The 461373-nt window shown below is 37.3% G+C and carries 384 protein-coding genes, 3 tRNA genes and 2 riboswitches (2 of these 389 only partly in view); of the genes, 218 read left to right on the forward strand and 169 right to left on the reverse strand.

Features of this window, described 5'->3' with window-relative positions:
- The 3 genes in view from zwf to HQN83_RS04570 are tightly spaced (at most 39 nt apart) and all read right to left on the reverse strand, a layout consistent with a single transcriptional unit that may run on beyond the window.
- Positions 1-1358: the 5' portion of a glucose-6-phosphate dehydrogenase gene (zwf, locus tag HQN83_RS04560; RefSeq protein ID WP_173089102.1), read on the reverse strand. The gene continues 154 nt to the left of window position 1, outside the view; 1358 of the gene's 1512 nt are visible here — the first part of the coding sequence; its start codon is at positions 1356-1358; its stop codon lies off the left edge, out of view.
- A 39-nt stretch (positions 1359-1397) separates the two neighbouring features.
- A complete protein-coding gene (gene gndA / locus HQN83_RS04565; RefSeq protein ID WP_173089104.1) occupies positions 1398-2810 on the reverse strand; it encodes an NADP-dependent phosphogluconate dehydrogenase in 1413 nt (470 codons plus the stop codon).
- 4 nt (positions 2811-2814) lie between these two features.
- Positions 2815-3579, reverse strand: coding sequence for an ROK family protein (locus tag HQN83_RS04570; protein WP_173089107.1), 765 nt, complete (start codon positions 3577-3579; stop codon positions 2815-2817).
- 826 nt (positions 3580-4405) lie between these two features.
- On the opposite strand from HQN83_RS04570, the gene HQN83_RS04575 reads away from it, so the two are divergent.
- From HQN83_RS04575 to HQN83_RS04625, 11 genes are all read left to right on the forward strand, one after another.
- Entirely contained in the window at positions 4406-7303 is a 2898-nt protein-coding gene (locus tag HQN83_RS04575) for a SusC/RagA family TonB-linked outer membrane protein (protein WP_173089108.1), read from the forward strand.
- Positions 7304-7355: 52 nt separating this feature from the next.
- Positions 7356-8897: a RagB/SusD family nutrient uptake outer membrane protein gene (locus HQN83_RS04580; RefSeq protein WP_173089110.1), complete on the forward strand. Its 1542-nt coding sequence runs from the start codon at positions 7356-7358 to the stop codon at positions 8895-8897.
- A 16-nt stretch (positions 8898-8913) separates the two neighbouring features.
- A complete protein-coding gene (locus HQN83_RS04585; protein ID WP_173089112.1) occupies positions 8914-10110 on the forward strand; it encodes a hypothetical protein in 1197 nt (398 codons plus the stop codon).
- A gap of 32 nt (positions 10111-10142) precedes the next feature.
- Positions 10143-11246 (forward strand): DUF5007 domain-containing protein, encoded by a 1104-nt coding sequence (locus HQN83_RS04590; RefSeq protein ID WP_173089114.1) that lies wholly within the window; start codon positions 10143-10145, stop codon positions 11244-11246.
- Between the two features lie 26 nt (positions 11247-11272).
- On the forward strand, positions 11273-14449 hold the full coding sequence (locus HQN83_RS04595; protein ID WP_173089116.1) for a SusC/RagA family TonB-linked outer membrane protein: 3177 nt from the start codon (positions 11273-11275) through the stop codon (positions 14447-14449).
- A gap of 24 nt (positions 14450-14473) precedes the next feature.
- Entirely contained in the window at positions 14474-16096 is a 1623-nt protein-coding gene (locus tag HQN83_RS04600) for a RagB/SusD family nutrient uptake outer membrane protein (RefSeq protein ID WP_173089118.1), read from the forward strand.
- A gap of 21 nt (positions 16097-16117) precedes the next feature.
- Positions 16118-16894, forward strand: a complete 777-nt coding sequence (locus tag HQN83_RS04605; RefSeq protein WP_173089120.1) for a fasciclin domain-containing protein — start codon at positions 16118-16120, stop codon at positions 16892-16894.
- A gap of 54 nt (positions 16895-16948) precedes the next feature.
- Positions 16949-18559, forward strand: a complete 1611-nt coding sequence (locus HQN83_RS04610; RefSeq protein ID WP_173089122.1) for a DUF5008 domain-containing protein — start codon at positions 16949-16951, stop codon at positions 18557-18559.
- 56 nt (positions 18560-18615) lie between these two features.
- Entirely contained in the window at positions 18616-20439 is a 1824-nt protein-coding gene (locus tag HQN83_RS04615; RefSeq protein WP_173089124.1) for a DUF4983 domain-containing protein, read from the forward strand.
- Between the two features lie 74 nt (positions 20440-20513).
- A complete protein-coding gene (locus HQN83_RS04620) occupies positions 20514-21965 on the forward strand; it encodes a carbohydrate-binding protein (protein WP_173089126.1) in 1452 nt (483 codons plus the stop codon).
- A gap of 97 nt (positions 21966-22062) precedes the next feature.
- Positions 22063-23169 (forward strand): DUF5013 domain-containing protein, encoded by a 1107-nt coding sequence (locus HQN83_RS04625; RefSeq protein ID WP_173089128.1) that lies wholly within the window; start codon positions 22063-22065, stop codon positions 23167-23169.
- A 46-nt stretch (positions 23170-23215) separates the two neighbouring features.
- On the opposite strand, the gene HQN83_RS04630 is transcribed toward HQN83_RS04625, so the two are convergent.
- Genes HQN83_RS04630 through HQN83_RS04645 form a run of 4 tightly spaced genes read right to left on the reverse strand, consistent with a single transcriptional unit; the run spans position 23216 to position 25829 of the window.
- Positions 23216-23515 (reverse strand): hypothetical protein, encoded by a 300-nt coding sequence (locus HQN83_RS04630; protein WP_173089130.1) that lies wholly within the window; start codon positions 23513-23515, stop codon positions 23216-23218.
- Positions 23516-23520: 5 nt separating this feature from the next.
- On the reverse strand, positions 23521-24237 hold the full coding sequence (locus HQN83_RS04635) for a pirin family protein (RefSeq protein ID WP_173089132.1): 717 nt from the start codon (positions 24235-24237) through the stop codon (positions 23521-23523).
- A gap of 25 nt (positions 24238-24262) precedes the next feature.
- Entirely contained in the window at positions 24263-24892 is a 630-nt protein-coding gene (locus HQN83_RS04640; protein WP_173089134.1) for an alpha/beta hydrolase, read from the reverse strand.
- Between the two features lies 1 nt (position 24893).
- Positions 24894-25829, reverse strand: a complete 936-nt coding sequence (locus HQN83_RS04645; protein WP_173089136.1) for a ring-cleaving dioxygenase — start codon at positions 25827-25829, stop codon at positions 24894-24896.
- A 124-nt stretch (positions 25830-25953) separates the two neighbouring features.
- Here HQN83_RS04645 and HQN83_RS04650 point away from each other — a divergent pair, with 124 nt between their 5' ends.
- From HQN83_RS04650 to HQN83_RS04685, 8 genes are all read left to right on the forward strand, one after another.
- On the forward strand, positions 25954-28488 hold the full coding sequence (locus tag HQN83_RS04650) for a BamA/TamA family outer membrane protein (RefSeq protein ID WP_173089138.1): 2535 nt from the start codon (positions 25954-25956) through the stop codon (positions 28486-28488).
- Positions 28489-28590: 102 nt separating this feature from the next.
- Positions 28591-29193: a sterol desaturase family protein gene (locus HQN83_RS04655; protein ID WP_173089140.1), complete on the forward strand. Its 603-nt coding sequence runs from the start codon at positions 28591-28593 to the stop codon at positions 29191-29193.
- Positions 29194-29568: 375 nt separating this feature from the next.
- Entirely contained in the window at positions 29569-31404 is a 1836-nt protein-coding gene (locus tag HQN83_RS04660; RefSeq protein ID WP_173089143.1) for a beta-N-acetylhexosaminidase, read from the forward strand.
- A 164-nt stretch (positions 31405-31568) separates the two neighbouring features.
- The gene (locus tag HQN83_RS04665; protein ID WP_173089145.1) at positions 31569-31796 is read left to right on the forward strand and encodes a hypothetical protein; all 228 of its coding nucleotides are present in this window, start codon (positions 31569-31571) and stop codon (positions 31794-31796) included.
- Positions 31797-31818: 22 nt separating this feature from the next.
- Positions 31819-32232 carry a hypothetical protein gene (locus HQN83_RS04670; protein WP_173089146.1) on the forward strand — a complete coding sequence of 138 codons (414 nt, stop codon included), beginning with the start codon at positions 31819-31821 and terminating at the stop codon, positions 32230-32232.
- 506 nt (positions 32233-32738) lie between these two features.
- On the forward strand, positions 32739-32909 hold the full coding sequence (locus HQN83_RS04675) for a hypothetical protein (protein WP_173089148.1): 171 nt from the start codon (positions 32739-32741) through the stop codon (positions 32907-32909).
- A gap of 29 nt (positions 32910-32938) precedes the next feature.
- Positions 32939-35224 carry a glycosyl hydrolase family 95 catalytic domain-containing protein gene (locus HQN83_RS04680; protein ID WP_173089150.1) on the forward strand — a complete coding sequence of 762 codons (2286 nt, stop codon included), beginning with the start codon at positions 32939-32941 and terminating at the stop codon, positions 35222-35224.
- Between the two features lie 107 nt (positions 35225-35331).
- On the forward strand, positions 35332-37785 hold the full coding sequence (locus HQN83_RS04685) for a glycoside hydrolase family 95 protein (protein WP_173089152.1): 2454 nt from the start codon (positions 35332-35334) through the stop codon (positions 37783-37785).
- A 2-nt stretch (positions 37786-37787) separates the two neighbouring features.
- Here the strand turns inward: HQN83_RS04685 and HQN83_RS04690 are convergent, their stop codons facing one another.
- Positions 37788-38096, reverse strand: a complete 309-nt coding sequence (locus HQN83_RS04690; protein WP_173089154.1) for a GNAT family N-acetyltransferase — start codon at positions 38094-38096, stop codon at positions 37788-37790.
- A gap of 166 nt (positions 38097-38262) precedes the next feature.
- On the opposite strand from HQN83_RS04690, the gene HQN83_RS04695 reads away from it, so the two are divergent.
- The 4 genes from HQN83_RS04695 to HQN83_RS04710 are packed head-to-tail and all read left to right on the forward strand — an operon-like array spanning position 38263 to position 45235.
- Complete coding sequence (locus HQN83_RS04695; protein WP_173089156.1) at positions 38263-40584, forward strand: PSD1 and planctomycete cytochrome C domain-containing protein; 2322 nt, start codon at positions 38263-38265, stop codon at positions 40582-40584.
- Positions 40585-40587: 3 nt separating this feature from the next.
- Positions 40588-42036: a DUF1501 domain-containing protein gene (locus HQN83_RS04700; RefSeq protein ID WP_173089158.1), complete on the forward strand. Its 1449-nt coding sequence runs from the start codon at positions 40588-40590 to the stop codon at positions 42034-42036.
- 10 nt (positions 42037-42046) lie between these two features.
- The gene (locus HQN83_RS04705; RefSeq protein ID WP_173089160.1) at positions 42047-43072 is read left to right on the forward strand and encodes an NHL repeat-containing protein; all 1026 of its coding nucleotides are present in this window, start codon (positions 42047-42049) and stop codon (positions 43070-43072) included.
- A gap of 6 nt (positions 43073-43078) precedes the next feature.
- Positions 43079-45235 (forward strand): c-type cytochrome domain-containing protein, encoded by a 2157-nt coding sequence (locus HQN83_RS04710; RefSeq protein WP_173089162.1) that lies wholly within the window; start codon positions 43079-43081, stop codon positions 45233-45235.
- Positions 45236-45379: 144 nt separating this feature from the next.
- On the opposite strand, the gene HQN83_RS04715 is transcribed toward HQN83_RS04710, so the two are convergent.
- A complete protein-coding gene (locus HQN83_RS04715) occupies positions 45380-45958 on the reverse strand; it encodes a DUF4142 domain-containing protein (RefSeq protein ID WP_173089164.1) in 579 nt (192 codons plus the stop codon).
- 79 nt (positions 45959-46037) lie between these two features.
- Positions 46038-47978: a PAS domain-containing sensor histidine kinase gene (locus HQN83_RS04720; protein WP_173089166.1), complete on the reverse strand. Its 1941-nt coding sequence runs from the start codon at positions 47976-47978 to the stop codon at positions 46038-46040.
- A gap of 117 nt (positions 47979-48095) precedes the next feature.
- Between HQN83_RS04720 and HQN83_RS04725 the strand changes: the two genes are divergently transcribed.
- The 8 genes from HQN83_RS04725 to metQ all read left to right on the forward strand — a co-directional run bounded on the left by HQN83_RS04725 (position 48096) and on the right by metQ (position 55077).
- Positions 48096-48728: a TetR/AcrR family transcriptional regulator gene (locus tag HQN83_RS04725; protein WP_246254290.1), complete on the forward strand. Its 633-nt coding sequence runs from the start codon at positions 48096-48098 to the stop codon at positions 48726-48728.
- Between the two features lie 7 nt (positions 48729-48735).
- Entirely contained in the window at positions 48736-48960 is a 225-nt protein-coding gene (locus tag HQN83_RS04730; RefSeq protein WP_173089168.1) for a hypothetical protein, read from the forward strand.
- Positions 48961-48971: 11 nt separating this feature from the next.
- A complete protein-coding gene (locus HQN83_RS04735) occupies positions 48972-50258 on the forward strand; it encodes an MFS transporter (RefSeq protein WP_173089170.1) in 1287 nt (428 codons plus the stop codon).
- A gap of 127 nt (positions 50259-50385) precedes the next feature.
- A complete protein-coding gene (locus tag HQN83_RS04740) occupies positions 50386-51405 on the forward strand; it encodes an NAD(P)-dependent oxidoreductase (protein ID WP_173089172.1) in 1020 nt (339 codons plus the stop codon).
- Between the two features lie 123 nt (positions 51406-51528).
- Positions 51529-52440, forward strand: a complete 912-nt coding sequence (locus HQN83_RS04745; protein WP_246254298.1) for an NAD(P)/FAD-dependent oxidoreductase — start codon at positions 51529-51531, stop codon at positions 52438-52440.
- 120 nt (positions 52441-52560) lie between these two features.
- Positions 52561-53592: a methionine ABC transporter ATP-binding protein MetN gene (metN, locus tag HQN83_RS04750; protein ID WP_173089174.1), complete on the forward strand. Its 1032-nt coding sequence runs from the start codon at positions 52561-52563 to the stop codon at positions 53590-53592.
- Between the two features lie 13 nt (positions 53593-53605).
- Positions 53606-54241, forward strand: coding sequence for a methionine ABC transporter permease MetI (locus tag HQN83_RS04755; RefSeq protein WP_449592769.1), 636 nt, complete (start codon positions 53606-53608; stop codon positions 54239-54241).
- A 17-nt stretch (positions 54242-54258) separates the two neighbouring features.
- Entirely contained in the window at positions 54259-55077 is an 819-nt protein-coding gene (gene metQ / locus HQN83_RS04760; RefSeq protein ID WP_173089178.1) for a methionine ABC transporter substrate-binding lipoprotein MetQ, read from the forward strand.
- 70 nt (positions 55078-55147) lie between these two features.
- Here the strand turns inward: metQ and HQN83_RS04765 are convergent, their stop codons facing one another.
- Positions 55148-55606: a cupin domain-containing protein gene (locus HQN83_RS04765; protein WP_173089180.1), complete on the reverse strand. Its 459-nt coding sequence runs from the start codon at positions 55604-55606 to the stop codon at positions 55148-55150.
- Between the two features lie 373 nt (positions 55607-55979).
- On the opposite strand from HQN83_RS04765, the gene HQN83_RS04770 reads away from it, so the two are divergent.
- Together HQN83_RS04770 and HQN83_RS04775 are read left to right on the forward strand one after the other, a co-directional pair.
- Positions 55980-58466, forward strand: a complete 2487-nt coding sequence (locus HQN83_RS04770) for an alpha-L-rhamnosidase C-terminal domain-containing protein (protein ID WP_173089182.1) — start codon at positions 55980-55982, stop codon at positions 58464-58466.
- 51 nt (positions 58467-58517) lie between these two features.
- A complete protein-coding gene (locus HQN83_RS04775) occupies positions 58518-59336 on the forward strand; it encodes a phytanoyl-CoA dioxygenase family protein (RefSeq protein ID WP_173089184.1) in 819 nt (272 codons plus the stop codon).
- Here the strand turns inward: HQN83_RS04775 and HQN83_RS04780 are convergent.
- Complete coding sequence (locus tag HQN83_RS04780; protein WP_173089186.1) at positions 59331-60209, reverse strand: AraC family transcriptional regulator; 879 nt, start codon at positions 60207-60209, stop codon at positions 59331-59333. The two genes, HQN83_RS04775 and HQN83_RS04780, sit on opposite strands and share 6 nt — an antisense overlap.
- 358 nt (positions 60210-60567) lie before the next feature.
- Here HQN83_RS04780 and HQN83_RS04785 point away from each other — a divergent pair, with 358 nt between their 5' ends.
- Both HQN83_RS04785 and HQN83_RS04790 read left to right on the forward strand, forming a co-directional pair.
- Positions 60568-63243: a c-type cytochrome gene (locus HQN83_RS04785; protein WP_173089188.1), complete on the forward strand. Its 2676-nt coding sequence runs from the start codon at positions 60568-60570 to the stop codon at positions 63241-63243.
- A gap of 179 nt (positions 63244-63422) precedes the next feature.
- A complete protein-coding gene (locus HQN83_RS04790) occupies positions 63423-63596 on the forward strand; it encodes a hypothetical protein (RefSeq protein ID WP_173089190.1) in 174 nt (57 codons plus the stop codon).
- A 4-nt stretch (positions 63597-63600) separates the two neighbouring features.
- Here HQN83_RS04790 and HQN83_RS04795 read toward each other — a convergent pair whose 3' ends face one another.
- Entirely contained in the window at positions 63601-65337 is a 1737-nt protein-coding gene (locus tag HQN83_RS04795; RefSeq protein ID WP_173089192.1) for a thiamine pyrophosphate-dependent enzyme, read from the reverse strand.
- 347 nt (positions 65338-65684) lie between these two features.
- On the opposite strand from HQN83_RS04795, the gene HQN83_RS04800 reads away from it, so the two are divergent.
- A complete protein-coding gene (locus HQN83_RS04800; protein WP_173089194.1) occupies positions 65685-66104 on the forward strand; it encodes a hypothetical protein in 420 nt (139 codons plus the stop codon).
- A 126-nt stretch (positions 66105-66230) separates the two neighbouring features.
- Here the strand turns inward: HQN83_RS04800 and HQN83_RS04805 are convergent.
- From HQN83_RS04805 to HQN83_RS04815, 3 genes are all read right to left on the reverse strand, one after another.
- Positions 66231-66303: transfer RNA gene (locus HQN83_RS04805), tRNA-Thr, on the reverse strand.
- Between the two features lie 264 nt (positions 66304-66567).
- A complete protein-coding gene (locus HQN83_RS04810) occupies positions 66568-68733 on the reverse strand; it encodes an outer membrane beta-barrel protein (RefSeq protein ID WP_173089196.1) in 2166 nt (721 codons plus the stop codon).
- An 11-nt stretch (positions 68734-68744) separates the two neighbouring features.
- Positions 68745-69164: a DoxX family protein gene (locus HQN83_RS04815; RefSeq protein ID WP_173089198.1), complete on the reverse strand. Its 420-nt coding sequence runs from the start codon at positions 69162-69164 to the stop codon at positions 68745-68747.
- 96 nt (positions 69165-69260) lie between these two features.
- Between HQN83_RS04815 and HQN83_RS04820 the strand changes: the two genes are divergently transcribed.
- The 4 genes from HQN83_RS04820 to HQN83_RS04835 all read left to right on the forward strand — a co-directional run bounded on the left by HQN83_RS04820 (position 69261) and on the right by HQN83_RS04835 (position 74306).
- Positions 69261-70148, forward strand: a complete 888-nt coding sequence (locus HQN83_RS04820) for a winged helix-turn-helix domain-containing protein (protein WP_173089200.1) — start codon at positions 69261-69263, stop codon at positions 70146-70148.
- A 145-nt stretch (positions 70149-70293) separates the two neighbouring features.
- Positions 70294-71121: a phosphatase PAP2 family protein gene (locus tag HQN83_RS04825; RefSeq protein ID WP_173089202.1), complete on the forward strand. Its 828-nt coding sequence runs from the start codon at positions 70294-70296 to the stop codon at positions 71119-71121.
- Entirely contained in the window at positions 71108-72628 is a 1521-nt protein-coding gene (gene eptA, locus HQN83_RS04830) for a phosphoethanolamine--lipid A transferase EptA (protein ID WP_173089204.1), read from the forward strand. The genes HQN83_RS04825 and eptA overlap by 14 nt, the downstream gene beginning before the upstream one ends.
- Before the next feature lie 154 nt (positions 72629-72782).
- The gene (locus tag HQN83_RS04835) at positions 72783-74306 is read left to right on the forward strand and encodes a TlpA family protein disulfide reductase (protein ID WP_173089206.1); all 1524 of its coding nucleotides are present in this window, start codon (positions 72783-72785) and stop codon (positions 74304-74306) included.
- Between the two features lie 32 nt (positions 74307-74338).
- On the opposite strand, the gene HQN83_RS04840 is transcribed toward HQN83_RS04835, so the two are convergent.
- From HQN83_RS04840 to HQN83_RS04850, 3 genes are all read right to left on the reverse strand, one after another.
- Positions 74339-74539, reverse strand: coding sequence for a helix-turn-helix domain-containing protein (locus tag HQN83_RS04840; RefSeq protein WP_173089208.1), 201 nt, complete (start codon positions 74537-74539; stop codon positions 74339-74341).
- A gap of 5 nt (positions 74540-74544) precedes the next feature.
- Positions 74545-75195, reverse strand: coding sequence for a DUF2975 domain-containing protein (locus HQN83_RS04845; RefSeq protein WP_173089210.1), 651 nt, complete (start codon positions 75193-75195; stop codon positions 74545-74547).
- Positions 75196-75356: 161 nt separating this feature from the next.
- Positions 75357-77009, reverse strand: a complete 1653-nt coding sequence (locus tag HQN83_RS04850; protein ID WP_173089212.1) for a hypothetical protein — start codon at positions 77007-77009, stop codon at positions 75357-75359.
- A 541-nt stretch (positions 77010-77550) separates the two neighbouring features.
- Between HQN83_RS04850 and HQN83_RS04855 the strand changes: the two genes are divergently transcribed.
- From HQN83_RS04855 to HQN83_RS04880, 5 genes are all read left to right on the forward strand, one after another.
- Positions 77551-77916 (forward strand): hypothetical protein, encoded by a 366-nt coding sequence (locus tag HQN83_RS04855; RefSeq protein WP_173089214.1) that lies wholly within the window; start codon positions 77551-77553, stop codon positions 77914-77916.
- Between the two features lie 17 nt (positions 77917-77933).
- A complete protein-coding gene (locus HQN83_RS04860; protein ID WP_173089216.1) occupies positions 77934-78296 on the forward strand; it encodes a hypothetical protein in 363 nt (120 codons plus the stop codon).
- Positions 78293-78625 (forward strand): hypothetical protein, encoded by a 333-nt coding sequence (locus HQN83_RS04865; RefSeq protein WP_173089218.1) that lies wholly within the window; start codon positions 78293-78295, stop codon positions 78623-78625. The genes HQN83_RS04860 and HQN83_RS04865 overlap by 4 nt, the downstream gene beginning before the upstream one ends.
- A gap of 449 nt (positions 78626-79074) precedes the next feature.
- Complete coding sequence (locus HQN83_RS04875; protein ID WP_173089219.1) at positions 79075-79296, forward strand: YdeI/OmpD-associated family protein; 222 nt, start codon at positions 79075-79077, stop codon at positions 79294-79296.
- Positions 79297-79388: 92 nt separating this feature from the next.
- Positions 79389-79781 (forward strand): hypothetical protein, encoded by a 393-nt coding sequence (locus HQN83_RS04880; protein WP_173089220.1) that lies wholly within the window; start codon positions 79389-79391, stop codon positions 79779-79781.
- Positions 79782-79791: 10 nt separating this feature from the next.
- Here HQN83_RS04880 and HQN83_RS04885 read toward each other — a convergent pair whose 3' ends face one another.
- The 5 genes from HQN83_RS04885 to HQN83_RS04905 all read right to left on the reverse strand — a co-directional run bounded on the left by HQN83_RS04885 (position 79792) and on the right by HQN83_RS04905 (position 89739).
- Complete coding sequence (locus HQN83_RS04885) at positions 79792-80484, reverse strand: VIT1/CCC1 transporter family protein (protein WP_173089574.1); 693 nt, start codon at positions 80482-80484, stop codon at positions 79792-79794.
- A gap of 60 nt (positions 80485-80544) precedes the next feature.
- Positions 80545-82809: a glycoside hydrolase family 20 protein gene (locus HQN83_RS04890; RefSeq protein WP_173089221.1), complete on the reverse strand. Its 2265-nt coding sequence runs from the start codon at positions 82807-82809 to the stop codon at positions 80545-80547.
- 309 nt (positions 82810-83118) lie between these two features.
- Positions 83119-84327 (reverse strand): ATP-binding protein, encoded by a 1209-nt coding sequence (locus HQN83_RS04895; RefSeq protein ID WP_173089222.1) that lies wholly within the window; start codon positions 84325-84327, stop codon positions 83119-83121.
- Between the two features lie 674 nt (positions 84328-85001).
- Positions 85002-85091: transfer RNA gene (locus tag HQN83_RS04900), tRNA-Ser, on the reverse strand.
- Positions 85092-85248: 157 nt separating this feature from the next.
- Positions 85249-89739, reverse strand: coding sequence for a beta-L-arabinofuranosidase domain-containing protein (locus tag HQN83_RS04905; RefSeq protein WP_173089223.1), 4491 nt, complete (start codon positions 89737-89739; stop codon positions 85249-85251).
- Positions 89740-89867: 128 nt separating this feature from the next.
- Here HQN83_RS04905 and HQN83_RS04910 point away from each other — a divergent pair, with 128 nt between their 5' ends.
- The gene (locus HQN83_RS04910) at positions 89868-90845 is read left to right on the forward strand and encodes a GntR family transcriptional regulator (protein ID WP_173089224.1); all 978 of its coding nucleotides are present in this window, start codon (positions 89868-89870) and stop codon (positions 90843-90845) included.
- A 162-nt stretch (positions 90846-91007) separates the two neighbouring features.
- On the opposite strand, the gene HQN83_RS04915 is transcribed toward HQN83_RS04910, so the two are convergent.
- Positions 91008-93587, reverse strand: a complete 2580-nt coding sequence (locus HQN83_RS04915; RefSeq protein ID WP_173089225.1) for a TonB-dependent receptor — start codon at positions 93585-93587, stop codon at positions 91008-91010.
- Between the two features lie 446 nt (positions 93588-94033).
- Here HQN83_RS04915 and HQN83_RS04920 point away from each other — a divergent pair, with 446 nt between their 5' ends.
- The 11 genes from HQN83_RS04920 (at position 94034) to HQN83_RS04970 (ending at position 106859) form a co-directional block, all read left to right on the forward strand.
- Positions 94034-94588, forward strand: a complete 555-nt coding sequence (locus HQN83_RS04920; RefSeq protein ID WP_173089226.1) for a sigma-70 family RNA polymerase sigma factor — start codon at positions 94034-94036, stop codon at positions 94586-94588.
- Between the two features lie 115 nt (positions 94589-94703).
- Positions 94704-95726 (forward strand): FecR family protein, encoded by a 1023-nt coding sequence (locus HQN83_RS04925; protein WP_173089227.1) that lies wholly within the window; start codon positions 94704-94706, stop codon positions 95724-95726.
- Between the two features lie 211 nt (positions 95727-95937).
- Positions 95938-98874, forward strand: coding sequence for a TonB-dependent receptor (locus HQN83_RS04930; RefSeq protein WP_173089228.1), 2937 nt, complete (start codon positions 95938-95940; stop codon positions 98872-98874).
- A gap of 72 nt (positions 98875-98946) precedes the next feature.
- Complete coding sequence (locus tag HQN83_RS04935) at positions 98947-99864, forward strand: sugar phosphate isomerase/epimerase family protein (protein ID WP_173089229.1); 918 nt, start codon at positions 98947-98949, stop codon at positions 99862-99864.
- 21 nt (positions 99865-99885) lie between these two features.
- Positions 99886-100521, forward strand: coding sequence for a gluconate 2-dehydrogenase subunit 3 family protein (locus tag HQN83_RS04940; protein ID WP_173089230.1), 636 nt, complete (start codon positions 99886-99888; stop codon positions 100519-100521).
- Between the two features lie 18 nt (positions 100522-100539).
- Entirely contained in the window at positions 100540-102243 is a 1704-nt protein-coding gene (locus HQN83_RS04945) for a GMC oxidoreductase (protein ID WP_173089231.1), read from the forward strand.
- A 122-nt stretch (positions 102244-102365) separates the two neighbouring features.
- Complete coding sequence (locus HQN83_RS04950; protein ID WP_173089232.1) at positions 102366-102968, forward strand: porin family protein; 603 nt, start codon at positions 102366-102368, stop codon at positions 102966-102968.
- 322 nt (positions 102969-103290) lie between these two features.
- Positions 103291-104049: a sensor histidine kinase gene (locus tag HQN83_RS04955; RefSeq protein ID WP_173089233.1), complete on the forward strand. Its 759-nt coding sequence runs from the start codon at positions 103291-103293 to the stop codon at positions 104047-104049.
- Positions 104046-104810 carry a LytR/AlgR family response regulator transcription factor gene (locus HQN83_RS04960; RefSeq protein ID WP_173089234.1) on the forward strand — a complete coding sequence of 255 codons (765 nt, stop codon included), beginning with the start codon at positions 104046-104048 and terminating at the stop codon, positions 104808-104810. Before HQN83_RS04955 ends, HQN83_RS04960 begins: the two co-directional genes overlap by 4 nt.
- Positions 104811-104917: 107 nt before the next feature.
- The gene (locus HQN83_RS04965; RefSeq protein WP_173089235.1) at positions 104918-106357 is read left to right on the forward strand and encodes a phage tail sheath family protein; all 1440 of its coding nucleotides are present in this window, start codon (positions 104918-104920) and stop codon (positions 106355-106357) included.
- Between the two features lie 70 nt (positions 106358-106427).
- Positions 106428-106859, forward strand: a complete 432-nt coding sequence (locus tag HQN83_RS04970; RefSeq protein ID WP_217277328.1) for a nuclear transport factor 2 family protein — start codon at positions 106428-106430, stop codon at positions 106857-106859.
- A gap of 20 nt (positions 106860-106879) precedes the next feature.
- On the opposite strand, the gene HQN83_RS04975 is transcribed toward HQN83_RS04970, so the two are convergent.
- The 17 genes from HQN83_RS04975 to HQN83_RS05055 form a co-directional block, all read right to left on the reverse strand.
- Complete coding sequence (locus tag HQN83_RS04975) at positions 106880-107584, reverse strand: DUF4386 domain-containing protein (RefSeq protein ID WP_217277329.1); 705 nt, start codon at positions 107582-107584, stop codon at positions 106880-106882.
- Positions 107585-107593: 9 nt separating this feature from the next.
- Complete coding sequence (locus HQN83_RS04980; RefSeq protein WP_173089236.1) at positions 107594-108040, reverse strand: DUF6326 family protein; 447 nt, start codon at positions 108038-108040, stop codon at positions 107594-107596.
- 150 nt (positions 108041-108190) lie between these two features.
- On the reverse strand, positions 108191-109537 hold the full coding sequence (locus HQN83_RS04985) for an ATP-binding protein (RefSeq protein WP_173089237.1): 1347 nt from the start codon (positions 109535-109537) through the stop codon (positions 108191-108193).
- Positions 109538-109617: 80 nt separating this feature from the next.
- Complete coding sequence (locus HQN83_RS04990; protein ID WP_173089238.1) at positions 109618-110526, reverse strand: hypothetical protein; 909 nt, start codon at positions 110524-110526, stop codon at positions 109618-109620.
- Between the two features lie 3 nt (positions 110527-110529).
- A complete protein-coding gene (locus HQN83_RS04995) occupies positions 110530-111546 on the reverse strand; it encodes a carboxypeptidase-like regulatory domain-containing protein (protein WP_173089239.1) in 1017 nt (338 codons plus the stop codon).
- Positions 111547-111738: 192 nt separating this feature from the next.
- Positions 111739-112542: a GNAT family N-acetyltransferase gene (locus HQN83_RS05000; protein ID WP_173089240.1), complete on the reverse strand. Its 804-nt coding sequence runs from the start codon at positions 112540-112542 to the stop codon at positions 111739-111741.
- A gap of 1 nt (position 112543) precedes the next feature.
- Complete coding sequence (locus HQN83_RS05005) at positions 112544-112993, reverse strand: DMT family transporter (protein ID WP_173089241.1); 450 nt, start codon at positions 112991-112993, stop codon at positions 112544-112546.
- Between the two features lie 12 nt (positions 112994-113005).
- Positions 113006-113734 carry a dienelactone hydrolase family protein gene (locus HQN83_RS05010; RefSeq protein WP_217277330.1) on the reverse strand — a complete coding sequence of 243 codons (729 nt, stop codon included), beginning with the start codon at positions 113732-113734 and terminating at the stop codon, positions 113006-113008.
- A gap of 66 nt (positions 113735-113800) precedes the next feature.
- A complete protein-coding gene (locus HQN83_RS05015; RefSeq protein WP_173089242.1) occupies positions 113801-114409 on the reverse strand; it encodes a Crp/Fnr family transcriptional regulator in 609 nt (202 codons plus the stop codon).
- A 271-nt stretch (positions 114410-114680) separates the two neighbouring features.
- Positions 114681-115304, reverse strand: coding sequence for a YdeI/OmpD-associated family protein (locus tag HQN83_RS05020; protein WP_173089243.1), 624 nt, complete (start codon positions 115302-115304; stop codon positions 114681-114683).
- 10 nt (positions 115305-115314) lie between these two features.
- Positions 115315-115722, reverse strand: a complete 408-nt coding sequence (locus HQN83_RS05025) for a VOC family protein (protein WP_173089244.1) — start codon at positions 115720-115722, stop codon at positions 115315-115317.
- Positions 115723-115799: 77 nt separating this feature from the next.
- Positions 115800-116699: a helix-turn-helix domain-containing protein gene (locus HQN83_RS05030; RefSeq protein WP_173089245.1), complete on the reverse strand. Its 900-nt coding sequence runs from the start codon at positions 116697-116699 to the stop codon at positions 115800-115802.
- Between the two features lie 121 nt (positions 116700-116820).
- Positions 116821-116910 (reverse strand) — tRNA-Ser (locus HQN83_RS05035).
- 94 nt (positions 116911-117004) lie between these two features.
- On the reverse strand, positions 117005-117997 hold the full coding sequence (locus HQN83_RS05040) for a YihY/virulence factor BrkB family protein (protein WP_173089246.1): 993 nt from the start codon (positions 117995-117997) through the stop codon (positions 117005-117007).
- Between the two features lie 3 nt (positions 117998-118000).
- Positions 118001-118411: an acyl-CoA thioesterase gene (locus HQN83_RS05045; protein WP_108203915.1), complete on the reverse strand. Its 411-nt coding sequence runs from the start codon at positions 118409-118411 to the stop codon at positions 118001-118003.
- Positions 118411-119469: an endolytic transglycosylase MltG gene (mltG, locus tag HQN83_RS05050; protein ID WP_173089247.1), complete on the reverse strand. Its 1059-nt coding sequence runs from the start codon at positions 119467-119469 to the stop codon at positions 118411-118413. Before mltG ends, HQN83_RS05045 begins: the two co-directional genes overlap by 1 nt.
- 17 nt (positions 119470-119486) lie before the next feature.
- On the reverse strand, positions 119487-120257 hold the full coding sequence (locus HQN83_RS05055) for a PASTA domain-containing protein (RefSeq protein ID WP_173089248.1): 771 nt from the start codon (positions 120255-120257) through the stop codon (positions 119487-119489).
- Positions 120258-120378: 121 nt separating this feature from the next.
- Here HQN83_RS05055 and HQN83_RS05060 point away from each other — a divergent pair, with 121 nt between their 5' ends.
- Positions 120379-121365: a D-alanine--D-alanine ligase gene (locus HQN83_RS05060; protein ID WP_173089249.1), complete on the forward strand. Its 987-nt coding sequence runs from the start codon at positions 120379-120381 to the stop codon at positions 121363-121365.
- Between the two features lie 154 nt (positions 121366-121519).
- On the opposite strand, the gene HQN83_RS05065 is transcribed toward HQN83_RS05060, so the two are convergent.
- Positions 121520-122308, reverse strand: a complete 789-nt coding sequence (locus tag HQN83_RS05065) for a DUF3575 domain-containing protein (RefSeq protein WP_173089250.1) — start codon at positions 122306-122308, stop codon at positions 121520-121522.
- 129 nt (positions 122309-122437) lie between these two features.
- Here HQN83_RS05065 and HQN83_RS05070 point away from each other — a divergent pair, with 129 nt between their 5' ends.
- Both HQN83_RS05070 and HQN83_RS05075 read left to right on the forward strand, forming a co-directional pair.
- A complete protein-coding gene (locus HQN83_RS05070; protein WP_173089251.1) occupies positions 122438-123019 on the forward strand; it encodes a Crp/Fnr family transcriptional regulator in 582 nt (193 codons plus the stop codon).
- A 64-nt stretch (positions 123020-123083) separates the two neighbouring features.
- Positions 123084-123488, forward strand: coding sequence for a DUF983 domain-containing protein (locus tag HQN83_RS05075; protein ID WP_173089252.1), 405 nt, complete (start codon positions 123084-123086; stop codon positions 123486-123488).
- Between the two features lie 231 nt (positions 123489-123719).
- Here HQN83_RS05075 and HQN83_RS05080 read toward each other — a convergent pair whose 3' ends face one another.
- On the reverse strand, positions 123720-125147 hold the full coding sequence (locus HQN83_RS05080; RefSeq protein ID WP_173089253.1) for an MATE family efflux transporter: 1428 nt from the start codon (positions 125145-125147) through the stop codon (positions 123720-123722).
- A gap of 365 nt (positions 125148-125512) precedes the next feature.
- Entirely contained in the window at positions 125513-125932 is a 420-nt protein-coding gene (locus HQN83_RS05085; RefSeq protein ID WP_173089254.1) for an acyl-CoA thioesterase, read from the reverse strand.
- A gap of 149 nt (positions 125933-126081) precedes the next feature.
- Between HQN83_RS05085 and rpsO the strand changes: the two genes are divergently transcribed.
- From rpsO to HQN83_RS05120, 7 genes are all read left to right on the forward strand, one after another.
- A complete protein-coding gene (gene rpsO, locus HQN83_RS05090) occupies positions 126082-126384 on the forward strand; it encodes a 30S ribosomal protein S15 (RefSeq protein WP_173089255.1) in 303 nt (100 codons plus the stop codon).
- 156 nt (positions 126385-126540) lie between these two features.
- Positions 126541-128691, forward strand: coding sequence for a polyribonucleotide nucleotidyltransferase (gene pnp / locus HQN83_RS05095; protein ID WP_173089256.1), 2151 nt, complete (start codon positions 126541-126543; stop codon positions 128689-128691).
- A 264-nt stretch (positions 128692-128955) separates the two neighbouring features.
- The gene (rpe, locus tag HQN83_RS05100) at positions 128956-129627 is read left to right on the forward strand and encodes a ribulose-phosphate 3-epimerase (RefSeq protein WP_173089257.1); all 672 of its coding nucleotides are present in this window, start codon (positions 128956-128958) and stop codon (positions 129625-129627) included.
- A 21-nt stretch (positions 129628-129648) separates the two neighbouring features.
- A complete protein-coding gene (locus HQN83_RS05105) occupies positions 129649-132048 on the forward strand; it encodes a TonB-dependent receptor (protein WP_173089258.1) in 2400 nt (799 codons plus the stop codon).
- Between the two features lie 50 nt (positions 132049-132098).
- The gene (serC, locus tag HQN83_RS05110; protein WP_173089259.1) at positions 132099-133166 is read left to right on the forward strand and encodes a 3-phosphoserine/phosphohydroxythreonine transaminase; all 1068 of its coding nucleotides are present in this window, start codon (positions 132099-132101) and stop codon (positions 133164-133166) included.
- Between the two features lie 11 nt (positions 133167-133177).
- A complete protein-coding gene (locus HQN83_RS05115; RefSeq protein WP_173089260.1) occupies positions 133178-134128 on the forward strand; it encodes a D-2-hydroxyacid dehydrogenase in 951 nt (316 codons plus the stop codon).
- A gap of 54 nt (positions 134129-134182) precedes the next feature.
- Positions 134183-135427: a DUF1015 domain-containing protein gene (locus tag HQN83_RS05120; protein ID WP_173089261.1), complete on the forward strand. Its 1245-nt coding sequence runs from the start codon at positions 134183-134185 to the stop codon at positions 135425-135427.
- A 138-nt stretch (positions 135428-135565) separates the two neighbouring features.
- On the opposite strand, the gene HQN83_RS05125 is transcribed toward HQN83_RS05120, so the two are convergent.
- Both HQN83_RS05125 and HQN83_RS05130 read right to left on the reverse strand, forming a co-directional pair.
- A complete protein-coding gene (locus HQN83_RS05125) occupies positions 135566-136078 on the reverse strand; it encodes a hypothetical protein (RefSeq protein WP_173089262.1) in 513 nt (170 codons plus the stop codon).
- A gap of 69 nt (positions 136079-136147) precedes the next feature.
- Positions 136148-136927 carry an SAM hydrolase/SAM-dependent halogenase family protein gene (locus HQN83_RS05130; RefSeq protein WP_173089263.1) on the reverse strand — a complete coding sequence of 260 codons (780 nt, stop codon included), beginning with the start codon at positions 136925-136927 and terminating at the stop codon, positions 136148-136150.
- A gap of 102 nt (positions 136928-137029) precedes the next feature.
- Between HQN83_RS05130 and HQN83_RS05135 the strand changes: the two genes are divergently transcribed.
- The 4 genes from HQN83_RS05135 to HQN83_RS05150 all read left to right on the forward strand — a co-directional run bounded on the left by HQN83_RS05135 (position 137030) and on the right by HQN83_RS05150 (position 140468).
- Positions 137030-137995 carry a PhoH family protein gene (locus tag HQN83_RS05135; protein ID WP_173089264.1) on the forward strand — a complete coding sequence of 322 codons (966 nt, stop codon included), beginning with the start codon at positions 137030-137032 and terminating at the stop codon, positions 137993-137995.
- A gap of 144 nt (positions 137996-138139) precedes the next feature.
- On the forward strand, positions 138140-139093 hold the full coding sequence (locus HQN83_RS05140; protein ID WP_173089265.1) for a phosphoribosylaminoimidazolesuccinocarboxamide synthase: 954 nt from the start codon (positions 138140-138142) through the stop codon (positions 139091-139093).
- A 77-nt stretch (positions 139094-139170) separates the two neighbouring features.
- Positions 139171-139557: an STAS domain-containing protein gene (locus tag HQN83_RS05145; protein WP_108203933.1), complete on the forward strand. Its 387-nt coding sequence runs from the start codon at positions 139171-139173 to the stop codon at positions 139555-139557.
- Positions 139557-140468: a ribonuclease Z gene (locus HQN83_RS05150; RefSeq protein ID WP_173089266.1), complete on the forward strand. Its 912-nt coding sequence runs from the start codon at positions 139557-139559 to the stop codon at positions 140466-140468. The genes HQN83_RS05145 and HQN83_RS05150 overlap by 1 nt, the downstream gene beginning before the upstream one ends.
- Positions 140469-140652: 184 nt before the next feature.
- Here the strand turns inward: HQN83_RS05150 and HQN83_RS05155 are convergent, their stop codons facing one another.
- The 3 genes from HQN83_RS05155 to HQN83_RS05165 are packed head-to-tail and all read right to left on the reverse strand — an operon-like array spanning position 140653 to position 143383.
- On the reverse strand, positions 140653-141603 hold the full coding sequence (locus HQN83_RS05155) for an MlaD family protein (RefSeq protein WP_173089267.1): 951 nt from the start codon (positions 141601-141603) through the stop codon (positions 140653-140655).
- A 28-nt stretch (positions 141604-141631) separates the two neighbouring features.
- Positions 141632-142477 (reverse strand): N-acetylmuramoyl-L-alanine amidase family protein, encoded by an 846-nt coding sequence (locus HQN83_RS05160; RefSeq protein ID WP_173089268.1) that lies wholly within the window; start codon positions 142475-142477, stop codon positions 141632-141634.
- 27 nt (positions 142478-142504) lie between these two features.
- Entirely contained in the window at positions 142505-143383 is an 879-nt protein-coding gene (locus tag HQN83_RS05165) for an N-acetylmuramoyl-L-alanine amidase family protein (RefSeq protein ID WP_394353495.1), read from the reverse strand.
- A 56-nt stretch (positions 143384-143439) separates the two neighbouring features.
- Here HQN83_RS05165 and HQN83_RS05170 point away from each other — a divergent pair, with 56 nt between their 5' ends.
- The 3 genes from HQN83_RS05170 to HQN83_RS05180 are packed head-to-tail and all read left to right on the forward strand — an operon-like array spanning position 143440 to position 148756.
- On the forward strand, positions 143440-146091 hold the full coding sequence (locus HQN83_RS05170; protein ID WP_173089270.1) for a putative LPS assembly protein LptD: 2652 nt from the start codon (positions 143440-143442) through the stop codon (positions 146089-146091).
- 11 nt (positions 146092-146102) lie between these two features.
- The gene (locus HQN83_RS05175) at positions 146103-147350 is read left to right on the forward strand and encodes a competence/damage-inducible protein A (RefSeq protein WP_173089271.1); all 1248 of its coding nucleotides are present in this window, start codon (positions 146103-146105) and stop codon (positions 147348-147350) included.
- 50 nt (positions 147351-147400) lie between these two features.
- Complete coding sequence (locus HQN83_RS05180; RefSeq protein ID WP_173089272.1) at positions 147401-148756, forward strand: dihydrolipoamide acetyltransferase family protein; 1356 nt, start codon at positions 147401-147403, stop codon at positions 148754-148756.
- Positions 148757-148811: 55 nt separating this feature from the next.
- Here HQN83_RS05180 and HQN83_RS05185 read toward each other — a convergent pair whose 3' ends face one another.
- The 4 genes from HQN83_RS05185 to HQN83_RS05200 all read right to left on the reverse strand — a co-directional run bounded on the left by HQN83_RS05185 (position 148812) and on the right by HQN83_RS05200 (position 154079).
- Positions 148812-150053, reverse strand: coding sequence for a homoserine dehydrogenase (locus HQN83_RS05185; RefSeq protein WP_173089273.1), 1242 nt, complete (start codon positions 150051-150053; stop codon positions 148812-148814).
- A 7-nt stretch (positions 150054-150060) separates the two neighbouring features.
- A complete protein-coding gene (locus HQN83_RS05190) occupies positions 150061-151119 on the reverse strand; it encodes a homoserine O-acetyltransferase family protein (protein ID WP_173089274.1) in 1059 nt (352 codons plus the stop codon).
- Between the two features lie 25 nt (positions 151120-151144).
- Complete coding sequence (locus tag HQN83_RS05195) at positions 151145-152449, reverse strand: O-acetylhomoserine aminocarboxypropyltransferase/cysteine synthase family protein (protein ID WP_173089275.1); 1305 nt, start codon at positions 152447-152449, stop codon at positions 151145-151147.
- A 239-nt stretch (positions 152450-152688) separates the two neighbouring features.
- Positions 152689-152802: riboswitch (SAM riboswitch) on the reverse strand.
- A gap of 158 nt (positions 152803-152960) precedes the next feature.
- Positions 152961-154079 carry a trans-sulfuration enzyme family protein gene (locus HQN83_RS05200; protein ID WP_173089276.1) on the reverse strand — a complete coding sequence of 373 codons (1119 nt, stop codon included), beginning with the start codon at positions 154077-154079 and terminating at the stop codon, positions 152961-152963.
- A 118-nt stretch (positions 154080-154197) separates the two neighbouring features.
- Here HQN83_RS05200 and HQN83_RS05205 point away from each other — a divergent pair, with 118 nt between their 5' ends.
- From HQN83_RS05205 to HQN83_RS05215, 3 genes are all read left to right on the forward strand, one after another.
- Positions 154198-154686, forward strand: coding sequence for a lipocalin family protein (locus tag HQN83_RS05205; RefSeq protein ID WP_173089277.1), 489 nt, complete (start codon positions 154198-154200; stop codon positions 154684-154686).
- A 151-nt stretch (positions 154687-154837) separates the two neighbouring features.
- Positions 154838-155503 (forward strand): FadR/GntR family transcriptional regulator, encoded by a 666-nt coding sequence (locus HQN83_RS05210; protein WP_173089278.1) that lies wholly within the window; start codon positions 154838-154840, stop codon positions 155501-155503.
- A 39-nt stretch (positions 155504-155542) separates the two neighbouring features.
- Positions 155543-156775 (forward strand): MFS transporter, encoded by a 1233-nt coding sequence (locus HQN83_RS05215; protein ID WP_173089279.1) that lies wholly within the window; start codon positions 155543-155545, stop codon positions 156773-156775.
- A gap of 202 nt (positions 156776-156977) precedes the next feature.
- Here HQN83_RS05215 and HQN83_RS05220 read toward each other — a convergent pair whose 3' ends face one another.
- On the reverse strand, positions 156978-158555 hold the full coding sequence (locus tag HQN83_RS05220; RefSeq protein WP_173089280.1) for a SusD/RagB family nutrient-binding outer membrane lipoprotein: 1578 nt from the start codon (positions 158553-158555) through the stop codon (positions 156978-156980).
- Positions 158556-158567: 12 nt separating this feature from the next.
- Complete coding sequence (locus tag HQN83_RS05225) at positions 158568-161729, reverse strand: SusC/RagA family TonB-linked outer membrane protein (protein ID WP_217277332.1); 3162 nt, start codon at positions 161727-161729, stop codon at positions 158568-158570.
- 240 nt (positions 161730-161969) lie between these two features.
- On the opposite strand from HQN83_RS05225, the gene HQN83_RS05230 reads away from it, so the two are divergent.
- From HQN83_RS05230 to HQN83_RS05275, 10 genes are all read left to right on the forward strand, one after another.
- Complete coding sequence (locus HQN83_RS05230) at positions 161970-162638, forward strand: RNA polymerase sigma-70 factor (RefSeq protein ID WP_173089281.1); 669 nt, start codon at positions 161970-161972, stop codon at positions 162636-162638.
- Positions 162639-162679: 41 nt separating this feature from the next.
- Positions 162680-163717 carry a FecR family protein gene (locus HQN83_RS05235; protein ID WP_173089282.1) on the forward strand — a complete coding sequence of 346 codons (1038 nt, stop codon included), beginning with the start codon at positions 162680-162682 and terminating at the stop codon, positions 163715-163717.
- 86 nt (positions 163718-163803) lie between these two features.
- On the forward strand, positions 163804-166866 hold the full coding sequence (locus HQN83_RS05240; RefSeq protein WP_173089283.1) for a SusC/RagA family TonB-linked outer membrane protein: 3063 nt from the start codon (positions 163804-163806) through the stop codon (positions 166864-166866).
- Between the two features lie 9 nt (positions 166867-166875).
- A complete protein-coding gene (locus HQN83_RS05245; protein WP_173089284.1) occupies positions 166876-168474 on the forward strand; it encodes a SusD/RagB family nutrient-binding outer membrane lipoprotein in 1599 nt (532 codons plus the stop codon).
- Between the two features lie 223 nt (positions 168475-168697).
- The gene (locus HQN83_RS05250; protein ID WP_173089285.1) at positions 168698-170860 is read left to right on the forward strand and encodes an alpha-N-acetylglucosaminidase; all 2163 of its coding nucleotides are present in this window, start codon (positions 168698-168700) and stop codon (positions 170858-170860) included.
- A 99-nt stretch (positions 170861-170959) separates the two neighbouring features.
- Entirely contained in the window at positions 170960-172153 is a 1194-nt protein-coding gene (gene mqnE, locus HQN83_RS05255; RefSeq protein WP_173089286.1) for an aminofutalosine synthase MqnE, read from the forward strand.
- A complete protein-coding gene (locus HQN83_RS05260; protein ID WP_173089287.1) occupies positions 172153-172764 on the forward strand; it encodes a histidine phosphatase family protein in 612 nt (203 codons plus the stop codon). The genes mqnE and HQN83_RS05260 overlap by 1 nt, the downstream gene beginning before the upstream one ends.
- Positions 172765-172769: 5 nt before the next feature.
- Positions 172770-173495: a menaquinone biosynthetic enzyme MqnA/MqnD family protein gene (locus HQN83_RS05265; protein WP_173089288.1), complete on the forward strand. Its 726-nt coding sequence runs from the start codon at positions 172770-172772 to the stop codon at positions 173493-173495.
- Positions 173496-173581: 86 nt separating this feature from the next.
- Entirely contained in the window at positions 173582-176191 is a 2610-nt protein-coding gene (gene mutS, locus HQN83_RS05270) for a DNA mismatch repair protein MutS (protein ID WP_217277333.1), read from the forward strand.
- A gap of 4 nt (positions 176192-176195) precedes the next feature.
- Entirely contained in the window at positions 176196-176708 is a 513-nt protein-coding gene (locus HQN83_RS05275) for a C40 family peptidase (RefSeq protein ID WP_173089289.1), read from the forward strand.
- Between the two features lie 116 nt (positions 176709-176824).
- Here HQN83_RS05275 and HQN83_RS05280 read toward each other — a convergent pair whose 3' ends face one another.
- Both HQN83_RS05280 and HQN83_RS05285 read right to left on the reverse strand, forming a co-directional pair.
- The gene (locus HQN83_RS05280; protein WP_173089290.1) at positions 176825-178732 is read right to left on the reverse strand and encodes a DUF3857 domain-containing protein; all 1908 of its coding nucleotides are present in this window, start codon (positions 178730-178732) and stop codon (positions 176825-176827) included.
- The gene (locus HQN83_RS05285; RefSeq protein WP_173089291.1) at positions 178733-180709 is read right to left on the reverse strand and encodes a DUF3857 domain-containing protein; all 1977 of its coding nucleotides are present in this window, start codon (positions 180707-180709) and stop codon (positions 178733-178735) included.
- 152 nt (positions 180710-180861) lie between these two features.
- Between HQN83_RS05285 and HQN83_RS05290 the strand changes: the two genes are divergently transcribed.
- Complete coding sequence (locus HQN83_RS05290; RefSeq protein WP_173089292.1) at positions 180862-181866, forward strand: 3'-5' exonuclease; 1005 nt, start codon at positions 180862-180864, stop codon at positions 181864-181866.
- A gap of 46 nt (positions 181867-181912) precedes the next feature.
- On the opposite strand, the gene queG is transcribed toward HQN83_RS05290, so the two are convergent.
- Complete coding sequence (queG, locus tag HQN83_RS05295; protein WP_173089293.1) at positions 181913-182854, reverse strand: tRNA epoxyqueuosine(34) reductase QueG; 942 nt, start codon at positions 182852-182854, stop codon at positions 181913-181915.
- A gap of 76 nt (positions 182855-182930) precedes the next feature.
- Between queG and HQN83_RS05300 the strand changes: the two genes are divergently transcribed.
- Positions 182931-183140, forward strand: a complete 210-nt coding sequence (locus HQN83_RS05300; RefSeq protein WP_173089294.1) for a hypothetical protein — start codon at positions 182931-182933, stop codon at positions 183138-183140.
- Between the two features lie 13 nt (positions 183141-183153).
- Here the strand turns inward: HQN83_RS05300 and ruvB are convergent, their stop codons facing one another.
- From ruvB to pdxH, 3 genes are all read right to left on the reverse strand, one after another.
- Positions 183154-184176, reverse strand: coding sequence for a Holliday junction branch migration DNA helicase RuvB (gene ruvB, locus HQN83_RS05305; RefSeq protein WP_173089295.1), 1023 nt, complete (start codon positions 184174-184176; stop codon positions 183154-183156).
- 189 nt (positions 184177-184365) lie between these two features.
- Complete coding sequence (locus tag HQN83_RS05310) at positions 184366-185253, reverse strand: 3-hydroxybutyryl-CoA dehydrogenase (RefSeq protein ID WP_173089296.1); 888 nt, start codon at positions 185251-185253, stop codon at positions 184366-184368.
- Positions 185254-185264: 11 nt separating this feature from the next.
- Positions 185265-185915: a pyridoxamine 5'-phosphate oxidase gene (pdxH, locus tag HQN83_RS05315; RefSeq protein ID WP_173089297.1), complete on the reverse strand. Its 651-nt coding sequence runs from the start codon at positions 185913-185915 to the stop codon at positions 185265-185267.
- Between the two features lie 47 nt (positions 185916-185962).
- On the opposite strand from pdxH, the gene HQN83_RS05320 reads away from it, so the two are divergent.
- Positions 185963-186526: a YqgE/AlgH family protein gene (locus HQN83_RS05320; protein ID WP_173089298.1), complete on the forward strand. Its 564-nt coding sequence runs from the start codon at positions 185963-185965 to the stop codon at positions 186524-186526.
- Between the two features lie 48 nt (positions 186527-186574).
- Positions 186575-187693 carry a tetratricopeptide repeat protein gene (locus HQN83_RS05325; protein WP_173089299.1) on the forward strand — a complete coding sequence of 373 codons (1119 nt, stop codon included), beginning with the start codon at positions 186575-186577 and terminating at the stop codon, positions 187691-187693.
- Positions 187694-187774: 81 nt separating this feature from the next.
- Here HQN83_RS05325 and purE read toward each other — a convergent pair whose 3' ends face one another.
- Positions 187775-188263 (reverse strand): 5-(carboxyamino)imidazole ribonucleotide mutase, encoded by a 489-nt coding sequence (gene purE, locus HQN83_RS05330; RefSeq protein WP_173089300.1) that lies wholly within the window; start codon positions 188261-188263, stop codon positions 187775-187777.
- The gene (locus tag HQN83_RS05335) at positions 188263-189402 is read right to left on the reverse strand and encodes a 5-(carboxyamino)imidazole ribonucleotide synthase (RefSeq protein WP_173089301.1); all 1140 of its coding nucleotides are present in this window, start codon (positions 189400-189402) and stop codon (positions 188263-188265) included. The genes purE and HQN83_RS05335 overlap by 1 nt, the downstream gene beginning before the upstream one ends.
- Positions 189403-189419: 17 nt before the next feature.
- Here HQN83_RS05335 and HQN83_RS05340 point away from each other — a divergent pair, with 17 nt between their 5' ends.
- Positions 189420-190652, forward strand: coding sequence for a BaiN/RdsA family NAD(P)/FAD-dependent oxidoreductase (locus tag HQN83_RS05340; RefSeq protein WP_246254301.1), 1233 nt, complete (start codon positions 189420-189422; stop codon positions 190650-190652).
- A gap of 12 nt (positions 190653-190664) precedes the next feature.
- On the opposite strand, the gene HQN83_RS05345 is transcribed toward HQN83_RS05340, so the two are convergent.
- Together HQN83_RS05345 and HQN83_RS05350 are read right to left on the reverse strand one after the other, a co-directional pair.
- A complete protein-coding gene (locus HQN83_RS05345; RefSeq protein ID WP_173089302.1) occupies positions 190665-191447 on the reverse strand; it encodes a leucyl/phenylalanyl-tRNA--protein transferase in 783 nt (260 codons plus the stop codon).
- A 206-nt stretch (positions 191448-191653) separates the two neighbouring features.
- Complete coding sequence (locus HQN83_RS05350) at positions 191654-194893, reverse strand: amidohydrolase family protein (protein WP_173089303.1); 3240 nt, start codon at positions 194891-194893, stop codon at positions 191654-191656.
- Between the two features lie 73 nt (positions 194894-194966).
- Here HQN83_RS05350 and HQN83_RS05355 point away from each other — a divergent pair, with 73 nt between their 5' ends.
- From HQN83_RS05355 to HQN83_RS05370, 4 genes are all read left to right on the forward strand, one after another.
- Positions 194967-196859: a RecQ family ATP-dependent DNA helicase gene (locus HQN83_RS05355; RefSeq protein ID WP_173089304.1), complete on the forward strand. Its 1893-nt coding sequence runs from the start codon at positions 194967-194969 to the stop codon at positions 196857-196859.
- A 4-nt stretch (positions 196860-196863) separates the two neighbouring features.
- Positions 196864-197574, forward strand: coding sequence for a head GIN domain-containing protein (locus HQN83_RS05360; RefSeq protein ID WP_173089305.1), 711 nt, complete (start codon positions 196864-196866; stop codon positions 197572-197574).
- A 45-nt stretch (positions 197575-197619) separates the two neighbouring features.
- Positions 197620-198921, forward strand: a complete 1302-nt coding sequence (locus HQN83_RS05365; protein WP_173089306.1) for an MFS transporter — start codon at positions 197620-197622, stop codon at positions 198919-198921.
- A gap of 194 nt (positions 198922-199115) precedes the next feature.
- Positions 199116-199853 carry a (Fe-S)-binding protein gene (locus tag HQN83_RS05370; RefSeq protein WP_173089307.1) on the forward strand — a complete coding sequence of 246 codons (738 nt, stop codon included), beginning with the start codon at positions 199116-199118 and terminating at the stop codon, positions 199851-199853.
- Positions 199854-199861: 8 nt separating this feature from the next.
- Here the strand turns inward: HQN83_RS05370 and HQN83_RS05375 are convergent, their stop codons facing one another.
- On the reverse strand, positions 199862-200554 hold the full coding sequence (locus HQN83_RS05375) for an SGNH/GDSL hydrolase family protein (RefSeq protein ID WP_173089308.1): 693 nt from the start codon (positions 200552-200554) through the stop codon (positions 199862-199864).
- A gap of 243 nt (positions 200555-200797) precedes the next feature.
- Here HQN83_RS05375 and thrS point away from each other — a divergent pair, with 243 nt between their 5' ends.
- The 4 genes from thrS (at position 200798) to rplT (ending at position 203952) form a co-directional block, all read left to right on the forward strand.
- The gene (gene thrS, locus HQN83_RS05380) at positions 200798-202723 is read left to right on the forward strand and encodes a threonine--tRNA ligase (protein WP_173089309.1); all 1926 of its coding nucleotides are present in this window, start codon (positions 200798-200800) and stop codon (positions 202721-202723) included.
- Between the two features lie 13 nt (positions 202724-202736).
- The gene (gene infC, locus HQN83_RS05385; protein WP_008238148.1) at positions 202737-203306 is read left to right on the forward strand and encodes a translation initiation factor IF-3; all 570 of its coding nucleotides are present in this window, start codon (positions 202737-202739) and stop codon (positions 203304-203306) included.
- 26 nt (positions 203307-203332) lie between these two features.
- Complete coding sequence (gene rpmI, locus HQN83_RS05390; RefSeq protein ID WP_048905002.1) at positions 203333-203533, forward strand: 50S ribosomal protein L35; 201 nt, start codon at positions 203333-203335, stop codon at positions 203531-203533.
- A 74-nt stretch (positions 203534-203607) separates the two neighbouring features.
- The gene (gene rplT, locus HQN83_RS05395; RefSeq protein WP_048905003.1) at positions 203608-203952 is read left to right on the forward strand and encodes a 50S ribosomal protein L20; all 345 of its coding nucleotides are present in this window, start codon (positions 203608-203610) and stop codon (positions 203950-203952) included.
- A 62-nt stretch (positions 203953-204014) separates the two neighbouring features.
- Here the strand turns inward: rplT and bioD are convergent, their stop codons facing one another.
- Genes bioD through HQN83_RS05410 form a run of 3 tightly spaced genes read right to left on the reverse strand, consistent with a single transcriptional unit; the run spans position 204015 to position 206547 of the window.
- Complete coding sequence (gene bioD / locus HQN83_RS05400; RefSeq protein WP_173089310.1) at positions 204015-204626, reverse strand: dethiobiotin synthase; 612 nt, start codon at positions 204624-204626, stop codon at positions 204015-204017.
- Positions 204619-205749, reverse strand: coding sequence for an aminotransferase class I/II-fold pyridoxal phosphate-dependent enzyme (locus HQN83_RS05405; protein WP_173089311.1), 1131 nt, complete (start codon positions 205747-205749; stop codon positions 204619-204621). Before HQN83_RS05405 ends, bioD begins: the two co-directional genes overlap by 8 nt.
- A gap of 21 nt (positions 205750-205770) precedes the next feature.
- Positions 205771-206547: an XRE family transcriptional regulator gene (locus tag HQN83_RS05410; protein ID WP_173089312.1), complete on the reverse strand. Its 777-nt coding sequence runs from the start codon at positions 206545-206547 to the stop codon at positions 205771-205773.
- Between the two features lie 135 nt (positions 206548-206682).
- On the opposite strand from HQN83_RS05410, the gene HQN83_RS05415 reads away from it, so the two are divergent.
- A complete protein-coding gene (locus HQN83_RS05415; protein WP_173089313.1) occupies positions 206683-207033 on the forward strand; it encodes a GIY-YIG nuclease family protein in 351 nt (116 codons plus the stop codon).
- Positions 207034-207098: 65 nt separating this feature from the next.
- On the opposite strand, the gene HQN83_RS05420 is transcribed toward HQN83_RS05415, so the two are convergent.
- Both HQN83_RS05420 and HQN83_RS05425 read right to left on the reverse strand, forming a co-directional pair.
- Positions 207099-210164, reverse strand: a complete 3066-nt coding sequence (locus HQN83_RS05420; protein WP_246254303.1) for a basic secretory protein-like protein — start codon at positions 210162-210164, stop codon at positions 207099-207101.
- Between the two features lie 94 nt (positions 210165-210258).
- Complete coding sequence (locus tag HQN83_RS05425) at positions 210259-212706, reverse strand: transglycosylase domain-containing protein (protein ID WP_173089315.1); 2448 nt, start codon at positions 212704-212706, stop codon at positions 210259-210261.
- A 222-nt stretch (positions 212707-212928) separates the two neighbouring features.
- Between HQN83_RS05425 and HQN83_RS05430 the strand changes: the two genes are divergently transcribed.
- The 11 genes from HQN83_RS05430 to HQN83_RS05480 all read left to right on the forward strand — a co-directional run bounded on the left by HQN83_RS05430 (position 212929) and on the right by HQN83_RS05480 (position 225314).
- A complete protein-coding gene (locus tag HQN83_RS05430; protein ID WP_173089316.1) occupies positions 212929-213810 on the forward strand; it encodes a polyphosphate kinase 2 family protein in 882 nt (293 codons plus the stop codon).
- 136 nt (positions 213811-213946) lie between these two features.
- Positions 213947-214630 carry a helix-turn-helix transcriptional regulator gene (locus tag HQN83_RS05435; protein ID WP_173089317.1) on the forward strand — a complete coding sequence of 228 codons (684 nt, stop codon included), beginning with the start codon at positions 213947-213949 and terminating at the stop codon, positions 214628-214630.
- Positions 214631-214679: 49 nt separating this feature from the next.
- A riboswitch (cobalamin riboswitch) is annotated at positions 214680-214887 on the forward strand.
- 97 nt (positions 214888-214984) lie between these two features.
- Positions 214985-217036: a TonB-dependent receptor plug domain-containing protein gene (locus HQN83_RS05440; protein WP_173089318.1), complete on the forward strand. Its 2052-nt coding sequence runs from the start codon at positions 214985-214987 to the stop codon at positions 217034-217036.
- Between the two features lie 5 nt (positions 217037-217041).
- Positions 217042-218193 (forward strand): YncE family protein, encoded by a 1152-nt coding sequence (locus HQN83_RS05445; protein WP_173089319.1) that lies wholly within the window; start codon positions 217042-217044, stop codon positions 218191-218193.
- Between the two features lie 18 nt (positions 218194-218211).
- Entirely contained in the window at positions 218212-219177 is a 966-nt protein-coding gene (locus tag HQN83_RS05450; protein WP_173089320.1) for a PKD domain-containing protein, read from the forward strand.
- A gap of 12 nt (positions 219178-219189) precedes the next feature.
- On the forward strand, positions 219190-220275 hold the full coding sequence (locus tag HQN83_RS05455; protein WP_173089321.1) for a DUF5074 domain-containing protein: 1086 nt from the start codon (positions 219190-219192) through the stop codon (positions 220273-220275).
- 22 nt (positions 220276-220297) lie between these two features.
- Positions 220298-221413 carry a YncE family protein gene (locus HQN83_RS05460; RefSeq protein ID WP_173089322.1) on the forward strand — a complete coding sequence of 372 codons (1116 nt, stop codon included), beginning with the start codon at positions 220298-220300 and terminating at the stop codon, positions 221411-221413.
- A gap of 29 nt (positions 221414-221442) precedes the next feature.
- Positions 221443-222546, forward strand: a complete 1104-nt coding sequence (locus tag HQN83_RS05465; protein ID WP_173089323.1) for a fimbrillin family protein — start codon at positions 221443-221445, stop codon at positions 222544-222546.
- A 71-nt stretch (positions 222547-222617) separates the two neighbouring features.
- On the forward strand, positions 222618-223712 hold the full coding sequence (locus tag HQN83_RS05470) for a DUF5074 domain-containing protein (RefSeq protein WP_173089324.1): 1095 nt from the start codon (positions 222618-222620) through the stop codon (positions 223710-223712).
- Positions 223713-223809: 97 nt separating this feature from the next.
- Positions 223810-224391 (forward strand): DUF6580 family putative transport protein, encoded by a 582-nt coding sequence (locus HQN83_RS05475; protein WP_173089325.1) that lies wholly within the window; start codon positions 223810-223812, stop codon positions 224389-224391.
- A 233-nt stretch (positions 224392-224624) separates the two neighbouring features.
- Positions 224625-225314 (forward strand): SIR2 family NAD-dependent protein deacylase, encoded by a 690-nt coding sequence (locus HQN83_RS05480; RefSeq protein WP_173089326.1) that lies wholly within the window; start codon positions 224625-224627, stop codon positions 225312-225314.
- Here HQN83_RS05480 and HQN83_RS05485 read toward each other — a convergent pair.
- The 6 genes from HQN83_RS05485 to HQN83_RS05510 form a co-directional block, all read right to left on the reverse strand.
- The gene (locus tag HQN83_RS05485; RefSeq protein WP_173089327.1) at positions 225307-227049 is read right to left on the reverse strand and encodes a peptidase associated/transthyretin-like domain-containing protein; all 1743 of its coding nucleotides are present in this window, start codon (positions 227047-227049) and stop codon (positions 225307-225309) included. The two genes, HQN83_RS05480 and HQN83_RS05485, sit on opposite strands and share 8 nt — an antisense overlap.
- Entirely contained in the window at positions 227049-228026 is a 978-nt protein-coding gene (locus tag HQN83_RS05490; protein WP_173089328.1) for a FecR family protein, read from the reverse strand. Before HQN83_RS05490 ends, HQN83_RS05485 begins: the two co-directional genes overlap by 1 nt.
- A gap of 9 nt (positions 228027-228035) precedes the next feature.
- Entirely contained in the window at positions 228036-228626 is a 591-nt protein-coding gene (locus HQN83_RS05495) for an RNA polymerase sigma-70 factor (RefSeq protein WP_317172490.1), read from the reverse strand.
- Positions 228627-228862: 236 nt separating this feature from the next.
- Positions 228863-230416, reverse strand: a complete 1554-nt coding sequence (locus HQN83_RS05500) for a DUF4833 domain-containing protein (RefSeq protein WP_173089329.1) — start codon at positions 230414-230416, stop codon at positions 228863-228865.
- Between the two features lie 122 nt (positions 230417-230538).
- Positions 230539-231189 (reverse strand): GIN domain-containing protein, encoded by a 651-nt coding sequence (locus HQN83_RS05505; RefSeq protein WP_173089330.1) that lies wholly within the window; start codon positions 231187-231189, stop codon positions 230539-230541.
- Positions 231190-231255: 66 nt separating this feature from the next.
- Positions 231256-232395 (reverse strand): hypothetical protein, encoded by a 1140-nt coding sequence (locus tag HQN83_RS05510; RefSeq protein WP_173089331.1) that lies wholly within the window; start codon positions 232393-232395, stop codon positions 231256-231258.
- Between the two features lie 254 nt (positions 232396-232649).
- On the opposite strand from HQN83_RS05510, the gene HQN83_RS05515 reads away from it, so the two are divergent.
- Both HQN83_RS05515 and HQN83_RS05520 read left to right on the forward strand, forming a co-directional pair.
- Entirely contained in the window at positions 232650-233000 is a 351-nt protein-coding gene (locus tag HQN83_RS05515; RefSeq protein ID WP_173089332.1) for a hypothetical protein, read from the forward strand.
- A gap of 10 nt (positions 233001-233010) precedes the next feature.
- Positions 233011-233217, forward strand: coding sequence for a helix-turn-helix transcriptional regulator (locus HQN83_RS05520; RefSeq protein WP_173089333.1), 207 nt, complete (start codon positions 233011-233013; stop codon positions 233215-233217).
- On the opposite strand, the gene HQN83_RS05525 is transcribed toward HQN83_RS05520, so the two are convergent.
- The 3 genes from HQN83_RS05525 to HQN83_RS05535 all read right to left on the reverse strand — a co-directional run bounded on the left by HQN83_RS05525 (position 233189) and on the right by HQN83_RS05535 (position 236510).
- Positions 233189-234394: a multidrug effflux MFS transporter gene (locus HQN83_RS05525; protein WP_173089334.1), complete on the reverse strand. Its 1206-nt coding sequence runs from the start codon at positions 234392-234394 to the stop codon at positions 233189-233191. The genes HQN83_RS05520 and HQN83_RS05525 overlap by 29 nt on opposite strands.
- Before the next feature lie 63 nt (positions 234395-234457).
- Positions 234458-235072, reverse strand: a complete 615-nt coding sequence (locus HQN83_RS05530; protein ID WP_173089335.1) for a YdeI/OmpD-associated family protein — start codon at positions 235070-235072, stop codon at positions 234458-234460.
- Positions 235073-235082: 10 nt separating this feature from the next.
- Positions 235083-236510, reverse strand: a complete 1428-nt coding sequence (locus HQN83_RS05535; protein ID WP_173089336.1) for a PQQ-dependent sugar dehydrogenase — start codon at positions 236508-236510, stop codon at positions 235083-235085.
- A gap of 160 nt (positions 236511-236670) precedes the next feature.
- Here HQN83_RS05535 and HQN83_RS05540 point away from each other — a divergent pair, with 160 nt between their 5' ends.
- The 4 genes from HQN83_RS05540 (at position 236671) to HQN83_RS05555 (ending at position 241384) form a co-directional block, all read left to right on the forward strand.
- Positions 236671-238014, forward strand: coding sequence for an alpha-L-fucosidase (locus HQN83_RS05540; RefSeq protein ID WP_217277334.1), 1344 nt, complete (start codon positions 236671-236673; stop codon positions 238012-238014).
- A gap of 79 nt (positions 238015-238093) precedes the next feature.
- Positions 238094-240388: a heavy metal translocating P-type ATPase gene (locus tag HQN83_RS05545; protein ID WP_173089337.1), complete on the forward strand. Its 2295-nt coding sequence runs from the start codon at positions 238094-238096 to the stop codon at positions 240386-240388.
- A 171-nt stretch (positions 240389-240559) separates the two neighbouring features.
- Positions 240560-240772, forward strand: a complete 213-nt coding sequence (locus HQN83_RS05550) for a heavy-metal-associated domain-containing protein (RefSeq protein WP_108204000.1) — start codon at positions 240560-240562, stop codon at positions 240770-240772.
- Positions 240773-240817: 45 nt separating this feature from the next.
- Positions 240818-241384 carry a helix-turn-helix domain-containing protein gene (locus HQN83_RS05555; protein WP_173089338.1) on the forward strand — a complete coding sequence of 189 codons (567 nt, stop codon included), beginning with the start codon at positions 240818-240820 and terminating at the stop codon, positions 241382-241384.
- Here the strand turns inward: HQN83_RS05555 and HQN83_RS05560 are convergent.
- The 3 genes from HQN83_RS05560 to HQN83_RS05570 form a co-directional block, all read right to left on the reverse strand.
- Positions 241381-242547, reverse strand: a complete 1167-nt coding sequence (locus HQN83_RS05560; RefSeq protein WP_173089339.1) for a chromate transporter — start codon at positions 242545-242547, stop codon at positions 241381-241383. The genes HQN83_RS05555 and HQN83_RS05560 overlap by 4 nt on opposite strands.
- 14 nt (positions 242548-242561) lie before the next feature.
- Complete coding sequence (locus HQN83_RS05565) at positions 242562-243083, reverse strand: hypothetical protein (protein WP_217277335.1); 522 nt, start codon at positions 243081-243083, stop codon at positions 242562-242564.
- Positions 243084-243145: 62 nt separating this feature from the next.
- The gene (locus HQN83_RS05570) at positions 243146-243985 is read right to left on the reverse strand and encodes a chromate resistance protein ChrB domain-containing protein (protein ID WP_173089340.1); all 840 of its coding nucleotides are present in this window, start codon (positions 243983-243985) and stop codon (positions 243146-243148) included.
- Positions 243986-244120: 135 nt separating this feature from the next.
- On the opposite strand from HQN83_RS05570, the gene tatA reads away from it, so the two are divergent.
- On the forward strand, positions 244121-244321 hold the full coding sequence (gene tatA, locus HQN83_RS05575; RefSeq protein ID WP_173089341.1) for a twin-arginine translocase TatA/TatE family subunit: 201 nt from the start codon (positions 244121-244123) through the stop codon (positions 244319-244321).
- Between the two features lie 6 nt (positions 244322-244327).
- Here tatA and HQN83_RS05580 read toward each other — a convergent pair whose 3' ends face one another.
- The 4 genes from HQN83_RS05580 to HQN83_RS05595 form a co-directional block, all read right to left on the reverse strand.
- The gene (locus tag HQN83_RS05580; protein WP_173089342.1) at positions 244328-245596 is read right to left on the reverse strand and encodes a carboxypeptidase-like regulatory domain-containing protein; all 1269 of its coding nucleotides are present in this window, start codon (positions 245594-245596) and stop codon (positions 244328-244330) included.
- Positions 245597-246142: 546 nt separating this feature from the next.
- On the reverse strand, positions 246143-246535 hold the full coding sequence (locus HQN83_RS05585) for a DUF1801 domain-containing protein (protein ID WP_173089343.1): 393 nt from the start codon (positions 246533-246535) through the stop codon (positions 246143-246145).
- 67 nt (positions 246536-246602) lie between these two features.
- On the reverse strand, positions 246603-247124 hold the full coding sequence (locus tag HQN83_RS05590; RefSeq protein WP_173089344.1) for a hypothetical protein: 522 nt from the start codon (positions 247122-247124) through the stop codon (positions 246603-246605).
- A 91-nt stretch (positions 247125-247215) separates the two neighbouring features.
- Positions 247216-248628: an aminotransferase-like domain-containing protein gene (locus tag HQN83_RS05595; protein ID WP_173089345.1), complete on the reverse strand. Its 1413-nt coding sequence runs from the start codon at positions 248626-248628 to the stop codon at positions 247216-247218.
- A 111-nt stretch (positions 248629-248739) separates the two neighbouring features.
- Here HQN83_RS05595 and HQN83_RS05600 point away from each other — a divergent pair, with 111 nt between their 5' ends.
- Together HQN83_RS05600 and HQN83_RS05605 are read left to right on the forward strand one after the other, a co-directional pair.
- A complete protein-coding gene (locus HQN83_RS05600; protein ID WP_173089346.1) occupies positions 248740-249855 on the forward strand; it encodes an acyltransferase family protein in 1116 nt (371 codons plus the stop codon).
- 94 nt (positions 249856-249949) lie between these two features.
- A complete protein-coding gene (locus HQN83_RS05605; protein ID WP_173089347.1) occupies positions 249950-251140 on the forward strand; it encodes a threonine aldolase family protein in 1191 nt (396 codons plus the stop codon).
- A gap of 6 nt (positions 251141-251146) precedes the next feature.
- Here HQN83_RS05605 and HQN83_RS05610 read toward each other — a convergent pair whose 3' ends face one another.
- From HQN83_RS05610 to HQN83_RS05620, 3 genes are all read right to left on the reverse strand, one after another.
- Positions 251147-251461: a hypothetical protein gene (locus HQN83_RS05610; RefSeq protein ID WP_173089348.1), complete on the reverse strand. Its 315-nt coding sequence runs from the start codon at positions 251459-251461 to the stop codon at positions 251147-251149.
- Positions 251462-251578: 117 nt separating this feature from the next.
- Positions 251579-251917 (reverse strand): TlpA family protein disulfide reductase, encoded by a 339-nt coding sequence (locus HQN83_RS05615; protein WP_173089349.1) that lies wholly within the window; start codon positions 251915-251917, stop codon positions 251579-251581.
- Positions 251898-253301, reverse strand: coding sequence for a TlpA family protein disulfide reductase (locus HQN83_RS05620; protein ID WP_173089350.1), 1404 nt, complete (start codon positions 253299-253301; stop codon positions 251898-251900). Before HQN83_RS05620 ends, HQN83_RS05615 begins: the two co-directional genes overlap by 20 nt.
- Before the next feature lie 263 nt (positions 253302-253564).
- Here HQN83_RS05620 and HQN83_RS05625 point away from each other — a divergent pair, with 263 nt between their 5' ends.
- From HQN83_RS05625 to HQN83_RS05635, 3 genes are all read left to right on the forward strand, one after another.
- On the forward strand, positions 253565-254065 hold the full coding sequence (locus HQN83_RS05625; RefSeq protein WP_173089351.1) for a hypothetical protein: 501 nt from the start codon (positions 253565-253567) through the stop codon (positions 254063-254065).
- A 171-nt stretch (positions 254066-254236) separates the two neighbouring features.
- Positions 254237-254563, forward strand: coding sequence for a hypothetical protein (locus tag HQN83_RS05630; RefSeq protein ID WP_173089352.1), 327 nt, complete (start codon positions 254237-254239; stop codon positions 254561-254563).
- A 110-nt stretch (positions 254564-254673) separates the two neighbouring features.
- Positions 254674-256242, forward strand: a complete 1569-nt coding sequence (locus tag HQN83_RS05635) for a serine hydrolase (protein ID WP_173089353.1) — start codon at positions 254674-254676, stop codon at positions 256240-256242.
- Positions 256243-256325: 83 nt separating this feature from the next.
- On the opposite strand, the gene HQN83_RS05640 is transcribed toward HQN83_RS05635, so the two are convergent.
- A complete protein-coding gene (locus HQN83_RS05640; protein ID WP_173089354.1) occupies positions 256326-260099 on the reverse strand; it encodes a glycoside hydrolase family 44 protein in 3774 nt (1257 codons plus the stop codon).
- A gap of 180 nt (positions 260100-260279) precedes the next feature.
- On the opposite strand from HQN83_RS05640, the gene HQN83_RS05645 reads away from it, so the two are divergent.
- The 5 genes from HQN83_RS05645 (at position 260280) to HQN83_RS05665 (ending at position 264162) form a co-directional block, all read left to right on the forward strand.
- Positions 260280-261020, forward strand: coding sequence for a hypothetical protein (locus HQN83_RS05645; protein WP_173089355.1), 741 nt, complete (start codon positions 260280-260282; stop codon positions 261018-261020).
- Positions 261021-261024: 4 nt separating this feature from the next.
- Positions 261025-262098: a PCMD domain-containing protein gene (locus HQN83_RS05650; protein WP_173089356.1), complete on the forward strand. Its 1074-nt coding sequence runs from the start codon at positions 261025-261027 to the stop codon at positions 262096-262098.
- A gap of 107 nt (positions 262099-262205) precedes the next feature.
- Complete coding sequence (locus tag HQN83_RS05655) at positions 262206-263045, forward strand: alpha/beta fold hydrolase (protein WP_173089357.1); 840 nt, start codon at positions 262206-262208, stop codon at positions 263043-263045.
- 198 nt (positions 263046-263243) lie between these two features.
- Complete coding sequence (locus HQN83_RS05660) at positions 263244-263636, forward strand: hypothetical protein (RefSeq protein WP_173089358.1); 393 nt, start codon at positions 263244-263246, stop codon at positions 263634-263636.
- Positions 263637-263754: 118 nt separating this feature from the next.
- On the forward strand, positions 263755-264162 hold the full coding sequence (locus HQN83_RS05665) for a hypothetical protein (RefSeq protein WP_173089359.1): 408 nt from the start codon (positions 263755-263757) through the stop codon (positions 264160-264162).
- A 6-nt stretch (positions 264163-264168) separates the two neighbouring features.
- Here HQN83_RS05665 and HQN83_RS05670 read toward each other — a convergent pair whose 3' ends face one another.
- The 3 genes from HQN83_RS05670 to HQN83_RS05680 all read right to left on the reverse strand — a co-directional run bounded on the left by HQN83_RS05670 (position 264169) and on the right by HQN83_RS05680 (position 266935).
- Positions 264169-265290, reverse strand: a complete 1122-nt coding sequence (locus HQN83_RS05670) for a hypothetical protein (RefSeq protein WP_173089360.1) — start codon at positions 265288-265290, stop codon at positions 264169-264171.
- Between the two features lies 1 nt (position 265291).
- A complete protein-coding gene (locus HQN83_RS05675; protein WP_173089361.1) occupies positions 265292-265924 on the reverse strand; it encodes an ABC transporter ATP-binding protein in 633 nt (210 codons plus the stop codon).
- Between the two features lie 174 nt (positions 265925-266098).
- Positions 266099-266935, reverse strand: a complete 837-nt coding sequence (locus HQN83_RS05680) for an oxidoreductase (RefSeq protein ID WP_173089362.1) — start codon at positions 266933-266935, stop codon at positions 266099-266101.
- 129 nt (positions 266936-267064) lie between these two features.
- On the opposite strand from HQN83_RS05680, the gene HQN83_RS05685 reads away from it, so the two are divergent.
- Positions 267065-268057 carry a TerC/Alx family metal homeostasis membrane protein gene (locus HQN83_RS05685; protein ID WP_173089363.1) on the forward strand — a complete coding sequence of 331 codons (993 nt, stop codon included), beginning with the start codon at positions 267065-267067 and terminating at the stop codon, positions 268055-268057.
- Positions 268058-268199: 142 nt separating this feature from the next.
- On the opposite strand, the gene HQN83_RS05690 is transcribed toward HQN83_RS05685, so the two are convergent.
- From HQN83_RS05690 to HQN83_RS05705, 4 genes are all read right to left on the reverse strand, one after another.
- Complete coding sequence (locus tag HQN83_RS05690; protein WP_173089364.1) at positions 268200-269519, reverse strand: OmpA family protein; 1320 nt, start codon at positions 269517-269519, stop codon at positions 268200-268202.
- Between the two features lie 228 nt (positions 269520-269747).
- Positions 269748-271133: an MBL fold metallo-hydrolase gene (locus tag HQN83_RS05695; protein ID WP_173089365.1), complete on the reverse strand. Its 1386-nt coding sequence runs from the start codon at positions 271131-271133 to the stop codon at positions 269748-269750.
- A 60-nt stretch (positions 271134-271193) separates the two neighbouring features.
- Entirely contained in the window at positions 271194-272012 is an 819-nt protein-coding gene (locus HQN83_RS05700) for an NAD-dependent epimerase/dehydratase family protein (protein WP_173089366.1), read from the reverse strand.
- A gap of 109 nt (positions 272013-272121) precedes the next feature.
- Positions 272122-272328 carry a cold-shock protein gene (locus tag HQN83_RS05705; RefSeq protein ID WP_108204027.1) on the reverse strand — a complete coding sequence of 69 codons (207 nt, stop codon included), beginning with the start codon at positions 272326-272328 and terminating at the stop codon, positions 272122-272124.
- A gap of 137 nt (positions 272329-272465) precedes the next feature.
- Between HQN83_RS05705 and HQN83_RS05710 the strand changes: the two genes are divergently transcribed.
- The 14 genes from HQN83_RS05710 (at position 272466) to HQN83_RS05775 (ending at position 286545) form a co-directional block, all read left to right on the forward strand.
- Positions 272466-272684: a hypothetical protein gene (locus tag HQN83_RS05710; RefSeq protein WP_173089367.1), complete on the forward strand. Its 219-nt coding sequence runs from the start codon at positions 272466-272468 to the stop codon at positions 272682-272684.
- 53 nt (positions 272685-272737) lie between these two features.
- Positions 272738-273208 (forward strand): YMGG-like glycine zipper-containing protein, encoded by a 471-nt coding sequence (locus HQN83_RS05715; RefSeq protein WP_173089368.1) that lies wholly within the window; start codon positions 272738-272740, stop codon positions 273206-273208.
- A 334-nt stretch (positions 273209-273542) separates the two neighbouring features.
- Complete coding sequence (locus HQN83_RS05720) at positions 273543-273908, forward strand: hypothetical protein (RefSeq protein WP_173089369.1); 366 nt, start codon at positions 273543-273545, stop codon at positions 273906-273908.
- A 70-nt stretch (positions 273909-273978) separates the two neighbouring features.
- Positions 273979-274362, forward strand: coding sequence for a response regulator (locus tag HQN83_RS05725; protein ID WP_173089370.1), 384 nt, complete (start codon positions 273979-273981; stop codon positions 274360-274362).
- Positions 274363-274384: 22 nt separating this feature from the next.
- Positions 274385-275461, forward strand: coding sequence for a sugar transferase (locus HQN83_RS05730; protein ID WP_173089371.1), 1077 nt, complete (start codon positions 274385-274387; stop codon positions 275459-275461).
- Positions 275462-275504: 43 nt separating this feature from the next.
- Positions 275505-276185: a TolC family protein gene (locus tag HQN83_RS05735; protein WP_173089372.1), complete on the forward strand. Its 681-nt coding sequence runs from the start codon at positions 275505-275507 to the stop codon at positions 276183-276185.
- A 26-nt stretch (positions 276186-276211) separates the two neighbouring features.
- On the forward strand, positions 276212-278356 hold the full coding sequence (locus HQN83_RS05740; RefSeq protein ID WP_173089373.1) for an exopolysaccharide transport family protein: 2145 nt from the start codon (positions 276212-276214) through the stop codon (positions 278354-278356).
- Positions 278357-278413: 57 nt separating this feature from the next.
- Positions 278414-279853, forward strand: coding sequence for an O-antigen ligase family protein (locus HQN83_RS05745; protein WP_173089374.1), 1440 nt, complete (start codon positions 278414-278416; stop codon positions 279851-279853).
- 6 nt (positions 279854-279859) lie between these two features.
- Complete coding sequence (locus HQN83_RS05750) at positions 279860-281071, forward strand: glycosyltransferase (RefSeq protein ID WP_173089375.1); 1212 nt, start codon at positions 279860-279862, stop codon at positions 281069-281071.
- A gap of 119 nt (positions 281072-281190) precedes the next feature.
- Entirely contained in the window at positions 281191-282351 is a 1161-nt protein-coding gene (locus HQN83_RS05755) for an acyltransferase family protein (RefSeq protein WP_173089376.1), read from the forward strand.
- A gap of 75 nt (positions 282352-282426) precedes the next feature.
- Positions 282427-283629 (forward strand): glycosyltransferase, encoded by a 1203-nt coding sequence (locus tag HQN83_RS05760; RefSeq protein WP_173089377.1) that lies wholly within the window; start codon positions 282427-282429, stop codon positions 283627-283629.
- Between the two features lie 10 nt (positions 283630-283639).
- Positions 283640-284257, forward strand: coding sequence for an acyltransferase (locus HQN83_RS05765; protein WP_246254306.1), 618 nt, complete (start codon positions 283640-283642; stop codon positions 284255-284257).
- Between the two features lies 1 nt (position 284258).
- Positions 284259-284834: a gluconate 2-dehydrogenase subunit 3 family protein gene (locus HQN83_RS05770; RefSeq protein ID WP_173089378.1), complete on the forward strand. Its 576-nt coding sequence runs from the start codon at positions 284259-284261 to the stop codon at positions 284832-284834.
- 10 nt (positions 284835-284844) lie between these two features.
- Complete coding sequence (locus HQN83_RS05775; protein WP_173089379.1) at positions 284845-286545, forward strand: GMC oxidoreductase; 1701 nt, start codon at positions 284845-284847, stop codon at positions 286543-286545.
- Between the two features lie 4 nt (positions 286546-286549).
- Here the strand turns inward: HQN83_RS05775 and HQN83_RS05780 are convergent, their stop codons facing one another.
- A complete protein-coding gene (locus HQN83_RS05780; protein WP_173089380.1) occupies positions 286550-287926 on the reverse strand; it encodes a hypothetical protein in 1377 nt (458 codons plus the stop codon).
- A 409-nt stretch (positions 287927-288335) separates the two neighbouring features.
- On the opposite strand from HQN83_RS05780, the gene HQN83_RS05785 reads away from it, so the two are divergent.
- Positions 288336-289394 carry an ATP-grasp domain-containing protein gene (locus tag HQN83_RS05785; protein ID WP_173089381.1) on the forward strand — a complete coding sequence of 353 codons (1059 nt, stop codon included), beginning with the start codon at positions 288336-288338 and terminating at the stop codon, positions 289392-289394.
- Here the strand turns inward: HQN83_RS05785 and HQN83_RS05790 are convergent.
- Positions 289391-290725: a lipopolysaccharide biosynthesis protein gene (locus HQN83_RS05790; RefSeq protein ID WP_173089382.1), complete on the reverse strand. Its 1335-nt coding sequence runs from the start codon at positions 290723-290725 to the stop codon at positions 289391-289393. The two genes, HQN83_RS05785 and HQN83_RS05790, sit on opposite strands and share 4 nt — an antisense overlap.
- A gap of 140 nt (positions 290726-290865) precedes the next feature.
- Here HQN83_RS05790 and HQN83_RS05795 point away from each other — a divergent pair, with 140 nt between their 5' ends.
- Positions 290866-291777 (forward strand): glycosyltransferase family 2 protein, encoded by a 912-nt coding sequence (locus HQN83_RS05795; protein ID WP_173089383.1) that lies wholly within the window; start codon positions 290866-290868, stop codon positions 291775-291777.
- A gap of 8 nt (positions 291778-291785) precedes the next feature.
- Positions 291786-292952: a glycosyltransferase family 2 protein gene (locus HQN83_RS05800; RefSeq protein ID WP_173089384.1), complete on the forward strand. Its 1167-nt coding sequence runs from the start codon at positions 291786-291788 to the stop codon at positions 292950-292952.
- A gap of 6 nt (positions 292953-292958) precedes the next feature.
- Here HQN83_RS05800 and HQN83_RS05805 read toward each other — a convergent pair whose 3' ends face one another.
- The 8 genes from HQN83_RS05805 to HQN83_RS05840 form a co-directional block, all read right to left on the reverse strand.
- Positions 292959-293948: an LCP family protein gene (locus tag HQN83_RS05805; RefSeq protein ID WP_173089385.1), complete on the reverse strand. Its 990-nt coding sequence runs from the start codon at positions 293946-293948 to the stop codon at positions 292959-292961.
- A complete protein-coding gene (locus HQN83_RS05810) occupies positions 293948-294661 on the reverse strand; it encodes a 4'-phosphopantetheinyl transferase family protein (RefSeq protein WP_173089386.1) in 714 nt (237 codons plus the stop codon). The genes HQN83_RS05805 and HQN83_RS05810 overlap by 1 nt, the downstream gene beginning before the upstream one ends.
- 8 nt (positions 294662-294669) lie before the next feature.
- On the reverse strand, positions 294670-303093 hold the full coding sequence (locus HQN83_RS05815; protein WP_173089387.1) for a non-ribosomal peptide synthetase: 8424 nt from the start codon (positions 303091-303093) through the stop codon (positions 294670-294672).
- A 2-nt stretch (positions 303094-303095) separates the two neighbouring features.
- On the reverse strand, positions 303096-309689 hold the full coding sequence (locus HQN83_RS05820; RefSeq protein ID WP_173089388.1) for a polyketide synthase: 6594 nt from the start codon (positions 309687-309689) through the stop codon (positions 303096-303098).
- A gap of 194 nt (positions 309690-309883) precedes the next feature.
- Positions 309884-310045: a hypothetical protein gene (locus HQN83_RS05825; RefSeq protein WP_226905054.1), complete on the reverse strand. Its 162-nt coding sequence runs from the start codon at positions 310043-310045 to the stop codon at positions 309884-309886.
- A gap of 299 nt (positions 310046-310344) precedes the next feature.
- On the reverse strand, positions 310345-310905 hold the full coding sequence (locus tag HQN83_RS05830; RefSeq protein ID WP_173089389.1) for a hypothetical protein: 561 nt from the start codon (positions 310903-310905) through the stop codon (positions 310345-310347).
- Positions 310906-311231: 326 nt separating this feature from the next.
- Positions 311232-311483, reverse strand: coding sequence for a hypothetical protein (locus HQN83_RS05835; protein WP_173089390.1), 252 nt, complete (start codon positions 311481-311483; stop codon positions 311232-311234).
- Positions 311484-311510: 27 nt separating this feature from the next.
- On the reverse strand, positions 311511-313682 hold the full coding sequence (locus HQN83_RS05840) for a S46 family peptidase (RefSeq protein ID WP_173089585.1): 2172 nt from the start codon (positions 313680-313682) through the stop codon (positions 311511-311513).
- 121 nt (positions 313683-313803) lie between these two features.
- Between HQN83_RS05840 and HQN83_RS05845 the strand changes: the two genes are divergently transcribed.
- From HQN83_RS05845 to HQN83_RS05905, 13 genes are all read left to right on the forward strand, one after another.
- Complete coding sequence (locus HQN83_RS05845; RefSeq protein WP_173089391.1) at positions 313804-314280, forward strand: GAF domain-containing protein; 477 nt, start codon at positions 313804-313806, stop codon at positions 314278-314280.
- A complete protein-coding gene (locus tag HQN83_RS05850) occupies positions 314273-314878 on the forward strand; it encodes a DNA-3-methyladenine glycosylase (protein ID WP_173089392.1) in 606 nt (201 codons plus the stop codon). Before HQN83_RS05845 ends, HQN83_RS05850 begins: the two co-directional genes overlap by 8 nt.
- A 93-nt stretch (positions 314879-314971) precedes the next feature.
- Entirely contained in the window at positions 314972-316258 is a 1287-nt protein-coding gene (gene kynU / locus HQN83_RS05855) for a kynureninase (RefSeq protein ID WP_173089393.1), read from the forward strand.
- A gap of 21 nt (positions 316259-316279) precedes the next feature.
- Positions 316280-317140, forward strand: coding sequence for a bestrophin family protein (locus HQN83_RS05860; RefSeq protein WP_173089394.1), 861 nt, complete (start codon positions 316280-316282; stop codon positions 317138-317140).
- A 1-nt stretch (position 317141) separates the two neighbouring features.
- Entirely contained in the window at positions 317142-318041 is a 900-nt protein-coding gene (locus tag HQN83_RS05865; protein ID WP_173089395.1) for a histone deacetylase family protein, read from the forward strand.
- Positions 318042-318043: 2 nt separating this feature from the next.
- Positions 318044-319903 (forward strand): DNA topoisomerase 3, encoded by a 1860-nt coding sequence (locus HQN83_RS05870; protein WP_173089396.1) that lies wholly within the window; start codon positions 318044-318046, stop codon positions 319901-319903.
- Between the two features lie 42 nt (positions 319904-319945).
- The gene (locus tag HQN83_RS05875) at positions 319946-321052 is read left to right on the forward strand and encodes an MBL fold metallo-hydrolase (protein ID WP_217277336.1); all 1107 of its coding nucleotides are present in this window, start codon (positions 319946-319948) and stop codon (positions 321050-321052) included.
- 60 nt (positions 321053-321112) lie between these two features.
- Positions 321113-321490: a DUF1801 domain-containing protein gene (locus HQN83_RS05880; RefSeq protein WP_173089397.1), complete on the forward strand. Its 378-nt coding sequence runs from the start codon at positions 321113-321115 to the stop codon at positions 321488-321490.
- A complete protein-coding gene (locus tag HQN83_RS05885; protein ID WP_173089398.1) occupies positions 321481-322290 on the forward strand; it encodes a hypothetical protein in 810 nt (269 codons plus the stop codon). The genes HQN83_RS05880 and HQN83_RS05885 overlap by 10 nt, the downstream gene beginning before the upstream one ends.
- Complete coding sequence (gene miaA / locus HQN83_RS05890) at positions 322290-323216, forward strand: tRNA (adenosine(37)-N6)-dimethylallyltransferase MiaA (protein ID WP_173089399.1); 927 nt, start codon at positions 322290-322292, stop codon at positions 323214-323216. The genes HQN83_RS05885 and miaA overlap by 1 nt, the downstream gene beginning before the upstream one ends.
- A 77-nt stretch (positions 323217-323293) precedes the next feature.
- Entirely contained in the window at positions 323294-323797 is a 504-nt protein-coding gene (locus HQN83_RS05895; protein ID WP_173089400.1) for a hypothetical protein, read from the forward strand.
- Positions 323798-324090: 293 nt separating this feature from the next.
- Entirely contained in the window at positions 324091-324627 is a 537-nt protein-coding gene (locus HQN83_RS05900; protein WP_173089401.1) for a DUF3347 domain-containing protein, read from the forward strand.
- A 123-nt stretch (positions 324628-324750) separates the two neighbouring features.
- Complete coding sequence (locus tag HQN83_RS05905; protein WP_173089402.1) at positions 324751-326040, forward strand: citrate synthase; 1290 nt, start codon at positions 324751-324753, stop codon at positions 326038-326040.
- Positions 326041-326095: 55 nt separating this feature from the next.
- Here HQN83_RS05905 and HQN83_RS05910 read toward each other — a convergent pair whose 3' ends face one another.
- From HQN83_RS05910 to HQN83_RS05930, 5 genes are read right to left on the reverse strand one after another with little or no spacing between them, the layout of a single operon-like run.
- Positions 326096-327226 carry a DUF3667 domain-containing protein gene (locus HQN83_RS05910; RefSeq protein ID WP_173089403.1) on the reverse strand — a complete coding sequence of 377 codons (1131 nt, stop codon included), beginning with the start codon at positions 327224-327226 and terminating at the stop codon, positions 326096-326098.
- Positions 327227-327271: 45 nt separating this feature from the next.
- A complete protein-coding gene (locus tag HQN83_RS05915) occupies positions 327272-328537 on the reverse strand; it encodes a nucleoside permease (protein WP_173089404.1) in 1266 nt (421 codons plus the stop codon).
- 59 nt (positions 328538-328596) lie between these two features.
- Positions 328597-329211, reverse strand: coding sequence for a bifunctional nuclease family protein (locus HQN83_RS05920; RefSeq protein WP_173089405.1), 615 nt, complete (start codon positions 329209-329211; stop codon positions 328597-328599).
- A 41-nt stretch (positions 329212-329252) separates the two neighbouring features.
- Positions 329253-330224 (reverse strand): electron transfer flavoprotein subunit alpha/FixB family protein, encoded by a 972-nt coding sequence (locus tag HQN83_RS05925; protein WP_173089406.1) that lies wholly within the window; start codon positions 330222-330224, stop codon positions 329253-329255.
- Positions 330225-330269: 45 nt separating this feature from the next.
- Entirely contained in the window at positions 330270-331007 is a 738-nt protein-coding gene (locus tag HQN83_RS05930; RefSeq protein ID WP_173089407.1) for an electron transfer flavoprotein subunit beta/FixA family protein, read from the reverse strand.
- Positions 331008-331093: 86 nt separating this feature from the next.
- Between HQN83_RS05930 and HQN83_RS05935 the strand changes: the two genes are divergently transcribed.
- Both HQN83_RS05935 and chrA read left to right on the forward strand, forming a co-directional pair.
- On the forward strand, positions 331094-331429 hold the full coding sequence (locus HQN83_RS05935) for a tetratricopeptide repeat protein (RefSeq protein WP_173089408.1): 336 nt from the start codon (positions 331094-331096) through the stop codon (positions 331427-331429).
- Between the two features lie 11 nt (positions 331430-331440).
- On the forward strand, positions 331441-332643 hold the full coding sequence (gene chrA / locus HQN83_RS05940) for a chromate efflux transporter (protein WP_317172491.1): 1203 nt from the start codon (positions 331441-331443) through the stop codon (positions 332641-332643).
- An 18-nt stretch (positions 332644-332661) separates the two neighbouring features.
- On the opposite strand, the gene dnaB is transcribed toward chrA, so the two are convergent.
- Complete coding sequence (dnaB, locus tag HQN83_RS05945) at positions 332662-334236, reverse strand: replicative DNA helicase (RefSeq protein ID WP_173089409.1); 1575 nt, start codon at positions 334234-334236, stop codon at positions 332662-332664.
- A gap of 206 nt (positions 334237-334442) precedes the next feature.
- Between dnaB and rlmB the strand changes: the two genes are divergently transcribed.
- Positions 334443-335213, forward strand: coding sequence for a 23S rRNA (guanosine(2251)-2'-O)-methyltransferase RlmB (gene rlmB / locus HQN83_RS05950; RefSeq protein WP_173089410.1), 771 nt, complete (start codon positions 334443-334445; stop codon positions 335211-335213).
- Between the two features lie 23 nt (positions 335214-335236).
- On the opposite strand, the gene HQN83_RS05955 is transcribed toward rlmB, so the two are convergent.
- The 3 genes from HQN83_RS05955 to HQN83_RS05965 form a co-directional block, all read right to left on the reverse strand.
- Positions 335237-336514 carry an Hsp70 family protein gene (locus tag HQN83_RS05955; protein ID WP_173089411.1) on the reverse strand — a complete coding sequence of 426 codons (1278 nt, stop codon included), beginning with the start codon at positions 336512-336514 and terminating at the stop codon, positions 335237-335239.
- 90 nt (positions 336515-336604) lie between these two features.
- Positions 336605-337696 carry a mannose-1-phosphate guanylyltransferase gene (locus HQN83_RS05960; protein ID WP_173089412.1) on the reverse strand — a complete coding sequence of 364 codons (1092 nt, stop codon included), beginning with the start codon at positions 337694-337696 and terminating at the stop codon, positions 336605-336607.
- A 19-nt stretch (positions 337697-337715) separates the two neighbouring features.
- The gene (locus tag HQN83_RS05965; protein ID WP_173089413.1) at positions 337716-338681 is read right to left on the reverse strand and encodes a KpsF/GutQ family sugar-phosphate isomerase; all 966 of its coding nucleotides are present in this window, start codon (positions 338679-338681) and stop codon (positions 337716-337718) included.
- A gap of 89 nt (positions 338682-338770) precedes the next feature.
- On the opposite strand from HQN83_RS05965, the gene recQ reads away from it, so the two are divergent.
- On the forward strand, positions 338771-340960 hold the full coding sequence (gene recQ, locus HQN83_RS05970; protein ID WP_173089414.1) for a DNA helicase RecQ: 2190 nt from the start codon (positions 338771-338773) through the stop codon (positions 340958-340960).
- A gap of 14 nt (positions 340961-340974) precedes the next feature.
- On the forward strand, positions 340975-341790 hold the full coding sequence (gene kdsA, locus HQN83_RS05975) for a 3-deoxy-8-phosphooctulonate synthase (RefSeq protein ID WP_173089415.1): 816 nt from the start codon (positions 340975-340977) through the stop codon (positions 341788-341790).
- A 34-nt stretch (positions 341791-341824) separates the two neighbouring features.
- Here kdsA and HQN83_RS05980 read toward each other — a convergent pair whose 3' ends face one another.
- Positions 341825-343723 (reverse strand): OmpA family protein, encoded by a 1899-nt coding sequence (locus tag HQN83_RS05980; RefSeq protein WP_173089416.1) that lies wholly within the window; start codon positions 343721-343723, stop codon positions 341825-341827.
- Between the two features lie 50 nt (positions 343724-343773).
- On the reverse strand, positions 343774-344397 hold the full coding sequence (locus HQN83_RS05985; protein WP_173089417.1) for a 7-carboxy-7-deazaguanine synthase QueE: 624 nt from the start codon (positions 344395-344397) through the stop codon (positions 343774-343776).
- A gap of 148 nt (positions 344398-344545) precedes the next feature.
- Here HQN83_RS05985 and HQN83_RS05990 point away from each other — a divergent pair, with 148 nt between their 5' ends.
- Positions 344546-344878, forward strand: a complete 333-nt coding sequence (locus tag HQN83_RS05990) for a Rieske (2Fe-2S) protein (RefSeq protein ID WP_217277337.1) — start codon at positions 344546-344548, stop codon at positions 344876-344878.
- 128 nt (positions 344879-345006) lie between these two features.
- Here the strand turns inward: HQN83_RS05990 and HQN83_RS05995 are convergent, their stop codons facing one another.
- From HQN83_RS05995 to HQN83_RS06020, 6 genes are all read right to left on the reverse strand, one after another.
- A complete protein-coding gene (locus tag HQN83_RS05995; RefSeq protein WP_173089418.1) occupies positions 345007-345888 on the reverse strand; it encodes a bifunctional 5,10-methylenetetrahydrofolate dehydrogenase/5,10-methenyltetrahydrofolate cyclohydrolase in 882 nt (293 codons plus the stop codon).
- A 112-nt stretch (positions 345889-346000) separates the two neighbouring features.
- The gene (gene lepA / locus HQN83_RS06000) at positions 346001-347788 is read right to left on the reverse strand and encodes a translation elongation factor 4 (protein WP_173089419.1); all 1788 of its coding nucleotides are present in this window, start codon (positions 347786-347788) and stop codon (positions 346001-346003) included.
- Between the two features lie 30 nt (positions 347789-347818).
- Positions 347819-348562 (reverse strand): copper homeostasis protein CutC, encoded by a 744-nt coding sequence (locus tag HQN83_RS06005; protein WP_173089420.1) that lies wholly within the window; start codon positions 348560-348562, stop codon positions 347819-347821.
- Between the two features lie 11 nt (positions 348563-348573).
- Positions 348574-349608: a N(4)-(beta-N-acetylglucosaminyl)-L-asparaginase gene (locus HQN83_RS06010; RefSeq protein ID WP_173089421.1), complete on the reverse strand. Its 1035-nt coding sequence runs from the start codon at positions 349606-349608 to the stop codon at positions 348574-348576.
- 16 nt (positions 349609-349624) lie between these two features.
- Complete coding sequence (locus tag HQN83_RS06015) at positions 349625-350428, reverse strand: nitrilase family protein (RefSeq protein ID WP_173089422.1); 804 nt, start codon at positions 350426-350428, stop codon at positions 349625-349627.
- Between the two features lie 24 nt (positions 350429-350452).
- On the reverse strand, positions 350453-351598 hold the full coding sequence (locus HQN83_RS06020) for a methionine aminotransferase (protein WP_173089423.1): 1146 nt from the start codon (positions 351596-351598) through the stop codon (positions 350453-350455).
- Positions 351599-351665: 67 nt separating this feature from the next.
- On the opposite strand from HQN83_RS06020, the gene HQN83_RS06025 reads away from it, so the two are divergent.
- Positions 351666-352436, forward strand: a complete 771-nt coding sequence (locus HQN83_RS06025; protein ID WP_173089424.1) for a queuosine precursor transporter — start codon at positions 351666-351668, stop codon at positions 352434-352436.
- Here the strand turns inward: HQN83_RS06025 and HQN83_RS06030 are convergent, their stop codons facing one another.
- The 4 genes from HQN83_RS06030 to HQN83_RS06045 form a co-directional block, all read right to left on the reverse strand.
- Positions 352437-352814 carry a GreA/GreB family elongation factor gene (locus HQN83_RS06030; protein WP_173089425.1) on the reverse strand — a complete coding sequence of 126 codons (378 nt, stop codon included), beginning with the start codon at positions 352812-352814 and terminating at the stop codon, positions 352437-352439.
- Positions 352815-353352: 538 nt separating this feature from the next.
- Positions 353353-353805 carry an RES family NAD+ phosphorylase gene (locus HQN83_RS06035; protein WP_173089426.1) on the reverse strand — a complete coding sequence of 151 codons (453 nt, stop codon included), beginning with the start codon at positions 353803-353805 and terminating at the stop codon, positions 353353-353355.
- A gap of 2 nt (positions 353806-353807) precedes the next feature.
- A complete protein-coding gene (gene parS, locus HQN83_RS06040) occupies positions 353808-354272 on the reverse strand; it encodes a type II RES/Xre toxin-antitoxin system antitoxin (RefSeq protein WP_173089427.1) in 465 nt (154 codons plus the stop codon).
- 62 nt (positions 354273-354334) lie between these two features.
- Positions 354335-354724, reverse strand: a complete 390-nt coding sequence (locus tag HQN83_RS06045; protein ID WP_173089428.1) for a response regulator transcription factor — start codon at positions 354722-354724, stop codon at positions 354335-354337.
- A 161-nt stretch (positions 354725-354885) separates the two neighbouring features.
- Between HQN83_RS06045 and HQN83_RS06050 the strand changes: the two genes are divergently transcribed.
- The 3 genes from HQN83_RS06050 (at position 354886) to HQN83_RS06060 (ending at position 356783) form a co-directional block, all read left to right on the forward strand.
- Entirely contained in the window at positions 354886-355062 is a 177-nt protein-coding gene (locus tag HQN83_RS06050; RefSeq protein ID WP_048905246.1) for a hypothetical protein, read from the forward strand.
- A gap of 61 nt (positions 355063-355123) precedes the next feature.
- On the forward strand, positions 355124-356119 hold the full coding sequence (gene mgrA / locus HQN83_RS06055; RefSeq protein WP_173089429.1) for an L-glyceraldehyde 3-phosphate reductase: 996 nt from the start codon (positions 355124-355126) through the stop codon (positions 356117-356119).
- 10 nt (positions 356120-356129) lie between these two features.
- A complete protein-coding gene (locus HQN83_RS06060; protein WP_173089430.1) occupies positions 356130-356783 on the forward strand; it encodes a YceH family protein in 654 nt (217 codons plus the stop codon).
- Between the two features lie 14 nt (positions 356784-356797).
- On the opposite strand, the gene HQN83_RS06065 is transcribed toward HQN83_RS06060, so the two are convergent.
- Complete coding sequence (locus HQN83_RS06065) at positions 356798-356977, reverse strand: hypothetical protein (protein WP_173089431.1); 180 nt, start codon at positions 356975-356977, stop codon at positions 356798-356800.
- Between the two features lie 87 nt (positions 356978-357064).
- Complete coding sequence (locus tag HQN83_RS06070) at positions 357065-359428, reverse strand: GAF domain-containing protein (RefSeq protein ID WP_173089432.1); 2364 nt, start codon at positions 359426-359428, stop codon at positions 357065-357067.
- Between the two features lie 179 nt (positions 359429-359607).
- On the opposite strand from HQN83_RS06070, the gene HQN83_RS06075 reads away from it, so the two are divergent.
- Positions 359608-360063 carry a low affinity iron permease family protein gene (locus HQN83_RS06075; protein ID WP_173089433.1) on the forward strand — a complete coding sequence of 152 codons (456 nt, stop codon included), beginning with the start codon at positions 359608-359610 and terminating at the stop codon, positions 360061-360063.
- Between the two features lie 30 nt (positions 360064-360093).
- On the opposite strand, the gene HQN83_RS06080 is transcribed toward HQN83_RS06075, so the two are convergent.
- From HQN83_RS06080 to HQN83_RS06090, 3 genes are read right to left on the reverse strand one after another with little or no spacing between them, the layout of a single operon-like run.
- Positions 360094-361080: an aldo/keto reductase gene (locus tag HQN83_RS06080; protein ID WP_173089434.1), complete on the reverse strand. Its 987-nt coding sequence runs from the start codon at positions 361078-361080 to the stop codon at positions 360094-360096.
- A gap of 45 nt (positions 361081-361125) precedes the next feature.
- Entirely contained in the window at positions 361126-361416 is a 291-nt protein-coding gene (locus tag HQN83_RS06085; protein WP_173089435.1) for a putative quinol monooxygenase, read from the reverse strand.
- Positions 361367-362020 carry an NAD(P)H-dependent oxidoreductase gene (locus HQN83_RS06090; protein ID WP_173089436.1) on the reverse strand — a complete coding sequence of 218 codons (654 nt, stop codon included), beginning with the start codon at positions 362018-362020 and terminating at the stop codon, positions 361367-361369. The genes HQN83_RS06085 and HQN83_RS06090 overlap by 50 nt, the downstream gene beginning before the upstream one ends.
- Positions 362021-362131: 111 nt before the next feature.
- Between HQN83_RS06090 and HQN83_RS06095 the strand changes: the two genes are divergently transcribed.
- Entirely contained in the window at positions 362132-363061 is a 930-nt protein-coding gene (locus HQN83_RS06095; RefSeq protein WP_173089437.1) for a LysR family transcriptional regulator, read from the forward strand.
- A 141-nt stretch (positions 363062-363202) separates the two neighbouring features.
- A complete protein-coding gene (locus tag HQN83_RS06100; protein WP_173089438.1) occupies positions 363203-363760 on the forward strand; it encodes a phosphatase PAP2 family protein in 558 nt (185 codons plus the stop codon).
- On the opposite strand, the gene HQN83_RS06105 is transcribed toward HQN83_RS06100, so the two are convergent.
- From HQN83_RS06105 to HQN83_RS06115, 3 genes are read right to left on the reverse strand one after another with little or no spacing between them, the layout of a single operon-like run.
- Positions 363757-364326 (reverse strand): DUF417 family protein, encoded by a 570-nt coding sequence (locus tag HQN83_RS06105; RefSeq protein ID WP_173089439.1) that lies wholly within the window; start codon positions 364324-364326, stop codon positions 363757-363759. The genes HQN83_RS06100 and HQN83_RS06105 overlap by 4 nt on opposite strands.
- A 60-nt stretch (positions 364327-364386) precedes the next feature.
- The gene (locus HQN83_RS06110; RefSeq protein WP_173089440.1) at positions 364387-365241 is read right to left on the reverse strand and encodes a helix-turn-helix domain-containing protein; all 855 of its coding nucleotides are present in this window, start codon (positions 365239-365241) and stop codon (positions 364387-364389) included.
- 8 nt (positions 365242-365249) lie between these two features.
- Positions 365250-365831, reverse strand: coding sequence for a GrpB family protein (locus tag HQN83_RS06115; RefSeq protein WP_173089441.1), 582 nt, complete (start codon positions 365829-365831; stop codon positions 365250-365252).
- Positions 365832-366009: 178 nt separating this feature from the next.
- Between HQN83_RS06115 and mgtA the strand changes: the two genes are divergently transcribed.
- The 5 genes from mgtA to folE all read left to right on the forward strand — a co-directional run bounded on the left by mgtA (position 366010) and on the right by folE (position 372109).
- Positions 366010-368544, forward strand: a complete 2535-nt coding sequence (gene mgtA, locus HQN83_RS06120; RefSeq protein ID WP_173089442.1) for a magnesium-translocating P-type ATPase — start codon at positions 366010-366012, stop codon at positions 368542-368544.
- Between the two features lie 96 nt (positions 368545-368640).
- Positions 368641-370254, forward strand: coding sequence for an IPT/TIG domain-containing protein (locus HQN83_RS06125; protein WP_173089443.1), 1614 nt, complete (start codon positions 368641-368643; stop codon positions 370252-370254).
- Positions 370255-370285: 31 nt separating this feature from the next.
- Complete coding sequence (locus tag HQN83_RS06130; RefSeq protein ID WP_173089444.1) at positions 370286-370468, forward strand: hypothetical protein; 183 nt, start codon at positions 370286-370288, stop codon at positions 370466-370468.
- Positions 370468-371121 (forward strand): response regulator transcription factor, encoded by a 654-nt coding sequence (locus HQN83_RS06135; RefSeq protein WP_173089445.1) that lies wholly within the window; start codon positions 370468-370470, stop codon positions 371119-371121. Before HQN83_RS06130 ends, HQN83_RS06135 begins: the two co-directional genes overlap by 1 nt.
- Before the next feature lie 292 nt (positions 371122-371413).
- Complete coding sequence (folE, locus tag HQN83_RS06140; protein WP_173089446.1) at positions 371414-372109, forward strand: GTP cyclohydrolase I FolE; 696 nt, start codon at positions 371414-371416, stop codon at positions 372107-372109.
- Here the strand turns inward: folE and HQN83_RS06145 are convergent.
- Positions 372092-373903, reverse strand: coding sequence for an ATP-binding protein (locus HQN83_RS06145; protein ID WP_173089447.1), 1812 nt, complete (start codon positions 373901-373903; stop codon positions 372092-372094). The two genes, folE and HQN83_RS06145, sit on opposite strands and share 18 nt — an antisense overlap.
- A gap of 258 nt (positions 373904-374161) precedes the next feature.
- Between HQN83_RS06145 and HQN83_RS06150 the strand changes: the two genes are divergently transcribed.
- The 5 genes from HQN83_RS06150 to HQN83_RS06170 are packed head-to-tail and all read left to right on the forward strand — an operon-like array spanning position 374162 to position 378651.
- Positions 374162-375031, forward strand: coding sequence for a ThuA domain-containing protein (locus HQN83_RS06150; RefSeq protein ID WP_173089448.1), 870 nt, complete (start codon positions 374162-374164; stop codon positions 375029-375031).
- 54 nt (positions 375032-375085) lie between these two features.
- Complete coding sequence (locus HQN83_RS06155; protein WP_173089449.1) at positions 375086-375982, forward strand: sugar phosphate isomerase/epimerase family protein; 897 nt, start codon at positions 375086-375088, stop codon at positions 375980-375982.
- An 18-nt stretch (positions 375983-376000) separates the two neighbouring features.
- A complete protein-coding gene (locus HQN83_RS06160) occupies positions 376001-377167 on the forward strand; it encodes a mandelate racemase/muconate lactonizing enzyme family protein (RefSeq protein WP_173089450.1) in 1167 nt (388 codons plus the stop codon).
- 35 nt (positions 377168-377202) lie between these two features.
- Positions 377203-377688 (forward strand): VOC family protein, encoded by a 486-nt coding sequence (locus HQN83_RS06165; protein ID WP_173089451.1) that lies wholly within the window; start codon positions 377203-377205, stop codon positions 377686-377688.
- Between the two features lie 3 nt (positions 377689-377691).
- Positions 377692-378651: a 2-hydroxyacid dehydrogenase gene (locus HQN83_RS06170; protein ID WP_173089452.1), complete on the forward strand. Its 960-nt coding sequence runs from the start codon at positions 377692-377694 to the stop codon at positions 378649-378651.
- Positions 378652-378990: 339 nt separating this feature from the next.
- Here HQN83_RS06170 and HQN83_RS06175 read toward each other — a convergent pair whose 3' ends face one another.
- Together HQN83_RS06175 and HQN83_RS06180 are read right to left on the reverse strand one after the other, a co-directional pair.
- Positions 378991-382164: a PVC-type heme-binding CxxCH protein gene (locus HQN83_RS06175; protein WP_173089453.1), complete on the reverse strand. Its 3174-nt coding sequence runs from the start codon at positions 382162-382164 to the stop codon at positions 378991-378993.
- 97 nt (positions 382165-382261) lie between these two features.
- Positions 382262-383839: a TlpA disulfide reductase family protein gene (locus HQN83_RS06180; RefSeq protein WP_173089454.1), complete on the reverse strand. Its 1578-nt coding sequence runs from the start codon at positions 383837-383839 to the stop codon at positions 382262-382264.
- A gap of 159 nt (positions 383840-383998) precedes the next feature.
- Here HQN83_RS06180 and HQN83_RS06185 point away from each other — a divergent pair, with 159 nt between their 5' ends.
- Positions 383999-384952, forward strand: a complete 954-nt coding sequence (locus tag HQN83_RS06185) for a D-2-hydroxyacid dehydrogenase family protein (RefSeq protein ID WP_173089455.1) — start codon at positions 383999-384001, stop codon at positions 384950-384952.
- Here the strand turns inward: HQN83_RS06185 and HQN83_RS06190 are convergent.
- The 4 genes from HQN83_RS06190 to HQN83_RS06205 all read right to left on the reverse strand — a co-directional run bounded on the left by HQN83_RS06190 (position 384949) and on the right by HQN83_RS06205 (position 388520).
- Positions 384949-386139, reverse strand: coding sequence for a DUF2252 domain-containing protein (locus tag HQN83_RS06190; RefSeq protein WP_173089456.1), 1191 nt, complete (start codon positions 386137-386139; stop codon positions 384949-384951). The two genes, HQN83_RS06185 and HQN83_RS06190, sit on opposite strands and share 4 nt — an antisense overlap.
- A 20-nt stretch (positions 386140-386159) precedes the next feature.
- A complete protein-coding gene (locus HQN83_RS06195) occupies positions 386160-386816 on the reverse strand; it encodes an MgtC/SapB family protein (RefSeq protein WP_173089457.1) in 657 nt (218 codons plus the stop codon).
- A gap of 64 nt (positions 386817-386880) precedes the next feature.
- Positions 386881-387816, reverse strand: a complete 936-nt coding sequence (locus tag HQN83_RS06200; protein ID WP_173089458.1) for an NAD-dependent epimerase/dehydratase family protein — start codon at positions 387814-387816, stop codon at positions 386881-386883.
- Positions 387817-387905: 89 nt separating this feature from the next.
- Positions 387906-388520 (reverse strand): Crp/Fnr family transcriptional regulator, encoded by a 615-nt coding sequence (locus HQN83_RS06205; RefSeq protein WP_173089459.1) that lies wholly within the window; start codon positions 388518-388520, stop codon positions 387906-387908.
- A 195-nt stretch (positions 388521-388715) separates the two neighbouring features.
- On the opposite strand from HQN83_RS06205, the gene HQN83_RS06210 reads away from it, so the two are divergent.
- Positions 388716-389366: a hypothetical protein gene (locus tag HQN83_RS06210; RefSeq protein WP_173089460.1), complete on the forward strand. Its 651-nt coding sequence runs from the start codon at positions 388716-388718 to the stop codon at positions 389364-389366.
- On the opposite strand, the gene HQN83_RS06215 is transcribed toward HQN83_RS06210, so the two are convergent.
- On the reverse strand, positions 389363-389851 hold the full coding sequence (locus HQN83_RS06215) for a DinB family protein (protein ID WP_173089461.1): 489 nt from the start codon (positions 389849-389851) through the stop codon (positions 389363-389365). The two genes, HQN83_RS06210 and HQN83_RS06215, sit on opposite strands and share 4 nt — an antisense overlap.
- 25 nt (positions 389852-389876) lie before the next feature.
- On the reverse strand, positions 389877-390128 hold the full coding sequence (locus tag HQN83_RS06220) for a hypothetical protein (RefSeq protein ID WP_173089462.1): 252 nt from the start codon (positions 390126-390128) through the stop codon (positions 389877-389879).
- A 108-nt stretch (positions 390129-390236) separates the two neighbouring features.
- On the opposite strand from HQN83_RS06220, the gene HQN83_RS06225 reads away from it, so the two are divergent.
- Positions 390237-390611, forward strand: coding sequence for a nuclear transport factor 2 family protein (locus HQN83_RS06225; RefSeq protein ID WP_173089463.1), 375 nt, complete (start codon positions 390237-390239; stop codon positions 390609-390611).
- A gap of 46 nt (positions 390612-390657) precedes the next feature.
- On the opposite strand, the gene HQN83_RS06230 is transcribed toward HQN83_RS06225, so the two are convergent.
- The 3 genes from HQN83_RS06230 to HQN83_RS06240 are packed head-to-tail and all read right to left on the reverse strand — an operon-like array spanning position 390658 to position 393232.
- On the reverse strand, positions 390658-391716 hold the full coding sequence (locus tag HQN83_RS06230) for an NAD(P)-dependent alcohol dehydrogenase (RefSeq protein WP_173089464.1): 1059 nt from the start codon (positions 391714-391716) through the stop codon (positions 390658-390660).
- Between the two features lie 54 nt (positions 391717-391770).
- Complete coding sequence (locus HQN83_RS06235) at positions 391771-392202, reverse strand: (R)-mandelonitrile lyase (protein WP_173089465.1); 432 nt, start codon at positions 392200-392202, stop codon at positions 391771-391773.
- 40 nt (positions 392203-392242) lie between these two features.
- The gene (locus tag HQN83_RS06240) at positions 392243-393232 is read right to left on the reverse strand and encodes an aldo/keto reductase (RefSeq protein ID WP_173089466.1); all 990 of its coding nucleotides are present in this window, start codon (positions 393230-393232) and stop codon (positions 392243-392245) included.
- A gap of 280 nt (positions 393233-393512) precedes the next feature.
- Here HQN83_RS06240 and HQN83_RS06245 point away from each other — a divergent pair, with 280 nt between their 5' ends.
- On the forward strand, positions 393513-394196 hold the full coding sequence (locus tag HQN83_RS06245; protein WP_173089467.1) for an alpha/beta hydrolase: 684 nt from the start codon (positions 393513-393515) through the stop codon (positions 394194-394196).
- Here HQN83_RS06245 and HQN83_RS06250 read toward each other — a convergent pair.
- The 4 genes from HQN83_RS06250 to HQN83_RS06265 are packed head-to-tail and all read right to left on the reverse strand — an operon-like array spanning position 394193 to position 397869.
- Positions 394193-395338 (reverse strand): S1/P1 nuclease, encoded by a 1146-nt coding sequence (locus HQN83_RS06250; RefSeq protein WP_173089468.1) that lies wholly within the window; start codon positions 395336-395338, stop codon positions 394193-394195. The two genes, HQN83_RS06245 and HQN83_RS06250, sit on opposite strands and share 4 nt — an antisense overlap.
- A gap of 9 nt (positions 395339-395347) precedes the next feature.
- Positions 395348-396481, reverse strand: coding sequence for a DEAD/DEAH box helicase (locus tag HQN83_RS06255; protein ID WP_173089469.1), 1134 nt, complete (start codon positions 396479-396481; stop codon positions 395348-395350).
- A gap of 50 nt (positions 396482-396531) precedes the next feature.
- Entirely contained in the window at positions 396532-397431 is a 900-nt protein-coding gene (bla, locus tag HQN83_RS06260; RefSeq protein ID WP_173089470.1) for a class A beta-lactamase, subclass A2, read from the reverse strand.
- Positions 397432-397869, reverse strand: a complete 438-nt coding sequence (locus tag HQN83_RS06265; RefSeq protein ID WP_173089471.1) for an immunity 22 family protein — start codon at positions 397867-397869, stop codon at positions 397432-397434.
- A 385-nt stretch (positions 397870-398254) separates the two neighbouring features.
- Here HQN83_RS06265 and HQN83_RS06270 point away from each other — a divergent pair, with 385 nt between their 5' ends.
- The 7 genes from HQN83_RS06270 to HQN83_RS06300 all read left to right on the forward strand — a co-directional run bounded on the left by HQN83_RS06270 (position 398255) and on the right by HQN83_RS06300 (position 409378).
- Complete coding sequence (locus tag HQN83_RS06270) at positions 398255-399529, forward strand: acetyl-CoA hydrolase/transferase family protein (protein ID WP_173089472.1); 1275 nt, start codon at positions 398255-398257, stop codon at positions 399527-399529.
- 110 nt (positions 399530-399639) lie between these two features.
- A complete protein-coding gene (locus tag HQN83_RS06275) occupies positions 399640-400689 on the forward strand; it encodes a FecR family protein (RefSeq protein WP_173089473.1) in 1050 nt (349 codons plus the stop codon).
- Between the two features lie 30 nt (positions 400690-400719).
- Positions 400720-404187 carry a SusC/RagA family TonB-linked outer membrane protein gene (locus HQN83_RS06280; RefSeq protein ID WP_173089474.1) on the forward strand — a complete coding sequence of 1156 codons (3468 nt, stop codon included), beginning with the start codon at positions 400720-400722 and terminating at the stop codon, positions 404185-404187.
- 23 nt (positions 404188-404210) lie between these two features.
- Complete coding sequence (locus tag HQN83_RS06285) at positions 404211-405800, forward strand: SusD/RagB family nutrient-binding outer membrane lipoprotein (RefSeq protein WP_173089475.1); 1590 nt, start codon at positions 404211-404213, stop codon at positions 405798-405800.
- A gap of 19 nt (positions 405801-405819) precedes the next feature.
- The gene (locus HQN83_RS06290; RefSeq protein ID WP_173089476.1) at positions 405820-406809 is read left to right on the forward strand and encodes a glycosyl hydrolase family 18 protein; all 990 of its coding nucleotides are present in this window, start codon (positions 405820-405822) and stop codon (positions 406807-406809) included.
- Positions 406810-406850: 41 nt separating this feature from the next.
- On the forward strand, positions 406851-408188 hold the full coding sequence (locus HQN83_RS06295; RefSeq protein ID WP_173089477.1) for a glycosyl hydrolase family 18 protein: 1338 nt from the start codon (positions 406851-406853) through the stop codon (positions 408186-408188).
- Entirely contained in the window at positions 408185-409378 is a 1194-nt protein-coding gene (locus HQN83_RS06300) for a DUF5009 domain-containing protein (RefSeq protein WP_173089478.1), read from the forward strand. The genes HQN83_RS06295 and HQN83_RS06300 overlap by 4 nt, the downstream gene beginning before the upstream one ends.
- Here HQN83_RS06300 and HQN83_RS06305 read toward each other — a convergent pair.
- The 3 genes from HQN83_RS06305 to HQN83_RS06315 form a co-directional block, all read right to left on the reverse strand.
- Positions 409375-409971, reverse strand: a complete 597-nt coding sequence (locus tag HQN83_RS06305; RefSeq protein WP_173089479.1) for an RNA polymerase sigma factor — start codon at positions 409969-409971, stop codon at positions 409375-409377. The two genes, HQN83_RS06300 and HQN83_RS06305, sit on opposite strands and share 4 nt — an antisense overlap.
- A 99-nt stretch (positions 409972-410070) precedes the next feature.
- Positions 410071-411267 carry a purine nucleoside transporter PunC gene (gene punC / locus HQN83_RS06310; RefSeq protein ID WP_173089480.1) on the reverse strand — a complete coding sequence of 399 codons (1197 nt, stop codon included), beginning with the start codon at positions 411265-411267 and terminating at the stop codon, positions 410071-410073.
- Positions 411268-411343: 76 nt separating this feature from the next.
- Positions 411344-413809 carry a glutaminase family protein gene (locus tag HQN83_RS06315; RefSeq protein ID WP_173089481.1) on the reverse strand — a complete coding sequence of 822 codons (2466 nt, stop codon included), beginning with the start codon at positions 413807-413809 and terminating at the stop codon, positions 411344-411346.
- 272 nt (positions 413810-414081) lie between these two features.
- Here HQN83_RS06315 and katG point away from each other — a divergent pair, with 272 nt between their 5' ends.
- Entirely contained in the window at positions 414082-416358 is a 2277-nt protein-coding gene (gene katG / locus HQN83_RS06320) for a catalase/peroxidase HPI (protein WP_173089482.1), read from the forward strand.
- 93 nt (positions 416359-416451) lie between these two features.
- On the opposite strand, the gene HQN83_RS06325 is transcribed toward katG, so the two are convergent.
- Positions 416452-416937 (reverse strand): hypothetical protein, encoded by a 486-nt coding sequence (locus tag HQN83_RS06325; protein ID WP_173089483.1) that lies wholly within the window; start codon positions 416935-416937, stop codon positions 416452-416454.
- Positions 416938-417137: 200 nt separating this feature from the next.
- On the opposite strand from HQN83_RS06325, the gene HQN83_RS06330 reads away from it, so the two are divergent.
- Both HQN83_RS06330 and HQN83_RS06335 read left to right on the forward strand, forming a co-directional pair.
- A complete protein-coding gene (locus HQN83_RS06330; RefSeq protein WP_173089484.1) occupies positions 417138-417473 on the forward strand; it encodes a ferredoxin in 336 nt (111 codons plus the stop codon).
- Positions 417473-418024, forward strand: coding sequence for a hypothetical protein (locus HQN83_RS06335; RefSeq protein WP_173089485.1), 552 nt, complete (start codon positions 417473-417475; stop codon positions 418022-418024). The genes HQN83_RS06330 and HQN83_RS06335 overlap by 1 nt, the downstream gene beginning before the upstream one ends.
- Before the next feature lie 6 nt (positions 418025-418030).
- On the opposite strand, the gene HQN83_RS06340 is transcribed toward HQN83_RS06335, so the two are convergent.
- The 3 genes from HQN83_RS06340 to HQN83_RS06350 form a co-directional block, all read right to left on the reverse strand.
- Positions 418031-418570 (reverse strand): NADPH-dependent FMN reductase, encoded by a 540-nt coding sequence (locus HQN83_RS06340; RefSeq protein WP_173089486.1) that lies wholly within the window; start codon positions 418568-418570, stop codon positions 418031-418033.
- A 68-nt stretch (positions 418571-418638) separates the two neighbouring features.
- The gene (locus HQN83_RS06345; protein WP_173089487.1) at positions 418639-419340 is read right to left on the reverse strand and encodes a peptidase associated/transthyretin-like domain-containing protein; all 702 of its coding nucleotides are present in this window, start codon (positions 419338-419340) and stop codon (positions 418639-418641) included.
- Positions 419341-419423: 83 nt separating this feature from the next.
- On the reverse strand, positions 419424-420416 hold the full coding sequence (locus HQN83_RS06350) for a hypothetical protein (RefSeq protein ID WP_173089488.1): 993 nt from the start codon (positions 420414-420416) through the stop codon (positions 419424-419426).
- 125 nt (positions 420417-420541) lie between these two features.
- Between HQN83_RS06350 and HQN83_RS06355 the strand changes: the two genes are divergently transcribed.
- The 3 genes from HQN83_RS06355 to HQN83_RS06365 all read left to right on the forward strand — a co-directional run bounded on the left by HQN83_RS06355 (position 420542) and on the right by HQN83_RS06365 (position 425117).
- A complete protein-coding gene (locus HQN83_RS06355) occupies positions 420542-421111 on the forward strand; it encodes an RNA polymerase sigma factor (protein WP_173089489.1) in 570 nt (189 codons plus the stop codon).
- A gap of 71 nt (positions 421112-421182) precedes the next feature.
- Positions 421183-422169: a FecR family protein gene (locus tag HQN83_RS06360; RefSeq protein ID WP_173089490.1), complete on the forward strand. Its 987-nt coding sequence runs from the start codon at positions 421183-421185 to the stop codon at positions 422167-422169.
- Between the two features lie 173 nt (positions 422170-422342).
- Positions 422343-425117 (forward strand): outer membrane beta-barrel family protein, encoded by a 2775-nt coding sequence (locus HQN83_RS06365; protein WP_173089491.1) that lies wholly within the window; start codon positions 422343-422345, stop codon positions 425115-425117.
- 65 nt (positions 425118-425182) lie between these two features.
- On the opposite strand, the gene HQN83_RS06370 is transcribed toward HQN83_RS06365, so the two are convergent.
- Positions 425183-425566 carry a winged helix-turn-helix transcriptional regulator gene (locus HQN83_RS06370; protein WP_173089492.1) on the reverse strand — a complete coding sequence of 128 codons (384 nt, stop codon included), beginning with the start codon at positions 425564-425566 and terminating at the stop codon, positions 425183-425185.
- A gap of 93 nt (positions 425567-425659) precedes the next feature.
- On the opposite strand from HQN83_RS06370, the gene HQN83_RS06375 reads away from it, so the two are divergent.
- Positions 425660-426400, forward strand: a complete 741-nt coding sequence (locus HQN83_RS06375; protein WP_173089493.1) for an SDR family NAD(P)-dependent oxidoreductase — start codon at positions 425660-425662, stop codon at positions 426398-426400.
- A gap of 8 nt (positions 426401-426408) precedes the next feature.
- On the opposite strand, the gene HQN83_RS06380 is transcribed toward HQN83_RS06375, so the two are convergent.
- A complete protein-coding gene (locus HQN83_RS06380; RefSeq protein WP_173089494.1) occupies positions 426409-427074 on the reverse strand; it encodes a hypothetical protein in 666 nt (221 codons plus the stop codon).
- A gap of 363 nt (positions 427075-427437) precedes the next feature.
- Between HQN83_RS06380 and HQN83_RS06385 the strand changes: the two genes are divergently transcribed.
- A complete protein-coding gene (locus HQN83_RS06385; protein ID WP_217277340.1) occupies positions 427438-429669 on the forward strand; it encodes a B12-binding domain-containing radical SAM protein in 2232 nt (743 codons plus the stop codon).
- A gap of 90 nt (positions 429670-429759) precedes the next feature.
- Here HQN83_RS06385 and HQN83_RS06390 read toward each other — a convergent pair whose 3' ends face one another.
- Together HQN83_RS06390 and HQN83_RS06395 are read right to left on the reverse strand one after the other, a co-directional pair.
- Entirely contained in the window at positions 429760-430287 is a 528-nt protein-coding gene (locus HQN83_RS06390; RefSeq protein ID WP_173089495.1) for a DinB family protein, read from the reverse strand.
- A 130-nt stretch (positions 430288-430417) separates the two neighbouring features.
- Positions 430418-431431 (reverse strand): hypothetical protein, encoded by a 1014-nt coding sequence (locus HQN83_RS06395; protein WP_173089496.1) that lies wholly within the window; start codon positions 431429-431431, stop codon positions 430418-430420.
- Positions 431432-432009: 578 nt separating this feature from the next.
- On the opposite strand from HQN83_RS06395, the gene HQN83_RS06400 reads away from it, so the two are divergent.
- The 6 genes from HQN83_RS06400 (at position 432010) to HQN83_RS06425 (ending at position 441126) form a co-directional block, all read left to right on the forward strand.
- Positions 432010-432594, forward strand: coding sequence for an RNA polymerase sigma-70 factor (locus tag HQN83_RS06400; RefSeq protein ID WP_173089497.1), 585 nt, complete (start codon positions 432010-432012; stop codon positions 432592-432594).
- A 72-nt stretch (positions 432595-432666) separates the two neighbouring features.
- Positions 432667-433671 (forward strand): FecR family protein, encoded by a 1005-nt coding sequence (locus HQN83_RS06405; protein ID WP_173089498.1) that lies wholly within the window; start codon positions 432667-432669, stop codon positions 433669-433671.
- 229 nt (positions 433672-433900) lie between these two features.
- Positions 433901-437242, forward strand: coding sequence for a SusC/RagA family TonB-linked outer membrane protein (locus tag HQN83_RS06410; protein ID WP_173089499.1), 3342 nt, complete (start codon positions 433901-433903; stop codon positions 437240-437242).
- 11 nt (positions 437243-437253) lie between these two features.
- Positions 437254-438699, forward strand: a complete 1446-nt coding sequence (locus HQN83_RS06415) for a SusD/RagB family nutrient-binding outer membrane lipoprotein (RefSeq protein ID WP_173089500.1) — start codon at positions 437254-437256, stop codon at positions 438697-438699.
- 9 nt (positions 438700-438708) lie between these two features.
- A complete protein-coding gene (locus HQN83_RS06420; RefSeq protein WP_173089501.1) occupies positions 438709-439983 on the forward strand; it encodes a ComEC/Rec2 family competence protein in 1275 nt (424 codons plus the stop codon).
- A 48-nt stretch (positions 439984-440031) separates the two neighbouring features.
- A complete protein-coding gene (locus HQN83_RS06425) occupies positions 440032-441126 on the forward strand; it encodes an alkaline phosphatase family protein (protein ID WP_173089502.1) in 1095 nt (364 codons plus the stop codon).
- 83 nt (positions 441127-441209) lie between these two features.
- On the opposite strand, the gene HQN83_RS06430 is transcribed toward HQN83_RS06425, so the two are convergent.
- From HQN83_RS06430 to HQN83_RS06440, 3 genes are all read right to left on the reverse strand, one after another.
- Positions 441210-441710: a hypothetical protein gene (locus HQN83_RS06430; RefSeq protein WP_173089503.1), complete on the reverse strand. Its 501-nt coding sequence runs from the start codon at positions 441708-441710 to the stop codon at positions 441210-441212.
- A 51-nt stretch (positions 441711-441761) separates the two neighbouring features.
- On the reverse strand, positions 441762-442442 hold the full coding sequence (locus HQN83_RS06435) for a hypothetical protein (RefSeq protein WP_173089504.1): 681 nt from the start codon (positions 442440-442442) through the stop codon (positions 441762-441764).
- A gap of 120 nt (positions 442443-442562) precedes the next feature.
- A complete protein-coding gene (locus HQN83_RS06440; protein ID WP_173089505.1) occupies positions 442563-443393 on the reverse strand; it encodes a helix-turn-helix domain-containing protein in 831 nt (276 codons plus the stop codon).
- 123 nt (positions 443394-443516) lie between these two features.
- Between HQN83_RS06440 and HQN83_RS06445 the strand changes: the two genes are divergently transcribed.
- Both HQN83_RS06445 and HQN83_RS06450 read left to right on the forward strand, forming a co-directional pair.
- Positions 443517-444338, forward strand: coding sequence for a helix-turn-helix domain-containing protein (locus HQN83_RS06445; RefSeq protein ID WP_173089506.1), 822 nt, complete (start codon positions 443517-443519; stop codon positions 444336-444338).
- A gap of 51 nt (positions 444339-444389) precedes the next feature.
- Complete coding sequence (locus HQN83_RS06450; protein WP_173089507.1) at positions 444390-444635, forward strand: hypothetical protein; 246 nt, start codon at positions 444390-444392, stop codon at positions 444633-444635.
- A 289-nt stretch (positions 444636-444924) separates the two neighbouring features.
- Here the strand turns inward: HQN83_RS06450 and HQN83_RS06455 are convergent, their stop codons facing one another.
- The gene (locus tag HQN83_RS06455; protein WP_173089508.1) at positions 444925-446547 is read right to left on the reverse strand and encodes a serine hydrolase domain-containing protein; all 1623 of its coding nucleotides are present in this window, start codon (positions 446545-446547) and stop codon (positions 444925-444927) included.
- A 290-nt stretch (positions 446548-446837) separates the two neighbouring features.
- Here HQN83_RS06455 and HQN83_RS06460 point away from each other — a divergent pair, with 290 nt between their 5' ends.
- From HQN83_RS06460 to HQN83_RS06495, 8 genes are all read left to right on the forward strand, one after another.
- Positions 446838-452087, forward strand: coding sequence for a carboxypeptidase-like regulatory domain-containing protein (locus HQN83_RS06460; RefSeq protein WP_173089509.1), 5250 nt, complete (start codon positions 446838-446840; stop codon positions 452085-452087).
- 112 nt (positions 452088-452199) lie between these two features.
- A complete protein-coding gene (locus HQN83_RS06465; RefSeq protein WP_173089510.1) occupies positions 452200-453585 on the forward strand; it encodes an amidohydrolase family protein in 1386 nt (461 codons plus the stop codon).
- A 14-nt stretch (positions 453586-453599) separates the two neighbouring features.
- Complete coding sequence (locus HQN83_RS06470; protein WP_173089511.1) at positions 453600-454730, forward strand: hypothetical protein; 1131 nt, start codon at positions 453600-453602, stop codon at positions 454728-454730.
- Positions 454731-454742: 12 nt separating this feature from the next.
- Positions 454743-455039: a PAAR domain-containing protein gene (locus HQN83_RS06475; protein WP_217277343.1), complete on the forward strand. Its 297-nt coding sequence runs from the start codon at positions 454743-454745 to the stop codon at positions 455037-455039.
- Positions 455040-455226: 187 nt separating this feature from the next.
- The gene (locus HQN83_RS06480; RefSeq protein WP_173089513.1) at positions 455227-455814 is read left to right on the forward strand and encodes an RNA polymerase sigma factor; all 588 of its coding nucleotides are present in this window, start codon (positions 455227-455229) and stop codon (positions 455812-455814) included.
- An 84-nt stretch (positions 455815-455898) separates the two neighbouring features.
- A complete protein-coding gene (locus HQN83_RS06485; protein WP_173089514.1) occupies positions 455899-457029 on the forward strand; it encodes a FecR family protein in 1131 nt (376 codons plus the stop codon).
- Between the two features lie 99 nt (positions 457030-457128).
- Positions 457129-460548 (forward strand): SusC/RagA family TonB-linked outer membrane protein, encoded by a 3420-nt coding sequence (locus HQN83_RS06490; protein ID WP_173089515.1) that lies wholly within the window; start codon positions 457129-457131, stop codon positions 460546-460548.
- A gap of 26 nt (positions 460549-460574) precedes the next feature.
- A protein-coding gene (locus HQN83_RS06495; RefSeq protein ID WP_173089516.1) for a RagB/SusD family nutrient uptake outer membrane protein crosses the window boundary here: on the forward strand, positions 460575-461373 show its 5' portion. It continues 584 nt past the right edge of the window; only the first 799 of its 1383 coding nucleotides appear in the window; its start codon is at positions 460575-460577; its stop codon lies beyond the right edge, outside the window.

Below are 461373 nucleotides of genomic sequence, written 5' to 3' on the forward strand. Positions count from 1 at the left end.
CAGGCAGCTTCTACCTGGTCAGCGCGCATAAATTGCGTCTGATCGCCTGTCATAACGTCTAGTAAAAGAGTTTCGTAAGCTTCAGGTGTATCTGAACTGTAAGTGCCTTTGTAATCAAATACCATATCAACAGGATTCAATACCATATCTAAACCCGGTCTCTTACCTTGCACTTGCAAACGGATACTCATTTCAGGTTGAATACTTATGATCAATCTGTTTTGTTGCCAGTGCTCAGTTACTCCCGATGGGAAAATATGGTGAGGAACATCTTTAAACTGAATGGTGATTAAAGAAGAAGTTTGGAACAAACGTTTTCCGGTACGTACGTAAAACGGAATTCCCTGCCATCTCCAGTTGTCTACAAAAAACTTAATTGCAGCAAAGGTTTCAGTATTTGAATTAGGATCTACGCCATTTTCATATCTGTATCCCGGTACTTCTTTTCCTTCAACCCAGCCTTTAGTATATTGACCTCTAACTGTGCTGAAACGGATGTCTTCAGGGCTAAACGGACGCATTGCTTTCAATACATCAACTTTTTTATTCCTGATTTCATCAGCATCAAAGTTAATTGGAGTTTCCATACCAATTAAACAAAGTAGTTGAAGCAAGTGATTTTGAATCATATCTCTCAAAGCACCTGCACTTTCGTAATAACCACCCCTGTCGCCAACACCAAGTTGCTCTGTTACAGAGATCTGGATGTGGTCTATATAGGTGCGGTTCCAAAGCGGCTCAAGGAATGAGTTCGCAAAACGGAAAGCCATAATGTTTTGTACGGTTTCTTTACCCAGGTAATGATCTATACGATAGATCTGTTTCTCTGTAAATATGCCGGTAAGTATGGTGTTTAATTCTCTTGCAGTTTCAAGGTCTCTTCCAAAAGGTTTTTCGATTACAATACGACAGTTGTCTTCAGTACCAGCTAACCCATAGTCAGAAAGACATTTAGCGATAAGCGGGAACAGATTTGGAGCTACAGCCAGGTAATAAATAACCTGAGTTTTAGGACCAAATTCTTTTTGAAGTTTCTCTATGCTTTTTTTAAGTAAACCAAAGCTTTCAGGAGTTTCTACATCAACAGAATTATAAATAACATTTTCTGCAAATTTATCCCATTTATCCTGCTTTACCTTTCCAGATCTAGAGAACTTGTTTACGCCATCCATTAAGTTTTCTCTAAACTTTTCATCATTTAGTGGTCTGCGGGCAGTTCCAATGATGGCAAATTTATCTGGCATGTAGCCATCAGAATATAAGTTATAAAGAGCGGGCGCAAGCTTGCGATAATTTAAGTCACCGGTACCTCCAAATATTACTACTATGGTTGGGTTAACGTTGAGGCTAGTTTTCATTAGAATGTTATTATATATGCAGTGTAGGTTATAATATTATTAATTGTTTTCGTTCCAGTTTGCATGGAAGATACCTTCTTCATCAATACGCTCAAAAGTATGTGCGCCAAAGAAGTCTCTCTGTGCCTGGGTAAGATTTAGTGGAGAATTTTCTGTTCTAAGAGAATCGTAATAGGTTAGGGCAGAGGCAAAGCAAGGAATTGCAATACCGTTGCTCAATGCTGTGATAACTACGTTTCTTGTACCAGGTATAATTTCTTTTAACTGGTTTTGGATGCTCTCATCAGAATACAAATGAGGAAGCTCAGGTTGTTTTTTATAAGCTTGATAAATATCTTCAAGTAATACCGCACGGATAATGCATCCACCACGCCAGATTTGAGAGATTTCTTTCAGATTTAGTTCGTATTTGAACTCCGCCGAAGCTTGCTCCAACAAGTGTAAACCTTGAGCATATGAAGTGATCATCGCAAAGTAAAGCGCTTGCTCTAATTGTACTTCAAACGCTGCTGTATCTTCAACTTTAGTTTGTTGATGAGGAAGTGCTTTTGAAAGTGCGACACGAAGGGTTTTGAATTTTGACAAGTCACGGGCACTTACCGATTCATTAATTGTTGGAATTGGCAATTGTAAATCCATCGAAACTTGTGAAGTCCATTTTCCTGTTCCTTTAGATTTTGCCTGGTCTTTGATCACATCAATCAGGTATCCACCGGTTTTTGGATCTTTAACTTTAAATATGTCGCGGGTTACTTCCAATAAGAAAGATTTTAACCTGCCATTGTTCCATTTCTCAAATGTGCTGAATATTTGGCCGTTGTTATAGCCAAGTACATTCTTTAACAGATCATAAGCTTCAGCAAGGATCTGCATCATTGAATATTCAATACCATTGTGTACCATTTTCACAAAGTGACCTGATGCTCCAGGGCCGATGTATGTTACGCAAGGATCGCCATTAACTTTTGCTGAAACAGCTTCAAGGATAGGTTTTACAGCATTATAGGCAGTTTTATCTCCACCAGGCATCATGCTTGGTCCAAAACGTGCACCTTCTTCACCACCAGAGATACCCATTCCAAAGAAATGGATGCCTTTGTCAGAAAGCTCAATTGCTCTTCTGCTAGTATCAGTATAGTGTGAGTTTCCACTGTCGATAATCATATCGCCTTTATCAAGCAAAGGAACAACTTCCTGAATTACGCTGTCAACGATAGCTCCTGCAGGTACTAAAAGCATAATTCTTCTTGGAAGCTCTAAGCTTTGTACAAAATCGGTTAATGATTCAAATCCTTTTAAGTTATGGGCTTTGCCATCTTCTTCAAGCTTTTGAAGCATGCGCGCGTCTTTGTCATAACCTGTAACCTGAAAGCCATTATCGGCCATGTTAAGCAATAAATTTCGGCCCATGGTTCCGAGGCCGATCATTCCTAAAGTATATTTATTCTTCATTATTTTATTTGTCGTTAGGACGAGTTGTGAATACGTGATATTTTTCGGCTACTTCCCAAAGTTTAGCACCTCCTTTGATGCCATCCTTGTTCGTAACCAAATGGATATTATGATCAAGCTCAAAGGTAATGTGCTTGGAATTTCCACCGCCTATATATAAGGTGTCGTAGTTAAATACAGTTTTGTAGATCTGAATGATTCGCTGTAGGCGTTCATTCCAATCTTTCTTTCCAATTTTTTCTAAAGCCTTAGTTCCTATGTAGTCGTCATAGTCTTTGGTTTTTGTAACCGGTAAGTGAGCTAGTTCAAAGTGGGGGAGTAGTTCGCCATCATAAACAAGTGCAGTACCAAAACCGGTACCTACTGTAAATACAATTTCGAAGCCAATGCCACTAACTATTCCAAGAGCCTGTTGGTCGGCATCATTTATTAATCGAACCGGTCTCTTAAATAAATTACTTACTTGCTGAGCAAGGTCAATGTTAGTCCATTTATTTTTAGCGAGGTTAGGTGCTGTTTCTACTTTGCCACATCTCACATAGCCTGGAAAGCCAATAGATATTCTGTCAAAGCTATCATCTAAAGATGCCACAAGTTCTTTAATGGTTTTGATGACCTCTTCAGGAGTTGAATTTTTTGGAGTAGGAAGCTTTTTGAATTCAGAGAGCAGGTCTCCTTTTGAACTTAAGATGCAAGCCTTAATGCTGGTGCCACCAATATCTATTGATAAAATGTTGTTTCCGCTTTCTTTTTTTTGCTTAACTGGCATATCTGTTTTATATAAAAGGCCTGTCTTTTTTAATATACTTCAAAATAACAAATTTTCATCCATTAAAAAGGGAATGTTTGTGCATTTATATTTTAATAATTACTACAACGTGATAATTTTAGGATTATCTCTAAAATTGAAAGACTACCATATATATATAGGTATAGGAAATTATAGGGTGCAGTTATCTGTAAATGACAGTACTAGGTGTATAAATGACACCTAGTTACGATATCGTTGTAGTTTAGGTTTGTTTGCAATAAACGGCCTATTTAGCAATCGAATGCATAAAAGTAATAATGTGTAAAAAAAATGATGTAAAAGATTTGGATTATAAATTATCTTTCGTATTATTGTTATAGATAATCGATTTAGCACCATAAGTCATTATCGGGAACCAAATACTAACCTAATAAGCCAAACTATGAATCAAACTTTTACTAAAAATCTGTGGGGTGAATTCTCGCTTCGAAAACACGATTATTTTCATGGGCATTACATGCCAACTTTAAAAGCTAAGGCCGGACTACGTGTGCAAATTGCCGCAAAAATTCCTAGCTAAAACGTTTTAAAAATATTTTAAATTATTTACTTGTTGTTGTTTAATCTGCTTGAGCGGCAGGTGAGATGGCGTGCTTGTATCTAAAATTTAATCTATTCGTTTCTGTACAGTCAAATTAAAAAAGGTTTTCAATCAGTTAATACTTAATTATCTGTTATGCGCTTTATTGCAAATATAACTTTCCTGGGTTTGTTGTGTTCATCAACATGTTCTTTTGGTAATGCCGCTAGGTCTGCCTGTAATTCGGATGTTTCTTCTTTTAAGATGAGTTTCCAAAAACAGACTGATTCTACCGAAGAGGATTCTGCCAAATTTAAAGTAGATACTACACGCTTCCAGCCTAAGTCCAAGAGGACCGTTTTTTCGCGGTTGGAATCTAAAAGTGATAATGTCGATCCTAAAAAGCTCGCTATTTTCCCTGCATTTACATTGCAGCAGTATTTAAAAGGTGAAGCTGCTGGTCTTTATGTTCAAGAACCGTCTGGCGAGCCAGGTACGGTTCAGAATATGTTTATTCGCGGAACATCGCAACCGCTTGTATCTCCACGCGAACAATTTGCGACTCAACCGCTGGTAGTTCTTGACGGAATACCTTTAGTTGGAGAGCATCCTTTTGCTTACGACATCCAACAATTTAAATTTGATAGAATAGGGCCTGCAACCAACAGTCTTTCTAATATCAATATGGATAATATTGAATCTGTAAAAATATTAAAGGATCTTGGTTCTACTTCTATTTATGGTCCTAGAGGGGCTAACGGTGTTATAGTGTTAACATCTAAGAAAACTGCTACCGTAAGAAAAATAAACTTTGAGTCATATATAGGTTTAGCAACACCTAGCCCGGTAACAACTATAAACGGTAAATTCGAGAATAGTTTTAGAAGACAATTCTATGATAAGTATACCGCTAATGGAAGTTATTCTGATATTGACACATACCCACTTTATTTAAGTGATTCATTAAACAACGATTTTTACGGCCCTGCTAACTGGAACGACTTGTATTACAAAAATGCCTTGTCTTATTCAGTAAATGCCGGAATATCAGGTGGTAGCGAAAGAGCTAACTTCCGTTTTGGTGTTGGGACCACTACAAGTGGGGGAGTAGGCGATAAAACTGGTGCTGATCGTTATACCAGTCGCTTTCAAATTAATATGAGACCAACCGATTGGATGGCCTTTACTGCTATTATTAATGCAAATCGCGTTGATCGTCAGCGAAATAAGAATGTTAGAGATCGCTTGTCTCAGGTGAACTACATACCGGATTTAAGTTCTCCAATAGCACCTAATAGCTTGAAATACGGACAATATCTAAATGAATTTGATAAAGGATTCGATAATAACAGATCTAATATTGTTGAGGCATTAGTGAGGGTTGGTATAGATCTGGGTGCATTTAAATTCAATTCAACATTTGGTGTTGACAATAATGAAGGCTATAGAGATATTTTCTATCCTAGAACTTTGTTACAAACTACCAATTATGCTTCAAACTACTATGGTTATAGCAGAAGGGCATTTTTAGACAACACTGCTGTTTACGATCTGAAGTTAAATGATGTACATTCATTTAATTTTGCAGTTGGTTCTTCTTTTCAATATGATACTTATAAGTATAACTATGCTTATGCTTATAAAGGAGCGAATGATTTTGTAAAACTGAATTTATTAGTTACTGATCCAAATGCAGGAAATTATTTAGAGCCTTTTGTATTTAAAAGAGAACTTGTTTGGAAATTTTTGGATAAAACCAGAAACAACATGATCTCATTTACAGGAAAAGCAAGCTACAACTATAAAGAGGTGTATACTTTTTCTGCCATGTTACGTGCTGATGCATCATCAAATCAGCAACCAACTAATCGTTGGTTCTATTCGCCTATATTCTCAGCAAACTGGGATATGAAAAAGGATTTTCTTGATAAGAATGATGTTATTTCTGACTTAAACTTACGTGCTAGCGTTGGACGAATGGGTAGAGCAGAACAATTTGATAATTTCGCTCAGGGTCCTCAATATACTGCCTTCATAGGTTTTACAGGTAACTTAATTGCTCCTGGTTATAATGGTTTTGCCACTTTAACTAGACCTTATAATTCTGGTGCTATTCCTTACGGTTTAGAATGGGCATATCAAGATCAGTTAAATGTTGGTATTGACGCTGCATTTCTAAAAAATAGAATCAGGGCTTCGGTTGATGTGTATTCGAAAGAAGATAAAAATCAATTGTTAGCAGTACCAGGCGCCGCAGAATACGGATACAACACTGTTGTTAGAAATGGAATGTCTATCGCAAACTCGGGTATTGATGTTGCAATTAGTGCTGATATCTTGCCTTCAACAAATAAAGTTTCATGGACCTCTTCAATTAATCTGAACTTCAATAAAAATAAATTAAAAGCATTGCCTGGAGGTTTATCTGAATTAATTATTGGTGATAGACTTTTAAAAGTTGGTGAGTCTGTAGATAGTTACTGGTTATTGACAAATCAGGGTATCTATAATACGGATGCGGATGTTCCTGTAGGTGCAAATGGCGAAAAAATGAGCTTCAATGCAGTTACATTAAAAGGAGGAGATCCTAAGTGGAAAGATCTTAATGGTGACAATATTATCAGTAATAAAGACAAAACTTTACAAGGGCACGCCCTTCCGGTTGTTGCTGGTGGATTTAATAATGATTTCGGTTATAAAAACTGGACTTTAAGCCTAAACATGTATTTCAATTTGGGCAGAGATTTAATAAATCAGGAAATGGCTAACCGTTTTGATTTTGTTAATCGCGAAGGTTTGAATAACATCAACTCTGTTAGAGAGGTTACTTACTGGGAAAAAAGAGGAGATTACTCCAAATATCCTTTGTATAACCCATGGAGCTCAGCAGCACCTTATCAGGTAAATCAGGATTTATTCCTTGAGGATGCTTCGTTCTTAAAGTTAAGAACATTATCGTTAGGTTATGATTTAACTAAGATGATGAAAAAGAAGATGCCAAGACTAGAGAGATTTTATGTTTATGGTAGTGTGCATAATGTTTTCACCCTTACCAAATATACAGGACAAGATCCTGAGCTTGTAAACTATACAGGTTACGATACAGGATACGGAATGCAAATTCCTAGAACTTATATGTTGGGTGTAAAAATGGATTTTTAATTCAATATCACACATAGACAAATAATATTAAATACCATTTAAAATAGACGAAATGAAAAAAATAGTTTTGCTGAGTCTTATCTTTTTTACCCTGATAACAGGTGGCTGTAAAAAAGCATTAGATATAAACTCAACCCGTGTGGTAAATGAAGGGAACTCCTGGAATAATCTGGAAGATTCAAGGGCTAAATTACTTGGAGTATACGGGTTAACCAGAGCAGCTTTAGCAGATAACAACGGACATTGGATATATGGTGATGTACGTATGGGTAACTTTGATAGCCCTATTCGCCAGGATCTGAAAGCGATTATAAAAAACGACCTGAAAGCGTTTTATCCTGTTGTTGAAGAGCTATCAAACTGGAGAAGATTTTATGCAATAATAAATGCAGCAAATATTTTCCTGGAGCGTATTCATGAGGTTAAAGAAAAAGATGGAAGGTATACAGATAACAATATGACTGTTGACGTGGCGCAAGTAAGATTTTTGCGTGCATTTGCTTATTTCTATATGATTAGAATTTGGGGTGATGTGCCTTTTATTACTTCATCACGTGATGGTAGTTTTGAAAACGTAAAAAGAGCTGATCACAATGCAATTTTAGAATTTGTTCAAGCGGAAATGCTTGCAGCTGCTGAAGTTTTGCCATACAGATATAGTGTGAATGATATTCAGCAACCAGGTCAGTATTACAATGAAGGAGAGGGAAGATGGAATGGAACATTGGTGAGAAAATTAAGTGCTTATGCTGTTTTGGCTCAGGTAGCTGCGTGGCAAGGAAAATATGCGGATGTAACTGTATATACTAAGAACGTACTTGATAATTACGGAAGAGCTGGTATGTCTTATTCGAACACTGATTATCTTGCTGATCGTCGTGGAATTTTTTACGATAAAAATAATAACCAACTTCTTGCTTTTGGTTTTATCTTCGGACATCAGGATGCTACATTTGTTGGTAATATTGAATCATTAACTCTTGCTGAGCCAATCGTAAACAAAAATCTACCGGATATTTTTGTTCCAAAGGATTCTATTCTATCGATATTTAAAGAGACTAATGATGGAAGGTTTAACATCGATAGTACCGGTGTTACGCACTCTCAACTTTACTTTACCAATTTCCTTGGTAAGTATCCAATCTTTAGTAAGATAAAATGTATGCAGGATGGATCTAAAGATCCTACTTTCAGAATTTTCTCAAGTGCAGTACTTTTTACAAGATTAGAAGATGTTACCTTATTAAGAGCTGAGGCACTTGCTGTATTGGGTGAAAAACAAGGAGCTATCGATGCCCTAAATATTGTTCGTCAATTTAGGTACAATGTTGACAATGCCGGCTCACGAGTAGACACTTATATTCCTTATTCTTCTGAAAGAAGTGGAAGTCTAATCAATGCTATTTTCAATGAGCGTAATAAGGAGTTTATGGGTGAAGGTTACAGATGGTTTGATTTAGTAAGATATCATAAAATTGTACAGAAGGATACTAAGTTTATGCAGTTGATTAACTCTGGCGGTATTTATTGGCCGATAGCTCAGTCTCTAATTGATCAGAACCCTGAGTTAGTACAAAATTCTTATTGGAAATAACTAAGCATTAATAGATATGAAAAAATCAAGTTTATATAGTAGATATTTAGTAGCATTCTTGTTTAGTGCCATCATATTTCAAATGGGCTGTAAGAAAGAAAAGGGCTATTATCAAACCCCAAATATTAATTCGGGTACCAATTTAGACATCTATGATTACCTTAAAAGTAAACCGGGTGTTTATGATTCATTGCTACTGGTTATTGATAAGTTAAAAATGGAAGGAACGCTCAGAGATAGTGCTATCACTATATTTGCAGTGTCTAATTCAAGTTTCCAGATTGCAATTAAAAACTTAAACGATGCCAGGAGAGCAAATAATAAGAAAGCAATATATTTAACGGAATTAGCATCGGGTAAGTCACCTAACATTGATCAGGAGAAGGCTAAAAATGATAGTATTCACCTGGATACTTTGGTTTCCAGATATATCATAAAGGGACTTTTTAAATCAACAGATTTTTCTGTGGGTGATGGACGTGATCTTGCCAGTATCCGTGGAAGTTATCCTATGCATGGTAAACGCCAGTATGCTGATGCTCAGGGGATGCAAAATGGAGGACCAGAGGTAATCGAGTTTGCAAATACTAAAAGAAGTGTATTTACTCCTAATTGGGCATTTGCATATACTAGTTCAGTTAATATTCAGGCAAAAAATGGGATAATTCATTTAGTTCAACCGGACCATGTATTTGGATTCGATGAATTTGTAAGACGACTTACATTTATACCACCACCAAAAAGTGTGTTTGATTTGGTTCTGGATAAATTCTATGTTACGTTTAACAATCCTGATTATAAGGATGGAACAGCTGATCCAGGTGAGAACTTTACTAAGTTATTTGATAATAATGTGTTGACTAAGTTTATTTGCCACTTTAATGTGCAAAATGTTAAGCCGGTAACATGGACTTGGGAAGCTCATGAACCGATTGTATCGAATGTTTATACATTGACTACAGCAAACGATTCACAACAATATCCTCGTAACCCTACTTCTTGGAAGGTTGAAGGTTCTCAAGACCGCCTTACCTGGACTATACTGGATACCAGACAGGATATGAAATTTGAGTCAAACTTTCAGAATAAAATCTATGATTTTAATAATGTAGTTGCTTATAAATATTATCGTATTGTATTTCTGTCCAACGCAGGGGATGATTTATTCCAGATGTCTGAGTGGACAATGAACTTCAGAAAAGTTTACCAATAAAAATGAGAGACATGTTTAAATTGACAAATGTTATGCACAACATATTAAGATATAAAGTAGTTCTGTTTTTGACTTTAATGATTGCTTTTTCAGGATGTCGCAAGATATTTGATCTGCCGAATGAAAAAGATTATTTAAGCACAAAAATGACATACAACAGATTTGAATTTCCCATAACCTTGGGTAGGGTAAATTTATATCAGGGCGTTTTTAATGCTGATAATTCATCATTTCCTATGACCTTAGAAATCATAAATCCAAGATTTGGAGATGGCAGGTCAGCTGCAGATATGCTTGCTAAAAGGCCGGTATTGGTATGGACCGGTGAATATACCGGTAACGAAAAAAGTTTAGCTGAAATTGAAGCAAAAAGAAAAATAGAGGAGCGCCCGATGCTTGAAGTAAGACCCTCAGGTGATATCGTTGTTTGGGAATCAGCTACAAGTGATGTAATTCAGCCAAGAGATTCAATTTTATACCCTCAGGATATCAGGTACTTTGATGTAAAAGTTAAGAATTCAGGAGGCACCAGAATTATGAAAAATCTGTGGCTGAATCCTTTTAGAGAAATTCCTTATTTCCCAGCAGATGATATCAATCCATACAGTGGCAAGCCTAATACTACCACACCAGATGGAACTAATTTGAAACATAATTATCCTGGTATTTATGGAATGATAGGTGAGGGGACTAATGATGAATTAACAGCAACCCAAGGTGGATTAAAGGGATTGGTATATACTTATATCAGAAAAGTACCTGGAGGTACCGGAAATTCATTAAGATTCAAATTTTTAAATAAAGATTCGGTTGCAATTGATCCGGCTAAATTTAATCAAACGAAATGGGATCAGTTGGTTCACGGCTTTAACATGGAAAAAACCAGCGAGTACGTAAAGTATGATGTAGCTTATCCTATTCCCGTTGCCAGAATCCCAACTCGTTTTACTACGGGTGGTGTTAACAATTTAGGGGGTGGCAACATTGCACACGTTGAATTTGTTTATTCACGTAACGGATTCGCAGGGCGTAGAGAGCAGGGTGTGATAGTTCAGGATTTCGCTATATATGAAAAAGGCGATTGGGAGATTGTGTTTCACTTTAAAACAGTGAATCCGAAATTTGAAGATGAATAGAAATGTTAATGATAAAAATTAATACAATGAGAAAACAAATAATTTTGCTATCGATTTTTTTCAGCTGCATTTTTCTATGCAAGGATTTGGTGGCGCAAACAAAAAAGGTAACGGTTAGCGGAACTGTAACTGATGCAGGAACCAAGGAAACTATGGTTGGTGTTAGTGTTGCAACAGGAAAACCTTTAAAAGTACTTACACAAACAGATTCTAAGGGACATTACTCTGTATCGGTAGATGATGGAGCATCCCTGGTATTTTCATATATCAGCTATGGTACTAAAACAGTTAAATTAAACCCCGGACAAACATCATTGAATGTGTCCATTAAGGAGGATAATAAAACTATGGAAGAGGTCGTTATTCGCGGTTATCAAAAGAGAACCAGAGAGGTAACTACAGGATCTTCATTTATAGTTACAGGTAAAGAAGTACAGGATGTTCCGGTTTCAAACGTTGAGCAATTGCTTCAAGGTAAGGTGGCAGGTTTAAATATCCAGTTAAATACGGGTGCTCCGGGTTTACGTGGTACAGTAAATATTCGTGGTTTATCAACCATCAGTACAACCGGTTCAGGTAATGAGACTTTCCTACAGCCAACTTCACCTTTGTATGTTATTGATGGTGTTCCTATGGATGCCGATAAAGCTTCTGAGTTTGGATTCCAGCAGCAAGGTCCTGGTGTAAGTCCTATATCTCTAATTCCGCAGGAAGATATTGCGAGTATTGAGGTTTTAAAGGATGCAACCGCTACAGCGCTATACGGTTCAAGAGGTGCATATGGTGTAATTTTAATTCAAACAGTACGTGGAAATTCTGAAGTTCCTCGTATCCGTTACACTGGTAACTTCTATATGAATGCAATTCCTAAGCTACGTGATATTTTAGGCGGTACTTATGAACGTGATATAAAATTACGTCAAATTAACAACTATGGTAGGTTTAATGATATTAAGAACATCTCTAATACACCATTTTTAGCAGATAGTTTGAATCCTTATTACAACAACTCAACCGACTGGCAAGGTGTTTTTTATCAGAATACTTATAACCAAACACATAACGTGCAATTGGATGGTGGTGATAGTAAGTTCAGCTATAAAACCAATTTGAGTTATTTCTCAGATAAAGGTATCATTAAGAATACCGGTTTCGATAGGTATAGTTTGAACATGAATATGGACTACAAACCGACATCTAGAATTACATTTTTTGGATCGGTTAGGGGAAATGTTGGTAAAATTAAAAAAGCAAATGGAGTAGGATTATTGCAAACCGGTGTTGCTGATAATGGTAAAAAATCATCATTATTACCTGGTCCGTCGTTCTTTCAGGCTACAAGTGGTGTCTTATCAGCATTGAAGACAAATACTGATGCAGGACCTAAGAACCTGAATACTTATATTGAGGGGCGTTATGAATTGATTCCGGGTCTAAATATTACATCAGCCGCCAGTTATGATTATAATAGCGATACAGAGGATACCTTTACACCTGCTGCTGCAAACAATCAGTTCGCTAAAATTTTCTCTTTCTACGGTTATACTTCGCAATTATATAATAGGAACAACATTTCATATGTTAAATCTTTTGAAGAAAAGCATAACCTATTTTTTAACTTCTTTAGTGAGATGTATGTTAAAAAGGGCCAATCTAGTATTACAAGATTAGAAAGATCTCCAAACGACCAATTCCAGGGACCATTGGGTTACGATGGTTATTATTCAAGAGGTGGTGGTATTTTAACTACTTTCTACGATCAGAATCAGATTTCATTTGCGGCTGCTTTCACTTATGATTATAAAAAGAAATATATTTTAGATATTACTTATCGTATTGATGGTACTTCAAATAATGGAAATAAGGATCCATATTCAAAAAACCCTTCAGTTGGTTTGAAATGGAACTTCAATAAAGAAAATTGGCTTAAAGATATTAAATGGTTAAATTATGGTGATATCAGGTTAACAGGTGGTAAAAATATTTATCCGGTTGGTAATTTGGTTGATATCTATGGAGCTTACACTCCGAGAGGATTCTATAACAATAATCCACGTATTGGTATTGATTATGGAAGAGTACCTAATCCATTGCTTAAACCAAAAAATGTAACTCAATTTAACTTAGGTTTTGACTTAGGCCTTTTTGATGGTAAATTGGATGTTATTTTTGATACTTATTATAAAAAGGTTAGCAACGAGTTGTTCCCTAGTTTCTTGTCTAACACCCTTGCTTTTAATAATTTTACAAGTAATGATGCAGGACTTTCAAACTATGGATATGAGTTAACTTTAAGTAGCAGACCATTGTCTAAGAACAGTAAATTTACCTGGGCAGTGAATGTGAATGGAGCGATAAATAATGACGTCTTAACACAGCTTCCAATTGAATATAATGGTCAAGTTATTGCTTTTGATTATTCTTCAGGTTATGAGCAACATATCGCCAAAAGAGTAGGTAGAAACTCATTAGCTAACTACTTGTTTGTTAATCAAGGTGTATATGATTCAACTAGTGATGTGCCTATTGATCCGGTTACAGGTTTAAGGTATAGAAATGCTAATTCATCAAACGTTTTAAATTCGTTCCAGGGTGGTGATACTCGTTTCTTAGATTCCAATGGAGACTATATTTTGGATGGTAGAGATTTGCAGGTTGTAGGTAATACACAACCAGTATTAACAGGAGGTTTATCTAATACGTTAACGTATAATTTTGTATCTGGGTCTGCTGTTTCACTTAATATCTATGCTACCTATACAGCAAAACGCTCTATTTTAAATAATGCATTAGCCGACAGATTAAGATTGTTAAAAAATCCGTTTGGTCAAGATGCGGTTATTCCTGTTGATGATTTAAATATGTGGACTGGACCTGGTTCTACTAATGCCAGATTTGCTAATGCTTTTGACTACGCACATGAGCAGTATGTTAATAACTATAGATACGCACAAACACTTTGGATGGAGTCGGGAAGTTATTTTAAAATTAATCAGATAACTCTTTCTTATTCTTTTGCTAAGAAAATGGCCAAACGAATTGGATTAAACAGTCTCCGTACTTTCCTTTCGGCTAGTAATATCATTACATTTTCTCCATATACAGGGCCAAATCCTGAGGGAGTTACTGCAATTGGTAGAGATGGTTCTGGTGGCTACCCGGTACCTAGAGTATATAACCTTGGTTTTAACGTAGGATTTTAATTGAAGTCACAAAACTAATAAGACATGAAAAGATATATTATTTGCTTATTTATTATTGTAAGCGCTTCACAATATGGGTGTAAGAAATTTCTGGATATTACTCCAATAGATAAACTTACAGGAAACAATTTTTACAAAACCAGAGAGGATATGGAGGCAAATATCACCGATATGTATGGTGAGTTATTTGATAAGTATACCAGAACTTCATTTGCAGGAGCAACCGGAGAGTTTCGTTCGGGTGAGGTTATTCCTGCTGCACAAGGCGGTTTGGGCCGTTCAGCATCGGGGTTAATTGGTGGGCATACCAGGCAGGCGCCTAATTCTCAGGGAAGTACAGAGCAGCAAAATGTTCCTCGTACTTCGGTTAATGATAGACTTTTGTTAGTTGCGATAGGACCTGGTGATTTTTCAGGGTATAACTTTAGGGACTTAACCAGATGGGATGAATATTATAGAGTTATTCAATCGGCCAACCTACTGATCAGTAAAGTTGAAGATGGCATTCCGGCACTTACCGCAGAAGAATCTAAACGTTATATAGCTGAAGCTAAATTTATTCGTTGCTTTACCTATTTTAATTTGGTAAGACTGTATGGTGATGTAGTTTATTATACTGCAGCCTTTCAGAAGGATCCACTACCAAGAGAGAATATGGTTTCAGTAATCAATAAGTGTATAGCGGATCTTAAAGATTTTAGAAATGATTTGCCACTTTCGTTTACTGATCCATCAATGAGAGGAGTGAGGGCCGCAAGAGGTGCTGCAATAGGTTTGTTAATGAACATGAATATGTGGAATGCCGGATTTGACAGTCCTAACAAAACTGCTTATTACCAGGAAACAGTTGCTCTTGGGAAAGAGATTGTTGCTAGTAATGTTTATCGTTTACTTCCTTTAACAGAATGGGCTAAAGTAGTAAAGGGCCGTTCTGAAGAAAGTCTTTTTGAGTTATTCAGGACATTAAATTACAACCAGGATTTGAATGATCCCTATGCTCAGGCAAACGCTTATTCACCTTTTGGCGACGCATTTATTCACTTTCCTTACAAGCAACCTGAATACACGCACAGATATAGTTACTCAGTTTTTTCGACAGAATATATGAAGAAGTTGTATCCTGATGCATCTGATTTGAGATTGTCAGTTTGGTTTGTTGCACCTTTTGATCAGAATCCTTCAACGTTCCAATTGAGGAAATTTGCCTTGAACACATTTGCTGATGCGAATAACCCTAATTTGGACTTGAATCCGGATAATACCTATTTAATTATGCGTTATTCTGATGCTATTCTATTGTGTGCAGAGGCAGCTGCCAATTTAGGAGGTGAAAATGAAGCTATAGCTATCGAATACTTGAATAAGATTAGAGGTAGAGCAGGTGCACCGGTATTCGGAGCTGGAAGTGATGATAACAACTTAAAAGATGCGATTTTCATAGAACGATCTAAAGAATTAATGGGAGAGGGAAGTCGTTATTTTGACCTTGTTAGAACAAGAAGAGTATTAAACAGGGAGTGGACAGATAATCCATTGACGGCTGATAAGTTTAACAGAGGAGGGTGGACTTGGCCTATTGATGATAGTGCATTAACAAATAACCCAATGATGAGTTTAAATTCTTATTGGATCGGTTCAGGTCTTTAATTTTAAATAATAGATAAGTAGATGAAAAATATTATTAAACGATACTTTAAACCTGCAGCAATACTATCAGTTTTGCTGATTACAGTAATAAGTTCCTGCAAAAAGGATGAGTATTATAATGATGGCGGTAAAGCCAATCCTGTTTTTAATGGGAATATAATGCAGTATCTTGAATCTAATGATAAGTTTGATACCATAGCTCAGATAGTTAAATTAGCAGGAATGGAGGATGTTTTTAAGAATGAGAAGATTACTTTCTTTGCTCCTACTGATGAGGTAATAAGACAAACAATTGGATTGGTAAATACGGATATAGCAGATTTAAGTGGAAGACTAAATCAATACCTTTATAGTTCAGGAAGAGATACAATTCAAAAGCTTTCTGACATACAACCACAAATCTGGAGAAAGTTTTTGAGCAGGTATATCTATAAAGGGGTCCATAAGTTAAAGGATTATCCTCAGATAGATTTTGGCTTAAGAGAATTGTACCCTGGATCTTTCTACTACACTTACGACGGTGAAGTTTCAAACATCGGTGTAGTCTATAATTCCGTAAATGGAGTTAGTTATGTAGGATATCGACAATTGGCTCTTTCTTATCTGTTTGATCCATCGGACCCTAGTAATATTACTACGGCAGCTGTAGCCTCCTCGGATATCCAGCCAAGTAATGGTGTAGTTCATGTGCTTGCAGTAACTATTAGGGAAAAAATTGGGGATGTGCCGACTGACCTTAATGCTAATTTCTTTGGATTTAGCCTCGAATTTTGGAATGACGTAGCCTTAAGTAGGTAATAACGAGGGATAAGAATAATTAAAATGTTAATAAAAACAATTTAAGATAAGCATATGAAATTTTTTAAATATATAAGTCTTTCAGTGATTCTTGCTACTGCACTTTTCAGTGGATGTAAAGAAAAGGAGGCTTCATTTGAAGATCCTTATAGTGGGGGGATTGCTCCATTAGGAATTAAAATTGATCGCCAGCAAGTACCTGTTCCAGCTGTTGGAAACCCTGGGACGGTAATTAACTTTAAAGCAACTGGTTTAGTTCCTCATAAAGATAAAATTGAGTTTTTATTTAATGGCGAAAAGGCAGAGATTGTAGAAATAACCGATGCAGGAATTAAAGCAAAGGTTCCGGGTAGAGCAAGTTCCGGTGTTACAGCATTTGTAATTGATGGACAATTGGTGTTCGGACCAAATTTTATCGTTACCGGTTTCATTAAAAAGGATCCTACCTATAAAGTGGTATCCGGAACAGATGGCGGAGTGGATAAGATTTATGAATTAGCGGGTGGTAACTTACTCCTTCTTGGTAGTTTTACAAATTATGATAATAAAGGGATTGTAAAGAAAATTAACCGTATTGTAAGAACATTTCCTGATGGTACCTGGGATCGCTCATTATTGAGTGGAAGTGCAGCAAATGGGAGTCTTTTTGGTTTAGGTATTGTAAATGGAGAATACTTTTTGGGTGGTAGTTTTAGTGGCTACGCACAAAGAGGCGGAATTAACAATATAACTAAAGTAAGCAGTCAGGGAACTATTGATACGTTGGCTGTTGAAACTTATACTAAAAAGTTAATATATGTTCCAAAGTTCAATGGCGGAACTGATAATGCAATTCTTGAAGTTTTTGCATTTAATAATAAGATAATTGGAACAGGAAACTTTAAATACTATTTGTCTCGTCGTTATGATCAACCAAATAGAAAATTAAAAGACAGTACAATAATTGATACGATAGAAATGCGTCAGCTTGCGCGCTTTAATCCAACCGGTACTCTAGATAAAACCTGGAGATTCGATCCGAATGCTATCGGCTACGGGGGTGCAAAAGGAAAGAGTTTACCTGGGGCGAATGGCTATATTTCCAAAACACTTATGCATACCGATGGTAAGATTGTGGTTAGTGGTAACTTTACCAAATTTGATGATCAGCCGGCGGGGTACATTGTACGTTTAAATGCTGATGGAACTATTGACCCTACATTTAATGTGGGTGAGGGTGCAGACTTCGTAATAAATCACGTAAGTTATAGTGAGGTTACTAAAAAGTACATTGTATGTGGTGCATTTAAAAAGTTCAATGGTGTAGCTGTAGAATCTCTAGTGATGCTGAACTATGATGGTTCAGTAGATCAATCTTTTGTTCCTAAGAAATTTGTTGGTGGTTTTCCTAATTTTTCTAAGCAACTTAAAGATGGGTTATGCTTAATCGGAGGATATTTTAAAACTTATGATGGGGTTAACAGACAAGGTTTCCTTATCACAACTGATAAAGGCGAGATAGCCGAGGGGTACAATAATGTGGGGAATTTGTTGGGTAGTGGAATGAATACTGTATTTGAAACCAAATCTATTGATGGCAAGAGAGCATTATTAATCGGTGGTTCATTCTTCCTTTTTGATAATCTCGAAACTAATAATCTTGTTAAGGTAACACTAGAAAATTGATTATATTAGATAGATATAATCCAGAACTGAACCAAATGAATTATAAACCAAAGAATATGAAAAAACATCAATTCAAATATTTTGTTAGTCTAACACTATGCTTGCTGGTGTTTGCATCATCCTGTAATAAGGATTTCGATAAAGTAGTACCTGATTCACCAGATAATAGTGGGAATGTTACTTATAAAGTACCAAAAGTTCTTTATCTGATAGTAGATGGAGCACGTGGTTCATCTGTAAGAGATGCAGGAACCACAACGTTGCGAGGTTTAATAGATAGCGCAGTTTATACCTGGGCCGGTTTAAGTGATAATACCAATTATACCGAGGCGACGAACTGGTCAGATATGTTAACCGGAGTGAAAAAGGAGAAACATAATGTACTTACAGAAGATTTTGCAGGTAATAAATTAAGCGAATATCCGGTTATATTTGAGCGGATAAAATCTCTTAGACCAAACTTCCGTATTGCATCATTTGCTTCGTCGGATGTTTTTAAAGCAAAGTTAACCGGTGGAGCTGATGTTTCAGAATCATTTGCCGGGAATGATGATGCGTTAACTTCGAGATTAGTAGATTTTGTGAAGTCTGATACGGCATCACTTATCTTAGGACAATTTGGTGGTGTTGAAGCAGCAGGTAAAGCTGCTGGATTTGATAATAAGTTTGCTCCTTATAAAGCAGCTATCAATAAATTTGATAGTCAGGTAGGAGATATTTATGCCGCAATTAAATCTAGACCTAATTACAAAAATGAAAATTGGTTAATTATTGTAACTTCTAATAAAGGTGGTAATTATGTACTTCCACCAGCTGAAGATGATAAAACGATTTTTAGTAATGCCAATGTAAATACATTTACTATTATTTATAACAATAAATATAATCCAACATTTATTCCAAGACCGTTCCTGGGAAATCCAATTTCAGGAAATGCAGTTAGGTTTAAAGGGGATCCTGATAAAACGGTTGCTACACTGAGCGGAGCTGCATCAAATGAATTTAATTTTGGAGCGTCAGATTTTACGGTTTCTGTTAAAGTAAAGAAAGGTAAAACAAAAAATACTTCAAAAGGTGATTATTGGTATCAATGGCCATCTATTTTAGGAAAAAGAGATAGAGCAGGTTGGGGTGGTGATAATGCTCCAGGTAATCCAGGATGGGACATTTGCTTGTTCTATAATGGATGGCGTTTCTTTTCTGCCGGTGGTTCAGACTTTAATAATGGTATTGAAGTGGGAGGATTAGATTTTAGTGGAGAGATATGGCATGACCTTACTTTTGTAATTGAAAGGAAAGCAGATGGAAGTAGATATCTTAGAATGTATACCGATGGAGTTAAAGGAGTTACAAATGATCCAGGTGGGGCAGGTACATATGATGGACCTAAAGGTACAAGGACTTCGCCTGTAGCTGTTGACGTTAAACTTAGAGGAGAACCTAATTTTAATAACAATGCACCTTTACGTTTAGGTTATGCACCTGGGGAAATGGACGGTGATTATGGTAACATTAATTTAAATATGGCTGAGTTTAAGATTTGGAAAGTGGCTTTGTCTGAGAAAGTGATTAAGCAATTTGCTTGCGATCCAACAATGGATTCGAGTCATCCAAATTATGATCAGCTAGCGGGATACTGGCCTTTAAATGAAGGCGCTGGAAACATACTTGCTGACAAAGGACCTTTTGAAGCGCCATTTACGCTTAGCGGTACTTATAGCTGGGAGAAATTTTCCGACTTAATTTGTACACCAAGTAATACTAATTTAGGCGTATTGGTTCCTAAAAATTCTGATGTGCCAACTCAAATTTTAAGTTGGTTTAATATCCCTCGTCAGGAGACCTGGGGATTAGACGGAAGAGTTTGGATAGCAAATTAATATTTACTGTTGGGACTCTTTTTTAACACAGAGTCCCAATAGATTATTTAAACAGATCATTATATATATCAAATATGAAAAGAATATTTACCCACATGCATTTATGCCTTTTGGTTATTACCACAACATTGATGGTGTCATGTGAAAAGGAAAAATTATCGAATGTCTTGGTCAATGAAAAAGTAAATGCGGTAGACCTGTCGTTAGCTAATAAAATTGATATTGGCGGTGGTAATAATTTTTCATTAGACAATGATAAATTAATTATTCCGGTGACAGTGAATTTGTCGGGAGCAGCTGGAAAAGCATTTAATGTTCAAATTACAGGAAATATTGATACTATCCCAAAATTAATCACTGACGGGGTATTACCTGCAGGTACTATCGCATTGGAAGAACAAATGTTCAATTTTCCACCAGTGCTTGACATTGCTTATGGGGTTACAAGTGCCACTTTTGATTTGTTAGTAAGCCGTACTTTTATTGAGAGAAATTATGATAAAAAGTTGGCAATTGCAGTTAAAATTTCAGGTCCATCCAAATCCAATAAAGTAGAAGCTGGGAAAGGTGTTGCCGTAGTACTTATCGACGCAGCGCAGGCGATTGCACCTGATAAAGTTCATTATGTTTCTTTTGTTGGGGGAGGTAAAACACCATATTTAGTGCCAAATGCAAATAATTTCGTAATTGGTTCACAAGATATAACTATTCCACTTTCACTGTCTCTTGTTGGAGATGCGGGCCCTGATTTTACAGTTGATTTTGTGAGAGACGATGCAGTGGCAACTGAATTGATTAATAACGGGACATTGAAAAATACAAGTCTTTACACTGGCCCTAAATTTAGTATTCCTGTAGGAAAACTAAAATTTGCTGACGGCGCAACAAAAGTAGAAACTTCAATTTTGCTTAACACCTCTGAAGCAATGGGTGGAGTGAATAATAAGAAAGCTATAGGATTGAGATTAAAAAATCCTACCAAGTTTCAACTTGATGCAAATAAAGCTACAATGGTGGTAGTTTTTGATCCGGTTGCTTTTAGCAGACCTTATACTGTACCTTTTGTAATTAAAGGTGGTATTGGTCAAGTGTCTGATATGATCCCGGCAGCATTCTATGATCAAGGTGGTGAAGGTGTCGCTTATCATGATGACAATGGTAAAGATGGGATGACTAGTTTCCGTCCAGGTGAAAATGTTGACGTAGGTAATTATAATCCACCAAGTGTAGTGGGATGGTGTAATACAGATGAGTGGTTAACTTACACGGTAAATATTGAAGCAGATGGTGAGTATGAATTGAATACTTTGTTAGGTTGTCCTGGGGATGATGGTAGATATAGTATTTTAATGGATGGTGTTGCAATTACACCAGTACTTGCAGGTGCTAAAACACCTGGATCATATGGTGATCAACAGCCAAACTACAGTACTGTTCAACTTACAAAAGGCAGACACATCATGAAATTCTATGAAAATAAAGGTGCTTATGACGTAAGAGGATGGATCTTTACCAGAAAGAAATAATTATTTTGTAAGTACATTAAAATAAATGAATCAGCAACAGCGATGGCTAAACAACATTCATCGTTGTTGCTTAAAAATATACCAAACTTGAAATAGTATGAACAAACTTTTTATTTTGCTATTAAGCATAGTTATTTTCACTTCCTGTTCTAAAAATAAGGACATAGAAGCTGAACCAGCCGAACAAAACCGACCATTTGTTGATTTTGAAGTCGTTCCAGGGGATGATGCATTTACCTTTGATTTTAAGAATAATTCAAAGGATTATAAGAAACTTGAGTGGCGTTTTGGAGATGATAGTATTTCTACTGAAGTTGCTCCAAAACACATATTTGCTACAGCAGGTACTTTTGAGGTTAACTTAAAAGCTATCGCTGAAGATGGATCGACAGCAAGAAAAGTAGTGCTTGTTAAGATCATTCCTGATCTGGCTTTAAATTTTATAGCTGAAAGTCAAGGTAGTGACAAAGTTAAGTTTAGTGTGAAGTCTGCAAATGTGGTAGTTAAGAGCCTGTCATGGGATTTTGGAGATAATTCGGGTATATCTTTAGAACAAGCTCCAATTAAACAGTATAGTGCCGGTAATCTGTATACCGCTAAGCTTACGGTAACAACAGAGAAAGGTTCTGTATTTACAGTAAATAAATTGGTAACAAGTAATGGAACTGTTAAAGATGTTACAACTAACTATCTGTTAAATGTTGGCCCTAAATTTATTCCTTCAGCTAGATTTGGCAGTAGATGGGGAATTGTAGCAGATTGGAGAGTTAACGCTGCTGTATTGCAACGGGATGGCGGCATGGGGGGCTGGGATGAATGGGATGGAAATAGTATGTCAATGGAATCATGGGGTGGAGAACCTGACATCATTAACGGAAAAATTGAACAAACAACCTTATTGCCTCTTCCTGCCGGTGAGTATTTTTATACCTTGGATTTTGTTGGATATCAGTGGAAAAACGAATTCTATACTGTAATAGCAAAAGGTAAAAACTTACCTGATGTTACCAATGTCGAAAACAATCCTATCGTTTTAGGTTTTACAAAATCTAAAGGTAATTCAGATAGTTCACCAAAGAAATTTACTACTGGATTTAAAGTTCCGGTAGAAGGCGATGTAACGGTAGGTTTCGTGGCTACATTTATAGACCCTGATCAATATTTCAGACTTAGATCTATAAAGCTTTACCAATTGGATAAGTAACAAATAGATAGCATACTAAAAAGCAGCTGCATTCGCAGCTGCTTTTTTATTTTAAAGCCTCATAGATTTCGGTAAAAAGCAAGCCGCTTCCACCACCGTAATGATGTACAATGGGGATCTTTCGGTTTACTTTCCTAATCGCGTTCTCCAACTCGGTTTCTTCCGTTTTTTCCAGCCCTGCACCAACCAACACCAAATCAAAGTTTGCCGATCTGAATGTTGTAATTGCCTGCTCCAAGGTGTTTGCCCCAATAGCACTCATCTCAGTATTGGAATTTACCAACCTCACCACAGTATTTAGAATTTCCTGATGGGCACAAATCACCAAAATCTCAGTCTTTTTCATAATCATTAATAATTCATAGGAACCTCCATTAAAAGGATTTCCGTTTCGTTAATTGCTTCAATGCTTATTTGTTCGGTCTTCCAAATGCCAAATCCATCACGTTCATTCAAGATTTGATCGCTGACTTTTACATCCCCCTTAATAACAAATACATATAAACCATTGTCTTTGTTTTTAAAACGGTAATCTGTTTTTGTCCCTTTATCAAATTTACCAATATTAAACCAGGCATCCTGATAGATCCAAACACCATCATCATTCTTATTAGGCGATAAGATTTGGGTAAACTGATTTGGTTTCATCCTGGTGTCGTACCTTTCCTGATGATACCTTGGTTCTACATTACGTTGATTGGGAAACAACCAGATTTGAAGAAACTGAGCTGGAATATCCTTGTTTTTGTTAAACTCTTTGTGATAAATCCCAGTACCGGCACTCATCACCTGAATTTCTCCCGCCTCAATTACACCTTCGTTATCAAGACTATCCTCATGTTTTAAAGCCCCTTCAAGAGGAATGGAAATGATCTCCATGTTGTCATGAGGATGTTCTCCAAAACCATTTCCACCATTAACCCAGTCGTCATTTAACACCCTTAAAGCACCAAACTGAATTCTTTCGGGATTGTATTGCATGCCAAAGCTAAAAGTCTGGTAGCTTTTAAGCCAGCCATGATCTGCAAGCGTACGTGTTGCCGCTTTATGTAATATTGTTTGTGCCATTTTAATTTTATTAAGCAAATTCTAATTAGACGGCATCAAAGATGAGCTGTCTGGCCAATTCTATTTCTTTCTGACTAATTGTATGAACCCTTCCGGCATATATTTTCATAGTAACCTTAGCATTCATTTTTTTAATTAGACCTTCACTCACCTCAACTCTCCGTACCGGAACATGAGGATCTGGATCTCCGGTGGTGATCAAAATAGGTGTTTGCTGGAAATCACCTTTATAGTTACTCATATTTACCTCCTTACCAATTAACCCACCTGTAAAGGCAACTGCGCCACCATACCTTGCCGCATTTCTGGTAATGTACTCAAGCGTTAAACAGGCACCCTGAGAAAATCCGACAAAGTAGATTTTATCTTGAGGGATGCCCGATGAAATGATCTCAGCAACCAGGTCTTTTATTACGGCTAGCGCAGAGTCCAAAGCCGGTTGATTTTCATCAATCGGAGCAATAAAACTGTAAGGATACCAACTGTTATTGGTGGCCTGTGGCGCAAATAAAGCAGCATCCTCTATCTTTAAGTGATTATTTAAGGAAATGATATCTTCAGCAGAAGATCCGCGACCATGCAAAAATACAATGGCCCTTTTAGCTTCGGCAACAGGAACACCTGCGGTTACAATATTTTTATTGTGCGTATACATATTAGTTTAATTTAGGTAAAATGCTTTCAATTTCAGCTCTGTTGCTTTCATATTGTGCTGGAAGCTTAAGGTTTGAGCCTAATTCTTCTAAAGATTCATCAACCGTAAAACCAGGATTATCAGTAGCGATTTCAAAAAGCACACCACCCGGTTCGCGGAAGTATAACGAGTAGAAGTAGTTACGGTCAATTTTTTGCGTAATGTTCAATCCCATTGCAACCACTTTGTCTCTGAAATACATCAACGCGGCCTCGTCTTTAACCCTAAAGGCAACATGGTGCACAGAACCTGCGGCAATGTGGCCGACAGCTTCACCGGGCGCTTCAACTAAGTCTATAATAGCTGCATAACTTACGGTGTCAGTAACAAAACGCGAACGGTTAACCTCAGTTTTCTCTAATTTATAACCAAAAATATCTGTCAAAACTTTAGCGGTACTATCCATTTTATTGGTGGTTATGGTTACATGATGAAAGCCATGCGTTGCATTTTCTTTGCCTACTTCTGGCGTAGTCCATTGTGCTCTGGTATCTGGAGTTTTAGCTTCAGTTAACTCAAACTTCAATCCATCAGGATCCAAAAAAGTAAGGTAACGTTCTCCAAATTTTTCAGCAGGTTTATTATAGATCACATTATTTTGCTCAAATCTGTTTTGCCAAAATTCTAAACTCCCTTTCGGTACGCTATAGCCAATTTCAGTTACCTGTCTGGTACCGCGTCTGCCTGCACTCATGCCTTCCCAAGGGAAAAACGTTAAAATGCTTCCAGGTGTTCCTTGTTCATCACCATAATAAAAGTGATAAGTGTGTGGATCATCAAAGTTTACCGTTTTTTTAATAAGACGTAAACCTAATATGCGAGTATAAAAATCATAATTCTTTTTTGCGTTTCCTGCAATCGCAGTAATGTGGTGCAGGCCTAAAATTTCGTTGTTCATAACTACCTATTTTAATGGTTCGATTACTTATTTATTAAATAACAGTACAAATTTAGGGGGAACTTTTATTTTAAATCTTACCATAGATTAAGAAATGCTTAACTTTAGATATAGATATTTAGGTATGATTAAATTCATTCTCTCCCTCGTTTTATTGGTGGTAAGCCTGGCATCCAGTGCGCAGGACTCTATTAGCGTGAAAATTTATCCTAAATATGATAACGTAAGCAAGTTTCATAGGTTTTTGTTTGGAGAGAACTATCGTAAAGAATATGCATTGAGTACAACAGTGCCAATTATTCGCGTGTCGGTAATTAAAGGTGGACTAACGCCAACTAAAAGGGGCGGAGGTAATCAATCTCACTCGCTCCGACTGGTTGATAAACAAGGTAAAGAGTGGGTGCTCAGAAGTGTAGAGAAGTTCCCCGAGATATTGTTGCCCGAGGTATTCAGGAAAACATTTGCAGGTACGGTAGTAAAAGACAATATGTCTGCCCAGAACCCATTTTCAGCTTTAGCTGTTCCTGATATAGCCGATGCCGTAAATGTGCCGCATAGCGATCCTATGATAGGCTGGGTAGTGCCTGATACTGCTTTAGGAGAATTCTCAAAAGTATTCCAAAACACGCTATGCTTGCTCGAAGAAAGAGAGCCAGTCGGTGATACCGACAATTCGGAAAAGATGATGCGCAAGTTAAATGATGATAACGACAACACATATGATGGTCCGTTATTGTTAAGAGCAAAAGCATTAGACGCTTTATTAGGCGACTGGGATAGGCACGAAGACCAGTGGCGATGGAAGCCGGAAAAGAATGCAGCAGGCCACATTAATTATATTGCCATACCAAGAGATCGAGATCAGGTTTTTTACTTGTCAGAGGGGCTTGTGCCCAGATATGCCCAATCATCCTGGTTATTGCCAATGATACAAGGTTACGAAAGGAGCCTACCCGATATTAACTGGTTTTTTTGGGAAGGAAGAGCAATCTATGGCAAATATTTCTCTGGAATTGATGAAAAGGAATGGAATCAGATCGTAAAAGATTTCTGCGATTCTCTAAACGATGAGGTATTTGAAAAAGCGCTTAAAAAACTGCCTGAGCCGGGGTATTCGCTTCGCCATGACAGGATACTTGCCCAGCTCAAAGAAAGGCAGAAGAACCTTCCGGAATTGATGAGCAAATACTATCATTTTATTAACAGGATAGTAGATATACAGGCCAGTAATAAAAATGAACTCATTAACATTACAGATGCTCCTGATAATGCCTTAAACGTAACTATTCGCAAAATATCTAAAGAAGGACATATTAAGGATGTTATCTTCAATCGAACTTTTAATCCGAAAGTAACCAAAGAGATCAGGTTGTACGTAAAAGATGGCAACGACAGCTTAATCTTAAACAATAAAGCCTCAGCCATCAAACTCAGGATAATTAGTGTAGAAGGAAAAAAGAATTTCCACGTAGAAAATTCACTTCGTAAGGTTCGCGTTTATGGAAAGGATGACAACATTACCTTTAGCGGAAATACAAACAAGCTACTTACACGGTTAGATAACGATACTTCAAATACTCACTTTGTATACACCGATCTATATAAAAGAAACATGCTTCTTTTAAATGCCAGCTATAATATTGACGACAGGCTATTACTCGGCTTGTCGTATAAAATTATCCAGCCTGGATTTAGAAAACTACCTCACGGAAGCATCCATTCATTCTCATTTTTACATTCTTTTGCAACGGCGGGCTTCAGGTTTAATTATAAAGCAGAGTTGTTTAAAGTACTTGGTAATGCCGATATTGTATTGCAAGCAGATGCTTTTGCACCAGAAAACTCTCAAAATTTTTATGGTTTAGGTAATGAAACGCCTTTTAACAAAACGGGCGATTTTGTAAGGTATTACCGTGCAAGATTTAGCTTGTTTCAAATTGATCCTTCAGTAAGATGGAGTACACCAAAATCTACCTTCAGTATTGGTCCATCCCTGCAATACTATAGATACAGCAAGGAAGATAATGAGGGGCGGTTTATTACCAACACTTCGGAACTACACTCTCCGGATAGTGCAACCATTACAAAAGACAAGTTGTACGCCGGTGTAGTAGCTAATTTTGTAAACAACAACCGCAATAGCGATATTTTGCCTACCTCAGGCACCTATTTAGAAAGCAAATTTCAAGCTTATAAAGGAATAAATGGCGTTTCAAATTCTATGGCTCAGCTTAGCGCTGCATTCTCAGTTTATAAAAAAATAGATAAGCACAGCCGATTTGTTTTAACTGATAGGGTTGGAGGTGCGGTTACTGTTGGCAAACAGGCATTCTATCAATCCAGTTTTCTGGGAGGGCAGGGCAATTTGCTTGGTTATCGTGAATTTAGATTTGGCGGTGAGCACAGTTTGTACAATAATTTTGAATTAAGGATAAAAGTTGCAAACTTTATGAATTACATACTTCCCGGTCAATTCGGCCTGTTGGGTTTTCATGACGTAGGTAGGGTATGGAAAAAAGGCGAAAAATCTGATGTATGGCATCAGGGATATGGAGGGGGAATATATTTTGCTCCTGCTTCATTAACTGTGTTTCGCTTTGTAATGGGACGTTCTAATGAAGGCTGGTATCCTTATGTATCCATGAAATTCAGATATTGAGAAGTATCAGAATTCGGTAAATTACTTATTTAGGCTAATGAGAAATGCAAGAAAAGCCGTAATTTAGCTCCCTAGCTTAAAAAACTTCAAAAATAAATAGTGATGAAGAAGAATTTTATATCTAATTCTAAAGAATCAATAAGAATGTTCAAAAACCCACTTTTTGAGGGTTTATCTAAAGTGCCATATTTTGTTCCACTTATCGTTTATGTACCGGTTGTGGGATATTTCTCTTGGGAATCATTTAGCAAAAATGGGATTTTAGGTTTCTTGGGACATTTTCTATTGGGTTTATTTATTTGGACTTTAACTGAATACGTACTCCACCGATTTATATTTCACTTTTATCCAAAATCTGAATGGGGTAAAAGAATTCACTTTATTTTTCATGGCGTTCATCATGATTATCCAAACGATGCACAACGTTTGGTAATGCCTCCATCAGCAAGTATACCACTGGCATTGGCATTTTTTTTCCTATTTAAATGGATGCTTGCGCCTGGAATGCTAGATGGTTTTTTTACCGGATTTATTTTCGGATATTTATGCTACGACATGACGCATTACATGTTGCACCATGCTCAATTTAAAAGTGCTTTTTGGAAAAAGCTTAAACAGCAACACATGTTGCACCATTACGATGACTCAACCACAAAATACGGAGTTACCTCCGATATTTGGGATAAAGTTTTCGGTACTAGGTAAACGAGTTTTGAGCTAACGGCTTGTATCATTTTTCAAATTCAATTTAGGAAGTAAATTTACCTCTTTAGGGTAGGTTTGGGCTTTTGTTTGCAGCCTACTTAAGGCCTATGCTTAGCTCGGCTTTCATACCTACCTAATAGGGACCTCGTTCGCCGCTGGTCGAACGAGGTCCGAACAAATTCCGTTTAAGTGTAGTAAATGCTTGCACCCCTTTTTCTGATCCAAAAAAAATCCGAATCCCCCGAAAACGTCTATTATTAATTGAAAATTTACGCAACGGTTTGCGCATTGTATTTGGTTGATTCTTTAAAATAAAACAGCTAACTAGCATTAGTTTATAAAAACTGTTAATTTAAAATAACCAAACAACTTCACATGAATCGACTGTTATCAATCGCTTTGCTGATGATTTGTACCTTCAAATTATCTGCACAAACCAAAATTTCTATCATCCCATTACCGGCGAAATTAGAAGAGCGAAAGGGGAGTTTCACCTTAGATAAAAATGTATATATCAGCTATCCTACAGCTGATCTAAAAGAATTGGCAACTTTTGCCCAATCATCAATACAGGAAACTGCGGGGATAAAACCGGAGTTGCGTACAGGCCTGTGGATGCAGAGAAATGCAAAAACCATAAAGCTTTATATAGATCCAAAAGTTACGGCAAAAGAAGGTTACAACCTTGAAGTTACAGAAAAAGGAGCCACTATAACCGCAGGAACAGAAAATGGCCTTTTTTATGGCATACAAACTTTATTGCAATTGGTGCCTGTTAAAGGCGAAAAAAAACTGCCTTGTGTTTACATTGAAGACGAACCTCGTTTTAGCTGGAGAGGTATGTTAATGGATAATTGTCGCCATATGTTCTCTGTAGCCTACATTAAGAAGTTTATTGATCAGCTGGCTAAGCATAAATTAAACAAGTTTCACTGGCATTTAACCGAAGATCAGGGCTGGAGAGTTGAAATTAAAAAGTATCCGAAATTACAGGAAATAGCGGCCTACAGAAATGGAACACAGATTGGCCCAGACAGAAAAAAAGATGTTGATAGCATTAGATACGGAGGTTACTATACCCAGGAACAGATTAAAGAAGTTGTTGCTTATGCCACATCAAGATTTGTAGAAGTAATTCCTGAAATTGAAATGCCGGGTCACTCAGTAGCTGCCATCACCGCTTATCCTTATTTGGCTTGTGGTGATGTTAGTTTTGAAAACGGAAAACCATTTGAAGTAAGAAAAGTATGGGGTGTTTCTAAAGATTTGTATTGTGCAGGAAACGATAGGGTTTTCACATTTTTGGAAGATGTGCTAAATGAGATAATGCCATTATTTCCTTCTCAATATATCCATATTGGTGGTGATGAAGCTCCGCATGATGCATGGCATACTTGTCCGAAATGTCAGGCTCGCATAAAAAAGGAAGGCTTAAAAGATGAGGCCGCACTGCAGAGCTGGTTTATTCAGCGCATGGAGAAATTCATCAACAGCAAAGGCAAAAAGATAATTGGATGGGAAGAAATTATGCAGGGAGGCCTTGCTGATAATGCCACTGTTCACTCTTGGTTAGGAGTTGAAAGTGGTTTAAAAGCAGCTAAGAGTGGTCATGATGTAATTATGTCGCCATATTCACATTTGTATATTGATGGCTATCAGGCAGATCCTAAGATTGAGCCAATGGCTATTGGGTATTGGGTGCCGCTCGACAGTGTATATGCTTTTGAACCTGTACATCCTGCGTTAACCGAAACTGAGGCCAAGCATATTTTAGGCGCTCAAGGTAATTTGTGGACAGAATTTATCGGAACTGAAGACTATTTAGAATACATGGTTTTCCCTCGTATTGCAGCTTTGGCTGAAATTGATTGGACACCAAAAGCATTAAGAAATTTTGATGATTTTAAAGGCAGATTGACTACTCAATATCAGAGATACGATAAACAGGGATTGCAGTTTAGAATTCCGGTTCCGGTTAGAGAAACAGTTGTAAACGCTGATAGCTCGGTTAAAGTAACACTAGCCGATCCTACAAAGGCGAGTACTATCAGGTTTACCACCGATGGATCTGATGTAAATGAGAAATCTCCAATATATAAGCAACCGGTTGCATTAAAAAAAGGTGAGGTAATTCGTTATGCTTTGTTTTTTAACAACAAACGTAAAAGCTCTACAGACTATTTTCCTAAAGCCGTAAAACAAGCAAAGTAACATAAAGGCTGTAATTGAATAATTCAATTGCAGCCTGATTTTTTCACCGACGTTTTCTTACCATTCGTCGAGTTTTTTGTCTGTTTTGGCCGGATACTGCTGGTATGATTTGGTAATTACCCTCATCTTTAGGGTAAGTTATTCATTTGACAGATCATAAAGCGATGAACACAATTAGTTTTAAAACCTCGGTAAAAGATAAATATGAGTTGATTTCTATCAGACCTATATTAGATATCATATTTGGTGAAAGTAATTGGTCGTTCAAAACTGATGGCATTGATAAAATATTGAGTGTGGTAAGTTCTGTTCCATGCGCCCCAATGGTTAACTACATCCTAAAAGATAAAGGTTTTCATTGTGAGGAATTAACCCCATCTTTAGGTTTCTAAAATTGATTATCTTTGTGGCAATATGTTGGAAATCAAAGCTGTAAATTATAAGGTGCTGCTGTTTCGCTGGATAGCAGGGCTTTTTATATTGTTAAACATATTTGCATTTTCTGGTGCTGTTTCCCGTGTTTTTTCTGTTAACTTAACACGTACTACAACTGAATTAAAAGTAGTTAGTAGGGTTGTAGCCGGTAGTAAGATATTTTATAAGAGTTTTGTGGACAAGCTCAACAGAGTTTATCCTGATCTAATTTCATTAGAAAGTGCTTTTAAGAACCTAGTGATACTTAAGAACAATATTGTTCATGTTCAGTTCACTACAAATTCTATTTTAGTACTTCTTATTAATTTTCTAATAGGATTTATGCCCGCGGTGCTGTTTCTTTTTTATCCAGCGCATCAAAAGAACGAGTCTCATACTTGCGCGTCATTCTGAGACCTTAGCATTAGAGTTTAATCGGCCGGTCATCCTGAATTTATTTCAGGACCCCTCAAGAGAAAGAAAGCCTTGCTAGTGCGAGGTCCTGAAATAAATTTACTGTTGTCCGGAGAAAGTTTTATAATAAATTTTAACCGGACAGCCGACTTACAAATGGCTGCAATATTTGGCTTCTGAAATATTATTTTCCTGAATATTGCAGCTATAAAGAGTTAAGAATGCTAAAACACGAATTATAATCTAATTTTCTCCGGACAGCCGGATTTAAATAGGAATTTTAAAAATGGGAAAAACAGAGGGCTTGCTTTTTCAAAAGACAAAAAAAACACTGTTTTTAGCTTAATTTAAATGATTTAATGGTGTGTTTAGATTTTAACCGGACAACAGTGAAATAAATTCAGGATGACGACTGCTTTAGCAAGTTCGTGTAGTTTTCAAATACCATTAATTATTTTTTTCACGGAAGGTTTATAGCCGAAAGGCTTTTTCCTATAATTTTTTTTATGAAACGCTTTAAAAAAGCAATGCGTTTTTCGGGACTCATTGTATTGATAATATTGGCTTGTTTTGGAATAGGACTAGGCGGTACTCCGCCGGTAATACCGGTTTTGAGAACCAAGCAAGAAACAGAATTGTCTGAAACCAAGGATGATGATGAAAATGAAAGAAAATAACTTACTTTTAATATAGGTTAGGAAATCTTATGAACAAAACAATTGCATTACTCCTTTTTACTTTTGCATCAATCACAGCAATTGGGCAAAGTCCAAAACATGATTTACGATTCAATAAACTGGCATCCCAATGGGATGAAGCTATCCCTTTGGGTAATGGAACATTAGGCGCTTTAATTTGGCAAAAAGGAGAGCGATTGAGGTTTTCTTTAGATAGAGTCGATGTTTGGGATATGCGCCCTATGAAAGGCTTACACCGTAAAGAATTCAGTTATCAATGGGTAATAGATCAGGTAAATAAAAAGGATTACGCCCCAGTCCAGCAGTATTTTGATGCGCCTTATGATAATGAGCCGGCACCTTCAAAAATACCAGGAGGTGCTCTTGAATTTGAAACCAAAGATTGGGGTAAGGCGCAAGATGTGCATTTGTCTATAAAAGATGCAGTTTGTGAAGTTAAATGGGCAAATGGAGTTATACTAAAAACTTTTGTTGATGCAGTAAAACCACTTGGCTGGTTCAGATTTGAAAATGTAAGTGGTGATTTTAAACCACATTTAATAGCACCAAGATATCAGGGAGAAGTTAAAGTTTCGGGTGATCCGGTGGGTGGTGATGACCTGTCGAGATTAGGATATAAGCAGGGAATGATTAAACAAAACGGGAACAGCATCACTTATCATCAGGAAGGATGGGGCGGATTTACTTACGATATTAACGTTAGATGGAAAAGGGTTGACAGCAAAACTGTTGAGGGCGTTTGGAGCATTTCCTCACAGTACCCTAGTAAGCCAGTAAATAAAAAGGCGGCGGTAGTTACTCAAGATGCCATTTCAGCTAATTTTAATAAGGACTTAACTGCCCATACTAAATGGTGGGGTAATTTTTGGAGTAAGTCGGCAATTCACGTGCCTGATACTTTGATAGAAAAACAATGGTATTTGGAACAGTATAAGTTTGGTTCGGTAGCCAGAGCCGATGCACCCCCGATTTCATTGCAGGCAGTGTGGACTGCAGACAATGGCAGAATACCACCATGGAAAGGTGATTATCATCATGATTTAAATACCCAGCTTAGTTATTGGCCTTCTTATAGTGGTAACCACCTTGATGAGGCGATGGGTTACATCAATCACATGGAAGAGAATAAAGCAAACTATAAACGTTATACTAAGCTTTATTTTGGTACAGATGGAATTGCAGTACCCGGTGTAACTACTTTGGATGGTACAGAAATGGGCGGATGGATACAGTATTCATTATCGCCAACCGTTTCTTCATGGTTAGGTCAGCATTATTACCTGCAATGGCGCTACAGCATGGATAGGACTTTTCTTAAAAATAAAACTTATCCATGGATCAAAGGAGCTGCCATATTTCTGGAAAATATAACTGTTAAAGATGCAAATGGATACAGAAAATTAAAAATCAGTTCAAGTCCTGAAATTAACGACAATGACCTTAGCGCATGGTTTTCAGAAAATACAAACTATGATCTTGCTCTAATGAAGTTTACCTTTAAGGCAGCGGCAGAATTAGCTACTGAACTTGGATTAAAAACTGAGGCTGCTAAGTGGACCAAATTGTTAAATGAGTTTGATGATTTTTCAATAACGGATAACGATGAACTTAAATTTGCACCTAGTTTAAACTACAAAGAATCGCACAGGCATTTTTCTCATATGATGGCAATTCATCCATTGGGATTAATAAAATGGGAAGATGGAGCGAAAGCACAGTCTATTATAAAAAATACAATTCAGCTATTAGATAAAATCGGACCAGATTACTGGTGCGGTTATTCTTATTCATGGCTTGCAAATATGAAGGCAAGAGCCAAAGATGGAGAAGGTGCTGCAAAAGATCTGCAAATATTCGCAAAGGCTTTTTGTTCTATAAATAGCTTCCACTTAAACGGAGATCAAACAAAAACAGGGTTGTCGAAATTTCAATACAGGCCTTTTACACTTGAAGGAAATTTTGCATTTGCAGCTGGTTTGCAAGAAATGCTATTACAGAGTTACGCCGGCTTTATTGAAATTATGCCTGCCATACCTGCCGAATGGAAAGACGCTTCGTTTGAAAACTTACGTACCGAAGGTGCATTTTTGGTAAGCGCTAAAAAAGCAGGTGGACAGGTAGATGAAGTTAAAATAGTTTCCGAAAAGGGCGGTGTAACGAAATTGAAGCTTCCATTTAAGACGCATTTTATTGTCTCAAATAAAGATTTTAAAGTAAAGTCTGATGGAAATGGATTTTTAGAATTGACGGCTAAGCCAGGTGCGGTATTGGTGTTGAAAAATGGTTATGAATAAGCACCTCTCTTTAGAATGCCAATATTGCTTAATAATTTGACAAATACAGCTAATTTCTAAAGCTGTAATGTCCTTTCTTTGAGTACCAAATAAAATAATTACTAAAGATGAATTTGTCCCAAAAGACCTGCATTTCGTTTTTTTGCTTCACCTTAAGTGGTTTGTCGCTATTCGCACAGACAGATCAGGAAGTAAAATTTAAATCTCCAGCTAACCATTTTACTGAATCTAGTCCTGTTGGCAATGGTCGACTAGGCGCTATGGTATTTGGTAATCCAAACAAAGAAAGGATTGTTTTAAACGAAATTTCTATGTGGTCGGGTGGGGTAGAAAATCCAAATAGGAACGATGCCGCAACTCATTTGCCGGTTATTCAACAATTACTGAAGGATGGTAAAAATAAAGAGGCACAAGAGCTGTTACAAAAGTATTTTACAAGCGCCGGAGCCGGTTCTGGTTTTGGTAATGGAGCAAACGTAAAGTTTGGATGCTACCAGATACTTTCAGATATGTTTATCAATTGGAGAGATACAACTGCAAAAGTAACGGGTTACAAAAGAACTTTAAATATAGATAAAGCCATTTCTGTTACAGAATGGAGTAGATCTGGCGTGAACTTTAAAGAAGAAGTAATTGTAAGTGCTCCTCAGCAAGCCATTATTATTCGTTTAACTTCCAGTAGACCAAAAGCGTTAAATTTTGATCTGTCGTTAAGCAGGAAAGAAAATGCAGCGTTTTCGTCGCAGGGAAATGGACTTACTATGACAGGGCAATTACCTGCAGGTGATGGCGACAAAGGAATTCTTTTCGCAGCCTTTGCAAAAGCCATTTCATCGACAGGAAAAATAACCGCTAAAAATAATTCACTTACAGTTGATGGCGCAACAGAATGTCTTATTGTAATTAGTGCTGCAACAGACATGAACTGGCCAAACGTAACGCAACGTGGTGCTGCACCATTACCTGTAGCTAAAAAATACGTTGATGAGGCAAGCAAACTTCCATGGCTAACTTTGCAAGCAAAGCAACGCGAAGATTTTCAAGCTTACTATAATCGTTGTAAGATTCAGCTTGGAGATAAAGAGGATGCCGCTATTGCAGCACTTTCTACAGCAGAGCGACTGATGCGTTTTGCTAAAGGAGATCGTGATGTAACCCTGCCAGCCTTGTATTTTAATTTTGGTAGATACCTTTTGATTTCAAGTTCTCGCCCTGGAGGCTTGCCTGCCAACCTGCAAGGGATTTGGGCTGAAGAGTATCAAACTCCATGGAATGGAGATTATCACTTAGATATAAACGTTCAAATGAATTACTGGTTAGCTGAGAATACAAACTTAGCTGACATACATAAACCCCTAATTGAGTTCACTAAATTTTTGGTTGCCCCAGGACAGAAAACGGCAAAGGCCTATTATAACAGCACAGGTTGGGTTGCGCACGTGATCGCAAATCCATGGGGATTTACTGCTCCAGGTGAGCATGCCTCATGGGGTTCAGTACTTTCTGGCGGTGCATGGTTAAGCAGTCATTTATGGCAACATTATCTGTATAACCCAAATAAAAAGACATTAGCAGAGATTTATCCGGTACTAAAAGGAGCAACAAAATTTTATACCGATATCTTAATTGAAGATCCGGTAACAAAATGGTTAGTAACTGCACCGTCAAACTCTCCTGAAAACTCCTATAAAACAGAGGAAGGCTTTGAGGGACAAACTACAATGGGTCCAACTATGGATATGCAGATAGGAAGAGAAATGATGAGTAATACCATCGCTGCGGCTAAGTTGTTAGGAGTAGATAAAAGCTGGACAGACAGTTTACAGCAATTAAAAGCCCGTTTAGCTCCTAATCAGATCAGCAAAAGAACTGGCGGGATACAAGAATGGATTAGAGATTATGAAGATCCTGAGGTAACGCATCGTCATGTTTCCCATTTGTATGGCTTGTATCCTTATGATGAAATCACTCAGTTAGAAACACCTCTATTAATGCAAGCAGCCAGAAAAACCTTGGAGAGAAGAGGTGATGGAGGTACTGGTTGGTCGAGAGCATGGAAGGTAAACTTCTGGGCTAGACTTGGTGATGGTGATCATGCATGGAAGGTTTTTAAAGCGCTACTGGCACCTGCTGTTGCTGGAAGCACGATTTCTATGACAAGCGGTGCGGGAACTTATGCTAATCTGTTTTGTGCACATCCACCATTCCAGATTGATGGAAATTTTGGTGGTACAGCAGCTATAGCTGAAATGTTGTTGCAAAGTAATGGCAAGAACTCTGTGATACGCTTGTTACCTGCATTACCAACAAATGCTGATTGGAGCAGTGGTAATGTAAATGGAATGCGTGCAAGAAATGGTTTTGAGCTTAGTTTTAGCTGGAAGAACAGTAAACTAACCAAGGCTGAGATATTGTCAGTAAGCGGAGCTGAATGTTATGTTCAGTTATCAGCTGGAACATCTGTTTACAATAGTGCAGGTAAAAAGGTGGCACTAAATACCGAAGCTGGTAATGTAGTTAGCTTTAATACCACTAAAGGAAGCAAATATTTTATAAAGTAAGTTTAAAAAGGATGTACACTTTCATCTAAAATTCTATTCCATTCCCTATGTCTTTTTAAGTATGTTACTACAAACGGACATAAGGGAATGAGTTTATAACCATTGTCTTCTATATAGGTTAATGTTTTCTCAACTATTGCAGTTGCGGTTCCTCTTCCTTTAAGCTCTTCAGGAGCTTCCGTATGAATAAGCCATATCTTTTTTCCGTGTTCCTTGTAATCTATAAAGGTTACATAATCATCTGTTTTAAGTTCAAATCTGTTTTTCTCTGTATTTTTAGTCAGAGGTAAATCGTTAAATTCTATATTCATTTTTTATAGTATTTAGTGTGATATATGCTATAACAATTTAAGCATTTAAAAGTTTATTCCAGGTTTTTGTGAAAAATAATAATTGCTATTTAAAGTATTTATTTTAACTTTATAAAACAGGGTAAACGAAAGTTTGTCCATACAATTGAAACCAAATTTAGAACGTATGTACCGTAGGCTTTTTTATTTAATGCTGACGTTGTTTGCTATTGTATATGTTATTCAGGCATGTAACAGTCCCTCTACCGGCCATGTTGCCGAGGAACAGCTGCCTGATACCATTAGCTACAATTTTAATGTCAGACCAATTCTTTCAGACAAATGTTTTATTTGCCATGGCCCCGATGCGAATAAACGGGAAGCAGATTTAAGGCTGGATATTGCAGAGGAAGCGTATAAAGCATTAAAGGAAAACCCTTCGGTACATGCTCTTGTTCCATTTAAACCTAATGCCTCAGAAGTATTTTTAAGGATTGCTTCAAAAGACTCGGCATACATGATGCCTCCAAAAGATTCAAACCTCAAATTAACTGCTAATGAGATTTCTATTATAGAGAAATGGATTAAGCAAGGTGCTAAATACGAAAAGCACTGGGCCTTTACTCCTCCAAAAGCACCACAAATGCCTAAGGTTAAGGATGCTAAATGGACTAAAAATGAAATAGATTACTTTGTGCTTGATAAACTTGAGCATAAGGGAATAGCGCCTAATCCTGAAGCTGATAAGGAAAGATTATTGAAACGCGTTAGTCTGGATATTACAGGTTTACCTCCTTCAATTGAGGTGATGGATAAGTTTTTAGCTGACTCTAGCAGTAATGCCTACGAAAAAGCAGTTAATGCTTTATTGGCAAGCCCTGCCTATGGCGAAAGAATGGCTTTGCATTGGTTAGATGTTGCCAGGTATGCGGATTCTCATGGTTATCAGGATGATGGTTACCGTACTCAATGGCCATGGAGAGATTGGGTAATTCATGCTTTTAATGAAAATATGCCTTACAACAAGTTTGTGAGCTGGCAGCTTGCCGGAGATTTGATGCCTAATGCATCTAAAGAACAGCTTTTAGCTACAGGCTTTAACAGAAATCATAAAATTACTGAAGAGGGCGGTGTTATTGATGAAGAATATCGCGTTGAATACGTTACTGATCGTACCAATACTTTTGGTAAAGCTATTATAGGGGTTACGCTTGAATGTGCTCATTGTCACGACCATAAATACGATCCTTTCTCGCAAAAAGAATATTATCAGGTATTTGCCTTTTTTAATAACATAAAGGAGGTAGGTCTCGAATCGGTTATTGGTGGACCGGAGACTTATGCTAAGAAACCTCTTATGGAAATCAGCAATGCTGATGTAAAGGATATCATGAAATTCATCAATAAGCAAGATACAGGTAAGTTAATCGTATCTATTATGGGCGATCAGGATACCGTTCGCAAAACCTATTTGCTAAAGCGGGGCGTGTACGATGCGCATGGCGAGGAAGTAAAGCCAGGAACCCCTAAATCATTACTTTCATTCGACGAGAAATATCCTAAAAACAGATTAGGACTAACCCAGTGGTTGTTTGATAAGAAAAACCCACTTACTTCAAGAGTGTTTGTAAATCAGGTATGGCAAGAGTTTTTTGGTCGCGGTATCGTTAAAACCTCCGGAGATTTCGGAATGCAGGGTGAACTGCCTTCTCATCCGGAATTACTGGACTGGCTTGCGGTTGACTTCATGAATCATGGTTGGGATATCAAGCGTTTGGTGAAACAAATTACATTATCTGCAACCTACAGGCAATCGGCTGTAGTCTCGCCTGAAAAACTAAAAACAGATCCGGATAACATCCTTTTAGCAAGAGCACCGCGTTACCGTATTCCCGCAGAATTGGTTCGTGATGTGGTACTTTCAAGCAGCGGTTTGTTGGTGAATACCATAGGAGGCCCAAGCGTTAAGCCATATCAGCCAGCAGGGCTTTGGGAAGCTGCTACATCTGGTCGTGGAATATTAGCTAATTATAAGCAAGATCATAAAGAGAGTTTATACCGTAGGGGGATGTATACTTTTATTAAGAGAACGGTACCGCCTCCTGTGATGGGAATTTTTGATGCCAGTAATAGGGATCAGTGTGAGGTGAAAAGGCTAAAGACCAACACTCCACTTCAAGCATTGGTAATGATGAACGATCCGACAGTATTGGAAGCTTCGCGTGTTTTGGCTGATAAGTTATTACAGGAGAATGGAACAGCTGAATCGAAAATCAGCAAAGCATTTAGAAAGATTGTATGTCGAAAACCAAAGGATAAAGAAATAAAATTACTGGCATCGTATTATGCAGATCAGCTGAAGGTATTTAAGCAAAAATCTAATGCAGATAAAGTTTTAGCAGTTGGAGAGTATCCGATTTCTGCAAAAGCCAACAAGACTGAGCTTGCTGCCATGATGGGAGTAATAGCTACAATATATAATTTAGAAGAAACGATTACAAAATCCTGATTTATGGAAAAGAATATTTTGGAGCATGGGCTTAATTTTAACAGACGTCGTTTTCTTTCAAGATTAAGTTTAGGGTTAGGGAGTGTTGCACTCGGATCATTATTAATTCCAGATTTGTTTACAGGAGCTATGGAAGAAGCCGGTCTTCCTCCAGGGATTCCTGATTTTGCTCCCAAAGCTAAAAGGGTGATTTATCTGTTTCAGAATGGTGCACCGTCACAATTGGAATCTTTTGATTACAAGCCTAAACTTAGAGAGATGATGGGGCAGGAGTTGCCGCCATCCATCAGGGCCGGTCAGCGCCTTACCGGTATGACTGCAGGTCAATCGTCGTTTCCTTTGGTAGGTTCCTATTATGATTTTAAACAGTATGGACAATCAAGAGCATGGATTAGTGATCTGTTTCCCCATACAGCCAAAGTTGTAGATGACATTTGCATCATCAAATCGATGCATACCGAGGCGATCAATCATGATCCGGCACTAACATTTTTTCAAACCGGAGCACAACAAGGGAATAGACCAAGCATGGGTGCATGGCTTAGCTATGGTTTAGGTAGTGAAAACAAAAACCTACCAGCCTTTACAGTACTGCTTTCGCGTGGTAAAGGTAACGGACAGGGTGTATACTCAAAACTGTGGACAAACGGATTCCTGGATTCAACACATCAGGGAGTTCAGTTTAGCAGTGGCGAGGATCCGGTACTTTATTTAAAAGATCCTGAAGGACTGAACAGATTTGAGCGCAGAAAAATGCTTGATAAACTGGCAGAGATGAATGAAATGTCTTATCAGGAATTTAATGATCCGGAGATCACTGCAAAAGTGCAACAATATGAAATGGCATACAGAATGCAAACTGCTGTTCCTGAAGTAACTGATATTTCTAAAGAACCAGATGATATTATAAAACTTTACGGACCTGATTGTTTGGTTCCGGGAACTTTTGCTGCCAATTGTTTACTGGCGCGTAAGTTAAGCGAAAATGGAGTTCGTTTTGTACAACTGTATCATCAGGGATGGGATCAGCATGGTAATTTACCTAATGAAATGGCAGGTCAGGCTAAAGATGTTGATCAGGCATCAGCAGCTTTAATAACTGATTTGAAACAAAGAGGATTACTTGATGAAACCTTGGTCATATGGGGAGGTGAATTTGGCCGTACCAATTATAGCCAGGGAGCAATGACCAAAGATAATTATGGTCGTGATCACCATCCACGCTGCTTTAGTATTTGGATGGCAGGCGGTGGAATTAAACCTGGAGTGTATGGTGAATCGGATGAGTTTGGATATAACATTATAAAAGACCCAGTGCATGTTAACGATTTTCATGCAACGGTTCTTAATCAATTAGGATTAAATCACGAGAAGCTTACATTTAAACATTTAGGCCGTCGCTATAGATTAACAGATGTGGCAGGCAAAGTAATTAAAGACATTATAGCATAAACAATATTTTATGAAAAGAAGAGAGTTTGTAAAGCATACAGCAGTAGTTTCGGCAGGGTTTTTTATTATGAAAGACACATTTGCTCAATCCAAAGGACCTGAATATGGTCATAATAACATGCGTTATACCATGGATAATAAATGGGGACAATTGAACCCGTTAAAAAATCCGGTAAATGATTGTCATGAGATGGTACAGGACAAGAAGGGAAGAATTCTTTTACTCACAAATGAGACTAAAAACAACGTACTGATTTATAATAAATCGGGTAAGTTGTTAGATTCCTGGGGTCATGAATTTCCGGGAGCACACGGATTAACGCTTGCAAAAGAAGGCAGTAAAGAATTTCTTTTTATTACAGATACCAACAGACATCAAGTGTTTAAAACCACTTTAGATGGGAAGATATTGATGACACTTGACTGTCCGATGGAAACCGGCGTGTATAAAAAGAACGAAGAATTTGTACCTACTGAAGTAGCTGTTGCCGACAATGGCGATTTCTTTATCGCAGATGGTTATGGCTTACAGTATGTTATGCACTATAATTCCGAAGGTAAACTACTGAGCTTTTTTGGTGGAAGAGGTACGGAAACAAAGAATTTGGATAATGCACATGGCGTTTGTATAGATAAAAGACAAGGTGAAGCAACTTTGCTAGTTACAGATCGTACCCGCAATTGCTTTAAGCGCTTTGATATGGCTGGAAATTTAAAGGAAGTAATTGCCCTTCCTGGAGCTTGTGTTTGCAGACCGGTTATTAAAAATGATTATTTATATGCTGCGGTATTACGCTCGCCAGATTTGAATAAAGAGGGTAGTGGCTTTGTTACCATTTTAGATAAGAATAATAAAGTGGTTTCTAATATTGGAGGCAGCAAGCCAGTTTATACTGATGGTGTTTTACAGCCGATGTCTCAGGCAGAGAAAATCTTTCTGAATCCGCATGATGTATGCGTAGATGACGATGAGAATCTTTATGTGGCACAGTGGGCGTCTGGAAAAGTTTATCCTTATAAATTTACCCGCGTATAAGTTTCTATGAAGATTACGCTTAAGGGTTTTACAGAAAATGCATTATTTGCGTTAAACATTTTTATTGTCTTCTTATTGGTATTTGGCGACAAGATTTCTGTGCCATATTGGTTACAGCCATTAGGAAGGCTGCATCCAATGGTACTGCATTTTCCAATTGTACTTTTAATGCTGGCCATGCTGCTGGAGTTCTTTCGTTTTAAAGAATCGTATACTGGAGAAAAGCTATATCAGAATTTTACCACAGGGTTATTGTTAACCGGAGTTTTGTTATCTGCGGTAACGGTTGTTATGGGGCTGTTTCTATCGAAAGAGGAAGGATATAGCGGTAGTACTTTGCAATGGCATAAATGGACAGGAGTAAGCATTGTCTTTATTTCTTCAATTATCTATTGGTCTAGAAATTCTGCCTGGTATAAGGCACCCGTGGCTAAAATTGGAGCGGTTATTACTGTTTTATGCTTAATTCTTACTGGCCATTATGGAGCATCATTAACTCATGGAGATAATTTTGTTCTGGCAGCAGTTACGCCTGCAAAAGAAAGGGTGCCGGTTGATAAGGCTATAGTTTTTGATGACGTGATCATGCCCATATTTAATGAGAAGTGTTTAAGCTGTCATAATTTAGATAAGGCAAAGGGCAGCTTAATTCTGACCGATGCTAAGTCGATGCTTAAAGGAGGAAAGACCGGTAAGTTATTTGTGCCTGGCAAACCAGAAATAAGCTTGTTACTGGAAAGAATACATCTTCCTGTTGATGATAAAAAGCATATGCCGCCTAAGAGTAAATCTCAGTTGACAACTGAGGAAACCGCTATTTTAGCACTATGGATTAAGGGAAATGCTGATTTAAAGAAGAAAGTGTTAGATCTGCCGGCAAATGATTCACTAAGAGTACTTGCAGCTAATTTGTTAGGCCCTGTTGCATCTGCTGAGGAAAACTATGATTTTTCAGCTGCTGATGAAGCAACGGTTCAGAAATTAAATAACAATTACCGTGTGGTTTATCCTTTGGATAAGGTGTCGCCTGCATTAGAAGTAAACGTATACAATAGAAGTGTTTACAAACCTGAAGCTCTAAAGGAATTATCACCTATTAAAAAGCAGATTGTATCATTAAATCTAAATAATTTACCTGTTAAAGATGAAGAGTTAAAAACAATAGGGGAGTTTACAAATCTGCGTAGACTAAACTTAAACTTTACAGATGTTAAGGGTGATGGGCTTAAGTATTTAAAAACGCTAAGCTATTTAAAGGCGTTATCGCTATCAGGAACTAAGGTTAATTTCAATTCGGTTAAACAACTTGCCGGTATGAAAAACCTTAAGGAATTAACCTTGTGGAATACAGGATTAAGTGTAGCAGAGATTGCTCAATTACAAAAGTTGGGTAAAGGATTGGTAGTTATCGGTGGGTTTAAGGATGATGGAAAGAGTCCTGTTAAATTGAATCAGCCTCGTTTAAGTACAGATGTTTCTATTTTTAAAAGCACATTATCGCTTCAGATTAAACATCCTGTAAATGGGGTGCAAATTAGGTATACTACTGACGGATCGGAGCCTGATAGCCTTAAATCTCCATTGTACAATAAGGAAGTAATAATTAAAGAAACTACAACTTTAAAAGCAAAAGCATATAAAGTTGGCTGGTATAGCAGTGATGCAATCAGTTATAACTTTTATCAGAGTAATTACAAGCCTGATAGCATGGCTTTTTTATTACCACCGAATGAGAAGTACAAGTCTGATGGAACAAAGGTGTTGATTGATAATCAGCTAGGTGAGAATGATGTGAATACTGGAAAATGGATTGGTTTTAGAGAAAATAATATGGAAGCCATAATGTTCTTTAAACAGCCAATACCTTTAAAGTCAGTTACACTTAATGTAATGAGGCAGGTGCCTGCTTATATCTTGCTACCTCAGGAAGTAGAAATTTGGGGTGGTGCAGATAAAAAAAGTCTTCGTTTATTGAAGGTTATAAAGAATCAAATGCCAGCCAAAGATGAAGGTAATGCACTTGTGAAGCTAGATGCAAAGTTTGAACCTCACAATGTTTCTTGCGTAAAGATAGTGGGTAAAAACTTTAAGAAGCTACCACCGTGGCATCCTGGTAAAGGTGAACCAGCTTGGTTGTTTGTTGATGAGATATTTTTAAACTAAGCACCCGTTATGTGCGTGGTCGTGTCGTCATCCTGAATTTATTTCAGGACCCCTCAAGAGAAAAATAACCCAACCTGTGAGGGGTCCTGAAATAAATTCAGGATGACGATAAATTTAAGATAACGATAAAATCAGAATGACGACCTATTTTTTATTCAAGTCAAAACTTAAGTCTGTTGCTACTTTATAATGATCTTCTACCATACGAAGAGTTCTGGCTGCAAATCTTCTTACATCTATATCTCCGTATGTAGTTGCCGATTTAAATAAATCAAGAGTTTTTACATGATCTTTTACCACCATTCCCATGTAATGTTTGTCAAATTCAGCACCCGGCAATTTTGCTATTTCATTTAAATGGTTTTGATCTGCTGCAGGAATAGTAGTAGGAATTTTTATTTTTTTCTTGTCAGCCAGTTTCTGTAAATTAATGTTTGTTTTGGTATGTTCTTTAACCATGCGGGATGCAAATTCTTTAACTCTTGGATTGGTCGATTTTGATTCAGCTAGTTTCCCCATTTCTACCTCCATGTTACCGCCAATAGCCGCGCTTTCTAAAAAGAATTGCATTCCTTCACCACGGTTTACAGCCATAGTATCAGTCATTGTTTGTTCTATAGAAGAATCAGCCAAGGTATTAGTGGTGCTATTGTCTGTATTGCGGCACGCATTAAAAATAAGTGTACCAAGTAATACAGCTGGAAGTAAATTTCTAGTTTTCATGATTTCAGAGTTTAAGTTGGTTAGTTAATATAGCTACACTTAAATCTTGAAAATGTTTCTGAATTGTTAAAATAGTTTGCTATTCAATAGAATCTATAGCAGTTTCTTTATGCACAGGTATGCAGAAACAGAAAGTAGATCCTTTGTCTTTAGTGCTTTCTACCCATATTTTTCCTCCTTCACGCTTTATAATTTCAGAAGAAATATATAAGCCCAAACCAAGCCCTGCAAAGGTGTGCTGCATTTCACCTTTTACCCTGTAAAATTGTTCGAAAACTTTGTTCTGATCATCTATTGAAATGCCAACTCCAAAATCTTCAACACGTACAGTTACTTCATGGTCTTTTAACGAGGTTGATATTATGATTTCGTTCGCATTCGGCGAATATTTAATGGCATTTGTTATCAGGTTTGTAACTACCTGCCCGATCCTTTCTTTGTCGGCAAATACTATTCCTGTTGGGCTGTATTTTTCAATAAGTCTATGAGTTTCTGTGGTACGCTGAAGATCTTCAATCAGGTCTCTAATTAATAATTCGAAATTAAACTCCTGTGCATTGAACTGTAATTTACCTGAGTTTATTTTTGTAACATCAAGAAGATCATTAATGAGGCTGGTTAGGCGGTCTAGCTGACCATCCATTTTGTGCATCATCCTGGCTTCAACCATTTCTCCTTTTTTTAGGAGCATCTTTTCCATTACCTGCGTGTAGGCTTTTATACTGGTAACAGGAGTTTTTAATTCATGACTTGCAATCCCAATAAAGGCGTCTTTTTGTTGTTGCAGTTCTTTTTGTAAAGTGATATCAGTGCATGAGCCTATGTAGCCAGAAAAGCTTCCGTCGGTTCGGTATTGAGGTTGTCCGCTCGCAACACACCAGTGAAGTGTTCCGTCTACATGATTAATTCTGAATTCCACATCATGAAGGGTGTGGGTTGCAAGTGTGTCTAAAAATCGAGTTATTGAAGTTTTTCTATCTTCAATATAAACTGCATCTATCCATCCGGAAACCATGTTTTCATCATAAGAAAGACCGGTCCAGTCTATCCATGTTTGGTTAACATAGGTAATCGCTCCGTTTTCATTGCACATAAATAAACAGGCAGGGGAGGCAGATGTAATCTTTTTCAAAAGATGCTCACTATCGGCAAGGGCTTTCTTTAATTTTAATTGTTGTGCTAAACTCTTTTTTTCTTCGGTAATGTCTAGTAAGGTGCCAAGAATTCTGTATGGATTTCCATTAGTGTTGTAGTAAACTTTACCCTCCACTCTTACCCAGTGTACCGATTGGTCTTTCCACAATACCCTGGCTTCATAAAATAGTATTCCCTTTTTGAGTGCCTTTTTATGGCTCTTATTTCTTATTTTAAGATCGTCAGGATGGAAAACTTTAACATAATCAGCTCGACAAACCGGCTGATCAAATCCAAAAATATTGGCAAATCTTATGGAGGTAATCATTTCTCCACTTATGAGATCAAGATCATATGTGCCTAAATCCACCGCCTCAAGCGCTAGTCTGGTTCTTTCTTCTGCTTCTTCTAGCTGGCGTCTTGCGTTGACTTGATCAGCGATTCCTGCTATTTCTCTTTCTTGAAGCTTAAATAATTCTGTAACATTACTTGGTGAATGAATTAGGAACATCACATTTCCATCATCATCCAAAATAGGGGTGTTGGCTGTAGTCCAGTAACGCTCTTCAAACTTTGTGGTGTCAGGTATTGGAATGTCATAACGATAATTGCTCATCGTATGTGGTTTTTTAGTATGTATTGCCTCATTAAAAGAAAATATGGCTTGCTCTATATTTTTCGATTCATGATCAATAGGGTTAGCAGGAAATGCTGCAAAGACAGATTTTCCAATTAATGCATCTCGTTTAGTGTTTGTTGATTGTAGGTAAGCTTTATTTACCTCCAGAATTGTGTAATATGGACTGTCGGTGTTTATAATTAATTGCGCCAGAGGGCTATTGTTAAATATTTCTGTGTAGCCATTCCGAGAAATTCCTTTGTCCATATTTTTTGCTGCATCTTCCAAATCGATTCTAAATATATTAAAAAAAGCTAAAATGGGATGTTTTAAAAGTAGTGGACGTTGTCAATATTAGGATTTTAAAATATATTTCATAAATGAATGAATATTCATTTATATTTGTTCCTGAAATTGAAAGGCAGCATGAGAGTAAGAGATTTGAATAAAGTAGAACTGGTGAAACAGAAAGCAATGGAACTGCTTGTGAGGATAGGGTTTGAGGGTTTTACGATGAATAAGCTAGCTAAAGAGTGCGAAATATCTGTAGCTACATTGTACATCTATTATAAAGATAAAGATGACTTGATTTTGCAAATAGCAAAAGAAGAGGCCGAGCGAATGAGCAATGTTATGCTTGAGGATTTTGATCCGGAAGTATCCTTTGAAGTAGGTTTAAAGCAACAATGGAAAAACAGAGCAAAATGTATGCTCGAAAACAAAATAACATCTCAATTTCTTGAACAGCTGAGAACATCTACTTATCAGGAAGAGGTATATGGAACGATAGTGAGTAATTTCAAAATAACCCTTGGCAAATTCATGCATAACGCTATAAAGAAGGGCGAAATTAACGACATGCAATTAGAAGTTTATTGGTCAGTTGCTTTTGCCCCATTATATAACCTTGTAAGGTTTCATTTTGATGGAAGCAGCATTGGCGGAAGACCTTTCGTTTTAACAGATAAAGTACTCTGGGACACTTTTGAGCTAGTGTTGAAGGCACTGAAAAAATAATACACCTATGGAACCAGATTTTAAAGATATTCTGCTTTTTAAAACAAACATTCAGACGGCTGACGATAAAAATCTTATAGCCAAAGTAATGGAAAAGCACAAAATCAAACAATGGACAATTGATCAACAAGACGTTGATTGCGTGTTGCGTATTGTTTCTCCGGCGTTGAAATTAGAAGAGGTAATTCATCTGGTTTCAAAAAATGGATATCAATGCGAAGAACTGATTTAATTAAAAAAACTATGGAACAATCCTCTACTAATACAATTTTACCCTTTAGTAATTATCAGAAATTGGTAATTGCATTATTGGCTTTACTTCAATTTACAATAGTCCTTGATTTTATGGTATTAGCACCCCTGGGTGATTACTTAATGAAATCATTGGCAATCACTCCAAAAGGTTTCGGATTGGTGGTGTCTTCTTATGCGTTTAGTGCCGGAGCATCTGGGATATTAGCCGCTGGCTTTGCTGATAAGTTTGATAGAAAGAAACTACTTCTGTTTTTTTATATAGGATTTATAGTAGGTACGTTAGGTTGTGCCTTATCAACCACCTATTATATGCTCTTAGGAGCCAGAATAATAACCGGATTATTTGGAGGTGTTATTGGGGCAATTTCTATGACAATTATGGCCGATCTTTTTGAAGTTAATCAGCGAGGCAGAGTGATGGGCTATGTGCAGATGGCTTTTGCCGCAAGCCAGGTTTTAGGTATTCCGGTAGGTCTTTATTTTGCTAATCTTTGGGGCTGGCATTCTTCATTTTTAATGATAGTTGCTTTGGCAGTTGTTGTCGCAATCTTCATTATCGTAAAGATTAAACCAATAGATAAGCACCTGGCATTACAGTCTGATAAAAGTGCTTTTTTACATCTATGGCATGCGGTTTCGAACAAATCTTATCAAACAGGTTTCATTGCTACTGCTTTTTTAAGCATAGGAGGTTTTATGTTGATGCCATTTAGTAGTGCATTTCTAATCAATAATATAAAAATTACGCCACATCAGTTACCAATGGTATTCATGTTTACCGGTATTGCCTCTATTATTGTAATGCCTTTGATTGGAAAACTAAGTGATAAGGTTGATAAGTTTATGCTGTTTACGGCCGGATCTGCGCTGGCAATCGTTATGATTTTGATTTATACAAACCTGGCAGCCATTCCACTTTGGCAGGTTGTGGTAATTAACATGGTGTTGTTTATGGGGGTTATGAGCAGGATGATTCCGGCAACAACGCTTACCATGAGTATACCTGATATGAAAGATAGGGGGGCTTTTATGAGCGTTAATTCTTCGCTTCAACAGATGGCTGGGGGTATTGCCGCATTGTGCGCTGGATTGATCGTTACTCAAAAAAGTAACACAAGTCCACTTGAGAATTACGGTATTCTAGGTTTGGTAGTTTCGGTAGTAATTGCCATTTGTTGTTTCTTTGTTTATCGCGTTAGTGTTATGGTAAAGAAGAAACAAGCTAATGCGGTTGAAAGCTTACCGAAAGAGGAATTTCAATTATCAGAAGTTTAATAGAAGTTTATTACATCATTTATCCCGAATGATGTAATAAACTTCTATTAAGTTTTAAAATGACACTATTTTATATAATATTTGCCGGTGTTATTGAAACAAACCTTAAAAACCATATCCTAAATCTATGAGAATTAAAATTCTACTGACTATTGTTCTGTTGACCTCTGCAATAACAAACATTTACGCTCAAGAAGTTGAAGGTAATCTGAATATTCACACTTTTGCAGACAATAGAGAGTACGCCAGATCAAACCGATTTTCTCAAACTATATTTGGAGTAAGGTTTTCTCCTGAAGTTGGATTGTTACTTGATAGCACTCACCGAATTAGAGTAGGATTTAATGCGCTTCATGAATTCGGTTCCTCAAAATTTACCGATAAAATTGATCCCGTAGTTTACTACCAATATGTTAAACAAAATTGGAATTTCAATATGGGAGTGTTCCCAAGACGAGAATACCTGTCCGATTTTCCTAGAGCAGTTTTAACTGATACACTAAATTACTACCGACCTAATGTAGAAGGTATGTTGCTTAAGTTTGAAAATGAAAATTGGAAACAGTTGTTGTTTATTGACTGGACAAGCCGTCAGACTGCAACCGCCAGAGAGAATTTCATATTCGGATTATCTGGAAGGTATAAAAAAGACATGTTCTTTATTTCTCATTATGCGATGATGTTGCATGATGCGGGGCCTGCAATAAATATTCCCGGCGACCATATTAGAGATAATGGAGCTCTTGTTGCTAAGATAGGATTGGATTTTGGGCACAAAACATTTTTAGATTCATTAACATTCAATACAGGAGGCTTAATGTCATTTGAGCGTGAACGTAGTGTAGGAGGATGGAGAACCCCAAAGGGGATATTATTAGAAATGTTTGCTGAATATCATAGATTTGGTATAACGAACTCCTTTTACAAAGGAGAAGCGCATCACATAATGTATGGTGATCAATTTTATACAGCTAAAACTTATAATAGATTGGACTTAAGCTGGAGACCAAAAATATATAAAGGTATTGAGGGGCAGTTTACTTTGTCTTTCCATTTTCTGGATGGTGTAGTTGATAGTCAACAAGCATTTGCTATTCGATACAATATATCGGGAAGCAAGTCTTTGAAAAAGAGCAACGCCAACTAATTACCTTAGGTAAAAAATGAGATTCCGCTAACATTGTTTATTTGCAACTTTGTTGCATTGTTGGGCATTGTGTTTAATTTTGTCTGCAATAATTAGCAGTACATTTTTATACATAAATCAACAATGATGGAAGACAGTAAACACTTTGATGTAATTATAATTGGGGGCAGCTATGCAGGGCTTTCTGCCGGAATGGCTTTGGGACGCTCATTAAGAAACGTTTTAATTATAGATGGTGGAAAACCTTGTAATAGGCAAACTCCCCACTCGCATAATTTTGTAACTCATGACGGGCAAACTCCTAAGTATATAGCTGAAGCGGCAAAGGATCAGGTACTAAGGTATAATACAGTATCTTTTCTGGAGGATGTTGTAACTAGCGGCTCAAAAACAGAAAATGGTTTTATAATAAATACCCAAAGTGGAGCGTCATTTGCCGCAAGTAAATTATTGTTTGCTACAGGCTTAAGTGATCAGATGCCAGACATAAAGGGCTTTGCCGAATGTTGGGGGATTTCTGTTCTTCACTGTCCGTATTGCCATGGATACGAAGTTAAACATGAGTCAATTGGATTGATTGTAAACGGGGACATTGCTTTTGAATTTACCCGATTAATTAGCAACTGGACCAAGGATCTTACGCTGTTTACAAACGGAAAGTCTACCTTAAATTCGGAACAAACAAAGAAAATTAAGGAGCACCATATTGAAATCATAGAAACTGAGATTGCCGAAATTGAACATAAGGACGGCTATGTTAAGAATATAGTTTTTAAAGATGGGAGCAAACAAAAGCTTACTGCAATCTTTGCTAAAATAGCATTTAAGCAGCATTCTGAATTACCTGAACAACTAGGTTGCGAAATTAACGAACAAGGTTTTATTCAGGTTGATGATCTCCAAAGAACTACAATCCCTGGAATTTATGCAGCAGGAGACAATACCACAATGGCTCGCGCAGTGTCTGTTGCAGTAGCAGCTGGTACAAAATCCGGATCGTTCATAAATAAAGAGTTGATTGATGAAACATTCTAATGTAATTAGTGTATTAAATGTAAAAGTCTATTAACATACTAGACTATTAATGATTATTCTTACTTTTGCAGCAAACTTTATTTTGTATAAATAAGGTAGTTCTAAACTGCGAGAAGTTTAATGATTGAATTAAAAAATATAACTAAGAAGTTTCACCAGAAAAACAGGGAAATTATTGCCTTGTCAAAGGTGTCACTAACCGTGCCTAAAGGGAAGATATTTGGGGTAATAGGGGCTTCAGGAGCTGGTAAAAGCACGTTAATTCGTTGTGTTAATCTGTTGGAAAGACCAACTTCGGGCGAAGTGATTGTTGATGGACAGAATCTTATGGATTTGTCAGCAACTGACTTGGCTAAGGAAAGAAGACAGATTGGAATGATCTTTCAGCATTTTAATCTTTTATCTTCCAGAACAGTTTCCGAGAATATAGCTTTCCCTTTGGAGTTGGATAAATTACCAAAGCAAGAAATTAAGAATAGAGTTGCTGAGTTGTTGGCCCTAGTAGGTCTGGAAGAGAAGCACAATGATTATCCTGCAAATTTGTCGGGCGGACAAAAACAGCGCGTAGCGATTGCACGTACTTTGGCTAGCAATCCTAAAGTGCTTTTATGCGATGAGGCTACCAGTGCACTTGATCCTGCCACTACAAAGTCTATTCTTAATTTGTTAAAGGATATTAATAAGCGACTAAACATCACTATTTTGCTAATTACACACGAAATGGATGTTGTAAAGAACATCTGCGATCAGGTTGCGGTTATTAGCGATGGTGAACTGATAGAACAAGGGTCTGTGAGTGAGATTTTTGCCCACCCAAAAACAGATCTTACTAAAGAATTTATAGCTTCCTCTTTAAAGATTAATATTCCTGAAGAATATCTGGAAAGATTAACTCCTAAGAGAGAAGCAAACAAAAATCCACTATTGAAATTAGAGTTTACAGGACAATCTGCAGATGACCCGGTTTTATCTGAAGTAAGTCGCTTATTTGACCTGGACAACAACATTATTTATGCTCAAATTGAATATGCCGGTGGCGTTAAATTTGGAGCAATGGTAGTGGAGGTTTCAGGCACAGAAGAAAATCATCAAAAGGCATTAGCATTTTATAATAACAAACAAATAAGAGTGGAGGAGTTGGGGTATGTCTGAATCGATGATTTTGATGCTATTTAAGGGAGCTTGGGAAACAATTATCATGACCTTTGTGTCTGGTTTTTTCGGTTTTGTTATTGGATTGCCAACAGGTGTGATGCTATTTTTGACCAGAAAAGGCCAGGTATTGGAGAACAGGGGACTTAATAATACGTTATCAGTTGCTGTAAATGTTTTCAGGTCTATTCCATTTATTATACTGATCGTTTGGATGATACCCTTTACCAGAATGCTGGTTGGTACCTCAATAGGTGTGGAGGCAGCTTTAGTTCCATTAAGTATTGGTGCTGCACCATTTATTGCACGTATGGTAGAGAACAGCTTAATTGAGGTTCCACATGGCTTAGTAGAGGCAGCAAGAGCTATGGGTGCAACTCCTTTTCAAATTGTTTACAAAGTATTGCTTCCAGAAGCACTTCCATCTTTAATTAATACGGCTTCTATTACCTTGATTACTCTTGTTGGTTACTCGGCAATGGGTGGAGCTGTTGGAGCCGGTGGATTAGGCCAGATAGGATATCAATATGGATATGTAGGGTATGATGTAACCGTAATGAATACTGTATTAGTTTCACTTGTAGCGCTGGTATTCTTTGTACAATTTACCGGTGATTTTATCGCTAAGAAAGTAGATCATAGAAAATAACTTATTAAAAATAACTCATGAAAATAGAAATCAAAGCACTTGCATTAGTTACAATTTTAGCCACTGTTAGTTTGTTTGGCTGCGGTGGTAATTCAAAAAAAACTATAGCAAATCATATTAAAGTAGGAGTTGAATCTGGTCCTGAATACGTTGTTGCTCAGGTTGCCCAAAAGGTGGCCAAAGAGAAATACGGATTGGAAGTAGAGTTGATCAGGTTTAATGACTATGTGATGCCTAATGAAGCACTTCATCAAGGAGATATTGATGCAAATGCATTCCAAACCGGCCCTTACTTAGAGGTGCAGTCAAAGCAACGTGGATATAAATTTGCTATAGTAGGTAACACTTTTGTGTATCCTCTAGCCGGTTATTCAAGAAAGATTAAAAAGATCGAAGAGCTTAAGGATGGTAGTACCATTATCATTCCTAATGATCCTACAAATGGTGGAAGAGCACTGTTGTTGTTGCAAAGCGCTAACCTGTTGAAATTAAAAGATGGAGTTGGGTTGTTGCCAACGGTGAATGACATTGTAGGAAATCCAAAACAGCTTAAGATTGTTGAGCTTGAAGCTCCTCAATTGCCAAGAGCATTAGATGATCAGAATGTTACTATTGCAGTTATCAATAATACTTTTGCTACCCCGGTTGGATTAGTTGCAGAACGTGATGGACTTTTTGTAGAAGATAAAAAATCTCCATACGTAAATATTATTGTAACGAGAGAGGAAGATAAAAACAGAGCAGAGATACAGAATTTTGTAAAGGCGTATCAGTCTGATGAAGTGGCTAAGGCTGCAGAAATAGAATTTAAAGGCGGCGCTGTAAAGGGCTGGTAATTAAAAGAGGGTTTTTTAACCCTCCTTTAAACTCTTCCATTGCATTCTTGTTGTTGTTTACTCAACCTCGTTATGCGAAGAAGATCTTGTATTTTTCAGTAAGTTGCCCTGTCATTTTTGCGATTAAATCAGCAGGAGGTGGCCCCTCAGGATGAACTACTTTTAGTTCTCCATCCTGAGGTTGACTGAACTCTAGAAAATAGTTGTGTAAATATCCTGGTGTAATCAGTGTAAGAAATCTTGCAGATTTTGTGTTAATCACAAAACGGTGAGGAACCATTCTAGGAGCAAAAATGGCTTCTCCTTGTTGTGCATGGATTACCTTATCCCCAATTTGAAAAGTCATTTCTCCATCAAGCAGATAAAAGGTTTCGTCTTCTTTTGTATGTTTGTGTGTTGGTGGCTCTACACCTTGAGGTAAGGTCATTTCTATCAATGCCATGTCGCCTTCAGTTTCTGTGGGTGATATTAATGTTTTGAAAAATCCCCCTTGGTAAGCTCTAAAATTTATAGCTGATTCTGCTTTCATAGTGTTTTTTAGTTTATTTAATTGTTCAAAATTTATGTCTTGTTTTCTTTGTTTTGAGTAGGTTCTAAGTTTGTTTAGCTTAGATGCTCCCTTTCACCGTATCCCCAAAACAGAATTTTAGCAAATGTATTTAAATAGTTGTTTTTTAAAATATAAGTTACTGATCTTTAGTTAGAAAGGTGTTTTGTGAACATTTCTATGTCAGATTTAGGAAGCGAACGATACTCTAAATAATAATCTACTGCTGGATTTTTAGGCAATGCCAAAAAGTGTAAAGAATAGCTGGTTAATGGCAATAATATTCTAAGCCATGAGGTGTAACTTCGTTTTCAAACCAAATTAGATTTCACCAGATTAAAGAGGCTAGCTTCCTATGAATTATTTTGTTCGGGTATTTTTTACAAGTGCTTTTTTGATGCTTTGTCCTGGCTTTGGACAGCAATATGTGCAAGCACAAAATAATGTTTACCCACCAATTACGGCAACAAAGCTGGGAGCGTTAAATCCACTTTCTCCAGATCCTATTTTCAACTACAGTTGGGTTAATCCTAAAGCATCAGACGGACTGGAAAGCTATAATCTGAAACCCATTAGCTGGACTACATCAGCTCCTGGTAGTTTCGATATGAAGGAGTTCAAGCAAAACGATGTTATTGTGGTAAATGGGAAGGGAGCTATCCGTTTCGATTTCGGACAAACCAACGCCGGTTGGCTTGAATTTGAATCGGCAGATTTAATTGATAGCATAACCATGAGCATTAGTGAGTACAATGAGCCGGCAATTGTAAATAGTGGATCTGTTAATCCAGTTAAAACACTAACTCCTGTTAAGCATGGCCAAATATACCGCCTGGAATTAAACCCTGAGCTTTATGAAGGGGTAAGGTTCGGTTGGATAAATGTGCTTTCTCATGCCCAAAAATGGCATGTAAAGAACCTCCGTTTGGTTTGTCAGGTTAAACCTGTTAACTATCAGGGAAGCTTTTCGTGCAGCGATCCGGAACTTGCCAGAATATGGTATACAGGTGCGTATAACGTTAAATTAAACCTTCAAAAGGACTATTTTGGTGCGATATTAATGGAGCGAAGCGATCGCCATTCCTGGACAGGTGATGCTTATCCATCGCAGGCGGCATCTATGGTTGCTTTTGGTAATTACGATTTTGTAAAAGCCAATATTGTCAATACGGCCGATCTAAATAATGGTATTTTAAGCTACTCTTTGTACTGGGTTTTAAGTCTTATCGACTACATAAATTATACAGGTGATGTTGAATTTGCCCAAAAATACATCGATAATGCCAGTAAAAAACTAGACTTGGCCTTTCAGCATTATGGGCAATCGCCCAAGTTAGATTTCTTTGGTTGGGATGAGCGTTTAGGAGCCGGTTTCGAAAACCCTAATACTGCCGAATCACAGCGCGCTTATGCTATGCTTAGCATCCGTTCATGGATTGAATTTGGGCACTTAATGAATCAGATTGGTAGGGTAGATCTGGCAAAGAAATATACCGATTATGCTCACCAAAAAATAAATGAGCAAAGAAAGCGTGAAAACTGGACTAATGATTTCGGACTTCATGCATCAGCTGATGCCATTAATACCGGACTTACCACGGCCAAAGAAAACAACCTGTTTTACAACCGTAATTATACCGATAGGGTAAATCGTTTGTCGTACTCCCCATTTAACCAGTATTTCATTATCGGGGCAATGGCAAAAATGCAAAAGTACAATGATGCAATAAGCTCAATTAAAGACTGTTGGGGAGGCCAGATAAAGTACGGAGGAACAACGTTTTTCGAAGTATACCGCCCAAGCTGGAACTCAATACTAGAGCAAAATGATGCCCCGCCTAATAACCAATGTGGATATACCAGTTTAACACACCCGTGGAGTAGCGGAGTAGTTAAATGGTTATCGGAAGAAGTGTTGGGAATTAAGCCATTAGCGCCAGGATTTAAGGAGTTTGAAATTGTTCCGCATTTAGGCGATACCATCTCTTTTGTTAGTGGAAGCACACCAACATTACAAGGCATAATCTCTGCCAATTTTAACATTAAATCAGGATTAACTACGCTTACCATACCTAAAGGCACAAAGGCGAAACGGGTTGCTATTCCATTAGGAGGGAGTACAGTAAAATCGCTTTACCTGAACGGAAAGCTTATCTGGAATGTAAAAGCTCAGGCAACTTCAAAAACAATTCACATCAAAAACGGCTACTTAAATTTAAGTAATCTGCTGCCGGGTAAATATGAATACAAGGTTGTTTATGATAAGGTTAAAGAACCTAAAGCAAGTAATGATTTACCATGGACTTATGCCATCAATACCTTTAAACAGGATAGTTTAACTTCAGGAAAATGGAAGAACAACTACGGAAAAGAAGGCTATATGTTGTTCAATCAACTTGGAAATGGAAAGCATTTGCAAAAACTACCCGCATACATTTCATCAGTAACTTTAAGGAACGAAGCAAATGTTCATTTGGAGCTTTCTGCTAATAACAGCCTATTAAGTGATTCTTTAAACGCAAATCAAAATCTTGGAGCTATAGTTACCAAAGATCCTAATCCAACGCAACAAACCATAACAATGGATATTGAGGCCAAAGATGACCAGCTGCATCAGGTAGCGGTGTATTTTTTGGACTGGAATGATAAAGAACGACGATCGGCAGTTGAGGTGTTTGATGCAAAAACACTCAATCTAATAGCGCCTGTACAGCTAATAAAAAACTACCAAAAAGGAAAGTATCTGGTGTTTAACTATAAAGGGCGCATAAGAATCCGAGTAAACCATGTAAGAGGAGAAAACGCTGCCGTAAGCGGGGTGTTTTTTGACCAAGATAATTAACCCAGACCAACGCCATTAACGAAAACTTTTAAAATATAAACTCCAAAATAAATGAAAACACAAATCACACAACAACAGATTGAGAATTACAGTGAGCATGGTTTTCTGCTCATCGAAGATTTTTTGGATAAAGAAGAACTAGCGCTTTGGCGTGAAGCTGTTACTGAGGCATTAGAACAGCGTGGCGGAAGAAAGCTTCCGGGTAAAGAAACAAAGACAGGAGAGGAAGATGGGATTAATAAAGATGCCGACTATTTTGGAAAGGTATTCGATCAAATGCTTAACCTATGGCAAACCAATGAAAAAATAAAGGACTTAATGCTCAACCAAAGTCTCGGGAAAATGGTTGCGGATTTAGCAGGTTGCGATGGAGTAAGGATATGGCACGATCAGGCCTTAGTAAAACGACCTTGGGCTAATCCTACATCATGGCATTTAGATACCCCATTCTGGTCTTTTTCAGATCGTAGGGCCCTGTCTATTTGGATTGCCTTAGATGATGCAACTCCCGAAAACGGTTGCTTGTATTTTATACCCGGCTCTTACCATACAACCACATTTGAGAACCCCGGAATCGGGAAAAATATGGATGAGGTTTTTAAGTTTTATCCACAATTTCTAACCACAAATGCAGTGTCTGTGCCTATGAAAGCTGGAAGCTGCTCTTTTCATAATGGCTTAACCATACATGGGGCTGGTGCCAACATGACTAGTGGTTTTCGTAGGGCAATGACTTGTGCTTATATGCCGGATGGAGCTGTTTTTAATGGAAATCAGAACATTTTATCTGATGAGCAAGTAGCTAAATTGGAAATAGGAGATCCGCTAAATGATGATCAGCAAAATCCATTGATCTACTCTAGATTATAGCTTAGTTTGTCTATATTCCTTTGGGGGCAATCCATTCTTTTTCTTAAACAAACGGGAAAAGTAAAATATAGAATCAAAGCCAGTTTGGTAAGCTATTTCGTTAATGGTTAGGGTAGTAGAGGTTAGTAGGTCTCTTGCCCTATCTAATCGTAAATTAAGATGGTATTGGTTTGGCGATTGCCCCGTCATTTCCTTAAAAACCTTTCTGAATCTGGAATATCCCATAGGCAGTTCTTTAACCATTTCTTCTAAATTCACCGGATTTTCAATAGATTCCTGCAATAGAAACTTAGCTTTAGAGATCAGTTTCGACTGGTTTCCTATATCGGGTGTTTGATATTTCGATACGGCATTTATCAATCCCAAAATCTGTAAAGTAACGCCCGATACAATCTGACGATAGCCAATCTCAGCAGCAGAAACGGTTTTAATTAGTGTATGGAAAAGCTGAAGCAAATCTTCATTATGGCCAACATCTATAAATGGATTATCGGAATTAAAGATCCCTTTTTTCATCAATTCATCGGGGTAAGTTCCATTAAATCCTACCCAATATTCTTCCCATCCATGCTGCGGATGTGGTTTGTATCTGTGCCATACACCAGGAAATAACAGGAAGCAGGTTCCCGCTTGAATGTTGTACGCCTTGGTTTTTGCCGATTCAAGCAAACCTTCTCCTTTTGTAATGAAAACGATGTAATAGCCATCAAGTATTCTTCCTTTGTCCCAGGTAAAGGAATGATCTATTGGGTGCTGACGGTTGTTTGGGTAGTTTTTATTAGGCTCTACTTTGGCAGAGCCTACAGTGTTAACGTAAAAACCCCAGTTTTTTTCAAATTCACTTATGTTAAGGTATTTGCAATAATTCTTCATACCGGTATTTGGTTGGTTTTATAAAGCTAGTTGTTTTGTCAAAAAGTGCAAATACTATTTTTGTATAAGGGGTTCCATAAGTAGGCTGTCATAATGAGTGCCTCTCGAAAAAGGTGCGCTCGTCATCCTGAATTTATTTCAGGACCTCGCAAGAGAAAGAAAGCCCCGCTTGTGCGAGGTCCTGATACCGGCCTTCGCCGGCATGACGAATTCATGATGACGAGCGAGTTAAAGAAAATATATCAAAAAACACAAAACACTCAAGCCCTACCGCCATACAGGACAGCACAGGTTGCCGATATCAAGTTTTTATTATATAATTGCTATACACAAATAACCAAATAAGCTTTTTTCACGTATGAAATCAAACAGAAATAGGTCTGTTAAACTGTCTGTATCACTAGTACTGCTCATTTTAATAGGTGTTTCCTTCACCACTTTTCAAAAGTACAATCCAGGCCCTAAGGTCGAGAAGTTAAAACTTTTACCAAATTTTAAAGCAGAACACCTGTACAGTCCATCTGCAAGTAAAACCGGCTCATGGGTATCTATGGCTTTTGACGACAAAGGACGTATCATCACTTCCGATCAATACGGGTTTTTATATAGACTTGAAATCCCTCCAATTGGTTCTGATACCACTAAAGTAAAAGTTAAAGTAGAAAAGCTGATTGTAGGAGACTCAACAGTATCTAAAGTAGGAATGGGATATGCCCATGGTTTATTATACGCCTTTAACAGCTTATACGTAATGGTCAATCACAATAGTGATGACAAATTTAAAAGCGGAAGTGGTCTTTACAGATTACAAGATACAGATGGCGATGATCAGTTTGATAAAGTTACCTTACTTAAATCATTAACTGGAGAAGGTGAGCATGGCCCACACAGCATTGTGCTTTCGCCAGATAAAAAGTCAATTTACATGTTGGCCGGAAATTACACTGACCTACCGGAAATGGACAATTACCGATTGCCTAAAACCTGGCAAGAAGATAACGCACTGGCTACATTAAAAGATCCAAATGGTCACGCTACAGACCGTTTCGCCCCGGGAGCTTTTGTAATGAAGACCGATCCCGAAGGAAAGAAATGGGAGTTAATAAGCGGTGGATACAGAAATCCCTTCGACTTTGCCTTTAATGAGGATGGCGAAATGTTTGTGTATGATGGAGATATGGAATGGGATTTCGGAATGCCATGGTACAAACCAACCAGAATTTCACATTCTACAAGCGGAAGTGAATTCGGCTGGCGTTCTGGAAACACCAACTGGTCACCAAGTTATGTAGATAACCTACCTGCAATATTAAACATCGGACAAGGATCTCCAACGAACCTTGTTAGTAGCTACAATGCACGCTTCCCTGAGAAATATCGTCGTGGTTTATTGGCTTTCGATTGGACTTTTGGTATCGTTTATTCAGTTCAACTTATTCCTGATGGATCTTCCTATAAAACAGTTGCTGAAGAGTTTTTGTCTGGTCAGCCTTTGCCACTTACCGATGGTTTAATTGGCCCGGATGGAGCGCTATACTTTTTAACTGGTGGTCGTGGTTTAGAATCAGATCTTTATCGTGTTTATTATGGTGATAACTCGCTGCCAAAGGACCCATTGGCTAGCAATTCATCTGCAGGCAATATTGAAGCACGTAATTTAAGGAAGCAATTAGAGGAGTTTCAAGGAGCGCCAAATCCAGATGCACTGAAATTAGCCTGGCCAAATTTAAAAAACAAAGATCGTTTTATACGTTATGCAGCAAGAATAGCTGTTGAACATCAGCCGATTGCTGAATGGAAAGACAAAGCATTAAACGAAAAAGATCCAATTACATTGATACAAGCAACAGTTGCTTTAGCCAGAAATGGTGGTAAAGAGTTAAATAGCAAAATGCTGAATAATTTGATGGGTATCAATTATTTATCTTTAAATGAAGCTCAGAAAATGGACTTGTTGAGAACCATTGAATTAACTGTGCTACGTACCGGTAAACCGCAACCAGCTGATCGTGTGAAGCTAAGTAAGTATCTGAATGCGCAATTCCCTGCTAAGAGTAACGAAATCAATCGTTTCATGACCAAAATTCTGGTATACATTGGCGATGAGCAAGTGGTATCAAAAACTATGGCCATAATTGATGCAGCTAAGGATGAAACCTTAGATCAGAAAGAATTTACAAGCTCTTCAGATCTAATCTTAAAAAACCCTCAGTACGGATTAGATATCGCTAAAATGTTAGCTAAAACACCTCCTGCGCAGCAAATTTATTATGCTGTGGCATTAAGTGAAGCTAAAAAAGGATGGACGCCAGCATTACGTACCAAATACTTTAAGTGGTTTTACAAAGCCTTTGGGTATAAGGGCGGTAACAGTTATATTGGCTTTATTGATGATGCAAGGAAAAAAGCACTAGCCAATGTTCCAAAAGAGCAATTCGCTAATTATAATAAGCTTTCTGGCGATGGCTTGGTAGATAATAAACAACTTAAATTAGTAGATATAGTACAACCAAAAGGACCAGGTAAAGACTGGAAACTGGATGATGCATTGGCTGTTGTAAAAGACAGTTTAATTGGAAGAAACTATGCTAATGGTAAGATGATGTTCGCCGCAACATTATGTAGTTCTTGCCATGCTACAGGCGGAGAGGGTGGTTCTGTAGGACCCGATCTTACGCGTTTAGGTACCAGATTTTCTGAGAAAGACATTCTGGAGTCAATCATATCGCCAAGCAAGGTTATTTCAGACCAATATGCTGCAAAAATTTACAATCTAAAAGACGGCAGTTCTATTGTTGGAAGATTTATGAAAGAAACTAAAGACAAAATTTACGTGTCTCAGAATCCTTTTTCTCCTCAAACACTGCGCGAGATTAAGAAAAGTGATATCGTTAAAACCTCAGTATCTGAACTGTCAGTGATGATGCCAGGTATGATAAACAGCTTAAATAAAGAAGAGCTAAAAGATCTAATGGCTTATTTAATTTCCGGTGGAAATAAGGATAACAAGATGTTTCAATCGACAAGTAAATAGCCTATCATAAAAAAAATATATAGTAAGCACCGACATTACGTTCGGTGCTTTTTTTTTAGAACTAAAAATCAGAATGTTCTTGCTAATTAACTTTTGTAATTAGCCGCCACTTATATTGACAATTAAACCTTTTTAATATTCAATTGTCAATATAAGTGGCATATATTAAAGCCGATGTTATGAAAAGGAATCTTAATAGGATACTAGTAATGCTTGTATTTGCATCATTGGGATTGTCAAGTTGTTCACTATCGTATCGTGACAGGCGCGAAAGAGAAAGGCATGAGCGTAGAGATCATCATGATCATGATCACCATGGTAATGATGGTTATTATCATTACCGGGGCTTCTAATTATTTAAATTACATCTAAAAGATGTTTATAGTTAGATTTTAGGATATCCATAGCCTCATCCATTCTACCACCCAATATTAATTTACCCATTGTTATGGCATAGCCTTTTGTTTGTTCCCATTCTATTTTAGGTGGCATCGCTAAAGCGTTTGAGTTGGTTAGTATATTTAAAAGTACCGGGCCATCCTCTTTTATGGCTTGCTCCATAGCTGCTTTAACATCTGCCTGATGATGAACAGTAATGCCTTTAAATCCCATGGCCTGCGCAACAAGTGCAAAATCCGGATTTATCATATCTGTTTCATTATCAGGTAGTCCATCTACTTCCATTTCTAGTTTTACCATACCCAGGGCACGGTTATTAAATACGATTAGTTTGATGGGTAAGTTGTATTGTTTAATGGTAGCCAGGTCTCCAAGTAGCATAGATATACCACCATCGCCGCAGAGGGCAAATACCTGTCTGCCGGGATAACACAGAGCCGCTCCAATGGCCATTGGCATGGCATTAGCCATTGAACCATGGTTAAATGACCCAAGGAATTTCCGTTGGCCTGTTGCGTGTATATATCTGGCGCCCCAAACGCAACTCATGCCGGTATCTAAGGTGAAAATGGCATCTTTTGCTGCCATATCATTTATTACAGATGCCACATATTCCGGTTGTATCATGTCTTCCTCACCAACATTATTCACATAAATTTGAAGGTTATGCTTTACTTTATCATAAAAGTCGAGCTGTGCTTTAAGGAAGCTGTTGTCTTCCTTTTTAGTGATTAATGGTAATAATGCCTGAACAGTATCTTTAATTTTGCCACACAAACCCAATTCCAGTTTAGCTCGTCTGCCTAGTTTTTCGGGTTTTTCATCAACCTGTATGATCTTGTTTTTAGTAGGCATGAAAGGCGTGTAAGGGAAATCTGTGCCAAGCAGCAACACAACATCCGCTTCGTGCATGCTATGATAAGCGGATGGGAGTCCTAATAAGCCGGTCATACCTACCTCATAAGGGTTGTCGTACTGCATACTCATTTTTCCACGAAACGAATAGCCTACAGGAGCTTGTAGTGCAGCGGCAAGCTGTACCACCTCGTCGTGTGCCTCATGAGCTCCATATCCGCAGAATATGGTAACTTTTGGGTATTTGTTGAGTATGTTAGCAAGGTTTTGTAATTCATTGTTGGCAGGTCTTAAAATCGTTTCACATCTGAAATTTTGTCGCGAGGCATTGCTTTCTTCTGCAGGCATTGCCGCTACATCACCCGGAAGGCCAAACACGGCTACCCCTTTATGATGAATGGCATGCTGTATTGCGGTTTGGAACATCTTTGGAGCTTGTGCCGAAGTAGTTGCCACCTGGTTGTAGCAACTGCAATCATCAAATAGTTTTATTGTATTGGTGCTCTGGAAATAATCCAAACCAAATTCAGGTGTATTTATTGTTGAGGCAATGGCAATTATCGGTACACCGGTACGGTGGGCATCATATAGTCCATTTATAAGGTGAATATGACCCGGGCCACAGCTTCCTGCACAGCAGGCAAGTCCATCCAGTTCAGCTTCTGCGGCCGCTGCATAGGCACCAACCTCTTCATGCCTTACATGTATCCATTTTATTTTTCCGTTTCTTCTTACTGCGTCATTGAGATGATTTAAGCTGTCTCCGGTAACGGCGTAGATCCGTTTTACTCCGTTTTCTACCAGCATTTCTACCAGTTGATCTGCCACTATTTTGCTCATGCGATTAATTTTAAGTTGAATAAATCAGCCTTTTTTACCCATATAAATAGGGTGTCATCTCACAGTTCTTTTATAATGGAAGTTAACCATAATTCTATTAAATAACTAATCTCAGTCTTATCCGTCTATAACTCTTTACAGGCCAATCGGCCTATTGCCAGTATACAGATTTGGTTGCTTTTTTGGTGTATAATCCTTCAAAGGATGTAATGGTTACGGCGGTGAATGCTATTGATAGGTATTCTTTGGACTATTCGGTTGAGTTGCTTTTAGATTTGTTAACGACAAGTAATTCTACACATAACATACCTGCGATATCTTTAGAAAGAATTAATCCCTCAAGTTAAATGCGTGTAAATAAAAATCTGGCAATACTAACACTTTCAATTATAGTTTGCTTTATAGTTGCGAGCTGTAACCGTATGGGGCCATTTAAGCCATCTTATTTTGTGGCATCAGGTACAGCTATTGGAAAGGAAACCTGCAATGCAGATACTGTAAAAGATTACTGGCTTATAGAGATTGCTTCCTCTCCTTTGGTTCGGCAGCAATATGGCGATACCCTCACACTTAATGGGATCAAATATTTCAACGTGATTAAAACAACTGGTCTTCCGGCTGTATTAAAAACAATTGGACAGAAGGTAGGGATTGATTTTAAGATGGCAAGTGCAGCCACATTAACTGCGAATTGCTCGGTAAACAATCCGATAATTTATAAGCTTAAGGTTGTTGAGGTGGTAAATAGTGGTCACTCTTTATTTTAAAGTGTATTCCAATAAATCATTTTTTGATCTGCCGTCATCCTGAAGTTATTTTAGTGTTTAACTAGGAAGCAGGCTTGATAAGTTGGTTTGAATTACCTAAAGTAAGGATGGTTTAGGTTTTTAAAGAGCCTCCTATCGGAATCGAACCAATGACCTACTGATTACAAGTCAGTTGCTCTACCAGCTGAGCTAAGGAGGCTTTTTTAACGGTCTGCAAAACTAGAAAAAAATATTTAAGAACAAAATAAAAAAATGGATTTAAGGCATGTAAGTCCATGTTTTTCTAAATTATTTGGCTGTTTGATTCGATACAATTACGTTAAATCTTTTGGGTATATTCAGTTCTATGTTATTGTTATTTAGTGAAATATAGACACATCGCCCTTTGTTATTTTAAGCTAAAAGTATTAGAATTAATATGCTCCTGGTAAATTATAAAAAGATGAAGATTATTTTACATCATTTACCGTCCGTCATCTATGGTAATCTTTCGTTTGCTTTTTTGAACTCCGCTTTCTAAATGCCCGAATTGCCAGCTCAGGCTTAGGCCAAATGATCGGTTATAGCTCTGAAATCTGTAATATTGTTTAAAATCAAACCCGGTAAGGTTACGTTCATAGTAACGAAACTTGGTGAAGGGATTGTTAACTGTAAGAGAAAGATTGAGCTTATCTTTTACTAAATCGCCATATAGCCTTAACGATTGGTAAAATTGAAGGTTAGTTTTTTCTTGCAGAAATGTTTCTGGGGCATCTATATTAAAAGAGCCGGAGGCTTTCCATAAATCACTCAGCGTATAGGTTACATCTGCACTCATTTTGGCATTATAACCGGAGTTTTCCAGATGCCGTCCTTCTATTGTTCCTTTTAACCAAACTCGCGAAATCAAACCATTGGCTGACCAGCCCAGTTTCTCTGCTAGCTTTCCTCCGGCACTTAGGTATAGCTTAAGCTGCCTGTCGTAACCTGTGTTCGCATAAGTGGTGATGGTTGCATTCGCTGTGGAATCATATTGTGAAATCTGTTGTATTAAGTTGTTGGATAGAGTATAGCTTAAGTTTGCAGAGAAAGTGGTTTTGCTATCCTGACTGTAATTCAATTCTAGATGATGACTTAATGCCGGTTTTAGATTGGGATTTCCGTAAGAAAGTATATTGGTGATGGATCTGTCTGCAAAAGGATCAAGCTGGTAAAACCTGGGGCGCTCTATCCGGTTAGTATAACCCATTGTTAGACTACTGCCCATGTTGATGTTGTACATTAGGGATAATGCGGGAATCAGGTTGAAATAATTAGTTTTAGGAATCTGGGATGCTGATTTGTATTGACCATGCATAGTCGTGTATTCCAGTCGGTAGCCAGCTTTAATACCCCAGGCACCAATGCGGTAATGATAACTGTTGTATGCCCCGAAAACGGGCGAGCTGTTCTTAAAGTTATTGACTAAAGAGGTGTCTGATTGGGTCCGTTTATAGTCACTTGAATTGTATCGGAGTATTGTTTTAATGCCGGCTTCTATGGTTAAAGATTTAAGGGGCCTTACATAATCTCCCTGAAAAATGTGTTCCTTGTAGCCGCTGGCACTTTGTTGTAGAAAAGAGGTTAGATGGCTATTGATTTGTTGGGAAATGTCGACGTGGTTTACCTGAGGATTATCATTACTCACATACCTGTAAGCGAAGGTTAGTAGTTGCCCGGGCCTATGGCTAAAACTCCGTTGAAAACTCAGGCCTGCTGTCATTCCAGTCCAACTGTATTTGTTCCTGGCATCGAGAAGGTATTTTGAAAAGTCGGGGTTTCCTTCATTAAGCTCAAACAATCGTGAATTGTATACCTTATTGTAGCCACTGTAGGGACTAAATTCTGCTGTAAGTAAATTTAAGGTGTCGGGTTCGAAGCTCAATTCTGCGCCTCCAAAAATTGATCTGCTATTGTTCTTTTTGGTACTGTTATTTTCCATTTGTTCCGGTATGGAACCGAAAGTTTGTCTGTAATAACGTTCTGCGGTTTCGGGAGTGCTTGTACGATCAGCACCCCCGTTTATTGCAATTGCGAACTTTCCGGATTTTAGGGTGAGGTTGCCTCCTAATGACGGCCCACCGGTAGGAAGTTCATGAGCAAGCCTTACATTCCCATTATAACCATCCGACGCCCTACGCATTAATATGATATTGATGAATCCTGCTGGTCCTTCTCCATCGTATTTTGAAGAAGGGGTAGTGATGACTTCAATACGTTTGATTGCAGAGGCGGGCAGGTTACGGAGGACATCTCTTGGATTCGCGGCCATCATTCCGGATTCCTTACCATTAATCAAAATACGGTAGTTTGTGCTTCCTCTCATTTTGAGCTGGCCAGCTGCATCTACAGAAAGCATGGGTACTTTGCGCATCAGATCCAGACCATTTAAAGTATTGTGTTCAGGATCTCCCTGTACATCATAACTTAAACGGTCTATTTGCTGACGTACCAATGATCTGGTTTTTTTGATTTGGATTTCTTCTAATTGTCGGCTGGTGGTATCTGTTTTTTTGTCATTGCTGTTTACCTCCTGGGTAAAACCCTGATTGGGATAAACTAAAAGGTAAAATAGAAGAATGGTAGAGGAAGAAATGAGGCGCTTACACATGAATTTCAATCTTAGTTTTTATTTTTATTAAATAGCAGGTGGTCCAGACTGATTTTACCTGAGCCAATAAAAAACAGATAAACGAACAGCAGGAGTAATAAAAAGGGATGTTGATCATCGGTAAATATTTTACCATTACCAAGCACAGTTGAGATCACCAGCATATCGATGATCAGTATCAATGCGGCAATTCTGGTAAATAATCCGAGCATTAATAAAATACCACCTATTAATTCAGCGCCTTTACCTATGTAGGCCATTAATACCGGAGCGGGGAAATGTATGTCTGTAAGCCAGGCAACATTACCGTCCATATGTCCTTTGTTGAAGGTGCCCAATCCGTGGACAAAAATTAGGAGGCCGCTGATCACTCGTATCAGAACCAGCCAGTTTTCAAAGAGAGCTTTTGAGGTTAATAGTGTTTTTAGCATAAATTTCAAATTAAATGTAACTTGGTCAAAACTAAACCAGAGGGTAGGATGGGGCGTGTAAACAGTTGTAAAAAAGTGTAAAATGAATTGTAAAATATGGTAATCACACTTGTAAACAGGATTATAGGAGCTTTAATGTTGTCTTTTCTGCTTCTTCAAACGGGTGTTGCTTTTGCAAAACAGGAATCGGGTACACGACAAATTATCTCGTTTCGAAAGTTAGGTCATCAATTGTTGCTATCTGCGGGCGATAGTACCTCGAGGATACTTTCTGTTGAGGAAGAGAAGGAGGGTAGTTACAGGATCTCTTTTGATAAATCTTTTGCTCTGATTCCGGATACTCTTGCAGCTATTGCTACCAGATTAACATCTAGTAACGATTTACAAGGAAATTATACCCTTGCTGTTTACAGAAAAGGTGGCGATCAGCTCCTATACGGGTTTACAAGTGAGGATATTTCTAAAGGAACGGCTCCCTGTATGGGCAGGGCATTACCCATCGACAACTATGAAATCCATATTCAGGTTTCTGATGTTGCAGTGGCTTCTGGCGGGCAAATTTTATCTCTAAATCAAGGAATACTTTCTTTCTTATTTATCGCGGGCGTATCAGCTGCTGGTTTTGGTATTTATAAGAAGCGATTATTGAAAAAAAACAGTTCTAATTCTATTGCAATAGGTAAATATATGTATGATCCTGCCAAGCAGATTCTGAGTTATGGAGGAGAAGAAGTAATATTGACTCCTAAAGAGCAATCTCTGCTAAAGATTTTTCTAAAAAATCCGAATGAAGTAATCGACCGTAATCTGTTGTTAAAGCTGGGCTGGGAAGACGAGGGGGTAATTACAGGTAGAAGCCTTGATATGTACGTTTCCAAACTCCGTAAGAAGTTTTCTCAGGATGATGCCATATGTTTTAAAAATGTTCATGGCAAGGGATATAGCTTGAATATAGAAGGAAGTATCAAAGTCAACATGATTTAGTTATATTCGCTGCATTTTGTAAGGAGTATATATAGATTGTACGACATTTTATCTTGTAAGGATGTTAAAAAACCAAATAGCCGCACATAATTATCTGTGTGTTTTAAAGAAGTTTACCGGGGTAAATTTGTCAATAAATAAAAAGATGAACACAAATGTTGTTGAAAATTATTCAAGACTCAAACCATCTTTATTTATATTCCCTGCAGTTTTTTTAACTCTAATTGTTTTGTTTCTTTATAAGCAGGATGCTCTATCTGTTGATAAATGTATACAGATTCAAAAGAATACTTTCCTTTTTCTGAATTCAAAATTATCTCAATTTCCGAAAACAATTTTTAACCTTACCCAGTTTGGAGATGCAGTAGTTTTTTTATCCTTCATAAGTATTTTTATTATATATGCGCCTAAAATTTGGGAGTCTTTAATATCAGCTTCACTGGTTTCATGTATAATTTGTACCTCACTAAAAGAAATATTTGCAGTACCAAGGCCTGCTGCGGTATTTGATAGGGATAGTTTCGTAATTATAGGAAAAGCACTAACCGGGCACAATAGTTTACCATCGGGACATTCAATTACAGTTTTTACAGTACTTACAATTCTGTTGTTTGCATTTATGCCCCAGAGGTTAAACTATAAAATTTTATGGGTTGTTTTTATAACGGCTGTAGGATTGATCCTTGTGTTTACAAGGATAGGTGTAGGGGCACACCATCCGCTTGATGTTATTATAGGCGGAACTATCGGATATGTTTCGGGGCTTTTAGGTATTTTTATTAATGAAAAGTATAAAATTTGGACTTGGATAAACAACAAGAAATTCTATCCAATTATTATTTTCTTCTTTCTGTTTTGTTGTGTTTCGTTGGTGAGTAGGTTGTTGGATGATAATTTGATCATATTCTATTTATCATTAATCACCGTAGTCATTTCACTATATAAAATTATTACTGTTTATGTTAAAAAATAATGTGAAAATAACTCATTTCGCTTTGTTAATGAGTTTTCTTAATTTTTTATTCTTTCACTTTCCTTTTTTCAGTTATGTTGTTAAAAATGTTGATTACAAGAGTTTTAATGGTGTTTTTCTCATCATTAGTCTAATAATTGTAGTATTGGTTGTAAATGCTTTAATTTTCTACCTGATTTGTTCTTTGTCGCGTTACGTTGGGAAGTTTTTATTGGTCTTATTCTTTATTATCAGCGCAGTTGCAGTCTACTTTATTAATACTTACGGTGTTTTAATAGATAAAAGTATGATTGGTAATATACTCAATACCAACTATGCCGAGTCTAGCAGCTTTTTTTCAATAAAATTAATAATATACCTAGTCGTATTTGGTGTTCTTCCTAGCATTTACATTATTAAAGTGAAAATAATAAATGAAACATGGAAGAGATTTGGAATCACCTCATCACTTACCTTATTGTTGATTCTGACTTTAGTTTTTGCTAATGCAAGCAATTGGTTGTGGATAGATAAAAATGCAAAAGTAATAGGTGCGTTGCCAATGCCTTGGTCGTATGTAGCAAATACTTATCTGTTTTATAAAGACAAATTCAAGAGTAATGAGAAAGAAATTTTGCTGCCTGATGCTACAATAAAAGACAATCAGAAATCGGTTGTAGTCTTGGTGATAGGGGAATCTGCAAGAAGCCAAAATTTTTCTTTATATGGCTACAAGAAAAACACGAATCCACTGCTTTCTAAAATGGATAACTTGTTTCATTTTGATGCTACTTCTTGTGCTACTTATACTACCGCAGGTGTGAAATGCATTTTAGAACATACAAATACTGATAAGTTGTATGAAATTTTGCCCAATTATTTATATAGGAATAATGTAGAGGTTATTTGGAGAACCACAAACTGGGGAGAGCCGCCAGTTCATATTAAGAATTATCAAAATAGAGAAGCTTTAATGCCTAATTGCAAAGGCGAAGGGTGTAATTATGATGAAATTCTTTTAGCTGGACTAAAAGATCAAATATTAGCCAGTAAAAAGAACAAAATATTGATAGTATTGCACACAAGTACAAGTCATGGGCCTACATATAGTAAGAAATATCCACCTCAATTTGAGACTTTTAAGCCTGTGTGTAATAGTGTTGAATTAGGGAACTGTTCTCAAACAGAACTAATCAATGCTTATGACAATACGATTGTTTACACTGACTATATTTTGTCTAAAGTAATTGAAGATTTAAAGCAATTAAACGAGTATAAGAGTACTATGATTTTTGTATCAGACCATGGTGAATCTTTGGGAGAAAAAAATCTATATATGCATGGGGTACCTATAAGTATTGCTCCTAAGGAACAGTATGAGATTCCTTTTATAGTTTGGGTATCTAATGGTTCGAAACAAGTTAAGGCTAATAAGGTATTGTCTCAGAACAATGTGTTTCATAGTGTTTTAAACTTTTTAAATATCCAAAGCCCTATTTACGATGAGGGAATGAGCATTTATAAGTAATTAGTGTTCTCATCAAGGCAAAGATTCTATATTTTAAGGATAATTCGGGAGATTTATAAGGATAAGAATTGATTAATTTTTGCATATCTTAGAATAATGACTTCATTCTAGCAGGTCTTAGAGAAAGGTCTGCTAAAATCAAATCAAGATACTTATGCCTAAAATAATAAAGTTAACTCTCTTATGCATATGCGGCCTTTTGTTTTTTTTGTCATGTAAACCGTTTGACGCCATAGTAATAGGTACGCCTATTATAAAAGCAGGTACAGCTAAAATAACAGGAAGGATAACGAGTAAGAATGACGTTAATAAGGATAGCATTTATGTGAATATTTTTGTTCCACATCCAATTACGGGAGAGGTGGTTCAATATAAAGCGCTTGCTGATCGATCAGGGAAGTTCTCGATTGACGTTGATGTGGAAACGAATATCTCTCTAATTGGCTTATACACAAGTTTGAAGCCGTATAAATCTCTTCTTATTAAATTGACAAGCGGCGGTGTTACAAACGTTGATGTCGCTTATGATTCGAATTTTGGTTTCGAAAAGATTAACATTACACCAACTGGTATGACTCAAAATGATATGAAACGAGGTTTGGAGGTTATAGGTGAAATGATTGAACTTAAGCCTAATAAGGCACCAGAACCTCTGTATAACAAAAACCCGAATGAATTTCTGGATCAAGCTAAGGCTAGTGTGTTGAGAAGATTAGAGCTTTTAAATAAAGATTCATTAATATCAAAGGAATTTAAAGGAATTCTGTCTAAAGATTTTCGGATATGGATATATAACGTACATGCTTTTGATTACGAAGCAGCGATGAGGCTTAATTATCGAAACGTTTCTCAGGATCGCTTCAATGAGCCTGTTATCAAGAAGGTTGATAGGTCGTATTATCGTTTTTTGAAAGATTTTAATCTTAATGATCCACAGTATCTAATTTGTTCTTCATTCTGGGAGTTTCAAAAAACAATCCTTCAAAATGAAATAATAGGGCTCCCTGAGATAGGAGAGAGTGACATTCCCTCTTGGTTAGCAAAGGTGAAAGTTGTTTTGTCGGATTTAGTCGGATTCAAAGATGGCCAATATTATGATGTTTTAGCTGCTAATGCCTATGGCAGACAGCTAAATGAAGAGGTAAAACCATTGAGCGAAAAGCAAAAAACGAACATTGCTGCCTATTGGAAAAAAGGAGAAATTGCAAAGATACTATTGCGAAAAAACCAACAGGTTGTTGAATTAGACAAATTCAAATCACCTGTTGTGGTAAACGACATCTCATCAGTTCCTGACGATAAAGTTATGGAAACAATTGTGGCTAAACATAAGGGTAAGGTTGTTTTTATTGACCTTTGGGCAACATGGTGTGGCCCTTGCCTAGATGCAATGAAGCAATTCGGAAGTGCAAAGGGGGAATTTCATGATAAGGCTGTTGCATTTGTGTATTTAACAAACGCTTCTTCTCCTCGAAAGCTATGGGAAGAAAAAATTAAAGGAATAGGAAGTGAACATTATTATCTGAAAGACACTCAGTGGGAATACATCATGAACCATTTTGGGCTCGAATATATTCCGTCATATCTATTGTATAATAAAGAAGGTGTGTTCATCAATAAAGTTTCAGCCTTTCCTGGAAATGAAAAAGTGAAAGCGATGATTAACGGCCTGTTGTGAAATGAGTAATTCCAGCTTAAAAATAGCAACAGTTAATCTATATCGAGAATATCTCCAGGTTTGCAATCTAGCACTCTACATATTGCTTCCAGCGTATCAAATCTGACGCCTTTTGCCTTTCCTGTTTTTAAAATGGAGAGGTTAACTATGGTTAGACCAACTTTCTCGGAAAGTTCTGTTAAAGACATTTTGCGTTTGGCGAGCATTACATCTAAATTTATGATTATAGGCATATGAGTTAAATAAAGGATTCGTTTTCTTGCTTCATATTTACACCTGCTTTAAAGGCTAAAGCAAAAGCTAAGAGTGCTAGTCCTACTAGGGTTTCTGATCCGATTAAGCCTGTTCCATTTTGTAGCAGATAGCCGGAATCGTTAAGATGTAATTTCTCAATACAATTAATGAATAATTCCTGTGTTATCCATCTTATAATTGGAAGTAATATTAATGTAATCGCTCCAAATAGAATCATGGTCGCATTTCTCTTTGTAAACACCTCATCTTTATTAAAGGAGTTAAATAGTTTTTTGATACAGTAAATTATTAGGCCAATGAGTAGCCAATAAATTAGCTGCGAAATTTGGAACAAAATGGCTGGAAATGAAAATAATTCGCTATGGGACTTAAATCTTAAATGAATTAGAGATTGATTAGTTGGTTGAACTACTACTATGTTGTTGAACCATTTATCCAAAGCTTGAGCGGACACTTGATCTTGAACTTTGTTTTTAGCTATAACGTCATAAATCTGATAATCTCTGGTACTATTACTCATTGTAGGAGCTCCAGAAGAGAATAATTTTATGACTAGAAAAAACACATAAAGTACCAATATTACGGAGGCTAAAGAATTAAGGAATTTGATGATTTTGTTGTCGGATAGTCTCATGTTTATTAGAGTTAATTCAAAACAAAAGTAAAGATTATTTAAAATAAAACAACTAATTATTATTGTTTTATTTTAAATAATTAAATTTTATCAATAATATGGCTACTGGGGTCTTTTGGTGGAAAGGTTAGAAAGGCGAAAAAAAAGCGCAAACATTACAATTAATTAGTCTTAACCTTTATATCCTTGAACATGAACGGATTGTCACTGATTCTCAGCGCTTTCTTACTTGCGGTAGTGATGTTCTTGAGAATAATCTCATTAGTTTTGATATAGGGGAACTTTTCCTGATAGGTACTGTCTGTCATTTCCGGATTGAAATTGGTGAAAATGGAAGGTCCCTGGTAATTATCCGAATGCTTAGAATCGTCAATTCTGAGATTTTCAATGGTGATCCGTTCCGGCATATAGCACGTATAGCCGAAATCATGCTGACCTGAATAAGATCCGCTTATCAGGGAAGCGCTGATGGGTTTGCCGCCTGCTGGCACAAAGACGCAGTTACGAATCACCAGCTCTCCCTGCCAAGTACTGCCGTAGTCGGAGCGCAGGTTGACAAAGCTTCGTCCATTGACAGTGGAGTTTTCGATTGTTAAGAGTCCACTGCCAATGGCATTGATCCCCATGTGTCCAAGGGTTGAGTTGCGGATGGTGGCGTTGGCAACCCCTTGGTGCGCATCAAATCGGGAGAGTGTACAACTATCATAAAGGAGATTTTTGCAAAAGTTTGAGCCTAAAATCCCCCAATACTTATTGTCGTTGATGTCGTTGGTCTGGCTGCAATTCAGGAAAGATACATTAAGGGCACGGTTGACAGAAAGGTCGTAGGTGCCCATTGTTACAGGTTTACCTGCTGCACCGATAGTGCTATAGGTTAGGTGTCCGGTTAGGATGGTGTTTTTTACCGTTACATAGGCGCAGTCACCGATGCTAATGAAGCCTCCATATGGCGCACCTTGGTCTCCTTCGCCCTTGATGTGATGTTGCAAGCCTTCAATAAGCACGTGGGATCGTCTGATCGCTATGTTCCGATTATAATACGTGTATTTTGATTCGGCTTTATTGGCAATTGTGGTGAAGTGGCCTCCGGTGATTTTCAGCAGATTCTCATCGATGGGTAGAGCGGTGAGATCTGTGATCTGTTCGAAATCCCAGATGATTGGTGCATTCATATCCACGTTGCCGTTTTTGTCTGCCAGAAAGATATCGGTTTGCGAAGAGCCATTGTTTTGGTTTAGTCCAAACCGGATGTATTGTTTTACGTTGGAATTTGTGACCGTGATTAAACATGGGCCGGGTAAAGACACAGCGATTTTTTCCTGGTTCCTCTTAAGTGAGGATATCGTTTTCAGTTTAAACGGTTTTAATGATGAACTCATTGTGAAAACAGATGCATCGCGATTTTCTACTTCGGTATCATCAATGATGAAGGCCGCCGTGCCGAAATCTGTGTCCGTTTGGATGAACGCTGTGCGTTCCTTCCCTCCAATATAGTAGGTGGCTCCAGAGTCGGCTTTAACCAAAAGGCCGTGCAGGTTGGCAAATGCATGGGTTGCGGCGATAACATCCATATCATCAGTCTTTCCATTGCCTTTAGCACCGAAGTCACTGTAGTGAACAAATCCGGCGGCTTTAAACTTAAGAACTTCCTTTGGTGATACGTTGATCTGTAATTCCTCGTTGTTGTTGGTGTATACCTGGGTTTTATGCTCCTGAGATGTGATCACTACATTATTTTCAAGTGCGGCTTTATTCTGTGCCTGCGTTACCAATACACAGTTTAAAAAGAGGAACATTAGAAATGTGCACTTCATGATAAGGATTAGTTTAGCCGTCATTAATTTTAAAATGGTCAGTAAGATTTTTTGAAGGTTGTCTTATGGATTAAGATATGTATAAACCGGGTATGGTACAAACTTTTTTGTGCGGTGTTATTACTATCTATTACTCACAGAATCACTCACCAATCTTATGGGGAGTAATGGGTATTTTGGTTTCGATTAAAACAAAAAAACCTGAAATCTTACGATTCCAGGTTTTTTGTAGGTTTTGATACCTTGGCGGAGAGTATTGAATAGTAAAATTGGTTGCTAATTGGAGGCTCTAGTGAGGTTAACAAATTCATTGTATAGCATCGCCTGTTGCGTTAATTGCATTATTGGCCTCAGAATGCTTGCCGCAAGACTCTTTATAATACAAAATATTTTTTTCTCTTATCTATTTGTTATTCATGTAGATATTTGTTTAGTTAAATGTAAGAATTATATTTATAACCTCCGAATAATTATGGTTAAACCATTTTAATGCGGAGGTTGATGATGATTGATTATTCATATCGTTTAAGAAAATTTGTAAATGAATAATTCAATTGGCGAATACCTTAGGTTAAAGTTAAGGAGTAAGAACATTTCAAATAAAGAAGCTGGGGCTTCAATTGGTTTATCTGAGTCAGCCTTTGAAAAAATTTTAACGCAGGATGATATTTATGCTTCGAGAATAGTTAAGTTATCTGAGCTTCTAAAAGAGAACCTTTTAGAATATTACTATAAAATCGAACCGATCAAATCGCTGATTCTAATGGAAAAAAATGAGCATAAATCTGCTCTACGCAACCTTAGTGATAAGATTGAATCGCAAAAGGAGGTGATTGATAGTAAGGAAGAGTTGTTGGTAACACAACGTAAATATATTTATGAATTGGAGACACGTCTTAAGAAATAAAGCTTGTCGCTGGTAAAATGGAAGAAAAAGAAGAAAACCGTTTACGGGTAACCGAATTTAAATTGTGGTTGGAATTTGAAGAGGTTGATCCAGATTCATGGGACAAAGAAAACGACTTTGCAAATATTCATATTGAGACAGCTGATGGCAGACTTTATGGAATAAATGTTTGGACTTTTAAGTTTTTGGAAACTTCAATAGCTCAAGATATAATGGAAAAAAGCAACTTAAATGGCCGTTATATTATTCCTCCAGATTTATTTGTTAGAGAGCTGACAAGGGAGTGTATTAATGAGACAATAACCGACCTGCTTAAAATAGATGATCTAGAAAAAGTTTTAAATCCAAGTATTTTAAGTTTAAAGGAAAATAGCAAATGATAGGCTTTTTATATATAGACGATGATAAAATTGGTGAAGTTGATTTCAAGGTAACTGATGAAAGTATGGGTGGAATTGGAGGTAATTTGATTTCAAATGAGAATTACAGAAAATATCAGCAAATCATCCAACAGCATTGCACAAGGTGTGGAATCTCTAATATTGATAACTTTAATTTTAGAATCGTGCTTGAAGATAATACTGAGCTGATACCTCAAGGTGGTATTGGCGTAACAGACTTGGTCGAGTTTGATGAAGTTTATGTGGAATCAGTTGGATTAGATTTGTCAATGTTAAAAGGAGAGGCGTTTAATAAAACAGGAAAATAAGAAAGCGGGAATGATCTCCGACCATTCCCGCTTCATCTAAATTAACGCTCTCATATGTAAAGACGTTAATCAGGGCTAGATATTGTGTTACCCGATAAATTAAGTTACTGCATACTTCTTTTTAAGTGTTGCCATATCAGCACCAACTTTAATATCCAGTATTTTAGCATAGTGTTGTGTGGTTTGAATATTAGTATACCCGAACATCTTAGATATACCAATAATCCGTGGTGAGTGTTTGCAGTTAGAAGCGAAGATTTTTATCCCACGTAAGATGGTCAGATTGTAATACTTATAATTTTTTGTTGGTTGGTTTGAGCCTGACTGGCTCCTCCGCTCTCCTAATAACGCTGGATTTTTTTGCCTTAAAGCCGTATTTTGCTACTTCTAATTAGGCGGACTACTTTATCTAAACTATATTTGGGCAGTCGTATTTGTAGAGAATTTTTATGCTAAAAAAAGGAGAACATATAGAGGGTACACCCTCGGAACTACAGTCCGTTTTAGAAAATGATGCCGAAGCAAGTGCTTTTTTTGAAAGCCTTTCTAAATCATATAAGCAAGGGTACTGCGACTGGGTAGGTAGTGCAAAACAGGAAGATACCCGAAAAGTACGGGCAGGGAAGGCGTTGATCATGTTGCAAAACAAACAAAAAACGCTTAAGACATAGATAGTTACTCGCCGTGCCCTAACAAAATGAAAGATTAGATATTAAAGTTTTTTATTTAATTTAGATAGAAGCTTTTACAGAGCATAGATTATATGACGCTACTCTTTGAAACTAATGTATTGTGGAGTACAGACTATGAATTGACTCAAAAAAATGAGTACGATCATATGGCAGCGCAATTTTCTGGGATTCCACCAATTCATGATCATCAAGGCGATTTGAGACTTACAGATGGTAATATTCTAATTGAAGGTGACGTTGATTTAATAATAAACCTCTCTGATATTGAGCAGCTTTATCGGGGTTTTGATGAATTTTATCGGCCAAATTTTATTAAAAATTTGGGATTGTTTTGCCAGCCGGTTAGAATAAAATATACCGAAAGATTTTCGATACATACCATCTATTTAATAGCAGGGTACAATTTTTTGGGCTGTACGAATGGAAAAGCATTGTTTAATATGCTTCAGAAGATGCTTTCATGATTTGTATCTGCTATACTTTCACTCCAAATGAGTACCCCACCAAAGCAGTTAATGCCATGGCAATTGTTCCCCAAAGGGTAATCCGGACAACCGCTTTTGCGATACCGGAGCCTCCCGTACGTGCGGCGAATGCCCCCAGAATAGCCAGAAAGACGATCGAAAAACCGTACAAGAAAAATTCCATATTCTTTACCGGAAAAAACAGAGCTATCATAAAAGGTAAAGTACCACCTGCTGTAAACGCCGCGCCAGAGGCAAGGGCTGCTTGAATAGGCTTGGCCTGTGTGATTTCATTAATGCCGAGTTCGTCTCTAAGGTGTGCTTCGAGAGCATTGTGTTGGTGCAGTTCTTTAGCAACAAGGCTGGCTGTTTCTTTTTTTAACCCGCGCTTTTCGTATATTTCTGTTAATCTTTGCAGTTCAATTTCAGGCATTTCATCCAGTTCTTGCTGTTCTCTTTTGATATCAGCTTTTTCTAAATCGGTTTGCGAACTTACCAATACATATTCTCCGGCAGCCATTGACAGTGCTCCTGCAACTAGCCCTGCTAAGACGGCTAAAATAATCGGCTCTCTTGTACTGCTTGCCGTAGCGACGCCAATGGCGATACTGGCAACAGATAATATCCCATCGTTGGCTCCCAGTACGGCTGCACGCAGCCAGTTGCTTTTGTGTATATAGTGATTATCTAAATAATTGTCCAGTGCATCTGTTTTTTTTTACTGCTTGCCATAACCTTTTTTTTCTTTATCTGACTGCTATCGCTAATAAACGACTACCTCATCACTAAACATGAAACCTTTTTTCTCATTCTTTGCCGTAATCCGAATGTAACGAGCCACATTTCCTTTAAGATCAAAAATGAAAGTTTTAAACCTTAACGAAGCATCTGTGTAAGGCACGTCGTTGTCTACCTGTTGTATAGTTTTGAAATTGATTCCATCGGTAGAAAGGGCAATTTTAACATTGGCCGGCATATATACTCCCGGACCGGTTAATTGCATATACCTCATTTTTAATTGGTGTAATGCTTGCTGATTTTCCATGTCAATTGTTACATCCAGATCACCAAGGAAACCTTGCCACTGTCCGTCTCCATAAGTAAGGTCGCCGGTTTGGCCGTTCACCAGTGTCAGCTCTTTTTGTGCCGGATAACTGCTACTATACTCATTATTATAGGTTACTTTTTTACCGATTGCTTTATGCACGTCGATTTCCAGCTCCTGTACTTTTCCTGCAGGGAGTTGATCCTTGAAAATTACGGCTTTAACTGTTCCGGTTTGCGCTAAGGAAATCTCGTTTTGATACAATGGCGACTTAACTGTTGGCGTAGTTCCGTCCAATGTATACCTGATTTCTGGTTGGAATTGCTCTGAATTGATCGTTATCCGGGCAATTTTAGTGGTCATATCAAGATTAGAAATGATACTCAGCTCGTTGGATGGCGGATAATAATTTACATTAAACTGCTGTAACAGCCGATAGTGCTTTTGCAGGCGGGATTGAAAATCATCCCAATTTTTCTGGGATACTGATGTCCATGCAATTTCTGAAAGTGCAATTGCTCTTGGGAAAACCATATAATCAACCTGATTAGAGGTTGGCATGTATTCGGCCCATACATTGGCTTGAACACCTAGTACATGTTTTCGGTTTGCAGGGTCAATTTCGGCAGGAATTGGTTGGTAGCTGTACACTTTTTTCAAAGGAAGGTAGCCACCAATAGCTTCAGGCTGCCCGATGGGGTTCGTTTGGTAGGAATCCAGGTAAAGGTGCGAGCCTGGTGTCATGATCACATCATGTCCGGAGTTGGCTGCTTCAATTCCTCCTTTTTCACCACGCCAGCTCATTACTGTCGCATCTGGGGCTAATCCACCTTCTAAAATCTCGTCCCAGCCAATCATTTTTCTGCCTCTACTGGTCAGGAAAGCTTCGATTCTCTTGATCGCGTAACTTTGTAAACCATGTTCGTCCTTCAGCTTATGATCTTTAATTACCTTTTGGCATTTCGGACATTGTTTCCAGGCTGCTTTGTCTGCCTCGTCACCCCCGATATGGATGTATTTGGAAGGAAAGATCTTCAATACCTCATCCAGCACATTTTGAAGAAAAGTAAATGTGTCTTCATTGCCAATGCAGAATTCGGAATTCTTGTAAGGCAGGCCATAACAGGATAAATTTGGGTAGGCTGCAAGGACTTCTTCACTATGTGCAGGCATCTCAATTTCGGGAATCACAGTAATGCCTCTTTTAGCGGCGTAGCTGATCAGCTCTTTTGCTTGCTCGGCAGTGTAGAAGCCGCCAAATGCAGCTGGACTACCCATTTCTGCATATTTCCGGCCATTGTTCCACCAGGTTTTCCAATTTGCATCGGATCTCCACGCTGCAAACTGAGTAAGCTCCGGGTATTTCTTAATCTCTAAGCGCCAGCCAGCGCCATCGGTAAGGTGCCAGTGGAAGGTGTTTAGCTTGTATAATGATAAAAGATCGATGTATTTTTTTAGAAAAGTAAGGGGTAAAAAGTGACGGGATACATCTAGCATTAATCCGCGGTAGCCAAATGCCGGATGATCTTCGATCCATACAGCAGGTATCGATTTGGTGTCTTTCCTTGTGTACGCGATTTGACGTAACGTAGAGATACCAAGAAGGAGGGCCTGTGGCTGATGCGCGGTAATCATAATTCTGTCCTTCATGATTTCCAGACGATAGGCATTTTGAGCAAGGGTATCTTCTTTAGATGCCTTAACTAGGATGATGCCTTGTTTTGGCAGATGCTTGATATTTTTTAACGTCTTTACTTGATTGAATTTCAAGTAAGGATGTTCCTTCAGTAGTGCTGCTGCGTCCTTAAAATCGGCACTGGCAAAAACTTCAGTTATTGGAGTGTATAGATAGTGTCCTGTTTTAGCAATTTGAACGAGTGGTTTTGGGATGATAAATAAAGAATCCTGTGCAACAGAAATTTGAGGTGTTAAATACAATGCTGTAGCAAAAGAAAGGGCTGCGACCCATTTAGTAATCTTCATGATTTTTGGTTTCGGGTTTGTGTATTTCAAATTTACGAATTATAAGGAGAAGAGCATTTAATTAAATGCATGGGCTTCGTAGACTTTGACTTTAATTTACTGACCGAGTGATTTGCTTACAGGATCCGAATTCGTGCGAAAATTGGTGCTGATTTAAAACAAAAAAGCCTGAAATCGAAAGATTCCAGGCTTTTTGTAGGTTTGATACCTTGGCGGGGAAGGAGGGAGTTCATTGGAACACTTGGAGGGAATATTTTTGATTTTGAGGGATATTTACCGAAAACAGTAATATTCTAAATCTTGTAGGTGCTATTTCAATAAGTATTCATGAGCGGGAATGACATGAATGATCTTTCCATTTTTTTCGAATTGATCTTTTTGTGAAATAGTGACTAAGATTCCTTCTTCAATATTAAATAATTCCAGGGCTTCAATCATACCATTGAGTTCTCTATCTAGATTATCTGGATTTAATTCATAACATACCTGAATGGCTTGATGAAAAGCTCCATTTTTAAATGCAATAAAGTCACATTCTCCTTTTTCTGAAAAATAATAGATCTCTTTGTAAGTTCTGCGAAGGTGTAAAAAGATGAGATTTTCGAATTTACGACCATTGTCTTCAGTAAATGATCCTGAATTGACATTGACCAGACCTGTGTCAATTGCATATACTTTCCTCGGGTTTGCAATCTGTTTTTTTATTGAGTAACTAAACTTAGGAACAAAATGCAATAAATAGGAATATTCCATACGTGATAAATACTCTAATACGGTGCTGGTTGCACCTACTTCAAATATCTTTTTAAGATTGTTACCTGATACAGGCTTCCCGACATTTGAAATTAAATACTGGGCCAGACGCTGTAGTGTTCTAACATCTTTGATACTGTAACGGACTGCAATGTCACGGATCAGTATGTCTTCAAAAAGATGGTTTAGAATGTCGTCGGCTCTTTCTTTAATGTATTCTGGAAAGCCTCCGATTGTTAGATAGTTAATTAGTGATTCCGCAGAAGGTTTTAATTTCTGGTGTGAGATGAACTCGTGATAGGAAAAAGGAAATAATTCTTTAGTAATATGTCTTCCAGTAAGTTTTGTTCCTAGTTCTCTACTCAATAGTGAAGCATTTGACCCAGTGACAACGATCTTATAGCCTTCGTCTAATTTTTGTCGTACATACCTTTCCCATTCGGGTATAATTTGGATTTCATCAAACATTAACACCGAGAGATTCTGTTCCCGTATCAATTCGTCTAACCTTAGAAAATCCTTGTTTTCAAATTCATATAGCCTGGGGTCTTCAAAATTGAGGTATAGTGCTTCAGGATATTTACTGCTTAATAATTGAAAGAGCAAAGTGCTTTTTCCACACCTCCTTATTCCTGAAACAATAAGGGCATGTGAAGCTAGATTTGGTAGGAATTGCAGAGCATCTCTTTTTAAGCCTATATCCTTGTTAGCTATATTAAGACTTTGTGCCTGTATGATCTGACCGAGGATGTTTTGAGGTATCATAAAGAAAAATGTTTGACAGAAAAATACAATAGTTTTGTTTAGTAAACAAAGGTATTGTTCGTTTGGATTGAAAGGTATGCTTTTTCAGTTTGCTTATCGTCTTAACAATCAAACTAGATTGGGCAACTTTATGAAAAACATATTAAACCTAACGGCAGTGGATACGCACCAGCCAATGGTACCAAAGTTTATTACGAAGTATACGGCGACGGTAAGCCTGTCGTTCCCAAGGACATGGCATACACCTTTTTCAGATAGAAAATTATCACGGGCAACTTCAGCTAATTCCCTAATTATGCTATGTAAGTGTTTTTGAATTACTAACTTGGTTAAAATAATGCGCTTTTAATGAATTGGGTGATCTTATATGGTGACAAGTAAGCCTGAAATTATTACTTTAACGACAGATCGTTTGATCGTTAGAGATTTAAATAACAGTAATCTATTGTTACTTAGATATAGATTGCACTTAACAATGCCATATCAGTACCCTCTTTAACATCCAGAATTTTAGCGTAATGTAATGTTGTGTAGTTAGTGTTGGAATGGCCAAGCATTTTGGATCCCGAATGATTCACCAATTGAATATGAATTTCGGGGTATTTCTGGTATCCACTGAAAACAAAAAATCCTGAAATCTTTCGATTCCAGGATTTTTGTAGGCTTTGATACCTTGGCGGAGAGTGGGGGATTCGAACCCGCGGACCCTTTGACAAGTCAACAGTTTTCAAGACTGCCGCAATCGACCACTCTGCCAACTCTCCGCGACAAAAGTACAAACTCAAATCGATTCTACAAACTCAGATTCACATATATTTTATATTAATTTAATATGGAGAAGTTTGTGTATGCTTAATCGGTTGAGCCACAACTTTTTTGCGGTTGAGCTACTTTAAAATAAAAATTTCATAACCCTATTATTTATCTTTCAAATTTTAAAATTGTGTAAGAATTAGCAGGAAAGTCATATAAAGGAGCTTTTCCTGTTAGCTTTATTTTCGAATACACGGTCTTGTGTTGATCAGGATGTGCAGGTGTATTTCTTGAAGTTAATGCACCTTTCAAAGTAGAAATAGATACATCTTCCTTTCTGCCTTCAAAATCCAGATCTAATTCTGTGCGTACATCCAAGCCGGTATTTACTACATGTAGTACCAATGTTTTCCCATCTTCACTGCGAGTTGCGGTTACATCCAGATCTCCCTCTGCTGTACTTTTAACAAGTAGTGGCAAGTGCTGTTCTGCCTGCATTTTTTGAGAATAGAAGGGAGGCATGCCCCATACCTGATCACCTGTAAAGAAAATCTGTCCTTGATCCCAATCGTTGTCGTTTTGTAAATAAGGCTGCAAGGCATTTGCAGGACTAGACGTCAATACAAATTCACTATGTCTTCTAATTGCATTCAAGTTAGTTGCATGGCCTAAAGCTCGCTGTACACCATGTTTACTGCCGTTTTCTTCAAATACAGCTATCTTCATTTTAGTTTCAGGATCCCACTGTTTAAACATGCGTTGCATTTCAGCAAGTTGCTTATCGGTATCCAAACCAGCCCTTGGATCATCGCCACCAACATGAAGATCCCAATAGTCGGCTTTGCCATTCAATTCTTTGAAAACATACTCCATATTAGGAGAGCCTGGGCGCCACCATGCCGCATGGATAAACTTTAATGAGCTATCCTTTTGTTTCATGGCTTGTTGTAATAGTTTGAAACGAGTTACATATTCCTCATAAGCTTGTTTACTATCGCCATTAAAAATCACCTCTTCGTTGCCTATCTCAATGTATTTTACATTGTATGGCTTAGGATGTCCACTCTTTGTACGTTTCGCTCCCCATGGGGTAGATGCGTCACCGTTCAAGTACTCTATCATGTCGGCAACATCTTCTGGTGTCTCATAGATGTTGATTGCGAAGGATGGTTCTATTGATGTTGCTTCACAGAATTTCAGGAACTCCTCAATTCCAAAGCCATTGGTAGTGTACCAGTTCCAGTGCCCGCGGTATGGAGGACGCTTATCCGGATCACCTATCATATTCTTGAATTTGTATTCAGGTGAGTTCACCATAGTTCCTGCATAGCGCATGAAAGTTAGTCCCTGAGCTACCAATGCATTTCCAATATCTGCTCGGATTGGTAAACCTTTAAACTGATCTTTACCTGTGCTCATCAGCACTGCCTGATCTACCCAAAGCTTTCCTTTTGAGGAAAGGTATATTGCTAATCGTGCGTTCTTATCTGCTGTGTTGGATGTTAACGTAAATGGACATTTTTTCCAAGAATTGCCAATACCGTTAAGTTTACTAGAGGCATAAGTTTTACTGCCATCCGCACTTTCAAGTGCCACAGTTACGGGGCCAGTAAGCTTTTCTCCTTTTAAATAGACGCGTCCTTTAAATACCTGATTCTTGCGTAATGCTAAGCCCCAACGATTTAAACTGCGGTTTGCAATACCAACCTTTCCGGTGCCACCTGTAAAAGTAATTACCTGTGAATTTTTACCATTATAGGCTGTATTATTATCTACATAGAAAGTGCCTTTTGCTTCACCTGAGCGTATGATGTCCCAGTTGTAACTTATTTGTTCGTCTGCTGTATTTAAAAGTTTTACTGGTGTTGTTTTACCGTTTTCCTGTAGTGTAACATTGCGAAATTCCATCGCAGAACGCCAGGTGCGCAAGCCAATTTTTCCTTTTAATAATGGATTGCGTTCATCTTTGAAAGACAATACTTGCTGTCCGTTTAAAAATACGACCAGCTCAGGGCCATTAAGTGCTACTTTTATTTTATTCCAGTCTTCAGGATTTACATTAACCGCGGCATCTTTAAACGATTCGAAGTTCTGCATATGCTTTCCTAGACCTATTTTTTTACCATCCCTAGTTAAGCTAATCTCATATCCGTCAAAAATATCATCACCAACTCCTGCATTTGCAACGCGAACAAGCAGTGCTCCGCTTTCACCTCTTCCGGTAAATCTCATTTCAGCCTCAACACTTCCGTTTGTAAGTTCTTTTGGCTCATAAATCAGTTTTGCACTTTGATCAGGTTCAACACCAATGTGGTGTACACCATTCATCACTACATCGCTGGTTGTGTTTCTACCCGGGATGATGGCAATGGCACCGTCTTTTGCTGTCCAATACCCTGTATATCTTCTCCAATTGTTGAAATTTACTCCAGTTGATGGCTCTTCGAAGCTTTCGCCGAAAACACGCTGATCATAGAAACCGCCATAGATTTCGTGGTTCACATCCTCTATGTTAGTTCCATAAATTAACGGACTAATCTTGTTTTGAACTTGATTACTATTTATCGAGATACGGCTTTGCTGCGAAATTGGTAACCAAACTTTATAGCCTTTTCCTTCTCGGTTACCAACTGTGTAATAAGGTATGGCACTAAAAGTTTTGCCATTTGTGAGTTTACCTGTAATTACATTTACACCCTTAAGCATATCTGCACGGTATTGCAATTGCATAGTGGAATTGGTATCAATAATAAGTTGATCGATATCGCCATTATCAACACCCTCAAGACTATACACTATAGGTCCTGATGCAATTGAAACCATGTTTTTTAAATCTTTAACCTGACTGTTTGCGGTAACAAGACGTGGTTTCATTGGCAACTGCAACTCTACTAAATCTCCTTTTTTCCATTCTCTTTTGATAACTGCATAGCCATTGGTGATTGTTGCTTTTTCGGCAACTCCATTAACAAGTAGGTTAAAACCTGCGTTAAGGTTAGACTTGTAAAGGTCAAAAGGATTTTCTTTTCCTTGTGCCCATCCCGGAATTCTAATGTTTAAACTAAAATCAGATTGCTTTTCAGGATTTACATTCAAAGTTATTTTTCCTTCCCATGGGTAATTGGTTTTCTGAGAAATAGCGATCGCCTTTTTATCATCCATCACAATCTTTGCCTCGCTGCTAATAAACATATTAACATATAAGTTGTTGCTTGATGAAGCGTAAATATATTCCGGCAATTCCGATACCATTTTCAGGAACATCGGCGGACAGCAAGGGCAGGAGTGCCATTCCCACCGAGAGTGGTCGTGAGCGTTTAGTGGGTTTTGATAGGTGTATTTATCACCTGATAGGGAAACACCGGTTAATACGTTATTGTACAAAACTCTTTCAAATTCGTCCATGTATTTACCGTCGCCGGTTAATTCATTCATCCTTTGGCTAAAGAATCCGGCACCTACAGCGGCGCAGGTTTCTAAGTATGCACCGGTAGGGAGGAAGTAGTCTGCGCCAAATTTCTCATCATGTGCAATTGCTCCAACTCCACCTGTTACGAACATTCTGCGACCAACCATATTATCCCAAAGTCTGTTAGCAGTTTGTATATATCTCGGATCTTGGTTTTCTAAAGCTACAGCGGTAATACCGGCAGCTAGCAAAGTTGCACGCACTGCATGGCCTTCAATAGTTTTTTGAGCGAAAACCGAAATTGAATCCTGTGCATAATCACCCCATGTTGGTCTTGGGAATTTCTGTGTTGCGCCTTCGTTATATTTTTGGTCTTTAATCCATTGCTCGGCTTTATCGTTACCCCAGGTTTGCCATAGGGGATATCCCGTGTTATTTCCGCGGTTTTCTATCCAGAATCTAACCAGATCATAGTAATCTTTTTCGTTTACCGGAATGCTGAGTTTTTTCTTAAGGTCTGGATTCTCCTTGTAAAGCCAGTACAATTTCATTACCGCTTCTTCTGGTCCTGAATGTGCAGGAACGATATTTCTTTTTGGAGCCGGTCCCATAAGTTTGCTCATTTGATTTGCAAATCGGGTAGCTACTTCCAAAAGTTTAGTTTTACCGCTAGCCTTGTAATAGTGAACACCTGCCTCTATTAGCATACCTGCATTGTAAACATCATGTTGGAAACGTAATAAACCGCCATTGTCTCCCCAACGGTGAGTAGGCTCCATCAGATCTGTATAGGTATTGATATAGCCCGAGGTATCAGCTTTTTGCGCGGCGTATATGCGGTCGATATAACCGTCAAGTCTGGCCTGAAGTTTTGCGTCTGGATGTTGAATGGTTAAATCTCCTATACCACGGATGGTTTCATAGATTAATCCATCAAACCAAGGTAAGCCAGCATGTTGTCCGGTACCTTTTTTACCTGCTGCTATCTTGTCGAAATTCTCAAAAACATTGTTTTTGCCTCTTTCTTCTGCCGACTTAAGGTGTTGTCCTTCAAATTTGTTCAGTACATCGTTGGCAGTAACGGTACTCCAAATCTCGAATTTAGGACTCCAGAAGGCATCATTAATCTTTACTGTTTTTTCTTGCGAAATATGACTCGCTTTATGGTTCACCACGCCGAGTCTTTTACCCGAGCAGCTAAAGAGAATCAATGCAAAACCAGTAATGACGTAAGTATAGTTCTTTTTCATTTGTGTGTGATTGAGTATCCAAATATATAAATACTTTTTAACTGGTACGAACTGGTATGATTTTTTATTGTAAATTATAGTGAAAATGTCTGAACACTATTTATATTTGCCGGATATTATATAGATTAGTGAAAGAAAATAGATCGAAATATAAACTTGTGGTGAGTCATGTTATTGATAGGATTCAGTCGGAAGAATATCAGAAAGGTGATCGCATCCCCTCTATAAATGAATTCAGGAACACCTATAATTTGTCGCGGGATACTGTGTTTGCAGGTTTACGTGAATTAATGTCTAAAGGTATTATTGATTCAAATCATGGTGTCGGTTATTTTGTTACCAGTACTAAGACCAACTCATTGCGCAATATATTCCTGCTGTTTAATGAATTTAATGAGTTCAAAGAAGATTTGTACAATTCATTTATGGAAGCTGTGGGTAGCTCTGCTACAGTAGATCTTTACTTTCATAATTACAATAGACGGGTATTTGAAACGCTTATTAATGATTCCAATAATAAGTATACAGACTATGTAATTATGTCTGGAAAGTTTGAGGGTATTCAGTCATTGTTGGAAACATTGTCGGGTAGGGTATTTCTGCTGGATCATTTTCATTCTGAATTAATGGGAGAGTACTCTTCTGTTTCACAGAATTTTGAGAAAGATACCTATGAAGCATTAGTGTCTGCTATTGATCAGATCAGGAAATACAAACGTATTTTAATGGTGCAGAGTGAAGAAAAAGAGCCTTTAGAAAGATATGATGGACTTAAGGCTTTTTGCAATGAGTATGGATTTGAACATAGCTACCTCTCTGATACAGAGAAAAGAGAAATACAAATAGGTGATCTCTTTATCGTGGTTAAGGATAGAGATTTGGTGGATTTGCTTAAACAGGCAACTCTTCAGGGGTTAATTCCTGGGGTAGATTTTGGGATTATCTCTTACAATGATACACCTCTTAAGGAATTGTTAGCTGGGGGCATTACGACGCTTTCTACTGATTTTAAGCTGATGGGGCAGACAATGGCTAAGCTTATTGAGGCTAAGGGTGTTTGTACTGTTGCAAATCCTTGGAAGTTGGATGTTCGAAGGTCTTTGTAGGGAGGAGAGTTTTTACTTAAAATACGTCATCCTGAATTTATTTTAGGATCTCGCAAGAGAAGGGAAGCCTTGCTTGTGAGAGGTCCTGACCTCGAAGAAGCTGCGAAGCAAAATAAATTCAGGATGACGATGAGTGTTGAAAATTAGCTTAGAAAAATCAGTTTAGAACGCGTAGCGCACCGTAGCTCCGTAAGTTCTTGGATCGCCAAGTACACCTGCATATAGTCCAGAGTTTCCGGCTGCTGCCTGCAATTGTTCGAAGTAGTTAGTATTTCCAATATTTCTAACCCAACCAAAAATGGAGATTTTGTCTGATTTGAATCCTAATCTTCCGTTCACTAGTGTATAGCCATCAACATTTAACACTTTTGAAGGTGTTGGGTTCGAAGAATATTCTGAACGGTAACTAACATCCCCAGCGATAAAGAATCTACCATCTCTGCTACCTACTCTACCAGGAGCGCTCAATTCTGCACCACCTGAAGCATTCCATTTAGAGATACCTGGTATTCTGCCTCCTGAGGCATCTTTAAACGCTACTTGAGTAGCAGTACCATTAACAAGTTCCGTATGACCGGTTTCTTCTAAAGGAAGTGGTGCATTGGTGAATTTTTTATATTTACCATCAAGGTAAGCTACAGCCGCATTTACAGATAAGAAACGCTCTAACTGATAACTACCATCTATTTCAAGACCTTTTACGTTCACTTTTTCTGCATTGGCAAGGTAACCTCTGTTTACACCCAATTGAGGCGATTGTACGTTGGTTTGGTAATCTTTAATATCTGTATTAAAAGCGGTTACGTTTACAATAGCACCTTTAAGAGGCTTTGTTTTAATACCTAACTCATAGTGCTGAACATATTCTGGTTTTACTACAGCAAGAGATAAATCTGCTTCTCCGGTACTGGTAGTTGGCAAACCACCTACGTTCACACCCACTGGTTTATAAGCAGTAGAGAAAGTTCCATAAACATTTAACTTAGGATTAGGGCGGTACGATAATGTAACGTTACCAGATAAATTATTGTTATTAACGCTGGTATTGAATTTCTGATTGCTATAAACTAGCGCTTTAAGGGCAAGTAAAGCAGGATCGGTAGTTTGCAGACCACCATAAGTTACCCTGTCGTAATCAACATCTTTCTTGTCGTAAGTAAACCTTAAACCAGGTAAAACGTGCAGGTGTTCTACAAACTCCCAGTCAGCCTGTGCAAAAATTGCAGTACTTAAAGATTTGATGGTTGAATTGGTTTTAATACCAAAGCCATCTAACAGACCAGGGGTTGTGTAACCTGCCTGAGCACCGGTCGCAGATGTTTGTACAAATCTCCATTGATCTTTACCCACCTCTTCGGTCTGCGACAGACCTTTCAAATTTTGAGCAAGTGCAAATACACCGATCACACCACTTACTTTCTCGGCGATATCACCCGCGTATCTAACTTCTTGAGAATATTGATCATGACGTGAGTTACCTTGTGATTTGGTTAATGCAGCCACTTCTGAGAAATCCCTGTCGTTTGTAGGATCCCAGTTCCAGAATCTCCAGGCAGTAGTAGATGTAAGTGTTCCATTTCCTATTTTATAATCTACGTTTAAGGATATACCACCAATTGATTGATCCTGTTTCCAAGGTGTATTGGTATTGATCTCTCTTGAAAAAGGATCTATTTTAGGCTGCTGATATCCTAAATCGGTAATGATTTTGGCATATTGGCGGTAAGCGCTTCTTTCTGTAGTAGTTACGCCAGCGATTACCAATGGATAACCTGCCGGATGCTGAATGCTTACATCACTGCTTAACAATATTTGTAATTTATCTGACGGGGTATAATATAACTGACCTTTAAAACCAAGGTTGTTTTGGCCACTGTATCTGCGTTGTTCTCTGGTATTAAAAATTGTACCATCTCTTTGCGTGCCTGATATGGCTAACTTTGCTGCCAGATTTTTTGCAACAGCTCCTGAAACCGATGTTTTTGCTTGTATAAAGTTGTAATTTCCAACATTCAATTCAACTTTTGCTGTTGGAATCAGTGTTGGTTTTGTAGTAGTGATGTTAAAGGCACCTGCGGTTGTATTTTTACCAAACAAAGTACCTTGAGGGCCACGCAGAATTTCTATCTGTTCAATATCAAGAAAATCTGTTGAGGTAGCCGCCGGACGAGCCTGGTAAACTCCATCTACATAAAAACCTACTCCAGGATCAATACCGTCGTTGGTTAAGCCAAATGTTGACCCTAGTCCTCTGATGTTAAGTGTGGTGTTTCTGGCATTTGAAGCATATAGCTGTACAGAAGGAACCAGCTCTTTTAAACGGTTAACGTTAAAAGCTCCTGCGTTTTCTGCAGCCTGACCACCGATAACAGTAATTGCAATAGGTACATCCTGTAAAACTTCAGAACGTCTTCTAGAAGTTACAACTATTTCGTCTAGCTGAGCATTTTCAACCAAGGTCAGTTCCAAAGGAGTATCCTGAAACTTCAGAACCTGAAAATCCTGAGCCTTATAGCCGACCGAGCTAACTTGAAGATAGAAGGGTGGCTGTTGCTCTGTAGTAATGCTGAACTCGCCTTTATCATTGGCAAATGTATTGATTTTGGTACCTCTAATAAGTACGGTTGCATTGGGTACAGGAACACCATTGGCTCCCTTTACAATTCCCGTTACCGTGCTTTGGGCAAACGCGACGCTCGCTGTGAGTAGAAATGAGAAGAGAATAAGTAAACTTTTTTTCATGATTTTAATATTAAAATATTTGTTTGGTTATGCGCAGTTAAATACTTGGCTTTATGCGCGGTCATTTTGTTTGTTTATTATGGTTATTACCTGCGAAAAAAAATGCAAAGCAGGTCCATGGGGATGTTTTTTGACATCCTCTATAGGTGTATTTTAAAATTTGTTAATTGGATTTGTAAACGTTAGTTCTTGGTAGCGATTACAGAGGCCTGAATCAGCAACAACAATAACAGTCTAATAGGAAGTACATGTCTTCTTTAGCTATTTTTCTTTTCATTTTTGCAAAATGTAAATCTCTTTTCATTTGATTACAGGTGGTATACAGTTATTTAGTTCTGCAAATATATAATATATTTTATTACTTGCAATAAAATCCATAGAAATAGTAGATTATTATGGAAATTAGTGTTTATTGTTATATTTACGTTTAAACATGTAAATTATGTATGAGCGAAGAAACAGAAAGTTATGACCTGTTATTTTTACGTCTTAAAGCCGGCGATGAGCAGGCTTATAAGGAGATTTACGAAAAATTCAGTAAACTTTTGTTTCAGGCAGCTTATAATAAAGTAAGAGATAAAGTTGTTGCAGAAGACATAGTGCAGAATATCTTTATATCCATCTGGGAAAAGCGGGAAGAGTTGATGGTTAGGGATGCCAGACATTATTTGATGGGCTCTTTAAAATATGCGGTAATCAATTACATCAGATCGCAGGTAATGGAGAATAAGTACCTGGCATTTTCGAAAAACAATTCTGGCGGCGAAGAAGAGATTTTTAGCATGATTGAGGTAAATGACTTATCTGCTATTATCGAAAAAGGGATTAGCTCACTTCCTGATAAGACTCAGGAAATATTTAGATTGAGTAGATTTGGGCATCAGTCTACCAAAAACATTTCAACGGATCTTAAGATTTCAGAAAAGACGGTGGAGTACCATATCACCAGATCCATCAAATTTATTAGGGCTTATTTAAAGCATTATTATTTATTTCTTTAGCTTTTTTGTTTCTGTAAATCAGTTTGTTATCTTTTTTGTGAAAAAAAGTATGCACCCAGGCTAGGGTCTGACTCAAGTTGCGTTACTTACAATTATTAACCAAATATAATTGTTCATGAACAGGACATCTTTTTTAGATCTACTTAGCAGGTATCAGCAGGGGCATTGCACTGAAAACGAGAAAATATTCGTGGAACAGTGGTATGAATCCTTAGGTGAGCAAGACCAGGTAAATTTAAGTTCTACTGATCTTTCTAATATGAGTGCGCGTGTTTCCGACAAGTTATTCAGGAATATGCCGCAAACGAAAGAACCTATCCGCCGCAGCATTAGCTGGTATAAGATAGCGGTGGCTGCTTCTATAGGGATCGTTCTGGCTTGTTCTGCTCTATATGCTTATAATTACAATAATGCTGAGGCTGCCTTTAAAAAGGATAATGGTGAAAGCACACTAATCAGTAAAACCAACACAAGTACCAAAACACTTCAGGTTGAATTGAATGATCACTCTGTGGTGACGTTGCAACCTAATGCCAGTATTATTTTTCCTGCAACTTTCAGTAAAGACAAAAGAATGGTTTATCTGAAAGGAGATGCCTTTTTCTCGGTTACCAAAAATCCTAAGCAGCCTTTTTATGTGTTTAATAACAAGTTAAGGGTTAGGGTATTGGGGACTAGTTTTTTTGTTAGAGGTGAAGCTGGGCAAGTTGCAGTAAGTACCGGTAAAGTAGAAGTGAACGAGAATACTTGCAGAAACTTGTTCCACTTCCTCAAGAAAAAGAAAGTTGATGGAGTGTTGTTAACGCCTAACCAAAAGGCCGTGTTTGACGAACAGCATGAACAAATACAGAAAACTTTGGTGGATAAACCTCTTCCTTTGGCTACTTTAAATCATACGCCTTCAGCAGTCAATTTAAAATTCTCTGAAACGAGCTTAGCAGAGATTTTTGAATTGCTATCAAAAGTTTACGGGATCACCATAAATCTTAAAGATCCGGAAACGAGCAAATGTGAATTTACCGGTGATATTAACAATAAGGGGCTATACGAGCAGCTGGATTTAATTTGTCAATCCATTTCAGCTTCTTATACCGTTAAGGGAACCGAAATATCTATTACAGCGAATAATTGCAATTAACCAAATAACCAAACGTAAATTAAACAGTCATGAAAAAAAGCTTTACCAAAGACTCTCCTTAAAATAACTCGCATACCAGTTTTGATTTAATACCCTATAAAAAGACCGGCAATGTGGGCCATTGCCGGTCGATTTAAAATACATCGTAAAATGTATAATGGTATTGCTATGTCCAGTTAATCCGATTTATTAATGAACAATAACCAAAGTTATGAAACAAAAGTCATTTATTTCTATAGCAATTTATGCAATGAAATTTTCGATATACCAAATAATAGCCATTACATTATTAACCTGCACAGTGTCTGCTAAAACCTCTGAGGCTCAGGGGATATTAGATAAACGTGTGTCCTTAAAAGCAGATCAACAGAATTTTAAATCTATCATAGAGCAAATTGAGTTGCTAACCAACGTAAAGTTTGTCTACAGCACAAAGTCAATTAAAGCAAGTAAAAAAACTTCCGTTACTGCGGATAAAGAAAAATTAGGTAGCTTTTTAGACCGGCTGCTAAGTCCATATCATGTAAACTACAAACTGATCAGCGATAGGATTCTGCTTTTTGCCGAAAGCGAACCGGAATTACAAATTGTAAGTAAGGCGGCTGCGGATGGAGTTGTTTCCGGAGTCGTATCTGATGGTAAGGGAAATGGTCTTCCGGGAGTAAGTGTGTTGGTTAAAGGAACAACTGTGGGTACACTTACTGATCAGGATGGTCGTTTTTCTTTGAAACTACCCAATGCAGATAACTATGTGATCACCTTTACTTATATCGGTTACATTACTAAAGATGTGAGTATTACAAGTACTGAAATCAGTAAGCCAGTACTTGTTTCCCTTTCTGAAGATCAGTTGCAGCTGGATGGGGTAGTGGTTACTGGTGGTGGTAATCCAAAAAAGAAACTAGAGTCGAGTGTCGCAATTACTTCTATCAGTAATAAAGACATCAACAATAGGGCTCCCCTAAATAGTATTGACCTGCTAAAAGCCATCCCTGGTTTAACTGTAGAAAGTACAGGAGGAGATGGTCCGGGAAATGTGTGGGTGCGTGGATTCCCTCAACAAGGTGGATACATTTTTCTGGGGATACAGGAAGACGGATTGCCTTTATTGCCTACAGGTTTTAACTCTAATCCATCTATAGATCAGTATTATAAAACTGACTTGACCATTCAGAACGTGGAAGCAATCAGGGGAGGAAATGCATCAATTATACAAGCAAATACTCCTGGAGCCGTGGTAAACAATATCAGTTATGCAGGAGCAGAAAAGGCATATGGACAATTTAAGTTTACCACAGGGATGTCGCAGGGATTGTATCGTGCCGATGCCAATACAGGAGGTAAAATTAATGATCACATAAAGTACAACATTGGGGGCTTTTACCGTACAGACAATGGCGTGGTTGATCCTGGTTTCTCTCCTGCCAATGCAGGTGGGCAGATTAAAGGTAATATGACCTTTAGTTTTAATAACAATAAGGGGTTTGTACGTGTTTTTGGTAAATACCTGAATGATAAAGTACAATGGATGTTGACCAGCTATTATCCTTATGATGGAACCGGAAAACCAAGAAAGTACGGTTCATATGATATGGTTACGCAATCTATTACCCCAATTCAGACAGCATGGAGTTATACTGATCCTAATGCCGGTTCGTTTAATTTTAACCTGAGCGATGGGATGCATACCAAACTGGGCTCAGGTGGCTTTCAGTTTAATTACCTAACCGATAACGGATGGCAAATTGTTAACAATTTCCGTTATCAGAAAACAGCTACAAACAGTGCATTCTCTATACCTGCGGGGATAAAAGCACGCAGTGCTGCAACTCCTTACTTTTATCCTGATGGTAGTCCGGCAGCATTTAATTCCGGAGATCAGGTGATTACCAGTTCAGTTGGAGCACAGATGAACAGGGATGTTCAGGTAATCAATTATCTTGACTTTAAGAAAACGGTTAAAAACCATAGTTTAGCTATTGGTGGTGGGATACATCAGTACAATAGAGATGACTTACGTTATGCTTTTAGGTCTTATTCTGAATTTAAGGAACATCCGAGCCTTTTATTGCTTAATCCTACAGATGAGGAAAGAACACCGCAAACCAAAACCACTGTAATTGGTGATACAAGAACTTTATCAATTTATGCCAGTGACGAACTGAAAATAAGTGAAGCATTCAGGTTGGATGTTGGGGTACGTGTTGACAACCAACATGTTGAAGGTAAGCGTCCTTTTTATGCCTTTAATGCAGATGGAACACCTAACTATACCGCTGCTTCTAAGCCAACAATAGCAGGTTATACCCCTTACAATGAAAGCATCACCAATTGGGCAGCTTCTGTTGGTGCAAATTATAAAATCAGTGCTACAGCGAGTATGTTTGCTCGTGTTACCAAAGCTTATAATGCTCCAAATATTGGTGATTACAATGCGACGGCCTATAATCCGGCGAATATTAAAGATCGTCCGGTTTATCTGGCAGAATTGGGTTATAAGTATGCAAAAAATGACCTGGCTATTTTTGCTTCAGGAAGTTATTCTGCAATCAAAAATACCTCGCTAACAATCAATGTACCTACAACAGCTGCTGGTCAGCAGGCTCTAATTGCTTTTGGTTCAACCCGTACCTGGAGTGCAGAGTATGAAGTGTCTTACAAATTGTTTAAGCCATTAACCGTAAGGTTTACCGGAACAATTCAGGATTCTAAATACACTGATTATGATGCTTCTACTAAATCTAATAGTGCAGTTATGGCCGAATTTGGAGATAAGGTGTACAGTTTCACAGGAAAGAGAACAGAAAGAGTACCTATTGTGAATACTGAACTTTCCTTGAACTATGAGTTTGGAAAAGCCAGTCTGTACGTTTTAGGAAATTATGTAGGCAGTAGATTTACTTCACCTAGTGATAGTTATAAATTACCTGCATATCTCATTATGCGTGGTGGTGCCGGATACAAGATTACCAAACAGATTGATGTTCGGTTGTGGGCCGACAATTTGCTGAATGCAAGAGTGCTTACCGAAGGGGATGTTAGAGGCGATCAGTTCCGTGATTTTTCTACCATCGCACCTGGTACACTATCTATCGGAAGAACGTTATTACAACGTACTTTCTGGGGTTCTTTAGCTTATTCCTTCTAGTAATACCCGGGTCGGATCTGAATCGTCCGGCCCTTTTTTTAATGTTATTTCTAATCCTAATTCAATAACTATATGAACAACAGAAGAGTTTTTCTACAGCAATTGGGCATGGCTGCTATGGCGGCAATGTTGAGCGAGTCGGCCATTGCTGCTACAATGGGCAATATGGGTAGCCAGATTGGCTCACACAAAATCGGGTTGCAATTATTTACCTTAAGAGAGTTGCTTTTAAAAGATGTAAAAGCCGTTATTTCAAAGGTTTCTCAAATTGGTTATAATACGGTTGAGACTTATTATGGCTATCCTGGTGCGTACGCGGCAGAAGGTTTTTGGGGCTTGGATGCAAAAGCATTTCGTGCCTTGCTGGAAGCCAATCAAATGAGCTCTCCAAGTGGGCATTATAATGTAACGGCTTATTTATCGCCAGATGGAAATGAGGATGTGCTGAAATCTCATATCGAAACTGCGGCTATTGTAGGTCAGCAGTACTTCGTGGTTCCGGCAATGCCAACAGAAATCAGAACATCCGGTACCATCGATGACTATAAACACATGGCAGAGAAGTTTAACAGGGCAGGTGAACTATGTAAAGAACATCAGCTTAAACTTGCTTACCATAATCATGCATTTGAGTTTAAAGATCAGGGTAATGGGCTTACTGGCTATCAGACACTGCTTAAAGAAACTGATCCGTCACTGGTAGGTTTTGAATTGGATATCTTTTGGCTTATTAATGCTGGCTATGATCCTTTGACTTTATTTAAGGAAAATCCGGGTCGTTTTAAAATGTGGCATGTAAAGGATATGGACAGGGCCGACAAATCTATTTATACCGAAGTGGGTACTGGCAGAATTGACTATAAAAGTATTTTGGCCCAAGCTAAACTATCTGGCCTGGAAAACCTCTTTGTTGAGCAGGACATTATCAAAATTGATCCTTACGAGAGTATTACTCAGAGTTTAAAATATGTAAAAGGCTTGTTGGGCTGATCATAGATCTTAAGACTAAATATGAACAGAAGAGAAGCCATAAGAAATGTTGCTTTCCTGATGGGAGGCGCATTGTCAGCTACAACAATTGGGGTTTTCCTTGGAGGATGTAACTCACCATCTACTGCAACTAATATTGACTTATTTACCAATGACCAGTTGAAACTGATCACAGAAATTTCGGATATCATTATTCCTGATACTAGTTCTCCCGGAGCTAAGGCTGCTGGTGTAGGGCCATTTATTGCCCTGATGGTAAAAGATTGCTATCCTCAGGATGCCCAGGAGGCTTTTGTTGAAGGTCTGGATAAATTAGAAAAGCAAGCAAGGGATCAGTTTAGTAAATCTTTCCTGGAACTTTCTCAAGAGCAACGCACCGAGCTATTGGGGAAACTCAGGGAAGAAACCCTTGCTGCAATTAAAACAGAGCAGGAAACATTGGGGCAACAGAAAAGTCCTGATGTAGCGAATGATATACTGCCTAAGGAAAAACCGAAAACAGTACCCAGGTTTTTCTCAATTGTCAGAGATCTGACTTTACTAGGATATTTTACTTCAAAGATTGGTGCTACCCAGGCCTATGAGTACATCCAGATACCCGGTCGTTATGATGGCTGTGTAGATTTAAAGCCCGGTCAACGTGTTTGGGCATCGTAAACCTTTTATTATTAAATCATGAGCAACTTAAATATTAAAGCAACAGCGCAAAATACATACGACGCTATTGTTGTAGGATCGGGGATTAGTGGTGGCTGGGCTGCAAAAGAGTTAACGGAAAAAGGGTTGAAAGTTTTACTTCTTGAAAGAGGCAGGAACATTGAACACATTAAGGATTATACTACGGCGATGAAAAAGCCATGGGAGTTTGAGCATCGTGGCAAGATTACCGAAGCACAGAAAGAAACGCACCCGATTCAGAAAAGGGATTATCCTTATACAGAATTTAATGAAAGTTTTTGGGTAAATGATTTAGAGTGCCCTTACACTGAGGTTAAACGCTTTGATTGGTATCGCGGTTTTCATGTAGGTGGAAAATCATTAATGTGGGGCAGACAAAGCTATCGCTTTAGCGATTTAAACTTTGAAGACAATTTGAAAGACGGGCATGGGGTTGATTGGCCGATCCGTTATAAAGACCTTTCTCCATGGTATGATTACGTAGAGAAGTTTGTGGGTATTAGTGGGCAGGCAGAGAACTGGCCGGCATTGCCTGATGGACATTTTCTTCCTCCGATGGAGATGAATTGTGTAGAAAAGGAAGTTAAAAAACGCATTGAGGCTAAATGGAATAAATCCAGAATCATGACCATTGGTCGCACCGCCAATTTAACTGTTCCTCATGGAGGTAGAGGGTCTTGTCAGTATCGTAACCTTTGCAGTCGCGGTTGTCCTTTTGGGGCGTATTTCAGTACGCAATCCTCAACACTTCCGGCTGCTGTAGCTACTGGTAATTTAACTTTACGTCCTTTTTCTTTGGTAAACAGTATCATTTATGATAAAGAAAGTCAAAAGGCGAAAGGTGTAGTGGTGATTGACTCTGAAACCAAGGAAACGACGGAGTATTACGCTAAAATCGTATTTGTGAATGGATCAACACTTGGAACAACATTCATTTTGTTAAATTCTGTTTCCGATGAATTTCCTGACGGACTAGGTAATGGTAGCGGGCAGCTGGGGCACAACCTAATGGATCACCATTTCCGCTGCGGCGCTAAAGGGAAAGCTGAGGGCTTTGATGACAAGTATACTTATGGACGAAGGGCTAACGGAATTTACATTCCAAGATACCGAAATATGGGGAATGATAAACGGGATTATGTAAGAGGTTTTGGCTATCAGGGGGGAGGAAGTCGTGGTAATTGGCATGCAGATGTTGCTGAGATGGCTTTTGGTGCAGACTTTAAAGAGCAGATGACTACTCCAGGTGCATGGGAAATGGGATTGGGTGGATTTGGAGAGTCGCTGCCTTATTATGAAAACCGCGTTTATATAGATAAAAGTAAAAAGGATAAATGGGGGCAGCATGTGTTGGCTATTGATTGCGAGTTTAAAGATAATGAACGTAAAATGCGTGTTGATATGATGAATGATGCGGCTGAAATGTTAGAAGCAGCAGGACTAAAGGATGTTCAGACTTTTGACAATGGCTCAGCTCCGGGTATGGCAATCCATGAGATGGGAACTGCCAGAATGGGACATGATCCTAAGACCTCAGTACTTAACAAGTGGAATCAGATGCACGAAGTGAAAAATGTTTTTGTAACTGATGGCTCGAGTATGGGATCTGCTGCATGTCAGAATCCTTCGTTGACTTATATGGCATTAACCGCAAGAGCCTGCGATTTTGCAGTTAGCGAATTGAAGAAGGGAAATCTTTAAGGTCACAATTTCCGCTTCTTTGTTCAGTTTGTCTGTCTCCCGTAGGTTCTCCTTTAGGGCAGAGGATTAATTATTCAATTTTGGTAATAATTAAAACAATTACCATTAGTTAAATAAAAAAAATGAAGAAGTTAATATTGATCTGCCTGGTTCTGCTATCTGTTAAAAGTTTTGGTCAAACCAAAAGTGAAGGTTTTGTTCAGGTTTTGTTAAATCGTTTGGAATTTGGCATAAAAGCTGGGGCCAATTACAGCGATTTTACTGATGCTAGTTTTGCTACTGACCCTTTAGTAGGCTTTCATGCAGGAGGTACAGTTGCTTTTAAACTAGGCAAAAACTTTTCAGTACAAGAAGATATTCTGTTCTCGGCAGTAGGAGCGAAAAGTAATAACAATGAATTTGGAAAGCAGGATATTAAGCTGTATTACGTTTCAGTGCCGGTGCTATTTAGGTACAAAACTAATTTTGGTCTGTATGCTGAAGCCGGTACTCAGGCCAGCTTTAAGGTAAAGGAAGATGTGGCAGGACTAGCAGGAGGTGACTTTGCCAAGAAACTGGATTTTGCTGCTACGGGAGGTATAGGATTTCAATCTAAAATGGGACTAGGTATAGGAGCAAGATATATTTATGGACTGTCTAAAGTGGGTAATTTTGATGCTTCCGGATCAAGGAACAACTTCAAAAATAACAATGCACAAGTTAGCCTGTTTTATACGTTTAAATAAATACAGTATCATTCTACCAAAGCATCCCGGTTGCGAAAAGTAGCCGGGATTTTATTGTTACTTTTATCATATGCAAAACCAAATACCCTATAAGAGTTTAATGGTACTGAACTGCATTATAGCCTTAATGTCGTCTGTTTTAGTTGCTGTTTTTCTAGTAGCCTCTACTCACGATATTTCGGGAGCGACACTCCGATTTGTGCAGACTTTTTTGTTTATGGCAATTACAGGTTTTTGCAATTTGGGCCTGTTGCGTTTGTTTGGAGTCGAAAAGCCGAAATTTTACCTTTCTAGTTACTTGTGTGTGGTATTGGTGTGGGTTTTGGTAAAAACTTTATATTCGGTAGTAACAGGACAAAAATGGGAGGGAGAGGGGCCAAATCTTTACCAGTCTTACGCATTAGCAGTTCTTTCCATATGGATTTTGAATACAATGATACTTGTGCTGCAGAACCTGGTTATTTTGCAGCAAAGAAAAACACAAACTGAAATTGAAAATTTACAGTTAAAAGCTAATATGAGCGAAACGGCCAACTTGTTACTGAGGCAACAGATTCATCCCCATTTTTTGTTTAACGCATTGAATACAGTCAAATCACTTTATAAAAATGATTTTAAGCAAGGTGAAAATTATTTGGTACATCTAGCTAATTTTTTAAGGGTGTCAATCTCTAACCAAACTACTACAACTACTTTGATAAAAAACGAACTTGAGTTTTGTCTGGATTACTTGAAAATGCAAAGTATACGTTTTGGTACTGCAATGGAATATGCAATTGATATTTCTCAAGAGCATATCGAAAAGGGCTATCTGCCTTTTTTTTCCTTACAGCCACTGGTTGAAAATGCATTGAAGCATAACAGTCTGACAGAAGAGTCTCCGATATTGATTACAATTAAAGACGAAAATGGCTACCTACTGGTGTCAAATAATTTACAACCGAGGAGTTATAAAGAGACGTCAACAGGGCAAGGCCTGCTAAATCTGGCTGAGCGTTATCGTTTGCTTGGTGAAGATGCCATCATAATAAGTGCTGATAACTCTTTTTTTACAGTGAAAATAAAAATATTAGCGCTATGAAGGTAGTATTAATAGAAGACGAAAGGCTTACTGCCGAAGACCTGAAACAGACTATAATGCTTGTCAATCCTGCGGTGGAGATTGTGGCCGTCTTAAAGTCTGTAAAGGAAGGTAAAGCCTGGTTTAAATCAAATACCAAGCCTGACCTAATCTTTAGTGATATTCAGTTGGGAGACGGTTTAAGTTTCGAGATTTTGAGTAATCTCCACGTTCCTGTTATATTTTGTACCGCTTATGACGAATACGCCCTAAATGCATTTAAAGTTAATGGTATTGATTATCTACTTAAGCCTTTTACCGAAGAGTCAGTTGGTGCGGCATTGCAAAAATTCAAGAATCTTACACAAGTTAAACAAGATGGAATCATACAGCAGTATGAATCGGTTAGGCGCTTGTTCTCAGATCTCAAAACTTCAACTACTAAGGCCTTACTCATACATTTTAAGGATACAATCATCCCTGTTAGCATCGGAAATATTGCTTTGTTCCACCTGGAAAATGAGGTTGTTCATTTGCTTACATTTGATAAATTAACTTATTATCCAGGTAAAAGTTTGGAAGAACTGGAAGATATTGTAGGGAGCGAATTCTTTAGGGTAAATCGTCAATACCTGGTCAACAGGAAAGCAGTTGTTAATGCATCCAGTTTGCTTTCTCGTAAATTATCTTTGAGCGTTTCAGTAGTAGTAAAGGAGAGTATTACGATTAGTAAAGAAAGAGCCCCTCTTTTTCTTAAATGGTTGTCTGGTAGGGGTGGTTAGTTTTTAAGTAAATAAACTGCCGTAAATTCAGATGATTCTCTGATAGTGCTTCATAAGAAAATAGCTATCTTTAATAGAAAAAGTAAGTTTAAATAACTACAATCATTATGAGTGTAAAGAAATCGCCTGGAGTATATATTGCAGAAAAGAATGTGTTTCCTAATTCTATAGTAGCAGTTTCTACAGCAGTGCCAGCCTTTATTGGTTACACAGAAAAAGCCATAAATGGAACCACGTCTCTATCGAATACACCATTTAGGATAAGTACACTTTTGGAATTTGAAACATATTTTGGGGAAGCGCCTAAAACGGTGTTTAGCTTTACTGAGTCAGAGGATTGTAGTGTTGCACGTACCGATAGGTTTAACTTGTATTACAACCTTAAGCTTTTCTTTGCAAATGGAGGCGGTACTGGTACCTGCTATATCGTATCTGTCGGAAGCTACTCCGATGATTTAAATGGCGATAAACTTATTGGTGGAATTGATGCGCTTTTAGAAGAGCAAGAACCTACAATGATAGTTATTCCTGAAGCTGTTTGCCTGCAAGACGCTCAAAGTTGCTATGAAATACAAAAGGCAGCTTTAAAGCATTGCGGAAGTACTCAAAGTAGAGTAGCTATACTGGATATTTACGACGGTTACAAAGATCGAATAGATCCTTCGGGAGATGTAATTGCCAAGTTCAGGGAGCAGATAGGAACAGAATTTCTCAACTATGGGGCTGCCTATTATCCCTGGCTTAATACCTCGGTGGTTGGCAAAGAGGAAATATCTTTTGCCAATATCTCAAATGAGGATGTTGAGAAATTCAAAGCTGTTCTTAAATTGCGCGACCCTAATCTTGCAAATTACATCGACGTAATAGGTACGGATACAGATAAAATAGTACTGGATACTGCTCACAAGGAGTTGTATAAACAAAGTGCGTTTTATTCGTTAATCATTAAAGAAATGCAAAGGCAGATTAATCTTTTGCCTCCTTCAGCGGCTATGGCGGGTGTTTATAGTATGGTGGATATTACAGGAGGAGTATGGGAAGCTCCTGCAAATGTTGGATTGGTAGATGTGATTAGCACTGCAGTTAATATATCTTCTGAAGATCAGGAAGATCTCAATATTCCACTTGATGGTAAAGCTGTAAATGCAATCCGATATTTTACAGGGAGAGGCATTTTAGTATGGGGAGCGCGTACGCTTGAGGGGAACTCATCTGATTGGAGATACATCAGTACGCGTCGTACTATGATCATGATAGAGCAATCTATTAAAAATGTAGCACGAGCATATGTATTTGAGCCTAATGTCTCCAGTACATGGATAACTTTAAGTAGTATAATAAATAATTTTTTTTTAAATGTATGGAAACAAGGAGGTTTAGCTGGAGCTAAACCTGAACAAGCGTTTTTCGTGAAAATTGGGTTAGGCGTGACTATGACGCCACAAGATATATTGGATGGCAAAATAATCATAACTGTAGGGGTAGCAATTATGCGGCCGGCAGAATTCACTATAATTTCGTTTCAGCAGCAAATGCAACAAAGCTAACTTTGCTTGTATTTAAGCGAATATCGCGTATATTTATGGCTCAAGTCCAATTTTATACAACTCATTAAACGTGAAAAACCTAATCTTAATCGCATTACTCTCTTTTTCTACAGTTGCTTTAGCTCAAACAAAATCAAATACTAATTCTGAAGTAAAAAGTATAGAATCTCTAGGCATAGCTTTGGTAGATGAACAACTTGCTGCATACAATACGAGGGATTTAGAAGCTTTTTTAAGTACGTATAGTGATGATATCAAAATCTATAGCTTTCCGAATAAGCTGTCTGGAGAAGGTAAGGATTATATGACTAAAGTTTATGGGAAATTCTTTAAGGAAACTCCAAATTTACACTGTGAAATTGTAAACAGAACAGTTCTTGGTAATACGATTATTGATCATGAAAAAGTAACTGGATTAACGGGAGGTGCTTCAATGGAAGCTATAGCTATCTACAAGTTAAAAGACAACAAAATAAGCGAGGTATACTTTATAAGTAAGTAATTCAATTCATGTTGTTTAACCTAATCTTTTACATTAGTTTTTATCCCCATAATTAAAAGCCACAAACATATTCCTATTTCGCCTATACTTGCTGGTAAGGTTACATATTTGGCATAACCAAATTCACCGTAATTAGGTAAAGCGGTTCGTCCCAATACATTTATGAGGTAGCCAAAACATCCAAGCATAAGGAAAACACCTAAAATTTTAGGGAGAGTTTTAGAATGATAAACCAAATACCCAAAGGGGAATAACCAGAGTCCCCAAAAAATCTGAACGATTAATAACCCGCTATCATAGCTCTCAAGAGAAAATAAAACACGCGATTGGAGTTGTTGCTGGCTTAAATCTTTAAGATAATCAGCACCACTGATGATTGAAAGTACATCAAATTTATGTTGCAGGTTGAGCAATGAAATAGGGACGCTAATCAAAGCGAAAATGACCATTAATTTAGCGTAATTCTCATCGACATGTCGTAACAGCCTGTATAACACAATTGGCAATAATGTAAAGGCTAGATAACAGATCATACTGCTAGCAATTCCCATTCGGTATAGTTGTTGGGATGAGGTGATATGTTGAAGTGTCTTTGCAGCATCATTCCAAAAAATCAGTTGAGAAGGGACATAGGCAAGACTGAACATACCCGTGAGTACTACTACCAAATAAATAGCTCCGGCTATTCGTGCGGTTTTTTTGTTTGCATCTATCTTTGGATTCATGGTATTTGGTTAGTTAGTGGTCGTTTGTTTAGGCCATTTCCAGGCATAGCAAATAATTAAGCTGGTTAAGATAATTTCTATAAGTGCTAAGTAACTGTAGAAAATCATCCATTTGCTAGTTGTGGTAAACAATATCAGAATCATAATCAAGGTAAAAAGACTTCCAATCCCAATATTTGCCGAACGATTTATGCTCGGCTTTAACACCAGGGAAAGAAAGATCATTAAACTTGGTATGGTCATTAACATAGCAAAAGCCAACAAAGAATATGGCGTTGTTGTGCCTACGCCCGAATGCCCATCAATTAATTTCTGTATGCGGTCTGGAACAAACAGAGAGAAAAAATCGCCATAAACGTAACAGAACATTACTGAGGCCCATAAGGCTGAGAGTTTAATTTTTACACCTACAGGGAGATTCTCCAGATGGATGTTTTTTGAGCGATTTGAAGCCATGTTATACAGTTTAACTCGATTAGAGATATAAGTATTTAATTGCTTTTCAACTTAACCTCAAAGTAAACTAGGTTTGTATTTAGTTAAGTTGTTAAAATACAGATGTTTGGTTTGTCTTCGTTTAGATGCTCAGGGCTTAAGTTAGTTACACTATTTTACTGTTTTTTCAAGTTCACGTTTTATGCTTTCTATAATGTCTTTGTTTAGTAATGTGTTACTGTCTCTTTTTATAGTTTTTAGCGCAGCGTTACGAACAATGTTTATGATGTTTCCTCCGGTAACCTCATACTTATTTGCAATCTCATTTACATCGAGAGTATCTTCAAGAACCATTTTGTCAGAGAAAGCCAGTTTCCATAATTTTACTCGTTGTTCTGCATCTGGTTTTGGAAAAGGAATTATAGCCTGAAATTTGTGGTTACATGTATTGTCAATATCGGGCTTAAGATTCGTTGCCAGGATGATAACCCCAGGGAAATCTTCTATGCGTTGTAGTAAATAAGATATTTCCTGGTTGGCATATTTATCATGAGCATCACGAACTTCTGTGCGTTTACCAAATAATGCATCAGCCTCATCAAAAAATAAGATCCAGTTCTTGTTTTCGGCTTGCTCAAAAACACGGGCCAGATTTTTTTCAGTTTCTCCAATATATTTGGAAACTACCATTGAAAGATCAACCCTATAAACATCTAGTCCGCTGCTTTTTCCCAGTAAGCTAGCGGTTAGCGTTTTTCCTGTTCCCGATGGGCCATAGAACAATACCCTGTAACCGGGTTTTATAACTCGCTTCATGTTCCAGTCATTCAGCAACGTATCACCATGCCGAATCCAGTCTTGAATTCCTTCTACCTCTCTTTTGGTATGGTCATTAAGTACTAAATCAGCCCATTCAAGATTTGTTTGAATGCGCTTGGCTGGAAAGTCTGGTCCAAAATCTGGCTGCAGAGCTACTCCATTTGTAAAATGACTCAGATACTCAGGAGTGATTTGAAGTAAACGATTTAGAAGTGGCTCTTCTGAACGTACTGCCACCAGTTTTATAATATTGTATTTTAGAAGAGGATTAGTTTGGCTGAGCAGTTGCATCACCGAGAAACGTATTTGAAGATCGTTAGCCGCTAATATAAATAAGGCGGTTTCTTCTGTAGGTAAAAACCTATTGGAATTTTGACTTACTATGCCTCCAAATTCTGTGAAAGGACGATCGGAAGCACTGTTTTTAACAAGAAAAACATCCAGTAAATTTGGTGTGATATGAGGTGCTAAGGCTAGGGCAAGTACGATTCTCTCTGCAATACTCAGTTTGTAATAGTTTACAGTTTGCGCGTAAATAGAATCTTCATCCTTTAATAAAGGAGGTGTGATTTCTGTAATAGACTGATAGGAGCAGGGGCTGCCAAAATAGAGCAACATACGTGTTTCTATAACTGTTGCAAGCCATTGCATTTCTGCTTTGAGGCTTAATGCATTCTGTTGCGTTAGGTTTAAATCCATTCTGTCGCCATTTTAAATAGGGAATGATAATTCTAAATATAGCTATTTAGAATTTTTGTATTGTTCTAATACGGAAATCTTTATTTGCTCACTTCGGCCTTTATGGCCAGGTCGGTAAAGTCTGGTGAGAAATAGCTGTACGGAAGCCACGCTCTTCTGAAATTCATGCCCCATATGTTCAAGTTATTCGTTTTTACAGGAGATATGCCAATGGCGGGACGATAATTGATAACCTGGTTCGTAGTTAGGCCATCCGCATTATTTAGTCTCACATAGCCCATGTTGTGAAAATCCCGAACCCATTCTACAGCAACAAAAAACTCGGGATCAGGAATTATGATGTTAAGATCCGTTAAGTCGATCTTTATTCGCCTCCTGCCATTGCTTTTAGCCTCGATCACTTTCGAACACAAATCCCGGCCGGGCCCGCGAGTTAGGCTGTCCAATCCGTAGATCCTTACGCGGAATTTGGTGTATTCCGTCCCCGTATAGCTAAATAAAAGGCGATAAATAGAGACATTTTTCAATACACCGCCAATCTTAGGGGCATCAAATCGCTGGGCAAGCTGCAACCATTCGAATGAAGTGGCTCTCTCGCTTACACCGGCATAATGCTCGACGTCGTTCGAATCGAAATCATTGAGTAACGTATCTAGCTTGGATACCGATTGTTTTGGAGGTGCCAAAAAAGCAATTCTGACCAGTTGGATGCTGTCCCGGCCCTCTAGTTCCCGGATAGGGAACTTATAGACCCGATAGTTTTGGGCAGCAAAAATAATGGTGTCCCGCATCGCTGATAAGTTGCCCGGAATACTAAATACACCATCATTTTCTGTATTAATGGCCAGCCTTGCCCTGATGATGGACACCGAGACGCTTGAAATGGGCAGTTTGGTCTCGCTGTCGACGATGTGAAATAAGTTTAATTTATCCTGAGCATGAACCCTAGTTATAAACACCAGCAGCAAAAATGTAAATAATGTCTTCATGTCTCAGTAGCTTATAGTGGCCGATAAGGCAATTTCACGCTTCTCTTCGGGAATTTCCGAGTCATAGAGCTGCCATTTGTTTTCATGATTTTTAATCCAGGATAGGGTAGGTTTTTTCTTTTTATATTCGATCAGAGCGGGCTCGTAAAGCGTTGCATATTCTGATACATCTTCCAATATCTGGTTTCCTTTTTTGGTGACCTTTCGTACTTTTTGCGCGTAAAATAACTTGATGACCTCGTTGAATGGAATGTGCATCCATTCTATTGTAATGTAAAACTCAGCGGAGTTGATGATGATGTTGTCTTTGCGAAGATCCAGTTCAACCCAGGGCGCCTTATCCGTAAGGTTAATGATTTTACTGAATAGCAACGTATCTGGCGCGCAGGTCTTTGGGTCTACAGACATGACATGGAGCAAAAAACGGGTTTTGATGTGAGAAGTCACTAGAGGCTTGTCCGGATACTTTGTTTCGTCTAATTCTCTTCTTCCCAGATCTACCTTGGTCAGTACCACATTTCCCTGCGGGGCGGTAAACAATTTAGCGAAAAAACGATTCCTGGGCGAAAAGGGGTAGGTGACCACTGGCGGAAAAGGGTCTGTATTCACTTCAGGCGGGTCTTCCTTAATATCGCTTAGGTCAAATTTATTTAAACGGACAGTTTTAAGTTCTTCATTTGTAATACTAACCTCTTCCAGCGTAGTTGTGGTCGGTACCAGGGAAATGAAGCCGTTCTTTTGATAGGAACTGGTGAGGAGTTTGAAAGTCTGGTAGCCAACTGAACTAAAAATGAGCGTATCCTTCACAACAGAATCAGCGCTTGCTATTCTAAAATATCCTTGCGCATTACTCGTAACGGTGATTCTTTCCCTAGCCAATCGTATATTGACATTGGGTACCGGGGCCTCTGATTTTTGGTTGATGATTTGTCCTTCAAAAACAGTCTGGGCACTGACCTTTATGGAACTAAGGAATAAAATAATTCCTAAGAATAACTGGAGAAATTTGGAGCGTTTCATATACTAAGATAAGATTTGTGGTTTAAAAAACAGATCCATTCTTGTATTTGTACATGGGTTTGTGTGCAGTTGAGCGGCAGCAACGAATCAACATAAGTAGAAGACTCAGCCGAATCACTCACCAATCTTATGGGAATTAATGAGATTGGTGGATTTCGTTTAACAATAAAAATTAACAAATTCTATGTACCCTTATTTTGTCGTCGCTAATACATAGTTTGTCATTAAAAAATCTTCCTTAAAACCCATTTTCAAGTAAATATTCTTACCGAGTCTAGAAGATTGTAGAGTGGCTGTTTTAATCTTCTTGTCAATTGCCCCATTGATGAGAAGCACCATAACTTCTTCTGCAAAACCTTGCTTTCTAAATTCTGGAATGATACCTAATCCATGAATACCTATTACGCTTCTCGTTTCATATGTAATAACTGTGCCAATTGGCTTTTGACCAAGATAAACAAGGTAATAAGAAATAGGCTGCTTGGTTCTCATTAGTATTTCCGAAGAAATTTTGTAGCCAAAACTCTGTGGGTATATGTCAGACCATAGCATTGCTTCATTTTCATTGTCTATTCTTTTTAAACTAATTCGGTTTATAGATTCAAACTTTTGATCGAATACTAATGACATTCCAATCTGTTCGGATTTTTTAACTAAGCCAATTTTTTCAATTACAGAATGCTGCGTGTTTTCAAAATCACTCCAATAACTTAGGGATAAAGGAATTTTAGAATCTTTCATTACCTCGGCTATTGTTTGAAAAACCTTTTCTTTTATATTTTCATCAGCATCTAATACTTGTTTAATGGTATAGAATCTGGGTTGTGAGTTTATACTCAGGTTTCTTTCATTAAGCCAAATACGATTTGGCCATTCAGAATCGAGGATGGGACAATAGCTAAAAGATTTTTGTTCGATGTAATTTTGAAAGGCTTGCGCTACTGTTTTCCATAAAGAAATCAGGTTGTTAATATTATACTTCTGGTTTGTAGTCATGTTATTTTGAATTAATGAAAATAATTCCAATAATCATTGCTGTGGCTCCGATCATTTTTTTCGTTGAAATGGGTTCAAGAGGTAGATTAAACCATCCGAAATGTCCGGCAATGACAGAGAATATAAGCTGACCGCATAATCCTAAAGACATCATTTTTGCAATGCCTAACTTAGGAATTGTGAAATAGTATAATGTTATTCCTGTTATGCTAAACAGCCCCCCTATAACCCATAGATGTGTTGGAACCTGTTTTTCGGATTGAAGATTGAGTGTGTCTTTTGAAAAAAGTAGAACAAAAATTAAGGCAAATAAAGCACCACTTGTATAGGTGGCCATGGATGCTAGAATTGGTTTTTTTAGTAAGGATCCTAGCTGTGTGCTAAAGCCTGATTGAATAGCTAAACAGACGCCTCCTAAGAATGCTATTGTGGACAATAACTGTTGATTCATATAATAAATATTCTATTTTAATGTGTTTTTTAGAAACATCAATGTATGTTCCCAAGCTCGGTTTGCCATTGTTAGATTATAATCTGGCGATTTGGGATTGGTAAATGTGTGTTTAGAATTACCGTAAGTAATAATCTGCCAATCAGCATTCGAGTCATTCATTTCTGAAATGAGATTGTCATAATCTTCTTTTGATACAGTAATGTCATCGGCAGGGTGGAGGACCAATATTTTTGAAGTGATTGAATTGTTTTTTCTACCAGGGTCTTTTGCTAATCCTCCATGAATAGAAATCACAGCGGTTAGGTGAAGATTGCCACGGGCGGCTTCCAATGCTCCTGTACCACCAAAACAGTAACCGATAACGGCAATTTTTTCTGGAATCGCACCACATTGTTTAAGCTCCTTTAGTGCCAGAGAAATTCTTTTTTGGTATTCTTTATGGTTTTGTTTGTAATACTTGGAGCTTTTTGATGCTTCGTCAATATCTCTTGGAATGTTGCCCGCACCATAAATATCGGCTATAAAAGCAATATAGCCTTGCTTTTCCAGTTCCAAAGCGGCATTCTTAGCTTCGTCATCTATTCCTTTCCAGGCAGGTAGGATGAGAATGCCAGGTAGCTTTTTTCCTGCATTAGAACTTACTAGACCATTTAAGACCTGCTCGCTGTCTTTATACGTAATTAATTTCAGCTCATTTTTTGAAGTGGAATTTTGCAAATCTGTCATTTCTGTTGCCATTTTTTTTAATAATGAAACAAAATTACCAGTCGCAAATCATACCACTCTTTACATATGTTGATTAGTCTATTTTTTCTTGAAATGTTTTCTGATTCTACTTAATTGTGTAGGTGTTACGCCCAAGTGTGAAGCAATATGTTGCAGTGGAACTCTTTTGTCAATATCGGGATAAGCCTTGAGGAGTTTCATATATCGAGTAGTTGTATTCTCCATGACCAGTGAAATTTCTCTTTGCTCTTTGTCGATAATCCAATTTTTTTCAAGATAAGCGATGTAGAAATTTTTAAGATCGTCATGTAGATAAATAAGATCTTTATATTGCTGATAATTTATGCTTATAAGGATTGTTATTTCTATGGCTTGCAAAGTAAACTCGGAAGGTATTTTCAATATTGCTGAGACACTAGAACCAGCAAAATGCCTTTCCAGAAAAATATTTTTATTATACGTTTTGCCTTCTATATCGGTAAAATAAGCAATCATTGCGCCTTGACAAATGAAGTTAATATGCTTCGAAACTTGTCCAATATTCAATAATATTTCATCCTTTTTCAAGGTTTTAAACTTGATTATCTTTTCAAGAAGACGAAATGATTCTTCCGAAATTGGGTAATATCCTATAATAGTTTCTTTAAATTCCTCTATATATGTTTTATGTTCTTCAATCACGCCCATTTGTTTATTAAGATATTTGGTTAAATATATATCCGATCACTTATATAGTGGAATCAGGCAAAAATAGACAAAGTAGGAGGATTTCTGAAATCCTAAAAGGCGGTGGTGTAATCAGTTTCGTTCAGGAGATTGAGACAAAATCAGTTCCTGCGACCATTCATTTTTTAGCGGACAGACTAAAGCCGACAGTTCCAGAGACAGATAACTGATGCTTTATAACCGACTCTCTTCATAAGAATTATAACGCAGTTATTTTCATCAATAGACAGCGCTATTTCTGGTGTTTCCAGAAGCGCCCCTTGCCGTCGGCGATCCATTCCAGGGCTTCATCTATCCTTTTTTGCCGGGTCTGATCGGTTTTCGCATCACTGATCCAGATGATATATTCCTTACGGAAAGAGTCTGACTTACTTTCAAAGACATCTTTCGCTTTTGGACTGCCTTCCAGCGCATCCAGGAAATAGTCGGGCGTTTCCAATACCTTGGGCTTTTCCACTACAGGTTTTTCTCTTTGAATCTTTACGCCCTTTTCGTTTAGCTGTACCGCCTCCTTAATCATAACAATAAATTCCTGATCAGAGATCAGTTCACTAAACTGCGTTATTTTACCCAATAGCCGCTTGATCGGTTTGAGATCCTTGGCCGCTTTTAGTCGAGAATCGCTCATTAATTCGCCTTTTAAAAAGGTAAACGCGCAGTGTGCCTTATGTGAAGCCATCACACACATATGATCGCCCTTATAATCAAAATGGGGAATGCCCCATTTAATAGTCTCTTCCACATTCGGGCAGTTTTCATGGACAAGCCTGCGCCAGTGTTCAAGGATCGGTCTTGCAAAATCTTCTGCCTTAGTGATATAGACATCTATGGCTGGATCGTAATTCTTATTCTCCATTTCCAAGCGGTTAAGACTGAGCGAACTGACTCATGTCCATATATACCAATTCCCATTTGTGACCGTCGAGATCGGCAAAACTATGCTGGTACATAAAGCCGTGATCCTTTGGCTCGGTATAAATCCTGCCGCCCAAAGACTGGGCCTTACTGATAAAGGCCTTAACTTCTTCCGCTGAATTCGCATCCAATGCCATCAGCACTTCAGTTTGCTGGTTGGCATCACATACATCTGTATCGATAAAAGTTTTGAAATACGTTTCGGTAAGCAACATCACAAAAATGCTGTCACTGACCACCATACAACCGGCCTTATCATCGCTGAACTGCGGATTGAATGAAAAACCCAGGTTTGTGAAAAAATCTACGGATTTGTCCAGATCTTTTACTGGTAGACTGATAAATACTTTGCTTGGCATATAATTAAATTGATATCACAAATAAATGCAGATTTGTACAAAAAAGCTCGGTTGAAATCTTGGATTTACAGGTCAATTTAATTACCTGTGTGTTGCCTGCGGAACGCAGAAGGGGAGAGTCCCGCATGTTTTTTAAAGAACCTACCAAAATTGTTTGGATCAGAAAACTCCAGCTGGTAAGCAATCCTGGAAATCTCCATATCGGTGTACCGAACCAGCGATCTGGCCTCAGTGGCCATTCGTTCTGTAATAAAACTCAGTGCATTGCGCCCCGAAACTTGTTTAACAGACTGGGAAAGGTAATTGGCCGTAACCGAAAGTAGGTCTGCGTACTCCTTGACACTACGCTTCTGGATATAATGACTTTCAATCAGCTGGATAAAATCCTGCATCAATACTTGCTGTCTGCCAGCGGGCAGCGCCCTCTGCTTCCTTTCCAGCGCAAAGCCCTCCAGATGACACAACAGCCCCAAAAGCTTCAGCCTTGCTTCCAGGTGGGTATCTTCACCTGACTGTTCATAAGCGGAAAAAACAGCTTCAAAATGTGGAGTCAACTCAATAAAAGTATCATGATCAAATCTGAACAGATTGGTGCGGAGCTGATCAAACAGCGTAAACTGCTTGTGAAACCCAGGCCTGAAAAATGAAAAGGCCTCCGGCTTAAAATAAATAATATAACCCTCTAAAGCATTATTGTGCGCGAAACTATAAACCAGGTTGGGCGAATGGAACACCAGATAGGAATCCGGATTTTCTACCAATTCCTCACCGTAACTGACATTCACCTTTCCTGAATTGAACAGCAATGCAAAAAAATAAAAGGCACGCCTGAACGGTGGCCGGTATACCGACACCTGCGGCTTATCCAGCGGTTTTAACCTCAGACAATAGAAATCAGGGTTCTCTGTTCTGCCAGGCCAGGGAATAGAGGCCAGAAAATCATTGATATCCGTATAAAAGGGAAGCTCTGGTTTCATTTTTTCCATAATCTCTACAAAACGATTGACCGAAAATAGCTTTTTAAATATTATTTTTTTTCCTCTCAACAAAAAAGCCTGAAATCTTACGATTCCAGGCTTTTTGTAGGTTTTGATACCTTGGCGGAGAGTGGGGGATTCGAACCCGCGGACCCTTTGACAAGTCAACAGTTTTCAAGACTGCCGCAATCGACCACTCTGCCAACTCTCCGCGACAAAAGTACAAATACGACTTGATTTTGCAAATTCAGATTTAGATATTTCTGCTTAAAAACGATAACGCGCTAAAAATGAGTAAGAAAAATTTATCTTTTCCCTAGTTTATCCTCTATTGGAGCCGCTTTTTTGAACAAATTGAAGTTCGGTCTGATGATTTTAACGCTGCGTTTCGACAGATCTACGCTTGCATTTAGCTCAAAGCCGACTAAAAGTATCAAAGAATTTAGATAAAGCCAGATCATAATTACGATAAGTGTACCGATAGATCCGTAAATTTTATTGTACGAACTGAAATTATTGATGTAATAAGAAAAGCCCCAAATGGAGATAAATGCAAGTATGGTAGCAAGCCACGAGCCTGCACTAAAAAACTTCCATTTCTTTGCGTGCGCTGGGCCATACCTATAAAGGATAGAAATTGTTACGAAATATAATATTCCTAGCAAAGCCCATCTGGTAAGTTGTATAGCCAAAGTGGTAAAGCTCTCCCGAATATTAAGCTTGCTTTCAATACGGTTTAGTGCAAGCTCACCAATAGCCATTGCCGTAATACAAGTAATTACAGAGAAAGCAATTATCAAGGTAAGTAAAATAGCAATCAGGCGTTGTTTAAGCCAGCTACGGGTTTCAATAATTAGCGACGACTTGTTGAAAGCCATCATCAGGTTGTGTACCCCATTAGTGGCAAAGAATAGCGACAAAATAAAACCGAAGGACAGCAATCCTCTATTTTGCTTATGCACTATCTCATCAAGCGTAGTGCTAAAAGCCTTATACGCATCCTCAGGTAAAACCAAAATAATCAGGTTCATCAACTGATCCTGAAAACCAATTTTCTTGGGTATAAAAGGGATCAGTGTAAATAAGAAGATGATGGCCGGGAAAATGGCCAACATGAAATTATAAGCCAATGACGAAGCTTTATTCACCAAAGATTCTTTACCTATCTCTTTAAAAAAGAAAGTAGCAACAGTATAGATAGGAAGCGGACTAAAGCCTGGTAATACACAAACTTTTGTCCAGCTAATAAATAGAGAATAAAGTCTGATCTTTAATAGCTGTTTATGAATCCACTCCATTTTTTAAATAAAATAACTTCGGACATTTTTCATGAAACTTTCCGGCGGTTGACAAGGCCTTCTGGTTTCTTTGTTTACGAAAACAAGTGTAGTTTTTCCGGTGTTAATTAGTTCTTTATTGTCATTGTAGATTTCGTAATCTACTGTTAATCTAACTGTTGGTAATTCGTTAACAATCGACTTTATGGTAAGTGTCTGATTATAAAACGCGGGCTTCAAAAACTTCGATTGAAACTCCAAAATCGGTAACATCACCCCATCTGCTTCCATCGATTCGTATGTGATACCCGAACAGGCTTCAAAACACTCTGTTCTGGCCAACTCATAATATTGAGCATAGTTGCTATGGTGTACTACGCCCATCTGATCGGTTTCTACATAACGAACTTTAACCGTGCTTTCGTGTACAAACATTACTTAAAGATATTGCGTTTATTTAAAGCATCTCTATATTTTTTTGCATTCTTTTCATGTTCCTGAACAGTTACTGCAAAATTATGATAGCCCGAAAAATCTTCCTTAGCACACATATAAATATAGTTATTATTATCGCGGTTTAATACAGCATCAATAGCATTGATACTTGGCATCATGATAGGGCCCGGAGGCAAACCAGCATATTTATAAGTATTGTATTTCGATTGCACACTTAAAAGTGAATTGGTAACACGTTTAACCGTAAAATCATTATTAGCAAAAATAACAGTAGGATCAGCCTGAAGCAATATTCCTTTATTTAAGCGATTTAAGTACAAACCTGCAATAATTGGCATCTCTTTGTCGTATAAAGCCTCTGCATCAACAATTGAAGCTAAAATAGAAACCTGAATAGGAGTAAGGTTTAATGAAGCAGCTTTTTGTTTACGCTCCGCATTCCAGAACTTATTGTATTCAGTGTGCATTCTATCAAAAAACTCAGGCGCTGAAATATTCCAGTACATTTCGTATGTATTAGGAATGAACATTACGTAGCTGTTATCTTTATTGAAACCATACTTTTCAAGTAAAGCAGCAGAGTCAAGCAGGTTGATGAAAGTTAAAGAATCCGGTTCAAGATTTCTTGCCAGATAGCCCGCAAAGTTTTCCTTTTTTCTTAAGTTTTGAAACTTAAGTTTTACAGGATCCTGATTACCAGATTTCAACATATTAATAATGCTGCGGTTACTCATCCCTTTTGTCAGTTTATAGCGACCTGGTTTTAGAGAACGCGCAAGTTGCATTTTACCCGATGCTTCGCTAAAAGTACCTATGTCAGTTAACATATCTTTTAGTTTAATCTCTTTAAAAACGTCGTCAATATTGTATCCTGTTCTTACGTACAAATATTTTTCGTTGCCCGTAACGTTCGGAGCCATGTACACTTTATATAGTTTTAGTCCGTAAAAGCCACCAGCAATTAAAACAACCAATAGTACGCCTAATATTACTTTGGTGCTTTTTTTAAGGCCTGTTTTGTTTTCTTCGTTTGACATATGTAAATGATAGTGAATTATTTCTTATTAGATAGTGTAATGTTTACCGGTGTGCCAATTTTAACTTTAGTTACAGAATCAGTTGCAAATGGATCCTGCTTAATAATTACAGCATTTGCTGAATCTGTTATAGTGCCTTCATAACTAACTGTTCCAAGATTTAGCATTGCGCCATTTCTTAATGCAAATATTGCTTCGTCTTTAGTTAAACCAACTAATGTTGGAATATCTACTTCTTCATTTCCTTGTCCATTGCTCAATAAAAAGTCTATTCTCGACCCTTTAGGGATCATTTCTCCAGCTTTAATCGGTTGGTTGCCAAATGAAACTTCTAATACAACATCCTTACTCACATCTGGTTTATATGTAGTGTCTCCAAGTTTCAAGCCATAACTTTCAATTATACCTTGTGCCTGCTTAAATGATTTAAATAACACGTCTGGAAATTTCACATTAGGCGCTTTATTCATACTTACCGTAAGGTAAATGGTTCTGTTGTCTTTTACAAAAGTTGCAGGATTCGGGTCCTGATCTATCACAGTTCCCGGAGGAGTGTCCATAATGTACACCGAATCTACTTCATAGCGTAATCCTAATTGCTCTAATTTACTAACTGCTTGCGTAAGTGATAATCCTTTAAGTGCAGGTACATTTAAACCCTGTCCATGTTTGGTATAATACCTTAAGCTAAAGAAGGCGATGGATAGAATTACTGCAACAGTGATTGCTGCAGCGAGAAAGTTATTTCTGAATGATTTTGTTTTTAAATAAGATATGAATTTGCCCATGCGTTTTTCTCTTCTGAAAGTATTGCGCTCAAATTTAGATTAAAATAATATTTTATTGGAATTAAAATAACATCTGCACCAACTAATTTATATTTGTGTGCGCAATCAATACGATTAGAATATGAAGAAAACAATAGCATTGCTAACCGGAGGCACTACAGGCGAATGGGTAGTGTCAGTTAAAAGTGCCGCCACTATAGCACAAAATTTAGATGCCAGTAAGTTCGATGTTTATAAAATTATGCTTACTCAGCAGGGTTGGTTTTATGAACCTGCTGATTCTGTAAAGATAGAGGTAGACCGCAATGATTTTTCTATTACCATAAAAGGTAGAAAAATAATGTTTGAAGGTGTATTTATAGCTATACATGGAGCACCTGGAGAAGACGGGAAATTGCAAGGGTATTTTGATATGCTTAATATCCCTTATACAACTTGCGATGCGCTTACTTCTGCCATTACCATGAACAAAGGTTATACAAAGGCAATTGTACAGGGAATAGATCAGTTGCATGTGGCTAAATCTGCTCAAATCTTTAAAAATGCACCATACGATTTAACTCAGCTTAAAAAAGATCTTAAGTTACCATACTTTGTTAAGCCAAATAATGGTGGTAGTAGTATTGGGATGAGTAAAGTAAGTCATGGTAATGATCTGGAAAAGGCACTTGAAAAAGCTTTTCATGAAGATAATCAAATTCTGATTGAGGAATTTATCTCAGGCAGAGAGTTTACTGTTGGCGTTGTAAAGCTTGATGGTAAGATAAAAGTATTGCCAATTACAGAGGTCGAAACTGCTAAAGAGTTTTTTGATTTCGAAGCAAAGTATACTCCCGGTGTTGCGACAGAAACAACTCCTGCGCCAGTTAAGCCTGAAACCAGAGATAGGGTAGCGAAAATTGCTGAGGCTGTTTATGTTAAGTTAAACTGTCGTGGTGTAGTTCGCATCGATTTTATTCTGACTGAAGATGAAGGTGATTTCTATTTCATAGAGATAAATACCATACCAGGCCAAACGGCTACTAGTTTTATCCCTCAGCAAGTTGCCGTTATGGGAATGAAGCTAAGTGATTTTTATACAAAGTTGATTAAAGAGACAATAGGGTAGTGGTAGTTGTAGTTTGGAATTGTGGTTGTAGTTTGCAATTAAACACGTCATCCTGAATTTATTTCAGGACCTCGCACCAGCTATTAAGCAACCTGCTAGTGCGAGGTCCTGATACCGGCCTTCGCCGGCATGACGAATTCAGGATGACGATCGATTAAAACCTAACCCCTACACTAATACCGGCTCTTAACCCTGCCCAAGGCCCATTAAAACTAACTTTCGCTCCATTACCATTTACAGTAGATTTAGTTTTTACGATTGGTAAGTCACTTAAATCTTCCAAAGTATCACGTAAAGCCTGCTGCTCCTCCGGACTTAAAGTCTTATTGCCAGAAATATCTCCACTAGAAGAACCATAATTTGGACCTAATATCCACCAGTCGATGGCAACTCTTTTGCCTATAATCCATTGGGAACCAAAAAGTACACCGCCTGTAAAAGCGGTAATGTTTCCTTCAAGCGGCATTGTTTCCGTTCTGATGTCGTGTGTAGCTGGATCTTCAACTTCAAAATCAAAGGGAACCTCTGCACTATATGTAGCGTATCTGACAAAAGGAGCTACATAGAACCCTTTAAAAAATCCTTGCCCCAAATAGAACCTCACCTCTGGAGTAATCGCGAAGTTGCTTGTTTTAAATTTCTTGATATTTTCTCTTAACTGATCGTCGTCTTTAATTTGATCTTCAATTACAGAGCTAAATGGAAGCTTTGATTTAGGCGAGAACCTGATACCAACCGCCACTGAGATTTTTGGCTTTATTAACCGCTCATATTGAAAAGAGTAATTCTTTAAAAGAAGCGCAGGGATATTCCATTTAACTATGTTTTTTTGGTCAGATTCATCGTCATCTGAACGCTGAGCTTTTACGCTTGTTGTACTCGCGATTAAAAGCAAAATCATCCCACTTAAAAGTGTGATAGTTTTAGTAGAATTACGTCTCATAAATTTCCCTTTTAGTTATTATCCTATTTCCTCTAAGTTACATATGGATAGTGCTTGAAAAAAATACCCATTAGTAGGTATTTTTTTAAGGGTATGCTTATCTTAGTAAATCAAGTTTTGCTGCAAATCATGACGATTAAGTATTTATTAGACAGTAATTTTAAGCCAACATCTTATGAAAAAGGAGATGTAATTTACGAACCGGGAGCTCAACCACGAGCTGTTTATTTTATAAAAAGCGGTAAAGTGAGGATGGTTACGGTAAATGATGATGGCAAAGAATTTATTCAGGGCATCTTTAAAACGAATGAATATTTTGGCGAACCGGCATTATTACTTAATAAGCCGTATTTGGCATATACAATAGCTACTCAGGATTCAGAAATTATAGCGGTAAAGGGCGATGATTTTCTTAAAATGCTAAAGGATCATCCGGATTTTAGTATGAAGCTTATTCAAACACTAAGTCATCGTTTGTTCTACAAATCTATGATGCTTGAGGAGTTGGCAAATGAGCATGCAGAACACAGAATCAGAACATTAGTGGCTTACCTTTTTAAAGATGTAGAGCATGGGCAGGAGTTAAAAATAACAAGGCAGCAGCTTGCAGATATGAGTGGATTAAGGGTTGAAACAGTAATTCGCATCATTAAAAAGCTGTCAGATCAGAAGGAATTGAAGCTGATAAGAGGTAAAATCATTAAGATTTAAGTATGATCTGGATCATAAATTAAATGTTTAATGTATCGTATTTTTGTATCATAATATTAAAGTTATGAAACCAATATCAAAAATACAGGCAGTTGTTGAGTGTAAATGTCCAAGATGCAGAAAAGGCCAAATATTTTCGGGTAAGCTTTATGCTTTTAAAGGACAAACAACTAATGAGTATTGTCCAGTTTGTAACCTTCGCTTCGAAAGGGAACCAGGCTTTTTCTATGTAGCAATGTTTATTAGCTACGCAATGAACGTTGCAGAAATGATTACCATCGCCGTTGCCACATATATATTAGGGCTTGAGCTCACTTACGAGAATCTGTGGATCTTTGTAGCAATTATTATGGTTGGAGTATTTCTTTTTGCTCCGCTAAACTATCGTTATTCCAGAGTGTTTTTGCTTCATTGGCTTACACCTGGTTTAGGGTATGTTCCTGGAGTTGAAACAGCTAAAGTGAATTAGGTGTTGATTTCGTTATAGATTTTGACACAGGTTGTCACATTTCGTTAGAGGCTATCACCTTTCGACATAGGTCGTCATTCTGAATTTATTTCAGAACCTCGCACCAGTAAGTCAAGAATGACAAGTGAGGGGTTCTGAAATAAATTCAGAATGACGATGTTAATAATTAGCAAAAGGTGACGACCTGTAACGAAAGGTGATGACCCGTGTCGAAATATGCGACCAAATGCGCTATACCTTTATAGTCTTCCAACGGCCAATTTTAAACAGGATATAACCCGCTACCGCTATACCCGTTTCGGCAACAGGAATGGCGATAAATACACCTACAGGCCCCAATCCCATATCTTTGGCTAAAAAGTAGCCCAAAGGAATCTGGAATAACCAAAATCCGAAAAGGTTAACCCAAGTAGGTGTCCATGTATCTCCGGCGCCGTTAAACGTACTAATCAGTACCATACCGATTCCATAAAATATGTACCCAAGGCTCATAATTTGAAGGGCATTTTTGGCAACATCCTGTATCAAAACGTCGTTAGTAAAAAACGATATAAAATACCTGCCAACTCCAAAGGTTAATCCCATAACCAAAACCATGTAAATTACTATGTACTTAGCGGTTTTCATTACCGATTGTTCAGCACGATCAATGCGTTTTGCGCCAAGATTCTGACCAACCAATGTAGCTGCAGCATTACTCATTCCCCAGGCCGGAAGCATAAAGAACATCATTAGCCTTAAAGCCGTTTGGTAACCTGCCGATCCATGATCACCACCAGTAGTAGCCACAAGTTGCGCTAAAAATATCCAGCTGCACGATGCAATAACAAATTGGAAAATGCCCGGTGTAGCAATTTTTAATAATGCTTTTATCTGTTCCCAATGAGGTTTAAAATAATGCAACTGTACTTTTAAAAGACTTTTTCCGCTTGCAAGGTGATAAACCTGATAACAAACACCAATGCCTCGTCCGATGGTTGTTGCCATTGCGGCACCTGTTAATCCAAACGCCGGTATTGGTCCAAAACCATTAATTAAAACCGGACATAGAATGATGTTGGCAATATTGGCAATCCACAAACTTTTCATGGCTATAGCTGCATTACCCGCACCCCTAAAAATTCCGTTTATAAGAAAAAGCAATACAATGATAATGCTGCCACCCATCATAATGCGCATAAATGTTGTGCCTTGTGCGGCTGTTTCTGCCGATGCACCCATTAGCAATAAAATGTCTGTAGCGTAAATAAGTCCGATAACGCTGATAATCACATTAAAAAATACAGCAATTATGATGGCCTGCATACCTGCTTTTGCGGCAGCTGCCGGATCTTTTTCGCCGATTCTTCTGGCGACAACGGCTGTTGCGGCCATGCTCATGCCTATGGCAAGTGAATAGATAACAGTAAGTACAGATTCTGTTAGCCCTACAGTTTGTATAGCGTGACTGCTGTTGTGCAAATGGCCTACAAAGTAAAGATCTACCAGTGCAAAAACAGATTCCATAGCCATTTCCAACATCATCGGGATGGCTAGTAAAATAACTGCTTTACGGATACTTCCTTGCGTAAAATCGAGTTCTTCGCCTTTGAGGGCTTGTTTAATAAGTGTAAAAATTTGAGATAGCTTGCCTATTGAAGCTGTATTTTGTTCTAACATTGGGTAGGGAAAAAAGTAGTAAATAAACCGTGTTCAGCAAGAAATGCTGTATCTTTATTTTCGTGAAAAGGTGGAGTCCTTGGTTTTTTAGAACCTCAAACGGACTGCAAATACTTTCATCGTAATGCGGTTGAGTTAAAAAACAAATATATATTATTTACAAATATAATTCTAGCTTTTTTAAAATTTTAATTAAAACTTTCTGGGAGAGAAGTCTTGTTCTTGTCTTGAATCGGACTGGAGTCAGTCCACAGTGAGTCCACAGTCAGTCCACGTTTTTCTAGGAAAAAGGTGGACTGACTGTGGACGCAAGGTTTATCGAATGTGGAATGAATGGGAGGGACTATGGAGTTAGTATTAAGCAGTTAAATACTGTATGCTTTTATCATTTCTTCGTTTACCTTGCAACCTTTTCCGGTGGTGGTGTCAATCATTACATAATCGAACCAACCATCAGAAGCAATTTTTCCGGTTCTTTTGTTCTCAATTTCAAACTGCACACGGCAGCCTTTTTCATTGATAGTTAAAATTCCGGTACGAATAGCAATCACATCGCCAAGAATAAGCGGGCGTTTAAAATCTACCAGTGCAGTACGAACTACCCATCCGAAACCACTGTTTAAAAACGATTCCATGGGCATTTTATAAAATTCGGCCATCTGATCATAACGCGCAGCAAGTACGTAATCAAAATATTTGCTGTTATGTACATGATTAAACATGTCTATATCATCAGGACGTACCTTTAGTTCACTTTCGAAAATACTGTATTGGGTTTTTTCCATAAAATAAGTTGTTACTGCAACAAAAATAGGATTTAGGAATGGGCAATTTATGGTCAGATCAAATTTTTACCCCTACTTGTTAATCTTTAAAACTTACACTATCTTTGCACGCAATTAATTAATCATTTAAACTTTAGTATCATTCAAGAATGTATTTAAGTAAAGAAAAGAAAGCTGAAATCTTTAAACAGCATGGTGAAGTAGAAACTAACACAGGTTCTGCAGAAGGTCAAGTAGCGTTATTTACATACCGCATTGCTCACTTAACTGAGCACTTAAAGAAAAATCGTAAAGATTTCTCTACTCAGTTATCACTACAAAAATTAGTAGGTAAACGTCGTGGTATTTTGGCATATCTATTTAAAAAAGATATTGGTCGCTACCGTGCTATCATTAAGGCTTTAGGTCTAAGAGATATCATCAAACCTTTGGGGTCGAAAGACAACAAATAAGCGTAATTGTATCAGGAAAAGCCATTCTTTAGAGAATGGCTTTTTTAATTTAATGATGAAATTGTTTGAGTTTTATCTTAAGTTTGGAAAATAAAAAAACAACAATATATAAACAAGGTGTATCGAAAGAGGAAAATGCACCACAACAATTATTAAATGAATGTAATAAAAAAATCGTTCGACTTGGGCGATGGAAGAACAATCGAAATTGAAACAGGAAAATTAGCTAAACAAGCTGATGGTTCGGTAGTAGTAAGAATGGGCGATACGATGTTATTGGCAACTGTAGTTTCTACAGTAGGTGCTAAAGCAGGTGTTGATTTTTTACCTTTATCTGTTGATTATCAGGAGAAATATGCTGCCGCAGGCCGTATCCCTGGGGGTTTTCTTCGTCGCGAGGCAAGATTATCTGATTATGAAGTTTTAATTTCACGTTTAGTAGATCGCGCTTTACGCCCGATGTTCCCTGAAGATTATCACTCTGATACTCAGGTAATGATCTCATTGATCTCTTCTGATAAAAATATAATGCCAGATTGTTTAGCTGGTTTAGCTGCTTCGGCTGCTATCGCGGTTTCAGATATTCCTTTTAACGGGCCAATTTCTGAAGTACGTGTTGCTAAAATTGATGGTCAATTAGTAATTAACCCTTACGTAAGTGATTTAGAGCGTGCTACAATGGAATTCCTTGTTGCAGGTACTGAAAGAGATATCGTAATGGTTGAAGGTGAGTGTGATGAGATTTCTGAAGCTGAAATGGTTGAGGCAATTGAATTTGCTCATAAAGCAATCGTTATTCAGGTTCAAGCTCAAAAAGAACTTGCTGAACTTGTAGGTAAAACTGTAAAACGTGAATATTCTCATGAAGACAGCAACCTTGAGTTAAGAGCGCAAGTTTTTGCTGCTACTTATGATAAAGTTTATGCTGTAGCTAAAAGCAACACAAGCAAAGGTGAGCGTGGTGATGCATTTGCTACTATTTTAAAGGACTTTGTTGCTACATTAGGTGAAGACATTGATGATGTAACTAACTTCCTTGCTAAAAAATATTTCCACGATGTACAATATGATGCTATCCGTAACCTTGTTTTAGACGAAGGAATTCGTTTAGATGGTCGTGATGTACGTACTGTACGCCCTATCTGGAGTGAAGTAGGTTATTTGCCTGCTGCTCACGGTTCTGCAGTATTTACACGTGGTGAAACTCAATCATTAACTACTGTTACTTTAGGTTCTAAAGATGATGAGCAAATGATTGATGGTGCTTTCATCAATGGATACAACAAATTCTTATTGCACTACAATTTCCCTGGTTTCTCAACTGGTGAGGTTCGTCCTAACAGAGGTGCAGGTCGTCGTGAAATTGGTCATGGTAACTTGGCAATGCGTTCATTAAAGAAAGTATTACCAGGATTAGAGGAAAATCCTTACACCATCCGTATCGTTTCTGATATCTTAGAATCTAATGGTTCATCATCAATGGCAACTGTTTGTGCTGGTACATTAGCGCTTATGGATGCTGGTATTAAAATTAAAGCTCCGGTATCGGGTATCGCAATGGGTTTAATTACTGATGAGAAAACTGGTAAATATGCAATCCTTTCTGATATTTTAGGTGATGAAGATCACTTAGGTGATATGGACTTTAAAGTAACTGGTACTGAAAAAGGTATTGTTGCTTGTCAAATGGACTTAAAAATCAATGGTTTGAAATGGGAGGTGTTAACAAACGCTTTAAATCAAGCTAAAGAAGCTCGTTTGCACATCTTAAATGAGATGAAGAAAACAATTTCTACACCTCGTGAGGATTACAAAGACCATGCTCCACGTATCGTTTCTTTAACTATTGATAAAGAATTTATTGGTGCTGTAATTGGCCCAGGCGGTAAAATTATTCAAGAAATGCAACGTGAAACTGGCGCTTCTATCTCTATCGAAGAGGTTGGAAACAAAGGTATCGTTGAAATCTTTGCTGATAACAAAGCTGCAATTGATGCTGCTGTTACTCGTATCAATGCAATTGCTGCTAAACCAGAAATAGGTGCAACTTACAGTGGTAAAGTAAAATCTATTATGCCATTTGGTGCATTTGTAGAGATTATGCCAGGTAAAGATGGTTTACTTCACATTTCTGAAATCGACTGGACTCGTTTAGAAACTATGGACGGTGTGTTTAAAGAAGGTGATAAAGTTGAAGTGAAACTTTTGGATGTTGATAAACAAGGTAAAATGAAACTTTCTAGAAAAGCTTTATTGCCTCGTCCACCAAAAGCAGAAGCTGCTCCGGCTGAAAATAAACCAGCTTAGTAATTAAGCTGAAATAGTTATACTGTTTGCTTAAAGCGATCGTCATACTGAATTTATTTCAGCATCTCGAAATAGAAAGGTAAACATGTCATGTGCGAGATCCTGAAATAAATTCAGGATGACGGCATGGAGGTTACAACATGACGAAACGCATAAAAACAGAAACCAAAAAACCCCGCAATTTGCGGGGTTTTTTGGTTTAAAATGGGTTATTTATTTATATTTACAAATGTAAACCAGCTATAATTTTAAAACACATTCCCTATGAAACATCTTATTGCTCCCTCTGTACTTTCAGCTGATTTTGCTAACCTTAAACGCGATATTGAAATGATAAATGCGAGTGAGGCAGACTGGTTTCATGTGGATGTAATGGATGGCGTATTTGTGCCGAACATATCATTCGGTTTTCCGGTAATGGAAGCAATAAAAAAATACGCTACAAAGCCATTAGATGTTCACTTAATGATTGTTAACCCCGATCAATATATTGAGCGTTTTGCTGAAGCGGGAGCATCGGTAATAACTGTGCATTACGAAGTTTGTACACATCTACACAGAACAGTTCAGGCAATTCATGCAGCTGGATGTAAGGCCGGTGTTGCAATTAATCCTCATACTCCGGTATCGTTACTGAAAGATATATTGGTAGATCTGGATATGGTTCTTGTGATGTCGGTAAACCCTGGGTTTGGCGGTCAGAAATTTATACCTAATACGCTAAACAAGCTTAGAGAATTAAGAGCAATGGCACTGGCTATTAACCCTAATTTGTTAATTGAGGTTGATGGCGGGGTAGGAATACAAAATCTGGCTGATTTAATAGAAGCAGGTGCTGGTGTTTTTGTTGCAGGAAATGCCATTTTTGGTGCAGCCTCTCCAACAGCTATGATCTCAGAATTAAAACAACTTAATGCACAATTGAAATCATCATAAGCCTACAGTTTTACAACATAAATGCATAGACTCTGCCTGTTGCTATCTATTTTATTATTTGGTTTTACGTATGTAAGTGCGCAACCCATAGTAAAAGTGACGGGTCTAATTACGGATGATCTGAAAAATCCATTGCCTATGGTAACCGTTAGTGTGGTTGGACAAAATCAGTCGACAGCTTCTGATGAGAAAGGTAACTACAATATTTATTCAAATGCCACTTCCTTTACGTTGAAATATAGCCTTTTGGGTTATAAGTCTGTTTTGGTTGAGTTTAAAATAGATAAAGCCGGAAGGATCATTCAAAACGTTTCTTTAACGCGAAATATAAACGAGCTTGAACAGGTAACCATTACCACAAGAGAAAATCAGCTTAGAAACAGTACAACTATTAATATTGCCGACATTGCTTCTATACCTTCTGCCTCAGGCAATTTTGAGGTAGTGCTTAAAACTTTGCCCGGTGTATCTACTAACAACGAACTGAGCTCTCAATATAGCGTCAGGGGAGGTAATTTTGATGAAAACCTGGTGTATGTAAACGATGTTGAAATCAGTAGACCTGTATTGATTAGAAATGCCCAGCAAGAGGGGCTGAGTTTCATTAATAGCGATTTATTAAGTTCAGCAAAGTTTTCAGCAGGAGGTTTTGAATCTCGCTACGGCGATAAATTATCATCAGTACTGGATGTTAAATACGACAGGCCGGATAGCAGTGAAGCGACATTAAATCTCGGAATGCTAGGAGCAGGTTTTAGTACTAAAATTCTAAATAAAAGCAGTTACTTACTTGCCGGATTGAGGTATAAAAACAATACAAGCATATTAAACAGACAGGATAATAAAGGAAGCTATGCTCCTAATTTTACTGATGCTCAACTCATTTATCATCAGAATATTTCCTCTAAAATGAGCGTTGATTTTCTTGGGAGTTTTAACAGCGGGATTTTTAAACTAATACCCGAAAGCAGAGAAACTCAGTTTGGAACATTAAGTACGGTGATGCGGTTGCAAACGGATTATAGCGGTAAGGAAATAGACGATTATCAGACTGCCGGTGGAGCTATAACTTTAGCATTTTATCCGAAATCAGATTTGGTAATTAAATGGATAAACAGTTATTTCAGTACAATTGAAAGGGAGCGGATAGATATTGAAGGTAGATATGTATTTGACGAATTGAGCAATAGCTTTGCCAATGGAAATTTTGGTTCGGTTAGAATTAACAGAGGGATAGGTAAGTATATAAATTATGCACGCAATAATCTGGAATCTGAAAATCTGAGCTCAGAGATAAAGGTGGATCAGGATTACGAGAATCATACGTTTTCACTGGGACTAAGGTTTGAACGTAAAAATTATACAGATAATTTAAATGAGTATAGCCTAATAGATTCTGCCGGATACATACAACAAGTAGGGCTCAGTAATTTTTACCAGGATAATCTGGTTAATGTTAAAAACAATCTGGCTATTCAGTATTACACTGCTTATATTCAAGATAGTTATACTTTGTCTGCTAATTCTACTCTTCAACTTGGGGTTAGGGGTAATTATAATACTTTAAGTAGACAGTTTTTGCTTAGTCCGAGGTTGTTGCTGGCTTACAGGCCATCAAGCAATAATAAAATTATAAGGTTTACTGCGGGCGTTTATCAGCAGGCTCCTGACTACAGGAGTATCAGAGATTTTAATGGAGTTCTTAATTTAAATCAGCTGGCACAGCGGTCGTACAATACTTCGGCGGGTCTGGATTACGCATTTGATGGGTTGGGTACACGTTTAAAATTTACCTCTGAGCTTTATTTTAAATACCAGGATAGGCTGATTCCTTACATGATGGATAATGTACGGGTTAAGTACCTGGCTGATGAAGTAGCTAAGGGATACATTTATGGCGCAGATTTTAGCGTAGGAGGGGAGTTTGTGAAAGATTTGTTATCCTATTTTAGGGTTTCTTTGATGAAGGCCAATCAGAATATTAAAAATGATGAGCGTGGTTATTTAAGAAGGCCAACAGACCAAAGGATTAACTTTTCGGTGTACTTTCAGGACAGATTGCTGAGCAGTCCTACCTATAAAGTGCATTTGAATATGTTGTATGGCTCTAAATTGCCAATAGGAGCGCCTCTTGTAAAGCGTTATTCGGAGGATTTTAATATCCCGGCTTATAAACGTGTGGATATTGGATTTTCTAAAGATTTTTTAGACGATGCAGGAGTGAAAAAACCGAGGCTGCTGGATAAATATTTTAGTTCGTTTTCCGCTCATTTAGAGGTATTTAATTTGTTAAATATTGATAATACGGTTTCATATTTATGGCTTAAAGACATAGATAACGTACAATATGCTATCCCTAATTATTTAACTGGCAGGCAACTAAATTTGAAATTGATCATAAAGTTCAAGAATTCGAAATAATAAATAATATAAAACTGTTACATTTACAAGCATTAAAAATCACTATAAAAATGAGACACAATTTCGGCGCAGGCCCCTGTATTTTACCTCAGGAAGTATTTAAGCAAGCAGCACAAGCAGTTCTAGATTTTAAAGATGGTTTATCCATTTTAGAAATCTCTCATCGCACATCTGAATTTGAAGGTGTGGTAGCAGAAGCAGAAAAATTAGTTAAGGAATTATTAAACGTACCTTCCGGATATTCTGTTTTATTTTTACAAGGCGGTGCAAGTTTGCAGTTTGCAATGGTTCCAATGAACTTATTGCCTGAAGGAAAAACTGCCAGCTATCTGGAAACAGGCGTTTGGGCAAATAAAGCTATTAAAGAGGTATCTACGTTTGGTAAAGCAAACATTGTTGCTTCTTCAAAAGAATCAAACTTTACCTTTATTCCTAAAGATTATAGTATTCCTGAAGACAGTGCTTATTTCCACTGCACTTCTAACAACACTATTTACGGAACTGAAATGTTCAGCTTACCGGAAACCAATATTCCTGTAGTTTGTGATATGTCTTCGGATATCATGAGTAGAGTAATTGATGTTTCTCAATATGATTTGATCTATGCAGGAGCTCAAAAAAATATCGGTCCGGCTGGTTTAACAGTTGTAATCGTTAAAGATGAGATCTTAGGTAAATCGGGTAGAAAAATCCCTTCAATGCTTGATTATAAAGTTCATATCGATGGTGGTTCTATGTACAATACTCCTCCGGTATTTTCTATATATGTAGCTATGCTTAACTTAAGATGGTTAAAATCTAAAGGTGGTGTTGCTGAGATTGAAAAAGAGAATAAAGCAAAAGCTCAGGCTTTGTATACTGAGATCGATAGAAACCCATTGTTTAAAGGAACTTGTGCGGTTGAAGATCGTTCTAGAATGAATGTTTGTTTTGTAATGGAAAATCCTGAGCTTGAAAAACCATTCTTGAAATTTGCTGAAGAGAACGGAATTGAAGGTATTAAAGGACATAGAAGTGTTGGTGGTTTTAGAGCCTCTATTTACAACGCACTTCCAATTACGAGTGTTCATACACTAGTTGAATTAATGCAGATTTTTGCTGAAAAAAACACCAAATAAAATATAAATTAATGATTAAGATACTTGCAAACGATGGGATTGATCCTATCGGTAAAGCGTTATTAGAAAAAGCAGGTTTTGTTGTTGATACCGAAACTGTTCCTCAGGATCAATTGGTTGAAGCTTTAAAAAACTATGATGGTATTACAGTTAGAAGTGCTACCAAATTACGTAAAGAACTGATTGATCAGGTGCCTAACATTAAGTTGATTGGCAGAGGCGGCGTAGGTATGGATAATATTGACGTTGAATATGCCCGCAGTAAGGGTGTTGCAGTGGTAAATACACCTGCAGCTTCTTCGTTATCTGTTGCTGAATTGGTATTTGCACATTTGTTTACCGGTATCCGTTTTTTACAGGATTCAAACAGAAAAATGCCTGTTGAAGGAGCTACTAAATTCAATGCTTTGAAAAAAGCATATGCTGGTGGTGTTGAACTTCAAGGTAAAACTATGGGTATCATTGGTTTCGGTCGTATTGGTCGTGAAACTGCTAAGGTTGCCCTTAGGTTAGGTATGAATGTATTGGCTTACGATCTTTATCCTGCTGAAGGTACTTTACCATTGACTTTCCAAGGTGGTGTTTCTGTTGAGATTCCATTCAAAACAGTGTCATTGGATGAGGTAATTGCAAACAGTGATTTCATTAGCTTACATACTCCATTTGCTGATAAACCTATTTTAGGTGCAGATGAGTTTGCTAAAATGAAACAAGGTGTTGGTGTTGTAAACTGCTCAAGAGGTGGTACTATTGATGAAGAAGCATTAATTGCTGCTTTAGACAGTGGTAAAGTATCTTTTGCTGGTTTAGACGTGTTCGATGACGAACCTACTCCACGTGCTGCTATTTTACAACATGCTAAAATCTCTTTAACTCCTCATATTGGAGCTGCTACTAATGAAGCTCAGGAGCGTATAGGAACTGAACTTGCTTCGTTAATTATCGAGCATTTTAATAAATAAGACTATTGGTCAAAGCTATATTTTTGTATAGCTTTGACCATATTCATAAAAAGTATGCCCCTTATAAAGCCTTTCTGCGCGCTTAAACCTGCAGTAAACTTACAATCTCAGGTTGTAACGAGGCCGCTTGAAAATTATAGCATGGGGGAAGCAAGATTAATTGCTTCTGAAAGTAAGTGTACTTTTCTTCATCTGATCAACCCGGAACTAGATAATCCATATTTAAGGGGTACAAGAGAAGAGTTGGTTTATAAAAAAATCAGTGAGAACCTTGAGGGGTTTATTGATCATCAATTTCTTGTTAAACAGGACAAACCTGCCATTTATATTTATAGAGTGAAACATAACGGACTGGTGCAAACTGGCATCTGGACGCTTACTCATATTAAAGATTATTTGGAGGGGAGGATAAAGAAGCATGAATCTACTGTAGAACGCAGAGAGAAGCTTCTGGCAGACTATCTACAGCAAACCGGGCTAGATGCTAACCCGGTGTTAATTACCTATCATCCTGATCAGATTATCGATTCGATTACTGAAAGGTACACTCAGATTAAACCTGATCTTGATTTTACATTTGCTGATGGTACTACACATCAGGTATGGGCGGTTTGTGATGATCAGGATCTAAAAGAATTGGTTACTGCATTTGGTAATATTCCAAGTGTTTATATTGCTGATGGGCACCATAGAGCCGCCTCAATGGCAAAGATGGGATTGCATAAACAGGCTTTAGATGATGGTAGGCATACCGGAATGGAGGCCTATAATTACTTCACTACGGTTTATATGAATACCCGTGAGGTTAAAATATTGGAATTTAACAGGCTGATTAGGGACTTCGGCGATTTGAATCCTGAGCTATTGATTGAACTATTAAAACAGTCGTTTTTAGTACATGAATCACATGATGCTGTTAAGCCTGATCAATTGCATAAAATAGGAATGTATTTTAATGGGAAATGGTATGTTCTTGAACCAAAAACAGCAATTTATGATAAGAATGATCCTGTTAAAACACTGGATGTGCGTATTCTTCAGGATTTTATTCTTGCTCCGATTTTAAATATAAATGATCCAAGAACTGATGCCCGTATTACATTTGAGGGGGGATCTACATCAGTTTCTGAACTTCAGATGAAGGTTGATAATGGTCTTTATGCTTTAGCTTTTACCTTATTCCCGGTTTCTATAGATCAAGTTATTGCCGTGGCAGATGCCAATGGGGTGATGCCTCCGAAATCAACTTGGGTTGAGCCTAAATTTTTGGTAGGGCTCTTAACCAATTATTTCAATTAAGAGATTGCGTTAAAACCCAGTACCTGTAACCTAATATTGCTTTTTGGAATGTAGTTAGTTTAAGCGGGTCTTTTTTATAAAGACTTGGCAAAACAGCCTTGTTGATTTTTAAAAGAATTTTAAAGACTGCTTTTTGCATTATGCTTTTTTAAGTTTTTTATAGAATAAATAACAAGCTACAAATAGAGTAAGTGTAAGGAACATAACTATGTAGTTTGTAATTTGTTTTTCTTTATTTGCAGCGTCAAAATCTTTCTTTAATTGCTCATTTTGATCCTGCAGTTTCTTTATAGAAGCTTTGTAGTTCTCAATTCTGCTTGTGCTGCTATTCGCTTCATTTCTAATACGTTTGACCTCTTCATCTTTGTAGTTCATTAGTATTTTGAGCTCCTTAAAGATGTTGTTGTCATTTAAAACAATCTGGCGTAATATTTCATTTGAATTTTTTATATCGTCTTTGGTTTGAAATCCAAAGATTCCAGTTCTGGTATCTAAACTTTGATCGTACTGGCCAAATTTGGCACTTCTCTCATTTAGTAGTGCATTTACTTTTAATCTTTGTGTTTGATAAGCAGTTGTATCTGTTTGAAAAGTTGCGGCTTGTAAAGAAGTGCTAAAAAGAAAAATAATAAGCAATACGTTTTTAATCATGATTAAATGTTTTTTAAGGAACAAGCAAACTCCATGCCTTAGCTTTGTATTGTAAATATAATAGATTTTTTAAGGATGGAACTCGATCCTGATGATATCGTTGAGGTGTAAACCTAACAAACCACTAGCTTTTCCTTTATTTATGGCAATTTCCAGGTGGTTGCTAATGCCAAAAAGGCAAAGCTTTTCTCCTTCAGGAACCTCATTATAATGCCAGCTTAATTGAGTAATGGTTTCACTTTTTCTGAAGTACAATGTGAAATCGCGATTACGCTGGATTTTAGTGAAAAGATCTTTCGTGATGTTGGTGATTACGTTGCAGAAAGTATCGATATAGATTACGCTACCTCTGATGATATCTCGTTCGATTACAGGATTTAATAGCATCCTTTCTTCGATACTATCAGTGGCTACACCAATGTCTCTAAGTTTAGCGCCTTTGGCGAGTTGAGTTGCTGCTTTAACAAAAATATCAACCAATGGGAAGTGAAGATATTTTAAATCCTGCATGATATTAAGCTCTACAATTTCTTCAGGCTTTTCATTAAAAAGTAAGGAGAAGATACCATTGTCGGCCCCAACAAAGAAATGATCTTTGTGTTTAAGTGCTATATATTTTGTGTTTTCGCTGAATACAGAATCGATACCAATAAGGTGCACAGTTCCCTTTGGAAAGTAAGGGTAAACGTTCTTTAGAACGAATGCCGCGTGCGAAATATTAAAGGATGGCACTTCGTGAGTTACATCAACAATTGTAGCTGTAGGCAGGATACTCAGGATACTACCCTTAAGGGCAGCCTGATAGAAATCTTTAGAACCTAAATCTGTTGTTAAAGTAATAATGGCCATTAAAAATTGAATATTTATTCTTAATCTTGCGTAGGTGGTAAAACGCGTACAAATATTCAACTTTTAAATCAAAATATACACTCCAATCTAAAAAACAATATTTTGAACGAACTAAAACTAACATTAGAATCGGTAGATCCGGTACAATTTTGGGGTGCTAACAACGAGCATTACGAGCTAGTTAAGAGTGCTTTCCCGAAATTAAAAATTGTGGCAAGAGGTAATGAAGTAAAGGTACTTGGTGACGAACAGGAACTGAAAGTTTTTGAGAAAAAGTATGGTCAGCTGATTAGCCAGTTAGAGAAGTATAGTACTTTAACGGCAAATGATGTTGAATCTATTCTGGTTTCAAAAAAAGTACAGTCGGCCGACGAACCTGCTGCTGAAAAAACAAGCAATGGGGGAGGTGGAGAAGTCATTGTGTTTGGTACCAATGGTTTAATGGTAAAAGCAAGAACCGCGAATCAGCGGAGGATGGTGGAGAGCATCAATAAGAATGATGTGTTATTTGCTATCGGCCCCGCCGGAACCGGAAAAACTTATACTGCCGTTGCACTTGCTGTAAGAGCATTAAAAAATAAAGAGATTAAGCGTATCATATTAACCAGGCCTGCTGTTGAGGCGGGAGAAAATCTTGGATTTTTACCCGGAGATTTGAAGGAAAAGGTTGATCCTTATTTGCGTCCATTATATGATGCATTGGATGATATGATTCCTGCTGAAAAACTCAAGTTATATATTGAAAACAGGACTATCGAGATTGCTCCATTGGCATTTATGCGTGGAAGGACACTGGATAACTGTTTTGTAATTTTAGATGAGGCACAGAACTCTACTGATTTACAATTGAAAATGTTTTTGACCCGTATGGGGCCATCAGCTAAATTCATTGTAACGGGTGACGTAACACAGATAGATTTACCGAAGAAACAGATGTCGGGTTTACATAACGCACTGCGTATTCTTGATGATATACCGGGCATTGATATTATTTACTTAACAGGAGAGGACGTTGTAAGGCATAAACTTGTTAAAAGAATATTGAAGGCTTACGGTGATATTCAGTAAAACTAGTATTTAGATATTACTACTTAGTATTTAGACATTGGTATTGGTACTTGGGAATTAATATTTAGATATTTGCAATTAGAAACGTGTGCTTGGCAATTAGAGACCTTGATCTAATACTAAGTACTAACTACTAAAAATAAAATGACAGCGATTAAAGAAACAAATTTTAGCTTCCCTAAGCAGACAAATTTTTACAAAGGAAAAGTGAGGGATGTTTATACCATTAATAACCAGTTTATGGCAATGGTAGTAACTGACAGGATATCTGCATTTGATGTGGTTTTACCTGAGGCAATACCCTTTAAAGGACAAGTATTGAACCAGATAGCAGCTAAATTTTTAGGTGCAACTAAGGATATTGTTCCAAATTGGGTTATTGAGGTGCCTGATGAAATGGTTACAATAGGTCGTATTTGCGAACCGTTTAAAGTGGAGATGGTAGTTAGAGGCTATTTAGCTGGACATGCCTGGAGAGAGTATAGTGCAGGAAAACGCAGCGTTTGCGGTGTGTCATTGCCTGAAGGCTTAAAAGAAAATGATAAGTTACCTAAACCAATTATAACGCCTACAACTAAGGCATCTGTTGGTCATGATGAGGATATATCAAAAGAGGACATCCTGGCTAAAGGGATTGTTTCTGTAGAAGATTATGCTCATTTGGAAAACTACACTTATGCATTGTATGAGCGAGGTACACAAATGGCTGCTGAGCGAGGTCTTATCCTTGTAGATACTAAATATGAATTTGGTAAAGTTGGTTCAGATATTTATTTGATTGATGAGATTCATACGCCTGATTCTTCGCGTTATTTTTATGCTGAAGGTTATGCCGAAAGACAGGATAAAAATGAGCCACAGAAACAATTGTCGAAAGAGTTTGTAAGAAAATGGTTAATAGAAAACGGTTTTCAAGGTAAAGACGGACAAACAGTTCCTGTAATGACCCCTGAAATTGTGAGCTCTATTTCTGATCGTTACATTGAGCTTTATGAGCAAATAACAGGAGATAAGTTTGTTAAGAATGAAGCTGCTGACGTTGTGAACAGAATTGAGAAAAACGTAGCCGATTCTTTAAATCAGCTCTTGTCTGCGTAGGTGTACAATCGACTCCAAATATTAAATAAATAATAGAATTTTAACTACATTCGTATCAAACTAAATAAATCAATATCATGAAATTTTCAGTTGATAAGCATGAAAAGTATGTTGTTTTGAAGCTTAATGAATCTAAGTTTACAAATGACAATACCCCGAAATTGAAATCTGAATTCATCTTATTGAATACAGAAGGATATCGTAATATCGTATTAGATCTATCGTCTATAAAGCAATGTGATGACTCTCAGGATTTGAGCAGTTTACTTGTTGGAGATAGACTTTGCAAAAAATCTAATGGCCTGTTCATTGTAACAGGAATAAATGAGGTTGTAGCTAAAATATTGGAAATGTCCAATTTAGACCAATCTCTAACTATTGTATCAAAACTTGATGAAGCAACCGATCTGATCTTTATGGAAGAAATAGAAAAAGAGTTGCTAGGGAGTGTAGATAAAGATTAATGAAATTTGAGGTTACTATTTTAGGGAGCAGCTCTGCAACACCCGTATATAATAGAAATCCTACTTCACAGCTATTAAACTGTAATGAGAAGTTTTACTTGATTGATTGTGGTGAGGGTACTCAGCAGCAATTGATCAAGTATGGCTTTAAAGCAAGTAAGATAGATTATGTGTTTATAAGCCATTTACATGGCGACCATTATTTTGGTTTGATAGGTTTGTTATCGAGTCTTCATTTAAACGGTCGTGTTAAGCCTATTAAAATATTTGGCCCTGAACCGTTGCAGGAAATTCTTGCACTTCAATTTAAATATTCAGAGACTATAATCAGGTATCCAATTGAGTTTGTTGTAACTCAGGCCAATGAATCTGCTCAGATTTTTGAAAATGCAGATCTTGTTGTGGAATCTTTTGTGTTAAATCATAGAATTCCTTGCACTGGTTTTAAGTTTACTCAAAAGAAAAGATTGCGTAAGCTTATTGTTGAAAAACTGGAAGAGGATCAAATAGATATTGAGTATTATCCTTTGCTGAAAAGAGGGGTAGATCTTGATTTACCTGATGGGAGGGTTATCCTGAATAAGGATTATACTATGGATTCTGATACCCCGAGAAAATATGGGTATTGTTCTGATACGCTATTTGATGAAAGGTACTTTAGCTGTATTTCAGATTGCGATTTGCTATACCATGAGGCTACGTTTTTACACGAGATGTTAGATAGAGCAAATGTAACGCATCATACTACAGCTTTACAGGCCGGTGAGATAGCTAATATAACTAGGGCGGCTAAATTGCTTATCGGACACTTTTCGTCGAGGTACAAGACTTTACAGCCTCTTTTAGATGAAGCGAAATCTGTTTTTGAGAATACAGAGCTGGCAATAGAGGGGAATACTTATACCATATAAAAGATAATATATTATACGATCGTCATCCTGAATTTATTTCAGGACCTCACAAGAGAAAAGAAACCTTGCTTCTGCGAGGTCCTGAAATAAATTCAGGATGACGGGAACCATTAACAAAAAACTTCATTAACAAAAAAGACCGCTTCATTAATGAAGCGGTCTTTTTTGTTAATCTATGTTATGGCTATTTATCCTTTTTCCCACCACCAAATATGGAGAAGTGAACGTAACGTTTAGGATTCTCTTTTAAATCTATCATTAGGTTGTCCAGACTTTTTGATGCATTGTTTAAGTTGTCATACATTTTTGTATCGTTAACTAACAGGCCTAGTGTTCCTTCGCCACTATTGATTTTACCTACAATGCTTTGAAGATCTACAACAGCTTTGTTTGCGTTGTCTATAGTTTGTTTGAAATTAGCTGCAGCTACCTGATCTGTTATTGAATTGATGTTGTTCAAAATGGCTGATATTTTAGCATTGTTTTGCTTAAGGTTACCCGAAATTGCTTCTACGTTTGCTAGAATTGCAGAAATGCGTGAGCCTTCTGAACCTACCAAATTATCAACTTTTTTAGAGGTTGACTCTAATGAAGAAAGGGTAGAGGCTATACTGTTAAAGCTTTTGTCAACATTCTTCTGGAAGTTCGGATTTAAGATTGAGTTTACACTTGTAAGGATAGAGTCCATTTTACCTATAATTAACTCAGCTTTTTTCTGAACCGGTTGTACTGTCTCAAGAATACCTTTTTGCACATTTGCATTTAGTGTGTCACCATCTTGTGCAAAGTCACTTCCTGAACCTAAAGCCATAACAATAGCTTTGCTGCCTAAAAGGTCTGTGCTTTCAAGCTTAGCTACACTATTTCTTGGGATTTCGTATTTACCTTTAATTTTAAGGGTAGCTAAGATAGATCCGTCAGGTAGCAATTGTAGTTTATCTACACGTCCAATCTGGTAACCATTAATTAAAACGGGTTTGGATACCGCAAGCCCATCAACACGTGAATATTTTGCATATAAAACAGTTTCACTTGAAAAAATGGCATTTCCTTTTAAAAAGTTATAGCCTATGATTAACAGGGCAATAGAAAAGGCAGCTAATATGCCTACTTTGGTTTCGTTTGCTATTTTCATTCAGTGTATGTTCTTGGTATGTATTTACTTAATTTGTTTCGGTTTCCTTTTTGTAAGTTTTAATTGCCTTATAGATTGAATTAACAATCTCCTCCTGACCATGCGCTGAATTCATATATTCTTCTTCGGTAGGGTTAGAAATAAATCCAATTTCTGTTAGTACCGCTGGCATCCCACATCTTTGAAGAATTAAAACACCTTGTTCCTTAACTCCTCTGTTTACTCTGTTGTCATCGTGGGTATAATTGTCCTGAATCAATTTAGCTAGTTTCAGACTTTTATCCCTAAATATATTTTTGAACAAAGATAGTATAATAAATGTTTCGGGATCATTAGGATCATAGCCGTTGTAATTTTGCTTGTAATTCTTTTCAAGCTTAATATCTTCATTCTCTCTAATCGCAGCATCTTGCTCATTTAATCGGTGAGATCCTGCCACAAATGTTTCGGTACCGCTTGTGGTTTTATTTTTTACGTAGGAGTATTGTGGAATCTTTTTGCCTTTTCTGGTTTTTGAGTAGCCAGTAACAATTCTTTTGTCGGGCATTGAATTGCAGTGAATGGAAATAAAAAGATCTGCTTTATTATCATTTGCCAGGGCAGCTCTTTTGTAGAAATCTACATCTACATCTGTTTTTCTGGTGTAAAGGATTTTTACTCCGGGTAATTCATCTTCAAGTTTTCTGCCTAGTTTTAAGGCCACTTTTAAGGCCACATTTTTCTCTAATGAAAAACTTCCTCTTGCACCGGGTTTACTCCCTCCATGGCCAGCATCAATAACAATGGTTTTAACTTTGTAAGTTTGGGCAAATACTAGTTGAGCGCTAAATAAACATAATAGTAATAACAGGGTTGCATTTTTCTTTACACTCATCTAATAATAGTTATTGATTTAACTTATTTATCCTTCTATGCTCTTTTTATAGTTTTCAATGGCTTTTAACAAGCAATCGGTAATTTCTTTTTGACCGGCTTCAGAATTCATGTAATCCTCTTCTTCTGGATTGCTGATAAAACCAATTTCGGTTAATATTGCAGGCATACCTGCACGCGCCAGAACTGCAAGACTTTTCTCCTGAACGCCACGGTCAATACGACCCACGTTAATATATTGGTCTTGTACTAACTTGGCTAATTTTAAGCTTTGGGTTCTGAAAGTATTTTTCATTAAAGAAAGGATGATGAAATTTTCAGGATTATTTGGGTCGAAACCTTCGTAGTTTTCCTTATAGTTCTCCTCTAAAAATATAGAGGCATTCTCTCTCTTAATTGCTTCGTCTTGCTCATTTACGCGGCCCATACCTGAAACAAAGGTTTCAACACCTCTTGTAGATGTACTTTTTCTACTAACTGTACTTGTTATTGGAACTCTTTTTCCTCTGCTGTTTTTTCTATAGCCGGTTACTACAGTTGATCTGTATACAGGCATATCATTACAGTGAATAGAAATGAAAAGATCTGCTTTTGCATTGTTTGCAATAGCAATACGTTCATAAAGAGGAATAAAAACGTCTTCAGTTCGTGTATAAATTACTTTTACATCCTTCATATTGGCTTCAATTGCTGCTCCAAGGTGTAAAGCAGTTTTTAAAGCAACATCTTTTTCTGTAGAGTAGGCGCCCCTTGTACTTCCATCTTTTCCGCCGTGCCCGGCATCAATAACGATAGTTTTTATTTTATATTCTTGCGTAAATGCTTGATAATTAGATAGAGTAATAATAACTACAGAAATAAATACAATCAAAATTGCATTTGGTCTGAGCAATGGTATATTTTTCATTAATTTTGAACGTTTTGGATTAAACATTAATGCAAAAATAACATTCACACACGAATTTGAAACTTTTACGGTACATCATTTTTTTAAACTTCCTTGTTTTATTAACATCTGTTGATAATCGGGCACTTGCGTCGAACAGTTTTTCATGGCAGCAAATAACTAAACAAGTAGATACAACTAAAAAAGGTAACGCACAAAGCGCGCCAAAAGATACGGTAGTTAGTGAGAAAATTGAATACTCTGCTCGGGATTCCAGTTATTTTGATAAGGAAAACGAAATGGTTTATCTGTATGGAAATGCCAGAGTTAAATATCAGGGCATCGAATTGGATGCAGACTATATTACCTATAATTCAAAAACGAAACTGATTTATGCAAGTGGAAGAACGGATGCTAAGGGGAAGTATGTAGGGAGGCCAATTTTTAAAATGACCGGACAATCTACATCGCTTGCAGATTCAATATTCTATAATACAGAAACCAGTGTTGGACGTATATGGGGAGTGTTTACTGAGCAGGAGGGTGGTTTCTTTACTGGAGGTAAAGCAAAGAAGCAACCTGATGATGAAATTCATAGCAAAGGCCAAACTTATAGTACCTGTAATTTGCCCCATCCACACTTTGGGATTTATATTACAAAAGGTATTGTAACAGAAAAGCAAATTATTACAGGGCCTGTATATTTAAAGATAGAGGACATTCCATTGCCTATTGGTTTGCCATTTGCATTTTTCCCCAAGCCTAATAAGAAGTCGTCGGGAGTTATTTTACCAAGTCCGGGAGAAGATGCTACTCGGGGTTTCTTTCTTAGAGAGGGAGGCTACTATCTGGGACTAAATGATTATTGGGATGCAAAAATGCTTGCTACAATTTATACCCGAGGCTCATATGAGGGAACTTTGTTGTCTAACTATACTAAAAGATATAAGTATAACGGAAATATAAACTTTAGGTATTCAAACTCAAGGTATGGCTTGGAGGGAACTCCGGAGTACAACCCTAGAAAAGATTTTAACTTACAGTGGACGCATACACAGAATGCAAATGCTAGGCCTGGTACTACGTTTTCTGCCTCAGTAGATGCAGGTACTAGTTCATTTAATCAAAATACTGCAGGAGGTAGTAGCTATGATTACAACCAGTTTACTAAAAACACTTTAAGATCATCAATCTCATATGGAAAGATCTTTGGTAATGGGATAACTCTTGGTGTTGCCGCTTCAGGTTCACAAGAAACACAAAACAAGACCGTGAGTTTACAGTTGCCAGACATAAGTTTAAGTGTACCTACTTTTAATCCGTTTGATTCTAAAGATAGATTGGGTGAGCAAAAATGGTATCAGAAGATCACAGTAGGTTATAATATGCAGGCCAGCAATAATATATCTACGACTGAAGATCAGTTATTCAAAAGAGAGTCTCTTAATAAATTTAAGAATGGGGTTAGTCACCAGATTCCAGTAAATATGGCATTTAATATATTGGATTATTTTAATTTCAATACAGGGGTGTCTTACACGGAGAGATGGCAATTTCAAACGATAAGAAAGTCTTATTTGAAAGTGCTGAATAGCAGTGATCAGGAAATTATAGATACGGTACCCGGTTTTAAGCGTAATGGAGAGTATAGCTTGAATATGGGTGTTTCTACAAAGATTTACAGTACTGCTCAGTTTAGCAAATTTGGTAATTTTAAAGCTTTGAGGCATGTAATGACGCCTCAGGTAAGTTTTAGCTACAGACCTGATTTTTCTGATATAGCTAAAGGATATTATAAGAATGCCTTCTATACTGACGGAAGTCCAAAGATCGGTTTTGATGGAAAGCAACAAAAATATTCAATCTTTGAAGGATCCCCTTATGGATTTCCGGGTGCTGGACGTAATGCTTCAATTTCTTTTAGTCTAGATAATACCGTAGAGGCTAAAGTTTTAACTCCAAAAGATACTACAGGTAAAGGCGATAAAAAGATTCCGATTATTCAGGGTTTAAGTATTAGCGGTTCATATAATTTCCTTGCGCCAAGCTTTAAGTTGTCGACACTAGGATTTAGTGGAAGATCGCAGTTTACTGATAAATTAGGGGTTAATTATTATGGTACTTTAGATCCATATAGAACCAAGGATTCCGTTGATGCTTCAGGAAAGTTAATAAGAGTACTGATGGATGACTACGTTTGGAATGTAGGTAAATTGCCCCGACTTACCAATTTTGGATTCTCCTTTAACTACAGTCTAAATCCTGAAGCATTAAAAAAGAAGAATGAGAATGATAAAAATTTAAAGGATAAGGTAGCGAAAACCGGGATGACACCAGAGCAAGCTGAGGAATTAGCCAAAGTAAGCCGTGATCCTAATGCATTTGTAGATTTTAAAATTCCATGGAATTTTGCTTTTAGCTATACTTTTAATTACAATACAGATAGGGTGGGACAAAACTCAACGATAACAAATACATTGAACTTTAATGGTGATGCAAACATCACCACGAAATGGAAGGTTCAATTTAACTCGGGCTGGGATTTTAAAGCGAGTACCTTCTCTCAAACCTCTTTATCAATTTACAGAGATTTGCACTGCTGGGATATGAGTTTTAGCTGGATTCCTTTTGGAGCCTATCAGTTCTATTCTGTAGATATCAAAGTAAAAGCGTCAGTACTTCAGGATCTAAAACTGAGCAAGAGAAAGAATTACTATACCCGATACTAATATTTGAATTTATGCTAGCTGAAATAATAACTATAGGTGATGAGATTCTTATTGGTCAGATTGTAGATACCAATTCAGCCTGGATGGCTAAGGAACTTAATCTGATCGGTATTAAAGTAAAACAAATTACGTCTGTATCTGATGATGCGGATCATATCATTGAAGCTTTAACATTTGCAGAGAAAAGAGCCAGGATAATTCTAATCACAGGTGGCTTGGGGCCAACTAAAGATGATATTACTAAAATAACTTTGGCTAGGTATTTTAATATGGGCATCAGAAGAGATGAACCAACACTAGCACATATTACTGAAATCTTTGCGCGTTTTAACAAGCCAATGATTGAATCTAATATGAAACAAGCTGATGTGCCAGATGGTTGTACTGTTATCAAAAATGAAAATGGAACAGCACCTTGCATGTGGTTTGAACATAATGGTAACATCATAGTATCTATGCCGGGGGTTCCGTTCGAGATGATGTATTTGATGCAAGAGCAAATTCTTCCACGTTTAAAAAGCGCATTCAAGCTCCCTTTTATTGTTCATAAAACAATACTTACAGCTAATATAGGAGAGTCATTTCTTGCTGCTGAGATTGAAGATATTGAAAACAGTTTACCTGAACATATTAAACTTGCATACTTACCAAGATTAGGGCAAGTACGTTTAAGATTGAGTAGTGAGGGTACGGACGAAACAATCTTGAAAGGTGAGGTTGAGGTGTATGCGCAGCAAATTATTGCCAGGGTAAAGAAAAACGTTGTTGTAGAAGAAGATATTGCTCTTGAAAAAGCGATTCTAAATATAATGGATAAGAGGAAGCTTACACTTTCGACAGCTGAAAGCTGCACTGGAGGTTACATTGCTCACCTTATTACCCAGCATCCGGGTTGTTCTTCAGTTTATGTAGGTGGAGCAGTTGTGTATTCTTATGAACTTAAAGAATCGGTATTAGGTGTTAGTTCTGAAACACTAAATAATTATGGTGCGGTGAGTGAGCAGACCGTAAAAGAAATGGCTCAGGGAGCAATAGATCATTTTAAAACGGACTATGCAGTAGCTGTAAGTGGAATTGCCGGCCCGGATGGCGGTATGCCGGGTAAACCTGTTGGTACAGTGTGGATTGCAGTAGCTAGCAGCAAGGGTGTTGTTGCAAAGGTTTATAATTTTGGAAACAAAAGAGCTCAAAACATAGAGCGTTCAGCCATAGCGGCTTTGACCATGATTTTGAACGAACTTAACCAATATGGGGATTAAGTGTTCAAAATACTTTACTTTTGCATCCGATATCAATCATAAAATAAAAAATGGCTCAATACGAATTATTGTTACCTAAAATGGGGGAAAGTGTTGCGGAAGCAACCATCATTAAATGGGTTAAGCAGCCCGGAGATATGATAGAGATGGATGATGCGATTCTGGAAATAGCTACAGATAAGGTTGATTCTGAAGTTCCTTCGCCAATAGCAGGTAAGCTAATTAAACAGTTATTTAAGGAAGATGAAGTGGTACAGGTAGGTACTGTTATTGCAATTATAGAAACAGATTCTTCAGTTGGTGAGCATGTGCCAGTTACTACACAAGAAACTGCTCAACCTATTGTTGAAAGTATCCCGGGTACAGAACAATTGGTGTCAAATGATACAGTTAGAAGTGCTGTGAAAGATAATAGCTCCGATCGTTTTTATTCTCCATTGGTAAAAAATATCGCTACACAGGAGAATATTGCTGTAAGTGAACTGGATTCTATATCTGGTACAGGTGCTGAAGGACGTTTAACTAAGGATGACTTGTTAAATTATATTCAAAATAAAAAGACAGGTGGATCATTAGGTAACGCTGTTTCGGAAACACCTAAGAGTGCAGAACCAGTGGTTATTGTTAATGCTCCCACGAACAATCCAAGTGTACAGCCTACTAAACCTGTATCTCAACCATTGACTAGTGTGAGTGGCAGTGATGAGATTATAGAGATGGATAGGATGCGTAAGCTGATTGCCGAGCATATGGTAATGAGCAAGCAAACTTCTCCTCATGTAACATCATTTGTTGAAGCAGATGTAACTAATTTGGTTTTGTGGCGTGAGAAAGTAAAAAATAGCTTCGAAAAAAGAGAAAATGAGAAGATTACCTTTACTCCATTGTTTATAGAAGCTGTTGCTAAAGCAATAAAAGACTATCCAATGATCAATGTTTCTGTAAGCGGAAACCAGATTATTAAAAAGAAAGATATAAATATTGGAATGGCCGCTGCTTTGCCTAGTGGCAATCTGATTGTTCCCGTTATTAAGAATGCGGATCAGTTTAATTTGGTTGGTTTAACTAAGTCGGTAAATGATTTAGCAAGGAGAGCGCGTATTTCAAAGCTTAAACCTGATGAAACGCAAAATGGTACGTTTACGCTAACTAATGTAGGTTCGTTTGGTAATGTGATGGGTACGCCTATTATTAATCAGCCACAGGTAGCTATTTTAGCTGTAGGCGCAATTAAAAAGAAACCAGCTGTATTAGAAACAGAATTTGGCGATGTAATAGCTATACGACATATGATGTTCCTTTCACTTTCTTATGACCACAGGGTTGTAGATGGAGCGCTTGGAGGTTCTTTTGTTAGAAGGGTAGCAGATTACCTTGAAAACTGGGATTTGAACAGAGAAATATAATATAAAGTAAAAGGCCCCATTTGGGGCCTTTTCACTATCAAAACAAAAATAATAACTAGTTAAATAACACTTCCTCCTCAGAAATCTTTAAGATTTGCTGATCTGTGTAAGTGTACCTACCAGTATGAGCAATAAAAATATCCTTTTGCTCAAGAAGGTCGCGGTTAGCCAATAAACTCTTCAGGCTAACATTCCCAATTACATATTTGTAATCATTGCGGGAGAACCGCTCAATAATATTATCTATCTGAAGTTTGTCCAGCGTATACTCATGAGTATAACGAAGATAAACTTCAATGTTTACATTATCAGTATGTACTAATCCATTATTCTGATGGTATTTCTTGTACTCATAACGATAATCATATCTTAATGCAGCTATGTCTGATAGAACAGCAGCTCCTGTAGGGTGGCCGCCCGCGCCTTTTCCGAAGAAAAATTGCTTATCTGCAAAGGCCGCTTGAACAGTTACTCCGTTATATTCGTTTTCTACATTAAATAAGAAATCATCAGATTTTACAAATTTTGGCAATACATAAGTAACAATCTGTTTAGTGCTTATTTTACGTGCAGTAGGTACCAGCTTAATTTTAAAGTTCTTTTCTCTGGCGTATTTAATGTCGTGCTCAGATAAGTTTTGTATCCCTATGTTAAGTATCTTATTTGGATCAATAAACAATCCGTACGCATGAGCAGTTGCGATAGCCAGTTTAAATTTAGGGTCGTAGCCTCCAACATCAAGGATAGGGTTGGATTCGGCAAAGCCAAGATCCTGAGCTTGCTTTAATGCAACACCGTATTCAAGATTTTCATTAAATATTTTAGATAAAATATAATTTGAAGAACCATTGAATATTCCGCTGATGCCATGAAGTAATTCATTATCGTAGTACTCTTCAAGATTACGGATAATGGGTATACTGCCACAAACTGCACCTTCATATAGAAGCGAAGAGTTGTGTTTCTCCTGCAACTCAACCAACTCAGCCAAATGAGTAGCAATCATTTTTTTATTAGCAGAAACTACATTCTTTCCACTAATTAATGCTCTTTTTACAATGTTATATGCGACTTCCGCGTCATCAATCAATTCAACTATAGTGTTGATTTCACTATTGTCTAATATCTCATCATGATTTGTGGTGAAAAGATGCGCGTCAAGGCTACGTTTTTTCTCAGGATTTTTAATAGCTATTTTAACGATTTCAAGGTTTAGATCCTGACCACGAATAATATCATGTAGTCCTTGACCAACAACTCCAAAACCAAATAAACCGATCTTAAGTTTCTTACTCATCTAAATACTATGCTGTTTTATGTAATTTAATTATTTTCTTATTTGCACTCTCTTTCAAGAATGTTCCGATTATGTTAGTCAAAATGTCAGTTTCAATTAAAAAACCATCATGACCATAAGCAGAGCTAATACTTTGAAGTGCTGCTCCAGGAATATTCTTTGCTAAAAAATCCTGTTCACAAAGTGGGAATAAAACGTCGTTTTCAATTCCTATTACTAAAGTGTTTGCTTTAACTAATGATAAAGCATCAACTATACTTTTTCTGTTACGGCCAACGTTATGGCTGTCCATGGCTTTACTTAAGTACCAATAGCTGTATGCATTAAAGCGCTTACATAGTTTTTCTCCCTGATAATTCTGATAAGAAGCAGCTCTAAATGAACCAGTTTTGTCGTTTACACTTTCTAATTGAGTAGCTGAGTAAGCCTCGTAAGTGCGGTAAGATAATAAAGCAATACTTCTTGCAGCTTTTAAACCTTTTAGACCACCATCTGGTTGCTGGGCATAAAATGTACGATCCGTGCCAATTGCTAAACGCTGGCTCTCGTTAAATGCAATTCCCCAAGGGGAATGCACCGCATTTGTAGCCACAAGAATTAGATTTTCTATGCTTTTGTTATCAGTAATAGCCCATTCTAAAGCCTGTTGACCACCAAGGGAGCCACCAATTAAGACTTTAATGTCTTGAATGCCGAGATGCGATGCAAGTAAGCGATGAGCAGCTACCATATCTCTAATGGTGAATTCTGGAAAAGCAAGGTAATAAGGTTGTCCTGTTACTGGATTTACACTTAAAGGATTAGTAGTGCCATAATTAGAACCTAATACATTTGCACAAATGATAAAGTGTTCTTCAGGATTAAACAGGTCATTATTACCGAAAAGCCCTTTCCACCAATCCAAAACATCTGCATTGGCAGTGAGTGCATGGCATACCCAAATTACGTTATCTTTTTTGGCGTTTAATTTGCCATAAGTTTGATAAGCAATTTCTAGTTTACGCAGTTTCTTACCGTTCTCCAGTTTAAATTGTTTTGTGTATACATATGTTGCGGTAGTGCTCATTCTTTAGATCTTGTATCGTTTATTGTTATTTGTTTATTGCAGCAAAAGCCTGCTCGAAATCAGCTTTAATATCATCTATGTGTTCAATTCCTACAGAAACACGTAGTTGGCTTGCTGTAATACCTGCTGCAACTTGTTCCGCATCACTTAACTGCTGGTGGGTAGTTGCCGAAGGTTGTATAATCAGCGTTTTTGCATCACCTAAGTTTGCAAGATGGCTCACAAGTTTTAGGTTGTCTACAAATGCAGTTGCTTTTTCTTTATCTCCTTTCAGTTCAAAAGATAACACTGCGCCGAAACCATTCTTTAAGTATTTCTTAGCATTTGCATGGTATGGACTGCTTTCAAGCCCTGGATAGTTTACACTTTTAACAGCTTCATGGTTCTCTAACCAGGTAGCTAAAGCAAGGGTGTTATCAACATGACGTTGTACGCGTAATGATAGTGTTTCTAATCCCTGAATTAAAAGGAAAGAATTGAAAGGAGAGATGGCAGGGCCAAAATCTCTTAAACCTTCAACGCGTGCACGAATAATGAATTGAATATTGCCAAAAGGACCGCCAATTCCAAAAACATCGTTAAAAATTAAGCCATGATATCCGTCAGATGGATCAGTAAATTGAGGGAATTTGCCATTACCCCAGTTATAATTTCCTCCATCAACGATTACACCACCAATACTGGTTCCATGGCCGCCAATCCATTTAGTTGCTGATTGAACAACAATGTGTGCACCATGCTCTAATGGCTTAAACAAGTAACCGGCAGCACCGAAAGTATTGTCTACTATTAAAGGTAGGTCGTGTTTATTTGCAATAGCAGATAATTTTTCAAAATCAGCAATGCTAAAAGCAGGATTGCCTATGGTTTCTAAGTATATCGCTTTTGTGTTTGCATCGATTTTTGATTCAAAATCATTGGCGTCATCACCATTGGCAAATCTAACTTCAATACCTAGGCGTTTAAAGCTTACTTTAAACTGATTGTATGATCCGCCATATAAATGTGAAGATGATACAAAGTTATCACCTGCTTGTAGAATATTATTTAGTGCAATAAATTGGGCCGCTTGTCCGGATGCTACTGCTAAAGCCGCAACACCACCTTCAAGAGCTGCTACTCTTTTTTCGAAAACATCAGTCGTTGGATTCATGATCCTTGTATAGATGTTACCGAATTCTTTTAGCGCAAATAAATTTGCACCATGCTCAGAGTTCTTAAAGCCGTAAGAGGTAGTTTGATATAATGGAACAGCCCTTGAACCTGTTGTAGGATCAATTTCCTGGCCTGCGTGTACTTGTAATGTTTCGAATTTGTGAGATGTTGACATTTTATATTTAGTTATAAGTGGTTCTTATTAAGTTCTTTGAATGGATACGTTTTACTTGATTTTAGTTTCAGAAACGTATATAGTTTTTTCGTACCCCTGTAAGAGGCCTTCCGTATGAATCTGAAATGCAAAAGGAAGATTTGTAAATTATAGTATGCAACAGCACATGCAATTAGCCTGCTGAGGATAACAATAATTGAATAGATTCGAAGTAATTCTTACAGTTTTCATTTTGTTTCAATTTATCTTTCCAAATGACACCATGTCTTTTGGTCAGGAATTGGCACCTTCTCCATTTTGGGAGGGTTGCCAGTGGGTCAAAGAGCCTGTCTCTCGCCACTTCTTTATAAATCAAACCTTTTGTTAAGGAAGGTTGACTTGATTAGCTTTCGCTAAATGATAATGCAAATGTAGATTTAAGTTAATAAATATCCAAAATTATATTTTGGATATTTATTAACTATTTGTATTTCAGTATTCTAATTTGTGTTTTTGATAAAATTCTTAAGCTTTACTCAGCTAATGCTTGATCCAAATCGGCTATTAAATCATCAATGTGTTCTAGTCCTACAGATATCCGAATTAAATTTTGCGGAGTTTTAGTGTCAGGCCCTTCAACAGATGCACGATGTTCAATTAAGCTTTCAACTCCACCTAAGCTAGTCGCCTGTGCAAAAAGTTTAACTTTATTGACCACTTTTCTGGCTTCATCAGATCCACCTTTGACTAAAACAGAAAGCATTCCGCCAAAACCAGTCATTTGTACCTTTGCTATTTCATATTGAGGATGACTTGCTAAACCTGGGTAATAGACAGCGTCTATAGCTGGGTGTTTTTCAAGGTGTAATGCTAAGGCCATTCCGTTAGAACAGTGTCCACGCATACGGTATGCTAGAGTTTTGATACTTCTCACTAAAAGAAAGCAATCAAAAGGAGAGGGCACTGCACCGCCAACTTGTTGTATGTTTCTGATCTTTTCCCAGAATTCGCTTTTTTCTGCTGTAATAAGAACACCACCAAGGACATCACTATGACCACCAATATATTTTGTTGAAGAGTGCATTACAATGTCCGCTCCAAAATCAATTGGATTTTGCAAGCATGGGGAAGCAAAAGTGCTGTCGCAGGCAAGTATAAGATTATTCTCTTTGGCAATTCTTGAGACTCCTGAAATATCTGTAATTTTTAATAATGGATTTGAAGGCGTTTCTACCCATATAAGAACAGTGTTTTTTTTAATGAACTTTGCAATGTTATCAAGGTTCGTAAGATCAAAAAAATCTATTTCAAGAGTATCTTTAAAAATAGTTTGCAGTTGTTTTTTAAAGCCCCAGTACATATCGTCAGGTGCAATGATATGGCTTCCTGGTTTTAATGCCTGAAAAACGGCCATACCTGCGGTGTTTCCTGAAGAGAATGCACAAGCCTCTACACCTTTTTCGAGCGCTGATAATGCTTTTTCCAGCGCTGATCTGTTTGGATTACTTACTCTACTATACATGTGTCCACCAGAGTAGCCACCGTCTTCATCTCTAAGAAATGTGGTAGAAAGATTTATGGGAGGTGTTACATCTTTGGTGCTGATTTTATATAAATTTCCAGCATGTATAGCAAGTGTTTCTGGCTTCATTATTACGGGGTTAAAAGTTAAGAATAGGCATTGGGTGTAGCAAAGTTAAGGGTATAATGTTATTCGCCTTAAGTTTTGGCAAGATTTATGTAATTGAAATATCAAATTAAAGAAGAATATGAAAAGAATATTACTGATAGCAGCCATTTTATGTAGTTCGTTAATGGTATTGCAAAGTTGCTCGCCTAAAGGAGGAGCAGTTCAAAGTTTAAAGAAAGGTAATGTAACTGGTAATTGGGTTTTAAATGATATCACATTTGAAGGTGTACCACAAGCCGCAGTAAAATCATTGTTTGATGAAGGTTCTTATACTTGTTTTCAAGGTAGTACCTGGAGTTTGACTAATAGTGGTAATGGTAGCTATACCTTGCCAGGAGGCGGAGCTTGCCAGGCAAAAACTCAGAAAATATATTGGTCTGTAAGTCCGGCAGATGAAACTTTTCAGTTTAAAAAGATCTTTGAAGGTGAAAAGGCTAAAAACGTAACATCAGGTTACAGGTCTGTTCTTTCTTCAACTGATGGTAACACTATGGTAATTAAGTCGCCTGTTGAATATGGATCAAAAACTGCTTACATCGTGTTGAACTTTGTTAAAGCAGCGAAGTAGTAAAAAAACAAACTAGTGTTTAACTAGTTTATGGTTAGTTTGGTTTAGGAGAAAGGGTTCAATTAGATTTGAACCCTTTTTTTGTGGTTTTATTTGCGAATTGAGTTTTAATCTTTACATTTGAATTAATCTGATGATATGATGAATTAGCATGAAGAATCTTATACAAAAAAAGTCTTTGGCGGATGAAGTGGCCTCGCGATTAAGTGAGCAGATATCTCTTGGTCAGTACAAAGTGAATGAACAGTTACCGATAGAACCGGAGTTGATGAAAAACTTTGGAGTTGGACGTTCAACCATAAGGGAAGCTATTAAGATATTAGCAAATTCAGGGTTACTTAGAGTGCAACAGGGAATTGGAACCTTTGTGGATCAAGCTATAGCAAACAGGGAGCCTATGGAGCTAAGGTTGAAAAGGGCTAATGTTAAGGACCTGGATGAGGTTAGACAATTACTTGAAATGAAAATTGCAGAGCTGGCAGCACATAACCGAACTGAAAGTGATATCATAGCTATAAGAGCTCACCTGGGAAACAGAAAAAGGGCTGCTAAGGCTGGATTAATTGATGAATGTATAGAAGCTGATGTTCAGTTTCACATAGCAATAGCTCTTGCATCAAAGAACGAAATACTGGCAGATTTATATAAATCGGCCTCCATCCACTTAAAAAACTGGTTTCTTCAAACACATCCGGATGTTAAAGTATTTGAAGAAACTTATATATATCATGAGCAACTGCTAAAAAGTATTATTGCAGGAGATGCTAAGAAAGCATGGACCATTGCAGCAAAAATATTAGGACACGTATCTCAGTAAAAATTTATAACAAAACATCAGATGATCTGATCTAAAACAATGGAAAAAACATCTTTTACAAATACAGCCGTTATTGATTCAAAAAAGATTGCTCAACAAACGGTTTTCTCTATTTTATTTACCATAAGCTTTACTCACTTACTTAATGATATGCTTCAGGCTGTAATTCCTGCTGTATATCCCGTAATGAAAGAAAAGTTTAATCTTACATTTACCCAAATCGGTCTCATTACTTTAACTTATCAGTTAACGGCATCAATACTTCAACCATTTATCGGATTTTACACCGATAAAAAACCGCGTCCGTATTCTCTTGCAATAGCAATGGGATTTACATTATTGGGCCTCATTGCGGTATCTTTTGCATCTAGTTTTGTTAATATTCTTTTGGCAGTAAGTTTAATAGGAGTGGGCTCTTCAATATTTCATCCAGAGTCATCCCGCGTTGCACATTTAGCTTCAGGTGGAAAAAAGGGATTGGCACAGTCTATTTTTCAGCTGGGGGGTAATGCAGGAAGTGCTATAGGTCCGCTTTTGGCAGCGATTATAGTTGTCCCTTATGGTCAATTTTATATGATATGGTTCTCATTAGCTGCAATTTTAGGTATTGTAGTCTTATCGAGAGTTGCAAAATGGTATCAGGAACAATTGGAATTAAAAGCATTAAATAAAAGTGTTGTTAAAGAAGAAGTACATCATCATTTATCCAAAAATCGTGTGGTGATTTCCCTTGGTATTTTATTGGTTCTTATCTTTTCGAAATACTTTTATATGGCTAGTATGACTAGTTATTACACATTCTACCTAATGGATAAATTCAATGTGTCGGTGCAACAGTCTCAAGTCTACCTATTTGCTTTTTTAGGGGCTGTTGCTGCCGGCACATTAATTGGCGGCCCATTGGGTGATAGATTTGGTCGCAAATATATTATCTGGATATCGATCCTTGGTGCTGCACCATTTACTTTATTGTTGCCTTATGTTTCGCTTTTCTGGACAGGTGCTTTATCTGTTGTTATAGGGCTTATAATTTCTTCAGCATTTTCTGCAATATTGGTATATGCTACTGAACTTGTACCAGGAAAAGTAGGAATGATTGCCGGTTTATTCTTTGGCTTTGCTTTCGGAATGGGAGGCCTAGGTTCCGCTATCCTTGGCAAACTTGCAGATCAAACCAGTATTGAATACGTGTTTAAAATTTGTGCTTTCCTTCCATTAATCGGAATTTTTACTGCATTTCTACCAAACATAGAAGGCCGTAAAAGAAAATAATATTCGCGCTCCATTGTACTCCTATATTTATTAAACTATTAATGAAATGGGAGTACTTTTTAGGTTCTATTTACAATTGAGCGAAAAAAGGCGGTTGGTAATTGGCCATGCTATAAAGATGGCCAAATTAGCCTGTTATGTGTGTTAGTTTACAAAAATGGCCGCCATAAGGCAGCCATTTAGGACTATTATTGCGAAAAGTTTAGAAATTACCTGGCGTGGTAGTATCCCACCATAAGCGTGATGCAATATCGTCTTTACCGGAGCTTAAAAAAGTCGCAGCTTCGGCAACAGCAGCAGTATTACCTGTTCTTTCTGCTGGCACAAATACTAGTCGCTTTATCCATTGATCGGCTGTTATTACACCCCAATCCGGACTACTGTCATTTTTAGCAACATGTGGAATTTTAGGGTAGCCTGTCCTTCTAAAATCTACCCATGCTTCTAAAGTATTGGTAAAAGTAGCTAAGTATTTTTGTGTGATAATTTTTTCCAGTTTCAGTTCATTAGAGTCACCAGCATCCCAGGCTATTGTAATGGTAGAAAGTGCTGTGAAATTATTTTTACTGTCTTTTGGGTCAATATAGTTGATTGGTTTACTTGTTGCATCAGTCAAGTAAGCATCAACACCTGCGGCTCCCCAGTCGGCAAAAGAAAGGCGGACTCCATTTTCATAGTTTGTTTTAGCATCTCCTGCGTTTGCCCATCCTCTTAATGCTGCTTCGGCTTTCAAAAAAGCTATTTCCGATGCAGTAAACCCTCTTCTGTTTTGTACTGATTTGAAATCTGTACTCACTGTAGAATAGGAAACTCTGTCATCTTTGGCATTTATGAAAGCGCCGCTGCGAATACCTTTATATTTGTATGCAGGATGGTCAGTAACTAAACTGGCATCACTTACTTCAGCAAAATATTTGTTCATACGTCCGTCTTTTAAACCCACCATAAAAGACTCCATGGTTGCACCCATACGGGTATCGTTCCAGTCAAAAGAAATCATCGAAACAGGCATTACCTCTCCATTTAACGAAATAAGGAAATTCTCGGCATTAGTACTAATTAATCCAACTGGGTCGGCCAGAGCTTTTTCTCCTTGTGTTTGAGCAACTGTAGGGCTAACCTTAACCAAACGCATGGCCAAACGGAAACGTACCGAATTAAGTAATTTTAACCAAGAAGCGACGTTGCCTTTATAGCTTGGATCGAATTTGGTAAATCCGGTGTACGAAGTGTTGGCTTTGAAATTTGTTTCAATCTCATCTAACTGCGTGAACAGATTGTTATATAGATCCGACTCCTTGTCGTATTTGATCGAACCTAAGCCAGCCGTACCATAGTTCGAATAGATCACGGGACCATAGATGGCCGTTAATTTCGAGATAGCCAATATCCTAACCAGTTTTGCCCAATCAGCGAATAATGGTAGTTTTTTTTCTTCGGCAAGCTGTATTACCTGTTTTGATGGAGACATTACACTTCCATATATGCGATTCCAATATGCATCAATCCAGCGCAGGTAATAAGTAGTATTGTTTACCCCTGCAACATAAGGAGTTGGAGAACCCATATATCCCATCCAGTTATCATAGCACAGATCTTCTTCAATTTGATGGCCCATCAGATTAAACAACATAACTGAGAAGGAAGATCCAACCAGATTAAAATCCTGCTCTAACATTTTATCTGTTATCTGATTTGGATTTGTATTTATCTCTTCGAAATTCTTGGTGCAGGAGTTGAGTACGATCAAAGCAAGCACCATTAAACATATTTTTTTCATTATTTTAAGACATTAAAAGTTTAACTTAAGATTTAGCCCGTAAGAACGTGTACCAGGTATAGCAAAAATATCATTAGCCTGCATGCTATTGTTGGTACTCATCGCCTGCTCCGGATCGAAAGGTGATTTTTTATAGAAGAAAAACAGGTTACGCCCGATTAGCGAAATAGAAGCTGATTTTATAGCTGTACCCTTAATTGGCAAATTATAAGCTAAAGATACCTGTGCCAAACGGACATTGGTGCGGGAAAATACATAAGGCTCCATAATCCCATTTCTATCACCAATTGTTGAATAGTACAGCGCAGGATCAATTGAGCTTTGAGGGGTAGTGCCCTTTACGGCATTAATTGGAATACTTCCTGCATCTCGTGCTTCGCCAGTTCTTTTACTTACTCCGTAAGAATCCAGGAAAGCCTCAGTTTTAGAGAAAGCAACACCTCCGAACTTAGCTGTTACCAGAGCACTTAAACTTAAGTTTTTATATGTAAATGTGTTATTCCAACCGGCTATAAAATTTGGATTTAAATTTCCAACATATTCCTGTGTAGCAGCCTTACTCGGTTTTCCAGCATCATCCAATATAATCTGGCCTGAAGCATTGCGTGCAAATTTGAAAATGTATAAGTCGTTAAAAGAACCACCAGCTTTGATTATTGAATTAAAACCTTCGCTATCGCTACCTACCTGATAACCGGGGTTATCGGCAATCAACTCTACAATCTTGTTCTTATTCTGCGATAGGTTAACAGATGTGTTCCACTGGAAGTTTTCGTTTCTTATTGGGTCACCACCTAGTGTCAACTCAAAACCCTGGTTGGTAACCTTACCCGCATTCACGTAGTAAAAGGTGTAACCTGAACCCGAGGGAGCTGGCAAAGATAAAAATTGGTTGGTACTTGTATTTTTATAATAGGTAAAATCAAGAGTTAATCTATCGTTTAGAAGACGACTTTCCAGGCCAATCTCATTACTGGTTATTTTTTCAGGTACCAATGTCGCAAAAGGTGTCTGTGTATTTCTGGTAATTCCACCTATGCCGTTCGGTCCACCTGCACCACCGATAACATTACCCGGGTTTACGATATTATAGGGTACCTCATTTCCGACCTGCGAGGTCGATGCCCTTAGTTTTAAGAAATTGATTTCTTTGGGCATGGTTACCATCTGACTGATTATGGCAGACATCCCCGCGGAATAATAAAAATAAGAATCGTTTCCGGTCGTTGCCAAAGTAGACGCATAGTCGTTACGCCCTGCCAGATCTACATAGATCATATCTTTGAACCCTAGAGAGGCATTGGCAAATAAGCCCTGTTTCTGAACTCTGCTATAGGTCTGATTGATAACCAGATTATAAGGTAGGTTTGCAAAACTGAAAAAGTTCGGGTACTGGAGCGGTGTTGTGCCGTTGGCAAAAGTCATCCCATCATTAAACGTGTAATCCTGGATACTTCCCCCCAATACGCTGTTCAAACTGAATTTACCAAAAGTGTTGTCATAGCTTAAAATGGCATCACCATATAAGGCCTTGTCATTATACTTGGCGTAATTCCATGTTCCGTTAGAACTTACACTTACCGAGTTGCCCCCTGCAGCATAACGATAGTCTAATAATCTGTCATTATAATCAATGTTCCCACGTACATCAAATTTAAAATGTGGTAAAAATGCGTATGAAGCTTTTGCTGAAGCAATTACTCTGTTACTAGTAGAAAGTTTTGGGTCATTATGTAATTCCCAATACGGGTTGTTTTGTTTTTCTTCAGTAGAATACCAGTTTTGTTTATACAGATTTCGTTCAGTATTAAAAACCTGATAATTGGTTTTGTAATCATTAAAATCTCTTTCGCGAGCAAATAAATATAATCCCGTTAACGGATTATTGTAATAACCGGCTCCAGGGCGATTTTTTGACTTTTCATTAGAGAACCTTACATTTCCACTCAAAGTCAGTTTATCATCAAATATTTTTGTCTCCTGACTAAAGGTAACATTATGCTTATTGTAAGTGCTGGTTGGTACAATGCCCGATGCATTATTATTTCCATACGAGAAATAAGTAGTTGTTCTTTCATTCCCACCTGATATTGAAAGTGAATTAATAGTATTTACACCGGTTTGAAAAAAATCATTAATGTAATTACGTTGGTAATCTCCTTTTGTTTTGGACCAACTGTAATCGCTACCACCTATTGCACCATAATCAAATTGAAATTCAGGTAATGTAGCAGCATTGCTGAAATTTATCGTAGAATTTAAAGCGATAGCAATTTTGCCGGCCTGACCTTTCTTAGTGTTGATTAAAATTACGCCATTAGCTCCCTGGCTACCATATAAAATAGCTCCATTGGCACCCCTTAAAATAGTTACTGACTCAAAATCGTCTTGATTTAGTGCAGAAAGACCATCTCCGCCATCCGTTCCACCATAAGACCCCGGCTGCCCACCTTTGTTATTTACTACAGGCACCCCATCAATTACAAAAAGCGCTTCGCTACTTCCAGCAATTGATTTTGAGCCTCTTAATACCGTTTTTGTTGAACCTCCAACACCGGAATTACTGATGCCAATATCAACACCAGCAGCTTTACCACTTAAAGCCTCCATGAAATTGGGACTTCCGGCTTTAGTAAGTTCTGCGCCTACAAGTTGCTGTGCAGCGAAGGTCAACGCTCTTTTCTCACGTTTAACACCTAAAGCGGTAACTACTACCTCTGTTAGATTTGCGTTACCGGAAGGTTTTAATGTTATAGTTACGGTGGTTAAATTGCTGATATCTACTTCCTGAGATTCCATGCCAATATAGGAAACTACTAGTATGGAGGCATTATCAGGAACATTTAACATAAACTTACCGTCACTACCGGTAACCGTTTTAGCCTTGGTACCTTTTGCAGCAATGGTTGCACCAGGAAGTGGTAATCCGGTATCATCAATTACTAATCCGGTTACAGTCTTAGCAACTGTCTCACTTACATTAATCGGATGTTTTACCACCTTGGAGAGATTTGGGAATAGGCTTTTGTTTACTACAATACCCTCAGCTTTAGCGGTATTCTGTAAGCCAAGCGCAGCAACTGCTACGAGTGCTAGCTTCCGCAAGCCTCTGGTTGTGCTAGAAAATGTGATTTCTAGGGCACTGGTTGTGGAATGAACTTTCCTCATTTTCATACATTTGTTTAGTTTAGTTTAATAATATTCATTAATACAGTCCATTATTTACAAATGGTTAATTGTAAATGAGCTTGGTTAGCGAATTCTTTGATGTCTCAAAGCAATTGACAGCACACAATGATCCGTATTTAGAGAAGAGACCTATTTCAGAAAGAAATTGCCTACAGAGAATTCATTTTTTTTGAAATTATTTTTAATCGCTACATTGCAGTGGAAAAAAATGAATCTATTTAGCAATTGAAAACAGTAAAGCCCGACTTATCCAGTCTGTGGATCAGAATGTCTGTTGAAGACGATGTTAAATCCTTTGAGGCTTTATACTATGCGCTATTCAATAAACTTTTTAAATTTTGTTGTTACTATGTAACTCAAAAGGAGATTGCTGAAGATATCATTTCAGAAATATTTGTAAAGTGCTGGGAAAACAGAAAAGTAAACCTGCATGTAATCAACCCTGAAACATATCTGTTTGTTGCGGTAAGAAATCAATCATTAAAACATCTTAAAAAATATTCAGGGATTCGCATAACTGAGTTAGAATTGTCGGGCGAGTATCCATTCTCGGACAATAGTAATCCAGAGAAAGAGCTGGAACGAAAAGAGTTACATGTTGAATTAGATAGTGCAATTGAAAAACTTCCATTGCAGGCAAAAATGGTTTTTAGGTTGATTAAAGAAAATGGAATGAGATATAAAGAAGTTGCTGAAATTCTAAATATATCTCCAAGAACAGTGCAAACACAGCTTTTTAGAGCTATTGATAAACTAAGGGTTACACTTTTCGCATATAAAGAAGGTAAGGATCAAAGTGGCAACAATGACAAACTTATTAGTGGAAAAATTATAAGTCTTATTTTTTTAATAAGCATAACAAACTATTTTTTAGAGTATTGTAGGCATTTTTAATTAAAAACAGTACTATAATAATAACACAACAAAAAACACAAATGACTGATCAAAGATTTACGGAGTTACTGGGCAAAAGATTAGCTGGTGAAATTTCACCAAAAGAGCTTATTGAGCTTAAAGAACTACTTTCAAAAAGTACCGTTCATAGAAATGAGTACGAAAATCTAACCGGTTATTTTAATGACGAAAAATCAGGTACTAACAATATTGATTCAGTTTTTGAAAAGATTAAACAACAAATAGCTGTTCCGGAGCCTAAGCCTGTTCAAAATATTGAAAGGCCTGTAAGAAGAGAATTTATTAACTGGTACCGAATTGCGGCTGTTATTGCCTTTTGTATCTGTTCTTTTGCTGTATATTATTTTTTTCCAGATAATTCAGCCGGGAAAAACGATATTACTGAATGGAAAGTTTTGCAAACCCCGAGTGGGGATAAATCAAAAATTATACTTGAAGATGGTACTCAGGTAAACTTAAATTCTAAAACTCAATTGAAATATCCAGCGTCTTTTAGCAGAAAAAACAGGGAAGTACATTTGAATGGCGAAGCTTTTTTTGATGTTAAGAAAGACTCTGAACACCCTTTTATTATTCATACGAAACATATGAGTATAAGGGTATTGGGAACTGCTTTTGATGTAAAAGTTTATGAGGATGATTCATTTATTGAGACAACTTTGGTAAGAGGGCTTATTCAGATCACATTGAATAACAAACCTGCTGAAAAGATCATATTAAAACCAAACCAGAAGTTTACCCTTGCTGACAAAAACAATGTTAATTATACAATAGTTCCTTTGACTTATTATAATTCAAGAGATAGCAGCAGCAACAGCATAATGGAAATCTCCTGGTTAAATGATAGGTTAGTATTCAAGAATCAAACATTCGTTTCTATTGCCCGAGAAGCTGAAAGAAAATATGGCGTAGAGATAAGATTTAAGGATGAGAAAAAGAAAGATTATACTTTCACGGGAAAGTTTGAGAAAGAAAGCATCGATGAGCTATTAAATGCTTTGAGATATATAGAAAATTTCAGCTATAAAAAAGAGGGGAATATTATATATATTTATTAAAATCCCTCTAACCAATTTACCATCAAGACCCGAGTACGAAGCTTATGATGAAGACGATGCGGCACGTATTGATTTTCTGCTTCCTTATGATAGCAATTAATGTCCATTCGCAAACGAAAGTGACATTAAAGCTCGAATCGGCAAGTTTTGATCAAGTTATTAATGAGATACAAAATCAGACCTTTTATCGATTTGTATTTAGTGAACGTAAAATTCCTGATAAGAAAATTACCATCAATGTTAAGAATGAGGAGACCTTTAAAGTACTAGACCAGATTCTTACAAGCACCAATTACAACTATAAATTTCTTTCCAAGAATCTTATTGTTATAAAACTGAGATCGGCTGAAGATAAGGATGTTGATTCAGTAAAGATGCTGGATGAAGTTATAGTAACAGCCTTAAATATTAAAAAAGAGAACAGAAAAATAGGTTATTCAGTATCAACTGTTGATGGCTCTTTATTAACAAAGGCAAGGGAATCGAACCTTGCCATGGCATTAGAAGGACTGGTAGCAGGCCTAAATGTTAGTGGTGTGAATGGAGGGCCAGGCTCGTCTGCCAGAATACTGCTAAGAGGTGCGGCAAGTAAGGATGCAGGGCCTCCTCTTTTTATTATTAATGGGATACCTATAGATAATACTCAGCGTGGAAGTGCAAATGAATATGGAGGTGTAGATTATGGGGATGGAATTAGTAACATCAATCCTGATGATGTAGAGACTATTACTGTATTAAAAGGATCTTCGGCTTCTGCTTTATATGGTGCACGTGCTGCAAATGGTGTGATCATAATTACAATTAAAAGTGGAAAAAAGAAATCGGGTAATTCTGTTGAATACAATTCCAATTTCTCATTTGACAATCCTGTAAATAATACTGATTATCAATACATATATGGTCAGGGCACTCAAAACTTAAGACCACAAAACATTGCAGGAGCAATTGCAACCGGTATACTTAGTTGGGGAGAAAAGATGGATGGACAGCCAAGCGTACAAATTAATGGAGAAAATCGTCCATATTTACCGGTAAAAGACAATATTAAAAGATTCTATAGAACGGCGCCAGCTTTTACAAATACCATTTCTCTAAATGGCGGATCGAATAAAAGCAGCTATCACGCATCAGCTTCAATTCTTGATTATCAATCTATTTTAAGAAATAGCGATCTGAACAGAAAAACCTCAAACATATTTGCCTCATATGACTTAACGAAAAAACTCACACTCACTTTAAATGGCAATTACATTTATGAGCGGGGCAAAAACAGATCGTACCTTAGCGATGGTCCTATTAATGCAAACTATGGTATCAACGCCATAGCAACAAGTGCAGATCAGGCCTTGTTAGCCCCGGGATATGATGTAAATACGGGAGCTGAAACCAGGTGGAACGCGGATGAGTATAAAACTAATCCATATTTCACCATCAATAAAAAAGAAGACAATGCTACACGCGACAGGTTAATATCCTCAGCGCTTATCAAATACGATTTAAGCAACAGGCTTTTTATACAGGGAAGATTTGGTTATGACATCAGTAACGACCATGTTATAAGTATTGTACCAACAGGAACGGCTTTTTCTATAAATGGTCAGGGGGGGATAAATGCCTTAAATCAATCAAAAACATCAGAATTAAATACTGATATTCTTCTTTCAGGAAACAGAGACATTACTAAAGACCTGAACATAGATATATCTGCAGGGGCAAGCTTTCGCAATAGAAGAACAAAATCTAATGAATTAACAGGTACCCAATTTATCATACCCTATTTGTATACAGTTGATAATCTATCGGCTGTTAGCAGCAAAGATGCACTTTCAAGAATTGTTACTCAGTCGGCATACTATACAGTTGACTTTGATTTCAAAAAATACCTTACTATATCATCTACCGGACGATACGATGTATATTCTACACTTCCCAGCAATAACAGAGGGATTTTTGTTCCAAGTGTCTCAGGAAGCTTTATATTCTCTAACTTTTTGAAAGTAAAAGGTCTGGATTTTGGTAAAATAAGAGCAAGTTTTGCTCAAACAAGCGGAGAACCAGCAGTGCCTTATACTACGCAGATCTATTATTCTTCAGACAAATCTGTAAACGGTGTTCCTTTAGGGAATTTTTCAAGAGATTTACCAAACTACAATCTGAAACCATTCACCTTAAATGAATTTGAAACTGGTATTAATTTAAAACTTTTTGGCAACAAAATAGATCTTGATTTCACTTACTTCCGCAGGATTACCAATAAGGAAATTATTAATGCCGGACAATCTGTAGCTACAGGATTCACATCTGCCTATGTAAATTTAGGTAAAACCCGTAATACAGGTATTGAAACTTCTATACAAACCAATTTTGTAACCAATGAAAATTTTAGTTGGAAGGCAGGAATTAATGCCAGTCATATAAATAACTTATTGATATCAATAGATGGTATCAGTAGCTATGCATTTGGTGGCACTTATCGACCATTAAATGCAAATACTGCACTTGTTGTTGGCAAGTCGATTACTCAGATTATGGCTTATGATTACCAGCGTGACAAAAATGGAAACATTATTATTGGTTCAGATGGGGTTCCAAAGCGAGGAGATATGAAACCAATGGGTAGTATTCTACCATCTTACTATGGAGGGTTCAGTAATAACTTTCAATATAAAAGCTTCAGCTTAAGCTTTTTGATAGATTATAAATTTGGGAATAAAATCCTGTCGGCTACGGAAAATTACTCCTATGTTCTTGGTCTTAATAAGGCAACGCTTTATGGTCGTGAAACAGGTATTGTTGCTAACGGTGCGTATGAAAATGGAGAAACAAATACCACAAATGTTCCTGCCTACAACTATTACCCTGCATTGGCTACAAATATCTCTGCACTCTCTGTGTTAAATGGGAGTTTTATAAAATTAAGGCAAGTTGTGCTTGGCTACACATTCTCGTCCAAAATATTAAATAAAACGCCTTTTAAAAATGCATCAATTGATTTAATAGGAAGGAATCTATTAACTATCCTGAAGTATACTAAAAATATAGACCCAGAATCCCAGTTCTCTCCCAGTCTTGCTTATGCAGGAATAGAAGGAGCATCATTACCCGCAACAAGAACTTTTGGTATAAATCTAAATCTGAAGTTTAAATAACTGTACGCTATGAAAAAAGCAATTATTCTTCCATTGATTTTAATTATGATAATTATTTTTAGCTGCAGTAAAGAACAGTTGGATAAAATAAATAATGATCCAACAAAATCTAATGCTTCAAGTTATGATCCCAATAACCTACTTTCAACAGCACAGTTAAAATTCGCAAATAAAGGTTATTATCAGTTGCTTTATCAAAGCACAATGGTGCAGTTACTTGCATCTACTTATTACTACTATAATAACGGAGATAAATACCTAAATGTAGCGAGCTTTACTGATTATCAAGGAAGGATTTTTGAGGAGGGCTATGCAGAAGCCTCTACAATAAGAGAAATGCAGCGACTTGCAACTGAAAAAGATGCTGATAAATATTCAAACCTAATCAGTATTGGCGATATGATGTTTGTGTTAATTTTACAAAGAATAACCGATACTTATGGAGATATACCTTATAGTGAAGCTGCAAAAGCCAGGCAAGGGATTAAATACCCTTTGTATGATAAACAGGAAGATATCTACAACTCCATGTTATTAGATTTAGAAAAAGCCATTGCAAATTTGAACCCTGAAAAGCCCAGGCCAACCGCCGATCTGCTTTACAACGGAGACATTAATAAATGGAAAAAGTTTGGCTATGCTTTAATGATACGGGTGGCAATGAGATTAAGTAAAGTTCGACCAGATATCGCTCGGCTATGGGTTGAAAAAGCCGCGGCTCATGCTTTTTCTGATGCAAACGACAATGCAATTCTCATGACGGATGCTGCTAGCTCAGGTAGCCAAAATAGCACTTCAGCTGCATTACGTGTGTTTTCAGATTATATTGAAGTAAAATGGAGCAAAACCTTAATTGATTACCTAAGAGATACCGGAGATCCAAGATTGGGGGTAATAGCTGAGATTCCTCAGGATGGTCTTGCAAAAAATATAAACCAAACATTTTCAGGAAATACAGATGCATCAGCTCAAATCGGGCTACCCAATGGATATGATTTGCTTGGAGGAAATACGGATATTAGTAAACATCCATTGTATCCCGGGGGAACAGGTTCAGGTGCTGATTTTGCTCCACTAGGTAAATATTCAAGACCAAGAACCTCTGTGTACTTGAAACTTGGAGGACCGATTTTTATCATAACATATGCCGAAACAGAATTTTTACTATCTGAGGCAAAGCTGAAGGGTTGGAATGTTTCCGGCACTGCGGCTCAACATTATTCAAATGGTCTTAGAGGCGCATTACAATCAATGGAGCAGCAAGATGTACAGGCTGAAATTGCCCCTGAAATCATTAACGCCTATGTAAATGAGCATCCGCTAAACCAATCTGATCTGGAAATAGCCCTTGATCAAATTAATACCCAGTATTGGGTGGCTACAGGCACCAACTTTAATTTTATTGAATCGTGGTTAAATTGGAAAAGATCAGACTACCCTAAATTGATACCTGTTAAGTATATCGGTAATGTAACTAACGGAACCATCCCCAGAAGAATGATATACCTATCATCTGAAGCTTTGAATAATCCTGAGAACTACAAAGCTGCAGTTACTAGATTAAATGGTGGTGATGCCCTAACATCAAGGGTGTGGTGGGATAAGTAAAAATCAGGTGTCCAAAAAGTAGGGATCGCTATTCTGAAATAAATTCAGAATAGCGATCGGCAGAATCAAATGGTAATTAAACCTTTTTGGACATCTTCTTTTAGGTTAAGATAAGTTTAAAAATATTTGTAAGCACATAATTTGCTTGGTTTTACTAAATTTATCCCATCTAAACCTCATGTTTTGCTTTTTAGTAAAGTATGATACTTTTTAAGCTATATAAATGAATCATTTCTCTTTAAAAACAAAGTCTTTTTTAGTTGCCTTACTTACAATAGGCTCGTTCTTTTCACTAAAAGCCCAAACTTATCAGTCGGTTAAACAAATTGCCGAGAGAAGAGTGCCATGGTTAGCTTCATCTTTGTCATTTAGTATAATCCCGTCCGACAATTGGAATGAAGTCTTCGAGCTTTCCATGCGAAACAATAAAATACATATTGGAGCATCAAGCTCCAGTGCAGCATCATCTGCTTTAAATTGGTACTTAAAATACTATTGTAATCGAAGTATGTCTCATTTTGGAGATAATCTTTCGTCGGTAACAAAGCTTCCTGTAATTAAGCAGAAAATAAGAATTGTTTCGCCGTATCCAGTTCGCTATGCATTAAACTACTGTACCATAAATTACTCGATGAGTTTTTATAAATGGGAAGACTGGGAAAGAGAGCTGGATTGGATGGCTTTAAATGGAGTAAATTTGATGTTGGCCCCAGTTGGTATGGAGGCGGTATGGCAAAATACTTTAAGAAAGCTGGGTTATTCAGAGAAGGAAACGCTTGATTTTATTGCAGGACCTGCCTTTAGCGCATGGTGGTTAATGGGGAATCTTGAAGGTTGGGGTGGTCCGGTTAGTCAAAATTTTATAGATCAGCAGGCAAAGCTTCAACAGAAAATCCTTAAAAGGATGAAAGAGCTTGAAATAGAACCCTTAATGCATGGTTTTTATGGAATGATACCAACTTCCTTAAAAACTAAAATGGACATCAAAGTAATTGAGCAAGGTAAATGGGCTGGCGGCTTTCAGCGCCCCGACTTTCTTTTAACTGAAGATCCTGCTTTTTCGAAGCTAGCAGATATTTACTACAATGAAATGAAGACATTGTATGGAAGAGAACTGCGTTATTTTGGTGGGGATCCTTTTCATGAGGGAGGCAGTTCAAAAGGAACTGATGTAACTACATCGGCCGCAGCAATACAAAAAGTAATGCAGGATAATTTTCCGGGTAGTACCTGGGTGTTGCAAGGCTGGCAGGAAAATCCTTCTCCTAAATTGCTAGACGGATTAAATAGAAAAAAAACACTTGTGATAGAGTTGTTTGGAGAAAATACCAACAACTGGGAAAAGCGTAAAGGTTATAATGGAACTCCTTTTGTTTGGAGCAACGTAAGTAATTTTGGTGAAAAGAATGGTCTGTATGGAAAACTTCAACGATTTGCTGATGAGGTTTACCGCGCTAAAAACAGTCAATACGGAACCTTTTTAAAAGGCGTTGGAATTATACCTGAAGGTATTTACAATAATCCGGTTACGTTTGACCTGATGCTTGAGCTTGGATGGCATAAGGAGCGTGTAGATGTTAAGCAATGGATTAAAAAATATCAGGCTTTCCGTTATGGAAAAACCACACCGACATTAGAGAAAGCTTGGCAATTGTTATTGGAAACAGCTTATAGCAGCCCTGATATTTATCAGGAAGGACCTTCTGAATCGATATTCTGTGCCAGACCAGGTATTGATATTAAAAGCGTTTCTTCGTGGGGAACTAGGAAAAGAAACTATGATCCGGCCAAGTTTAAAGAGGCCGTTAAACTTTTCGTAGCAGCGTCCAATGATTTTAAGGACAATGAAACATATCAGGTTGATAAAATAGACTTTGTAAGACAGTTGCAGGCTAATATTGGTGATGAGGTTTATCTGGAAATGACAGATGCCATTAAAGCTAAGGATGCAGTGAAATTTAAAAAAAGCAGTGATAAATTTCAGCAGTTGATTCTTCAACAAGATTCTTTATTGAGTTCATCAAAATATTTTTCATTAAATACATGGCTAAAGCAAGCCTTGAATTTTGGCAATACGGCTGAAGACAAAGCCAATGCTATAAAAAATGCTAAAATTCAAATCACCTACTGGGGGCCGGATTATAATGCGGCAACAGATCTTCATGAGTATGCTCATAAAGAGTGGAGCGGTTTGCTAGGTTCATTATATTTATCCCGCTGGAAAAAGTTCACAGAACAGGAACTGGCAAAAATGAGCGATCCGGAAGCTCCAATAGTCGACTACTTTAAAATGGATAAAGCGTGGACGGAGGACCAGGAAATGTATGCGCCTCAGCAACTGTCTGACAAGCAGCTAAATGATTTGATAAATAGAATTGTAAAGTAAAAATTGGTTAGCGCTCTTTACATAACCCTGACAGGTAATATCCCTTAAAAAGGGGTTATCTGTTGATTTTATCTTACTTTTGTTCATTATACGTTATAAATGGATACTACTTCAAAACTAGCTCTGATTTTAAACGATCCAGATCTTCCTGAGGCACTTAAATCAATTGCACAAAAGGTACAAAATCAAGAACGGATTACTTTTGACGAGGGTGTTTATCTTTATGAACATGCCGAATTGGGTTACCTAGGTACTTTGGCTAACTATATAAGAGAACAAAAGCACGGTGATAAGACTTATTTTAACCGTAACTTTCATTTAGAGCCGACTAACCTTTGTGTTTACGATTGTAAATTTTGTTCATATTCCCGCTTAATTAAACAGAAAGAAGAAGGCTGGGCATTAACAATGCAAGAGATGCTCGACGTTGTTAAAAAGTATGATGATGAACCTGTTACCGAAGTACACATTGTAGGAGGGGTTTTACCTCAATATGATGTTGCTTTTTATTCAGCTTTATTTACTGCAATAAAAAAACACCGCCCTGAACTTCATGTTAAAGCACTAACTCCTGTAGAATATCATTATATATTTAAGAAGGCTAAAATTGACTACGCCACTGGTATGAGGTTAATGAAAGAAGCCGGATTGGAGTCAATTCCTGGTGGAGGAGCAGAGATTTTTCATCCTGAAGTTAGAGACCTTATATCTAAAGATAAATGTACCGGCGAACAATGGTTGGCTATACACGAAGAATGGCATAAGTTAGGGATGCGTTCTAACGCAACGATGCTATACGGTCATATCGAAAAATATGAACATCGTGTAGATCATATGGAACAATTACGCCAATTGCAAGATAGGACAGGAGGCTTCCAAACTTTTATCCCACTAAAGTTCAGAAATCAGCACAATCAAATGAGTAACGTACCTGAGGTATCTGTAATTGAAGACCTGAGAAATTATGCAATTGCGCGTATTTACATGGATAACTTTGATCACATAAAAGCTTATTGGGCAATGATTAGCCGACAAACAGCTCAGCTTTCACTGAACTTTGGAGTAGATGACATAGATGGTACACTTGATGATACCACCAAAATTTACTCAATGGCCGGTGCAGAGGAGCAACATCCTGCAATGAGTACCCAAGATCTTGTAAATCTCATAAAACAGGTAAAACGCAAGCCGATAGAAAGAGATACTCTATATAATGTGGTAACAGATTATACCGATTTCGTTTTTGAGAATGAAGTGAAGCCTCAGTACTACAAATTACCTGTAATTAACTAATGGATAAGGAAATATACATCATCAGACATGGTGAAACGGAATTAAATAAATTAGGAATTGTACAAGGCCGGGGAATTAATAGCGATCTTAACGATACCGGAAGGAGTCAGGCCGCTGCTTTTTACGCAATGTATAAAGATGTGCCTTTTGAAAAAGTTTATACCTCAAAACTAAAGCGTACACATCAAACAGTTCAAGGGTTTATTGATGCTGGTACTCCATGGAAACAAGTGGCTGGTTTAGATGAGCTTGCATGGGGTAAATGGGAAGGTAAACCTAATGATGATAATGCAATGGCTGCATTTAAAGCGATTGTACAGGCATGGAATGATGGCGATTATGATGCTCATTTTGAAGGAGGAGAGAGTCCTAATCAAGTGTTGGTTAGGCTTAAAGAAGCGATGGATCTTATCAAATCCAGAAAAGATGAAAAGCTAATCTTAATTTGCATGCATGGCCGTGCAATGCGTTTATTGCTCTGTTTACTTATGAACAAGCCTTTGTCAGAAATGGGAGATTTTCCTCATCAAAATACTACACTTTATAAAGTTGAACTTACAGGCGATGAATTTAATATCATTGAGTTCAATAATACCGACCATTTAAAATAATTCCATTGAGTAATATTAAAATATCTGCAGTTTCCTATACAAATACTAAGCCCTTCATTTACGGAATTGAGCATTCGGAAATTTTAAGTAAGATAGATCTAAGTTTAGATATCCCATCAGATTGTGCAGCAAAATTAATTAATAATCAGGTTGATATAGGTTTAATTCCTGTGGCAGCTATACCATACGTGCCTAATGCCAATATTGTAGCAAACTATTGTATTGGTTCAGTTGGAGCAGTGAACTCGGTATTTATTTTTAGTGATGTTGCCATTTCAGAAATTAAAACCGTAAGGTTAGATAGCCATTCTCGTACCTCAAATAATCTTGCAAAAGTATTGTTGAAGTTTCACTGGAAACAAGATATCGAATTTACAACCGATATCAATGCTAAAACGGATGCTATAGTTTTAATAGGCGACAGAACTTTTGGTAAAAAAACTGATTATCAGTTTGCTTATGATATGGGAGAAGAATGGATGACCTTTACTGGCTTGCCGTTTGTTTACGCAGCATGGGTCGCCAATAAAACTATTCCTCAATCCTTTATTGATGAATTTAATAAAGCACTAGCCTTTGGCTTAGGTCACCGATCTGAATTATTAAAAGACTTACCTGTTCGCGATGATTTTGATTTAGACGATTATCTATTCCACAAACTCGATTTCGATCTCACAGATAAGAAAAGAGAAGCATTGGATTTATTCCTATCCTATATTGCTAAACTTTAAACCTATAAACATTTTTTAAATTTTCAACAAATCATAAAGCCTATATATCAAGATAGTATCTTTACGATTTTGTAAACAGAATCATTTTGGCTAAAGATAATACTAAAGAAACCCCGTTAATGCAGCAATACAATGCTATTAAAGCAAAGTATCCGGGCGCATTATTACTGTTTAGGGTTGGCGATTTCTATGAAACATTTGGCGAGGATGCAGTTAAAACATCACAGATATTAGGTATTGTACTTACCAGAAGAGGTACAGGCCCAAATGGTGCTTTAGAATTAGCGGGCTTCCCACATCATTCATTAGATAATTATCTTTCAAAGTTGGTTAGAGCAGGCCAAAGGGTGGCAATTTGCGACCAGTTGGAAGATCCTAAAACAACAAAAACAATTGTTAAAAGAGGTGTTACGGAATTGGTAACGCCTGGTGTAGCTTATAGCGATAACATCTTAAGCCAAAAATCTAACAATTATTTGGCCGCTGTTTATTTTGATAAAAATAGTATTGGTGTATCTTTTGCAGATATTTCGACAGGTGAATTTCTTGTTGCACAAGGAGATGTGGAATATATAGATAAACTTTTACAAGGCTTTAAGCCAAACGAAGTCGTTTTTCAGAAAAGTAAAAGAAAAGAATTTCTTGAGAATTTTGGCGACAAGTTTTATACTTTTCATTTAGACGATTGGGCATTTACCAGCGATTACGCAAATGAAATTTTAACCAAGCATTTTGAGGTAACCTCTTTAAAAGGATTTGGAGTTGATAAACTACAAACAGGGATTGTTGCTGCGGGAGTAGTTCTTCATTATTTGAACGAAACTGAGCATCGCAATTTAAAACACATTTCATCAATTTCTCGTTTAGAGGAAGAGAAGTTCGTATGGTTAGATCGTTTTACGATTAGAAACCTGGAGTTGGTTAGCTCTACAAACGATAATGCTGTTACGCTTTTTGAGGTACTTGATCAAACATCAACTCCAATGGGTGCCCGTTTGTTACACAAATGGATCATAATGCCTCTAAAGGAATTAAAACCTATTCAAGAGCGTTTAGGTGTTGTTGAATTTCTGATTAAAAAAGAATCTCTTTTAGATGAGTTTTTAACTCATATCAAGCAGATCGGTGATTTGGAAAGATTGATTTCCAAAGTAGGACTACAAAGAGTAGGGCCTCGAGAGCTTTGTCAGTTAAAAAAAGCATTATATCATATAGAATCTGTTAAAAAGATAGCTGAAGAGGTGAAAAACCCTTTCTTATCTGTTCTTGCAGATCAATTAAATCCATGTTTAACCATCAGAGAAAAACTCGAAAGAGAATTACAGCAAGATCCACCTGCTTTGTTAATCAAGGGGAATGTAATTGCTGATGGGATTGATGAAGACCTGGATAGGCTTAGAAAAATAGCCTTTGGAGGTAAAGATTACTTAGTTGAAATTCAAAAAAGAGAAGCAGCCATTACTGGTATACCTTCTTTAAAAATAGCTTTTAATAATGTTTTTGGATATTATTTAGAGGTTACCCATACGCATAAAGATAAAGTACCTGCAGACTGGATTAGAAAACAAACACTTGTAAGTGCTGAGCGATATATTACTCCTGAACTAAAGGAGTATGAAGAGCAGATACTTGGTGCCGAAGAAAAAATTCAGCAGATAGAAGTTCGCTTATACAATGAATTGGTATATCAGGTATCTGCATATATTAAGCAAATTCAATTAAATGCTTTTCAGATCGCACAACTAGATGTGTTGTTGTGCTTTGCTCAATTGGCGATTAAAAATCACTATGTAAAGCCTGAAATTACCACGGGAAAAGCTTTAGATATTAAAGGTGGAAGACACCCGGTAATTGAAAAAAGGTTACCTGTAGGAGAAGAATACATCACCAATGATGTGTTCTTAGATAATGATACTCAGCAGATCATTATCATTACTGGTCCCAACATGTCGGGTAAGTCCGCTATATTAAGACAAACAGGGCTAATTGTATTAATGGCTCAAATGGGCTGTTTTGTGCCGGCTAAAGCTGCGAGTATTGGGTTAATTGATAAGATCTTTACAAGGGTAGGTGCTTCTGATAACCTTTCCTCTGGAGAGAGTACATTCATGGTAGAAATGAATGAAACGGCCAGTATCCTAAACAACATTTCGGATAACAGCTTAATTCTCCTTGATGAAATTGGTAGAGGAACAAGTACATACGACGGTATTTCAATAGCTTGGGCAATTGCAGAGTTTTTGCATACGCATCCAACCGCACGACCAAAAACATTATTTGCCACTCACTATCATGAATTAAATGAGCTGGAAAATACCATGAGCCGCATTAGAAACTTTAATGTATCCATTAAAGAGGTCTCAAATAAGGTGATTTTCTTACGTAAATTAGTGCCGGGTGGCAGTGAGCACAGTTTTGGTATTCATGTTGCTAAAATGGCCGGTATGCCTGCTAAACTGATCAACAGGGCAAATGAGATTCTTAAAAAGCTTGAAATAGACAGAACAGAAGGTCAAAGTATTAAAGACAGCATTAAAAAGGTTCAAAATCAGGCTTATCAGTTACAAATGTTTGCCATTGATGATCCTGTTTTAGTAAAAATAAGAGATACGCTTAACAACCTTGATGTAAATATACTTACCCCGGTTGAGGCGCTCTTAAAGCTTGATGAGATACAAAGAATAATTAAACAATAAGGCTATGATAATTTTGAAACTACAGAAGAACAATATTAAAGGCATACTTTTTATACTTATGTTAATTGTGTTGTCTTCATGTGGTTCAAGAAAACCAACTGTAAGCCCTAATTCAGCTTCTAAGGTAGCTTATGCCATGTCGCATTTAAAGAGCAAGCAATTGTACCGATTTATTAATGACTGGACAGGGGTAAGGTATCGTCTTGGAGGATTGGATAAGGGTGGAATTGACTGCTCAGGTTTTGCTTTTTTATTACAAAAGGATATTTATGGTATTAGCCTGCCAAGAAGATCACGCGATCAAGCAACAACAATTAAAGAAAAGAGCATTAGCCAATTAAAAGAAGGAGACCTTATCTTTTTCTCTTTTGGTGGCGGTGCAGTTGATCATGTTGGCATATATCTCAATGATACTTTTTTTGTTCATGCTTCTACAACCAGAGGTGTAGTAGTTGATGATTTAAGTTTACCTGCTTATCAAAAAGCAATGGTTAAAGCAGGCTCTTTTAAAAACTAAACAATGTCAGAACAACAAGATTCCTTCTGGAACAAATACAAGCGCTTTGCAACAACCGAAATATTAATGTATTTGATTATGGTTATCGGAATAGCGTTAGGCATTATTTTTCTAAGCTAGTCTGTTTTAAAAACTACTTTGCCATTATCAGAACTGCTTACATCACTAAAAAAGCGCATAAAGTTTTCATACGTATCAGCAGGATATGTTCCGTTATTTAGTACGAACTTCCTGTTGTAGGTTAGTTTTTTACCTTCCATTTTTACTTTTATAGTATAACTCCCAAAAGGTGACTTAATTTCTCGGTCTTCAGGTTTTGCTTCTATGCTATATCCATCGGGGACATTGTAAACTATCTCATCTTCATCAGTAAACCCCCTGTTTACATATACGGGTAGTGTTCTATTTCTAACTTCAGGAATTGAATTTGTTTTATTGAAAGCATTAAGAACCATATAAATTCGGTTATTGGTGCGGGGGGCATATTTCTGAATAGTGAAATCTAATGATTCTGATGTTACCGGGTTACTGTCTTTTTTTTGAGTGAGTTTAAGATTACTGAAGTCTATATTATCGATATCGTATTCTTCCTTTAGCAGCTTCAATTGTTCAGATGTAGGTTTGCCAATAATACGGCGGTAATTATCATATTGAGAACCACTAAAGTTCGTTTGAAGCTTACCATTGATATTTCCATCCTTATCCAGATTAAGTTCCGCTTTGCGTTTTAATAAGCTGGCGGCGGTAGTTAATACTGGCGTTTTTAGCAGTTTTCCTCCTTCTTCTGTGCAGGCTAGCACAATACGGTCATCAGTAAAGCTACCTAAATAACCAAACGGGCTGTCCTGACTGGTACATTCTAACCAAGTTGTGTCATTTTTAAGTGGTACACATAAAATAATATGATTACCCTGGTCCATACTTGCAAAATCCACATCCATACTTTTTTTATAGCTATCGCCATATACAACGCAATAAAGACTGTTTATGCCCACAGCCTTTAACAAACTCTGTGTGTAGTTTACAAGTGCTTTACAATCGCCATAAGAAACACGGTGTACTTCTGAAGCTTCAAAAGGTTGAAAACCACCTATACCAATTTGTACACTGATATATCTTGTTTTCTTTTGAACATATTCATAAATCTTTTTTGCCTTCTCTTTATCAGTATCTAATCCTTTTACCAGATCGTTCATTTCTTGAATGATGTCAGGAGAAAGCGTTTGCCTGGTTTTTACAAGATCATCATAAACCCACTTACCTAATTCCTGCCAATTGCTGTAATTTCCTTTATGCCCGTAATAAGTAAATTGCTCTGGCGCTATTTTTACGTAGGTAAGGTAATTGTCCGGATCTGGTGCGTAAGGTTCGCGCTTAAGTGCACTTAGGTTATTTACTTTCCAGGTCCGACTAGTTAATTTATCTGTTTTTTCTACTTCAGGACTACCTTTATAATTATACTCCTTTACACGTATTTTATCATCAGGTTTCGAAATAAACGTATAAGTGTTTTTCTCAACAGAAACATCAGAGTAGGGGGTGGCATACCAATCGGGAATAATAAGGTTTTGTTTATACCTTATTTCATACTCGTAGATAATGGTATATGGATAGGCTAAAACATTTGGAACATATTTTTTAATCCGTGCATCTTCAAATAGAGAAAAGTCATTTGCAGCACTTTCATCCAGGAAATTGCTTAATGAGAATTTACCTGTTGGTTTTCCGAAAGCATCCATAATAATACCTTTAGCACTTTTAATGGAGGTAGCCTTGTTATAGAAAATATACAGGCCTGCAGCTTGCTCTCCATTTTTATTCAGAATTGTAACTGCTTTTTTAACATTAAGGATTACATTTTCCGGAGCACGCATGTCAACAGTAGTCTCCATATTTCTGATTACGGCATTGGCTCTGCTTTTTAATGCAGAAGGAATGTTTTCAACGTTATAATCAGGCTGTTCCTGTGTATATCCATTAAAAGCAGCAGCAATCAAAATCAGTACTAATAATCTCTTTAGCATTTACTTGGTTTTTTTAAATACAATATCGGTTTTTTGTACTTGTATAATTCGGCTATAAAACTCCTTGAGCGATAAATAATCCTCAGAATCGTAAATAGGTTTGTTAAACTGGAGCACTTGATTGAAGATAAACGAATCATCTTGCATTGCTGTTGAAGTCAGGTACTTACCACCATTGTCTGCAAGGGCTAGAGACATATCTTTTGGCTTATCTGCAACACTAATATTGGCCGGGAGTTTAATGATCATTGAAATTCTTTCTTCATTTGCTGCCCCTAAGTCCACCGGATAAGTTCTTTCATTTAAATTGAAAGGATTTTTACTGATACGGTCAATAAAGAAGGGGTTGAAGTACGATTGGTCAGCATTTAAATTGTCGAATACCTTCATCTCAATTTCATATATTTCAACAAGCTGGTTATCTAAACTATCCACATTTTCTATAGAGTGTTTAAGTATGCTAATTCCAGGCATTTGCTCGTCTAATTTCTCCACATATTCATCAACAGAGTTGGCAGCTACTATACGTTGGCGCTTTTTAAGCGCGGCATATCCCGATGAATAAGTAGTTAATTTACCTTTTAGCTTCCCATCACTGGTTAATTCACCATCCAAAATATACTTTGTCGACTCCTTTTGACTGGCTTTTAAATCATACCAATAAGAAGGCTTTTTCAAATTTATAACCCTGCCATTTCCATTTATACACTGCAATGGCAATAAGCCAAAAGGTAATAGCGGTTGAGATGCATCAAGTAAGTAACTTTGATCGCCGATGTTTACTTTAGCAACCACATAATCAAAATCACTGATCACGGGATATAAATTATTAACTACTCCATTTGCCCTGGTTGATAGTATTACGGCTTCAGCATCCAGATTTGCAGCACTCAATGCTGCAATTAAAGCAAGGTTAATATCTCCGGTATTTCCTGAATGTTTTTCTAAGGCAGTTTTAATATTAGTTTCACTGTACATACCAATAAAACCATTCATTTTTATGTTCTTTCCAATGTAAGTGTAAATTGCTTTTGCTTTACTAAGGTCATCACTGGCATTTCCTATTATCTGCGGAAGAAGCTCTTTGAAAACATCTTTCCTCTTCATTTGATCCCCGAATGCTTTTTCCGATACTAGTTCATAATCAACGTCTTTCCAGGTTTTAGTGATACTTTTTTTACCCCCATTCATTAACACATAGTCAGAAAGTTCATAGTAAATAGCTGATTTGAAGTTGCTTGGGGCGGTCATATAATCTTCTTCAATCAAAGCCGGAACATCTTTCATGATGTAAGTCATTTTTGAGCAGTCAATTTTAGTTCCATTAATACTAAGGCATTCTCTCTTTAATTCAGCATTTTGCTTGGCAAATTTTTGCACTCCTCTTAATGAAACATTGTAGTTGTACATCGCAGGAATATTGGCTATATATTCACTGTGTAGTTTTGGTATATCAGATTGAAACTCCCAGGTTTTGAAATTGAAAACGCTTGGTAAGCTCATACGATAGCTATACTCTATAATACTTCCATCCATCAGGTTGGGCATGGTAAACTTTGTAAGCGAAACGTATTTGTTCCTTTTCTCAGTAAATACCTTTTTCTTATCAAGCTCTGTAGTAACCAATTTTCCGTCTGTAAAGTTGATTGTTGTGGCTTTTAACTCTTTAATTTCATCTTCACCATCACGGTATATCCTTAAAGGAATCACAATATTTCCATGATTAAAACCTTCTTTATTGAAAATTTTAATACGTACGTGGTATTCAAAATCGATGTAAGTTTTTCCAGTGGCATTATCAAGTTGTACTGAAGCAGTTCCAAATTCTTTGATTACCATGGCATTGGCAGTGCTATCTAGACGGGTATTTTTTAGTTCAACATCACTTCCGGTAATTTTGCCGTATTCAAAGTCCTGTGCGTGTAGGTAGGCGGTCGAAAAAAACGTTAAAAGAAAGGTAATACAAAAGAGTTTCATACTGGAGCGATATTGTTATATAAGATTGATTTAGCAAAGGAAATAAAAATATACATTAAAACCATTTGTTTCTGAATTTAGCGGATTGTCAAATTAAGTTAAGGATTAATGGATGATTTTTACGACTTTTGAAAAGCTACAAAATGTTAAAAATGAAATTAAATTTAAATCGTCCGCTTGCTTTTTTTGATCTAGAAACTACAGGAATTAATGTTGGTGCTGATCGTATCGTAGAAATTGCAATACTAAAAGCTATGCCAGATGGCTCAGAACAGATTAAAACTTTACGTATTAATCCTGAAATGCCAATACCACTACAGTCATCATTAATTCACGGAATTTATGATAAGGATATCGCTAATGAGCCAACATTTAAAGATGTAGCACAAGAACTTGCTGATTTTATTGGCGATGCTGATTTAGCCGGATACAACTCTAACAGATTTGATATTCCTGTTTTGCTTGAAGAGTTTTTAAGAGCAGGTGTAGATTTTGATATGAACGATAGAAAGTTTGTTGATGTTCAGAATGTATTCCATCAAATGGAACAACGTACATTACGCGCTGCATATAAGTTCTATTGTGATAAAGATATCGTTAACGCGCATTCAGCAGAGGCTGATATTACAGCTACTTATCATGTTTTATTAGCTCAGATTGAACGTTATAAAGATACCGAGTTCGAAGATAAGCAAGGTAATATATCAAAACCAGTACAGAATGATGTAGAGGCTTTGCATACTTTTACCAATATGAATAAACCTGTTGATTTTGCCGGCAGAATGGTTTTTAATGAAAATGATGAAGAAACTTTCAATTTCGGAAAACATAAAGGTAAAACAGTAGAACAGGTTTTTGATATTGAGCCAAGTTACTATGCCTGGATGAAGCAAGGTGACTTTCCTTTATACACCAAGAAAAAGTTAGGTGAAATATGGGATAGATGGAACAAAAAAAAAGAAAAATTAAAGATTGAAAAACAACAGCAAGGTCAGCAGGCTCAGGCTCCTAAACAAGCCCAACCCAATGTAGCTAGTAAGCCTACTACTCCAAATCAGGCTAGACCCGTATTTAAACCTCAGCCAAAAAAGGAAAAACCTGCAGTTGATGTTACAAATGATATGTTGGAACAGTTAAAAATGAAGTTCGGAAAATAGTCGAGAGACCCGAATAATATAAGTTATTTAGAACTACCCGGATTAATTATTCGGGTAGTTTTTTTATGAAATCTATATTCCTTGTAAGCCCTTTGAATTTAGTTCTTTTAACTGCCGAGTTTTTGAATATGCTTTTAAAAACATCCTCTGTGATGTCCAGCCAGTCTTCACGTTTCATGTTTAGCAGGTTCTCATTAGGCTGAAACTTCGGCTCAGTATTGGGTACAGAAAACCTGTTCCATGGGCATACATCCTGACAAATATCACATCCAAACATCCAGTTCTCCATTTTATCATTAAACGTTTTTGGTATTTCGTCTCTCAACTCAATGGTTAAGTAAGAAATACATTTCTTCGCATCAATAATAAATGGCGATAATATAGCATCAGTAGGACAGGCATCTATACATTTAGTGCATGTACCACAATGGTCTGTTTCAAAAGCATTATCATATTCCAGTTCTAAATCCACAATAAGTTCAGCCAGAAAGAAGAATGATCCGCTTTTTTTACTAATCAGGTTGCTGTTTTTTCCAATCCATCCAATACCGGCACGTTTTGCCCATGCACGATCCAAAACAGGGGCGGAGTCTACAAAAGCTCGACCACTAACCTCACCAATCTCTTCTGAAATAAAATTAAGCAGTTGAAACAGCTTATCCTTGATCACCAAATGGTAGTCGGTACCATAAGCATATTTGGATATTTTTGGCGCATTAGGGTCAGTCTGTTGCGCTTCAGGGAAATAGTTCAGTGTTAATGATATTACGGATTTTGAATCATCAACCAGTAACCGGGGATCTAAACGTTTATCAAAGTGATTTTCCATGTAAGCCATTTCCCCATGGTAATTATTGTTAAGCCACTTTTCGAGCCTTGGTGCTTCATCTTCAAGGAATTCAGCTTTGGCAATACCGCATTGCATGAAGCCTAATCGGAGGGCTTCATCCTTAATCATTTTGCTGTATTTTGCCGAATTACTGTTCATGAAATGCAAAGATAACCTTTGCTTATCAAACCTTTAAGGTCTTTAATTGTTTATTAAGTAACTAAAACTTACTGTTATGGATAATGAAGATGTTAAACACTCGCAAGAGCCGCTAAAACCTCATAAGCCAGTAGAGACGAATTATTCAAAGCATCAGGATGATCCGGGACCATCACGTCAGGCAGTAGATGAATATGATAAAAACGGAGCCGCTCCGGTATTAAAATGGATAATTCCCATCCTTGTTGTTGCTTTGTTGATCTATTGGCTGTTTTTTAAAGGCTAATGAAGTAAGATGATTAAAATAGTTTACCTGTTTGACCAGGGAAATTTCTTTTCAAATGCTTATACGCAGCTTCCGTAGCTTCGCGACCACGAGAGGTACGCATTAGAAAACCTTCTTGTATAAGGAAAGGTTCATAAACCTCCTCAATCGTTCCTTCATCATCACCCACTGCGGTAGCAATTGTTTTTAAGCCAACAGGGCCACCTTTAAACTTATCAATAATGGTGGTTAGGATTTTATTATCCATTTCGTCCAAACCATGCTCATCAACATTTAAAGCATTAAGTGCATAGCGGGCAATTTCTGTGTCAATCTTGCCATTTCCTTTTATTTGAGCAAAATCTCTTGTACGTCTTAATAGTGCATTGGCAATACGAGGGGTACCGCGACTTCTCCTTGCTATTTCATATGCACCTTCTTCAGTAATTGGAGTGTTTAGTATATCTGATGATCTTAAAACAATCGTCGTAAGTAATTTAGCATCATAATAGGCTAGTCTTGAGTTAATCCCAAACCTTGCTCTTAAAGGTGCTGTTAATAAGCCCGAACGGGTTGTTGCACCCACTAGTGTAAATGGATTCAGACTAATTTGTACTGAACGGGCATTAGGTCCGCTTTCCAGCATGATATCAATCTTAAAATCCTCCATTGCAGAATATAAATACTCTTCTACAAGTGGACTTAATCTGTGTATCTCATCAATAAATAGAATATCTCCCGTATCCAGATTAGTAAGTAATCCTGCAAGATCGCCTGGTTTATCTAAAACAGGGCCTGAAGTTATCTTTATTCCTACACCCATTTCATTTGCAATGATGTGCGAAAGTGTAGTTTTGCCTAAACCCGGAGGGCCGTGTAATAAAACATGATCTAATGGTTCTCCTCTTAACTTTGCAGCTTTTACAAAGATTTTAAGGTTCTCCATGATTTTCTCTTGCCCCGTAAAGTCCTCAAAAGCTTGTGGACGCAGCACTTTCTCTATATCACGTTCAATAGGAGTTAGGCTTTCAGAAGAAGGATCAAGGTTTTCGTTCATTTATTTTAGTGCTTAATTCCTTTCTCTTCCAAGATCCTGAAATAAATTCAGGATGGCGATTCGGATGAGTCAAGGTGATGACTTGCTTAAGTCAGTATAACATGGCGTTCAGGTACAAATAATGCAGTATACTTAAACCATCTAATACAGTATACTTAAACCATTCAAAAGTACTGTTAAAAATTAGAATTATAAAAACTTAGCTGCAACTTTGGCTTCTTTAACACCATTGGCATAATTATAAAAACCTTCACCAGATTTTATTCCTTTGTTACCTGCAGTAACCATATTTACCAATAGGGGGCATGGAGCATATTTAGGGTTTCCAAATCCATCGTGTAATACACGTAAAATGGCCAAACAAACATCTAAACCTATAAAATCCGCAAGTTGCAAAGGTCCCATTGGATGTGCCATTCCTAGTTTCATTACGGTATCTATTTCTTCAACACCTGCAACATTTTCATAAAGCGTGTAAATCGCCTCATTGATCATGGGCATCAATATACGGTTGGCTACAAAGCCAGGATAATCATTTACTTCTACAGGAGCTTTTTCAAGCTGCTTAGACAGGGCCATTACAGTGGCAGTTGTCTCATCACTTGTGGCATAACCACGAATCACTTCAACCAGTTTCATTACCGGTACAGGATTCATAAAATGCATTCCAATAACTTTATCGCCACGGTTAGTAACTGAGGCTATTTTGGTAATAGAAATAGAAGAAGTATTACTTGCTAAAATGGTTTGAGGCTTGGCAAATGCATCCAAATCCTTAAATATCTTCAGTTTTAGGTCGAGGTTTTCGGTAGCAGCTTCAACAATCAAATCTGCGCTAGCAACACCGGTTTGCATATCAGTAAACACAGTGATATTTTTAAGCGTTTCTGCTTTTTGCATCTCCGTGATGGCCCCTTTTGTAACCTGGCGATCAAGGTTTTTACTGATCGTGTTTATTGCCTTTTCAAGAGCTTCCTTGTTAATGTCCACAAGGTTTACTTGATGTCCGAATTGCGCAAAAGTATGTGCAATACCGTTGCCCATAGTACCTGAGCCTATTACCGAGATGTTTTTCATTTACAGTTTTTTTACGGCGCTAATCTATTGATAATCCATGAACCATCCACAAAATCGTAAACAATTCTGTCATGAAGTCTGCTAGGTCTGCCTTGCCAGAATTCTATATGAGTTGGTTCAACCAAATATCCTCCCCAATGTAACGGACGCGGGATTTCCTGACCTTCATATTGGGTAGTAAGTTCCTCAACTTTACGCTCCAAAGATTCTCTGCCGCTAATTACCTTGCTTTGTGGAGATGCAGTTGCACCAATTTGACTTCCTATTGGACGAGAATGAAAATAATCGGACGAAGCCTGTTCACTAACCTTACTTACCATCCCCTCAATACGTACCTGTCGCTCTAATTCAGGCCAAAAGAAAACCAATGCTGCTTGAGGGTTCTCAACTATATCTACACCTTTTTTACTTTCATAATTGGTATAGAATACAAAACCATCCTCGTCAATATCCTTCAGTAATACAATTCTTGCCGATGGCTTTCCAAACCTGTCACAAGTGGCAAGAGTCATCACATTTGGTTCATATAACTGTGCATCCACAGCATCTTTAAACCACTTTTTAAATTGAAGAATTGGATTAGCATTTACGTCATTTTCAGAAAGACTTGCAGAACGATAATCTTGGCGTAGGTTTTGTATATTTTCTTTAGTAAGGTTCATACACAAAAATAGGGTTAGTTTAGTTAATTTTGTTTTAAATTTCTAAAATGTTAAGTCGCTTAGAGCCATCTGTAGGTAAATTATTAATTTCTGAACCATTTTTAATGGATCCCAATTTTAGACGTTCTGTAGTTTTAATTACAGAGCATCAGGAAGAGGGAACGGTCGGTTTTATATTGAACCAAAAAAGTGCGCTTCTATTAAGCGATTTGATTCCAGAACTGGAAAACGCGGACTTCCCGGTGTACATCGGTGGCCCTGTTGGAACTGATACAGTCCATTTTCTTCATCGCTGTTATGATAAATTAAATGATGGAGAAGAAATAGCCAAAGGCGTTTATTGGGGAGGTAACTTTGAAGCCTTAAAAATTCTGATTACCAGTAAAATTATTGACCCAAGCGAGATAAAGTTTTTTATTGGTTATTCAGGTTGGGGAGTAGAGCAACTTAAAGAAGAGCTTAAAGAAAACACCTGGATAGTATCAGATAGTTACCATGCTGATGTTGTTTTTTCAAATGATGAGGAAGATTTGTGGAGAGAAGTAATCATTAACCTTGGCCCAAAATATGCGCACGTTAGTAATTTTCCAAGTAATCCTAATTTGAATTAGATAATTGTAATTAGTATTTAGATATTAGTGCTAATATCTAAATACTTTATGAAACCAATCTTGCTCTCCATCGTTTTAGTTTTTTGTTTATTTTTTGCTGCTCTGGCTCAATCTTCTAATGACTATTATAAAAAGGGAATGGCGAAGCTGGAAGTAGAAGATTATGCAGGGGCTATAGTAGATTTTACAAAATCTCTCGAATTAGATTCGATTGATTCAGATACTTATCTCTATCGTGCCAAAGCAAAGCATTTTATGGAGAATTATAAGGGGGCGATTGAAGATCTTGATCAGGCTATTAAAATCTCTCCCAAACATTATGATGCTTATTGTTGTCGATCCTTTTCCAAGTTTTCGTCAAAGGATTATATTGGAGCGATAAAGGATGCTAACATCGCTGTTGAAATCGATCCTGGAAGTATTAAAGCATATGAAGCCCGTGCAATGAGCAGTAGAGAAATTAATGATCATAGTTCAGTCATTGGTGATTATACTTCTATTATTGAGCTGAACCCAAAAGATTCAAGTAATTATACTTTTCGTGGGTATTCTAAAATGGATTTGAAAAACTATGAAGGTGCTATTGAAGACCTTACTAAAGCTATTGAACTTGGTGATAGCTGTAGCCTTAATTATGAAAATCGCTTACAAGCTTACCTTGAACTTAGGGATTATCAGGCTGCAAAACAGGATTTGAATAAGCTTATTAAACTTAATCCGGCAGATGAATGGAATTATAAAAAGCTTGGGGATATTGATAGAGAACTTAAAGATTTCGCTTCAGGGATCAAAAACTATAGTAAGGCCATAGCACTTAATCCATTTTTAGCTGACATTTATAGAGATAGGAGCGTAATGTATTCGAGTAGCAAGAAGTTCATGGAGGCTTTATCTGATTGTAATCAAGCCATCAGGTTAAATCCAAAATTTATAGATGCATACGTAACTCGAGCACTTATAAAAACCATACTTAATGATTTTAAGGGTGCGATGCTTGATATAAATAAGGGGATTGAGCTTGATCCAAAATCCGGTAAAGGATATTATTATCGAGGGATGATCAAACTAGATCTTAAAGATAAAAAGAATGCCTGCGCCGATTTGACGAAAGCTAAATCATTAGGTTTTGAGGTGCTAGAGGCAGATTTCAAAAAGGCTTGTAACTAAACCCAAAGAATTCTTTTAAAAAAAGAAGAGATCCCGGCTTTAATCAAAATCTCTTCTTTTGCTAAAAACTTATGTTATATACTAACCTTCTAGTTCTGTAGCGCTTTCTTCAACTTTCTTTCTAAGCTCATCTTTGTAAGCTTGCATTTTAACAGCAAGACTTGCATCAGCTGTTGATAGTATCTGAACAGCAAGTAAACCTGCATTTTTTGCGGCATTAAGTGCAACAGTAGCAACAGGAATACCATTAGGCATTTGTAAAATTGAAAGGATAGAATCCCATCCGTCAATAGAGTTCGAAGATTTTACTGGAACTCCGATTACCGGTAAAACAGTAATAGAAGCTACCATTCCAGGTAAATGCGCTGCGCCACCGGCACCTGCGATAATCACTTTTAAACCACGATCAGCAGCCTGCTTTGCATAATCAAACATCCTTTCAGGAGTACGGTGAGCAGAAACAACTGTCATTTCGAATTCTACACCGAATTCTTTAAAAACATCAGCAGCATCCTTCATAATATGAAGATCAGATTTGCTGCCCATTATAATGCCAACTTGTACGCTCATTAGGAAATAACTTTTAATGTATGTTTAATATAATTTGCTTTTTCTATTGCACTTTCGCGGTTTTGGTCAACAACAGTAATGTGACCCATTTTACGGAAAGGCTTGGTATATTTTTTTCCGTACAAATGTACGTATACACCGTCAATCGCCATGATTTTTTCTAAACCATGGTATTTTGCTACTCCATTATGATTTTTTTCACCAAGTAGGTTAATCATTACCGCGTTGTTTATTGAACGGGTGTCACCTAATGGCAGGTTAAAGATAGCCCTTAAATGCTGCTCAAATTGAGAAACATAATTACCTTCAATGGTTTGATGACCACTATTATGAGGACGAGGGGCCAATTCATTTACTAAAATGCTACCATCTCTGGTAATGAACATTTCGACCGCCAATATTCCTGTGATATTTAGTGATGAAGCAATGCTTTTAGCAATAACTTCAGCTCTTTCCTGAACAGCTTCAGGATAAGTAGAAGGAGAAATCAGGAACTCAACCAGATTTGCCTCTGCATTGAACTCCATTTCAACCATTGGGAAGGTTTTCATATCCCCATTAGGGTTTCTTGCCACAATTACTGCAATTTCTTTCTCGAAATCTACAAGTTCTTCAATTAAACAAGGACCATCAAATGCATTTTCAACATCAGCTGCACTATTAATTTTCATTACCCCTTTGCCGTCGTAACCATCTTTGCGCTGTTTAAGCATATAAGGGAAAGGAATGTTGCTATTCAACATTTCCTCCTTACTGTTTACCAGTTGAAACGGAGCAGTAGGAATATCATTTTCTTTAAAAAACTGTTTTTGAACACCTTTATCCTGAATCAAACGGATTACCCTCGATTGTGGGTAAACATGTTTTCCTTCTTTTTCTAACTGTTCAAGGGCCTCTATATTTACTTTTTCTATTTCAATAGTAATGATGTCGGCTTTCTTTCCAAAATTATAAACGGTATCGAAATCAGTAATTGAGCCACATTCAAAGTAGTTAGCTATATGTTTACAAGGCGCGTCGTTGTCGGGATCTAAAATTAAAGTGGTTAAGTTATAATTGATAGCCTCTTGTATCAGCATTCTACCTAATTGTCCGCCTCCAAGTATGCCCAATTTTAAATCACTTATCTGTTTTGCCATATCAATATGAAAAAGTTATGCTTATTTTGCACAAAAATAACAATATAAACGGATTGATGGATGCAGATGCTATAATTATTGGAGCCGGAGCTTGTGGATTGATGTGTGCAGTACAGGCAGGATACCTCGGAAAAAAGGTTATTCTACTAGAAAAAAGCGATAAACCGGGGGCTAAAATCCTGATCTCTGGTGGCGGTAGGTGTAACTATACCAACCTGTTTGCCAGTGATGAACAGTTTATATCTAACAATAAACATTTCAGTAAATCGGCATTTACACAGTGGACTGTAGATGATACCATAAGTTTTTTTGAAACTTATGGCATTACAGGAAAAGAGAAAACTTTAGGTCAGCTTTTTCCGGACGGTAAAAATGCGAAAGATATTGTAGAAGTATTTACTACAATATGTGCCGATTTTGAACAGCAGATTATTTGCAATGCACAGGTATCGGAAATTGAAATTATTAACGATAACTCCTTTGAAATAAAATACGAAAAAGGAGGGAAGCAACGCATTCTAAGGGCTCCAAAGCTGGTAGTAGCTACTGGTGGATTGCCAATACCCAAAATGGGAGCCACAGATTTCGCACTTCGTTTTGCCAGAAAGCATGGCTTAAATATTATCGAAACTGCACCTGCTTTAGTTCCTTTAACCATTACTGGAAAGGACGAAGATTGGTACGCGCAGCTTTCAGGAAACAGTGTTTTTTGCGAAGTAAGTAATGATCGTATTGCTTTTGAAGAGAATATTTTGTTTACCCATTGGGGGTTAAGTGGCCCAGCCATTTTACAGATTTCTTCTTATTGGAGAAGGGGCGAAGAGATTAATATCGATTTGCTGCCGGGTAAAGATATTACAAGCCTTATTGAAGACGAGAGAAAGATGAACGGGAAATCTCTACTTTCTACCGTATTTAATAGGTTTTACCCTAAAAAACTTACTGATGCAATGAGTAAGTTTTTGCCGATAGAAAAGCAGGTAGCATCATTAACCAAGGTAGAATTGGAACTTATCCATAAAACCATACACTTATTTAAGGTAAAACCTGCCGGAGATAAGGGCTACGATAAAGCCGAGGTAATGAGGGGTGGTATTGATACTAATGAACTTTCCTCTAAAACATTGGAATGCAAAAACATACCTGGGTTGTACTTCGGTGGCGAATGTGTAGATGTAACCGGTTGGCTTGGTGGCTATAACTTCCAATGGGCATGGGCTAACGGATTTGTAATCGCCCAGAATTTGTAAACTGTCGGTTTCTTAAAATGTTAATTCAGGTACAGTTGCCGAGAATTTAGTGGGAGTAGAGATTGCTTCCATTAAACTTACCCTAAAATCATCCTTTTGAATATTAATCAGCCCGTATTGTGTAAACCACGAGTCTGCAGCTCCAGTTAGATGTAAAAGAAAGCCTTCATTTTTGAGCTTAACCAGTAAATAATAGAAGGCGATTTTGCTGGCATTATCCACCGTATGAAATAAGCTTAAAGAGGTGAAATATCCATTTATAGCAAGGCCTGTTACACCACCAACAAGAATGCCATTTTGGTATACCTCAACGCTATGTGCAATTCCCATTTTATGAAGCTCTAAGGCTGATTGTATAAATTCAGGAGTTAGCCAAACCCTGTTCTTTTTACCATTTGTACGGGAACAGCCAGTTATTGTTTCTTTAAAGTTGGTATTTACCTTTATTTGTAGTTGTGTTTCCGGTGGTAGTGTTTTTTCTTTTTTTAAGCGACGTAATAAATCCTTTTGTACTTTAAAATCCTGTATTGGGATAATTCCACGCCATTCCGGATCTTCCCATATGGAGTTTTTACCTCCATATAAATTAGGCAGGAGGTTTTTACCCTGTGAAAATCCTTGGAAAATAATAAAGGGTGTCAGTTCAAAGTGACCATAAGACCAAAGTATAGCATTGATCTTACCTCCGGATGTTTTTGTTAGTCCAAATTGAAAGAATCGCTGCAAAAGTCGCTTTGCCGATTGTCTAAAATTCTCTGGAATAACGGCTGCGATTTGTTTTGGTAGTATCCCCATAACCGTTCATTTATAATAAATTTAATGAATGGTTATGATATAATATCCAAATGTTGATATTATTTTAACTAAATAATATCGCTTAGATCTTGTTGTGGGAGTGTTTTTGAAGGGTTAGCAGGTTCTTGCGGGGGCATTGCTAGGGCTTATGGCCCTAGCAACGCCCTATTAACGCCCTACTAAGGCCCCAATAACACAAGAGATATTTACTCGCAATTTGGAGTGGTGAAAGTCCAGGTTTCAGCGTTTCCGGTTGGGAAGCTATAAACCATTCCTTTGCCCATCTCAAACCACAGTTTACCACGTAATTTCTCGCGACCACCAATCTCGTTCATTGATAAACTATCATAAATACGACCGTTTACCATTACATATTTAATCTTCTCAGAGTTCCTGATGTCATCTAATGGATTAGCATCCATAATTACCAGGTCGGCAAGTTTGCCATTTTCCAGAGAGCCAATTTCTTTGTTCATGCCCAAGTATAATGAACCATTAACAGTAGCCGATCTGATGGCTTGCAAAGGAGTCATGCCTCCTTGTACCAGCATCCAAAGCTCCCAATGCGCTCCCAAACCTTGTATTTGTCCGTGAGCACCTAAGTTTACTTTAGTACCGCCATCAGCTATTTGCTTAACTGCTTTCGATACCTCGATATGTCCGTAGTCTCCATATTCTGAAGTAGTTCTTCTTCTAGAGCGCGAATCAATAATAGGGCGAGGTGTAAACGCCATCAGTCTTTCGTTTTCCCATACGTTGGTTCTGTCGTACCAATAGTTTTCGCCCCATTGGCTACCGTAACTTACAATTAGGGTAGGTGTGTAAGCTACTTTTGTATTGTTCCAAAATGAAATTACATCTTTATAAACCGGAGCAACCGGGATGCTGTGTTCGATACCTGTATGGCCATCAGAAATCATGTTCATATTAGTAAAAAAGGTTGAGCCTCCCTCAGGGACCACTTCCATTTTTAATTGACGGGCAGCTTCTAAAATCTGCTGGCGTTGATCGCGACGTGGCTGATTGTACGATTTTACAGAGAAAGCGCCTACTGCTTTTAATCTTCTAAGATTAGATAGGGCATCATCTAAACTGTTAATTACCACTTTAAAATCGCCATCGGCACCGTATAATATAGATCCGGTAGAGTATAATCTTGGGCCAACCATACGGCCTGATCTGATCATTTCTGACTGACTGAACACCATTTCAGTGTTGCTTGATGGATCGTGTGAAGTAGTTACGCCAAAAGCAAGGTTGGCCAGATATGACCAGTCCTGTTGTGGGCTGATGCCGTCAGGACTAGTACGCAAATGTGCGTGTACGTCTATTATGCCCGGCATTATGGTTTTTCCGGTTACATCAATCACTTTGGCACCATCAGGTATGCTTACTTCGCTAGCCTTACCAACTGCCGCAATTTTATTGTGATCTATTATAATAGTTCCTTCTTCAATTACTTCATCGCCTTTCATAGAAATTATTCGGGCACCTTTTAAAGCAGTTATGCCGTCAGGAACATCAGTTTTTAAACGTAAACCAATAGCAATCCCTGTTGAATCAAGTGGTGGGATAGTTTGTGGAGCACCTTCTATAAAGTTAAAGGTGTTTTTAATTTCACGACTAAAATATTGCTCACCCAATGTCCATAGCAGTTTGCTGCCATCGTTACTCCAATGTAAATAAGTACCCGCATCTTTTGTAACCCTGGTTAGCGGAATGGCTTTGTTGGTTGATGAAAGGTCTAAAGGAGCACCTGTAGTAACCATTGGGGTAATATATGCGTTAAACAATTCAGTAAAAGCCATCCATTTTCCATCTGGACTAGGACAAAATTGGGTAACATATGTAGAGGTGTAATGTGTAAGTGGTTTGCCTCCATTTAAGTCGACACTTTTAAAAGCTTTTTTGCCATTCTCATAGCCTTGAAAAAAGATACGGCTATCATCTTTATTAAATTGAGGTTTTATGCCACTTTCAGATACCAGTGTTTTTCCGGCGCCATCTGCCGTCATGGTAAAAATACCCGTGCCACGGCCGTATGCATAGCCCAAAACATCGTTCCCTACACCTTTGCGGTATACAATTTTATCACCTTTGGTAGAGTAGTTTGGAGAGTAATAAAAACCTTTTTCTTCTGTTAGAGGTACTGTTTTGCCCGATTTTAAGTCGGCTTTTTTTATTGCTCCCTTAAATTCATCGCTCCAGGTGGTGTAAATCACAGATTTTCCGTCCGGACTAATGTCTGGTTCAAATTCAAAATCAATACCATTGGTAACTCTTTCAGGTGTACCATTTGGAAGCTCCTTTTTGTATAAAAAGCCTGCAGCATTAAAAACTACAAACTTACCATCGGGAGAGGTGGTTAACTGCCTGATCATTTTTGAAGTGAACTCGGCGCTAAAAACCTGTTTTGGGAAATGCAGCGACTCCTGTATGGTTTGTGTGCTGGTTACTTTAAAAGGGATATCTGAAATGACCAATGAGCTTAGCTCAATCTTTCTGATTTTTCCTTTAGAATAGAAAATGATATTTTTAGCATCTGGTGTCCACGCAAAGTTTGGATAAACGCCAAATATGGCCCATGTTTCTTGTTGGTCATGCGTTAAATCTTCAGTTAGCGTCCACTCTTCGCCTGATTTGATATTCTGTACAATGAGTACCGATTTTAGTCTGACGCGTTTTACGTAAGCCATCATTTTGCCATCAGGCGATATTTGCGGACGGGCAGAACCTCCCGGTTGCTCTATCAGATCAGTTAATTTTCCGGTAGTTAAATCTAGCTGACGGATGGCGTAAATTACCCCATTCGGATCTTTGCTATACTCAAAATTAGGGCCTGGTGATACATCTTCACTAAAATATAAATATCTGCCATCAGGCGATACATTAGGTTCGCCGGCATCTTGCTGGTCATTTTTTCTTTGGGTTAGTTGTACGCCTTCGCCGCCATATATGCTATACATCCACATTTCTCCGGCACCTAAAGAGCGACTTCCGGTAAAGTGTTTGCGGGCAATCAAATATTCGCTGTTAGGCATCCAGGTAGCATTGTTTAGCAGTCTGAATGTTTCTTTGGTAACCTGTCTTTTATTAGAACCATCGCGGTTCATAATCCAGATGTTGTCAGCTCCGTTTTTATCACTGGTAAAAGATATGTATTTGCCGTTCGGACTAAAACGGGGTTGTACCTCCCAGGCAATCCCTCCGCTTAAAAGTGTTGCCGTACCACCTGCAACAGGTATGGTATAAATATCACCTAAAAGATCAAAAACAATGTCTTTGCCATCGGCGCTTACATCTAAATTCATCCAGGTCCCTTCGTCTGTACTAATGTTAAACGTTTTAGTTGGACCTTGATATTTTTCAATGTCCCATTTTTTTTCCTGGGCGTAACTGAAATGGAATATAGTTAGGAAACATAATAGAGGTAATGATGTTTTCATAAGCAGCGGCTGTTATTGAGCCCGCAATTTAGTAATATCAGTTCATTTTTATAGTTTTGGGCTTAACCTTTTTATGAGTGAAGTAGAGATATTAAAACGATACTGGGGATTTGATAGTTTTAGGCCCTTGCAGGATGAAATTATCAGGTCGGTTTTAAACGGAAATGACACCTTAGCATTATTACCTACGGGAGGAGGCAAATCGCTTTGCTTTCAGGTACCGGCAATGGTAATGGAAGGAATATGCATTGTTGTTTCGCCTTTGGTAGCGTTAATGAAGGACCAGGTAGAGGGTTTAAAGGAAAAGGGCATTAATGCTGTGGCCATTTACGCAGGTATGGGTAAAAGGGAAATCGATATCCTTTTGGATAACTGTATTTATGGCAATATTAAATTTCTATACCTTTCGCCGGAGCGCTTACTTTCTGAGTTGGTAAGGGAAAGGATTTCTTACATGAATGTAAATCTTATTGCGGTTGATGAAGCACATTGTGTATCGCAATGGGGTTATGATTTCAGGCCACCTTATTTATTGGTTAGTGAAATCAGGGAGATTCATCCTAAGGTTCCTGTTTTAGCTTTAACAGCCACTGCTACCCAGTTTGTTAGAAACGATATTGTAGATAAGTTAAAGTTTAAAAATGCTAAGATTTTTGTGCAGAGTTTTGCACGTAAAAACTTGAGCTATGTAGTTTTAGATGACGAAGATAAACACAGGAAACTGATAGATATTGTAAAAAATGTAAAGGGCAGTGGACTGGTTTATGTGCGTAACAGGCGTGAAACTTCTGAAATTGCGCTGTTTTTGAAAAGGAATGGTATTGCCGCTGATTTTTATCATGCAGGGGTTGAAAAAGAAGAGCGCTTTAAACGACAGGAGGATTGGAAGAAAAACGTAATCCGTGTAATGGTTGCCACCAATGCTTTTGGGATGGGTATTGATAAACCTGACGTTCGATTTGTAGTTCACCTGGATTTGCCAGATAGCTTAGAAGCGTATTATCAAGAGGCAGGTAGGGCAGGAAGAGATGGGAGACGATCTTATGGTGTTTTGCTGTCTAATAAATCAGATCAGATGGCTTTGCAAGCCAAATACGCCAATAGCTTCCCTACGCTAGAGGAGATTAAAAAGATCTATCATTATTTGGGTAACTATTTTCAGTTGGCATTTGGGGCAGGTGAGGGCCTAAGCTTTAACTTTGATATTGCCGACTTTTGCAAAAGGTTTAACGTTGGGGTAATAAAAACACTTGCGGCATTGAAGTTTTTAGAACGCGATGGATATATCACCTTGTCGGAAAATGTTTTTTTACAATCGAGGGTGTTGTTTACAGTTGGCAATGAGGATGTTTATCGTTTTCAAATAGAAAATGCCGGCTATGATCCACTTATCAAGGCCATTTTAAGATCGTACGGTGGGGCTTTTGATCAATATGTGAAAATTCAGGAAGCAGAAATCGCTAAGAAAGTAAGAATGTCGTTTAATGATGTAGTGAGGTTGTTGAATAACCTACAGGATCAGGGTATCCTGTCTTATTTGCCTCAAACAGATCAGCCACAGCTGCAGTATATACGTGCCAGAGTTGATTTACTACATATAGATATTGATGTAAAATATATTGAACTGCGTAAGAAAATTCAGACAGATCAGATAAATGCTGTTTTGGCCTATGCCGGAAAACCGGAATGCAGAAGTGTTCAGTTGCTGACTTATTTTGATGAACCTGATTCTGAAAAATGTGGAGTTTGCGATATCTGCCTTGCTGAGAAAAAGGCCGATGATTTAGCTCAGCTATCTGATACGATAGATTTTGAGATTGTTACTTTGCTGCAGAGCAATAGTCATGACTTAGCTGAATTGATAGCAGGCATAAAAGTTGGCGCCGAAAATGAAAAACTAAACCGGATAAGAGAATTGCTTGATGCCGGAAAAATTAAGACAGATGGGAAAAATTATTACCTTTAATACTATGAGAAGAATTATTGCTATTGCCCTTGCTATTCCTGTTCTTTTGGCAGGATGTTCTACTGAATGTATTAAGGATTCAGGTAAGCACGTTGTTAAAGATGCCGTTGTAAAGAATTTTGATCAGATAAAAATTACAGGAGCCATTAAATTGGTGATGACACAGGATAGTTCTTATTCTGTAAAGATCGAAGCAGACTCGAACATTATTAATCTGGTTAGAACAGATGTGAGTAGCGGAGAGCTTAGGGTAAAATTGGAGGATGGAATGTATTGTGGATCAGACTCAGTTGTTGTTCGTGCAGGGATAGGTGAATTAAAGAGACTGAATACAGTTGGGAGTGTTAAAGTTGTTGGCGAAGGCCGTATTTATGCAACTGATGTAGATTTAAAACTTGAAGGTACATCGGATGTTACGCTAGATTTGAGTGCATCTAAACTGACCACTAAAATTGATGGTATAGGCAAACTTGCTTTAACAGGGCAAGCAGGTGTACATAATCTGACAACTAAAGGGACTGCCTCAATACATGCATTCGATTTTGTAGCAGGTATTTATGATATAACAATAGATGGGATGGGTAAGGCTAATATAAATGTACTGAACGATTTAAAAATTAAAACTTCGGGTACAAGTGAGGTATATTATAAAGGAAATCCTAAAAATGTTGATGAGAAAAAATCAGGAGCTACCAAATTGGAGAAAGTAAATTAACCCTGAATACTGTTTTTTAGCTACTTTAGCCGCCTCATTTAACACATGGAACAAAAAAACGACAAAAAAGTCATTCGCTCCTGGGCATTTTTTGACTGGGCTAATTCAGCATATAATTTAGTAATTACCTCTACCATTTTTCCTACTTATTATACAATAATTACTACTACAAAGGAACATGGTGATAAAGTTTCTTTTTTTGGAAGAACTTTTACCAATACTGCCTTGTCGAATTATGCGCTTTCTGTAGCGTATTTGATAATGGCTTTGGCGTTGCCGATCCTTTCATCTATAGCAGATTATCGCGGGAACAAGAAGATTTTTATGAAAATCTTCACCTATATAGGTGGTGTAGCTTGTATGGGTTTATATTTCTTTAAACTGGATACCTTGGAGCTTGGTATCATTTGTTTTGCTATAGCAGCCATGGGATACATAGGAGGGGTGTTGTTTAATAACTCTTACCTGCCGGAAATTGCTACCATTGATCAGCAGGATGCCGTTAGTGCTAAAGGCTTTTCTTACGGTTATGTAGGTAGTGTTTTACTTCAGATTATCTGTTTTGTATTTGTATTAAAACCTGAGCTATTTGGTATAACCGACCTGTCATTTCCGCCAAGACTATCCTTCTTGCTGGTTGGAATATGGTGGATAGGCTTTGCTCAAATTCCATTTAAAAAACTTCCGGCAGGTAGCCCGAATTATTCTGCTATTAACAAAAGCGTGGTTAGAAGCGGTTTTCAGGAGCTTTCTAAAGTATGGAAACAGTTAAGCCACATGAAAGTGCTTAAAATGTTTTTACTGGCATTTTTCTTTTATTCTATGGGTGTGCAAACCATTATGCTTGCAGCCGCTGGTTTTGGAGAAAAGACCTTGCAACTGGGTACCTCTAAGCTTATTGTAACCATTTTAATTATACAGTTGGTAGCCATATTGGGTGCCATGATGATGTCGCATTTTGCCAAGAAAATAGGTAACGTTCGTGTGTTGATCTTTGTTGTACTGGTTTGGATTGCTGCTTGTTATTGCGCTTATTTTATCACTAATGAGTATCAATTCTACGGATTGGCTGCTATAGTTGGTTTAATTATGGGAGGGATTCAGTCGCTATCAAGATCAACATATTCAAAATACTTGCCTTCAGATACACCGGATACTGCCTCATTCTTTAGTTTCTATGATGTAACCGAAAAGATGGCAATTGTAATTGGTTTGTTTAGTTTTGCCTATATTGAAGAAGCAACGGGAGATATGCGGAATTCTATAATAGCTTTGGCATCATTTTTTATAATAGGTTTGGTATTTTTGTTGGTGCTTAAAAGGGTTGAAAAGCAATCTGTTTTATAACTATCGCCATCCTGAGAACCTAACATTGAAAAAAAATACAAATTAATCGATCGTCATCCTGAGTTTAGCTCAGGATCTCTCGAGAGAAAGAAAGCCTCGCCAATGGGAGATGTTGAAATAAATTCAGGATCGCGAGCGTTTTATATTAAATAAAATGGTCACTTTTAACTTAAATAATAGAGAATATAATATTAATGAGAATAGAATTATTTGTACCCTGTTTTGTTGATCAGTTGTATCCGGAAACGGCTTTTAATACCATCAAGTTATTAGAAAAAGCTGGTTGCGAAGTGTTCTATAATTCGAATCAGACTTGTTGCGGTCAGCCAGCCTATAATGCCGGTTACTGGGAGCAAGCTAAAGAAACGGGCAATAAGTTTTTAAGTGATTTTTCAGAAACTGATTATATAGTAGCGCCATCTGCATCATGTGTAGGCATGGTTAAAAGCGGCTATAGCGACCTGTTTACCAATACAACCGTACACAACAAGTGTAGAAACATACAGTCAAATATTTTTGAGCTTTCAGATTTTCTGGTAAATGTTTTAAAAAGAGACTACTTTGGTGCGGAACTGGACGGGAAAGCTGTTTATCATGATTCTTGCAGCGGTCTGCGTGAATGTAAAATCAAAGAAGAACCAAGGTTACTTTTATCTAAGGTGCACGGACTAGAAATGGTAGAGATGAAAGATACCGATATGTGCTGCGGTTTTGGTGGTACATTTGCTGTTAAATTTGATGCCATTTCGTCTGCAATGGCTGAGCAGAAAGTAAATAACGCGCTGGAACAAGGTGCCGAGTATGTAATTTCTACAGACTTATCGTGCCTGATGCACTTACAGGGGTATATCGATAAAAACAATGTTCCTCTTAAAACAATGCATTTAGCCGATGTATTGGCAAATGGATGGTTAGAAAGTACAGAATATTAATTAACGATTTATAGCTTATCAAGGCCATTCCATATAGTTTCGGCTATGGCCTTCATGCCGCTATCTGAAGGGTGCTCTGATACTCCATAATTGTCAAATAAGCCTTTTGCTTTGTAAGTTTGATCGTAAGATAAATTTTTGAGGGGAACAAATTTTGAATACTCACTCATTATTTTGTCAATCGGATCATTACCCCAGAATGAGCCCGCTGCAAGGACTTTAACATTTGCATTGTTTTGCTTAAGAAAGGTTAAAAGCTGAACATATTTTCCTTCAAATTCTGATTTATTTAAACCAATCTGTTCAACATTTTCGCCAATTCTCAATATGATAAGGTCAGGATGTAAGTCTTGAAATTCCTTAAAATCCTTCTGGTAATTATATGTTTTGTATTCGCGTTCAAAACGGCTGATATTTCTTGCTGTTACCATACATTTAGGATTTAAGCGTTTAAAGTTGGCTGTTAATAAATGTACATAGTCAAATTCGGGTGCGCTTGCAGCCATTCCCCAGTTACCAAGCCAACCTACCTTAATATCGGCTGGTGAAAACGTAATACTGTTTCCCAGAATTAAAACATTGGATATGGTGGTATCTATTGTAAGCTTAGTGATTGTTGGAGGGGCACTAGTTGGCTGTTCTTTTTTACAGCTTGCAAGTCCAAGAATTGTAATTGATGCGATGAGTATTAATTTCTTCATGATTTAAAAAAGGCCTCTAAATATATAATATTTAAATTCCGATCTGGTATGGCTTAACTTCAAACTATTAGCAAAAATAGGTTATCCGTATTTAATTTTCTGTTAAATTTTAGTTCTTAAATAGTATCTTTGTAATAACAGCAAACAATGAAAAGCTGTTATTTATGCATTGTTTTATTGCACGTATAATAGACTTTGTGTAAAGTATTATAAATCAATTAATTATTTAAATCATAGTTGTAGATGATTAACATTACACTACCTGATGGCTCTAGCCGTCAGTACGAAAAGGGCACAACTGCCCATCAAATTGCATTATCAATTTCTGAGGGTTTAGCCCGCAATGTTTTAGCAGCTGAAGTTAACGGCGAGGTTTGGGATTCATCAAGACCAATTGAGTCTGATGCTTCTTTAAAGCTTTTAACGTGGAATGATACTGCCGGTAAAGCTACTTTTTGGCATTCATCAGCCCACATTATGGCTGAGGCATTAGAAGCTTTGTATCCAGGTACAAAGTTTGGAATCGGCCCTGCAATTGAAACCGGATTTTACTATGATGTAGATTTTGGCGATAGAGAGTTTTCTTCAGATGATTTTAAAGCTATCGAAGCAAAAATCATTGAATTGGCAAAACAGAAAGAGGTTTTTGTTAGAGAATCAGTTTCAAAAGCAGATGCTGTTAAGTATTTTACCGAAAAAGGAGATGAATATAAGTTAGACCTTATTGACGGCCTTGAAGATGGTAAGATCACTTTTTATACTCAAGGAGAATTTACCGACTTATGTCGTGGCCCACATATCCCTAATACAGGGTTTATTAAAGCTGTAAAATTGATGAACGTTGCCGGCGCTTACTGGCGTGGTGATGAAACTAAAAAACAACTTACCCGTATTTATGGTGTGACTTTCCCTAAAGCAAGTGAGCTTACTGAATACCTTCATATGATTGAAGAGGCTAAGAAAAGAGATCACAGGAAATTAGGTAAAGAGCTTGAACTATTTGCTTTTTCTGAAAAAGTAGGTATGGGATTGCCATTGTGGTTGCCTAAAGGTGCAGCATTGCGTGAGCGTTTGGTGCAGTTTTTAACTAAAGCACAAGGTAAAGCGGGGTATGAGCAAGTAGTAACCCCACATATTGGTCACAAGAACTTATACATTACTTCTGGTCACTATGAGAAATATGGTAAAGATGCTTTTCAGCCAATAAAAACACCACAAGAGGGAGAGGAGTTTTTCCTTAAACCAATGAATTGTCCGCACCATTGCGAAATATATAAAGTTAAACCACGTTCGTATAAGGATCTTCCTTTGCGTTTTGCTGAGTTTGGTACTGTATATCGCTATGAGCAAAGTGGAGAGCTTCATGGTTTAACACGAGTTCGTGGATTTACGCAGGATGACGCGCATTTGTTCTGTCGCCCAGATCAGGTAAAAGACGAGTTTAAAAAGGTAATCGACCTTGTACTTTATGTATTTAAATCGTTAGGTTTCAATGATTATATCGCTCAGGTTTCGTTAAGAGATCCTGAAAACAAAGCGAAATATATTGGAAGTGATGAGAACTGGCATCTTGCAGAAACTGCTATTATTGAAGCCGCTGCAGAGAAAGGTTTACCAACAGTTGTAGAATATGGCGAAGCTGCATTTTATGGCCCGAAATTAGATTTCATGGTTAAAGATGCATTGGGTAGAAAATGGCAACTTGGAACTATTCAGGTTGATTATAATTTACCGGAGCGCTTTGAACTAGAATATACAGGTAGTGATAACCAAAAACACAGACCGGTAATGATCCATAGGGCTCCATTCGGTTCCCTGGAGCGTTTTATCGCTGTTTTGATTGAACATTGTGCTGGTAATTTCCCATTATGGCTTTCACCTGAACAATTTATTATCCTTCCTATCTCAGAAAAGTATGAAGAATATGCAAAAAAAGTTTCAGATGAATTAAATAATTCCGATATTCGCGGGCTGATTGACTTTCGTGATGAGAAGATTGGAAGGAAAATCAGAGATGCAGAGGTTAAAAAAATACCTTATATGTTGATCATTGGAGAGAAGGAAATGGCCGAAGGAAAGGTTTCTGTAAGGAAACATGGAGAAGGTGATTTAGGTGAAATGACCCTGCAAGAGTTTAGTGAATTATTAATAAAAGAAATAACAGTTTAAATAAAATACAAATTTGGCATTAGGCAGACCAGGATTTAATAGGGGACCACGTCCTCCTTTTAAGAAAAAAGAAGCAGAACATAATATTAATCAGTTTATCAGGGCACAAGAGGTAAGATTAGCTGGAGATAATGTTGAACCGGGGATCTATCCTTTGGCAAAAGCTTTGGCCCTTGCCGATGAGTTAGAATTGGATTTAGTGGAGATTTCTCCAAATGCAGTTCCGCCAGTATGTAGAATAATCGATTACAGCAAGTTCGTTTACGAGCAAAAGAAAAAGCAAAAAGAGATTAAAGCTAATGCTAAGCAAACTGTTATTAAGGAAATCAGATTCGGACCTAACACTAACGATCACGATTTTCAATTTAAACTAAAGCATGCTGTTAGTTTCCTTGAGAATGGTGAGAAAGTTAGAGCTTATGTTCACTTTAAAGGTAGAGCAATCGTTTATAAAGAGCAAGGAGAAATCTTGCTTCTAAAATTTGCTCAAGCTTTAGAGGATATAGGTAAGGTAGAATTGTTACCTAAATTAGAAGGCAAGCGTATGTTTTTAACACTTGCACCAAAAGTTGCTAAGAAATAAATAAATTACATAAATTAAAACAGGTTATGCCAAAAATGAAAACCAATTCCAGTGCTAAAAAGCGTTTTTCGCTTACTGGAACAGGTAAAATCGCAAGGAAGAACGCATACAAAAGCCACATCTTAACAAAGATGTCAACTAAACGTAAGCGTAACTTAGGTCAAACATCAATGGTGTCTGATGCTGATATGGGCAACGTTAAACGTATGCTTGCAATCGGTAAATAATTAAATTTTTAACCAGGTATCCGGTAGTAAGTTTGCTGTAATACGCAACACCGCTTATCAAAAACAACAAAAACATGCCACGTTCGGTAAACGCAGTAGCTTCGAGAAGAAGAAGGAAAAAAGTTCTTAATTTAGCCAAAGGCTATTGGGGATCAAGAAGCAAGGTTTTCACCATTGCTAAAAATACGGTAGAAAAAGGTTTGCAATATGCATACCGTGACCGTAAAGTTAAGAAAAGAGAATTTCGTGGATTGTGGATTCAACGTATCAACGCTGGAGCACGTCAACACGGTATATCTTACTCTCAATTAATTGGTAAACTAGCTACTAAAAACATCGGTTTAAACCGTAAAGTTTTAGCTGATTTAGCTATGAACCATCCAGAAGCTTTTAAAGCTGTAATTGATGCAGTAAAATAGATATAACTTAAGGTTATAAAAAAAGGGAACTAATTTAGTTCCCTTTTTTTATGTCGTTTATTTTATAAATTGATGTATTGACCAGCACTCATAATATGTTCCTTGTCAATTCTGCTTATAAAAGGAACCTTGCCAATTACCCTTACACCACTATAATTCTCGATGTAATCTTCAGTTTCATGGTTCGCAGTACCATTAAATATTAAGCCCTCAACAGGAATGTCATTTGCCTTAAGTACTTCTAGTGTAAGCAAGGTGTGATTAATGCTTCCAAGGTAGTTTTGAGAAACTACGATAACCTTTGCTCCAAGTGACTTGATAAGGTCGCATATAAGCTCCTTGTCGTTTAATGGCACCATTAAACCTCCAGCACCCTCAATGATCAGACTATTGTTTGTAACCGGTTTTTTAATAGAATCAGTAGTGATATGTACGCCGTCTATTTTAGCTGAGAGATGGGGCGAAAGCGGTTGACCAAGTCTGTATCTTTCAGGATGTATAACTGTTTTTGTGTTACTTATCAGGTTTCCGACAAATAAGCTGTCACTTATATCCAAATCTCCTGATTGTATAGGTTTCCAGTAATCTGCTTGTAGTTTCTCCGTTAGGATTGAACTTACAACTGTTTTACCAATGCCAGTTCCTATTCCGGTAATGAAATATGTATTATTCATGTTCTTTTAATAATGTAAGTTGGTCTACGAGCATTTTAATTTCTTTGTCGGTATTAAAAAGATGTAAGCATATTCTTAGTCGTTCTTTCCCTTCCGGAACAGTTGGACTTAAGATTGCGCGAACATCTATACCTTTATTTTGTAATGTCTCGGCAGCAAATTTAGCTTTTTGATTGCTATTATATATAATAGTCTGTATGGTGCTTGGACTGGGAATAATACCTTTAATGCTGGAAACGACAGAAGTATATAATGCAATCTTCTCAGCAATTAATGGCTGATAATTTGTTTCAATTAACATTTCATAAGCAGCTTTGATTGTTGCAATAGCATGAATAGGAGCAGCTGTTGAATAGATGAAAGAACGTGCAAAATTTATAAGATAATTGCGTAGAGCTCTGCTGCCAAGGACAATTGCTCCGTGGCAGCCTAATGCTTTACCAAAGGTTACGATGCGCGCAAATATCTTGTGTTCTAATCCAGCTTCTTGTACTAACCCTCGTCCGGAATTTCCGAATATACCCAAAGCATGCGCTTCATCAACAATCAGATTTGCTTCATACTTTTCACACAAGGTATTTATTTCAGATAAAGCTGCAATATCGCCGTCCATAGAGTAAACACTTTCTACAACCACATAGATATTGCCCTTTGAGACCTTTAATTTAGCTTCAAGATCCTCTAAGTTATTATGCTTGAAGGAATATCTGTTTGCATGAGTAAGGCGCGCACCATCTATAAGACTCGCATGAATCAGTTCGTCAGATATAATGGTATCGCCACGTTGCGCTAAACTTGAAATAAGACCAACATTTGCATCATATCCTGAATTAAAGATGAGGCCACTTTCAGCATGATGAAAACTAGCAATAAATGCTTCAGTTTCTTCTGTGAATGAATGATTACCACTTAATAAACGAGAACCTGCAGAGCCATTACGGTATTGAGGAATGTGTAATAATAATTCTTCAGTCGCCAATTTCAACTCAGACGATCTTGCAAAGCCCAGGTAATCATTAGAACAGAAATCAACAGGAAAAAACTTTGTAGATAATTTCCTTAAAGAGCCTTTTTCTGTCCTGTTGAGTAGTCTTTCGTTTATGAATTGTTCAGCTTTATTCATTTATTGCTGTTCTGTAGCTTATTAGTTCTTGTTTAGCTGAGATATTGATTTCTGCATTTGAGACATCATATTCGTTAGCGTTTCAATAGTAGGTTCAGGTGTAGGGTCAGGTAGGGTAGACGATATATAAGCTTTTGCTTTCCAGATTTCCAGAATATCCTCTGCTGCTATAGTGTAAGGATCATAAACCTTATTATCTGAGATTAGCTTTAACTCTTTGTTTTCTTTGAAACGATTACCGGCTCTTTTATAAACTACGCCTTCATTTTTACTAATAATAACGTAAGTTTCACCAGTTTTAACATCATTCCAGTTGTCAAGGTATTCTCCTAGTATTACGCTTCCCGATTGAATAGGCAACATAGAATCTCCAACAATTTCAAAGGCTCTGAAGGTGCCTTGTTTTAAAAAGGGTAGAGGCAATTGAAACTTTGGAAGGTCTTTAATGTACTGCGGATCTGAGAAACCATTTAAATATCCGGCACTTGCTTTAACAGGAACCATCTCAATATTCTCGTTATCATCTTTATCTACCGATATACTCAGAATCCTAAGATTTGAACCCTGACTTTTAGGTTTAGGTTTCCAACTATCGTTTATATTTTCATTGATGAATTCATCAATAGTCAGTTCAAAATATTCTGCTATTTTCTTTAGTAAATCATATTTTGGTTCCGCTCTGTCCTCTTCGTAAGCACCAATCAATGATCTTTTAATTCCCATTGCATCAGCGAATTGCTGTTGTGTGTGGCCTTTTTTCTTTCTTAAGTACTTAAGGTTGGATGAAATATTTGACATAAAATAAAAATTTAAAATTTATTTGTTTTTACTAAAATAGTTAGTATTATTGTGCCAATAAAGTTAGTATTATTTATTTGAATATCCAAAAGGAGTACTAATTAATTTAGTTTATAACAATTTAAGCTTAAGGCCATGAAAAAGTTCGTATACATTGTAACAGACAGAAACCGTACTAGTTTACACGTTGGAATGAGTTCTGATTTAATTAAAACATTGGATTTCTATAAGCAAATGCCTTCTTTGTTTTTTGATAGCAGTCAACAGCTTACCAGATTGGTATACTTTGAAGAATTTAAAACGGAAGCACAGGCCTTAAGCAGGTTTAAATTAATGAGCAGATTCACCAGGATGCAGAAGGAAAGGGTAGTAAGATCTTGTAACCCTGATTGGGTTGATTTAACTATTGGATTGGACTTTGAGCACATCATCTCAAGCAAGAAGATGATCAATCAGGTTAACTTGCCATTTAATATGTACTCTTAAATATAAAAGGCCGGAAGATGTGTTTCTATCCGGCCTTTTAATAATACTATTAAGTAATGTACAGCCTACCAACCAGGTGCAAATGTTAACCCGAATACACCGGCTTTAACATCTTTACGCTGGAAAGGAAAAGCATAATAAGGTTCTAATACAAAGTATCCAAATACATTTACTCTAAGAGAAATACCGGCACTTAAAGCTGGTACTCTTTCAGCAGGCTTTCCGTTTGGTAATAAAACTCCATTAGGTTGGCTTTTGAAAGCTATTTTTGAATCTTCATCCCATGCTAACCCTGCATCAAAGAACAAGTTTAAATCTGTGAATAAAAGCTTAGAGGGTATTTGTGCTAACTTTTTAGGGCCGGTAAAAGGTAAACGTACTTCAAAGTTTACAACAGCAATCTTACTTCCCGACAACTGATTGATATCAAAGGTTCCTCCTAAATTATTGCTTTTATACATAGAGTTTGCTTCATAACCTCTAATTAAGTAGGGATACCCTGCATACAATGGATATAGGTTTTCGCCATCTCTCCCAATTCTAATGTAGTTGTAAGTTCTAGCTGCTAATGTGAAAGGTTTAAGACGCACATATTTCCTTAAATCAACAGTAATCGCCGAGAAACTATAGTCTCCAAAATATTGTTCAGCTCCAACTCTGTATCTAAAACCATCAAGAGGAGAGGTTACACCCATGATAGAGTTATCACCAACAAATGAAGCATTAGCCTGGAAAATGGTAAAGGAATTGAACGGTATACCTAGTTCTTGAGAAGCCCGGTCTGTTGGTATCTTTTTCTTCTCCGAGCCCAGATAGTAATAACCAGTTTCATCATAATAATTACTGATACGATCTATACGGTAGCTGTAACGAGAAAACGCACCACCAAGTTCAAACCTATGCACCTTATTAAATGGATATGCTCCAAATACCTGAGCTTGGTCTTCAAATGTTCTTATTAAGTTAGTTCTGTCGTTTATAACATTTAGCTTGGTGCCATCACTCTGGTCAATTTGTTCCGCTGCAATGTCTCTAAAACCGGTAATGTATGGGATATGAGATAATGCAAAACCCCAGTTAATTCTGCTTTGCTGATTGATGTAACCTACAAGGCCCCCAAAATCATAGATTTCTCCATTTACAGATAAGTTGGCAACAATTTGATTTTTACCCAAAATATCACTGAACATCCCAACAATACCACCTTGAACTCCTGTTCCAAACCTGCTGGTCGAAACCCCAACGCCACTATTCGCGAGGTAATCAAGTTTAAATTTAGGTTTGTAAGGAATCAGCCTCATAGAATCAGTAAGCGTTTTTTCAAACCTTTCAAAGTTTCCAAGATTAGAATTTACAATATCCACGCCCGTATTCTCCATTGGAGGTAATATCGCAGCATCAAAATTTACCTCGTTAATGTCAACTGGTTTTGATTTGAAATTGCTGAGAGGGGAGTTGTATAAAGTATATCTCTGATAACGATAGTAACTATAAACTATATCATCATTTCTGGAAACCGAAATAGCTGGCGAAAACTCCGTAACCCCACTAATACCTGTAAAGTAGTCAGTAAGTTGTTTTGCTGTGTTTTCTGCAAGGTTGTATTCGTATAAATTCCTAAAACCATCTCTGTTAGATAAGAAGAACAACCTTTTGCTATCACCGGAGAATTGTGCATTTAAGTTATTTGCACCGGGGAAAACAGGTATATCAGTTAGTGATTTACTATCAATATCATAAACGGTTAAATTAATTGGATGAACAGCATTATTGCCATTTTTCTTCATAGATGCTCTATCCGAAGAAAAAACTATCTTTTTTCCGTCAGGAGAATAACTTGGTGCATAATCAGAATAAGCATCATTGGTAATTGGAGTTACCGTCTTAGTTTTTATGTTGTAAGAGAAAATATCACTTTGTCCTTCCGCCATGCCTGAAAAAACAAGGTCATCACCATTTGGCGACCAGGTGAGGTTTCCAAACTGTTCAACAGTGCCCATGTCTGCTTTTAAAGCAACACTTCCATTGTCTACATTAATCACCATCAACTGATTTTTACCTTTACTAAATATACTGAAAGCAAACTGCTTGCTATCTGGCGACCATGCACCGGCTGATTCCAGAAAGTTAAAATCATCAATATGGGAATTCGCTACCTGACTACTTAGCTTTCTCATTATTTTACCCGTTTTAGCATCAGCTAAAAAGAGGTCTATTCCAAATAGATCTTTCTCTGAAAGGAAAGCCAGATATTTTCCATCCGGACTGATAGCCGGAGCAACGTTCATGTTTCCAGCATTCTTGTTGTCGATAATTTTTGTGCCACTGATTTTAATCTGAGAACTATCGGCTTTTAACATTGGACGATAGTGAGACTCAATTGCATTTTTCCATAATCCTGACAATGTATTGTCATCGTAGCCGAAGGTATATTTTAAACCATTCTCGTATCCAAATCTTGCCGTTGCCTTAAACAAAGGCACAATAGTCGTATCACCATAAACAGACCCTACGAAAGTCCAGAATGCTTGTCCGTAACGATAAGGGAAGTATTTGTTAGAATTGGTTAAATCCTTTAATGAAGGGATGTCTCTATTTAACAATGCATCCCTCATCCACATTGAGGTAAAAGCGTCAGTTTTTCCAACAGACAGGTATTCGGCCATACCCTCAATCATCCATAAAGGAATCTGACTGATATTTTCCATGCCAATAGAGTCCTTTTCAAGAAGGGTATGGTACTGGAAAGCATGAACCAACTCGTGACCCAAAACGTGTCTGGTTTGGTTATTTAGTTCCATTACAGGCATAATCACCCTGTTTTTCAGTGATTCAGTTACACCGCCTGTACCTACACCAATTTCTCCCTGCAAAGCTGTTGTTTGCTGAAAATCAGGGTGATTGTTGTAAAGGATAATGGGATTTTTTGTAAGGAATGTATCTCTAAATATTTCCTGGTGCATTTTGTACCAGGTTTCTGCATCCTGAGCAAACTTTTGAATCAGCTTTTCATTTTTAAGGTAATAATAAAGCTCAAAATGGGGAGTTTGGAGAACTTTAAACTTTTCATTTTTATACCTTACTTTATTCTGTCCAAAGTATTGAGCCTGAACGGATACAGCAGATATCATTATGAAGATTAACAGGGGGACTAGTCTTCTCAAAAATGTAGAGTTCATTATCATAGTATGACTATTATAGGTTGCGATTTATAAATATTAAGGGCTACTGTTGTTCGTTTTTCTTTCTCTCTTTCTCTTCCTGACGTTGTTTTCTCTTTAACTGACGTTCTTCTTTTTTAGTTAGAGGAACTTCAGTCGCAGGCTGTTTAATAGGCTCAGGTGTTTTATTCTCTTCAGGCTTTGGAGTTATAACTTCTTGTTGAACAGGTTGAACCTCTTCAATAGGAGGGACATCAAAATTCGTTGAATCAACAGCGAGACTATCTGTACTAGTCGTGTCAACTGTGAATCTAGGACTTGGACAGTTAATCTCTCTCGTTATTTTAACTTTCGATTTAGGGAAAGGCCCCATTGTATATCCTGTACTCGGATCTTTGTAAACCTTCTCCATAAACTTGGCGAAAATAGGCAGCGCCGTTCTCGAACCCTCACCAGACTCTCCATTTTTAAAGTGGGCTGTACGTTCATCACAGCCAACCCAAACACCGGTAACAAGGTCTTTAGTAACCCCCATGTACCATGCATCAACGTAATCAGACGAAGTACCTGTTTTACCACCAATCTGATTGTTGTTTTTCCAAAGATCCCATTCCCACAGTGCTTGTGAAGTTCCACCAGGTTCTTCCATACCACCTCTAAGCATGTACAACATTAACCATGATATTTCTTCAGTAAGTGTTCTTTTTGTTTTTGGTTTAAACTCTTCAATAAGGTTGTCATCCTGATCTGTAATTTTCTCAACAAGAATAGGCTCAGTTTTGATACCCCCATTTAAGAAAGTTCCATAAGCTTTAACCATTTCATATACAGAAACATCATTTGGACCAAGACTTACAGAAGGTACAGTAGCTAAATGACTATCAATACCGCATTCATGTGCCCATTTTACTACATTTTCTGCACCTACTTTTTCAGTAACCTGAGCTGTAATTGTATTTACTGATTTTGCCATAGCCCAGCGAAGGGACATTTCGCGATAGCTATTACTCCAATCCGCATTTCTAGGCTCCCAATATTCAGTTTTTCCATTCTCCTGATAAGAAATTCGAACAGGTTTATCTGTAAATTTATCACAAGGGCTCATTCCTGATTCCAACGCAGCTAAGTAAGCAAAAGGCTTAAAGGTTGAACCTGCTTGTCTTTTAGATTGATTTACATGGTCATATTTAAAGAACTTATGATCAATACCGCCAACCCAAACTTTAATCTTTCCATTAAACGGATCTAGCGTCATCATACCTGTATTCATGATTTTACCATAATACCTAATAGAATCCATAGTAGAAAATAAAGTATCTCTATCACCTTTCCAGCTAAAGATTTTCATCTTCTTTTTCTTATTGAAATAGGCATCTATGGAATCAGGGTTGTTGTTGAATTTCTTTTGCAGAAGCGCATAGATAGGTAAGTTTTTCTTAGCACGCTCAGGATAATCTACCTTTTTCTTTTCAGAATCTTCCCAGGGATCTTCATTACCCCAAACATTGTAAAACCTTTTTTGGATGGTTTTCATTTGTTCTTCAACAGCTTCCTCAGCATATTTTTGAAGTTTCGAATCTATTGTAGTATAAATTTTCAGACCATCTTCATATAGATCATAATCATTGTCTTCACACCATTTTTCCAGATACTTGTCAACTGCAGCTCTTAGGTAAGAGTCACCATCACTACCCTCATCAATACGTCCTTCTTTAAGTTTTATAGGCGTGTTTTTAAAGCTATCTAATTGAGCCGCATTGATATAATTGTATTTGTTCATTTGCGCCAATGCAACATTCCGTCGCTCTAGTGCTCTTTGAGGATTTTTTATTGGATTATACAAGCTGGTACCTTTTAACATACCAATTAATAAGGCAGATTCAGGAATGTCAAGCTCATTCGCCTGCTTGTCAAAATATATCCTTGCAGCCGTCTTTATTCCATATGCATTATTGCCAAAGGAAACTGTATTCAGGTACATGGTGATGATGTCATTTTTAGAATAATTCGACTCCAATTTCACCGCTGTAAGCCATTCTTTAAGTTTAGGGATGATTGTTCTAAGTAAAGGAATGTGGCTTAAAATTCCTTGCGATTTATTATATCGTGTACGATAAAGGTTCTTTGCCAATTGCTGCGTGATAGTACTGGCACCTCTTTTATCACCAGTTGCTGTTGATATTCCACTTGACAACAGGGAACGGAAATCGATACCCATGTGGCTGTAAAAACGCACATCCTCTGTTGCAACGAGCGCATTAATTACACTGGGTGCTATTTCGTTAAAGTTTACCGGAGTACGATTTTCTTTGTAATAGCGACCAATTAATTTCCCGTCGGAGGTGTATAATTCAGAGCCTACACGTAGAGTAGGGGCTTTTATATCTTTAGAGGAAGGAGAGTAACCAAATAACCATAAAAAGTTAAGTTGCAACGCACAAAAGAAGATAATGATACCAAAAAGAACTATGCTCGAATAACGGATGTACTTATTGCGAATTTCTTTAAACATGTGATAAAGATGAAAAAAAACGTAAAACTGTTAGTGTTAAATAGTGTTAAAATTGCAACGCAAACAAAAAATCCTGATTCTAAGAATCTGGATTGATTATGAATTTAGGCTTTCTAAGCCAAAAAACATAAACAAAGATAATAAAATAGCAGTTCACTTTTTCTACTTAAAGCCTGCATTTGGTTAGTATAAACACTATATTTAACTAAAACATATCTCCTTATGAAAGACGAAATAGAACAATATCTCGCTATACCAGGGAAAAAGATTTCTCTTAAAAATTATGATACCCATTACAGAGGTAATCTCCAGAAAGAAGAAGGAAAGGAAAGGTTAGTGGATATGAAGTTGAAGTTAAGTGTCTCTCAGGAAACACTATATGCGGAAAATACACGCTCTGTGCTGATTATTTTTCAGGCAATGGATGCAGCTGGAAAGGACAGCGCAATACAGCATGTCATGTCGGGTTTAAATCCACAAGGTTGTCAGGTTTACAGCTTTAAAACTCCAAATTCAGAAGAATACGATCATGATTTTTTATGGCGCCATTATAGGGCCTTGCCAGAGAAGGGTAGAGTTGGAATCCATAACCGCTCACACTATGAGAATGTATTGGTTTGTAAGGTACATCCTGAATATGTGCTTAATGAACATATTGCCGGATATCAGGATGTAAAAAAGATAGATAATGAGTTCTGGAAAAAACGTTATGAAAGTATTAGGAACTTCGAACAACATTTAAATAACAATGGAACAGTAATTATAAAAATCTTTCTGCATGTTTCTAAAGAAGAACAAAAGCAAAGGTTTTTGGATAGGATAAATAATCCCTCAAAGAATTGGAAATTTTCTTCCGGTGATATTGAAGAACGAAAATTATGGAAGCAGTATATGACCGCCTACGAAGAAGCAATAACGGCTACTTCAACAGAAGGATCTCCCTGGTATATTATTCCGGCAGACCAGAAGTGGTATGCCAGATTAGCAATCAGTCATATATTAGCCGAAACATTCAAAAAACTTAATCTTAAATTCCCTGTACTGGCAAAAGAAGAAGCAGAAAAGCTAGATCAAATAAAAACGCAACTACTCAATGAAGAGTAAGATTGCAGTTTTTGCAAAGCAACATAAAAAGAGTAAAGTTATCAATCCCCAAAAATGGGGATAATGTTACCTCCGGTATATTAATACTATGTATATTTAGCTTGATAATTAGAATCTTTATTGCTGCTTTCAAAATATGACTCAAAACGCTCTTATTCAAAATAGGATTAGTAATGCTATAGCTAATATTTCTGCAATTGCCGATGAACTCCCATGTGTCGTCATTATTCACGACCTTAGAGACTGGTCTGTAGTCTGGATGTCAGATAGAGGGCTCAAACAACTTGGTGTTACACTCGAAGAGGTCACAAAAATAACTGCAGAAGAATATTACGCAACATATTTCAATCATGAAGATGCCCAAGATTATGTGCCCAAAATACTTGGCTTGATAGACGAAAATAACGACGAAAAAATGTACACCTATTTTCAACAAGTCCGCTTATCAAGTTCCAGCGATTGGACCTGGCATATGTCAAGCGTAAAAGTTTACTTACGTGATGATAATAACAAACCTTTGCTAGTAATGACAATTGCTTTACCAATTGATTCTATGCATCATATGACTGTTAAAGCCTCCAGATTGCTCGAAGAAAATAACTTTTTACGTAAAAACTTAAGTCTTTTTGCGAAATTAACCAAGAGAGAACGAGAAATTCTTGGCTTAATGGCATTGGGTAAAACTTCAGCGGAAACAGCCACTGAGCTTTTTATCTCCACAAGTACGGTAGAAACCCATAGAAAAAACATCAAGCTAAAACTCGATACAAATTCTTATTATGAGATATGCCAATACGCAAGAGCATTCGATTTAATCTAAGCACAATTCCTTAAATGTAATCGAGCTTGTCTGAAGCTATTTATTTAGGTACATTTGCATCGCTTTTGGTTCCCGATGTGTTTATTCGGGATTAAAAGGGAATACGGTGTAAATCCGTAACTGTCCCGCAGCTGTAAGCTTCATAACGGTGTTCAAATCAAGGCCACTTTTTCTGATCTTTTAAAAAGGGATTAAGGATTGGGAAGGCAGAATTATCGGAAGTAAGTCAGAAGACCTGCCATAAGTAGTAATATTTCATAGCTTTCGGGGATTGAAGCTTGGAGTGAGTGCTTGTTTTTTGTATTTCATTTCCTTGATCTAACTGTTTGCTGTGGGTAATAAACTCACAACAAAATGAGAAGAAGTAAGAACGCTCTTGTAAGCGTAAATTATGTTTTTTTTACTTTTCTGGCTATTATATGGCTGGGTACATTTACGTCTGTTCAGTCGTTTGCACAAACCGATTCAACTAAAGCTGATTCTATAAATAAAGTAAATCAACTTAAAGAAGTACAAATCAGGAAGGTAAAGATTACTAAAAGACAAACATCTTCCACACCCTTACAAATACTATCAGGTGCCGATCTAGAAAAGCTAAATAGCCTCTCAGTGGCTGATGCAGTTCGTTTCTTTTCAGGAGTACAACTTAAAGACTACGGAGGCATTGGAGGCTTAAAAACCATTAATGTGCGTAGCATGGGAACCAATCACACCGCAGTATTTTACGATGGTGTACAATTAGGCAATGCACAAAATGGGCAGGTAGATCTTGGTAAATTCTCATTAGATAATATAGAAGAGATAGAACTATACAACGGTCAAAAGAGTTCTATTTTTCAATCAGCAAAAGGATTTGCTTCAGCAAGTTCGCTATACCTTAATTCTAAACAACCTGATTTCTCCGATGGCAGAACCCAGAAAGTTCGTGCCTCAATAAAAGGAGGGTCGTTCGGGCTTATAAATCCATCCTTATTGTGGCAAAGTAAAATAAGCAACAATGTTTATAGCTCCCTAAGTGCAGAATATAAAAATGCCAATGGAAAATATAAATTCCGATCTACTAATGGCGTATATGATACTACAGCCGTAAGAAAAGACGGTGATATTGAAACCATGCGGTTAGAGTTGGGGCTAAATGGTATGCTAGCCGACAGCAGTAAATGGAAGGTAAAATTATACGGGTACAAAGACAATCAAGGATTGCCAGGTGCAGTTGTAAACAATGTATTTGCATTTTCCCAACGGATGTGGAACAAGAATTTTTTCGTCCAGTCTTCCTACGAAAAGAATATAGGTAAATATAGCTTGATGGCAACAGCTAAATATGCAAACGATAATCAACGTTATCTAAATCCTGATATAATAACCGTTAATGGATTGCAGGAGAACAATTATCACCTACAAGAAGTATATGTATCATTAGCCAATAAACTAAAAATCACCAATTACTGGGATGTCGTATTGTCTACAGATTACCAGCGAAACGTGTTAAACGCAGATCTTTATCGCTTTGCATACCCTGTAAGAAATACAATATTAACAGCTTTAGCTACCCAGTTTCGCTTTGCAAGATTTGATATTCAGGCCAATTTACTAAACACACTTAAGTACGACAAAACCCAAAGCGGACCGGCTGATATAAACAGAAATGAGCTAACACCAACAGTTATGCTATCCTGGCAGCCCTTTAACCAAAAGGAATTTAGGTTACGTTCATTCTATAAAAGCATTTTCAGGATGCCAACCTTTAACGATCTTTACTACACTTATTACGGGTTTATCGTTTTAAAACCTGAGTATACAAAACAATACGATTTAGGATTTACCTATATAAAAGGATACGATAATAGGATATTGAGTCAATTTTCTATACAGGCAGATGCCTATTACAACAATGTTAAAAATAAGATAGTTGCAGTGCCTGGCAATAATCAGGCAAGGTGGAGTATGATGAATCTCGGACTTGTTGAAATCAAGGGTATAGATGTAAATATCCAATCTGCATGGCAGCTAACTGAATACGTAAACCTTACTACAGGTATTACTTATACCTATCAAAATGCAATAGATGCAGATAAGGCCTCTGCAAGCTATAAAGATTTAATTCCTTACACACCAAAACACAGTGGATCATTCTTAGCAAGCGCAGCATATAAGAACCTATCTATGAATTACAGCTTCATTTACATAGGAGAACGCTATAATCAAAGTACAAATAACGTATATAACTATGTACAGCCATGGTATACCCACGATTTAGCTTTGCATTACAACACAAAATTAAATCGAAGGGAAGTTCGTCTTACCGCAGAAGTCAATAACCTGTTAAATCAGGATTATGAAGTAATCACTAACTTTCCCATGCCCGGTCGCTATTATCGTATTGGATTAACCTATAACTATTAGCACTTATGAAAAAGAATAAAACACTTAATGCCATTAGTTTAGCAATTCTAATTACTTCATTAGGACTTACAACATCCTGTCGTAAAGAACTTAAGCCGGTACCAGAACAGCAAGAAACACTACTAACACCAGATCCATCCGCTCAGGTTAAAGGGTTTTATATTGTAAATGAGGGCAATATGAATATGAATAAGGCATCTTTAGATTACCTTGATTATACCACTGGAATTTATAGAAGAAACATTTATAACAAAGCAAATCCAGAAGTAGTAAAAGGGCTCGGCGATGTTGGTAATGATATAGCCGTTTACGGTTCTAAGCTTTATGTGGTAGTAAATGTTTCCAATAAAATAGAAGTCTTAGACGTAAAAACAGGCAAACGCATCAAACAAATCAACATCATCAATTGCCGCTACGTTACCTTTCATAATGGTAAAGCTTACGTGAGCGCCTATCTCGGTACAGTTGGAGATCCTAAAGCACCAAATGGAATTGTTGCAGAAATAGATACCACATCTTTAACGGAAACAAAGAGAGTAGATGTTGGTCGACAGCCCGAAGAAATGGCCATTGTTGGCGAAAAACTCTATGTAGCCAATTCAGGTGGATATAGTCCTCAAAAATATGAAAGAACCGTTTCAGTAATCGATCTGAGTTCATTTAAAGTAACAAAAAATATCGATGTAGCCATTAACTTACACCGTTTAAAGGCAGATAAATACGGAGATCTTTACGTAACCTCCAGGGGTAATTATTACGATGTTCCCTCAAAAATGTTTGTAATTGACACCAAAACCGATCAGGTAAAAAAGACCTTTGATATCGCAGTAAATAACCTCACCATTGATGGAGATATCGCTTATTACTATGGCTCAGAATGGAACTATAACGAAGCCCAGTACACCATAACCTACGGTATGCTCAACGTAAAAGACGAAGTCATACTCGACCAGAAATTCATTACCGATGGCACCGAAAAATCCATCACTATACCATACGGGATAGCAGTACATCCAATAACCAAAGAAGTCTTGGTTACAGATGCCTTAAACTATGTTTCACCAGGTAAACTTTACTGTTTTGATCCTAGCGGAAAAAAGAAATGGTCGGTTACCACAGGCGATATTCCGGCTCACTTTGCTTTTGTATATAAATAACCATATCTAAATTAAAAAATGAAGTTCTATCAAAAATCAATTCTTGGCCTTTCAGCAGTTTTACTTTGTTTAAACTCTTGTACATCTCCAAGTGATCCTTATTATGATGAGGTGCCATACACGCCACGTTTGGCTACAAATACCAGCGGCAAATACATCAGTAAAATATATGAATATTCACCTGCTCCGGGTCAATTTATAAATACTGGGTTTGGAACCATGGAAGCCACAAAGCAAATCGTAGGGCAGGCTTACAATAGCCTTGTGTCTTTAGGAGGATACGGCGGGTATATCGTTTTTGGATTTGATCACTCAATAGAAAACATTTCAGGGGCTGATTTAGGAGTTTACGGAAACCCATTGTATGGCGAAAATATGGAGTGGTCTGAACCTGGAATAGTAATGGTGATGCGCGATTTAAATGGAAATGGATTACCTGACGACGGAGAATGGTTTGAACTTGCCGGAAGTGAATATAAGAAGTCCGAAACCATTAAAAACTACAGCATTACTTACTATAATCCCAAAAATTTAAAAGACGACATTCATTGGAAAGATAACCAGGGTAAAGAGGGGGATGTATTAAGAAACCTATTTAACAAGAATAATTATTATCCAGAATGGGCAAAAAATCAAGATCAGCTTACTTTTACAGGAACGCTACTTAAAAGTACGCTTATGGACGGTGATATTATCACAAATAAGCCACTTCAATGGGGCTATGTAGATAATGGTTCTGAAGACTTTAAATTGCTTACAGAAACTACAGATCCTTACAACTCTTTTGATATTGATTGGGCAGTTGATAAGAATGGCAGTAAAGTCAATTTAAAATATATAGACTTTGTTAAAATCTATACAGCACAAAACTCAAATGGAAATCCTTTCGAACCAGACAGAGAAAACTACCGTGCAAGATGGCTTGGAGAGGTTTCTACTGAGATTGGGGGAGCTGTAGATCTTAAATTACATTTAAAGAAATAACCAATCTGTAATATGAACTATAACAAACTACTACCTTGCTTTTTAGCCGGGCTTATGGCACTAACCATTGCCTCATGTAAAAAAGATAAAGTTAATAGCGATGAGCCCGAAGCGCTAATGCCAAAAGAAACCGTTGGTGTTTATATGCTTTGCGAGGGCTATATGGGCCAAAATAATAGCACCATCTCATATTACGATATCAAAACAAAAGCTTCAGAAAAGGATTACTTTAAAAAAGTAAACGGATATGCATTGGGCGAAACCGCAAATGATTTACAGCGTTACGGTAGTAAAATGTACTGTGTTGTATCAGGTTTACAAGGAAAGAAAAACTCTTATCTGGAAGTGATAGATGTAGCTACAGGAAAGTCATTAAAGAGAATACCTTTCTTTGATGCCTCAAGTGAATTTATGCCGCGCTATGTGGCCTTTAATAAAAACAAAGCTTATGTATCTGGTTATGATGGAAAAATCTCCCGTATTGATACTGCAACTTTAACTATTGATTCGAGAGTTGAAGTAGGTGGAGCACTTGAAGGACTAGCAGTAGTAAATAACAAAATCTACGTTACAAACTCAGATCATTCAATTCATCCCAATGGCAAAAAGAATGTTGTTTCTGTGGTAGACCTTACCACTTTTGCAAAAATAAAAGACATAGAAGTTATCCATAATCCAGTTAGAATTGCAGCAGCAGGAAACGGAGATTTATTGGTAATTTCATGGGGTAATTTTAGCGACATACTACCCGGTTTAACACGTATTAACAGTACAACCGATTTAGCTACAGGTAACTACGAATACAGCGCAGGTGCATTGGCAATAGGAGGTAATACGGCCTATTTAAGTCTCGACTGGGGAGCATCAATAAAACCGTTTGATGTAGGTACAGGCATACTGGGCAAAGAGTTTGTTACTGATGGTACTATTACTGCCGGAGCATACGGAATAACTGTTAATCCTGTCGGTAACGAAGTTTACATTGCCGATGGCGCAACAGATGGAAAGGCATACTGCTTTAGTGCATATGGAGGCAAGAAGTTTGAGTTTGCAACCGGACCCTTGCCACAACATGCCGTTTTTAAATATGGATATTAATAACAATATAAATAGAACAATCATGAATAAACCAGTACTAAACTATAGAAAACCAGCATTGCTTGCAATCATAGGCAGTGTTTTAGGATTAGCATCTTGTAAAAAAGATAAATTACCAGTATTAAATGAGCGACCAGTTTCTACGGCCGGTGTATATGTATTGTGCGAAGGCTCATTTGGCTTAGCAAACAACAGTACCATTACTTATTACAACCTTGCTGAAGGTAAAGCAACACAAGATTATTTCAAACTGAAAAATGGAATTTCTTTAGGAACCGATGCCGCTGATTTAAAACAATACGGTAGTAAAATGTATTGCACTGTAACTGGGGCAAGGGACACCAAGCAGGATTCCTATGTTGAGGTCATTAACATTGCGACAGGAAAATCAATAAAAAGGATTTCTTTCTTTGATGATAAAAACGACTTTATGCCTCGTTTCGTTGCTTTCTATAAGAACAAAGCATATGTGTCTGGTTACGATGGCTATATCAGTAAAATTGATACTGCTAGTTTAGCTATAGAGTCAAGAATTCAGGTGGGTGGTGCATTAGAAGGCTTGGCAATTGTAAACGGAAAGTTGTATGTAACAAACTCGGATCAATTTTATTATCCAAGTCCCAATAATACATCAGTTTCTGTGGTCGACCTAGCTACATTTACAAAGAAACAAGACATCAATGTCGGTTTTAACCCTACAAAGATTGCCGCAACCGCAAATGGCGATCTGTTTACAATAGTAAAAGGAAATTACGCCGATATTCCAGCTCAACTCATTAAATTGAGTAGCGTAACAGATAAAAAAGTTGACGGTTTCGACATTAACCTTGCCGGAATTGCAATTGTCGGAAATAGTGGTTATACAGTTGTTGAAGGAACATATCCTATCAACTATTTAAAAACTTTAAATGTAACCAACGGAGCAATAGGACCTGATTTTGTTAAAGATGGAACAGCTGTGATGACTTCGTATGGCATCACCGTAAATCCATTAGGTAATGATGTTTACATTGGCGACGCTTTAGGTTATGCAGCTGCTGGTAAGTTCTTCTGTTTCGGCGCTGATGGTAAAAAGAAGTTTGAATTTGCAACAGGTGGTTCACCTCAAAGTGCGGTATTCAATTACAACTATAAATAACGATATTGTACTCATTAAATCTGCCTGTTATGAACATTAAACATTACCTGCTTTTCGCTTTACTAAGTATCAGTATCTTATCTGCTTGTACAAAGGACGAGGATGCGGAGCAAGCTCCTGTGGTTGATATGGTAATTAAAAATAACCCAATTAACAGCAAGGTTAATGAACAAATCGCGTTTACCACGATTAATGTAAACAACAAGGCTTACGATGAGGAATGGAAACTAGATGGGGAGGTTAAAAGCACCTCCTCATTTTATAATTTCACCCCTGTAAAAGCAGGTATTTATAACATAGAGTACACAGCTACAAACGGTAGTGGTACTTTTAACTATAAATATGTAGTAAATGTCGGCGTGCCAACAGTACCATCAAATCCTGGAAGCAATCAATATGTAACCAAAGTTTTTGAATACTTACCAGCTCCTGGTCAATACACCAATAAAACTATTGGAACACTTGAAGGAGCAAAAAGTATCGAAGGTAAACAAGGCATAGTATCTCTAGGCGCATGGGGCGGATATATTGTACTCGGTTTTGACCACACAGTAATCAATGAAAACCAGAAAGACGACATTATTATTTATGGCAATGCACAATCAAACTGGGCAGAGCCTGGAGTAGTATGGGTAATGCAAGACGAGAATGGAAACGGTAAACCCGATGATACCTGGTACGAGCTAAAAGGAAGTGAGTTTGATAAAGAAGGATACATTCGTGATTATGAAGTAACCTATACAAAACCAACAACGGGAGGTAGCGTATCATGGAAAGATAATAAAGGTAAAACTGGAGTTGTTACCATTGCAGGAGCTACTTCACAAGCCTTTCCATCGTGGGTAGAGGGTACCGAATATACACTTAAGGGAGCATTACTACCTTCATCTGGTATTAAAGCAGAAACACCAACATTTATCACTAGCGCACCATTTGCTTTTGGCTATGCCGATAATAAAGTAGGTGGCGACAGTATAGATATTGCAAATGCCATCGATAAGGACGGAAAAACTGTACACCTTACCGGTATCGATTTCATCAAAATTCAAACAGGTATTCAAGCCGATCTTGGCTGGTTAGGCGAACTATCAACAGAAGTGTTAGGCGTTGCCGACTTAAATCTTGCCAAATAAGCCCCCAGTTAGCAATTAAACAATCAGATCAATTTTATAATAAGCCGCTCTCAACAAATCATAACAACTAAATGAACAACATTTTTCTTAAAAAATCGCTTTTACTTGTAGTATTAGCAGGAATCCTATTTTCTTGTAAAAAAGACAACAACAAAGAAATTCAACAACCAGAACCAGGTAAATTCGAAAATGGGTTCTTTATCATTAACGAAGGCTGGTACGGCCACGGTACAGGTTCAGTAACCTTTTTCGATAATGCCTCACGCACTCTAAAAGATAGCGTTTTGCAAAAAGAAAACCCAGGTAAAGATTTTGAACCTAAAAGCTCAACTGTTCAGTTTGCAACAATATTCAATAAAAATCTATATGTAGTAAGTAAAATAGGTGGACCGGTTGTAGTAGCTGATGCTAAGACGCTTAAAGAAGTAGGACGTATCCCCGCATCATCGAAAAGTGACTGGCGTGCTTTTGTCGGTCTCGACGAAAATAACGGGCTTTTAAGTAGCAGCAAGGGAATCTTTAAAGTTAACCTTAAAACTTACGATGCCACTACTCAAGTTGCAGGAACAAGCGGCCAAACTGGCGATATGCTTAAAGCCGGCAAATATGTTTATACCCTTTCTCAGTCCGAAGGTGCCGTAATTTATAGTTTAGCAGACCTAACCGTGGCCAAAAAAATAAAAGGAGTTACACTAGGTTTTGCACAAACTCCAAATAATAAAGTGTGGTATACCAAAGGGAAATTTCTGTACAACTCAGACCCTGTAACATTAGCTACCGACAGTGTTGAGTTGCCATTTACACCAGCAAGTACATGGTTTACCTGGTTCTCTTCGCCAATAATTGCTTCTACAAAAGAAAACACAGTTTTTCTTTTAAAATCACCCCCATTTGGCGGCGGTAAAATGCTGTACAAATATACCGAAGGAAATCCGGCAACACTTCAACAACCTTTTATAACAACTCCTGATAAGCAATCATTCTACAAAAAGAACCTCGGTTATGATGCTAAAACAAATCAGATCATAGTTACAACCGTTCAGGATGGCTATGGAGAGAATTACGGAGTAAACAATATCTATTTTTACGGCGCTGTATCAGGTAATCTGGTTAATAAGATTTCTTATTCAGGATATTATTTTCCGGCAATGTTTGTATTTCATTAAAACAGGTGCGTTTTTATAATAGAAACCTTGCTTTTTAATACCATAGAAATAATATAACTTTGTGTTATAAACTTTTTGAGTTGTAATCTTTAAAAATATGTCTGAATTTAAATTCAATCCGCGTACTGCCATTCTTCTGTTAATTATTGTTGTGATCAGCCTCATTCGCGTTGCTGCGCCACTATCTGATAATTTCAAAGACATCGCAAATTTCTCTGCAGTAGGGGCGATAGCCTTATTTGGAGGAGCATATTTTAATAACAATTACAAAGCTTTTGGATTTCCCTTAGTGCTTTTATTGTTAAGTGATATTTTTATTGCCAAAACATCGGGTTACGGTTTCTTTTATGCCGGCTGGTATTGGACTTATATCGCGTTCGTGATGATGGTTCTTGTTGCCAAAGTACTTATTAGAAAAGTAACGGTATTAAGTTTTTTAACTGCGGCTCTTTTAGCTGTTCTTGTGCACTGGATAGTTGCCGATATTGGTGTAATGTATTTCCCTGGATTGTATGAGCCGACCTTAGCAGGATATATTAAATGCCTAGGTGCTGCAATACCTTACGAAAGACTATTCCTTTACGGAACGCTAGCTTATGGTACTATTATGTTCGGCGCATTTGAATTGCTTAGAGCAAAGTATCCGCGTTTAAGCATGTCTGTAAACACAACAGTATAGTTGAGTTTTTCAGTATCGTTGTAAGTAAAGTATTTATTATATTAAAGGCTGTTCTTTTAGAACAGCTTTTTTACTTTAAGTCGATCGTCATCCTGAATTTATTTCAGGACCTCTCAAGCGCTATTCCGCCTTTCTATTGAGAGATCCTGAAATAAATTCAGGATGACGACCGCCAGCAAAACAACTAAATTAAACGCTAACTAAACTAAACGTTAACAATCCAATCCCACCATATGAAAAAAAATCTTGTAGTATTAACCGGAGCTGGTATCAGTGCTGAAAGCGGCTTAAAAACCTTCAGAGATACTGACGGACTGTGGGAAGGATTCAACGTTTACGACGTGGCCACCCCTGAAGCCTGGCAACGTAACCCTGCACTGGTACAAGACTTTTACAACCAAAGAAGAAAGCAAGTATTAGAAGCTCAACCAAACGCAGCCCATAAAGCCCTTGCCGAGCTTGAAAAATATTTCAACGTTCAAATCATTACCCAAAACATAGATGACTTACATGAACGTGCCGGCTCATCTAACGTTACCCATCTACATGGTGTAATTACCCGATCACAATCAGATATAAACCCCGAACTAACTTACCCAATAACTGGATGGGAAATTAAAGAAGGAGAGTACTGTGAACTTGGTTCACAACTACGACCACATGTAGTCTGGTTTGGCGAAGCTGTACCAATGATCGAAATAGCAGCTTCAATCTGCTCAAAAGCAGATGTTTTTATGCTGATAGGAACCTCGTTGGCAGTTTATCCGGCTGCAGGATTAATAGATTTTGTTCCAAAAACAACAATAAAATACATAATAGACCCTAAAATACCCGAGGTAGGTCGCTATAAAAACATCGTAAAAATAGAAAAGGCAGCAACATCCGGAGTAGCAGAGGTAGTAGAAGCACTAACCACTACATAATTGTAATACCCACATTCCAGCCAATCCAACCTTTGGCTCTTTTGCTAATGTAATCATGCTTTGCAGGAGCTATGTTCTGTTTGTAACCCTTGCCGCTCGAACCTTCAGAAGCATCCGTAGAGTAAATAGAATAAACCGGACCACCAAATATCGATACACCTTTGATCAGCTGAATCTGGAGGTTAGTTTGAAACCTGTGCAGGAAATTCGAATAATCCCAATTGCCAAGGTATAAATACTGAGAGGTTATCTCGGCAGCTACAGAGAACCTGTTACTTAGTATAAAATCATGGCCAAACCCTAAACCAGCAGTCTCAACATTGGCAGAGTCGGCAAAGTTTTTTCCAGCCAATATGATGTTGTATAAGTTAGCATTACCCATTTTAAAAGATGCATTGGCGTTTATAGTTTCATTAGTAGAGAAACTAAGCTTATGATAACCATGATGTACATAGTTTATTAAACCTAAGCTATAGCCATCAGAACGACCAGAAATATTTACGATACCAATCTGTAAACCATCCATTTCCTTTGCGTAATTAAAGAAACCGGCAATCTGAGTTCCTTTCATTTTTTGCGAAGTCATGTTGCCAAAACCGGCTATCTGCATACCATTAAGGTTTTTAGACGTTAAATTACCAAAGCCTGCAATCTGAATACCCTTCATATCTTTAGATACCACATTAGCAACCCCGCCAACTTGCACACCTTCAGCTTTTTCCTTAACATGATTAAGTAATCCGGCAACCTGTACACCTTTGTAATTTGTGCGCACGTCGTTTAATACACCTGCAACCTGTACGCCCTCTACCGAACCACCAACACCATTAAACACCCCCGCTATCTGCAGTTTTTTAACATTTCCTTTAGTGATGTTAAACATCCCGGCAACCTCAACACCATCAGTTCCTGCAGTATAGCCCCCTAAAATATTCAGAGATACCTTATTAATTACCTGCGAACTCATTATCCCATGCGTACTTAAACCGGGAGTAAGAGAAGCCTGAAAAGGCGTGTTAGCAAAGAAATCAGGAATATTTAAACTCTGCATACGCTGTTTCGAAGAAATAAAAAACCTGCTAATACCCGAACTCTCAATAGAATTGAAAAACTCACTACCCTTTTCAGAATCTTCATCAACATAACCCTCGGGCTTAACCGTAATATCAGCCAAAAAAACCAGCGAAGTATCTCTGTAGCTATCCTTACTCGCAGTTAAAGTCACTTCAGTATGTTCGCCTTTAAACCGAAGCCTGAAATAACCATCGTTATCCGTAAGTGCCGATTGAAGTAAACGCTTTTCATAAACACTTGCCTGTTTTACTTTTTTGCCTGTTTCCGTATCAACAACATAACCACTGATGATATACAGCTTTTCAGCGCTTGTAATGTTCTCGGGCTCTATGGTAAGGTGATTTGCCGCATAGCGAAGAATAATGTACTGACCGGTCTCTTTATAGTCTACCTTGCCATTAAATATGCGATCAAGCACATCCCTAACCTGCATATCTTTTGCCTTTATGTTTACTATGCTGTCCTGTTTAAACAGAGAGCCGCTGTAAGAGAAATAGAAATCTCCGGCTTTACTCATTTTATTGAGCACCTCAGAAATCGGCTGCTGCTTCATATCCAGATTAACCCTTTTATCCAAATTACGCATGTAATTGGTCACAGAAGACTGTGCATTACAATATCCGGTTACGACTAATAGGGCTATGATTATTGTTAATCTCATTATTTAATTTTAGACAGTACAATCTGCCCATCGTTACGATCTATTTTCAAATTCTGCATAGTCACAGTAATTAATTCCAGATTTTTATCCAAAGGAGTAATTTCTTTAAGTGTAGTATTAAGTGTTTCATTCGCAATGCTAGCATCCTGTATCACTATTTGAGCATCATAAGCCTCATTTAAAATCTCTGCAACCTTCCAAAGTGGAGTTTTCGAAAACACAAACTCTCCGCTGCGGTAGTAGTTATACAACTGATCGGTATTTTGTTCCTTAATTAATTTTGGTGATGCCTCTTTAATCAAAACCTTTTCTCCTTTACGTAATTCGACTACCTCTTTACCTGTGCTCACTTTTACGATACCTGTTTCTACAATTACTTCAGTTTCACCTTTTAAGTGCTTCACATTAAAGGAAGTACCAACAACAGTTACCGAAACCTTATTTACCTGAATTACAAATGGCCTCGATTTATCATGAGCAACATTAAAAAACACATCCCCCTTTTTAAGCTTAACACTACGATCTTCTTTAAAATCAGTAGCATAGCTGATCTGCGAATTTTTATTCAAAGTTACTTCAGATCCATCAGGAAGATGTTCTGTGATCACCTTATTGCTCGCTGTCAGATCTGTATAGTTTGCAGGGCCAAATACATTATACGTCATCCATGCTCCGGCAACTAAAACCAAAACAGCGGCAATTTTTAACCATCCAAAAGACTGTTTTATTGGACGCACAATAGCTTCATGTGAGCTAGAAGTTTCCGTACCAGAAGCTCTAGCTTTAAATTTAGTCCAGGCCTGTTCCTCATCAATATTACTTGTACTACTTAAACTTTTACTTGCAGTCCAGATTTTTTCAAGTTGAGTATACTGCACCCGGTTAGAGGTAGCCTCATCCAGCCATTTCTGTACAGCAATACTTTCTTCTTCACTTGTTTCTTTTAAAAGAAACTTTATCAATATTTCCTCGGTCATCTGTTCCTCTTAATTAAAAAAATCTTTGTAATACATGATTATGCCTGGTAAAATGAGCGGAATGAAATCGGCCAGTTTCAAGCGCAATATTTTTAAAGCCTTACCCATCTGATTTTCTACTGTTTTAATAGAAAGATCCAGTTGCTCGGCTATTTCTCTATATTTCAATTCCTCAAACCTGCTCATCTGGAAAATAGTTCTGCAATGTTCGGGCAATTCATTTAACGCTTCCCGAAGCTTAAATTGAAGCTCAGTAAGCTCTACCCTTGATGATGCTGCTTCATGATGATCATTCATCGTATAAGCCGCAAAATCCTGGTATTTTGTTTTAACCTTTTGGTGCTTTATGTAGTTTAAACTATCATTATAAACACATTTGTATAAGTATGCTTTAATTGAAGTTTGCACATTTAACAACGCTCTCTTTTCCCAGAATTTAAGAAACATAGATTGCACAATTTCCTCCGCAGTGTCTTCGTCCCTTAGCATTACGTTGGCATAGGAGTGAAGCTCTTTATAATGTGCTTTGAACATTTGTTCAAATACTTTATCATCATAATAAGGAGAGGTAGTTTTAATAGGGGTATGATTTAATTCCACTAATTCAGTTTATCAATAGGTTGGTTTGTTTCAAGTTTATATGGTTGATAGAGTGTGTTGTTGTTAGATTGATCTGTTTTTTAATCAAATATATTAGTTTTTCTTAAGCCGTCCTTAAACTTGCCGTCATCCTGAATTTATTTCAGGACCTCGCATCATAAAGGCCTTTTTTATCTTGAGGGATCCTGAAATAAATTCAGGATGACGGCTATTGTTACTACAATACGAGCCTTTCTCTAAATCTCAATCCGCTTTAGAAACTCCATTCCCGAAGCGCTATTCACAGTTATCAAATCAATGTACTCAACCTTTGGAAACCAAAAGGAACCACCGTTAACCCTAACAAAAACCCTTTTCAACAATAAATCCTTACCCTCATCCTTTATGTAAATCTTATATTTATTATCAATTTCCGACCTTTTAAGATACAGCGGCATCTTTTTATAAGCCACCAATCTTATCTCATATTCATCATTCGGTAAAGCTTTACATTTAACCCCATAAGCAAACCTGCGCTCAATACCAGTTAACTCCTTGTATTTTATTTGCTCCGTATACCTGATCCACGATCCTTTAACCGGATTTTCACGATCTAGCACACCATCACTTTTAAAGTTAAGCTCATAAATTACTGTATTAGCATCAGGATTTCTCTGAAGAAAAAACAGCAGGTTTTCTCCTTTAGGAGTAGGTAGTCCCGATGTTTCTTGCTCATACCCCTTTTTTAAAGGCTGACTAAAAACATGTAACGACTCACTAAGCAATAAAATGATCATCAATAATATACCCGCAAACTTTAAAGTATTCTTAGTACTACTACTACTACTACTACTACTACTACTATTAATCCTAACCTTTGGCTTTTTACTATGTGTAAGCTTGTGCTTGTAAATCTTACCCGGACTAGCAAAAATGAAGAACAACATTTCTCTTATTCCATCACTCTGTTTCACGTCCTTAATCATATCTCTATACTCATGGAAGTTCAAAATAAAAGGGTTAGTTTTATTCTCTACCGGAGTAGTCAGACCATAGATCGGTTGTTCTTCTTCGTATTGAAAGGTTCCAAACAAGTGATCCCAGATCATAAAAGTAGCACCAAAGTTCTTGTCCAAATACTTCTCCTGACTACCATGATGCACCCTGTGATTAGATGGAGTACCAAAATACTTTTCAATAAAAGGGTGTAACTTTCCAATAGCCTCAGTGTGCACCCAAAATTGATATAACGTACTCAACTGACTCGCTACAAAGAATATAACGGGGTTAAAGCCCATTAAAGCCACCGGGATAAAAAACACAGTTTTAAAATGCTGCACCCAGCTTTGTCTAAAAGCGACCGTTAAATTGTAATGTTCAGCCGAGTGATGTACCACATGTGTGGCCCAAAAGAACCTGTTGAAATGAGAGATTCTATGCGACCAATAGCTACAGCAATCATAAATGATAAAGCAAGGAATCAAAGTCCACCAATTTAGGCTCATTCGCCATGGCAAAATATTATATATCCAAACAGCACCATAAAGCAATACTGCTTTCATTAAAAGATTAACCGCCAAATTTCCAAGGCCAATAAAAACCGACCCGACAGTTTCTTTCTTTTCATAGCTTTTATGCTCTGCAAAGTGCGAAAATCCACATTCCAATGCAGTGCAAAAGAATACCAAAGGCAAGGCATATACCAACAGATCCGGGGCACTTTTCTCTAACTGATGGATGTCATTAATCGGAATCCTTGCTGCTCCGAAAAGAGAGATGAAATTTTGCCAATATGATTGAATCAAAGCCATAATAGTTATGTTTAAGAGTCGTGTATTTATCCGTTGCTAAGCTATATTAACTAACTGTGCCAGAACATACCTATAAGTGGATATTTTAAGTATTAGTTAATTAGATGTCGCAATAAATGCTTTTAAAGTTTAATTACTTTTCCTGATCCGCTGATGTCAGAATTAACCTGAGGACTACCCCAGTAGTAAACTTTACCACTACCGCTTATTTTAGCCTTAAGTAAGTCCTGCACTTTTATCTTAACATCACCACTGCCTGAAACATCTATGTCAGCAGTTTTAGTGTTTAGCTTTTCCAGATCAGCATTGCCAGAGCCTGAAATATCAACTTTGGTCTGTCTTGCATTAAGCGGTTCGTCAATCTCAACCTCCCCAGATCCGCTAATAGAGGTTTTAAAAACATCCACATCAGGAAACTGACCTTTAATTTCAACTTCGCCGCTGCCGCTTAACGAAACACGGTCTATCAATGGCATTGTAATAAATACCTCAATGTCATCGTGCCTAACACTGGCTTGTTCGTATTCTAGGTACAAAACATTGCTCATAACCTTGGTTTTAAAACGAGGAATCAAATTGTCAGATCCTTTTAAAATAACCTTAAAATCGGCACCATATACTATATGGATAGGGTTGGAGCCACTTCCACTTATTCCTGTAAAGCTGCCTGGTTTGCGTTCCTCTGTGATTTTGTCGCCACTAGCTGTTAGTCTGTCCTTTGAACAAGAAATAAATAGCAGACTGATGTAAACGTATAATAGTAAGTTTCTCATAGTAGGTTGTTTTTTTAATGTATTATAAATGATGATTGTTAATTCTAATTAAAGGTTGCAATTGGTTTAAAAGATTACCTGAATACCTCCGGTGTATCCAACGTATAGCCCTTGAAAGTCGTTACCCCACTTGTTTTGCCATTTCGATATATAATGTTTGTTTAGTGCTTTGCCTTCAACAGTATTGGTGTTTACGTAGTTAAGAGAAGGACCAGCATAGATTTCCAGAAATTTGGCAATCTTTAAAGCAGGCAACACACGTAACGAAGTGTTAAAGTATTCACCATCTTTAAAGCTCTCCAAAGTAGTTGCTGTTAACTCTGTATTTAACCTAAAGCTTTTTGATTGAAAGAAATGCGCTCCAAAACCAGCCTCAATTGCATATACTTCCTTGTCGTTTTTAAAGTTATAACCAACCCCTAAAATCCCATAAAGCACCCTACCTCCAGATCTGAAAGTTAACATTGTAGTCAGATTTTCGGTAGTACTTACGCCTATACTTTTCTCACCGTTTTTAATGATGTTTACAATACCTATTGGAAAATCGCTGCTCTCTGCAATATTCATAAAACCAGCTATCTGAGCTCCTTTAACTTTTTTTGCAACATTTATAAACCCTGCAATTTGAGAACCCTTTACATCCTTTGCGGTATTGATGAAACCTGCAAGCTGAGAACCTTTTACATCCTTAGCAATATTGGCAAATCCCGAAAACTGCGATGCAGTTACATTCTTAGCGATATTAGTAAACCCGGCGAACTGAGCGCCATTCATGTCTTTTGCAACGTTTGCAAAGCCTGCAAACTGCGCACCTTTTACACTTCCCGAAGAGATATTGCTGAACCCGGCGAAAGCAAAGCCGTTGCCACCACCATAAGTATTCGCAAAGCCGGCAAATAGTCCACCATCGGCATTTTTAATTACATGGTTAGAGAAGCCTGAAAATAGAAACCCTTTACTATCATGAAGCACAACATTTGAAAGACCTGCAAATGCAAAACCGCGTTCGGCAGCAGATACGCCTCCAATCAAATTAAAAGAAAGGTTATTAGTATCTAAAGGAGCGCGAGTTCCATTGGTGCTTAAAGGGTACACAATGCCAATATGCATTTTTCCCGGCATCTGATTTTGCGCATTTGCACTGATACTGGTAGTCAATCCGATAGCTAATAATACTGAAGTTGTGATAAGAGATTTAATGTTCATTGTTGTCTTGTTTTAGAGTAAGACAACATGATGAACTTATACCCCTACGTGGGAAGTAAAAATATTATGACCGTCATCCTGAATTTATTTCAGGACCTCTCAAGAGAAAGGAAGCCCTGCTAGTGGTAGGCTCTGACCCCGAAGAAGCTGCGAAGTAAACCAAAATCAGCAAGTTTATTTATTTAAAAGACAAATAAACTTGTCTTTTAAATAAATAAACTGTACTTTTAGTCGTTCATACTAATCTTTAAATTATGAAAGCGCTTACCAACCTTACCAAGTACATCGGATTACTCCTAATCGTGTTGGGAACAATGATCCTATTCACATCCAAATCCTCAACTGCAGAAGTCCCTTTGCTAGTTGGCTTATTTACATTGTTTATCTCTAATCAGAAACGGGAAGATGAAGGATCGGGGGCTATTAGAAGTTCTTCTGCTTTTTTTGCATTAATAATTGGTTACACTATTAAGCTGATCATTACATATCTTTATAGTAATCAGATCATTACTTTCAATCTAACCTCAATTAATTACTTTCTGATCATTGTATTCTCACTTGCAAACGTAATCCGTTATTCGAGACTGTACATTTTTATGGCCTAACCAGAATCTGATGAAAAACACAATAAAGGTGGAACGCGCCAAGCACGACCTTACTCAAGCTGCTCTAGCAGATAAAATAAATGTTTCCAGACAAACCATTAATTCTATTGAGATTGGGAAGTTTGTCCCATCAAGCATACTGGTATTAAAGATTGCCGCCGTTTTTAATACCACTGTAGAAGAGATTTTTACACTAGAGGAGCAGGATTGGAAATAATGTTTCTTCTTCCAACGGCTAAAACAGTAAGCGCTATAACCGAAGTCCCTGTCATAATTGCTACCATCGGCACAGCCGATGTTTGCTCAAAAAAGCCTACACATGCCGAAGCAAGCGCACCTAAACCCATTTGAAGAGCACCCATCAAAGCAGAAGCACTACCCGCATTCTTAGAAAAAGGCGCAAGCGAAAGCGCTGCGGCATTTGGATTTGCAACCCCTAAGCAACACAAGAATAAAAACAAGAACCCAACAGTTTCGGCAAGGCCGAACCAGCCATTGATACTACCAATCAGAAACACCAAAACCGTAATTACCTGTCCAATAATAGCAGCATAAATCAATTGCTCACTTTTATATCGCTTTAGCATCAGCGTATTAACCTGACTAGCGCCAATAAATCCTGCCGAAAGAAAAGCGAAAATCCACCCGTAAGTCTCCTCCTTTACCTTAAACAACGACATAAATAAAATAGGGGAACTCGTAATATATACAAACAAACCCGCAAATGCCATTCCACCAGTAAATGCATATGTGTAAAACTGAGGTTCACGTAACACAGCTAAGAAGTTGGTTATTATCGGTTTAGGTTTTAGCGACATTGTAGTGTCAGCCTTATAGCTTTCTGGCAACCAAAGCCAGCTGGCTATCAGATTAAACAAGCCCAAGCCAAGTAAAATCAAAAATACTGTATGCCAGCCAAAAGCCACTGTAACGTAACCACCTACGGTAGGCGCTATCATTGGCGAAACACTAAGAACAAGCATTAACAACGCAAAAACCTTAGCATTTTCACTAACCGGAAACAAATCTCGAACCATAGCAACTGAAGCTACAGTAGCCGCACAACTTCCAATTGCCTGTACAAATCTTAATATAATAAACGAATCAATATCCTTAACCAAGGCACATCCGGCAGATGCCAAAATATAAACCAGCAAACCAATGAACAAAGGCTTCTTCCTGCCGAAACGATCTAATAATGGACCGTAAAGCAACTGTCCAGCCGAAATACCGATGAAATAACTAGATAACGACCACGCAACTTTTGCCTCACTGGTACCAAGATCTTTGGCTATTGCCTTAAAACCTGGCAAATACATGTCGATAGAAAAGGGGCCAAGAGCAGTTAACGAACCAAGTATTAAAATTAAGAACAGATATCTTTTTTGCGTCATGCTACAAAAGTAAGTATTTGAAGATGGGCTATCTGTCACATACGAGTATAAATTCGGCTATAATTACTTTGCGTATTGCCAGAACCTACCTTTTTCCTGGGCAATCCATTCTAAAGCTTGTTCCATTCTTTTTTGCTTGGTGGCTTCCGTTTTGGCGTCAATTATCCAAACCAGATAATCCTTTCTAAAAGAGGGCGATTTGCTTTCGAAAATTGCTTTAGCTTCTGGGTGTAGTGCAAGTGCCGCTGCAAAATAATCAGGTATTTCAATGACTTTAGGCGCTTCAGCTTTTTGAGGCTTAGGCTTTTTTATACCTTTTTCATTCAATTCCATAGCTTCTTTGATGTAAGCGACCAGTATTTCCTTTGATGGTAAATCTGCTAACGATTTAAGTTTTACCATATATCCCATTTTTTGTCCTGCTTTTACACTTTCAATCACTCTGGGGTCATTCATCAGTTCCGCTTTATAAAGGCTGAAGCTACAATGTGTTTTTGCTGCAGCCAGAATAAGCATCATATCTGCTTTGTAATCAAAGTGAGGGTAACCCCATTTAATAATTTCTACTACTTCCGGACAGGTCTCATGTATGATTTCCCTTAAATAGTTAAGAATGGGTTTTGCAAAATCCGCAGATTTTGCAATGTATTCATCAAATGCTGGATTAAATTCTGACATTTTTATAGTTTTATTGTTTCTTTTTTGATTTTTTAAGGATGAAATCCGCAAGCTTGCTAATATCCTCCGTATTTATGGCTCCATTCCAGGCAGGCATTCCTTTATCAGTAATTCCGTTAGTGATACTGGCTACAATTGATTTTTTATCAGATCCATATAGAAACTTTGAGTTGATAAAACCTTTAGCTGTTGGTGTACCCTGCAACTTGTTTCCATGACAGGATGCGCAAAGCTGTTGAAAAATACCCGCCGTTGTATGTTGAGCTTGTTTTGCTTGAGTTTTTGTCTGACTTAACTTTTGCGACTCCAACACCGAAGTTCCAGAAGGTCTCATCCTTAAAATCATATCGTCATGCCCATCACGCGGATGCCCTTCTCCTGGATCATTCATTGAGGTCGAGAAATAAATATATCCGTCTGGGCCAGTTACCAACGACCTGATTCTACCATATTTATTTTTGATCATAACCAGTTGATCAGTAATTTTATTATTAACTAGGCTAAGGTTTAAAATGGCTTCTCCACGGAGGCAGGCGACTAATAATTTACCTGTCAATTGAGGGAATTGAACGCCATTGTAAAACAGAATCTCACTAGGGCCAATTGATGGGGTATATTGTACCAACGGAGACTCCATGCCATCACGTTTGTCGTCATGATGTATACCAGGCCATCCATAATTACCTCCCTTTTTGATAAGGTTAATTTCATCTCCACCAGTAGGGCCGTGCTCCGATTCGTACAGTAATCCCGTTACAGGCTGAAAAGCTATACCCTGTGGATTACGGTGGCCAAAAGACCAGATCTCTTTGCGGGCGGTGTCATTTTTAACAAATGGATTATCAGTAGGAATGCCACCATCGTCATTAACTCTTAGTATCTTCCCGTTGTAAGCTTTTAGATCCTGTGCCAGCATTGGCTGATCTGCATCTCCAGTGGTGATGTACAATTTTTTGTCGGGTCCAAAAACAAGTCTGCATCCGGTATGGTTCTGATTTGCAGGGATATCCTTTAAGATCACTAAAGGGTTTAATAAAGTGTCTTTAATTAATTCATATCTTACAATACGTAATTTCATACGATTGTCAGATAGGTAATTACTTGCTAAATAGATTTGTTTGTTTTTACTAAACGAAGGATGTAAACATAACCCTAATGCACCGGATTTATTCCTGAGTACAACATCGTTGAGATTGAATATAGGTTTAGTAACTAGTTTGTTATTCCTAATGATCCTTACCCGACCTTCCCTTTCTGTAAACAATATACTTTTGTCCGGTAGAAACACAATCTGCCATGGTACTCTCAGGTTTTCAGCCACAGTATCAATCTGATAGCCTTCTTCCGGTAAAGCCACAGGGAAAGATCCGTCGATAAAAGCAGAGCTAATTAATCCAAACAAGGATATGAAGGTAAGGAGTAGCCTATTTTTTTGCATACCTGAGGAGGATTTGTTTGACTTCCAATTTAGGGAAATAATTTCATATCCATTTTAAGAAATTAGATTCAATTGTTGCCTCAAAATCTCGGTAAATATTTAAATTTAGAATCTCGGTTGGCAGAAATAAGACAATTGCTTAACTAAAATTGGAATTGAAGTGAAAAAAATAGTATTAACATTTATAGGTTTTTTACTTAGCGGATGGGTTGTTGCACAGGTCACGATGATCAATCCAAAAACAGATACCCGCTTACTAAAAGATTTTGAAAATAGAAAACTAGGACTTTTTGTTCACTGGATGGCTTGCCACACTCCTGAAACCGGAGACTCCTGGTCTATTGGAAATGGCACACCCAAACGGGTAGCCGATTCCATTACCTTGGCTTGGAATCCTTATAAATTTAACCCAAAGAAGATCGTTGATTTCGCAGTGAAAGCTGGATGTAAATATATGGTTGTAATTTCCAAACATCATGATGGATTTGCCATTTGGAACAGCAAGTACAGTGATTGGGATTTAAAGCGCAGCAAATTTAAACGGGATATTTTAAAAGAATTGGAAACGGAGGCGCACAAGCGAGGGCTGTTGTTTGGCATTTATTATTCTATTGCTGATATCCATTATGCGGGCTGGCAATCAATGCCTATAGCGGGAAAATCGCCAGATATACCTACCGGAGGAAAAGATGCCTTTATTAAATTTGTACATAATCAGGTGAAAGAGCTGATTGTAAACTACAAGCCGGATATTATGTGGTTTGATGGACACTGGTTAGATCCGCTATGGGGGCCTAAAGAAGGAAAGGAACTATATAGCTTTGTGAAACAGTTAAAACCTGCAACATTGAGCACCCGTTTGTCGGTTACAAGAGCAGAGGACGATACAAAAGGCCCTGAAACCTTTGTTACAGATGGCGCTGCCGGCGATTTCTTCTCATATGAGGCAAAGACAACAGATGCGCCTTCTTTCCCTTGGGAAGCATGTACCAGCGTGAGTTATCCTGTATATGCGTATGAGCCAGATGCAAAAATGCACACCAAAGCCGAACTTGTTAATACCTTCAATAAGGTCATTTGTGGAAATGGAAATTTCCTACTGAACATAGGCCCCGAACGAACAGGCGAGCTGCCTAAACGGCTAACCGATCGTTTCCTGGAATTTTCTTCATGGGTAAATATGTACAAAGACGCAGTATACAATACTTCAGGTGGGCCGTTTAAACAAGGTGATTGGGGCGGAAGTACCTATAAAGGAAGTAAAATATACCTGCACCTCAGGAAGTCCGCTAACTCAATTCACATTTTATTTGAACAAATAAAAGGATATAAACTTAAATCAGTCATTAACTTGAAAAGCGGCAGTAATCTGAAAATAGAACAGGTTTCTGATGGTTACATTATCAATACTTCATCAATTGATGCCAAAGAATTGATTCCGGTTATTGAATTAAGGTTAGACAGAAACTACGTTTTTGAAAAATGGATTCAACTATTAACCTAATTATATAAATTAAAGACCATATTATATAAGCCCTCCCAAGGCCAGCCATAGTACCTTTGTATTATAAATAATTAAGATTATGGCTTTACAAGAAAATATAGAAACAATTTCTTTTCCCGTGTTGGGGATGACTTGTGCCAGTTGTGCGGTAAGTGTTGAATCGATGATAGGTGCACAAGCTGGCGTAAAACAAGCTGAGGTAAACTATGCAACCCAAAAGGTAAAAGTTACCTATGATGCAGATGTAATACAGCCAGAAGGAATGCAAAAAGCAGTTCAGTCGGTAGGGTACGACTTAATTCTGGATACAGATAAAGGAAACGAAAAACAAGAACAGGTACAGGCCGACAATTATAAAGCGTTAAAAAAGAGAATCATTGCCGCAGGAATATTAACTATACCTATAGTAATAATAGGCATGTTTTTTATGGATATGCCTTATGGAAACTACATTATGTTGGTTTTATCGGCACCAGTAGTGTTTTACTTCGGTAAAAACTTCTTTATAAATGCTTTTAAACAAGCAAAACACAGCAAAGCGAATATGGATACACTGGTTGCATTAAGCACCGGAATTGCCTTCATTTTCAGTGTGTTTAATACATTTTATCCTGAGTTTTGGCACCACAGAGGACTACATCCACATGTGTATTACGAAGCTGCCGCTGTAGTAATCGTGTTTATCATGCTAGGTAAATTGCTCGAAGAACGTGCTAAATCAAACACTTCATCTGCCATTAAGAAACTAATTGGGTTACAGCCAAAAACGGTGATACTTGTTACAGAAGATGGCGAAAAAGAGATTCAGGTGGCTGATGTTAAAGCAGGTGATAAACTGTTGGTTAGATCGGGCGAAAAAATCCCTGTAGATGGCAAGGTTTACGAAGGAAGTTCTTTTGTAGATGAAAGCATGATTACCGGAGAGCCCGTGGCTGTTTCTAAGCAAAAAGACGATAGTGTTTTCGCAGGAACCATCAATCAAAAAGGCAGTTTCCGCTTTATAGCAGAAAAAGTTGGTAGCGAAACTATGCTGGCACACATTATTCAGCTGGTACAGGAAGCACAGGGCTCTAAAGCACCGGTTCAAAAACTGGTTGATAAAGTAGCCGGAATATTTGTACCGATAGTGATGTTGATTGCAATTATCACGCTGGGTGTGTGGTTGTTATTTGGCGGGGAACATGCCTTTACACAAGGGCTACTCGCTATGGTTACTGTACTGGTGATTGCTTGTCCTTGTGCGTTAGGACTTGCAACACCGACAGCAATTATGGTTGGAATAGGCAAGGGGGCAGAGAGTGGTATTTTAATTAAAGATGCCGAAGCGCTTGAGCTTGGCTACAAAGTAAACGCCATCGTTTTAGATAAAACTGGAACCATTACAGAAGGTAAACCAGAGGTGACATCTATCCATTGGGCTGATAATTTGCCCGAAAACGTGGATCTGTTAAAGCAAATATTTGCCGCTATGGAACAAAGCTCAGAGCATCCACTGGCCGAGGCAATTTTTAACAGTCTTAAGACCGATTTTGAGAATCATAATAAAGGAGTTAATGGTGGTAATAAAGGACTTAATGGTCTAGATAAAGAGCTATTAAAACCTGCCAGTATCACAGATTTCGATAGCTTAACGGGTAAAGGCGTGTCGGCAGTTTATAAAAGCAAAAAGTACTGGGCTGGAAGTCATAAGATATTGGCTGATCACAATCAGATTATATCCAGTGAATTGAAAGTACAAGCTAAAGTGTTACAAGATCAAGCCCAAACCGTAATTTACTTTGCCAACGAAACACAAGTACTTGCTGTGGTATCAATTGCCGATCAGATAAAGAAAGGTTCAAAAGAAGCTGTGGCCCGACTTATTAAACAAGGTATAGAGGTTTATATGCTTACCGGCGACAATAAACAAACTGCGGCTGCGGTAGCGGCAACGGCAGGGATTACCAACTATATGGCCGAAGTATTGCCATCTGATAAGGCTGATTTTGTTAAAAAACTACAAGCCGAAGGAAAGGTAGTTGCCATGATTGGCGATGGAATAAACGACAGTCAGGCGTTGGCACAATCCAATGTGTCGATAGCGATGGGTAGAGGTTCTGATATTGCGATAGATGTGGCAAAGATTACGCTTATATCCTCGGATTTATTGCAGGTTCCAAAAGCTTTGCAGTTGTCTAAGAAAACGGTTAGGACTATTAAGCAGAACTTGTTCTGGGCATTTATTTACAACCTAATAGGGATTCCAATTGCAGCAGGGGTGCTGTATCCGGTTAACGGGTTTTTATTGAACCCAATGATTGCAGGTGCTGCTATGGCTTTAAGCTCGATATCGGTAGTGAGTAATAGCTTGCGATTGAAATTCGCAAAGCTGTAAAGGCGAGTGGGATATCTGTTCAGCGTCATCCTGAATTTATTTCAGGACCTCGCACTAGAAAGGCGGAATAGCGATTGCGAGGTCCTGAAATAAATTCAGGATGGCGAGAACTTTAAAAAACTAACAGTCTGAAAAAACATAACATAATAACAACAATTAAATTCAAAAAATATGCAAACTTTAAAATTCAAAACAAATATCAAATGTAGTGGTTGTATCGCAACGGTAACACCTCACTTAAACGGCTTAAACGAAATAGAAAACTGGGAAGTAGATACAGTAAACCCTGATAAAATACTGAAAGTAGAAGCAGAGGACGACCTTAAAGCCACAGAAATAATTGCTACCTTAGAGAAAGCTGGTTATAAGGCTGAAGAAATATAAGTACTAAAGAAGATACATCAACCAAAAAGCATTAACACAGAAAATATGACATTGTATGTAAAAAATATGGTTTGCGACCGTTGCATTATGATCGTTGATGAGCGGTTACAAAACCTTGGTTTTTCTGTAAAACAAATTACTTTAGGAAAAGTGGATGTTATTCCGGATCCTAATCCTGAACAATTAAAAGACATTGCTTTCGAATTTCAGGCCTTAGGTTTTGAGCTTATCCAAAAGGAGAAAAACCAACTGGTAGAGCAAATTAAAAATGAAGTAATCAATTTGGTTCACTATTCTGACTTAGGCGAAATCAATCAAAGTTTGATGCATTTGGTGGCTGATAAATTGAATAAAGACTATAATTATCTGAGTAGATTATTCTCAGAATCAGAGGGTTTAACTATCGAGAAATACATCATTCAGCAAAAAGTAGAAAAGGTAAAGGAGCTGTTAGAGTATGGCGAACTAAATCTGAATGAAATATCCTTTAAAATGGGATATAGCAGCAGTGCCCACTTGTCAGCGCAATTTAAATCCGTAACCGGACTTTCGCCAAGTAAATACAAAGCCTCATCCATTGCAAACAGGAAGCCTCTTGATAAATTGACTTAGATAAGATTTATCAATACACCAATTATTGCTGAAACTAGTATTAAGTATGGTTCTTTCACCTGCTTTATATAAATTAAAGCTAAGACAGAAAACAGCGCGATTGCAGTTGTAGGAATATCTACAATTGCTCGTGTTGCAATAATGATTACTGCACCCACAAGCGCCCCAATTACAGCACCGGTAATGCCATCTACAAAGGCTTTGATGCTGGGGTTTTTTGCTATCTTTTTGAAAGAAGGGGCAAGGGCGACGGTAAAAAGATAGCAAGGCAGAAAAGTGGCCAATGCTGCCACACAAGCACCCGGAAATCCTGCTACCAGATACCCGATAAAAGCAACGGTGATTACAACAGGACCGGGACTGATCATTGCTACTGCAACCGAGTCCAAAAACTCTTGTTCATTAAGCCATCCGAATTCCTGAACTACCCCTCCATGCAAAAAAGGGACAATAGCCAATCCGCTACCAAACACAAATGTTCCTGCTTTTAGAAAAAACCAGCCAATTTCCTGTAATGTTTTACCCTCATATTGCCAAAAACCGATGCTTACTAAAATCAGAGAAGGAGCGGAGGCGGGTTGTTTAATCCACTTTGGTGGAGCTTTAACCAGCATGTAAATTACACCACAAGCTACAAAAAGTAAAACATCTTCTCTTTTGGTTATTACGGTGATTACTACGCCAGCAAGGTAAAATATCCAAAGTAACCAATTTGATTTAAAGGCTTCGAGATTCAGTTTGCTTACCGATTTAATGGTGAGTTTGTATGCGCTTACAGTGATAATGCCAATCACCGAAGCACTTACTCCATAAAATACAGCTTGCATGCCGGGTAAACCGCTATAAAGTTTATATGCAACCCCTAGTATAACTACCATAATGAATGAGGGTATTACAAAAGCAAGGCCTGCTAATGTTGCCCCTAGCAATCCATAATGGACAAAGCCTATATAGATGCCTAGTTGAGCAGCCAAGGGGCCTGGAGCAAGCTGTGCTAATGCCAGGCCTTCCTTATATTCATCGTCTGAAATCCATTTTTTTTGTTCAACAAGGTCTCGTTGCATGTAGCCAACCAGAGCTACAGGGCCGCCAAAACCCCATGTACCAAGTTTTAAGAAATAGAGCACAAGATCGGTAAGTTTGTATGTGGAGGTATTTTTCATGATGGTTAGGCTGATTAAAATGAAATTCCAAACTGAAAGCCTATGCCGTAGGTTGAAGATTGGTCGTTTCCGAAACGAGCTGGTAGGGGAATAGCAACAAAGTAACTGCAGGCTTTGTTTTTCTTTATTACCTTGTTGAATACGGGGGTAATGCCATATCTGCCAGAGGTTTCGAAGGCTAGGCGGCCGGCGAAAGTAAAGCCGTCGCCAAGTGCGACCAGGATGCCTGGATGAAATAGTACATTGTTGACTTTACTGTTTGTACTGGTTGCTTTTATAAATGGTACTATTTCACTAGAGAAGCCTATTTTATCGCTTTTCCAGATGTTTATGCCTATGGGTAAGCCAACTACGTAACTGTCTTTAAAATTGGTGTGGGTACCATCAGTACTAAAAGATACAATAGGATGAATAACACCAACATAACCAGTTACTTTTGGATAGGTAGTTTGGTGTTGTTGCGCTATTACGGTTGTGCTTAAAATGGTATACAGAAGTATGGTGCAGAGTATCTTTTTACGTTGTTTTGTTTTCATAGCACAAGGCTACAGCATTTATAGAAGCTAAAATAGAACGTATTTTACTGCTGGTATAGAATTTACTTTTTAGGAGGGGTTTTTCTGTATTGGGAGGGTTTTAGGCCTGTTTCTAGCTTGAAGATTCTTGTGAAATGGCTTTGATCGGAAAAGCCGGTTAGGTAGGCGATTTCTGATAAGGAGTAATCGGAGGTGGTCATGTAGGTAATGGCTTTGTTGATGCGAAGTTTTCTGATGTACTCACCAAAGGAAAGGTCGTCGAAGTATTTAGAGAATTCTCTGGATAGGTAGGTGGGGTTGATGTTTAGGTTGTTGGATATATTGGTGAGTGTGAGGGTCAGATTTGTATCTATCTGATCTTGAATAATTGTTTTTAATTCTGTAGCCCAAGTAGGGATTTTATCTGTATTTCCTTTTTTAAGAAACTTCTGATATACTTCTATTAATAGTTGCTCAACGGGGCTTTCTGTATGTTTTACGTTTTGGAGGTGTTTGGCCCAGGTATATAATGCGTCGTATATTACCATGCCGGCTTGTAATAGTTCCTGGTCGTTTTTAATGTTATAGGCCATTCCGGAGGCTATTGCCCATAGTCCTGAGGCCTGACTTGCTAAATTATGACGATCGGTATCTGCTCCTCTTACAATTGGAGCCATTATGTCGAGGGCGGGATCGTTGAGGTTGTACTTTTTTATGAGTGCATCAAAGGTGCATTGGTCGTTTTGATGGGTGAGCTCAACGCCGGGTACGTCGAATGGTGTTGCGTTTATTTCGGCAGCTTTTTGTATAACTTGATCAAAGGGTACGTAGTAAAAGTGGGCGTTTTTATCGATGAAGTTTTTGATTAGCCAGGGGCATGCTATTCTGTCTATTTTTGGGCGCTCTCTTGTGATCCAGTTCATAGGCTAAAGTTACGTAACGTATTCTGTTTGGCGTTATATTGAAAAGGAGTTGTTTTTCTTGTTCAACTTTAATGTGGCTTTAATGCGGTTTTAATGTCTGCTTGTTATTATTGTACGAAGTTAATTTTATAGATTATGTTGCAAAATACGTTGCTAGCGGCTCTTGGTACACCGGAAATTGCGGTGATTTTGGTTGTTGTTCTACTGCTTTTTGGTGGTAAAAAGATTCCTGAGTTGATGAGTGGGCTTGGAAAGGGAATCAGGGAGTTTAATAATGGAAAGGATGGCGTAGGTGATGTTGATAAAAAATCTGCTGATTCTGAGCTGCCGAAATAGGTTAGATTAAGGGAATGGGGCGTAATCAAAGGGTAACTGATCCGCTACTCGGAGTGTAGCCCAATATCCTTCGTTTATTACGGCGTGTTGGTCGGCCAGGTTACCGTGAGTATCTACAAATGTTTCTGGGATTAGCATAGTTAGAATAGAGGTTGTAAAATTTCCATCGCTTTTTTTCTTTTTGTAGGTAATGAATAGGGAGTTGTTGAAGGATAGTTTGTAGTTTCCGCTTAACGATGTGGGGGTTATGATGTTATTGTAGGGTACGTTTCCGGGATATAGAATGTTGTAGCCTGTTTTTTGTCCCCATTTGCTTAGGTTACCAGGACTTGGGGTGTTGGTAGGGTTCAGTGTGTTTGAAGGCTTGGTTGCTTGGGAGAAGACAGTGGTATCTTCGGGAGCGTAGTCTCTTCCATTCCATCGCATTGTGATAATGGTATCTGATGATTTGAACTCGTTTCCCTTCCAGTTTTCTAAGATAGGGTGTGTAGGGAAGGCGTTTATTGTTTTGACTTTCTCTAATTTTTTAACCACAAAGCCATCTTCTGTTAATTGCTTATTGACTAGTGAATGCATGAAATGGGTGAGGGAACCGTAGTAGGCTTTTTCTCTGTTGGTTTTCCATCTTTTTAGTTCTTTGCTATCGGTAGAAGTTGTCTCTTCGAAACGGGTGTAGCCTGAATAGGATGTACGGCTGGCATAATGAATAAAATAGCTCAAGTCGTAATATACTTTATATCCTAAGGCTTTATTATCAATAATTAACGGTTCGCTTGTTTCTGCTGTTAAAACATAGGAGGTGTCGTTGTAATGGAAAGAAAGCGCTTTTGGATTTTCTATAGTGCATTGTTGGTCGGTTTTTCCCAAGAAAAACATTTTAAAAAGAGAGTAGTATTCTTCCCAATGGGGGTCGGCTGTTATGACTACTTCTTTGAGTGATTTGGTGGTTTGGGATAGTTCGACTTTTAATGGAGGGTTGTATTGTTCGCTCATTGGAACAGATACTGGATGATAGCCTACGTAGGATATGATTAAATTGTAATTACCTGATGGAATATTTTTTAAAACAAATTTTCCGCTGTCGGAAGTAATTGTGGCTTTGGTGGTATGGTCGAGATAAACGCTTGCTCCAGCTAATGGCGCTCTTGTTTTGGCATCTATGACTGTTCCTGTGATTTGGAGGAAGGTTTGTTGGGCATAAATTGAATGGTAGCTTATAATTATAAGTAGGGTTAATAGGAATGTTTTAAGGGATATGAGGCGTGAGAGTCGCATTGTGTAATAGATTGGTGTGTTTTACTGTTTGCTGGAGCATTAGGCTTCATAGTACTTGCATGAAGTTACGATTTAGGTTTGATAGTTTATATAAGGGGGGGGATTGTTTAATCTGGAAAATGGAAGTTGAAGATAAGTTAGTTTTATATGATTTATAAATAATTTATTATTTTAGAGTATAACTAAATAAATGTAATGGGAGTAATTGAAGGAATTAGCATCGTCATTTTTCTTTTGCTGTTTTACTTAGGCTATAAAATGGCCCAAAAAAAGGGTATGGGTGGTGTTGGGGGGGGTGATTATGGTTGCGCTTTTTAATTGGCTTGGTTTGATAGTCATATTTTTTTCGCCAAAAGCCGAAAAACCTGATCCTGATCGGGCGAAATATGAAAAGGATTACAGAGATACTTACTATTTTATTGGGTTGTTATTTCTTGTGTTAATTATATTCGTTGCTATTGTCTATTTCAGCAATAGAGCTACATAAAATATAGCGCAATAAGTAATGCGGCATCAAACAATAATAATTAATCTTCAATTGGTAGCTTAAATTAAGCGTATTAGTACTCCTTTTCTCTTCATTACATTTTTATAATCCCATTGGATTTCTCTGGATTTTTGAAGCCAACGAGATAGATCTGCAAGGTTGATTTGTTCTATAGCAGTGTAGGTAATGGAGGCGTCTTTAAATTTACCAGTGTTTATTTTTAGGTCGGCTTCATTAAAGTCGGCACCGCTCCAGAACATTAAACGGATGCCTGCTTTAAGTTTGCTATAGCCTACAATTGGGTTTTCGTTGAGGAACCAAACTGGATGGGTATGCCAGATTTTACTTTGGGCTTCTGCTAGGGCGTGGTTAATTGTGACGGAGAGGATGTTACAGATTTCGCGATCTGTAGGGGACTGTGAGTCGTTATAGCTTTGTATATCCTTGTCCATGATGTTTCTTATGAATCGGCCGATTTTATATGTTAAACTAAAATATGAATAATTAATATCATTTGGTTTACTGTGGGTTGTCTTTGTATCGGATTAAGATGTAGGAGGGTTGATCAAATGGTTTTAGTGTTGATTTTTGGTGAATTACAAATCCGCAGGTTTCTAGAAAGGTTATAAGGGGATCGGTTTGAAGTACTTCCATCCAGACGGCATATTCTGCTCTGCTTATTGATAGGCACTTTTGCCATAGGGATTCTCTTGATTCTGCATTGTCGAACTCGGGGAGGATGTGGAAATAGGAATAGTGAAGAATTCTTTTTCCGTTTAGTGCTTCAGGATAAAGACTTGTTTGTTTTACCATTGCAAATCCGGCAGGTTCATTTTTGGTGTAGACTATAATTAATTGATTGCAAAAGACGTTTAATTCGCTTACAGCATCAAGATAGTTGAGTTGTTGTTCGATGAAGGGGGTAAGTTTATCTGTAGGGACAATGTTGTGATACATTGCCTTAAGTTTTGCTTGTTTAAGGGATAATAAGTTTTCTAATCCTTGTTCTGAGGCTACTGTAAATTTTGATATTACTTCCATTTCTGTTTTTTTATAAGCTGTTTTCTTAAACAAAAGTATGGTTAGTGGGTGTCGATACAGGGTGCAGAATTTGTAAAAGTAATCGGTACAGTTAGGGTTTTAGGAAGTTGCCGATCTTTTTAATGGCTTCGAGACTAGTGTCTGTAATGCGCTGTGAAAATATCATTCTATAATGATGACTGTATGAGTTTGTGTACGAAAAGGTAGATACAGGAGTGAAAAGGATCCGGAATTGCTCGCATTTGGCGTAAAATAATTCCATGTCGACTAATGGGGGTAATTGAATCCATATGCTGTATCCGCCGAGGGGAGCGTGGGCGTAGGCTTGTTTGGGGAAATGTTTTTTGAATTGATTTAATAGGGTTATGGACTGGTGTTCTAGTTGGCGACGAAAGGATCTTAAATGTCTGTCGTAACTGGTGGAACTGAGTAGTTTAATGACTACTTCTTGATTTAATGGGGTAACGGATCTGCCTAATGAGAATTTTATTCTTTCCGCTTCCGAATAGTAGCGACCAGCGGCTAGCCAGCCTAATCTAATGCCTGGGGCAATAGTTTTTGAGAACGAAGAATATGTGATTACTAAGCCTGTTGTATCAAAGTTTCGGATGGTTGATGGTCTGGAATCATTAAAATAGAGGTCGCCATAGATGTCGTTTTCAATGATTGGGATTTGATGTTGAGTGGCTATTTCGAGCACTTTCTTTTTCTTTTCGTCGCTTAACAGGATGCCTGTGGGGTTTTGGAAATTGGGTGTTAGGACGATTGCTTTTATTTGGTTTTTATCGCAAACATTACGGAGGTAATCGGTATCAAAGCCATCTTTATATCTTACGGGAATTTCTATTGTTTTTAAACGCAGGTTTGCAATTGTTTCGAGAATTGAAAATACGCATGGGCTTTCTACGGCAATTATGTCGCCGGGAATTGTTACTGTAGCCAATGCGATGTATAGGGCTTGTATTGCGCCATCGGTAATTAATAGTTCTTCTGGTTGAATAATTGCGCCGTGTGCTGCTGATCGTCTTGATAGTAATTCTCGCAATTCTGCGGATCCGTTGGCGGGGTAATAGCGAAGTAGGGCAGCGCCTTTTTCTCGAATTACTTCCTGCATTGTTCTTAAGACTAGTTTTTGTGGTACAAAAGTATCTGATGGTACGGCAACATTGAATGAGGTGTATTCGGAGTGGTTTTGAAGGGAGGAGGTTAAGCTGATGTTGTTTTGAAAAACGGGGTCGCGCGGTATGGGTGGTAAATCTGGATATACATCAGCTGCGGTTTCGGCGTTGTTTTGCACAGCTACAACGTAGCCGGAGCGGGGGAGGCTGGTTACTAATCCTTTGAAAACGAGATAATCGTATCCGCTTTGAACGGTACTTGTGCTGAGTTTGTATTCTTGTTTTATGCTTCGTGCGGAAGGTAATTTATCACCAGGTTTTAAAATCTGTTTATTGATGTTTTCTTCAATAATTGTGGTAAATATCTTATGCCTGTAGTGTTTCATGTTTGTTTGTTGCAAACTGTACTGGGCAAATTTACATATTGTTGTTCTGTACTTAGTATAGTAAAAGTTATATATTTTTCACAAATTGCAATTTTTACACACACGAACTAAATGAAACCTAACCTAAGTAATGAATTGGCCACCAAGCCACACTATCCCATATTGGATGGACTTCGCGGTATTGCAGCGATAATCGTCGTAACATTTCACCTAGCTGAGCCATTCTCAACAAGTAATTTAGATAAATTCGTTAATCACGGTTATCTAGCTGTCGACTTTTTCTTTTTATTATCGGGTTTTGTAATGGGCTATGCTTACGATGATCGCTGGAATAAAATGACCGTCGGCAATTTTTTTAAACGCCGGGTTATTCGTCTGCAACCATTGGTGGTGTTGGGGATGACTATGGGCGCTATTGGGTTTTATTTTACGGACTCAACGCTATGGCCGCTTATTCATGATGTACCTGTTTGGAAGATGATGTTGGTTATGTTGGTGGGGTATACTATACTGCCTGTGCCTTTGTCGCTTGATATTCGTGGTTGGCAGGAGATGCATCCGCTGAATAGCGTGGGCTGGTCTTTGTTTTTTGAATACATTGCGAACATTCTTTATGCGGTGTGGATCAGGAAGTTTTCTAAAACGGCATTGAGTGTTTTGGTGGGTATTTCTGCTATTGCTCTTGTTCATTTGGCGATTTCAAATGGTGATGTGAGTGGTGGTTGGACATTGAATGTGGAGCAGGTGCGGATTGGATTAACTCGTGTAATGTTTCCTTTCTTTGCTGGTTTGTTGCTTTCGCGCGTGGCGAAACCAACTCGAATTAAAAATGCTTTTTTGTGGTGCAGTCTTTTAATAGCTATTGTACTTTACATGCCACGCATTGGTGGCGCGGAGCAGGTTTGGTTGAACGGGATTTATGACTCTGTTTGCATTGTTATCGTTTTTCCGCTTATAGTTTATATTGGTGCAAGTGGCGTGATCCATAGTGAAAGGGAGAACAGGGTTTGCAAATTTTTAGGGGATATTTCGTATCCGCTTTATATGGTGCATTATCCGCTGGTTTATTTTTACGTTGCCTGGGTAAGTAACAATAAGGGGATTACGATTGCAGAGGCGTGGCCTTATGCGCTGCTGATTTTAATTGGCGGGTTGGTTTTGGCTTATGCTGCATTGAAATGGTATGATGAGCCGGTTAGGAAGTGGTTGAGGAAAAAGTTTGCTTAGGAGAGATCTTTTGATCATGAAGTGGCTGTGGTTTTACATTTAGTATCTTTAACAAAAAGCTGTTTTTATTGAATCCTGAAACAACCATACAAATATGTCTGCATATAAACGTCGCGATTTCTTAAAACTCTCTTCTTTATCGGCCTTGCCGCTTATTGGATCTGCTATTTTGCCAATAAATACTTTTGCTACAGAAAAACCAGGGTTATCAAAAGATAGTGAAGCAGTTTATTTTATTAACGATGGGATTTTTTATCGACCAGAAGATTTTATTAATAAGCTACAGGAGATAAATGCAGCTAATCCAATAGAAAGAGATAGTTATGCCGAGGGTGGGACCATAGAAAAACTTTTAAAGAAATTTGTAGAAATTACAGGAAAAGAAGCGGCTGTTTATTTGCCAACAGGAACGTTAGCGAATCAGCTTGCGATTAGTGTTTTATGTGGAAGCAATACTAAAGCATTTGTGCAAGAAACCAGTCATGTTTATCGAGATGAAGGAGATGCTGCTCAAACCCTGTTTAACAAAAGATTAATTCCCTTAGCAGCAGGACAGGCGCATTTTACATTAGATGAACTTAAAAAAGCTATTAAATACCATAAAGATGGTGAAGCATTTGTTGGCGAAGTTGGAGCCGTATCTATAGAGACACCCGTAAGAAGGTGCGACAACCAGGCTTTCCCTTTAGAAGAAATAAAAAAGATTTCGGCTTATTGTAAAGAGCAAGGCTATAAAATGCACCTTGATGGTGCTAGGTTGCACATGGCAACCGCATTTACAAATGCAACAGTTAAAGAGTATGCCACGTATTTTGATACAGTTTACATGTGTTTGTATAAATATTTGGGTGCAACTGGTGGCGCTATTTTATGTGGGGATAAAGCTGTGATTGACCAAATGCATCATCTTATTAAAATTCATGGAGGTGGAATTTTTACCAATTGGCCTAGTGCTTCTATCGCTTTACATCATTTAAACACAATTGATGATGTGATGGAGAAAATTAAAGTAAAATCGGCCAGCCTTTTTAATCAGTTTGAACAACTTAAAGGCATCAAAATTAATCAGGCTCCGAATGGTACAAATCAATTTAATGCCTCAATAGCTAGTGGAATTGATCCTGTTAAACTAAATAAAAGGTTAAGGGAAGAGCATAATATTGTTTTCGGCCAGCCAAGAGAAGATGGTTTTGTAAAAATTAAAGTAAATCCAACTTTGTTGAGAAGGGATAATCAGCAAATTATCGGCTCCTTTAAAGAGGCAATCGAATTCGCGAAAGTGTAAATTATGTTAATTGCCTACTTTTTCTATTTCTTCGTACTTATAAATTTGCATTCTTCCACTGGCTTTAAAGATGCTGTCTTGCTGTTTATCTCTGCTGTATTTGGTCAAGATCACAAAGTCTGAGCTTATGAAAATTGCACGCCAATTTGATGCTAACCCTCCATCTTTGGAATAAAATGAGGCAGGATCCTCCTTTTGCACTGGTGCTTTGTACAAATCTCTTTTCCACTTATAAAGGTTGGTGTTGTCGTCGCTAAATTTATTTTTTTTACAACCGAGAGCTACAATTAGTAGCAAAGCAATCAAAATGTTCTTCGCCATGTTATTTCTTTTTTTGAAAATAATGAAAAAAAATGATCTGGATAAATTTTACATTGGTATTTAACATAAGTTAGGTTATAGCTGAGGGTGGCTTTGATTTTTCGAGAATATTTTATTTTACAATAGGTCGTTAATCATCGCTTTTACTTTGTCGTTTCCAGGAAAGGCGGTAAATTTATTGATAAGCACACCTTCTTTATTATATAATAGATACGATGGAATACCTTCGAATACAAAATGGTTCATGATGTATTCCCACTGAGTGTCTTTCAGATAGTAATGTTCACTTCCAATTCCTTTAATTTTTTCTTCCCATAGCTTTCGTGGCGAAGAACCGTTTGTTAGATACACAAAGACGACATCCTTGTTGTGAAAATCGCCCTTTGTACTTCTAAATTGCTGCGTTGCATCCAAGCAAGGTAACTTTGCTTGAAGGTTACTTTTGAGGTGTAGCATTAAGTTTGGATCTTAATTCCTCAACAGAGGATTCATCCGGTCTTGGAGCATATAGGGTTTTTACATGATGGTTTTTATCCAGTAATAGGTATCTGGGAATTTCTTGTAAATTAAGTAATTTATTAAAACCGGAAGTGCTGGTGTGGTCAAAAATAAACTGGTTTTCTTCAATATTGTCCATGATACTTGCATTCTTCCATACGGTGGCATCTTTATCTGTAGAAAAATAGAGATATACAAAATCTTCATCTTTCAAGATCTTTTTAGCTGTTTTTGAATTTGCAATATCCTTTCTGCAAGGTGCGCACCAGCTTGCCCAGAGATCAATGTAAATCCCTTTATTTTGATATTTACTAAGGATTTCCCGTAAGGTGCTTTTTTTGTTAGCTTGTAAAGGTGTTAGGAAGGTATGGTCTAGTATTTCATCGGGAAGCGGTCGGTTTAAAACAAAATATCTTTCCTCATTTTCTTTGAGATAACTTAAATAGATGGAATCAGGCTTCATGCTATAGGCAAAATTTAATGCCTTCTTTAACACGGCTTCATCTTTTGAAGATTGTTTTAAAACATACTCTCCAATCAGATTGGCATTCGCGAAATTTCGACTTTGGCCTTGAAGGTTTTTCATTATATTTTCAAAGACTTTTTCAATGTTTTGGCTACTCTTGTTGTTAAAACGAGCAATAAACTTTTGATAAAGTGCAAACCTGTATTCACTTAAGATAAGTAGTTTATCCTGATTTAATTTGTATCTGTCTGCTTCCAATAGGTAATCTTTAGGGATGGTGTCTTCGGATAGATCTTGTAAGAGGAAATAAATTAAGCTCACGTATCTGAAGTTTATTGCGTTTTGAGCAAAAAGCATTGTTTGCGGATCAAGAGGGTTTTTAGATCCATAGGCTTTAATGAAGTTGTGTTGATGAGCTTTCCATTTACTTAATGTATCTGTATATTCTTTTAATTCTTTGAATTGGAAGAGTTTAGGAGCACTTAGAGTAGCATTTGATACCAAAGTAAATAGGTTATACCTTGAGGCTGTTTTTCCGGTAAATGTTAATTCCGGTACCCCATTGTTTTCATTGATATCAAACTTTAATGAATCTCCAGGTTGAAAGTAAAGTTTCCAGATCTTGTATTTCGCTCTGAAAATTAGAATTTCAGGAGCTTTGAGATTGAAATTAATATCAAAATGACCGTCCTTGCTATATACAGTTTTTAATTTCTCTTCTGGTCCAATTGGATAAAACTTATACGACCTTAGTATTGAAATTTCCTCAACACTACTATCGCTGCAAAATCCGGATAATTTAACATTATTTTGGGCTTTTGCAGTAGAAAACCATAATAGGAGAATAAAAATAACGGGTTTTTTTAAGAGGCGCATAAATTAAATTTAATATAAAATTTTAAATAATGAAAATTAGATAGTTCTCTTTTGTTTCATTGTTATTTGCTATTTTGTTAGCTGTTCAGGAGCAAATATGAAATATATTACGTGCTTATTTGAATTGATTTATGAGGATATTTGAGATTTTTCTTATGCCACTATTTGTTTTTAGTTGTGCTGCCTGCACTTTGAAAAATAGTATAAAAAGGGGAGGGAGTAAGCAAGTGAGCAATTGTAGGACCTGTCTTGATTTTGCAAGTATGGACAAAACATTTCATTTGGAAAATATCCAAAATTCCATAAGTGAAATAGAAATTAGGACCTATTCAGTAACCATGAAGCGTATTGCGGTTAGTGTTATTAAATATAAGGGCGAAAAATTCTCAGCTTATGTTTTTACAAAAAAGCGAATTTTGATCACTAATAATGGTGTCCCCCCGGATCCTTCATTTAGTTCTTACACGATAGAGGATAAGAATTTAGATTCGATTGTTAAGGTACTAGAACGATATCACATATTTACAATACCTGATCCATCTGATATAGCGATTGATTATAAGGGAAAGAGCAAAACTGCGAGGATAAGTAGCTCTATTCAAGCGAAAAAGTTGAACAAAATTCATGAGTATGGAATTGGTGTCGATGTAGGAGACTTAGCAAAAGAGAATCCTGAAGTCAAAGAGTTGCAAGATCACCTTGCAATTCTTAGGGCTTTCTCTGATTTAACCGGTTCAATAGATGAATCGAGATTCTATCAATAATCCGTTGTGAGTATATCGGATGTTAATTTCATTAACAACTCCTCATTTGAGCTGATTGTAATTGTAGCAACTCCAAATCAAGAAGGCTGTAAACAAAACTGTGAAAGTATGCTCAAAGAGTAAAATAAATAGTACAGGCGCCAAAACCCAAACTGATTAGAAATGCAAATTGTGAAAAAAATATTACTGACACTGATTATAATGTATGTATTGTATGATGTGATAGGACCCTTTATTGGAGATTTCTTTCTTAAGAGAAATGGTGTTTGTACTAAGGCGATATTAACTTCAGCAACAGTTCGTGTTCGATATCATAAAGGTGAGTTGAAGTATCATTTTATTGTTAATGGTGTTACTTATGAAGGCAATTCTCTTGAGTCAGACAAAAGTAGAGTTGGGGATAGTATCTGTGTGATATATATGGAAAGCAAGGTGTCTACAAACAGACCCGTAAAGTATTTCAACGATTCGCATTTACCTAAGTGTAATTGTAAATAAGGTGGAATTGCAGATACAAGCCGAACCTCAGCTGTGAAAAGAACAGATAAAAGTTATGTAAGAAATCTTAAATCAACTCATTATATTTAAGTCTCAATTAAACCCATTAAATGGAATCCATCATATCAATAAAAAAGCTGCTATTTATTGGACTTCTATTATTAACGGCTAGAATAGATGCGCAAGTATTGACATCAAAACAGATAGATAGTGTTTCTGAAAAGGTTTTAAGCGCCTTTGATGTACCAGGTATAGCAGTTGCGGTAATTAAGGATGGGAAAGTTATTCACGCAAAAGGTTATGGAGTTCGCTCGTTAAAATCTGGAATAAAAACTAATGAAAATACTTTGTTTGGAATTGCATCAAACACAAAAGCCTTTACTGCGGCAGCGTTAGGTATATTAATTGATGAGAACAAAATTGGCTGGGATACAAAAGTTACTGATGTGATTCCTGAGTTTAAAATGTTTGATCCTTATGTTACAGCGGAGTTTACCATTACTGATTTGCTTTCTCATAGAAGTGGCTTAGGATTAGGTGCTGGAGATTTAATGTTTTGGCCAGATTCATCTATAGTGTCAAAAAAACAGGTTATCCATAATTTAAGATACTTAAAACCTGTTTCGAGTTTCCGAACGAAATGGGATTATGATAACTTACTTTATATTGTTGCCGGAGAGGTAATTGCCAGGGTTTCAGGAATGATGTATGAAGATTTTGTTGAAACGCGTATCATGCAGCCTTTAGGTATGACAAATAGTGCTATGTCTTTTAACCGTTTAAAAGATAAAAGCAATAGTATAGATGCTCATGCTCCATTGAATGGCATAATAACAGCAATCCCAAAGGATTTTAATGAGAGTAGTAATGCTGCAGGAGGAATTAATACTAGTGTTAAAGATTTAAGTAAATGGGTTTTAACACAATTAAATGAGGGTAAATATGGCGATAAGTTAGATAAAACTTTATTTAGTAAAGGTGCTCAAAACCAAATGTGGACTTTGCACAGTGTTATTCCGGCAGGAAAAGGATTATATAACAGGCATTTTTTCGGCTATGGGTTAGGTTGGTTTTTAAGTGATGAAAATGGATACTTTATTACAGAACATACAGGTGGTTTAGCTGGAATGGTTAGTGAGGTTACCTTAATACCAGAGTTGAAATTAGGAATAATCGTTTTGACCAACCAACAATCTGGCGGTGCATTTTATGCCATTACTAATTCAATAAAGGATGGGTATTTTGGTATTAAAGGAAAAGATCGAATAAAAGAACAAGCTGATAGTGAAAAGGCAGAAAAAGAGTACGGTAAAAAGGTGACCGATAAAGTTTGGGCAGATATTGAAGCAGAACAAAAGAAGATTACTAATAAACCAGACTCTAGAAATTATCTTGGAACATATTCTGATGTTTGGTTTGGTGATGTAATTATTAGTGAACTAAATGGCAAAATGCATTTTCAATCGAAAAACTCTCCAAAGCTTAAAGGTGATATGATTTTTTACAAGGGGACAACCTTCATTATTAAATGGTACGACAGAAGTTTAGATGCTGATGCATTTGTTAACTTCTCATTAGATAATAATGCCATACCAAATGGCTTTAAAATGGAAGCAATCTCTCCACTAACAGATTTTAGTTTTGATTTTCAGGACCTCGACTTAAAGAGAAAACAGTAATTGAGCTTCGAAAGTGGTGTTTTATTGCTTTTACGTAATGAGAAAATTGGTTCTTTCACACTTATGGTGGTATCAGCACCGCTCTATTCATATACTGCCAGTTGCTTTACAAGTGGATCTTTACCCTCCGAACGGATAAAATAGAGGCCTTGTCGCAGATTTGGAAGGGAGATAGTGAGTTCTCCTTTAGCCTGGTTGACGGCAGATTTCCATAGTATTTTCCCGTAAAAATCTCTCAAGGTAATGGTTCTTTGTGCAGGTGTCAGAAAATCGTATTTCACATTTAATGTGCCATGTGCTTTTGCAGGATTGGGATAAATACTTAATGATGCTGCTGGATTTGCTTTTGATTGCTCATTAATAGTTAATGTAGCTGTTGAGGCTGTTTTACAACCTGTATTGGTTCCACCAACTACAACTGACTCGATGTATACAAAACCTTTGGTACCTTCTATCCGAATCTCATAGGTAGCTGGTGGAAGGGCTTTAAACTCTGCGTTTGTTATTCCTGCAGGGTTTGCTTTTCCATTAATAAAATAAGAGTATCCCGTTGTTGTTCCGTTTACACTGGTGATAGCTATTTTTCCGTTTGGTCCGCATGTCGCATCTGTAACATTTATTTTTACATCTGCAATGTTACTTCCGGTTGCTGTAATGTCGTCCAGTATGATGTCAACTCCACCAGTTTTTACCCCTGTGGCAAGGAATCCTATTCTGGCTACCTGTTTTTTGTCGATCTCGTCTCCTGCAAATATTTTTGACATGGGAATGCTTACCAGCTGATATTGGTTGGTAAATGATTTTATGTAACCACCGGCTTTTAAGTTTACAGCAGTTGTACTTGCAGTAAATCTGTCTTTCAGGAATACCTCAAGCTGATAATTCTGATCAGGTTTGTCCATTTTGATGTAGAAGTTAAGGTAGCCTTTAGAACTGAGATCTTTCAGCTGTGTGTCCTGAGTATCTTCATTCCAATCCCAGTGAACGGAAGCAAATCCGTCTGTAGCCATATCCAGGTGCATACGCATGCTTATAGGTTCTGCTTTTCCTCCTGTTTTTTCTATTTTACAGGTACTTTCATCATTTACCAAAATAGGTTTTCCGGTTTTGATGCGATCTCCATCCCAAAGCACGGTTTTTTCTGCTTTTTCAATCACAGTATAATTCAGCACGGTATCGACACTGTTTTCATCTGCATCCGTTGCACTCAGTCTTATTCCTTTTAGACCTTTACTTATTTGTGAGGGTATTTTAAAGCTGAAAGTGTATTTCCCGTTCAGAAGTTTCATGTCTTGCTTGTTACTTCCGTCAATAGCAGAAAGATCAAGTTTAACGGTCTTAAGGTTGTTGTCGGGATCTGTTGCTTTTGCACTGATTGTAACTTCTGTTTTGCCATCGGCATAGCCTTTAGCAGGGGTAATGGTAAGGTCGGATATAGCCGGTTTATAGACCGGATGTGTATAAGGAAGAACTTTAATCTCATCTACCCAAACATTAAATCCTTTGTTGGCAGTGTTTGACGTGAAATTAAATTGCCATACCTGATTGAGGTGGATGTTTGAACCCGATGTAAATGCGGCTATGGGTATTTTGACCCTGGTGTAGGTGGTTTTACTGAATGAACTGATGTAGCCGCCTGCCTTTAATGAAACACTTGCAGAGCTTTCGAGCTGAGCCGAGGCATCGCGTAAACTGACATCAATATCGGAGCCCTCGGGAGCGTCGGAGCGGATATAGAATTCGAGCGCTCCATAATCGCTGATGTTTACAGCATCGGCAGGATTATTTGAATTGGATAACCTCCATGTTAAGACATTGTATTTATTGTAATCGTGTTCGAAATGCATGAATAAGCTTCCGGGAGCATTATTACCACCTGTTTTCTCTGCTCTTACTTTGATAAGTGATGCCTTACTGTCGACCGCATCAAAAAATGCTTCACCTTTTCCTTTGGTAATTGCATCTCCATCCCAGATCATTAAGGAAGGTGTTTTTTTGATCACCCTGTAATTGATGAAGGATTCGGCAGTTAATTTTGTCGCATCTTCTGCTCGGATCTTGATGGATTTTAAGCCAGAAATACTTCCTGAAGGAATTTTTTGAGTATAAAGATAAAGAGATGGGGTTTTAGGATCTTGGATAAGGACAGTACCGGCCTTGCCGCCTACGGTACTCAAATCTGCTGTTACCTTGACGATGTCATTGTTTCCATCGCTTACTTTGACTTTCAGTTTAAAGGCCGCTGTTCCGTCAGAGTAACCTACTGCAGGTTCAACTGTAGCCTCTTCTATATCTGGATAAATAGAGAGGTCTTCTTCCGTAAATACAAAATGACATGCAGTTAATGCAGGTAATTTGTATTCAAAAGTATTGTTGGTGATGACTTTAACATTTTTGAGCTGACGGACGGTACTATTGGTATTGTCGAACGCCCATACCCTTGCGCTCTTATATTTACTGGGGCCTGTTACTGCAATTGTTGCGAGGATAGCCCCATCTTGACTTTTGTTCATGGCTATGACATGCAGTTTATTGTCGCTGTTACCCTCAATAGCAGCATGGATGGAAGAGAGGGCAATATTATTTGTTACCGATTTTACGGATACATCTCCAAATTTTCCACCTTTGCCATCGTAATTTCTATAAAGATCGAATCCGGATTTTACATAGCCTGTTACTGCACCCCAGTATGTGGCCAGGTATAGCCCTTGTTTGCCAAATATCCCTAAAGCATCGGCTTGGGCAATACCTCCGGAGGCATGTCCGGTTCCCATGTAACTGTATTCTGTAATTGCCAGTTTTGTTCCAGGATAATGGGTATTGATGTGCTGTTTGATTTTGGGTATAAATGGAAGGAATTGCTCTACTTTGTAAGGGTCTTCACCAATCCAGGTATCCTCAATATAGCTAGGATCCCAAAGGGATCTTGTCATAGCCATGCGGGCTGCATTGCTGGCATAATCTGACCGATCGCTGAAGGGATCTGCTCCGCTGTTATTGGTTTGTGGGTACCAATGTAAATCGAGAACATCTAGGAGTCTTTTCTTTAAAGAATCGCCTCTTTTTTTCATTCTGGCGAGATAAAGATCGATAAAGGTACTATATGGCCCTTTTTGCTCGTCCCAGTCTGGTGCAAACTGCAGATTCTCAAATTCGGAGACACCCCATGAGGCTGGACCATAGACCTCTGCAGTAGGATCCATTTCCTTGATTAGTTCTGCAAGCTCAAAGGATTGCTGCATGAGATATTTAACGGATACATGATTTGGCCCCCACATTCTGCTATGGGAATCGAACCAAAGGCCTGGTTCGTTGTCTAAGGCGTAGCCTTTTACCCCATTTTTTGTGTTGCTTTTTCCGAAATTCTGTAGCAGAAAATTGATCTCTTCTTGGGTATACATATAGGAGTCCTTTTGGTCGGGGGTAAGACTTAAAGGTAATTTTGCTGTAGGTTTTCGGTGTATCACATTTAGCCACCTGTTGGAAGGGGCTGCTTGTTGTGGGGTTACCGCTCCATTTTTATCTTTTGTAACGTATTTTGCCATGGGAAGGGTAACCAGGGAGTATGCTCCCTGGGTTACTGATCTGGATTGAAATGATTTTAGGGCAGCACCGGGTATATTGTAATTGTTTTCGGGAACTCCTTGTTCCCAAGGGACGTAGTTGTCACTTTCGTGGTACCAGTCTCTGCCGGCATTGGAGGCATTGTTTTCCCAATTGTAATTGGTTATTCTGTTGCCCCCTAGGCGCTTAGATGCGGCATGAGGGTAATTGTCGTTTGTGCCGTAAATTAGGGGACTGATGGCTTTTCTTTCCAGGGCTGTACTGATCTGAAGTTTTACTTTTGTTTGGGCCATTGCTTGTATACTAAATACAAGGAACAGGAAGTGAAGACTTTTGGAGAACATATAGATAGGGGTTACCGCTATCAAAATTAGCGTTGCTCTGCAATAGAAAACATTCTCAGATCATTAATTTTATAATCTTATATTTATATTAATTCCTCATTGGAAGTGGTAGCAATTATTAACTAACTCATGAAAAATTCTTTAATCTATTGTTCGGAAGCTTATATTTTAGGATGCTTATTTGTTTTGTTAAGTTTCTCTTCTGCAAAAGCTCAGTTAGATAGCTCATCTAATTATTTTTTGAAAAAGGGAAAAGTATATACAGGTGTTACTTTTGGCTTTGATAATAGCAAAATTGAAAATGAGGACAGATTAATTGTACTTATAGAAGATCGTAAAAACAACTCATTTGACGCGAAATTTGATGGTGGCTATTTCATCAAGGATAATTGGTCTGTTGGCGGGCTGATAAATTACGGAAGTTCACGGCGTGAAGGAGTAGATGTAAGCACACAAAATATACGCTCACAGGTTAATCAGGCATCTAAATTTTGGGGAATATACGGAACCACCAAGTTCTATATCCCTCTGGAAGCTAAAAATCGTTTTTTTTTATTTAGTGAGGTATTGCTAGGGGGAAGTTTTAACAATCAATTAAAGGAATCAACCACTGATGCTGTCTTAACAAGAACCTTTGTAAAGGACCGTGTTGCTGAGTTACGATTTGTACCTGGAATTATGATTAAAGTAGTTAGGGGATTCGGCGTGGAAACAGGTGCTCAAATTGCAGGCGTTAACGCAAAGTGGTCTAGGACAATGGTTAATGGGGAGCCGTATACTAAAAAGGAGTCTGTATCAGCCAATCTTTCTATAAATCTTTTAAGGTTATCATTAGGTTTTTATTATTTTTTTGATACCAAAAAGAACTAATAACATGAAACACGGACGGAAAATATTTACTTTAATTCTTCTTATATCAGTTTGCATCTTTTCATGTGTCAAAGAAAATTATTTTGGTAAATCAAAGCTTAAACAAATTCTCCTTTTTTCAATAGAGAATCAAAGCGGAAATACCCGTATTTTACAGGATAGTTTAAGTATATACTTAACAGTAGCTAACGATGCCAACATACATGCACTGGTTATAGATTCCATTTTACTCTCCACCTTCGCATCAATATCACCTGATCCAAAACAATCACAGGATTTCTCCAAACCTTTTACTTACAAAGTAACGGCTGAGGATGGATCTTCTGTTAATTATACTGTTTTTGTTAGCAAAGAGACCGGTAATCCACAGCTTGAAAATTCAGGATTTGATGATTGGTATATCCCAGAAGGGAAGTTGTATAAACAGCCGGGAAAAGATGCCAACACCATTTGGGCTTCAGCAAATGAAGGTGTAACAACCACAGGATCGAATAAATTTAACACAGCTCCTGTCTTAATTGCAGGAACTGACTTTGCTGCTCAACTGGTAACAAAAGACCTGGGAGCAATTGCTCAGATCACTAGACAACGAATGGGGGCGGCAACATTATTTACGGGTAAGTTTGTTTTAAACATCATAAATCCTTCTTTGTCTGCCCAATTTGGAATTCCATTTCAAGCTAGGCCTTCGGCTTTTAGTATTGAATACAATTATAAAGCCGGTACGCCCTACAAAGATGGATCAAATAATGTAATCAATAAACCGGATTCAGCAGATATTTATGTTTTACTTGAAAACAGAAGCGATCTAAATGCAATAAAAAGAATAGCTACGGGATGGTTACGTACTGCTAGCAGTGATAATACCAGCTATAAAAAAGCTACCATTACATTAATTTATGGCCAGTTGCCGGGCGCGACTCCTGCCTATCAAAAACCACAAAATGGACTATATGGATCTACAGCCGATGTGGTGACACATATTAGTGTGGTATTTGCCTCTAGTGCAAATGGCATTAATTACGAAGGTGGTGTAAATAGTACGCTTCTGCTAAACAACTTCTCATTGGTTTATTGAAAATGAAGACTTTTACTGTTTATTAGCCAAGCTGTCAAATCAGCGGAAAGGTTTTTTTCTGATATCGATAGTTTATTAATAGCTTAGAGAGTATAACGCTAATCAAAATGAAAACCCAGAAAACTTACTTTTACGCTAAAGTATCTTTAGCTATTGTGTTCTTTATGAACGTTTTGTTGCTGACAAATACGTACGCCCTTAAGCCGGAGAGACAATATGTTGCAAAACCGGATGCTGTTGGTATTAAATATGAAACTTATAAGATAAAGGTTAATGATTCGGTTACTCTGAATTCGTGGGTTTGTTTGCAAAGTGATTTGAAAAGACCTTTTATAGTTGTTTCGGGTTCGGATGCAGGGAATATGGCTAATTCTTTAGGGCAGGCAAAAGCGCTTTTTGATGAAGGGTATAATGTTGTTTTGTATGATTATAGGGGTTTTGGTGAAAGTTCTGATTTTAAAATGAACCCGAATATGGTGTATTACAATGAGTTTTCGGCAGATTTGAATAAGACAATAGAATTTGTTAATGCTAAATTTCGGCCAAAATCGATTGTTTTGTACGGGCTTTCGATGGGAACTATTGTTTCGCGGATGAGCGTTAATAGTACTGGTGTTATAAAAGGATTGATATTGGATTCTTTTGTCATTAATCCAAAACTTGTTGTTGAAAGGGTTCTTGCTTCAAAAAAGAAAGATCTTTTATTGCCAGAAAATGCGTCGGTGTACGTACAATCCAATACGATAGTTGTTGGTAAACCGATTTTGATTTTTTCGGGACTTAACGACCCTATTACCAAAACAGATGACTATAATGAGTTTCTTTCGAAAAATCCTACTTCTAAAATGGTGACTTGGGATTGTAACCATCTTGAATGTTTTACGTCGATGGGGGATGATCCGAATTTGTATGTTGTGGAGGTGAATAAGTTTGTTGATGGGTTGTAAGGGGAAATTTAAGTTAGATAATTTGTGTTGACAATGATAAATGAAAAAAAGAACCATTATAGCTATCATATTTTTAGTGCTTGCGGGCTTTTTATATTTCTATTTTAATCATACTCGTGGTTGGAGAGAGTTTCAGGGGAATGTAAATACTCCTAAGGAGTATTTGGCCAATATGTGGCTAGACACATTACTCCTACAGTGCCAAAACCATTTGTGCCCGGAGAGTGGGCGAAAAATTTTGACGCTTGGGGTAGAGCAGGTCTCCCTCCTCCAGATGAGGCGCCTCCTGCCGAGCAGGCTATTATAGATGTTGAATTTAAAGGGCCGAGTTTGGATAGAGTTGATCCATACTTTATAGTCTCGCCGCAAGGATTTTATAGTCCCAAGTATAAAATTGAAAGTAATTCTGGACTGCCAGATTCCCGATCTACTATCTATTGGGAGCCAAACATTATTACCAATGGAAAAGGGGAGGCATCAGTCTACTTTTATTCGTCAGATCTCCCCGGAAGTTATACGATAAGTGTTGAGGGGAGCGATTTGCAGGGAGAGATAGGAAGTTTGAAGTCGACAATAAAAATTGAGAAGTAAGTTGTAGGCTGGAGTTGTTTTTGTTATTGTTGGGGTATCTGTATCGTTTGATATTTACGTTTTTGTATCTGTATCCCCTGGAGGTGATTTCCTAATTTTGTTGAATAAGTTTAACGTTATGGCTTCAACAGAAAAAAAACAATCAGAGATCAGGCTTCGTGAGGTGTATTTATCAGATTTAAAATTGGTTATGGACCTTTATCATAGTGATTTAGCACCTGTTAAAAATGTAAATGGTTCGGGAAATGGACTTACTTCCGATTTTGGATTGCCAATTGGTATTGCAGAACAGAATGGTAAAGTGATTGCTTATTCGCGAGTAAACATTGATAGTAAGGGCATGCCTGTTTTTAATATTCATAGTGCTGAGGCTGCTGAAGCCAATATAGTTTGCGAGAGCCTGAATAATTTTTCGACTAAGCGTTTCCACACGATCTGGGGTGCAAATGCAGAGCAAGATTCATCTAATAAGCCAGTTATAAATGCTATTGATAGGTTAGTTGATTGGCTTAATCACTGTAGTTAATGCGTATTAATCATCGTATTTAAGAGCGATTGGGTCTTCTTTGAATTTGTAATAGTTGAAGTAAAAGATTAGGTATGCCAGGGTTATGTTTATGAGCGTTAAAATGCTCATTAGCTTAAACAATATGGTCATAAATATTATCACGAAAGTAAAGAAAACGGTTTTCATGTATTTTTCCTGATCTAAGCCGATTAGGTACAGTGAGTTCGCGAAAAATAATATAATACTTAAACAGAAGATGTATAGGCCTAGGGCTTGGGTTGGAGGAACGTTGAATAGTAGCCAAATAAGTTCTGGAAGTAGCAATACGCTGTAAGTGGCCAGTTGCGAAATGAAGAGCTTGAGTCGGGAGATGGGCAGGGCTTTGGTAAATGTTAGAAAGGTAACTTCAAATTGTCGGCCATCCAGTATTAGCAGGGAATGTGATGCTGCTATCGCCAGCATTGCTATCGCGGCTACGCGTATATCTGTTTTTACATCGGCAAATAATAGAAATACTCCGATGATGATTAGGTAGGATAAAAACTTAATGATGAGGTATTTTATCTTTAGATTATCGAAAACATAGTAAATGTATAGGGTGAAAAGGGGTTTCTTAAATCGTTTAGTTAATTTTAATATCCAGGACGATTTGCTTTCGTTAATTTGTTTTTGGATTAGCCAGGTGTAAAATAAAGCACTGAGGAGTAATAAGGCGGCAAGGTAAATGAGGATGATAAGGGCTGACAAAAAGTACTGATGGCTGATTGCAATGATAACGCTGAAAAGCATATAGGCCAGGATGGGTATGCTTACTGCGGTTTGTAAGATTATCCAGCCGATTAATTGTTGTGGCCTGGTGTAGCTGTTGATGCTGTAAAATAGGAATTGTTGATGGACTTGGTGGATTTTACCTGCGATAAAATGCCAGCATTTTATGGTGTAAAGGAAGAGTACGCCAAATACGATCATCATAATTAATGGCTTGGCTACAAAATATAGCATTACTGATGTGTGGAAGCTTATTATGCTTTCTGGTGGGCCGGGAGCAACTATGATGTATAGTATGAAAATAAATATTGGTGCATGGGCTTGGTAAAAGCTTTTGGCAAAGATTTTTAACAAAATATTGGTTAGTGGTTTTAGCATGCTAACTTATTTTTAATGTTTGTTCTTCGACTAATAATGCTTTTGTATTTGGTAGATAGGCAGGGTCTAATGGTTGGTGTGAGGTGATTAGAAATGTGGTTCCTTTTTGGTTGTGTTCTTTGTGTATTAGGCCGTAAAGGACTTTAAGGGAGTCGGTATCTATTGTGATGAGAGGCTCATCGAGTAGTATAATGCTTGGGTTGCCAATGAATGCGAGTAGTATTGAAAGTTTTTTGAGCATCCCGCTTGAGTATGAACTTACTGGTGTTTGGATGTAATGCTGCATTTTTAGGGCGTCGATGAGGTTTTCTTTTTGGGTTGTTGGAGCGTTTTTAGCTGAAACAAATAGGTCGATCATTTCTAATCCTGTAATGAAGGTTGGAAATAGCGGCTCTGCTTCGCTAAAGTTGACCATCTTTCGGTATTTAACGGGGTGTTTTTTTAAACTCGTTTGGTTGTTGATTAGGATGTCGCCCTGAAAGGAAAGCATGCCGGCCATTGATTTGAGGAGTGTGCTTTTTCCTGATCCATTAACTCCTTTTATCCAATATATGCCTGTTTCTAAGTGTAATTCGGGGATTTGTAGTGCTGTGTATTGTCCGTATGATTTCTTGAAGCTTTGTAGTTGGATCATATATTTGGAAGTATCTGCTCTGTTTGATTAAATGTGGAAGGAGTTGTTACAGGTTAGGTGCATGTTTTCTCGAGATGCATCAACCTAAAAGTCATAATGCGTCTACAGAGGTACAAAACTGGTAGCCACATCGGATTATGATGTGGCTGATAGTGTTTATGTGAGCAGAATCAATTAAGATTTAGGAAAATCTGCCCCTACTGTGGTTTCTTGCCATGCATCGAAGTCTTGGGCGAGTTCTTCAAGTTTTTTACGTGCATTTTTGAGTGCGGCAGCGCCGAGTAATAGCCGTAGGGGTGGGTTTTCTGTTTCTACCACTTTTATTATTGCTTTTGCGGCACGTATTGGGTCGCCTGGTTGGTTTCCGTTATAGCCTCTGATGTTGTCCTTGTTGCTGCCGGCGGTGGTTTTGTAGTCTTCAATTTCATTTTCTACTTCGTTGGCAGAGCGTCCTGCCCAGTCGGTACGGAAACCACTTGGTGCTATGATTGTTACTTTGATGCCTAATGGTGCGGTTTCTTTAGCTAATGCTTCGGAAAATCCATCGACAGCAAATTTAGTTGCATTGTAGTAGGCTAGTGCGGGAAAGGCCATTAAGCCGCCAATTGATGCGATGTTAATGATGTGTCCGCTTCGCTGTTTTCTCATGAGTGGCAGTACTGCTTTGGTCATGTTGGCTAGTCCGAAGAAGTTAATGTCGAACATTCGTCTGGTTTCATGATCGTCACTGGCTTCCACGGAGCCAAAATAGCCTATACCTGCATTGTTTACGAGAACGTCTACCCGGCCGAATATTTCGGTTATTTGTTTTATTGCATCGTTTATGTGGTTGTGTTTGGTGACATCTAGAGTGATGGCTATTGAGGTTTCGGGGTATTGTTTTACGATGTCTTCAACATCTTTAATGTCGCGAGAGGCAACACCTGCTTTATAACCAAGTGCTAATACTTGTTTTGCTAATTCGCGACCAAAGCCTGTAGAACAGCCAGTGATAAGCCATACTTTTTCCATAATACTTGTTTTATAATTTAATATGTAAGTAACACGATAAATGGATAATGGTTGTCAATATTTCATCATATTAGTATTTTGTTGATTTTAAAATAGTATATATGCGGTTTGAAAAGTAACAGATAAAATATGAGTAATAATTTAATTGATCACCCCGGGGTGATTATCGGGTTTGCGGTTGTTGTAGTTGTGATGCTGCTTTTAGATTTAGGTGTTTTTAATAAGAAGGTACATGCTGTAAGTAGTAAAGAGGCAGCTATATGGTCGGTAGTGTGGATTAGCTTGTCGATGATTTTTAGTGGGGTAATTTATATGACTTCTGGGTTTGAGAAGTTTACGCAATTTCAATCGGCATATTGGATAGAAAAGGCTCTTTCTGTTGATAATTTATTTGTTTTTATACTGGTTTTTGCTTTTTTTAAAGTGCCTAAGGAGCTTCATCACAAGGTTTTGTTTTGGGGTATTATTGGGGCATTGGTATTTCGGGCAATCTTTATATTTGCTGGTGTTGGATTGATTAATTTAACTTATTTGCCGGAAATGATGGTGTTTGGACATTTGATCCGTATTAATGTTGTTTTGCTGATTTTTGGTATATTCCTTGTTTATGCGGGGATAAAATCGGGAATGGCTGACGATCATGATGATGAAGAGAAAGATTTTACTAAGAGCCCTGGTGCTCGTATAATTTATAAGTTTTTTAAAGTGAGTAAGAACTTTGATGGAGCCAAGTTTTTTACTGTTGAGAATGGAGTGAAGTTAGCTACTCCTTTATTGGTTGTGGTTGCTGTTATTGAGTTTACTGATTTGTTGTTCGCAGTGGATTCTATTCCTGCTATTTTTGCGATTGCTCCGGATGATCCGCTGATTTTATATACTTCGAATATTTTTGCAATACTTGGTTTGAGGGCTTTGTATTTTCTGCTAGCTAATTTTATTCATATGTTCAGCTTGCTGAAGTATGGTTTGGCTATTATTCTTGCGTTTATTGGTGTTAAGATGGTGATTGCCCCTTTTTATCATATCTCATCTCCTTTGTCGTTGTCGATAGTAGGTGGTGTGTTGATTTTGAGTGTTATTGCTTCGATAGTATTTGCACCTAAGAAGGAGGTTGAGGCTTAGGTTGAATGTGAGATCCTGAGATAAACTCAGGATGACGAGCGTTTTAGTAAGATTATATAAACAAAAACACCTGGCCATTTGACCAGGTGTTTTTGTTTTACGAGACTAATATACTACTAAAGCATTAGTAGTATTGTACTACTTAGTATAATGTAAATTCTACTCTACGGTTTTTCTGACGACCTTCTGCAGTTTTGTTAGATGCGATAGGTTGGTTTGGACCGTAACCTGTAGCTTCGATACGTGAAGCGTTTGCACCTTGTGATACTAAGTATGCTTTGATCGATTCTGCTCTGTCTTTAGATAAACGTAAGTTTAACGCCATTGAGCCAGTGTTATCTGTATGACCAGCTAATTTCAAACTAAAGTTTTTCGCAATTAATAGCTCAGCTACTTTGTTCAATGTAGCGAAAGAAGTAGGACGGATTGTTGATTTACCTAAATCGAACTCTAAGTTTTTGATTGCTTCGTCAACAACTTTACGGTCAGCTTCTGTTACAACAACCTTAGTTTCTTTGATGATTTCACGTTGAACTTTAATTGGACATCCTGCTCCATCTACTACCGTGTTTGCTACAGTACCTGGGCATTTGTCGAATTTGTTAGCTACACCATCGCCATCATCATCACCAAGATCCTGAGCGTATTTAGCTGCCATAGCTTCTCTTTCTCTTCTTGCATTTTCTTCAGAAGATGATAATGCTTTTCTTAATTCTGCGCTTTCAGCTGCACTTTCTTCGCGGATAGCGGCAATTGGGCTGAAGTTTTGTAATTGAGAAGTTCCTTTTCTTCCTAAAGCAATTTCGATACCTGCGTGAGCGTATGAGAATTTATCGTTAGCGCCAGCTGTTACACCATCAAAGTTGTTAGCTTTCATGAAGTTAACTGTATAGCCTAAGTCGATGTTAACACCTTTTGATAAACCTAGTTTAAAACCTGCTCCAACTGGTACGAACCAATTTTGACCGTAGCCAGTGCTTGCTCCAGCTGGATTGTCAGTTGTAGCTGCTGATGACATATAACCTGCTCCGATAGTTGCGTATGGAGAAAGGAAATTGCGTTTTTGGTTTAAGCTCATGTTGGCAATTGTGAAGTTACCGCTAATTGCTGCTGACCAATCGATTTTAGATTCGAAAGTTGATTTTGTACCGCCTGCTACTTGTGCTCCTCTAACTTTACCTCCAAGAAAATCCGCCTGGATGCCAAATCCTGGTACTATTTGTTTCTTGATATAACCTCCGTAACCCCAAGATTCGTAAGGAGTATTGAAGTTTCCATTTGTTCTGTTGTTGAACGGAGTGTAGTGCGTTAGCATACCACCGTTAAGACCGATAGACCAAGTACGGAAGTATTTTTTTGAGAATCTTTCTGAAGATTGAGAGTCAGCTTCTTGTGCAAATAATTGCGTTGATAATCCAACCATGGATAATATCATTGCTGCTTTTGTAATTTTTGATTTCATTTTTTATAGATTAGATATTTGAGTTCTTTTCAGTTTTATAATTAACACTGAATGATTATCTGCTTGTAATAACCTTGCCAAAGCCATTTTTATTTGACTTAAATTCAGAATTAGTTAGTAATCAGTTGATTGTGTTTGAGTCTCATTTATACCAAAAAAAGGAAATCTTCGTTAAGAGGATAAAGATTTTGTATAGTTTTTTATACAGTTTGTGCCTGAGCTGATATTTTATAACTCGAAAGTTTCACCTTTTTCAGGTAAATTAACTTGGTATCCGAGCTCCGTTAGGGCGTTGCTTAGTAGGGTCATGCTTTTGATTTCTCCGTGAACTAGAAACACTGCTTTAAGTTTACTGGCATCTTGTTGTTTTACGGTGTTGACAAGGTCGTTATGATCGCCATGGCCACTTAATAAATCTGTTTTCTGGATGGTGGCGTAAACCATGAGGTCGCGGTTTCTTAAACGAACGATTGGGTCGCCTCGTAATAATCTATCGCCTAAGGTTCCTTTTGCACAATAGCCGATAAATAGAATGGTGCAGTAGTAATTCTGAATGTTATAGTAGAGGTGGTCTTGGATTCGGCCTCCTTCGAGCATTCCAGCTGAAGATATGATGATGCAGGGTTCGTGGTAATTGGATACCGACATGCTTTCGCGTTTGTCTTGAACGTATGAGAGTTCATCGAATTCGAATTCGTCGCCTTGTTTACGATAGAAATCCTGGGACTCCTGATTTAAAAGGTGGTGGTGTTTTCGATATATGTCGGTAGCAAAGGTTGCGAGTGGGCTATCGACAAATATTTTAACTGGTGGTAGGAGCCCATTGCTAAAGATTTTGTTTAGTGAATATACGAGTGCCTGCGTACGACCTATACTAAATGCGGGGATGATTAATCGGCCCGGATATTTAATGCACGATTCGTTTATGGTTTCTATAAGTTTGTCTTGCAGGGTTACATCGTGACTGTGTAATCTGCCTCCGTAGGTGGATTCGGATACAAGGTAATCTACTTGTGGTATTGGTTGTGGATCGACCAGGACAGGGTAGTTGGTGCGCCCTATATCGCCTGTAAAGGCTATCTTTTTTTCTACACCTTTATCTTGCAGTGTTAAAACTACGGCTGCTGCACCTAATAAGTGGCCAACGGGTATAAAGATTAATGATACATCATTGTTTAAGCGGAATTCTTTATTGAAGGCTATGGTGACAAACCTATCCATGGTGTCGTTTACGTGTTTGTGAAGATACAATGGCTGAGGGCCGGGTCTTCCTCTTTTGCCTTTTGTGCGTTTGTTTTGTTTGCCTATAAATACATTTACTGAATCGAGTAGTAGTAATTCTGTTAAATCGGCTGTTGGGGGTGTAGATAGTATTTGTCCTTCAAAACCGAGTCTGACTAAGGTTGGGAGGTTCCCTGAGTGGTCTATATGGGCGTGTGTTAGGATAACGACATCTATTGACGATGGATCGAATGGGAAGTATTGGTTTTCTTCCTGAAAGGTTTCTTTTTCGTAGTCGAGCCCACAATCAATTAATATATTATAATCTTCTAATTGTAAAAGGTGCATGCTTCCAGTTACCTGTTTTGCTGCTCCCCAAATGGTCAATTTCATAGTTTTTGGTTATCCTAATAAGGGCAAGTTATCATTTTAACGGCTAAGCATAAACTAAATTTATAATTTACCTTTTGCAAGCCAGTGTACCCAGTTGGTTATCTGATAATTATATTTTAGCTGTGTGGATGATAGATTTGTGTTTATTACTTTCCAGTTTGTAAGTTCGTTTACAAAGGTTGGTGGTACTAAGCCAGAGTTAATAGTTGCCTGGGTATAAAAATCTTGCTTGGTGGGGTGGTTGGGCGTGCAGGCATTAAATGTATAGCCAAATGTTTCTGTTTCTATTATTTGAGTGCTTATGCCGATACAATCTGTTAGGTGGATTAGATTGACAGGAGCTAGTCCGTTAAGAGCTTGAGCTTTACCCGCGAAGAATTTGCCTGGATCTCTGCCCGGACCTATTAATCCTCCGAACCTAAGGATGGTTGTTTTGAATGTTTGTTGGTTTTTGAGTATGGTTTCTGCCTCAACCATTGCTTTGCCTGAGGGGGTGTCGGGGTTAGGTGGGGTTAATTCTGTTACTTCTGCATTATGATCGCCATATACTGAGGTTGAGCTTATAAACAGGATGCTTTTGATGTTGTTTGCTGCTTTGCAGATCTGGGCTATTTTATCGGGGAAACTTGCTTGTTCGGCACTGCTTCTTTTAGGTGGTATACATATTACTAATGTATGGCTGTTGAAAAAGTCGGGGTGGTAGTTAATACTTTCTTCTTGAAAGTTAACTATGTATGGGTCTATTCCGTGGTTTTGAAGTAATGGTATTTTATCAGCTGTTGTGGTTGATCCTTTTACTTTATAACCTATTGAGGTTAGGTGTTTTGCTAGTTGAAGGCCATACCAGCCACATCCTAATATGCTGATTGTTTTGTGCATGAGGGCTTAGTATTTAGACGGATTGCAGATTGGGTTGATTTGGGATGAGGGGGCATAAAAAGAGCCTGATCAAGGTCATGATACAGGCTCTTTTTAGATTGAATGATGATTAAAGAACTTTTACGTTCTGTGCCTCTGGGCCTTTTTTTCCGTCGTTCAACTCAAATTCTACACTGTCGCCTTCATTTAGTTCTCTGAATGAATCTCCTGCTATAGCAGAAAAATGTACGAAAATATCTTTTCCTCCATCTTCTGGAGTTATGAATCCAAATCCTTTTGCAGAATTAAACCATTTAACTTTTCCTGTTGTACGCATAGTATTGTTATATATTTCGATGTGAAAGTAATCAATTGAATATTAAAAACAAAATGCAGCAATTTGCGCTTATTTATTGGATTAAAGAAACTTTGAAGTCCGGTTTTTGTTATATTTAGTGGTAAAAATGGACTTGTATGATAAATAAATTGAAAGGGGAAGGGAAGCTGGATGCGAGGATTAGTGATGTAGATTCTGATAATTTGGGTTTGGATGCTGACCATTCGTCGGATGCCCCATCGTTACTGACACGATTAAATGACGATAATGACCGAATTTCAGGAAATCCTGATGGGGAGAATGATGTTGATGAAAATTATAGTAGCGTAGTGTACAGTCCGTTAGATGATAAATAGCCTTTTTGGCATCATTTTTTCTTGACTTGTGGTTTAAACTAAACTGTATAGTCATGAAATATTTATTTTCGATAGTAATAACAACTACAATGTTATTATCAGCGTGCTCGAATAACGCAAAGGAACAGGCTCTTATTAAGCAACAAGCTATTGCCGCTGTAAAAGACAGTTTGAAACTAGATAGTTTTAAAAGAGCAGAGGTAAAAAAACAGGAGGATGCTAAAATAGCTGCTCAGGTAAGGGAAGAAAAAAGAACTTTATTATTAGCTGAAAGAAATGAAGCTGCGTCGCAGCCTTCCCATAACTACAGTAATGAAGCTTCTGCCCCTGCAAAGAAAAAGGGATGGAGTGAAGCTGCTAAAGGTACTGCAATTGGTGCCGGGGCAGGAGCACTTGGAGGTGCACTAATTGACAAGAAAAAAGGAAGAGGCGCCATTATTGGTGGTGTTGTTGGTGCTGGTGCTGGATACTTGATTGGAAGAGATAAAGATAGGAAATCTGGAAGGGTGCAACCAAAGAATTAAATTGTTACACTTAAGGGGGGGCTTATATCGGCCGTCGCCGGTATGACGAATTCAGAATGAGGTAAGTAAAAAAAAATGGCTGTTACTATGTAACAGCCATTTTTTTGTGTTAATTTTCGTGATATTTATAATAATTTGAGAACTGTGGAATATATTCTACAATAAGGGTTGTTTTTATTTGGTTTATCCTGCAGTAAAAGGGTATGCGTAAAGTTTGAAATGCTTGTTATTTGTATTTATATCATTGAAATACATCTATTAATGGCCGGTTTTAGTATGTAAGACTATTATTGGCTTGATTTTTTCAATTGTGAGTGTAAATACAATTGAAAAGATGAGACTTCAGATAGGTTTGTTATTATTTATTATTATTTCTTTGAGTAGCTGCTCAAAGGATTCAGGATTTAGTAACCCTGAGATGGTTATAAATAAGGAAGGATTATTGAGAGTTGAGTGTACGAATTGTGAAGTGAATTATCGCATTAATAATAAAGATTTTAGTGTTAGTGTTAATGAAAGCAGTGACATCCCTTTTTATTACGCAGGTGATTTTAATTTAAAAACCGAAGTGGTATCGAAAGAGGAACAGAAAATAAGAGTATTGGTGATTGACTCTTTTGGTAGAGTAGTTTCTAATGAATTAAGTAGTAAGTTGAAAGGTGAGGTTAGTAAAAAGGAGTTTGCTATTACTACAAGATGATATATGATTTAGGAAATAGATAGCGAATTGTGAGGGATTAATTTAAAATTTTAAGAAAGGAGATAAGAAAATGGACAGTAATACAATAAATAAAAAACAAATTTTAGTTGTTGACGATGAGTTAAGTATTCTTAGATTGCTAACATTTATATTGTCTGCTGACTATGATCTTGTAATTAAGAAAAGTGGTATTGAAGCGATCAGTTGGTTAGAGGAGGGCAACGATCCGAATTTAATTATATCTGATTTGATGATGCCTTACTTTGATGGCAGTACATTGATCAGGAATCTTAAGATAAGTGGTTTTTATAGAGATACACCTGTTATTTTATTGTCTGGAGCTGAAGACTTGGAAGCGAAGGTTAAAGAAATGCCTTTTAAAATAGATAGTTACCTTGAAAAACCATTTAATCCAGCTGTTTTGAAATCTAAAATAGCAGAGCTAATAAACTAAGAAGAAATTAATTCCCTAGAATATGACATCCCCAACCATTGAATTGTATAAAGTGAGTGCTAAAATAGTTTATTTTGGAAAGCTACTGAAAGAAGTGATAGCTGAGGAACTTGATGGAGACATCACATATATTGAAAATCCTGCTGATTTTAAGAATTACCTGGATAATCAATCTTTACTGAGTGTTCCTGATATTGTTTTGATAGAAGTTGATGAAAACCCCTTATGCTTTGATCAGGTAGCATATATCAAAAAGAATCCTTTACTACAGGGACTCATTATAGTGTTAATGGGTGTTAAAGAGGATAAGGCATGGAGGAAACAGGCTTTAAATCTTAGGGTTAATGATTATTATACTTATCCATTTCCTTATGAAGATTTTTGTGAGCGATTGAATTTTTTGGTGAAATTTAAACTGATTAAGCCAAAGTTGATGGACATAGCGCAACACGCGGAGGTTGAATATAGGATCCCTAGAACTAAGAGGGTATTTGATGTATTAGCATCAGGATTTGCCTTGTTGTGTTTGTCACCTTTGTTTATAATTGTTGCTATACTAATCAGATTAGAATCAAAAGGGAAGATTGTATACAAAAGCAAAAGAGTAGGAGCGGGATATAAGATTTTTGATTTCTATAAGTTCAGATCTATGAGGAGTGATGCTGATAAAATGCTTGCTTCTATGGCTAATCTTAATCAATATGCTAACTCAGAAGAAAATAAGGATAATAAAACAGCATTTGTGAAATTTAAAAATGATCCTAGAATAACTAAGGTAGGTTCGTTTTTGAGGAAGACTAGTATTGATGAATTACCTCAGTTAATAAATGTGCTAATCGGCGATATGTCGTTGGTAGGCAATAGGCCATTGCCGCTGTATGAAGCAGAACAGTTGACCACAAATGAGTGGTCTACCAGATTTCTAGGCCCTGCTGGGTTAACCGGTTTATGGCAGATCAGCAAAAGAGGTCAGGATGATATGTCTGAACGTGAACGTAAAGAGCTGGATAATTATTATGCCTCTAATTACTCGATTTTCCTAGATATGAAAATAATACTTAAAACTATACCTGCATTGATCCAAAAGGAGAACGTGTAAAAGCTGAAATTAACCTATTACCTATTATATGACACAAAAAAATATGAAAACTTTATTTAAAACTATATTAACTGCATTAGTGTTTTTAAGCTTAAATACTTTTGCTCAGGAATCAATGATTGATGATGTTAATTACACTATGCTTGAGAAATATATTCAATCAGCAAAAGAGAATTTTCCAAGAAAGAAAGTGTTTGAAGGGAATGTAGAACGTGCAAAGAGTGTTGTAAGTGCAGCTAATATATCTTATTTAGACATTTTAAGTGCTTCTTATATTTACAGACCTGATGATAAAACTGCTGTAAATACGCTAAATCCATATAATTTGAATGGATTTCAATTTGGCGCTAATATTAACATTGGTCAGTTTCTTCAAAAGCCTGCTATGGCAAAAAAAGCTAAAACTGAGCTTAAAATTGCTCAGCTCGAAAATGAAGAATATGAAAGCACTTTAACAATGGAAGTGAAAAGAAGATATTATAACTATATTAGATTGTTAAATGATCTTAAAATAAAAACACAGAATGTGCAGGACAATGTAAGTGCTGTTGAAGATCTGAAGAATAAGTATGAAAAGGGTACAGCTCAATTAGAAGCTTACAATTATGCAAGATCAAAAGCTGCTGATGCCAGTTCATCAAAAATTCAGGCTGAAGCAGATTATTTATTAGCAAAAGATTCATTAGAAGAAATTATTGGTAAGAAATTAACCGAGATTAAATAAATAGAAGCAGAGTTCAATAAAACAATATGGATATAAGGCAATTTTTTAAGCTTTTAAAGCATTACAAATGGATATTGATCATAGTCCCGGTGGTAAGCGTAATAGTAACGGTGTTTTTTGTTAAGGATTTGCCAAAAAAATATGTGTCTAAATCTCAAATTTCGACCGGATTGATAGATCAGTCTCAACAGATTTCTTCCAATGAAAACAATAATCAAGATTACTTTAGGGTAAATTCGCAGTTTGCAAATATCATGGAGATCATGAAAATGGATAAAACGACAAGTGTATTGTCGTATAATCTGATAATTCATGATCTGGAAAATCCTGATAAAGCATTTACAAAATATTCTGATGAGATCAAAAATCTTAGTCCACCACAGAAGAGAGCATTACTTGATGAGTATAAAAAACTATTGGCGAACAAAACAGTAATTACTCCAGCTCTAAACGGTAAATTAATGGTTTTTGATATTCTTGAATCCATGAAGTATGATGCCGTATCTTTAAATAAAGAGCTGACAATTTATCATATAGACAATTCAGATTTTATTACGATTCTATTCACTTCAGAAAATCCTAACTTTTCGGCATTTGTAGTTAATTCACTTTCATCTGATTTTATCAGTACTTACAGTATTGATGTGGCTAATAACCAAAATAAATCTAATGTATTATTAGATTCTCTTTTGAAACAAAAGGAGAGTTTAATGAATGAGAAGAACGCCGCGCTGAAAAATTATAAAGTAAATAATGGAGTACTCAATTTGGATAAACAATCTGAAATTATTTACAAGCAGATAACCGATTATGAGCAAAAGAAATCCGATGCTATTAGATTGATTCAGTCAAACCAAGGGGCTATATCTAATATAGATCAGAGGATAAACGGTAATGATCAGACTTATGCCGGTGGGAGCGTGATTGCTGATAATAACAAGATTGTTAACATTAAAAACCAGCTTAAGATTGCTAATGAGCGTTATGTAGACAATAATTTTAATCCTGCAGATAAGAAGAAGGTTGATTCGCTGCAAAGCATGTTGTCTGAGCAAATGAATAATGCTTCTAACCGTTATGTTGCAGATCCAACAGCTAATAAACAGAGTTTAATTACTCAAAAGATGGCTTTGGAAGTAGCTTTGGACCAGGCTAGAAGTAGTATAAGATCAATTGACTCAGAATTAAACCAGCTTAGAGCAAAATATAATACAATGGTTCCCTTTGACGCAGGTGTTCAGAATTTTGAACGAGACGCTGATGTAGCGACAAAGGAATATCTTGAAGTACTAAATAGATCAAACACAAACAGTTTGGAAAAGAAAATTGGCTTAAAGCTTAATCTTGCTGAGGCTGGTTATCCGGGAGTGCCAGAACCTTCAAAAAAGGTTTTGTATGTAGCACTTTCAGCTGTGGCTTCACTCGTAATTTGTTTGATGGGTATTTTGGTTGTCTTTTTACTGGATAAGTCTGTAAATACTGTTAGGCAGTTGCAAAAAGTAACAAATAATAAAGTAATTGGTCGAATTAACCTGATCAAAAAGGGTAGTATAGAGGTTAGGGATCTCTGGAAAGAAGATCATCCTGACAGTGAGCACTTAATCTATAAAGATCTGTTGCGCTCTCTGAGATTTGAAGTAGATCAGCTACTTTCTGAAGGTGGTAATAAGATTCTGGGAATTACCAGTTTGTTATCTGGTGAGGGTAAAACATTTCTGACTTCAAGTTTGGTTTATGCTTTTGCTATGACTGGAAAGAAAGTATTACTAATAAGAGGTGATATAGAGCCTGAGCAAGTATCGCCAGATCAAAAGTTAATCCCTGAGCAGTTTTTTGAAACATTTATTATTAAGAAAAAAATTCAGATTGAAGATTTGATTACTGTTTTGAATACAAAATCGGATAGCACTTCTTTGTTTGAGATTCAAAATAAGGATAATTTAAAATCGGGATTTGGTATCTTAAAGGATGAGTTTGATTTAATTATTGTCGATATTGCTAGTCTGGAAAATATCAATCGTGCTAAGGAGTGGCTACTTTTTACAGAAAAAAATATTGCGGTTTTTGCTGCTGGGCAAACAATAAGTGACGAGCAATTAGAAAATTTAGAATATATCACAAAACATCCTGGCTTTATGGGTTGGGTACTCAATAAACAAGTTGAAAGTTAGGTTTAACATAATAAGTAAGCAGATAAAAATCTGCTTACTTATAATAATATCACTTTCATGAGCAAAGTATTGAATTTTAAAAATAAAAACACATTTCTTGTTTTTGGCATACTTACGTCATTAGTTGTGGGTTACTTCACTTATGCATTTGGTGTTATTATACCTGTTTCTATTATTGCTGCAAGTATTGGCTTGGCATTTTTAATTTCAACATTTTTAAATCCACGTGTTGCGATAATTACATATTTCATTTACTGCTTTGTAATCAATTCCTTGCTTAAAAATGTAGATGGGGTTCCGTGGGGTTACATGATGGAGCTACTTTTGAGTTTAACATGGTTTACCATGTTGATCAATAAATCTAAATTTAACTGGGCTGCCGCAAAAAATGATTATGTATATATTGCGTTAGCATGGTTTATTATCAACTTATTAGAAATTGTAAACCCGGCAGGTGCAAGTTTGCTAGGGTGGCTAAATGAGGTTAGGTTTACTGCCTTTAACTGGGTTGTACTAGCCCCCTTGGTGTTTTTAATGTTCAATAAAAAGAAAGATGTGGACATTTTTCTGATGTTGATAATAGGGATGTCTGTTTTGGCAGCTGTGTATGGAATGAAGCAACTATTTATAGGTGTTTCGGCAGGAGAACAAAAGTGGTTGGATGAAGGTGCTGATTTTACCCATATTGTATTTGGAAAACTGAGAGTGTTTTCGTTTTATACAGATGCGGGACAATTCGGAGCTTCACAGGCTGAAGTCGGGCTAATTGCATTGGTTTTAGCTATGGGGCCTTTCAAAATCTGGAAAAAGGTGTTGCTTTTTTTGGCGGCCGCCCTTTTATTTTATGGGATGCTTATTTCAGGAACTAGGGGGGCATTATTTGCTCTAGTTAGTGCGGCTTTTTTTGCAATATTTTTAAGTAAAAATTTTAAAGTATTGATTGTTGGGTCGATGATTGCGTTGCTCTTTTTGGGGTTCTTAAAGTATACCACAATTGGAAATGGAATTTATCAAATTAACCGCTTTAGAACGGCACTAGATCCAACAGATCCTTCTCTTAATGTTAGGTTTAATAACCAAAAGAAACTTGGTGAGATTCTTTCAGGAATGCCCTTTGGAGGAGGAGTAGGGGTTAGTGGGATGAATGGAACAATTTACAATTCTGATAAGCTCTTGTCGACAATACCACCTGATAGTTACTGGGTAAAGGTGTGGACAATGTATGGGATTGTGGGGCTACTAATTTGGTTCTCTATGAATATGTATATTTTAGGTAAGTGCTGTGGAATAGTTTGGAATTTAAAAGATGACCAACTTAGGGTTAAAATGATTGCATTAACGGCAGGTACTGCCGGCCTATTTTTTTGTAGTTATGGAAATGAAGTTATGAACGGATTTCCGTCTTCTATGATTCTCTATATGTCATGGGGTTTTGTATTATATTCACCAAATCTCGACCAGAAAGAACACACTCTAGGTTTAGATAATAAAGCATAAATTGCTATGATAGATATTTTTAAAGATATAGTTTTTGCGATAAGCTCAGTAATTGGAATTTATCTCCTTTTTAATTGTTTTTATCTGTTATTTTTTGCAATAGCTGGACACTTTTTAAAGAATGAGAAAAAAGGAATAGTAACGGCACTTAAAAAGATTGCAATTCTTATCCCAGCTTATAGGGAGGATGCTGTTATTCTAGAATCTAGTTATAGAGCTATAAATCATAGTTATGATGGTGAATTTAATGTGTTTGTGGTTGCTGATGGACTAAGTGAACATGCTATAGAAAAAATGAATGGGTTTGGTTGCACTGTTATTCCTGTTTATTTTGAAAAGAGTACTAAGGGAAAGTCACTATTGAATGCCATGAATCTTATTCCTGCAGATAGGTATGACATAGCTTTGGTATTAGATATCGATAATATTATGGCTGACAATTTTCTTAATGATCTAAATATTGCTTTTGCTGAAGGACATAAAGTTGTGCAGACACATAGAACCGCAAAGAATCTGAATACTACTTTTGCATTTTTGGATGCTTGCAACGAAGAAATCAATAATCATATTTATAGAAAAGGTCATTATGCAGTAGGACTTTCACCTGCATTGATTGGATCAGGAATGGCTTTTGAATTTGATTACCTGCATTCGTTATTAAAAGATATAGGTGAAACGGTAGGTGAAGACAAGGAGATGGATTTCAAAATAGCAAAAGATAAAAACAAGATTGTTTATCTGAATAATACTTATGTGTATGATGAGAAAATTGAAAACGCTAAGGTCTTTACGCAGCAACGAACCCGATGGATTGCTGCTCAAATAGAATTCTTTAAAAAATACTTTTTTGAAGGATTTCGTGAGCTGTTTGTGAATAGGAATTTTGAATTTTTTAATAAAGTTCTGCAATCTATGCTCGTACCTAGGATGTTGCTTTTGGGATTGTTGTTTGTTTTATCGATAGCTGGTTTGGCTTTCCTAAAAGGTACTTTCTCTTATTACTTTATTGTTCTATTTGGTGTTTTGTGTTTTACATTATTAATTTCTCTGCCTTTAAAGTTTTATCGCGATAAACGTTTAGTGTCGGCTGTTTTTAAAATTCCTTATGCATTATGGTGTATGGTGATTGCATTATTTAGAATTAAGCGCGCAAAAGTTTCATTTATGCCAACTCCTCACACTTCAAAATCACAAACTGATCAATTGTCTCAAAAGTAATATAGTATGCCATTTGAAATATTAGCTTTACCCGCAATCGCATTTTTAGTCTGGGGATTTATCAACGGATACAAAATTGAAAAAAAGAAAAAATTATAACGCATCCCAACAGGCACAACATGTTTAAATTCCTTAATTCCCTTCCTTCAAAATTAACCAGGATTACATCAGGGGGGAAACTTATCAGAGAGATTGACGGACTAAGGTTTATGGCCATACTTCCTGTTTTAGTACAACATTTTACAGAAAGATTTGAACGAAACACATCTATTGATTTTACGCCTCTTGCATCCGATAATTTCATTAGCTTTTTGGCAGCTCGTGGTTTCTTAGGTGTGTATATATTTTTTGTAATTAGTGGTTTTGTATTGGGGCTTCCGTTCGCTGCCCATAAATTTCAGGGGAAAAAAGAAGTTAAAATTGGTAATTACTTTTTAAGGAGAGTTACAAGATTGGAGCCACCTTATGTGATATGGATGACCTTATTCTTTCTGTTGTTTGTTTTTCATAAACATGTTCCTTTTTTGACGTATTTTCCTCATTATCTAGCTAATATTACTTATACGCATGCTTTGATTTATAATGAATGGTCGCCTTTTAATCCGCCAACGTGGACTTTGGAGATTGAGATTCAGTTTTATTTACTAGCGCCTTTCTTAGCTATGTTGTTTTTCAAGATCAAAGAAAAATATTTGAGAAGAATTTTTAATGTTACTATCATTTTACTACTGGTATTGTGTCAGCAGTATTTCCAGTTTTTTAAAGTGCCTTATAATTTCACAATACTTGGACATCTTCAGTATTTTCTTGTTGGATTTCTTTTAGCTGATCTTTATTTAAATGATTGGAATGAAATTAATCCGAACACTTTTTTTGATTTTACAGGTGTTCTTGCACTATGTTCTCTGATTTATTTTTGGAGCTGGGATTATGAATTGTTTAACAGAATAATGGTTCTAATCTCTTTATTCGTGTTTTTTGTTTCTGTATTTAAGGGTAACTATCTGAACAGATTTGTAGTAAACAGATGGATTATGGCTATTGGAGGGATGTGTTATACTATTTACCTCATTCATTTGCCTTTTGCCGAGTTTTTAATTTTACTTACAAAAAAGATTCAGGTAAGTTCTTATTACGCTGTGAACTTGTTTGTGCAACTGGGCATATTTATTCCAATTATTCTCTCAATTAGTGCCGTGTTTTATTTTTATTTAGAAAGACCATTTATGAATAAGGACTGGCCTAAAAACTTTTATTTGAAGTTAAAATCTTTGTTTTAGTGAACTGATGTTCTGATTAGGAGTCAGAGATTTTTAAATTATTGTTTATTACAAAACCCATTATCTAAGCTTGATATGAGCCAAGATCTAATAAAAAATAGAGATATCGTAATAGTTGGCCAGCAAGCCTGGGACATCCAAATTGGTAGTAATTGTAAGAATTTGGCAGTGGAGTTTAGTAAATACAATAGGGTATTGTATGTAAATCCTCCTTTAGATCGGATTACAAAGATAAAAGATAAAAAAGACCCTTTTATTTCTAAAAGAATTAATGTAGTTAATAAGGTAATAAGGTGTTTAACAAAGCAATTTGAAAATCTTTGGGAATTGAATCCTGATAGAACTATTGAATCTGTTAATTGGATTAGGTTTAGGCCATTGTTCAGATATCTTAATAAAAGGAACAATATTAGGTTTGCCTCCTCTATAAAAAGAGCTATGAAGGAGCTTGATTTTAAGAATGTAATATTATTTAATGATAATGATATATTCAGATCATTTTATTTGAAGGAACTGCTATCTCCTCAGGTTAGTGTTTATTATTCTAGAGATTATATGTTGGCCGTTGACTACTGGAGGTATCATGGGATGCAATTGGAGCCCGAGTTGATTGAAAAAAGTGATGTAATTGTAGCCAACTCGATCTATTTGGCGAATTATTGTAAGAAATATAATCCGCGATCTTTTTATGTTGGCCAGGGTTGTGATCTGACTTTGTTTAAAGATGATAGCAATTTGCATGTTCCTAAGGAATTGGAAGAGATAAAAACTCCCATAATTGGCTATGTAGGAGCGGTGAGTACGAGCAGACTTGATATTGATATTTTAGTTCATATTGCAAGGGAAAAGCCAGAGTGGCAGGTAGTTCTTGTAGGCCCGGCTGATGATCAATTTAAGAATAGTGAATTAAATGTGATGAAAAATGTGCATTTTATTGGGCATGTTCCCGAATCCCGCTTACCAAGTTTTATAAAAGGATTTGATGTTTGCTTGAATCCACAATTATTAAATGAACTCACAATTGGTAATTATCCAAGGAAAATTGATGAGTATCTAGCTATGGGAAAACCGGTTGTAGCCACTTTAACGGAAGCAATGGGGACCTTTAGCGAATTTGTTTATCTCGCAACGAGTAAGGAAGAATATGTTCGGTTTATAGGGGATGCGTTATCTAACAATTCGACGGAATTAATAGAGGCCCGAAAGTTGTTTGCTTCTTCACATACATGGACAAATAGTGTTGCTGAAATTTATAAAGCTATAAATTCTACCGTTTAATTTATTTTGAATGATGTCTATCTCAGATAAAATAAAGTCGAATCCTAAGCTAAAAAAACTAGTTCAATGGATGTTGGTTTCTAGCTATAAGCCACGGTTGTGGGTTAGGATATTTATAAATCCATTTAAACATACACGAGGGAAGTCATCTGTTGTGAGATGGAAGACCAGACTTGATTTATTTCCATTCCATAAATTTGAGCTAGGTGAAAACTCTCTTGTTGAAGATTTTTCTGTTATCAACAATGGCGTAGGTGATGTTCATATAGGATCCGATACCATTGTAGGGATTTCTAATATTATTATTGGCCCTGTTGAAATAGGGAACAACGTAATGCTTGCACAGCATATAGTAATTTCAGGATTGAATCATGGATATTCTGATCCAGTAATACCCCCAAGTAGGCAGCCCGTTGTTACCGCCAAAATAGTGATAGAGGATGATGTTTGGATAGGTGCAAATTCTGTTGTAACGGCTGGTGTTAGGATTGGGAAGCATTCAATTGTAGGTGGGGGGAGTGTAGTTGCCAAGGATATTCCTGAGTATTGTGTTGTAGTAGGAAATCCGGCACGTATTATTAAGCGTTTTAATTTTGAAACTGCTACTTGGGATAAAATTGATAAATGACATGAATAGACGTAGGGCATTAAAAATAGGTGGGGTAGCTTGCTTTTCAGGTCTGTTTTCTTATTCTATTTATAAAGCTGTTTTCGAGCTGGACCATCCGTATAAAGAATATTTCTCCGAACATAAAGTTTTACTTGCGGAAGTAGTGGATTGCATTATCCCTGAAACTCAAACTGCAGGTGCTAAAGCTGCAGGTGTACATATTTTTATTATTGGGGTTCTTGAAAACTGTTCCTCCGCAATAGAAAGAAGCAATTTTTACAAAGGATTGGAGTCGTTAAAAAAATACTCATTAAATAAGTATGGAGCCTCTTTTATGAATTGCAACGAAAAACAAAGGAATGAAATAATTATATATTTTGAAAATAAGGGAGAAATTAGGGCAGGGATTGCAGGAAAGATAAGAAAGAAGATATTGGGGGAACCTTTTTTTAGCTTACTAAAACGATATACTATCGACGGCTATTGTAATTCCTATTTGGGGGCTTCAAGTAATCTAAAATATGATAAAATACCTCAGACATACGAACCTTGTATTAGTTATAGACAGGGAGAACCATCGTGGGCGACTAAATAATTAAAGAATAATGCAGATCAGTGGAAAACTAAAGCGGGATAATACCTATGATGCTATTGTAATAGGGTCAGGAATCAGTGGGGGATGGGCAGCTATGGAATTATGTAAGCAAGGTCTTAAAACATTGGTGCTGGAGAGGGGTAGAGATGTTGAACATGTAAAAGATTATCCCACAGCCATGCTAGATCCATGGGATTTTAAATTTGGAAATAACAATACTGTTCAGGATGAAATTGATGATCCTGTTCAAAGCAAAGTTTATAATCCAGGGAATAAGCATTTCTTTATTCGTGATAAAGAGCAACCTTACTTACAGGAAAAACCTTTTGATTGGATTCGTGGAGATCAGGTTGGGGGGAGATCCTTAATCTGGGGCAGGCAATGCTATCGTTGGAGTGATCTTGATTTCAGCGCAAACCTGCACGATGGGCATGGAGTAGATTGGCCAATTAGATATTCTGATATCAAGTCATGGTATGATTACACCGAGAGTTTTGTAGGGATTAGTGGAAAGGCTGAAGGACTTCCTCACTTACCGGATGGGAATTTTTTACCCCCCATGGAACTCAATTGCATAGAAAGACATTTGGCAGAATCTATTAAAAAAAATGATGATCATAGGATAATGACAATTGCCAGGGTTGCTAATTTAACGCAAGCCTGGAAAGGAAGAGGTACCTGTATGAATAGGAATCTTTGTACACGAGGATGCCCATTTGGTGCTTATTTTAGTAGTAACAGTTCAACAATCCCTGTTGCAAATTCGACGGGAAATCTTACATTACGCCCTTTTTCTATTGTTTCTGAATTAATTTATGATGAGCGTACGCAGAAAGCTACAGGAGTTAAAGTTATTGATAAACTAAGCGGTGAACTGCATGAATTTTATGCCAGAATAATCTTTGTAAATGCGTCGACAATTTCAACAACTGCATTGTTATTGAATTCTGTATCAAGCCGTTTTCCAAATGGTTTTGGTAATGATAGCGGACAACTTGGACATAATTTAATGGACCACCATTCCTCTGCCGGGGCAACTGGTATTCATCCTGGATTTAAGGATAAATATTATAAGGGTAGAAGACCTGCAGGATTTTTGATTCCAAGGTATAAAAATTTAATGCCAGGAAAATCGGATGAAGATTATGTTCGTGGCTACAATATTCAGGGGCACGGAGAAAGACAAGAATGGATTGACAAATCGAAAGAGATTGAAGGCTTTGGAAAGGATTTTAAAGCCCAACTGTCTACTCCTGGGCCGTGGTCTGTATGGATGGCAGGATGGGGAGAGTGTCTACCATATTTTGAGAATAAAGTTAGTTTAAGTGATACACAAAAAGATAAATGGGGCATCCCATTAACAAGCATTGACTTTTCATTTAAGGCTAATGAAACTAAAATGATGAATGATATTCAGCAATCTAGTTATGATATGCTTGAGCAAGCTGGGTTTGAAAACGTTAGTGGATTTAATTACGGCCATAATGGAGGAAGTACTGTTCATGAGATGGGAACTGCCAGGATGGGACACGACCCTAAAACATCAGTTCTTAATAAATTTAACCAAATGCACGCTGTTAAAAATGTTTTCGTAACAGATGGGAGCTGTATGGTCTCTTCAGCATGTCAAAACCCATCATTAACTTATATGGCTTTAACAGCAAGAGCCTGTGCATATGCAGTTGGTAAACTTAAGAGAAATGAATTGTAGTGTTTTATTCTACTGCTCCATAGGAAGGTGATATGGCATTTCTTAATGTTTCATAGTAATCTCTAATTACCAGATAATATGCTCTACCTTTATTTTTTGCCTTTGAATTGGAATTTAGTCTCCATGTGGTCTGACTTGAAAAACCAACGTCATTACTAGTTGTAAAGTATAGGTTTCCAAGATCTTCTGATTTAGTATCACCTTGTTGATTAATTGTTTTGTTCAGGGGATTCGAAGCAGGGAAATTGAAGCCAATATTATTAAATACCTGACAAGTGCCTCCTTGGAGCGTATACACGTCAACTAGATTTCCATACCAGTCTTTGGTTGTATTTAAATTTCCGCATGTATTGTTAAAGACCTTTACATTTACATATGTTAATCCCGATGTTACATATGCAGGAACTGTTTGGACTTCGAATGCAGAGTATTTCCTGGAATTAACCACAATGTTATTATAGATCAAGATTTCTTTTTTCGTAGTGCCTATTGAATAACACCAAGCCCTAAGTGCATTTCCTTGATGGTTGCTTATATAGTTGTTGTAGAATTTTCCATTTCCCATCATTTGAAATATTCCATTGTGCTCATTGTTGGCAGAATTAATATTATTAATTCTATTGTGGTGTATGGAGTAGTCTTCTACATTGCCAACCCATGCTATACTGCCTACTGTGGCTGAGTTATTGTATTCTAAATTAGCAATTTCTAACCCTTTAATTAAACCATTCATTGCTCCCCATTCTGCAGATCCAGGAAAACTAAAAAGTCTGGCTGTATTTTCAGCATAGATATTTAAGAACTTGAGATTCTTGGAATAAGAAGCCTCAGTGCCATCATATCTTGTACTTTGGTTATTGTAGATAATTACCCAATCTCTAATATTTTTGAAGGAAGCGTTTTGGATTGTAGCATTGTTATATGGACGAGATATTAGTATAGATCGGTAAGCATTGTCTTGAAATTGAAAGCCATACTTAAGTGTAGGATCACCAGTTCCGGAAATTATTACATTCTTTAAATTAGTTAGGTTCATTATAGCATTGTCGCCTTTCAGTTCTACCAGGCCTCCATTTATAATCATAATTGGGCATCCGTCTGTAGACTGGATATTTTGTATAGTAATACTCTTATATGATCCTTTGGATATCTTTATGCGATCTCCACAACCTAATTTTAGGGTAGCGCCATTGATTAACAGATTTCCAGATCCTGTCCCCACGGTTATCGTTTTCCCTATAATTGGAGGAACAATGCTTGTATCTTCATTAGGAATTGACGTTGGGGGAGGGGTAGGTGTTTGGGTTGATTCAATTACTGTGTTCTTTTTGCAGGCTAGGAATAGAAGAACTATGAAAATTAGGCTGTATTTTAATTTCATATTTTTTTGTTAATGTGTGTAGATAAATAGGAATTATAATACCCTAATTGGGTAAAATAATTACTTGAAAAATCTCTATTAAATAGAAGTCCCTTTTGCAAATGTAATTTTTTTGAGATGTAATTATAATTAAATTAACATTATTTTTTTTATAAGATCCTTATTTTTATTGATATGCGCTTTTTTTTGAAAGAAATATTTGTTCCAACTCCTATGTTAGGACTTTTTTTTTCTTAAAGATATTTTTGGTATGAAAATTATGCGTGGTTTTTTTTCTGTGTAACTTCTTGGTCTTAAGTGTGTTTTTTATATTTTAAATTTTAATTATTGTTATGATTTTGTTTGGTAATCTAGGAAACAAAGAACATCTTTAGCGGATAAAACGCGAAATAATCTCATGGTAAAAAAAATGTCAGTACTTTTAATTGGCTATGACTCTAATCTTTCTCTTGGAGTTCTATATTGTCTTCAACCACTTAATTGTGATGTCTATTTGTTAACCAGTAACATAAAGAATGCTGCAAGGTTTTCTAGATTTTTAAAGAAACTCTATTACCTGGAGGACAAGAATGATCGTGAACGGATTGAGGAAATAGTTACTACTCATTCCATTGATTTAATTATGCCTATAGATGAGCTTGAAACCAGAAATGTAAAGGTGCATTTGGAAGAATTAAGTAAAGTTGCTGTTTGTAGTTGGGCGACCGAAGTTGATATGTTTGATATTGGTATCAATAAAATGAAGCTTGCAAAATTTTTATCGAACAATGACATTCCTTGCCCTTTATTTGCTAGTATAGATAGTTTGAATCAAATGCAAGAGAGGGCTGATGCGATGGGATATCCAGTACTTATAAAACCTGACAGAGGTTCTTTTGGGAGAATGATTCGTCGGTTTGATGATTGGGAAGAGCTAAGTAAATATTACATAGAAAATGAAGGGCAAATTAATGATTATATTCTCCAACCTTTTATAATAGGAAGTGATATTACCTGTAATGTAATTTGTAATAATGGAGAAATAGTTTGTTATACCATACAGGAATCACCAGTTAAGAATGGACATGATTTCAGTTCTAATGATATACTTGAATTTCATGATGATTCTGAGGTGATAGATGTTATTTCTAAAATGATGAAGCTCCTGAAGTGGCATGGGGTGGCATGTGTAGATATGAGAAGGGATATCCGCGACAATTCTGTGAAAATTTTGGAGATTAATGGTCGCTTTTGGGCATCAGTGGTAAGCTCTTATATCAGAACGGGATTAAACTTTCCATTAATAATGGTAAAATTGGCTTTAGGAAAAGATCCGGAGATATCTAAGGCTAAAATAGGTAAACAGTTGTCATTAAAGCAAGTGATATCGTCGAAATTAAAAGGAAAGGGAGCTTCTTTTAAAGATACGAAGTATATCAGTTATTTAGCAGATCCTCTTGCAAGAGTAATTCAAGTTTTAAAGCTTTAGAATTTAACGCTCTTAATTAGTGTTCTCAAATCCTTATATCCCGAAGGAAATATCGACCAAAAACTGAACTTACTATAGCTCTGGAGTGCTTTGTATCCAACTACAACAGCAATAACGGATGGCACTATTGAGCCTAAAGCAATTCCATATACATTTCCAAATAGTTTGACACCGACAAAGTCGAAAACTAAATTTGCTGCTAGCATAACTAATATTTTGATAAAGTTGACTTTTGGTCGGTGAATAACATCGATAGTTAATGCAAAAAATCGGTCGGCTGGAAATAAGAGTGCAAATGTCATAAACAAACGTAGTACATTAGCTGCTTCTGTGTTTATGTACTTAGAGCCTCCAATAATATAGATTGCAAGATCAGCAAAGAGGAGTGATAATATAGCCACGGGAATTAGTCCAATAGTTAGCATGCCAATGAATTTTGACATGCTCTGTATTACCTCCTGTTTTCTTTTTTGATTATAAGAGGATGATAATATAGGTATTGCAGTGGCAATGAAACTTCTTAAAGGTATTTCAATTACTTCTAATAATTTAACTCCGAGATTATAAATTGCCAATGCGGCATCGCCTAAAAAAACTTTTATTATTATGGTGTCAGTGGTTTTAAAAAGACTGGCACTTAACGTCGTTCCTACACTAAATTTTCCGAAATTATATATTTGCGAATTACTTTCCTTCGATCTATTTTTTAAATAGGACAACTTACACCATCCGAAAATCAAAGTAAAAGTACTGGTGAGTAAGGAGGAGGTAAGATATGCGTAGAGAATATTATCTAATGTGTTCTTTTTTAAAAAAATTAACAATGCTACAAACCCTATGAATGACCCTGTGTTGATTACTCTGATGTATAATAATCTATCGAATCTCTGCTCACCCTGAGCAATATTTGAAGCAATGTAAAATGGAAGGGTAAGAATATAAGTGAGCCCAAACCATTTCAGTAACATGGAAAAACCTGTGTCATTTACATACTTTTCTAGAAGAAAAGCAGGAATATTCAATAAAATGAAACCAATAGTTATCAAAATAGCAATATACCAAGTTGAGCCAATTACTTCCCTTTGCTTACTTTCACTACTTCCAGAATAAAACTTTATGAATGCAATAGTTAGAAATCCTGATCTGAAAGTGTCAAGTAAAGAAAAACCTGTTATAAAAAAAATCCAGATACCGATTGCATCAAGAGAAAGGGAGTGGTAAAGTAACGAATAAGTAACAACGCCCAGTATAGACATTACTGCATTACCAGTTAGCGATAAGAAATGTTTATTCTGAACTTTTGACTTTAACGAATTGATGAAATCAGACATTCTATTTGTTGGGCTCTAAGATTGATTGGTAAAAATAGTCTAAAGCTTTGACTTTAACCATGGAATAAGCCATAAAATGATTGATTTTTGTAAGGAAAATGAGTTGACTTATATCGGCAAAAAGATTACTTTTACTAAAAATGAAAACTGTCTCCATAATCACTGTAAATTTTAATCAACCCAAAGTAACTATTGACTTTTTAAAGTCTGTAAAAGCAAATACTTCTGCTGAGGAAGTAGAAGTGATTTTAGTTGATAATGGGAGTATGGAAAATCATAAAGAAGCTTATTTAAAGGCATACCCTGACCTTATCTATATTTGGTCGGAAAAGAACCTTGGATTTGCGGGAGGGAATAATTTGGGTATTAAAGTAGCCAAAGGGGAATATCTTTTGCTATTGAACAATGATACTGAAATATCTGAAAATATAATTGATGTTTTGACTTCTGAATTTGTAAAGAATCCTTCAATAGGAATTTTATCCCCTTTGATTTTGTATTTTGAAGACCAGGACGTTGTACAGTATGCGGGCTTTACAGAAATGAATTATATGACTGCCAGAAATAAGGCAATAGGATATATGCAAAAGGATATCGGTCAATTCGACTTAGAAAGTAGAGAAACCGGTTTCTGCCATGGAGCAGCTATGATGTGCAAAAGAACGGATCTTGAAAATGTGGGATTAATGGCTGATCAGTTTTTTCTCTATTATGAGGAGTTGGATTGGTGTGAGAAGTTTAAACAAGCGGGAAAGAAAATTTGGTTTACCGGACGTAGTAGAGTATATCACAAAGAATCGATGAGTGTAGGGAAAGAGAGTAACATTAAAACTTATTTTATGACGAGAAATAGAATGCTGTTTATTCGGAGAAATACAAGTTTGCTAAATACCTTAATCTTTAGTGTTTTTTATATTCTAGTTGCCTGCCCAAAGCAAATTTTGATTTATTTACAGAAAGGAAGAACAGATTTAATTAAGTGGGTATTTAAGGGGGTTTTGTGGAATTTCAAACATTCTAAGGATAGCAATGAACTTGGTTTTAAAATTTAACGGTTGAAATGGTAATAGCATTCTGGATTAGTCTATTTTTAGTTGTTTATACTTTTGTTGGATATGGTTTTCTGTTATTTGTATTAGTAAAGATCAAAAGATTCTTTACTAAGCCATACAAATTTAAAAATGATTCAATACTGCCGACAGTTACTGTACTTGTTGCAGCCTATAATGAAGAAGATATTATAGAAGAAAAGATTGTCAATACCTTAGCATTGGATTATCCGAAGGATAAAATGCAAATTATTTTTATAACTGATGGATCTAGTGATCAAACAGCTGAAAAGATAAGTCTATTTGAACAGGTTACTCTTATGCACGAAGATGTTCGTGCCGGTAAGATGGCGGCAATTAAAAGAGCTATTCCATTTATCACAGGAGAGATTACCATATTTACTGATGCTAATACATTTTTAAATCAAAAGGCTATTTTAGAGTTGGTTAAGCATTATCAAAATTATAAGGTGGGAGCAGTAGCTGGTGAAAAAAGAATTCTAGTAGAGCAAAATGCCGATGCCAGTTCTGCAGGAGAGGGTTTTTATTGGAAATATGAATCTTTGCTTAAGAAATGGGATTATGAATTGTATTCTAATGTGGGGGCTGCTGGAGAACTGTTCAGTATAAGAACTTCTCTTTATCAGCCCGTAGAATCGGATACAATTATAGATGATCATATGATCGCAATGAGGATAGCGGAGCATGGTCATATTATTGCTTATGAACCGAATGCTTATGCAATGGAAACAGCTTCTGCAGATGTAAAGGAAGAACTGAAGCGGAAAATAAGGATTGCTGCAGGTGGTTTGCAGTCTATTTTACGTTTAAAGAAGGCTGCCAATCCATTTCATTACCCTATTTTTACTTTTCAGTATATTAGCCATAGGGTTTTAAGGTGGACAATTACGCCATTTTTGTTAATGGTTTTATTTATAATAAATGGATGGATTGCATTTAATAATGATTTGGTTCTATACAAGATCATTTTTGCTGCCCAGATTGTTTTTTATATGTTAAGCCTAATAGGTTTGTTTTTCGAAAAAAGAAATATTAGGGTAAAAGTGCTATTTATACCGTACTACTTTTGTGTAATGAATTATGCAGTACTGGCAGGTATTGTCAGGTATTTGAGAAAGGCACAAGGGGCTGCATGGGAAAAATCAAAAAGAAAATAGATTAATCTATTTTTTATTGACGGGTTTTATATTTTTATAAATGAAATTATGGAGGGCGTTGGTTGTTGATTTTAAATCTGCGGTTAAATACCATACATTGTTAATCCGCTTGCCAAGACTCTGACTGTCCAGTGGGAACCTGGCCTGGTCAATTGCTTTGTTTTTTGAACCTAAGATATTACTAGCAAATGTTAACATAGCCATATTATTCATGCTAGTTTCCAAATTGGGTAAGACTTGGGCAGCAAAAACAGGGAACATACTTTGCCCAGCATTTTTTATTTGGTTAAATAAAGCAACTAGAACTGATCTTTGTCTTTCGGTTCTTTCATAATCCCCATTTCCAACATATCTGATTCTGGTATACGCAACAGCTTGTTTTCCGGTTAGTTTTTGAAAACCAGAATTTAAAACGTGCTCAGCACTGGTATTTCCAATATTAGCCAATTCATCAAGATAGTTATTTAAATAAGTTAATTCTGTAGGCTTTACGTCTATGGTCACTCCTCCTAATGCATCGATAATTCTCGCAGCACTATAGAAGTCAACATTAAGATAGTCTTTTATATCCATATCGAAATTTTGATTAATGGTTTTTATGGCTAACTGAGGACCTCCAATGGCAAATGCAGCATTAATTTTATCCATTCCTTTACCTTCAATTTTAACATAAGTGTCTCTCATTATTGATGACATTTTTAATTGACCATTTTTTTGATCAATAGAAATCACCATGATCACATCAGAATTAGACTGGTCTTCCGGATTACGCCTGTCTACACCAAAGAGCGCTATATTAACCGGAGGATTCATCATTGCTTCAACTGATTGTCTCACTTTATTAGATATGCCCAAGGCCTCAGGTGTTTTATTTAGGACAACAGGCGCGGATACTGCATGTGGTTTAGATGTAGAATTAGAAGATAATGTATCTTGGGCATTTGTTGAAAACCAGAAAAGAGTTAATGCGCAGATTATACCAAGTGCTTGTTTCATTATTTTAAATTATAGTTCCAATAAAAAGTTTTAAAAAATGGATTCGATGTTGCCAGCGTCCATACATAGTTTTTATCAAGTATGGCTGTTTGAAGTCGATATGTACTGCCGTTCCTTATCATTTGGTTTGTTAAACAATTTAATTCATTCAGGTGATCAGTTAGCCCCTCTCCCGTGGCTTTAAGTATTGCTTCTTTTCTTGTCCATGCATAGTAAAAGCCATGTGCTTTGCTACTTTGTCTGTTTATAAAAGTACGCTCTAACTGATCAAAACAATGTTCAAGTAAAAGCTCAATATTGAAATCAGGTTTAACAAGTTCAATATCTATACCAACCTCTACACTGCTAACGGCAATGAGCAGGTAGTTTGCACTGTGACTTATATTAAATTCAATCTCGTCGATATATGGTTTTTTATTTGCCGCCTGCTTAAATACTATTTCAGATGCCGGAGTTGAAACGAAATGTGCTAGGATATTTTTGCTTACAAATTTACTTGCTAGGTATCTTTTTGCATCATTTTGATTTCTGAATTCAGTAGCTTTTTGAAATTCTTGATGGGTAATTAGATCCCCATAACAGGAGCTATATTGCCGATCATACTCTTGAATGTTGATTTTAAAAACATGTACAGCCTCCCTTTGCAGGCTGGTATGTTGAGGGAAATCTCTCCAATTAATTTCATGATCTAATAATGATTTAGGTATCTCCATTATTGAATCTATTTATTCTTTAAAGCATTTTCAAAGATTTCTGCAAACTCTTTATCATTTGGTGGGAACAGGAAGGTTTTGTGATCTCCAGGAACTTCATGGATATTTACACCTTTTTTTGCAAATTTATTCCAGCCCAAATATACGGGGTCATCAAGAAAATAGATTCTTTTTTTTACCCTGAATAGATCAACTTGAATATCTAATGGTTCCATTACATAGTTTTCGTATGCAATATCGTAGCTTTTATTTACTTCTTTATGGTATGAGAAAGCTTCATTATCGTCTTTTACTTCCATTCCAATTAGGTTTTGAACTTTGTCTTTAATTACAACAGATTGATAATTGTAAACCTCAGTAGGGTTGGTGGTGAATTGTTTGCTAAAGAAGAGCAGTTTATTAAACTGTCTGAGCGTCTTTTTATATAATTTGCCTACCGAGGTCATATTTAAACTTCTGCTGCCTACATAAGTGTCCATTATTCCAAGCATTTTTATTTCTTTACCCATTTTTAAGAGTTTTCTTGCCATTTCGTAAGCAAGAACGCCACCAAATGAATAACCCGCAAGTATATAAGGGCCTACAGGGTCATTATTAAGAATTTCTGCATTATAATAATCTGCGAGTTCTTCCATCGTATACAGTAATTTTTGGTCGCCATTAAGTCCGAGTGCCTGCATTCCATATAGTGGCTGATCTTTATCCATGTGTTTTGCCAAGGAATTGAAAACGAGTATATTGAGTCCGCTTCCATGAATCATATATATAGGGGTTCTTGTACCTGATTTCTTAATCTCTACCAAAGAGTTCCATTTAATATCTTTTTCATTCCCATTAATTAGTTTAGCGAATTTTTCAACAGTGGGATTTTCAAATAAACTGGAAAGAGGTAGTCGCTTACCTGTTTCTTTTTCAATAAGAAGCATAATGTCAACGGCTGTTAATGAATGTCCGCCAGACTTGAAAAAGTCGCTTTTGATACTGATTTTATCAATTTCAAGAGCATTAGCCCAGATGTTTGCGACCAGTTCTTCGGTAGAATTTCGTGGTGCTAAATAGCTTTCAGATGAGTTATCAATGTTCATTATTTCAGGTTTGGGAAGTTTTTTACGGTCAATTTTTCCATTTTCTGTAAGGGGGTATGAATCAGTAAAGACATATTCTTTTGGAATCATATAATCCGGAAGAAGATTTTTGAGATAACTTTCCCATTCAGTGATAAGATGAGAATTTGATTTTTCTTGATTTTGTTCAGGAATGATATAGGCAACCAACATCATATTCTCTGGTGAGTTGCCAAAAGGATTTACTATCGCTGATTTAACGTTGGGATGAAGAATTAGTGTTTGTTCAATTTCTTCGAGTTCTATACGATGTCCCCTTATTTTTATTTGCTGATCTATTCTTCCCAGATATTGAATATCTCCATTAGGCATTAATTTACCTAAATCTCCTGTGCGATACATTGTGTTTTCTGGATCACAAGAAAAAGGATTTGTAATGAATTGATTTGAAGTCATATCCGGAAGGTTATGATAACCAGCACCAACACTATCACCAGCTATATAGATTTCGCCTTGCGAATCCTCATTAACTCTACGTCCATTTTTATTAAGGAGATAAATTTGAGTATTAATAATTGGCTTTCCTAGTGTAATTGGCTCGTTAAGATCTGTAATCTCTTTCATCAATACCATTACTGCTGTTTCCGTCGGACCATAACCATTCCATACAGAGGAACATCGTGTTATCAGTTTTTCCGCTAAATCTTTCGATAAGGATTCCCCAGCGCTGATTGCTAGCATTTGTAATTTTTGTGTCCAACCGGCCGCAATAGTCATTTTCCAAGTTGAGGGTGTTGCAATCATCCAGGTAATTTGCTTGTTCTTTATAATATCGTAGATAAGCCTACCATCTTTAGAAGATTCGAGATCGGCTATAACTACTTCTGCACCACAAGTTAATGGAAGGTAGAGTAATACAGCCATATCAAATGAGATTGGTGTAATAGCCAATAATACATCTTCAGTTTTGATACCTGGTGTTTGTTGCATTCCGAGTAAAAAATTAACAACATTTCGATGTCTTATTTGTACTCCTTTAGGTTTACCTGTTGATCCAGACGTATGCAAGATATAAATCAGATCATCCCCCGAAACAACTACTCCTGGTTTATCGGTTGAATATTGACTCAAATCTTTTAATGCCGATTTTAAGTAGATTTCACTAATAGTAGTTGAGTATTGCTTTGCATACTTTTGTTCTGTGATTAAGAAGTTTGCACCAGCGTCATCTAGCATATAAGCTATCCTTTCTTTAGGATGGTTGGTGTCAAATGGAAGATAAATAGCCCCAGTTTTCATAATTGCTAACAAAGCAATAATCATTTCTGCAGAGCGGTCCAATGCAACTCCAACTTTATCTCTAGGCATCAAGCCATTCTTGATTAAAAGATTGGCAAATTGATTCGATTTTTCTTCTAATTCAGAGTACGATAATTTGGTTACTCCAAAACTCACCGCAGTGCGATCGGGGAATTTTATCGCTGCTTCACTAATCAACTCATAGACTTTTTGATTTTTGTCGTATCTGAAATAATTGTTATTATCTGTCTTGAGTTTATTAAAAGAAACTTGTTCGCTTGCCAATGGGATATCATAAAGAATAGTATCAGGGTTATTGGCAATAGAATTAGCTAAATTTTCAAATTGCTTATGGAATTTGAAAATTGTTTCTGGTTTAAATAAGGCTTTGTTATAATCCCAGCGTAGAGTCATATGGTCACTGTACTCAGTAAAATCTAAAGCAAGTTCGAAATTTTCATAAGCTTTAATGTTGGGATTGTATTTGCTTGTTAAATTATAAAAAGAGGTTTCATCATCGCCCCTATAGTCTGTGTTCATTACCACTGATACTAGAGGAGGGTGAGATTGATCTCTTCCTAAATTTAATTTCTTTAATAAACTCCCGTAGGTAAGTTGAGGGTGGGAGTAAGCATCTAAAATTTCACCCTTTCTCTTAATGAGATATTTACTGAAACTTATGTTTTCATCAATTATTGTTCTTAAGGGTAATACGTTAGCACAATGTCCTACTAGATTCTCATCTTGTGTTAACTGTCCGGCCATTGGAAGTCCAGTTATTAAGTCATCTTGACCTGTTAAACGAAAAAGAAGGATCTCGATTGCAGCCCTCAAAATTATAGCTAAACTGCAATTGTTTTTTATTGCAGTTTTCTTTAGTCCGGAATAAGCTTGATGATCTATACTAAACACCTCTCGGTTACTTTCGTATGTTCTAGTAATAGGTCGTGGAAAATCAATTGGAAGTTCAAGAGTTGGTAAATCATCTTTTAGTTGATTCAACCAATATTGTTCAATATTTCGATATTCATTTCCCTTATAATAATCTTTCATCTGTACTGCATATTCGCTAAATAGCGGTGCAGGGGATAGATCAGATTTTTTACCTGATACTATGCTCGAATATAAGTTACTTAATTCATGTTGGGCTATACCAAAAGACCAGCCATCAAATACTATATGATGTACAGTTATTGTGAAATAATGAAGTTTATCGGATAATTTGATCAGTACTGCTTTAAATAGGTGATCTTTGGTTAGGTCGAAAATAATGCGGGCATTTTCAATAGAAAAATTGGTGATGTATGACTTCTGTTCTTCGGTAGAGTAGGTCGAAATATCTAATGTACGCCATGAAGCTTGCTGATTATTATTAATGATCATTTCGGTCCCATTATAATTAAACGTAGACCTTAGTGATTCATGACGATTAACAAATTCGCTAACTGCGAATTTCATTGCATCTACATTTAATTCACCATTTAAATATTGAGAAAATGACAAATTATATGCCCTGTTTGCATCCTGACCACCAAGTGCACATGCTAACCAAATTTCTTTTTGAGCTTCAGTGGTTGGTACAATTGTTTGACCTGAATTTTTCAAGCTGAGTAATAAATCATTCTTAGACCCGAGTTCATTTTCTTTCGGATCCTCAGCCGAAGGAATCATTTTAGCCAAATCCTTAACTGTAGAATTCTCAAACAAGACTGCTATTGGTAAACGCTTGCCTATTTCTTTTTCGATAGAAACCATAACTTTTACAGCTAGGATTGAATGTCCTCCTAATTCAAAAAAATCATCATCACTTTTAATGTCGGCTATTCCAAGTACTGAGGTCCATATTTTTGCAATAATCTGCTCATTTTTAGTTATTGGTAATACTCCATCGTCAGATTTCTTAATTTTTTTTCCGTTTACTTTAGGGAGTGCATTCCTGTCAATTTTTGCGTTTGGTGTTAAAGGGAAACTTTTTAAAGCAATAAAATCTTCAGGAACCATGAACTTTGGCAAGTTTGCTCTCAGTTTCTTTTTCCATTTTTCAATAGTTTCTTCTGATAGCGTTATCTCTTTTTTAGAAAAAGGAGTTTTAGCGAAGTCATAAATGCTATCAGAAATTGGTTTGTTGATATATGGATTTGCCGGAATTGCATTTTCATAGGCTAAAGAAATAAAAGTTACATCAAAACAACCGTCCGTTCCATCTTTACTCCATCTAATATGTGTGCTGAAATTTAATTCAGCGCCCAACTGCCACAAAGTATTTGGATCAATACCCTCAGGTGCTTTTGATACTTCATATTTAATATCTTTCATAAGTACTTCGGAATCTGAAGTTTTTATCAATTGAAGTAACGCAAAGTCCTTTGATGTTCTTGAATTTAAAATGTTGTTGATTTCAATAACACCTGCACTATTGGTACTAAGAATATTTCTTATTTCTGATGTTAAGATATCAGAATTCCACAGAATGTTGATTTGAGGAACAACTTCTTTAGGTGATTCACCTATATACAACCAGATATCGTAATGATATTTAGTAGTTTCATTTATGAGCTGACCTTTCCTAAGTTGAATATTTACTCCTTTTATTTCAGGAATTAGCTTAGGTAAATTGTAAAAGAAGGCAGGGTCTGCTACAAATTCGTCATCTATTCTTACCCTGTTTAATATAGTGTTTTTGAATTGATCAATAGTGCTATTATCTGAAGAGCGAGGAAGGTGGTCCGTAGCATGATACATTTCAAGCGAGCTTTTGCCCTGCATATCTCCAATAAAAATGCAGCCTTTATTATTAACTGACGCACAAGATTTTTTAAGGACATCAATTAAATAATCAGCATTTGGGAAATACTGAGCAACGCTATGTATCAAAACTAAATCAAACGATGTTCCTGCAACAAAACTAAAATCATCAGCGGAGGCGGTATATGCTTTAACATGTTTCCATTTAGGTGAAACCTGAAGCTTTTCATTTAGTTTATCGATGGCAGTTTGTGCATAATCAGTTGCTAGGTAGCGATCAGATTCCGGTGCAAGTTCAAATAGTAATTGCCCAGCACCACTCCCTATTTCATAAATGTTTTTATATGGGAGCTCTTTTATTCTATCAATTGAAGCCTGTAGCCATTCGGCAGATTGTAAGGCAAGTTCAGATTTATTATGGTAGTGTTCAAGAAGAGTGTCATCGAGATTTTGCTCTGAAACATCAATATTCTTATTTGCTTCTGCACCTATATTATAGAGCGTATCCCATCTTTCTTTCCATGATAAATCATCGATTTCACTTAAATCCTCTTTTAGAACTACGTAAGCTATTAGGCGTTTGTCTGTTAAAGAGTCTTCTTTGGCAACCACTACGGATTGTTTTATGCCATCTAACAATGATATTTTTGATTCTATTTCACCCAGTTCGATTCTATGTCCACGAATTTTAACCTGCTGATCGATTCTTCCGAGGCACTGGAACTCTCCGTTTTCAAGTAACTTTCCCAGATCACCTGTTCCGTAAAGTTTTGCTCCTGTTTTTGTAGAAAAAGGATCTGCAATAAACTTCTCGTTTGTTAGTTCAGGTCTATTGAGGTAGCCGGATGCAACTCCTTCTCCACCAATGTATATTTCCCCAACCTCAAGGGGTGGTAGTTGATTAAGATTTTCGTCTAAAATATAGATTTGGGTTTGACGAATAGGCGCTCCAATTGTTATTAATTTATCAGTGCTTTGAACTTGTTTAATTGAAGACCAAATGGTTGTTTCTGTTGGACCATACATATTCCAAACCTGGCTAGATAGGTCGAGAAGTTGGGTTGCGAGTTCTTTAGGTAGCGCCTCGCCCCCGGTAAGTACTTTTAATTGATATTTCTGATTCCAGCCAGAATCAATGATCATTTGCCAGGAAGAGGGGGTAGCCTGCATAATGGTAATACTCTTCTCTTGCATTAGGTTTAAAAGCAACCTACCATCTTTAACCTGTTCAGAATCTGCTATAATTACTTCTGCACCGCATATAAGTGGAAGATAAAGTTCTAGGCCTGCGATGTCGAACGAAATTGTTGTAATCGCGAGTAAACGATCGTTGAAATCAATTCCTGGTGAATTTGTCATGCTTGATAAAAAGTTCATCAGATTGCGATGAGATATTTTTACTCCTTTCGGCCTACCTGTAGACCCTGATGTATATAAAATATATGCAAGACTATTAATATCTGGTTGCTTAGGAGAGATTTTATTATAATTTCCCAATAAAGGCCATATCTCCTCAATCACAATTTCTCTGGCTGCTGTTTGGTAACGTTCTTTATAGGCCGTTGAAGTCAGCAATACTTTTGCGGAAGAGTCGTTAAGCATAAATTCAACTCTTTCAATAGGGTATTCAGGATCTAAAGGGAGATAAGTAGCTCCTGATTTTAAAATACCAATTAAGCTAACAATCATTTCTAAAGAACGATCAATTGATAAGCCAACAACATCGCCTATGCCAATGCCTTTCTCAGCCAACAAAGAGGCAAGTTGATTAGATTTTTCAATGAGCGATTTATAATCTATTGTTGCATCTTTAAAGCTGATAGCAACTTTATTCCCGTATTTGTTAGCGATCTCGTCAATAAATGCAGTAAGCGTTTTATCGGAAGTTAAAGCAAGATCATTTTCTATGTTGGTTGTTAATTGTCTGCTATCTTTTTGTGGGAAAGATAGTGCAATTGTGTTGTCAGGTGTGCTAGCTAGTGATGACAACAGGGTTTCAAACTCCTCCAGATTGAGTTTTATTGAAGATGCTTTGAATAACTGCGTATTATAAGTCCACTCTAAAATAAAAGCCCCCTGAGATTCCGTAGCGTTTAAAAAGATCTCAAAAGTTTCATAGTCTCTCGGGTTGGAAATTAATTTATGCGTTAAATTATCGAAAGATACAGCACTATCCATTCCCATATCTATATTAAACATAATTGGAATTAGAGGGATTCTTGAAGGATCTCTTTTTATGTTCAACTTTTTAATTAGCTGACCAAAACTGATTTGTTGATGTTCATAAGCATCAAAGAACGCAGTTTTTCTATTCCTTAAGTATTCATTAAAGGAAATGGATTTATCTACTGTGCTTCTGAGAGGCATTAGGTTTACGCAATGTCCAACAAGATTGAACATTTCGGTAGCGGATTGACCGGCAGAGGGTAAGCCGATTACAACATCTTTTTTACCAGTTTTATAGGACAAAAATATTTCAAATGCACTTAATAATGTATTTACAAAGCTGCATCCTGCTTTTGCACCAATTGATTTTAATTGGCTAACTAGCTCAGCAGATAAAGGTTGATCAATTCTATTTGCATCGTAAGATCTAGGAATTGGCCTAGGGAAATCAGTAGGCAAATCTAAAAGAGGTATGTCTTCTTTGTATAAGTTTAACCAGTAATTCTCAGTTTTTTTAAATGAATCGCCTTTAGTAAAAATAGCTTCTTCAAGTGCATAATCACTTATTTGATGAAGTGAATCTAAAGTTGCTGTTAACCCATTTAAGTATCCATTGTAGTACTTGCTTAAGTCTTCCAATATGATGCCTATAGACCATCCATCGGCTATGATATGATGAATAACTAGCGTGAAATAGTGTTTGTCGGGGGTTAATTTATGCAGATGAAATTTAAAAAGTGGAGGTTTTTCAAGATCAAAAGGAGTGTTAACCTCTTTTTTAACAAATGCGTTTAAAATCTCTTCTTGTTCACCGCTGCTGTATTTAGTTAGGTCCTCGATTCCAAAGTCAAAAGATATTTTGTTGTAAATTATAAAATGTTCACCATTTGGACTGATTACAGATCTGAGTGCTTCATGTCTGTTTACCACCTCCTGTAATGCTTTTTGGAAGCAATCGAGATCAAATTGACCTGTTAATTCTAAAGATACCGATTCATTATAAGCAAGACTGGCAGGCTCACCTCCTATAATACATGAAAGCCATAGTTCTCTTTGAGCTTCATTAATTAAAACAGTTTTTACTATTTCGTTAGAATCTTCAAATGGGTTGAAGTCAATCTCAATAAAGTTTATGTTAGGGCGTTGATTTTTTTTCATGACTAATTGATGTGGATTTGAAGAAATTTTCCGTGTTGATTAGGATCTGCAATAAACCAAGAGGGGTTTCCTTGTTGATCTTTTCCAAGTTTTGCACCTGGTACCGGAGGATTACTTGTACTAACTACAATTGAATTGTCATTTGAAATAATGTCAGATGTGCTATTATCTAAAAAGAAACCTGCAGCAATCATTTCGTCCATACTTTTTACAAAGAAGCTTATCAATTGCTCAATGTCGCTTGATGATGTGGCTTCAGTTACAAAGCATGGGAATCCATCAAGTATATGGATGCCTTTTTCCCTCATTAGGGTAAACATCAATTCACTGTAAGGAATCTCTTCATGGAATTTAACTTTCCATAGCGACCCATAATTAGCAACAAAGAAGGGAAGGTGTCGCTTTTCTATTTCCTGATTAAGTGTTTTAGCAATGTAGTTGCCTTTTTCATTTATCTCTATTTGTAATTTTGGACCCTTTTCTTTCATATAAAGTAAAGATGCTTTTGCCGAAGCCAAAGCCAAAGGATGACGAACAAATGTTCCTGCGAAGTAAGTTACACCAACCTCAGGATATGAATTGTCTCCATAATTCCATGTTCCTCCGTCAAGCGCATCCATGAATTCCTTTTTACCGGCAATAACACCAATAGGAATACCTGCTCCAACAACCTTACCATACGAAGCAAGGTCGGCACGGACATTAAATAAAGCTTGTGCACCTCCCGGATGCATCCTAAAGCCTGTAATTACTTCATCGAATATTAAAGCAGAACCACTTGAAGAGGTAATCTTTCTCACTTCTTTAACAAAATCAATAGGGACAAATTCAGGGCGTCTACTTTGTATTGGCTCAATAATTACTGCTGCAATCTCATCAGCCCGCTCTTTGATTATTGCTAATGCTTCATCGGTTCCGTAATCTAGTATAAGGATGTTTTTAACAGCATCCTGCATTATTCCTGCTGCTGCTGGGAATGATTTTAATTTCTTTGTGCCTCTAACCAATACCTCATCAATAATACCATGATATGATCCTGTGAAGGCAACAATTAACGACCTTCCGGTAACGGTTCTGGCAATTCTAATACAACCCAGAACTGCTTCAGATCCTGTACTGCAAAGAGCTGATCTGTCGAATCCTGTAAATTCACATATTAGTTTACTAACTTCTGCTGCAAGTTCATGTTGCGGACCTACCTCATATCCATTTTCAATTTGGTCGTGCATAGCTTTTTTGATAACCTCAGGTTGGTAGCCAAGTAAGTTAGAGCCAAATCCATTTAAAACATCTATGTATTCATTACCGTCAATATCCCAAAGTTTGCTACCGCTTGATTTGTTTATCACAATAGGGTAGATTAGTTCTTTTGTTAAGGGTTTAAAACCCGAAACAACTCTAGGGTCGGCCATGTAGGTACGGCTTTCCTCAGCATATTTTTTACTTTTAAATGTTTTCTCGTTGTAGCTTTTAGTTAGTTTCTCAAGAAAACTCAACTGATCTTTGCTCAGTTCAGCCGATTGGCGGTCTATTTTTGGGGTTGCTCCAAATGGTTTTTGAATTTCAGTTTTTTCCTGAGGGGTCAGGTCCGGCTCTTGTTCCTGCGTAGGATTTGCTGACTTTACAGGAATCGGGTTAGTAACAGTATTAGTAATAGGAGAATTGTTCCCATTCATTAGTAAAACCTGCTTAGATAATATTTCTAGCTGCTGAGCTATTAATCCTAATGCTGAATCGTTGTAACTATTAGTATTTCCTAATGAAACAGGAGCAATAACTGGTTGATGATTTTCACTAGCAATTGGGGGGGTATTTTGTACTGATACTGGGGTTTCCTGAATAGTGTTCTTACCTATATAGTCTGTTAGTAATTCGATAGTTGAATATTCTTCATTTAGCTTTCTAAATGTGATAGGTAAATTAAATTCTCTTTTCAAGGAGATTGCTATCTGAGTAAGCAATAAGGAATCTAATCCTATTTCAAGGAAATTTTGATTTGATCCAACATTTTCCATTTCAATTCCAGACGCATCTTCTAGTACTTGTCTGATCTTTACCGCTAGATTATTATTTTTCATTACAAGAGGGTTATTTGTATTTTGGTTATTGGTTTTATTTGGTGTCACTTTGTTTAATGGAATAGCATTTACCCAATGTTTCTTTCTGTCGAATTGATAAGTTGGAAGATCTTTAAACAATCTTTTCTGATTTTTGTAAAAATTATCCCAATTTGGTTGTATGCCATTATTCCAAAGTTGACCTAATGTGTTTAGTATTATACAATAATCGTTCTCATTATTTGCTAGGCTCTGCATCGCCTTTATAGAAGTAGATTTCAGAGCTGCAATTTGTCGTACAAGTGTCGTAGTTACCGATCCAGGACCAACCTCCAGAAAAACCGGGTTGTCGTAGGTAAGTATGGTATCTATGGCTTTAGAAAACTGTACCGTGTTTCTTAAATGACTGGCCCAATATTCAGGGGCTATTGCCTCTTCATCAGTTAGTATTTTACCAGTGACTGTTGAGATAATGGGTATTTGAGGTACAGAAAGAGAAACTTTGGAAACTACATTTTGGAAATCATCAACTATTGGATCCATCATTGATGAATGAAAAGCATGACTTGTAAAGAGTAGCTTGTTAGGTATTTCTTTAGTCTCAAGAAGCTTGCTGAACTTCAGAATTTGGGTTTCTGGTCCTGCTATCACACAAAGTTTAGGGCTATTAACTGCTGCAATTGATAGTCCTTCACTTAATATAGCGGTTATTGAATCAACTTCACTTCTTACTGATAGCATTGATCCGGCAGGAAGTTCGTTAACCATTGCCCCTCTAACTGCTATTAGTTTTAACCCATCTTCTAATGAAAATACTCCAGAAAGGTGTGCAGCAACGTATTCTCCAATGCTATGTCCGCAAAGTAGAGTAGGAGTAAGGCCCCAATTCATCCATAATTTGGCAAGTGCATATTCAATTACAAATAATGCCGGTTGTGTGTATCTGGTTTGTTTTAGTAACTGTTCCGCTTGATCATTAGGTGAATTGGTGAATATTACTTCTCTAATATCCAGATTTATATGTTGTTTGAGTACCTCAGCACAGTGGTCTACAGAGTCTTTAAAAACAGGCTCGTCTTTGTATAGATCGGAGGCCATGTTTAAATACTGGGCGCCTTGACCCGGAAATGTAAACACGACTTCTTGCGGTAGTTCCCTTAAATTATTAGTTGTGCCTTCTTTTGGTCGTTCCAAGCTAAGCAGACTTACTAGTGATTCATTAGTATTGGCAATGGCAAATCTCCTGTAAGAGAAATCATTTCTTGACTTTTGAAGCGTGTAGGCAATATCTGCAATGTCAATATCCTTGTTTTTATTTAGATGGTCGGCTATTGATAAGGCATATTGTTCCCTGCTGTATTCTGATTTTGCAGAACAAGTAATAAGGTTGTATGGTCTGCCTGGTGTTGATAATGGAACAGGGTTTTCGTATTCTTGAATAACTACATGGACATTTGTTCCTCCAACACCAAAAGAGCTTACACCGGCAACTCTTTTCGAGTCAGAATTCCAGTCAGTCAGTTTAGTGTTTACATAAAAAGGGCTGTTTATAAAGTCGATGTTTTTATTTCCTTTTTTAAATCCAAGCGATGCAGGGAGCTTTTTGTGGTATAAGGATAAACAAGTTTTAATTAAGCCGGTTACTCCTGCAGCTTGTGTTAAATGACCAAAATTGCTTTTAATTGAACCTATAGCGCAGAATTGAGTTTTATCTTGAGGGCCGAAAGCTGCAACCAATCCGTCAAATTCAATTGGATCGCCAATAGGAGTTCCGGTACCATGTGTTTCAATATAGGTGATTTCTGAAGCTGCAACTCCAGCGTCATTTATTGCTTCTTCTATTGCACTTGCCTGACCATCAGCGTTAGGGGCAGTAAAACTTCCCTTTTCTGATCCGTCGTTATTTAACCCGATGCCTTTAATTACCGCATAAATGACATCGCCATCTTGCTCCGCATCCGCTAGTCTTTTAAGTAAAACAACGCCGGCGCCATCACTAAATACGGTTCCGGTAGCATCATTGTCAAAAGGACAGCAGTGACCATCGGCACTCAACATACTTCCTTCTTGGTAAATGTGGCCGCTGTTAATAGGTGTGTTAATACTTGAAGCGCCGGCTATGGCTGCGTCGCATTGTCCCGATCGCAAGCTATTAACAGCTTCTGCTACGGCAAGTAATGAAGTTGAGCAAGCAGAGTTTACACTAACAGCCTGTCCTTTTAGGTTTAAATGATAAGCAGTTCTTGAGGCGATGTAGTCTTTTTCATTAACTGTAAGCACCTGCATACCGCCGATGTTTTCAATTAATTCGGGATATTGTAACAAATTGTTTACGTAGTATGTGCTGCTACCGCTACCTGCATAAACGGCGATTTTTTTGTGGTAAACAGGGAATAAATGCCCCGTTTTTTCCAATACCTCCCATGCGATCTCTAAAAAGATTCTTTGCTGCGGATCCATTAAATCTGCCAGCTTCGGGTTAATTCCAAAAAAGGCAGGGTCAAATTTTTCTGCATCTTTAATTACTCCTCTGGCTTTAACATAAGCACTGTCATTTTTTAAACGATCAGGAATGCTGATGTCTAGTTCATCATCCGTGAAAAACTTAGTTGTTTCTCTGCCTTCTATGAGTAAGCTCCATAAATCATTAATAGTTTCAGCTCCTGGAAATCTACCCGCCATTCCTATTATCGCTACATCCTGAGAGTTAGTGGCGTTTTTATCTTTTTTAGCGGAAACATATTGCGCTGTAGTTTTGTTTTCAAGAAATTCGGCGATGCCTGCAACAGTAGGGTATTGGTATAGTTTGGTTATGGGTAAATGATAATTGAATTGATATTTTAACTCAACTACTGTTTTTTGAGCAAGAAGAGAGTTTCCTCCTAGTTCAAAAAAATTATCTTCAATACCGACCTTGTCATATTGAAATATATCAAGAAATAAGGCGGCAATATCTTTTTCTAATTGGGTTCCTGGGCTTTTGTAGAGCACATCTAGTTCAGGTCTTTTAAAATCTGGTTTAGGCAATGCTTTCCTATCAATTTTACCACTTGTTGTTTTAGGAAGTTCTTCGAGCCAAATAAAGCCCGATGGGATCATATAATCTGGAAGAAGCTTACTTATGCTGTGTCTAAGCCTATTGTTGTCTCCTGTAGCTTTATTTCCTGTTAAATAGGCTATCAGCGTTTTTCTGCCAGGATAGTCTTCTCTTAATGTCACTATTGCCTGATTAACTTCTTCTTCTTTCATCAAGGCAACTTCAATTTCGCCCAGTTCTACCCGATTGCCTCTAATTTTAACTTGTCCATCTTTTCGTCCTCCAAACTCTATTTCACCATTTTCTAAAAGTTTACCAAGATCCCCGGTTCGATATACTTTGATTTGACCTTTGGTTGAATGGCTTAGTTCGATAAATTTCGCATCAGTAAGTTCAGGTTGGTGAAGATATCCATTTGATAAGCAAGGGCCTGAGATGCAGATTTCGCCTATTTTACCATTCTCAAGAAAAGTTAATTCTTCGTCAATAAAATAAATTGAAGACTGTGCTATTGTTGCCCCAATTGTGGGTATTGATTCCCAATTTTCCGGATTTCCAGTGAGCCTTAATTCAGTTACCCAGATAGTTGTTTCGGTTGGGCCATAAACATTTACCAGGCAGGAATTTGGAATTGAAGAAAAGAATTCTCTTATGGTGTGGGTAATTTTAAGTAGTTCTCCACCTGTTATTAGCTCTTTTAAACTGATCGGAAATATATGTTCTTTTGCGGCTGCTTCTGTTAAATATTGAAGGGTAACGTAAGGCAAAAAGGCTTTATTGATATCGTTTGAAATGATGAAATCTAATAATTTCGCTCCATCAAGTCTGTAATCATCATTGATAAGATAAAGTGTTGAGCCAGTTGTTAATGGAACAAATATCTCTTGAAATGATGCATCAAAACTCAGATGACAAAATTGTAATGCCTTAACTCCTTCGCCATTAAGGGAATTGTTTTTTTGCCATTTTAAAAAATTACTAAGGCTTTTATGTCCTAAACATACTCCTTTAGGCTTTCCTGTAGAACCTGATGTGTAAAGAATGCATCCATTTTCAGATTGCGAAAAAATGGGTTTTAAAGGTGTTTCAGCGTATGATTTGTCAGAAGAAATAACGTCTAGCTCAAGTTTAATGAATATGTCATATTCATTTGATAATGAAATGCATGTGCTTACTTTTGAGTCTTCTTTAATTTGTAGTAGTCTATGCTCAGGATAGGTTGGGTCTAATGGTAAATAGGCTTTTCCTGCTTTAAGAATTGCCAATAACCCAATAATCATTTCTATAGAGCGAGTTGCACTTATTCCAATTATTTCCTGGTCATTAGTTTGGTTTAGAATTACATTCGCTAAACTTTCTGCTCTTTTGTTTAGTTCAAAATATGTAATTGACTTTTCACCAAAAATTACTGCGGTTGTTTCTGGAAAATCCCTAGCTGTAATATCAAATAACTTATGGATTAATAGTTCGTTCTGCGTGTTTGAAATTTGGTCTGTAAACATAGGAGAGTGATAGGTAAATTAAACTGATGCATGTTAGAATGCAAAAGTTATTCCCTTTTGTTACTTCTATAAATCGACCGGGTTTACCGCCAGCTAGTGGAGACCGTATGAGGTGGGTGGTGATGGGGCAAAAAAAAAGACCCTTATTGAAACAATAAGAATCCTTTTGGAGATTTTAGCTTTTAAAGGCTAAATTATTTCTTTTCTGGAGGTGTATTAACAATCTCTCCGAACTCGTTTACCCAGGCCATCATGCTTTCCAGGTCACCACCTGTGGAATTTTGCTGACGTTCAAGTTTACGCTGCTCTTTATCTTCCTTTTTCTTTTGTCTGTTTTTTTCTAGTTGCTTCTTCATGAAGGTAGCCTGAGATTTAGCCATAAATTCAATGTATTAGTTAAAAAATAACTTTCCTCTGGTTTTACCTGTCTGCCAGCATGTAAACGTATGTTGTTTACTATTTATATGGCTTGATATAATTAATTCTCGGGCGACAACGGATCAGTAGCCAGGAGGAATTGAAACCCAATCAAAAGGTTTGATTGGCAAGTAAATATTAAGAGAATAGTGTAATGATATCCCGTTTGTTACAAATGTACGAAATTTCTCGTTAATAATCAACATTCTTAGAAACTAGGTAGCAATTGTTGTGAGACTTATAGGTTGACAGTTACTATATACGTAGCTGTTACCTGTGCCTTTAATTCCTTAGTTGTGGCAGTTCTAAGTTCGCCGGTTAGGCTGTAGTTAAACGAAGGGGAGGTAAGAAAGCTTTTAAGGTCAGGAATTCCTAATACTAATGGAATGGTGAGCTTTGTTGCTCTTGAATCTGATGGAGCAGCTGTAGCAATTGATTGATCCGGTTGTCCTGCCGTATTAATCTTTACAGATATGGTTTCTATGTTTTGAATGTTGTTTAAACTATCAGCATTTAAAAGCTCTAATTTGAACTCTTTAATTTTTATGCTTTTTATATTCTTAGCTCCGAATTTCTCTGTTTGAATATTGATTAGAGAATCGAGATTTAGAGATTTTACATTCAGGTTTCCAATCGACATTAATGAATCAGTATCAGTGATTTTTGGAATGGTAAAAGATACTGGTTTTGGAGAGATGAAAATGTCGCGTTGGATGGACTCACTAATATTATTGCAAGAGAAAAGTACAGCTGTAATTATTAAAGCTGAAGCCAGCAAAATATTAATTTTAGTTCTCATATAAATTACCTTAATTTGATTTTTCATCTTGACAAAGATTCAAAATATTCTCCATACCACCAATTAAATCGTACGGAGAATTCGGAGTCTATAAATCAGTGTTTTTCTGTAAACTTCTCATATATTTGGTAGTTTTGGTCCGCAGAATATTATATTGTGATGTTATTTAATTAACTGTAATACAGTGATTTTAGTTCTATTTGATTTAAGTGTTTATTTATTTAAAGCTACTTTAAGTAGGCTTGTTTGTCTTAAAAATGCAGAATAATATTCTGTATTGCAATTAAACTATCTGTATTACAGTTATTTGTGCTTGTTTTAGTCTACTAGTACTGCTGTCTGTTGTAGGCGGCCGAAAAATCGCTTCGCATACTTTTAAAACGCTCTACCACGGTAGCTATAAATGCTTCATCAAGGATCTGAAAGATCTCGTTAGCCCCTCCTCCACTGAGGTCTAGTTCCGATAATTTGTAGCTCTGCTCCAGTGTTCCTTGCTGAAATTTGATGATGTATTTTTGGTTCATATTAAACAGGGTGATCTTGCAATCTGGGTGCGGAAGTTCTGCTATTACTCTCATGTTTTTATAATGATTTTTTGAATCGGTTTATTGAAATTTAACGCCCATTTCTTTTACAAGGAAATCAGCTTTGTCAATTTTTGAAGCTACCCATAATACGTAACGGATGTCTACTCCAATTGATCTGCTATAGCTGTCATTCCATGCATAGTCGTTTATTGTAGCACCGTAAGCGCGGTCAAAATTTACACCTACCAACTCGCCATAAGCATTCATAATTGGTGAGCCGGAGTTACCTCCGGTGGTGTCCATGTTGTAAAGAAAAGCAACAGGTACGTCGTTAAGGTCTTTCTTGGCGTATGGGCCAAAATCTTTATCTGTCCATAGTGCCTTGATTTGCTCTGGGTAAGAGAAATCGGGATTTCCGGTTGCACCTTTTTCAAGTATTCCTTTAATGGTGGTGTATGGTCGCATGTATGATGCATCTGCTGGCCAATAGCCTTTAACATAGCCGTAAGTTAGCCTAAGCGTGCTGTTTGCATCGGGAATGAAGTCTTTGTTTAGGAACTTTTCTTTGATGTTTACGTAGTCGCCCATAAGCCTGTTTAAAAGCCCATCTCTGCGGTCTTTTTCTGGTTTTAACTCATTGATCTGTTTTGCGATATCATCTTCAAAAAGAAGTAATCCATCATTATATGCAGAGATTGATTTTGGCGATTGAAGCAGTGTGTTTAAAACGTAATTGGCTTCTTTTAGCTTGCTTAGTTCAAAGGTGTTCTCAATGTACTTATCTATAGCGTCGTTGCTGTTGGCGCCTTTACTAGTGATTTTGTTAACAGCAGTTATTTTTTGGATGGCGTTAAACTGCGCTGCATCTTCAAGCATTCTTTTAAGTATTATTCTATCTGCATCTATTTCGAAAGATTCATAAGAGCTTGATAGTGTTTGCTTAAGTTTTTGGATGTTCTGGTCAAAGTAATCCTGTTTCTGAGCTGTGGGTTGGGCATTGAGTGCTGTTTTAAAGCTATTTATGTTTTTAGCAACAGTTAGCAGGTTTGTTGAAGTGTAAATCTGCGTAAGCCAAAGATCGCGTTGTGCATCGCTATTGATAAGTTTGTACAGATTGTCTATTTCACCCATCAGGTTTCCGTATTTGGCTTTGGCCTTAACGTTACTATTGATGAATTGAATAAGCGCTTCTTCTTCCTTTTTCTTTTTTGAAATAAGGTCTATTCCTTTTAGGCCCTGTAGTTTACCTCTGTAGTTTTTTAAAACATTTGCATTTCTTTTAATGCGGGTAGCTAATTTTATCTCTGTAGTTTTATCCTTTTTACCGATAGTTTCCATAGTTGTGTTTTGGAAATCATATAGGTTAGATACGTAGGGTAGTACAAACTTTTCTTGGTACTCAATAAAGGCTGCAGGGCGATGGCGGAACGTTTTGCCTGGGTAACCTAAAATAAACACGAAATCATTTTCATTTGTACCTTTTGCATTTACTTTTAAGAATTTCTTAGGGGTGTATGGTACGTTGTCTTTCGAATACTTGGCAGGAGAGCCATCTGGAGCTACATAAGCACGCATGAAAGAAAAGTCTCCGGTGTGGCGAGGCCATACCCAGTTGTCTGTTTCGCCTCCAAATTCTCCAATCTGTCTATTGGGTACATATACTAGTCTGACGTCTTGGATAGTTTTGTAGCGGAATAGTACATAGGTTTTTCCGATAAACATTTCCGACACTTCCGCTTTGATGCTTGGGTCTTTCTTCTCGGCTTCAATAGCGATGTTTTTCATTACATCGTTTATTATTTTTAATCTCGAAGCTGGGTCTTCTATTTGCGCTACAGCTCCTAGTACTTTGTCAGATACATCGTCATAACTGTCAGTTATACGGCAGGTTAAGCCTTTTGCCTCAATTTCCTGTTCACGTGTTTTAGCGACAAATCCATTGGTTATGTAGTCGTGTTCTTTTGTGCTGGCTAGTTGTACTGCGCTAAATGCACAATGATGATTGGTGATGATTAAGCCTTCATTTGAAACGAAAGATCCGGAGCAGCCGCCAACATTTACAAGTGCATCTACAAGGCTGATGCCTTTTGGATTGTATATGGCGTTCTGGTCAATTTTTAAGCCTGCTTTTTTTAGGTCAAGTTTATGGATTTCGCTTAAAGGAAACATTCCTTCTTCCCAAGGCTTGTAGCCCGATTGGGTTATTCCGAGCGCAAGGAGTGAAGTGAAAATTAAGGTCTTCTTATTCATCTTTATGATTAATATGGTAGTTAAAACTGCAAATTTAGGGATTTTAATTATGCTTTTACCCATTGATGGCAGTATTGAGTTCTTGGTTTTGTACTTTTGCAGTTCATTTACATAGGTTAAAATGGCAGAGGATTTACGTATAATAACTGATATCAGTAAAGAAGAACAGTATCTTTCTTTAATCCCTCAAATCAAGGGGTTGATAACCGGAGAGGACGATCAGATCGCAAATCTGGCTAATATCGCGGCAGCTTTAAAAGAGCAGTTTAAGTGGTTTTGGGTAGGTTTTTATTTGGTTAAGGGTGATGAGTTAGTGCTTGGTCCTTTTCAGGGGCCGGTAGCTTGTACCAGAATCAAAAAGGGAAAGGGTGTTTGTGGTGCTTCCTGGCAGCAGGAGGAGGTTCTTGTGGTGCCGGATGTTGATGAGTTTCCGGGGCATATAGCTTGTGCTTCTGCATCAAGATCGGAGATTGTTTTGCCTGTTTTTAATAACGGACAAGTTATTGGTGTGCTAGATGTTGATAGTGAATATCTTTCTCATTTTGACGATATTGATGCTAAATACTTAAAGGAAATAGTTAGTTTGTTAGATGTCTAAATTACCCTACTCTTTTTATCAGAATACTGATGTAAATGATCTTGCGGTCCAGTTATTGGGCAAGCTGTTGTTTACTAGGGTTAATGGTGAATTAACAGGGGGTATGATAGTTGAAACAGAGGCTTATAATGGAGTAGACGATAAGGCTTCTCACGCTTATGGAGGTCGTTTTACTGATCGTACCAAAGTGATGTATGAGGAGGGTGGTTTGTCTTATGTTTATCTGTGTTACGGGATTCATCATCTTTTTAATGTGGTTACAGCTTCAAAAGGAACACCTCATGCTGTTTTAATAAGAGGAATTGAGCCTTTTGAAGGGATAGATGTAATGCTTCGCAGGAGGAATATGGTTTCTTTAAAGCCAAATATTACTGCAGGGCCAGGAGCGCTTTCGAAAGCATTAGGAATAGATAAATGTTTAAATGCTAAAGATCTGCTGGGAGATGAGGTGTGGATTGAGGATAATGGCTTGGTTTTTAATGAAGATCAGATCGTTGCTTCGGCTAGGGTTGGTGTTGATTATGCTGAGGATCATGCTTTGTTGCCATGGCGTTATTATGTTAAAGGGAATAAATTTGTAAGCAAACCAAACAAATAGAATAGATTTTATATAGGTGGTAAAACCACTATTGTTGATAACAAATGGAATGGTTGATTTAATTATCAGCCTTTTTTATTGATATTTGAATCGATGAATTATGAGAGCACTTTAGCCTTTGCCCAGAGCCTGGATTATGCTGATCCGCTTAGTGGTTTTAGGAATGATTTCTTGTTTCCACAACAAAATGGTAGTCCATTTATTTACCTGTGCGGTAACTCTTTAGGTTTGCAACCTAAAGCTGCACGTGAGGTTTTGAATGAGCAGCTTAATAACTGGCATAACCTTGCTGTAGAGGGTTGGTTTGAAGGTGATAGCCCTTGGATGTTTTATCACAAGGAGCTAAAAAAACTGATGGGGCCATTGGTTGGGGCAAGTGCTAAAGAGGTTTGTCCGATGAACACTTTAACTGTCAACTTGCATTTGTTGATGGTTAGTTTTTATAAGCCGGTTAAGGGACGTTTTAGAATCATCATGGAGGCAGGAGCCTTTCCGTCAGATCAGTATGCGATTGAAAGTCAGGTTCGTTTTCATGGGTATGATCCAAAAGATGCAATTGTTGAAGTGGCGCCAAGAGTAGGTGAGTATACTTTAAGAACAGAAGATATTTTGGCTCGGATTGCCGAACAGGGAGATGAACTGGCTTTGGTGCTGTTTGGAGGGGTAAATTACTTCACTGGTCAGTGGTTTGATATGGAGGCAATAACTAAGGCTGGGCAGGCAATTGGAGCTATAGTAGGCTTTGATTTGGCTCATGCTGCAGGTAATGTTCCTTTGAAATTGCACGACTGGAATGTTGACTTTGCTTGCTGGTGTTCTTACAAGTATCAAAATTCAGGACCCGGAGGTATCAGTGGTATTTTTGTTCATGAAAAGCATTTTACAGATACCACATTGAATCGCTTTGCAGGGTGGTGGGGATACCAGGAAGAACAGCGATTTAAAATGGAGAAAGGCTTTGTGCCTGAGGCTGGTGCAGATGGATGGCAGGTGAGTTGCACTCAGGTAATGCCCATGGCTTTGTACTTTGCTTCACTGCAAATTTTTGAAAAGGCAGGGTTTATAGATCCATTAAGAAATAAAAGTAAAACTTTAACTTCTTATTTGTTCTATGTTATTAATGAGGTTAATAAGAGTTTAAATAATGAGCAATTTAAAATTATAACTCCTTTGGATGAGAATGACCGTGGAGCTCAGGTTTCAATAATTGCAAAACAAAAAGGGAAAGAGATTTTTGAGAAATTAGTAGCAAATAATGTTCTTGGCGATTGGAGAGAACCTAATGTAATTAGGCTAAGTCCGGTTCCTTTGTATAATTCATTTGAAGATGTATTTCGTACAGGAGAACTTCTATTGCAAATCAGTAAAGAAGTTCTTTAGTACAATTTAAAAGATTTTAATATGATAAACTATAATCCAAAAGACTGGTTCACTTTTATCTTTCACATACATAAAGCGGATACAATTAGAAAGCTGTGGCCGCTGATGGTTAGTGTTGCCGTCTTTTCTGGCTTAATTGCTTTTTTAGAACTTAACTATCTAAAATTGTCAGAGAGTACTTATGTGAAAAATATAGGGATGATGCATAACCTGCTTGGTTTTGTGATCTCTATGTTGTTGGTGTTTAGAACCAACACTTCATACGACAGGTGGTGGGAAGGAAGAAGGCTTTTGGGGGCATTAACAAATGTGAGCCGTAATTTTGCAATAAAGATAAAGGCACTGAAACTAAAGGAGGAGCATGTAGAGTTTTTCGAGTATGGCATTCCAAAATACGCCTTTGCTTTAAAAGAGCATTTGAGAGAAAAACAATATTTCGGTAAAAACAGTTTCCTAATTGAGGTTGATGGAGGGAAGCACATTCCTAATCAGGTTGCAGCCAGTATTTCATCTAAAGTATTTGAATTGCAGGCAACGGGTGCTATTAGTCAGGAGCAGTTGATTATACTTAATGCAGATGTTCAGCAGTTCACTGAGATATGTGGTGGTTGTGAGCGTATTAAGAATACACCTATTCCGTATTCTTATAGTGCTTTCATTAAGAAATTCATCTTCATTTATGTAATCACTTTGCCGTTTGGCTGGGTGTTTAGCTTAGGCTACTTTGTGGTTCCTATTGTGCCATTTATATTGTATGTACTGGCCAGTTTGGAGCTCATTGCTGAAGAGATTGAGAACCCATTTGGGGTAGATGCTAATGATTTGCCGGTTGATGAGATTTGTGATAACATTGAAAAGCATGTAGGGCAGATACTGCGATAAGATGATCAATATTGCCTGGCATCCCTTGTTTGCACATCCTCTACCAGAAGGGCATCGTTTTCCTATGCTAAAGTATGAGCTGATTCCGGAGCAGCTATTGCATCAGGGGCTCATTAGCAGGAAGAACATGTTTGCTCCAGAGATAGTGAGTGAGGATGTGATTTTACTGAGCCATAAGCTTGAGTATTGGAAGCAATTAAGGGATTTGACGCTTCCTGCAAAGGAGCAAAGGAGGATAGGTTTTCCTTTAACTGCGCAATTGGTAGAGCGTGAAGTAAGAATTGCGCAGGGTACTATTGATGGTGCCATGTTTGCAAAGCAGTATGGTATAGCTTTTAATGTTGCAGGTGGTACACATCATGCAGGTAGTAATTGGGGCGAAGGCTTTTGTTTGTTAAATGATCAGGCTATTGCCGCCAATTATCTATTGAATAATGGTTTAGCTAGTCAAATCTTAATTATAGATTTAGATGTGCATCAGGGAAATGGGACTGCTGAGATCTTCTATAATGAGCCTCGTGTGTTTACATTTTCTATGCATGGTGATAAAAACTTTCCGTTTAGAAAAGAGCAATCTGATTTGGATATAGCACTGGAAGATGGAATTGAAGATGAAATGTATTTAAATAAATTAAGCGCCTGTTTGCCCGGGTTATTAGAGCACAAACCAGATTTTGTGTTTTACTTATCAGGAGTAGATGTGCTTAAAAGTGATAAATTGGGCAAGCTTGCTTTATCTAAAGTGGCATGCAGGGAAAGAGATAGGATGATATTACAATTTTGCAAAGACAATGATTTACCTGTTCAGGTAAGTATGGGTGGAGGATATTCGCCTGATATTAAGGATATAGTTGATACACATTGCAATACATTTAAAGTTGGTATAGATATTTTTGAATAATTATGAAGATTGTTATTGCAGAGAAGCCTTCGGTGGGGCGTGAGTTGGCTAAAGTCTTCGGCGCTACTACAAAAAAAGACGGTTATATAGAGGGTAAGGGTTATTCTTTTACTTGGGCATTTGGGCATTTGCTACAATTGGCTCCACCTCAGGAGTATGGCTTTATTGGATGGAGAAGGCAACATTTACCGATGCTTCCTAAAAAATTTAAGCTTGGCATCAGGAAAATAAAAACTAAAGATGGCCTGGTTGAAGATCCTGGAGTTAGGAAACAACTGGATATCATTAAAAAGCTATTTGATGAAGCTACAGAGATTATAGTGGCAACGGATGCCGGGCGGGAAGGTGAACTCATTTTCCGCTATATCTATTACTTTTTGAAATGTAAAAAGCCTTTTAAAAGGCTATGGATTTCCTCGCAAACTGATGAGGCTATAAAAGAAGGCTTTAGGAACCTAAAACCGGGAACCGATTATGATACACTTTTCAATTCGGCACATTGCAGATCGGAATCTGATTGGTTAGTAGGGATGAATGCTACTCAGGCATTGAGTATATCAGCAGGATCGCGGTCGGTACTTTCATTGGGAAGGGTTCAGACGCCTACTTTGGCAATGATTTGCTCTCGCTTTCTGGAGATAAAGAATTTTGTTCCTCAACTCTATTATCAACTTGCAATACAATTAGATAAGGATGGTCAGTTATTTAAAGCGATTTCTGTAAACAACTTTGATAAGAAGGAGGAAGCAGAAGAACTGTTTGCAAAAATAGAGGACGTTGCTGCTGGCTTTCCGAATGGTGGTAAGATTTTAACCGTTGAGGCGAAACCAAGGAAAGAACCACCTCCGTTATTGCATGATTTAAGTAGTTTACAGCAAGAAGCGAATAAGCGAAAAGGATTTACAGCCGATCAGACTTTGAACTTGTTACAAGGCTTGTATGAGAGTAAATTGGTTACTTATCCGCGTACCGGTAGTAGGTATATCGGAGATGATGTATTTGCAGGAGTTCCTAATCTGATAGATAAACTAAAAGATCATAAGGACTTTGGTAAGCAGGCTGATTTTCTGTCGACTGCGACATTAAACAAGAGAAGCGTAAATGCTAAGAAGGTAACGGATCACCATGCTATTTTGCCTACAGGCGAATCTCCTTATCAATTGAGTGGTGATAAACAAGCCATTTACGATATGGTAGTTGGAAGAATGCTTGAGGCCTTCCATCAGGAATGTATAAAAGAGATCACTAAGATAACCATTGAGGCAGGCTCTGTTTTTATGGCAAATGGAACGGTAATTCGTTCTGCAGGTTGGAGATCGGTATTTAACGAGTCGGATGACGATAAAAAGGATGAGGAAAATCCATCTTTACCAAAAGTAAAGGCAGGCGAGGAGCTTCCAATTGTAAATAAAGCTTTGCTGGAGAAACAAACTAAGCCTAAATCTTTGTACAATGAAGCATCTTTATTAAAGGCTCTTGAAACCTCTGGAAAGGATATTGAGGATGAAGAGTTGAGGTATGCAATGAAGGATAGTGGATTGGGTACTCCGGCTACCAGAGCTGCAATTATTGAAACGCTGATTAATAGGGAGTATATTGTAAGGGAAAAAAGAAACCTGGTGCCCACAACTAAAGGCTTGGCCGTTTACGATGTAGTAAAGGATCAGAAAATAGCTCAGGCAGAATTAACGGGTCAGTGGGAGAAGAGGTTAGAAGAAATCCGCTCAGGAGCATCTGTGGCTGATTTTAAAGCTGAAATCACCGATTATACAAGGACTATTACGAATGAGTTGCTACAATCGGGAACTGGTTTGGCTGAGAAGTTTGCCAAAGAGGAGAAACCTGCTGAAAAAGTGAGTTAACAGATCGCGTTTTTGTAAGTATATTCGTTTTTAACTAAAATAATGAAAAGGAAAATTATGTATTCCATATTGATTATTATTGCTTTACTTGCTTTGACTACAGTTTGGGTGCTTAGCTTTCCCATTTTCGGTCGCGTGCCTGAAGGGGCTCGTTTAGAACGGATAAAGAAACTTCCTAATTATAAGGACGGTGGGTTAGAAAACTTGTCTCCAACACCTATGAAGCCTGATGACGTAAGTTATTGGGATATGATAAAGGGAATGTTGAAAGGGAATGATAAGGGGGCTCCTAAAAATGCTCTTCCTACTGTAAAACCTGATTTTACGCAAAATGATACGGAGACTAAGATCACCTGGTTTGGACATTCTTCTTATTTGGTACAAACTGATGGACAAAATATACTGGTAGATCCGGTGTTAAGTGAAAGGCCATCTCCAATTTCTTTTATTGGTAGTAAAAGGTTTCTGGGAACTGATTTTGTGAAAGCTGAAGATTTTCCGGAGTTGGATGTGGTATTGATCACGCACGATCACTATGACCATTTGGATTATGAAGCTATATTAAAGCTAAAGGATAAAACCAAACGATTTATTGTTTCGTTAGGTGTAGGATCGCATTTAGAACATTGGGGTGTTCCGGCAAGTAAGATTACGGAATTGTCGTGGGGAGAAGAAACTGTTCAGAGTAGTCTGAAATTTACCGCACTTCCTGCCCGTCATTTTACCGGAAGGGTATTTAAAAGAAATCAAACAGTGTGGTCTGCATTTGTTCTGCAAACTTCAAAAGACAAATTGTATTTAGGGGGTGACTCTGGATATGATACGCATTTTAAGACTGCAGGAGAGCAATACGGCCCATTTGATATTGCAATATTGGAGTGTGGGCAGTATAACGCTTACTGGCCTTTAATACACATGTTTCCAGAGCAAACCGTTCAGGCTGCCTTAGATTTAAAAGCAAAGGTTCTGTTGCCGGTTCACTGGGGTAAGTTTAAGCTAGCTATGCACGATTGGAATGAACCGATTATTAGAGTTGTAAAAAAGGCAGATGAAGAAGGCTTAAAAATTACTACACCTTTAATGGGTGAATCAGTAATTTTAAATGCAACTTATCCCTCGGGTAGATGGTGGTTGGCCGATAACTTATAATATTAAACAATATCATCAAATAGATGTTGTTTATATGAAGGTCATCTATAACTTAAAACAATGAAAACTGATTTTGTAGAAATTTTTCAAACCATTAGGGCGTCGCTGCAGCCTTACGCTACTGTGGGTTTTAGTAATAGAATAAACAGTGAGACTTCGTTTGATCTGTGGAGTGATAAAAATGTGATTATTGAAGGCAAAAAAAAGAATGAGGTTTTTTTTGCAAGTGTTACTATACAAAAGGAACATGTTGGCTTCTACTATATGCCTGTTTATGCTGAGCCGGATATGAAAAAAATTCTTGATCCCAATTTGCTTAAATTGCTGAAAGGGAAGTCGTGCTTCCATATCAAAAAACTTGATGATACATTGATGTCTGAAATTGAAGATGCGCTTGCAGCGGGGTTTAAACTTTATAAAGAGAAGGGTTGGGTATAGCAAAGGTTTGGCAAGATGATGTAATTGCCAGTTTTAAGGATATTGGTGTTACTACAGATTATATTGAATCGCCAGATTATTGTTTATTATCGGTTGGTTTTGGAAATGTTGTAATACATTGCATTTCATTTGAAAATACCTGCCGTCCTGAGGATCTCGTTTCCTTACAGGAAGCGTATCAATTGAAAGGTATCTCCCTGGTTCATTTATGGGAAGATATATGGGCAACTAGAAAAGCGCAGGTGATTGGACGGATTTCGTCTATTCTTGGATTGAATAAGCGAATACATGCGCGCAAAACCAAAATTGTTCCTATTACGCAAAAGGAAGCTGATGATTTCTTAAATGAAAACCATTTACAGGCATCGGCGAAATCTAAATATAAATTTGGTTTAAATTTGGATGATCAGCTTATTGCGGTAGGTTGTTTCAGTAATCTTAGATATATGAAAGGTCTTAAGCCGGGGTATAGGTCTGCTGAGTTGATCCGTTTTGCGTCTTTAACTGGATTTACTGTAATAGGCGGCTTTAGTAAGTTGCTAAAGCATTTCATTCAAACTTTTAATCCTGATGATGTAATGAGCTATGCGGATAGGGATTCGTCATTAGGGAAAGCTTATGAGCAATCAGGTTTTAAGCTTGCCGATATTACACCACCTGCAGAGATATGGTTAAAGCGAGATACTTTAGTGAGGTATTTTCCTCATCGATTACCCGTTAATAGTGACGGTTCTTTGATGGATGATGAATATATAAAGGTTTATAATACGGGGAATTTAAAATATATTTTATACTTATAATGCATCAAAATCCTTTACTGGTTATACTAGGTCCAACTGCATCAGGTAAAACCAAATTAGCTGTTAGACTAGCCGAATCCTTAAATGGGGAGGTCATTAGTGCGGATAGCAGGCAGGTCTTTAAGGGAATGGATATCGGTACAGGTAAAGATCTCAATGAGTATTTAATTAATGGAAGAGCTATTCCATATCACCTGATAGATCATAAGCTGGCTGGTGAAAGGTATAATGTAAATGAATTTAAGGAAGACTTTTATAAGGTTTATAAAGCGTTAACAGATAAACATGTTCTACCTATACTTTGTGGTGGCACAGGAATGTATGTTCATAGTATTCTTCAAAATCATGAATATACTGCCATACCTGCAAATCATCAATTAAGAGACATCTTAAAAGAATTGGATATAGAATTGTTAAGAGCCAAATTGTCTAATTATACATCTGAATTTACAAAGCACGCTGACCAGTCATCTCATAAAAGAATGATCAGGGCAATTGAAATAGCAGAATACCTTACTCATAACGACTTACAGGTTATTGAAAGACCCAAAATTGACCCACTAGTTATTGGTTTAACTTCTGACGTTGAACTTCGCAGACAGAAAGTTATCGATCGCCTTGAACTTAGGTTTGATGAAGGAATGATTGATGAGGTGAAAAGATTGCTTGATGAAGGTGTTACTAAAGACGATCTGGTATTTTATGGTTTAGAGTATAAATTTGTAGCAGCATACCTTTTTGATGAGCTTACTTATTCGGAATTAAAAGAAAGGCTCGCAATTGCTATATGCCAGTTTGCAAAACGTCAAATGACATTTTTTAGAAAAATGGAGAAGGATGGGGTTAAGATAAATTGGTTTAATACGGAATTGGATTCTGATGAGATATTTGAAGAGGTGGTAGCAGTTTATAAAAGTAAATATTAGCTCAATGGCATGCAATTTGTAAATGTTTAAATGTATAGTAAAAAGCTATACACTAAATTTAAATAAACGATCAAAAAATGAAAAATTCTACAAAATTCTTTGCTACTGCAGTAGCTGCGGTGGCGTTATTCTTCACTACTAGTGCTAATGCTCAAAAATTAGGTGTTGGAATTAATTTAGGAGTTCCAACAACTGATGGCTATAGCTTTGCTGTTGGTGCAGATGCCCGTTTACAATTTGATGTTTCAAAACAAGTATCTATTCCGGTAACCGCTGGTTATACTCATTTTCTTGGAAAAACAGTTGGCGGATTTGATGTGCCTGATTTTGGTTACATTCCACTTAAAGGCGGTGTAAAAGTATTCTTTGATGAAACCGGTTCAGGGCTTTATGGTCTAGGTGAAATAGGAGCAGGTTTTGGTGTAACTAAAGGTTCCGGAACTTCTTTTCTTTACTCTCCGGCTGTTGGATATGCTTTTAGCAGCGGTTTGGATTTAGGTGTAAAATATGAAGGCCTTTCAAAAGGTGGGGGTAATTTAGGACAAGTAGCTTTGCGTATAGCTTACGGGTTTAAGTTGTAGTAACCAAACTATATGTAGAAAGCCCTGTCTGGATTTCCCGGCAGGGCTTTCGTGTTCTTAATATATTACCTGTTTATTCTTTTTGGAAGAAGTAAGTAAATTATAATACTGAAATAGAATAATTTATTTGAATCCTTTGATTTTTTCAAAGGGTTTTTTAGTTATTTAAAATAAAAATGGGTATTTTAACCACAAAACAAAGAGGTGGGGCTATTTTAGGATTATACAAGCATGCTTTTGCTGTTCTAGAACTATTAATAGATTCATTAATTCATAAAAAATATAGATAAAGTATGAAAAAATATCTTGCGGTCGGGGTTCTGTTTATGGCTCTGTCTTGTACAAATACAGATAAAAAAAATACAGAAGCTTCAACAGATACCTTATCTGAAAAGAAGGTAGTAACTACAGCTGTTGTTGAATTAGCCGATAGTAAAGTTCAAAATATTTACAATGGTTATATCTATTTAAAAGATGCATTGGTAGAATCTAAATTTGAAGATGCTCAAAAAGCAGCATCTCAGTTAAAAACTATTTTAGCAAGTTTTCCAGGGTGTGAGAATACAGCAACAATTGCAGAGAAGATAGCTGCGGCTAAAGATATCGCAGGTCAAAGAAAAGAATTTACTTATTTGAGTTCAGATGTAATTGCGATGTTTAAACATGCAGATTTAAAAAAGGGCTCTATTTATGTTCAACATTGCCCTATGGCCAATAAAGGTGAAGGAGGTGATTGGCTTGCTTCGGAAAAACAGATTCAAAATCCTTATTATGGGGATGAAATGATGGATTGCGGTGCAGTTTTAGAAGAGATCAAAAGCAATAAGTAGATTATTAATCTTACTTGATTTTGACCCACATTTAATAATTATTTAACAGCTTTGTTATACATGATTAAATGCTAATAGAAAAGGATTAGTTAGTTTTGTTTATTATAAATTTAAGATATATATATGTCAGATATTGCAGAAATTAAGATTGACGGGAAGGTGTACCAATTCCCGGTTATAACAGGTTCCGAAGGAGAGAAGGCGATAGATATTTCCAAACTTAGAGATTTAACGGGGCATATCACTTTAGATTTTGGTTACAAAAACACAGGGTCAACAAAAAGTGCCATTACTTTTCTCGATGGAGAAAAAGGAATTCTAAAATACCGTGGTTACCCTATTGAAGAGTTAGCAGAAAAATCAACATTTCTTGAAGTAGCATATTTGCTTATATATGGCGATTTACCTAAACAAGCTGAGCTAAACGATTTTCAAGCTCAAATTAGCAGACATACGCTAATTCATGAGGATATGAAGAAGTTTCTTGATGGATATCCTTCTAAGTCTCATCCAATGGCGCAATTGTCTTCATTGGTATGTTCATTGTCAACATTTTACCCAGAGTCATTAAATGCAAATTCATCACCAGAAACGATGGATTTAACAATGATTAAATTGTTGGCTAAATTCCCTACTATTGTATCTTTCATTTATAAAAAATCATTAGGTCATCCACTTATTTATCCTAAAAATAAGTTCGATTACGTAAGCAATTTCCTAAATATGATCTTCGGTCAGCGTACTGAAGAAATAGAAATTGATCCTGTAGTTGTTAGTGCAATGAATACCTTATTAATTCTACATGCTGATCACGAACAAAACTGTTCTGCATCAACTGTAAGAATGGTAGGTTCTTCTGACTGTAATTTATACGCTTCTGTTTCTGCAGGTATTGATGCCCTATGGGGACCATTACATGGTGGAGCGAACCAAGCTGTAATTGAGATGTTGGAACTCATTAAAGAGGACGGCGGCGATACAGAAAAGTGGATCAATAAGGCAAAAGATAAAAACGATCCTTTCCGTATGATGGGCTTTGGGCATAGAGTTTACAAAAACTTTGATCCAAGAGCAAAAATTATTAAAAAAGCATGCGATGATATTTTAGAGAAACTTGGTATTGATGATCCAGTTTTAGAAATTGCTAAAAAATTGGAAGAAGCAGCATTAAGTGATTCATATTTTGTTGAGCGTAAGCTTTATCCTAACGTTGACTTTTACTCAGGTATCATTTACAGAGCATTAGGATTCCCAACGGATATGTTTACAGTTCTTTTTGCACTTGGTCGTTTACCAGGATGGATTGCTCAGTGGAAAGAAATGCATGAAAACAAAGAACCTATAGGTCGTCCTCGTCAAATATATGTAGGTCATACCAATAGAGAATTTGTTGGTATTGAAGAAAGAAAATAGATTAAAACATATATCTTAAATAAAAAACCTTAGCTGATTAGCTAAGGTTTTTTATTTATACAAAGTAGTAAATAAATCGTTCTATAACCCATTCAGAGATAAAGCCCGCTATCATATATAAAAACGTCAACGTTATCATTTTCTTGATGGTCACTTTTCTGGAACGCTGATAGAATACAGTTAAGGCTTTATATAGATACCAGATAATTCCAATAATTACCGCGCACTTGATAAGGTCACTAATTGTAGATCCTGTGCCAAATAAATCTCTCCTTAATGGAACTGTTATTATCTGAGTAATAAAAAAGGCAGTTGTTCCATGTATGGTAAATATAAGGTGATCCAAATAATAGATATGGTTTCTTCTGAAGTTCCACATAATAAATAAAGCCAATAAGGGCATCAGCAGGAAGTACTGCTTTGGACGATAATGCTCAAGCTCCTCTTTAACAGACCAATTTCCGGAGGCCGACTTTTGGTTGATTGCAATTTCGCGTTTCTTTAAAATCCTGTCGATCCAGGAATCACGATCTGATTCCTTTAATTTTTGCTGTCTTAACAGGTATGCACTATATGTGCTATCTTGTTTAATGATGTGATATTTTTGATAAGAGTCTAATACGTCATCATATTCGTCAGTCTTTAAACTGTCTTTTCTATGAATAATTTGGTTGATTTTAGCTTGTTGTTCAGAAAAACTAAGCGATTTAAAATCAGCGAGATCAAGTTTCCTTTGTAAATAGCTTGTTGATTTTCCTATAAATGAATCATCATCAATATCCTTATCTTCTAGTGATTCACTTAGCTCTTCTGCTGTTGATTTTTTAGAGTCCTTATTAGAAGAATGGAATTCTACTGCTGCTTCTTTATGCTCTAATTTATTTGGTACAACAATAAAGTATACAATAGAAACAAAGATGTACATACTAATCGGATTAATATATCTTGCTCTTTTTCCAGCTAAGTAATCTAATGTAACTTGTCCGGGTTTAGTAAGTAGGGGGACTAATGTCTGAAAAAACTTATTGTCGAAATGGAAATAATGGGCAATGCTATGACTAATAAATTGCCAGAAATTTTCTTTAAGCTCCAGGTTGGGTTGTCCGCAGTTGCTACAATAATGCTTTTCTACAATTTGCCCACAATTAAGGCAGTTGTGTTCTTTTCTATATTTACCTGTTGACATAGATTTATTAAAAACGTTAACTCATAATTTTTACAGTAATGGGGGTTAGTGGCCCATTGCTTTTATTGCTGACTCCTCAGCACGGTTATGTTTGTATTTGAAAATGAAAGGGAATAGAATTGCCAACAGCAGTGCATACGATGCGAAAGTAATCCATATTCCATGCCAGTTCTTACTATGGTCGGCGTAGGTGAAAAACTTATCAATAATTACTCCACTGGTAAAGCTTCCGAAAAGTGCTCCAAAGCCATTTACCATCATCATAAATAATCCTTGAGCACTACCTCTAATCGTGGCATCAATTTGAGTTTCCATAAATAGCGAACCTGAAATATTGAAAAAGTCGAAAGCCATACCATAAACAATACATGATAAAATGATCATCCATAAGCCCCCTGCCGGATCAGCAAAAGCGAAAAGACCAAATCGTAGTACCCACGCTAGCATACTTAATAACATTACATATTTGATTCCAAATTTTCTTAGGAAAAACGGAATTGCGAGGATAAACAATGTCTCCGAGATTTGAGAAATAGACATGATAATTGCCGGATACTTTACTGCTAGTAAATTTTCATACTCCGGGATATTCTTAAAATCATGTAAAAAAGTATCGCCGTAAGCATTTGTAAGCTGAAGGGCTGCACCTAAAAACATTGAGAAAAAGAAAAATACTGCGAACTTCTTTTGCTTGAATAGTGTAAAAGCTCTAAGCCCTAAAGCATCAACAAATGATTTTGAATCAACTCTGTTTCCCAAAGGAGGACATTTTGGTAATGTAAAAGCATAAATACCTAAAGCAAGCGAAACGGCAGAAGCAATATAAAATTGATTAGAAGATGCTTCATTTCCTGTAAGACTTACCACCCATAAGGCCGCGATAAATCCAATCGTTCCCCAGATCCTGATAGGTGGATAGTCCTTTACAACATCTTTCTGATTATTTTTTAAAGCTGAATAAGCAACTGTAATAGAAAGAGATAGTGTTGGCATGTAAAAGAACATGTTAACCAGTATTACCCAGAAAAATGTGGTTGGGTTATCTACTAACGGTAAAGAAAATAAACTTACCGCGCCAAGGATGTGTAAAATCCCATATAGTTTTTCAGCATTAATAAAACGATCTGAAATAATACCCATGAGGGCCGGCATAAAAATAGCCGAAATACCCATGGTTGAAAAGATTGCTCCAAACTCTGAGCCTGACCATCTTTTATTTTGAAACCAATAAACTCCAATAGTAATGAGCCAGGAACCCCATATAAAGAATTGTAAAAAATTCATTAGAGTTAAGCGAAACTTAACATTCATAAATAATAGTTTAGTTGGTTTTGAAAGTAATAGTTGAATATAGAACTATTTTAAAATTGTTAAGCCGAATTTCTCTTATTTATTTCATCACGAATTCTTGCAGCTTTTTCATAGGCTTCTTCAACAATAGCTTCCTGAAGTTTTTGCTGAAGCTCTTCCATACTTAAAGATTTGTAGTTACTACCAGGAATAGAAGTACTGATGTCTTCTGAACCTTGTTCTTTAGGAATCGCATCTATGTTTTCGAGAAACAAGAAATCATTTCCTTCAATTACAATTCCTGCTGAAGATAAAATGAACTCATAAGTGTAAATTGCCGCATTGAAACGAACAGCCAAAGCTATTGCATCAGATGTACGTGCATCTATTTCATGAGTAGTTTCACCATCGGTGCAAATTAGTTTTGCAAAAAATACACCCTCTACCAGATTATAAATCAAAACTTCTTCTATTTGGATGTTATAAGTCTGGGCAAATGTTTTAAACAGATCATGAGTTAACGGCCTGCTTGGTGTCATTTTTTCTATTTCTATTGCAATAGCCTGAGCTTCAAATGCACCAATAATTATAGGTAAACGTCTTCTTCCGTTTACTTCGCCAAGAACCAGAGCGTAAGCTCCTGATTGAGTTTGGCTATAGGATAAACCAACAATATCGAGTTTTACTTTTTTCATATTAAGTAATACCCGGCAAACTAGGTTTGCCGGGTATTTAATTAACCTTTATGTGCTTTTAATGCTTCTATTAATTTTGGAACAACTTCAAATGCATCACCAACAATTCCGTAATCAGCAACTTTAAAGAAAGGAGCTTCAGGATCTTTGTTGATTACAACAATAACTTTAGACGAACTAACACCTGCCAAATGTTGTATGGCACCTGATATGCCAATTGCAATATATAAGTTTGGACTGATAGCAATACCTGTCTGACCAACGTGTTCTGAATGTGGTCTCCAGTCAGCATCAGAAACTGGTTTCGAACAAGCAGTTGCTGCGCCAAGAAGGCCAGCTAACTCTTCAATCATTCCCCAGTTTTCAGGTCCTTTTAATCCTCTTCCACCCGATACTACGATTTCTGCATCAGGTAAAGACACTTTATTTGTTGCTCTTACTATTTCTTTAACAATAGCGCTAAGGTCTGTAGCTTTAATTTCCGGACTAAATGCCTCAACAGTTGCATCAACTGCCGATTCTTTAATGCCAAAAGCATTTGGATTTAAGGCAATAATTTTAATTGCAGAAGTTAATTCTGTAATTGCAAAAGCTTTACCTGAAAAAGCGGTTTTTTTAACTAAGAACTTTCCTCCATCTAATTGGGGTAATTCTACAGCGCCATCTACTAATCCGGCTTTAAGTTTAACAGCTATACGAGGAGCTAAACCTTTTCCTGAGAAAGAGTTAGAAAGTACAATGATATCTGTGCTTTCTTTTTTTGCTGCTTCAGCTATAATTGAAGCATATGCTTGATTTACGAAATTCTTAAGCTGATCATTAGAAACATTTAAAACTTTAGAAGCTCCGTAATTACCTAATGCTTTAAGTTCACTTTCATCAACATTACCTATAGATACTGCGGTTAAATTACTTCCTTGTTTATCTGCAATGGCTTTTGCATAAGATACCGCTTCAAAAACAGACTTCTTAAATTTGCCATCTACTTGTTCTACATATACTAAAACTGACATACGATCTTTATTAAATATTTTTTAAATTCTGAAATAGAACTCCAGTTAGATAACTTTCGCTTCCTGATGTAATAAGTCAATTAATTTAGCAGTCTCTTCAGCTGGAACCAGTTTAACTGTGCCACGAGGAGGAGGTGTCTCGAATTGCTGAACTTTTGCAACTTGTTCAATATCTTTAGCTTCAATAACTACAAGAGGTTTAGTTCTTGCAGACATAATGCCTCTCATATTCGGGATTTTAGGTTCAGCAGTTCCTTCTGAACAACTTGCAATAAACTTGCCAGTTACAGAAATAACTTCTTTTCCACCTTCAATTTCGCGTTCTAATGTTGCTGTTGTTCCATCATAGTCTAATTTTTTGATGATAGAAATAGATGGGATGTCAAGGAATTCACCAATCATCGCAGCAACCTGAGATCCATTATAATCAATAGATTCACGGCCACAAAGTATCATGTCAAATTCAGTGGTTTTAGCATATTCTGCTATCTGGTAAGCGGTAAAATAAGCATCTCTTGGAGCTGCATTAATTCTAACTGCGTCATCAGCACCAATAGCTAAGGCTTTTCTTATCGTTGGGTCCGTTTGGCTTTCTCCAACATTAATTACGGTTACCGTTCCTTTACCACCTTCACAAAGTTCAATAGCTCTTGATAAGGCAATCTCATCATATGGATTAACAATAAATTGTACACCTGCGGTATTGAATTGTGTATTATCGTTAGTAAAAGTTATTTTTGTTGTTGTGTCGGGCACATTACTGATACAAACTAATATTTTCATATGTATAAATTTGTTTTAAAGGTAATGAAGCTATTTTAGCTAAAATTGTCTTTTTGCAAATCTAATTAAAAAAGCAGGGATTAAAAATGCAAAGTACCCGTTTAGACAAACTATTAAATTTTTTAGAGAGCGATCCCAATGATCCCTTCGTTTTGTATGCCCTTGCAACAGAATATAATTCAGCAAATGACTCAGAAAGGGCATTTGAATATTATTTGAAACTTGTAGAGGAACACCCTGATTATGTGGGAACCTATTATCATTTAGGAAAACTTTACGAAAAAACAGGGAAAACTGATGAGGGAATAAAAATATATCAAAAAGGCATGGTTGCTGCCAAAAATAAAAGAGATATGCACGCTTTTTCTGAACTACAGGGGGCATATAATTCAGCTGCAGGATTAGATTATGAAGATGACTAATTTTTAAGCGAGTGAGCAGTAAGAAGCAATTTTTGTTTATCAGGAATGTGATTCTATTCACATTTACTGCTTTTGGAGGTGCACAGGCTCACCTTGCATTATTGCTAAAATACTTTGTTAAAGACGCGAGGTGTATTACTGAAGAGGAGCTTTTGGAACTGAATGCTTTAGCGCAGGTGCTACCCGGCCCGGCATCTACTCAAACGCTTGTAGGCATTGCTTATAAAGTAGGAGGGCTAAAGCTTTCCTTAATAACTTTTTTAATCTGGATTTTTCCTTCTGCGGCCATTATGACTTTTGCAGCAATCAGTTTTGCAAAGATAGATCATAAAGAGAAATTTGTCCAAATACTGGAATATATACAGCCAATTGCATTAGGTATAGTGGCATTTGGTGCTTATAACCTTTCAAGGCGAGTTCTTGTTTCTCAATTATCTATATTTCTTGCCATTTCGGCGGTAATTGCGACGCTTGTATTGAGGAATGCTTACGTGTTTCCAATGGCTATTTTAATAGGAGGGATGATCTCATCGGCGCTCGATGCCCCCAAAGAGGAGAGCGAAATTAGAGTAAAGTTGTTTTCAAATATAAACCGTAAAAAGTTGGTTTATTTTGTTGGAGTACTATTGTTTCTAGCCTTATTAGGTGCTGTTATTAACCGTACTTCTCCGTTTAGTTTACCGATAAGGTTGTTTGAGAACTTTTACCGGAATGGTATTTTTATTTTTGGGGGTGGGCAAGTGCTTGTTCCTCTTATGTTTACTGAGTTTGTGCAAATGAAGCATTATCTGCACTCTTCAGGATTCTTATCCGGTTTTGCATTGCAGCAGGCTTTACCCGGACCAACATTCTCATTTACAAGTTATGTTGGCGCACTCAGTATGAGGAACTTTGGTTATGGGGTAACTGGTCAGATACTTGGAGGGATAGTAGCTGTTTTAGGAATAAACTTGCCAGGGTTGATTCTGGTGTTATTTATTGTTCCGTTTTGGGAAGATCTTAAAAAAATAACACGTATTAAATACTCCCTATCTGGTATAAATGCCGTCAGTGTTGGCTTTATCATTGCAGCATTTATCCTGCTTGTAAAGCCAATAGGGTTGGATTATATAGCTATAGCTGTTTTGATAACCACCTTTCTTATTTTAAATTTCACCAAAATAAGCCCACCTTTTATTGTTCTTGGTGGGATATTATTAGGTTACTTTTTGTAGGAATAAAAGTTAGTCTTATTAGAAAGGTGCATCTTCATCATGCATGTCATCCATGCGTGATGGTTTAATGATCACGTTTCCTGCAGGTCTGTCAAAATCTTGTGAAGGGTGCATTCCGGCACCAGGGCTATCCATTGAGAATGAGGTAGGTGCAGAGAAACTTTCTTCCAAATCCGCAAATTTCACATACTTACCAATAAAGCGTAGTGGCACAATTCCGGTTTCACCGTTACGGTGTTTTGCAATAATTACCTCACCAACACCAGCTTGTGATCGCCCTTGCTCATCCTCTGTGATACCGTAATATTCCGGTCTGTATAAGAATAATACCATATCGGCATCCTGCTCAATAGATCCGGATTCACGTAAATCTGATAGCATTGGTCGTTTTCCGTTCACACCCGGTCTACTCTCCACCGCACGACTTAACTGCGATAACGCTAGTACAGGTACATTTAGTTCTTTGGCCACAGATTTAAGCGCTCTTGATATACTACCAATTTCCTGCTCCCTGTTGCCACCACCACTTTGTCCTTCTCCTTTACCATGCATTAGCTGCAAATAATCGATGATGATTAGTTGTAAATCATATTGAGATTTTAGCCTTCTGCATTTAGCTCTAAATTCGAAGATGTTAAGCGCAGGGGTATCATCTATTAATAGAGGAGCTTCTGTTAAAGTTCCTATTTTGCTATGAAGTTGTTGCCATTCCCACTCCGCGAGGTTTCCTTTTCTGATTTTCTCTTGCTCAATCTCAGTTTCTCCGGAAATCAAACGATTTACCAGCTGAACAGACGACATCTCTAATGAGAATACTACAACAGGTCTTTTGAATTGTACAGCTGCGTTACGTGCACAGGTTAGAACGAATGCAGTTTTACCCATTGCCGGACGAGCCGCAATAATTACTAAATCTGAAGGTTGCCATCCACCTGTAATACGATCAAGATCGGTAAAGCCTGATGGAACACCTGTTAAACCATCACTCTTGCCGCGAAGCGCCTCTAAAGTGGCTAAAGATTGCTTTACAATCTCATCCATCTTTTGAGTATCTCTTCTTAAGTTGTTTTGAGCAATATCAAACAAGTTTTTTTCTGCATGATCCAGCAAATCAAATATATCGGTAGTATCCTCGTAAGCATTCTGGATAATCTCCGAAGAGATTCTGATTAGTTCTCTCTGGATATACTTTTGAGAAATAATACGTGCGTGGAATTCTATGTTAGCAGCAGAAGCTACCCTGTTCGTTAGGTTGGTAATATAATATGCGCCACCAATCATTTCTAATTGTCCCAGCGTTCTTAGTTCAGAAGTAACAGTTAAAATATCTACTGGCTTAGACTTCTGGAAAAGCCCTTGAATGGCTTCAAAAATCTTTTTGTGCCCTTCATGATAAAATACTTCTGGCTTTAGAATATCAATTACAGTCGATAATGCGTCTTTTTCAAGCATTAATGCACCAAGAACGGCTTCTTCAAGGTCAATAGCCTGAGGTGGGATTTTCCCCATCGTAGTCATAGAATTGCTTAATCTATTTTTACGCGCTGTAAAGTTTGCCTTATCTTGTCCTTGTGTTCCGTTATCGCTGCTCATGGATACAAAAATAGGCAAAAATTAGGTCCCTTCTTAAATTCTTTATGAACATTCCCACAACTAAAATACTTTCATTTTGGTATGTCTCTTATGAATTTGAATAATTTGCTAACAGCAAGATGTTGATAAGCAAAACACTCGCTCATAAAAATTAGGTTAAATTAATAGCAATTTTTGAGCTATTTTTGCGCTTCAATTTTATGAAGATGGAAAACTCAAGAAGGTCTGCCAGACCTAAAGAAAATAATGAGTTCGTATTTGGTATACGTGCAGTAATAGAGGCTATTAAGGCTGGTAAAGATATAGAGACTATTTATATACAAAGGAATTTGACTGGTGAGATTATACTGGAGCTAAAACAGCTGTTAAAAGAGGTTGATGCACCGGTACATAATGTTCCAGTAGAGAAATTGAACCGGATGACTCAAAAGAATCATCAAGGTGTAATTGCTGTAATTTCATCAATTACTTTTCAAAAAATTGAAGACATCATTCCTATGATTTACGAAAAAGGAGAAACACCTTTGGTGTTGATTCTTGATGGAATTACGGATGTAAGAAATATGGGAGCGATAGCTAGAACTGCAGCGTGTGCTGGCGTTCATGCTATAGTTGTACCAACTAAAAATTCTGCGCAAATCAATGCTGATGCTATTAAAACATCAGCAGGAGCTTTATTTACCATACCGGTATGCAGACATCCAAATCTTCAGAAAATAGCTTTGTATTTACAGGAATGTGGTTTGCAAATTGTGGCTTGTACAGAGAAAACGAACGATTTAATATATGTTCCGGATTATACAACACCAACGGCTATTGTAATGGGGGCTGAGGATGAAGGTATTTCAAATGAAATCATGAGAATGGCTAATCATTTGGCTAAAATACCTATGATTGGCGAAATCAGTTCGTTAAACGTGTCAGTTTCTGCAGGTGTTATTTTGTATGAAGCAATAAGACAACGTTCGCAAGGATAAGAAATCTTATAAAGAGCCTGATCTTATGATACAGGCTCTTCAAATAAATATCCGCTATAGGCTAAGCCTTTAGCCACACTAATAAAATTATCTCCCGAATGCACTGGTGTATTTGGGAATTTTGTTTTAAAGAGCTCCTTAATAGCCGAAACCATGGATGTTCCGCCCGTTAAGAAAAGACTATCAATTTCATCTATACTTATCTGATTATTCAAAAGAAAATCATCCAGGTAAGCACTTATCTTTTTAAGATCCTTTTGGATAATGCCATTGTATTGATCTATGGATATCTCATCGTTAATTTCAATATCCATTTTTGAATATTGAAATTGTGAAACCTCGAGTGAAGATAATTCTACTTTAGTTTTTTCAACCGATTGGAAAAGGGAGTATCCAAGATTGTTATCAGTAAGCGTAAGTAGGTTCTTGAATTTTCTATCCTGTTTAGAGTAGTGATAATAGTTTTGAAGATCATTTTTAATCTTAATACCATTAAAAAAGTTCATTTGCTCCCACGAACAGATATTGGCAAACAAGGAAACAGGGACAGTCAGCATTTTTCCGGGAGCTGCCTCATACAAGGTGTGTTTTCCAAAGTGCGGGGTTCCTTTGTCCCACATAAATGCCGAATCGAAGCTGTCACCACCAATATAAATACCACCAGTAGCAATAATGTCGTTTCTTCTATCTTTATCGCCAACTTTGGCTGGGTCAAGTATCAAATAGGTAAAGTCAGTTGTTCCTCCGCCTAAATCTGCTACCAGTACTTTTTCTTTTTTGGTTATTGTCTTCTCATAGGCGAAAGCAGCACCTATTGGTTCAAATTGGAATCTCACCTCTTCAAAACCGGCATTTTCAGCTGCTTTGTTTAACCTTTTTTGCGCAAGGGCATCTTTAGCGGTATTGTCATCGTCAAAAAAAACAGGGCGGCCAATGATTGCTTTTTTACAATCATAACCTATAACCTCGTCTGCTTTTTCTTTTAATTCTTTTAAAATCAACGTAACAAGATCAGAGGCATTGTACTTTTTGTTGTGGATCCTGGTTTCAATAAAACTACTTCTTGGCAGAATACGTTTTATTGATTTCATAAATCGGCCTTTCATACCGTCCTTAATGTACTCTGAAATAGCTTGGTCACCCACTACATATTTAAGTGGCTCGGTGGCACTTTGTTCACTTTGAAAATAAAGTATTGAAGGGACAATAATGGTTTTTATGATTTCCTTTTTCTCTTCATCATAAATTGATAGGGCAGAATTGGTTGTCCCGAAATCAATTCCATATAAAAAATTAGACATTGCAACAGTAAAATTGATGTAAATAAAACAACACATCCGGATTTGGTTTAAGCCAGATCCGGATGTGTTAAAAGATTATAATTTAGTAAGTTAAATGTATTTTGTTCCGAACTTAGATTTTACATCAGCAACAATTTGTTTTATGCTTTGTTCCTCAGATCTCGGGCAAATTAATAGTGTATTGTTTGATTCAACAACAATATAGTCATGTAAATCTTGCAGAATAACCAATTTGTCTTTTGGAACGTTCACCATACAGTTAGATGAGTTAAACATCATCACTTTTTCTGATGGAATTACCGCATTACCAACATAGTCGTGTTCTGCAATGTCATATATTGAAGCCCATGTTCCAAGATCAGACCAGCCAAAATCAGCAGGAAGTACGTAAACATTGTCTGCCTTTTCCATAATGCCAAAATCGATAGAGATATTGGTGCATTGCAAGTATGCATTTCCGATAAATTCAATTTCGTTATTTGTATTATATAGGCCATTTCCCTGATGAAATATCTCATACATATCAGGCAAATGCTTAGAAAAGGCCTCATTTATAGATTTAGCTGACCAGATAAAAATACCTGCATTCCATAAAAAGTCGCCGCTTTGAACAAAGGATTTTGCCAGGTCTAAATTGGGCTTTTCAGTGAAGATTTTTACTTTATGAATTTGTTCATCGGTTTTTAAAGAACTTCCTGTGTATTGTATGTAACCATATCCTGTGTCAGGTCTGCTCGGTTTTATCCCTAACGTAATCAGGCAGTTATTTTCAGATGCTGCCTTTAACGATTGTTCGATAGCCGCAATAAAAGCATCCTGATTAGTAATAGTATGATCAGAAGGTGCTACTACGATAGTGGCATTTGGGTTAATTTGAGCAATTTTCATTGATCCATAAGAGATACAAGGAGCTGTATTTCTCATAATAGGTTCTGCCAGAATTTGATTTTCATTCAAATCAGGAAGTTGCTCCTTTACGATGTGAGTATATATTTCGTTTGTTACTACAAATATATTTTCTGGCGGACAGATTTTTAAGAAACGTTCGTATGTACTTTGTATTAGTGTTTTACCAACACCGAAAAAATCAATGAATTGCTTAGGATATTCTGTTCTACTAACAGGCCAGAAACGGCTTCCAACCCCACCAGCCATTATTAAAGCGTAATTGTTATTATTCATATCTGATGTTACAGTATCTTTAAATTATACCTTCCTGTAAAAGGTCGTGAAAATGTATCATGCCAAAATAGGTTCCATTATCAGTAACCAATAGTTGCGTAATGTTATTATCCTTAATCATATCTAAAGCGGTCATGGCCAAAATCTCCTTTTCTACCTTTTTTGGATTAGGGTTCATTAAGTCGCTCGCTTTAATGTCGGCTAAATTAGAATGTTTTTCTAACATTCTACGAATATCACCATCAGTAATTATCCCCAAAATCTCATTGTTTTCAATAACAACAACAGCACCCAAACGGTTTTGACTAATTTCTATTATCACATCTTTAACAGAGGCAGATGGATGAATACTTGGTTTCTCGTTCTTCAGGGCAATATCTCCTGCTTTTAAGTATAGCCTTTTACCCAGTGCTCCACCAGGGTGGTAGCGTGCAAAATCATCTTCATTAAAATTACGTGAATTTAACAAAGCAATAGCCAATGCATCACCCATGGCTAGCTGGGCAGTAGTACTTGTTGTAGGAGCAAGGTTGTGAGGACAAGCTTCCTTTTCTACTGATGTGTTCAATATAAAATCTGCCTGCATGGCTAGATCAGAATTCAGCTGACCAACCATACCGATCATTACGTTTCCGGCCTGCTTAAGCAGCGGAGTTAATACTTTAATTTCAGGAGTATTTCCGCTTTTAGATATACAGATTACAATGTCGTTTTTTTGGATCATTCCGAGGTCTCCGTGCACTGCATCTGCCGCGTGCATAAAGATTGCCGGAGTGCCTGTTGAGTTAAAAGTTGCTACAATCTTTTGCGCAATAATGGCGCTTTTGCCGATTCCAGTTACAATTACACGCCCCTCACTAGCTATAATCAGGTCAATAATCTTAACAAAATCGTCATTTATGTTCTCAATTAAGCCTAAAATAGCCTGAGCTTCCAACTGTAAAGTGCTAACAGCGTCGTCGATAATAGATTTTTTACTTTTCAAACAGAATTATTTAGTATATTGATGCTTTGAATTTGTGCAAAATTATGTTATTTTGAAGTAAAAATAGCACTGAATATTTTATACACGAAATGGATGTGAAAAAGTCGTTGTTTGACAACTTACAAACCTTTTTTGGTTTTGATAATTTTAAAGGTGATCAGGAGTCTATCATCACAAATATTCTTGAAAAAAGGAATACGTTTGTTATAATGCCTACGGGTGGGGGGAAGTCCATTTGCTATCAGTTGCCAGCTTTGATGGAAGAGGGAACTGCTATAGTAATATCGCCATTAATTGCACTGATGAAAAATCAGGTGGATCAGTTAAGGGCATTTGGAGGAAGTGATAGTATCGCACACTTTCTAAATTCTTCCTTAAATAAAGCTGAAATTACTCAGGTTAAAAGTGATTTACTAAGCGGACAAACAAAATTGTTATATGTTGCCCCGGAGTCACTTTCTAAGCAAGACAATATTGATTTCTTAAAATTGATTAAGATTTCTTTTGTGGCGGTTGATGAAGCTCACTGTATTTCTGAGTGGGGACATGATTTTAGACCTGAGTACCGAAAGATAAGACAGGTGATACAGGGTTTGGGCGAAGATATTCCAATTATAGCCTTAACCGCAACTGCAACACCTAAAGTTCAGCAGGATATCATTAAGAACCTGCAAATGTCTGATGCCACCTTGTTTAAATCATCATTTAACAGGCCAAACTTATTTTATGAGATCAGGCCTAAGAGGGATGTTATTAAAGAGATCATCAGGTATATAAAGTATAATACCGGTAAATCGGGTATTATTTATTGCCTTAGTCGTAAAAAGGTGGAAGAGGTTGCTGAAACCTTGAACCTTAACGGTATTAAAGCCCTCCCATATCATGCGGGCTTAGAACCCAAGGTTAGAGCCGAAACACAGGATAAGTTCCTTATGGAGGATGCAGAGGTTATTGTAGCCACCATTGCTTTTGGTATGGGGATAGATAAACCTGATGTTCGCTTTGTAATCCACCACGACATACCTAAGAGTATGGAAGGTTATTACCAGGAAACCGGTAGAGCCGGACGTGATGGTGGTGAAGGAATTTGTATTGCTTTTTACGCTCAAAAGGATGTAGATAAGCTTGCTAAGTTCATGAAGGACAAACCTGTATCTGAACGCGAAATAGGAACTCAGATATTAAAGGAAGTAATTGATTACGCCGAATCTGGAGTATGCCGTCGAAAGCAAATCCTGCATTACTTTGGAGAGAACTTTAATGAAACCGGTTGTAATTGTATGTGTGATAACTGCAAGAAACCAAAAAAACTATTTGAAGCAGAAGAATCATTACTGGTTCTGTTAAAACTGATCAAGAAAATAGGAGAGAAGTTTGATGATGCACATATATTGAGCGTTATTTTAGGAAATGAAACCGCACAAACAATTGCTTATGAACATAGTAAGCTTCCTGAATTTGGTTTAGGAGTTGTAGAAGGCGAGAACCATTGGAAATCGCTTATACGACAAGCTGTTCTAAATAACTTCCTATCAAAAGATATCGATAATTATGGTCTGCTTGGATTAACTAATGGTGGATTGAGTTTTATTGAAAACCCATACTCCCTTAAGTTTGTTCTAAACGAGCCAATTGAAAGCGCAGCAGATGATGATGAGGATGATGTTAAGCACGGCACTGGAGCAGTAGATGCTCAGTTACTGCAATTGCTTAAAGATCTGAGAAAGAAAATAGCTAAGCAAAAGAATGTACCTCCGTTTGTTGTGTTTCAAGACCCTTCGCTTGAAGAAATGTGTACCCATTATCCAATTTCAATGGAGGAGCTTAAGCAGATCTCCGGAGTTGGCCATGGTAAAGCACTTAAGTTCGGAGGATCTTTCCTTGAACTCATCAAAAAGTATGTAGAAGATAATGATATTGAGCGCCCGATTGACCTGATCATTAAAACACAGGCTAATAAATCTCAACTGAAAGTTTCTATCATTCAGAACATAGATAGGAAAATTGGACTTGAGGATATTGCTAAATCTAAAGGTATCACTTATGATGATATCCTTAAAGAGGTTGAGGCAATTGTAAACTCTGGTACTAAGCTTAACCTAAGCTACTTTGTAGATGAGGTGATAGATGAGGACCGTCAGGATGAAGTATTTGACTATTTCCAGTCTGCAGAGAACGACTCTATAGATGAGGCGTTAAAAGAGCTTGGAGAGGCAGATTATTCGCGTGAAGAAATACAGCTTATGCGTATTAAATTCATGTCAGAACTAGGTAACTAACAACAAAAACAACAATGATCAATTTCCCTTTAGATAATTTAAAAAATCAAGAATCAGGTAATTTCTTTTTAATGGCCGGGCCTTGCGCCATAGAAGGCGAGGAAATCGCCATGAGAATAGCCGAGAAGATAGTTACAATAACAGATAAACTACAAATACCATATATTTTTAAGGGGTCTTACCGCAAAGCCAACCGTTCTAAAGGAGATTCCTTTACAGGTATTGGTGATGAAAAGGCACTTAAAATATTAGAGAAAGTAAGCAAAACTTTTGGTGTACCAACAGTAACAGATATTCATGAAAGTGCTGAAGCCGCTATGGCTGCTGCTTATGTTGATGTATTGCAAATTCCAGCCTTTTTATGTAGACAAACTGATTTGCTAATTGCAGCTGCAAAAACAAATAAAGTTGTAAACGTAAAAAAAGGTCAGTTTCTATCAGCTGGATCAATGAAGTTTGCTGTAGAAAAGATAGTTGAAGCAGGTAACAATAAAGTAATCCTTACCGATAGAGGTAATACTTTTGGATATCAGGATCTTATTGTAGATTATCGTGGCTTGCCTGAAATGCAATCTTTTGGAGTGCCTGTTGTGATGGATTGTACGCATTCATTACAGCAACCAAATCAAAGCAGCGGAGTCACAGGCGGTAAACCAGCATTAATAGAAACTATTGCTAAAGCTGCAATTGCAGTAGGAGCAGATGGTTTGTTTATTGAAACGCATCCGGATCCTGCAAATGCAAAATCAGATGGTGCTAATATGTTGCACCTCGATCTACTGGAAGACCTTTTGGTTAAACTAATAAGAGTAAGAAAAGCGGTTATCTAACCGCTTTTTTTTATGGGGGTTGTTAAAGAAGTTATTATAACTTACTTATTATAAAAGAGGTTCTCCTGTTTAGCTTTCTATTTTCATCAGTGTTGTTAAGGGCGATGGGTTTTGTTTCGCCATATCCTTTGTAGGTTAGTCTCTCAGCTGCTATTTTATTCTCTAATAAATAATCATAAACTGCTTTTGCACGTTGCATAGATAGTTTCTCATTGTCTTTCACATTTCCAACATTATCGGTGTGCCCTTGTATTTCGATACTGACATTTGTGTTGTTTTTTAACAGATTAACAAGAGTTGTTAGCTCAGTAACAGATGCAGGCAGCAAATTATACTGATTGGTATTAAAGAATATGTTTTTCAGGATTACATTGGTGCCTACTTTTAGCTTTTCAAGTAAAATCTCTAGCACAAAGGGTTTATTCGTATAGGAATTGTTCAATTCATAATTTTCAGAATGAAACAGATAGCCATCAGCGCTAGCATTAAAGGCATAATTTCCTCCAATTGGCATTACGGCAAGGAAGCCTCCAGTTTCTTTAGAAGTATAGTCGTTGTATTCTGTTTTCTCATTTTTTAGATTCACTATCTGAATCTGTGCTTCCAAAAATGCCCCCGTTTCTTTATCCTTTACAATCCCTTTTACATAAGTAATTGGAAGTGGCTTTTTGTTTTCAGGCATTTTGAATTGGTAGATGTCCATATCTCCAAATCCTCCCTTTAAGTTAGAAGAAAACAAACCTTCTGTGCCATCTGGAGTTACAATTAAGCCGGTCTCCTCGTTAAACGTATTAATCGGGTAGCCCATGTTTTCCGGCTTTTCCCAATGACCTGTATCATCTAGTCTGCTTAAAAAAATATCTTTGTTTCCTAATCCTGGCCATCCATCAGATGAGAAATAAAGCGTTTTTCCGTCAGGATGTATAAATGGAGTATGCTCATCGTATGGTGTATTTATTTCCGGACCAAGGTTTTTAGGGGTATCCCAATATCCATCGCCTTTTAGTGTGCTTTTCCAAATATCATAACCACCTAAGCCTCCTGGTCTATTGCTTACAAAATACAGCGTGGTACCATCAGGGCTAATTGCAGGCTGCGAATCCCAGAATGGAGAGTTTAAAGGAGCACCAAGATTAAAAGGCTCACCCCAGTTATTACCATCTTTATGACTGACATAAATGTCGCATCTGCCTAGGCCATCTGGCCTGTTACATCCAGTAAAAAACAAGTAAAGCCCATCTGGAGAAATTGATTGTGCGCCCTCATTGAATTTTGAGGTGTTAATTTTATCACTTAATGGAGTAGGAGTATTCCATTCTTTATTTACTTTATGCGAGATATAAAAGTCCTCGTTTCCATCAATATTTCTACTGAAAATTAAGCTTTCGCCATCTGCAGTGATAGATGGGAAGTAATCTCTATAGCTTGAATTTATTTCTTTTCCGAGATTAACAGGCTCATATTTTTGAGGAGATTTTATTGCTAAAACGGCAAATTCACAATCTTTAAGGTATTTGCTAGCCTTGTTAATAAAGTCTTTATCATTGCCTTTGTAGTTTTTAATAAAGACGTTGATATGTTGTAATGCATTAGAATAATCACCGGTGTTTAACTCGGATTCTGCTAAACCATAAAATAATCGGGGATCAGCTTTTTCTGCACCAAGATTTAAAGCATTTGTATAAGCAGATTTAGCTGCTTCAAAGTTCTTGGTTCTGCGATTAATGTCGCCAAGCTGTATAAAGGCAAATTGAAAAGAAGGATCGTCTTTTACCGATTGCTGTAAAGCAGAAACAGCAAGGTCGTAATTATCCTGCTTTAAAAATTCCTGAGCTTTATCAAAATTGGTTTGCGCCTTTTTTACATTGCTGGTTTGCGCACCGACATATATTATTATAAAGAATAAGAAGGATGTGAGCAACGTTTTCTTCATTGACGCTTATATTAACGAGAATATTAAATATAGCGAAATAGCCCGAAAACCTATGGTATATTTAAATATTTATGTGTTTGCAAAGAAATTTCCCATTTAGGATTGGCCATTACATAATCAATAATCAAAGGAGTAATCTCTTTTGATTTAGACCATTCCGGTTGCAGGTAAAGCTTACAAGTATCCGAAACTGTCTCTGCATATTTCTCAGCCCATTCAAAATCACTTTTGTTAAATACAATTACTTTAAGCTCATTTGCGAAAGGAGTAATGTCAGGTCTTGGTGCTTTAAACTTCTTTGGTGAAAGACAAATCCAATCCCATTCACCGGATAGCGGGTATGCGCCCGAAGTCTCAATAAAAGTCAATATGTTTTTCTCACGAAGACGCTTAGTAAGGTAATCAAGATTATATATCAGAGGTTCACCACCGGTAATCACAACTGCTTTTCCTGGAAATGTATCCGCTTTGGTAACAATATCATCAGATAAAGTAAGTGGGTGAAGTTCTGCATCCCAGCTTTCTTTTACATCACACCAGTGGCAACCCACATCACAACCGCCTAAACGAATAAAATAAGCTGCTTTACCGGTATTAAATCCTTCTCCTTGTATTGTGTAAAACTCTTCCATTAAAGGAAGTAGTGTGCCGTCTGCTGGTATTTGATGTGCCATATATAGGGTTGCAAAGTTAAATAAATATCCGAGGGAAATTAGATTATATGTATATTGAGCAGATATAAATGACCTATCTGTGAAGAAATCATGATTATTTTAATCATTGATTTTAAAATAGTTGTTTAAAATTTAATAGAGTTCGATTTTGAAGTGGCATAAAATAGAGACAGAAATACCCGATGAGGAATTTGTGAAGCAGATTAATGTAGATGGTAAAAAGCTCTGCCTGGTAAAACATCAAGAAAAACTTTTTGTAGTACAAAACACTTGTCCGCATGCCGGTGGTATTTTAAGCGGAGGTTGGTGTAAAAATGGAAACCTCATTTGTCCAATTCATCGTTGGGAATATAACCTTGAAAACGGAAGAGGAGGTGAGGGGCAGGGCGATTACATAGATATTTACCCAATAGAAACAAGATCTGATGGGGTTTATGTAGGCTTTAAAGAAAGCTGGATTAAAAAGTTGTTTGGGAAATAAGGGTTAATTAACAGTACACTCGTCATCCTGAATTTATTTCAGGACCTCTCAAGAGAAAGAAAGCCTTGCTAGTGCGAGGTCCTGAAATAAATTCAGGATGACGAGTGTGTTAATAATAACAGGCCTAATTACCCGTAAATTTCTTTTTTAGCAGAAGCAAGTGTGTTCTTTAATAAACCAACAATGGTCATTAAGCCAACACCGCCCGGTACAGGAGTAATCCAAGAAGATACAGGAGCAACGTTGTCAAAATCAACATCTCCATATAGTTTGTATCCCGATTTGGTAGTTTCAGAAGTTTCTCTGTTCATACCCACATCTATAATAATAGCACCAGGTTTAACCATATCAGCAGTGATGAAATTCTTTTTGCCAATAGCAGCAATAATAATATCAGCCTGCAAACACATTTCTTTTAAGTTAGTAGTTCTGCTATGTGTAAGAGACACAGTACAGTTGCCAGGATTTGCATTGCGCGCCATAAGAATACTCATTGGGCTACCAACAATATTACTTCTGCCAACAACTACACAATGTTTACCAACTGTATCTATTTCATAAGATTTCAACATTAGCATAATGCCATAAGGCGTAGCAGGAATGAAGCATGGTAAATTACGCATCATGCGACCTAAATTGATAGGGTGAAAACCATCCACATCCTTACGATGATCGATAGCTTCAGTTACCTTTTCAGGATCAATATGTTTAGGCAATGGAAGTTGAACAATTAAACCGTCAACACCAGCATCCTGATTAATTTCTTTAACTTTTTGTAATAATTCTTCTTCAGTAACAGTAACATCGTATCTGATCAGTGAAGACTGGAAGCCAACTTTTTCACAGTTTTTCATTTTACTGGCAACATAAGTCTCACTTCCACCATCATTACCTACAAGTATGGCTACCAGATGAGGCTTTCTGCCACTAGTTGCTAAAAAATCTGCAGCTTCAACTGCTATTTCCTGTTTTATTTTCTCTGATACAAATTTTCCGTCAAGTAATTTCATCCTAGTATATCGTGCTTATGTATTTAGTCGGCAGTATTTAGTACTTAGGCTAGCTGCATATTCGAGCTATGTCTAAGTACTAAATACTATCTACTAAGTACTAATTTAAAAGTTAATCTAATTTCAATACCGCCATAAATGCAGTTTGTGGGATTTCCACATTACCTACCTGGCGCATACGTTTTTTACCTTGTTTTTGTTTTTCCAAGAGCTTACGTTTACGAGAAATATCACCACCATAACATTTTGCGGTAACATCCTTACGTAAGGCACTAAGCGTTTCACGGGCAATAACTTTTGCACCAATAGACGCTTGTATTTTAATCTCGAATTGTTGACGAGGGATTAGTTCTCTTAGTTTTTCACAAATTTTCTTACCAAAATCGTAAGCGTTGCTACGGTGAATCAATGAAGATAAAGCATCAACTGGTTCATCATTTAACAACATATCTAATCTAACCAGATCAGACTTGCGGTAACCAATCTGATGGTAGTCAAATGAAGCATAACCTTTAGAAATCGTTTTTAATTTATCATAAAAATCAAAAACAATCTCTCCCATAGGCATCTCAAAAACAAGCTCTACACGATCAGAAGTCAGGTAAGATTGATTTGCAATAATTCCTCTTTTCTGGATACAAAGTGACATTACCGGGCCAACAAATTCAGCTTTAGTAATGATGTTTGCTTTGATAAATGGTTCTTCAACAGAATCCAATTTACTTGGATCTGGTAAATCTGAAGGATTGTTTACAATAACTTCTTCACCTTTGGTAGTATGTGCAACGTATGATACGTTGGGTACGGTTGTAATAACCGTCATATCAAATTCACGCTCTAAACGTTCCTGAATAATCTCCATGTGCAGCATTCCTAAGAAACCGCAACGGAAACCGAAACCTAAGGCAGCAGAACTTTCCGGCTCAAATACGATAGAAGCATCATTCAATTGCAACTTGTGCATTGCCTCACGTAATTCCTCAAATTCATCAGTATCAACAGGATAAATACCTGCGAAAACCATTGGTTTAACCTCTTCAAAACCTTGAATCGACTCTAAAGATGGTCTGTCAACAGTAGTAATTGTATCACCAACTTTTACCTCACGAGCTTCTTTAATACCGGAAATAATGTAACCCACATCACCGGTTTTAACTACAGCACGAGGCGACATATCCAGTTTTAAAATACCAACTTCGTCAGCTAAATACTGTTTACCTGTGTTAATGAATTTAACTTTATCACCTTTTTTAATTTGACCGTTTATTACTTTATAGTAAGCAATAATTCCCCTAAAAGGATTAAAAACAGAGTCAAAAATCAAAGCCTGTAAAGGTGCTTCAGGATCTCCAACAGGAGCAGGAACACGGTCTACAATAGCTTGAATAATATCAGGAATACCCAAACCTGTTTTACCAGATGCAGGAATGATATCTTCGCGCTTACAGCCGATCAGATCAATAATCTGGTCTTTTACTTCCTCAGGCATTGCCCCAGGTAAATCCATTTTATTTAAAATCGGAATAATTTCAAGATCGTGCTCTAGAGCTAGATATAAGTTTGAAATGGTTTGTGCCTGAATTCCCTGAGATGCATCAACAATAAGTAGTGCACCTTCGCAAGCTGCGATAGAACGAGAAACTTCATAAGAAAAATCAACGTGTCCAGGTGTATCAATCAGGTTGAAATTGTATTCAATATCACCTACCTTATAGTTCATTTGTATGGCATGACTTTTAATAGTAATGCCTCGTTCGCGCTCAAGGTCCATGTTATCCAATAACTGGGCCTGCGATTCGCGTTGAGAAATCGTCTCGGTATATTCTAACAAACGGTCAGCCAAGGTGCTTTTCCCGTGGTCAATATGTGCAATTATGCAAAAATTACGTATATGCTTCATCAGTGGCGCAAAGATAAGGTTTTGAGCGGATTATTCCGCAGGTTTGTTTGCTAGCTCGATTAAATTTTTTACAGTCTCACTATCAGTAAGATCGTAACTGAACTCATCGGCTATGCTTCCCATGCTCAATCTGGGGTTTCTGAACTGCATTTCGCTCTTTACAGCATGCCTTGCAGAGGCATGAAATTCTTTAGCGCCTGTTATTTTAATGATGTCAGAAATATTACTTGCTGAAACACCTGCGCCCGGCATAATAATGATTCTGCCTTCAGCTTGTTTAATTAGCTTGGCAAGTACATCAGCGCCTTTAAGTGCCGAAGCTTCTCCTCCTGATGTAAGGATGCGCTCGCAACCCAACTCAATAATGTCCTCCAGTGCCTTTTCAAGGTCGTTGCTCATGTCAAAAGCCCTATGAAAAGTTACAGGCATTGGTTTCGCTGTTTCAATCAGCTCTGCACATCTTTCCTTGTCTACACTGCCATCGGCCTTTAAAATGCCAATAACTACTCCATTGCAATTTAATGATTTACAGATTTTTATATCTTCCTTCATTAAATTGAACTCCAACTCTGAGTACAAGAAATCGCCGCCACGTGGACGTATAATTGGATATACCTTTATTGATAATGTTTTTTTAGCTAATGCAATCTGAGCATAGCTTGGCGTTGTACCGCCTTCAGGTAAATTATCGCATAACTCAACCCTAATTGCGCCACCTTCCTGAGCTGCAAGAGCAGACCTTACGGAATTGGCGCAAACCTCCATATTTACCATGATACTAAATCTTAATAATAACTTTTTCCGGGAATTAACAGGTCATCTTTCTGCTCAGTACAAACGGCATAACTAAAGCCTTTCTGAATAGCGTAAGCGCCGTATTCACCTTTTTTATTGATGGCAAGAAAGCCTACCTGTATTACTTTTGCAGTTTCAGGTTTCTTTTTGATGATTCTCATAACCGCTTCTTTGCAAGCATCTTCCGGTGAATAACCTTGGCGCATCAGTTCTACAACCAAGAAACTTCCAACGTTACGAATCACCTCTTCGCCAACTCCGGTAGAAGTAGCACCACCAACCTCATTGTCAACATACAAGCCAGCACCAATTATCGGACTGTCGCCAACACGGCCATGTAGTTTGTAAGCCATTCCACTGGTAGTACAAGCACCGGAGATATTGCCTTTGGCATCAATAGCCAGCATACCTATGGTGTCGTGATTGTATTGATTTCCAGGTAATTTAGTGGGAGCAGCCTTTTGGTAAAGTTTGTTCTCTATGTTCATTACCGGAGCATATTTTGCAGTTTTAAGCCATTCTTTCCAGGCTTTTTCACTTTCCTTGGTCAATAAGTTTTCTTTTTTAAAACCATTTTCCAAAGCAAATTGAAGTGCACCATCACCAACAAGCATAACATGCGGCGTTTTTTCCATTACCAATCTGGCAACAGAAATTGGGTGCATAATGTATTCAAGACCAGCTACAGAGCCGCAATTACCTTGCTCGTCCATAATACAGGCATCAAGCGTAACATGGCCATCTCTGTCTGGCAAGCCACCATAACCTACAGACTGATTTTTTGGATCAGCTTCTGGTACATGTACGCCTTGTTCAACAGCATCTAAAGCTCTTCCGCCTTTGGAAAGTACTTTCCAAGCGGCCTGATTAGCTGCAATTCCAAAATCCCAGGTAGAGATTACAATAGGTTTAACATCAACAGAAGCCGATGTGGTCGGAATAATTCCGGCAATACTTTTTTTATCAATAGCAAGTAGCGAAGCTGATATTGCTGTTGTTTTTATGAATTTTCTACGATTAAACATTGTAGTGTTAAAGTAACTAAATAATTTTAAAATTATCGGCATCTCTTAGGAAAGGAAAACTACGGCGAGTTTTAACCAATTCCTCGTAACCTATGCTGAAGGTGTATAGATCTTCATCTTCAGGTTTGTAGTAAATAGTTTTTCCCATTGGGTCAATACATTGAGAGTGACCACTATGGTAAACTTCTTTGCCATCATGACCAACCCTGTTTGCTGCAATTACATAACTTTGATTTTCGATAGCGCGAGCAGGAATAAGTGCATTCCAATGACTCGACCTTTTATCCGGCCAGCTTGCTATTAATAGCAAAATATCATACTCTGCATTCTGATTGCGCAACCAAACCGGGAAACGCAGATCATAGCAAATGGCCAAACGTATTTTCCAGCCTTTTAGGTCTACAATTACTTTGTCCTCACCGGGAGCATAGTTTTTGTCTTCATCGCCTAATCCAAAAAGGTGACGTTTATCATAATGACTAAAAGTGCCGTCTGGTAACATCCAGATTAATCTGTTATAGTATTTATTGTTTTCTTTTATGATTAAACTTCCGGTAACTACGCATTCATATTTCTCGGCTGTTTGAGCCATCCATTGCATGGTTTTTCCATTCATCTCTTCTGCAAGCGATTCAGCATTCATGCTAAAACCTGTATTGAACATCTCTGGAAGTACAATCAGGTCAGTTTTTTCTTTTATCCCCATTGATAACCTTAGGGCAAGGTTTTGTAAGTTTTTATCTATATTTTCCCAAAATAGGTAGGCCTGATAAATCGTAACTTTGAGATTGCTAATATTCAGGTAATTTGGTTGATCCATTATTCTAATTTAAAGGGATGTAAATTATAACTTCATTAGTCCTTCAACGGCTTTTTCCAGTGTTTCGTGCTTTTTAGCGAAACAAAAGCGTAAAACTTTATGATCTGTATTTCTAATGTAGAAGGCCGAAACAGGTATGCTGGCTACTCCGTTTTCCCTAACAAGCTTTTGAGCCATATCCGTATCTTTCTCATCATTCAAGTGAGCATAGCTAACACATTGAAAGTAAGAGCCATGGCAAGGTAATAATTTAAATTTAGTTTCGCCAAGTAAAGAGCGGAAGAAATCCCTCTTTTCCTGGAAAAAATCAGATAATCCGGTATAAGTTTCAGGAGATTTAAGGTAATTGGCAATACCCACCTGCATTGGTGTATTTACGCTGAAAACATTGAATTGGTGTACTTTACGAAACTCTTTCATCAAGTTTGCCGGAGCTAAGCAGTAACCTAATTTCCAGCCTGTTGTATGTAGGAGTTTGCCAAATGAGGCCACAATAAAACTCCGGTCTCTAAGTTCAGGGTGTAAAGCCATGCTATGATGCTTTTTACCATCAAATATGATGTGTTCGTAAACCTCATCACTTAAAATAAGGATGTCTGTATTTTTGGTGAGTTTAATGAGGGCTTTAATGTCCTTTTCACTTAAAATACTGCCGGTAGGATTATGCGGACTGTTTAAAATGATCATTTTGGTGTTCACGGTAAACAACTTCTTTACCATTTCCCAGTCTATTTCATAATCTGGCGGTGCCATCTCATAAGGTTTTACCAATCCGCCCAGTAATTTAATAGCAGGAGCGTAAGAGTCATAAGCCGGTTCAAAAACAATAACCTCGTCACCTGGAATTATGCACGAAGATAGTGCTGTGAAAATAGCTTGCGTGCCACCGGCAGTAACTGTAACCTCGGTTTCAGGATTGTAAACCGCATCGTATAGTGTATTTGCTTTTTCAGCAATAAGCTCTCTTAGCGATTGTAAACCGGGCATAGGAGCATACTGATTAAAGCCTTTTTTCATGGCATCAGCAACAAAATCTATCAATTTAGGATCACAATCATAGTCAGGAAATCCTTGCGATAGATTTATAGCATTATGTTCTTCAGCTAGTTTAGACATCACAGAAAAAATAGTGGTGCCAACTGTCGGTAATTTTGAATTTATTGATATCATGTTTAAGCGAAAATAGAAATAATATTTATCCCGTTATATCGGAATTATTTAATAATTTCATTGGGCTATGACTTTTAAAACGAAAGAGAGCAGACTACTGCTCATTTTAGGGAGCTTCTTTGTTGCAAATGCTATACTTTCAGAGTTTATAGGTGTAAAGATCTTTACGGTTGAAGGCACTCTCGGCATCGAAAAGTTTAATATTAATTTATTAGGGGTGCCCAATCTTTCTTATAATATGTCTGCAGGGGTTTTAACCTGGCCTATTATATTTATCATGACAGATATTATCAATGAGTATTTCGGGGTAAAGCAAGTTCGTAATTTATCTATTTTAACAGCCGCTTTAATAGGATACGCATTCATTGTTGTAGGCGGAGCGATGCATTTGCAACCTTCCGATTTTTGGGTTACACAAAACATTAATGGAGAATCTTTAAATATGAATAATGCCTTTGCCGGTATATTTGGGCAAGGTATGTGGATCATAGTAGGTTCCATTGTTGCTTTCTTGGTAGGTCAGATTGCTGATGTATTCATTTTTCATAAAATAAAGAAAGTTACCGGCGACAAGGCCTTGTGGTTACGTGCCACCGGTTCAACATTAATTTCGCAGTGTATTGATAGCTTTGTGGTTATCTTTATTGCTTTTTATCTTAATCCTCAGTACCACTGGAGCTGGCAAATGGTTGCTGCTATTGGTCTGGTAAATTATACTTATAAGTTTGTGGTAGCCATCCTGATGACTCCAATACTATATCTTGTGCATGGCATTATTGATAGGTATCTCGGAAAAGATCTATCTCATAGAATGATAACAATGGCAGGCAGGAGTTAGTTACATCCTGCTTACCGATAGTATTTTAAATTCCTGTAATCCGTCTGGCATCTCCCAGGTAATAATGTCGTTGGTTCTGTAGCCAAATAATGCAATCCCGATAGGTGCAAAAACTGATACCTTTTGAACTTTAATGTTGGCTTCTTCGGGCATTACCAATTTAAAGGTAAACTCTTTTCCTGTTTTTGTATTGGCTATACGAGCCTCCGATTTTAAGCACACCACATCCTCTGGAAGTTCTTCTTCTGTGTATATAGTGGCTTCCTTTAATTCGATACGTAGTTTTTCTTTGTTGTAAGCGCTCATATTTGATTTCTCTAAATGTTCCTTTAGTAATTTAAAGTCGCTTTTTGATAATGACAATGATTTAGTTTCCATGATCTTAAATGTTTTGTGAAATAATATTTATTGGATTTTTTCAAAAAGTTAAATACGCGATGCAGCTGCTGCTGAAAACGCATTAAAAATTGAAAAAAAGAAAAAGCAGATTTTTATCAGGTGCTTTTAACCCCCGCATCGAAAAAAGAAAATCGAAATGATACGGGGCTTAGTTAATAAAGTCCTTACTAGTGGTTTGAAAACTAAAACCGAATGGATAGTTTTCTCTAAAAAACCTTTTAAAAAGTGCATACGCATGTAACTGATGCCTGTTATAGGCTTCAATTATAGCTTTTTGTATGTTCTTTTGGTATTTCATTGAATGCTAATGTCGACACCTTTTTCCTTATTTCAAAAGAAAATCGGCTTTTACATTGAAAAATGATCCGATTTTTACTTTTAGGCAGAGTTCTGTTATGGGGGCGTTGGTAGGGCTTTGCTAGGGTGTTGCTAGGGCCTTGGTAGGGCCAAAAGCCCTAGCAACATCCTATAAGTACCGTGTTAACGGTTACACAATTTACTGTTGATGTAAAGTGAATTAAGAGTTTTTAATTCTTCTGTCGAACACAAAAGGCTCAGACTTTATTAATCGGATTGATTTAAAATCTTGATGAAGGGGGTTAATCAGGTAATTGTATTCGGCAATAATAATAGAAGACGGAACTTTTAAAATGGCAGATTTACCATCGCTGATCCAATCTTCACCAATTTTTTGGGTTAAAGGGATGTTGTGGTATTCAATCCAGTCGGCCGGAAGCTTTTTAGTGTCTACAGGGATGATTCTAATGTCGTCAGGAATTTCGATGGTCATTACCTGAAACGATTGATTTAGTCCTATTTGATTTCTATGCACCACGTTTTCAAGGCAAGCTAACGAACGGGAGCCTGCACTATAAATCACCTCTACATCGTTAGGGTTCCAGCGTGCAGCTCTGCCCGAAGCAAATAGTTTGGTGGCGTATTTAGCTAAAGCAATACGAAATACCTGCATAGTTAAGCTAAATCACCGTGTTCAATTCTGATTAGCTCTTCTTCAATTAGTGTAATACCGGTAATGGTATCCATAAGATCAAAAGGGGTTTGGTTGCCAAGCCCGTAAGAAGGGGTGTTTAACCACTGATGAAAAAGCTTTGCAGAACCAAAGATTTCGATGCCTTTATCAAAAAGAGAAAAAGACTTTAACAGTTTTTCACTTAAGGCGGCATCTAGCTTTGATGAGTTTGAAACGTAGTTTTGTATCGTTTTTACGTTTGTTTTAAAAGTATCCTGAAATTCTTCTTTGGTGAAACCTGAAAGGTTTAAAAAATCAATGGCTGCTTTTGCTGATAACCCATTTTTAGAGTTGGTAAGCACACTGATTGGATTACCATACAATGATTGATAGGAAGCAATAACAGCGCTCTCTGAAACTACTGATACTTTTGATTTTGTTTTATATGGTTTTGGTGTATTTGCCATGATGCTTTTATCTAATACAAAACAAATATAGGAATTTTTTCTTTAATTATTGGAATTTTTTCTCATCGTTTTTTATAGCCATAATGATGGATGCCTTTTAATGTTTTTTCTACAGAATTAAGCATGTCATCCAGATCAAAGGGTTTGCTGATAAAACCGTCAGCGCAGGCTTCTGTCAGAACGGCTCTTTCGGCGGCATGAGCCGACATGATAACAATGGAGATATGACTGGTTTTTTGATCTTTTTTTAAGGCCCTGCAAATATCTATACCGTTGCCATCAGGCAACATTACGTCTAAAAGTATCAATTCTGGGTGCTGAATGCCTATTTTTTCATAAAATTCTTTCGCAGTTCCAGAAGTTGTCACCTCATAGCCGGCTTCTAATAGCACGTATTCAACAATAAATCGGATATCTGCGTCATCCTCAATAACATGTATAATTTTACCCATAGCATAATCATTTGTATAGCCTGCTTAAAAAAATAACCCCGGAACCAAGAAAAGGTTTTCGAAAAAAAGAGTTCGGGTACAAAAAGTGCAATAGAAGTGAAGTTATGCGCGTTTATTTCTAAAATAATATATATTTGGCTTATAAATTAAAAAATCAAAACATGGAAAAATTTTCAAAAGTTAAAGAATTGTTAGCTTCTGTTGAGGCTGATGCTGAGAAATTTTACAATTCTGGCAACAACGCAGCTGGAACAAGAGTACGTAAAGCTATGCAAGATTTAAAAGTTCTTGCTCAAGAAATTCGTGCTGAAGTTACTGAGAAAAAAAACGCTAAATAAGTAGTAATTTATTTGAATATCAGTAGCGGCAAAAACCGCTACTGAATATTTTATCTATTATATGCCGTACACACCCAATCCAAGCCGATATACTCAAATGCAATACCGCCGTTGCGGTAAAAGCGGGTTAAAACTTCCAGCAATTTCATTAGGCCTATGGCATAATTTTGGTCATGTAGATCAATTAGAAAATTGCAGCAACATATTAAAACTTGCTTTTGATAGTGGGATTACCCACTTTGATCTTGCCAATAACTACGGCCCGCCTCCAGGTTCAGCCGAAGAAAACTTTGGTAAGTTGCTAAAACGCGATTTTGCAGGTTACAGAGATGAGATGATCATTTCAAGTAAGGCTGGTTACACGATGTGGGATGGACCTTATGGCGATTGGGGCTCTAAAAAGTACCTGGTATCAAGTCTGGACCAGAGTTTAAAAAGAATGGAACTGGATTATGTTGATATTTTTTATCACCACCGTCCTGATCCGGAAACTCCACTTGAAGAAACCATGGCTGCATTAGATCTGATCGTTCGTCAGGGTAAGGCATTATATGTAGGTATATCTAATTACCAGGCAGAAGAGGCTGCACGCGCCATTCAAATTTTAAAAGAACTGGGTACTCCATGCCTTATTCATCAGCCAAAATACTCAATGTATGAGCGTTGGATAGAGGGTGGATTGTTAGATCTTTTAGGTAATGAAGGTGTTGGCTGTATTCCATTTTCTCCATTAGCACAGGGAATGCTTACGGATAAATATCTGAAAGGTATCCCGGAAGATTCAAGAGCTGCAAAGTCTCATGGATTTTTACAACGTGATCAAATTACCGATGCAAAACTAGCTCAGCTTAATAAACTGAATGAAATAGCTGCAGGAAGAGGACAGAAATTGGCTCACATGGCACTATCGTGGATTTTACGCGATGAAAGAATTACTTCTGTATTGGTTGGCGCAAGCAAACCGGAGCAGCTTGCTGATTCTTTAAAATGCCTTGAAAATACCAATTTTAGTGAGGATGAATTAAATACGATCAACCTTATTTTATCTAATTCTTAAATACAGCTTAATGGATTCAGCTCAAATCTTGCCTGTTTTAAATGCCGAAGAACTTCGTGTTTTAGGAGTGTTAATGGAGAAATCCAAAACTACTCCTGAGTATTATCCGATGACTATCAATGCGATTACAGCTGCCTGTAATCAGAAAACTTCGCGTAAACCGGTAGTGCAATATGATGATCAGACGGTAATTTTAGCGCTGGATACTTTAAAAAGAAAGAGCTTAATCTCTACTGCAACAGGTGGTTCTAGCAGAAGCATTAAGTATAAACACAATTTTGCTATTGTTTTCCCGGTAACCCCTCAAGAGGTGGCCATCATCTGTTTGCTAGTGCTAAGAGGTGCGCAAACCCCAGGGGAATTAAATACCAATTCGGGCAGATTGTATGAGTTTGAATCGTTAGAAGAGGTGCAATCTGTACTTGAACGTCTATCAGATCCCGAAATGCCTTATGTTTTGCAATTACCTAAACGCGCAGGACAAAAGGAAGTGCGTTATGTTCATTTGCTAAGTGGTACGCCTGATTTAACACAGGAAGATGCATCAGATGATAGTTACAGTAGGCCTGCAAGTGATTTGGAACAGCGACTGGCAAAAGTTGAAGAGGAACTTGCTTTAATGAAGGCCGACTTTGATAAGCTCATGAAAGAATTGATGGGATAAAACCTCCCTCAATACTATTTCTTGATGTGAACCTTAATTGAATCTGTTTTGATGCTGTCTTTAGCGATAACAGCAACACTATCTGCTTTTGTTTCAGCAACCTGAGCCTGTGGAGCCCTAAGCTGGATCTTGGTGTCATCACCACAAGCGCTTAGCAGTAATAACAGACCAAAAAGGGGTAGAAGAGTTTTCATAAGTTTTGACTAAATAGTTAATTTAGTCAAAAGTATACACTAATATTCATAAGTAAATACTTTTGCAAGTATTTTACATATCTATGGCTAAATGTTGTTTGTGTTATCGGCATGTATAACGCCAACCCTCAATGCTTTTAATCCGCTTAACCCTTGTAGGTCTTCTAAATCAAGTTCTTCAGTATCCTGATGTAAAACTCCGGTTTCTTGTAAGTAAGTAACAAAAGGCAGGTAGTCCTCAATATCTCGCTTGTTAAAATAGATTAATGCGATTTTATCAGGTTGTGTTAAGCGCTCATTGGTACCTCTGATATGAACTTTATCTATCCGCTTTTTAATCATCTGATACCTGATGTTGTAGGCACCTTCTACATCAAATTTGCGTTCATCGGCTCTAAAACTAATGTCAATTGTATGGTTATGGATAAACAATAGCTGGGTTGTGTATAGCTTTGTTGGCATGGCAGGTAGTAAAGCATGGGTCATTCGTACTACATTAGCCATTGATGAAAGCTGCCAAAGCCTTAGGTTTTTGAGGTGAAAATGATTAAATGTTTTATCGGGCGATATAGATTGTCCGATATAAATATCGTACTCAACACCATCGGTTCTGAATTTTTCAAAATAACAAGGATAAGATTCCTGTAACTTCTCTTTTTCGGCTTCGAAATAGTTATTAATAGCCGTATTTATCATCTGCATAGAAACTTCCAGCGCATATCTGTTTTTATGGACATCGCCATCAACAGCTTTGGTGATTAATAAATACTCGTCAATTAGCTTTTTAATTTTAGGGTCCTGCTGAGATAAGTGGAACAAGTAATCGCTTGATTCTTCCCTTAAAAAACTGTTAATATTGTTCTCTTCTTGAGTATTCAATGTCTCTAGCAACAATACTTGCTGCCATTTCCGAGAATTGAAAAGCATCTCCTCCATTAAAGACGAGTAGTGTTGGTTTTTAAGAATATCCAATGTCTCAGAAAGTAAACTTAAATGGTGACTCAGATCCGCTTTGCTGGCCGTGTTTCGTTCAATTGTAGAGTTTCTGATGTCGATAGCCCCATAAAAAGGATACACATCTTTAAAGCTAATGTCTTCGTTTCTAACAGGTAAATGCTTCTTTTTGTCATGCAGATGGTGCCAGGCCACCTCGTTAAATTTCCATTGAACAGAAGGCTGTATGGAGGTAAATTTCTCTTTTATAATGTTTTCCAGCTCCAGGTTAAACTCATCAATGTAGATCTGCAGTAATTGTGCTATTGGGGCAATAGCAGGTTCCAATAAGGCAAGGGTTTTCTCGTCAAATGTTTCTCCCTCCCAGGTATGTACAGCCAAAACGCCCACAATTACGTGGTCGTAAAAAACAGGAGTGAGGGCCAGAGATTTAACGCCCAGTTTTACAAAATTATGAAGCCAGTGAAATACCACCGGATCCTCTTCTAAAATATCAGGAGAAAAGAATGAGTTTGGGTTTGCAGAATAACCCTCAGCATACTGTTGGAATGTTTCGGGATCTAAATTATCTTCGCCCCATACCGAAAATAGTATTCCGGTGCCACCCTTTACATTACCGTAAACAGGCTTGTTGTTTACCCTTACAAAAGGAAATAGGTCGAACTCAATTTTGTTATTCTGAACTATTGTTTTTAAAGATTGGATTACCCCATTATAAGTCTCATCCTGGTCACCGGGAGTGCGGGTAAGTCGTATGTTTTTTATGTTTTCTACAGCCTGTATTGCGGTTACATCAGAAACTGTAATTACCGATATACCTCTGAACCTAAAAAGATCAAGTGGCAAAACTTTTTCGAGAATCTCATAACTGGAACTTTCTCCAATATATTGCTGAAGCTCTCTAAAATTGAGAGGAGGTAACTCACCTTTGGGAGTAACCTCTATAAAATCGGTGTTAATAGCTACATGGAAATAGCCTGAAAGGCCAGTATCAGTTTTAATACCCGCATGGTATTGATGCGTTTTTACAGGTACATGGAAGTTGTACAGTTCCTTTAAAATAAATGAATAAACAAGCTGTAAGCGCTCTTTATGGTATTCTGCAGGCGTTTTTGAGACCACATAGTCATCATTATCATTTTTCTTGTTTTCTAACAGCTGGTACATCAGTTCTGTACCATAAAAAGTGATGGGCTGTAATGGAAAGCAAAGTCCCCATGCCAATTTATTCTCAGTCGTAAGCGCAGGGGTAAGGCAGGCATACATGCTTTCAAGTAAGCTTTCATATTTATGTATGGTTTCAAGAGGTATGTCAGCTTCCTCTACATCATATTTTTTAAACTCTTTAAGTGCCGTTTTATACAATAGATTTTTTACGGTTTTCTCGCTTTTCACCCTTTCTTTCAGGTAGCTGATGAATGGTTTAAAGGAGATTGCTGAATCAACCTCAAGCTTATGTGCTTTATTTCCGGAAACGTCTAATATGATTTTTTTCATTTCGGATATTGTTCTTCTAAGGATGAAGATACTGACTTTAGATGCTTATATAGTCAATATGTAACATCTTGATTTAAATTTATTTAAAAATACTTGCATTAACTAAAAGAGATTGATGAAAACGGCTTTATTTCATTAGATTTAAGCAAGGTTTTAAACGTCTAACATTATCATTCATTATGAAAAATACATCAGGAAACATCTTTGAAAGAGCATCTACAAAAATTACAAACTGGACTGGCAGTCCCATAGCCTTTTGTGTGGCATTTCTAATTGTGATTGTGTGGGTATTATCGGGGCCCATTTTTAATTATTCTGATACCTGGCAATTGGTTATCAATACGGGTACAACAATAATTACGTTCCTGATGGTTTTCCTGATTCAGAAATCTCAGAATAAAGATTCTAAAGCCATTCAGCTTAAGCTAAACGAATTGATAGCTGCAAGCCGACATGCCAGTAACAGGATGGTTGATATTGAGGACTTAACAGAATCAGAACTGGATGTTCTCCATAAGTACTATCAAAAACTTTCAGATATAGCTGAGGAAGATCATGATATCCATAAGTCTCACTCTATTGATGCAGCAGTAATTTTGCACAGGGTGAAAAAAGAAAAAAGAGCACTGGATTAGTTCCGGTGCTCTTTTTGATGGTTATTAAAGTTAATTAATTTTCTTTAGCTCAGTATTAATTAAGGCAAGTTCATCCTCAGTAAGAGAAATGTTGATCGCTTTTGCATTATCAATAGCTTGTGTTGCGTTTCTTGCACCTGCAAGTACTATAGTGATACCCGGTTGCAATGTTGTCCATTTTAACACCAATTGAGATAATGAAGTGCCTTTGCTTATTGCCAAAGGCTCTATCGCATTCAGAAATGATTTTACTTTTTCAGGATCAAACTGACCAAAGTAACCGTTTCTGTGATCATCCGATTTTAAGGTAGCCTCTTTAAAATATTTACCGGTAAGCAAGCCTCTTTCTAAAGGGCTATAGGCAATAATACCGATGTTGTTGGCAACGGTGTAAGGAACTATGTCATTTTCAATTGCTTTGTTAAGCATGCTGTAAGGAAGCTGATTTGAAGCTATAGAGATCGTTTTTTCTGCTTCTTTTAGCTGATCAAGACTATAATTACTTACTCCGGCAGCTCTGATTTTTCCTTGTTGGATCAAGCTTTCAAGCGCTTCCATAGTTTCGCTTATTGGCGTGGTAGCGTCTGGCCAATGTAATTGTAACAGGTCTAAGTAATCTGTTCCCAATCGTTTTAAGCTTTCTTCAACCTCTTTTATAATGTTTGCTTTTGCAGCGTATTTATAAATAGGAACGGTTCTTCCGTCATCGTTAGCGTCAAAAAAGAACTCGCCTTTTCCGTTATTGCTACCGTCCCAAACTAAACCAAATTTACTTAATAGCTGGATCTTACTTCTGTCTTTACCTTTAATTGCCTGGCCAATAAGTTCTTCACTTAAACCAAAACCGTAAAAAGGAGCAGTATCCAAGCTGGTAACTCCATGATCTAAAGATGCATGAACGGCATCGATTGAATCCTGTTTCTCATTTCCTCCCCACATATTTCCGCCGATTGCAAAAGCTCCGTAAGTAATAGCTGATAAGTTTAAATCTGTTTTCCCTAATTTTCTGTATTCCATTGTTTTTTATTCTTTTGTTGCGCTATCTGAGATAGCTATTTAATGTCAGGCAACTTTTTCTGTGGTATGTATGGTAACATTACCATCAATAATATCTGCAGACTCCTTAATAAAATTTAATATATGAGGCGTTTGGTTATGCAGCTCTAAGCTTTCTTTACTTGCCCATTCTTCATGAAAGATGAACAGAGCAGGATCTTCTGCTGATTGATGAAGATCATATTGAATGCAGGCTTCTTCTTTTCTGGACTCTACAACCAGATTCAATAAGAGTGCTTTAAACTGATCAATGTGTTGTGCTTTCGCTCTGGAGATTGCTGTTAAGTAAATGCTCATGTGCTTTGTTTATAAAAATGTTGTTTAAGTGTTTAGTGTATCTTTCAAGATCAGCTGCAATATTAGCATTCTTTTCTACATCGTGAAAGTGCAAACCTGGCAGTGGTTTCATTCCTGTAAAGGCATTCATGCGGTGAAAACCGAATAATGCGCCATCATCAACACTGGTTTCATTAAAGAACTCTCCTGGCAATGTAAATGCTTCTTTTGGTGCGTTCCACGATGATGTAACCATGTATTTTTTGCCATGTAGCATACCACCGGTGCCGTAATTGATGGCCGGGTTTTGAGATGAACGCCCGTCGCTATGATAAATTCCACTTTGATGACCTTCCGTGAACACTACATCAATATATTTTTTTAATCCGTGAGGTACCTGAAACCACCAGATAGGGGTATGGTAAATAACGATATCAGCCCACACGTAGTTCTCAACTTCTTGTTTTGGATCGTAATCTTCATTTACATCTGTAGACCTGATTTCAAATCCTTCTTTGTCATTAAAAAACTGACGGGTGGTATCAAAAACTGTTTTATTAAAACGGCCTCCAGAGTGTCCAAAGACCTGTCCGCCGTTAATTACAAATATTTTTGTTGTTTCCATTTTAATAGAATTGATTTTACTTCTTAATTGTGATGACAAAATTACGGTAAGATCTATTACTATTAAAATAATATAAATCATATCTTTGTATTATAATTATGATAGATTGTTATGGTTAATTTAGAGTGGTTCAGAACCTTTAAGGCTATTTATGAAACCGGAACGCTAACAGGTGCGGCCGAGTCATTGTATGTTTCGCAACCGGGAGTGAGTTTGCATTTAAGTTCTTTGGAGTCGTACGTTGGCTACAAATTATTTGATCGTACCTCACGTAAAATGGTGTCAACAGAGCGTGGAAAGATACTTTACAACTATATACAGGAGTCACTTTGTAAGTTAGAAGAGGCGGAGCGACATTTTCATAAAAGTGCTGAAAAGGAAAAGCCGACAATAAGTATAGGTATGTGTTTCGAAACTTTTCAGTTTACACTGGAATCGTATTTACCAAGTTTAGAGTTTAATGTGATCATTAAATTTGGCGACTATCCTCAAATGCTAAGTGATTTGGATAATGGTATTTTGGATTTGATTATTACCCCTCATAAAGGCGATTATAAAGGCTTGGTTTATACCCCGTTTTTTAAAGAAAGAATTGTAGTGATTGGTGGCTCAAAAACATCAACTGAAGAGCTTGATCCTTTACTGAAAAGCAAAGATCTAAATGGTATACAGGATTGGTTAAAACGCCAAACCTGGTACGGTACAACTGGCGATATGGAGCATTTGCGTAGGTTTTGGCATATCAACTTTGGTAAAAGACCCGACTTTAAACCCAATTATATTGTGCCTAACATGAGTTCAATTATCCGCTGTTTAAGTGGTGGAAATGGCGTGGCTGTTATCCCTGATTTTTTGTCTAAAAAAGAGCTCGACTCTGGTAATGTAAAGCAAATTTGGGAAGGATATAATGTAATTGAGAATACGCTTTATTTTGGCACCAGAAAGAAAACGATGTACATGGAAGAGGTGAAACAAATTCAGGAAATCTTTTTAAAAGAAATGGTGAGCGACCAGGATCAGGAAGCAATAATTTTAAATTAAGTGATGCGCTTATGATTGTATATTCAGAAAGTAACTGTTATTTTGAATTATAATTAGTGCAGGTTTACTTAGCAATATAAGGAGGAGCAACCATTGAAAACACAATACTTTAAATACTTACTGGTAATTCAAATTGGTTTAATGTCTTTATTACCACTTCGTGGTTTTGCGCAGAATGGACTACAAAGATTAGATGATCAGATACTTATAGGGCTTTCTGAAACACGGACGCCAGAGAAAACTGGCTTTTTCATGTTCCTATCTAATAACAATGATGTAGTTAACGTTGGTGTTCCGGTAGGTTTATTTGCAGCCGGAGTAATTGGTAAAGACAAGGAAATGAGGCAAAATGCTTTCTACATATTTAGTAGCTCAGCAGTAAATGTCCTTGTTACAATGCTGGTCAAAAAAGCTGTTAAACGTCCGCGACCATTTCTTGCAAATGTTAAGATTAATGCAGTTTATCAACCGTCACATTATTCATTTCCCTCAGGACATACTTCTACATCGTTTACAACGGCTACAGCTTTGTCGCAAGCTTATCCGAAGTGGTATGTAGTAGCTCCGGCATATTTGTGGGCCAGTTCGGTTAGTTTCTCGCGATTATATTTAGGCGTTCATTATCCTACAGATGTAGCTGCCGGTGCCTTATTGGGCACAGGAACAGCGTTGTCGTTTAGGTTTATGAGGCCAAATTAGTTATTGTTCTTTCTTTGAAGATAGAGCTTTGCAGACTCGCTCATTGTAATGATCGCTCCACCAAGTATCACAATGTCTTTAATAACCAGTCGTCCACGGCCAGAAAGGTAAGGGAATCCCCATTGCTCATCTGTTAAGTGTGGTACCCAGCTTTCGGGTGTAGTAATTAAGAATGACAGGGTACCTAATGACATCAGGAATATCAAACCACTACCAATCATGCTTGCTAAAGGAGCTACCTTATGTAATGCTACTAATAGGCCAAGTGTAATCAGGAATATTCCTAAGCCTGCAGAAAATCCGTAAGTATTGTTGTCAATATGCCATTGATGATTAGCCGGTATCAATTCTCCTTCTTTATTCATGTGGGTTTTATAGTCATCAGGATGATTATAGAAGAAAGACATAAATGGGCTATTTGCTACAAATGGAACAACACCATCGGCCTCGTAAGCGAAAAATTTTAAGCCTCCTATCCAAAGGAAAACAACAACAATTCCAAAACGGATTGCATTTTTCCCCAATTGATCCAGATTGGCTATGGTATTTATGATAGAATTTTTCATGCTATTGATTTTTAAGCAAATCTATAGCTATGTTGGTTAGGGGAACATGGACAAAAGGGGCTAATCCTTGGACATATCCGCTACAATTGAGATACCTGTTTTGTCTCTAAAGCCTTGCGGAGATACTTTAGTGAATTTTTTAAATACCCGGCTAAAATAGAATTCATCTTGAAACTGCAAGTTATAGGCAATTTCTTTAATGCTTTGCCGGGTTAAATGGAGCTGTTTTTTTGCCTCAAGTATCAACCTTTCCTGAATTAGCTGGGAAGGAGATTTTCTGAAGTATCGGGTGCAACGTCTGGTAAAGTTGTCCCTCGACATGGAAAGTAATTCGGCGTAATCTGCCGGTTTACGTAAGCTGAGGTAATGTTCTTCCAGTAGCTGACTAAACCGCTCCATAAGTTCATCCCTTTCGCTATCCTGATTAGAAATTGCATTCATTTTGATGCTGCTCGATTTGGCTAAAAAGAGTTGGAGGTAGGCACGTGGCACGATATCAGAAAGGGTTTCGTGGTTCAGTTCTTCTTTCAAATCACTTATCACTGATTCAAAAACTTTTGCTTCTTTTTCCGTTAATCCTACAATTGGATCTATGTAAATGTTATTGAATAACAGCCCATTGCAGCGCACTTCTGTACGGTGAAATTCAATGCAATAAAAATCGCCATGAAACTGTAATTGCGTACATTTTACCGATTCCGCTTTTTCAAGATAGATGACTTGCAAAGGTGTAGAAAATAACAAAGCAGGAGCAGTTAAAGGAAAAATACCAAAGTCGGCATGGTATAACCCTTTTCCTTCTTTAATGAACAATACCGTGTACATAGTAGACTGAGCAGGTATACTGAGGTCGTTGTAAGTTGCTTCCTTTACACTTAGTAGCTGTTCTCCTGAAGGCGAAATTAGTTCTTGCATCTGTTGTATTAGGAAGTTTTATTCTGTTGCTTTATACTACTGAGTATTTTATCGTCAAAACCATTTTTTGCTAATATAGAAATGATAAAGTCGGTTTTTCCTTCAATGTAACTATCAATGTCAAAAGGATATTTTTTAGCGAGCTCCATTTTTATCGCTCCGTATTCTAATGCTACTTTCTGGTTTGAGCGAAGATAGTCTCTAAAAAGAATATGGTTTTTTAAGCCCATACTATCTTGGGTGCAAACATATAAATGGTGCCTAAGCCATCGTCTACCTGAACCATCTACCGGACTTAAATCTGAGATTCTTTCAAAAGCATCTCTGCCAACAATACCCATTTCTCCCAGATAATTATATCCAAGCTCTTTTAATATCCTGATAATCTCTTCGAAATTGGTTTTATCCTCGATGATGATGTCTAAATCAATAATTGGTTTTGCCGAAAGTCCGGGTACAGAGGTACTGCCAATATGCTCAATTCCAATAATGAAATCTTTTAGATGCACGTTGAATGTGTTGCTCAGTTCCTGAAATATTAATGCCCAGTTGCTGGAATAGGGGACAACTACAACTTCTTTACTTGCCATGATATGTGGTATAAAATTATTAATATTTTCTATTATTACCAATCTGTTCGATAGCTAGATATGAATATTCATATTCTTTTAGTTTCGTTTAAATGTATATTTTTATATAAGCGTTCATTACATTTCTTCTTTGTCTGTCTTTAAGGAAGTAGATTCCTGATAAATTAAATACTATAATATGAAACCAAGAGATATTTCAGATAGTAAAACTAATTTTTGGACATTGCAACCTGATGCTTTGCTGAAGCAACTTAATACTACTGCCGAAGGATTGAAAGAAACAGAAGTTGCAGAGAGAAGAAAACAATACGGTGCTAATTCTCTGGAATCTTCAGGTAAAAAAAATGATGTTTTATTGTTTCTTGGACAATTTAAAAGTCCGATTACGATTATCCTAATAATTGCTGCCGGCTTATCTTATTTCCTAGATGATCATGTTGATGCACTCATTATAATTATTATAGTTTGTTTTAGCAGTATGCTTGGTTTTTGGCAGGAGCGAAGTGCCGGAAATGCAGTAGCTCAGCTTCTGGCAATGGTTCGTATAAAAGCAACAGTATTAAGAGATGGGAAAGAAAAAGATATTCCTGTTGAAGAAATTGTTCCCGGTGATATCATATTGCTAAGTGCTGGTGATGTTATACCCGCTGATAGCTTAATACTTGAATCTAATGAGTTGTTTGTGGATGAAGCGGCTTTTACCGGAGAAACATTTCCGGTAGAAAAAGAGGCGGCGGTGTTGGCTGCCGATACTGCATTGGCAAAACGCACTAATTCTCTGTTCATGGGAAGCCATGTGGTTAGTGGTACGGCAAAAGGAATTGTGGCAGGAACAGGTATGAATACTGAATTTGGGCATGTAAGTTTAAGCTTGAAAAATGGTTCTCCTGAAACAGAATTTGAACACGGAATTAAGCGTTTTGGTTATTTCTTGATGCAAATAACTCTAATTATGGTTATTCTGATCTTTGGAGTTAATATGTTTTTGCACAAACCCGTATTGGACTCCCTGTTATTTACGCTTGCTATAGCCGTTGGTCTTACTCCACAATTGCTTCCTGCAATCATAACAATAAACCTTGCTCAGGGCGCTAGTCGCATGGCTCAAAAAAAGGTAATTGTTAAACGTCTTAATTCGATTGAAAACTTTGGATGCATTGATATTCTGTGCTCAGATAAAACAGGAACTTTAACAGAAGGGAATGTGACTGTAAATAAAGGTCTTGATAGTGATGGAAATGAAAGCACAAAAGTACTCGTATTAGCTAAAGTAAATTCTGCCCTACAACAAGGTTTTAAGAACCCAATAGATGAAGCAATTTCAAGACTCGACTTAAAAGATTATAAAGAAATGCAGCGCTTGGATGAGATTCCTTACGATTTCATCCGTAAACGCTTAACTCTGTTGGTTTCAAATGGAACTGGGCCGCAACTTATTACTAAAGGAGCGGTAAATCAGATAATAGATGTTTGTAGTCAAGCAGAAAACATAGATGGTAAACTCGTTCCAATAGCAGAGATAGCTGCTAAAATTGAACAGACCTATGAAGCGTTAAGTGCAAAAGGGTACCGTACTTTAGGAGTGGCTTATAAAAATTGGGATAGTAGAGGCCCAATTCATAAAGAGGATGAAAAAGATATGGTTTTTGCAGGTTTTGTTACCTTGTTTGATCCTCCAAAACCAGGAATGTCTGAAACGATAAAATCCTTAAATAAATTAGGCATTAGCTTAAAGGTAATTACGGGCGACAATGCGCTTATTGCAAAGAGCATGAGTGAGCAAGTTGGGATGAAGGATGCAATAATTCTTACCGGATCAGAATTAAGGCAAATGAGTGATGAAGCTTTCCGTCATCGCGTATTAAGAACTGATATTTTTGCTGAGGTTGAACCAAATCAGAAAGAACGAATTATTCTTGCCTTAAAAAAAGCTAAAAAGGTAGTAGGCTATATGGGAGATGGTATTAATGACGCATCAGCACTGCATGCTGCGGATGTAGGTATCTCGGTAAATACCGCAGTAGATGTGGCCAAAGAAGCCGCAGATATCGTTTTATTAGATCAGGACTTAAATGTGCTTATAGAAGGAGTTAAGGAGGGGCGTCGTACTTTTGCAAATACTCAGAAGTACATCTTTATGGCAACTAGTGCCAACTTTGGAAATATGTTTAGCATGGCTGGCGCCTCAATGTTTTTATCATTTCTGCCACTTTTGCCAAAACAAATCTTGTTAACTAATCTCATGACGGATATCCCTTCGATGGCTATTGCAACGGATAATGTAGATGAGGAATGGACAGCCAAGCCGAGAAAATGGGATATTGGATTTATTAAGCGATTTATGCTGTTCTTTGGTATATTAAGCTCCGTTTTTGATTACCTGACTTTCGGCGTTTTACTGTTTTTCTTTCATGCAGCGGAAAAAGAATTTCAGACAGGATGGTTTATTGAATCTGTAGTATCTGCAACATTGATAGTTATGGTTGTGCGTACCAGAAAAAGCTTTTTACAAAGTAAACCCGGTAAATACTTACTTTGGGCTACTTTGGCTGTCGCTGCTTTTGCTATATTCCTTCCACTGTTTCCATTTGCTTCATTATTAGGCTTTACTGCTTTACCTTTGAAATTCTATTTTGCAATGTTGGGCATTGTTGCTTTGTATATCTTTTCTGCTGAATTGGTAAAACAATGGTTTTACAAGCGTTTTGGTTAATGAGAACAGTAGGTATATATACCTATCATTATTAGTATTCCTGCTTATTGTCAGATCATAGGTTACTTATCAATTTTGATAAGAAAATTAATGATCATGAAAACATCTTTATCAAACCTCTTAAAACTATTTATGATCCTGGTTATGATTACCGGGACTATGTATTCTTGTAAAAAAGAAAAAGCTGAAAATACTCAGCCGGATCCTCCACAAATTACAAATGTACAACCTAAAAACCCTCAACCCGGCGATGTTGTTACCATTACGGGATCAGGTTTTGGTAATGTAGCCACCAGTGTAAAGGTTGCTATTGGAACCACTGAAATAAACGTTACAAATGTTACAGCTACAGAGATTAAATTTAGTGTGCCAGAGAGCCTAAACCCAGGAGATTTAAAGGTAACCATTAACGGAAATGTAGTTGTTAATAAAGATCCTGACGGAAGTACCATAAATCCGAAGGTGCCAACTCCAACATTTACTGCAATGACACCTTTAAAAGGTAAAACCGGTGATGTGGTTACACTTACAGGGACTAACTTTAGTACGCGAATTAGCGATAATAAAGTGTTTTTTGCTACCAATACCGGCGGTACAGTGGTATTGGCAACTATTAAAACGGCAACCGCAACTACACTTACTGTAGAAGTGCCTGCAAATGCAATTACAGGTGGTATAAAAATTTCGGTTAATAGTATTGATGCTATTCCGGCAACTGGCTTCAATACTACTTTTACAATTACCCAGGGGGACGTAACGGGTGGCAGTAGTGTTGATTATATTCAGGTAGTATCTGGTGGTCTTAAATTCAGTAAAATAGCTTCGGCAGCAAAAGAAATAGGAACGATGTATCTGGATAAGGTAAAGAATATCATTTATTATACAGATTATAGTATCCTAAATCAGACCGGGACCACAATATATAAAGTAAATCTGGCAGGGGCTACAGGACCTGAGGTTTTAACTGCTGATACACGTTTATCGGCTATTCAAAAACTTACATCTGATGCTAATGGAAATGTTTATGCCCTAAAATACAATGGCGATCTGAGTTACAATGTTTATAAGATTAGTCAAGATGGCGCTACTGTAACCGAATTAGTAAAGGGGGTAACAACAACGGCCAATAAAACAAGTGCCTATTACTTTTTTGTCAATTCTAAAAATGAGATTTGTTTAAGACCGGATCTTAAATACACTTCAACAGGCGAACGGATAGTAGGTAGTTCGTCTTTAATAGGACTGCAAATGAAAGATGGGGGAGCCATACATATGGGAGGTGTTGCATACATGACGCAGACAACCACTAATGCAGATGAAGCTAATAAATGCAAATTTATTAAATGGAATTTGGAAACCGGAACTTATGCTGATACCGACTTTACTCTTCAGGCTTTATTTAATGCTGATGATGCTGAAAGATTCAGTACCAGCCAAAAAATAGGGTGGTTAAAATACGCTACAGACAATAATGATAACATGTATGTGATGCTTGATCACTCTTACATTGCAGGGTCTGTTCGTAAAACCTGGATGATACGGAAAACTAAAAATGGAAGTGGAACATCTGCATCATTAGGATCATTTGTTTTAAAGCTCCCGGCAGTAGATCTTAACGATTACAACTCTACTGTTGAGTTTGTTTCTGATGCAAGTGGTAACCTTTATTTTAAAGCAAATGCAAAAGATATTCTTAAAATAACTCAATAAGTAATTCGGATTTTTTAAGTATTTTCAAGGAATGATTAAGGCGCTTTCCACATTGGTTTTTATAGGTTTGTTTTTATATATGCCTACTTATACGTGGGCACAACAAAAAAAAGCTTCTTTACTGGAAGAACAGTTAAAGGAAGTAAATAACCTAAAGAATACCAATGCGGATAGCGCTTTTCTTGTTGTATCCAATTTAACTTCACCTAAATAATGGAAACAAATAAGCCTATTTCCATACTCATTGCCGATGACCATCAGATGGTGATTGATGGTTTATGCAGTATGTTACAAACCGAGCAAGAGTATTTGGTAACTGGACGTGCCAATAATGGCCAAGACGCCTTTGATATGATCGTAGCCAAGCCAGATCATTATAAAATTCTGCTTACTGACATAAGCATGCCATTGCTAACCGGCACAGAGCTCTGTAAAATGATTAAGAGCCAGTTTCCACACATTCAAGTACTCATACTTTCAATGTATAATAATGCTCAGGCTATTAAGGAAGCAATTATGGCTGAGGCTGATGGTTATATACTTAAAAACTCAGGAAAAGAGGAGCTGTTAACAGCTTTATATCGTATCACTAATGAAGGAACTTATTTTTCGCAGGATATAGTACCGGTTATTTACAATCAATACCAAAAACAAAAAATACAGGATGAAGCCTTAAGTCAACTTAGTCCAAGAGAAAAGGAAGTTCTTAAGTTGATCGTAAGTGAAAATACCAGTGAAGAAATAGCAGAGAAACTATTTATAAGTAAGAAAACTGTAGATAATCATCGTCAGCACCTGCTGGAAAAATGCAACTGTAAAAGCACGGTAGGTCTGGTTAAGTTTGCTATTAAAACAGGACTGGAATAGTTTCTAGAAAATAATGTAACCCTTTTTAATCAGGCTGTCTCTAATAGTTATTAAATGAAAATAATAAATCTTAGAAACATGAAAATGATTAAAACATTAGCGTTTTCCAGTATGATTGCGCTGGCATTGTCTGTAATTGTAGCATTCATGTAGTTATGAACGGCAAGATTAGAGTACAATAGTACCAAGATATTTCTTTAGGGTGGAAATAAAAAAGAGGCAATGTCGGTAATTTTAGATAACCTCTTTTTTATATTTGCCAATTCTTATTATCAATTAGTCATAATACCTTATGAAACAGAATGGAACTGCGTTGAACACAACGGACAATAACCTTTCTTTAACCGAGCTTGAAGATTTACTAGGCGAGCAACATATTGGTACCTCTTATGATACTCCCTTAAGAGCTGATGCTTTTGAATTAGGAGATCAGGACAAAATTAAGATTATTGCCAGGCATTTTAAGGAAATAATGGAAACACTTGGGCTTGATCTTACAGATGACAGTCTTAGTGGAACACCTGGTCGTGTTGCAAAAATGTTTGTGAAGGAGGTGTTTAGCGGCCTTAATCCGGCAAATAAACCACAGATTACTTTGTTTGATAATAAGTATCAATATAACCAGATGCTGGTCGAAAAAAATATAACGCTTTACTCAAATTGCGAGCATCACTTTGTGCCCATTATTGGTAAAGCGCATATTGCCTATATTTCTTCAGGAAAGGTTATTGGTTTGTCAAAGCTAAACCGGATAGTTCAATATTATGCGCAAAGACCACAGGTGCAAGAACGTTTAACAATTCAAATAGCTAATGAGTTAAAGACTATTTTGGAAACAGACGATGTAGCGGTGGTGATTGATGCGGTTCATTTATGTGTTTCATCAAGAGGAATAAAAGACATCAACAGTAGTACTGTAACGGCTGAGTATTCCGGCGCATTTTTGGAAAAGGCAACTAAGGATGAATTTTTACAATATCTTCGATAACTTTTTCGCTTCAATAGTTAGTTTTTTTAGCTTACTGTACAGATGTTCCGGATTAAACGGTTTTGGTAAGTAATCATTCATTCCGGCTTCTGTAACTTTTTCCATAACATTGTCATTCACTGTTGCAGTAAGTGCTATTATCGGTATGTTGGCTTTAACTTTATTATCCATTTTGCGTATTGCCAATGCTGTTTGATATCCATCCATTACAGGCATGTAAAGGTCCATTAGGATAATGTTGAAATCTTCTAACTCCATTTTTTGAAGTGCGACAGCGCCATTTTCTGCAATTATTGGTCGGATATTCCAACGTTCTAAAGTTTTTTTAATAACAAGGACATTTACAGGGTTATCTTCCGCAACCAGCACTCTGAGCTCGGCTAACTCGAAGCCTACATTTATCGATTTAGTAGAGGTTTGTGTTTTGGTAATTTGGTATTGAAAATCTATATCAAAAAAGAATTTCGTGCCAACCTGAGGGGCGCTAACTATGTTGATTTTACTATTAAACATGGTTAGAACCTTTTTAACAATAGGAAGACCAAGGCCAGTACCCCCATAATTTCTGTTTATACTGGTGGACGCTTGCATAAAAGGCTCAAAAATGTACTGTTGCTTTTGAAGATCAATGCCAATACCGCTATCCTCAATGATAAAACGGATGGTTATCTGACTTTCAGTTAAGTTTACCGTTTCTATTTGTAAGCTTACGAAACCGTGCTCTGTAAATTTTATTGCGTTATTTAGTAGGTTCAGTAACACCTGAGTCAATCTTGTTGGGTCACTAATTACGATCTTACCCCTTAAATCTTCAGTGATAGAAAGATTTAAATCAAGCATTTTTTCACGAGCACTCAATTTAAGGCTTGAGTAGTTGTTTTTTATAAGTTCAGTTAAGTTAAAAGGGATATTTTCTAACTCTGCTTTATTCGAATCGAATTTGTTGAAGTCGAGAACATCATTGATAAGTAACAATAAGTTCTCAGCGGAAAATTTAAGAACTGCTAAGTTCTCTTCCTGATCTTCTCTTGGATTTTGAAGTAATAATGCATTTGATATTCCAATTACACCATTTAAAGGAGTACGCAGTTCATGAGACATTGTAGATAGGAAATCCATTCGGGCATCAGATGTGTTTTTAAGATCTGATAGTGTTGTAGTAAGTTTGTTATTGAGTTCTTTAAGCTCATTTTTTGTAGATGTGAGCTTAAGAAAATTGCGATTAAAAGTCTTGAAAAAATAATAATGCATATAAATGACCCACAAAAAATTATATGCAGTTACAAAAAGATAAGTAACCTGCGTAACCTCATATGGCCCGTTTCCGATATAGAAGTAGGTTTTGTCGTCAATAGCAGTATAGATAAGTATTGGAATTACATTGATTGTTGAATAGAACCATCCCCATTTTAAGCCGTGCATAAAGAAGCTAAGTGCGCTTGCGAACCAGATAAGCTGTAATGTCTCTACATTAATGTTACGCACATAAAATAATATGTTACTCCATACTGCCAAAGTGAGGAATAAAAGAACAATATGTGAAGTGAATTTCCATGCCTGGGTATAATAAATAACTGAGAGGAGTAATGTACAAGCAATGAAAACAGCGCTTACTCTTACGAGATGTTGTGTTTCTCCTCCGAAATAATAAGCTGCGATTAATATTGCTGTATACGGTAGGTATAAAATCAGAATATAAGTTAGCATTTTAACACGAGCCTGATTTATAGAATCAGTTTCGCGTTGCACTAATTTGCTAACGAATAAATTAATAGATTGAAGTAATTGGAGCATAATTATCTTAAAACATGCAAATTAAAGATAATTATGCACAAAATGAACAGCGTTTAATGACTGCATAGTAAGGTACAAGCACAGAATGCATGCTTGGGCGTTTTTAATGCATTTCGACACGAACTTGTGACAGACGAATAGTGTTTTTTAACTTGGTTTTTGTTTTAATAATCATATTTTTGGTTAACCGTTAAATTAATTGCTTTCCGGGCTGACGCTTATCTAATTAGTCCATCTAACCAAAAAAATAAAACCACAATGAAAAATCTAAAGGGCATTATATGTTTAATTGCAACAAGCATATTGCTATTCAATTCGTTCTATTCTACTGCACAAAGTAAGAAGCAGAAGTCAAAAAAACCACTTGTAGTATTTGTTACCGGCGATCATGAATACAGTAGCGAAGCTACCATGCCGCTTATTGCTGCAGAACTAGAAAAAAACTACGGAATGCGCACTATCGTTCTGAAATCTTCACCTGATTATAAATCTGAAGAGAACATTCCAGGATTGGAAGCTTTAAAAGAAGCTGATTTGGCTGTATTCTATTTGCGCTGGAGGCGTTTACCTGAAGATCAGGTAAAATACATTGATGATTATTTAAAGTCTGGCAAGCCGGTAATGGGCTTCAGAACAACTACACATGCCTTTAATTATCCGGCAGGACATCCACTTGAAAAGTGGAATGCTTTCGGTGAATTTGCATTTGGAGCGCCTCCGGGATGGGGAAAAGGTGGTCACACGCATTATGGTCATAATTCTACCACTGATGTTTCTGTTATCCCCGCTGAGGCTAAACACCCAATTTTAACTGGTGTACCTAATAATTTCCATGCTGACTCATGGTTGTATCACGTATTGCCACATTATCCTGTAAAAGGATCTAAATGGTTGTTAATGGGTAAATCTGTTAATCCTGATAAGGCGGCAATTGATAATCCTGTTGCATGGACATGGAAAACAGCTGCTGGCGGAAGGTCATTTATGACTACACTTGGTCATCCGAAGGACTTTAATGAAGAGGGACTTCAAAGGCTTGTCATCAACGCTGTTCATTGGACTTTAAATAAACCTGTTCCAAAAAAATGGGCAGGTAAAATAGAAATGAACGTGCCTTACAGAGACTAATGGCACAATTCTGAAACACACTTTTAAACCAAATATTACCTTACTTAATTCTTTATGGAACTTTCAATACATAATTGGATGCGATCCGAAACGATAGAGACCACCATTCGCAGAGCATCCAGTCTTGGTTACACTAAACTTGAAATTGCAGGGAGTCCTGAACATTACGACACCAATCTGGTGCGAAAATTATTAAAAGAATATGGTCTATCCTGCTGGGGATCTGTTACTTTGATGCTTGAAGACCGTAATTTACTTGCTAAAGATGAAGCCCAGAGGGCAAAATCTGTGCAGTATGTAAAAGATGTAGTCCGCATGGTAAAAGAACTTGACGGTCATATGGTTTCCGTTGTACCTGGTACTGTCGGAAAAATAGTACCTGATGGAAGGCCAGAAGAAGAATGGCAATGGGCCGTTGATTCTTTAAAAGAGATTTACGAATACACAGAACAATCAGGAATATTAATTGGAATAGAGCCTATCAACCGGTTCGAAACCTATTTTATAAATAGAGGAGAACAGGCTTTGGCTTTGGCTCAGGCTGTTGGACCTAACTGTGGTGTTTGTCTGGATACTTTCCATATGAACATTGAGGAGATTGATATGTTCGAAACCATCAGGAAAGCAAAAGGAAAACTGATAGGATTTCATGTTGCTGATAACAACAGAATGGCACCGGGAATGGGTAATCTGAACTGGAGAAAAATAATAGATACACTTCACGAAATAGGATATAATGAAGTGCTTTCTGTTGAGTTCTGCTCTCCATTAGATCGCACACCTGCTAATCCTTATCCAAATTCTATTGATGAAAATCCGATAGATTTATCTCCAGAGCAAAAGAAATTTTTGGAAGATCATGGCAGTACTTCAGTTTCAGAAGAGTTTTATACCATGCTTACCAGGAAATCTTTTGACACCTTATCTCAACTTATTAATAACACAAATTAAACCACAAAATAAACCTAAATGAAAATAACAAATGTAGAAGCGTTTTGGTTGCGCTGTCCCATTCCGAAGGAAAAGCAACACTTTTCTGACTATGGTCTGCTAACCAATTTTGACATGACTCTTGTTGTGATTACAACAGAAGACGGCCTTCAAGGCTTCGGAGAGGCTAAAGCTGCCGTAGGGTCTTCTGGCGTATGTGCATCAATTGTAAGTTGCATAGAAAATGAGTTAAAGCCTATTTTAATGGGCAAAGACGCAAAAAATATAAATCGACTTTGGGAAGAAATGTATAATGGTACACGTGATCATTATGCGCTTAGCAGAGGCAGAAGATTTCCAATTCTTGGAAGGAGAGGGCTTACTGTATCCGCAATGAGTGGTATAGATACTGCTTTGTGGGATTTAAAAGGTAAGGCTTTGGGTGTTCCGGTGATGGATCTGTTAGGTGGCTCTTGCCGTGATCAGATGCCTGCTTATGCAAGCGGTGGTTGGGCTGATGCAGAAAACATTGGTGCGCAATTAAATGGTTATGTAGCTAAAGGATTTAATGCAGTAAAGATGCGTGTTGGTATTATGGATCAAACGGTTCAAAACAGTATCAATCGTGTAAAAGCTGCAAGAGAAGCTCTAGGACCAAATATTAAATTGATGGCTGATGCGCACGGAACTTTTAGTGTACCTGAAGCTAAACAATTTTGCAGAGGAGTAGAAGATTGTAACCTATACTGGTTTGAAGAACCTATTAGTCCTGACAACAGACATGGAACTGCAGAAGTAAGAGCTTCTACAGCTATTCCAATTGCAGCAGGGGAAAGCGAATATACTAGTTTTGATATCCGCGACTTACTTGAAGTAAGGGCACTAGATGTACTCCAGCCTGATGCCGCCATCATTGGTGGTATTTCAGAAACCATGCGTGTAGGTCATTTGGCAAGTGTTCATCAGCTTGAATTGGCTCCTCATTGCTGGGGTTCTGCCTTCTCTTTTATGGCTGGCCTAAATGTGGCTTTTGCATCTGCAGCAGCAACAATAATTGAGTTCTCTCTAGGTGGAAATCCAATGATGTATGACTTGGTAAAAGAGCAAATAGAGGTTAAAGATGGAGTAATTGGTGCTCCAACAGCACCTGGATTAGGATTAACTCCTAATTGGGATTTCGTAAAGGAATTCAAACAGACAATTTAAAATAGGTAATTAAATAGTATTAAAAATATTTAGATATGGCACGTGCAGTAAAAATTAATCACGTTACACTAATTGTAAACAACCTGGAAAAAGCAGGCGAATTCTATCAAAATGAACTAGGCTTAGAACCACTTGCAGCATTTAGGTTTGACTACCCGGTTATGTTTTTCAAATTTAATGATGAGCAACAATTGCATCTTTCTGAATGGGAAGATACTACTTCCTTCCGTGGACACATCTGTGTTCAGGTTGATGACTTTAACAGCATTTTCTTCCGTATGAAAGAACTTAATGTTATTGATGTAAAACCTTGGGGTAAGGTAAGACAGTTACCTGACGGTGCTATGCAAATGTTTGTGCGTGACCCAGCCGGTAATCTTGTAGAGATTTCTTCGACTCCGGGAGGTGACGTTGATCCATTGATATTTGAAGATGAGTTTTATGAAGAAGGCTTGTACATTTCGAATAGGAATGATTTTAGAGGGTATAGATCAGATGATGCCACTTTATATCATAAATAGCCAATGAAGAAAAACGTTTTATTGCTTGAAACGATTGCAGATGATGCATTAACGATTCTTGAGGAGCATGTAAATGTATTGACCGGATATGATGAGGCCTCTTTAATTGAGGTCTTGAAAAATCCTGAGATACATGCTGTTATAACCCGTGGGAAAGGACAGATAGATAAAGCATTAATGGAAGCCTGTCCGGCCTTACTCATAGCTGCAAGGTGTGGCGTTGGTTTGGATAATGTTGATGTTCAGGAAGCTACCAATAGAAATATTATGGTAATAAATGCTCCTGGCTCAAATGCAGCTACCATTGCGGAACATAGTTTGTCATTAATGTTGATGCTGATGCGCAATATGTATGAATCTGTTTCTCAGGTTAAACAGGATAACTGGAATTGGCGTAATCAATACGCTGGTGACGAGTTGAATGGGAAAACGCTTGGGATTTTGGGAATGGGAAATATTGGTAAACGTGTAGCTAAACTTGGCGAGGCTTTTGGAATGAATGTTCTGTACTGGAGCAGGTCTCCTCAGGATCTTCCATATACGTATTTATCAATGAATGAGGTATTACAGCAGTCAGATGTAGTTAGTCTTCATTTACCATTTACAAAGGAAACAGGAACAATAATAGGAGAGGAACAACTTGCTTTAATGAAGCCTAATTCTTTACTGATTAATACTGCCAGAGGCGCTCTTATTGATCATGAAGCTCTTTTAAAGGCGCTTAATGATAAAAAGATTTCTGGGTTTGCTGCTGATGTTTTACCTGAAGAACCTCCGGTTCCAGGTTTCCCGATCTTGCACCATTTAAGAGCATTGGTTACTCCGCATTCTGGTAGCCTTACAGCTTCAACATACAGACAGATGTGTGTGCTTACTGTAAAAAATGTAGTTGCCGTACTTAAAGGTGAAACCCATGATGCCAAAAGCATATTTAATTATAAAGCACTTAAAGAGCGCGTTTAAAAGGGCGAAATTAAGCTTATTAAAAAAGGAATGCCGGCAAAGCCGGCATTCCTTTTTTTTATTCGTCATTGGTAATTTACTTCAGAATCCCTCACTTACTATTTCTAGGGCTTGCCTGTGAGAGGTTCTGAAGTAAATTACCAATGACAGATTGTTTTTTAAACACTCTGCTAATGCGTTCGTCATGCCGCCGAAGGGCGGTATCTCGCACTAGCAAGGTTTCCTTTCTCTTGTGAGGTCCTGAAATAAATTCAGGATAACGATCGCTTAAACAATTGTCATTACCGCTTTTTTGTATTTTTTCCAATGCTAGGCTCTCAGAATGACGATTGATCAATACTACTTTTCTAAAGGATGTTGTTTTAACAATTCAGCAGGGGAATAAAATCCTGTTTTACTTTTGGTTGCATTTCTCACTTGTTTAACCTTGGCAGGAGATACCGCAGATGCCTGATTGCCAAATGAATTTCTTACATAAGTTAATACAGCAGCTACTTCTTCATCTTTTAGCATACCTCCAAAAGGAGTCATTGGGACCTGGCCAGCGTATTTTTTTCCTTTAACTTCAATTGGTCCTTGTAAACCTTTTAACACCAGTTTAATTAAACGATCCTGACTGCCAGTAACCCATGCTGATCCTGAAATTGGAGGGAAACCAGATGATGGTAAACCTTTTCCGTCTGCTTGGTGGCAGGTAATACAAAAGCCTTCTCTGGCAAATATTGCTTTCCCTTTTACATACAGATTTTTTTCAGTACCACTAAGTACTGTGGTAAGCTTTTCTTCTTTTTTCTCTCCAACCGATCTCCCGTTTAAGTGTGCTATAGCAGTTTCATAAGCAGGTTTCATCCAATCATCAAGAGGCTTTTTGCCTGCTTCCATCTCAATAGGTAATGCTATTTCCTTTGGTAACCATGATGCGGCCGCAATCACTTCAAGGCGAACCCTGCCATGCTCATCACTGGCAGCCTGCATTAATAAATCTGCCTGATCTGCTACTTGGTGCCCTGTATATCTTAATACCCTTACAGCAGCTGCTCTTGCATGAAAATCCTTTGCTTTTAACATCTGTTTAAGTAATTGTACATCTACTTTATTAAGTCCCCAGGTTACCCAAAGCGCTTCTAAAACGTTGTGCTCATATCTTGGGTCATTTTTATCCAATTTGGCTACCCATGATTTCACCTGAGGAAGAACATCTGCAGCTTTACGACCACGTAACTCAGATCGGGTACGTGAACGGGCTCTATCTTCCGGTAATTTAAGGTTGTCCAGTAATTCAGGAATACTTGCATCAGCAATTTTTGGTGCTTTTATCAAAGGACGAGAAGGGTAGGTGATTCTGTAGATCCGACCGTGTACATGATCCCTTAGCGGATCACGGGCATTGTGCTGCATGTGGCCAATCAAAATGTTATGCCAATCTGCAACATACAAAGAACCATCAGGTGCAAACTCCAAATCCACTGGTCTAAAGTTTTTATCTTCAGCTATCAGTAAATCCTGTCTGTGTTTGCTCTTATAACCAGTGCCTTCATCAACAAGAGTATGTTCTTTAGTGCCTAAGAAACCGATGGTGTTATTGATTAGAAAATCACCTTGCAGTTCTTCAGGAAAATGGCGACTGGAAACAAACTCCAAACCGGAAGTAGGACGAACACGGTGTTCAGGCTGAAGCAAATCTCTTGATTTCTCCGTAAATACACCATATCGTGGTTTTACAGAAACGGGTAACATCCAGCAAACATCAGGACTTGACGTTTCCGCATAGAAATTCTGTCCCCATTGGTCAAATGCAATACCCCATGGATTTGGAACGTATGGTTGGGCAGTACGTTCTAAAAGATGGCGCTGTGGACTGTAACGATAAAAACCACCATTAGTAGCTCTAACTGGGCCATAAGATGTTTCTACATTGGTGTGCAAGAATACACCTTCACCCATATATATAGCTCCAGAAGGGTCAGTGGTAAAGGCGTGGATATTATGATGGGTATCATGATCATCGAAACCACTCAAAAGAATTTCTCTTTTGTCAGCTTTACCGTCACCATCTGTGTCTTTTAAGAGCATAAAGTTTGTTCCCTGCGAAAGGTAAACCCCTTCGGCAGTAATTTCAAATCCTAGTGGAAGATGTAAGCCGTCAGCAAAAGTTGTTTGTTTGTCGGCTTTACCATCATTATCTGTATCTTCTAATATAATTAGCTTATCATTTGGTTTAGCATCCCCAGGTCTATAATGAGGATAGCTAGGCATTGTTGCCACCCATAGGCGACCTTTATTGTCGAAGGTGATTTGGCAAGGATTAGCCAGATCAGGGAACTCCTTTTCTGAAGCAAAAAGCTCTATTTTAAATCCTGGTGCTACTTTAAGTTTACTCAGTGCTTCCTGACCGTATAGATACCTCAAACTGCCATTGTTTCCTGGAGTATAATTGGTTTTGACTACAGGGGGAGGAGTTGTGTTTTTATCAGCAGCAACAAGATCCATTTTTTCGCCATTTATAGCCTTCCAAATAGCTGTATCTCTTATCGCTGTCATTTCGCGGAGCCTTTTAATTTCTGCAGGATAGTTATCTGGTCCGAATGGATCATATCTGCGCCCGTAAGCATGTACCCCATTTGGGATTTTAAAGTCATTATGCCAAGTCCAGTTTTTCTCATGAACAGCAGCATTAACAAGAGCTTTGTTTTTCTCTGATTTTATAGAAACTTTGCCAAAAATCTGATCGGCCAATAAAGGTGCAAAACGTGCGTACCCTTCATCACTTAGCTGTGAACCATCTATTGTGATAAACTTTTCAGATGAATCAAACCAATTCTTGGTAGGTGAATAGGCATCAACAAAATGTACATTATTCTTTGCTGTAATTTCTTTCATCGCATCTGCATATAGAGACAGGTTAATATTCTCCTGTTTTCCATTAGGCAAATCAAATTGTTTAGATAAATCTTCGAAAGCGATTGGTGAGACTATAGCAAGTTGTGGTGCAGAAATGCCATTGTACTGTTGTTTTAGTGTATGTTTTATAAAAGCATCAAGTTCAGCCTTATAGTTTTCCAGACCTTTTGGCCCTTCAAAAGATTCGTTATATCCAAAGAAAGCGATAACTACATCGGCTTTGAGTCTGGTAAGCCATTGATCTTCGGTTTCAAAATGTCCTTGACTATCTGAGTTATTAGCCAATTCAGTCTGAAATTTTTCGGCTCCAGGGAAAGCCCATGGAGAATTTCTGCTGGCATGTGGTCGGAAACCGGGAGTGTTTCCACCATCGCACATGTTTCTAATATAGAGGTTGAAGTCGGGATATCGTAAGTGCATCTCTGTTTCGAAATGTCCATAGTTTAGCATTCTTGAGCCCAGGTTGTTTCCTATAAGGACAATGTGTGCTCCCTTTTTTAATTGGAGGGAAGTTGTGTTTGGAGGGGTAAATTGCAGGGTTAAGAGCGCAATTACCACACCCGCCAAAATTGTAAGAGTAACATTAGTTCTCCTTTTTGCGAATCTGATCATTTAATAAAATATTATACCTAACAAATAATAAATATAACTTTAAGCTAAAGAACCTCACCGAACTTTATGTAACTTCTTTGTGGTATTTGTTCGCTATTTAAAGCTTATAATTATAAACTAATTCACTGATCATTAATTCAAGAGTTCTTTCATCAGACTGTCCGATCATAAACTTCGAATAAATAATTTTTCCATTCTGATCTATTAAATAATTACTAGGATAGCCCCATGATGTTAAATTGCCGAGATCGGCCTCTTTGTTATCTTTAAGGGCCTTAAAAGAATAGCCACTAGATTTCATAAAGGGAATGACGTAATCATCCTGCTCAGGCATCCCATTAATTCCGAGATAAACGATTTGATCTTTGCTGAATTTCTTTAACACATTTTCGAAGTGTGGAAATTCTGCTCTGCATGGGCCACAGCCAGGGAACCAGAAAGTCAATAATACTACTTTACCTTTAAAATCATTGAGAGATACTTTTTGTCCGGTTTGATATTCTAATAACGTAAATGGAGTTGCTGGTATGGCCTTAGCCATTCTATTTTTTGATATTTCCTGATCAATTTCTGCAGTATCTTTGCCTAATTTTATGCCATATTTCAATAGTAAAGTTCTTAATTTATCGGTTGGTTGGGCGCTATATTTTAGCGCAATAGTATCGTAAGCAGCTTGTGTTTGTCCTAGGAGATCGGCCAGTTCTGCCTTTGTAAGCAGTACTTTTTCAGCAGCATTAACAAAACTGAGACTAAAGTTGTCTGTTAATTTTATATTATTGAGGGCTTCATGAGCCTCATTGTATTTTTGAGCAGCCATAAGTTTTTTGAAATTGATAAAATCCTTAGCCACTTTAATTTTTTGCTTCCATTCCAGTGTATTCGTTTTAACAACAAATACCATATCTAATGCCAATTCAAGAGCTTTATCAGGTTGATTCGAATTGATTAACAAGGAGAAATAACCACTCATTGCATCTCTAAATGCCGGTGATTTGGACGTTGAAAACCTTTTATAAAGTTGGCTGTAATAGGCATTTTGTATACTTTCATCTTCCTCATTTCTGATTAGTAATGATAATGCTTTTGCGGCATTATCTTCAGTCGGGAATTTCAAGGCGACGTCTAGTAATAATGAATCAGATTTTGCCTTATTGGACCCTAAAAATGAATAGGCATAGTAAATTGCGTAATCAATATTCTTTGGATCTTTGTTTTTGGCATTCTTTAAATATTCAGATTCCAAATTTTTATCCCCCCAACGCATTGCATCAATTGCCAGCATATACCAGCATTCTGCTAAATCAGGGTTAACCTCAACCGCCTTTAGTAAATAATTTTTAGCATCTGGTTTTTCCATTCTGTAAAAATATTCACCTAGTACAAATGGAATTGTAGATGAGGAAGGAAAGCGTTTTATCCATTGATCATACTGATTTTTTAGAGAACTGAAATCAGATGTTCTTTTCATATCAAATGAACGACGAAATTCGTCAAGATACTCCTTATGAGCATTTAAGTTGTTAGGATTGGCCTCTACTGCTAATCTGAGCTTTTTTAAATTTGCCGGTTCTTTAATCTCCTTTGGAGGAGTATTTAATCCTGGAATACTAGCAGCTTCCTGAGCGAAACTTGAGATTGTAATTATTGATAATAAGAGCCCTAATTTAAATTTCATATGATTGTTTTAAAAAAGCAACATAAATCTACTTATAAAATATGTGTTTTTTTTAGTGGTTAAAGGACTGGTTTTATTACTTTCAAATCATAAGCCGTACCTGATTTATTCTTATTTTTAGATCAAACTCCTCTTTTCTCTTTATTAAAAATAACTAAAATGAAGACACTTCCTCAGATTGCAATATTAGATGATTATCAAAATGTAGCCCTTTCATTTGGCGACTGGTCTACTGTCCAAACAAAGGCCGAAATTACTATATTCAATCATCATATGACTTCACAAGAAGAGGTTGTGCGTACCCTTCAGCCATTTCAGGTTGTTTGTGTAATGCGAGAAAGAACACCATTGTCGAGAGAGATTTTATCAAATTTGCCTAACCTTAAACTTATTGTTTCTACGGGCAGGCGTAATGCTTCGATAGATACAGAAGCCGCCGAAGAATTGGGGATAGCCATTTCAATTACCGGTTATCATTCTAGTGGAGCTCCTGAGTTAACTTGGGCCTTGCTTCTTGCAGTGACAAGACATGTTGTTGCAGAATCTACTTCTTTACGCAAAGGTAATTGGCAAAGGGAAGTAGGAGTAGACCTTAAAGGTAAAACCATTGGGATTGTTGGCTTAGGAAACATTGGCAGCACAATAGCACGTTATGCAAAGGCGTTTGAAATGGAAGTAATTGCTTGGAGTGAAAACCTCACTTCAGAGAAGGCAAGCGAACAGGGGGCAAGATTGGTTAGTAAGGAGGAATTATTTAAAACTGCCGACTTTGTGACCTTACATTTAGTGTTAAGTCAACGTTCCAGAGATACAGTGACTTCATCAGAGCTTGATTTAATGAAGCCAACAGCTTATCTTATTAATACCTCAAGAGGACCGCTAATAAATGAAGAAGATTTGATTGAAGCATTGAAAAGTAAAAAAATAGCAGGGGCAGCATTAGATGTTTACGATATAGAACCTTTACCTACCGATCATCTTTTTAGAAAAATGGACATTGTACTTGCAACACCTCATATTGGCTATGTAACAGAAGATACATATCAAATATTTTATGAGGATACCATCAGTAGAATTGAAGAATGGCTATTTGCTGATAGTGGAATAAGTTAATGATCGAAAGCAGCCAAATATTGTTTGTAATCAAATGCTACTTGTGCTGCGTATTTTTTTGAATAAGCCAATAGGGACTTGTGCCATTTGTTATCGGCAGCAAAAGCAGTTAACTCATCATTAATAGCTGATCCCTGAATACCACTGCTACGTAATTGTGCTGACGCAGTCAAAATGGCCATGTCGGTTAATACATTTTTTAAATCTTTGAGATTGTTCGCAAGAAGTTCAAATTTGATTTTGTCTGCGTAAGGTTGCATTTCCTGCAACACATAATCATCCTCTTTAAATACTGTTGTACTTAATAAGGCGGGTGGTACATTTTGCATTCTGTATTTATTGGTTGCCATGCGTTGGGCATTAGAGTCCCAGTGTGGTTGAAGGGTTTTATTATATGGAGCAAGAGAAGATACCGTTTCCTGTTTAAGTTCAATAAGTAAAAAGGAGTCTTTATCTTTAATTCCTTGAAGTAGAAACATGTATCGTTTTAAACCTATGCTGCCGGTACCTGCAACACGGAATGCAGCATCTTTAGCTGTAAAATCATTTGACCAGGTCTTGGTGTTTTTTAACCAGGTATTTATGTGCAATATAAGTGCCTTTTTTAGTTTAGGTTTTATTTCAAAATGCAGAACATTATCAATCTTAATTTTTAGATTTTTTCGATTGGAATCCGTTACTTTTTTGATAAGATCCTTTTCAGTTCTTTTTTTTGCGTTATTTAGAAAAAGACGAATAGTTCCTTTAGCTGTTCTTGGGTCAACATAATAAGCCTTGCCTGTTTTTAGCGTTTCTGTATATTTATTTAAAAATAAAACGGCCATTTCATCAGCCAGAGTATCCTTAAGTTTAAGTGTGTTAAAGGCAACATAGATGCTGGTTAGTATTCTTGCTAGTTCCCAATTTAATGGAGCTAACATAGATTCATCAAAATCGTTTAAGTCAAAATAAACTAAACGATTATTACCTTTATAACTGCCGAAATTTTCAAGGTGCAGATCACCGGAAACCCAAACTGTTGGAGATGTCGGAAATTCCTTTGCTTGACAGATGTCTTCATAAAAAAGATGACAAGTACCCCTGTAAAAGCGAAAAGCATTTTCTTTCATAGCCTTATACTTCAATTGAACCATGTCTTGAAGTAAGGGAGTGTTGAATTTTGTAATTCTATCAATAATTGTACTCATGCACTTTATTTTATTTAAAATTACCAGTCAAAGGAATCTATAGTTTCCTGATTCAATAACCAATCATTAAACCCTTCTAATTTATTTTTTTTTCCTGTTACCTGAACTTCTAAAGTAATCTGGCTATCAGATGTTCGTGCTACTTTCAGGTTGTTGTATTTAAGACCAAATACTTTTAGTTGATGAGAAAGGGTAGTGCTTTCTTGTTTATTTTTAAAAATAATCACATAATCCCGATGCTGAAAACGATCATCTATCCAGAATTGGATATAATCCATAGCATATAAAATAAAAAGAGAAAGTGCAACTGAAATACCTGCTAAAGTAAATTCTCCAATGCCAATAAGCATGCCTATTGCAGCTGCAATCCAGATAGAGGCTGCTGTAGTAATGCCTGAAACGGTTATGTTATTGCGGAATATCACACCGGCACCTAAAAAACCTACACCGGTAATGATATTTGCGGCTATCCGATCTCGATTGTCAACAACACCTAAAAGGTAGGAGCAGATGGTAAATATTGTGGAGCCAAAACAAATTAATGCCAAGGTACGGAATCCTGCAGATTTGCCCCGAATCTCTCTCTCAAAACCAAGTATACTACCACTTAGTACCGATAAAAATATTTTTAATATTTCATCATTGTAGATATGAGCAGATAGAAATGTTTGATTCATATTAAAAGCAATTTAATCAAATTTTCTGATGAAATTACTGCTAACCAAATCAATCATATTACACTTATTTCGCTTTATACAAAGTTTCAGACATATACTTAATTCCCTCGCTATAGCTTGTCGGTTTTACACCAAATGCTTGCTCAAATTTTGAAGAATTGAAGTTGTAATCATGGTCATATTGATAATACATTTCTACAGTTCCGGCAACAACCTTTTTGAATAGCCCTACCAATTGAAGCATAAATTTATTGATGGTAGTGTAACTAGGTTTAATTCCATAAATATTGGCAGCGAGAGTGATAAACTCTTTTCCAGTAATTGGTGCAGCAGTAGGTAAATGCCAGATTTGATTTCCTGAATTAGGAGTTTGACCTAAAAGATACATTGCTTTACCGGTATCAGGTATGTAAGTGAAATTGTGTAACACTTTTGGATCCCCAATCCATTGGGCAGATGTCTTTTTTGCATATTTGTCAAGTACCATCATATCCAGAAAGCTATTCATGGAATCAGTTCCGTAAAAGTCGGCAGCTCTGGCGATAGTGCCTTGTATGTTTCCTGCTTTAACCTCATCCATAAGTTGAGTGGCTATTTGTGCTCTTACTTCTCCTTTTGCACTAATGGGGTTGTAGGGTGTGGTTTCAATCATAGGGCCTTTAACCAGGCCATACATATACACGTTATCGAAAAATATGAGTCTTGTCTGTGTTTCTTTGGCTGCATTGATCAGGTTTTGCATAATTATAGGCCATTGTTGTTGCCATATTGCTTTATCATAGATCAATCCCGCACACATGTAAACCACTGTAGAGCCTTTTACCGCCGTAAGTACCTCTTGGTAGTTTAATAGGTCGGCCTTTTGCCAGGTAACATTAGTACCTGTAATTTTTGCAGGTCTGCGACTTACTAACCTTATGGCTTCGTTAGGATTATGACTCAGTAGTTCTTGTGCAAGTGCGTTTGCTGTTGGTCCGCCGGCTCCTAATATAGTATGCATGTCTTTCTGTTTGTATGATACAAATGTAATAGGCGTTTGTAAACCAAAACGTTAACAAAAGATAAGAAATTGTTTAAGTCTGGTACTTGCTAAGCGAATACTAAAGTTCTTTTTCTAATCCGTGAAAGTGATACCGGCGTTATACCTAGGAAATTGGCAATATAGTGCTGAGGTACGCGTTGCATAATTTCTGGTTCTGTTTGCAGCATTATTAAGTAACGTTCTTCAGGTGTTTTAGTAATGAAAGAGGTAATCCTGTCTTCATAACAGCAGATATAATACTCGGCAACCAATCTGCCAAAACGTTCCATTTTGTATGCAAGTAGTGGGTTTTTTAGCATCAAATCCATGTTTTTACTCGAAATGATGATCAGTGCGGTTTTATCAAGTGCCTGTATATAACCAGTGCAGGGTTGTTGGGTAAGGTAACTTTTGTACGAGCTGACAAATTCATTCTCGAAGCTGAAATAACCGGTTATTTCAGTGCCATCTTTAATGTGGTAGTAGCGTACGGATCCATTTATGATAAAACCGATGTCGTCACAAACTTTGTCTTTAACCGAGAAATGGTCTTTCTTTTCAACTGTTTTATAGTTCAGGTAACTGATGAATTCAGTCCATTCGTTTTCATCAAAAGTGATAAACTGAGCTAATCCCTTGCGAAAGATATTTAGTGCTTCATTTGAAATGTTTGAACTGCTCATAAGAAGTAATTAAAGAATATGTATATAATTGTAATAGTAAAAATAAGGTTTTATTTGATTCTCTATCATATATGTTTTCTTTTACCTTTTCGAACAGTACATGTTCATTTTTGAACATGTACTGTTTCTCAGAGCCCTTTTAAGGCGGGAATATTCATTGGCATATCTCTTGATCTTACTTGAAAAACAAACGATATGAAAAAAACCAGTTTCCCAATAATGACTTTACTTTTAATTTTTCTGATTAGTGTAAAAGTGTCCGCTCAGAAAAGTGAAATTGTAGATATAACAAAGGTTACGAATACAGTAAATCGAACTATCAGTGTGAAAAGTGGATCTCAAAATCCCGTTTTACATGTAAACCCTAGTCCTGGTTCAGGATTGATCAAGATAAAACATCGTGATTTTCAAACAGGAGTGATCGAATTTGAAGTTAAAGGAGAAGATGTTTTTCAGAAAAGCTTTGTGGGATTTGCTTTTCATTTACAAAACGATACTACTTATGAGGCAATCTATTTTAGACCATTTAATTTTATGGCTGTTGATGAATTACGTAAAAAGCACGCAGTTCAATACATTTCCCTCCCAGGTAATGATTGGCCAGAATTGAGAGAATCTTTTCCGTTAAAATACGAACAGCCAATTGGGCAGAATACTAATCCAGTCGACTGGTTTAAGGTTCGAATTAAGGTAGGCCCAAAAATGATTGATGTTTATGTAAATGATAGTACTGAACCTTGTTTGGAAGTGGCTTCCTTGGGTAATCTAAATACAGGGAAAATAGCATTCTGGGTAGGGAACAATTCTGGAGGAGATTTTAGGAATCTAAAAATTTCCCGAGACTAATCGTTTTTTAGGTTTTCATTTGTTTGTAACAGTATTTTCTTAATCAGGGCAATTTGCCCCAGGTGGTAGTGAGTATGTTCAATAATTCCTTGAATGTTTCTGTAGTAAGTTCCGTACTTCTCATCTGTGAAATTTTCCCAAAGCATGTGCTCAGGCAGTTGTTCAATCAATAAAGTGAAAGCTTCAGCGTCTGCAAAGGTTTTAGCCAATAAGTTTTCCCAATCTGTTTGGGATAGAATTGGAGGGAGATCAAAACTATACTTGTCACTAGCTCGAAGTGGTTCTCCTTGTAATACCTTAAGAACTGCACTTATATAGTAATTTACATGATAAACAAGAGTAGCTATTGTATTGAAAGAATGCACATGTGTGGTGGCCTGGTGCCAGTTTACATCTGCCAAATTATCTTTAAGGTTTGATGTAGTCCAGTTTCCTCCAAAATGAACATCTCTTAAATGCTTTGCTAATTGTATTGTTAAATTCATTTTTTGTTTATTAGTGAGCCGTTAGTTAATGATTCAACGTAAATATAAAATCTGCTTCATCAGTATTACCAACATAAAATTTAATTGTTGTTTTTGGTGATTTGATTAGAGGAGCAATAGGAGCGATGATAGCAGAAAACTGTATTTTTAGTAAATCCATGTCGGTATCCTCCGGTACTCTTATTAGCAGATCACCCCCACTCGACCTAATTTTCCATTCTTTAAATTCTTCATCTTTTTGGAGCATTTGCTTCCATTCTTGCTGGTATTTACTCATTTTCAAAGTTTTGAATAAAGTTACATTTAAACTGCATTTGTTAGGTGTATTTTGCAAATACAATACAGGAAAAACCGGTAACTTTAATAGAATCAAATTCAAAAGGATATGAATACGCAAGAAGTAGCAAATAGATTAATACAGCTTTGTCGTGAAGGTAAAAACCTACAGGCTATCGATGAACTTTATGATGAAAACATCACTAGTAAAGAACCTAAGGGAACTCCAATGGAATTTACTGAAGGTAAGGATGCTGTTAAAGGGAAGACTGTTGAATGGGAAAATATGGTTGAAGAGTTGCATAGCGCAAGCATTTCTGAAGCACAAGTTGCAGAAGACTTTTTTACTGTTGTTATGGATATGGATGTGACCTATAAAGGGATGGGAAGAATGGCTATGAAAGAAATTGCTGTTTATGAAGTTAAAGATGGCAAAATAGTGGCCGAAGAGTTCTTTTATAAGATTCCGGTAATGGCTAACTAAAAAAGTTACTGAGGATAGGCTACGCTTACCCTCAGTAACTTAAATTTTAATTTTTCAGTGAATTCATATCGATTACAAAACGATAGCGAACATCACTTTTTAACATACGTTCGTAAGCTTCGTTGATGTCCTGCATTTTGATTAACTCGATCTCTGAAACGATGTTATGCTCACCACAAAAATCAAGCATTTCCTGAGTTTCGGCAATACCACCAATTAAGGAACCTGCCACAGATTTTCTACCCATAATCATTGGTACAGTATGCAGCATGGGGTCTAATGGCCCTAAATAACCCACCAATACAATTGTGCCATTAATATTGAGTGTAGGAATATAGTGGTTTGTATCGTGTACATAGGGAACAGTATCGATAATCAGATCAAACTTTCCTGATACTTTTAACATTTGTTCTTCATCAGTAGAAATGACAACTGCATGGGCACCTAATTCAAAAGCGTCTTTTTCTTTTTCTGGTGATCTCGAAAAAAGTGTAACGTTCGCCCCTAGTGCTTTTGCTAGTTTTATAGCCATATGACCAAGGCCACCTAAACCTACAACGGCTACGTTGCTTCCTTTTCCAACTTTCCAGTGCCTTAGTGGTGACCAGGTGGTAATTCCTGCACAAAGCAATGGTGCGGTAGCAGCCGGATCTAGGTTTTCCGGTACTTTTAATACAAAATGCTCATCAACAACTACCTTTTCAGAATAACCACCGTAAGTCCGTGTTCCTAAATGCTTGTCTTTACTGTTGTAGGTGCCAGTAAAGCCTGGAATACAGTATTGCTCAAGATCCTGTTTACAACTCGAACATTCTCTGCATGAATCGACAAGGCAACCCACTGCCGCAAGGTCACCCACCTTAAATTTGCTTACTTCACTACCTACTTTGGTAACTCTACCTACAATCTCATGACCTGGAACAGCAGGGTAGATGGTGCCTCCCCAATCGTTTCGTGCCGTGTGCAAATCAGAGTGGCATACGCCGCAAAATAGAATATCAATCTCCACATCCTTTGGAGTCGCTTCTCTGCGTTCTATGTTTAATTGTTTTAATGGCGTTTCAGCTGACTGCGTGCCATATGCTTTTACTTCAAATTTTTCCATTTTTTTAGTTTTTGTACTTTAGTTAGTTACTAATGCAGGTTTAATATTATCTCATTACAAGTTGTTAGGTTGATCATCATTAACTTTATTATACTCTTCGTCGGTTACAGGTTGCAGCCATGTTACAGGGCCATCCTTTGTGATGTTACTGATGGCTATATGTGTAAGGCTGTTGTCGCGGGTAGCACCATGCCAGTGTTCTAAATCTGAAGGGATTTTTACTACATCACCTTTAGCTAGTAAACGTGCAGGTTTTCCTTTTTCCTGATAATATCCTTTTCCGTCCGTTACCAATAAAATTTGTCCTGCCGGATGTGTATGCCAATTATTTCTGCAACCTGGTTCAAATACTACGTTTCCAATGGAGTAGCTTTCAGTTTCATCCTTTGGGACTAAAATGTTTACCCAAGCGGTTCCAGTGAAATAATCTGCTGAGGCTTTTTCTCCTTTTGGGAATATAGCTGTTTCGTTTTCTGTTAATTCCATTTTTTTGGTTTTATATCTTGTTAATTATCTCCCTAGATCGTTATAATCCAGTTCTCTTCTCCAGTTCTTCAGGATATCGGTCGCCAACTACCTTGATTTTTTCTAATGCCGATTCAATTTCGCTCAATTCACCTGCTGAAAGCTCAATATCTGCTCCTCCCATATTTTCTTCCAAGCGTTCTAGTTTTGTTGTACCTGGAATTGGTACGATCCATGGTTTTTGTTCCAACAACCACGCGAGGGCAATTTGTGCAGGTGTTGCACTTTTTTGATCAGCTACTTTTTTCAGGAGGTCAACCAAAACCTGATTGGCCTCAAGCGCGTCCGCCGTAAAGCGTGGTACAATACTTCTGAAATCGTTGCTGGCGAATTTGGAGTCCTTGTTGAATCTTCCTGTTAGAAAACCTTTACCTAGTGGACTAAATGGCACAAAACCGATCCCAAGTTCTTCAAGTGTTGGGAGGAGTTCTTCCTCTGGCCGTCTATACCATAAAGAGTATTCGCTTTGAATGGCAGTAACAGGTTGCACAGCGTGGGCACGACGAATGGTTTGTACACCTGCTTCAGAAAGTCCCCAATGTTTTATTTTTCCTTCGCTAATCAGATCTTTCATAACACCCGCTACTTCTTCAATTGGTGTATTTGTGTCCACACGGTGTTGATAGTAAAGGTCAATTACGTCGGCATTCAGGCGTTTTAGAGAGCCTTCTACGGCCTTTCTGATCTGGTTTGGACTGCTATCTTGTATCTGTTTGCCATCCTGTATCTTAATGCCGAATTTAGTAGCAATTACTACCTGGTCACGGTAAGGAGCTAATGCTTCGCCCAGTAATTCCTCATTAGTAAAAGGGCCATACATCTCAGCAGTATCAAAAAATGTAAGGCCACGTTCAATAGCAGAATGAATCAAAGTGATCATATCATTTTTGTTGGGAGCCTCACCATAGGCATAACTCATTCCCATGCAACCTAATCCTATTGCAGAAACTTTAAGGGAGTTGTTTCCAATTCCAAGTTTTCTATATTTCATTGTTATAATGCTTTAATTGATTAACAATTGGTTTACTAGATTTGTGTAGTTATAATGAGTATTTTATTTACTCATCACTTTTGCTAATACAAAAGTCGCATCTAAGTTTCAATAGGTTGGTATACCAATTACTGGATTATGTACCAATATCACTGATTCGGTGTTTAGTCAATGAATACCAAATGCTTAATTTATCATCATACCGAAACTAAGTTTAAAGAACAATTATAGCAATCTAATGGTTATAGTATTCAGTATCTTATTATATAAATAATTGATTATGAAAGAGAAATTAAGCATTGTCCTCGTACATGGCTTTTGGGGCGGTGCTGCTCATTGGAATAAGGTTATTCTTGAGCTTGCAAAAAAGGGCTATAAAATTATTCGTGCAGTTGAAATGCCTCTAACCTCACTGGCAGATGATGCTGAACGAACCCGTAAGATGATTGCCCAACAGAAAGGTCCAGTTTTACTTGTTGGGCACTCCTACGGTGGTGCGGTAATTACAGAGGTTGGTAATCAGCCAAATGTAATTGGTTTGGTTTATATTGCAGCATTTGCCCCGGATGCTGGAGAAAGCCCTGGTAGCATTACTCAAAAGCACCCACCTATAGCTGCTTCAAATCTTGTACCTGATAGTGATGGCTATTTATGGATTAAACCAGAGTTATTCCATGAAAGTTTCTGTCAGGATTTAACAGCCGAAGAAGGTTTGGTTATGGGTGTTACGCAGAAGGCCCCAATTGCAAGTACATTTGGTGATACAATAACTGACCCTGCATGGAAACATAAGCCGTCCTATTATCAAATTTCCAGTGAGGATAGAATGATTGCACCTGAGAATCAAGAATGGATGTCATCGAGACTCAGTGCAAAAAGGATAATAACGTTAGATGCCAGTCATGCTTCGTTAGCTTCAAGGTCAGTTGAAATAGCTGATTTTATAGATGAGGTTGCAACTTAGTTATACTTAATCAGATCCGGCTCATTTACTACCATCTCCGGTTTACCTTTAAACATAGTTACTGTACCCTGTATGGTGATGGTTTTTCCGTTAATCTTATCAGCTAGTTTTTTCGCATTTCCTTTTAAGGCCAGCGTAAGCAGTTGATTTGGATGTGCTGCTCCTACATTAACCAGTACCATACTTTTAATGTCTTTAAGACTAAATACCTTGCCGGTTACTATTACATTCTTTCCAACTGAGTTTTTTAGATCTGCTAGTTTTACCACCGTTGCTTTGGGTAGAGGAGTGCCTGCAATTTTAGTAGCGGGTATTACAACTGCAGCAGGTGCTATGGGTTTTTCATTAAGATTAGGTTGTTGATCTTTGAAGAGCCTGTTTAGTTCACCAGCCAGGCGCACGCCTGCCTGAGCAATGCGTAGGTGGATAATAGCAATTGACTTTTTATAACTGGCTTCATCGATGTTTCCGCCTGGTTTTATCTCATCATAAATTTGAGTGCTCACCTGGTAGCTTTCCCATAACCATTGCATGGGACTGTCGGTTTGCCATTTTTTAACTTGTTCCGGATTTGCCCAATCGTACTTTTTTGCCATTTCTGTATAATTGAATCCTTCATGGTCAATCAATTTCCCATCCCAAAGGGCATGTAGATTGGTTCCGTTATTGTTAAATCTTACCTGTACATCATTGCCGCCTTTGTCTTCTGCACGGCTAACATGCATAGGCTGATGAGCATCACCAACAAGATGAATCAGGAATTTTAAGGCCTGATTTTTTTGCGCAGGATTAAGCGTTTTGTCTTTCAGATTTGCTTCCGCTTTTAAAATAGCAGTATAAATATTGTCTTTATCTTGTTTAATTACGTAATCTGTGAACTGCTCTTTGGTTAGTCCAAGTGGCAGGTTTATGTAGTGCCATGAAGCAGTCTTTTTGTATTGTGGATCATTACTAATTTCGTCTGCCCAAATGCTTGCATCACTTATAGTCTCGCCTTGCAGATAGCTGTTTACTATGGTTTTAGTATTCATTGTAAGGTGTTTTTCTGCAATAGAAGCAATGGCTTTATGACCTTTCTGTCCCCATGATACCAGGGCAATAGTCAATACAATTAAGGAAGCGGTTAGTGTATAATGTCTCATGACTCAAAGTTAATGAGTAATATTTTCACTATCCAGTAATGTTACTTTTTTGCCCATCTTTTTTTGGATTACTTCGAAATGATGCAATTCATTCTGACTAACCAGCGAAATTGCGTCACCTGCAGCCTCTGCACGGCCGGTTCTGCCAATTCGGTGAACATAATCTTTTGGTGATCGCGGCAATTCATAGTTAATCACAAAAGGCAGGAAATTAATGTCAATCCCTCTGGCCATTAAATCTGTGGCCACCAATACCCTAAGTTTGCCCGATTTAAAAAGATACAAAGACTCGGTTCTGGAACCCTGACTTTTCTTGCTGTGAATTGCTTTAGCATCAATGTTATTTTTGCGAAGCTTATTAACCACAGCATCAGCTTGGTGAGTAGAGGACGTAAATACCAATACTTGTTTCATCTCATGATGGTTAATCAAATAGCGCAAAAAAGGACCTTTCTTTTCATCCGAAACGATATAAGCTACCTGGTTGATTGTGTCTAGTGTATCTTCCTCCGCTTCAATTTTGATCACTACCGGATCATGTAGCAAAATTTGGTGGATGTTCTCAATATCAGGACTTAGGGTAGCAGAAAATAATAGGTTCTGACGCTTTTCTGGTAACAGGGCAATAATTTTGTTTACCTCTTCTTTAAAACCTAAATTAAGCATCTTATCAGCCTCATCTAGTACCAATGTTTCAATACTAGATAAATGTACCGCATTAGAAGCTACTAATTCTAATAGTCTTCCTGGTGTAGCAACAAGAACATTTACGCCCTGCATAGCCATCATTTGCGGGTTTATAGAAACACCACCGTATACAGCTAATGTTTTAATCGGCTGAGGAAGTGCTTTGCTAAAGGATTGAAAAACATCTTTTACCTGTTCGGCAAGCTCACGTGTAGGTACTAAAACCAATACATTCGCATGGCGATTTTTTACTCCTGCTGTTTCTTGTAAATTTGTTAAAAGTGGCAAAACATAGCCCGCAGTTTTTCCAGAACCTGTTTTGGCTATACCCAATAGGTCCTTTTTACTTAAAATGGCTGGTATAGCTGTTTGTTGAATAGGGGTAGGTACTGTGAAATTCTGATTTGCTAATGCTTTTAATAAAGCAGGAGATAAGCCTAAGGCGGTAAAAGACATATTAATGATATTTTGTGTAAAATTACGCAAAAATCATTGTTAGCCCCGGCTTATTTGGAATTGTTGATGAAGTAGTCCCATACAAGCTTTGAAATATCTGAAATAATCTTATCATTTGTGGCTTCATTTTCTCGTGTGTTACAAACGAAAACAGCTATTGCATAATGTTTTCCATTTGGCAATTTTACAATGCCGACGTCGTTAATTGCCGAAGTAACACCTTGTTTATTTGTATCAGAGGTACCCGTTTTGTGGCCAACAATTGTTCCCTTTGGTAATTGTCCTTTAAGTCTATTGGTACCTGTAGAGGTTTCTACCATGGTTTTCCATAAGAAGTTAAAGCTGGTTTTGGATAGTACTTTTTTTGTGTAAAACGTTGTTAGAAGTTCCGTAACAGCTTTTGGTGTACTCCAGTTCAAAAACTGCACATCCCATTCTTTATGCATTTCTTCTTCGTTGGCTTGGATAGCCACATCCTTAACTCCGAGACTATGTATATAATCATTGATGGGTTTTGGGCCTCCTATCAGTCTCATCAGGATGTCGCAGCCATTATTGTCACTTTGCGCAACGGTGTATTTGATGATTTCGGAAAGGGGTAAGTCTACATTTCCATTTGGGTGAGCGTCGCGAATAGGGCTCCAGGTATTGGGTAATAGTTCACTCTTTTTGATGTGGATTTTTTGTGATAGGCTTAACGTTCCTTTATCTACCTGGTTCAAAACAGCCATTGCAATATGAAATTTAAAAACACTCTGCATTGGGTAGTGCTTGTTGCCATTCACAGTAATAGTGTCTTTACTTTCAATTCCATATACAGAAACACCTACATCAGCTTTTTTATGGGCAATCACTTGTTTTATTTGTGTTCTTAGTTGTTTTTTCTGAGCGATACTGTGAAAAGAGGCAACTACAAATAGGAAGCAGAGAAATAGAAGTTTTTTAGTCATTTAGTTAGGGTTGTTAAAGCTGCCTATGTAAACCATATCGTTATAGTTTTCGAGCGGATTCTCTATGTTAAGCTCATCATCAGCGTAACATAGGATACAATTTACTGTAGATATGCCTTTGCTGATACAAGCCTGATAGATATCTACTTCTGTTTGATCATCCCAAACGGGTAGTTCTTCTATAGCAGCCTGGATGCTGATTCTTTTCCGACCATGGTAAATGGTAATCCAGTCTGCATCGTAGTCATACTGTTTGTCAATGTCTTTACTGAACTGAGATCGAAGGTTAAAGTCTGGCGTATCTCTTGGGTAAGCGTCATCGGTATTAAAGTTATGGTTGTCTTTTAAAAATTTGCTCTGATCAAAATACTTGTAGAACTGTTCTTCGGTTTTATTTTGTGACATTCCTGCCCAAATGTGGATGCGTTGCTCTGCCATTTTGTTTTTCTTGTTGCTATTAGGTAGCTATGTTTGTGTGACTGTTTCAAGGTACGGATTTTTTGCTGGATGATACTTTCTTGCAGTTCCTAAATTGAAAATTTGACAGTTATAAGGTGAAGTTTTCCCCTGATTTCTGAAATAAATTAAGGATGACGATCTTGTCTTTTTTGGACATCCTCTTTTTTGAATATTATAGTGTACCGATTACAGTGGTGATGAAGATCAGGTTTTCAACTAAGATTCGTCATTTTTTCAAGAACGATTGATACTTACTTTTAGATAGGAATTTTCAACTTACTTCACTGGATGAAATGGATTCTAGCAGATTAATAGTTAATTTAAAGCATTTAATCAGTGTATTAGGGTAAATTAATGGTGTAATATGGAGTTAAAGAGTATTGAAGCTGCAGAGGCAGTCAAATTGATCACATCGGGAAACAGAGTTTTTATTCATGGTGGCGCGGCAACCCCGGTTTGTTTGGTTAAAGCGATGCAAAATAGGCATACTGAACTTGAGAATGTTGAGCTGGCAAGTATTACGACTTTGGGAGATGTTAATTTTGATTTGCCAGAGTATCGAAAATCATTCTTTTTCAATTCTTTATTTGTTTCTGCAGCAACCCGATCAGTAGCCAATAGCAACAGAGGAGACTATGTGCCTATTTTTTTAAGCCAAATTCCACAGTTATTTTACGGAAATATTTTACCAATCGATGTGGCACTTATTCAAGTATCTCCTCCCGACAGGCATGGTTACTGCTCTTTGGGAACTTCTGTTGATATTGCAAAAGCCGCAGTTGATACCGCTAAGATTGTAATTGCACAGGTAAATAAACGAATGCCGAGAACGCATGGAGAAAGTTTTATTCATGTAGATAAATTAACAGCTTTGGTGCATCATGACGCTGAATTGCCAGAAGTGGATTATTCTTTTGATGCCAATGATATTGTTGGTAAGATTGGATATAATGTTGCATCTCTTGTTGAAGATGGAGCAACATTACAACTAGGGATAGGAAGTATTCCAGATCAGGTGCTCAAAAATCTTGGCGGGCATAAAAACCTTGGCTTGCATACTGAAATGTTTTCTGATGGGATCATTGAGCTTATAAATAAAGGGGTGATTAATAACAGTCAAAAAAAATTGAATCGTGATAGATCTGTTACCTCATTTATAACAGGAACACGAAAGCTTTATGATTTTGTTGATGATAACCCAACCATTCGTGTCATGAATATTGGTTATGTAAATGACACGAGCATCATTAGACAGAATGCGAAAGCAACAGCAATAAATAGTGCTATTGAATTAGATCTGACAGGCCAGGTTTGTGCAGATTCTATCGGAACCTATCAATATTCTGGTATAGGAGGTCAAATGGACTTTATGCGTGGAGCATCTCTATCCGAAGGTGGAAAGCCGATTATTGCACTTCCTTCTCAAACACATAAAGGTATCAGCAGAATCGTTCCATTTCTCAAGGAGGGGGCTGGTGTCGTTACTACCCGGGGCCATGTTCACTGGGTAGTAACTGAATATGGAATTGTAAATTTGTTTGGTAAGAGCCTCAAACAAAGAGCTAAAGCATTAACTGAGCTCGCACATCCTAACCATAGAGAAATGCTGGAAAAAGCCTACTTTAAAAGATTTGAGTAAATAAAATAATCGACTTATAGTCAGTTGTTTATGAATATTTTTTAATTTCATTTGGTAAAAAATGAAATCTCCATACACTTATGTCTGTAAATCAATTATAGACGATAAAAATGGATTATTCATTATATACAATTGAGGACTTTCTGACTGACGAAAGTTTTGTTAAATTTTGTTTGCGCGACAACAAGGAAGATATCGCATTCTGGGAAAACCTCCTTATTCAGAATCCTGAACTTTCTGAGAAAATACATCAAGCGGAATCTCTTTTCTTTTTACTTTCTGTAAAAATTGATCCACAGGAAAAGGAAAGAGAACTTTCTAAACTTAAATCTTCTATTGAACATTTACAGATATTAGAATCTGAACAGATACCTGTAAAAACCATTCGTTTGAAAAGTCGGACATTTTGGTTCTCATCGGCAGCTGCAATTTTAATCTGTATAGGTGTGTATGCGTTAATGAATAAAAAGGATTATAGCACTACTGTTCCTATTTACAACGAATACAGCAAAAACGCGGCAATAAAAACAGGATATAATGAACGGAAATCCATAACGCTTTCCGACGGAAGTATTGTGCTATTGAATAGTTTATCAATACTTAAAATAGATGACAACTACAATGAACACAACCGTGTTTTATGGATAGATGGAGAAGCCCATTTTAGTGTTGCTAAAAATAAGAATAAACCTTTTATTGTTATTTCAGGTAAAACTGCAACTACTGCTTTAGGTACATCTTTTAAAATTAACAATTACAAAATGCATACTTCTACCTCTGTAATGCTAACAACGGGTAAAGTTAGCGTTGGGACTGTTAATGATCAAGAAATTACAAATAAAGTTGAATTGATTCCTGGTGAACAGGTCGAAGTACTGGAGGCACAGAACAAGTTTACAAAGTCAAACTTCGACCTGCAGAAAGTAGAGAACTGGAGAGAGAGAAAGCTCATATTCTCTATGGCTTCTTTAAAAGATATTAAATCAGTTTTGAAGGAGGTCTATGGAGTTGAAATCAGAACAGAAAAGCAACCTAAAAAGCCAATTGCCTTTACTGGTCAATTTAAAAATGAGAACCTTACCGATGTGCTCGACGCTATCGGATTTGCTAATCACTTTACTTACACCATAAAAAATGATACTGTGACAATTGCATTCTAAAAATAAACAACCTAAACCAAACCAAACAATATGAAAAAAAACTTACAATCTTATTATTTCTTTTATGGGCTTTTATTTAAAATAAGCTTATGCGTTGTTCTAATCCTGTCAACTTCCGCATATGCACAGTCCAAGGAAAAATTGTACTCATTTAAATGGGAAAATGCCACCATCCTGGATGCGTTTAAACAAATAGAAAGTCAGGGAGAAGTACACTTTTCTTACAATCCACTAGATTTAAATGTAAACGCAAGATTTGATCTGAATATTGAAAAGCAGAAAATTAATAATGTTCTAGACGCTATTTCAAAAAAGGTGAATATCAAATATCAGATCAACGGACAGACTATAATGATCCAATCTTACAAACCGGTCATTGTAAAAGTGGAATTTACAGTAAGCGGAACAGTAACTGATGAAAAGAAAATCCCAATTCCTGGAGTTTCTGTAATTAATGTTACAGCTAATAAAACAGTTTCAACTAATGAAAATGGGAAGTTCTCTATTGCAGCCAACAAAGGCGATATCATTAGGTTTAGAATGATGGGTTTTCAGCAATCAGCTATTGTTGCTGCTGAATCGCAGAAAAATATAACTGTAGTTTTGAAAGAAGAATCGCTTGAACTGAAAGAAACTGTAGTTACTGCCTTAGGTATTAAAAGGGAAGAAAGGTCACTAGGTTATGCAGTTTCCGAGGTAGACGGCGAAGGATTAAAAAAAGCTAGAGAAACGAACGTAATCAATTCTTTAGCAGGAAAAGTAGCGGGTCTTATAGTTAACAGTACAGCAGGAGGGCCGGCCGGATCATCCAGAGTCATCATTAGGGGTAATACTACAGTTACGGGGAATAATCAACCTTTGTACGTAGTAGATGGTGTTCCAATTGATAATTCAAATTATGGAGGTACCGGCTCTGAAATGTACGCTCAGGGATATGATTTTGGAGATGCCATATCAGCAATAAATCCAGACGATATTGATAAAATTAGTGTGTTAAAAGGCCCTTCTGCATCAGCTTTGTATGGTGCAAGGGCTGCCAACGGGGTTATTCTTATTACAACTAAAAGAGGAAAAGGTAATTCTGATCTTGGTATCGAGGTAAACAGCACTGCGTCTTTTGAGAATCAGTTGACTTCCTTTGATGGTTATCAGTATTTGTACGGGCAGGGTCGTAACCAAACAATTAACACTTCTTCTTTGCAGGCCAAAACATCCATGTTTAATAATTTTGGTGCCAGATTGGATCCTGACCTTATGGTCATCTCTTATGATGATGTTTACAGACCTTATCAAAAGATTGGAGATAACATTGGCGGCTTTTTCAGAACAGGTACCACATTTACCAATAATGTTTCTTTCAGTAATGCCAACGAAAAATCATCTATCAGATTTTCTGCGACTGATCTTAGAAATAATGACATCATCCCTGAAAGTGGCATCAGAAGGAATTCCTTTACTTTTAATGGAACATCAAAATTCGGCTCTAAGCTCTCTCTGGAAGCCAGGGCTTTTTATATGGACGAGAATGTAAATAATCGTCCTGCTTTAGCTGATGATCCGGGAAATATTGGAAATGCTTTTATTGGGCTTGCAAATAATGTGGATCAGGCATGGTTTGCCAAAACATATAAAAACCCTGACGGTTCTTATATCGAATGGGGCGGTGGTCAATATCGTTTAAATCCATATTGGGTAATTAACGAAATGAAGAATACCACAAAAAAGAATCGTCTTTTGGGGGCTTTGCAATTGAACTACGATATCACTAATTGGTTGAGTATTCAAGGCCGTGGATCAACAGACCTTACCTATATTAATTTTGAAAAGTTCAGTCCCAGAACAACACCTGGTGTGGTGACAGGGGCGCTGGATCAGATCAACAGAAAGCATGTAACTACAGAAGCAGATGTATTAATTACCGGCCAAAAACAGGTTACGCCGTCTCTTTATCTGGCAGCACGTTTAGGTGGTAGCATTTCAAGAGTACATAATAATGCGGACTTTATGCAGTTCACAAACCTTACGGTTCCAGATGCAATTACTCCTACAAGCTTTACCGATAAGAGTATTATACCTGTCCCGTATAAAAAGAACTTAAACTCCATTTATGCCTTGCTTAGTGTGGGTTACAAGGGTTATTTGTATCTAGATGCAACAGTTAGGAATGATGCTTACTCTACTTTGAATAAAGATTATGTTTATCCCTCACTGTCTTCAAGTTTTGTCTTCTCCGATGCCTTTAAATTAAGCAATAAGGTTTTAACGATGGGTAAATTAAGAGCAGCAATTTCTGAAGTAGCCAGTGATACTGACCCTTATTTATTGGATTTGTACTATTCTGTAAATCCCTTGTCTTTTAACGGAATGTCTTATGGAGGACTGAATACTTCCAGAATGCCAAATGCCAATCTATTACCAACCCGTACGCGTTCATGGGAAATAGGTACGGAATTAAAGTTCTTCGAAAACAGAATTGGGCTCGATGTTACCTATTATAACCAAAGGTCAAGAGATCAGATCAATAATGTTCCTAGTCCTTTCTCTTCAGGTTTTTCTACGCGGATGATCAATGCCGGAGTGGTTTCAAACAAAGGGATTGAGGTATTGCTTACTGCAAGCCCGGTTGCCAGGAAAGATTTTAAATGGGATGTGAGCTTTAATTTTGCTCGTAATATTAATAAAGTTGAATCATTGGCCGATGGTGTACCTTTTTTAACCTTATCAGAGGCCAGATGGATGGGAGTTGCAGTAATTGCAAAGCCTGGCGAAAACTATGGTTCAATTCTATCTTTCGACTATCAGAAAGATCCTAATGGAAATGTTATACTGGATCCGACAACACTTTTGCCTTTACAAAGCGACGAAAGACAAGTGGTTGGTAAAGGGATTTACGATTGGACAGGTGGTGTTAGCAATACCGTTTATTTCAAAAACTTTAGTTTAAGTGCGCTTATTGATGTTAAGTTCGGGTCAGACCTGTTTTCAATGACAAATCTATTTGCCGCAAGTCGTGGCAGTCTGAATACCACCCTTGCCGGACGTGAAGAATGGATTGCATCGGAAGAAGACAGACAGGCTCAGGGTTACACACTTGATCAATGGAAGGCAATAGGGAAGGTGAGGGGCTTGGTTCCAGAAGGTGTTGTGAAGGACGAGAACGGCAATTTTATTAAAAACACAAAAGCAGTTGACCCGTCTGTTTACTGGCCACAGATTGTATCAAGTGGAGGCGTAGCCAGACCATATATCTACTCCGGAACTTATGTTAAAATGCGCGAGATCACCTTGGGGTACACTATTCCCGAAAAAATCTCTGCAAAATTTGGGGTTAGAAATATACAGGTGGCTGTAGTAAGCCGAAATCCATTTATTCTTTTTAGTGATGTGCCAAATGTAGATCCTGATTCTAATTACAACAATGGAAATGGGCAGGGTTTGGAGTATGGCTCTTTGCCAACCAGACGCAGTTGGGGCTTTAATTTAAACTTTAAGTTTTAAGAGATTCATCAAGGGAGATAAACATGAAAACGAATATAAAAAAATATGCAGCTCTAATTACTATAATGGTATTGATGCTGAGTGCCTGTAAAAAATTTGGGGATGTAAACATTGATCCTACCAGGTCAAGTAATCTTGATCCCTCGTTACAGCTCACAAACGTTCAACTACGCTTCTCGGGAGATCTGGAAGTAAACGAGAAATTGGGGCTTGTATTTACAATGCCTCTTGTACAGCAAATCGGAGGAATCTGGCTAAATAGAAATGGCCAGTTCTACGTGTACGACCGGAATTACCTTTCCTCTTTGTGGAATAATACCTACAATAATGATGTGGTAAATATTGTAGATGCGGTTAACCGCACTAAAAACGATCCTACTAAAACAAATCTGAATGCCATCTGTCGTATTATGAAGGTATATGAGTTTGCCAGAATGACAGATGTATATGGAGATATCCCATATTTTGAAGCAGGAAAGGCATTTACAGACGGAATAATACAACCGAAGTTTGATAAGCAGGAAGATATTTATAACGACTTTTTTAAAGAACTAGCTGAGGCCTCTGCCCAACTTGATGCTGCTAAAGATGCGGTAAAGGGTGATCTTTTCTACAACGGAGGAATTGCTTCATGGAAAAAATTCGCCAATTCATTGAGATTGAGGTATGCCATGCGTTTGGTAAAGATTAATCCTGATAAAGCAAAGGCGGAAGCACAGGCCGCATATACCGCAGGAGTATTTAGCAGTAACGCAGAGCTGTGTAAATTAGTTCATCAGGATGTCCAAAACAGCTATGTAGATATAAGAGGAAATGGCGTTTCAGCTGCCTTTTGCCAGTCTGAGGTTATTCCTCGTGTTCAAGATCCTTTCATTGAACAACTGAGAAATACCAATGATCCTCGTCTTTCACATATGGTAAAATATTATATTGATATTGTGAACAGACCTTTTGATCGTATAGACATAACAGATCAGGTCAAAGCGCAAATTGGCTATAACGGAGTACCTCCGAACGAATATATTTGGGACGGTTGGATGAATCCGATTACCATCGATATACCGGGTGTTGGACCAACTGAAGCTGTAAATAATGATCAAAAAGCACAATTGGCCAATTTCCTTATTAGGAATAATGCGCCGTTTCTTCATCAGACTTATGCTGAAGTTGAATTGCTTCTTGCCGAAGCAACAGTTAGGTGGGGGGCAAACTTTGGAGGAACAGCAGCGGAACATTATGCAAAAGGTATTGAAGCTGCAATTTCACAGTTAAGCCTTTTCCCTGGTGGGCCTTCCATCAGCTCAACAGACATCAGCAATTTCATAAAAGGTAATAACCTGATTCCGGGAAGGGAAATTGAGATGATCAATAAACAGCTTTGGATCGCATTGCTTTTAAACGGACCCGAGGCTTACGCGAATTGGAGAAGAAGTGGATTCCCGGTTTTAGCCTCATCTACCAATTACGACTCATCAGTTCAAACTACCCCTAGAAGGTTCGAATACCCGATTTTTGAACTGGAGCAAAATGCGGTGAATGCGGCGGCGGCCGTAGCTGCAATTGGCCCTGGTGGTAATACCTGGACAAACAGGGTTTGGTGGGATAAACCATAATGTTAAACCTAATTTTAATATGATGAGAAAGTCAATATTATTAATACAAATCGTTTGTTTGTTTGCAGTGATGGTTTCCTGTGCTAAATCCAAAGCAATAGATCCAAGTATTCCAGATAAAAAGAATAAAGAGTTTTATGTTGTTGGATATATATTTGGGAGTGGCGATTTAGATGCAGCTTCTGCTAAGCTGGATTTCAGCAAGATCACACATTTAAACATCGCATTTTTAAATCCGGATGCCAATGGATTGTTCAGTCCATCACTAGGATTAACAGCAGCCATAAAAAGAGCACATGACAATAAGGTAAAAGTATTGTTCTCCTTTGGAGGAGGAAATGCCCCGCAACATCTAAAAGAACTCATAAAACCAGATAAACGTGCTGAATTGGTTAAGGAACTGGTTAAACTGACCAATACCTATAATTTTGATGGAGTAGATGTTGATCTGGAGGGAGATTTTATAGACCTGAATTATGAAGGATTGATTGTTGAATTGTCAGCTGCTCTAAAACCACATAAAAAACTACTGACAGCTGCAGTTGCAACCTGGAACGGGAATGCAATATCAGATAAGGCGCTGGCTTTATTCGACCTGATCAATATCATGTCTTATGACCAGACGGGCCCATGGAACAAAGAAAAGCCAGGCCCGCATTCAACCTATGAAGCGGCAGAAGCAGATTTTGCTTATTGGAACACATCAAGGGCTATACCTGCAAATAAGCTCACGCTGGGCCTGCCTTTTTATGGATATGGTTTCGGTCCTTCAATTCAGGAAAGTTATTCATATGGTGATATTGTAAAAGGGTTTCCTGGTTCAGAGCTCGTTGATTTTGTTGTGGTACCTAATCAGGGAACGATCTATTACAACGGATTACCAACCATAAAGAAAAAGGTAAGCTTTGCTTTAAATAAAAGAGCAGGGGGCGTCATGATTTGGCAATTGTTCGGCGATGGGACAGGGGATAAATCACTTTTATCGGCGATAAATGCCCAAATTCAATAAGTGCAATAAAAGAAGTTATTTAAGATAATAAAGATATTCAGATGAAAAAAATAATATACCTTATATTCCCCTTGCTCGTATTTATGCTTGGGTGTAAAAAAGATAATAGTGAGGTTGGCGGAGATTTTCACCCCAGGATTTTTGACCAGGGCTTAGTATTTCAGTCACCGTCCAGAATTATACAAGAAGGGCAATCGGCTATCTATAACCGCTTGCTATTTTCTCCGGCTCCTGGTGCTAAAACAAAATTAAGCTGGAAGGTCGACGGCAAAGAGGTTTCAACAGATACTGCCTTTACGTTTACGCCCACTGCAGGTGGTGAATTTGAAATTAAACTGGAAGCAACATTTAATGGACAGACTGCAACACGCCTATCTAAGGTTTTGGTTAGCCCATCCACTTATACACCTAAAGTTAGCCCATTTGTAAACATGCCTTACCTTTCTGAAAATGGGGTTTCTGCTAATGTTACCTGGACTAATGTTTCGCACGTAGCTTTTAGCGGCGCAAGGGTACTCCCTGATGGAGGAATTGATTTTTCAAAGGGCAATCAGAACCAAAATATAGATGAACTCGTTGCGAGAGGCCACATGAACGGTGTTCCTGTGCTATTGGGTGTCGCAGGTCGACTGTCGGGAGTAGATGGATGGTCGCTATACAACAGTACTGATTTTGGATTGGTAATAAGTGATGCAGCCAAAAGAGCTCTTTTGGTAAAAACGCTAACCGAATATGTAGTAAACAGAAAACTGGACGGAATAGATGTTATGATGACAGACTTAAGTAACGACGTTTATGATGTCTCAGCTAAAAGTGCCCAATCAGTTGGCCCTTTTGTATCAGAATTGAAGGCGGCCCTACCTGCCGGAAGCATTGTTACCGCCACGGTAACTACAAACTATATGCACTGGGAATACACAGATCTTTCAAAGGCCGACTGGATAAATGTTCATGCATTTGAGGATGGTGCTCATGTGGGGCCCGGGGCTCCTTTAGGACAGCAATCCTCACTTAGTTTTATGAATGATGGCGCAACCATCTGGAGAAATAAAGGTATTCCTGCCAATAAAATAGTTTTAGGAATTCCAGCCTTTGGTGTGAGGTACCTTGAATTAGATGGAGATGGTAATAACCTGAGCTGGGGATCTTATGACTATATGCCATTTAAGGACATATTAGTAAAGGATCCAACCGCTGCGCAAAAAGAATTCACGGCTGCTGAAGCTAAAGGTGTATATTTCAATGGTATTCCTCTGGTGACGCAAAAAGCCAATTACATAAAAGAAAAAGGTTTTAAAGGAGCGTACCTTTGGGCAGGCGACTATGATGCAGCGGGAGAAAATTCTTTGATGAATACATTAAGCCAGATACTCAAATGACAATTAATCCAGTTGTACCATTGCGCAGACTGATTTCTATTGATGCTTTCAGAGCAATTGTGATGATATTAATGATTTTTGTAAACGACCTGTGGACCTTGATTGATATTCCGGGCTGGCTTGATCATGTTTCGGCAGATGCGGATGGCATGGGGCTTGCCGATGTCGTATTTCCCGCTTTTTTATTTATTGTTGGATTATCTGTGCCCTATGCTATAGAGAGCAGAAGAAAAAAGGGAGATGCCAATACTACTATATTTTTTCATATTGTAGCCAGAACAATAGCATTATTGATAATGGGTTTGTTCCTTGTCAATTCAGAAGGTTATGCAGATGATGCAATTTTGCCTAAGGATGTCTGGATGATTTTATTGGTAATTGCCTTTTTTCTGATATGGATGGCCTATAAAAAGCCTGAATTATTAAGCGTGAAATTGTTAAAGGCTGGGGGAGTTTTGATGCTGGCCATGTTGGCCGCCCTCTATAAAACAGAATCTGGCAATGGAATAACTGCTATGGGTATTCATTGGTGGGGTATACTGGGATTAATTGGCTGGGCTTATTTCATTGCTTCTTGTGTTTATCTTTTCTCGGCCGGAAAACCTATACTTCTGGTTCTTGCCCTTGTTTTTTTTATGTTCTTTAGCTGCGCCTCCAATTTAGGTTGGCTAGTGCCAATAGAAAGTATAAAAAAATACATTTGGATTGCGGGTGACGGATCTATGCCTGCATTCAGTATGGCCGGAATCGTTACCTCAATTTCGTACCGAAATCTTAGTTCTGCTAGTAAAAAATTCTGGATACAAATGGTCCTGTTCGCAGGTATTCTGATTGTCTTTGGCTTACTTACGCGCCCGATTTGGGGGATTTCTAAGATCAGAGCAACTCCATCATGGACGGCCATCTGCTCGGGCATAGGGGTTCTTGGATTTTTAGTAACGGTATACATTAGTGATATTCGAAAAGTAGTAACCTGGTATAACTATGTTAAATCAGCAGGTACCAGTACGCTTACCTGTTATTTAATACCGTATATACATTATGCATTAATAGGATTACTGGGTCTATCGCAGTTACCAGATGTGTTGCGTACAGGAGTGCCAGGTTTATTTAAATCATTGATTTATGCCTTGCTTATTGTATTTGTTACAGGTTTACTCGAAAAAAGAAATATCAAGTTGAAGATCTAGAGTTCGTTCAAGATCATAAGAATAAGAATAGAAAGAAGAGCATCACGCAAAACGTTGATTGCATTATGAAGGGTGTTGTAAACCGTTCTTTCTGTAAGCTCCGTTTTGTGTGAAATTTCTTTGAACGATAGACATTCAAAATAACGTAGCTGTACAATCTCCTTTTGCCTTGGTGTAAGTTTGTTAAGTGCACGCTCCAATCGTTTTCTTAGGTGCTCATCCTCCTGACTGGCAATTAGTATTGCTTCATAAGAATGAACAGAAACATATTGTTCATTAAGGTCTTCCAGATGCACAACGTTACCAGGATCCTTGCGGATTTCCTTTTGATAGGTTTTATACATGATCCTTTTATAAACGGTAAAAACATATTGTTGAATGTTTTGTACGTGGGTTAGTTTATCTCTTATTTGCCAAAGCTCTATAAACAGGTTTTGAATGCTCTCTTTAACGAGTTCTGGATTTCGGTATAATGACATTCCAAAACGATACAAGTCATCGTAGAACAAGTTGAAACAAGTATAAAGACCTTGTTTTTCGCCTTCGACTAAGAGCTTCCAGTTTTTTGTAATACCCTGATAATTATATTCCATGTATCTAGTTATCGAAGAAAAGCGTTGTAAGAAAACTAAAATAGGAAAAAAAATAGGATATGTTTACTTCAAGTTATGCTAAAATTATATCCTATAGGATTAGCTTTTTAAACTCAATCTGTATCCTACATAAACAAATGGAATTGTGCAGGTCATTACAATTGTAGTGGTTAACAATGCATCTTTTGAAAAGAACGAAACAACTGCACTTGCCAAGAAGCAAATTCCTAACTGAACCGTATTTTGCATAGCTGCAGCTTTTCCTAAGTTATTTGGGAATGATTTTAAAGCTTCTGCGACAACTATAGGGTAACACGCACCATTTGATAAAGCCATTAAACAAAATGGTATTAACAATATGGTTAATGTTGGGGTAATTAATATAGTAACCAGGTAGAGTGATATTGCACTTAGCGAGTATAATATAAGCAATGCCGGAAGTAGTCTCTTTCCTTCTATTTTATTTGATAAGCTTCTGTATCCATAACCTCCAACCAAAAAAGCAATGGTTTGAGGAAAAAAACTAAAGCCTATTTGACTTTCATTGTATCCAAGTTCTTTTAAAAAGAAAGGAGAACCGGTAAGCCAGGCAAAAAAAGCCGCCGAGCAAAGTGCATAAATTAATATATTTCCGAAATATCTTTTAGACTTTAAAAGTGATAAATAAGTTTTTTCTGATGGTGGACCAGCCGATTTAGTATTTTGGCTATTACCTATTTTAGTTTCTTTTATTGTTAAGGTATATAAGATGAGCAATACTGCAATTATAGCTAGCGCTATAAATATAGATCTCCATCCAAAATAATTTAGTAAAAAAGCACCCATTAATGGGGCTAGTGCTGGAGAGAGCGCCACTAAGGGCATAATAGTAGCAAATATTTTATTGGTTTCTTCCTTTGGGTATCTTTCGATAACTAATGCTTGCCAGCTTACTGCGGCTGCACAAACACCAATTGCCTGCACTAATCTTAGAAATAATAAGATATTTACATTTTTGGTAAAATAAATACCTAGTGAAGCAATTGTAAAGATGCTTAATCCCATTAAAACGGTTTTGGGTTTGCCAACTTTATCGGAGATTGGACCCCATAATAATTGTGCAATTCCAAATCCTGCCAAAAATAAACTCAGTGTAGCACTTACATTGCTTTTGCTGGTATTCAGATCTACACGCATTTTATCAAATGCCGGCAGGTACATATCTGTAGACAAAAATCCAATAATACTTAGTCCTCCTAAGTAGATGAGAAATAGAAAGCTGTTTTTTTTATTTTTTTTGGCAATTTCACTGTTCATGATGGCACAAAGATAAAACAAAAAAAAGAGGGCGTCTACCAGACGCCCTCTCATATTCATTTCAGTAAATGCTGGTTTATTTTCCTTTTAGCTTGTCGGCAAAAAGTCTCATGTAGAAACCGCCAACTACGCTTCTCGCTTTGAAGTTGTCACGAATACCAGTATTAGAATCATAGAAATCGTTTAAAGGAACACGTGATTCTGTTTCGATTGCATGTCTGTAAACTGGACTTACAAGTGCTTCAAAATCTTTTTGTGTAGGAGCAAAAGTTGCTGTCCATAAGATCCAGTCATTTTTAGTATAAGCTTTTCTGCTGTCTAGAGGTAAGCCAAATTTATTCTGTTTATTCAGATAATACTTGATCTCCGTATCATAAACTTTTTGTGGGAACAAGTTTAAATCTAAAACTTTATCCCAAACCAGGTTATATTTCTGGCTCCAGGTGTTTTTATCGTCAAAAGTTAACGCATAGTGATCACCAGCGTCAGCCATTTCTATCCATTTAGGTACCATGCTTTCAGCTATCGCTCTGTATTTATTAGCAGTTTCAGTATAGCCAAGTGTTTGAGCCATTTGAGCGTAAGAAGCAATCCCTACAATTGCCTTAACTGATAAGTTTGCATTTCTAGCCAAGTGACCGGCAAAATCATCCGTGCACAACTGTGTTTTAGGATCCAATCCTTCCTTGGTTAGATAATCTGCCCAGATAGTTAATGTTTTCCAGTGTTTTTTTGCATAGTCACCATTACCCTGAGCCTTAGTAATTGCTGCGGTAAGGATAATCATATTTCCGGATTCTTCTACAGGCATTGGCTCACCATAAGTTTGACCATTAGCCAATGGATAGGTTCCCAAATCGTGTGCAGCCCATGGATGAGGATATTTGCCGCTTTCGCTGAAATAGAAAATGCCGTTTAACATACCTTGCAATAAAGTCGGATTGTAAATTAAGTAAAGCGGTGCCGAAGGGTAAGTTACATCTACAGTATTGATGAAACCACCACTGTTATTTTCTTTAGACAACCATAAGATTTCACCATCAGGACTTTTTACCAAAGTATGGGCCGCAATACTCTGACGGTAACCTAGAATACACAAGTGTGCATATTCCTTGCCACCGGATTTAAATGCATCAGCATATACCTCTTTGTTAAAAGTCTCGCATTTCTGCATTACCTCTTTGTATTGATTAGCTGCATCAGTCAATTGACCTTCCATAGTTTCCTTACCAGAGTTGTTCCACCAAGGTCTTAGGTTGTTTTTGAAATATTGGATGGCTAAAACTTCATCATAACCTAGTTCAACGAAACGTTCTACAGGTTTTTGACCAACAGTTCCAAAAGGAACAACTGTATTTAATGCAAGCGACTTTCCACGTGATGCCGTAGAAACTGAAGAACCATTTCTGAAAGCATCAGCTGCAGTATTAGCACTTGTGATGAACTGTATAGCGTTGCTGGTTTTAGGCGCAGCTACATAGAAATAACCCCAGTCGATACGCATATCATCTGCGCCTTTTTGCAGAACCGGTTGTTCTACTGTACCTGCTTTAAGGATAGATAATTTAGCGGTTGAGTATTTTTTTGCAGTTACTTCTTGCGATGGCTTATATACAGCAATATTTGAAGAAGCACTTAAGAAAACTTTTACTGCGTGATTCTTTTTGTCATTGGCTTGCACATTGTAGGTGATATAAGAAACCGGGCGAGCCAGTAAGCCTAAATCATTCATAAGTAAAGGCGAAGTAAAGGTCAGTTTTAAATCTACTTTACCACAAGTAAAACTATAGATTGTCTGCGTAGCAGTTACTTCTACATTTTTCTGTTTCGCTAGTTGAATCTTCGCTGCATTGTCCTTTAGTTTATCAGCCAAACCAAAGTCCAGATACCTGCCACCAGCCGAATTAGCCAAGTGGATAGCGATCACATTCTGGCCAGCCTTCAAATCGCTTTTGTTGATCGGGAAATACTGAAAAGTATTGGTCCAACCTTGTTTTTGATATACTTTTTTTCCATTCAGAAACACTTCGATGTTGTCATCATGGTTCATCTTTAACAACAATTCATTGATGCTGGCAGGATTGGCAATATTGAAAACTCTTCTAACCCAGATGTCGTCAGATTTCCAAAGTGTTTTTACCTGCTTGGCGTCATCACCTATAGGAGCAGATCCCGACTTCCAGTCACTGGCAGCATAAGAAGCCGACATCCAGTTGCCCTGAGGAGCTGTTTCAGTATACTTAACTGTATATGGTGTTTCATCTGAAGTTCCAAGTATTGTTTTGTAGCTTGCCTCTTCCTGTCCGAGGAAGCGGTAGATGTTACCATCCACATTGATCAGACCTAAAAGCGAGTGATCTGCACCTGTCCAGTGTGTAGTAGTAGATGCATTAAGCTCATCTGTATTAGACCAGATGCTGAAATTAGGATTGTGGGTGATTAGCGGATAGGATGGTGCCTTCCTGTCCTGAGCTTGGGTTTGGCCAATTGCGAAAAAGCAAGTCAGCAAACCCAAAAACTTTAATCTGTTAGATTTGTTCATCTCTGTGTGTGTAGAATTAATTTTGGTTATTTGAACTGTAAAATTAGGTGATTGAGATGTATCAGGATTGTATTTCTGTCTCAACATTTAGCATATGCGTCTCAATCTTGCTGAAATATCCCCATATTTTAGAATTACATTTCAAATGGCCCAATAGATTTTAACTATCTAATTATAGAATTAAATGATTGTGATTATTTGTTCTAATATCATAAATTTATAAATAGTCAGAACGACCTATTAAATAAGTTCAACACCATAAATTAATAAAAATGGAAAACGAATCAAATGATATCAGTAAATGCCCATTTCATAATGGAACTATGAAACACAATGTTGGTGGTGGCGGTACCAGAAATCGCGACTGGTGGCCCAACCAATTAAAGTTAAGTATCCTGCGTCAGCATTCTTCATTGTCCAATCCTTTGAATGAGGATTTCGATTATGCAAAAGCTTTTAATAGCCTTGACTTGGAGGCCGTGAAAAAAGACCTTCATGCACTTATGACTGATTCGCAAGATTGGTGGCCGGCAGATTTTGGGCATTATGGTCCGTTGTTTATTCGTATGGCATGGCATAGTGCAGGTACCTATCGTGTAGGTGATGGCCGTGGTGGTGCCGGAGCAGGACAACAGCGTTTTGCCCCACTTAATAGCTGGCCTGATAATGTAAGTTTAGATAAGGCCCGCAGATTGCTTTGGCCAATTAAACAAAAGTATGGCCAAAAAATTTCATGGGCAGATTTGATGATTTTGACCGGAAATGTGGCGCTTGAATCAATGGACTTTAAAACATTTGGGTTTGCTGGTGGAAGGGCAGATGTATGGGAACCGGATGAGGATGTGTATTGGGGCTCTGAGAGTACCTGGCTTGGCGGCGACCTGCGGTACGCCCACGGATCAGAAGGTGTTGAAAAAGAACATGGAGTAGTGTCGTCAGACGATAATGCTGATGGTAATATACATTCTCGTAATTTAGAGAAGCCACTTGCTGCGGTGCAGATGGGACTTATTTATGTTAATCCTGAGGGACCTGATGGAAACCCTGATCCTGTCGCTGCTGCTAAAGACATCCGTGATACTTTTGGTCGCATGGCAATGGACGATGAAGAAACGGTTGCGTTAATTGCAGGTGGCCATAGTTTTGGTAAAACGCATGGTGCTGCTCCAGCAACGCATGTAGGTAAAGAGCCTGAAGCTGCCGATTTGGAAATGCAAGGTTTGGGATGGAAAAATAGTTATGGCTCGGGTAAGGGTGCTGATGCCATTACAAGTGGTCTCGAAGTAATCTGGACAAAAACACCAACCAAATGGAGCAATAATTTCTTCGAAAACCTGTTTGGTTTTGAATGGCAACTTACTAAAAGTCCTGCCGGTGCAAACCAATGGGTAGCTAAAGATGCCGGGGATATCATACCGGATGCATTTGATAGCTCAAAAAAACATGCGCCTACAATGCTTACCACAGATATTTCATTAAGAGTTGATCCGGTTTACGAAAAAATATCAAGGCGCTTTCTGGAAAATCCTGATGAGTTTGCTGATGCTTTTTCGCGTGCTTGGTTTAAATTAACACACCGTGATCTTGGACCTCGTGCTCGTTACCTGGGTCCAGATGTACCAGCTGAAGAACTACTTTGGCAAGATCCTATTCCTGCGGCAGACTATAAACAAATAGACGAAAATGATATTACAGTTTTAAAAGCAAAAGTATTGGAGTCAGGATTGAGCGTGTCGGAACTGGTTTCTACAGCATGGGCTTCAGCTTCTACCTTCCGTGGTTCTGATAAACGTGGTGGTGCTAATGGCGCGCGTATTCGTTTGGCTCCTCAAAAATATTGGCAGGTAAATAACCCGGCACAGTTACAAAAGGTGCTTGATAAGTTAGAAGGTATTCAGAAAGATTTTAATGGTGCGCAAGCGAGCGGTAAAAAAGTTTCTTTAGCAGATTTGATCGTACTGGCCGGTGGCGCAGGTATTGAAAAAGCGGCAAAAGATGCAGGACACACAATTGCAGTTCCTTTTGCAGCTGGTCGTACAGATGCTTCGCAAGAAAAAACAGATGTGGATTCTGTAGGCTTTTTGGAGCCAATAGCAGATGGTTTCCGCAATTACCGTAAATCAAAATTCCCTGTATCTACCGAAGAATTGTTAATAGATAAAGCTAACTTACTTACACTTACAGCTCCTGAGTTAACAGTTTTGGTAGGAGGTATGCGCGCATTGAATACAAATTTTGATGGCTCTAAACATGGTGTTTTCACCTCACGTGCCGGCCAGCTTACCAATGATTTCTTTGTAAATCTACTCGACATGAGGACCGCATGGAAGGCCGTGTCTCAAGATAGAGAACTATATGAAGGTAGTGATCGTGCCAGCGGTGCTGTAAAATGGACCGCTACCCGTGCAGATCTTGTCTTTGGTTCTAACTCGGAACTGAGGGCTATCGCAGAAGTATACGGAAGTGCGGATGCTCAGGGCAAATTTGTGAAAGACTTTGTCGCAGCTTGGAGTAAAGTAATGAATTTAGACAGATTTGATTTATTGTAATTAAATCATAGATGACTTTCATGAGCACCGTTAACTATAGCATGGCTATTGTTAACGGTGCTTTTTTTAGATTTGATGAAGCGGAAGAGGTTGTTATTCTATTTTCTTTAATAACCTATAATAAACTGCATTCCCTTTTCCATCGTCTAGAGACATTATCAGATTTCCCTTTTTTAAGAAGTCATTTACATCAATTGCAAACAAATTCACTCCCCATAATTCTTGATAATCCTTAATTTCTTTGTTGTCTATAGTCAAAAATTGGCCATCTAATTTATAATTTGGCGTTTTATTAGCTGGTAGAGAACTAAAGACTTTTTTCAAGTCTTTCAATGAATAATCATAATCTTTGTCGGACATCATTGAATATACTTTACCATTTTCATAGAATGCAAACCACTGATGTTTTTGAGGCCAAGGATTGACTTTGTTTACTTTTTCCTCATTTGGAAATTCAACCTTTTTCCAGAAACCGATCAACTCTGAAATTTTTGGAGGTCCGCCTGCTTCTGATTTATTTTCTTGTCCAAAAACAGAAAGTGAGAATAAGGTCAATAAAAGGAGTATTGTGTTTTTCATTATTAAATGCAAAAATCTTATCATTTGTCGTATTTCTATATTTTAGCTTAATTTGGTAATTATGCAATTATCACTAATGTCCAAATGTATGGAGTTTTAACTGAGCTAGTTGCTCCGAAATGGAGATTATTAGAATAAAACTTTCGTACATTTAAAAGTAGTAATTCTAAACAAATGCCTAATAACTAACAAAAATACAAATGAAATTATTTGACTTTGTTTTTGGAAACAAGTTGCCCAAAAGATTTTCTGAAAACTCTGAAGGAGATTTTTATGTTAAGAATCAGGTTTGTACTGCTTGTGGGGCTCCGGAAGCAGAGGCGCCTGACCTAATTGATCATTCAAAGACTGAGTGGGGACACTGCTACTTTAAAAGACAACCACAGACACCTGAAGAGCTTGAAAGAGCTATATGTGCCATGGAGGTTTCTTGTGTTTCAGGTATAAGATATGGTGGAAAAGATGAGTCAATCCTTAGGCAGCTTTATGAGAGAGGTTTAGGGGGTGAGTGCGACTATAAGCCTGCTAAGCACTAATGAAAAAAAACTTACTTTTTCCCCTCTTAATGATACTTTTATCGTGTCAACACAAGTCAAAGACGTTAGATGCGGGCCATTTCACTATTGAAGTACCAAGCAGCTGGAAAATATTAAAACAAAAAAGTATTGATTCTTTTGTTGGGAAAATTGCAATTGACGAAACGGACACTATTTCCTTTGACCTAGGTTGGTATTCAAGTTCATTGGAAGAAGAAAAATCGTACTATTTGGAAAATGACCGTGTGTTTTTACGAGATAAAGAGAAATCAAAATCCGATACGCTCTTTTATAAGTATTATGGAAGAAAGGATACTGTTAATCTCGAAAAATTTTTAAAGAATAAAGTAAGCTTTGAAATAATTGACAATAAAAAAGTTAAAATAATATACCCGAAGAAAACAGGACATGGTACAACGGGAATATATATTGACAGCGTTTGGGTCAAAGGTTCAGAAGTTGATAGATTTCAGTTAAATGGGGAAGACCTTAAACCCGAAAATGAAAAAAAACTACTTTATGCGATAAGAACAATTAAGTTCAAAGAATAACTAAGCTTAATGAGTTACTATTTGAATTTTAAAGGCCTCAATAAATTTCGTTAACTGCGCTGAGGTATCAGGGTTTGTTATTTCTCCCTGCTCATTTATTTTACCTTTTATCCCCTGGATTAATAAAGTCGTGTCTTCAGTAAATTTTGTCATCAGGGTGCGCATAATAAGCTGCAGTTCTTCGTGTCCCTTCTCACCATTAGCTGAAGCAGTGATTATACCGATTGGTTTATCACTAAACACAGTTACAGCAATACACCACTCAATCACGTTTTTTAATCCGCTTGGAATACTGAAAACATATTCAGGAGTACAAATTAAAATTGCATCAGCCTGATTTACATTTTCTCTGAAATCGAGAACTTCCCTTGGTGTATTTTCAATAGATAATTCAGGGTCGAAATGGGGTAGCAGTTTTAAATCAGAATAAACCGTAACGTTGAAATCATCTATCGTCATTTTTACAAAATTTTCTACAAGCTTTTGATTCGAAGAATTGCGGCTTGCACTGCCGACAATTGCGAAAATATTTTTCTTTTTACCCATTATTTATCCTTAAAGCTAGTAGATTTTTTGAGCAACAATATACTGATTGAATTAGAAAGAATTTTATACTAATTACTTTTCAATGAAGGCGAAATCCTTTTCTCTGGTGGTAATGCCTTAAATTCTTTATATGCATCCATCAAATAAAACTTCAAATCATCGTCATCCATCTTGTCTAGTTTTTTAATAGTTGGTCTATACAACACCATAAAGTAATCCAGCTCAGCTCCTGTCAGTGGAGTTAAGGCTTTGACGACCTTTTCATTAAAGCGTTGATCAATCTTGCGCTCAGTTACTTCACGCTCTAATTTCCTTTTAAAGCGCCTTGCAAACTTTCCCTCCCGACCAAAAATCCTTGAAAGGGAGAGTGCGAATGGCTGGTTCTGAGCCAGCCTAATAACTTTCGCTTTTCGATATACGTCTGCATACTGTATTTCAGGCTGAAATGCCTCAGCCTTGATTTCTACAGTATTAAGAAATCTGTTGTTCAGGATCATGTATTTACGTATAGGTTTTACATTGATCAAAAATAGTGTGTCGGAAAAGTAACCCGGTTGAATGAAAACCAGTGTTTGATTGACAGTGGCCTTAATTTTAAACTCGCCTTTAGCATTAGTTGTTGCCTTTTCTTTGGTGATAACATTGTTTACTTCAACATTTTCTAACAAGAGACGTGAATCCCTGTCGACTACTGTACCGGTGACAACCTGACCCGAAACCTGCTGTACCAGATAGCATTGTAAAATTAAAAGGAGAGCTATTAAACGCATACATAAAGTTATGTAATTACGATGGTTTAATTTGTTAACTCACAGTGGGCTAGGTGTTAAATAGTGTTAAAGTCTGCGGTCAATCAATTAGCGCCATTTGCAAGAACACCAAGAAATTTAGCCACAGCAACTTTATCATTTTTGTCAATATTGGCCTGTGAAAGTGAGCTGACAACAGTTCCTGTTGCAACAACTATTTTAAATCTATAATTATCAATAGGGTAGGTCTTCAGATCAGGTGGATTAACTGTAGCTGCACTAAAGAAGAAGTGTAATCTTACTTCTCCAATTAAAGTATCGTAATAAATGCTATAATCGTATGTGTTAAATGAGTCTCTGATATTAAAAGGAAGCGGAATCCATGCGTTTTGATTAGCTATGGGTTGAGATGATATGTAAACCATTACAATACCATTTCCATTCAAAAAATCTGAAGTTAGTGCCGCTGCTTTTCTTTCATAATATCTTGTGGTATACAATATGTAAGATCCAGGGCTAATTCCAAATCTGTAATAAGAGTACCAAAGCCAATCTGGGCTTGTTAATGAGAAAACATCAATCTTAATATTTGCATTTCCCATTGGTCCTTGTGGTCCTTGTAAAGCTGTTGGAGTTCCCCAACTGGTAGCGGTTTTTGGCCCATAGAAATTATAGGTCGTTTTATCTAAATAGTAATCGCCTACAGTACCTAAATTGGTTGCAGGAATTCCTGTTCCTGACAATATGGTTTTACCATTGGTGCCATTTGTTCCCGTTGCTCCCTGTCCTCCGGTTGGGCCTGTAGCTCCATTAGCGCCATTTGTACCTTTAAGATTTAATGAACTGCCCCAACCATTGCTTGTTTTTGGTCCGTAAAGATTAGCCGTTTTTACATCAAGATAGAAGTCACCGTTCTTTCCTAATGTTAAATTCGGAGTTCCTGTGCCATTTAGAATCGTACTGCCAGCTGGGCCCGCTATACCCGGATCTCCTTTTGCACCCACATCACCTTGTGGTCCTGCTTCTTTTTTACAAGAAGAAAAAATAAGCATACTCAAGGTAAAAATCGCCAAATAAAAATAGAAACGTTTTCTCATGACTTTAAGATTAAAATGCACTTAAAGTTCATCAAACTAGTACTCTTAAGATAGTATAAATGCGACAACTTCCTATATGATGGAAATTCTGTAGCTTCGCCAATAATAATTTACGCTAAAGATAAATGCCGGTATACAATTCATTAAGCGATCTCCAACTGATCGATCTTTTAAAAAAAGATGATGAAGCCGCCTTTACTGAGATATATTCCCGTTACGCAGAGAACCTAACCGGATTTGCCAGTTCTAAATTGTATAATTTGGAGGACCCACGCGATATTATTCATGACCTCTTTGTGAAATTGTGGGAAGAAAGGAAACTACTTAAAGTAGATCGAAACCTGGAGGCTTATTTATTTACCTTAGTTCGCTATCGAATCATTGATAAGATCAGAAAAAACATTACCCATGAGGACTACATTGGGATGGCATTGGCTCTGCATACAAGTTTAGGATCAGAAATTGAACAACAAATAGCAGTAAAAGAACTAAAACTGAGTCTTGGGAAATCTCTCGAAAAACTATCTCCAAGAGTAAGAGAGATTTACCACTTAAGCCGTGAAGAAAACTTAAGTATTCCAGAAATAGCAGAGAAATTACAGCTTTCTGAGCAAACCGTTAAAAATCAGCTAACATCAGCATTAAAGCATTTACGTCAGTCATTAACGTATCTATTCTTACTCTACTTCTTATAACATTAAAAAATATTTCATTTTCTTATAGTACCAATCGGTAGTTCATACGACTATTGTGAAAATCCGATAAAATGAATCGTTACAATATCGAAGCTTTATTAGACCGTTATCTAAAAAAAGAAACTTCCATCGAAGAAAATCAGTTGATTGAAAAATGGCTGGCAGAAAATGGAAATGCTGATTCCAACTGGAAACAGCTAGATAGTTCCAGTAAAGATAAGTGGCTGTCAGACGTATTTATGGACATTAAAGCTTCCATTAAGCAAAATGAACCTAAAGTTGTACCAATAAAATCACAAAAGCATTTATGGTACAAAATTGCCGGGGTAGCAGCAGCACTAATTCTGGTTTTTGGCCTTTACTTAACCTGGCCGCTATTAGAAAAACGGATGTTACCAACTGATTTAACTTCAATATCCATTCCTGATCATGAGAAAAAGCAAATAACACTTGCCGATGGCACCAAAGTTTGGTTAAATGCAGGCTCCGAATTAAAATATGCGAAAGCTTTTGATGGAAAAACAAGAGAAGTATATCTTTCTGGTGAGGCTTATTTCGATGTAAGACACGATGCCAGCAGACCCTTTCTAATCCATACAGGTAAGGTGCTTACCACGGTGCTTGGAACGGCCTTTAATATTAAAGAAGATCCAAACAACCATACACTTGAGGTTACCGTAACCAGAGGTAAGGTAAGTGTAGCTGATGATGGTAAACTTTTAAGTATTCTTACAAGTAATCAGCAGGTAAGTGTCGATTTGCTGACCAGAAAACCTACTGAAAAAACAGTAGATACTAAAACTGTCATTGCCTGGCAGGATAACGATATCCTTTTTGATGACATCACATTTGCAGATGCAGCAATACAGCTCGAACAGCATTTCGATGTGAAGATTGCCTTTAATAACGAAAAACTAAAAAACTGCAGATTCAGCGGTGCCGCATTGAGGGGAGATAAACTGGATAAAATCTTAGATGTGATTACTGACTTTAATAATGCGAGCTGGAAACTAACATCTAGCGGACACATAATGATCTATGGCGAAGGCTGCAATTAGTACTAATTAAAACCTATTTAGATGAATAACGACTAAGCTTTATATATGCTGGATATGCTTCAAGGAAGTATAATCAGATAAAATAACCCGTAAACCGACGGCCATCGGTCTACAGGTATCCCGGAATATCCGGGGTCTTAAATAATTGGAATCACTTAAAACATTTTAAAACTATGAAAAATTCTGCAATAGTGTGGAATATAGGGAAGGCATGTGCTTATCCCATTGGTATAACATTATTAAATAAACACTTTATAATCTGGTTGATGCGGGTAAGTATTGTCATATTTCTTTTCTTCTTAATTTCTTTACAATTCCTCATGGCTGTACCGGTAAACGGTCAGAAAATGAGCGACTATAAAGTGACACTCAAGTTGGAAGATGAAAGTTTACTAGCCGGTATAAAAAAGATCGAAGCACAAACAAAGTTCAGGTTCTACTATAGAAAATCTGAGATCAGAGAAATTAACGATCTAAACTTAATCCTTAGCACCAGAACAGTAGAAAATACATTGTATGAACTACTAAAGAATACAGATTTCTCTTTTCGGCAGATTGATAATAATATTCTGCTGGAAAGACGACAGCAGCAAGGATACATGCTAAAGGGGAGGGTAATTACTTCCGACCATAAGGCTGTTGAATTCGCTACAATACAAATCATCAAAGCGAGTAACCAAAATATTATAGCCTCTGCACTTGCCGATACTGCCGGCAGATTTAACCTTACCGTTTATGAGCAGGGCGATTACCTGCTTAAAGTATCTTCCTTTGAAACGGATAGTTTAACACAAAAAGTTACAGTAACAGATGCTAAAATCCTTCAGTTACCGGATATTATTCTTAACATATCAGCCATAAAATTAAGCGGTGTTACCATCTCTAGTAAAATACCTTTGATTAAACGATTAGCCGATAAATTGATATTAAACGTAGAAGGCAGCGTATACGAAAAGGGGGAAGATGCACTTAGGTTATTTAACGTTATACCGGGTGTCCAGGTAACAGGAAAGGATATTTTATTCAGAGGATCCGAAAGCGTTACGGTTTACATAGATAATAGAAGAATTCCGTTGATAGGAGATCAATTGCTCACTTATCTGCGCTCTATTCCTTCGGAGTCTATAAAATCGTATGAGCTAAAGGCTGTTCCTGGTGCCGAAAATGATGCACAAAATGGTGGCGTAATTATTAATATTGTTCTAAAATCTGAATATAAGTACGGGTTAACCGGCAACCTAAATGCAGGCTATTGGTATAATAGATATAGCAATGCTTTTGGTTCAACTTTTTTGAACTATAGAACCGGGAAATTGAATGTACAGGGCAATTTTAATTACAGGAATACACGAGCTTTTTACGAAGACAATATTACTCAAGAGTTTAAATCTACCGGAGTTTACAGTCCTCAAACCGAGAAGTATACGGAGCATCTTTATACTATTGGTTACAATGTTGGTATCGATTATAAACTAACTCCCCAACAAACAGTAGGAGTTGATTTTAACCTGTTTGCTAATCCTGGAGATATCAGTAATAATAGCATTACCAATATCAATTATTTAGCAAATAAACAGGCAAATTCCATTGATTCATCTTCATATACTAATAGGAGTACAACTTTTCGTTATGTTAACCAAATGACCAATGTTTTTTATCGCAATAAGCTCGACACTCTTGGTAGCAAATTAGATGTGGGTTATAGTTACATAAATTATAGTTTGAGAGACCCTGCCGCAATAGAAACCCAATTTTTAAATGCTGAAGGAGTTGAGTTTCATCCTCGTGACAGCTTATTTACCAAAACAATGGGTAAATCTATGATTCATGTAGCCAATATGGATTTAGAAAAATATTTGTCTAAGTCATTGGTGTTAAATGTTGGAGGTAAATACACTGCTTCAAAAACTGATTACTCTATAAATTATCGAAGTGGTTTAAATGATCAATCCCCATTGGACACATTGCAGTCGAACAGATTTTTGTATAATGAATATATATTGGCTTTTTATGGGACTCTTTCCCAGTCTTTCGATCAATGGAATATAAAAATAGGACTGAGAACTGAGCAAACTAATTATAATGGATTATCAGTAACAACTGGGCAAACTATTAACCGTAACCAGTGGGACTTATTTCCTTCGGCGTATATAAATAGAAAATTAGATGAAAGTCATTCATTTACGCTCTCTTATGCCAGAAGAATAAATCGCCCTGGATTTAGAGACTTGAATCCTTTTGTAGTTTATACAAACCTCAACTTTATCCAGCAGGGAAATCCAAATTTGCGTCCCTATTTTAGCAACAATCTACAGCTGGAATATTTATTAAAGAGTAAATATTCATTAACCGTTGGGTATCAAAACACCAATAATGCCATCGCAACCAATGTCACTAACATTGGCGACGTAATCATTTCAAAAGATGAGAATATCAACGACAATTACAATGTTTTTATGTCTGGGTATATACCTGTGCAAATAACAAAGTGGTGGGAGTTTAATACGAATGTTACGCTGAGATATAGAACCATAGATATCCAGACAACACCCCTGGTGCACAGATCGAAGTTTTCACAAAACATATGGGCAACAAGTAAGTTTAACTTGCCAGGCAAATATTTTGTTGAAGTCTCCGGATCTTTTAATAGAAACAGTTTTTATGATATCTATGACCAATTTAATGTCGGGAAACTGGATTTGGCTATTAAGAAAAGTTTTTTCAATGATAGACTCACCTCGAGGATTGAATTACAAGATCCTTTCCATTTGTATAAACCACAATACGAAATCAATACACCTGAGCTCAGAAGAAATGTACTAAGAAACAGATTGGATTGGAGTAGAAGTGTTGGTGTTTTCCTTAACTACAATTTTTCGAGAGGAAAAAAACAGAGCAACAAGGAGAATATAGACGCGGCAGGAAATGAAGCCAGAGGGCGTTTGTAATGCAAAAAATCCTTTTGAAAATAGAAGCCTTAGAGAAATCTAAGGCTTTATATAAGATTACATAATTAAAAATCAGATACCACAACACCTGCGTCCGGATTAACCTTGCTTCGATGCATATTTCCCCAATCTGACATGGCTTTCAGCATAGGTTGCATACTTAAACCGAGTTCGGTAAGTTCATATTCTACCCTTGGTGGAACAACAGGATATACGGTTCGCTTTACTACCTGATCAGCTTCTAATTCACGTAGCTGAGAAACCAGCATCCTTTCAGAAATCTGTTCTATAGAGTTTTTTAAATCACTGTAGCGCATAGTTTGGTGCATTAGCCTGCAAAGTATTGCAGGTTTCCATCTGCCTCCTAATACCGATAAAGAGTATGCCATGCCACAGCTATCGTTGATCTGCTTTTCGTTAATAGCATTCGTAGAAGATTCTTTTCTCATTTCTTACTTTTTTGTTAGTACCTGACAATTTAGTGTTTACCATCAAAAATAGGTATTAGTGCCTACTTTTGAATATAAATCAATAAAAATATCATGAAACGTTTAGAAAACAAAATAGCATTCATCACAGGCGGTGGTCGCGGAATGGGTGCTGCCATTAGTAAAAGACTTGCAGAAGAAGGGGCAAGTGTGGTATTAACTTATTCAAAATCCAGAGAAAAAGCGGAAGCTGTTGCCTCAGAAATTAACGCCAAAGGCGGTAATGCCAGAGCCGTTGAAGCAGATAGCATTGATCCGAAAGCTTTGACTAGTGCCATTCAAAATACAATCGGAGAACTCGGTACTATTGACATTCTGGTTAATAATGCCGGAATTTATATTGGTAAAGAATTTGAATCGCATACACTGGAAGATTACGAAGAAATTATGGCCATTAATGTTCGTGCGGTATACGTAGCTGCATTAGCCGTAGCAGCTCAAATGCCAAATAATGGTAGGGTCATCACCATTGGTAGCAATATGGCAGAGAATGCCGTCGGCCCTCAAACAACTTTATATACGATGAGTAAAGCTGCGCTTACAGGTTTCACACGTGGATTAGCCAGAGATCTTGGGGCGAGGGGGATCACAGTGAACCTTGTACAGCCAGGGCCAATTAATACTGATATGAATCCTTCGGATACAGCACTAGCCGATTTTCTGAGAAGCAGGATGGCACTTTCAGAATATGGAACGGGCGAGGATATTGCTGGTCTTGTTGCTTATCTGGCGAGTGAAGAAGGTAAGTTCATTACAGGTACTGCAATTACAATTGACGGTGGCCTTAATGCCTAATGTTTTATTTAATTTTTGCTAACTGAGATCTGTTTTGTAGATGGAACTTTCCTTGGTTTTGGACCTAAGCTTCTAAAATGGCTAAGGTCCTTCATTAATCCTATAATCAATTCCTTAATTAATTCAATATTGCTATCATCATGATTTAATAGTCTCAAACTGTCTTGCTCTGGAAGTTTAAGCTGCCGCTTCAATACAAGTGGTATTTTGTTACTTTGTGCCGTTAATGCATAAGCGTATAAGCTTAAACTTTCAATAAAACCTGATATTGTACGGTCATAGTATAGTTTTAATTTTTTTAAACTTTTAGAACGCTTAAAAAGCAGCCTATAAGGGTGGAATCTGATTGATTCCAAATTGATAATTTCATTTTGCAAATCTTCTTCTTCATCTATACCAAATCTTAAGGAAAGATCGACTTTATATTCAATAAGTCTTGTCATGGTATTAAGAGCGTTGTGAACGAAAGGGTCATCAATCTCTCTAAAAAAAGCTTCATGTTCTATGTGTTGCTCCCAGGGATCTTTGAAATCTTGACCATAGGATTTCATTGTTTTTTTAAAGGTGAAATGGTAAATATATTCATAAACATCTGAATGCATGTTCGTGATCACCACACCCAATCCTCTCATACAAAGGTTCAAATCAAACGGATCATTTCTAGATGGTTTCATAAATACTTTAGGTTTTATGTGTAACTTACATCAATAATAAATAATTTTAAAACATTAAAAAATTATCCATAGACAATTTTTTAATGTTTTAAATTGACAGCGTTTTATCCCCTTAATCGGATGGTTTCAGATTTTGAAAAGAACCAAATTTCATCCTAGATTATAGTCGGCCCTCGCACCATACTAAAAAGGGTCTTGTTCGGCCCTCGTTCGACCACAGCCGAACAAAGGGCGAATGAATCCGGTACAAGGTCCGAGGGATTTCAAGAACCCAAAAAGGAGCCAATTTTTTTGTAACCTAAAAACTTCTTATCAGCTTTAATAAAAAAACATCTATTTATAAGGGGCAATACCAAAATAATTATGGATATTTTTGTAGCGAAATACAATTCCATTTTGAAAACAGAACTTTTCCTTGTTACGCCACCTTTTACCCAGCTGAATACCCCGTATCCTGCGACTGCATATATCAAAGGGTTTTTGAACACTAAAAATATATCTTCAACTCAGGCCGATTTAGGTATTGAAGTAATCTTGGCTTTGTTTTCCAAAAAAGGCTTGGAAGATCTTTTTTTATTTGCTGAGGAGCAAAGTGACAAACCAAAAAGTTTAAATGCAAAGCGAATTCTTGCTTTAAAAAACGAGTACATCAAAACAATAGATGCAGTTATTGCTTTTTTGCAGGGTAAAAACCCAACCCTGGCTTTGCAAATTTGTCAGGAAGATTATTTACCGGAAGCCTCCAGATTTGAACAGTTAGAAGAGCTGGATTGGGCATTTGGCGCAATGGGAACGCAGGATAAGGGTAAACATTTAGCAACGCTTTATCTTGAGGATATTTCTGATTTTATTATTGAATGTGTAGATCAGAATTTTGGTTTTAGTCGTTATGCCGAGAGGTTGGGTAGGAGTGCAAATTCATTTGATGAGCTTTACGGAGCTTTAAATCAGGATTATACTTATATGGATAAGATTCTGATTGAAATTCTGGAAGAGAAAATTTCGGTCATTCAACCTAAGTTGCTGTTAATTTCTGTTCCCTTTCCTGGGAATTTGTATGCCGCTTTTCGATGTGCGCAATATGTGAAACAACATTATCCGGAGGTTAAAATATCAATGGGCGGTGGTTTTGCTAATACAGAATTACGTTCAGTGTCTGATAAAAGGGTATTTGAGTTTTTCGATTATATCTCGTTAGACGATGGAGAGCTACCTATTGAACTGCTGTATAACTCCATCATAAAAGGCGGAGAATTTAACCTTTACAAAAGGACTTTTCTATTGGAAAATGGAGAGGTTACCTATAGAAATGATGCTTTAAGGAGTGATTACAAGCAGTTTGATGTAGGAACACCAGATTATAGCGATTTGAAATTGGATCAATACATTTCGGTTATAGAAATCGTAAATCCAATGCATCGGATGTGGAGTGATGGACGTTGGAATAAATTGACAATGGCGCATGGATGTTATTGGGGGAAATGTACATTTTGCGATATTTCTTTAGATTATATTAAGGTTTATGAACCTGTTGCAGCTAAATTAATCGTTGATAGAATTGAAGAGCTAAGTCTACAAACAGGTCAGAATGGCTTTCACTTTGTGGACGAGGCTGCACCACCGGCTTTGATGCGCGAAGTAGCGCTGGAGATTTTAAGAAGGAAAATATCTGTAACCTGGTGGACAAATATTCGGTTCGAGAAAAGCTTTACCAGAGATTTATGCCTTTTGCTAAAAGCTTCAGGTTGCATTGCAGTTTCTGGTGGTTTAGAAGTTGCATCGGATAGGTTATTAAAACTAATTGACAAAGGGGTAACGGTTGAGCAGGTTGCTAAGGTTACTCAGAATTTTACGGAAGCAGGAGTGCTGGTTCATGCTTATTTGATGTATGGTTACCCGACACAAACTATTCAAGAGACTGTAGATAGTTTGGAAATGGTAAGACAGTTGTTTGAAGCAGGCGTTTTGCAATCTGGTTTCTGGCATCAGTTTGCTATGACTGCACATAGTCCTGTTGGCATGCATCCGGAAAGATTTGGTGTGGTAAAAGAGACTGAAGCTATTGGAACCTTTGCCAATAATGACATCAATTATATAGATAAAACGGGAATAGATCATGATAAATTTAGTTACGGCTTAAAGAAGTCGCTTTTTAATTTTATGCATGGCATTTGTTTCGATTACAAATTGCAAGATTGGTTTGATTTTAAGATTCCAAGGACCGCTGTTCCTTCGGATTTTATTGAGAAAGCCCTTGTGGATGAAAACAGATTCAATATTAAACCAACAGCTAAAGTAATTTGGCTAGGAGGGAAGCCAGATACGGAAAGTGTTGTAAAGCATAAAAAGGGTAATACTTTCGAAACAATGGTTTTAACTTTTCACGATAAAAAGGAAACCTTTAGTATTAATACCAATAAAAATGAGGGAGAATGGTTGATTTCCATGTTACAGAAAATAGCGGTCTCTAATGAGCAGGTTTATACTTTTCAAGAAATAAAAGCGGATTTTGAAGCTTCAATGGAGCATTTCGAACTATTTTGGCATTCGAAACCTATAAATAGTTTGAGGGGTTTTGGACTGTTAGTTTTATAACCCGTATTGTAAAACAAAAGCCTCACTTTTTTTGTGAAGCTTTTGTGAATCTCGGTCTATTACCCTTCCGTAGGGCTTAAAGGCAAATTGCTAAAAGAGTTTTTCTTGTGGTGGTTTTACACCTGCCAGTCTAAGATAAACGGTTGTTTGCCCTCTGTGATGTGCCTGATGCTCAAAAGCCTTAGCTAAAGCCAATCTTTTAGTCATATCGAAGCTTCCAAACAGTTTAACCTGTTCATCCAGTTGGGCCTCAGGCATCTTTTTAATATTATCAATCACAAAGTCATAACTGGCCAATACTAACTTGGTTACATTAGCTTTGGATTTATCACTGGTTTTTTCCAATTCGCCCTGGCCAAAAGGGCTTTTTGCACCTGTAGCAGCCGAAGCGAAACCATAGTTTGCATCCGATAGGTGTAATACTTGCTCTGCAAAAGATCGCATTTCAGGAGTAGGCTTTAAAGCATATCCGCTTTCTGGCATTGCATCCAGATATTCCTTAGTATAAGCTTTTGATCTTTCCCATTCCTTTACCAAATCAGCTACTTTTACTTGCGCTTTTGCCAATTGACTGCCTATGAGCAAACATAGTACAACTGCTAAACTTTTAAGTTTCATTTTTTTTAGATTTTAGGGTGAGTATTTATTTTTTGCTTCTAATAAATTTACGGATTTTTCCAATATGTAAGCTAAATTAAGTTGATGCCCTTTTACTGTTGTGATAAGACTGTATAACAAGAGCTAAAGCTCATTTGTTAGGTAAAGATTTAATAGATGTGGTTATAGGGAGTGGGGTTAATTCTACCAGTGCAGATGAATGGATATTGTTGGCAAAAAGTGAGGGCAGCTTAGTGCCAATTTGTTTTGCTACCTGGTTATGTCCGTAACAAGACCAATGCCCGTCATCGACATTTAAAATCCAGCTTTTTTGGTCTTTTCCTTTTTCTAATATAATATTTTTGATGTGGTATTTATTAGTCAATTCTACGATAGCCTGTTCAATTCCCGGATGAAAAACTAAGATTACTTTTTCCATGTCATAATTTTTAACGCAGTAGGCAAGCAATTTATTTACATCCGTTGCATCAAATTCGGGTTTTATTACAACAGAGTTTTCTTTAGCGTTTTTATGATCTTCTTTATTTTTTTTATCAACAACTAAGGCGAATTGTAAGTATAAGTAATACATGAGTTTAATATTGTAAAGTATATTTTTCACTCCAGGACTCTTTAAATTTCCATTTAGAATTGTATTAGTGTTTAGATCTATCTGTATTCGATCAGTATACCGTTGATTGAGAGAGGAGCTTTCTGGGAAATCGGCATTATTTACATAAATGAGGTGTAATTTTGGTTTGATAGTAGAATCTAATAGTTTACTAATCTGCATAGCTTCAATAAAGGTGACTCCAGGTCTTCCTGCTTCAAAAAAGCTGTAATCTTTAAAGAGGGATTTAAGAATATTTCCTTGATTGCAAGATGCCGGATTCATGATGTTTTCAATAAAAGAATCTCCAATAATAGAGATTGTAGTGTCTTTACTGGTATCGGATGTGCCTAGCCAACCATATTTATTTACTTCCCACTTTGTCTTTGCTTTGGTGTAATATCCTGTCTGACCAGGTATATATCGCTGTATTCCCATATCATCAACATACAATCTTGGAATATCCGGAACAAGCTTTTGTAATCTAATGACGAGTTCGGCGGAAACTCCAATCATAAAAGTAAATACCAATAGTTTTATCAAGAATTTCTTCATAAATAAATATCTTTTATAGCGGTAATAATTTCGTTTAAAATTGACAGTACATAAAGGTTTGAACTTGTCTCTTATAAGTAAGCATTGGATTATTTAGCTTAATGTTAAACAGGATAGGGATGGCATAATGTATAATGCATTCCTGCAGAACAATTTATTAAAGTAGAAAAGACTAAAAGAAATATAAAACTGAAGTTCTTATTGGCTACAAACCAACTGAAGAAATAAATGATAGGCAAGAATATGCCAAAATTGAGAGAATTGGAGAGCATAATTTCGAAATTAAAAATATCCTTGACTCTTTATTCGGTAGGGATACCCATAATTATCGAGCCTTAGAATAAATGTATAACAAAATTAAAACATTACAAAGGGCTGTGAATCAGGTTGTATAATTGTGTGGTGTTGTTGCACACTTTTTTAAAAAGTCAAATGAGTTAAATGTGATAACCTTTTTATTTTGTGAGGTATGGCTTCTTTAATTGCAAAATTGATATTAACAATCACTTAACCGACTGTTAATATGTGCTTGCTTTTAGCCTCTTATTTTTGCTTTGGATAAAAGCAAACCATCAATTATGATATTTAAGGGGTTACCAGATCGGACATTGATAGATCATTGTAAAGAGGGAAATGATAAAGCATTCAATGAACTTTTTAGGCGATACTTTAACAAGCTCTATCAATTTTCATTAAAATATGTGAAAGATGAATCCATTGCTGAGGGTTTGGTCTTAGATCTTCTGCTAAAGATTTGGCAAAAGAGTGACGAGATCAGAACTGATGGTGAGATTGCCCCTTATCTTTTTTCTGCAATGAAAAATACCCTGTTTAATCATATCCGTAAAAGACAGGAAGTCACAGTTCCTTTGGATTTAGTTTCCGAATGCGTAATGAAAAGTTCATCGCCTGCAGAAGACTTCGAGGCTAAAGAATTGCAGTTCGCTTATAGTAACACGCTCACTCAACTGAGTCCGCAACGTAAAAAGGTATTTGTAATGAGTCGCGAGATGGATATGAATCATAAAGAAATTGCAGCTGAGCTGAAACTCTCCCTTAATACAGTTGAAAATCATATTAGCGCATCTATTAAATTTCTGCGCAGAGAACTGCAAAAACATACAGATATAGCGCTTCTTTTGGCCATCTGCTTTTTTCTGTAAAATAATTTCATTTCCATTAGTGGTTGCCTTCAAAATATGTGTATTAACATATAGAAGCATCTAATTAATGAAATGGAGCAACAGGTAAATAAGCAAATCATCCTAAAATATCTTAAAGGCGAGTGTTCTCCCTCCGAATTGCAAACGATGAATTTGTTTATGCAAAGGGAGGATGCCGAACAGCTTATTGATCAGGTTTGGGCTGAGGAATGGGCAGATTTTCAGGAGCAACAGATTTCTGATCAGGAAATTGCAAACTGGAAAAATCGCTTTACAGAAGAGCGATTACAAGACAATTCGGTATCGGCTAAGAGAACAGGGATTAAATTCTTTGCCCTTCGCTATGCAGCCGTATGGATAACCATGTTGCTCAGTTTAGGTGTATGGTTTGGTGTTTCGACTTTAAAAAAGCAGGAAAGCAATAAGGTGGCAGTAACCATGTTTGAACGTGTTAATGCCAATGGTCAGCGTGTTCAGATCCGTTTGTCAGATAGTTCGATTGTGTATTTGGCAGGAGGGAGTAAGTTGAGATATCCCTCTCGTTTTACCGGAAACACACGTGAGATTAGCCTGGAAGGAGAAGCCTTTTTTGAAGTTGCTAAAAATCGCAAAAAGCCTTTTATTATTCATACGGGAGATGTGAGGACCCTGGTTGTGGGAACTTCATTCCGAATCAACGCTTTTAAGGATAAACCATTTTTAGTAGAGGTGGCTACCGGAAAAGTACGAATAAGTCATCAACAGGGAAATCGTGAAAGCCAACTAGCTACACTCATACCCGGACAAAGCATGCTTTGGAAAAACAATCACGCAATATTAGGCGAAATAAATGCGGATGATGTATCTGAATGGAAAAACGGCAGATTGGTTTTCAATGGAGCTACCTTAAAGGAGATAGCCTCAGTGTTTGAGCGCTGGTACAATGTGGATATCAGCTTTAAACAACAAGTAAAAGCGGAGCAACACATCACCATAATGCTTACAGCTAACGTTCCTCTGTCTGATATTATGGAGGTGCTTGCCACAACAGGAAAATTCCAATATAAGATTAAGGGAAGACAGGTTATTATTAATTAACAGAATGCAAACTAACAGCCTAAATATGTAACAGAGATACCAAAAACAAAACCCGTCCCTGAAACCAGGAACGGATTTAGACAAATAAGCCACAAGTTTTCGACGACCATTTGGCTTAATGAATTGACAACAGATTTACCGCCATAGGCGGGCAAACCCATTATTTAACAAAAATATGAAAAAAGGTTCAATCCTTCACTCAACAGTAAGACACAAACTTATCTTTCTCATGAAATGCTCCTCTATTTTATTGGTTGCAATCCTTACCTTAAGCAGTGTGCTATTTGCCAATGAGGCAAACAGTCAGAATCTGGATAGGTTGAAAATTTCCCTTCACGTTGAAAAAGCAGGGATCAAAGAGAGTTTACTGGCTATTCAAAAACAGTCAAAATTGCGTTTTTCCATATCCGATGATCTGCTTAATAAATACCCTAAAAATATTAAGCTCAATGAGGATGAAATCAGTGTAAAAAATGCGATCGAGCTCATTCTGAAAAACACAAACCTTCAGTACAGAATACTAAATGATTTTATACTAATTGAAACCAAACCGGTTCCTCAGCAGCCAGGTAAAATTACCGGGAAAATAATTGATGTTAAAGGCCAACCTCTGCCGGGTGCCAGCATCAGAATTGTGGAATTGAACAGAAATTTTTCAAACAACAACGATGGTTCTTTTAGCATAGATGTAAAGCCTGGTACATATAGTATTGAGGTTAAATACATGTCTTTTATCACCCAGCTCAAAAACGCCGTGGTTGTGGAAGAAGGTAAAAGTACTGCAGTAGACTTTGTTTTAAAAGAAGACACAGGTGTGCTTAATGAAGTTGTGGTAACTGCCCTGGGTATTAAAAAAGAAGTGAAAAAACTTGGCTATGCCGTTCAGGAAATTAAAAGTGAGGCCATAAACCGTGTACCCACTAACAATTTTGCAACGCAGTTAAGCGGAAAAGTAGCGGGCTTAACCGTTTTCAATTCTCCTAACCTGATGCAGCAAACTAAAATTGAACTGAGGGGTAGAGAACCTTTAATGGTAATAGACGGTATTCCGGTTAATTCAAATACTTATGATATCAATGCATTGGATATCGAGAGCATTTCCGTTTTAAAGGGAGCTACTGCAGCAGCACTTTATGGCTCAAAAGGGCAAAATGGTGCCATCCAGATCACCACAAAATCAGCAGGAAAAGAAACTTCCATAGAGCTAAGCCAAAGGTCAATATTTAGGGCTGGATGGATAGTTTTCCCGGAAACCCAAAACCAATACGGAAATGGTGAACAGGGGAAATACGCCTACTTTGATGGAATGGGTAACGGAACATTCGACAATGATTTTGTATGGGGTCCAAAAATGGATGTGAAAGATCCCTCAACAGCCAGCGGCTACTGGGAAACTCCTCAATGGGACAGTCCTTTAGATGCGAATGGTAAAAGAATACCTACCCCGTTTATTTCCAGAGGTAAAAACAACCTTAAAAACTTTCTGGAAACCGGAAGTACCATTAGTAATTATGCCTCTATATCCTCATCAAATGACAAGACCAGCATGAGATTGGGTTTAGGCTATGATTACACCAATGGAGAAGTTCCTTCTACTGAGCTAAAAAATTATAACGCAACACTGAATGTAACCTCTCAGGCTACTGATCGTTTAAAATTATCGTCAACACTCCAGTTCAATAAACAGGACTCACCAAACTTTCCGCGCGTCAATTATGGAAATACCAATATTCTGTATGGAATGCTGATATGGGCTGGAACGGATGTGGATATGCGGGATTTTAAAAATTATTGGAAAGCTGGTAAAGAGAATTATGAGCCGGTTTACTTTAATTATTCCTGGATCAATAATCCATACTATATGGCTTATGAGCAAACACAATCTTTAAGCAGGAATAAGTTTTTTGGTGTTGGTAGCGCAGATTATCAGATCTCTAAATCCTTTAGTGCAACCTTAAGGCAAAGTGCTGAGGTTTCGGGAACAACCAATGAAATGAAATATCCTTATGGATACATAGGCGCTAACGCCATCAAAGGAAATTATGAACTGACTGATGCAAATGTTTCGGAGTACAATACTGACGCATTTGTTAAGTACGCTTCTACTCAGGGTAAATTCGGCATCAATGCTTTTGTAGGAGGAAGTATTAACTTTAAGCAGAATACGCTTCACAATTCAAAAACACAGGGCTTGCAGGTTCCCAAAATTTATAACCTTTCTAACTCTATAGGTTCAGTTTTGTCAACCAATTCCTTAACGCAGTATGCCAGAAATAGCTTATTTGCTTCAGCAGATTTAAGTTATGATGATGCTTACTTCTTGTCGTTAACAGAGCGTGTGGATGTTTCTTCAGCACTTCCGGAAACGAATAATCAATACAGTTACCCATCTGTTTCAGGTTCGGTAATCTTATCCAAACTGCTTGGTATGCCAAGCTCAAGTTTCCTTAAAGTAAGAGGATCGTGGGCAATGGTAAGAGCAGATTTAGCTCCTTACCAATACTCCAGCTATTACAATCCTTCCATTATTTATGATGGAAACAACTCGGTAAGCTATTCTCCGGTTTTAGGGAATGAACAACTTAGGCCTCAAAAAACCACAGGATATGAACTGGGTACAAATGCTTCCTTTTTTGGAGGAAAACTAACAGTTGACCTAACAGCCTACAGGTATGTGGATTCGGAATCTATTTATGATCAAAATGCTTCGCTTGCTTCTGGCTTTACCAGATACAAGATCAATGGCAACAGGTTCAATCGCTTTGGTTTTGAAGCCATTTTAGGAACCAATTTAAAGATCAGTGATCAGGTAGAACTGACCTCTACCGTTAACTGGAGTTTAAACAGGAACAAGCTTGCTGAGATTTATGGCGGAGCAGACAATTTGGGTGGTATTAAGGTTGGCGATCGGATGGATTTGTATATGACCAATAATTCGATGCAGAAAGCCCCGGATGGCCAGTTGATCATTGGAGCCAACGGATTGCCGGTTAAGGATACGGAACTAAAAACATTAGGTCATATTGGTCCGGATTGGACAGCTAGTTGGTTTAACAATTTCAAGTTGTTTAAGCAGTTTAACTTCAGCTTTTTATTGGAAGGTCGTGTTGGCGGTATAGATCAGGCAAATCTTAATCAGCAACTGTGGTACTCAGGTGCGCATCCTGATGCAGTAGGACCAGACCGTGAGGCCTATACTCGTGGAGAGCCTTATATTGCAAAAGGTGTAAATCTGGTAAATGGCCAATATGTTCCAAATACCAACAAAACAACCTATAAAGATTTCTCAGAACAATATTGGTACCGCATGAATGGCGAATCCAATGTGTTTAGTCTAACTTTTCTTAAGCTTAGGGAAGTATCCATTGGTTACGACCTGCCAAAATCATTACTGGACAAGTTCAAATTGAACATTAAAGGGGCCTCCTTTAGTGTAGTAGGTTCAAATTTATTTATCGCCTCTGCGTTCCCGCTGTCTGATCCGGATATAGGTAATGGTGGAACTAATGGCAACCTACTTCAATTCCCTTCTTCAAGAAATGTAGGTTTTAACTTAAATGTGAAATTTTAACACTAGAACAGATGACTAAGAAAATTATATACCTAATGGTAAGTGTTATTATTATGCTTACTGCTTGTAAACAAGAAAAATACAATAAGGATCCAAACCGTCCGACTGAGGTCGGCGCACAGGCAATTTTGCCAAACGTGATATTTAATAGTTTTAAGAACCGTTATCCATGGCAACCCGGATTAGCAGTAAGACAGGCAACAGCCACTTCTGACAGACAGGCATTCCAAACCTATGAATGGGCAAATGGAGACTGGGCGGAATTTAACGTCCTTCGTGATGTGACTAAGATGATGGAAAGTGCAAAGGGTGCAAAGGAATATCTGGCAATCGGGAAAATCTTAAGAGCCCATAATTTCTTCTTTTTAACAAGAATGTATGGCTCTGTTCCTTATAATGATGCGCTTAAAGGGCAACAGTCCAATAATTACCAGCCTAAATATGACAGTCAGAAAGATATTATAGTAGGCATATTGAACGAATTAGAAGAGGCCAATCAATTGCTGATTAAACCAGAAGCTGCAATTACCGGAGATATCTTATACAACGGCGACCTTAAAAAGTGGCGTAAACTTGCCAACTCTTACAAATTGAGGATATTGTTGATGCTTAGCAAAAAGGAAAGTGATCAGGATTTGCAGGTGGCCAAACGTTTTAACGACATCATTTCTAATCCAGGTTTATACCCAATCTTTGAGCGTGATGAAGACGAAGCTAAAATAAGCTATCGTGATTATGAGAACATACGTTATCCGCTTTACATGGATTTTAATGTTCGCAACAAACGCTTTATAGGTAAAACCCTTGCTGATTTGTTAAAGCGATTAGAAGATCCGCGTTTGTTCTATTATGCAACTCCATTTCTAAATGCTGCCGCACAAGGTAAAACGGGTTTCGATGCTTATGAAGGGATTGATGCTTCAAAATCGCTTACTGCCGCTACCGAAGATGCATCTACAGGTAATTATAGCCGTGTTAACAGTCGTAACTATACTGAGCTGCCTATTGGAAAGCCCTCACTTGGATTTAGCTATGCTGAATTGATGTTGGCTATAGCCGAAGCAACTGAAAGAGGATGGGTACAGGCAAATGCAGCTATCTTCTACGAACATGCTGTTCAATCCTCATTCCAGTTTTATGATGTGGCAGGTTCAGCAGCAGCTTATCTGACTAAGAACCCACTTTCATCGGTAAAGGAAACTGCGTTGACTCAGCTTTATGAACAACGCTATATCTTATTCAATGCCCAGTCAGATTTTGAATTGTTTTTTCATTACCACCGAACAAATTTCCCAGTAATTGTTAATGGTCAGGGGCAAGCTACTGCTATAGTTCCATTCCGCTTACTTTACCCTACAGATGAGCAAAGGGTAAACGCCGCAAATTATAAGGATGCGCTGAAAGCACAAGGTTTCAATGCAGATAATATCCTAATGAAACCATGGTTGTACCAATAATTTAAGGTGATGAAAAGACTGATTGTAATTTTAATCTCGTTGGTATGCCTGCAAGAGTTTTCGCATGCCCAAAACAATAAACCAATTCCAGAATGGAAAGAAGGAAACCTGGACATTATCATTTTTAAAACCGGCAGAGGTGATGCCATATTCACCATTATGCCTGATGGTACGACTATGCTTTCTGATCCGGGTGAATTGGATTTGACTGATCCCAGAACAGAATCAGACCGGAACTCCAAGGCCTATCCAAACGCTTCAAGATACGCTGATGAATGGATTGCTAGTTACATACGCCAGGTTAGTCCGTCTAAGAAACCCTCATTTGTAGATTATGCGTTTATTACACACTTTCATGATGATCACTACGGATTGATTTATGATGGTGCCAGAAAATCTAAGTACGGAGACTATTATTTGTCTGGTATGACAGGCGTAGGGGATCAGATCTCCTTTGGGAAAATTTTGGATAGAGGTTATCCGAATTATAATACCCCTGTAGATATAAGAACGCAGCTTAAAAAGAGAAATGAGATTAAGGAATACAATACCCTGGTAAACTACATTCGCTATGCTGAAGAGAAAAAGAAGAAGGATGGCACAAAGATCGAACAATTTGAGGTAGGAAGTAATAAGCAGATCGTGTTGAACAATAATCCTAAAGCTTATCCTGATTTTTCAGTTAGGAATATACAAGGGAATGGTTGGGTTTGGAACAAGGCAACAGGAAAGAACTTCTATGTTTACCCGGATACGGCAACTTATGTTCCTTCGGAAAATGGTTTAAGTTTAGGTTACCTGATTAAGTACGGGAACTTCAAGTTTTATCATGGAGGAGATATTCCCGGGGTAGTTACTATTGGAAACCCTGAATATTATGATGTAGAATCAAAAATGGCATCTTCGATAGGAAAGGTTGATGTAGCTATTGCCAATCATCATGGAGGACGTGATGTTTTGAATCCTTTATTTATCAAGACCCTGCAGCCTAGGGTTTGGTTTGAGGTGGTTTGGTCAAGCGACCAGCCCTCGCATGAGACCTTAACACGCATGCTTTCCAAATCCATTTATCCTGGAGAGCGGGATTTGTTTGCAACAGATATCTTAGCTGCAAACAAGGTGGTCATTGGCGATTTGATTGATAACTCCTATAAATCTACCAGCGGACACATCTGGCTACAGGTAAAGCCAGATGGAAGTTATACGGTATCTACCCTTGAAACCATCAACAATAAGCTGAGTCTCAAAAATTCCTATGGGCCTTACTACAGTGAAAAGAAATAGCCCTTTATTAAGTTGTATAAAATTTTAATAACCCTTTAAGTCATATTTGTGAGAAAGTTAATTCTTCTTTTTATAGCCGTTAGTATGTTTGGACAACTACGTGCACAAGATCTAAAAACTAAAAATATAATCATTGTTACCCTTGATGGCTTTCGCTGGCAAGAGCTTTACCGAGGTGCAGATTCAGCCCTCCTCAATTCAAAATTCACTAAGGATAAGGATGAAATGACCAGAAAATTCTGGGCACCGGATGCGGCTAGTCGCCGAAAACTGCTATTGCCTTTTTTCTGGAATGTAATTGCAGAAAAGGGACAACTATACGGTAACAGGGATATGGGGAATAAAAGTGAGGTGGCCAACCCATATCATTTCTCCTATCCGGGATACAATGAAATCCTTACCGGTTTCCCGGATGTAAGAATCAATTTTAACGACCCTAATCCAAATCCCAACGTCAACGTTCTTGAGTATTTAAATAAGCAAAAGGGATTTGAGAATAAGGTGGCTGCATTTACTTCATGGCATATTTTTCCGGCGATATTGAATGAAAAGCGTTCGGGATTATTGATCAATTCTGGTTATGCCAATTTCAAAGATCCTAAAGCCAATGAACGATTGAAGTATTTAAGTGAAATCCAGCACAAGGTACCTGAGCTGCTCGGGCCAGATATACGCCTTGACTTTTTAACCTTCGAACTTGGCAAAGCATACCTTAAGCAATATAAACCACGTGTGTTGTATATGGGGTTTGCTGAAACAGATGATTTGGCACATGAAGGCAGTTATAAGTTCTATTTACAGTCGGCCAATAAAGAAGATGGGTTTTTGAATGAACTGTGGCAATACCTGCAAAGCGATCCGCAGTATAAGGATAAAACCACGCTAATCATTACCAGCGATCACGGAAGGGGTGAGGCACCATTGGAAAAATGGATGGGTCATGGAACGGATACACCAAACTCGGAACAATCGTGGTTTGCTGTAATAGGCCCTGATACTCCGCCAACCGGAATAGTAAAAACACAAACTACCACCTATCATAAGCAATTGGCTCAAACCATTTCCAATTTGCTTGGCTTCGATTTTAAAGCTGCCGCAGGGCACGAAGTTGGTGATGCTGTAGGCAGTGTTACCGGGAAGTAAACATTTTTAATTTTTTACTAAGCCATGAGCCTTACTTTGTAAAAAGTAGGTTCATGGCTTTAGATAGGTAGATATCTGTATTATTATTCAAGTGACACTCTGAAAACGCCGTTGGTAATTGCCATTGTTTTAGCAGATTTAGAGTTGTTGGCTATAAATGAGAATGTCCCTTCGGCCCATTTATCATCCGCCTTTGTGATTATCATTTCGCCACTTTTAGCGCCCCAATATAAAACATCATCATGTAAATTCATGTCAACATTGTTATGCCCGTCGCCAAATTTTCTTTTCTTAAGGGCTAAAAAATTCCTTTTGTCATAGTAAGGAAGACTAATAAATTCGCCATTGTTTTCGCCCATTATGCGCCCTGCAAGATTCGGCGGCATAATACCGGTGGCCTCCCAATCTTTACCATCTATTTTACATTTCATGTAATAGCCATTAGCTGAAGTAGCCACTGAACCGGGGCTGTTTTCTTTGCGGACGTTTTGTATACCCTTTGATAGCTTTTTAGCATCATTTTGCCCATTGCAGGCGGTAATTAAAGTAAGGATAAATGCCAGAATTAGTGGAAGTTGTTTCATCGTTGTAAGTTTTTAATTTTTATACTTTATTTACAGCTATACTCATATGTTTTATTGTTTCGTTACCTTAAAGGTGTAAGATATGCCATCAGCATCTGCTATTACTCCTCTTATTTCCTTACCTCCGGGCATAATTATTCCAAAGTAATAGGTGTTTTTTGTGGCACCCTTTAGTATAGCCCTAAATGATCCTGCGGTCTTGGTATAACTTAGGTTCAGAGTCATAATTTTAGGGTCAGGGGAGGGAACATCTAATATTAACCCCGGACTAAAATAGAGTGCGAGGCCTGTGGTTTTGGTAGTTCCCGTAGTGGTGGCTACACCTTGCCACTTCGAATTGTCAAGAATTAAATCTGTATAGGTGTTCAATTCCCCCGCCATTACAAAAGGAGTTGGGTTGGCTGGTGTAGCTTTTGTAATAACAAACTTGTTATCGTTGGTAATGTCACCTTCAAAAGCTGTCGCGTCCATATTCATGGTAAGGTGTTTGCCGTCCAATTTCCATGTGTATTTGCTGAAATCACCATAGGTTTGGCTAATAAACATAGTTCCATCAGCGTTAAACCAGTAGAATAAATACTGTGTTTGATTATCGGAGGTTGACAGGGTAACACTCCATCCCTTATCCTTTAGCGCAGATAGGTAGTCCTTATCAGGCGTTGGCGTATTCCCGTTTTTTTTACAGGCAGCGAAGCTGATGAATACGCATATCATTAGTATTAGCTTTTTCATGTTTTCGAAAGGTGATTTTTAATATAAATTTCGGCAGACAACCATTATTTAAATAGTAAAAACGCGACCTTTTGTAGTAAAAAAGCGACAGCTTACCCGCTGTCAGTAATAAAGGGGGATTTAAAAAGCGAAATCCGCAGATATAAAAGCAGATGGTGTAGTGCCCAGAAACTGCTTAAATTCTTTAATCAAGTGCATTTGGTCAAAATAATCATTATCATAGGCTAACGCCGCCCATTTTTGGTTAGGAGTGGTTAGTCTGTTATGCAATAAGTGCTGAAAGCGAAGCATGCGGGCATAAATTTTGGGGCTTACACCAATTTCTTTTATAAAGTTCCTTTCTAGTTGCCGTAAAGAGAGGTTGCAGTTGGTGGCCAATTGTAGAATAGATGAGTTTCCTTTTTGTTGTCTTAGTAGTTCAATAGCCTGATCTGTTACGCCAGAAAGAGGTACGTGTCTCGAAACCAGTTGCAATAAAAAAGGCTCTACAATGTTTATGCAGGTTTCTATATCAGGAGCGTATAATAGCTGCCTGGTGATGTTCTCAAATGGTAGTACACTAATATTGGAAGCAGGAACTGCTTTGTTTCGGAATTGATCCATAGGAATTCCCAGAAGTTGATACATTCCTGTAGCAGTGAATTTAACAGTAAACGAGATAAACTGCCCTTGAATACGAATAAGGCATTTTTTGCTGGTACGCAGGCCGCGTATAGTGCAACGATTAAAGGGAATTACCGCATTTGAAGAACAATCAATTGTCTCAAAGGCATCTCCGATAAAAAAATCAATAGAGTTTATTAATCGTAATGGCATCGCTTTTTCAAGGTAGCTGCCAGCCGGTATTAAGGTACGCCGAAAGGTATAATGGCTAATAAATGGACTTAATAGAGGCTGAGGTGCTGCATGGAAAGCGCCATTATCGTTTGCGGTTACTATTGTATTTTCCATTACATTATTTATTTCTCTGTTTATAACCAATTCGTTTTCAGAAACAAATTTAAGGGGCTTGTTGCTTTTAAGATTGTAAAAAAGCGCAAAATTTAGTATCTTAAGCAAATAAAAAAAGAACCGATGTATTCAAAAAGGTATTATCCGAATACAGCGCTAAGCGAATATATTTCGGCATATATTCTTAGTGATTATGGCGTTGATGGATTTGCAGATGATACAACTTGTATCTATCCATCGGGTTCAGCTATTTTGTGTTTTAGTTTAAATGGTGTGTTTTCATTTAAAGCAACCGGTTCTGATAGTATTATTAAGCTTACTAAGTTCAATTTCATTCCTCAATTTAAAACCCCAAGATTTTACGATGTGATCACTTGTCCCACAAAAGTGTTGCATGTTGTATTTAAGCCTTATGGTGCTTATAGGCTATTAGGAATTCCGCAGAATTTGGCATTTTATGAACACGGAACTTCATTGTTTGATATGCTGACCAATAAAATAGGATCTCTGTTAAATCATATTGAGGATGCTGCTTACAATAGCAATCTAGTAATTCATTTAGTGAACAGATGGCTGGAGAGTCAGTTTCTTAGTCATCAAAAGCTTGATGTCAGCAGTGTTAGTTATGCCTGTAGGCTGATTGAAGCCAATGAGGGTACTTTAGCTATTGAGCAATTAGCACAAAGCATGCGACTTTCGAAAAGAGCGCTTGAATACCACTTTCAGGAGCAGATAGGTTTATCTCCTAAATTATATAGCCGTATTACGCGGTTTAACGCGTTGTTCAATACCGTAAAGAACGATCGCAGCTCAGACTGGCAGGAACTGTTGTTTAAGTATAATTATTTTGATCAGGCACACCTCATCAAAGAGTTTAAATGCTTTTCTGGCAATTCACCATCCCGATTATCTCAAGTTAATCCTATCTTAACGGTTGATTTTTAATTCATATTATGGCGGGTAAGTTGGAAGTATTGACCGAGGTTCGGTTCGAACATGAGTATTTCAAAGGTACGTCTTCCATCGGGCGAGACTGGTATTTGTTTCGTTTCGCCAGAACCGATTAAACTTTCCTGTGCAGTTCTAAATCAGTTTCAATTGCTCGAAAACTCAGGAGATCATCCACTAAAAGGAAAGGTGGTAATTCCTGTGCTTCCAAATCCAAATTATACCTATGTGCCTGGCTTGCCTCAGCAAGAGGGTACTGAGTTGAAGCCTAATTATTCAGAAATTATAATTTAATAATCTTCTGAAAATCGATCGTCATGCACTCATGATTTTTCAAAAATTTTCTCTGTAATTAATAATTGCGGCCGCACTGCCGTGCCTGATCCGCTGGTGAACTTTAGAGGTGTCGCCGAGGTTTTTGGCAGGGGTAACTCAGGCGATTTACCTCACGTTGGCCTGAGAAGAGCCTGAGAAACCCCTCAGAAAAGCCTCATTATTCCCGACTGGGTATACAGCCGATTCCGAGCGGGTACCGGAGCGGACCAAGCAAAATCATTTACTTCCTGCTTGCGAATTAGTTAATTTATTGGAGTTTTTTGAAAGTGATGTTTCTTACCCTTGGAGATGTAAATTTTAACGACTTTATTTTGTGTTTCTTATCTCGTTCGAACAGAACCCGAATCGAAGAATTTTCAATATCAAAGCCATCTTTATAAGTAGCATTTAAGGTGAACTTGGTATTGCTGTTACGATGAATGACCAGTTTATCATTTTCTATAGATATTGATAATTTTGCTTCAACTTCGTCAGAATAGTATTCGCCGATGCAGTCTTTCAAAATAGCTGGACTATTATCTGCCTCTTCTACATTCTCATAAATTACCCCATTTTCGTCTTTTATATAAAATGGTCTCTTTTGGTCTGATTGAAACTTTATTCGGGATGATCCCAGGATAAATTCATTTTCTGCGATAGGCACTAATATTTTACCATTGGTAGTCTGTAGTTTATCATTTTTAACAATTAAACCGATCCCGGTATTTGTTAGCCGATCTTTGTACCAACCGGCATACGTGGTCAATATCTTAGGAGCAACAAGGATGGTGTCAATTTTTGCGTTTCCATTTATAGGCGACTTGTCTTTCAACAAAAGATCGCGTAGTTCCGTCAGTCCCTCTCTTCCTCCATCAAATTCGGAGGTGTTAGATAGCCAGGCAATTGATAATTTTAAATCCGGATAATATTCTAGTGTCGAACGATAAGCAGCAGTAGCGCCATCGTGCATAATGGCTTTCCACCCCCGAAGAGAGTCAATTCTTAACCCAGCAGCATAAGCGTTTTTTCGTCCGTTGTTAAGCGCAATTACGCTAAGTTGATTAGGAAGGAGTGAAGGGCTCCCTAGCTTCCCACTTAAAAAGTAGTTATTCCAACGTAATAGATCCTCAGCCGTGGTTAGTAACCCTCCATTGCCATATACATTTTCGAATGGCATATCGGTAAAGTAAGTACTATTACTTTTTCGATATGCAATTGCCCGATCAGGCACTATTCTGTTCAAGTTCGATCGCCATTGGGTATGCTTCATGCCAGCAGGTTCAAAAATAAAGGAACGAGTAAACTCTTCTAAACTTTTACCTGTTATGCGCTCTACAATGATCGAAAGAAGAACGTAATTTGAATTGCTATATAAATATTCATCCCCTGGTTTATTATTTAAACTTTGTTGATGAACGAGGATATTTAAAACGTCATTGTTACTGTATATCTTAGTTCCTCTGGGCCAGTCAGAAAACGCCATAATACTTCCCCAATCCTTAATGCCGCTGGTGTGATGGATTAGGTGCTGCAGCGTAATCACAGTTTCATAGTCTGGGAGTTCCGGAATATATTTCCGAACATCATCATTTAACGAAAGCTTGCCTGTTTGTTGTAATAATAGAATCGCAGCAGCTGTAAATTGCTTGGATACGGAACCGGCTTCGATAATTGATTCTGTAGTTAAAGACACTCTATGCTCTAAATCGGCAATACCCCAGGCCTTGGAAAATACAATCCGATTGTTTTGACTTATAGCAAGTTGACAGCCTGGACTAGTTGCCTGGTATCGTTCAAATATTTTTTCAATCAAAGCTAAAGTGTCCTGGTGTATCTGGGCAACTGAGGTTTGATAAATAAAAATAATAAAAAAGAGCATTAATTTTTTCATACAATTGTTATCAAATTAACTGATTTGTAACTACTGGAAATTCCGGTAAGCTTTTCCAGTAGATTCTAAAACCGGTTGATCATACAAGCTACTGGTAGCTAATGCTTTTTCTGATCACGGAATGGCATAGTCAAGGCTTCCAGGATATCCAATTAAAGAGCTAATATTCAATATTTTCGTGAAATATTTTACAAAATTGTAGAATCTTTTATTCCTAATGCAAATCTACTTTGTCCCCAATTGGGTTTGTTGAGTTGTCTTTACAGATAGCAGTCCAATTTACTTAAGGAATGAAATATAAACGAACGTGTCTCTTTTTTTTAGTCATCCCAATTGTCGCGCTATTTGCTTTCATCCCTCGTGATGAAAATCCTTTAGAAAAGATAATCAGCTCTTTGTCCAATTGGAGCAAAGTAAACCCTATTGAAAAGGTTTATTTGCATATGGATAAGCCATATTATGCGCTTGGAGATACGATTTGGTTTAAGGCTTACGTAACTGTTGGAAGCCACCATCAGCTGTCGGCAATGAGCGGGGCTTTGTATGTTGATCTTATCAATGAGAAGGATTCCATTTTAAAGACATTGAAATTACCGGTTTCTGCGGGAACTACATTGGGCGATTTCGCCCTTCAGGATGAATGGCACGAAGGCAATTACCGTATCCGTGCCTATACGCAATGGATGAGAAATGCAGGTGAGGATTATTTCTTTGATCATTTGTTTATGGTTAGTAGTTCAACGGCTGATTTGAATCTTGCATCTGAAGGGAATTCTTTAGGTAATAAAACAGCTAAAGTATCTGCTTCAAAAGGTCAGAAGAACGCATCAACTTACGACATACAGTTTTTTCCTGAAGGAGGCAATTTAATTAACGGCGTGGCTGCTAAGGTTGCCTTTAAAGCTGTGGCCCCGAGCGGTTATGGGGCAGCCATTAAAGGAACTGTTGTGGATGATCAGAACACAAATATCATAGAATTTAAAAGCGAGCATGCTGGCATTGGTTATTTCACTTTCAAACCAGAAGAAGGACGTAGCTATTCGGCAAAAGTAACTACGCCCGATGGCAACGAAACTACCATACCCTTGCCGAAGGCAGTTGAGGATGGTTATGCTCTTGCCGTTTTTCAACCAGAAGGAGATAGTGTGTTGGTTCGAATTAATGTTTCAGCTAAACAACTCAACTTATTGAAGCAGAATCCAGCTCCCGTTAGCCTCATTGTACAGTCGGGCGGTGAATCAATATTTACTTTGGGTGTAAATATCAGCACTGTGAGGACATCAATTTGGCTGAAGAAAAGTGAGTTTCCGATGGGAATAGCTCAGTTTACATTGTTTGCCCCTAATGGAGAGCCTTTAAATGAGCGCATTGCCTTTATAAAAAATAAGGATCATATGCAGCTAGAGGTAGCTTCTCCAAAGTCGACTTATAAAAGTAAGGAGAAAGTTGAACTGCAGCTAGTGGCTAGAAATGGAAAAGGAGCGCCGGTTCCGGGGAGTTTCTCCATTTCTGTAACTGATGAAAGTAAGGTTCCTGTAGATGAAGCAGAAGAAAGTACCATCTTCTCTAATATACTGCTTTCGTCTGATCTTAAGGGTTATATCGAAAAACCAAACTATTACTTCACTAAGGATTCAGAGGAGATAAACAGGGAGCTGGATGGTTTAATGTTAACACAAGGCTATAGAAGGTTCAGCTGGAAAGAAATTACAGGGACTAATCCAGTTCTTCCAAAGTTTAAAGCAGAGGAGCTGGGTTCGCCAATTTCCGGTGTGGTAAAAACATTGAGCAATAAAGTCTTTGCTGGTGCCAAAGTAAAGTTGTTTTCGTTGCGAGCAGGGATCATGTTAGATACCATTTCAGATGCGGCAGGCCGGTTCAGTTTCGATAACCTGGTGCTTACCGATAGCATTAAACTTACCGTGCAGGCCATGACAGCAAAAAATGGAAATAAACTGGAACTGATCATTGACACTGCCTCTAAAATGGGTTTGAGTAAACGCAAGTTCAAAAGTTCAGATTCATTGTCTTTCCTATACTCGATGAAAGCTTATGTAGAGCATGTAAAGAAACAAGACGCTCTGGTGAATAAAATGGGGGGATTGAGCAGGGTTCAGCGATTAAAAGAAGTAATTATTTCTGCCAGGAAGAGGGCTAGCCAGCAGTACACGCCACAGGGAATGTTCCAGGTTCCAGATGGTCACAGTGATCAAACCTTTGTATTAACAAAACCCGAAGGCTGCGCTACTTTGGGCATTTGTTTGCAAGGCATGCTTCACGGTGTTGTATTCCGCCCGTCTGGTGTGGTGCGAAACTATCCTTTTTCCAGAAATATTCCTATGAACGTATATCTGGACGGTAGGAAACAGGATGCACAAGAGATTAGTGATATCTTCGACAACAATCAGATTGATCCTTCAGATATTGGAAAGATTGAGGTTTCGCGTACCAATTTGGCATTGTTAAGTATGTTAGGCGGACCGTCATTATTGATTGTCACTAAGAATGGGTATTTCAGAAAAACCTACCAACCGAATATCGTCAATATAACTCCAAAAGGTTTTAATAAAGTGAGGGACTTTTATAATCCTAAATACGCCTCACCGGGTGCGGCAAATGTGGTTCCCGATCTCCGTTCCACAATTTACTGGAACGCAAATGTAAAAACCTATTCTACAGGTAAGGCTACCTTAAATTATTTCAATGCTGATGGCCCCGGTAGTTATAAAGTAGTTGTGGAGGGAATAAATGCAGAAGGTGAATTGGGGAGGCAGGTTTTTAGGTACAAGGTAGAGGCGGGTGATCAGCCATTGCAGACGGAATTTGCGAAAATTGAAGCCAATGCAGCAACTCGGGGATTAGAGAGTTTAAACATTAAATTACCTATGGAAAGGGTGTACCTTCATATCGACAAAACATCTTATAGCATTGGTGATACCCTTTGGTTTAAAGGATACGTAATGAGTGGATCCAATCTGTCGGCCACTAAAGTTAGTGGAGTATTGTTGGTTGAGCTCAACAATGATAGTGCTGAAGTGATACGAAGAATTAGTGTGCCAATTAAGAATGGAGTTGCTATGGCACAAATTCCGCTACCGTCCAAGATTTTTAGGGAAGGTAGTTATACGCTGCGTGCGTACACCAACTGGATGCAAAACTTTGGAGAAGGACATTTCTTTAACCAACGATTTTACCTTGGGCTACCGCAGGCAAACCGTTGGCTGGTTAAGTCATCGGCTGTGCTGGATAGTACTGAAAAAAGTGATGAGTTAAAGGTAGATATGAACCTGTTTAGATTGGATAGAAGTCCTGTGGCGCTACGTGATGTAGAGGTTTACTTGTATGACATGGATAATTATTTATATAAAGAAAAACTTCAAACAGGCTCAGATGGCCGACTCCAGTTTAGTAAAGTATTATCCAAAAGGGTCAACGGTAAAAACATCAGGGTGGAAATAAGGAGCCTTCATCCGGCAGATAAAAGCCAGGTACTACAGGTTCCACTTACTATAGCGCGTACGCAAAAGATAGATCTCCAATTTATGCCAGAAGGAGGTAAGTTGGTTGCCGGTTTAAAATCTGTGGTAGGTTTTAAGGCGCTTGCTGAAAATGGTAAGGGTACATCTGTTGAGGGAAGCATTGTAGATAGAGAAGGTAAGGTGGTTGGCAGTTTTTCCTCCGTTCACAATGGTATGGGATCATTTGAATTTATGCCCTTAACCGGGGAGACTTACACTGCTAAAATTACAAAGCCATCAGGATCAACTAAAGATTACCCTATGCCAAAAGTGAGTAAAGAAGGGGTGGTTATGACGGTGCAGAACTTACAGGAAAGTGATTTTGTAACCTTAAAAATAACCGCAACGCCTAAAGCACTTACTACTGATAGTACTTATTATCTGATAGGAACTACACGTGGTAAAGTCTATTTGTCTGAGCAATTGAGTCCGAAGGAGCAGACATTGAATATACCAAAAACTACTTTCCCAACGGGGGTGTCTCGATTTACATTGTTAAAGGGTACTCAGCCAATTAATGAACGTGTTGTTTTTATCAACCATCATCAAGAACTGGAGGTTAGTCTTGTTCCGGCTAAAACTTCGTATACCAAACGCGCACCCGTAGAGCTTGATATTTTGGTGAAAGATAAAGCTGGGTTTCCCGTTAAGGGGAATTTCTCTCTTGCTGTTACTGATGATAGCCAGGTGTTACCGGATAGCTCTGGGAACCTTGGTATTGCGGTATCCTTTCTAATGAATTCTGGCCTAAGGGGAAATATTGAATCTCCTGCTTATTACCTCGGGAAAACCGCATCTGTTACTGCTCATGTGGACAATTTGATGCTTACTCAAGGTTGGACTGATTACGACTGGAAAAACGTGTTCAATTTTCCCAAAAAGATTCCGTTTGCTGCTGAGGATGGTTACAGGATTACCGGCTTGGTTAAAAATCTGACTGGTAAGCCTGTGGTTAATGCTCCGGTAATGATCTCTTCACGAAAGCCTTATTTCATTAATACCGCAACAACAGACTCTACAGGACGATACGTCTTTAGTGATTTGCCTCCAGTAGATACCGGATCGTTCTTTATTCAGGCAAGAACTGCAAAGGGTAAGACGATGAGAATGGGGGAAATTACTGTTGATCGTTTTAGGGCACCAAAGATTCCGGCAGGGATAGCTGATGTAGTAATGCCTTGGTATGTTAACAGTGATAGTACGCAGATTAAAAACTATAGCAATCGGCTCCAACTGAGAACGGGTGACAAAGATTTTGTGGGCGATGGGGTGCAATTAGCTGAAGTTAGTATCAAAGCAACTAAAATAATTAAAGGTTCTCAGAATCCTTATGGAGAGGGTAAATCCGATTTAGCTTTTGACGCGATTGACATCAAGGAATCAGGTACGACAAATCTCTATCAGCTCTTAAAACAGAAACTACCAGGTTTCAAGTTAATCTATGACTACGAAAATTTGAAGGGTGATCCGGCCATAAGAGTAGGGAAGTATGTGGTTGTTATTGGTAAGGATATTAATATAGATGGTCGAGCGCTAGAGCTTACAGCCGAGCCTGCAGGGTCGATTGAAGGATTCAAAGATGCATTGGCTGAGTACCAATTGGCTAACATCATTGGGGTGGAGGTCATCTATAGTAGAAAATATACAGTTGGGACTGTATATGGGGCAGTGGGCTATAGAGAATATGAATTTGCAAAAATCGAAATCACTACTATGAATGGAAGAGGTTGGTATAGATCTATGAAAAATGATGTAGCCTATTACCAACCACTACCCATCATGCATCCTCAGCAATTTTATAGTCCAATGTACACCACTCCGGTTAGCTCAAAAGATTCGCAAAGCGACAATAGGTCTACGATCTTTTGGGAACCAAATGTTTTAACGGATTCGGAGGGCAGAGCTAAAGTTTCATTTTATACTTCAGACGTTTTAGGCCGATATACCATCAGTTTAGAGGGAAGTGACATGAAAGGTGCATTTGGAAGCGGTAGGAAAGGGGTAATTGTGAAAGAAGAATAGGTGTTGAATTGCCTTTCATCATAGATTAAACTAATTGTTTGCTGATACTCTTATGTATTCTAACAAATCATGTTAGAGAAAGCAAAACTATTATTTATTTTTACTATCATCTATGAAGAAAACTATATTAACATTAAGCCTGTCGTTTCTTTTTATTTCTCTTTTTGGGCAACAAAAAACTTATGATCTGATCATAAGTCATGCTAAAGTTTTAGATGTAAAAACTGGTAATATAGCGGCTAATAGAACGATTCTGATATGGAAAGGTAAAATTGAAGCAGTAATCTCCGAAGGATCAGCTAAATATAAAGCTAGAAAAGTAATCAATGCTCAGGGAAAGTTAGTGACACCTGGTTTTATTGATACCCATATTCATCCAACGGATGTTTTTGGAGATTATAAAAAAGCACCGGCTTTTTTGGCTAAGGATTCTTTGAAAATTTTACGTAAAAAGCTTTCTGATGAATACCTACCCTTTGGAACTACCACTGTATTAACGATGGGGCAACCTGAAAATTGGCTGGATCCACTTTTAAAATGGCAAAAATATCCCCAAGCAGATTATGTTGACTTATTTATAGCAGGAGGTGCACTGATTTCAAAAGAGAAACGTGTGCCTTATATTGGGCACACTACAGTAGAAACAGCTGAGGCTGCAAAACAAAAAGTAAAGGAGTACTATAATAAGGGGATTAAGAGAATTAAATTATACTATCGCTTGCAAAGTCCTGAATTTATATCAGCTTACAAAACAGCAGATAGTCTTGGCATGGGAATCTATGGTCATATTGGTGATTTTAGTTCTGACTATCTAACAATCAATCAAACGTTAGATATTGGATTAATCAATTATGAACATGTAGTCACTATTCCGAATGCTATAATTACATCAGATAAGGACAAAAATTTATTAGCAGACCAATTTAAGGAGCGTTTTGGAGAATTAAATACGGAAGCAAGATACTTGGAATGCTATCTGGAACAGTTTCGTTATATTTATGAATGTAAACTTCCGGAATTGGAAAGTTTTATCAATAAATTGGTCCAAAACAAAGTGACTTTCAGCACCACTATACACAGGGTTTATGAACAGTTTCAGCCCACTTATTATTCAAAGCCCAATGATACTTTACTCACAGCAGCTCAAACTAAAAGATGTTTGGAGAATTTTGGAATATTAATGGAATGTATAAAGATAATGCATGACAAAGGTATTGAAATTCGCTTAGGCTCGGATGGACCGAATGGTGGAAAGATAAATATTTCTGAGCTAATCTTACTTTGTAAATACGGATTTTCAGCTGCTGAAGCTTTTAAAATTGCCACAATAAATGGTGCAAAAGCAATGAAAATTAGTGATCAAGTGGGAACAGTGGAAAGTGGTAAACAAGCCAACCTTTTAATCTGGGATGAAGACCCATTTATCGATTATAATAATTTCAGCAAGAAGAAAACAGTTATTAAAGATGGAGAGGTATTCAAAAAATTAACAATCTAACATTTATAAATTATATGGCAATTAAATCGCCGGTCGACGTTGTAGGCCTTACACTTTGTTTGGAGGTAAAAGTATCAGATACTATTATCCCGGATTATTATTCACTAATCTCTGTAGAGACTCATCACGAGGTAAATCACATCGCATACGCTGAACTAATCTTTGCTGGCGGAGCGATGGAGCCCGGGGTTTTTCCGATTAGTGACAGTGATAGTTTTGTATCTGGAAATAAGATTGAAATTCTTGCGGGTTACAGTGGAGAAGATAAAGTATCTGTATTTAATGGTGTAATTGTTAAAGAAAGTATTGAGGTTAGCGGTAACGGTGGTTTTAGGCTGATGGTGAGTTGTAAACAAGAGGCGATTGGAATGACTTTTAATCATATAGATGTAACTATGCTAGAGTTGAGTGCTGAACCAGTGTTACGGCTTGCTTTTGGCGAGAGTATCCAGAGTTTTAATGTGGAGAGTAATATGTTTACCGAAGCAGCCACGGAAAAGTCAGAAATTGAGGTCAATCCAGACGCTTCCTTGGTGAAAATAGACCAACCGGATTTGAAAGGGAGTGTCAGTTTTCAGGGAAATGGGGCAGTCCATCCCGGGGAATTTGTCTTACTGGAAGGTGTTGGCTCCCGATATAGTGGGAAGGCCTTTGTTTCTTCGGTAAGCCATCATATTGAAGATGGTATTTGGAAAACAACTGTGGGCTTTTCAAAAACTCCTCCGTACCTGGCAAAAGACGATGACAATTATGTCAAGTCGATTGTTAGTAAATGGGGACTTAAAATTATTTTTGATGATACAAAAAGAGCAATCAAGTTGGAAACTCCAGGAGGGAACTCTTTCGTTTTGGATGACGAAAATAAAAAGATCGTAATTGCTGATCACAATGCAAATGTGATTTGTATGGATTCTAATGGAATTAGTATGGAGAGTTACAAAGATGTTAACCTTAAAGCACGTGGGGATATTAGGTTGAACGCCGATGGGAAAATAGAACTGGCGGCTAAGATGGATGCAGTTGTTTCAGGGTTGAACGTGTATAATAAAGCTCAAGTTAGCTTTGTGGCTGAAGGAGTAAGAACTGCTGAAATAAGCTCTTCTGCTCAGACCAAAGTTAAAGGAGCTATTGTAATGATTAATTAACAGATTATGGGAATGATGGCTGCTAGAATAACAGATATGCACGTATGTTCAATGGTTACCCCCGGTGAACCACCGATTCCACATGTAGGTGGGCCTTTGGTTGGGCCTGGAGCCCCTACAGTTTTGATCGGTGGTTTACCGGCTTCTGTAGTGGGAGATATGGCTATTTGTGTAGGTCCTCCGGATTCAGTGATAAAAGGCTCTGAAACCGTGTTGATTTGCGGGAAACCCGCAGTAAGAATGGGTGATCCTACCGCACATGGTGGTACGGTTGTTTTAGGATTTCCGACGGTTTTGATTGGAGGGTAGTAATATTGAAAAACACTGACCCTAAGGTTATTGTGATTTTACCCTTGATAGTTTAGAATATTTTTTATAATCTTGAGGTGAGAGCGTTAATTTAAGAGGCGGCGACTGTCCATTAATTTAGGCAGCGCCGCCTTCTTTTTTCATTAAAGGAGCTCTAAAAGACCATTGTTGAAAGGAAACCTTATAAATGACTGAATGTAGAACACTTTCAGACGCTCAGCTTGTAGACCTCCTGAAGGAAGGGGATCATCATTCATTTACTGAGATTTATAAACGGTACAGTAGCTTGCTTTACATTTATGCCTATAAAAAGCTTCAGGACAAGGAAAGTGCCAAAGATATTATCCAGGAGATATATGTCCATTTATGGAATTCCAGGAGTAATTTAAATATTCAGACTACACTTTCCGGCTACCTTTACAAGGCTGTTTTAAACCGTATACTGAATGTTTTTCGGCATGTGGCCATCACAAAGGAATATGTCTCATCATTCAAAGAAGTTACAGACAATGCATCTGCACAAACGGACTATCGCATTAGGGAAAAAGATCTTAAATCATTAATTGAAAAAGAGATCAACAACCTGCCAGAAAAAATGCGCGAAATATTTCAATTGAGACGTCAGGAATATTTAAGTAACAAAGAAATAGCAGAACGCTTAAATATCTCCGAACATACAGTAGCTACTCAAATCAAAAGAGCATTGAAAACACTTCGGGGAAAACTTGGACTGTTACTTTTTATATATGCTTTTTTAACAGGGATGTTGAAATAAATATTTTTTTTCTCTTCATGTACCCGATTACTAATTCTGACGTGTCTTTGTTATGATTATCTTAAAAAACGCATAGGGTAGATTATGAACGATGAACAAGTAAAGGACTTATTGGAGAGATTTCAGGCCGGGGCATGCTCCGATCAGGAACTTGAAAAAGTGCGTTACTGGCTGCACAAATTCCGTGAGGATGAGCAGTCCGGTTTGTCACAGATTGATCTGGAGACTATCGATGATCAGATGTGGCAGCCTATTCTTAAAGCTACTCAGCCGGAAACGGCCAGAATGATACGCTGGCCATTACGGGTAGCAGTTTCAGCAGCATCGATCATTATCATCCTGGGTGTTTTTATTTATTTCTTCACCAAAGACTCTTCGTATAAAACATATGCAAATGACATTGATCCAGGAAAGAATACTGCCGTACTCATTTTGAGCGATGGTAAAAAGATCAATTTGTTAAATGCTAAAAATGGTTTGCTGGCCCTACAATCTACCACTCAAATTACAAAAACCGAAGAAGGAGAAATTATTTATACCTCTCGAAATGAGCCGCCCCCGTTACAGAACGGGGGCAAAAGCTCATATTCTGGAATTTCAAATACGATTCAAACGCCACGTGGCGGACAATATAAGCTCTCGTTGCCGGACGGCACGAAAGTATGGCTAAACGCTGCTTCATCTCTAACATATCCGATTTCTTTTGGTTGGCTTAAAGAGCGTAGAATAGAGCTGAGCGGCGAAGCCTACTTTGAAGTTGCTAAAGATAAATTACGTCCATTTTTAGTACAAAGTAAAACACAAACTGTAAAAGTATTTGGAACACGGTTTAATATCAGTACCTATTCTGATGACCAGTTTACAAATACAACGCTGCTTGAAGGTAGTGTTCTGGTTAACCAGATTACCCTTAAACCCGGACAGCAGGCTGTGAATTCAGGAACGGCGATTAAAGTGAATGTTGTGGATCCCAATGATGTTATTGCCTGGAAAGAAGGAGAATTTTCTTTTAGAAACGAACCTCTTCAAAATATCATGAAGAAAATATCAAGATGGTACAACGTGGATGTTGTTTATCAAAATAAAGAAGCCGGTAAACAGATTTTTGGCGGTACCATATCCAAATATGGAAAAATCTCACAGATACTTCACATGCTAGAGTTAACCGGTGATGTAAAATTCAGGGTAGAAGGAAAAACAATCACCGTTTTATAGAAAATTTAGTTTCCCGACTAGAGATTCATCAAAATAATGTAATTTGCATCAAAAAATTAATGCACAGAAAAGGTGTATTAATTGAGACTATTAGTATAAATGCGATTACTTACCTCTATCATATTTGCTGGTTTATTATTGATCAGTTCATCCATTTTTGCTCAAAATCTAACCTTTGTAAAGAAGGAGGTAAGCCTCATCCGCCTCTTCAAGGAGATTAAGAAACAAACGAACTTTAACGTGATCTGGAATGAAGGTAAACTTGATGCAGAAGTTACTATTAATGCCGATTTCACAAATGCTTCTTTAGAGGAAGTAATGACAACAGCTCTAAACGGACAGGGACTTACCTATACCATCAGCGATAAAACAATCATCGTGACCGTAAAGGAGCTGTCTTTTGCAGAAAAGGTGGTAAAGCTTTTCAGCTCCATTGAAGTAAGAGGTAGCGTTAAAGGTGAAGATAACCTCCCGCTTAGCGGAGCAATGGTAAGTGTTAAAGATCGTAAGAAATATACTTATACGGATAGTAATGGTGAATTTAAATTAGAAAGCATTCAGCCGGATGCCGTTTTAATCATTTCATGTCTTGGTCATCAACCAAAAGTAATCAAAGCAAATGAAGACCTGAAGAACCTCAAACTAACAATGATCAGTGGTGAGCTGAAAGAAGTGGAGATCGTATCTAATGGTTATCAAAGTTTACCAAAAGAAAGAGCAACCGGATCTTTTGTTCAAATAGATAAAGCTTCAGTAGACCGGTCTGTTACAACAACGATACTGAATAGGTTAGATGGTATAAGTAGTGGGTTAATATTTGCCTCTCCTGAAGCTCGGAAAATTGGACAAAGTGCTATTGAGATCCATGGTCGTTCTACTTTATTTGGCAACGCGGAACCATTAATTGTGTTAGACAATTTTCCATATGATGGGGATTTAAACAATATCAATCCCAACGATGTGGAGAGTATCACGATACTTAAAGATGCTGCCGCAGCGTCTGCATGGGGTACCCGCTCAGGAAATGGAGTAATTGTGATTACTACCAAAAAAGGGGCTTTGAATACTGCCCCAAGAATTGGATTTAATGCCAGTGTATCAGTTAGCAATAAACCTGATCTCTATTATTCACCGCAACTCAGTTCTTCTGAATTTATTGATGTTCAGAAGTTCTTATATGATAAAGGTGCCTATAATATTGTAATTAATGACGGTTATTCTGCTCTTCCTCCAGCTGTAGAAATTTTTCGAAACCCATCTGACCCGAATTATCAGTCTAAATTAAATGCCTTAAGAAACTATGATATCCGGGATCAGTTATCAAAATATTTTTATCGGCCTAGTATTAATCAGCAGTACCAGGTAAATATTGGTGGAGGGGGTCGTAATCAAAGATATTATGTTTCCGCTGGCTATGATCGTAATTTGGAAAATAGAGTTGGGAATAGCTTTAACAGGATCAATCTAAATGTTAACAATACCTATTATTTTTTCAAGAATAAGTTAGAATTATCCAGTGCTATATTTTTCACAAAGAGTAATGATAAGGCCGGTCCATCTTATTATTTCAATAATCCTTATGACCAAGTTGCAGATATAAATGGCAATCCATTAGCTGTAGCTAATACATTAAGGTTATCTTATGCTCAAACAGCCGGTGATGGGAAACTACTCAATTGGTTATATAAGCCTTTGGACGAACTCAATAACAGGTATAATACTGAAGAGACAAATCTAAATGATTACCGGATCAATCTTTCTCTAACTTATAAAATTTTGAATGGTTTAAGAGCATCTGTATTGTACAACTATGAAAAGGGTAAATCTAAAACGGATGTAATTCATGAGTTAGAATCTTTTTACACTCGGAATTTGATCAATAGAATTACTCAAATTGATCCCGCTACAGGAGCAGTGAAATACCCTATTCCAATGGGCGATATCAATTCTAACCAAATTTCTTATAATGAATCCCATAATGGGAGATTTCAACTTAGTGAAGAGAAAGCATGGGGAAAACATGCGGTAAATGTGGTTGCTGGAACGGAAGTAAGGGAGCTAAAAGTAGATGCTGCTCGAAATGTATTCTACGGATATAATAAAGTAACGGGTAGCAACCGAAATTCGGAAATTAATCTTGCAATTGATTATCCTTATTTTTATGGGCCTAATTCGGAAAGGTTAAAGCTGAATAAAATAACTAGTGGTTCTGTTGACCGTTTTTTTTCCTATTATTTTAATGCGGCTTATACATACGCAGAAAAATATATAATTTCTTTTAGCGCGAGAAAGGATGAATCGAATTTATTTGGAATGAACACTAATCAAAAAGGGGTACCCTTATGGAGTACGGGTTTTTCCTGGATACTTAATAAAGAAAGTTTTTATCATGTAAATTGGTTGCCTTCCTTGAAATTAAGGGCAACTTATGGATATACAGGAAATGTAGATAATAGCCTTTCGGCGTATTTAACAACTGAAACCAGTATATTTACCAATCCTTATAATTCACCATATTCCACGATTACAAATCCCCCCAATCCATCTTTCAGATGGGAGAAGATAAGAAATACAAACATTGGAGTGGATTTTTCATCAGAGAACAATAGATTTAATGGAAGTATAGACTTGTGGCAGAAAAAAGGATTAGATCTTATTGGGAAAAGCCCTATTTCCCCACAAACCGGTGTAACAATATATAAGGGTAACTCCGCAAACACATTGACCAAAGGCATAGATATTCAATTAAACCACATTAATCTCCAAGGAATAGTGAAATGGTCTACAACATATCTGTATAACTATACAATCAGTAAAGTAACCGATTATAAAGTCTCGAATGGAACAAACAGCAATGTAGTTTCATCTAATTATACTAATCCTTTACAGGGCTATCCCTACCTGGCTATTTTTAGCTATAAATATGCCGGATTAAATAAGACTGGAGATGCACAAGGTTACCTAAATGGAGCAGTGAGTACAGATTACAGCGGGATTTATAATTCTACTAATCGAGATGAATTGATTTATAATGGCTCTGCAAGCCCTACAAATTTCGGCAGTTTATTAAATACTCTAGAATATAAAAATTTTAGTTTATCTTTTAATATTTCCTATAATATGGGTTATTATTTTAGAAGAAACTCATTAAATAATGCCGCGCTTTATGAGGGGCTTTACTTGCAGTCTGATTATGAAAAAAGATGGCAAAAGCCTGGAGATGAAAATCATACTTTAGTTCCAGCATTGACGTATCCGGTCAATATCGAGAGGACTAACTTGTATCTTTATTCTGAAGCATTAGTTGAAAAAGCAGATAATATCCGATTGAAAGATATTCGTTTGGTATATACCTTTCCTGTAAGATCTGGCCTTCCTTTCAAAAATTTAAATTTATTTGCGTATGCTCATAATGTTGGTATTCTTTGGCGAGCGAATTCCTATAATCTAGATCCCGACTATCCAACTGGCATACCTCAAGTAAGAACAATTGCTTTTGGGGTCAAAGCAGATTTATAAAGGACAAATTTAAACCACAAGAAAAAATGAATATTTCAAAAACCTGGATTTACATTATAGCGGTATTACTGATTATTCCTTCATGTAAAAAATCAGATTTTTTAAATAAAAAACCTAGTTCATTAATAAATATCCCATCCACTTTAACAGATTTTCAACTCTTATTAGACAATACAATAGTAATGAATACTACAGGGGGACTAAGCCAAGTCTCAGCAGATGATCATGAAATATCATCCACAAATTATCAAACAATAAGTACGACAGAAAGGAATGCATATATCTGGGATAAAGTTTTATATGGTGCTGAAATTGGTATTCAGGATTGGAATGCCCCTTATCAGCAAGTTTTTTATGCCAATGTCGTATTGGAAGGCTTAGCAAAATCAGATAGCGCAACTTCAGCACAGGCTCAAACTCTTAAAGGATGGGCATTATTTGCCCGTGCTTTTGCTTTTTACGACCTAACCAGAAATTTCTGCAAAGCCTACGATGACAAATCTGCTGACCAAGATCTCGGCATTCCATTAAGACTTTCTTCATCAATTGATTATTTAAAACCAAGAAGTACATTGCAACAAAGTTTTAATCAGATTTTTGATGACCTAAATGCGAGTATTGCCTTGTTACCGTCGGAAAGACCATCAGCCAATTTGAACCGGCCGTCAAAAATTGCTGCTTACGCATTATTATCTAGAGTCTATCTTGATATGCGGAATTATAAAGACGCAGAATACTATGCAGACCAAACCTTAACATTTTACAGCACTTTAATAGATTATAATACTGTTAATCAAACCTCAACGACACCTTTTTCTAGAACCA

The sequence above is a fragment of the Pedobacter foliorum genome, from assembly GCF_013266735.1.
In the GTDB taxonomy this organism is placed as follows: domain Bacteria; phylum Bacteroidota; class Bacteroidia; order Sphingobacteriales; family Sphingobacteriaceae; genus Pedobacter; species Pedobacter foliorum.

Bases quoted from the DNA above. Each gene is read 5' to 3' on its own strand.
- HQN83_RS04990 (WP_173089238.1), bottom strand. From the start codon at position 110,526: ATGAAGACATTATTTACATTTTTGCTGCTGGTGTTTATAACTAGGGTT.
- HQN83_RS05895 (WP_173089400.1), top strand. From the start codon at position 323,294: ATGAAAAATTCTACAAAATTCTTTGCTACTGCAGTAGCTGCGGTGGCG.
- HQN83_RS05740 (WP_173089373.1), top strand. From the start codon at position 276,212: ATGGATATAAGGCAATTTTTTAAGCTTTTAAAGCATTACAAATGGATA.
- tatA (WP_173089341.1), top strand. From the start codon at position 244,121: ATGTTGCAAAATACGTTGCTAGCGGCTCTTGGTACACCGGAAATTGCG.
- HQN83_RS05665 (WP_173089359.1), top strand. From the start codon at position 263,755: ATGGCTTCAACAGAAAAAAAACAATCAGAGATCAGGCTTCGTGAGGTG.
- HQN83_RS05240 (WP_173089283.1), top strand. From the start codon at position 163,804: ATGATAGCAATTAATGTCCATTCGCAAACGAAAGTGACATTAAAGCTC.
- HQN83_RS04840 (WP_173089208.1), bottom strand. From the start codon at position 74,539: ATGCCTATAATCATAAATTTAGATGTAATGCTCGCCAAACGCAAAATG.
- HQN83_RS05480 (WP_173089326.1), top strand. From the start codon at position 224,625: ATGAAAAAAAATCTTGTAGTATTAACCGGAGCTGGTATCAGTGCTGAA.
- HQN83_RS05145 (WP_108203933.1), top strand. From the start codon at position 139,171: ATGAAATTTTCAGTTGATAAGCATGAAAAGTATGTTGTTTTGAAGCTT.
- HQN83_RS05185 (WP_173089273.1), bottom strand. From the start codon at position 150,053: ATGAGTAAGAAACTTAAGATCGGTTTATTTGGTTTTGGAGTTGTTGGT.
- HQN83_RS05425 (WP_173089315.1), bottom strand. From the start codon at position 212,706: ATGTTTAAAGAAATTCGCAATAAGTACATCCGTTATTCGAGCATAGTT.
- HQN83_RS06060 (WP_173089430.1), top strand. From the start codon at position 356,130: ATGGATTCAGCTCAAATCTTGCCTGTTTTAAATGCCGAAGAACTTCGT.
- HQN83_RS05025 (WP_173089244.1), bottom strand. From the start codon at position 115,722: ATGCCAAGCAAAGTATTTATCAGTCTACCAGTAAAAGATCTGGACAAA.
- HQN83_RS04640 (WP_173089134.1), bottom strand. From the start codon at position 24,892: ATGTATACGCACAATAAAAATATTGTAACCGCAGGTGTTCCTGTTGCC.
- HQN83_RS05635 (WP_173089353.1), top strand. From the start codon at position 254,674: ATGGAATCCATCATATCAATAAAAAAGCTGCTATTTATTGGACTTCTA.
- lepA (WP_173089419.1), bottom strand. From the start codon at position 347,788: ATGAAGCATATACGTAATTTTTGCATAATTGCACATATTGACCACGGG.
- HQN83_RS05785 (WP_173089381.1), top strand. From the start codon at position 288,336: ATGTCAGTACTTTTAATTGGCTATGACTCTAATCTTTCTCTTGGAGTT.
- HQN83_RS05980 (WP_173089416.1), bottom strand. From the start codon at position 343,723: ATGAAGAAAACGTTGCTCACATCCTTCTTATTCTTTATAATAATATAT.
- HQN83_RS06175 (WP_173089453.1), bottom strand. From the start codon at position 382,164: ATGATCAGATTCGCAAAAAGGAGAACTAATGTTACTCTTACAATTTTG.
- HQN83_RS06360 (WP_173089490.1), top strand. From the start codon at position 421,183: ATGAATCGTTACAATATCGAAGCTTTATTAGACCGTTATCTAAAAAAA.
- HQN83_RS05070 (WP_173089251.1), top strand. From the start codon at position 122,438: ATGACGATTAAGTATTTATTAGACAGTAATTTTAAGCCAACATCTTAT.
- HQN83_RS05285 (WP_173089291.1), bottom strand. From the start codon at position 180,709: ATGAAACTCTTTTGTATTACCTTTCTTTTAACGTTTTTTTCGACCGCC.
- HQN83_RS06475 (WP_217277343.1), top strand. From the start codon at position 454,743: ATGATGGCTGCTAGAATAACAGATATGCACGTATGTTCAATGGTTACC.
- HQN83_RS04605 (WP_173089120.1), top strand. From the start codon at position 16,118: ATGAAAAATATTATTAAACGATACTTTAAACCTGCAGCAATACTATCA.
- HQN83_RS05405 (WP_173089311.1), bottom strand. From the start codon at position 205,749: ATGAATAAAGCTGAACAATTCATAAACGAAAGACTACTCAACAGGACA.
- HQN83_RS05680 (WP_173089362.1), bottom strand. From the start codon at position 266,935: ATGGAAAAAGTATGGCTTATCACTGGCTGTTCTACAGGCTTTGGTCGC.
- HQN83_RS06455 (WP_173089508.1), bottom strand. From the start codon at position 446,547: ATGAAAAAATTAATGCTCTTTTTTATTATTTTTATTTATCAAACCTCA.
- HQN83_RS04695 (WP_173089156.1), top strand. From the start codon at position 38,263: ATGTACCGTAGGCTTTTTTATTTAATGCTGACGTTGTTTGCTATTGTA.
- HQN83_RS05595 (WP_173089345.1), bottom strand. From the start codon at position 248,628: ATGAAACACTACAGGCATAAGATATTTACCACAATTATTGAAGAAAAC.
- HQN83_RS06200 (WP_173089458.1), bottom strand. From the start codon at position 387,816: ATGCATACTATATTAGGAGCCGGCGGACCAACAGCAAACGCACTTGCA.
- HQN83_RS05845 (WP_173089391.1), top strand. From the start codon at position 313,804: ATGGCAGAGGATTTACGTATAATAACTGATATCAGTAAAGAAGAACAG.
- HQN83_RS05805 (WP_173089385.1), bottom strand. From the start codon at position 293,948: ATGAAACAAGCACTTGGTATAATCTGCGCATTAACTCTTTTCTGGTTT.
- HQN83_RS06250 (WP_173089468.1), bottom strand. From the start codon at position 395,338: ATGAGACATTATACACTAACCGCTTCCTTAATTGTATTGACTATTGCC.
- HQN83_RS05645 (WP_173089355.1), top strand. From the start codon at position 260,280: ATGAAAAATTCTTTAATCTATTGTTCGGAAGCTTATATTTTAGGATGC.
- HQN83_RS05040 (WP_173089246.1), bottom strand. From the start codon at position 117,997: ATGGAGTGGATTCATAAACAGCTATTAAAGATCAGACTTTATTCTCTA.
- HQN83_RS06020 (WP_173089423.1), bottom strand. From the start codon at position 351,598: ATGATATCAATAAATTCAAAATTACCGACAGTTGGCACCACTATTTTT.
- metQ (WP_173089178.1), top strand. From the start codon at position 54,259: ATGAAAATAGAAATCAAAGCACTTGCATTAGTTACAATTTTAGCCACT.
- mqnE (WP_173089286.1), top strand. From the start codon at position 170,960: ATGGATACTACTTCAAAACTAGCTCTGATTTTAAACGATCCAGATCTT.
- rpsO (WP_173089255.1), top strand. From the start codon at position 126,082: ATGTATTTAAGTAAAGAAAAGAAAGCTGAAATCTTTAAACAGCATGGT.
- HQN83_RS06420 (WP_173089501.1), top strand. From the start codon at position 438,709: ATGAAAAGACTGATTGTAATTTTAATCTCGTTGGTATGCCTGCAAGAG.
- HQN83_RS05810 (WP_173089386.1), bottom strand. From the start codon at position 294,661: ATGGAGATACCTAAATCATTATTAGATCATGAAATTAATTGGAGAGAT.
- HQN83_RS06445 (WP_173089506.1), top strand. From the start codon at position 443,517: ATGTATTCAAAAAGGTATTATCCGAATACAGCGCTAAGCGAATATATT.
- HQN83_RS04715 (WP_173089164.1), bottom strand. From the start codon at position 45,958: ATGAAAACTAGAAATTTACTTCCAGCTGTATTACTTGGTACACTTATT.
- HQN83_RS05690 (WP_173089364.1), bottom strand. From the start codon at position 269,519: ATGAAATCAAAAATTACAAAAGCAGCAATGATATTATCCATGGTTGGA.
- HQN83_RS04675 (WP_173089148.1), top strand. From the start codon at position 32,739: ATGAAACGCTTTAAAAAAGCAATGCGTTTTTCGGGACTCATTGTATTG.
- HQN83_RS06430 (WP_173089503.1), bottom strand. From the start codon at position 441,710: ATGAAACAACTTCCACTAATTCTGGCATTTATCCTTACTTTAATTACC.
- purE (WP_173089300.1), bottom strand. From the start codon at position 188,263: ATGAGCGTACAAGTTGGCATTATAATGGGCAGCAAATCTGATCTTCAT.
- HQN83_RS06345 (WP_173089487.1), bottom strand. From the start codon at position 419,340: ATGCGTTTAATAGCTCTCCTTTTAATTTTACAATGCTATCTGGTACAG.
- HQN83_RS04745 (WP_246254298.1), top strand. From the start codon at position 51,529: ATGATGGAAGACAGTAAACACTTTGATGTAATTATAATTGGGGGCAGC.
- HQN83_RS06095 (WP_173089437.1), top strand. From the start codon at position 362,132: ATGGTTAATTTAGAGTGGTTCAGAACCTTTAAGGCTATTTATGAAACC.
- HQN83_RS04770 (WP_173089182.1), top strand. From the start codon at position 55,980: ATGAATTATTTTGTTCGGGTATTTTTTACAAGTGCTTTTTTGATGCTT.
- HQN83_RS05015 (WP_173089242.1), bottom strand. From the start codon at position 114,409: ATGGGCGTGATTGAAGAACATAAAACATATATAGAGGAATTTAAAGAA.
- HQN83_RS04905 (WP_173089223.1), bottom strand. From the start codon at position 89,739: ATGAAAAAGAACTATACTTACGTCATTACTGGTTTTGCATTGATTCTC.
- HQN83_RS06395 (WP_173089496.1), bottom strand. From the start codon at position 431,431: ATGAAGAAATTCTTGATAAAACTATTGGTATTTACTTTTATGATTGGA.
- bioD (WP_173089310.1), bottom strand. From the start codon at position 204,626: ATGAATAATACATATTTCATTACCGGAATAGGAACTGGCATTGGTAAA.
- HQN83_RS06295 (WP_173089477.1), top strand. From the start codon at position 406,851: ATGAAAAAAATAATATACCTTATATTCCCCTTGCTCGTATTTATGCTT.
- HQN83_RS05450 (WP_173089320.1), top strand. From the start codon at position 218,212: ATGAAGTTCTATCAAAAATCAATTCTTGGCCTTTCAGCAGTTTTACTT.
- queG (WP_173089293.1), bottom strand. From the start codon at position 182,854: ATGAACAGTAATTCGGCAAAATACAGCAAAATGATTAAGGATGAAGCC.
- HQN83_RS05005 (WP_173089241.1), bottom strand. From the start codon at position 112,993: ATGAATCAACAGTTATTGTCCACAATAGCATTCTTAGGAGGCGTCTGT.
- punC (WP_173089480.1), bottom strand. From the start codon at position 411,267: ATGAACAGTGAAATTGCCAAAAAAAATAAAAAAAACAGCTTTCTATTT.
- HQN83_RS05695 (WP_173089365.1), bottom strand. From the start codon at position 271,133: ATGAAATTGACCATTTGGGGAGCAGCAAAACAGGTAACTGGAAGCATG.
- HQN83_RS05470 (WP_173089324.1), top strand. From the start codon at position 222,618: ATGAACAACATTTTTCTTAAAAAATCGCTTTTACTTGTAGTATTAGCA.
- HQN83_RS06465 (WP_173089510.1), top strand. From the start codon at position 452,200: ATGAAGAAAACTATATTAACATTAAGCCTGTCGTTTCTTTTTATTTCT.
- HQN83_RS05290 (WP_173089292.1), top strand. From the start codon at position 180,862: ATGAAATTAAATTTAAATCGTCCGCTTGCTTTTTTTGATCTAGAAACT.
- HQN83_RS06240 (WP_173089466.1), bottom strand. From the start codon at position 393,232: ATGAAATATAGAAAACTTGGAATTGGAAACAACTCCCTTAAAGTTTCT.
- HQN83_RS05960 (WP_173089412.1), bottom strand. From the start codon at position 337,696: ATGAATAATAACAATTACGCTTTAATAATGGCTGGTGGGGTTGGAAGC.
- HQN83_RS06085 (WP_173089435.1), bottom strand. From the start codon at position 361,416: ATGAGCATTTACTTAACAGCAATCTCCAGAGCGAAAGCACAACACATT.
- HQN83_RS04890 (WP_173089221.1), bottom strand. From the start codon at position 82,809: ATGAAGATTACTAAATGGGTCGCAGCCCTTTCTTTTGCTACAGCATTG.
- HQN83_RS05115 (WP_173089260.1), top strand. From the start codon at position 133,178: ATGATTAAGATACTTGCAAACGATGGGATTGATCCTATCGGTAAAGCG.
- HQN83_RS04595 (WP_173089116.1), top strand. From the start codon at position 11,273: ATGAGAAAACAAATAATTTTGCTATCGATTTTTTTCAGCTGCATTTTT.
- HQN83_RS05325 (WP_173089299.1), top strand. From the start codon at position 186,575: ATGAAACCAATCTTGCTCTCCATCGTTTTAGTTTTTTGTTTATTTTTT.
- HQN83_RS05850 (WP_173089392.1), top strand. From the start codon at position 314,273: ATGTCTAAATTACCCTACTCTTTTTATCAGAATACTGATGTAAATGAT.
- HQN83_RS05075 (WP_173089252.1), top strand. From the start codon at position 123,084: ATGAAACCAATATCAAAAATACAGGCAGTTGTTGAGTGTAAATGTCCA.
- HQN83_RS04980 (WP_173089236.1), bottom strand. From the start codon at position 108,040: ATGGCTTCAAATCGCTCAAAAAACATCCATCTGGAGAATCTCCCTGTA.
- HQN83_RS06220 (WP_173089462.1), bottom strand. From the start codon at position 390,128: ATGAGTAAATACCAGCAAGAATGGAAGCAAATGCTCCAAAAAGATGAA.
- HQN83_RS04800 (WP_173089194.1), top strand. From the start codon at position 65,685: ATGCGTGTAAATAAAAATCTGGCAATACTAACACTTTCAATTATAGTT.
- HQN83_RS06230 (WP_173089464.1), bottom strand. From the start codon at position 391,716: ATGGAAAAATTTGAAGTAAAAGCATATGGCACGCAGTCAGCTGAAACG.
- HQN83_RS06115 (WP_173089441.1), bottom strand. From the start codon at position 365,831: ATGGCAAGTAAAGAAGTTGTAGTTGTCCCCTATTCCAGCAACTGGGCA.
- HQN83_RS06380 (WP_173089494.1), bottom strand. From the start codon at position 427,074: ATGAAACCATCTAGAAATGATCCGTTTGATTTGAACCTTTGTATGAGA.
- HQN83_RS05765 (WP_246254306.1), top strand. From the start codon at position 283,640: ATGATGTCTATCTCAGATAAAATAAAGTCGAATCCTAAGCTAAAAAAA.
- HQN83_RS05620 (WP_173089350.1), bottom strand. From the start codon at position 253,301: ATGCGCCTCTTAAAAAAACCCGTTATTTTTATTCTCCTATTATGGTTT.
- HQN83_RS05460 (WP_173089322.1), top strand. From the start codon at position 220,298: ATGAATAAACCAGTACTAAACTATAGAAAACCAGCATTGCTTGCAATC.
- rpmI (WP_048905002.1), top strand. From the start codon at position 203,333: ATGCCAAAAATGAAAACCAATTCCAGTGCTAAAAAGCGTTTTTCGCTT.
- bla (WP_173089470.1), bottom strand. From the start codon at position 397,431: ATGACTAAAAAACTTCTATTTCTCTGCTTCCTATTTGTAGTTGCCTCT.
- HQN83_RS04625 (WP_173089128.1), top strand. From the start codon at position 22,063: ATGAACAAACTTTTTATTTTGCTATTAAGCATAGTTATTTTCACTTCC.
- HQN83_RS05720 (WP_173089369.1), top strand. From the start codon at position 273,543: ATGAGACTTCAGATAGGTTTGTTATTATTTATTATTATTTCTTTGAGT.
- HQN83_RS06155 (WP_173089449.1), top strand. From the start codon at position 375,086: ATGGAACTTTCAATACATAATTGGATGCGATCCGAAACGATAGAGACC.
- HQN83_RS05560 (WP_173089339.1), bottom strand. From the start codon at position 242,547: ATGAAAAATACCTCCACATACAAACTTACCGATCTTGTGCTCTATTTC.
- HQN83_RS05420 (WP_246254303.1), bottom strand. From the start codon at position 210,164: ATGATATCTGCTGTATCCGTTCAGGCTCAATACTTTGGACAGAATAAA.
- HQN83_RS04995 (WP_173089239.1), bottom strand. From the start codon at position 111,546: ATGAAACGCTCCAAATTTCTCCAGTTATTCTTAGGAATTATTTTATTC.
- HQN83_RS05600 (WP_173089346.1), top strand. From the start codon at position 248,740: ATGAAACCTAACCTAAGTAATGAATTGGCCACCAAGCCACACTATCCC.
- HQN83_RS06130 (WP_173089444.1), top strand. From the start codon at position 370,286: ATGATTAAGGCGCTTTCCACATTGGTTTTTATAGGTTTGTTTTTATAT.
- katG (WP_173089482.1), top strand. From the start codon at position 414,082: ATGGAAAACGAATCAAATGATATCAGTAAATGCCCATTTCATAATGGA.
- HQN83_RS05545 (WP_173089337.1), top strand. From the start codon at position 238,094: ATGGCTTTACAAGAAAATATAGAAACAATTTCTTTTCCCGTGTTGGGG.
- HQN83_RS06105 (WP_173089439.1), bottom strand. From the start codon at position 364,326: ATGAAAAATTCTATCATAAATACCATAGCCAATCTGGATCAATTGGGG.
- folE (WP_173089446.1), top strand. From the start codon at position 371,414: ATGAAACAGAATGGAACTGCGTTGAACACAACGGACAATAACCTTTCT.
- HQN83_RS04735 (WP_173089170.1), top strand. From the start codon at position 48,972: ATGGAACAATCCTCTACTAATACAATTTTACCCTTTAGTAATTATCAG.
- HQN83_RS05530 (WP_173089335.1), bottom strand. From the start codon at position 235,072: ATGTCAGAATTTAATCCAGCATTTGATGAATACATTGCAAAATCTGCG.
- HQN83_RS05745 (WP_173089374.1), top strand. From the start codon at position 278,414: ATGAGCAAAGTATTGAATTTTAAAAATAAAAACACATTTCTTGTTTTT.
- rlmB (WP_173089410.1), top strand. From the start codon at position 334,443: ATGGAAAACTCAAGAAGGTCTGCCAGACCTAAAGAAAATAATGAGTTC.
- HQN83_RS05700 (WP_173089366.1), bottom strand. From the start codon at position 272,012: ATGCACAAAACAATCAGCATATTAGGATGTGGCTGGTATGGCCTTCAA.
- HQN83_RS05215 (WP_173089279.1), top strand. From the start codon at position 155,543: ATGGAAAAAACATCTTTTACAAATACAGCCGTTATTGATTCAAAAAAG.
- HQN83_RS06170 (WP_173089452.1), top strand. From the start codon at position 377,692: ATGAAGAAAAACGTTTTATTGCTTGAAACGATTGCAGATGATGCATTA.
- HQN83_RS06045 (WP_173089428.1), bottom strand. From the start codon at position 354,724: ATGGGTAAAATTATACATGTTATTGAGGATGACGCAGATATCCGATTT.
- HQN83_RS06440 (WP_173089505.1), bottom strand. From the start codon at position 443,393: ATGGAAAATACAATAGTAACCGCAAACGATAATGGCGCTTTCCATGCA.
- HQN83_RS05365 (WP_173089306.1), top strand. From the start codon at position 197,620: ATGGAACAAAAAAACGACAAAAAAGTCATTCGCTCCTGGGCATTTTTT.
- HQN83_RS04575 (WP_173089108.1), top strand. From the start codon at position 4,406: ATGAGTTTCCAAAAACAGACTGATTCTACCGAAGAGGATTCTGCCAAA.
- HQN83_RS05555 (WP_173089338.1), top strand. From the start codon at position 240,818: ATGACATTGTATGTAAAAAATATGGTTTGCGACCGTTGCATTATGATC.
- mgtA (WP_173089442.1), top strand. From the start codon at position 366,010: ATGAAACCAAGAGATATTTCAGATAGTAAAACTAATTTTTGGACATTG.
- HQN83_RS05010 (WP_217277330.1), bottom strand. From the start codon at position 113,734: ATGGCAACAGAAATGACAGATTTGCAAAATTCCACTTCAAAAAATGAG.
- HQN83_RS06075 (WP_173089433.1), top strand. From the start codon at position 359,608: ATGAAAAATACATCAGGAAACATCTTTGAAAGAGCATCTACAAAAATT.
- HQN83_RS05440 (WP_173089318.1), top strand. From the start codon at position 214,985: ATGAGAAGAAGTAAGAACGCTCTTGTAAGCGTAAATTATGTTTTTTTT.
- HQN83_RS06065 (WP_173089431.1), bottom strand. From the start codon at position 356,977: ATGAAAACTCTTCTACCCCTTTTTGGTCTGTTATTACTGCTAAGCGCT.
- HQN83_RS06390 (WP_173089495.1), bottom strand. From the start codon at position 430,287: ATGAAACTTAAAAGTTTAGCAGTTGTACTATGTTTGCTCATAGGCAGT.
- HQN83_RS06100 (WP_173089438.1), top strand. From the start codon at position 363,203: ATGTCTTTATTACCACTTCGTGGTTTTGCGCAGAATGGACTACAAAGA.
- HQN83_RS05705 (WP_108204027.1), bottom strand. From the start codon at position 272,328: ATGCGTACAACAGGAAAAGTTAAATGGTTTAATTCTGCAAAAGGATTT.
- HQN83_RS06470 (WP_173089511.1), top strand. From the start codon at position 453,600: ATGGCAATTAAATCGCCGGTCGACGTTGTAGGCCTTACACTTTGTTTG.
- recQ (WP_173089414.1), top strand. From the start codon at position 338,771: ATGGATGTGAAAAAGTCGTTGTTTGACAACTTACAAACCTTTTTTGGT.
- HQN83_RS04920 (WP_173089226.1), top strand. From the start codon at position 94,034: ATGAGCGAAGAAACAGAAAGTTATGACCTGTTATTTTTACGTCTTAAA.
- HQN83_RS04860 (WP_173089216.1), top strand. From the start codon at position 77,934: ATGGAAGAAAAAGAAGAAAACCGTTTACGGGTAACCGAATTTAAATTG.
- parS (WP_173089427.1), bottom strand. From the start codon at position 354,272: ATGGCAAATACACCAAAACCATATAAAACAAAATCAAAAGTATCAGTA.
- HQN83_RS06150 (WP_173089448.1), top strand. From the start codon at position 374,162: ATGAAAAATCTAAAGGGCATTATATGTTTAATTGCAACAAGCATATTG.
- HQN83_RS04705 (WP_173089160.1), top strand. From the start codon at position 42,047: ATGAAAAGAAGAGAGTTTGTAAAGCATACAGCAGTAGTTTCGGCAGGG.
- HQN83_RS05345 (WP_173089302.1), bottom strand. From the start codon at position 191,447: ATGGGGATACTACCAAAACAAATCGCAGCCGTTATTCCAGAGAATTTT.
- HQN83_RS06315 (WP_173089481.1), bottom strand. From the start codon at position 413,809: ATGAACAAATCTAACAGATTAAAGTTTTTGGGTTTGCTGACTTGCTTT.
- mltG (WP_173089247.1), bottom strand. From the start codon at position 119,469: ATGTCAAACGAAGAAAACAAAACAGGCCTTAAAAAAAGCACCAAAGTA.
- HQN83_RS05650 (WP_173089356.1), top strand. From the start codon at position 261,025: ATGAAACACGGACGGAAAATATTTACTTTAATTCTTCTTATATCAGTT.
- serC (WP_173089259.1), top strand. From the start codon at position 132,099: ATGAGACACAATTTCGGCGCAGGCCCCTGTATTTTACCTCAGGAAGTA.
- HQN83_RS05175 (WP_173089271.1), top strand. From the start codon at position 146,103: ATGCTAGCTGAAATAATAACTATAGGTGATGAGATTCTTATTGGTCAG.
- HQN83_RS06290 (WP_173089476.1), top strand. From the start codon at position 405,820: ATGATGAGAAAGTCAATATTATTAATACAAATCGTTTGTTTGTTTGCA.
- HQN83_RS06025 (WP_173089424.1), top strand. From the start codon at position 351,666: ATGACTTTTAAAACGAAAGAGAGCAGACTACTGCTCATTTTAGGGAGC.
- HQN83_RS05840 (WP_173089585.1), bottom strand. From the start codon at position 313,682: ATGAATAAGAAGACCTTAATTTTCACTTCACTCCTTGCGCTCGGAATA.
- HQN83_RS04585 (WP_173089112.1), top strand. From the start codon at position 8,914: ATGAAAAAATCAAGTTTATATAGTAGATATTTAGTAGCATTCTTGTTT.
- HQN83_RS05730 (WP_173089371.1), top strand. From the start codon at position 274,385: ATGACATCCCCAACCATTGAATTGTATAAAGTGAGTGCTAAAATAGTT.
- HQN83_RS05760 (WP_173089377.1), top strand. From the start codon at position 282,427: ATGAGCCAAGATCTAATAAAAAATAGAGATATCGTAATAGTTGGCCAG.
- HQN83_RS05565 (WP_217277335.1), bottom strand. From the start codon at position 243,083: ATGAAAACAAAACAACGTAAAAAGATACTCTGCACCATACTTCTGTAT.
- HQN83_RS04600 (WP_173089118.1), top strand. From the start codon at position 14,474: ATGAAAAGATATATTATTTGCTTATTTATTATTGTAAGCGCTTCACAA.
- HQN83_RS04950 (WP_173089232.1), top strand. From the start codon at position 102,366: ATGAAGAAGTTAATATTGATCTGCCTGGTTCTGCTATCTGTTAAAAGT.
- HQN83_RS06035 (WP_173089426.1), bottom strand. From the start codon at position 353,805: ATGCAGGTATTTCGTATTGCTTTAGCTAAATACGCCACCAAACTATTT.
- HQN83_RS05615 (WP_173089349.1), bottom strand. From the start codon at position 251,917: ATGCTACACCTCAAAAGTAACCTTCAAGCAAAGTTACCTTGCTTGGAT.
- HQN83_RS05200 (WP_173089276.1), bottom strand. From the start codon at position 154,079: ATGAAGCCAGAAACACTTGCTATACATGCTGGAAATTTATATAAAATC.
- HQN83_RS05235 (WP_173089282.1), top strand. From the start codon at position 162,680: ATGACTGATCAAAGATTTACGGAGTTACTGGGCAAAAGATTAGCTGGT.
- HQN83_RS04720 (WP_173089166.1), bottom strand. From the start codon at position 47,978: ATGGACAAAGGAATTTCTCGGAATGGCTACACAGAAATATTTAACAAT.
- HQN83_RS04615 (WP_173089124.1), top strand. From the start codon at position 18,616: ATGAAAAAACATCAATTCAAATATTTTGTTAGTCTAACACTATGCTTG.
- HQN83_RS05775 (WP_173089379.1), top strand. From the start codon at position 284,845: ATGCAGATCAGTGGAAAACTAAAGCGGGATAATACCTATGATGCTATT.
- HQN83_RS04740 (WP_173089172.1), top strand. From the start codon at position 50,386: ATGAGAATTAAAATTCTACTGACTATTGTTCTGTTGACCTCTGCAATA.
- HQN83_RS05105 (WP_173089258.1), top strand. From the start codon at position 129,649: ATGCATAGACTCTGCCTGTTGCTATCTATTTTATTATTTGGTTTTACG.
- HQN83_RS05570 (WP_173089340.1), bottom strand. From the start codon at position 243,985: ATGAACTGGATCACAAGAGAGCGCCCAAAAATAGACAGAATAGCATGC.
- HQN83_RS04845 (WP_173089210.1), bottom strand. From the start codon at position 75,195: ATGAGACTATCCGACAACAAAATCATCAAATTCCTTAATTCTTTAGCC.
- HQN83_RS05205 (WP_173089277.1), top strand. From the start codon at position 154,198: ATGAAAAGAATATTACTGATAGCAGCCATTTTATGTAGTTCGTTAATG.
- HQN83_RS06265 (WP_173089471.1), bottom strand. From the start codon at position 397,869: ATGGCAGAGCAACGCATCCACATTTGGGCAGGAATGTCACAAAATAAA.
- HQN83_RS05780 (WP_173089380.1), bottom strand. From the start codon at position 287,926: ATGAAATTAAAATACAGCCTAATTTTCATAGTTCTTCTATTCCTAGCC.
- HQN83_RS05585 (WP_173089343.1), bottom strand. From the start codon at position 246,535: ATGGACAAGGATATACAAAGCTATAACGACTCACAGTCCCCTACAGAT.
- HQN83_RS04940 (WP_173089230.1), top strand. From the start codon at position 99,886: ATGAACAGAAGAGAAGCCATAAGAAATGTTGCTTTCCTGATGGGAGGC.
- HQN83_RS05140 (WP_173089265.1), top strand. From the start codon at position 138,140: ATGACAGCGATTAAAGAAACAAATTTTAGCTTCCCTAAGCAGACAAAT.
- HQN83_RS05605 (WP_173089347.1), top strand. From the start codon at position 249,950: ATGTCTGCATATAAACGTCGCGATTTCTTAAAACTCTCTTCTTTATCG.
- HQN83_RS04580 (WP_173089110.1), top strand. From the start codon at position 7,356: ATGAAAAAAATAGTTTTGCTGAGTCTTATCTTTTTTACCCTGATAACA.
- HQN83_RS06355 (WP_173089489.1), top strand. From the start codon at position 420,542: ATGCCGGTATACAATTCATTAAGCGATCTCCAACTGATCGATCTTTTA.
- HQN83_RS05870 (WP_173089396.1), top strand. From the start codon at position 318,044: ATGAAGATTGTTATTGCAGAGAAGCCTTCGGTGGGGCGTGAGTTGGCT.
- HQN83_RS05250 (WP_173089285.1), top strand. From the start codon at position 168,698: ATGAATCATTTCTCTTTAAAAACAAAGTCTTTTTTAGTTGCCTTACTT.
- HQN83_RS04710 (WP_173089162.1), top strand. From the start codon at position 43,079: ATGAAGATTACGCTTAAGGGTTTTACAGAAAATGCATTATTTGCGTTA.
- HQN83_RS04785 (WP_173089188.1), top strand. From the start codon at position 60,568: ATGAAATCAAACAGAAATAGGTCTGTTAAACTGTCTGTATCACTAGTA.
- HQN83_RS05310 (WP_173089296.1), bottom strand. From the start codon at position 185,253: ATGAAAAACATCTCGGTAATAGGCTCAGGTACTATGGGCAACGGTATT.
- HQN83_RS05360 (WP_173089305.1), top strand. From the start codon at position 196,864: ATGAGAAGAATTATTGCTATTGCCCTTGCTATTCCTGTTCTTTTGGCA.
- HQN83_RS05165 (WP_394353495.1), bottom strand. From the start codon at position 143,383: ATGAAAAATATACCATTGCTCAGACCAAATGCAATTTTGATTGTATTT.
- HQN83_RS04680 (WP_173089150.1), top strand. From the start codon at position 32,939: ATGAACAAAACAATTGCATTACTCCTTTTTACTTTTGCATCAATCACA.
- HQN83_RS05415 (WP_173089313.1), top strand. From the start codon at position 206,683: ATGAAAAAGTTCGTATACATTGTAACAGACAGAAACCGTACTAGTTTA.
- HQN83_RS05685 (WP_173089363.1), top strand. From the start codon at position 267,065: ATGAGTAATAATTTAATTGATCACCCCGGGGTGATTATCGGGTTTGCG.
- HQN83_RS05410 (WP_173089312.1), bottom strand. From the start codon at position 206,547: ATGTCAAATATTTCATCCAACCTTAAGTACTTAAGAAAGAAAAAAGGC.
- HQN83_RS05225 (WP_217277332.1), bottom strand. From the start codon at position 161,729: ATGAAAATGAGGAAAGTTCATTCCACAACCAGTGCCCTAGAAATCACA.
- HQN83_RS05790 (WP_173089382.1), bottom strand. From the start codon at position 290,725: ATGTCTGATTTCATCAATTCGTTAAAGTCAAAAGTTCAGAATAAACAT.
- HQN83_RS05905 (WP_173089402.1), top strand. From the start codon at position 324,751: ATGTCAGATATTGCAGAAATTAAGATTGACGGGAAGGTGTACCAATTC.
- HQN83_RS05670 (WP_173089360.1), bottom strand. From the start codon at position 265,290: ATGCTAAAACCACTAACCAATATTTTGTTAAAAATCTTTGCCAAAAGC.
- HQN83_RS05125 (WP_173089262.1), bottom strand. From the start codon at position 136,078: ATGATTAAAAACGTATTGCTTATTATTTTTCTTTTTAGCACTTCTTTA.
- HQN83_RS04880 (WP_173089220.1), top strand. From the start codon at position 79,389: ATGACGCTACTCTTTGAAACTAATGTATTGTGGAGTACAGACTATGAA.
- HQN83_RS04825 (WP_173089202.1), top strand. From the start codon at position 70,294: ATGAACACAAATGTTGTTGAAAATTATTCAAGACTCAAACCATCTTTA.
- HQN83_RS06235 (WP_173089465.1), bottom strand. From the start codon at position 392,202: ATGGAATTAACAGAAAACGAAACAGCTATATTCCCAAAAGGAGAAAAA.
- HQN83_RS05195 (WP_173089275.1), bottom strand. From the start codon at position 152,449: ATGTCAACATCTCACAAATTCGAAACATTACAAGTACACGCAGGCCAG.
- miaA (WP_173089399.1), top strand. From the start codon at position 322,290: ATGCATCAAAATCCTTTACTGGTTATACTAGGTCCAACTGCATCAGGT.
- rplT (WP_048905003.1), top strand. From the start codon at position 203,608: ATGCCACGTTCGGTAAACGCAGTAGCTTCGAGAAGAAGAAGGAAAAAA.
- HQN83_RS05020 (WP_173089243.1), bottom strand. From the start codon at position 115,304: ATGGAGAATAAGAATTACGATCCAGCCATAGATGTCTATATCACTAAG.
- HQN83_RS06205 (WP_173089459.1), bottom strand. From the start codon at position 388,520: ATGAGCAGTTCAAACATTTCAAATGAAGCACTAAATATCTTTCGCAAG.
- HQN83_RS06070 (WP_173089432.1), bottom strand. From the start codon at position 359,428: ATGAAAAAAATCATATTAGACGTTTCCGGAAATAAAGCACATAAGCTT.
- HQN83_RS05640 (WP_173089354.1), bottom strand. From the start codon at position 260,099: ATGGCCCAAACAAAAGTAAAACTTCAGATCAGTACAGCCCTGGAAAGA.
- HQN83_RS04960 (WP_173089234.1), top strand. From the start codon at position 104,046: ATGAAGGTAGTATTAATAGAAGACGAAAGGCTTACTGCCGAAGACCTG.
- HQN83_RS05930 (WP_173089407.1), bottom strand. From the start codon at position 331,007: ATGAAAATATTAGTTTGTATCAGTAATGTGCCCGACACAACAACAAAA.
- HQN83_RS06450 (WP_173089507.1), top strand. From the start codon at position 444,390: ATGAGTATTTCAAAGGTACGTCTTCCATCGGGCGAGACTGGTATTTGT.
- HQN83_RS05995 (WP_173089418.1), bottom strand. From the start codon at position 345,888: ATGAAATTACTTGACGGAAAATTTGTATCAGAGAAAATAAAACAGGAA.
- HQN83_RS05030 (WP_173089245.1), bottom strand. From the start codon at position 116,699: ATGAAACCAGAGCTTCCCTTTTATACGGATATCAATGATTTTCTGGCC.
- HQN83_RS05900 (WP_173089401.1), top strand. From the start codon at position 324,091: ATGAAAAAATATCTTGCGGTCGGGGTTCTGTTTATGGCTCTGTCTTGT.
- HQN83_RS05715 (WP_173089368.1), top strand. From the start codon at position 272,738: ATGAAATATTTATTTTCGATAGTAATAACAACTACAATGTTATTATCA.
- HQN83_RS06305 (WP_173089479.1), bottom strand. From the start codon at position 409,971: ATGGAATATAATTATCAGGGTATTACAAAAAACTGGAAGCTCTTAGTC.
- HQN83_RS05725 (WP_173089370.1), top strand. From the start codon at position 273,979: ATGGACAGTAATACAATAAATAAAAAACAAATTTTAGTTGTTGACGAT.
- HQN83_RS05525 (WP_173089334.1), bottom strand. From the start codon at position 234,394: ATGACGCAAAAAAGATATCTGTTCTTAATTTTAATACTTGGTTCGTTA.
- HQN83_RS04765 (WP_173089180.1), bottom strand. From the start codon at position 55,606: ATGAAAGCAGAATCAGCTATAAATTTTAGAGCTTACCAAGGGGGATTT.
- HQN83_RS04875 (WP_173089219.1), top strand. From the start codon at position 79,075: ATGCTAAAAAAAGGAGAACATATAGAGGGTACACCCTCGGAACTACAG.
- HQN83_RS04775 (WP_173089184.1), top strand. From the start codon at position 58,518: ATGAAAACACAAATCACACAACAACAGATTGAGAATTACAGTGAGCAT.
- HQN83_RS04590 (WP_173089114.1), top strand. From the start codon at position 10,143: ATGCACAACATATTAAGATATAAAGTAGTTCTGTTTTTGACTTTAATG.
- HQN83_RS05455 (WP_173089321.1), top strand. From the start codon at position 219,190: ATGAACTATAACAAACTACTACCTTGCTTTTTAGCCGGGCTTATGGCA.
- HQN83_RS04755 (WP_449592769.1), top strand. From the start codon at position 53,606: ATGCTATTTAAGGGAGCTTGGGAAACAATTATCATGACCTTTGTGTCT.
- HQN83_RS04645 (WP_173089136.1), bottom strand. From the start codon at position 25,829: ATGAACAACGAAATTTTAGGCCTGCACCACATTACTGCGATTGCAGGA.
- HQN83_RS05925 (WP_173089406.1), bottom strand. From the start codon at position 330,224: ATGTCAGTTTTAGTATATGTAGAACAAGTAGATGGCAAATTTAAGAAG.
- HQN83_RS05625 (WP_173089351.1), top strand. From the start codon at position 253,565: ATGGACAAAACATTTCATTTGGAAAATATCCAAAATTCCATAAGTGAA.
- HQN83_RS06460 (WP_173089509.1), top strand. From the start codon at position 446,838: ATGAAATATAAACGAACGTGTCTCTTTTTTTTAGTCATCCCAATTGTC.
- HQN83_RS06010 (WP_173089421.1), bottom strand. From the start codon at position 349,608: ATGTTTAATCGTAGAAAATTCATAAAAACAACAGCAATATCAGCTTCG.
- dnaB (WP_173089409.1), bottom strand. From the start codon at position 334,236: ATGAGCAGCGATAACGGAACACAAGGACAAGATAAGGCAAACTTTACA.
- HQN83_RS05590 (WP_173089344.1), bottom strand. From the start codon at position 247,124: ATGGAAGTAATATCAAAATTTACAGTAGCCTCAGAACAAGGATTAGAA.
- HQN83_RS05055 (WP_173089248.1), bottom strand. From the start codon at position 120,257: ATGGGCAAATTCATATCTTATTTAAAAACAAAATCATTCAGAAATAAC.
- HQN83_RS06160 (WP_173089450.1), top strand. From the start codon at position 376,001: ATGAAAATAACAAATGTAGAAGCGTTTTGGTTGCGCTGTCCCATTCCG.
- HQN83_RS05580 (WP_173089342.1), bottom strand. From the start codon at position 245,596: ATGCGACTCTCACGCCTCATATCCCTTAAAACATTCCTATTAACCCTA.
- HQN83_RS04700 (WP_173089158.1), top strand. From the start codon at position 40,588: ATGGAAAAGAATATTTTGGAGCATGGGCTTAATTTTAACAGACGTCGT.
- HQN83_RS06335 (WP_173089485.1), top strand. From the start codon at position 417,473: ATGAAAAAAAACTTACTTTTTCCCCTCTTAATGATACTTTTATCGTGT.
- HQN83_RS04790 (WP_173089190.1), top strand. From the start codon at position 63,423: ATGAAAAGGAATCTTAATAGGATACTAGTAATGCTTGTATTTGCATCA.
- HQN83_RS04685 (WP_173089152.1), top strand. From the start codon at position 35,332: ATGAATTTGTCCCAAAAGACCTGCATTTCGTTTTTTTGCTTCACCTTA.
- HQN83_RS05820 (WP_173089388.1), bottom strand. From the start codon at position 309,689: ATGTTTACAGACCAAATTTCAAACACGCAGAACGAACTATTAATCCAT.
- HQN83_RS06185 (WP_173089455.1), top strand. From the start codon at position 383,999: ATGAAGACACTTCCTCAGATTGCAATATTAGATGATTATCAAAATGTA.
- HQN83_RS04850 (WP_173089212.1), bottom strand. From the start codon at position 77,009: ATGAAGTGCACATTTCTAATGTTCCTCTTTTTAAACTGTGTATTGGTA.
- HQN83_RS06005 (WP_173089420.1), bottom strand. From the start codon at position 348,562: ATGGTAAATATGGAGGTTTGCGCCAATTCCGTAAGGTCTGCTCTTGCA.
- HQN83_RS05275 (WP_173089289.1), top strand. From the start codon at position 176,196: ATGATAATTTTGAAACTACAGAAGAACAATATTAAAGGCATACTTTTT.
- HQN83_RS05060 (WP_173089249.1), top strand. From the start codon at position 120,379: ATGAAGAAAACAATAGCATTGCTAACCGGAGGCACTACAGGCGAATGG.
- pdxH (WP_173089297.1), bottom strand. From the start codon at position 185,915: ATGAACCTTACTAAAGAAAATATACAAAACCTACGCCAAGATTATCGT.
- HQN83_RS05355 (WP_173089304.1), top strand. From the start codon at position 194,967: ATGAGTGAAGTAGAGATATTAAAACGATACTGGGGATTTGATAGTTTT.
- HQN83_RS06050 (WP_048905246.1), top strand. From the start codon at position 354,886: ATGGAAAAATTTTCAAAAGTTAAAGAATTGTTAGCTTCTGTTGAGGCT.
- HQN83_RS04985 (WP_173089237.1), bottom strand. From the start codon at position 109,537: ATGGATTTAAACCTAACGCAACAGAATGCATTAAGCCTCAAAGCAGAA.
- HQN83_RS06435 (WP_173089504.1), bottom strand. From the start codon at position 442,442: ATGAAAAAGCTAATACTAATGATATGCGTATTCATCAGCTTCGCTGCC.
- HQN83_RS06215 (WP_173089461.1), bottom strand. From the start codon at position 389,851: ATGAATTTAACAATACAATTAGCAAAGCATTTAAGAGATGTTCATTTT.
- HQN83_RS05505 (WP_173089330.1), bottom strand. From the start codon at position 231,189: ATGAGAAACTTACTATTATACGTTTACATCAGTCTGCTATTTATTTCT.
- HQN83_RS06210 (WP_173089460.1), top strand. From the start codon at position 388,716: ATGAAAAAAACCAGTTTCCCAATAATGACTTTACTTTTAATTTTTCTG.
- HQN83_RS04895 (WP_173089222.1), bottom strand. From the start codon at position 84,327: ATGATACCTCAAAACATCCTCGGTCAGATCATACAGGCACAAAGTCTT.
- HQN83_RS05065 (WP_173089250.1), bottom strand. From the start codon at position 122,308: ATGAGACGTAATTCTACTAAAACTATCACACTTTTAAGTGGGATGATT.
- HQN83_RS05920 (WP_173089405.1), bottom strand. From the start codon at position 329,211: ATGAAAAAAGTAAAACTCGATATTGTTGGTTTATCCTATAGCCAAACT.
- HQN83_RS04725 (WP_246254290.1), top strand. From the start codon at position 48,096: ATGAATATTCATTTATATTTGTTCCTGAAATTGAAAGGCAGCATGAGA.
- HQN83_RS05080 (WP_173089253.1), bottom strand. From the start codon at position 125,147: ATGTTAGAACAAAATACAGCTTCAATAGGCAAGCTATCTCAAATTTTT.
- HQN83_RS05220 (WP_173089280.1), bottom strand. From the start codon at position 158,555: ATGAAAAAAATATGTTTAATGGTGCTTGCTTTGATCGTACTCAACTCC.
- HQN83_RS05085 (WP_173089254.1), bottom strand. From the start codon at position 125,932: ATGGAAAAAACCCAATACAGTATTTTCGAAAGTGAACTAAAGGTACGT.
- HQN83_RS04635 (WP_173089132.1), bottom strand. From the start codon at position 24,237: ATGGCACAAACAATATTACATAAAGCGGCAACACGTACGCTTGCAGAT.
- HQN83_RS05180 (WP_173089272.1), top strand. From the start codon at position 147,401: ATGGCTCAATACGAATTATTGTTACCTAAAATGGGGGAAAGTGTTGCG.
- HQN83_RS04935 (WP_173089229.1), top strand. From the start codon at position 98,947: ATGAACAACAGAAGAGTTTTTCTACAGCAATTGGGCATGGCTGCTATG.
- HQN83_RS05320 (WP_173089298.1), top strand. From the start codon at position 185,963: ATGTTAAGTCGCTTAGAGCCATCTGTAGGTAAATTATTAATTTCTGAA.
- HQN83_RS06415 (WP_173089500.1), top strand. From the start codon at position 437,254: ATGACTAAGAAAATTATATACCTAATGGTAAGTGTTATTATTATGCTT.
- HQN83_RS05375 (WP_173089308.1), bottom strand. From the start codon at position 200,554: ATGAAGAAATTAATACTCATCGCATCAATTACAATTCTTGGACTTGCA.
- HQN83_RS05825 (WP_226905054.1), bottom strand. From the start codon at position 310,045: ATGAAGAAGCAACTAGAAAAAAACAGACAAAAGAAAAAGGAAGATAAA.
- HQN83_RS05475 (WP_173089325.1), top strand. From the start codon at position 223,810: ATGTCTGAATTTAAATTCAATCCGCGTACTGCCATTCTTCTGTTAATT.
- HQN83_RS06225 (WP_173089463.1), top strand. From the start codon at position 390,237: ATGAATACGCAAGAAGTAGCAAATAGATTAATACAGCTTTGTCGTGAA.
- HQN83_RS06365 (WP_173089491.1), top strand. From the start codon at position 422,343: ATGAAAAATTCTGCAATAGTGTGGAATATAGGGAAGGCATGTGCTTAT.
- kdsA (WP_173089415.1), top strand. From the start codon at position 340,975: ATGATCAATTTCCCTTTAGATAATTTAAAAAATCAAGAATCAGGTAAT.
- HQN83_RS05935 (WP_173089408.1), top strand. From the start codon at position 331,094: ATGCAAAGTACCCGTTTAGACAAACTATTAAATTTTTTAGAGAGCGAT.
- HQN83_RS05800 (WP_173089384.1), top strand. From the start codon at position 291,786: ATGGTAATAGCATTCTGGATTAGTCTATTTTTAGTTGTTTATACTTTT.
- HQN83_RS06350 (WP_173089488.1), bottom strand. From the start codon at position 420,416: ATGAGAAAACGTTTCTATTTTTATTTGGCGATTTTTACCTTGAGTATG.
- HQN83_RS06485 (WP_173089514.1), top strand. From the start codon at position 455,899: ATGAACGATGAACAAGTAAAGGACTTATTGGAGAGATTTCAGGCCGGG.
- HQN83_RS04670 (WP_173089146.1), top strand. From the start codon at position 31,819: ATGTTGGAAATCAAAGCTGTAAATTATAAGGTGCTGCTGTTTCGCTGG.
- HQN83_RS05750 (WP_173089375.1), top strand. From the start codon at position 279,860: ATGATAGATATTTTTAAAGATATAGTTTTTGCGATAAGCTCAGTAATT.
- HQN83_RS04730 (WP_173089168.1), top strand. From the start codon at position 48,736: ATGGAACCAGATTTTAAAGATATTCTGCTTTTTAAAACAAACATTCAG.
- HQN83_RS06180 (WP_173089454.1), bottom strand. From the start codon at position 383,839: ATGAAATTTAAATTAGGGCTCTTATTATCAATAATTACAATCTCAAGT.
- HQN83_RS04855 (WP_173089214.1), top strand. From the start codon at position 77,551: ATGAATAATTCAATTGGCGAATACCTTAGGTTAAAGTTAAGGAGTAAG.
- HQN83_RS04835 (WP_173089206.1), top strand. From the start codon at position 72,783: ATGCCTAAAATAATAAAGTTAACTCTCTTATGCATATGCGGCCTTTTG.
- HQN83_RS04975 (WP_217277329.1), bottom strand. From the start codon at position 107,584: ATGAATCCAAAGATAGATGCAAACAAAAAAACCGCACGAATAGCCGGA.
- HQN83_RS05045 (WP_108203915.1), bottom strand. From the start codon at position 118,411: ATGTTTGTACACGAAAGCACGGTTAAAGTTCGTTATGTAGAAACCGAT.
- metN (WP_173089174.1), top strand. From the start codon at position 52,561: ATGATTGAATTAAAAAATATAACTAAGAAGTTTCACCAGAAAAACAGG.
- HQN83_RS05280 (WP_173089290.1), bottom strand. From the start codon at position 178,732: ATGCTAAAGAGATTATTAGTACTGATTTTGATTGCTGCTGCTTTTAAT.
- HQN83_RS04610 (WP_173089122.1), top strand. From the start codon at position 16,949: ATGAAATTTTTTAAATATATAAGTCTTTCAGTGATTCTTGCTACTGCA.
- HQN83_RS05865 (WP_173089395.1), top strand. From the start codon at position 317,142: ATGATCAATATTGCCTGGCATCCCTTGTTTGCACATCCTCTACCAGAA.
- HQN83_RS05915 (WP_173089404.1), bottom strand. From the start codon at position 328,537: ATGAATGTTAAGTTTCGCTTAACTCTAATGAATTTTTTACAATTCTTT.
- HQN83_RS05520 (WP_173089333.1), top strand. From the start codon at position 233,011: ATGAAAAACACAATAAAGGTGGAACGCGCCAAGCACGACCTTACTCAA.
- HQN83_RS04865 (WP_173089218.1), top strand. From the start codon at position 78,293: ATGATAGGCTTTTTATATATAGACGATGATAAAATTGGTGAAGTTGAT.
- HQN83_RS05755 (WP_173089376.1), top strand. From the start codon at position 281,191: ATGTTTAAATTCCTTAATTCCCTTCCTTCAAAATTAACCAGGATTACA.
- HQN83_RS05150 (WP_173089266.1), top strand. From the start codon at position 139,557: ATGAAATTTGAGGTTACTATTTTAGGGAGCAGCTCTGCAACACCCGTA.
- HQN83_RS05815 (WP_173089387.1), bottom strand. From the start codon at position 303,093: ATGAAAAAAAATCAACGCCCTAACATAAACTTTATTGAGATTGACTTC.
- HQN83_RS05465 (WP_173089323.1), top strand. From the start codon at position 221,443: ATGAACATTAAACATTACCTGCTTTTCGCTTTACTAAGTATCAGTATC.
- HQN83_RS06270 (WP_173089472.1), top strand. From the start codon at position 398,255: ATGGAGTTAAAGAGTATTGAAGCTGCAGAGGCAGTCAAATTGATCACA.
- HQN83_RS05835 (WP_173089390.1), bottom strand. From the start codon at position 311,483: ATGAGAGTAATAGCAGAACTTCCGCACCCAGATTGCAAGATCACCCTG.
- HQN83_RS04815 (WP_173089198.1), bottom strand. From the start codon at position 69,164: ATGCTAAAAACACTATTAACCTCAAAAGCTCTCTTTGAAAACTGGCTG.
- HQN83_RS05120 (WP_173089261.1), top strand. From the start codon at position 134,183: ATGCCCCTTATAAAGCCTTTCTGCGCGCTTAAACCTGCAGTAAACTTA.
- HQN83_RS06245 (WP_173089467.1), top strand. From the start codon at position 393,513: ATGAAAGAGAAATTAAGCATTGTCCTCGTACATGGCTTTTGGGGCGGT.
- HQN83_RS05000 (WP_173089240.1), bottom strand. From the start codon at position 112,542: ATGACTACAAACCAGAAGTATAATATTAACAACCTGATTTCTTTATGG.
- HQN83_RS05985 (WP_173089417.1), bottom strand. From the start codon at position 344,397: ATGGCACATCAAATACCAGCAGACGGCACACTACTTCCTTTAATGGAA.
- HQN83_RS05485 (WP_173089327.1), bottom strand. From the start codon at position 227,049: ATGAGATTAACAATAATCATAGCCCTATTAGTCGTAACCGGATATTGT.
- HQN83_RS05880 (WP_173089397.1), top strand. From the start codon at position 321,113: ATGAAAACTGATTTTGTAGAAATTTTTCAAACCATTAGGGCGTCGCTG.
- HQN83_RS05370 (WP_173089307.1), top strand. From the start codon at position 199,116: ATGAGAATAGAATTATTTGTACCCTGTTTTGTTGATCAGTTGTATCCG.
- rpe (WP_173089257.1), top strand. From the start codon at position 128,956: ATGAAACATCTTATTGCTCCCTCTGTACTTTCAGCTGATTTTGCTAAC.
- HQN83_RS06330 (WP_173089484.1), top strand. From the start codon at position 417,138: ATGAAATTATTTGACTTTGTTTTTGGAAACAAGTTGCCCAAAAGATTT.
- HQN83_RS05430 (WP_173089316.1), top strand. From the start codon at position 212,929: ATGAAAGACGAAATAGAACAATATCTCGCTATACCAGGGAAAAAGATT.
- HQN83_RS06255 (WP_173089469.1), bottom strand. From the start codon at position 396,481: ATGTCTTTTACCGCCTTAGGCTTATCTCCTGCTTTATTAAAAGCATTA.
- HQN83_RS06280 (WP_173089474.1), top strand. From the start codon at position 400,720: ATGAAAAAAAACTTACAATCTTATTATTTCTTTTATGGGCTTTTATTT.
- HQN83_RS05515 (WP_173089332.1), top strand. From the start codon at position 232,650: ATGAAAGCGCTTACCAACCTTACCAAGTACATCGGATTACTCCTAATC.
- HQN83_RS06090 (WP_173089436.1), bottom strand. From the start codon at position 362,020: ATGGAAACAACAAAAATATTTGTAATTAACGGCGGACAGGTCTTTGGA.
- thrS (WP_173089309.1), top strand. From the start codon at position 200,798: ATGATTAACATTACACTACCTGATGGCTCTAGCCGTCAGTACGAAAAG.
- HQN83_RS06275 (WP_173089473.1), top strand. From the start codon at position 399,640: ATGGATTATTCATTATATACAATTGAGGACTTTCTGACTGACGAAAGT.
- HQN83_RS05130 (WP_173089263.1), bottom strand. From the start codon at position 136,927: ATGGCCATTATTACTTTAACAACAGATTTAGGTTCTAAAGATTTCTAT.
- HQN83_RS06015 (WP_173089422.1), bottom strand. From the start codon at position 350,428: ATGGATCAACCAAATTACCTGAATATTAGCAATCTCAAAGTTACGATT.
- HQN83_RS06285 (WP_173089475.1), top strand. From the start codon at position 404,211: ATGAAAACGAATATAAAAAAATATGCAGCTCTAATTACTATAATGGTA.
- mgrA (WP_173089429.1), top strand. From the start codon at position 355,124: ATGCCGTACACACCCAATCCAAGCCGATATACTCAAATGCAATACCGC.
- HQN83_RS05955 (WP_173089411.1), bottom strand. From the start codon at position 336,514: ATGTCTAATTTTTTATATGGAATTGATTTCGGGACAACCAATTCTGCC.
- HQN83_RS04795 (WP_173089192.1), bottom strand. From the start codon at position 65,337: ATGAGCAAAATAGTGGCAGATCAACTGGTAGAAATGCTGGTAGAAAAC.
- ruvB (WP_173089295.1), bottom strand. From the start codon at position 184,176: ATGAACGAAAACCTTGATCCTTCTTCTGAAAGCCTAACTCCTATTGAA.
- HQN83_RS06340 (WP_173089486.1), bottom strand. From the start codon at position 418,570: ATGGGTAAAAAGAAAAATATTTTCGCAATTGTCGGCAGTGCAAGCCGC.
- gndA (WP_173089104.1), bottom strand. From the start codon at position 2,810: ATGAAGAATAAATATACTTTAGGAATGATCGGCCTCGGAACCATGGGC.
- HQN83_RS05735 (WP_173089372.1), top strand. From the start codon at position 275,505: ATGAAAACTTTATTTAAAACTATATTAACTGCATTAGTGTTTTTAAGC.
- HQN83_RS05860 (WP_173089394.1), top strand. From the start codon at position 316,280: ATGATAAACTATAATCCAAAAGACTGGTTCACTTTTATCTTTCACATA.
- HQN83_RS05210 (WP_173089278.1), top strand. From the start codon at position 154,838: ATGAAGAATCTTATACAAAAAAAGTCTTTGGCGGATGAAGTGGCCTCG.
- HQN83_RS05160 (WP_173089268.1), bottom strand. From the start codon at position 142,477: ATGAGTGTAAAGAAAAATGCAACCCTGTTATTACTATTATGTTTATTT.
- HQN83_RS06410 (WP_173089499.1), top strand. From the start codon at position 433,901: ATGAAATGCTCCTCTATTTTATTGGTTGCAATCCTTACCTTAAGCAGT.
- HQN83_RS04820 (WP_173089200.1), top strand. From the start codon at position 69,261: ATGGTAATCACACTTGTAAACAGGATTATAGGAGCTTTAATGTTGTCT.
- HQN83_RS05535 (WP_173089336.1), bottom strand. From the start codon at position 236,510: ATGCAAAAAAATAGGCTACTCCTTACCTTCATATCCTTGTTTGGATTA.
- HQN83_RS06110 (WP_173089440.1), bottom strand. From the start codon at position 365,241: ATGCAAGAACTAATTTCGCCTTCAGGAGAACAGCTACTAAGTGTAAAG.
- HQN83_RS04570 (WP_173089107.1), bottom strand. From the start codon at position 3,579: ATGCCAGTTAAGCAAAAAAAAGAAAGCGGAAACAACATTTTATCAATA.
- HQN83_RS04915 (WP_173089225.1), bottom strand. From the start codon at position 93,587: ATGAAAAAAAGTTTACTTATTCTCTTCTCATTTCTACTCACAGCGAGC.
- HQN83_RS04925 (WP_173089227.1), top strand. From the start codon at position 94,704: ATGAACAGGACATCTTTTTTAGATCTACTTAGCAGGTATCAGCAGGGG.
- HQN83_RS04650 (WP_173089138.1), top strand. From the start codon at position 25,954: ATGATTAAATTCATTCTCTCCCTCGTTTTATTGGTGGTAAGCCTGGCA.
- HQN83_RS05510 (WP_173089331.1), bottom strand. From the start codon at position 232,395: ATGAACATTAAATCTCTTATCACAACTTCAGTATTATTAGCTATCGGA.
- HQN83_RS05550 (WP_108204000.1), top strand. From the start codon at position 240,560: ATGCAAACTTTAAAATTCAAAACAAATATCAAATGTAGTGGTTGTATC.
- HQN83_RS06125 (WP_173089443.1), top strand. From the start codon at position 368,641: ATGAAAACATCTTTATCAAACCTCTTAAAACTATTTATGATCCTGGTT.
- HQN83_RS05655 (WP_173089357.1), top strand. From the start codon at position 262,206: ATGAAAACCCAGAAAACTTACTTTTACGCTAAAGTATCTTTAGCTATT.
- HQN83_RS05300 (WP_173089294.1), top strand. From the start codon at position 182,931: ATGGATAATGAAGATGTTAAACACTCGCAAGAGCCGCTAAAACCTCAT.
- HQN83_RS06300 (WP_173089478.1), top strand. From the start codon at position 408,185: ATGACAATTAATCCAGTTGTACCATTGCGCAGACTGATTTCTATTGAT.
- HQN83_RS06030 (WP_173089425.1), bottom strand. From the start codon at position 352,814: ATGGAAACTAAATCATTGTCATTATCAAAAAGCGACTTTAAATTACTA.
- HQN83_RS06135 (WP_173089445.1), top strand. From the start codon at position 370,468: ATGGAAACAAATAAGCCTATTTCCATACTCATTGCCGATGACCATCAG.
- HQN83_RS06480 (WP_173089513.1), top strand. From the start codon at position 455,227: ATGACTGAATGTAGAACACTTTCAGACGCTCAGCTTGTAGACCTCCTG.
- HQN83_RS05435 (WP_173089317.1), top strand. From the start codon at position 213,947: ATGACTCAAAACGCTCTTATTCAAAATAGGATTAGTAATGCTATAGCT.
- pnp (WP_173089256.1), top strand. From the start codon at position 126,541: ATGAATGTAATAAAAAAATCGTTCGACTTGGGCGATGGAAGAACAATC.
- HQN83_RS06195 (WP_173089457.1), bottom strand. From the start codon at position 386,816: ATGAATCAAACATTTCTATCTGCTCATATCTACAATGATGAAATATTA.
- HQN83_RS06190 (WP_173089456.1), bottom strand. From the start codon at position 386,139: ATGAGTACAATTATTGATAGAATTACAAAATTCAACACTCCCTTACTT.
- HQN83_RS04620 (WP_173089126.1), top strand. From the start codon at position 20,514: ATGAAAAGAATATTTACCCACATGCATTTATGCCTTTTGGTTATTACC.
- HQN83_RS04665 (WP_173089145.1), top strand. From the start codon at position 31,569: ATGAACACAATTAGTTTTAAAACCTCGGTAAAAGATAAATATGAGTTG.
- HQN83_RS06490 (WP_173089515.1), top strand. From the start codon at position 457,129: ATGCGATTACTTACCTCTATCATATTTGCTGGTTTATTATTGATCAGT.
- HQN83_RS06145 (WP_173089447.1), bottom strand. From the start codon at position 373,903: ATGCTCCAATTACTTCAATCTATTAATTTATTCGTTAGCAAATTAGTG.
- HQN83_RS04660 (WP_173089143.1), top strand. From the start codon at position 29,569: ATGAATCGACTGTTATCAATCGCTTTGCTGATGATTTGTACCTTCAAA.
- HQN83_RS05710 (WP_173089367.1), top strand. From the start codon at position 272,466: ATGATAAATAAATTGAAAGGGGAAGGGAAGCTGGATGCGAGGATTAGT.
- HQN83_RS06405 (WP_173089498.1), top strand. From the start codon at position 432,667: ATGGAGCAACAGGTAAATAAGCAAATCATCCTAAAATATCTTAAAGGC.
- HQN83_RS05350 (WP_173089303.1), bottom strand. From the start codon at position 194,893: ATGAAAACATCATTACCTCTATTATGTTTCCTAACTATATTCCATTTC.
- HQN83_RS05910 (WP_173089403.1), bottom strand. From the start codon at position 327,226: ATGTCAACAGGTAAATATAGAAAAGAACACAACTGCCTTAATTGTGGG.
- HQN83_RS04810 (WP_173089196.1), bottom strand. From the start codon at position 68,733: ATGTGTAAGCGCCTCATTTCTTCCTCTACCATTCTTCTATTTTACCTT.
- HQN83_RS04965 (WP_173089235.1), top strand. From the start codon at position 104,918: ATGAGTGTAAAGAAATCGCCTGGAGTATATATTGCAGAAAAGAATGTG.
- HQN83_RS06165 (WP_173089451.1), top strand. From the start codon at position 377,203: ATGGCACGTGCAGTAAAAATTAATCACGTTACACTAATTGTAAACAAC.
- HQN83_RS05675 (WP_173089361.1), bottom strand. From the start codon at position 265,924: ATGATCCAACTACAAAGCTTCAAGAAATCATACGGACAATACACAGCA.
- eptA (WP_173089204.1), top strand. From the start codon at position 71,108: ATGTTAAAAAATAATGTGAAAATAACTCATTTCGCTTTGTTAATGAGT.
- HQN83_RS06370 (WP_173089492.1), bottom strand. From the start codon at position 425,566: ATGAGAAAAGAATCTTCTACGAATGCTATTAACGAAAAGCAGATCAAC.
- HQN83_RS05795 (WP_173089383.1), top strand. From the start codon at position 290,866: ATGAAAACTGTCTCCATAATCACTGTAAATTTTAATCAACCCAAAGTA.
- HQN83_RS05830 (WP_173089389.1), bottom strand. From the start codon at position 310,905: ATGAGAACTAAAATTAATATTTTGCTGGCTTCAGCTTTAATAATTACA.
- HQN83_RS04630 (WP_173089130.1), bottom strand. From the start codon at position 23,515: ATGAAAAAGACTGAGATTTTGGTGATTTGTGCCCATCAGGAAATTCTA.
- HQN83_RS04930 (WP_173089228.1), top strand. From the start codon at position 95,938: ATGAAACAAAAGTCATTTATTTCTATAGCAATTTATGCAATGAAATTT.
- HQN83_RS05500 (WP_173089329.1), bottom strand. From the start codon at position 230,416: ATGGCTTTGATTCAATCATATTGGCAAAATTTCATCTCTCTTTTCGGA.
- HQN83_RS06400 (WP_173089497.1), top strand. From the start codon at position 432,010: ATGATATTTAAGGGGTTACCAGATCGGACATTGATAGATCATTGTAAA.
- HQN83_RS05190 (WP_173089274.1), bottom strand. From the start codon at position 151,119: ATGAGCACTACCGCAACATATGTATACACAAAACAATTTAAACTGGAG.
- HQN83_RS04690 (WP_173089154.1), bottom strand. From the start codon at position 38,096: ATGAATATAGAATTTAACGATTTACCTCTGACTAAAAATACAGAGAAA.
- HQN83_RS05260 (WP_173089287.1), top strand. From the start codon at position 172,153: ATGGATAAGGAAATATACATCATCAGACATGGTGAAACGGAATTAAAT.
- HQN83_RS06385 (WP_217277340.1), top strand. From the start codon at position 427,438: ATGGATATTTTTGTAGCGAAATACAATTCCATTTTGAAAACAGAACTT.
- HQN83_RS05155 (WP_173089267.1), bottom strand. From the start codon at position 141,603: ATGAAAATAGCAAACGAAACCAAAGTAGGCATATTAGCTGCCTTTTCT.
- HQN83_RS05770 (WP_173089378.1), top strand. From the start codon at position 284,259: ATGAATAGACGTAGGGCATTAAAAATAGGTGGGGTAGCTTGCTTTTCA.
- HQN83_RS05490 (WP_173089328.1), bottom strand. From the start codon at position 228,026: ATGACCGAGGAAATATTGATAAAGTTTCTTTTAAAAGAAACAAGTGAA.
- HQN83_RS05445 (WP_173089319.1), top strand. From the start codon at position 217,042: ATGAAAAAGAATAAAACACTTAATGCCATTAGTTTAGCAATTCTAATT.
- HQN83_RS04655 (WP_173089140.1), top strand. From the start codon at position 28,591: ATGAAGAAGAATTTTATATCTAATTCTAAAGAATCAATAAGAATGTTC.
- HQN83_RS05245 (WP_173089284.1), top strand. From the start codon at position 166,876: ATGAAAAAAGCAATTATTCTTCCATTGATTTTAATTATGATAATTATT.
- kynU (WP_173089393.1), top strand. From the start codon at position 314,972: ATGAATTATGAGAGCACTTTAGCCTTTGCCCAGAGCCTGGATTATGCT.
- HQN83_RS06080 (WP_173089434.1), bottom strand. From the start codon at position 361,080: ATGGAATACAGAAAATTAGGGAAAACAGATTTAAACTTATCAGCTATT.
- HQN83_RS06325 (WP_173089483.1), bottom strand. From the start codon at position 416,937: ATGAAAAACACAATACTCCTTTTATTGACCTTATTCTCACTTTCTGTT.
- HQN83_RS05340 (WP_246254301.1), top strand. From the start codon at position 189,420: ATGCTTATTTTGCACAAAAATAACAATATAAACGGATTGATGGATGCA.
- HQN83_RS06375 (WP_173089493.1), top strand. From the start codon at position 425,660: ATGAAACGTTTAGAAAACAAAATAGCATTCATCACAGGCGGTGGTCGC.
- HQN83_RS04780 (WP_173089186.1), bottom strand. From the start codon at position 60,209: ATGAAGAATTATTGCAAATACCTTAACATAAGTGAATTTGAAAAAAAC.
- HQN83_RS05875 (WP_217277336.1), top strand. From the start codon at position 319,946: ATGAAAAGGAAAATTATGTATTCCATATTGATTATTATTGCTTTACTT.
- HQN83_RS05335 (WP_173089301.1), bottom strand. From the start codon at position 189,402: ATGGCAAAACAGATAAGTGATTTAAAATTGGGCATACTTGGAGGCGGA.
- HQN83_RS05610 (WP_173089348.1), bottom strand. From the start codon at position 251,461: ATGGCGAAGAACATTTTGATTGCTTTGCTACTAATTGTAGCTCTCGGT.
- HQN83_RS04945 (WP_173089231.1), top strand. From the start codon at position 100,540: ATGAGCAACTTAAATATTAAAGCAACAGCGCAAAATACATACGACGCT.